This window comes from Streptomyces sp. NPDC036813 (genome assembly GCF_055609245.1).
The window spans coordinates 531883-938074 of the sequence record NZ_JBVJPV010000001.1 but is presented as its reverse complement, the minus strand read 5'-3'; the positions used below and the strand labels follow the sequence as shown (position 1 = coordinate 938074).

Below are 406192 nucleotides of genomic sequence, written 5' to 3'. Positions count from 1 at the left end.
TTCACCAAGCAGTCCGAGTACCCGACCGGCGTCTACGTGCTGCCCAAGCACCTCGACGAGAAGGTCGCCCGCCTCCACCTCGACGCCCTCGGCGTCAAGCTCACCACGCTGCGCCCGGAACAGGCCGCGTACATCGGCGTCGACGTCGACGGCCCCTACAAGGCGGACCACTACCGCTACTGAACGAGCGCCCCGCCGGGTGGCGGGGCCCGTACGGCGGCCGCAACGGCGCCGTACGGGCCGCGCTGCCTACTCGGGATCCCCGAACCAGCACCCCAGCGCCCCGGTCAGGGTGTCCGCGTCCCCGGCGTCGCCGCGGGCCGACCAGGCGATGTATCCGTCGGGCCGCACCAGCAGGGCGTCCGTGCCCATCTGCTCGGTCGCGGTCGCCGTCACCACGTTCACCCGGAAGCGCCACGGCTCGACGGCTTTGAGCAGGTCTTCCGAGTCGGCCAGCAGCAGCAACAACGGCCGTGCGCTGTGCAGGAGTTCGGAAAGGCCGGTGACCGAGTCGCCGGTCTTCAGCAGCACGTCGGGGGCGAAGCGGCCGGCCAGCGGGTCGCCCGCGCGACCGGTGTCGTAGTGGACGTCGACTCCGCTGATCATGCCGCCGAGGTACTGGTTGACGTCGTCGAAGTGCATCATCCGGGCGAACAGGGTGCGCAGCGAGTCCATGCGGGGGTCGGGGTCCATCAGAGCCACCTGGGCGCGCACGTTCTCCAGGACCGCCTCGGCGATGGGCGCCCGCTCGGTCTCGTACGTGTCGAGCAGTCCGGCCGGCGCCCAGCCGTGCACCTCGGCGGCGAGTTTCCAGCCCAGGTTGACGGCGTCCTGAAGGCCGAGGTTGACGCCCTGGCCGCCGGCCGGGAAGTGGACGTGCGCGGCGTCGCCGGCCAGCAGGACCCGGCCGACGCGGTAGTGCTCGGCCTGCAGGGCGGCGTCGCTGAACCGGGTGAGCCAGCTCGGTGAGTCCATCGGTACCGGGTGGCCCGCGATCCGCTCCACCTCCGCCCGGAACTCGTCCAGGGTCACGGGCGCCTGCCGGTCCGGGTGCGGGCCGCGGAAGTCGTAGGTGCAGACCCGGCTGCGTCCGAACAGGTTGAGCCACACGAGGGTCCAGCCCCGCGGGTTGCGCTGCCAGCCCTGCGGTACCTGCGCCGGGTCCAGCAGGCGGACCTCGCCGATCAGGGCGCCGACGCGGGCGGGCGTGCCGGTGAACGGGATGCCGGTCAGTCTGCGCACGGCGCTGCGGGCGCCGTCGGCGCCGACCACCCAGGAGGCACGCAGTGTGTCCGTGACGCCTCGGGAATCGCGTACGGTCAGGCGCATCGCGTCCGCTTCCTCGTCGAGGCCGACGAGTTCGCGGTCGCGCCGGATGCGCGCGCCGAGCCGTTCGGCTTCGGCCGCGAACACCTCCTGGGCCCATGCCTGCGGGCTGCCCACCATGACGGGGCCCTCGGTGACGACCCGGCTCAGGTCGAGGTCGAACATGCCCGAGAAGTGGAACGGCACGGGGCCCCGGCCCACCGGCGGGGCAGGCGGGCCGGGCTGCACGGCCTCGAGGAGTCCGCGCCGGTGCAGGGTCTGCGCGGTGCGGGCATGCAGTGTCCCCGCCTTCGACTCACCGGTCGGCGCGGGCAGCTTCTCCAGGACGGTGACGCGCACGCCCAGCAGGGCCAGTTCCCGGGCGAGCAGCATGCCGACGGGCCCGCCGCCGACGACGGCGACCTGAGTGTCCACGGCTGGGCTGTTCGGCATGGGGGCTCCTGCGGTGGTTGACGGCACTCTGGGCGTTCGTTCGGATGCTGTACGTCAGGAGGAACACCGGCCCGCGCCGACGGGTTGCACGACGGTGCCGGCTCAGCTGCCCGGCAGCCGCACGGACTGCCGGTGCCGGAAGACGTTGCCGGGGTCGTACGCCTGCTTGATGCGCTGGAGGCGCCGGTAGTTGCCCTTGTAGTACAGGTCGTGCCAGGGCGTGCCCGAACGGTTGAACTCCGGCGAGCCGAGGTCGGCGTCGGGGTAGTTGACGTAGCAGCCGTCGGTGACCGCGCCGGGGACCGGGACGCCGCCGGTGTCGGCGTACATGTCGGCGTAGAACTCGCGCAGCCAGCGTACGCAGTCCTTCTCGTCGGCCGGGTCGTCCCACCAGATCATCCAGGCCAGCTTGTACGCGGCGTCCCGGTGGGCGCTCGCCGTGGCGTCCTGGGCGACGGCCGAGACCTGGCCGGCGAAGGAGCTGAGCATGACCGAGCCGGTCGGGTTGCCGATGTCCGTGCGGGTCAGGTGACGGTAAAGCGCGGCCAGTTGGCGCTGCGGGAAACCGGCCTTCATGTACGCCGACTTGAAGTCGCTCTTCTGGGTCGGGTCGTTGGTGGTGGGGTTGGCCGTGCCGAGGTAGCGGGCCGCCTGCAGCCAGGGAAGGCGGCGCGGGGCGGCCAGGTCCGGCAGCGCGGCCAGCTCACCCATCCGCGTGGTGACCGGACCGTGCGCGACGGTGACGCCGTCGGTGACCGCCGCGAGGAACTCGTCGTGCAGCCGGGCCGCGCCGGGCACGCTCGCGTCGACGTGCGTGATCAGGCCGACGGCTCCGTTGGAGACGTGGTTGAGGGAGAGCAGGCTGCACACGGCGGTCGCCGGGTCGCCCGGGGCGGCGTGCCGCACGTGCCAGTCGGCGTAGTTGCGGACCAGCCGCGTGAAGGACCGCTCGTCCAGGTCGGCCCATTTCCAGGAGACGGCGCTGACCAGGACCTCCGGCGGAGGGGCCGGCAGCAGCCGGGCCGGGTCCGTGCCGCTCGCGCCGGGGGTGCGGAACCAGTAGCGGGTCACGACGCCGAAGTTGCCACCGCCCCCGCCGGTGTGCGCCCACCACAGGTCCCGGTTCGGGTCGTCGTCCTCGCGGGTGGCGACCACGGTGCGCACCGTGCCGTCAGCGTTCACCACGACGACCTCGACCGCGTACAGGTGGTCCACCACCAGGCCGAGCCGGCGGCACAGCAGTCCCCAGCCGCCGCCGCTGACGTGGCCGCCCGCCCCGACCTGGAAGCACATGCCGGCCGGCACGATGACTCCCCAGGTGCGGTACAGGCGCTCGTAGACGTCGAGGAGCTGGGCGCCCGGCTGCACCATGAAGGCGTTCATGGACGGGTCGAAGTCCACGTCCCGCATCGCCGACATGTCGATGACCACTTGGACGTCGGGACTGAAGACGAAGTCCTCCCAGCAGTGTCCGCCGCTGCGCACCGTGAGCCGCTTGCCGGCCCGGACCGCCTGCCGCACGGCGGTGGCGACCTGGGCGGTCGAGCGCGGAACGTGGACCGCCTCGGGCCGGCCGATGTAGCGCTGGTTCCAGCCCCGGACGAGGTCCGGGTAGCGCGCGTCGCCCGGGGTGACGGTCACCAGCTCCTGCGGCTGGGCCACCGCCTGCCCGGCGGGCAGCAGCACGCCGCCGCCGATCCCGGCGCTCGCCGCGAGCACCCCCCGTCTGCTCACCTGTCGCCTGCCGTGCGTCATGGGGCCTCCCCTCCCGCTGTCGCGTGCGGATCACACGCGGATGCCGCCGACGCTAGGCATCCTGCGGCGGTCGCCGCACTCCGCATCTTGCGGCGTGCTCGGCGCGGGACACCTGGCTCGATTCTTCAGAGGCCACTGCGACAGTTCAGCCCGGGACCCGCAGCGGAATCCCACCCGAACCCTGTGACCAGGAACGAGGAGGGGTGTCATGTCGAGCATGCCGCTCACCGGTAAGTCGGTGCGCCTGGCACGATTGTCCCGGCCGGGAGACGGCCGGTTCCTGTTTGTGCCGCTGGACCACTCCGTGTCCGACGGGCCCGTGGCCACCGCCGCCGCATTCGGCGACCTGGTCCGCTCCATCGCGGACGGCGGCGCCGACGGTGTCGTCGTCCACAAGGGCAGGGCCCGCATGATCGCGCCGGCGCTGCTCACGCGATGCTCCCTGGTGGTGCATCTGAGCGCGAGCACCGCGCACGGACCCGACGTCAACGCCAAGGTGCTGGTCGGTGACGTGGAAGAGGCGGTCCGGCTGGGCGCGGACGCGGTCAGCGTGCACGTGAACATCGGCTCCGACACCGAGGCGGAACAACTCGCCGACCTCGGCGCCGTGGCCGCGGCCTGCGACCGCTTCGGCATGCCGCTCATGGCCATGATCTATCCGCGGGGTCCCCGTGTGACCGATCCGACCGACCCGACGCTCGTCGCCCATGTGGTCAACATCGCCGCGGATCTGGGCGTCGACATCGTCAAGACGGTGCTCGTCGCCCCGCCGGAGCGCATGGAAGAGGTGATCGCCTCCTCGCCGCTGCCGGTGGTGGTGGCGGGCGGCGGCTCCACCGAACGCAACCTGTACGAGTTCGCGGTCACCGCCATGGACCTGGGTTGTGCCGGACTCGCTGTCGGACGCCGGGTGTTCACCAGCCCGTCGCCCGAGAAGGCGGTCCGGGAACTGGCCTCAATCATTCACCGCCGCGAGCTCACGTCCGAGCCCGCGCCGCAGACCGAGATGGCAGGTGTGTTGTGAAGTTTGCCTGGATCGACCTCCGGACCGTGCCCGCCGAACACCGCGAGGCGGTCGTCGACGCCGCGATCCACGCCCGGGTCGACGGCATCGTCGACAGCGACCCGGAGCGCCTCGCCCTGCTGCCGAACACCGTCAAGCGCGTCCTCGCGCCGGGCGCGCGCCTCGGCGAGGAGGCCCCGGAGGACCTGATCGTGCTGCGCGAGGTCGTCGACGTCGACAGCCTCGGCGCGCTGGAGAGCCTGCACCGCGCCGGTGAGAAGGACACCGCCGCCTGGGTCAACGTCGTCGACGACCCCACCCTGAAGCTCGCCTGTGAGGCCGCACGGGAACTCCCCTTCACAGTGGTGGAGTTCAAGGACCCGACGAAGATCCCGCTGGAGATCGTGATCGCCGCCGCGGACGCCTCGCCGGGACAGCTGATCTGCCAGGCTTCCGACATCGAGGAGGCGCAGATCATCGTCGACGTCCTGGAGAAGGGCTCCGAGGGCGTCCTGGTGGCCCCGCGCTCCGCCAACGACGTCTTCGCGCTGGTGGAGATGTTGCGGGTGAAGACCCCGGACCTGCAGCTTCAGACGCTCACCGTGGAGTCGATCGAGCACCTCGGCCTCGGTGACCGGGTCTGCATCGACACGTGCACGCACTTCGAGAAGGACGAGGGCATGCTGGTCGGCTCCTACGCGCACGGCTTCGTGCTGTGCGTGAGCGAGACGCACCCGCTGCCGTACATGCCGACCCGGCCGTTCCGCATCAACGCGGGCGCGCTGCACAGCTACGTGTTCGGGGCGGACAACCGCACCAACTACCTGAGCGAGCTCAAGGCCGGCAGTCCGGTGCTCGCCGTCGGCGCCGACGGCCGCACCCGCCGCATCGTGGTGGGCCGCATCAAGCTGGAGTCCCGCCCGCTGCTCGGCATCAAGGCCGTGTCGCCGGAGGGCGTGGAGGTCAGCCTGATCGTGCAGGACGACTGGCACGTGCGGGTGCTCGGCCCCGGCGCGGCGGTGCTGAACGTGACGGAGCTGAAGAAGGGCGACCAGTTGCTGGGTCATGTGGCCACCGACAAGCGCCACGTGGGCTGGCCGGTCGGCGAGTTCTGCGTCGAGAAGTAGGCGACAGGCGTTCGGGGCCGCTCTCGTCGCGGCCCCGGCGCCGCGGCGAGGAGTCCGGTGGAGGCGATGACGCAACGGTCCTGGTGGGGTGCCGAACTACTCGGCCGCCACGCCGACGACATGGTGTGGGCACGTGCCGCGGAGCGCGAGGTCACGTTCGGCAGGATGCGCCGCGAGACGGCGTGGCTGGCCGATGTGCTGGAGCAGCACGGCATCCGCGCGCACAGCACGGTCGCCCTGTACGCCAACGCGAGTTTCACTTACCCGTGGACGCTGTTCGCGCTGTGGTCGCTCGGCGCCCAGGTGGTGCTGAGGGAGACACCGCCCGGCCGGTGGGCACGGGATGTCCCGCCCGGGGCGCAGCCGACGCAGTTCTCGGTGTCGCTCGGCGAGGGCCGCGGCCGGCCCGACGCCTTCGTCGACGAGTGCGAGGTGCTGGTGCGCCGCCACTCCGGCGGCCGTCCGGGGGCCGGCGGGCACTGCCTCGTGCAGTTCTCTTCCGGAACCACCGGGCGTCCCAAGGCGGTCGGCAGGAGTCCGCGGTCGCTCCTGGCGGAACTGGACCGGGTCGCCGCCGTGGACGGCGTGCCGCGCCACGGTGAGCGGGTGGCCGTGCTGGAGCCGCTCACGCACTCGTTCGGGCTGATCGGTGGGGTGCTCCACTCCCTCGCGGTGGGCGCCACCGTGGTGCTGCCGGTGGCCCGCACGGCGGCGGCGACCGTGCGGGCGGCTGCCGACGCGCACGTGGTGCTGGGCAATCCGCACCACTTCCGCCCGCTGGCCCGGGCCGAGCCCGGAGAGCTGCCGCACCTCCGGCTGGCCGTGTCGAGCGGCGACGCCCTGCCGCCCGAGATCCCCGCGATGTTCCACGGCCGCCACGGGGTGCGCGTCGGCCAGGCCTACGGCACGACCGAGACGGGCCTCGTCGCCGCCGACCTCACCGGCCGCTTCGGCCCGGCCGTCGTCGGCGTTCCGGTGCCCGGCGCCCGTACCCGGGTGGTCGGCGGGGTGCTGGAGGTGCACGTCCCCGAGTCCCCGTATCTGTACGACGACACGCCCTGGACGGGCGGCTGGATGTCCACCCGTGACCTGGTCACGTGTGATCCCCGGACCGGTGCTCTGCGTCTGCGCGGGCGGGTCCAGGGTGTCGGCGACGCCTCGGTCGACCTGCTGCGCATCGAGTCGGTTCTGCGGGCCCACCGGCACATCACGGACGCGGTGGTCCTCGGGGTCGGCCCGATCGAGGCGCATGTGGCGAGCAGTGCGGAACTGGACGGCGAGGACCTGCGTTCCTGGTGCCGCCGGTTCCTCGGCGGGGCGCCGGCGCCGGACCGCTACCACCTGCTGCGGGAGCTGCCCCGCACCGCCAACGGCAAGGCCGTGCGGGACCGTGGCGTCCTGCGCCGGCACCGGACGCACCCGCCAGGGGCGTGCCGCTGCATCAGCTGGTGAGCCGCCCGCGGCCGAGAACTGCGGCCGGGACGGCGAAGGCCCGCTCGGACGGCTCAGTGCCCGGGCTGGCGACGCGGTGGCGGGCACCCTTCGTCCTGAGCGCGCGAACACGGCGGGACCCGCGCGGGCGGCACCCCCGCGACGGCGGGGTTCCGTGCGTCGGCGGAGTCGGGGCCCGGGAGGGGCTGCCGGGCCGGCGACTCCCTGTCCGGCGACCCCATGTCCGTGGGCCGGCTGCGGCCGGATCCGCTCACGGTGGTCCGATCGCGGCGGTCCGGTGGCGGCGGTCCGGTGGCGATCCGTCGCGACGGCGCATCGTGACCACCCGCCGGGCGCCGGCCTCCGCCCCTACCCGCACCGCCCCGCCCCGCACCGCACCGCCCCCCGGACGCATCCCCTCCGCCTGCGGAGCCATCCGCCGCGAGAGCCATGAGAAACGACCTCCCAGAGGAAATGGAAGGCACGGAGCATGACCGTGACGACGACCGCCGCAACGCTGTACACCTGTGACGAGGCACGCTGGCAGGCCGTGCGGGACCGGGACGCCCGCGCGGACGGCCACTTCTGCTACGTGGTCACCACGACCGGCGTGTACAGCCGCCCGTCGTGCACGGTGAAGCTGGCCCTGCGGGAGAACGTCCGCTTCTTCCCGACCCCTGAGGCCGCCCGGGCCGAGGGCTACCGCCCGTGCCGTCGCTGCTGCCCCGACGACTCCGACCGGCACGCCGCGGCGGCCGAGGCGGTGGCCCTCGCCTGCCGGATCATCGACGAGGCGCCGCTGCCGCCGAGTCTGGACGAGCTGGCCCGCAAGGTCGGCTACAGCCGCTTCCACTTCCACCGCCTGTTCAAGTCGTTCACCGGCATCACGCCGCACGCCTATCTGGCGGCGGCGCGTGCCCGCCGGGTGCGCGAGGCCCTGCCGCTGTCCGGGACGATCGCCGACGCCATGTACAGCTCTGGGTTCAACTCCGGCGGTCACTTCTACGCGGCGGCGCCGGAGATCCTGGGCATGACCCCGAAGGCGTACCGGGCGGGCGGCGACGGCACGGACATCCGGTACTCGGTGGCGGGCTCGTCGCTGGGGCCGGTGCTGGTCGCGGCGACGGACAAGGGCGTGTGCGGGGTGCTGACGGGAGACGAGGTGCCGGGTCTGCTCAGCCGGCTCCACACCATGTTCCGGCAGGCCCGCCTCCTGCCTGCGGACGACGACTTCGCCGCCGCCGTCGCCGCGGCCGTGCGCGAGGCGGAGCCGCCGCAGCTCGGCCGTGAACTGCCCCTGCGCATACGGCGTTCCGCGCTCGCCGTGCGGGTTCGGCGGGCCGTGCCGACGGCGGCGGTGCGGGTACGGCGCACGGTGCCCGCGTCGGCCGTCCCGAGCAGGTGACCCGGGCCGAGGCGCGACCGCCGGACATCGGTGCACACCGGACCGGAGTACCCGTGCCCGGCGCCGCAAGGCTGACGGAACCCGCTGGGAAGGCGGCCGTCGGCCCGGGCCGGCCCGGGCTCACGCGCGGCCGCGTCCAGGGACAGCGCCCGGCACGACGGTCGCCGTGCCGGCGGTCGCGGTGCCGGCGGCCGCGCACCTCCACGAGCCACCCGGCCGCACTGCACGGGACCCCCGCGGGCGGCCCGGCCCCTCTCCGCCACCGGCCGGGCCGGCACTCCGGTCTGCCCGTGCTGACCGAACCCGCCCCCGGCACCGCCGGCCGCGGCTGAGCTCAGCCCGGGGAGCGGGACTCCGCCCCGGCGGCGGCCGCCTGCTGCCCGGCCACCGCCGGGCGCAACCGTCCCGATGCCCAGGTCGCGGGCAGCGCCGCCGCGCACACCAGCAGCCCGGTGAGCACCGCGTCCGTCGCACCGCCGTGCGAGACGGCCGCGCCACCGGCCACCGCCCCTACCGCGATACCCGCGTTGACCGCGGACGCCGGCAGCGTCGCGGCGAGGTCGCGTCCGGGGCCGGCCAGCAGCCCGACCCGGTACTGCAGCGAGGGGACCAGGCCGAACCCGACCACCCCCCACAGCACGAGGGCGAGAGCCACCAGGACCCGGGAGGCGCCGGCGACGTGCAGGACCGCCAACGCCACGACCAGGGCGAGGTTCGCCGCGACGAGCGTGCGCGCCGCGTCCCGGTCCGCTGCCCACCCGCCCACGAAGGTGCCGGCAGCCGTCGCGGCCCCGTAGGCGAAGAGGAAGACGGTCAGCCAGGTGCCGGACACCCCCGTGACGTCCTCCAGGAACGGCGTGATGTAGGTGAACGCCGCGAACTGGCCTCCCAGCAGCAGGAATCCGACCCCGAGCACGGCCAGCACCCGGGGCGCCAGCGCATGCCGGGACTGCGCCCACAGGCCGCCCGTGCCCGAGCCGTCGACCGGCGGGACGCACACCGCCGCCGCCAGCAGCGCCACCGTCCCGAGGACCACGATGGCCGTGAACGCCGCGCGCCAGCCCAGGTGCTGGGCCGCCAGGGTGCCGAGCGGGACCCCGAGCGCCGTGGAGACGGCGATACCGCCGAACACCACGGAGATCGCGCGCCCGGTCCGCTCCGGCGGCACCAGGGCGGCCGCCACCGTGAACGCCGTACCGAGGAAAAGGCCCTGCAGTGCCCCGGTGACGGCCCGGGCCGCGAGCAGCGTACCGAAGGCCGGGGCCAGGGCGGCCAGCAGATTGCCGGCCACGTAGCCGGCCAGGGACGTCCACACCAGGGTGCGGCGCCGGACCCGGATGGTGAGCGCCGTCAGCAGCGGACCGCCGGCACAGATGCCCAGCGCGTACGCGGTGACCAGGGTGCCCGCCGTGTCCACGGACACGGCGAGGTCCCCCGCGACGAGCTTCAGCAGGCCGACGACGACGAGCTCGGCGCTGCCCATGACGAAGGTGGCCAGGAAGAGGGCGGCGAGGGCCGGACCCGGCCGCCGCCGCACCGAGAGGGGAACGGAGGTCATGTCAGTGCCAGAAGTTCTTCCTGGCGCTGCGCAGCCCCTGGAACGAGTCGAGGTCGGGAACCGTCCACCCGTCGAGGTCGTACTCCTGGAGGCACTGTTCGGCGAAGCCCTTGTACGCGTCGAGCTGGCCGGTCTCCATCTGGGTCATGAAGATGTCGCTGCGCACCGACTCGTGGTTGCCGGAGTAGTTGCGTTCGTACAGCTCGTGCCGGCCGCCGAACTCGGTGCCGACCGCGTCCCACAGCAGCTTCATCAGCTTGACGCGGCTGACGGCGTCGTAGCCGTTGGAGCCGCGCACGTACTTGTCGAGGTAGGGACGCACCTCGGGGTTCTTGAAGTCCTCGGCGCTGGAGTTGACGTAGATCAGGCCGCTGGCGACGTCCTGCTCGATGATCTCCTTGATGCGCGGGTAGCCGATGGTCATGAACCAGCGGTAGGCCATGCCGTACTCCAGGCGCGGCAGCAGGGACCCGTCCTTCCACTCCTCGGGGTTGCGGGCGGCGGCGTCGGTCAGGGCCCAGAACATGTTGCGCCAGGCGAGCACCTCGCCGATTCGGGCCTGGATGCCGCGGAAGTCCTTGGTGCCGGTCATCTCGACGGCCTTGGCGAGCAGCCCGGCGATGAAGTCGATCTTCACGGCGAGGCGGATGCAGCCGTGGAAGGTCAGGCGCGGGATGAAGCCGGACTTCGGGGCGAACCCGTTGACCTGGTCGACGTCGCCGTAGAGGAAGACGTTCTCCCAGGGGATGAGGACCTTGTCGAGGACGAAGATGGTGTCGTTCTCGTCCAGGCGCGAGGAGAGCGGGTAGTCGAAGGGGCTGCCCATGACGGCGGCGGTCGCGGCGTAGGAGGGACGGCAGATCAGCTTCAGGCCCGGCGCGCCCATCGGGATGGTCGCGACGAGCGCGAACTCTTTCTCCTTCAGCGGCAGTCCGTAGTGCGAGATGAAGTTGTAGTGCGTGATGGCCGAGCCGGTGGCCACGACCTTGGCGCCGCTGACGACGAGCCCGGCGTCGGTCTCCTTCTCCACGTGCACGAAGACGTCCTTGACCTCTTCGGACGGGCGGTGGCGGTCGACGGGCGGGTGGATGATCGCGTGGTTCCAGAACAGCACCTTCTCCTGGGACTCGCGGTACCAGCGCCGTGCGTTGTCCTGGAAGGGCGCGTAGTAGTCGGAGTTGGCGCCGAGGGTGCCGAGGAAGGCCGCCTTGTAGTCCGGGCTGCGGCCCATCCAGCCGTAGGTGAGGCGGGCCCACTCGGCGATCGCCTCACGGTCCTCCACGACGTCCTGGACGCTGCGCGGGGTGCGGAAGAACTTGTGGGTGTACCCGTCGCTCCCGGTGTCGGTGCGGGTGGTCAGCACGTCGCGGCGGGCCGGGTCGTGCAGCGCGTCGTACAGGCGGGCCGTCATCCGGGCGGGGTTGGCGAACGCCGGGTGCTTGGTGACGTCCTCGACGCGTTCGCCGTAGATGTAGACCTCGCGGTCGTCGCGCAGGCTCTCCAGGTACTCGTCGCCGGTCAGGGGGCGGGTGGTGCGGGGAGCCGGTGCGGAGGCGGAGGCCTCGCCCTGCTGCAGCGTCATGGTGTGTCCTTGTCCGGTCGTGGCGGTCAGTGACCCAGGGGGATGTGGAGCGCCGCGGTTCCCGACGACCAGGCGCCGTCCGCCGGTCCGTCGAGGGTGCCCGCCCACGCGTGGTGGCCGGGCGCGGTGTCCAGGAGGCGGAAGGCACCGCCATGGAAGACCAGCGGCTCGGCGTCCCACGTCGTGAAGGTGCGCACCTGCCCGATGTGCAGCACGTGGTCGCCCCCGTCGTACGCGGCCCAGGGCACACAGTCGAGGTGGGCGGCGCAGCCGGCCAGGCGCGGCCCCGCCGCGTCGGGGTCCCAGGCCACGGGAGTGTCCGCGGGCAGTGGCCGGCCCGCGAAGTGCAGGGCCAGGTCCTGCTGGTGTGCGGCGAGGATGTTCACGCCGAACGACGACGCGCCCGTGAGCAGGTCGCACATCCGGCTGCGCCGGTCCAGGGACACCATCACCAGCGGGGGGTCGAGGGAGACGGAGGTGAACGAGCCCACCGTGGCACCGTGCACGCCGCCGCCGTGTTCGACGGTGACCACGGTGACGCCCGTGGCGAACCGGCCGAGGCAGTCACGAAAGCGGCGTTGACTGTCGCCCATCGACACTCCTCGAAAAGAAAATGAGCCCTCGAATTCGGCGCTCTCTGAGGGGCATTGTGCCGGTGGCCGCTGAAGGATCGATCGAGGGCGACGGAGGGCATTTCTGCGCAATATCCAGGAGAGCGGAAATGATTGACACCGGTGCGTGCGGGCGCCTGTAATTCCTTCTCGGATTCGAGTAACCGACACGAGGTGGCCAATCATGAGACTCCAGGTCGAGTTGACCGACGCACTCCAGGACTACGTCGCCGATGTCTCGCTGCGCGAGCCCGACCTGTTGCGACAGCTGCGCGAGGAGACCTCGCAGCTTCCCCTGCACCTGATGCAGATCTCGCCGGAGCAGGGTCAGTTCATGCGGACTCTGCTCAAGGCGACCGGGGCCCGGCGGACTCTCGAGGTCGGCGTGTTCACCGGTTACAGCCTGCTGTCGACGGCACTCGCGCTGCCCGCCGACGGCCGCGTGGTGGGGCTGGACATCAACGAGGAGTGGGGCGCCATGGCGCTCGACTACTGCAAGCGGGCCGGCGTCGCGGACAAGGTCGACCTGCGCATAGGCGACGCCCGGGCCTCCCTCGAGCGGCTGCTGAAGGAGGAGAACGCCGCCGGCACGTTCGACTTCGTCTTCATCGACGCGGACAAGGAGAACTACACGGCGTACTACGAGTTCGCACTCGAGCTGCTGCGCCCCGGCGGTCTCGTCGTCGTCGACAACGTGCTGTGGCACGGTGCCCTGCTCGACGAGTCCGTCCAGGACTCCGAGACGCAGGCGCTGCGCGCCTTCAACCCGCGGCTGCTGCACGACGAGCGGGTGGAGCTGAGCCTGATCCCCTACGCGGACGGCCTGACGTTCGCCGTCAAGCGCTGAGTTCCGCACCACGCGCGCGTGAAGGCCGCCCCGGTCCTCCCGGGGCGGCCTTCACGCGTGAGTCAGGGCAGGCGGACGGACTGGGCGTGGCGGAAGAAGTTCGTCGGGTCGTACTTCTTCTTCACCTGCTGCAGGCGCGGGTAGTTGCCCTTGTAGTAGAGGGCGTGCCAGGGCGTCGACGACGTGTTGTACTTCGGGTCGTTCAGGTCGTTGTCCGGGTAGTTGACGTAGCAGCCGTCGGTGACGTCGTTGGGCACGGGAACACCGCCGGTGTCGGCGTAGACCTCCGCGTAGCACTGCCGGTTCCAGGCGATGTAGGCGGCGTCCTCGGCGGGGTCGTTCCACAGGGACATCCACATCATCTTGAAGAACGACTCGCGGTGCGGATAGCCGGTGGCCGACGGGGCGAGCCGGTTGACCTCACCGCCGTAGGAGCTGAGGGTGATGGAGGCGCCGGGCAGGGTGACGTCCGTGCGCGTCAGGTGCTTGTACAGCGCCGCGAGCTGGCGGTCGGGGAAGGCCGCGCGCATGTACGCGGACTTGTACTCCTGCCGGTAGGTCGGGTCGGTGAGGTTGGTGTTGGTGGTGCCGAGGTAACGGGTGGCCTCCAGCCACGGCAGCTTGCGGGGTTCGGCGTAGCTCGCCATCGGGCCGAACTCGGCGAACTGGCGGGTGACGGCCACGGTCGGCACGTCGACGCCGTCGCCGATCGCGGCCAGGTAACCGTCGAGGAGCCGGCGGGCGTCGGGAGCGGTCGCGTCGACCTGGGTGACCATGGCGATCTGGCCGGCGGACTTGTGGGTCAGCACGAGGAAGCTGGCCAGGGCCAGTTCGGGGACGCCCGGGGCGCTGTGCGCGGTGAACCAGCGCGCGTAGTTCTGGGCCAGCCGGGAGAACTTCGCCTCCGTCATGGTCTCCCACGGCCAGGCCTGCGCCACCAGGTACACCTCGCGGGGCGGCTTGGGCAGCAGCTTCTTCGGGTCGGTGCCGGTGGCACCGGGTGTGCGGAACCAATAGCGCGTGACGACACCGAAGTTGCCACCGCCGCCGCCCGCGTGGGCCCACCACAGTTCGCGGTTGGGATCGCCCGGATCGTTGGTCGCCACGACGGTGCGCACCTTGCCGTCGGCACCGACCACGACCACCTCGACGGCGCACAGGTAGTCGATGATCAGGCCGAGCTGGCGGCACAGCAGGCCCCAGCCGCCGCCGCTGACGTGGCCGCCGGCCGCCACGGAGTAGCAGATGCCGCCGGGCACGGTGACGCCGTACACCTGGTAGAGCAGGGTGTAGACGTCCAGGAGCTGGGCGCCCGTCTCCACGGCGAACGCGCGCCGTCCGGCGTCGTAGTACACCTTGTTGAGCTGTGACAGATCGAGCACCACCTGGACCTCGGGGTTGAAGACGAAGTCCTCCAGGCAGTGGCCGCCGGAGCGCACGGTCAGACGTTTGCCGGCGGTGACGGCGGCCTGCACCACGCCCGCCACCTGGGAGACGTCGTCCACGATCTGGACGGCCTCGGGGTTGCCGACGTACCGGTTGTTCATGCCGTGCACGAGCTCGCCGTACTGGGCGTCCGCCGGCGTCACCGTCACCGGGGCGAACGTGACGGTCGCGGCCTCCTGCTCCGCTGCCGCCGCCTGCCCGGCGAAGGCTCCGCCCACGGCGGCCGTGCCGCCCAGGGCCGCCGCGGTCGTGAAGAACCGCCTGCGGCCTATCCCACTGTTGTCGCGCACTCTACGTCTCCCGTTCTCGCCATTTTCGGCGCACCGCTTCACGCGTTCACCTGCGCCGCGACAGTACGAATCAGCCATCGCGGAAAACACCCCGGATCTTGCGGTCGAATCCCTGAACGGCGGATTCCGGGATACGACCGCAAGATGGGGAGTGTCGGACGGCCCACCGGTCGCCACCATCGGAGTCCAGGCTGAATTCGCCATGGTGGAAGGAGGCGGGGCCGGTGACGGTCAGCGTCGGTGAGGTGTACGAGAACCCGCGGTGCAGGGAGCGGGTCGTGATCAGGACGCCGTCCTCGCACACGGGCGGGGAGCGCACCGTGATGGACGTGTACTCCGAGCCCGGCGGCGCCGTGTCGGGAGAGCATCTGCACCCGGTGAGCGAGGAACGCTTCACGCTGGTGCGGGGCAAGGTCGCCTTCCTGATCGGCGGGCGTCAGGTGACCCTCGACAAGCCCGGGCAGAGCGTGCTCATCCAGCCCGGCATCAGGCACCGCTGGTGGAACTGCAGTGGTGAACAGGCCTTCCACATCTGCGAGGTGCGCAAGAACAGCGACCGCTTCGAGCAGTTGGTGCTGCGCCAGCTCTTCGGGCTCGCGCAGGACGGCAAGACCACGCCCGAGGGCATGCCCCGGCTGCTGCAGCAGGCGGTGACCACGCTGGAGTTCGGTGACGTGGTGCGGTTCACCTCGCCCCCCTGGGCGCTGCAGCGCGCCCTGTTCACCGTGCTGGCCCCGATCGCCCGGCTGCTGGGGCACCAGGGGTGCGACCCGCGGTACATGGACCGCAAGCCGTCCGAGATCGCGGAGCTGGAGGAGCTTCCGGAGGAGGTCATGCGCTGGCACCGCTGATCCCGCCGGTCCGGTGAACATCGCCTGCAACACCTTCGGGCACTGCGGTGTTTCCCATGACGAGAGCACATCGCACCGCGCTCCTCCCCCACCTCAGGGCGGGGCCGACCATCGAGAAGGAACCTTATGGATCTGCAGCTTTCCGGCCGGGTCGCCGTCGTCACCGGCGCCTCCAAGGGCATCGGCCTGGCCATCGTCCGCACGCTCCTCGAAGAGGGCGCCAAGGTCGTGGCCACGTCCCGCAAGAGCACCCCGGAGCTGGATGCGCTGGCCGGCCCGAACCTCGTGCACGTCTCGGCCGACTTCATGGACGAGGACGCGCCGGCGCAGGTCGTCGCCCGCGCCGTGGAGCAGTTCGGCGGGCTCGACATCCTGGTGAACAACGCGGGCGGCCCGCCCCCCGGCGTGACCCTGCCGCGCGGCTCGTTCCTGCACGCCTCCGACGAGGAGTGGCGTGCCATGTTCGAGTTCAACCTGTTCTCGGCCGTGCGTGCCATCCGTGCCGCCATCCCGCACCTGCTGGAGCGCGGCGGCGGCGCGATCGTGAACATCTCCTCCGGCAACGCCCGGCAGCCCTCGCCGATCAACGTCGACTACGGTGCCGCGAAGGCCGCCCTGAGCAACGTCACCAAGGTGCTCTCGGGCGAGTTCGGGCCCCAGGGCATCCGCGTGAACACGGTGTCCCCCGGTGTGGTGCGCACGCCGTGGTGGACGGACGAGGGCGGCGTCGCCGACATGATCGCCTCCCAGGCCGGCACCGACAAGGACAACGTCATCAACAGCGTCGTCCCCGAGATGCTGAACCTGGCCACGGGCCGCTTCGTCGAGCCGCAGGAGGTGGCCGACGCCGTCGTGCTGCTGGCGTCGCCGCGCTCCGGCAGCACCACGGGTGCCGAGTTCGTCGTGGACGGCGGGCTCCTCAAGGAGCTCTGAGCACCACCGTGCGGGAGGGCCGGCGAACCCGGCCCCTCCGCCCGTGCCCGGCCGCCGCACTGCGGCCGGGCGTACGACGCACCACGGCCGCCGGCGGCGTGCGGTGACCTGATCCGCGCGGGCCGCCGGCGCCGTCGGCAGTGCTGTGCGCGGCCGTCGCCTCCTGGAGCGACCTGCCGCTGACCCTCAGGCGCCCCCGGGGACCGCCGCAGTTCCGTCCGCTCCCGGATCCGTCTCCGCGACGGCTCCGCCGAAGGACGGCCGGGCCGTCCGCGGCGGCCCGGCCGTCCTTCGGCGGAGCTCCGCGGCGCCCGGCCTGCTCCCGCGCGCCTTCGCCGCCTCCCGCTCGTTCCCGGGTGCCGCCGCGGGCGCCCTGCCGCGGGCCCCGCCCGGTCATCCCCCTTTCCTGTCCTGCCCGCCGTGACGTCTCGCGGCCCCAGGGCCGCCACTCGTTCGGATCGCCGGGCTCGCCCGCCCGCCGCCTGCCGCGTCACCGCCGGCCGCCACCACTCCGCGTGGCCCTTTCGCCGTGCCCGCCCGCACCAGGACCCGCCGCCTGATCCGCGCCGATCCGAACGGCAGGCCGCGGGCCGCTTCTTCCCGTCCACCCCGCTTCGGGGCCGGCGCGGCGGCATCGATGTCAACTCCCTGGAGTCGTCATGGCCTTGGCCGCCCCTGCTCGCACACGCGACCGCGCAGCGCCCCCGCTGGACCGCCGGCTGCTCGCCCTGGCCGTCCTCGCTCCGCTGCTCGCCAACGCCGACTCCGGCATCGTGACACTCGCCCTCAGCGACATCCGGCGCGACCTGTCGATGTCGCTCGACGCCGTGCAATGGGTGACCAACATCTACGTGCTGCTGGTGGGCGGACTCCAGCTGCTGGGCGGCCGGCTGGCGGACCTGGCCGGGGCCCGGCGTCTGTTCCTGCACGGCATGGGCGCCTTCGCCGTGGCCTCGGCCCTGTGCGGCGCCGCCCCCAGCGGCCCGCTCCTCGTCACCGCCCGCGCCGGGCAGGCGCTGGCGGCGGCCGTGCTCGTGCCCGCCGCGATGTCGCTCCTGGTGACGGCGGCCGCACCGCAGCAGCGCGCCCGGGCCCTGGCGCTGTGGGCGGGCGCGGGCGGCGTCGGCTCGGTGGCCGGTGTGTTGTGCGGGGGCCTCGTGGTCAGCGGCCTCGACTGGCGCTGGGCCTTCTGGCTCAACGTCCCCGTGATCGTCGTCGCCCTCCTGGTGTCGCGCCGCACCCCGCTGCCAGATCCGCCCCGCGCCCGCGGCGCCCGCCTCGACCTGGCCGGGGCCGCCGCGCTGACCGGCGCTCTGCTCGCGGCCGTGTACGTCCTGGTCCGCCTGGCCGCTCATGGCGCGGACCGGTACACGGCGTACGCCGCGCTCGCCGCGTCGGCGCCGGCAGCCCTCTTCGCGCACCGGCAACGCAGATGTCCCCACCCGCTGCTGCCCCCGTCCCTGCTCCGCGACCGGAACCTGGTGTGCGGTGCGGTCGGCGTCCTGCTCGTGTCGACGGCCGCCGCGCCCGTCGCCTTCCTCGGCGGCATGCGGCTGCGCGACACCTACGGGTTCGGTGCGCTGGCCGCCGGAGTCGCCCTGCTCCCGATGGTCGGGGGCATCTTCGTCGTGGGCCGGGCCTGCAGCGCGCTGCTCACCCGGTACGGTGCCCGCCTGCCGTGCGCGCTCGGCTGTCTGCTCCTGGGGGCGGGCCTGTGGACGCTGGCCGCCCGCTCGCACGCCCCGGGGTACGTCTCGGGCATGCTGCCGGGGCTGGTCCTGGCCGGCGCGGGACTGCCGTTGATCTGGATGTCGTGCGAGGTCGTGGCGCTGGCCCGGTTCCGGGGCAGCGGCGCGGGGCTGGCGGCGGGCCTGGTGCAGTGCGCGGGACAGTTCGGGACCGCGCTGGGCACGGTGCTCGCGGTGGCGGTGTGCGGCCGTGGCACCGGGGTGGCCGCCGGGGCGGGGCAGGCGTTCGGGGCGGCAGCCCTGCTGATGGGGCCGGCACTGGTGGGCGCCCTGATCTGCCTGCCCGGCCGCCGCGCCCCCGGCCCGGGCCGCCGCGCGCAGAGCCGGGACCGCGGCGCGCACCGCCCGGACCGCGGCGCGCGCCGCCCGGACCGACGCCCGCACGGCCCCGGTCGCCGCGCACAGGCCCCGGCCGGCCTCGCCCCGTCCACGTGGACGACGCGACCGGCGCGCGAACCCGTCCGGCCCCGGCCGTGGCGTGTGCGAACCGGTGGCTGAACGGTTCCGCGACAGCCGTCGGCCGACCGCCTCGACCAGTGCGAAGACGCTGCCCTCGGGTCCGTGGAAGTGACAGAGCCGTAGACGTCCTCGCACTGCACTCCGGCTCGCGGACCGCATGGGGATCACACCCGCCGAACTGCCGTGCGCACAACGGCCGCGCCGAGGCGATGTGCCTCATGTCAGCGCGGCCGTTGTGGTGCTTCGGTGCCGGCTGGGCGACCTGCTGAGCCGCCAGTCCGGGAACACCGCGTGCGCCGGGTGTGCCACGGGGTGCCACCGGCGGGCCGGACAGCGCCCCCCGCGCCGCCGGCTCCCCCGCGGGGCCGTCAGACCCGGACCAGCCCGTCGTCGCCCACCGGGTCACGGGGGGCGGAAACAGTACGCTCGGCCAGCAGGTTGAGCGACTGCCTGGAGCGCGAGCTCGAGGGCGGCTCCAGCCGTTGGTCCCCGGAGAGCATGCGCGTGTGCAGGCGTTGCAGCCGCGCCGACGGCTTGGTGCCGAGTTCCTCCCGCAGCCGGGCCCGCAGCCGGTGGTAGGCCATCAACGCGTCGGCCTGCCGGCCCGACCGGTACAGGGCGAGCATGAGGTGCGCTACAAGGTCCTCGTGCGTGCCGTACTGATGCACCAGCGCGGTCAGTTCGCCGAGGATCTCATGGTGCCTGCCGAGGCGCAGTTCGGCGCCGAGCCGCTGCGGAACGGCATCGAGCCGATCACGCTCGACGACCTCGATGGCGGCCCTGAGCAGCGGACCGGTGGGCACGTCGACGAGCATCGGCCCCGTCCACATCATCTCGGCGGCGCGTAACTGCTCGGCGGCCTCGGCGTACTCGCCGGCGTCAAGGGTGGCGCGCGCGGCCCGCACCTGCTGCTCGTAGCGGTCCAGATCCAGTTCACCGGCGTTCAGCTTGAGCAGGTACCCCTGGTCGCGGGTCTGCAGCCGGCCGGGGGTGCGTCCCGGGCCGCGCCGGGCCCCGTCCAGGAAGCGGCGCAACTGCATGACGTACGTGTGCACCGCCGCGACCGCGCTCGACGGCGGACGGTACTCCCATATCTCCTCGACTATCTGCGCCACCGACACGACGTGGTTCGCGTTGAGCGCCAGGAGCGACAGCAGTTGCCGTTGTTTCGGCGCGGTCGGGGTTCTGTGGCGGCCGTCGTCGTCGCACACATTCAAAGGGCCGAGAACGCGAAACTCCATGTGACTCCCCCATCGTCGCCCGGGCGGGCCCGCGGAAGGTCGTCCCGCTGGAATACCCGGTCAAACGTCGCGATCCGCGCGGATTCTACCGTCGTTCAAGGTCTGCCGGTCCCGTCACGGGGACCTGTTGTGCGTTCGGTCACCGCCGCCCGCGGGCCGTGGCCGGTGAGGGTCTCGCCGCCGTCTCGGGCGGCCACCCGGTGACCTGTGCCAGGAGCGCCCCGGGGTCACCGGGCTCCCGGTCGGCCCGCCAGGCGACGTGCTGGTCGGGGCGGATCAGCACCAGATCACGTTCGTACACTTCCCGCGCGAGCGGATCGTCGAGCGTCAGGGTCCGCAGCGGAACGCCCCGGTCACCGGCCGCGGCCTCGATCCGTTCCGTCCGCGGCGGACGCGGGCCGAGCCGTAGCAGCGTGAACCCGGGGCCGAACCGGTCGAACAGCGAACTGCCGTCCGTGCGGCGGTCGTCGAGCCACAGGTGGGGCGCACGGCCGCCCGGCACGGCGGAGGGCGTGTACGCGGCGAAGGAGTCGGGCACCGGCCCCAGGCCGTCCCCGGCGACGATCGGGGAGCCGTCGTAGCGGGCGCCCAGCTGCACCCCGAGGGTGTCCAGGGTGCGCATCCCGTACTCGGCCAGTTCCGCGCCGGTCTTGGCCCGGGCGGCCTCGCCGGCCGCCGAGTCCGCTTCCAGCCAGGCGGGCCGGTCGACGGCGCCGAGTCCCTGGCCGAGGGTCCGGGCCGCCGAGGTGTTGCGCAGGGCGATGGGCCGGCGCTCGACGCCGTAGGTGTCCAGGAGGTCCGGGCCCGCCCAGCCCTGCACGGCCGCCGCGAGTTTCCAGGCGAGGTTGGCGGCGTCGTCCACACCGGTGTTCATGCCGAAGCCACCGTTGGGTGTGAACAGGTGCGCGGCGTCACCGGCGAGGCGGATGCGGCCCGTGCCGAACGACTCGGCGACCAGCGCCGCGCCCGCGGTCCAGGGCCGGTGGCTGAGCACCTCGACCGGCAGGGGCTCGCCCGCCGCCCGCTGCACCAGCCGCACCAGCTCGGCGTCGGTCGCCGTGTCCGGATCGACGGAGCTGGTGAGCAGGAAGAACTCGTCCACGCCGTTGAGCGCGATCAGGTTCAGCGCGAGGTCCGCGTTGACGACCCAGTTGCTCCATGCGCCGCGATCCCGCAGGAAGTCCCGGTACAGCGTGGGCACCCGCAGGTGGGCGGCGGTGGAGCGGCGTCCGAGGATGTCCTGGTCGAGGGTGCCCTCTCCCTCGTAGCGGATGCCGAGGTGGCGTCGGACCAGGCTGTGGCCGCCGTCGCAGCCCGCGACGAATGCCGCCCGGAACTGGCGCCGGGCGCCCTCGCGTTCGGCCACGACGTCGACGTGCTCCGCGCTCTCGCGCAGGGCGGTGACCGTCCAGCCGTAGCACAGGGTGATGCGCGGCCGGGTGCGGGCGTGGTCGAGCAGCAGCCGCTCGACGTACATCTGGTTGGCCCGGTGCATGGGTTCCGGCGACGGGTCCGTGCGGTCGGCCGCGATCCGTCGGCGCTGCACCTCGCCGCTGCCCGGCCAGGGCAGCAGGGCCAGTTCGTGCGCGTTGTAGCGGGTGAAGAAGGAGATGCCGGCCGAGTGACCGGCGGGAAGACCGAGCCCGCGGATCCGCTCGGCCAGTCCCAGTGTGCGGTAGTGCTCCATCGTCCGCGCGTTGTGGGTGCTGCCACGCGGCTGATCGGGCACGCCCGCCTGGGCGTTGAGGACCACGCAGGGAACTCCCTGCCGGTCCAGCAACAGCGCGAGCATCAATCCGACCGGACCGCCGCCGACCACGGCGACCGGAGTTGTCAGCGGGTCGTCCATCCGACGCGGCCTCCAGCCTTCTCTCGATCGAACTGGTGCGATCGTCGCAACCCGCTCTGAAGAACGAAGCAAGATCGGCGGCCGGGACGGCTTTCCATCGGCCCTTTAGCAGCCGGTTGGAGACTCCGCCACGAACCTTTACCGAACCGCTGGGGTATCACGGGCCGCGATGTCTCACCGGTGACCGAAGAATTCGGCGCATCACTGCGGAGTGTGAGGTATTCCTATGTTCCTGTCCGGCACCCACAGGTCCGTCGCGCAACGCCTGCGCCTGCATACCGACCGGGATTTGGGGGCGGGGAATTTCTTCTGGCACGCGTGGCGCGTCGCCCGTGACCGGGACCGTCCGCTGCTGTTCCACCCCGACGTGTCCTCCCCCCAGTGGGCGACGGGCGCGCCGGAGGCGATGTCCCTGGACGACGTGCGCGTCGCAGCGATCCGTTACGCCCACTGGTACCGGGGGCGCGGGGTGCGACCCGGGGCCCACGTGGGCCTGCACACCCGCGACGGGCTGCTCGGCCTGATCCACCACATCGCCATCACGTCGCTCGGTGCCGCCGCCGTGCACTGCAACCCCAGGATGGCCCCGGCGACGGCCGCCGAGTACTTCCTGCGCACCCGGACCACGGTGCTGGTGGGTGACGGCGACCTGCTCAAGGGCCTCGCGGACGCCTGGGAGGCGGACGCGCCGGGGAAGACCACGCCCGAGGTCGCGGACATCGCCTCGCTCGCCGTCACCGCTCCGCTGCCGCCCCGGCCGATGCCCGGTTTCCCGCACCGGCACACCGCCGAAGACCTGGTCATGATCTCGCACTCGTCGGGCACCACCGGCCGGCCCAAGGCCCCGGTGTTCCACCACGGTTCGTTCTTCGCGGGCAAGCGGGAACGGCTGTGGTCCTTCCCCTCTCTGCGCTCCGACCGGCTGCTGACGGCCCTGCCGCACAGCCACTCGGCGGGCATCAGCTACCTCAGCCTGGCGATCCTGCTCGGCATCCCGACACTGATCCTGGACGACGCGAGCGGCGAGGCCGTTGCGCGGGCGGTGAACCTGTTCCACCCCACCACCGTGCTGGCCTTCCCGCTCACCCTGGCCGAGATACCCACCGAGAAGATCAGCCCCGAGGCCGCCCGGCACCTCCACACCTGGCACGGCATGGGCGACGCCTCCCACGAGCGGCACATCCGACCGCTGATCGCGCTGGGCCGGCGCACCGAGAACGGCAAAGTGCTGAACGGCTCGCGCTACCTCGACGGACTCGGCTCGTCGGAGATGGGCATGGTGCTGTTCAAGCAGGCCTACACGCCCGAGACGACCCGGTACGCCCGCCACATCGGCCTGCCCGCCAAGGTGGTGCGCAAGGCGGCCGTATTCGACGAACAGGGCCGCGAACTGCCCGACGGGCAGGCCGGCCGGCTCGGGGTGCGGACACCCAGCATCACCGCCGGCTACCTGGACGAGCCCGACCTCACCGAGGAGTCGACGGTCGACGGGTACTTCCTCACCGGTGACATCATGCGCCGCGACAGCGACGGCACCTGGTACCACCTCGACCGCACCCCCGACGTGATCCACACCGCCGGCGGACCCGTGTACAGCCTCCCCGCGGAGGAGGTCGTCCTGCTCGCGACGCAGGCGCTGGACACGGCGGTCGTGGCGGTCGACGATCCCGACTCCCCGGGGCATTCCCGCCCCCTGGCCGTCGTCCTGTTCGCCGACGGCGAGGAGCGCGACGCGGCTCGGCTGCTCGCGTCGTGCAACGCGGCCCTGGCCCGCGAGGGTCTGGCACCGCTCGGCGGCCTGCTGGTGGCCGCCGACCGCTCCGAACTCCCCGTGGGGGTGACGGGCAAGGTCCTCAAGCGCCTGCTGCGCGAACGCCTGCGCACCGTCCTGTCCCGCACCGGCGACCCCGCGCTCGCGGTGTCCTCCCCCGTACGGAAGGTCTGATCATGCCCGGTACCGAGACGACGGCGGCACGTCAGGTGGTCGATCTGATCACCGGCACCTGGCGGGCCCAGGCCCTGCACGCGGCGGCCGCGCTGTCCCTGCCCGACCACATCGCCGCCGGACACCGCACCGTCCCGGCGCTGGCCGAGCGCACGGGCGCCAGCGAGGACGGCCTCGCGCGGCTGCTGCGGCTGCTCGCGGCGCTCGGCGTGTTCAGCGGCGACGAGGAGGGTGGCTACGGTCTCACCGACGTGGGCGCGCTCCTCGTCGCCGACGGCGAACAGTCCATGCGCGACATGGTGCTGCTGTACGGGGAGGAGTTCCACCGCGCCTGGGGTGCGGTGGTACCCGCGATCCGCACCGGGACCTCCGGCTTCGAGCACGCCTTCGGCACCTCGCTGCATGCCCATCTGCGTGACGAGCCCGACGCGGGGCCGCGGTTCCTGCGCGCCATGAACGCCGGCAACGTGTTCTTCCCCGAGGCCGCGGCGGCCTTCGACTTCACGAGGGCGCACACCGTGGTCGACGTGGCGGGCGGCAGCGGCCTGCTGCTGTCGGCCGTGCTCCAGGCCCACCCGCACCTGACGGGGACCGTCTTCGACCTGCCGCACATGCTGCCGGTGGCCGAGCGGCACCTGAGCGCCACCGTCGACGCCCACCGCTACGAGACGGTCGCGGGCGACGTCTTCGACAAGGTTCCCGCCGGCCACGACGTGTACCTGTTGTCCCGGGTGCTCCAGGACTGGGACGACGAACGGTGCGTGACGCTGCTCGCCAACATCCGCGAGGCCATGGCGGACACGGGGCGGCTGCTGGTGCTGGAGAGGATCGTCGCCACCGACGGCACGGCGCCCGTGCTGCCGCTCCTGTGGGACCTGCACCTGCTGATGGCCGCGGGCGGCCGCGAGCGCACCCTCGACGGATACCGCTCCGTCCTGGGCGCCGCGGGCCTGCGCCTGGAGAGCGTGCACTCCCTCGCCCTCGAGACGAGTCTGCTGATCGCCGCACCGGCATGAGGCAGTCCCCGCGTCCCGGCCCTCCCCTGACACCCATGGAGTATCCCTATGCCCAGCGGTGACCTCGACCTGTGCCTCGTCGGTGCGGGACCGCGCGGTCTGTCGGTCCTGGAGCGGCTGTGCGCCAACGAACGCTCCGCGCCCGCTCACCGGGCGGTCACCGTGCACGTCGTCGACCCCTACCGTCCCGGAGCCGGACGGGTGTGGCGCACCGGACAGGCGCGTGTGCTGCTGATGAACACCGTCGCCTCACAGGTGACCGTGTTCACCGACGCCAGCGTGGAGATGGACGGCCCCGTAGAGCCGGGCCCCAGCCTGTACGAGTGGGCGCGCACACTCGGCGACGGGCCGGCGGCGCCGCTGTACGACGAGGCCGTGCTCGCCGAGGCGCACCGGCTCGGCCCCGACGACTACCCGTCCCGTGCCTTCTACGGCCGTTACCTGGAGGACGTCTTCGCCCGGGTGGTGTCCCACGCCCCGCCGCACGTACGGGTGCGGGTGCACCAGGCCCGGGCCGTCGCCCTGCGGGAACGGCCCGAGGACGGCGCGCAGCAGGTCGTGCTGTCCGACGGGAAGGTCCTCGACGGCCTCGACGCGGTCGTCCTCTCCCAGGGACACGTGCCGACCTCCGTCTCCTCCGCCCAGCGCCTGCTCTCGCAGCGCGCGCGGGCCCACGGGCTGCTGCACGTCCTGCCGGCCAACCCGGCGGACCTGGACCTGTCGAACGTGCGGTCCGGTGAGACCGTGCTGCTGCGCGGCCTCGGACTGAACTTCTTCGACCACATGGCCCTGCTCACCGTGGGGCGCGGCGGCCGCTTCGACCGCGTCGGCGAACGTCTCGTCTACCGCCCCTCCGGCCGCGAGCCTCGCATCGTCGCGGGCTCCCGGCGCGGCATCCCCTACCACGCGCGCGGCGCCAACGAGAAGGGCGCACACGGCCGTCACGAGCCGCGCGTGCTGACGGAGGAGGTGGTCGCGGCGCTGCGGGAGCGGGCGGTGGACGGTGAGCGGGTGTACTTCGGCACCGACCTGTGGCCCCTGATCGCCCGGGAGGTGGAGAGCGTCTTCTACGGGACGCTGCTGAGCGCCCGGGGCCGGGAGGCCGAACGCGAGGAGTTCGTGGAGCGGTTCGTCTCGCTGCCCGAGGGTTCCGCCCACACCGAGGAGTTGCTCGACGCGTACCGCATCCCGCGCGACGAGCGGTGGGACTGGGACCGGATCTTCCGGCCGCACGGTGACGGGGAGTTCGCCGACCGGGCGGAGTTCCGCCGCTGGATGCTGGAGCATCTGCGCCAGGACGTGCGCGAGGCCCGGGCGGGCAACGTGAGCGGGCCTCTCAAGGCTGCACTGGACGTGCTGCGCGACCTGCGCAACGAGGTACGGCTCGCCCTCGACCACGGCGGCCTGGACGGCACCTCCTACCGGGACGAGGTGGAGGGCTGGTACACCCCGCTCAACGCCTTCCTGTCGATCGGGCCGCCCTCCTCACGCGTCGAGGAGCTGATCGCGCTGCTCGAGGCGGGTGTCCTGGACCTGATCGGCCCGGGCATGCGGGTGCGCATCGACGGCACGGCGGGAGCGTTCGTCGCCGAGTCGGACGGCGTGGGGGGCGCCCCGGTGCGCGCCCGGGTGCTGGTGGAGGCGCGCCTGCCGGAGCCTGACGTGCGCCGGACCGCCGATCCGCTGCTGCGCGGGCTGCTGTCCACCGGGCAGTGCCGTCCGTTCCGTATCCCCGGGGCGTGCGGCACGAGTTACGAGACGGGCGGGCTCGAGGTCACCGAGCGCCCGTACCACCTGGTCGACGCCTACGGCCGCAGCCATCCACGGCGCTTCGCGTACGGGGTGCCGACGGAGGCGGTGCACTGGGTGACCGCGGCCGGCATCAGGCCCGGGGTGAACTCGGTGACCCTGGGCGACTCCGACGCCATCGCGCGGGCGGTACTGGCCCTCGCCCCCGCCGCAGCGGACGCCTCTCCGGGGCGTTCGGGCAGGACGCTGACGGAGGCACCCGCGTGACGGCGCACCCGGCGGGACTGGACTCCGGGCTGCTCTCCCCGGTGCGGGCGGGCACCCCGGTGGAGCGGGCGGTCGGTGACGAGGCCTGGCTCCAGGCGATGCTGGACGCGGAGGCGGCGCTGGCGCGCGCCCAGGCCGGGCTCGGCACACTGCCGGCGTGGGCCGCCACGGCGATCACCCGGGCCGCCCGCGCCGAGCGGATCGACCTGCGCCGGCTCGCCGTCGCCGCCCGGGAGAGCGCCAACCCGGTGGTGGGCCTGGTCCGCGCCTTCACCGCGGTCGTCGCCGAGGAGAACCCGGAGGCGGCCGACTACGTGCACCGCGGTTCGACCAGTCAGGACATCTTCGACACGGGCGCCATGCTGGTCTGCGACCGGGCGCTGCGCCTGGTGCACGCCGACCTGCTGCGCACCGCGGCGGCACTGGACCGGCTGGCGGCGCGGCACCGGGACACCCTGATGGCCGGACGGACGCTGACCCTGCACGCCGTTCCGATCACCTTCGGGCTGAAGGCGGCGGGCTGGGGGCTGCTGGTGCGCGAGGCGGCCGACCGCGTCGGCCGGCTGCTCGACGGCCGGCTGCCGGTCTCGCTCGGCGGTGCGGCGGGCACCCTGGCCGGCTATCTGGAGTACTCGGCGGTGGACGGCGCGCCGGCTGCGGACGCGGCGGCGCTGTCGAAGGCGTTCGCGGCCGAGACGGGGCTGGCCGAGGCCCCGCTGCCCTGGCACGCGTTGCGCTCCCCCGTCGCCGACGCGGCCGCGGCCGCGGCCTTCGTGACCGGGGCGCTGGGAAAGATCGCCGTGGACGTGCAGTCGATGGGCCGTACCGAGGTCGGTGAGGTCGCCGAGCCGCCCGTGGCCGGGCGCGGAGCCTCCTCGGCCATGCCGCACAAACGCAATCCGGTGCTGACCACCCTGATCCGCTCGGCCGCGCTCCAGGTTCCCGCGCTTGCGGGCGCGCTGACGCAGTGCCTGGTGACCGAGGACGAGCGCTCGGGCGGTGTCTGGCACGCCGAATGGCTGCTGCTGCGTGAGTGTCTGCGGCTGGCGGGCGGCGCCTCGCACACCGCCGTCGAGCTGTGCGAGGGGCTCGTCGTCCACGCGGAGCGGATGCGGGCCAACGCGGCGGCGACCGGCGCCCTGATGTCGTCCGAGCGGATCGTCGCGGTCCTGGCGCCCGAGTTCGGCAAGGCCACGGCGAAGCGGCTGCTGTCCGAGTCGGCCGAGACGGCCGCTCGCACCGGGCGGCCCCTGGCCGACGTCCTGTCCGAACACCCGCTCGTCGGGCCCTCATTGGGCCCCGTGGAACTGGCGGATCTGCTCGATCCCGCCACGTACACGGGCGCGGCCGCCTCCCTGGTGGACCACGCCCTGGAACGTCACCGCAACCCCTGATCCACGCCCCGTCGTCCCGACACCCAGGAGTTCTCATGTCTGCCCGGCTCTTCACCTCGGAATCGGTCACCGAAGGCCATCCCGACAAGATCGCCGACCGTATCAGCGACACGATCCTCGACGCCCTCCTCGCCCAGGACCCCACGGCCCGCGTCGCGGTGGAGACCCTGATCACCACCGGTCAGGTCCATGTCGCGGGCGAGGTCACCACCAGCGCGTACGCCGACATCCCCGCCCTCGTGCGCGAAGCCGTCCTGGAGATCGGGTACGACTCCTCCGCCAAGGGCTTCGACGGCGCCTCCTGCGGCGTCTCCGTTTCCATCGGGGCCCAGTCCCCCGACATCGCCCAGGGCGTCGACACCGCCTACGAGCAGCGGGTGGACGGCTCCTCGCGGGCGGAGGAGGACCGGCTGGCGCTTCAGGGCGCCGGCGACCAGGGTCTGATGTTCGGTTACGCCTGCGACGAGACGCCCAGCCTCATGCCGCTGCCCATCCACCTGGCTCACCGCCTGTCGCGGCGCCTGTCGGAGGTGCGGCGCGACGGGACCGTGCCCTACCTGCGGCCGGACGGCAAGACCCAGGTCACCGTCGAGTACCTGGGCAGCAAGCCCAAACGCCTGGACACCGTCGTCGTCTCCTCGCAGCACGCCAGTGACATCGACCTGGACGCCCTGCTCACCCCCGATGTGCGCGAGCATGTCGTCGAGCACGTCCTGGACGAACTGGCCCAGGAAGGCCTCAAGCTGGAGACCGAGGACTACCGGCTGCTGGTCAACCCCACCGGTCGCTTCGAGATCGGCGGCCCGATGGGCGACGCCGGCCTGACCGGCCGCAAGATCATCATCGACACCTACGGCGGCATGGCCCGCCACGGCGGCGGCGCCTTCTCCGGCAAGGACCCCTCCAAGGTCGACCGTTCCGCCGCCTACGCGATGCGCTGGGTCGCCAAGAACGTCGTCGCCGCGGGGCTGGCCTCCCGCTGCGAGGTGCAGGTCGCCTACGCCATCGGCAAGGCCGAACCCGTCGGTCTCTTCGTCGAGACCTTCGGTACCGCCACCGTCCCGCAGGCCGCCATCGAGAAGGCCGTGACGGCGGTCTTCGACCTGCGCCCGGCCGCGATCATCCGCGACCTGGACCTGCTGCGCCCCATCTACGCCCGGACCGCCGCCTACGGGCACTTCGGCCGCGAACTGCCCGACTTCACATGGGAGCGGACCGACCGCGTCGATGCGCTGCGCCGGGCCGCCCGGCGGTAACCGTCCGCGCGAACGCGGCCCCGGACCCTCGTGGTCCGGGGCCGCGTCGTCGCCTCCTGACGGGCCTGGCTCCCTAGGAGTTGATCACCATGCGTATAGCCGTGACCGGTGCCATCGCGACCGACCAGGTGCTCACCGTCGCGGGCCGGCTCACCGACGGCACGGCGATCGGCCGCGGCGCCGCCGCGGTGCGGGCCGAGAGCCTGCGGGTGCGCCACGGCGGAGCAGGCGCCAACATCGCCGTGGGACTGGGCCGTCTCGCCCTGCGCCCGCTCCTGGCCGGGGCGGTCGGCAAGGACTTCGCCGACTACGGCCGCTCCCTGCTGTCGTACGGCGTCGATCTCGAACTCGTGCGCGTCAGCGAGGTCCTGGACACGGCGCGGGCGGTGGAGGTCAGGGACGCGGGGGGCGGCCGGCTCAGGCTGTCGTACGACGGCGCGCAGACGGAGTCCCGGCACATCACCCTGCTGCCGGCCGCACGCCGCATCGGCGGGCTGGGTCTGGTGGTGGTGGCGGCGGGGGACGTCGAGGCCATGGTGCGGCACACCGAGGAGTGCAGACGGCTCGGCATTCCCTTCGCCGCGGATCCCGGCGACCGGCTGTCCCGCCTCACCGGCCGGCAGGCACGCCAACTCGTCGACGGGGCCCGCTACGCGTTCACGGACGAGTTCGACGTGCCGCGCCTGCGTGAACTCACCGGGTGGGGCGAGGCGGAGCTGCTCGGCCGGGTCGGCACCTGGGTCGTCACACGCGGGCTGCGCGGGGTGGCCATCGCGAGGCGCGGGCGCCCCGCGGCCGCTGTCGAGGCGGTGCGCGCGGCGCGGGAGGGCGATCCGTCGGGGACCGCCGAGGCGTTCCGCGCCGGTTTTCTGGCGGGTGCCGTCTGGGGCTGGTGCGCCGAGCGCGCGGCGCAGCTCGGGTGCGCCCTGGCGGCGGCCGCCCTCGAGTCGCCCGACGCCCAGGGCTACCCGCTTCTCCGGGACCGGCTGGCGGCCCGCCTCCGGTGCGCCTACGGCCCGGAGGCCGCGGATCAGATAGCCGCCAGATTACCGTCCTGAATGCCGGCCGGAAAAAGAACCGGCCGACTGACCGAATTAATTATCAGTCGTCATTCCGTTTGACGTCGAAAACGTTACACGCCTATCCTCGAATCGAAAAAACAGGATGCCTGTTCGAAGTGTTACGACACCACGGGGATAGGAATTCTTTATGAAGTCGGGCGTTCTCGGCCCCCTCTTACTGTCCGATTCCGGCGTGAATCTGGTGCCGAGCGCACCGAAGCCGCGCCAGCTCCTCGCCTTCCTGATGCTGAACGCACCGCGGATGGTGCGGGCCGGCGACTGCATCACCGAGCTGTGGGGGTCGACTCCCCCGAAGAGCGCGATGTCCACGCTCCAGACCTACGTGCTCCACATACGGCAGGCTCTGCGCGGCCCCCGCGGCGACCACAGCCGTCTGCTGCTGACCAGGAACCAGGGCTACCAGCTGGCCTTGGAGACGACCGACTTCGACCGGTTCCGGTTCGCGGAGCTGACGCGGCGCGGGCGCCTGTCCGCCGCCGCCGGGGAGCACCGCACCGCGTCGGAGATGTTCACCCTGGCCCTCGCCCAGTGGCGCGGGACCGCCCTGTCGGACGTCCGCACCGGCCCGCTCAGCTCACCGCACCTGGCGGAGCTGGCGGAGACCCGGCAAGGGGTCCTGGAACAGCGCATCGAGGCCGACCTCGCCCTCGGCAAGCACCGTGAGCTGGTCGACGAGCTGAGTGACCTGACCGCGCGCCACCCCACCCACGAGAACGTGCACGCCCAGCTGATGGTGGCGCTGTACCGCTCCGGCGACCGCAAACGCGCCGGGGACGTCTTCCACGGCCTGCGCCGGGCGCTCGGCGACACCCTCGGCATCGAGCCCGTCCCCCGGATGCGGCGCCTGTACCAGGCGGTCCTGGCCGGCAGCTCGGCGCTGGACGCTCCGGTCGTCCACCGATGACGCGTTCCCGACGTCCCCGGACGACCGTTTCCCGGCGTCCCCGGACGACCGCTTCCCGACGTCGACGGACGACCTCTTCGCGACGTCTGCAACCCCCTGGCCCTGGACGGTGTTTCTCTCAGTGATGGACGACAAGGCCGAGCAGCTGACCGATCTCCTGGCGGCGCACCTCGAATCCGGCTTCACCGAGCTGGTCCGGGTGCACGCCGGGGCGGTGCACGCGTTCCTGTACCGGGTCTCCGGCTCGTTCGCCGAGGCGGACGACCTGGGCCAGGACACGTTTCTGCGCGCCTACACGGCTCTGCAGGAGTACAGCCCCGCACGGCGCCGTGAGCTGCGTCCCCGCGCGTGGCTGATGACCATCGCAGCGAACGTGTGGCGCAATCACGTCCGTACCCGGACACGGCGCCCGGCCACGGCCGGACTGCCCGTGGAGGAGACCATGGACGTCTGGCCTGACCACAGCCCGGGCCCGGAGGAACGCGCGGCGACCGCGGAGGACCGCTCCCGCCTGGTCACGGCGCTGTCCGCCTTACCCGAGCACCATCGCATACCGGTCGTGCTTCACCATGTGATCGGGATGAGCTACTCAGAGGTGGCCGAGGTACAGGGCTGCGCGGTGGGCACCGCGAAGGCGCAGGTCTCCCGCGGGCTGGCCGGCCTGCGGCGACTGCTCGAACCGGAGCCGACGGCCCTGAAGGAGGTGACGATGTGAACGAAAGCAACGGCGACGCGGTCACGCGGCGTCTGCCGGATCTCGCAACCGGGGCACCGGAGGACTTCGCGCTGCGCGTGCTGCGCCGTGCGGGCATCTCCGAGGACCGCTACGACACGTACGTGCGCCTCGACACCGCCGCGGGCGGTCTGTTCGTGGCCGCCGGTCCACGGGCCGTGACCGGTGCCTGCCTGGACTCGGCGGGCCTGACCCCGACCGGCTTCGAGGAACTCCACCGCGCGCGCACCGGCCGCTCGGCGATCCCGGGGGGCCGACCGCTCCCCGGGCTCATTCCCGCGCTGCGCACCGGCCGGGCCCGCCGGCTGGCGATCGACCTGTCCGGGCTGCCCGCGCAGCAGCGCGCGGTCCTGGAGGCGGTGCGGAACATCCCCGCGGGGCAGCTTCGGCCGCTGAGCTGGATCGCCCGCGAGGCCGGCGCCGAGGCCCCGCCCTCGGCCTCCGAGATCCTGCGGGCGCTGGCGGCCAATCCCGTCGCCGTGCTCATACCGTGCCACCGGGTCACGCACGACAACGGATCGCCCTGCGACGCCGCGTACCTGCCGAAGGCGGGTGAGGCCCTGCGCCGGGCCGAACACATCGACATGCGCCGAGTGGCGGAGCTGTCCCGAGCCGGCGCGGTGTTCCTCGGCAGCGACACCACCTTCATCTACTGCCACCCCACCTGCGCCCACGCACGCCGCATCACCCCCGGGCACCGGGTGCACTTCCGCACCGCGCAGGACGCCCGCGAGGCGGGTTACCGGGCCTGCAAGAGCTGCCGGCCCCTCACCGTCTGACCCGGCGCACCCCGCAGCACCACAGAGAGGTCCCCATGCCCACCCCACTCACCGCCGCACTCGCCTCGCACCGCACCCCGCTGGGTCCGCTGACCCTCGCGGCCACCGACGACGCGCTGGTGCTGTGCGCCTTCGACGACCGTGAGCAGGCGGTGAACCGGATCACCCGCGGTGGCCTCACCGCCGTGGACGCCGACGCCGCCACCCCGGCCCAGCTCCGCATTCTGGAGGAGGCGGGCCGCGAGCTCGACGCGTATCTCGAAGGCCGCAGCCGCGCGTTCACCGTCCGGATGGACCTGCGCCTGGCCACACCGTTCAGCCGCACCACCGTGGAGCGGCTGGACGCCATCCTCCCGTACGGGATGACGGGCACCTACGCCGAGCTGGCCGCCGCGCTCGGACGGCCGCGGGCCGCGCGGGCCGTGGGCACCGCGCTCGGCGCGAACCCGCTGTGCGTGGTGCTGCCCTGTCACCGGGTGGTCGGCTCGGGCGGCCGGCTGACCGGCTACGCGGGCGGTGTCGCGGCCAAGCGGTTCCTGCTCGACCTGGAGTCCGGCCGCACGGCCGCGCCCTCCCTCTGAACGGGCGGGCGCCGGAGCACATCCCCCGCCTCCGGCGCCCGTCTTCATCCACGACCGCGGAGCACACCCTGACCAGCTACGACACCCCTCACCTGCCGGGCATGGAACACGGCCGCATCCCCACCGCGCCCCACGCCGGCGACACCGACGACACCCTCGACCTGCCCGCCGTGGACGCGCTGGACTGGACGGCGCTGAGCGCGGAGCTGGACGCCGAGGGCGTCGCCGTCACCCCGCCCCTGCTGTCGCCGGAGACCTGCGGCGAGATCCGCGCGCTCTTCGACCGGGACGACGTGTTCCGCAGCACCGTCGACATGGGCCGCCACCGCTTCGGAAGCGGCCGCTACCGCTACTTCGCCGCGCCGTTGCCCGAGGTGGTGACCGCGCTGCGCACGCGGCTCTACCCGCCGCTGGCGCGGATCGCCAACCAGTGGGCGGAACGCCTGGACCGGCCCCGCTTCCCGCAGACCCACGCCGAACTGACGGCGGCGTGCGCCGCGGCCGGACAGCTCCGGCCCACCCCCCTGCTGCTGCGCTACGGCCCGGGCGACTACAACTGCCTCCACCAGGACGTCTACGGCGAGCTGACATTCCCGCTGCAGGTGGCGGTGATGCTGGACCGTCCCGATGTCGACTTCACCGGTGGTGAGAGCGTCTTCGTCGAGCAGCGTCCGCGCGCCCAGTCCCGTCCCGTGGTGAAACGGCCGGGCCAGGGGCAGGGGCTGATCTTCGCGGTGCACGACCGGCCGGTGCGGTCGGCGCGGGGCTGGAGCCGCTACATGCTGCGCCACGGGGTGAGCGCGGTGCACGACGGCCGGCGGCACGTCCTCGGTGTGATCTTCCACGACGCACCGTGACGTCGGCGCCGTGGCCGGTGCCGGGGGCACCGGCCACGGTGTCATGCCGGCTGGCGCGCGTACCAGTCCCGGCACGCGGCGAACTGCTCTTCGAACACGGGCCCGGGCCGCTGCCCGGACCGCTCCCACAGCCTGCGCGCGTCGTACCAGTGGTCCTGGGTGACCAGGGCGTACTGATGGTCGGAGAGCGCGGGCATCGCCTGCCCGATGCGGGCGCGGTGTTCGGCCGGGGAGATGTCGCCGGGCGGCAGCGGCAGCCCGAGGACACGGTGCAGGGCGAGCAGGAGCCTGCCGAAGGGCAGCGGACGCGGATCGGCCGCGTGGTAGATCGCGGGGCCACGCGCCGCCTCGTGGTCACGGACGAGCGCCGCGACGCAGCGCCCCAGGTCCCGCAGCGAGATCAGCGAGATGAGCGGCCGGGTGTGCGCCGGCCAGTCCGGAACCGCCGTCAGCATCCGGGCCAGACTCGGCACCACCCAGCGGTCGCCCTCCCCGTAGATCAGATGCGGCCGCAGCACGATGCCGCCGGCGTCCAGGACTGCGGACTCCCCGCGCAGCCGGGACACGCTGGCCGGGGACAGGGGGCGGGGCGTGATCTCCTCCTCGCCGGCTCCGCGGTGCGGGCCGGTCCCGTACACGGAGGCGGTGCTCAGGTGGATGACGCGCGCGACTCCGGCGCGCCGGGCCTCGTCGAGCAGGGCGCGCACACCGAGGTGGTTGACCGCCTCGCAACGGTCGGGATCGCGCCCCACGTAGGAGGCGGCGTGCACCAGCGTCGTCACGCCCTCGCACACCCCGCGCAGCGTTTCCGGACGCGTGAGATCGGCGCCGATGTGCCGCACCCCGTCGGCGTGGGACACGAGCGCTGCGCCGCGGGACGACAGGACCCTCAGGTCCGGGGCGCCGGAATCGGCGCCCGACAGCAGCGCACGCACCACGGCGCCCCCGATGAAACCGGTGCCTCCGGCCACCAGGACGGTGCCCGTACCGTGCGCGGCGTGTGTCGTGGGTCCGGTCACGTGCCGCTCACTCCCCGGCCGCGGTGAGGATCGCGACCCGGCAGGTGCCGGCCTCGAAGCCGTCCTGGAGGAAGCGGACGGTGAGGGTGTGGCGTCTCCTGCCGTCGTGCTCCGGCTCGTCCACGGACACCAGACACGGCAGGTCGAACTCGACGTAGCGCCGGAACTGCGCCTCGCACGCGACCAGGAGACCACGGGGTGCGCCCAGGGCCAGCAGGCCCGCCTGCCGGGCCGCCTCCATGAGAACCATGCCGGGCACGTGGTCCACCGGGTGGTCGAAGAGCACCGGATGCTCGGCGACGATCCGCAGCGGGTGGGCGCCGGAGTCGGCGCAGGCGCCGAGCACGACGTCGGACTCACATTCGCGGCCCACGAGCCGCGGGTCGACCGGGGCCGTCGTGGTGTGCGGCGGCCGGGCATCGATCCGGTCGCCGCGCAGGCGCCGGTAGACGGCCTGCGAGGTGCACTTGCCGGTCAGCCGGCCGCTGCCGAGCCGCTCACCGTCGCGGTGGGCGACGACGTCGTAGCCGTAGCGGCTGACCACCCCGGCGCGCCGCTGTATGTGGCTGAGGCGCATGTCGAGCACGACATGGGCGGGGCGGGCCGGACGGGAGAGGCGTACCTGTTCCTCGTCGACCTCGAAGGCGGTGGACTCGGTGAGGAAGCCGGAGCCCATGGGCACGTCGAGCGCTTCGTGGGCTAACAACAGGCAGGCCTGTCGGATCGTTTCCGCAAACAGCATCGGGTCATGCCAGCGGCCGTCGACCGCTCCGTAGTAGCTGTGGGTGCGGGACCACTGCGCACCGAGGCGGTGATCGTCGTGAACGGTCTCCCACCCGGTCAGCAGCACCTCGGACACGGCGGCACGGTGGACGAGGCTCCGCGGAACGGTCTGCTCGAACAGACCGGGGCCACACCTCTCCCCGAAATACGGACGATCGGCTTGCAAAAGGGAATTCATTGCGCCCCCCGAGCTCTGGAAACTGATGTGAAACACCGTCTGACCAGTACCGATACAGCCTCGAAGGCTCCGCGAGCATCCGGGGCTCCGCGCCGAGAATACTAGCCGAATGGTATTCTTCAGCTAAAGGGAAAAGGAAGTCTGGGCGCGCGAGGGATCGCGGTGACCACGGGAGAGGCGGAATGCCGCCATCCGCACCGCGAGGGGAGGAGAACCGACTGTGGCGACGGGAACGAGAACACGGCAGGAGCGCGCGGAGGCGACACGGCAGGCGATCCTGGACGGCGCGGCTGCCGCGTTCGACGCGGCCGGGTTCGGCAGCACCAGCCTCAGCGACATCGCCAGGCATTCCGGTGTCACCAAGGGGGCGATGTACTTCCACTTCCAGTCGAAAGAGGCCCTGGCAAGGGAACTGGTGGCGGAACAGTTCGAACTGCTCCCCGCGGGCGCCGATCCCGACCTCCGCGCCCTGCAGCGAGCCATCGACCTGACGCACAGCATGGCCCACGGACTGCGCTCCAGCACCCGGTTGCGGGCGGGTATCCGGCTCGTCATAGAGCTCGGCTCGTTCGCGGCACCCGACCCGACGCCCTACAACCAGTGGATCGACTCCGTCCGCGACCTGCTGGCGAACGCCCAGGGCGCCGGCGACGTCAAGCCCGAGGTGAACATCGGCGACCTGTCGACCTACATCGTGGGGGCGTTCGCCGGAGTGCAGATCACGTCACAGGTGCGCACCGCCCGGCAGGACCTGCACGACCGGGTCACGGACATGTGGACGTGGCTGCTGCCCGGGGTCGTCCCTGCCCGCCGCCTCGCCCGGTTCGCACCGGCGGGGTCCGGCGAACTGTGGGCCGCGATCGGCGACGGCGCGAGGGTGGACTGAGGCTCCGGCCGGACCGCCCGGCACCGGGCGGCGCGGTGACGGCACCGCGGGTCACGCCGCGGGAGCCGTCACAGCCGGGAACCACCCGAGGCGTCGATGCACTGCCCAGTGATCCACCGCGACGACTCGGACGCCAGGAAGGCGACGATGTCGGCCACGTCGGCCGGCTGCCCCAGCCGCTCGAACACGGACCACGCGGCCAGCTCCGCCGCCGCCCGACTCGTACGGCGCTTCTGCGCGTTCATGTCCGTCTCGATGAATCCGGGCCGGACGGAGTTCACCGTGATGTGGCGCGGCCCCACCTCCTTGGCCAGCGCCAGGGTGAAGGTGTCGACCGCCCCCTTGCTCATGGAGTAGACCAGGGACTCCGGGTAGGCGATGCGGGCGGCCGCCGAGGAGATGTTGACGATGCGGCCCCCGTCCGGCATCCGCTCGAGCGCCTGCTGGGCCGTGAACACCAGGGACTTGGCGTTCACCGCGAAGATGCGGTCGAACAGCTCGGGCGTCACCTCGTGGATGCGGGCGGACCCGCTGACCCCGGCGTTGTTGACGAGGACGTCCAGTCCGGGACCCGTGCCGTGGCGTGCGGCTCCGGCGTCGAACTGGGCGTAGAGGCTCTCCACTCCCCCGGGCGCACCCAGGTCCGCTCGAATCGCGAACGCCTGTCCGCCACCGTCCCGGATGGCCCCGACGGTCGTGGCGGCCGCGCTCTCGTCCGCGCGGAAGTGGACCGCCACCAAGGCGCCGTCCTGTGCCAGCCGCTGCGCGATGCCCCGCCCTATCCCCCTGCTCGCACCCGTCACCAGTGCCGTCTTGCCCGCCAACGCGCGCATTTTCCTCCCCCTTGAGACCTGCGCCGGATCGCAGCCGTGGCAAGTTGTAGCACCGTCAGTGACTTGCGGCGCGCCTGCGAGCCGAAGACGCGCCCGGGGGCGCCGTGGTCCGCACCCGCGGAAGGGCGTCCGGAGAGGCGACGACGGGAAGCACCAGTTCCCACAGGCATCCGAGCCACTGGTGACTCTCGTCCTCGGACACGCCCATCCATGCCAGCGTCTCGACTCCGCAGACCACCGCGGTGACGAGGGTGCGCGCGGACAGGTCGGGAACGTCGGCGGCCAACTCGCCGTCCTTGCGCGCCATTTCGAGCAACTGCCCCAGCCGGCCCAGCCACAGCGGGTAGAAGTCCACAGGAGCCGGGCTCCCGGCCGTCCGCTCCCGCGCGATCCGCACGCCGGCCTTGATGAAGGGGTCCGAGCGCAGCATTCCGCTCAACGCGTGCATGGCGTCCACGAGGATCTGCAGACAGGACTTCTGCGCGCAGGTCAAGTCCGTGAGCATCGTCTCCAGGATGTCCTGGCCCCGTTTCTGCACGGCGTCCGCGAGGTCGTCCTTGGTCGGGAAGTGGAAGAACAGCGCCCCCTTGGTGACACCTGCGGCCCGGCTCACTTCGCCGAGCGTCGCCTTGACGAAGCCGTGGAGCGCGAACTGCTCGGCGGCCGCGACGATCAGCTTCTCCAGCGTGCGTTCCGATCGCTCTTGCTTCGCCATCGGTTGGTCCCCCCATGCTTCGAAGCGGCAGGACATATCCCCATAGGTCCACCGCCTGCACCGCCGGCCCGTCCCCGCCCTCGCGGTACTCGGCAGACGGGCGCGGCTCTCCCGTCTGCGGCACCAGCTTAGAAACCGGTCGAACGACTTGTCAATGAAAAGCCGGTCGACTGACTTGTGAAACGGGGGGCGGCCGCAACGGTCGCCGAATGCACCTGAGCGCCAGTGGACGCCCGTCCACGCGATTCGATCTTGGGGGCCCGTTGTCAACATCACCCAACCGGACTTTTCCCGGCGGCCGTTCGCGGTGGCTCAGCACCGGTTGCGTGCATCGTCGGCGCATGACGCCTCGTCAACAACGCCGCCGACGACCACGACTCCTCCATCGAGGAGACCGACCTCAAGGTCTACCAGCGGGCCATGGACCGCAATCTGCAACCCTGCTGGGTGATGACCAAGGCGACGTCGCCGTACCTCATGCAGCAGGCACAGCCCGTGCATCCGTCGAGGTCGATCGTGAGCGTCAGCGCCATGGTGGCTCTCCTTGCGTTCTGGCCCGTGCGTTCTGGCGGGTCTGCCCACAAGGCTGGAGCCGTTCGTCGCCGCCCCCGGGCCGAGCCCCGAAGAATGCCCAACCGGGGGTCTCTCGCCGCTCGAGCCGCCGACGGCGCGGTCGTCGGCGTGCCGGATGCGACCTGGGGAGGCCGTGAGCGCCGGGGTCGAGCGGGGACAGGATGACGATGGCGAGGGGTCGCCGAGGGTCTGGCCGGCGGCTGGGCCACGCTGCCGGGGTAGCCGCCCGCCGGGGAAGCCGCGCTCGCGAGCGCGGCTTCCGTCCGTCCCGACGAGCTCGCGAACCCGTCGGCGCACGGCAGAGCACATGCCGCCTGCGGGACGTCACTCGTACAGGGCACAGGCCCCGGCACCGTGCGCGCCGGGTGTCAGGCGCGGGACCACCTCTGGTCGGCCTGGCCGTTGCACGTCCACAGGACCAGCGGGGTCCCGTCGGCTGTGGCCGCCCCGTCGGTGTCGAGGCACAGACCGGCGTGGACGTTGCGGATCGAGCCGTCGGCGCCGAAGGTCCACTTCTGGTTGTCCTGGCCGTTGCAGGGCCAGGTGATGACGCGGGTGCCGTTGGTGGTGCCCTGGTCGTAGGCGTCCAGGCACTTGTCGCCGAAGACGCGGACCTCGCCGCCGGCCCACGTGGTCCACAGCTGGTTGGCGGCCGTGTGGCAGTCCCAGATCAGTACCGTGGCGCCGGGGGCGGTGGAGGCGTTGTCGACGTCCACGCAGCGGCCGGATGCGTTGCCCCGCAGACGCGAGGTGGTCGCGGTCAGCGGGCTTCCGCCGGTCACCCGGAAGGCGGCCACACCGTGGGAGGGGACGCTCGCCGAGATCTGCCCGGACGTGCTCGACACGGCGCCGGACCACAGGTCCGTGGTGGTGAACGGGCCGCCCGTCAGGCCCACTTGCGCGGCCGTCGTGGTGACCGTCGCGGTGGCGCCCGACCGGTTGAACAGGCCCACCGCGACCGAACCGTCCGACAGGGGCTTGGCGAACACCTCGGTGCTTCCGTCGTCGCGGACCCTGCGCCCGCCCGCGCCCAGCGGGTCCTGGTCCACCGCCAGCAGACGCGGGTTGCGCAGGATCGCACTCACGTCGGGGGACATGGTGCGGATGTCGTTGCCGGCCATGAGCGGCGCACCCAGCAGCGCCCAGAGGGCGAAGTGTGAGCGGGACTCGGTCAGTGTCAGGCCGGGACGTCCGACGACCAGCATGTCGGGGTCGTTCCAGTGCCCCGGACCCGACTGTGCCGCCAGCGGCGCGGTGACGTCGAGGACGTTGCCGACGCCCATCGGATAGCTGTTGGTGTTGCCGTTCTGCCAGATGTCGAGCAGGTCCTCGGTCGTCCGCCACTGGTCGGCGATCTCGCCCCAGTTGTAGGTGGCGCCGGTGATGGCGTGCAGGCTGTTGGGATTGATGCTGTAGACGATCGGGCGTCCCGTGGCGCGCAGCGCGTCGCGCATGCGGGTGAACCGGGCGACCTGCTCGTCGCGCGTGCCGTTCGGCGAGCACCAGTCGTACTTGAGGTAGTCGACGCCCCAGGAGGCGAACGTCGCGGCGTCCTGTGCCTCGTGCCCCCCGCTGCCCGTGGATCCCGGATAGGAGCCCGTGGCCTGCGCGCAGGTGCGCTCGCCCGGTGCCTGGTAGATGCCGAACTTCAGTCCCTTGCTGTGGATGTAGTCCCCGAGGGCTTTCATCCCGTTGGGGAACTTGGCCGGGTTGGCCCGCAGGCCGCCCTGCGCGTCACGCTGCGGATCGAACCAGCAGTCGTCGACGACGACGTACCGGTAGCCGGCGTCCCGCATGCCCGAGGAGACCATCGCGTCGGCGGCCTGGCGCACCTGGCCCTCGGTGATCCCGCATCCGAAGCTGTTCCAGCTGTTCCACCCCAGGGGCGGAGTGAGTGCCGGGCTGCCCGGTGCGGCCGATGCGGCGGAAGAGACGGAAGCCGTCACCGACGCGGTCACCGTCAGCGCGGAGGCCGCGAGGAGGCGGAGCAGTCGTCCACTTGATCGTTTGAACACCAGGGCTCCTTCGCAGGGAGTACACCACGGGGTCCGAAATTTCGGACGTCATTCGTAAAATCAAGGTGTCTCGGATGCTAGGTGCACGGGCGCCAGTGTCAACACCACTAGAGCAACGGGCTTCACATGACCGCTTGTTCGCCAGAACGAGTGGGTCCGAATGTTTCATGGATGGGAGCGAATGTGTGAGAAGGGTTGACGGACTTCACTGCCGCCCTATGATCCTGCTTGTCCAGTCGTCCGATCCACGTTCGTGATATCGGACAGACGCCACCCAACCCAAGCGCAGCCAGGCACCTCCCAGACGCGATCGTCGAGGGCCGGGGCCGGGTCACGGCCGTCAGGCGCTGGCGCGGGTGACCAATCGTGTGGGGAGGATCAGCGGGGTGGGATCCTGCCCGTTGACCAGTGCGACGAGCATGCGCGCCATCTCCCGCCCGAGAGCCTCTATGGGCTGATGGACCGTGGTGAGCGGCGGATCGGTGATCCGCGCGACGGTCAGGTCGTCGAAGCCGACCACGGCGACGTCGGCGGGGACCCGTCGGCCGGCCTCACGCAGCGTCCGCAGCGCTCCCACCGCCATGTTGTCGTTGGCGGCGAACACCGCGTCCACGTGGGGGTGTTCCGCCAGCAGACCGGCCATGGCGGCGGCTCCGCTGCGCTCGGTGAAGTCCCCCTCCTGCGGCGGCATCGGATCGAGACCGGCACCCAGCACGGCGTCCCGGTAGCCGCGGTACCGGGCACGCCCGGCCTCGGTGTCCAGCCTCCCGCAGATCGCGGCCACGCGCCTGCGGCCGAGCGCGAGCAGGTACTCGGTCGCCTCGCGCGCCCCGCCGACGTTGTCGACGTCCACGTACCACCGGGGCGCCGGACCCACCGGGCGGCCACCGAACACGACGGGCACCTGCGCTTCGTCGGCCATCCGGGCCAGCGGATCGTCCTCGCGCAGCGCCATCAGCATGGCGCCGTCCACGCCCTTGGACCGAAGGAGCTCCTCCACCCGCTTGCGCGCCCGCTCGGTGGCCGCCAGACAGAGCATCAGATGCAGGTCGGCCTCCTCCAGAGCGGCCGACGCTCCCACGATCACCCGGGCGAAGAAGGGGTCGGCGAAGATCGACGGATCCTCTCCGGAGACGACCAGGGCGGCCGCTCCCGTCTGACGGGTGGCCAGGGCGCGGGCGGTCGGATTGGGTACGTAACCGAGGTGCCGGACCGCCCGTTCGACCGCCTCCCGCTTGGCGCGGCTGACATGCGGAGCGTTGTTGAGGGCGCGGGAGGCCACGGACCGGGAGACACCGGCGTGTTCGGCGACCTCGTCGAGCGTCGGCTGCCGACGCGGCGCATCTTCTGTCATGAATCATGAGCCTCCCACAGATGGGGTGCCTCTCGGTCACCGCACGACTGGGAACGCTTCCAGATCTTTGGACGGCCACCCCGGGAATCCTCGGGGCAGGTCAACTGACGCGCCGACTATTGACAGTTGAAGCAGGCCGCCACACGATTGGGACCGCTTCCAGTGGGAGCGCTCCCACCACCCCGTACCCCTGCCAGGAATCCGAGGTACTGTCATGCGCCCGAGACTCCGCACGCTGGTGGCAGCGCTCTGCGCTCTGCCGCTGGCGCTCACCGTCGCCCCGTCCGCCCACGCCGCCGACCCGACGACCATGACCAGCGGGTTCTACGTGGATCCCGACTCCAGCGCCAAGAGATGGGTCGCCGCCAACCCCGCCGACGGCCGGGCCGCCGCGATCAACGCCTCCATCGCCGACATCCCGATGGCCCGCTGGTTCGGCTCCTGGAGCGGCACCATCGGCACCGCCACGGGTGCCTACGTCGGGGCGGCGGACTACCGGGACAAGCTCCCCGTCCTCGTCGCCTACAACATCTATCACCGCGACTACTGCGGCGGGCAGTCCGCGGGCGGAGCGTCCTCGCCGGCCGCGTACGCCAGTTGGATCGCCCAGTTCGCCGGCGGGATCGCGAGCCGTCCGGCCGTCGTCGTCCTGGAACCGGACTCCCTCGCGGACTACGGCTGCATGACCCAGGCGCAGATCGACGAACGCGAGGGCATGATCAGCGGCGCTCTCGCCGAGTTCAACCGCCAGGCCCCCAACACCTGGGTCTACCTGGACGCCGGCAACCCGCACTGGGTCGACGCGGCGACCATGGCCCGGCGCCTCCACGAAGCCGGCCTCCGGCAGGCTCACGGCTTCTCGCTCAACGTCTCCAACTACTTCAGCACCGCGGAGAACACCGCCTACGGCAACGCCGTCAACAGCGAACTCAGCGCCCGCTACGGCTACACCAAGCCGTTCGTCATCGACACCAGCCGCAACGGAAACGGCTCCGACGGACAGTGGTGCAACCCCTCGGGCCGCCGCATCGGCACCCCCACGCGGACGGGCTCAGGCGCCGAGATGCTGCTGTGGATCAAGACTCCTGGCGAGTCGGACGGCAACTGCGGGGTGGGAGCCGGCTCCACGGCCGGACAGTTCCTCCCCGAGGTCGCCTACAAGATGATCTACGGCTACTGATCCAGGACTTACGCCGCCCGCCCGGGCGACCGGCAGTCCGCCGGGGCGGGGGCGCTCCCCTTTCAACCATCCCAACGACCAGGAAGCAGCCATGAATCCACGCAGCCTACGGCGCCGCGCGGCCGCCGTCGTCGCGGGTCTCACCGCCTGCGCCGCACTCACCGCGACGCAGGCGCAGGCCACCCCCACGCGGGACGTGATCACTCCGGCCACGACGTTCTACGTCGACCCGCACAGCAAGGCGGCACAGCAGGCGCTCGTGGACTTCGGGAACGGCGACATCGAGAACGCCGCGAACATGGCCAGGCTCGCGAGCTGGCCGCAGGCCGAGTGGTTCACCAAGGGCACGCCCGACGAGGTGCGCTCCCAGGTGAGCGGGCTCGTCCACCGGGCCCGGGCCGTCGACCGGACGCCCGTCCTGGTCGCCTACGACGTTCCGGGCCGGGACTGCACGCAGTACTCCAGCGGCGGAGCCGCATCCTCCGCCGCTTACCGGCAGTGGATCGACGCGTTCGCCGCCGGCCTGGGCTCCAGCAAGGCGGTGGTCGTCGTCGAACCGGACGGCACCGCCCTGCTCCCCGAGGACTGCGGGCCCACCGCGGATCCGACCGGCGAACTCACGGCCGCCCGGATCGCCGACCTCGCCTACGCCGTCAGAACCCTGAAGGGCCGGCCGCGCACCGCGGTCTATCTCGACGCGGGCAACGTCCAGTGGCGTCCCGTCGGCGAGATCACGCAGCGGCTGCTGGACGCGGGGGTCCGCTACAGCGACGGTTTCGCACTGAACGTGTCCAACACCCATCCCACCGACCACAACGCGAAGTACGGCACCTGGATCGCCAAGTGCATGTGGTTCGCCACCTCGGGACCCGAGGAGGCGCGCGGCCACGCCGAGCGGTGCGCCGACCAGTACTACTCGTCCGCCGCGCCCAACGACGGCGCCCCCGGCAACGCGGTCTCCTCCGCCGACCCCACGACCTGGCGGTGGACCGACGCCTGGTACGACCGGAACGTGGGCACCCCGCCGGCCGAGGCCCTGCGGCACTTCGTGATCGACACCAGCCGTAACGGGCTGGGCGCCTGGACCCCCGAACCAGGCAAGTACAGCGGGGATCCGGAGATCTGGTGCAACGCGCCCGGCCGTGGTCTCGGGCCGCGCCCCACCGCCGACACCGGCGTCCCCCTCGTCGACGCGTACCTGTGGATCAAGATCCCCGGTGAGTCCGACGGCAGTTGCACGCGCAACACCGGTGGGACGGTCGACCCCGAGTACGGCGTCGTCGACCCGCCCGCCGGCACCTGGTGGCCCGACCAGGCCCACGCGCTGGCACGCAACGCGGCCCCGCGTCTGAGGTTCAACCACTGATCCGGGCACCGCGCCCTCGGTCGGCGACGACACCGGCCACTGCAGGCGCCTTTCACAGGCGAGACCGCCGGCCATGCCGCGGCCCGCAACGCGCACAGGGCGTGCGTGCGTTGCGGGCCGGTGCACCGGGCTCGCGTGCGGCCGGCGGGCGGGGCGCCGGTCAGGCGGCCGGGCCGCGGGGCTGGTCGGCTCAGCCGCCGCTCTTGCGCCTGAACGACCGCTGACTCGCGGCCGGTCCGTGCGCCGCACGGACCTTCGAGGCATCGGGGTTGGCGGCGGTGTCAGCGGCGTCCGCCTGCGCACCGCGCTTGCGCGCCAGGGCTTCGCGGAACTTGCGCTTGAGGTCGTAGTTGCCGTCGCTGTCCGGCGCCAGGGGGGACGTCTCGGGGGCGGCCGGCTCCGAACCTTCCGGGGATACGGGTTCTGCGGTCATGGTGACCTCCTGGGTTCGGGGGTTTGGGCAGGCACAGCTTGTCACGCCGGGGGCAGTGCGGGGCGCCGGCAACGTCATCCTGCCTCCGTTTCGGCGGGTGTCCCCCTCGATTCTCAGCCGTTACGACGCACGAGGGCGGCCTTGCGGGCCTCGGCGAGCTTGCGGGCCTCGCCGGCCTTGCGGGACTTTCCGCCGGCACCGCGGGAGGGGTCCTTGCTGGTACCGAGGCCGCGGAAGGGAGCGTTGGTGTTCTTGGGGCGCGGGACGGCGGGGCCGCCGTCGAGGGGGATGCCGGAGGGAGCCTTGGCGCCAGTGATCCGGCTCAACTGGGCCTCGCCGGAGCGCACCTTGGTGACGGTCGGCTCGATGCCGGCCGCGGCCAGCATCTGGCTCGTCTCGCGGCGCTGGCCCGACAGCACGAGCGTGACCACGCTGCCGGACTCACCGGCGCGGGCGGTGCGGCCGGCCCGGTGCACATAGTCCTTGGGGTCGGTGGGCGGATCGACGTTGACGACGAGATCGAGGTCGTCGACGTGCAGGCCGCGGGCCGCGACATTGGTCGCCACCAGAACGGTGATCTGGCCGTTCTTGAACTGCGCCAGGGTCCGTGTGCGCTGCGGCTGGGACTTGCCGCTGTGCAGGGCCCCGGCGTGCACCCCGCTGGCCCGCAGATGCCGGGTGAGCTGGTCGACGGCGTGCTTGGTGTCGAGGAACAGCAGGACGCGGCCGTCGCGGGCGGCGATCTCCGTGGTGACGGCGTACCGGTCGGGGCCGTGGACGACCAGAACGTGGTGCTCCATCGTCGTGACCGTGCCCGCGGACGGGTCGACCGAGTGGACGACGGGGTCGTGGAGGTAGCGGCTGACCAGCTGATCGACGTCGCGGTCCAGGGTGGCCGAGAACAGCATCCGCTGACCGTCGGGGTGCACCTGGTCGAGCACGTCGACCACCTGCGGCAGGAATCCCAGGTCGCACATCTGGTCGGCCTCGTCCAGCACGGTGATCCTCACCCGTCCCAGGCGGCAGGCGTTGCGCTCGATCAGGTCGTGCAGGCGTCCGGGGGTGGCGACGACCACCTCGGCTCCCTCGCGCAGCGCGGCGACCTGCCGGCCGATGGACATGCCGCCGACGACGGCTGCCATCCGCAGCCGCAGTGCCTCGGCGTACGGCGCGAGCGCCTGGGTGACCTGCTGGGCCAGCTCCCGCGTGGGCACGAGGATCAGAGCGAGGGGCTGCTTCGGTTCGGCGCGCCGCCCAGCCGTACGGGTCAGCAGCGGCAGGCCGAAGGCGAGCGTCTTGCCCGACCCGGTGCGGCCGCGCCCCAGGACGTCGCGCCCCTTCAGGGCATCGGGCAGCGTGGCGGCCTGGATCGGGAAGGGTTCGCGCACCCCGAGTCCGGTCAGCGTGCGCAGCACCTCCACCGGCAGACCCAGGTCGGTGAAGGAGACGGCCGCGGGCGGCGCCGGGGTCGTGGCCTCGGGCTGGGCGGGAGCGCCGTCAGTGATGCCGGAGTCGTCGGGGTGCTTCATGAACAGCCTTCCGCAGGGGAACGTACCGAGGAAGGCCCGGCAGGATGGAACAGCCCCCGCATGAGCGGAACCGAACAGTCAGAATCGCCCACCGCGACGACCACGCAAAAGCATGACCCTAACACAGGGCAGATCGTCGCACCGTGATGCCGATCACCTCCTGACCCTGCACCTGCCGCTGCCGTCCCGGGGCTACGTCGCCCGGAACCGTCCCTGCTCCACCTCCACGACCCGGGCCTCACCCAGGAGCCGGTCCAGGTGCCGCTCTGCCGTCCTGCGTTCCACCGGGCCCACGTGCGGGCCCTCGACGTGCGGCCGGTACACCAGCCGGTGTGCGGCGATCTCCTCGACGCTGCGGGGTTCGCCGAGGAACGCCAGCAGCGCCGCGTCCCGCTTCTCCACCACGGCCGCGTAGACGTCCAGCCGGCGCCGGAACTCCGCGGCGCCCTCGATCACCCCCTTCTGGTGGGACGTGCCGTACCAGCGGGCGTCGATGTCCCGGCAGCGACGCATCGACGCCTCGAAGCCGGCGAGGCTGCTGCCGGGGTCGCCGTAGTAGGGGCCGAAGGACGTCAGGTCGATGTCCGCGACGAACAGGAACCCATCCGGCTCGATCAGGAAGCCGCAGTGGCCCGCGGTGTGACCGGGCAGATGCACCACGGTCACGGTGCGCCCGCCCAGGTCGAACACGGCGCCGTCCTCGAAGCCGAGCGCGTCCGGACGCCCCCGTACCTGGAAGTGGTCGCGCAACCTCGCCTCCACCTCCCGCGCCGCGTCGGACGGAAGGCCGAGCCCGGCGATCATCGCCTCCCGGGAGCGCAGCGCGGCGAGGTCGGCGCCGTGGACGTGGACCGGCGCGACGTCGTAACTCCCCAGCCCGGCGATGTGGTCCTCGTGGGCGTGGCTCACCAGGACCAGGTCCGCCGGGGGTGCGTCCTTGACGAGCGACAGCGACGGGTCGACGACGAGGGTCTCCGCCGCGCCCCGCACGAGCAGCGAGTTGCCGTACGGGTAGGCGCCCCGCTCGGGGCCGACCAGTACGTCGACTCCGCCGTATGCGACTGCCGTGTATCCCGTGGTCTGTGTGTCCACGACTCTCGTGCCTTCCGAACCATGACGACCGTGGTGGGCACGGTACCGGGACCCAGTCGTCGACGCTCACACCACCCGCTCGAATACCCCCGGGGGTACCTGTTACGGTTGAGTGGATACCCCGGGGGGTAATCGAGCGAACGGAGCATCTCTGTGTTCTTCATCGACACCATCGAGCTGGAGGGGCTCGGGAACCGCAGCTACCTGGCCGGAGGCCGGCACACGGCCGTCGCTGTGGACCCGCCACGCGACATCGACCAGGTGCTCACCGCGGCGGCGCGGCGGGGGGTGCGGATAGGCCAGGTGGTGGAGACCCACCTCCACAACGACTACGTCACCGGCGGTCCGGACCTGGCCAGGGTGACGGGCGCCGCCTACCTGGTGCCGGCCGACGCCAACGTGGCGTTCGCCCGGGTGCCGGTGTCCGACGGAGACACCGTCACCGTCGACTCCGGCCTGGAACTGCGCGCGGTCGCCACGCCCGGCCACACCCCGCACCACACCTCCTACGTCCTGCGGGAGGACGGGAGGCCGGTCGCGGCGTTCACCGGCGGGTCGCTGCTGATCGGCACCGTGGGCCGGCCGGACCTGGTCGAGCCCCGGCTGACGGAGAAGCTGGCCCGCGCCCAGCACGCCTCCGCGCACCGCCTGGCAGCTGAACTCCCCGACGACACCTCCGTGCTGCCGACCCACGGCTTCGGCAGCTTCTGCTCCTCCGCCCAGGGCGAGGGCAACGCCACGACCATCGGCAGGGAGAAGTCCCGCAACGCGGCACTGACCGAGGACGTGGACTCCTTCGTCGCCCGGCTCCTCGCCGGCCTCGACGACATTCCGGCCTACTACGCGCACATGGGCCCGGCCAACGCCGCCGGACCTGCGCCGGTGGACCTCACCCCCGCGGCCGTCGCGGACGCCGACGAGATCGCCGCCCGGCTCGCGGCCGGCGAGTGGGTTGTGGACCTGCGCAACCGGGTGGCCTTCTCCGAGGGCCACGTCGCCGGATCCTTCAACTTCGAAGCCGACGGCAAGATCGCCACCTACCTGGCCTGGATGATCCCGTGGGGCAAGCCGGTCACCCTGCTCGCCGAGTCCCCCGAGCAGCTCGCCGCCGCCCAGCGCGAACTCGTCCGGGTCGGCATCGACCGCCCGGCGGCCGCCGCGACCGGCACCCCGCACCGGTGGACGGCCGACGGCGACCGCCTCGCGTCGTTCCCGCGCTCCACCTTCGCGGGCCTGGCCGAGCACGGCACGGACGGCATCGTCGTCCTCGACGTGCGCCGCGACTCCGAGCGCGCCGCCGGCCACATCGAAGGCTCCGTGCACATCCCGGTCCATCAGCTGCACCAGCGGCTGGGCGAGGTACCGGCGGGCACCGTGTGGGTGCACTGCGCCGGCGGCATGCGGGCCGCCATCGCGGCCTCCCTGCTGGACGCCGCCGGGCGGAGCGTGGTGGCCGTGGACGACGGCTTCGACTCCGCCGCCGAGGCCGGACTGACCGTCGTCACCGGCTGACCAGGCCCGGCCCACTCCCCACCGACGTACCGAGAGATTGCATGATGTTCCTCTTCCGACGCGGCAAGGACCGCCTCACCGTCCGTGAAGCCGTCCGCCGCACACAGAGCACCGATGCCCCGGCCGCCGTACTGCTGGACGTGCGCGAGCAGGGCGAGTGGGACGCCGGGCACGCCCCCGGCGCCGTACACGCTCCGTTGTCCGGTCTGACGGCGGGTGCGGCGCTGCCGAGCGAGGCCCGGGGGCGGCCGCTGGTCGTGATCTGCCGCAGCGGGCGCCGCTCACGGCAGGCTGCCGAGCTGCTGACCGGGCGCGGGGCCGACGCCGTCGACGTCAAGGGCGGCATGCGGGCATGGGCCGCCGCCGGACACCCGGTCGTCGACGCGCGCGGGAACCACGGCTCCACAGCATGACCGCCCTGATCCTCGCGCTCGTCGCCGGAGCCGTCGTCGGCCTGGCCCTGGGCGGTCTCGGCGGGGGCGGCAGCGTCCTTGCCGTGCCGGCCCTCGTCTACCTTCTGCACTTCACCCCGACCGAGGCGACCACGGCGAGCCTGGTCATCGTCACGCTGACCTCGGTGACGGCGCTGACCGGGCATGCCCGGGAGGACGGCGTCGCCTGGCGCACCGGACTGCTGTTCGCCGCGGCGGGCATCGTGCCCGCGATGATCGCCGGGGCCGCCGCCGGGCACCTGCCGCAGTGGCTGCTGACCGTCGCCTTCGCCGTCATCGCCGCGCTCGCCGCCCTGCGCATGCTGCGTCCCGCGCGCGGCGAGTCCACCGGCCGGGTCCGCCCGGGCAGAGCCGGCGCGGCGGGCGCCGGACTCGGCGCCGTGACCGGATTCCTGGGTGTGGGCGGCGGCTTCCTCGCCGTACCGGCGCTGGTCGGCGTGCTGAGTCTCCCCATGCGCCGGGCGGTCGGCACCAGCCTGCTGGTCATCACGATCAACTCGCTGGCCGCGCTCGCCGCCCGGGCCGGCACCGGCATGCACCTGGACTGGGCGATCGTCGCACCGTTCACCGCGGCGGCGATCCTGGGCGCCCGGGACGGCAAGCGCCTGTCGAAGCGGCTCAAGGGCACGGCGCTGCAGCGTCTCTTCGCCTATGTGCTGCTCGCGGTCGCCGTCTTCATGCCCGTCGCCGCGCTCGCCTGAGTCACCGCGCTCACCTGAATCGCCACGCTCGCCTGAATCGCCAAGCTCGCCTGAATCCCCGCGCTCGCACAAGTCGCCGCGCTCGCCCCTGAGTCGCCGCGCTCGCACAAGTCGCCGCGCTCGTGCGACCGGGACCGGCCGGACTCCCCCGACCGCACCTCACCGCCACCCCACGCCCTTCCCGGCCTCATCGACACAAGGAAGAGATCTGCCATGACCACGCTCACGACCTACGACCCCGGCCAGGTCCGCACCCGGCTGCACGAGCTCACCGTCATCGACGTCCGCACGCCCGGCGAATACGCCGGCGGTCATCTCCCCGGCGCCCTGAACATCCCCCTGGACCAGCTCGGCCCGGCCCTGCCCGACCTCCGCACCGCCGCCGAGCGCGGCGACGTCCTCGTGGTCTGCGCTTCGGGCACCCGCTCCGAGAACGCCTGCCGGATGCTCGCCGAGAACGGCATTCACACCGCCACCCTCGCCGGCGGCACCGCTGCCTGGGCCGCGCAGGGCCACGACCTGGACCGCCCCCCGGGAAGCTCCCGGGCAGCCTGGACGATGGAACGCCAGGTGCGTCTCACCGCCGGCTCTCTCGTACTGCTCGGCCTGGCCCTCGGCAAGACTGTCCGCCCCGCCTTCCGTCTGCTGTCCGCGGGCGTCGCCGGCGGCCTGGTCTTCTCCGCCGTGTCCGACACCTGCGGCATGGCCGCCCTGCTCGCCAAACTGCCCCACAACCGGCACAGCCGGGCCGACCTGGAAGCGACACTGGCGCGTCTGCGCGGCAACTGACCTGCCAGAGGGCTTCCTCCCCGCGCGCGGACGGTGTTCGCCACAGCCCCGAAACGGGACGTACAGTACCCCTAGGGGTATTTCCGAGGAGTGATCGTGGAGCTTGAACTCGAGGGTGCGTCCCTGAAGGCCGTACTGAATCGCCTACGGCGTGCGCAGGGCCAGATCTCCGGCGTGATCCGGATGATCGAGGAGGGGCGGGACTGCGAGGAGGTCGTCACCCAGCTCGCGGCCGCCTCGCGCGCGCTCGACCGGGCCGGCTTCGCCATCATCGCCACCGGCCTGCAGCAGTGCGTGGCCGACATCGAGTCCGGACGCAAGGCCGGCGCGGACGGCGAGAGCCCGGAGGAGATGCGCGCGCGGCTCGAGAGACTGTTCCTGTCCCTGGCGTGACGGCCGCCGCCCTCTGAACCGCGGAACCGACCACCGCCGACACGTCGTCGTCACCCCCGCCTGCCCGTCGGACACCGCCGTCGTCCGGCGCGACGTGCTGCCGCAGGCCCCGGTGGACCTGGCCCGGTCGCGCTGATCGCACGGGGTCACGCCAGAGTGACCCGCATGCCGCCTGCGGCCAGGGTGCCGAGGACATCGCCGAACAGGTCGTGGGGTCGGCCGTCCGGTGTCAGGGTCCGGGACAGACGGTCGCGGGCGGTCGCGGCGTCCCGCCAGAGCAGCGGTGCGGGCGCGGTGTACCCGAAGCCGCCGCGGAGGCAGTCGTCCAGGGCGGCCAGGCAGGTGCCGAAGTATCCGCCGGGCCCGTTCACCGCCTCGCCGAGGGCGAGGTAGAGGGCCGGCTCGTCGGTGATGTGCCGGCCGTCGAGGACGTAGGGGTGACCGGCGGGCCGGTCAGGTCGGGCGCGCCGATGGGGCCGTTCCCGGACGAGGTCGAGCCAGCCCTGACGCTGCCGGGTGTCGAGGCCGGCCCAGGCCCCCAACACGTCCGGAGGGCCGGCGAGCCATCGCTCCCAGACCGACCGCATGTGTTCCTGCACCGGCGTGAAGCGCTCTGCGTCGAGCTCCAGGTCGATCAGTTCCGTTCCGCGGGACGACGGGCGCCATGCGGTGACCCGAGCGTGCAAGAGGCGTTCGGTGAGCGGCTCGCCCCGGTCGTCGCGTATCTCCAGAGCGGCCTCGTCCAGGTCCAGCGCCCGTCGGGTGCCCTTCGCGAGCGCCGCCCTCAGCTCGTCGCCCGGCGCGAGCCCCCGCAGGACGAGCGGCGAGGCGAGCTGCTCGCGCGGCAGGACCCGGGCGAATTCCCGGCACGAGCCCAGCACCCGGTACTCGTCGTGCAGGAGCACGCGGCCCCGGTGCCCTTCGGGCGGGCCCTCGTAGTCGTCCGCGCCGGTGAGGACGAGGCCGCCTGCCTCGCGGGAGCGCCCCAGGCTTTCCGCGTCCCCCAGCAGCCACGGGCCGAGGGCACCGCCCTCCGGCACCAGCCACACCCTGCTGCCGGCCCAGCCCCGCACGTCACCGTCTTCCGGGACCCATCCGAACAGCTCGTAGATTCCCTGCCGCACTTCACCGAACAGCCCTTGCACGTCGGCACAGACACCCCAGGCATGACCGTGCTCGGTGTCGAGCAGGGTGAACCGCGCCGGCCGGTGATGGTGGTCTTCCTCGTGCACGGTGGGATCATGCCAGGGCTGGGCGCTGCGCGGTGCGGCTGTGGTGATGGCGAGTGAACGGGTGCGTGCACCGTTGCGCGGGTGACTGACGCCCGAACAAGGCGCGGCCCGCGGGGCGTTCCGTCAGGCCCGGAAGCGAACCCCTGTCTGACTGAGTACGGTCTGGTTCGATGGGGCCGGGGGGCGGTACTTTCGGCGGCGCGGCGATCAAACGGGCCGTTCGGCCCGGTTCGGTACGGCTTCCGGCTGCCCGGCGCGAACCCGCACGCGTCCGGCCGAGCACCGCCACCGCGTACGCGCGGACGCGGCGTTCTCGGCCCGCTCCACGAGAGGAAGGTTCAGCGCGATGAGTTCCAGGATCCAGCCGACCGCCCAGGTCGACGCGGCCGCGACGATAGGCGACGGGACGACCGTCTGGGATCTCGCCCAGATACGTGAGGACGCGACGCTGGGCCGTGGGTGCATCGTGGGCCGGGGGGCCTACGTCGGGCCGGGCGTGCGGATCGGCGACCACGTCAAGTTGCAGAACTACGCCCTGGTCTACGAGCCCGCGGTGCTCGGCGACGGAGTGTTCGTCGGTCCGGCGGCCGTGCTCACCAACGACTACTTCCCGCGCTCGGTGGATCCGGAGGGCAAGCTCAAGCGCGGTGGCGACTGGGACGCCGTGGCCGTGACCGTGGGCGAGGGGGCGTCGCTCGGGGCGCGTTCGGTGTGTGTGGCGCCGGTGCGCGTCGGGCGCTGGGCTCTGGTCGCCGCGGGGGCGGTGGTCACCCGTGACGTGCCGGACTTCGCGCTGGTCGCGGGTGTTCCGGCGCGCCGGATCGGCTGGGTGGGACGGGCCGGCGTACGACTGGTGGAGCGCGACGGTGAGCCGGGTGCGTGGGAGTGCCCCGAGACGGGCGCGTTCTACGACGAGAAGAACGGCGAACTTTTCGAACGCGTATGACTTTCTGATTTTCGCAAAACGCCATTCCTCGAACATCCGCAGGCATAACATGTGTGCGTACTGTGGAGGCGGGGCACAGTGAGCACACAAACCAGCGCCCAGGGGGGGTACCGGGTGGGTACATCTGTGTCTGACGCGAGGAGCGAGCGCCGCTCCGACGCCTGACGTCCGACGATCGGCATCCGCGGGTCCACATCCGCGCATCGACGTCCGACGACCGGCGTCCGACGTCTGTTTCCGCCGCGCGGCCATCCGTCCCGGCGATCACAAGTCTGTGCACAACAGGGGGGTTGGTGTGTCCACACGATGACCACTTCACGTCTCGCGGCGCTCGGTCACGAGGAGCCGCCGCTGCTCCCGCTCGCCGGGCGGCTCCTCGCGCTCGCCGAATCGGGGCTGCCGAGGATGCTGCTGCCCGGGGGTGAGGCCTTCGCCTTCACCATGGCGGGGCAGCAGCGCCCCGACGGCTCCTGGGCCCTCGAACGGCGCGGGATCAGCACCCGCTACGCGGCCATCACCGCGCTCGGCGTCCGGTTCCTCCACGAGGACCGCCAGCGTGCCGTGCTCGGTGGACGCAGCGCCGAGGAGTTCGTCGGTCTGCTGGTCGAGTCGCTGCCCGCGGTGACCAACCTCGGTGACGCGGCGCTCATCGCGTGGGCCGCCGCCGACACCGGGCACCCCAAGCTCTCCGACGCACTCGCCCGGGTCGAGGCCCTGGACATGGCGCGACGGCCGCAGTACACCGTCGAGGCGGCGTGGGTGCTGTCCGCGCTCGCCGCGGCCCGGGACACCGTCGACGTGGAGACGCATTTCGCCGCCGCCCGCGACCGTCTGCTGCGCGCCCGCATCGGCGACAGCCCGCTGTTCCCGCACGCCACCGGGCCCGGCCTGGTGCCCTGGTACCGGGAGCACGTGAGCTGCTTCGCCGACCAGACGTACCCCCTGCAGGCCCTGGCCCGGGCGCACGCGAGCAGCGTCGGGGGCGACCCGGAGGCGCTCGCCGCGTCCGAGGCGTGCGCCGCGCGCATCTGCGCGCTGCAGGGCGACGGCGGCCAGTGGTGGTGGCACTACGACGCGCGCACCGGCTCTGTCGTGGAGGGCTACCCGGTCTACAGCGTCCACCAGCACGCGATGGCCCCGACCGCCCTGTTCGACCTCGCCGACGCCGGCGGCACCCACTTCGGCGCGGCGATCCGCAAGGGCCTGCGCTGGATGACGGACGTGCCCGAACTGGCCGGTGCCGCGCACCGGGAGCCGATGATCCTTGACGACCTCGGCGTCACCTGGCGCAAGGTCTTCCGGGGCGACCCGAAGAAGGCCGTACGCGCCGCCCGGGGGCTCGCCACCCGCGTCGCCCCGAACCTGCGGCTGACAGCCCTGGACCGGGTGTACCGCCCGCTGTCCGTGGACCGTGAGTGCCGGCCGTACGAGTTCGGCTGGATGCTGCACGCCTGGCTGGGGGGCGAGATATGAGCGCGCGTCAGTCCCTGTTCGGGATCGAGCTGGATGCGCTGACCATGGACGAGACCGTGGAGCGCTGCCTCGAAGCGGTGCGCGAGGGCCGTCAGCTGGAGATCGGCGTGGTCAACGCCGCCAAGCTGGTGAACATGCGGCGCGACCCGCGGCTCGCCGAGGCCGTGACCGGCTGCGATCTCGTCCTCGCCGACGGGCAGGCCGTGGTGTGGGCCGGTCGCATCCTGCGCGCCCCGCTGCCGGAACGGGTGGCCGGGATCGACCTGTTCCTGCGGCTGCTGGCCGAGGCCGAATCGCAGGGCGTCTCCGTGTACTTCCTCGGCGCGAAGGAGGACGCGCTCGCCGAGATGCTGCGCCGGGTGGCGGTCCGCTTCCCCGGTCTGAAGGTCGCCGGCAGCCGCAACGGCTACTTCGACGACTGCGAACAGGAGGAGATCGCGGACGGCATCGCCCGCAGCGGTGCCCAGATGCTCTTCCTCGGCATGACCTCGCCGAAGAAGGAGATCTTCACCGCCGCGCACGGCGCTCGCACCGGCGCCCGCGTGGTGCACGGAGTCGGCGGTTCCTTCGACATCCTGGCCGGGGTCACCAAGCGGGCCCCGAGGACCTGGCAGCGGTGGGGGCTCGAGTGGCTCTACCGCGCGCTGCAGGAGCCGCGCCGCCTGGGCAGGCGGTATGTCACCACCAACGCCTCCTTCCTTCTCATGACGGCGCGCGAGTTCGTCCGGCTCACCCCGTCGCCCGCTTCCGCCGACAGGAGTCACTGATGCGCGTCGTCGTGGTTGGACAGGGTTACGTCGGACTGCCGCTGGCCGTCCGCGCCGCCGAGGTCGGACACGAGGTGATCGGCTACGACGTCGACGCCAGGCGGATCAAGAGCCTCGCCGCCGGTGAGTCCTTCGTCGAGGACGTCTCCTCGGAGCGGATCCGTGCCGCGCTGGACGAGGGCAGCTACAGACCGAGCGATCTGGCGCGCGACTGCGGTGGTTTCGACGTCGCCGTGGTCACCGTGCCGACCCCGCTGCACGAGGGCACCCCCGACCTGCGTTACATCAGGGAGTCGGCGGCCACCCTCGCCCGCTATCTCCGCCCCGGCGCCACGGTCGTCCTGGAGTCGACGACGTATCCCGGCACCACCGAGGAGTTGTTCGCGCCGATCCTGGAGGACGGCTCGGGCCTGAAGGCGGGCACCGACTTCCACCTCGGCTACTCCCCCGAGCGGATCGACCCGGGCAACGCGGTCTGGGGTTTCCAGCAGACGCCGAAGGTGGTCTCCGGCGTCGACGCGGCGTCCCTGAAGGCCGTGCAGGACTTCTACGGGCAGCTCGTCGACACCACCGTGCCGGTACGCTCGCCCAAGGAGGCCGAACTCGCCAAGCTGCTGGAGAACACCTTCCGGCATGTGAACATCGCGCTGGTCAACGAGATCGCGATGTTCGCCCACCACCTGGACATCGACGTGTGGCAGGCCATCGACGCGGCCTCCACCAAGCCGTTCGGCTTCATGAAGTTCACGCCCGGGCCGGGCGTCGGCGGCCACTGCCTGCCGATCGACCCCTCCTACCTGTCCTGGCGGGTGCAGCGCGAACTCGGCCAGTCCTTCCGGTTCGTGGAGCTGGCCAACGACATCAACAGCCATATGCCCGAGTACGTGGCGCGCCGGATCAGCGACCTGTTCAACCAGCGACGCCGGTCCGTGAACGGCTCGCGCATCCTGCTGCTGGGGCTGGCCTACAAGAAGAACACCGGTGACGCCCGGGAGTCGCCGGCGCTGCGGATCTCCCAGCTGCTGCTCGACATGGGCGCGCAGGTGCGGGCGGCGGACCCGCACGTCGTGGAGGACCTGCCGGTGGACGCGCGGCTGGTGCGGGTGGAGCCGGTGCCCGAGGAGCTGGCGGCCGCCGACGTGGTGGTCCTGCTCACCGACCACGACAACTTCGACTACGAACTGATCGCCGAGTACGCCCCCTTCGTGCTCGACTGCCGTCGGCGCCTCGCGGCCGGCCCAACGATCGAGGTGCTCTGAGACATGCGAGTCGTCTGCGTCGCCGGGGCGCGGCCCAACTACATGAAGATCAAGCCGGTGATGGACGCCCTGGAGCGCCGGGGCGCCGAGGTCGTCCTCGTCCACACCGGTCAGCACTACGACCCGGCCATGAACGACGTGTTCTTCGCCGACCTCGGCATCCGCCCGCCCGACCGCTTCCTCGGGGTCGGCTCCGGCACCCACGCCGAGCAGACCGGACGCGTGATGACCGCGTTCGAGCCGCTGCTGGACGAGGTGTCCCCGGACGTCGTCGTCGTGGTCGGCGACATCAACTCCACCCTGGCCTGCGCCCTGGTGACGGCGAAGGCCGGGCCGCTGCTCGCGCACGTCGAGGCGGGTCTGCGCAGCCGTGACTGGAGCATGCCGGAGGAGGTGAACCGGGTCGCCACCGACCGGGTCAGCGACTATCTCCTGGCCCCCTCGCCGGACGCCGTGGAGAACCTGCGCGCCGAGGGGTACCGGGACGATCAGGTCCACCTCGTCGGCAACGTCATGATCGACACCCTGCTGACCAATCTGGAGCGGGCGAGGAACTCCGGCGCCCTCGGCCGGTACGGCCTGTCCCGGGGCGCGTACGGCCTGGTCACGCTGCACCGGCCGGCCAACGTGGACGACCCCGAGGTGCTCGCCGGTCTGCTGAAGGCGCTGGGGGAGATCGCCGGCCGCTGCCCGCTCGTACTGCCCGTGCACCCGCGCGCGGCCGGGCGGCTGGCCGAGATCGGCGTTCCCGGGGGTGTCCGGCTGGTGCCGGCCGCCGGGTACCTGGATTTCATCGCCCTGCAGGAGGGTGCCCGGCTCGTGCTGACCGACTCCGGCGGTGTGCAGGAGGAGACCACCGCGCTCGGCGTGCCGTGCGTGACCCTGCGGGACAACACCGAGCGGCCCATCACGGTCGAGCAGGGCACCAACGTGCTGGCCGGCCGGGATCCGGAGCGGATCGTGTCCACCGTGCACCGGGTGCTGGACGCTCCGCCCGCGCCGCGCCGGCCACCGTTGTGGGACGGCCGCGCGAGCGACCGTATCGCCGAGGTGCTGCTGGAGGGAGGCACCGCGCGCACCCGGCCGCGGCCGACCGACCGGACACTCCCCGAATGATCCGCTCGCACCATATGCTCGGGGCACATCGGGTCGCGAGGGGGGACCACCATGGATCTCGCTGAGATCTTCCGTGTCATGCGCAGGCGCTGGAAGGTGCTGTTGCCCGGACTGCTGCTGACCGCGGCGCTGACCGCGGCCGTGGCGCTGACGGTGCCGGTCACCTACCAGTCGCAGAGCACCGTCGTCCTGCTGAACTCGCAGAAGGCCACCGTCGCCTACGACGGCAACCCGTTCCTGAGCACGCAGACCTCGCTCACCGGCATGGCCGACAGCCTGGCCCGCAATCTCAACTCCGACGGATCGCTCCGGGAACTCAGGTCCCGGGGCGCGAGCGGCACCTTCGAGGCGAAGCTCGCCGACAACGCCCAGGGGCCGCTGATGTGGCTCACCGTCACCGGTGACGACAAGGCCGGTGTGCTGGCAGCGGACCGCATCCTGACGACGTACGCCAAGGAGCGGCTGGAGCAGTTCCAGCGGCAGCAGCGGGTCGACCCGAAGGCCATGATCCGCATGACGACCATCGTGCCCCCGCAGGACCCGGTGGCGCAGACCAAGACGCGGCTCGAATACATGGTCATGGCCGGTGGTCTCGGTCTGGTGCTGAGCCTGGTGGCCGTCTTCTTCGTGGAGGCCCGCCGGCGGCCGCGGGTCGCGAAGCCCGCGCAGCCGGCGCAGTCCACGCCCGGGGAAGCGGTCGTGGAGCAGACGATGGCGCTGCGGACCGCACCCAGCTGGTCCCGGGCAACCGACAACCGGCCCGCGGACAACCGGCCCACGGAAGTCCGGCCCGCAGACGGCAGGTCCACCGACAGCAGGTCGGCCGAGACCAGGTCCCCCGACACCCGGTCCGCCACGGAGTCGAGGCCCGGGCGGTCCGTCATGACCGTGGAGTCCGCCGCCGAGCCGCTCGACGAGGAGTCTGCGCATGGACAGCATGGACAGCGTCCGCACACCGGACAGCGACACCGCTGACCCGGGCGGCACTCCCGCTCCCGCCTCGCTCGGCCACCAGGTCCGTTCCGCGGCCCGCTGGAGCCTGATCAACACCGTCGTCATGCGCCTGGGCAACTTCGCCACCGGCATCCTCCTGGCGCGCTTCGCACTGGGACCGGCCGAGTGGGGCGTCTACGGCATCGCCCAGACGGTGCTGCTGGTCCTGCTGTCGGCGAACGAACTGGGCGTCAGCCTGGCCCTGGTGCGCTGGGAGGGCGACCCGCGCCGCTTCGCGCCGACCGTGCTGACCCTGGCAACCGCCTCCAGCGGCCTGCTGTACGCCGCTCTGTTCCTCGCGGCGCCGACGGTCGCCGTGCTGCTGGACTCGCCCGACGCCACGGGCGTGCTGCGCGTGATGTGTCTGTGCCTGGTGATCGACGGCGTGGCGCAGGTGCCGGCCGCCATCCTCACCCGGGAGTTCGCCCAGGGCCGGCGGATGGTCATCGACGCGCTCAACTTCGTCCTCAGCACCTCGGTGACCCTGGCGCTGGCGTTCACCGGCGAGGGCGCGATGAGCTTCGCCTGGGGCGCGGTCGCAGGCAACATCGCCGCCCTCGCCGGCTGCGCGCTGGCCGCCCCCGGCACCCTGCGCTTCGGCTGGGACCCCGTGCAGGCGCGCGCGCTGCTGAAGTTCGGGCTGCCGCTGGCCGGTGCCAGCCTGCTCGCGCTCGCCGTCGTGAACGTGGACACCCTCGTCGTCGGCTCCACCCTCGGCGGGGTCTCGCTCGGTTTCTACGTGCTGGCGTTCAACATGTCCGGCTGGCCGGTCCGCATCATCTCCGAGGCCGCCCGGCGGGTGTCCTTCGCGGGCTTCTCCCGTCTCGCCGACTCCCCGCAGGCCCTCGCCCATGGCTTCAGCCGCGCCCTGGGTGTCCTGGTCACCGGTACCGTCCCGCTGTGCGTGCTGCTCGGCGGTCTCGCGGCCCCGGTCGTCGACCTGGTGTACGGCAGCACCTGGGTGCCCGCCGCGGCCGCGCTGCCCTGGCTGATGGCGCTGGGCCTGGTCCGCATCGGCTGCGAACTCGCCTACGACTGCCTCGTCGCCGCCGGCCGGCGCCGTTCCCTGATCCTCACACAGGGCCTGTGGGCCGTCGCCCTGATCCCCGTCCTGGTCGCCGGTGCCCGGCTCAACGGCATCGTCGGCGTCTCCCAGGGCCATGTGCTGGTCGCCGCCGGCCTCGTCGTGCCCGCATTCCTGCACGCGCTGGGGCGGGCCGGGATAGGCCTCGCACCCCTGGCCCGGGCCTGCGCCTGGCCGTTCCTCGGGGGCGCGGTGATGACCCTGGTCGTGCTCGCCGCCAAGCGGCTCCTCGGCGACGGCCTCCTCGCCCTGTGTGTCACCGCCACGGCCGCGCTGGCCTGCTATGTAGTGTGCGTCCTGCCGAGCCGCGGGTTCCTGCTCGGCTCGCGTACCCCGGAGACCGTATGACGAGGCTGCGCCTCCTGCTCGCCGGCCTGGCCCTCGTGCTGTGCGCCGCCTGTTCGGCGGGCGGCGACCCCGCCCCGGCCCGCTCCGCGGAGCGAACGGCGGACGCCAAGCCGCCGCTCCCCGGGGAGGCCGGCTTCCCGGACGCCCGCAGCACCGGCCCGCGCGTCGCGCTCACCCCGCACTCCTCGGGGAACGTCAGCATCCGGACCGACGGCACGGTCATCAAGGGCTGGGACCTCACCGGCTCCCTCGACGTCTACGCGAACGACGTGACCGTCGTCGACTCGAGGATCACCTCCGCCAACTGGTGGGGGATCAACCTGCGCCCCGGATACAGCGGCCTGAAGGTGCTGCACAGCACCATCACCGCCGTCCCCGGCAAGGGCCCGGACAACGGCGGGGTGGACTACGCCGTCTCCAACATGGGGACCAGTTCGATCGAGGTCGGCTGGTGCGACATCTCCGTGTTCGGCAACGCCCTGTCCATGGGCCAGGGACAGCTGCACGACAACTACGTCCACGACCTCGTGCCGTTCCGCAACACCGGCGGTGAGTGGCAGCACACCGACGCGGTGATCAGCGGTGGCGGCAACACGGGCGAGCTGGTGATCCGGCACAACACGCTCCTCAACCCGGTGCCCGTCGACCGGGGGGCGTCCGCCGCCGTCGGCCTGTTCGCCGACAGCGGCCATGTCTCCCGGGTCACCGTGGAGCGCAACCTGCTGGCGGGCGGCGCGTACGCGCTGTACGGGGGCGGGCCGGGCGCCACAAGGGTCAGGGTCACGGACAACGTCTTCTCCCGCCGCTACCACCGCAACTCCGGTGTCTACGGGGCGGTCACCGCCTGGAACGAGGGCGGGACCGGGAACGTCTGGCGCGGCAACCGGTTCTCCGACGGCACCCCGATCGTCCCCAAGCCGGCCGGCTGAGGAAGAGGATCATGCGACGTATCGTCCGCGCCCCCTGGGAGCTGCTCAAGCGCGCCTTCGGCTGGCTCGTCCTGTTCGAGCTGCGCAACAAGGTCCTGCTCGCTCCCTCGGCGCTGCGCCTGCGCCGCTTCGAGACGGCGGAGGTCCGCCGGCTCGCGGCCGCCGCTCCCCCGCCCGCCGCGCTCGTCACCACGGTCATCGCCACCCACCGCCGGCCCGACGCGCTGCGGGCGGCCGTGCGTTCGGCGCTCGCCCAGAGCGTGCGCGACCAGGTCGTGATCGTGGTCGACGACGGCGCCGGGCTGCCCGAACTGCCGGACGATTCCCGGTTGTTCGCCGTGTCGCTGGCCCGCAACACCGGTGTGGCCGGCGTCGTGCGCAACGTGGGCATCCGCCTCACCCGCTCGCGGTACGTGGCGTTCCTGGACGACGACAACCTGTGGGAGCCGGACCACCTGGAGCGGGCGCTGGCGGTGCTGGAGTGCCCGGGCGGTCCCGACGGCGTGTACACGGCGCTGCGCCGCGTCCTGCCGGACGGCACCGAACGGGACGTGCTGTCGGTGCCGTTCGACCGGCGGCGGGCCGCCCGGGAGTCGTTCCTGGACACCAACGCGTTCGTCGCGCGGCGTACCCGGGCCCTGCACTTCAGCCGGCTGCGCCGCACCCCCGAGGTGATGCCGCGCGAGGACTGGGAGCTCATCCACCGCTACAGCCGCGGCCACCGGGTGCGCCATGTGCCGCACGCCACCGTGCGGTACCTGGTGAACCCGGGGAGCTTCTACACGACCTGGTCCGCCTGAGGCCCGGGCGTGGCCCGCAGGGCGCCCGGGGTGAGCAGTGCGCCGGCCGCGGCCCGGCTGGCGGCGCGGCCCAGGAGGGCGCGTGAGGTCTCCCGCAGCAGGACGGCCGCACGGAAGCAGGCGGTGGCGAGCGGCCCGTGGCGTCGGCGGTACAGCCGTACCCGGTTGACCGTGAGCAGACTCCACAGCCAGGGCGACACCTGCGAGTCCCCGCCGAGATGGACGGCCTCGGCCGCCGGCTCCAGCTGTGTGGCGTGTCCGAGGTCGCGCGCCCGCAGGCAGTACTCCGTCTCCTCCGAGTAGAGGAAGAAGGACTCGTCCCACGGGCCGCACGCGGCGAGGCAGTCGGACGAGATCGCCATGAGGGCACCCGTCGCCCAGTCCGCGCGGGTGGGCCGCCGGTAGGCGCCCGGGTCGGTGACGAGTTCGCTCAGCGCCGGGAAACGCCCGGCCCGGCGGTTGCCGATGACGGCCTCGCCGAGGGCCCGCAGCACGCTCGACTCCCGGCGCAGCGAATGGTGCGGGGTGTCCCCGCCCTCCTCGTAGAGCAGGGGTACGGCGATGCCGACGCCGTCACCGAGGCTGTCGACCAGGCGTCTGGCGCAACCCCGCCGCATGCGGATGTCGGGGTTGCAGATCAGGACGGCGTCGTAGCCGTCGGCGGCGGTCAGGGCCGCGTTGACCCCGGCGGCGTACCCGGCGTTGCGTCCCGTCGGGACGACGGTGGCGTCCGGGGCCAGGGCTTTTAGGACGTCGACGGTGTCGTCGGCGGAGTCGTTGTCGGCGACGACCAGCTGCCAGTCCAGGCCGGTCATGCCGTCCGGGAGCGCGGCGAGGAACCCGGGGAGCACCGCGGCGCTGTTGTAGGTGACGACGATGACGGCGACGCGGCTCATCGGGACTCCACGAGGTCGGGAAGCCGGGCTTCGGTGGGCGTGCTGCGGCTGACGACGGCGGCGGCTGCGGCCTCGCGCCGGATGAACCCGAGGTAGCTGCCTCCGGCGCCCAGCAGCAGGAAGAACATGCCGGCGAACATCGGGAAGCTCAGCGAGTCGAAGGTGGCGCTGATGACGAGGGCGACCAGGCTGGAGGCGAAGAACGCCTGCCCCAGTTCCCGGTCGGCCTCGGTGCGGGCGAGGCGGCGGATGGCGCCGCCCTGGTGGATGCCGGTGACGAACAGGGTGAGCAGGGCGAGGAGACCTACGACGCCCATCTCGGCGAGGCCCAGCATGTACTGGTTGTCGGTGAAGAAGTACAGGTCCGGGGTGAAGGTGCCGAAGCCCCGCCCGAACAGCGGGTGTTCCTTCAGATACGGCACGATCGCGCTGTACTTGACCGTGCGGGCCTGGGTGCTGCTGTCGGAGTTGGACAGGAACGACGCGAACAGGCCCGTGATCGTGCCGATCAGCCCGGGCACGAGGACCTTGAAGACGGCCACGGACGCCGTCATCACGCCGATCGCGGCCCACCGCCGGGCCGGCTTCCAGCGCACCACCATCACCCCCGCCACCAGCAGCAGGCCGATGATCGAGGTCCGCGACACCGACAGCGGCAGCGCGCCGGCCAGCAGCACGACCGGCGCCCAGCGGCGCCAGGCCCGCAGATGACGGCGTACCGGATCGAAGGCCTGCTGGATCGCGAAGGGCAGCAGGATGGCCAGCACGCCGGCGAACTCCAGGGGCTGGGCCGTGGTGGAGCGGGGCCGGGTGAAGGCGCCGCGATCCATGACGGACACCTGGGCCACGCTGGTCTGCAGGCCGGGGATGTGCAGGGAGTCGGCGATGTTGGTGGCGGCGAAGAAGTCGTAGAAGCCGATCGCGGCGACGACGGACGCGAGGACCACCACCCGGCGCAGCAGCACGTCCAGCCGGCCCCGCTCCTGTATGGCCGCCGACGTCAGGACGACCAGGGACACCCACACCAGATAGCCGATCAGCCCGCGGTCGGCGCCGAGGACCTCCTGGTGCGAACTCTCCCGCATCGCATCGGCGATGTACGCCAGGAGAACGGCGACACCGAGCACGCACATGGCGACCCGGGCGAGCCGGGTGCCCGGAGCGGGCAGGATACGGCCGCCGAGCCAGGTCGCGAGGTACCACAACAGGCCGAGCAGGGCGAAGACGTTGGCCGGGGTGCCGACGCCGCCGAGCGCGGGCAGGGCGAGGTTGGACGGGATGAAGAAGGCCAGGGCCAGATAGACGGTGAGGATCGCCGTGGCGTCGACGCGCCGGGCCGGCAGGCCGGCCCGTTTCCCGGTGCGGGTCTCGTTCGGCCGCGGCTCGGTACTCCGCCGGCGGCGGACCACCGCGACGCCCTCCATCAGGATCGACAGCAGGAACGCGCTGACGACCCCCAGGATGACGACGGCCGCGACGTCCTGGTAGCGGCTCTTCGACTTCGCCACGGGTGTCTGGGGCAGGACGACGGGCGCCGTCTGCACGAGGTAGGCGGGCGGGACCTTGGCGGTCTCCTGCAGGGCGTCGAGCTGTTCACCGGCGAACGCGGTCAGGGTGTTGGTCTCCTGAAGCACCTTCGCCCGGTCGGTGCCGGTGACGCTGAGCGAGAGCAGCGGGCTCTCGCTCTGCGGCGCGAAGCCCGCCGTGTACGGGTCGGTGACGCCCCGGCCGCGCAGTTCCCTCGCCGCGTCGCTGGATTCCAGGGTGCGGATCAGCACGTCGGCCGTGACGATCAGCGAGCCGCCCGCGTTCGAGATGGGGTTGCCGAACGTCGGAGCCAGCCGTGCGACCGCCGAGGAGTCCAGCAACGCCACCGAACTCTGCGACTGGTAGGAGACGGGCACCGTCATGTACAGATAGCCGCCGCCGAGCAGACTGAGCAGGGTGAAGGGCACCATGAAGTACCAGCGTCTGCGCAGGATGGCCCATATCTCACCAAGGCTCACGTACCGTCCCCCCAATCGGTGGCATCACGCCGCGCGTCCTGCCAGTATCGGGGGTGACGGAAGGATCTCCTATGTCGCCCGGGAACGTCGCCGACGCGCTGCTGCGGCGCTGGTACGTCGTGGTGGCCGCGCTGCTGCTGACGGCCGCCGGGGCCTGGCAGGTGGTGCGCCCCGCGCCCCAGTACGTCGGCTCCGCGGTGGTCGTCCTCAAGCCGCCGGTGACGCGGAACCAGCCCAACCAGCTGACGAATCTGCAGCCGCCGCTCGCCCTGGTCTCCTACTCGGTGATCCAGCAGCTCCAGTCCCCCTCGGGTGACCGGGAGTTGCGGGCGGCCGGCGTCGAGGGGACCTATCACCTGGTGCCGCGCAACAGCGGCACCAGCGCGACGCCCCGCTATCTGATCCCCTCGCTCCAGGTGCAGGCGCAGGCGTCGGACTCCGACGCCGCCGTGAGCGCCGTACGCCGGGTCGTCGACGTCTACACCCGGCACGTCGAAGCGTTGCAGACGTCCCAGGGGGTCCCCGACGGGTCGCGGATCACCGCCTCGGTGCTGGTGTCCCCCAGCGCCGCCGAGGTGCAGGGCACGCCGAGCCGTGGCCTGGCCGGGGCCGCCCTGCTGGGCCTGGCCGGTGGTGTGGTGGGCGCGTTGTGGCTCGACCGGTACCTGATGAGCCGCCGCAAGGTCACGCCGGGCCGGCACGCCGGGCCGCTTGCCGTGGCCCCCTGAGAACGGTCGCATCAGATGCCGCGGCGCTTCCAGGACTCCCACCACAGCCACTCCCGGCCGCGGTCGGCCACGGCCGACCACACCAGCGGCTGGAGGTACGGCATCGCGGCCGGTCCGATCCGCCGCCGCAGCCGCAGCGCCCGGTACTCGGGCAGCGCCCGGTAGCCCGGCAGGCACTCCTCGGCGAACGCCACGCACGCCTCGACCGGGACGACATCGGTACGGCCCCGGTCGTAGGCCCGGTAGGCGCGGCGCAGGGCGTAGCGCGCGAGCCGGGTGTGGACCTGCTCGGCGAGACGGTCGCGGTGGGGCAGCCGGTCGGCGCACTTGTCGAGCACCGAGTCGAAGGCGACGAGGCGCTGGCGCAGGTCGTCGAGCTGGCCGCCGAAGTCGGTGGTGGACATGTTGTCGCCGTGGACGCGGTAGAAGGCCTGGTCGGCGCCGCGTATGTAGCCGACGTCGGCGTGGGCGGCGAGCCGCATCCACATCTCGATGTCACCGGCATGCGGGAGGGCGGGGTCGTAGCCGCCGACCGTGCGCTGGAGGCTGGTGCGGACGACGACCTCGGGTGAGGTGATGCAGCCGGTGCCCTCCCTGAAGCGGCGCTCCAGCCACCACTGGCCGGGGTAGACGACCGAGCCGGTGGAGCGGGTGCGGGCCTGCGGCAGCGGGCCACCGTGCTGGAAGCGCAGGGGGCGGCCGTAGGCGAACCCGGCCTCGGGGTGGGCGTCGAGGAGGGCGGCGGCGCGGACCAGGGCGCCCGGGACGAGCCGGTCGTCGGCGGACAGCAGGGCGACGTAGTCGCCGTCGGCCCACTCCAGCAGCCCTTCGTTGTAGGTGGCGATGTGGCCCTTGTTGGTCTCGTGGACGTGGACCTCGATGCGCGGGTCGGAGGCGGCCAGTTTCTGCGCGACCTCGGCCGAGTCGTCGGGCGAGGCGTCGTCGATGATGAGGACCCGGACGTCCACGCCGTCCTGTTCGTCCAGGACGCTGCTGACGCAGTCGGCGAGGAAGTGGCCGTATTTGTAGCAGGGGATGACAACACTGACGGTGCTCATCGATGCGGCAGCCAATCCCCGGTGGTGGTCCGCTCGGCGCGGACCACCACCGGTGCGCTCGGTCGGTCAGTTCTTCTTCTTGCGGACGGCCTTGCTGGTCAGGGTCCAGCTGCGGGCCTGCACCGCGTGACGGTGCTTGTCCCGGGCGCTGATCGTGACCGTGAACCGCGTGCCGTCCGGCAGCGGGGCCGACAGGTGGACGGACACCTTGTGGGTGGCCCGGTCGTAGGAGGTGACGGCCGTGACGTGGAGCTTCCTGGCGGCGGCTGCCGTGGGGCCGGGCAGGACGGTCACGGTCGCGGTGACGGAGGACAGGGCGGTGCCGGCGGGCAGGGTCGCGACGAGGGGGCCGGCCGCGTCGGCGGTGTGCGTCACCGAGGACGTGGTCACCTCCGAGGCGGTGGCCGGCGCCAGCATGGCGGTGGGGTTGTCGGCGGTGAAGACGGGGCCGACCCAGTAGTTCGCGGAACCGTAGGAGCTGTTCGGGAAGGCCGGGCCGGCACCGTAGCGGTAGAGCCCGTTGTGGTGCGTGGTGGTGTCGGCGGTGGCGGTCAGCGGATACGACTGGTGGGCCGCCGTGAAGTAGCCGCCGTCGACGGCGTAGTTGCCCTGCGGGGCGTGGTAGGAGACGACGTACGGGGTGCCGGCCGTGATGGCCACGGGAGTGGTGAAGGTCAGCGTCTGCCAGCCGGAGGGCGACTCGTTGGTGAAGGTGCCGCTGCCGAGCAGGGTTCCGTCGTCGGACCACACGCTGCCGGTGTGGGTGCCGGTGTTGCCGGTGCCCTTGTAGAAGGTGACGCCGGTGACCCAGCCGGCGGTCGACGAGGTGAAGCGGGTGCCCAGTTCCACGGAGTTGGCGTCACCGGTCACGTCGGTGGTGGCCGGGACGGTGGCCGCGTTCCACAGGGTGCAGGGGCAGGTGACCGCGGGCGGGGTGGAGCTGGTGGTGAAGCTCCAGGTCACCGGGTTCGCCATGGTGTTGCCCCACACGTCGGAGGCCTGCACGGACGCCGTGTAGGTGGTGTGCAGCGCCAGTTCGGTCGACGGGGTGAAGGTCGCCTTGTTCGCGGCGGGGAGTGTGACGGTGCCCGGTACGGCCGTGCCGTCGGGGTCCTTCACCGTGAAGGTGAGGCTGTCCGCGTCGATCGAGGCGTTGAAGGTGGCCGACACCGGTGCCGTGATCGAGGTGTTGGTGGCGCCGGAGGTCGGGGACGTCGCGGTGACGGTGGGCGGGGCGGTGCTGGCCGTCGAGGTGTCGAGCACCACGTCGACCCAGTAGTTGCTGCCCGAGGACTGCGAGGACGGGAAGGCGCTGGTGGAGCTGTACCGGTAGACGCCGTTGCCGCCGTCCGTGCCGGACTTCAGTGCCGTGAGCGGGGCGAGGCCCGCGTCGCTGTCGGTGAAGTAGCCGCCGTCGTAGGAGTAGCCGCCGTTGGGGGCGAAGTACGAGGCGACGTAGGTGGTGTTCGCCTTGACCGCGACCGGGGCGGCGAAGTTCAGCTGCTGCCAGCCGGAGGCCGACTCGCCCGTGAAGGTGCCGGTGGCCAGGCGGGTGCCGGAGGCGGTCCACAGGCTGCCGGTGTGGGTGCCGGTGTTGGCGGGTGACTTGTAGAAGCGGACACCGGTGATCGAACCGGCGACCGTGGTGCGGAACTTGACGCCCAGCTCGACCGAGCTTCCGTCGCCCGCGTTGACCGTGCCGGGCACGGCCGAGGCCGGCCAGACGGTGCAGGGGCACGTCTGGGGGCCGACGGTCACCGGGAGGGTCGTGACGGCGCCGATGTTGACGCTGTCGTCGACCGCGCGGACCTTGATCGACGCGGGACCCGGGGAGGTCGGGGTCCAGGTGTACTTCCAGGACGTGAGGCCGGTGGCGGCGTTCCATGTCGTGCCGCCGTCCGTGGACACCTCCACGCGGGCGACGACTCCGCCGCCGGTGTCGCCGGCGGTGCCGGTGAGGGTGACCGGCTTCAGGGCCGGGAGGGTGGCGCCGGAGGCGGGGCTCGTCACGGTGACCGCCGGCCCGGTGGTGTCGGCGGAGGCGGTGGCGGCGACGAGGTTGCCCTGCAGGGTCCTCGGCTGGACCCCCATGTCGGCGAGGATGTTCACGGTCGCCTGCTGCATGCGGGCGTCCTCGGTGACCACCGTGTCGGCCGGGTTGTAGGTGGGGACGTTGGTCAGGCCCCACGACCACTGCACGGTGCCGGAGCCGAACACCAGCGCGCCGGAGTCCTGGTCACGGAAGGCGACGAGGCTGTGCGTCGCGGTGCCGTTGCCGTAGACGTTGCCCCAGTCCATGCGCAGCTTGCCGTCGTTGATGTCCACCGTGGTGGACGACAGGTCGATGGCTCCGGTCGGCCGGGTGCTGTTGGTGATGTCGCTGTCCCACTCGTAACCGAGCGTGCCGGCCGGGAAGGTCGCGGTCTGGCTCGGCGTGAGGTTCGCGACGGAGGTGTTGCGCCACAGCCGGTTCTTGCCGTAGGAGCCGGGGACGGTGATGGCGTCACTGCGGTAGCCGTTCACCGTGAACATGGAGCCGGTGAGGATGTTCGGCGGCTGGTAGGTCTGCCCGTACTGGGTGCTCGTCGGGTCCATCCAGGTGCCGGTCCAGATGCCGCTGGGGTCGGCGATGCCGTTGTTCTGCGCCATCTTGGTCATCTTGTAGCAGACCATGGTGCGGTTCGCCGTGTTGGCGCCGTCGATGCTCGGGGCGAGGCGGGTCTTCCAGAAGACCTCGTTGCCGCTGAAGAACGCCTCCCGCAGCCCGGCCTTGCGGGCTGCCAGCACATTGGAGTACTGGCTCTGCGTCCAGTACTCGTCGTGGCCGGAGGACACGTACACCTTGTGGTTCTTCAGCAGGGTGGCGCCGTTGGTCGACACGTCCACGCCGGACAGATAGCTCACGTCGTAGCCGTTGCGCTCGAGCCACGACAGCATCATGAACTCGGAGCCGTAGATGCCGTTGTCGCCGCCGATGTCCAGCGGCCGGTTGTAACTGACCTCGTAGGCGCGGCCGTCGGGCGCGGGACCGGCCCCGCCGTACAGGTCCTGGCCGCCGTAGTCGTTGTACGCCTGCCAGGTCTGGTCGCTGGTCTGCACGACGACGTCGGAGGTGCTGGAGTCCTTGCGGACGACGAACGGGTACGGCATGAGGCCGTCACCGTCGGTCTGCGTGAGGTTCGCGATGTACAGGCCGGACACGGCGTCGCCGGGCACCGTCCAGCTCGCGGTCACGGGCCAGTTGCCGCAGTCGACCAGGCCGGTGGTGCTCTTGGTGGTGCAGCTCTTGGGGCTGGTGGTGTAGTTCGCCGGGTACGTCACCGCGGCCTGCGCCGCCGTCGACATCTCCCGGGCGCCGTCTCCGCCGTACCAGCCCAGCCGGTAGATCTCGATGCGGTACGGGGTCTTCGACTGGACCTTGAACTGGACCGTGTCGCCGGCCTGGACGCTCTCCTTGGTGGTGAACCCCTTGATGTCGCCGTAGGCGTTGGCCGAGAACCAGTCGGACTTGGGGCTGCCCGGCTTGGAGTTCTCGCAGACGACCGGGTTGGACCCGGCACCGCACGGATCGGTCACCGCCTGGGCGGGGACGGCCTGCGGGAGCACCGCCCAGATCAATGCTGCGACGACAGCGAGGCGCCCGCCCCGCAGCCGTCTGCTCCAACTGTTCATGAGTACCTCTCAGCGGTGCTGTGCCGGCCGACCCGTGCGGTCGGGGTGGAGCGGGGATCGTTCAGCCTGCGAGCGCTGCGGTGAGCGCGTCCACGACCTGCTGCTGCTGGTCGGGGGTGATCTGCGGATAGAGCGGGAGCGACAGGATCCGCTCGGCCGCCTTCTCGGCGTTCGGGAAGTCGCCCGGCCCGTGGCCGAGATGACGGTAGGCCGGGGTCAGGTGGACAGGTTGCGGATAGTGCACGCCCGCGCCGATGCCCTCGGCGTTCAGCTTGCCGACGACGTCGTCACGGTCCGCGCCGGTGACCTGGACGACGTACAGGTGCCAGACGTGGACGTTGCCGGGCTCTGTCACCGGCAGCACGAGCCGGCCTGCGGCCGCCTGGTCGGCGAGCAGCGCGTCGTAGCGGGCGGCGGCGGCGCGGCGGGCCGCGTTGCCGTCCGCGAGACGCGCCAGCTTCGCGCGCAGCACGACGGCCTGCAGTCCGTCCAGGCGGCTGTTGAAGCCGGGGACGTCGTGGCGGTACTTGGCGACTCCGCCGTGGTTGGCGATCGCGCGGACCAGGCCGGCGCGTTCCTCGTCGTCGGTGAGGACCGCGCCCGCGTCGCCGTAGGCGCCCAGGTTCTTGCCCGGGTAGAAGCTGGTGGCGGCGATGGTGCCGCTGCCCGGCGCGCGGCCGTCGCGGCGGGCGCCCTGGCACTGGGCGGCGTCCTCGACGACGCGGACGTGTCCGGGCAGTTGCCCGGCGAGAGCGGTGACGTCGGCCATCTGACCGTACAGGTGCACCGGCACGACCGCTCGGGTCGCCGGGCCGACCGCGTCCAGCGCGGCCTGCGGGTCGAGCAGGTGGCTGCCGGGCAGGCAGTCCGCGAGGACGGGGCGCGCGCCGATCCGGGCGACGGCGCCCGCGGTGGCGATGAAGGTGTTGGCGGGCACCACGACCTCGTCGCCGGGCCCGACGCCGCTCGCGCGCAGGGCGAGTTCGACGGCGTCGGTGCCGTTGGCGACGCCCACGCAGTGCGCGACACCGCCGAAGTCGGCGTACTCGTGCTCGAAGAGGCGGACCTCCTCGCCCCCGACGAACGCCGTGTTCGCCAGGACGCGGTCGAAGCCGGCCCGTACCTCGTCGGCGACCTCGGCGTGGGCCGCCTTGAGGTCCACCAGTGGTATGTGATTCATGCGATCCGTCCCCCCATTGCGTGCAGCGCCAGTTCGTCCAGCGCCGGGGCGGCCGCCTCGCGCAGCCGCCGGGCCGGGCTCCCCACCCAGACCTCGCCCGGCGGTACGTCGCCGAGCACCGTGCTCCCCATCCCGATCTGCGACCACTCGCCGACCGTCGTGCCCTCGCGGACCAGGGCCCCGGAGCCCACATAGCTGCCGGTGCCCAGGCGCACTCCCCCGCCGAGGCGTACGCCGGAGGCGACGGTGACGTAGTCCTCGACGACGTCGTCGTGGGTGAGGACGGTGTGCGGCATCACCGCGACGTGCGCGCCCACGTGGACGGCGGCCGTCAGCGCGCAGTGCGCGAGCACCACCGAGCCGGGGCCGATGCGCGAGCTCGCCGACACCGCCGCGGTCGGGTGGACCACGGTGGCGTAGCGGTCCTCGGGCAGGCCGAGGCGGCGCACCAGGCGGGCGCGGGCGCCGTAGTCGCGGGGGTTGCCCACGCAGATCACCGCGCGGGCGTCGGGCAGGTCGTGGACCAGGTCCGTGCCGCCGAGGACGGGCACGCCGTCGACATCGGTGCCGTGCAGGGCACGGTTGTCGTCGAGGTGCCCGAGCAGTGTGGCGTCGCCCGCGTCCCGTACGGCCTGCGCGGTCTCCCGGGCGAAGCCGCCGGCGCCGACGATCAGCAGCGCGTTCATGGTGTGGCCTGTTCGCGCAAGGCGGCGACCACGCGGTCCTGCTGGGCCTCGGTCATGGTGTGGAACAGGGGCAGGATCAGCGAGTCGCGGCTGATCCGCTCGGTGACCGGCAGCGGCGCGCCGGCGTGCCCGGCGTAGGCGGGTTCGAGGTGGGCGGCCATGATGCCGCGGCGGGCGGACACGCCGGCCGCGGCGAGCGCGGCGAGCAGGTCGTCCCGGCCGACGGGGAAGTCCGGCTCCAGCAGCACCCAGTACGACTGGAAGTTGCTCTCGCCGTGCTCGGGGTCGCGCACCGGGGTGAGGCCGGGGATGTCCCGCAGCGACGCTTCGTAGCGGGCGGCCAGTTCGCGGCGGCGGCTGATCATCGCGTCGAGTTTGCCGAGCTGGACCAGGCCGACCGCGGCCTGGATGTCCGTCATCCGGTAGTTGTAGCCGACCTCGAGGTAGCTCTCCAGGACGGGCTTGTCGCTGGCGTGACGTTCGGCGGCCGAGGCGTTCATGCCGTGTTCGCGCAGCCGGCGCAGGCGTGCCGCCCACGTGGCGTCGTCGGTGGTGATCATGCCGCCCTCGCCGGTGGTGACGATCTTGCGGGGGTGGAAGGACCAGGCCGCGATCAGCGCGCCCTGCCCGACGGGCTTGCCGCCGGCCGTGGAGCCGATGGCGCAGGCCGCGTCCTCGACCAGCGGGAGCTGCCAGTCGGCGCAGGCGGCCCGCAGGGCGTGCACGTCGGCGGGGACGCCGCCCTGATGGACGACGAGGACGGCCCGGGTGCGCGGGGTGCGCACGGCGTCCACGGTGGCCGGGGTCAGGTTGCCGGTGGCCGGGTCCACGTCCGCGAACACCGGCTCGGCACCGACGTAGCGCACCGCGTTGGCGGTGGCGATGAAGGACAGCGAGGGCACCACGACCTCGTCGCCGGGTCCGAGTCCGAGTGCGACGAGGGACAGGTGCAGGGCGGTGGTGCAGGAGCTGACGGCGACGGCGTGCTCGGCGCCGACGCGTTCGGCGAAGGCCCGCTCGAAGGCGGCGACCCTGGGGCCCTGGGCGACCCAGCCGGACAGCACGGCCTCGGAGGCGGCCCGGGCCTCCTCCTCGCCGAGCCAGGGGATCATCACGGGGATGCGGTCGGTGCTCACTTGGCCGCCTCCCGCTCCGCGCGCCACCACTCGACCAGGTCCTTGAGGCCGGTGCGCAGGTCGATGTGCGCGGTGAAGCCGAGCCGTTCGGTGGCCCGGGAGGTGTCGGCGAGGCGCCGGACCACCCCGTTCACCGCGCGGGCGGGGCCGTACTCGGGCTCCAGGCCGGTGGCGCCCATCGCCTCGAGCAGGCCCTCGGCCAGCTCCTTCAGCGAGGTCTCCGTGCCGCTGGCGACGTTGAACACCTCGTCGGTGACCTCGGACTCGGCGGCCAGCACATTGGCGCGGGCGATGTCGCGGACGTCGACGAAGTCCATCGTCTGGCTGCCGTCGCCGAGGATCAGGGGCGGCTCGCCCGCCTCGATGCGCTCCATCCAGCGGATGAGCACCTCGGTGTACAGGCCGTGGATGTCCATCCGGGGGCCGTACACGTTGAAGTAGCGCAGGGCCACGTAGTCGAGCCCGTACATGGCGTGGAAGCTGCGCAGCATGCCCTCGTTGAAGGCCTTGGCGGCGCCGTAGAAGGTGTCGTTGTGGTACGGGTGGTGGCGCTCGGTCGTCGGGAAGGTGTCGGCCATGCCGTAGACGGACGCCGAGGAGGACGCGACGACCTTGGAGACGCCGGCGTCGACGGCTGCCTCCAGGACGTTGAAGGTGCCGTCGACCATCACCTCGTTGGCGAGGCGGGGTTCCTCAGCGCACTGCGTGATGCGGATCGCGGCCAGGTGGAACACCAGGTCGGCGCCCTCGGTGACCTTGCGGACCAGGGCGGCGTCACGGATGTCGCCCTCGACGACCTGCACGGTGCCGCTGCCCAGCGCCCGGGCGAGGTTGGCCATGCGCCCGCGCACGAAGTTGTCGAGCACGACGATCTCGCGGGCACCGCCCTCGGCCAGGAGGTCGACGAGGTTCGAGCCGATGGTGCCCGCCCCTCCGGTGACCAGGATCTTCTTGCCTCGTACGCTGCTCAACTGCTTAGCCCTCTCGCTGATGTGGAACGTCGGTGCCGGGCGCTGACGCTGACCGTCGGTGCCCGGCACCGGTGGGGTACGTCAGTGCCCGGCGCGCAGGCCGACGACGGCACCCTTGAACTGCAGGCTCCGGGAGGCCGCTTCGAGAATGTCCAGCACGCGCAGGCCCGCCTGGCCGTCGGTCAGCGGCGCCCGGTTGTGGCGTATCGCGTCGGCGAACTCCTCGGCCATGCCCCGCAGCGCTTCCCGCTCGGCGATGGCGGGCGCGACCATGTCCCCGGAGCGGTACGAGACGAGCATGTCCCGGCGCTCGTCCGCGCCGATCTCCTGCGGCGCGGCCAGGTCGACGCCCCGGTCGTAGATCGCCACCCGCTGCAGCGGGTTGAGGTCGTCCCACACCAGGGTGCGTTTGGCGCCGCCCACCATGGTGGTGCGCACCTTCGTCGGGGAGAGCCAGTTGACGTGCACATGGGCGATGGCGCCGGTGTTGAGCTGCAGCGTCAGATAGGCCACGCAGGCCTGGCCCGCGCCGATCGGGTCGGCGCCGTGGGCGGCGACGGCGACCGGCTCGACGTGGTCGGGGAGGATGAAGTCCAGGATGGACAGGTCGTGCGGGGCGAGGTCCCACAGCACGTCGATGTCCTTCTGGACGAGCCCGAGGTTGATGCGGACCGAGTCGACGAAGTGGATCTCGCCCAGTTCCCCGGAGTGGACCGCCTCCCGGATACGGCCCACGGCGGGCGTGTAGCAGTAGGTGTGGTCGCACATCAGGGTCAGGCCGCGCTCCTGCGCCTCGTTCACCAGGCGCAGTCCGTCGGCGTAGGTGGCCGCGAGGGGCTTCTCGACGAGGACGTGCTTGCCGGCGCGCAGGGCGGCCAGGGCGATGTCGAGGTGGGTGCCGGCCGGTGTGGCCACGGCGACGGCGTCGACCGCCGGGTCGGCGAGGACGGCCGCGTAGTCGGCGGTGGCCTGCACGGTGGAGTAGGCGCCGAGGACCCGCTGGGCGCGGTCCACGTCGAGGTCGCACAGCCAGCGCAGCCGGAACCGGTCGCTGGCCTGGAAGTTGCGGACGAGGTTGGGGCCCCAGTATCCGGCCCCGACGACGGCGACCCCCAACGGCTCCTGCGTCACAGTGTTCCTCTTCTCCTGGCTCATCAGTAGGCCCCCGTCCCGCGCACCACGGCCGAGCCGGTGCGCAGCAGGATCGACAGGTCCAGGCCCATCGACCAGTTGTCCACGTATCCGAGATCGAGCCGGACCGCCTCGTCCCAGGGCAGGTCGGAGCGCCCGCTGACCTGCCACAGCCCGGTGAGACCGGGTTTCACCAGCAGCCGGCGTTTGATGTCCGCCGTGTACTCCTCCACCTCCTCGGGCAGTGGAGGGCGGGGGCCCACGAGCGACATGTGGCCCTTGACCACGTTGATCAGCTGCGGCAGTTCGTCGAGCGAACTGCGGCGCAGGAAGGAGCCGACGCGGGTGACGCGCGGGTCCTGCTTCACCTTGAACAGCAGTCCGTCGCTGTTGCTGTTGAGGTGCTCCAGTTCGGCCCGCAGGGCGTCCGCGTCCTGCCGCATCGTGCGGAACTTCAGCATCGTGAAGTGGTCGCCGTAGCGGCCGACCCGCTGCTGCCGGTACAGGGCCGGTCCGGCGCTGTCCAGCCGGACGACCAGGGCGACCAGCAGCATGGGCAGCCCGAGGAGCAGCAGGAACAGCGCCGCGAGGGTACGGTCCAGTGCTTCCTTGGGCAGCCGGGAGAGCCGGGAGAGGTTCGGCGCCTGCACCCGCAGCAGCGGTACGCCGTTGGTGGGGCGCACGGCCAGGCGTGAGGCGGACACGTCGGTGAGGACGGGCGCCAGCAGGAAGTCGGCGTCGTGGACGGCGGCCGTCCACGACATGCGGCGCAGGACGGCGGCGTCGAACTCCGGGGCCGGGAGCACCACCACGGTGCCGATGCCCATGGCCCGGATGACGTCGTCCAGGTCGCCGGCGCCGCCCAGGACGGGCACCCCCAGCCGGCGGATCTGCGCCGTGTGCTCGGTGTCGCTCACGCACACGCCGGCGACGTGCAGGGCGCGTGCGCCACCGGCCCGCCGCAGGACTGCGGCCAGCTCCAGGACCCCGTGCGAGGGTCCGACCAGGAGCGTCGCACTGCGGTCGCGCCCCCGCGCCCAGCGCCGGTGCAGCCGGCGGCGCAGCGCGTAGCGGAGCGGCAGTGCGAAGGCGACGACCGGCAGGGCGGCCGTCGTCATGTCGTGAAGGAACCCGGCGTCATGGGTGAACACCCAGTACGTGCCCGCCAGCGCGGGCAGCAGGGCGGCGCCGCGCAGCACGCGCAGATACTCCTCGGCCCCCAGCGGAAGGACGCCGCGTCCGTAGGCGCGGTGGGCGAACATCGCCGCGATCCACAGCGGGGGCAGCAGCAGCGCCACCGCCCAGCGGCCGTACACCCCGTGGATCACCAGGGCGGCGGCCAGGGCCGCGGACGCGTCCGCGACCAGCAGAGCTCTTCGGTACGTGCGTTCCCAACGTCTTCGACGAGCATCTGGACGTCTATGTTCCACAACCAGGTGCTCATGCGTGATCTCAATGGTCATGGACCCCCCACCACCACATGCGCAGCTAACCCTGAGCCAACGAAAACCGGGCATGCGGTCGCGAGGCCCGCAGCCGGGACTGGATCGGCGCCGCTGTGTCTCCTCAGCACAACGGCACTGAAAAACAAGGAAGTTCCAGCGGTTCCCCAACCGCTTCATGCCCCCCGCGTGTTGACCGGCTGCCTCTCGGCACCCGGCGCACAACGCCGTTCCCTGACGTGCAGCCAGGGGCTGGTTCCCCTCCCAAACCGGTCCGGCGGACCTCAATCTAGACCACGGGACGCAGTCGCGGGAACAGTTGGACGAAACACGCAGCACAAGGGCGTCACCCGGGGCATACTGCCCGCGTGACGAGCATCGTGATCCCGGCGCACAACGAGGCGCGTGTCCTCGGCCGGCTCCTCGATTCGCTGCTGGCCGGCGACGTCGAGGACGACACCGACATCGTGGTCGTGTGCAACGGGTGCACGGACGACACCGCGCGCGTCGCGGCCGCTCGCGGACCTCGCGTGCGGGTGGTCGAGCTCCCCGCCCCCTCCAAGCACGCCGCGCTGCGGGCCGGCGACGACCACGCGCGTGGCTTCCCACGCCTCTACGTGGACGCCGACGTGGTGCTCACGGCCGCCGACGTACGGGCGCTGGCCGAGCCCCTGGACGACGGCACCGGACGCATCCTCGCCACCGCGCCGCGACGGCACATCCCGCTGGCCGCCTGTGCCTGGCCGGTGCGCGCCTACTACCGGGTGTGGCAGCGGCTGCCCGCGGTGCGCGAGGGGTTGTTCGGCCGGGGTGTCATCGCGGTCTCCAAGGCCGGGCACGCCCGGATCGCCGCCCTTCCGCCGCTGATGGCGGACGACCTGGCCGCGTCGCTGGCGTTCGCCGCGGACGAGCGGCGCGTGGTCGGCTCGGCGCAGGTCGTGGTCCATCCGCCGCGCACCTGGCGGGACTTGATCAAACGGCGGATCCGGGCCGCGGTCTCCACCGCGCAGGTCGAGCGGCAGGACCCGCAGGGCGCCTCTGCGCGCACCGGCCGGTCGGACCTTACGGCGCTGCTGCGCGCGGAGCCGGCCCTGCTGCCGGGGGTCGTGGTCTTCGTCGCCGCGGCGCTCGTCGCCCGCCGGGGGGCGCGCAAGGCCATCCGCGCCGGGGACTTCGGCACCTGGCTGCGCGACGAGAGCAGCCGGCGGAACTGAGCGCACCGGGAGTCCTGGCACATGTACCTCACCGACCGTTCCGCACCGGCGCAGGCGGGCGCCGACACGGGCCGCACACGCGGCCGGCGGCCCGGGGTCGCCCCGGTCGTGCTGGTGCTCGGCACGGTCAGCCTGATCACCGACATCTCCTCGGAGATGGTCACCGCCGTCCTGCCGCTCTACCTCGTCAGCACACTCGGCTTCAGTCCGCTGGGCTTCGGCACCCTCGACGGCATCTACAACGGCGTCAGCGCGCTGGTGCAGCTCACCGGCGGCCATGTCGCGGACCGGGTGCGCGGCCACAAGCTGATGGCCGGGCTCGGCTACGGCCTCTCGGCGCTGTGCAAGCCGCTGTTGCTGCTCGCCGGCAGCCTCGGCACGCTCGGCACGGTCCTGGCGCTGGACCGCACCGGCAAGGGTCTGCGCACCGCCCCGCGCGACGCGATGATCTCCCTGTCCACACCGGCCGCGCACCAGGGCCGGGCGTTCGGCGTGCACCGGGCGATGGACACCACCGGTGCGATGCTCGGCCCGCTGGCGGCCTTCCTCATCCTGCGCGCGGCGGCCGACGGCTACGACGCGGTGTTCGGCGTGAGCACGTGCGTGGCCGTGCTGGGCGTCCTCGTCCTGGTGCTGTTCGTGCCGGGCAGGGGGCAGGGCGCGCGCGGGGCCGGGACGGGCAGCAGCGACCTCCGCCGGGCCGACGCGGGGGGCGCCGGCGGTGCGTCCGACGGGGGCGGAGACGGCGCGCGCCGGCCCGACGCGGGGGGCGCCCGCGGGGGTGCGTCCGACCGGGGCGGAGACGGCGTGCGCCGGCCCGACGCCGGCAGCGGTGAGCTGAGCGGAGCTCCCGTGGACGGCGCCGCTGCCAGGCCTCCTGTCCGGGTGCGTGAGGCCCTCGCCCTGCTGCGCCTGCCGCGGCTGCGGGCGCTCGCCGGCTGTGCCGCGCTGCTCGGCCTGACCACCGTCAGCGACGCCTTCGTCTATCTGCTGCTGCAACGGCGGGCCGGGGTCGGCGACGCGTGGTTCACGCTGCTGCCGCTCGGCACCGCCGTCGTGTTCCTGCTGCTGGCGGTGCCGATGGGCGCGCTGGCCGACCGGGTCGGGCGGCGCACCGTGTTCCTCGCCGGGCATCTGGCCCTGCTCACCGCCTACGCCCTGCTTCTGTGGGCGCCGGCCACGCCGGTCCTCGCGCCGGCGGTCCTCGCCCTGCACGGCGCGTTCTACGCGGCCACCGACGGCGTCCTGCCGGCCGCCCTCGCCGGTGTCGTGCCCGAGCACCTGCGCGCCAGCGGCCTCGCGATCGTCGGCACCAGTCAGGCGCTGGCCCGCTTCTGCTGCTCGCTGGCCTTCGGTGCCGCGTGGACGCTGTGGGGCGACGGACCGGCGCTGGCCGGTTCGGCGATCGGCCTGGTGTGCTGTGCCGGTGTCGCGGGCCTGGTCCTGCGGCCGGCGGGCGGCACACGATGACCACGCCACGCACCGGCATCGATACCGACGCCGACGCCGACGAGGCAACACGCACCCGCACCACCGCAACGACGAACGCAAGGACCCGAATGACACCGCTGCGCCGCCGCCTGCTCATACTCCTCGCGGCGGTGCTGCTGCTCGCCGGCCTCGGTACCGGCGTCGTCCTGCACGCCGCCGCCCGCGCCGACCGGGCCGGCCAGGCGCAGTCGGGCGGCCCCGCCGTCACCGCGGGCACGCCGGCGCTCGACCAGAAGGGCCGCCTGCTGTTCGTGAACGCGGCCGCCGGCCCGCACCGGGGCGCTCTCGCCTCGGTACCGTCGGCCGATCCGGGGGGCGGGCGGATCGCGGCGGACCTGAAGTGCGTCCGCTTCTACGCCGCGGCCGGAACCGGCGTCTGCCTCCAGTCCAACCCGGGCGTCCTCAAACAGAGCAACCGCGCCCTGATCCTGGACTCCCGGTTGCGCACCCTGCGCACCTTCCCGCTCGCGGGCACCCCGAGCCGGGCCCGGATCTCGCCCAGCGGCCGCTTCGCCGCCTGGACCGTCTTCGTCTCCGGCGAGTCCTACTCGTCGGCCTTCTTCTCCACCCGCACCTCCGTACTGGACACCCGCACGATGCGGCTGACGCCGAGCCTGGAGACGTTCTCCGTCGTCAAGGACGGCAAGCCGTACCACGCCTCGGACGTCAACTTCTGGGGCGTCACGTTCGCCGCCGACGACGACACCTTCTACGCCACCCTCAACACCGCCGGCCACACCCATCTGGTCCGCGGGTCCCTCTCCCGGCGTACGGTGACCACCCTGGCCGAGAACGTGGAGTGCCCGTCGCTCTCCCCCGACGGGACCCGGGTCGCCTACAAGAAGCGGGTCCTGTCCGGTGCCTCGCTCTGGCACGAGTACGTCCTCGACCTCAGGACGCTGCGCCAGACGCCGCTCGCCGAACGCCACAGCGTCGACGACCAGGCCACCTGGCTCGACGGCCGCACCCTCGCCTACGCCCTGCCCGCCGACGGCAAGGTCGGCGGCAGCGACCTGTGGAGCGTACCGGCGGACGGCACGGGAACCCCCCGGCTGCTGATCGCGGGAGCGTCGTCCCCGGCTCCGCTGTAGCCTGCGCCGCCTCGAGGGGCCCCGCTGGAGGGGCGCGGACCGGGGAGCTTCGGTACGTTTCCGGTATGGGCATCGATGTCGACGCGTTCCTCCGTCGTCTGGCTCAAGAGCTCAGACCGCGAGCGGTGGAGTCGGCCGACCTGCTGCTGCAACGCCTGAGCGTCGACATGCCCGAGCTGTGGGAGCACGAGGAGATCGCCGCGCTCGCGCTGGAGGAGACGGCCGGGCACATCCTCAGGTTCCTCGACGTGCTCGAAGGGCGTATCGACGTCACCGAGGTCGAGGCGCCACCCGAGGCACTGGAGATCGCCCGCCAGGCCGCCCGGCGCGGCGTGCCGATCAGTTGGCTGCTGCGCTCCTACCGTCTCGGCCACATGATTCTGGTCCAGCTGTTCCAGGGCGAGGCGGTCCGGCTCACCGACGACTGGGAGCTGATGAACGCCGCGGCCATGCGGCTGATCGGGGCGGCCTTCGCCTACGTCGACCGCGGCTCGGAGCAGGTCGTCACGGCCTACCAGGAGGAGCGCGACCGGCGGCTGCAGCGACGGCTGCTGCTGGTCAACGAGGCGAGCCGGCGGATCGGGACGTCGCTCGACACCGCCCGGACCGCCGAGGAGCTGGCGGAGTTCGGCACCGACGACTTCGCCGACCTGGTCACCGTCGACCTCCTCGACTCCCTCCTGCACGACGGCGACGCCCATCCGCCGGCCGCCCCGGCACGCACGCCGGTGCTGCGCCGTATCGCCCAGCGTTCGGCGCTGGACCACGACGCGGATCTGCCGGTCGCGACCGGCCGGACGCACACCTACCCGGCGGAGTCGGAACCGGCGCGGGCACTGGCCTCGGGACAGCCGCGCCTGTACGGCGCCACGGAGCCCGCGTCCGGTCATCACTCGGCCCTGCTGCTTCCCCTGCGGGCCCGCGGCAGCACCCTCGGCCTCGCCCAGTTCCTCCGTCGCCGCACCGCGGCCCCCTTCGACGACGACGACCTCCTGCTGGCCCAGGAGATCGCGGCGCTGGCGGCGGTGTCCATCGACAACGCCCGCCGGTACAGCCAGGAGCGCGCCACCGCCCTCACCCTCCAGCGCAGCCTGCTGCCGCAGCGCGCGGTGGAGCAGTCCGCCGTCGACACGGCGTCCCGCTATCTGCCGAGCGGTGCGCGGGCCGGCGTCGGCGGTGACTGGTACGACGTGATCCCGCTGTCCGGGGCGCGGGTCGCCCTCGTCGTCGGCGATGTCGTGGGCCGCGGTCTGCACGCCGCCGCCACCATGGGCCGTCTGCGCACGGCCGTCCGGTCCTTCGCGGACATCGATCTGATGCCCGACGAACTCCTCACGCATCTGGACGACGTGGTCATCCGCCTGCAGCGCGAGGAGGCGCGGGACGACGGCGAGTTGAGCGCCACGTGTTTGTACGCCGTCTACGATCCGGTGTCCCGTCTGTGCACGCTGGCCAGCGCCGGCCACGTGGCGCCCGCGGTGGCGACTCCCCCCGTGGCCCGGGAGCCGGGCTCGACATGGTCGGTCGACTTTCCCGAGATGGAGATCGGTCCGCCCCTGGGGCTGGGCGGACTCCCCTTCGAGACGGCTCAGTTGGAGCTGGCGGAGGGCAGTCTGCTGACCCTGTACACCGACGGTCTCATCCAGAGCCGTGGCCGTGACGTCGACGCCGCGCGCGCCGCGCTGTGCGACGCCCTCACCGACGGGCCGGACAAGCCGGAGGAGATCTGCGACCGGCTGCTCGCCGCCGTACTGCCCAGCAACCGCTCCGACGACGTCGCCCTGCTGGTGGCGCGGACCCGGGCCCTGGACCCGGGCCATGTCACCACGCTCGATCTGCCCCCGGATCCGGCGGCCGTGGCCGGCGCCCGCGCCCACACGTCCCGCGCGCTGACCGCCTGGGGACTCGAGGACGCGTCCTTCGCCACGGAGTTGATCGTCAGCGAGCTGGTCACCAACGCGATCCGCTACGGCAAGGGCCCGATCCAGCTGCGGCTGATCCTTCAGTCCACGCTGACGTGCGAGGTCTTCGACGCGAACAGCACCTCGCCGCACCTGCGCCACGCCCGCACCTTCGACGAGGGCGGGCGCGGCCTGCTGCTGGTGGCCCAGCTCGCCGAGCGCTGGGGCACCCGGCACACCCGCGAGGGCAAGGTCATCTGGGCGGAACAGACGCTGCCCGCCGAGGCGGACGGCTCGCCCTGACGACAGCGGACTTCGCGGCGGCGCCCCGCCGGCCGGCGCTGCCGGGATCTTCACCCCGGCGCTGCGCGGCTGACCCGTCCGCCGACGTGTGCCGCCGTACACTGCTGCCCGCCGAGATCGCGTTCGAGGGAGTCCGCTGGTGCATTCCTGGCTCTCCGAACGCCGGCGCGCGGCGGTGAGCACGAGTACGGCGGTGGCCGTGCTCGTGGCAGCCCTGGTACTCAACAGCCGGTCGCCGTGGATCTCCGGGGCGGACGTCGGCGTACTGGTGATGTTCGTCTATCTCGCCTGCTATCTCACCGTCACGATCGTGGCCTTCACGTCCGCCGGTCCGGAACAGATCCGCGCCTGGGCCGACCGCTCCGCGCGGGGCACGGTGTTGCAGCGTTACGTCCTCGGCACGGCACCCGGCCCGGGGGTCTCGCTCCTCATCGGGGCCTGCGCGCTGGTGGTGGCGGTGGTGTGGCGGCCGGGCCACCTCGGCTCGGCGCTGCCCGCGGCCGTGCGGGTGGTGGCGACGCTGGCCCTGGTGGTGTGCGCCTGGGTCTGCGTGATGCTGTCGTTCGCGGTCGCCTTCCACGCCGACAACCTCGTGGAGGACGGGCGGGCGCTGGAGTTCCCCGGCGAGGACTCCCCCGCCTGGGCGGACTACGTCTACTTCGCCCTGTCGGTCATGACGACGTTCGGCACGACCGACGTCAACGTGACCTCCCGGGAGATGCGCCGGACGGTGGCGGCGAACGCGGTCATCGCCTTCGTCTTCAACACGGTCACGGTGGCGAACCTGGTGGCCGCCCTCACCTAGGGCCTGTCCCCTCAGCGGCGGACCTCGTGTCCGCGCCGGCTCACGCCCGCTCCGGCGGCTCCCGCCGGGTCCGAGCGGCGGCGATCAGGGCCTCCATCACCCGTAGGTCGGTTCCGGCTTCCGGATGCCACTGCACGCCGATGGCGAATCGGCCGGGGTCCGGCAGCTCGACGGCCTCGACGGTGCCGTCCTCGGCATGGCAGCTCGCCGTCAGGCCGTCGGCCAGCCGGTCCAGGGCCTGGTGGTGGTAGCTCGCCACGGCGACGGCCTCCGGCAGTGCCGCGGCCAGCAGGGTGCCCGGCACCGGCTTGACCACGTGCCGTGCGAACTCCCCGGGCGGGCCGCAGTGCCCGCCGTGTCCGACCACGTCGGGCAGATGCTGCACGAGCGTGCCGCCGAGGGCCACGTTGAGCAGCTCCATGCCCCGGCAGATACCGAGCAGTGGCGTGCCCCGGTCGAGCGCGGCCTCGATCAGGGCGAGTTCCCAGGCGTCCCGCCGCTCGTGGGCGGGGCCGGTGCGCGGGTGGCGATCGGCGCCGTAGCGGACGGGGTCGACGTCGGGGCCGCCGGCGATGACCAGGCCGTCCAGGCGGGCGACGGTCTCATCGGCGGCCCCCGGGTCGTCCGGCGGCAGCAGGACCGCCAGCCCGCCGCAGCGCTGCACCAGCTCGTGGTAGCCGGCCGGGAGCACGGCGGCGGGCAGGTCCCACACGCCCCAGCGCACGGAGGACTCGAGGTAGGTGCTGATGCCGATGCAGGGCGTGGACACGGGGAGCTTTCCTTCCGGGCGTCGGGCGGGGAGCTTTCGTTCCGGGCGTCGGGCGGGGTCAGTCGCGTTCGAGTTCGGCCTCAGCCTGCGCCAGCGCGGCGAACTCCTCCTCGGGAGCGGAGGCCACGAGACGGTGCCGACTGTAGAGGGCGAAGTAGGCGAGGGCGACCGCGTACACGGCCAGCGCGATCAAAGCGGCGGTCTTGTCCACCAGGAAGGTCGCGGCGAGCGCGGCGCACGCCAGGACGAGGGCCACACAGGAGGTCAGCACGCCGCCCGGGGTGCGGTACGGCCGCGGCAGACCGGGTTCGCGACGGCGCAGCACGATGTGGGAGAGCGCCATCAGGGCGTAGGAGATGGTCGCGCCGAACACGGCGACGTTGAGCATGCGGGCGCCGTCGCCGGTCGCGGCGGCGAGCGCGAAGCCGAGCGCGCCGGGCACCGCCAGGCCGAGGTAGGGCGCCTTGCGCCGGCTGGTCAGGGACAGGAAGCGGGGCAGGTAGCCGGCCCGGGAGAGGGCGAACAGCTGCCGGGAGCCCGCGTAGATGAGGGAGAAGAAGGAGGCGACGAGCCCGGCGAGGCCCGCGTAGTTGACGAACCGGCTCAGCGCCGTGGGCCCGTCGTCCCCTTCCAGCGCCGCGACCAGCGGATTGCCGGCGTCCTTGATCGCCGCGGAGCCGTGCGCCCCGGTGGCGGCGAGGAAGGTGACCAGCGCCAGGACGAGCAGGATGCCGATGGACAGGGCCATGGCCTTCGGCAGGGAGCGCGCCGGGTCCTTCGTCTCCTCGGCGGCCAGCGGCACCCCTTCGACGCCGAGGAAGAACCACATCCCGAAGGGGAAGGCGGCCCAGATGCCGAGGAGTCCGTAGGGCAACCAGGAGTTCGCGGCGAAGGCTGTGTGGTCGACGGGGATGTCGTCGAGCCGGCCGGCGTCGAAATGGGTGAGGGCGCCGACGGCGAAGACGATCAGCGCGGCGACCGCGATGCCGGTGACGACGAAGCTGAAGCGCAGGGCCTCGCCGACGCCCCACAGATGGATGCCGATGAACAGGGCGAAGCACGCGAGGTACACGGGCCGGCCGGAGGCCAGCCCGAACAGGTGCAGGGACTCGACGTAGTCGCCGATGAAGATGGCGATGGCGGCCGGGGCGAGGACGTACTCGATGAGGATCGCGGTGCCCGTGAGGAACCCGCCCCAGGGGCCGAGCGCCCGCCGGGCGAAGCCGTAGCCGCCGCCGGCCGTGGGCAGTACCGCGGCCATCTCGGCCTGCGAGAAGACCAGACAGGTGTACATCACGCCCATCAGCAGGGCGGCGGCTGCCAGCCCGCCGAATCCGGCCTCCGCGAGACCGAAGTTCCAGCCGGCGTAGTCGCCGGAGACAACGTAGGCCACACCGAGGCCGGTCAGCAGCAGCCAGCCGGCACTGCCCCGGCGCAGCGTGCGCCGCTCGAGATAGGCGTCGTCCGGCGACGGCGGTGCCGTGGGGGAAGACGGTGTCACGCGTGCGTCGGTGCCCTCGCTCATGGGCCGAGCTCCCTACCTCGAAGAAAGGTACGGATACACACCTTTGCGGCCCTGGGGGCGGAGCGCAAGACCTTTGAGCTCTTCCTTTTCAAAGGTCTGTGTGCGTACCTTAGGGCCTCCGTCCGCACCGACAGGAGGCCGTTCCCGTGGCTGACCGTACGCCCCCGCTCAGCGTCGACGACCTGGTGACACTCGTCGACACCGGGGAGATCCACACTGTCGTCCTCGCCTTCACCGACATGCAGGGAAGGCTCCAGGGCAAGCGGTTCGCCGCGCGCTTCTTCCTCGACGAGGTCCTCCGAAACGGCACCGAGGGCTGCAACTACCTGCTCGCGGTGGACACCGACATGAACACCGTCGGCGGCTACGCCATGTCCTCCTGGGAGCGCGGCTACGGCGACTTCGCGATGCACGCCGACCCGGCGACCCTGCGCCGCACGCCGTGGGACGCGGGCACCGCGCTGCTGCTCGCCGATCTGGCCTGGCACGACGGCTCCCCGGTGGTGGCCTCCCCGCGGCAGATCCTGCGCCGCCAGCTGGACCGGCTCGCCGAGCACGGCTGGACCGCGTACGCGGGCACCGAGCTGGAGTTCATGGTCTTCAAGGACACCTATGAGGCGGCCTGGTCGCGCGGCTACCGCGAGATGACCCCGGCCAACCAGTACAACGTCGACTACTCGCTGCTCGGCACCGCCCGCGTCGAGCCGCTGCTGGCGCGCATCCGGAACGAGATGGGTGCGGCGGGCCTGACCGTGGAGTCCGCCAAGGGCGAGTGCAACCTCGGACAGCACGAGATCGCCTTCCGCTACGACGAGGCCCTGACCACCTGCGACCAGCACGGCATCTACAAGACCGGCGCCAAGACCATCGCCGCGCAGGAGGGCGTGTCCCTCACCTTCATGGCCAAGTGGGACGAACGCGAGGGCAACTCCTGCCACATCCACCTCTCGCTGCGCGACGAGGCCGGCCGTCCCGTCCTCGCGGGCGACGGGCCGTACGGGATGTCCCGGCTGATGGAGCACTTCCTGGCCGGGCAGCTGGCGGCGATGCGGGACTTCACCCTGCTGTACGCGCCGAACATCAACTCCTACAAGCGGTTCCGCCCCGGCTCCTTCGCGCCGACGGCCGTCGCCTGGGGCCCCGACAACCGCACCTGCGCCCTGCGGGTGATCGGCCACGGCCCCGGGCACCGCATGGAGAACCGGCTGCCCGGCGGTGACGTGAACCCGTATCTGGCGGTCGCCGGCATGGTCGCGGCCGGGCTCTACGGCGTCGAGCACGAGCTGGCGCTGCCCGAGGCGTGCACCGGCAACGCGTACACGGGCGATGCCCGGCACGTGCCCGGCACCCTGCGGGAGGCCGCCGAGCTGTGGCAGTCCTCCCCGATCGCGCGGGCCGCCTTCGGCGACGAGGTGGTCGAGCACTACCTGAACATGGCCCGCGTCGAGCTGGACGCCTTCGGCTCCGCCGTCACCGACTGGGAGCGTTTCCGTTCCTTCGAGCGCATGTGAGGAACCCCTTGTCCCACCACTCCCACCGCTCGGAGCACTCCGAGCACTCCGAACACTTCGAGCCCCCCGAGCCCTTCGAGCACGAGGTCGTCAATCCGGCGACCGAGGAGGTCGTCGCCACCGTCCCGGCCACGAGCGCGGCGCAGGTCGGCGAGGCCGTCGCCCGCGCGGCGCGCGCCCAGAGCGCCTGGGCCGCCCTCGCGCCCGGCGACCGGGCCCGGCTGCTGCGCCGCTTCGCCGCCGTCATCGACGACCACCGGGAGCAACTGGCGAGGCTGGAGGTCCTCGAGGCGGGCCACCCGATCGGCAACGCCCGCTGGGAGGCCGGCAACGCCCGCGACCTGTTCGACTACGCGGCCGGTGGCGTCGAGCGCCTGACGGGCAGACAGATCCCGGTGGCGGGCGGCATGAACGTCACCTTCCACGAGCCGCTCGGGGTCGTGGCGGTGATCGCGCCGTGGAACTTCCCCCTGCCGATCGCCAGCTGGGGCGCCGCCCCGGCGCTGGCCGCGGGCAACGCCGTGCTGCTCAAGCCCGCCGAGAGCACCCCGCTGACGGCGATGCGGCTGGCCCGGCTCGCGCTGGAGGCCGGCCTGCCCGAGGGGCTGTTCCAGGTGCTCCCGGGCGCCGGCCCGGTCACCGGCGCCGCGCTCGTCGAGCACCCGGGCGTCGCCAAGGTGGTGTTCACCGGCTCCACCGCCGTCGGCAAACAGGTGCTGGCGAAGGGCTCGGCGCAGCTCAAGCGGGTGACCCTGGAACTCGGCGGCAAGAGCCCGAACATCGTCTTCGCCGACGCCGACCTGGAACAGGCCGCCGCCGCCGCGCCCGGTTCCTTCCTCGACAACACCGGCCAGGACTGCTGCGCCCGCAGCCGCATCCTCGTCCAGCGCGAGGTGTACGACCGCTTCCTGGAACTGCTCGAACCGGCTGTCAAGGACTGGCGGGTGGGCGATCCCGCGGACCCCGGCACCCGGATGGGCCCGCTGATCTCCGCCGCCCAGCGCGAGCGGGTGCGCTCCTACGTCCCCGACGGCGCCCCGGTCGTCATCCGCGGCGAGGCCCCCGACGGCAAGGGCTTCTGGTACCCGGCGACGGTCCTCGAGGGACGTCCGGACGACCGGGCGGCCGTCGAGGAGATCTTCGGCCCCGTCGCCGTCGTCCTGCCCTTCGACGACGAGGCGGAGGCCGTACGCCTGGCCAACGCGACCGACTACGGCCTGTCGGGCTCCCTGTGGACCCGGGACGTGGGCCGCGCGATCCGCGTCTCGCGGGCGGTCGCCGCCGGGAACCTGTCCGTCAACTCGCACTCCAGCGTCCGCTACTGGACCCCGTTCGGCGGGTTCAAGCAGTCCGGCATCGGCCGGGAACTGGGCCCCGACGCCCTCACCGCCTTCACCGAGACCAAGAACGTCTTCATCAGCACCGAGGAGAACCGACCGTGACCGAGTCCGCCATCTGCCGCCGCCTGGTCGGCCGTACCGCCGTCGTCACCGGAGCCGGCAGCGGCATCGGCCTGGCCACTGCGCGCCGTCTCGCCTCCGAGGGCGCGCACGTCGTGTGCGCCGACATCGACGCGGCCGCCGGCAAGGCCGCCGCCGACGAGGTAGGCGGGCTGTTCGTGCAGGTCGACGTCACCGACCCCGAGCAGGTCGAGGCGCTGTTCCGGGCCGCCTACGACACCTACGGCAGCGTCGATGTCGCCTTCAACAACGCGGGCATCTCGCCACCCGACGACGACTCCATCCTGGAGACCGGTCTGGAGGCCTGGAAGCGTGTCCAGGAGGTCAACCTCACCTCCGTCTACCTGTGCTGCAAGGCCGCCCTGCCGTACATGCGCCGCCAGGGCAAGGGCTCCATCATCAACACCGCGTCCTTCGTGGCCCGGATGGGTGCGGCGACCTCGCAGATCAGCTACACGGCCTCCAAGGGCGGCGTGCTCGCGATGTCCCGCGAACTCGGTGTCCAGTTCGCCCGGGAGGGCATCCGCGTCAACGCACTGTGCCCCGGTCCGGTCAACACCCCGCTGCTCAAGGAACTGTTCGCCAAGGACCCCGAGCGGGCCGCGCGCCGTCTCGTGCACGTGCCGGTGGGGCGGTTCGCCGAGCCGGAGGAGATGGCGGCCGCCGTCGCCTTCCTCGCCAGCGACGACTCCTCCTTCGTCAACGCCACCGACTTCCTCGTCGACGGCGGTATCGCGGGCGCGTACGTCACCCCGCTGTAGGCCCCGGCCTTCCCGCACGGCCGCCGGCCCGCTCGCAAGGCCGGCGGCCGTCCGACGTTGCGCAGCCCCAGCGTTCCGCACCCCGAGGAGGCGTATCCCGTGTCCCGCAAGAGACGTCGGCCGCTGGTGGCCGGCACCGCGCTGGCCCTGACCCTGATCGGCGGGTCCCTGGCAGCCGGCCGCCCCACCGAGGCGGAGCCCGCACCCCGCGCGTGCCCCGTCCTCGCCCCCTCGCCCGGCTGGTACGGCGACAACCGGGCCCGGCTCCAGCATCTGATCGACCGTCACGGCCGCTGCGGCGACCGGTCCCACGGCAGCGAGGACAAGCCCGTCGCCGTGTTCGACTGGGACAACACGGTCGTCAAGAACGACGTCGGTGACGCGACGATGTTCTGGCTGCTGCGCCACGACAGGGTCCGCCGGCCCGCCCACCGGGACTGGCACACCACCAGCCGCCACCTCAGCGACGCCGCCGCCCGCGCCCTCGCGGCCGCCTGCGGCACCTCCGGTCCGGCCGGCGCGCCGCTGCCCACCGCAACCGACACCGGCTGCGCCGACGAGATCCGATCGGTGTACTCCGACGGCGTCACGACCGGCGGTGAGCGCGCCTTCGCGGGCTTCGACCACCGCCGCACCGAGCCGCGGTACGCGTGGCTCGCGCAGCTGCTGCAGGGCTGGACGCCCCGCGAGGTCCGGGAGTTCGCCGCCGCGGCCCGGGCGGAGAACCTCGCGGCGCCGGTCGGCACCGAGCAGCGGGTCGGCAGCGGACGGGAGACCGGCTGGGTGCGCTACTACGCCGAGCAGCGCGACCTGATCCGCACGCTCCAGCGGTCCGGCTTCGACGTGTGGATCACCTCCGCCTCGCCCGAACCGGTCGTCGAGGTGTGGGCGCGCGGCGTCGGCGTCGACGCCGCGCACACCATCGGCATCCGCAGTGTCACCGCCGCCGGCCGGCTCACCGCGCATCTGAGGGGCTGCGGCACGGTCCGCGACGGCGAGGACACACTGATCCCGTACATCGACGGCAAGCGGTGCTGGATCAACATGGTGGTGTACGGCGTCCAGGGCGCGGCGGCCGAGCGGCCCCTGCCCGCGGACCGCCGGCAGGTCTTCGCGGCCGGCGACTCCGACACCGACGTCACCTTCCTGCGGGACGCCACTGCCCTGCGCCTGGTGCTCAACCGCAACAAGACCGAGCTGATGTGCCGGGCCTACGACGACGGCGACGGCCGCTGGATCGTCAACCCGATGTTCCTCCAGCCGAAGCCGCGCAGGGCCGACCCGTACCCGTGCGCCACGACCGGATACGAGAACCCGGACGGCACGCGTGGGCCGGTGCTCCGTCAGGACGGTTCTGCTGTGCCGGACCAGTGGGACACGGTGTACCCGCAGGGCCTGTGAAAGACTGACGTGTTTCCCGTGCCTGTTCGGGCAGGGGAGAGACGACGCACAGCGAGTGGAGAAGCAGTCATGACCAACGTCCGCCTTTCGACGACGATGGGCGACATCGTCCTCAGCCTCGACGACGCCAAGGCCCCGAAGACGGTCGAGAACTTCCTGGAGTACCTGAACAGCGGCCACTACGCAGGAACGATCTTCCACCGGGTCATCAACGGGTTCATGATCCAGGGCGGTGGCCACGGCACCGACATGCGCATCAAGCCCGCCCCGCGCACGGTGGAGAACGAGGCCAAGAACGGCCTGAAGAACGTCAAGTACAGCGTCGCCATGGCGCGGACGTCCGCTCCGCACTCGGCCAGCGCGCAGTTCTTCATCAACGTCAGCGACAACGACTTCCTGAACTACCCGGGCCAGGACGGCTGGGGTTACGCGGTCTTCGGCAAGGTCGTCGAGGGCCAGGACGTCGTCGACGCGATCGCGCAGGTCCCGACGGGTGCGCAGGACGTGCCCAAGGAGCAGGTCGTGATCAACTCCGCCGAGGTCGTGCAGGCCTGAGCCACGGCGGCTCTCAGTACGGCCGGCCGGGCGCCGGGTCCTCCTCCAGCAGGGGGCGCAAGGCGCCCAGCACGGCACCCACGCACACGTCCCGCAGTTCGGCGCGGGTGCACGTCGGCTCGGACAGCCAGTCCACGCACAGCACCTGGACGAAGACCAGCCAGCTCTTCAGCACACCGGAGACGGCCTGCCGGGTGCCGGCGTCGGTGACCGGCAGGACACCGAGCAGTCGCTCGCGCAGGGCGTCCAGTTCACCGGTGATGATCGTCTGGATCAGCCGGTCGCCGGCCAGGACCCGGTTGGCCGCCAGGACGGTGTTGCGGTTCTCCGCGAAGTACGCGATGTGCACGTCCAGGCCCTGGGCCAGCTGGTCCGCCAGGTCGTCCGCGGGGTCGAGCCGGGTCAGGTCGAGCAGCCGGTCGGCGACCTGCCGGTAGAGCGCGGCGAACAGGTCCCGCTTGCTCGGGAAGTACCGGTACAGCAGCGCGCGGGAGACGCCCGCACGCTCGGCCACGTCCTCCATCAGCACCTCGTCGTAGGGGCGCTCGGCGAACTGCCGTGCGGCGACGGCGAGGAGTTCGGCCCGGCGTTCGTCGGGGGTGAGGCGGCGGCGAGGCGACATGGGCGGCATGTTACTTGACATGCGTCTACTAGCAGCACCTACCCTGAGCGTGTTACTGGACGCGTGTCTACTAAGTGACGGGGGCATCGGCATGACGAGGGTCGGAGTGCTGCGGGGACTGGCTTGGGCGATGGGGTACGCGTGCGTGGCCATCGGTCTCTTCCATGTGCTGCTCGGGAACGCCGCGATCCCGGGCGCCGGTTCGGCCGGGCCGACCATCGACAGCTTCGGGCGGTTCATGGGCGCGATCTTCGCCGGGTACGGGCTGGCCTGGCTGTGGGCGGTACGGCAGTCCCCCGTTCCGGCAGCCGCGGTGCGGGTGCTCACCGCCGTGTTCCTGCTCGGCGGGGCCGCGCGGCTGCTGTCCCTCGCGGTCGAGGGCCGGCCGCACTGGTTCCAGCTGCTGCTGGCGATCGTGGAACTGGGGCTGTCCCCGCTGCTGTGGTGGCTGGCCGACAGCGAAGAGAAGGCCGCGGTCACGGCCTGAGGGCCGAGTGCCGGGAAGCCGGCGCTCACGCTCCGGCGGCCGAGTGCCGAGAAGCGCCGGTCACGGTCCGACGGCCGAGTACCGCAGCGGGAGCGGGGCAGCGCGGACCGTTGCCCCGGCCCGGGGCGGCCCGGCCGCGGCCCCGGGACGCTCTGCGAGAATGGAAGGCCGGTTTACCGAGCGCCGCAGACCGGCGGCGCTCGTCTCGTCCTTGGAGAGCACGCACGGTGTCCCGACAGCACGGAACCCCCTCCCCCGCCGGGGGCCGCAAGCGCCCCGCCCCGTCCGCCCGCCGGGGCGGATCCGACGTGGCGGGCGGCGGGCGCGGCGGACGCCGGGGGCCGCAGGCCCCGTCGTCCCAGGAGGCGGCGCGCGCCAAGGACGGGGCGCCCGCCGGCGGTGACCGGCCGCTGCCCGCGCCGCGCCGGGCGGACCTGCAGGCCGACTGCGCGTCGTGTTTCGGTCTGTGCTGCGTCGCGCTGCCCTTCGCCCGCTCCGCCGACTTCGCGGCCGACAAGCCGGCCGGGAAGGCGTGCGGGAACCTCCGGGCGGACTTCCGCTGCGGGATCCACGCCGACCTGCGCGAGCGGGGCTACCCCGGCTGCACCGTCTTCGACTGCTTCGGCGCGGGCCAGAAGGTCTCCCAGGTCACGTTCGGCGGCACGGACTGGCGCAGCGCGCCGGGTACGTCCGGGGCGATGTTCGCCGTCTTCCCTGTGATGCGGCAGCTGCACGAGCTGCTGTGGTACGTCACCGAAGCGCTCGGCCTCGCGGCGGCCCGGTCCGTCCACCGGGACCTGCGGCGTGCGTCGGGCCGGATCGAGGAACTCACCCGGGGCAGCGCCGAGGAGATCCGCGCGGTGGACGTGAACGCGCTGCGCGGCGAGGTGAACGAGCTGCTGCTGCGGGCGAGCGAGCTGACCCGGGGCGGGCTGCCCGGCCGGCGCCGCAACCACCGCGGGGCGGATCTGATGGGCGCCCGGCTGGCCGGTGCCGATCTGCGGGGTGCCAGTCTGCGCGGCGCGCTGCTGGTCGCGGCCGACCTCCAGCGCGCCGACCTGCGCTCGGCCGACCTGATCGGCGCGGACCTGCGCGACGCGGATGTCTCGGGCGCCGATCTCTCGGGCGCGCTCTTCGTCACCCAGGCCCAGCTGAACGCGGCCAGGGGCGACGCGTCGACGGTCCTGCCGACGGGACTGGAGCGGCCCGGGCACTGGTGACGCCGGGCGCGTGCGCCGGCCTGCCAGGCGTACGGCTCGGCGTCCGGCGGGATGACGCCCGGTGGCCGGTGAGTTCGGCCGTTCGGTGCACTTGAGATGCGGCGGTCGGGCGGGCGCTGTTGACTGAAGTCACCGGCACCGCAGCGCAATCCACGACTCCGGCCGGGCCGCGTCCGGAACCCCGAGACGGATCGCGGCCCGGCCGGTGCTCCGGCCCCGACTTCTCCGGCCCCGACCGGGTCCGGCCCCCCGCCCGGACGCCGCCGTCACGCCACGGTCTCCCCCGTCAGCCGCCCGGCGGCCCCGGCCGCGTCCTGCGCCCGGGCGAACTGCGTCCGGTGCAGTTCGGCGTACCGTCCGTCCGCCGCCAGCAGTTCCTCGTGCGTGCCGCGCTCCACGATGCGGCCCCCCTCCACCACCAGGATCACGTCGGCCGTCCGCACGGTCGACAGCCGGTGGGCGATGACGACGGCCGTGCGGTCCGCGAGGGCCTCCGTCAGCGCCTCCTGCACGGCCGCCTCCGAGGTGTTGTCGAGGTGGGCGGTGGCCTCGTCGAGGATGACCACGCGCTGGCGGGCGAGCAGCAGCCGGGCGATCGTCATGCGCTGGCGTTCGCCGCCGGAGAGCCGGTAACCGCGCTCGCCGACGACCGTGTCCAGGCCGTCGGGCAGGGAACGGACGAGGTCGTCCAGGCGGGCCCGGCGCAGCGCGTCCCACAGGTCGTCGTCGCTCGCCTCGGGACGGGCGAGCAGCAGGTTGGCGCGGACGCTGTCGTGGAAGAGGTGGCCGTCCTGGGTGACCATGCCGACGGCTCCGTGCAGCGAGCGGAAGGTGAGGTCGCGCACGTCGACGCCGCCGACTCTGACCGCGCCCGCGTCGGTGTCGTACAGCCGCGGCAGCAGTTGGGCGATGGTCGACTTGCCGGCGCCGGAGGACCCGACGAGGGCGACCGTCTGGCCGGGTTCGGCGCGGAAGGAGATGCCGTGCAGGACCTCGGCGCCGCCGCGGGTGTCGAGGGCGGCGACCTCCTCCAGGGAGGCGAGGGAGACCTGGTCGGCGGCCGGGTAGGCGAAGCGGACGTCGTCGAACTCGACGCCGACCGGCCCGTCGGGCACCTCGCGGGCGTCCGGCTTCTCCTCGATCAGCGGCTTCAGGTCGAGCACCTCGAAGACCCGCTCGAAGCTGACCAGCGCGCTCATCACTTCCACCCGGGCCCCGGCGAGCGCGGTGAGCGGCGCGTACAGCCGGGTCAGCAGCAGCGCGAGGGAGACGACGGCGCCCGCCTCCAGGGTGCCGCGCAGCGCGTAGAAGCCGCCGAGGCCGTAGACCAGGGCGAGGGCGAGCGCGGAGACCAGGGTCAGGGCGGTGATGAACGCGGACTGGGCGGTGGCGGTGCGGATGCCGATGTCGGCGACCCGCCGGGCGCGCAGCGCGAACTGCACGGACTCCTCGTCGGGCCGCCCGAACAGCTTGATCAGGGTGGCGCCCGGGGCCGAGAAGCGTTCGGTCATCCGCGTGCCCATCGCCGCGTTGAGCGTGGCGGCCTCCCGCTGCATGCGGGCCATGCGGCTGCCCATCCGCCGGGCCGGGATCACGAACACCGGCAGCAGCACCAGCGCGAGGAGGGTGATCTGCCAGGACAGCGTCAGCATGACCGCGAGTGTGAGCAGCAGCGTGACCAGGTTGCTGACCACGCCGGACAGGGTGTTGCTGAAGGCACGCTGGGCGCCGATGACGTCGTTGTTGAGCCGGGAGACCAGCGCTCCCGTACGGGTCCGTGTGAAGAACGCGACCGGCATGCGCTGCACATGATCGAACACAGCCGTCCGCAGATCGAGGATGAGTCCCTCGCCCAGCGTGGCCGACAGCCGCCGCGAGAGGATGCCCAGCGCGGCCTCGGCCACCGCGATGAGCGCGATGAGCAGGGCGAGGCGTACGACGTGGCCGGCCTCGCCGCCCGACACGATCGAGTCGACGACGCGTCCGGCGAGGATCGGGGTGGCCACGGCGAGCAGCGCGGTCCCCACCCCGAGCACCACGAACAGGGCGATACGCCGGCGGTGCGGGCGGGCGAAGGCGCCGATGCGGCGCAGCGTCGCAGGGTCGAAGGGGCGCCGCTCCTGCTGAGCGGTCATGACGCTGTGCAGCTGCGTCCAGGCGGTGGTTTCCATGCTCATGGACAGAAACGTAGAACCTCAATCATCGTTGAGGTCAATGTCCGCCGTCCGTCCCCCCGTTCGAAGGATCCGATGACCGTACGCAATGTGCCGTCCCCGCTTCCGCAACCCGCCGTTGGCACGGTGCCGAGAACCTCTCCCGATGTGACCGCAGTCCCCCTCCCCCCGCTGCCGCAGGGACGACTCCCCCGTCGCGTCCCCGTCCGGCAGGTGCTGTGTCTGCTCCCGCTCCTGCTCGTCGCCGTCGTCGCCGTGCGGCACCGCGCCACGCTCGCCGAAGGGCTCGGCCAGCTGCGCACGGCCGAGTGGCCGTGGCTGCTCGCCGCGGCCGGCGCGACCTGTCTGACCTGGGTGGCGGCCTCGTTCACCCGGCAGGGCGCACTCGTCGAGCGGCTGCCCCGGCGGCGGCTGCTGGCCACCCAGTTCGCGGCCGGCGCCGCCAACCATCTGCTGCCCACGGGTCTCGGCGCGAGCGCGGTCAATCTGCGCTTCATGACCGTGTGCGGGGTACCGCTGGCCCGCTCCTCGTCGGCCCTCGCGCTCTACATGCTCGCCGAGTGCGTGGGTCGGCTCGTGCTGCTGTCGGCGCTGCTGCTCGCCTTCCCGGGCGCCCTGCACCTCGGCACCCTGCTGCCCGACGGCGCGGTGCTGCCGCTGCTGGCGGCCGCCGCCGCGCTCGTCCTGGCGGCAGGCGCCGTGCTGGTCTGCGTGCGGCGACTGCGCACGGCCGTGCTCGGCTTCCTGCGCACCGCGCTCCACGAGGCCCGCGACGTGCACACGCGCCCCGCCCGCGCCCTGGCGCTGTGGGGCGGCTCGCTGGCCTTCCCGGCGCTGCAGGCGTCGGGTCTGGTCCTGGTCGGGCAGGCGCTGGACCTTCCCGTGTCGCCCGCGCACATCGCGGTGGCCTACCTCGCGGCGACCGTGGCGGTGGCGCTGGTGCCCACTCCGGGCGGGGTCGGCTCGGTGGAGGCCGCGCTGGTGGTGGCCCTGGTCGCGGCGGGCGGCCCGGCGGCCGTGGCGACGGCGGTGGTGCTGGCCTACCGGATCCTGACCGTGTGGCTGCCCCTGCTGCCGGGCGCGCTCACCCTCGGGGCGCTGGTCCGCCTGAAGGTGATCTGACACCGGCGGCCGTTCGAAGACGATCTGCGACCTGCGACTCGCGAGTAACCTGCGGGCGTCGCCGTACAGCGTCGCCCAGAAGGGGTTTCCGTCATGCCGGTCCGCGTCGAACGACGAGATCATGTCACCACGGTCGTCCTGTCCCGCCCCGAGGCGCGCAACGCCGTGGACGGGCCGACGGCCGCCGAACTGGCCGCGGCGTTCCGGGCCTTCGATGCGGACGACGAGGCGCGGGTGGCGGTGCTGTGGGGCGAGGGCGGCACGTTCTGCGCGGGCGCGGATTTGAAGGCGATGGGCGGGGAGCGGGGCAACCGGGTCGCCGAGGAAGGGGACGGGCCGATGGGGCCGACGCGGATGCGGCTGTCGAAGCCGGTGATCGCCGCCGTCGCCGGGCACGCGGTGGCCGGCGGTCTCGAGCTGGCGCTGTGGTGCGATCTGCGGATCGCCGAGGAGGACGCGGTGTTCGGCGTGTTCTGCCGCCGCTGGGGCGTGCCGCTGATCGACGGCGGCACGGTACGCCTGCCCCGGCTGATCGGCACCGGCCGCGCGCTGGACATGATCCTCACCGGCCGCCCGGTCCCGGCCCGCGAGGCGTACGAGATGGGGCTGGCCACGCGCGTGGTCCCCACCGGCACGGCACGCGCCGTCGCCGAGGAACTGGCCGCCGCCCTGGCCCGTTTCCCGCAGGACTGTCTGCGCTCCGACCGCGCGGCGGTCCTGGACCAGGAGGGGCTGGACGAGCGCGAGGCGCTGCGTGCCGAACTCGCCCACGGAACAGGGGTGCTGGAGCAGGCGATGAAGGGCGCCGGCCGGTTCGCGTCGGGTGCGGGACGGCACGGGGCGTTCGACGAGGACTGACCCCGCCGCCACGTGATGCCCGGGAACGCCCCTCGAAGCGCGATCGCCGCCGGGCCGCTCAGGAGGCCGTGCGGTAGCCGCCGTCCACGCGGATCGCGGTGATGCCGCTGATGTACCGGCCGCCGCAGCGGTCCTGGGGCAGCACCAGTTGCGGTCCGGCCCGGTCGAGCGGCACGCCGTCCGCCGCGACCGCCAGCAGCACGGGGACCCGCCCGAAGTCCGGGTCGATCTCGGCCCAGGACAGCAGGACACGGTGGCCGTCGGTGCCGGTCAGGGCGATCAGGAAACGCAGCCGGTCCTTGCGGCGGGCCGGGTCGAACCCGGGACCGGCGTCGGACAGCACGTCGTAGAGCAGCGGACCCTCGAACGTGTGGTCCTGCACCCCGCTGGTGGCGCATTCGAAGCTGACCCGTGCCGCGTGCAGGGGCCAGGCGAGCAGATCGGACACGGTGATCCGGGCCGGACGCGCGAGATCCCCGCTCAACGCGATCTCGGCGACCGGCCCGGCCGCCGCGACGTCCGGTTCCGTCATGGATGGGCTCACGGAGTACCACCTCCCGGTGGACCGTACCCGGACGGAGGCGCGAGAGAAACGCAAATGCCATCCAAAGACGGCGGCAACGCGCGCTTGTGCGATGCCACAAGGGGATCACGTCCCGCATCTGCGACGCGAACCGAGATGTGTGCCGCGCGCGGAGACCCGCTTGCGATCGCCTTGCTCACCTGGCCGAAGATGTCCGCATGGACCGAGAGACGGATGAGGTACGCGAAGCGATCGCCGGCGAGCTGCGCCTCATGGATCCCAGCGTGCGCAGTTCACGCTCGCTTGCCCAAGAGCTCCTGGACCCGGACTTCGTCGAGGTCGGCGCGTCAGGGCGGCGGTGGACGTACGAGGAGATGCTTGCCGCGCTGCCCGAGATGGACGGTGCGGCAGACGGCGGTCCACGTTACGAGCCCTCACACTTCAGCGGCGTCCTGCTGGCCCCCGGGCTCGTGCACCTCACCTACGAGACCACGCTGGACGGAAACCGGGCACGGCGCAGTTCGCTCTGGCGCAAGCAGGGCGCGGACGGCACCTGGCAGATGTACTACCACCAGGCCACGCCCGTCCCGCTCGACGGCGGGTGACCGCGCATCCCGGACGGTGATGGCCGCTCGCACCAGCCGCCCGGTTTCGAACTGCTGTCTGCCATACGGCAGGATGAGCGCTCGCGCCGTGCTCTGACGCCCCGTCGGGCGCGCACGGCGCGGATCCCCGATACGAGCAGTTCGAGCAGGTGACAACGTGACGAGACTTCACATCCCGCCGTCGGCCGCGGGCGCCGATGACCGTCCTCGCGGAGGCGGCCGGTGAACCGCGCGCTGACCCTGGACGATCTGGTGCTGGCCGGCATCGCCCTGGCAGCGGGCCTGCTGGCGGCCTTCTTCTCGCGCACCCTGCTGCGCTGGCTGGCCAAGCACGCCAAGCGGACCAAATGGAGCGGCGACGACGTCGTGGTGGACGCCCTGCGCACGGTGGTGCCGTGGGCGGCCATCGCGGGCGGTGCCGCGTCGGCGGCCGCCGTGCTGCCGCTGACGCAGGCCGTGCAACGGACGGTCAACCAGTCCCTGACGGTGTGGCTGATCCTCGTCGTCACCCTGTCGGCGGCCCGGGTGATCGGCGGGCTGGTGAGCGCGGTCACCCAGTCGCGCTCCGGCGTCGCCGGATCCGCGACGATCTTCGTGAACATCACCCGGGTGCTGGTCCTGGCGATCGGCTTCCTGGTGGTGCTGCAGACCCTCGGCATCTCCATCGCGCCCCTGCTCACGGCCCTCGGCGTGGGCGGTCTGGCCGTCGCGCTGGCCTTGCAGGACACGCTCGCGAACCTGTTCGCCGGCATCCACATCCTCGCCTCCAAGACCGTGCAGGTCGGCGACTACATCCGGCTCAGCAGCGGGGAGGAGGGCTACGTCGAGGACATCAACTGGCGGCAGACGACCGTGCGGGCGCTGTCCAACAACCTCGTCGTCATCCCGAACGGTCAGCTGGCCAAGACCAACATGACCAACTTCTCCCGGCCCGAGCAGGAGCTGACGATCCTGGTACAGGTCGGGGTGGCGTACGACAGCGACCTCGATCATGTGGAGCGGGTGACCAACGAGGTGATCTCCGAGGTCATGACCGAGATCACCGGCGCGCTGCCGGACCACGAGCCGACGATCCGCTTCCACACCTTCGGCGACTCCCGGATCGGCTTCACGGTGATCCTGGGCGTCGGCGAGTTCAGCGACCAGTACCGGATCAAGCACGAGTTCATCAAGCGCCTGCACAAGCGCTACCGCGCGGAGGGCATCCACATCCCCGCCCCGGCCCGTACGGTCACGCTCCAGCAGGGCACGGCGACGATCCCGCACCAGCGCACGGTCATGAACACGCCGTCCGAGCTCTTCCCGACGGAGTAGAAGCACCGCCGGGGGCGCGGGGAACCGCGCGATCAGCCACATCCCCTCCGCAGACGCCGGCGAACCGCCACCTACCACCCCGGCAGGCGCATGCCCCCCGGCGGAGCGCCTACGCTCGAAGGGCCATGCCCCCGACGCCCGACCCCCGCACGATCGGCCAACGGCTGGACGCCCTCGCGCGCCAGCCGTTCCGGTCGAAGTTCCACCTGCGCGGCCGCGACCGCGCCACCGCCGAACTGAAGGGCCCGGCGACGATCCGCCGGCACGCCCACGACCTGATCGTGAAGCGCCTCGCGCCGGCCGAGCCGTACAAGGACGGCAAGCAGACGCCGTACCGCGGTCACCCCGTGTTCGTGGCCCAGCACGCGACGGCGACCTGCTGCCGCAGCTGCCTCCAGCGCTGGCACGGGATCCCGAAGGGCCGTGAGCTGAGCCACGCCGAGCGGGAGTACGTGGTGGAGGTGATCTGCCGGTGGATCGCGCGCGAGATGACCGGCGGTACCGGCCCGGACACGGTCCGCCGCCACTGAGCCGAGCGGACTCGGCCGGGCCGCGCGCGAGGCGCCCACGGCGCGGATTCCGGCCAGGACCCTTGTCGAGCCGGACCGGATCACGAGATATCTTGATGTCGAGCAATGTTGCAGACGTGGAGCGGAGCACCCGGTGACTGACTCGACCATCATCTATACGCACACTGACGAGGCCCCGGCCCTGGCGACGTATTCCTTCCTGCCGGTGGTCCAGGCGTACGCCTCGCAGGCCGGTGTCGATGTGAAGACCCGCGACATCTCGCTGGCCGGGCGCATCATCGCCGTGTTCCCGGAGTACCTCACCGAGGACCAGCGCATCCCGGACGCGCTGACCGAGCTGGGCGAGCTGGCCAAGACGCCGGCCGCGAACATCATCAAGCTGCCGAACATCTCGGCGTCCATCCCGCAGCTCAAGGCCGCGATCGCCGAGCTGCAGGGGCAGGGCTACGCGCTGCCGAACTACCCGGACGAGCCGAAGACCGACGAGGAGCGCGAGATCCGCGCCCGCTACGACAAGATCAAGGGTTCCGCTGTGAACCCGGTCCTGCGTGAGGGCAACTCCGACCGCCGCGCCCCCGCCTCCGTCAAGAACTACGCCAAGACCCACCCGCACCGCATGGGCGCCTGGTCCGCCGAGTCCAAGACCGACGTGGCGACGATGGGCGAGAACGACTTCCGCTCCACCGAGAAGTCCGTGATCGTCGACCAGGACGGCACGCTGAAGATCGAGCACGTCGCCGCCGACGGCACCAGCACCGTGCTGCGCGAGTCCGTACCCGTCCTGGCCGGCGAGGTCGTCGACGCGTCCGTGCTGCGCGTCGCCAAGCTGCGTGAGTTCCTCGCCGCGCAGGTCGCCCGCGCCAAGGCCGAGGGTGTGCTGTTCTCCGTGCACCTGAAGGCCACGATGATGAAGGTCTCCGACCCGATCATCTTCGGCCACGTGGTGCGCACCTTCTTCCCCAAGACGTTCGAGAAGTACGGCGAGAAGCTCGCCGCCGCGGGTCTGACCCCGAACGACGGTCTGGGCGGCATCCTCAAGGGCCTCGACGCCCTCCCCGAGGGCGACGAGATCAAGGCCTCCTTCGACGCCGAGCTGGCCGAGGGCCCGGAGCTGGCCATGGTCGACTCCGACAAGGGCATCACCAACCTGCACGTCCCGTCCGACGTGATCATCGACGCCTCGATGCCGGCGATGATCCGCACCTCCGGCCACATGTGGGGCGCCGACGGCCAGGAGCACGACGCGCTCGCCGTCATCCCGGACTCCTCCTACGCCGGCGTGTACCAGGCCGTCATCGAGGACTGCAAGGCCAACGGCGCGTTCGACCCGTCCACCATGGGCTCGGTGCCGAACGTCGGCCTGATGGCGCAGAAGGCCGAGGAGTACGGATCCCACGACAAGACCTTCGAGATCGCGGCCGCCGGCACGGTCCGCGTCGTGGACGCCTCCGGTGCCGTTCTGATCGAGCAGAGCGTCGAGGCCGGTGACATCTTCCGCGCCTGCCAGACCAAGGACGCGCCGATCAAGGACTGGGTGAAGCTGGCCGTCACCCGCGCCCGCGCCACCGGCGACCCGGCCGTGTTCTGGCTGGACGAGAACCGCGCCCACGACGCCAACCTGATCGCCAAGGTCGAGCAGTACCTGCCGGAGCACGACACCGAGGGCCTGGACATCCGCATCCTGTCCCCCGTCGAGGCCACCAAGCTGTCGGTGGAGCGCATCCGCCGCGGCGAGAACACCATCTCGGTGACCGGCAACGTGCTGCGTGACTACCTGACCGACCTGTTCCCGATCCTGGAGCTGGGCACCAGCGCCAAGATGCTGTCGGTCGTCCCGCTGATGGCGGGCGGCGGCCTGTTCGAGACCGGCGCCGGCGGCTCCGCGCCCAAGCACGTGCAGCAGCTGGTCAAGGAGAACTACCTGCGCTGGGACTCCCTCGGCGAGTTCTTCGCCCTGGTCCCGTCCTTCGAGCAGTACGCCGAGGCCACCGGCAACCCCCGCGCCAAGGTCCTCGCCGACACCCTCGACCGCGCCACGGCGACCTTCCTCAACGAGGACAAGTCCCCGACCCGTCGCGTCGGCGGCATCGACAACCGCGGCAGCCACTTCTACCTGTCCCTGTACTGGGCGCAGGAGCTGGCGCGGCAGACCGAGGACGCCGAGCTCGCCAAGGCCTTCCAGCCGCTGGCGGAGACGCTCGCCGCGAACGAGCAGAAGATCGTCGACGAGCTGAACGCCGTCCAGGGCAAGCCGGTCGACATCGGCGGCTACTACCAGCCCGACCCGGCCAAGGCCGCCGCGGTGATGCGCCCGTCGGCCACCTGGAACGAGGCCCTGGCGTCCCTGAGCTGAACGCCCACCCCGCTCCGGACCCGACGCCGGTGACCTGACCGACCCGGGAAAAACACCTCCGCCCCGACCGCGCACCGCCCGGCCGGGGCGGAGGTGTCCTCGGACGCGAACGCCCGGCCGCGTCTTCGGGGCCGGGGAGCGGCTTCGGCTGTGGCACCTTGATCACGCACGCCGTCCCCGACAACGTCCCCGGAGCCGCCCCATGACCCCAGTCGAGCCCTCGTTCGCGCTGCTCCCCGGCGCCGCCGACTCGCCCGTGATCCTGCATGTGCCGCACTGCGCGCGGGAGATACCGGACGACGTGCGCGCCGGGATCGTGCTCGGTGATCCCGCACTGCGGCAGGAGCTGGACCACATCACCGACGCGCACACCGCCGAGATCGCCGAGGAGGCGGCCCGGCTGGCCGGGGTGACGCCGTGGCGTTTCGTCAACCGGCTGTCGCGGCTGGTCGTCGATCCGGAGAGGTTCCCGGACGAGCGGGAGGAGATGGCGGCCGTCGGTATGGGGGCCGTGTACACGCGGACCACCCACCGGGAGGTACTGCGGCCCGACAGCCATGACCCTGAGCCGCTGCTGGAGCGGTACTTCCGGCCCTACGCGCAGGCCATGACCGAGGCCGTCGCGCGCCGGCTCGACTCCGCCGGGCGGGTCGTGATAGTCGACGTGCACTCGTATCCGACCGCGCCGCTGCCGTACGAGCTGCACGGCACGGGCCCGCGCCCGCCGGTGTGCCTGGGCACGGACGCCTTCCACACCCCGCCCGCGCTGCTGAAGGCGGCGCGGGAGGCGTTCGCCGGGTGCGGGGAGACCGGGCTGGACAGCCCGTTCAGCGGGACGTACGTGCCGCTGGACTTCTACGGCCGCGAGCCGCGCGTCTGCGCGCTGATGGTGGAGATCCGCCGGGACACCTACATGAGCGAGCCCGGCGGACCGGCCGGGCCGGGGCTCGGCAGACTCGCCGGTGCCCTGGCCCGGCTCGTGGACGCCGTTTCGGCCTGATCCGCGGCGCGCCCCGGGTCAGGCCCGCAGCCACTCCGTGACGACGACGTCCCCGCCGGTCCGCAACCGCAGGGCGAACGGCCCGGCGGGCGGCGCGGCGGCGCTGAAGCGGCCCATCGTGTCGGCTGTCAGCGCCGCCCCGGCGTGCGGCCCGGTCAGCACCTCCACGCTCGCCGGCTGCGGCGGCAGCACCTGCCCGTACAGCCCCTCGGCGCCCACCTCGACGTCGACCGTCACCTCCCCCGCCTGGAAGGTCAGCATCCGCGGCACGTCCGTCGCCCCGCGCACCGGCAGCGCGTCGGTCAGCGAGTCGAAGGTCAGCTCCGCGATGCGGGCGTCCAGGTCGTGCAGGGCGTACGCCTCGACGGCGATCGCGCTCAGCGCGGCCGGCAGCGGGTCCAGTACGTCCGCGGCCGCCCGCAGCTCCCCCTCCAGCCGGTCCAGTTCCTCTTCCTCGGCCGGCCCGAGGCCGTCCTCGCCCACCGGCCCGAAGTCCTCGTCCACCGGCCCGAGGCCGTCGTCGTCGTTCACCGCACCCCCCGTGCGTCCAGTCGGGCCCGCAGCCGGCGCAGACAGCGCTGGCGCAGCGGGCCGATGCTGCCCACGGCGATGCCGAGCGCCGCGGACACCTCCTGATAGCTGGGCGGCGGGGAGGCCATGAGCACCCGCAGCAGCCCCTGGCACCGCTCTCCCAGCGCCTCCAGCTCGCGCCGCAGCCGGCGGATGCGCTCGCTCTCGGCGGCCGCCTCCTCCGCGTGCAGCAGCGACTGTTCCGGGGTGTGCTCCTCGCTGGCCCGGTCCAGCAGGTACGGATCGTCGGTCAGGGTCAGCCTTTGCAGACTCCTGATCACCTTCAGTGACTCGTGCCGCGCGGTGCTGGCCAGCCACGACCCCGCCTTGTCGGGTTCACGCAGCCGGCCCAGATGCTGGGCGAAGCGGAACCACACGGTCTGGTAGACCTCGTGCGCGTCGGCGTCCGAGAGCCGGTGCGCGCGCACCACGGACCAGACCAGCGGGCTGAGCCCTTCCACCAGCGCCTTCCAGGCCGCGCCGTCACCGTCGACGGCGGACCGGACCAGCGTGCCGACCTCTGCACGGTCCACGGCTGCCCCACCCCTCGTGTACGGCACGTCATGGTACGCCGTACGGAGGGCGGCCCCGCTCGTCATGACGCCGGGGCGGCCGCCGGACGCCAGGTGGGCGGCCGCAGCGCCGGCACGTGCGCGCCGCGGACCTCGGCGAACTCACGGTTGCCGGCGAGCAGTCGGGAGCGGGCGGCGCGCGGGTCGGTCTCCTGGTGGGCGCTCATGTACGCGGCCACGAGCCCGGCGGCCACCGGGGTGGCGAAGGAGGTGCCGCTCCAGTGCGCGAGGCCCTCGAACATCACCTGGTCCGGCTTGGCGCTCGTGTCCCCGTCGTCGCTGAGCAGTCCGCTGTGGCCCGGCGTGGTGCAGGTGCAGGCGTAGGTGAAACCGTAGCGGCAGGCGTCGTAGGTGGAGTGGTGGTAGACGTACGGCACGGGCGTGGTGAAGCCGGTGAACGTGCTGGTGAGGCGCTCGCCCGGCGCATAGGCCCGCACCCAGGGGCCGTGGTTGGTGAAGCAGGCGCCGAACTCGCCGTCGTCGCGCAGCGCGCCGACGCTCAGCACCGCGTCCTCGAAGCCGGGCACGGTGGCGTAGGCGGCGGGCCAGAACGGACTGGCGCTGGAGTTGTTGCCGGCCGCGGCCACCAACAGGGTGCGCTGCTCGCGCAGTTCGCGCATGAAGGCGTCGACGCCGAGCAGGCCGTCGGTGCGGCCGTTGGAGGTGCCGGCCGACAGGCTCAGGATGTCGGGCCAGCCGTGCCGGTCGACGGCGTCGAAGAGCCTGTCGCCGAACTCGGACTCCAGGATGGCGCCGGCGTCGTTGAGGGTGCCGAGGACGGTGATGTCGGTATTGGGCGCGACGGCGGCGAGCAGCCCGGCGATGAAGGTGCCGTGGCCCATGTACTGGCGCAGGACGCCCGACTCGTCGGTCTCCTGGGGGTGCAGGTCGCCCCGGGTGTGGGCGAGCAGCGGGTGGGCGCGGTAGTCGTGGCTGAGGCCGTTGTCGATCACCAGCACGCCCACGGCCCGCTCCGGGTCGTGACCGCCGTCGCCGGGCGCGGGGTTGAGGGGCGCGGCGTGCTCGGCGGGCACGGGCTCGTCGCCGGGGCAGGAGTTCACCGCGATGGACACCACGTGGTTGCGGCTGACCAGCCGGCGTCCGGTGCGGTCCTCGGCCTGCCGCACGGCGCGCAGCGCGTGGCCGACGACGGGGTCGCCGGGGTGGCTGCCCCGGCCGGGGTCGGCGACCTGGACGCGGGTGATGCCGGAGCGGTTGGTCCGAGGGCCCGCACGCCGTACGGGGGCGGGGTCCAGGCCGTCGGTGGCGGTGAAGTGGGCGCGGACCGCGTCCTCGACGAACGCGGCGTCGTCGCCGTCGCGCACGAGGACGACGCCCTTTTCGAAGACGAACTCCGCCGCGTCGTCCGGGCCGAGTGCCAGCGGGACGCCGGGCATGGAGCGCTGGATCTGGTCGAACTGCTCGCGGAACCTCTGTGGTGGCATGTCGTGTTCCTCCCCCTCGAGGCGACCGTCGTAGGTGAGAGCCGCCGGGTCGCCGATTGATACAGAGGCACACCGGTGGGGATGCGGTTCCCGGTCGCCTACCATCCCAAGGGTGACCTCGGGAAGCGACTCGGTGTTCGACCTGCTGCCGATGGTGTTCGCGGCCCCCAACGAGGCGCTGGCGCGGGCACGGGCGGTGCTGGAGGCGGACCCCGGCCCGGTACGCGCCTCCGTGGCGCACCAGGTGATCGGCATCTGGCAGCGGGACTGGGGCGATCTGCGTCTCGCGCTGCGTCATCTGCGGCGTGCCCGGGACCTCGCGGCCCGCGCGGAGCTTGCCGACCGGGAGGCGGACGTGCTGGCCACGCTCGGGGTGGCCCTGGTGCACGCGGGCCGTACCCGGCAGGGCCTGGCCGCGCTGGAGCGGGGCGTCGAGCGCGGCAGCGGGCACACCAGGGCGCAGGTGCTGTTCCGGCGCGCCTACGCCCGCTGGGTGCTCGGCCGGCACCGGGAGGCGCTGGAGGACGTGCGGCGCGCGATCCCCGTGCTGCGGCAGGAGAACGACGTCATCTGGACGGCGCGGGCGCTGACCCTGCGGGCCACCGTGCATCTCGCGCTGGGCTCGGTGGAGCGGGCGGACGCCGACTTCACGGCCGCCGAGGCGCTGTGGGACACCACGGGGCAGGAGCACGACAAGGCCGACGCGGTGGAGAGCCGGGGCCTGGCGGCGTTCCGCGCCGGGGACGTGCCGGTGGCGCTGCGACTGCTGGACGAGGCGGAGAAGCGGTACGCGGAGCTCGGCACGCCCACATTCATGCTGAACATCAGGCGCTGTGAGGTGCTGATGGCCGCGGGGCTCGCCCCGGAGGCGCTGGCCGAGGCGGACGCGGCGATCCGGGCGCTGGACGGGATCGGGGGGCAGCCGACCCGCAAGGCGGAGCTGCTGCTGGCCGCCGCGCGGGCCGCCCGCCCGGCCGGTGATCCGCACACCGCGGTCGCCCGGGCGGCGGTGGCGGTACGGCTGTTCGCGGCGCAGCGGCGCCCGTGGTGGGAGGCGCACGCACGGCTGGTGCTGATCGAGGCGCGGTTCGCCGCCGGGCGGCCCTCCGGGCGGCTGGTGGCGGACGCGGCGCGGGTCGCCGAGCGGCTGGCGTCGTTCGGGGCGCCGGCCGCGCCGGAGGCGTCCCTGCTGGCCGGGCGGATCGCGCTGGCGCTGGGCCGGCCGCAGGACGCCGAGCGGCATCTGGCGCTGGCGGCGCGCAGCCGGCACGGCGGGCCGCCCCTGGCCCGGATCACCGGCTGGGCGGCGCAGGCGCTGCGCGCGCGGGCCGCCGGGTCGAGCCGGGGCGTGCTGCAGGCGTGCCGCAGCGGTCTGGCCGTGCTGGACGCCCACCGGATGACGCTCGGCGCCTCGGAGTTGCGGGCCCGCGCCACCGAGCAGGGCGCGGAGCTGGCGGCGATGGCGCAGCGGGCGAGCCTGGACTGCGGTGGGCCGCGCCGGCTGCTGGAGTGGAGCGAGCGCTGGCGGGCGACCGCGCTGAGCGCGCCGCCCACCCGTCCGCCCGCCGATCCGGCGCTGCTGAGCAACCTGACCGCGTTCCGGGAGATCGCGGCCCGTGCGGAGGAGGCCCGCGCGGAGGGCCGGGCCGTGCCGGCGCTGGAGCGTGAACAGCGGCGGCTGGAGCGGGAGATCCGCTCCCGCACCCTGCATCTGCGCGGGGACGCGCCCGGCGGCGCCGACCGGTTCGACACGGGGCGGCTGCTGGAACGGCTCGGCGAGGGTCGGCTCGCCGAACTCGCCGTGGTGGACGGGCGAGTGCATGTCCTGCTGGTCGGGCGGGGCCGGGTGCGGCGGTTCACGGCCGGCCTGCTCGCCGAGGCGGAGGCGGAGGCGGAGCATGTGCAGGCGGGGCTGCGCCGGCTCGCGCATCCCGGCGGGGAGGCCCGGCTGCCGGTGCTGCTGGCCGCGGGGCGGCGGCTGGAGGAGCTCCTGCTGGGCGAGGCGGCCCGGCATCTGGGCTCCGGTCCGCTGGTCGTCGTACCGCCGGGGCGGTTGCATCGCGTGCCGTGGGCGGTGCTGCCGTCGCTGAAGGAGCGGGTGGTGAGCGTGTCGCCGTCGGCGAGCAGCTGGCTGCGCGCCCGTGACACCGAGCCGCCGACAAACGGCCGGCAGGTCCTGGTCCGCGGGCCGGGGCTGGCCACCGGTGGGGCGGAAGTGCCGGAACTGGCCGGGCGGTACGGCGCGCCGACGCTGCTGGAGGACGACCGGGCGCGCACGGCGCGGGTGCTGGCGGAACTGGACGGCGCGGCGCTCGCGCACATCGCCGCGCACGGCGTCTTCCGCGCCGACAGCCCGCTGTTCTCGTCGCTGCGGATGGCCGACGGGCCGCTCATCGTGCACGACTTCGAACGCCTCGCGCGCAGTCCGTACCGGATCATCCTGTCCTGCTGCGACACCGCCCGCTTCGCCTCCGTCGGAGCCGACGAACTGCTCGGCCTGGTCACGGCGTTGCTGCCGCTGGGCACCGCCGGTGTGGTGGCGGCGAGCGCGCCGGTCAACGACGCGGCGGTGGTCCCGCTGATGCTGGCGCTGCACAAGGGACTCGGCGGCGGCCTGTCGCTCGCGGAGGCGCTGCGCGACGCCCGCGCCGCCGTCCCGGACGACGCGCTGCACCAGGCGACGGGCTGGTCGTTCACCGCGTTCGGCGCGGCGTGACGACCTTCTGGCTGCGACCGGGAGGCGCCGTACCTCAACGTGTTCCGAACGACGAGCCCTAGGCGGACTGCTGGTCCCGGGTTGGTTCCACCAGCCACGGCAGGGCCTCGCGGTCGCCGGTGCCGAGGCGGGTGTAGGCGCCGTAGAGGTGGTTGCCGACGGTCCGCACGGACAGGGTGAGCCGCTCGGCGATCTGGCGGTTGCTCAGACCGGCTGCGGCGAGGGTGACGATCTGCCGCTGGCGGGCGGTGAGTTCGCCCAGCACCAGACCGGTCAGCGCGGGGGTGCGCGCGCCCGGGCAGCGACGGGCGAGGGCGGCGGCCCGGGTGCGCGCGGTGCGTGCGGCGGTCGGGTCGCGGTGCGCGGGCACCGCCTGGGCGTGCGCCTCGGCCGCGAAGAGCAGGAAGCCGCGTTCGGCCAGTTCCTCGGCCACCCGGTCCAGGGCGGGGCCGTCCGCGCGGGCGAGGGCTTCGGCGTGCCGCGCGAAGACGCTGCCGGGCGGGAGCAGCCCGATGGCCCGCTCCGGGGCGCCGAGCCGGACGGCGTCGTAGGCGTCGCCGGGGCCGATCAGATCGAGCGCCGCGGCCGGCTCCCCGCGTGCGGCGGCGCACCACGCGGAGGTCACCCCGTCCGGCACCGGGTCCCCCGACTGGGCGGTGGCGAGCGCCAGTTCGGTACGGCAGTCCGGGTCGTCGGGGCTGAGGCGGGCCCAGGCCGCCGCCTCGCGGAGTGCGCCGCGCAGGCGGGCGAAGCGGGAACGCAGGGCGGCGTGCGCGGCCGGGACTCCGGTGCCCTCCGTCGCGAGCCAGTCCCCCACAGGGGTGGGCAGCGCGGTGACGTCGTCGGCGTCGAGACGGCGTTCCAGCGCGGCCGTCTCGGCCTTCAGGGCGAGGGCGAGGTCGTCCGCGGCGGGGGCCAGGCGGCGGGCGCGCAGGCGGCCGGCGGTGGCACGCAGCACCGGGCCGTGCAGGGGGTGGGCGAGGCGTACGGCGTCGTGCTCGTCCACGTCGATCAGGCCGACGGCCTCCAGGCGTTCGAGGGCCGGCAGGTCAAGGGCGCCGGCGTCCAGCGGCAGGGGCTCGGCGAAGGCGAGGCGGTCGAGCGTCTCGCGCTCGGCGGGGCAGGCCCGCTCGAGCGGCGTCGCGGCGTGCTCCCTGACCGCCGGGGTGACCGGCAGCGGGCCCCGCCACGCCCAGGTGCCGGTCCCGGGCACGGGCGTGAGCCGCCCGTGGGCGCGCAGCGTGTCCAGCAGGTCGCGCAGCAGTCTCAGGTCGCCGTGGGCGAGCCGGTGCAGACGGGCCGCGGTCAGCGGTTCCGGGGCGCGGCCGGCGCCGGTCGCGAGCAGGGTCGCGGTGTCCTCGGCGGGCAGGGGCGCGAGGGCGAGGCGGGGCAGCAGATCGCCCGTCCACAGCCGGGCGATGGGGGCCGGCACCGGGTGGCCGTCGGTGAGGAGGACCAGCAGCCGGGTACGGCCGTGCACGGCCAGCTGGTGGACCAGCGCGGCCGAGGCGTCGTCCAGCCACTGGGCGTCGTCGACGAGCAGCTGCCGTACGCCGCCGAGCCGGCGCAGCGCCTCGTGCGGGGCACCCGTGCCGGGCATCAGCGGGGCGAAGGCGGCGTAGGGCAGCTGCTGGGCGCCGGGGGTGCCGGCGATCCTCGCGCAGTCGGTGCCGCGTACGGCCTCGGCGGCCAGCCGGGTCTTGCCGCTGCCGGCGCCGCCCGTCACCACCAGCCCGGGCCGGCCGCCCGCCAGTGAGCGGCGGACGAGTTCCCTTTCGTCCTCGCGCCCGGTGAACGGCCAGGGCAGCCGCAGGGTGCGCGCGTCGCGTTCGTAGGTCGTCACGACAACAGGAGCGCCGCTACTCGGTTCTGATACAGGGCGACTTGAGTAGCCCCCGACTCAGGCGGCCGGACGGCGGCCCCGGGCAGGCTGGTGGCGGTTCATCCAGCGTGTACGGCATCACCTGAACCACAGTCCGGCGCCGGGGGAACGCGGCCGGCACGCCATCCTCGGGGGAGGTGACGTGCCGGCCGCGGCCGGCGCGCTCAGGGCGGCAGGATGCGGGTGAACACGATCCTGGCCGCACCGGGCCCGTCGTAGTCGTCCTCCACACGCGCCTCGAAGCCGAGGCTGCGGTGGAAGGCGAGCGAGCCGCTGTTGCCGACCGAGGTGATCGCCTTCAGACGGACCGCGCCCTGGCCGCGGGCCGCCTCGGTGAACGTCTCGTACAGCCGGCGGCCCAGGCCCGTGCCGCGGCAGTCGTCGCGGGTGGCGATCAGATGGACGTAGCCGGTGCCGTCCGGGGTGACGAAACCCACGAGGTAGCCGCGGATGCCGTCGTCGGCACGGGCCACCAGGCAGGTGCCGCCGAACTCCCGGACGAACACCGGCTGGTGCAGGGCGCGCAGGTCGCGCTCGCCCCAGTAGCGGGGGTGGTCCGTCACCACCTGGTGCAGGTCCCGCACCGTGGCCCGGGTGATGTCGAGTGTCATGGGCCGATCATGGCACCCGGGGCCCCGGTGGGCGCCGTGCGGGTCAGGAAGCCGCCCGCTCGCCGCGCACCGCGTCGTCCGGGTGGGCGAGGCCCAGGTGGTCGCGCAGGGTGGTGCCCTCGTAGTCGGTGCGGAAGACGCCCTGTTCCTGCAGGATCGGGACGACGGTGTCGGCGAACTCGTCCAGGCCGCCGGGGGTGATGTGCGGGACGAGGATGAAACCGTCGGAGGCGTCGGACTGCACGAACTCGTTGATGGCCGCCGCCACGGTGGCCGGGGAGCCGACGAAGCTCTGCCGGTTGCCGGTGTGGATGACGAGGTCGCGGATCGACCAGTTGTTCGCCTCGGCCAGCTCCCGCCACTCGCGGGCGGTGGCCAGCGGGTCGCGGTACATGCGCACCTGGGCGCGGCCGCGGGCGATGTGGTCCTCGCTGACGTCGGGGTCGATGTCGGGCAGCGGGCCCTCCGGGTCGTATCCGGACAGGTCCCGGTTCCAGACGAACTCCAGGTGGCGGATCGCGGTGGCGCCGCTGACCTGCTGCCGGCGCACTTCGCGGGCCGCTTCCTCGGCCTCGGCGTCGCTGTCGCCGAGCACGAAGGTCGCGGCGGGCAGGATCAGCAGCTGTTCGGGGCGGCGGCCGTAGCGGGCGAGGCGGCGCTTGACGTCCTGGTAGAAGGCCCGGCCGGCGTCCAGGGTGCCGTAGCGGCTGAAGATGGCGTCGGCCTCGGCGGCGGCGAACTCGCGGCCCTCGTCGGAGTCGCCCGCCTGGAAGATCACCGGGCGGCCCTGCGGGGAGCGCGGGACGTTGAAGCGACCGTGGATGTCGAAGTGCTTGCCCTGGTGTACGAACGCGCCGGCCTTGGCGTCGGACAGGAAGGTGCCAGTGGCCTGGTCGGCGACGATCTCGTCGCCCCGCCAGGAGTCGAACAGCTCGTGCGCGGTGGCGAGGAATTCCCGGGCGCGGCTGTAGCGCTCCTCCTGCGGCAGGAAGCCGCCGCGGCGGAAGTTCTCGCCGGTGAAGGCGTCCCAGGAGGTGACGACGTTCCACGCGGAGCGGCCGCCGGAGAGGTGGTCGAGGCTGGCGAACTGCCGGGCCACCTCGTAGGGCTCGTTGAACGTGGAGTTGATGGTGCCGGTCAGTCCGAGGTGCTCGGTGACGGCGGCGAGCGCGGCCAGCACGGTGAAGGTGTCGGGGCGGCCGACGACGTCCAGGTCGTAGATCTTCCCGGCGTGTTCGCGCAGGCGCAGGCCCTCGGCGAGGAACAGGAAGTCGAACTTGGCGCGTTCGGCGGTCTTCGCGAAGTGCACGAAGGAGTCGAACTCGATGTGGCTGCCGGCCTTCGGGTCGCTCCACACGGTGGTGTTGTTGACGCCGGGGAAGTGCGCGGCCAGGTGGATCTGCTTCAGCGGCTTGGTCATGGCGGTGGGTACTCCTCCGGCTCAGGCGGTCGCGGCGTAGCGGTTGGCGGGGCGGGCGAGGCCCAGCAGGCCGCGCAGGGTGCCGGCCTCGTAGGCGCGGCGGAAGGCGCCACGGCGCTGGAGTTCGGGGACCAGCCCGCGGGTGATGGCGGGCAGGTCGTGCCCCGCGACGGCGGGGCGGAGCCGGAACCCGGTCAGACCCGCCGCCTGGAACTCCTGGAGCAGATCGGCGAGTTCGGCCGGGGTACCGGTGAAGATCCGCGCGTCGCTCGTGTACGGCTCACCGGCCGCGGCGTCCAGCCGCTCCCGGCGGGCGGCGGCCGCGCCCGGGTCGTCGTCCAGGAAGACGACCAGGTCGGCGAAGACGTGCAGCGGCTGACCGGCCCGCCCGGCGGCCTCCTGCTCGGCGCGGATCTCGGCGGTGATCGCGCGGGCCTGCCCGGTGTCGTGCGGGGTGACGTAGCCGACGTCGGCCTGGCGGGCGACGAGCCGGTAGGGGACGCTCCAGTGGGCGAGCGCGGTGACGAGGGGCTGGCCCTGCGGCGGGCGGGGCGTGATGGAGGGGCCCTTGACGCTGAAGTGCCGGCCTTCGAAGTCGATGTAGTGCAGCTTGTCCCGGTCGATGAAGCGCCCGGTGGCCACGTCCCGGATCTCCGCGTCGTCCTCCCAGCTGTCCCACAGCCGGCGCACGACCTCCACGTGGTCGGCGGCCTCGTCGAACAGCTCGGTCACCACGTCCCGCGCGGCGGGGCTGTCGTAGGCGTCGATCCGGGCAACGGTCCGGCGGCCGAAGTGGGCGGCCTCGGTGGGGCGGGCGGAGATCTGCACGCGCAGGCCGGCCCGGCCGGTGCTGACGTAGTCCAGGGTGGCGATGGCCTTGGAGATGTGGAACGGCTCGGTGTGGGTGGCGACGACGGTCGGCACCAGGCCGATGTGCGAGGTCAGCGGTGCGACACGGGAGGCGATCAGGACGGCGTCGAGCCGGCCGCGTACCTGGTCGGTGCGCTCGTCGGGATCGAGGAAGTGCGAGGACTGCGGACCGAGGCCGTCCTCGATCGTCACGAAGTCGAGCAGTCCGCGTTCGGCCTCGGTGACGAGGTCGGCCCAGTATCCGGCGGTGAACAGGTCGCGGGGCCGGGCCACCGGCTCGCGCCAGGAGGCGGGATGCCAGCCGGTGCCGTCCAGGGCGACGGCGAGGTGCACGGGAGCAGCGGGAGTCGAGGACACGAGGGGTGCCTTCCTGGAGGTCTGCGGGGACGCGCCGGCCCCGGGGAGCGACGGGGCGCGGGCGCGGCGGAGGCCGCGAGGGCGGCCGGGTGACGGAGGATCCGGCGGGACGCGTCAGGCGCGACAGAGCGCGCCGGCCACGCGCAGCAGATCGATGTGCGCCCGGGTGTGGAGGCGGACGGCGTGCGGACTGCGGAGCACGGGCGTCACCTCCGGGGTGCGGGCGGGCGCGGCGGCTGCGGCCGCGCGAGGGTCGTCGTGGGTTCAACGCCCGGACCGGACATGGGTGTTCCCGGCGTCAGGAGTTGTCCAGCGGCAGGCCGGGCGGGTTGATCTGTGACGTGGCGACGGCCTCGTTCGAGAGGTTCCACGCCTTGAGCCACTGCGCGTACTGACCGCTCTTGATGAGGTGGTTGATGGCGTCGGCGACCGGCTTGGCCAGTCCGCTGCCCTTCTTGGTGGTGGCGGCGATCAGCCCCTGCAAGGTGGCCCCGGCCCCGGAGAAGGTGCCCGCGGTGCGGGTGGCCTGCGGGGTCTTCGCTGTCTGGGTGACGTGGTAGGCGATGCCCGGGTTGGGGCCGAAGTAGGCGTCGATCTTGCCGCTGTTCAGGGCCAGGTAGGTGCTGTTGTGGTCCTGGTAGTACTTGACGGTGAGCTTCTTGCCCTCGCTCTGAAGCTTCTTCTTCCACTCCAGCAGGATCCGCTCCTGGTTGGTGCCGCTGCCGACGGCGACGGTCTTGCCGGCGAGGGCACGGTAGTCGCCGTCGAACGTCCAGGTGTCGGCCTTGGGGACCTCGAAGGCGAGGTTGTCCTGCCGGTAGGAGGCGAACTCGTACTTGCGCTTGCGCTCCTCGGTGTCGGTGACGTTGGAGAAGAGGACGTCGGACTTGCCGCTGTCGAGGCCGACGAACATGTTCTCCCAGGTGGCGTTGCGCAGTTCGGGCTTGAGGCCGAGGACCGCGGCGACCAGCCGGCCGAGGTCGGGTTCGGCGCCGGTGAGGGTCTTCTGGTCGCCGCCGACGTAGGCCAGCGGCGGGAAGCCGGACGGCAGGGCGCCGACGCCGACACGGAGAGTGCCGCGCTTTCTGATCTCGGCAGGCACCTCGGCGCTGAGGGACTTCACCTCGCTCACCTTCACAGCGGCCTCCTGGGCGGCGCCGTTGGACAGCCGTCCCACGGTCACCGTCCCGGCGGTGTCGGCCGTGGTCGCGGCCTCGCTGTCCCCGCCGCAGGCGGCGAGGGAACCGGCGAGGAGCGCGGCGGCCGTGGCGGCGGTGAGGCCGCGCAGCAGGTGACGTCGGGTGCTGTGGGTGGTCATGGCTGTCCTTGTCGCTGGGTGAACGGGGTGAACGGGTGAGCGGAGGGAGACGACGGCAGGCCTGTCATAGGGCGGCCTCGCGGCGGGCGCGGGCCCGCAGGCCGGTGAGACCTGCGCGCAGGCGCTGCAGCGGGGTCGGCGGCAGGGAGCGGGCGGCGCCACGGGCGTAGTGGCGTTCGACGTAGAACTGCACGACGGAGATCGCGCTGGTGAGCAGCAGGTACCAGACGGTGACGACCAGCAGCAGCGGCACGATGTCGCCGGGGTAGGTGGAACCCATGGTCTGCGCGGCGCCGAACAGGTCGAGCAGGGAGACGTAGAAGACCAGCGAGGTGCTCTTGACGAGGCCGATCAGCTGGTTGACGTAGTTCGGGATGATGGAGCGCAGCGCCTGCGGCAGCGTGATCCGGGTGAACTGGCGGCTCCTGGGCAGGCCGAGGGCCGCCGCCGCGTCGTGCTGGCCCTGGTCGACGGAGAGGATGCCGCCGCGCACCACCTCGGCGGCGTAGGCGGCCTCGTTGAGGCTGAGGCCGACGACAGCGACGACCATGTCGGTGGCCAGCCGCGACTCGTCGAACGTGAGGAAGGCCGGCCCGAAGGGGACGCCGAGACTGAGGGTCTTGTACAGGGCGGAGAAGTTGTACAGGAACAGCAGGACGACGATGAGCGGGATGGACCGCAGCGCCCAGACGTACGTCCAGCTGACCAGGCGCAGCACCGGGCTGCGGGACAGCCGGGCGAGCGCCAGCAAGATCCCGCCGAGGAGGCCGAGGACCGCGCTGTAGGCGGTGACCTCCAGGGTGATGAGGAGGCCGTCGAGGATGGTGGGACGGGAGAACCAGTAGCCGAAGCGGTCCCACTGGTAGAAGCTGTTGGTGGCCAGTCCGTGCACGAACTGCGCGAGCAGGACGAGCACGACGGCCGTGGCGACCCAGCGCCCGGGATGCCGCAACGGCACGACACGGGGCGGGTGTTGCTTCTCCGGCACTGTGTCGGTGGCCGGTGGTTCGGCGAGGGAGACGGCGACGCCTTGGGGTTGGCTCATGGAGGGCTCCGGCGGGGAGTCGGCGCCCCTCGGCCGCGGCGGGCCGCGCGCGCCCGCGTCCGGGCAGCGCGGGGCGGCTGCCGGGCGGACGGGGCGGGGCGCGGGAAAACGCACGGGACCGGGGGCTCGGGCGGGCGACGGCACGCCGCGGGTGCGGGGTGCGGCGAAGGAGCGCGGGGCGGACGGCTGAGAGGTCAGCCCCGGCAGCGGGCTCGGCCCGGTGCGGTACACAGTGCGCTGTTGACGCGCAGGAGATCGACGGCACGGTCGGCGACCAGCGGGTTCGCATACGGCCGCACGCAGCCCACGGCGCGGCGGGCCGCCGTGCTGGGAGCTGCGTGCATCACGTCACCGTCACTGTTCCGGCCCCACGGGCCTCGCGCTTACCGAACGTCATCCGGTCCGGTCGTCACCTGGGGCACCCCACCGCGGAGCGAGGGTTGCCGGTCAGCGAGCCAGGGCTTGTCGCTGACGCTCATGACCGTTCTGGGCCGTAATTAAGACAGCTGCCCGAACAGCTGTCAACGGCCGTCCGCCTGCTGGGACCTGGCGTGAGAGGCCCAGTCGAGGATCTGTACGGCGGAACCGGCGGCCTCCAGTCCGCGGCAACGGGCGTGGTGGCGGCGGGCGATGCCGTCGAGGTCGAGGTGGGCGCCGAAGGCCGGGTGGGCGGCCAGGCGGCGGGCGTGGGACCACAGGGCGGCGTGAGCGGCGACGCGCTGCACGGCGGCGGCGTCCAGGTGATGCCGGTGCACGGTGTCGAGTTGCACCAGCGTGACCCACAACTCGATGTCGGCCGCGGTGAGTCGGTCGCCGAGGAGATACCTCTGGCCGCTCAGCAGCCGCTCGGCGTCGTCCAGCGCGGTCAGCAGGGTGCGCAGGGCGGCCGCCCGCTCGGCGGGGTCGGCGGCGGCCGATCCGGCGCGCTGGGCCGCCTCTTCGATGCCGTCGGCGCACAGCCGCTCCACGGCCTCGATCCCGGCGGCGTCGGCGCGAGGGTAGAGCGAGGGGTGGCCGGAGGCGAAGTGCCGGTCGAGGTCGCGCATGATGTCGCGGGCGTGCGTGCTGACGATCCGCCCGGACCAGTCGTCGCTGAGCACGGGGGCGAGGGCGGGGCCCGGGTAGCGGTGGGCGCTGGCCTCGTACAGCGGGCGCAGCGTGACGTGACCGCCGTCGGGGCAGTCCGGGACGGCGGGCAGGAAGGTGACCGGACAGCTCTCGTCGAGCCCGAGCAGGCTGTGCGTGACGGCGATGCGCAGCCCGTCGGGACTGGCGGTCGACACGTGCAGCCGGTAGCGGCGGGGCACGGCGTAGTGCCCACTGCGCGCGTCCCGCCCGATCCGCCCCCGGAAGGCGGACGCGGACGACACGGAGGAATGGGCGGCGAGCGGTGCGATGGACATGGGTCTCCCGGGGATCGGGCGCGCGGAAGCGCGCGGGGGTGCGAGGGCGGACGGCCCCCGTGGGGCGACGGTGACCTTTGCGGCCACTCGGGTGGCTCCGTGAACGGCGACGCGGAGGGCAGAGGTGCTGCCGACGGCCCGGCGGGAGGGCACCGTACGAACGGCCGCGAGCCGGGCGTGTGTCGGCCTCCGGCGGGCGGACCGCACGAACAGCCGCGTGCCCGGGGCGTGCCGGCCGCCGCCGGTGCGCGGCACGCGAAGGCGCGGGGCCGAGCCCGGGCTCAGGCCCTGACCTCAGGCCCTGACCTCAGGCCCTGGGCTCAGGCGGCGGGACCGATGGCGCTGCAGACGCGCAGCAGGTCGATGTGACGGCGGGAGGTGAGCAGGGGCGACCGGCTCGCTCGGGCGTGGGCCGGGAGCGGTGCGCGAGTCCTCATGCCATTCCCTACCTGTTCACTAGGATTCCCTGTTCTGGAGTGTCGATCGGTCACGGTTCACCGTCAAGGGGGCGTCCACTGGTTGGTCGGACCCGGACGCGCCGGACGCGCTCTCCGTCCCTGTCACCCGTCACATGATCCGCGCCCCGTGACGGCATTGTCCGGAGTCCGTGACACAGCACGTTCCGGGGGTGCGGCGTGAGCTGAGGCGCTGTTACGTTCCCGGCCTGTGTGCGGCCGACGCGGCCGCCCGTGACCAGGGGGGACATCCCGACATGACCGTTCATCGCCTCAGACCCGCCGTCATCGCGCTCGCCGCCGCCGGGCTGGCCGCAGCGCTGACCGCCTGTCAGGGGGGCCACTCCCCCGCCGGAGCCGAGGGTCAGCCGAGCGCCGCCGCCACGGCGAGCCAGGCGTCCGGCACGTCCGGCGGCGGCAACGGCGGGGCGGCCTCGGGCGCCGGGGGGACCGGAGCCGCTGGTTCCACGGCGGGGGCCGCAGGGTCGGGGGGTGCCGGTTCCACCGCGACCGCGTCGCCGGGTGCGGCCGGTGCCGGAGCGTCCAAGGCCAAGCCCGCCTCCAAGGCCTCCGGCCCGGCGAAGAGCACGGCACCGGCCGCCGACTGCGCCGACAAGGCGCCGGACCCGGACCATGTCGACCCCGACGAGATCGCCGTGTACCGCGTCGAGGAACTCCCCGCGAGCACCGGGAAGGTGAACCTCGTCATTCAGCACGGGGCGTGGGGTTGCCCCGGCAAGGACTCCGACGGGACGCCGTTCGTCGTGACCGGCGAGGACAGCCGCTGGGCCCTCGACCAGGCCGCGTACGTCACCGCCACCAACCCCGTCGTCGCCGGCAGCGGGAACCAGCGCATCGGTGTGCAGGAGCTCGTCGACTGGATCAAGGCGCACCCCGACTCCGGCCTGGTGTTCAAGTACGCGACCGGTGACGACGGCGCCATCCACAGCCTGGAGCAGGTCTACATGCCGTGAAACAGTCGAGGGCCGGTTGCGGACTCCTCCGCAACCGGCCCGACCCGCGACCATGGAGCTGTGCTCCCGTCGGGACGACAGGATTTGAACCTGCGACCCCTTGACCCCCAGTCAAGTGCGCTACCAAGCTGCGCCACGTCCCGGTGCGTCGCACGCGGTGGACCGCGTGATCACGCAGGTAAACCCTACCCCACCCGCGCGGGTGCTCCCGCCGGGCAGGGGCGGGCGCAGCCGTCAGCCGGCGCCCGTGTACGCCGCCGTCGTACGGTCGGCGGCCTCGCGGGCCCGGCGCTCGTCCTCGCCGCTCGCCACGTTCGCGGCGTACCAGGCCTCGCTGCTCTCGGTGGAGAAGCGGCGGCCCTCCTCGGACGTCATCCACGCCATGCCCTCGGCCGGGTCGACGCTCTCGCCGGTCCGCAGGTGCACGGTGAGGCCGACGAGCATCCCGTCCCAGCCGACGCCGACCGCGCCGGGCCCGAACTCGGCCCACTTGGTGTCGTCGACGTGGGCGATGTGGTCCAGCTCGAAGCGGGTCCGCCCCTCCCCCTCCGGCGTCAGCCGCAGCTCGATCCAGCTGACCTCGCCGCCGTACTCCCAGGTCGCGGTGAAGCCCTTGGGTGCCTCGCAGCGCTCGATCGTGCCGCCGGCCTGGCCCTGCAGCTGGAAGCGGCCGCCCTCGCGCAGGTCGCCCTCCACCGGCAGGAACCAGCGGGGGATGCGCTCGGGGTTGGTGCACGCGTCCCAGAGGTCGTCGAGCGGGACGTCGTAGGTGCGGCTCACGGTCACCACGCGGGCCTCGCCCGCCTTGAAGTCGCGGCGGCCGACCGTGCGGCGCACGCTGCTGATCTGGTGGGTCACGTCGATCACGGGGTGCTCCTCGGGTTTTCGTCGGTGCCGCTCAGCCGGCGCTCGCGGCGGCCGCGGGCGAGTTCGGTGGCCAGGGCGTCCAGGTGCGGGGTCCAGAAGCGCCGGAAGCGGTCCAGCCAGGCGTCGATGTCCCGCAGGGGCTCCGAGTCGACGGCGTACAGCCGCCGGGCACCCTCGGCGCGGACCGTCGCGAAGCCGCTCTCCCGCAACACCTTCAGGTGCTGGGAGACGCCGGGCTGCGATATCCCGAACTCCGCCCGGACGACGTCGGCGACCGCCCCGGCGGTCATCTCACCCTCGGCCAGCAGCTCCAGTATCCGGCGGCGCACGGGGTCGGCGAGGACGTCGAAGGCGTGCATGCGGCAATGCTATCAGCTTCTACTTATATAATTGCAGAATGATAGGAGGCCCCAGGGCCTCGCGCTCTGGGGCACCACGGCGCACCGTCACTTGATGACCGCGTTCGCCACGACCACCACGAATCCCAGCAGTGCGTCCACCGCGCCGATGGTGATCGACTTGGGCCAACCGCGGTGCGATTGGCGGGCGGTGACCAGGCCGAGGGTGAACAGGAGGGCGATGTTCAGGGCGAACGCCGGGTACTCGACGTTGTCCGGGGGCCACCAGCCCCAGCCCCCGCCGGCGAGGACCAGGACCGTCGGCAGGACGGCGGCGACCAGGGGCCACTCGTCGGCGAGGGCGCGCAGGGCGTCCCAGCGGCGGTGCGGGCCGCGCTCGGCGATGTAGTGGGCGTAGCCGTGGGCCAGCGCGGACGCCAGCGCGGTGACCACCAGCCACAGGGCGTCGTAGCGGCGGCTGTGCGCGGAGGAGTGTCCGTACTGGGTGAGGGCCGCGACCATGGAGCTGGCCAGGACGGCGCCGTAGACGCCGCCGAAGAGGACCATCTCCCGGGCGTCGTGGTGGCCCGGCGCGGAGGCCGTGGGCGGGGAGTCGGAGTCGGCCATGCCCTCACGATCACCCGGGCCGGGGGCGCCTGCCACTTGCGACGATGTGTCGGTCCGGCCGGGGTGAACCCGCACACTGTGTCCAGCGCCGCCGCGCGAGCGGTCCGGCTAGGGTCGCCGCATGATCCACAGCTTCGCACTGCACGTCCCGGACGCCGAGCTCGCGCCGGAGCCGCTCGACGCCGCGCAGATCGTCTGCGGCTCGCCCGAGGTGACCGGGAAGGTGGTGTGGGAGTCCGAGGACGGCCGGCAGGTCCGCGGCGTCTGGCAGATCACGCCCGGCGTCGTCACCGACACCGAGGCCGACGAGATGTTCGTCGTGCTCAGCGGGTCGGCCACCGTCGAGGTCGACGGCGGGCCGACGCTGCACGTCGGTCCCGGTGACATGGCGGTGCTGCGCGAGGGCGACCGTACGACGTGGACGGTGCACGAGACGCTGCGCAAGGTGTACGCGATCAATCTCTGAGGACAGCCGCGGGCCGTTACGCTCCTCCCGCTTCGGGTCCGCCATCGGGTCCCGGGGTTCGTCCGCCGTCGGCCCCGGGGGTCGTCCGGGTCATCCCGGCGCCGCGGGGTCCGGCGCCGCGCCGGAGTCCGGCCGTCCCGTCGTCCCGCGTAGCTCCAGGGCCGGCCTGGTCAGGTGGACCCGGCCGGCTTCCCCCTGGCCCTCGAACCGTTGCAGCAGGCAGCGCGCCGCGCGCCGGCCCACCTCGTGGCCGGCGTTGTCGACCGTGGTCAGCCACACGTGCCGGAGCCGGGAGATGCTCGTGTTGTCGTAGCCGGCCACGGACACGTCACGCGGCACGTTCAGTCCCAGCTCCGCGGCCGCCGTCAGCACCCCGACCGCCGTCATGTCGTTGACCGCGAAGACCGCGGTGGGCCGGTCGGGGCGGCTGAGCAGGCGCACCGCGGCCCGGTAGCCGCCCTCCTCCGTCAGATCCCCGGGCTCGACCTGCTGCCGGAGCCCGTGCGCGGCCAGCGCGGACGCATAGCCCTCCCGGCGCAGCTCGCCCACCGCGCCGTGCCCGCCGACGTGGGCGATGCGGCGGTGACCCAGCCCGATGAGGTGCTCCACGACGAGCCTGGCGCCCCGCTCGTCGTCGCCCGCCACCACGTCCACGCCCGGCAGCACCGGCTCCCGCGCTCCCGCGACCACGACCGGGAGCCGCGCGGCGACCCGCGCGAGCCCGGCCGGGTCGGGCAGCGTACCGACCACGACCACGCCGTCGACCCCGAGGTCGAGGAAGGGTTCGGCGAGATCGTGGCCCGCGCGGCGGCCGAGGCGGGCGTCGGAGAGCAGCATGTGCAGGCCGGCCGCGTGCAGCGGGGAATCCAGACCGTCGAGCAGCTCCACGAACCAGGGGTTGCGCAGGTCGTGCAGGAGCACCCCGACGGTGCGGGAGCGTCGTTCGCTCAGGGTGCGGGCCGCCGCGTTGGGCCGGTAGCCGAGTTCCCGCACGGCCCGGAGCACCGCGTCGCGCTTCTCGGGGCGCACCTGGCCGGAGCCGCGCAGCACGAGGGAGACCAGCGACTTGGACACCCCGGCGCGCTCGGCCACGTCGCGGATCGTCGGCTGCCTCATGGTGTGGACCGTTCCATGAAGTGGTGTCGATGTCAAAGTGCTTGACAGCGGCGGAGGCTCCGCACAGGGTGGCGGGAGAGAGCGATTGGAACGGTCCAAGTCGACGAGAGGGCTGTCATGGCACGCACGCTCGGAGTGGCCGTCGTCGGGTTCGGCTGGATGGGGCGGGTGCACACCCAGGCGTACGCGCGCGTGCTCCACCACTTCCCCCTCCTCGGCCTGCGGCCGCACCTGGTCACCGTGGCCGAAGAGGTGCCGGGACGGGCGCAGGAGGCCGCAGCGCAGTTCGGCTTCGCCTCGACGACCCGTGACTGGCGTGAGGTCGCCGCCGATCCGCGGGTGGAGGCGGTCAGCGTGACCGCGCCGAACTTCCTGCACCGCGAGATCGGCGTCGCCATGGCCGAGGCGGGCAAGCATCTGTGGATCGAGAAACCGGTCGGCCTGGGCGCCGACGACGCCCGCGCGGTCGCCGACGCGGCCGCCGAGGCGGGAGTGCAGGGCACGGTCGGCTTCAACTACCGAGGCGCCCCGGCCGTCGAGGCCGCCCGTGAACTGATCGTCTCCGGGGAGCTGGGCGCGGTCACGCATGTCCGCATCCGGTTGTTCAGCGACTACGCCGCCCATCCCGAGGGTGCCCTGACCTGGCGCTACGAGCGCGAGCGCGGCGGCAGCGGGGTGCTCGGCGACCTCGCCTCGCACGGCGCCGACCTCGCCCGGTACCTGCTCGGCGACATCACCTCCCTGATCGCCGACACCACGATCTTCCTGCCCGAGCGGGCGCGGCCCACCGGCGCCACCGCCGGCCACGCGCGCGCCGCGGGCGGCGCACTCGGCCCGGTGGAGAACGAGGACTACGTCAGCTGTCTGCTGCGCTTCGCCTCCGGTGCGCGTGGCGTGCTGGAGGCCTGCCGCGTCTCCGTCGGCGAGCAGAACGCCTACGGCTTCGAGGTGCACGCCACCAAGGGCGCCGTCTACTGGGACTTCCGGCGGATGAACGAGCTGGGCGTCAGCCGCGGTACGGCGTACCAGGACCAGCCGGTGAGCACGGTGTACGTGGGCCCGGGCGCCGGCGAGTACGGCGCGTTCCAGCCCGGCGCGGCCAACGCCATGGGCTACGACGACCTGAAGGTCATCGAGTGCCACCGCTTCCTGCGCTCGATCGCGGAGGGCACCCCGCACGGGGCGACCCTCGCGGACGCCGTGCACAGCGCGACGGTGCTGGACGCGATGGCACGCTCCGCCGAGTCCGGGGCGTGGGTGACACTCCAGCGGTGACCGCCTCGCTCGGGCCATGAACGCCACGCTCAGCAAACGTCACGCTTCGGCGGTGCACGCGACGCTCCGGCGGACCGTCACGCTTCCCGGGTGAGCGCCCGCAGCCGTCGTACGCCGTCGGCGAGGGCGTCGGCGACATCGCGCGGCGGCATGTCCGCACCGCCCGGGGCGGCGGTGCGGGCGAGCAGCGGCAGCTCCACCTGCACCCCGGGGCCGCCGGCCATGTTCACCGGGTTGCGGGGGTGGATTCCCCGCAGGGCAGCGGGGATCAGCGCCAGGTCGGTGACCGGCTCGAACCGCGGCCGCAGCGCCTGCAGCCCGCCCGCCATGAGGTGCGCCGCGCTCCGGTCGGCGCCGCCGAGGAAGATCGCGCGGGGAGCGGCGGGCCGCAGATGCCCGTGCAGGGATACGACGACATCGGCGCGGGCGAGGAAGTCGCGCAGCAGGCCGCACGGGGCGGCCGCCATCCGCGCCGAGGTGATGTGCACCGGTTCCCCGTCGTTCTGCCGGAACACCAGCCGCGCGGCCCCGCACCGCTCCGCCAGTTCGTCCGCGAGTTCGCCGGTGCCGCCCTCGACGCTGGCGTGCAGTGCGAGCAGGCCGATGCCGTCACCCGGGGTGAGCGTGACCGTGAAGTCGACGCCCTCGATCGTCACGCGCTCGGTCCGCGTGCGCCGCGCGCCGGTCATCGGGCGGCCTGCGGGGGCATGTTGAACGGGGTGACGACCTGGATCGCCGACGGCAGGGTGGGCCCGGCCGGCGGGAGCGCGCCGTGCGCACGCATCACCAGGCGGCAGGCCTCGCGCAGGTCCTGGCGCAGGTCGTGGTGGAGGACGGCGGACAGCCGGTGTTCGCGCAGCAGGCGCGTGTTGTCGTGGTCGAGGTCGTGGGCCACGAACACGGCACACGCGCGGCCCAGGTCGGCGAAGGCCTGGAGCGTGGCGATGTTGCCGCCGCCGATCGAGTACACGGCGCGGATGTCCGGGTCGCGTTCCAGGGCGGCCCGCACGAGGTCGTACTGGGTGGCGTCCAGCCCCTGGCCCTCGGCGATCTCGACGAGGACGCGACCCGGGTGCCGGGCGCGCATGGCACTGCGGAAACCCATCTCGCGCTCCTCCTCGTTGCGGAAGAAGCCGCTGCTGAGGCTGGTGAGCACGTTGCCGGGCCGCTCGCCGAGCCACTGGCCCATCAGATAGGCGGCGGTGGCGCCCGCGGCGCGGTTGTCGATGCCGACGTAGCCGAGCCGGGTGCTGGCGGGCAGGTCCGTGGCGAGGGTGATCACGGGGATGCCCGCGGCGGTGAGGCGGCCGACGGCGGCGGTGATCTCGGGGACGTCCGGGGCCTTCAGCAGCACCCCTTGGGAGCCCCTGCGCGCGATCCGGTCCAGGACGCGGACCTGCTCCTCGACCGGCCCGGTCTCGCGGAAGTGGAAGCGGGAGCGCAGCACGGCCGGGTGCAGTGACGGCAACTCCGCCTCGAGGGCGGCGCGCACCGCGGTGGAGAACCGCTCCGGAGCCTGCATCACGATGTCGATCATGAAGGTGCGGCCGATCAGCCGGACCTGGGTGCGCTGCCGGTCCAGGTCGGCGATGGCCCGGTGCACCTCCTGCGCGGTGGACGCGCGGACCCCGCCGCGGCCGTTGAGCACCCGGTCGACCGTGGCCTCGCTCAGCCCGGCCTGACGTGCGATCTCCTTGATCGGGAAAGGGTGGCCCACGGTCGGCTCCTTGAGGGGTTTTTGATGGCTGCCTGCCGGTTGTTCGCCGTGTTTGTCCTGACAAGAATGACAGAGCCGCGTCGCTCCGTGACCCGCACGGCGCCATGGACCACCGTGACCCGTACGGCGTCCAGCACCGCCGTGCCCGCACGGCGTCCCGCACCGCCGTGACCCGCACCGGGCGCCATGGACGGCGCGTCACGCCATGAACCGAAGGGACCGCGATGTCCGCCACCGCCCCGCAGCGTGCCTGGCTGTCCGAACCGGACTGCGACCTGACCGCCTTCCGCACCCTGACCGAGCGGACCACCGACCCGGCCGCATACCCGCATGCCGCCGCCGTCGAGCACAACGTGCCGCTCTACGACGCCGGACAGCTCGGCTCCGGCCGCGAGATCCAGACCGAGATCGTCCGCGTCCTCGCCGACGGCCCCGGGGTCGCCGTCTTCCGGGGCGCCTTCCCCGATCCGGCCGTGGTCGACCGGCTCACCGCCGTCTTCGAGGCGCTGATCGCCGAGCAGCGCGCCGCGGGCCGGACCGCCGGTGACCACTTCGCACGCCCGGGCGCCAACGACCGGGTGTGGAACGCCCTGGAGAAGGCCGCGCTGTACGACCCGGAGGCGTTCGCCGACTACTACGCGAACGACGTCGTCGGTTTGGTCTCCGAGGCCTGGCTCGGCCCCGGCTACCAGGTGACCTCCCAGGTCAACGTCGTCAACCCGGGTGGCGAGGCGCAGCAGCCGCACCGCGACTACCATCTGGGCTTCCTCGGCAACGCGACCGCCGCGGCCTACCCGGCGCATGTGCACCGCCTCTCCCCCGTGCTCACCCTGCAGGGCGCCGTCGCCCACTGCGACATGCCGGTGGAGTCGGGGCCGACGCTGTACCTGCCCTGGTCCCAGCTGTACGAGCCCGGGTACCTGGCCTGGCGGCTGCCCGAGTTCCGGGCGTACTTCGCGGAGCACCACGTGCAGTTGCCGCTCGCCAAGGGGGACGCGGTCTTCTTCAACCCGGCCCTCTTCCACGCGGCCGGCACCAACCGCTCGGCGGACATCCGGCGCACGGCCAACCTGCTCCAGGTGTCCTCCGCGTTCGGCCGGGCCATGGAGAGCGTGGACCGCGAGGCGGTCGTGAACGCCGTCTACCCCGTGCTGCTGGGGCGCAGGGCCGAGGGCGTGGGCGAGGCATGGCTGGAGCGTGTGATCGCAGCGAGCGCCGAGGGCTATCCCTTCCCGACCGACCTGGACCGCGATCCGCCGGTGGACGGGCTCGCCCCGCCGTCGCAGGCCGATCTGCTGAGGCGGGCACTCGCCGGGGAGTGGGGCACCGAGACACTGCGCGCGGAGCTGCGCGCGGCCGCCGAACGGCGTAGGAGCTGACCCGCCGGACGAGAGGAGCAAGGAGCGAGATGGGACTGCTGGACGACAAGGTCGTACTGGTCAACGGCGGCAGCCAGGGCGTCGGCGCGGCCGTCGCCCGGGCGGCGGTCCGTGAGGGCGCGGTCGTGGCCGTCACCGGACGCCGCCCCGAGCCCGGCGAGGCGCTGGTCGCGGACCTCACGGCCGACGGCGCCAAGGCGCTGTACGTGCGGGCCGATCTGGCCGACGCCGAGCAGGCCAGGGCGGCCGTGGCCACGGTGGTGGACGCCTGGGGCCGCATCGACTGCCTGGTGAACTCCGCCGGGCTGACCGCGCGCGGCACGCTGCTCGACACCACGCCGGAGCTGTTCGACCAGCACATCGCCGTCAATCTGCGGGGGCCGTTCTTCGCGATGCAGGCGGCGGTCGCCGACATGCTGTCGCGCGGGGCGTCCGGCACTATCGTCAACGTCATCACCTCGTCGGCGCACGGCGGGCAGCCCTTCCTCGCGCCGTACGTGGCGGCGAAGGCGGGGCTCGCGGGACTGACCCGCAACGCCGCGCACGCCCACCGCTACGACCGTATCCGGATCAACGGCCTGAACATCGGCTGGACCGCGACCGAGGGCGAGGACGCCACCCAGCGCGCCTTCCACGGGGCGGGCGACGACTGGCAGGAGCAGGCGGCGGCGCGGCTGCCGATGGGGCGGCTCGGCCGGCCCGACGAGATCGCCGACTTCGTGGTCTTCCTGCTGTCCGACCGGTCCGGAGTGGTCACCGGTTCGGTGATCGACTGGGACCAGAACGTCCTCGGCGGACTGGACTGACCGGCACATCCGCCCTTCCCCTCACCGACCGGCACACCCGCCCTTCCTCTCAAGGAGCACCATGCGTATCGGAATCCTCGGCCTCGGCCGCATCGGGGCCTTCCACGCCGGGACCCTGTCCGGGCTCGACACGGTCGACTCCCTCGTCGTCACCGACCCCGTGGCGGACGCCGCCAAGGCCGCCGCCGAGCGGTTCGGCGCCGAGGTCGCCGACTCGCCCGAGGCCCTGCTGGCCTCCGGCGTGGACGGCATCGTCGTCGCCGCGGCCACCGACGCCCACCCGGCGCTGATCCGGGCCGGTGTGGCGGCCGGCGTGCCCGTCTTCTGCGAGAAGCCGGTCGCCCGCACGATCGCCGAGAGCGTGGAGGTGCTGCGCGCCGTCGAGGGCAGCGGCGTGCCGATCCAGATCGGCTTCAACCGGCGCTTCGACGCCGGGTTCACCGCCGCCCGCGCCGCGGTGCGCGCCGGCGAGCTGGGCACGCTGCACACGGTGCGGTCCACCACGCTGGATCCGGCGCCGCCGCCGGCCGCGTACGTCGCCGCGTCCGGGGGCATCTTCCGGGACTGCTCGGTGCACGACTTCGACATCATCCGCTGGGTGACCGGCCGCGAGGTGACCGAGGTGTACGCCGTCGGCGGCAACCGGGGCGCCGACTACATCCGGCAGTCCGGTGACGCCGACACCACCGGAGCGCTGCTCACCCTCGACGACGGCACCATCGCGGTGGTGTCCAACTCCCGCCACAACGGCCGCGGTCACGACGTCCGTATGGAGCTGCACGGCTTTCAGGACTCCCTCGCCGTCGGCCTCGACGACAAGCTGCCGCTGCGTTCGGCCGAGCCGGGTGTCACCTTCCCCTCGGGCGTCCCGCACGACTTCTTCATGGACCGCTTCGCCGCGGCCTACCGCGCCGAACTCGCCGCGTTCACCGAGCTGATCGCCGGCACCCGGCCCTCCCCGTGCACGATCGAGGACGCCCTGGAGGCCGGCTGGATCGCGGAGGCCTGCACGCTGTCGCTGCACGAGCACCGGCCGGTGACGCTGGCGGAGGTACGCGACGCGTGATCGCTGGCCGGGGCCTGGCCCCGGACCGCGCCGCAGGCCGGGCCCCGACCCACACCGCAGGCCCGGCCCCGGCCGGCGTTCCGGTCGGGGCTCGGGCGCGGGCCCGCGGCGAACTCAGCGTGCCGCCGGTTCCGCCGGCAGGTTGAACACGTGGTCCGGGGAGATGATCCGCGTCACGGCCTGGCCGAAGAGGGTGCTGGGCTCCTCGTTCTTGTAGTTGATGTCCGTGTTCAGCATCACGACGACCGTCGCCTGCGCCTCCGGCAGGTAGATGGTGAGGGACTCGTAGCCGGGCAGGGAGCCGTTGTGCCCGATCCAGCCCTGCACATTGAAGATGCCGAGTCCGTAGCCGGCGCCCGGGATGGGGGTCGCGGGCGTCATCAGCCGCTGCTTCTGCGTCGCGGGGCTGATCATGTCACCGCCGTTCGGCAGCTTGCCGGTGGCCACCGTGCGGGCCCACACCCGCAGGTCGTCCAGCTGGGAGATCATCGCACCGGCCGCCCACCCCCAGGAGGGGTTCCAGTCGGCGGAGTCCTCGACCTTGCCGGTCGCCGTCTGGTTGGTGTAGCCCTGCGCGTGCGGCGTGGGGAACTCGTTGCCGGTCGGGAAGAGCGTGTGCTTGAGGCCGACCGGGTCGAGGATCTTGTGCTGGATGTAGTCGTTGAGCTTCTGCCCGCTCTCCTTCTCCACGACCAGGCCGAGCAGGATCAGGTTGGTGTTGCAGTAGTAGAACTGCTGGCCCGGCGGGAAGAGCACAGGGTGTTTGAAGGAGTAGTCCAGCAGCTGCTGCGGGGTGAAGGGGCGCTTGGGGTCGGAGGTGAGCGCCTTGTAGAAGTCCTCGTCCGCCGAGTAGTTGAACAGCCCGCTGCGCATCCCGGCCAGCTGCCGGATGGTGATCTTGTTGCCGTTGGGCACGCCGCTGACGTACTTGTCGATGGTGTCGTCGAGGCCGATCTTGCCCTGGTCGACGAGTTGCAGCACGGCGGTGACGGTGAAGGTCTTCGTCTCGCTGCCGATGCGCATGTAGAGGTCGGGCGACATCTTGCTGCCGGTGCTCTTGTCGGCGACACCGAAGGACCTGACGTACTGCCCCTGGCCGGGCGTCCACACGCCGACGGTCACACCGGGGATCCTCGCCTGGTGCATCACCCGCTGCACCGCGGCGTCAAGAGCCCGCTGCACGGCGGGGGTGAGCGCGCGGACCTGGTTGCCGCTCGGGGACGGCGGAGTGGGCGACGTCTCGGACGGCGACGGCGAGGTGGAGGACGGGGAGGCGGTGTCCGTGGCGGACGGCGAGGCGGAGGACGGGGAAGCGGTGTCCGTGGCGGACGGCGAGGTGGAGGACGGGGAAGCGGTGTCCGTGGCGGACGGCGAGATGGGGGACGGCGGCGTGGGGGCCGCGCTCGGCAGGGCGACGGCCGTGCCGCCCGCGGCCGGCACCACGAGGATGCCCAGTGCGGCGGCGGTGACGGCTGACCTGCGCAGTCGGGTGGACGCGTACGACATGGGCTTGCTCCCGGGAGGCGGCAGGAGGGATCGCCCCGCGAACGTCGTGGAAGGCGGCGGGACAGCGGCCGCCGCCCAGCGGCCGACGGCCCTGACGCACCAGTGGTCCCATGGGCCACACTGGGCTAGGACCAGCATAGGAGCGCCGGCCCGCCGCGTCCTGTCGGGAAGGGGCCTCTCGGGGGGCCCGGCGCCAGGGACACACACCGGTCGGCCGCGCCGGACCGCTCAGGCCCCGCAGGAGCGCAGGAAGCGGCGGGTGCGGACCGCGATCGGCAGGGGCTTGTCCGGCTCGCAGGGGTACATGTCCTGCTCGACGATGGCGAACAGGTCCACGCCCAGCTCCTGCGCCGCCACCAGCACCGGCTCCAACTCCGGCACGCCGGATGGCGGTTCGCACATCACTCCGCGCTGCACCGCCGGCCCGAAGGGCACCCCCTGCGCCACGACGTCGGCGAGGATGCCGGGGTCGACCTGCTTGAGGTGCAGATAGCCGATGCGCTCGCCGTAGGTCTCGATGAGCTTGACGCTGTCGCCGCCGCAGTAGGCGTAGTGCCCGGTGTCCAGGCAGAGGTTGACGAGGTCGGAGTCGGTGGAGTCGAGGAAGCGCTCGACGTGGGCCTCGGTGTCGATGTGGGTGTCGGCATGCGGATGCACGACGATGTCCAGGCCGTACGTCTCCTTCACCTCGTGTCCGAGCCGCTCCATGCCCTTGGTGAGGTGGGCCCACTGCTCGGCGGTCAGCTCCGGCGGTTCCAGGATCTCGGCGGTCTTGTCGTCGCGCCAGAAGGACGGGATGACGACGAGGTGCCGGGCGCCCATGGCCTGGGTCAGGGCCGCGACCCTGGCCACGTGCTCCCAGGTGTCGTCCCACACCGACAGGCCGCGGTGCAGGCCGGTGAAGACGGTGCCCGCGGACACCTTCAGGCCGCGGGCGTGCACCTCGTCGGTGAGCCGGGCCGGGTCGGTGGGGAGGTAGCCGTAGGGGCCGAGTTCGATCCACTCGTAGCCGGCCTCGGCGACCTCGTCGAGGAAGCGCTGCCAGGGCACCTGCACGGGGTCGTCCGGGAACCACACACCCCAGGAGTCGGGGGCGGAGCCGACCCGGATACGGCTCAGAGCAGCGGGCATGTCAGTCAGTTCCTTCCGACGTGGGGGCCGCCACGGGTGCGGAGAGGTCCTGCGCCTCGGGGAGTCCCTCCACGTCGACGCCCCGGACCTGGGAGAGTTCGTGCTTGAGGGCGGCGAGTTCGGTGCCGCCGGCCATGTGGTTGGTCAGCTCCTCGAGGCTGACCTCGCTGCGGGCGGCGGACAGCTCCAGGGTGCCCAGGCGCAGCACGTTGAAGTGGTCGCCGACCATGTAGGCGTGGTGGGGGTTGTGGGTGATGAAGATGACGCCGAGGCCGCGGTCGCGGGCGGCGGCGATGTACTTCAGGACCACGCCGGACTGCTTGACGCCGAGGGCGGCGGTCGGCTCGTCCAGGATCAGCACCCGCGCGCCGAAGTAGACGGCGCGGGCGATGGCCACGCACTGGCGCTGGCCGCCCGAGAGGGTGCCGATGGGCTGTTCCAGGTCGTCCAGGACGATGCCCATGTTGCGCAGCTCCTGGTCGGCCGTCTTCTTCATGCGGTCGATGTCGAGACGGCGGACGGGCCAGGGGCCCTTGGTCATCTCCGAGCCGAGGAAGAAGTTGCGCCACACCGGCATCAGCGGGACGGTCGCGAGGTCCTGGTAGACCGTGGCGATACCGCGGTCGAGGGCCTCGCGGGGGGTGCTGAAACGCACCGGTCGGCCGTCGACGAGGAACTCGCCCTCGGTGTGCTGGTGCAGCCCCGAGATGATCTTGATGAGGGTGGACTTGCCGGCGCCGTTGTCACCGAGGACGCAGGTCACGCGGCCGGGGAAGACGTTCAGGTCCACGCCGTGCAGGGCGCGGATGTTGCCGTAGGACTTGCCGGCCGCGCGCAGTTCGACGAGGGGTGTGTCCTTCTCGGGCGCGGCGTCGGCGAGGATCGCGCCGTGGGTTCCGCTGGTGGTCATGTCACCTCACCTCCTCGTCGCGGTGCGCTGCACGTACAGGTTGATCAGGACCGCGCCGAGGAGCATCACCCCGAGGAACGCCTTGAACCAGTCCGGGTTCCAGCCCGCGTACACGATGCCCTGGTTGACCATGCCGAACATGAATGCGCCGAAGACAGGGCCGATCGCGGAGCCGTAGCCGCCGGTGAGCAGGCAGCCGCCGATGACGGCCGCGGCGATGTAGATCAGCTCCTGGCCGACGCCCTCGCCGGACTGCACGGTGTTGAAGGAGAACAGGTTGTGCATGCCGACGAACCAGGCGCCGAAGCCGACCGTCATGAACAGCGTGATCTTCGTGAAGTTCACGGGGACACCGACGGCCCGGGCGCTCTCCTTGTTGCCGCCCACGGCGAAGATCCAGTTGCCGTACCTGGTGCGCAGCAGCACCCAGGTGGCCAGCGCGGCGAAGACCAGCCACCACACCACCGTGATCTTCACCTGGACGCCGCCCACGTCGAAGGAGGAGGCGAAGACCTTTCTGGCCTGGGTGAAGCCGTCCATGTCGCTGATGTCGTCGGTGGCGACGTTGCCGGTGACGAGTTTGGTCACCGCGAGGTTGACGCCCTGGAGGATCAGGAAGGTGCCGAGGGTGACCAGGAAGCTGGGAAGTCCCGTTCTCACCACCATCCAGCCGTTGAAGGCGCCGATGCCGAGGGAGACGATCAGGGCGAGGGCCACGCCGGTCCACACGTTCATGCTCAGCTGGAAGCTCAGCATGCTCGCGGTGAGGGCGGAGGTGATCACCGCGACGCCGGACGACAGGTCGAACTCGCCGCCGATCATGAGCAGTGCGACCGGCAGCGCCATGATGCCGATGGTCGAGGACTGGTAGAGCACCGTGGCCATCGAGCTGCCCTGGCGCACGCTCGGTGCCGCGATCAGGAAGAAGACCAGGACGGCCACCGCGCCGAGGAAGACGCCGACCTCGGGCCGCGCGAGCAGCCGGAACACCAGGGAGCGCTGCCGGGTGCGGCCGTCGGACTGCCCGTGGCCGGGGGCCGGCGGTGTCCCCACCGCCGGCGCAGCCTGCTGGGTCATACCGATCACCGGGTGCCCTTCTCGGCGAAGTTGGCGACCTGGTCGACGTTGGCCTTGTCGACGAAGGCCGGTCCGGTGAGCACCGGCTGCTCGCCGCCACCGCTGTAGTTGCCGTTGTTCTTGTAGAGCCACAGGGAGTCGATCGCCAGGTAGCCCTGGAGGTAGGGCTGCTGGTCGACGGCGAACTGGATGGTGCCGTTCTTGATGGCCTTGGTGAGGTCCTTGTTGAGGTCGAAGGTGGCGACCTTGGCCTTGCTGCCGGCGTCACCGACCGACTGCACCGCGGTCAGCGCGAACGGGGCGCCCAGCGTGACGACGTAGTCGATGCCGGTGTCCTGCTTGAGCTTGGCGGTGATGGTCGACTTCACGGACGGCATGTCGGTGCCGTTGACGTAGAGGTTCTGCACGGAGCCGGAGAAGGTCTTCTTGACGCCGTCGCAACGCTGGGTCAGGCCGATGTTGCCCTGCTCCTGGACGACGCACACGGCCTTCTTGGCGCCGACCTCGTTCAGTTTCTTGCCGAAGGCCTCGCCGGCGACGGTCTCGTCCTGGCCGAAGAACTCCAGCAGGCCGAGCTTCTTCCAGTCGCTGACGCCGGAGTTGAGACCGACCACGGGTATGCCGGCGCCCTTGGCCTTGGCGACGACACTCTTCATGGCGTCCGGTTTGGCCAGCGTGATGGCGATGCCGTCGACCTTCTGGTCGATGGCGTTCTGCACCAGGTTGGCCTGGCCGCCCGCGTTCGGGTCGGCGGAGTAGACGAGCTTGATGTTGTCCTTGGCGGCCGCGGCCTCGGCACCCTTGCGGACGATGTCCCAGAAGGTGTCACCGGGCGACTGGTGGGTGACCAGCGCGACCGTCATGCGGGGGGTGTTGGCCTTGCCGGCGGACGCCGCGCCCCCTCCTTCCTCGGCCTTCTTGCCGCCGGAACTGCTGGAGCAGCCCGCGAGGGTCAGGGCCGCCGCCGCGGCCAGGGCCACGACCGGGGCGAGTCTGCGGGAGTGAGAAGAGCGGTCCATCTTTCCTGCACCTCACTGTGCGACGTGTGCGACGGGGGAACCACCGGAAGGAGGGAGTGGATCGAGAGCCATGTCGGACGGCTGTTGCGCTGGGACGGGATACAAGTCGCTGCGGCGCCCGCTGTCAATACTTTGTTAAGACATCATTTCACAACAAGGTCCGAATGTAAGTACAAACTATTGACACCGTCTGCTCCCGGCACCTACACCTGGGAGGCGGCAGGCCCGCTCGTACGCGGTCGATCCCTACCCCAGGGGCGCGGGCGTAGCCCTGACGCGGAAACGGAGCGACGTCTTGACTCTCAGCATCCCCGACCTCGCCACGGTCCGCGCGCGGCACCCGGAGGCCGTCGCCGAGGCCGCCGCCCGCCGCGCGCGGCGGCCGCTGCTGAACGGCTCCGGCAGGCTGCTGATCGTCGCCGCCGACCACCCGGCGCGCGGCGCGCTCGCCGTCGGCGACCGACCGCTGGCCATGGCCGACCGGGCCGACCTGCTGGAGCGCCTGTGCACGGCGCTGTCGCGGCCCGGGGTCGACGGGGTGCTCGCCACCGCGGACGTCCTGGAGGACCTGCTGCTGCTGGGCGCGCTGGACGGCAAGGTCGTGATGGGCTCGATGAACCGCGGCGGGCTCGCCGGCGCCGCCTTCGAGATGGACGACCGGTTCACCGGGCACCGCGCCGCCGACCTCGCCCGGCTGCGCTTCGACGCCGGCAAGCTGCTGCTGCGCATCGACTACGACGACCCCGGCTCGCTCATCACGCTGGAGGGCACCGCCCGCGCCATCGACGCGATGGCGGCGCAGCGGCTGCCGGTGTTCGTCGAGCCGTTCCTCTCGCGCCGCGTGGCCGGCCGGGTCCGCAACGACCTGTCCGCAGCGGCCGTCACCCGCTCCATCGCCATCGCCTCTGGCCTCGGCGGCACCTCCGCGTACACCTGGCTCAAGCTGCCCGTCACCGACGACCCCGACGACATGGGCGAGGTGCTGCAGACCTCGACACTGCCCGTCGTGCTGCTCGGCGGTGACGTGGGCGACGACCAGGACGCCGCCTACGAACGCTGGCGCAAGGCGCTCGGACTGCCCACCGTCCACGGCCTGGTCGTGGGCCGCTCGCTGCTCTACCCGGCCGCGGGCAGTGTGGAGGAGGCGGTCGACACGGCCGTCGGACTGCTGTGAACCGCCGACCGGAACGCCCTGTGACGCCCGGCCCGGGCAGGGTCCGGCCGGGAAGCGCCGGCCACGACCGCCCGGGCGGCCCGCTGGGACACCCTCGCCCGGGGAAGGTCTGCTCTACGACGCGTGCTGCGAAACGGAGGAGTTCATGACGTACCACCTGCCCGCGGGCAAGGCGGCCGCCGGGTCCTACGACGTCGACCTCGGCCCCGAGAAGGCCGGCTGGGGGTACTCCGCTCTGCGCGTGCTTCAGCTGCCCGCCGGGGGCTCGCACACCTTCGACACCGGCGACAGCGAGTGGATCGTGCTGCCGCTCAGCGGCTCCTGCACCGTCGCCGTGGCCGACGACTTCGGTCACCACACCTTCGAGCTGGTGGGCCGGGCGGACGTCTTCAGCGCGGTCAGCGACTTCGCCTACGCCCCGCGCGACGCCCGCACCACCGTGACCTCGGCGCGCGGCGGCCGCTTCGCGCTGACCGGCGCCCGCTGCGCCCGTCGGCTGCCCGCCCGCTACGCCCCCGCCTCCTCGGTCCCGGTCGAGCTGCGCGGCACCGGGAACTGCTCACGCCAGGTCAACAACTTCGCGGCGGCAGGCGTCTTCGACTGCGACAAGCTGATCGCGGTCGAGGTGCTCACCCCCGGCGGCAACTGGTCCTCCTTCCCGCCGCACAAGCACGACGAGCACCGCCCGGGCGAGGAGTCGGTGCTGGAGGAGATCTACTACTTCGAGTTCGCCGCGCACGGCGCCACGCCCGGCCTCGGCTACCAGCGGGTCTCGCCGTCCGGTCGGGCCCGGGGCACGGATGTGCTGGCCGAGGTCCGCGACGGCGACGTCGTCCTCATCCCCGACGGCTGGCACGGACCGTCCATGGCGGTGCCGGGCCACCACATGTACTACCTCAACGTCATGGCGGGCCCCGCGTCCGAGCGGGCCTGGCTGATCTGCGACCACCCCGACCACGCCTGGATCCGCGACACCTGGCCCGGGCAGCCCGTCGACCCCCGACTGCCCCTCTACACCGCCCCGGAGACATCCCGATGAGCGCCCGCACCCTCCGTCTGACCACCGCCCAGGCCCTTGTGCGGTTCCTCGCCGCCCAGTACACCGAACGCGACGGCGTGCGCCGCAGGCTGATCGCCGGCACCTGGGGGATCTTCGGCCACGGCAACGTCGCCGGGATCGGCCAGGCGCTCGTCGAGTACGCGGACGTCATGCCGTACCACCAGGGCCGTAACGAGCAGGCCATGGTGCACGCCGCCGTCGCCCGCGCCCGGCATCTGAACCGGCTGTCCGCCATGGCGGTGACCACGTCGATCGGGCCCGGCGCCACCAACCTGGTCACCGGCGCCGCCCTCGCCACCATCAACCGCCTGCCGGTCCTGCTGCTGCCCGGCGACTACTTCGCCGCGCACCCGGCCGATCCGCTGCTCCAGCAGCTGGAGCACCCGTTGGAGGCGGACGTGTCGGTGAACGACGCCCTGCGGCCGGTCTCCCGCTACTTCGACCGGATCACCCGCCCCGAAGCCCTGATCGTGAGCGCGCTGCAGGCCGTGCGGGTGCTGACCGACCCGGCCGAGACCGGCGCGGTGACGCTGGCCCTGCCGCAGGACGTGCAGGCGGAGGCGTACGACTGGCCGGTGGAGTTCTTCGCCGAGCGCGTGTGGTTCGTACGGCGGCCGGCGCCGGACCCCGTCGAACTCGCCGAGGCCGTCCGGGCGATCCGCGCCGCGTCCCGTCCGCTGATCGTCGCGGGCGGCGGCGTCCACCACAGCGAGGCCGAGGAGGCGCTGCGCGCGCTGGTCAACGCCACCGGCATCCCGGTCGCCTCCACCCAGGCGGGCAAGGGCTCGCTGCGCCACGACCACGCCGCCGACGTCGGCGGCATTGGCCACACCGGCACGGCCGTGTGCGACGACCTCGCCCGCACCGCCGACCTGGTGATCGGCGTCGGTACGCGCTACTCGGACTTCACGACCGCCTCCGGAACCCTGTTCCAGAACCCCGGCGTGCGGTTCGTGAACCTCAACATCACCGCCTTCGACGCGCACAAGCTCACGGCGCGCACGCTCGTCTGCGACGCGCGCAGCGGTCTGGAGAGGCTGACGGCGGCGCTCGACGGACACCGCGTGGACGCGGCGTATGAGGCGGAGTACCGGCAGGGCAAGGCGCGTTGGGAGCGGGTGGTGGACGCCGCGTTCCGCGCGGCGGACGACAGCGCGGTGCCGACGCAGACGCAGGTCCTCGGCGCGCTGGACGCCGTCGTCGGCGACACGGACGTGGTGATCAACGCGGCCGGTTCGCTCCCCGGCGACCTGCACAAACTGTGGCGGGCGCGCAGCCCGCGCCAGTACCACCTGGAGTACGGCTACTCCTGCATGGGATACGAGATCCCGGCCTCGATCGGTGTGCAGCAGGCCGCGCCGGACACGGTGGTGTGGGCGCTGGTCGGCGACGGAACGTATCTGATGATGCCGACGGAGATCGTCACCGCCGTCCAGGAGGGGCTGCCGGTCAAGATGGTGCTGATCCAGAACCACGGCTACGCCTCCATCGGCGGGCTGTCGGAGGAGACCGGCGGCGAGCGCTTCGGCACCGCCTACCGCCACCGCGCCGCCGACGGCACGTTCACCGGGCCGCCGCTGCCGGTCGACCTCGCGGCGAACGCGGCCAGCCTCGGCATGGAGGTGCTGCGCGCCAAGACGGTCGCCGAGCTGCGGGAGGCGCTGGCCGCCGCGCGCTCCGCGGACCGGCCGACCTGCGTGTACGTCGAGACGGACCCGGCGCCGACCGCTCCCGGGGCCGAGGCCTGGTGGGACGTGCCGGTCGCGGAGGTGGCGGGCCGCGAGGCCGCGGTCGCCGCCCGCGCGCGCTACGAGCAGCGGCTGGCGGACCGCCGCCGCCATCTGTGAGGGGGGCGTTCATGAAGCAGCCGCGCACCGCCGGCACCGGGACGGACGCGGTGGACTTCGCCCTGGACCGGGCCAGTCCCGTCCCGCTCTACCACCAGCTGGCCCAGCAGCTGGAGGCGGCCATCGGGCGCGGCGTCCTGGTCCCGGGCAGTCTGCTCGGCAACGAGGTCGACCTGTCGGCCCGGCTCGGCCTGTCCCGCCCGACGGTCCGCCAGGCCATCCAGTCCCTCGTCGACAAGGGCCTGCTGGTGCGGCGCCGCGGGGTCGGCACCCAGGTGGTGCACCGCCAGGTCCGGCGCCCGCTCGAACTCAGCAGCCTATACGACGACCTGGAGGCGGCCGGGCAGGGGCCCTCGACGCAGGTCGTGCGCCACGAGCGGGAGCCGGCGGCCCCGGAGGTGGCCGCCGCGCTGGGGATCGCCGAGGGCGAGGAGGTGATCGCGCTGGAGCGGCTGCGGCTCACGCACGGCAAGCCGGTGGCGCTGCTGTGCAACCACCTGCCCGCGACGCTGCTCGACCTGGACACCGCGCGCCTGGAGACGACGGGCCTGTACCGCCTGATGCGCGCGGCCGGCATCACCCTGCACAGTGCCCGTCAGCGCGTCGGCGCGCGCGGCGCGACGGCCGCGGAGGCGTCCCGACTGGACGAGCAGCAGGGCGCCGCGCTCCTCACCATGCAGCGCACGGCGTACGACGACACGGGCCGCGCGGTGGAACACGGCACTCACATCTACCGCGCGTCGCGCTACTCGTTCGACTTCCAGTTGCTGATCCGGTCCTGAGGGCCGGCCCCGGAAGTCCCGTCGTCCGCCCGTCGTCTTGACGAGCCGCCGCGGGCGGAGCACAGTCGGGATATACGTCGTAAACGTACACCTTGTCGTGCGCGAAGGAGCCCGGTCCATGAGCGCACCGTCAACGATCCTGGTCACCGGCGGGGCCGGTTTCCTGGGCAGTCACACCTGCGTGGACCTGCTCGACCACGGCTACGAGGTGATCGTGGTGGACCACCGGTCCCCCGCCTCGAGGGAGGTCCTCGCACGCGTCGAGCGGCTCGCGGGCCGGTTCGTCGGCGCCGTGTACGAGCTGGACATCCGTGACCGCCGCGCACTGTCGGCGGTGTTCGCCCGGCACGCCGTGGACGCGGTCGTGCACTTCGCCGCCCTGACCTCGGCCCAGGAGTCCCTGACCGTGCCCGTCGAGTACTACGACGTCAACGTCGGCGGCACCATCACGCTCCTGCACTCCATGCACGAACACGGCGTACGCCAGCTGGTGTTCTCCTCCACCTGCACGCTCTACGAGCCCGCCGAGCAAGGCGCGCACGCCGAGAGCGACCCGGTCGGCCCGCAGGACCCCTTCGCGGCCTCCAAGTGGGCCTGCGAACAACTCCTCGCCGACATCTGCCTGCGCCGGCCCGAGTACACGGTGGTGTGCCTGCGCCACTTCACCCCGGCCGGCGCGCATCCGAGCGGACTGCTGGGCGAGGGCGGCCCCGGCACGTGGGACTCCCTGGTGCCGTCGATAGCGCAGGTGGCGGCCGGCCGGCGCCCGCACGTGCAGATCTACGGCGGGGACTATCCCACGTCCGACGGCACCGCGGTCCGCGACTACCTGCACGTCCTGGACACCGTCGAGGCGCACCGGCTGGCGCTGAACCATCTCGCCGACGCGCCTGGGCTGCACGTGTACAACCTGGGCAGCGGGCGTGGCTCCTCGGTGCTGGAGGTCGTCGCCGCGTTCTCCCGGGTGTGCGGCCGTCAGCTGCCGTACGAGATCGTGCCGCGCCGCCCCGGGGACGCGGCACGGCGGGTCGCCGACGCCGGGGCCGTCGGCCGGGCCTGGGGCTGGAGTCCGAGCCGCAGCCTGGAGGACGTGTGCGGCGACGCCTGGCGCTACCAGCGGCTCGATCCGCTGGGTTACGGCGACTCCGTGCACCGTCCCCCCTCCATGGAGGGTTGAGCGCCGCGCTCGAAGATGCGCGCCGGCGTGCGGCGTGCCTAGGATCAATAGGCCAGTTGTTCTTCCCAGGTTGTCCTCTCCAGGTTGTCCTTCGTTCGCAGCCCGGTGTCCTCCGAGTTGGGAGGCGCGTGTCAGTGCTGCCGCCCCGCCGGCTGCCGACCGCCTATCTCGCGACGGTCCTGGTCGTCACCTGTGTCTACCTGCTCGTCCCGGTGCTGCGGACCCCACTGTGGGCGCTGATCGGACTGGGCGGTGCGCTGGCCGTCGTCACCGGAGTGCGGCGGCACCGGCCCGCCGTGCGCTGGCCGTGGCTGACGCTCGCGGCCGGGCTGCTGGCGTTCGCGGCCGGTGACACCTACTACAACGCCTCTGAGCAGTACTTCCATGCGTCCAACCCCTTCCCCTCCCCCGCCGACGCCTGTTACCTCGCCGTCTATCCGCTGATGGCGGCGGGGCTTTTCGGGCTGGTCCGGCACCGCTGGGTGGGCCGCGACCTGCCCAGCCTGCTCGACTCGCTGATCATCACCGCGGGCGTGGCCCTGCCGGTCTGGGTGTACCTGGTGCAGCCGCTCGCCGGGCAGGACGATCTGACCTGGGAACAACGGGCGATCAGCGTCGCCTACCCGCTCGGGGACCTGCTGGTCCTGGCGCTGCTGGCCCGGCTGCTCGCGCCGAGCGGCACCTCCGGCCCCAACCGGTCGGTGCAGTTGCTGGTGCTGGGCACCTTCACCCTGCTGTGCTTCGACATCGCCTACGGCTTGCTGCAGCTCAACGGCGCCTGGCAGACCGGCACGCTGCTGGACTCCGGCTGGGTCGTGTTCTACACGGCCTGGGGCCTGGCCGGGCTGCACCCCGCCATGGCGGATCTCACCGCCGCCGATCCCCCGCCGCAGTCCCTGCTCCTGCGGTGGCACCGGCTCGTCCTGCTGACCGCCGCCACCCTGATCGCCCCGGCGCTGCTGCTGGTGGAGGAGCGGATGGGCCGGGTGCGCGACGCGACGACGCTGGCCCTCTTCTCGACGCTCATGTTCCTGCTGGTGATCTTCCGGCTCACGGTGATGGTCGTCGCGCACCGCAAGGCCGTGGCCCGCGAGCAGGCCCTGCGCTCGGCGACCGTCGCGCTGGTGGCCGCGGTGACACCGCAGGAGGTGACGGCGGCGTGCGCGCGGGCGGTCGGCAGCCTCTTCGGCCCGGACGTGCCGCACCGTTCCCTGCTGCTCACCGCGCCGCAAGCGCGCGAGCTGTACACCTTCCTCCGCCGCCCTTCCGTGCGCGTCGGCGGGCCGGAGGCGTCCCAGCGCTCGTTCGCCGTGCCCGTGGACATGCTCGGCCCGCGGTTCACCACCCGGCTCAGCGGACTGCCCAGCGTCCTGGTGTGTGCGACCACGCCGCCCGGCACCACGGCGGACACCGAGTCGGCCGGCGCCCTGGTGGCGGCCGGGCCCGAGCGACGGATGAGCGAGGTGCGCGGCTCCCTGGAGATCCTCGCCTCGCATGCCGGGCTCGTACTGGAGCGCGTGGCACTGCGGCAGGAGGTCGTACGCAAGGAGAGCGAGGCCTACTTCCGGACGCTGGTGCGCAACGCCTCGGACGTCATCCTGATCGTCGACGACGACACCACCGTGCGCTACGCCAGTCCCTCGGCCCGGGCGGTGTTCGGCCGCAGCGAGCTGGCCGGGACGGCCTTGCGGGACTTGGTGGCGCAAAGTGACCGGGACCGGGTGAACCGCACCCTGGGGGGGCTGGGCCGGCACGGCCGCCACGAGACGCACGACCACTGGTGGGTGCTGCGCGGCGACGGCCGCGTCGAGGTGGAGGTGCGCTGCAGCGACCTCAGACAGGACACGACCGTGGGCGGGCTGGTGGTCACCCTGCGGGACGTGACCGAGCAGCGGCAGCTGGAGCAGGAGCTGACCCAGCGAGCCTTCCACGACCCGCTGACGGGGCTGCCCAACCGGACCCTGCTGCTGGAGCGGACCGCCCGCGCCCTGCTGCGCGGCCGCCGCGAGTCCACGCTGACCTGCCTGCTCTTCCTCGACCTCGACGACTTCAAGACCGTCAACGACACCCTCGGCCACTCCACCGGCGACCGGCTGCTGAAGGCCGTGGGCGAGCGGCTGGCGCACACCCTGCGCCGTACCGACACCGCGGCCCGTCTGGGTGGGGACGAGTTCGCGGTGCTCATGGAGGACGCCCGGCAGCCGGTGGACGCCGAGCTGCTCGCCGCCCAGCTGATCCAGGCGTTCAGCCGCCCCTTCCATCTGGGCGACGAGGCGGTCACCGTCTCGGCCAGCGTGGGCGTGGCCACCGCGCTCGACAGCGGTGACGCCGAGGAGTTGCTGGCGCTGGCCGATCTGGCGCTCTACGCGGCCAAGGCGGCCGGCAAACGCCAGTGGCGCCGCTTTCTCCCCCAGTTGCGGGTGCGGGTGGCGCAGCGGCACGATCTGCTGGCGCACCTCGACGACGCGATCGCACAGGAACGCTTCTCGCTGTGCTACCAGCCGGTCGTCGACCTCGGTGAGCCGCTGGCGCAGGTGGTCGGCTTCGAGGCGCTGGCCCGCTGGCCGCACGCGCCGAGCGGCCTGGTGCCGCCCGACCAGTTCATCCCGCTCGCCGAGGAGACCGGCCAGATCACCCCGCTGGGCGCCTGGGTGCTGCGCAGCGCCGTCTCGGACATCGCCCAGCTGCAGCGCCGTGTCCAGCCGGCCGAGCCGCCGTACGTCAGCGTCAACGTGTCCGGGCGGCAGTGGCGGGACCCCGGGTTCCTGGGGGCGGTGTGCCGGGCGCTGGAGGCGGCGGCGCTCGAGCCGCGTTCGCTGCAGCTGGAGCTCACCGAGTCGGTGCTGATGCAGCGGGACGAGCAGATCGACTCCGTGATCGGCCGGGTCAGAGGTCTCGGGGTGCGCATCGCGGTGGACGACTTCGGCACCGGGTTCTCCTCGCTGCGCTATCTGCGGGAGTTCCCCCTCGACGTGCTGAAGATAGGCAAGACGTTCATCGACGACCTGCCGCGCGACCCGCGGCAGGTGGCGCTCGTCGAGGGGATCGTCCGGATGGCCGACACGCTCGGCCTGACCGTGATCGCGGAGGGCATCGAGCAGCAGGCGCAGCGGGAGCTGCTGGCCGGCATGGGCTGCCGGTTCGGGCAGGGCTACCTGTTCGCGCCGCCGATGTCGCTGGACGAGGGGGAGGCCGTGCTGCGCGGAGCGGCCCCGGTCATCGCGGCACCGCGCACGGGCGCGACCGACTGCGCCCCGGCGGAACGGACGCGGACGAGGCCGGCCGCCGGGACGACTCGGGCCGGTACGGCCCCGTCCGTCGGGACGGCTCGCCTGGGCGCCACTGCCGCCACCGGGCCGGCACGGAGCGCCGGCGCCGCGGCTGCGGGGACGTCACGTGGGATCGGGGGGCCGGGCGCCGAGGACGCCTCGGAGGTCCCGAGGGCTCCCGGCAGTACGCGCGCTGCAACCGCCTCCCCGGCCGACGGGGCCACCCTCGAGAGGGGACGGACCACCATGGACAGAACGCACACCCCGTTGGCGCCTGTCCGGCGGGACCCCCGCTGGACGGACCTCGACCGGCTGCGCCGGACGAGTCCGATGAGCGACGCGGTACTGGACGAAGTGCGCGGCCGGCACATCCGCTGCGGCGAGCAGTGGCTGGTCGACTTCGCGTCCTGCAACTACCTCGGTTTCGACCACGATCCGGAGATCATGGCGGCGATCGGCCCGACCGTGCGGGACTGGGGCACCCACCCGAGTTGGTCGCGGCTGCTGGGCAGCCCCCGGCTGTACCCGGAGATCGAGGAGCGGCTCACCGCGCTGCTCGGCGCGGAGGACACCCTGCTGCTGCCGACGGCCACTCTCATCCACCACGCCGTGATCCCGGTGCTGGCGGAGCAGGGGGACGTGTTCGTGGAGGCCACCGCTCACCGCACGGTGTACGAGGGATGCGTGTCGGCCCGGGGCCAGGGCGCGACCCTGCACCGGTTCCACGCCGACCGGCCGGAGCAACTGGACGCGATGCTGCGGGACGCGCCCTCCGGCACGCCCCCGCTGGTGTGCCTGGACGGCGTGAACAGCATGAGCGGCAACGTGCACGACCTGCCGGCGCTCGCCGACATCTGCCGACGGCGCGGCGCCACGCTGTACATCGACGACACGCACGGCTTCGGAGTGATCGGCGAGCGCTCGCCCGACGAACCCTGCCCGTACGGCACGCGCGGCAACGGCGTGGTGCGGCACACGGGTATGTCCTACGACGGGGTCGTGCTGGTGGGCGGGTTCTCGAAGGCGTACTCGTCGCTGCTGGCGTTCCTGGCGCTGCCGAGCGCGCTGAAGGACCACTTGAAGATCGCGGCCGGCCCGTATCTGTACTCCGGCCCCTCCCCCACCGCCTCGCTGGCGACCGCGCTGGCCGGTCTGGAGGTCAACGAGCGCCGTGGCGACGCGATCCGCGCCGACCTGCACCGCAAGTCGGTACGTGTGCTCGACCTGGTGCACTCGTTGCGCCTGGACACGCCGTCCGCGGGCGAGCTGCCCATCGTGGAGATCCCGCTGGCGGACCCGGACGAGCTGGAGTCCGTCGCCGGCTTCCTGTGGGACCGCGGCGTCTACGTCACCCTCGCCGCCTATCCGCTGGTGCCGCGCCGGCAGGTCGGCTTCCGTGCCCAGATCACGGCGCTGAACTCGGACGAGGACATCGACCGCCTCATCGAGGCGCTGACCGGGCTGGACGCGCGGGGTGCGCTGCGGCACCGCGACTGAGGCGGCGCCGATGTCGATCCGCAACGACGACGTGGACTGGGACGGCTGGCCCGTCGAGGACTACCTCGCCGAGAACTACCGCGAACTGCACCCGTGCGACGCCGCGGTCATCGCCCACCACTCGGCGTACTACCGCACTCTGCCCGCCGGGGGCCTGACCCGCACGGTGGAGTTCGGCGCGGGTCCCAACCTCTATCCCTTGCTGCTGGTCTCCCCGGTCAGCGCCGGGATCGACGCGGTCGAGGCGAGCGCCGCCAACGTCGCCTATCTGCGGCGGCAGCTGGCGGCCGGTCCGGACGACAGCTGGCGCCCCTTCCACGCGCTGTGCCGACGGCTCGACCCGCGGGTCGAGGCGACGCTGCCGGGCGCGCTGGCCCGGGTGCGGGTGGTGCACGGCGACGTGCGGGCGCTGCCGTCCGGGGCGTACGAACTGGCGTCGATGCACTTCGTGGCGGAGGGGGCGAGCGAGGACTTCGACGAGTTCGCGGCCTTCTGCGGGCAGTTCGCGCGCTGTGTGGTGCCCGGCGGCCATCTGGTGGCGGCGTTCATGGAGAACCTGCCCACCTACCGCATCGGGGCCACCTCGCGCTGGCCGGGCTGCCCGGTGGACTGCGAGCTCGTCAGCCGGGTGTTCGCGCCGCTGACCGATGAGTTGGACGTCACGAGGATCGACGCCGACCCGACGCTGCCGGAGTACGGGGATACCGGGATGGTGCTGCTGACAGGGCGAACGCGGTCTCGGCCAGAGCGAGGTGGCTGACGGACTTCGGGACGTTGCCGAGCTGGCGCCCGGCGGCCGGGTCCCACTGCTCGGCGAGGAGCCCCACGTCGTTGCGCACGGCGAGGACGTGCTCGAACGTCTCGCGGCCCTTGCGGACATGGCCGGTCGCCGCGAGGGTATCCGCATACCACAAGGAGCAGGAGACGAACGCTCCTTCACGACCGGCCATGCCGTCCACGGGATGCACCCCTTCGTCGCCGGGTGCGTAGCGGTGCAGGAAGCCGTCTTCCTCGAGGGCCCGCAGGGCGTGGACCGTACCCCGTACCCGCGGGTCCTGTGCGGGCAGGAAGCCGAGCCGGGGCATGAGCAGGGCGCTGGCGTCCAGGGCGGTGGAACCGTAGGACTGCACGAAGGAGCCCTGCCTCGGATCCCAGCCGTCCCGGCAGACCTGCCGGTGGACCTCCTGGCGCATGGCCCACCACTGGGCGGAGGAGCCGTTGCGGCCCAGCAGTTTTCCCATGCGCAGGGCGCGGTCGGCGGCCACCCACGCCATGACCTTGGAGTGCACGAAGTGGCGGCGCGGCCCGCGCACCTGCCACACGCCCTGGTCGGGCTCGTTCCAGTGGCGCAGCAGGAAACCCATCAGCGCCTCGACCAGCTCCCACACATGGGCCGGCATCGGGATGCCCGCCCGCAGGGACTGGTAGAGAGTGTCCAGCACCTCGCCGTAGACGTCGAGCTGGAACTGGCCCGCGGCCGAGTTGCCGAACCGGACGGGGCGTGAGCCCTCGTAGCCGTCCAGCCAGTCCGCCTCGGTCTCGTGCAGCAGCCGCTGGCCGCACACGCCGTAGCCGTTCTGCAGATCGGCGGGGTCGCTGGCGACGGTGCGCACCAGCCAGCCCAGCCAGTCCACCGCCTCCTCGCGGTAGCCGCTGCGCAGCAGACAGGACAGGGTCAGCGTGGAGTCGCGCAACCAGCAGTAGCGCTGGTCCCAGTTGCGCTCGCCGCCGACGCAGCCGGGCAGCGAGGTGGTGGGGGCGGCCACGACGCCGCCGGTGGGGGCGTAGGTGAGGGCCTTGAGCGTGATCAGGGAGCGCACTACGGCGTCCCGCCAGGGACCCTGGTAGCGGCAGCGGCCGGCCCAGCCGCGCCAGTGGTCGGCGGTCTCCTTCAGCAGGGTCTCCGCCGGCACGGCGAGCGAGCGCGGCGGCTCGGTGTGGTGCGAGGGTGCCCAGGCCAGGAAGAGGGCGACCCGCCGGCCCGCGGGGACGGTGAGGTCGGCGACGGTGGCGTGCGCGTCGCCGGACAACTGCCCCTCACCGTCGATGCGCAGCCACACCGCGTCCGGCCCGGCGACGGCGACGGTGCACCCGTCGATCCCGCGCACCCAGGGCACGACTCTGCCCTGGTGGAAGCGCAGCCGAAGTTCGCTGCGCAGCGACACCTCGCCCACCACGCCCTCCACGATCCGCACGAGGCAGGGCAGGGGCGAGCCGGGCGGCATGAAGTCCGTGACCCGCGCGACACCGGTCGGGGTGCGCCACCAGGTGTCCAGCACGAGTGTGTCGGGCCGGTAGGCCCGTCCCGCGCAGGTGCCGGCGCCGGTGGTCGGGGCGAGGCGCCAGAAGCCGTTGTCGGGCGTCCCCACCAGAGCGGCGAGGCAGGCGGGTGAGTCGAAGCGGGGCAGGCACAGCCAGTCGATGGAGCCGTCGCGGCCGACCATGGCCGCGGTGCCCATGTCGCCGAGCAGGGCGTAGTCCTCGATGGGGGTCATGGTGTCCTGCCTCCCGCCGGGCCCTCCTGGGCGACGTGAGGCGTCTCCCTGCAGCCGGCCCACCACCGGGCCACCACATGCTCGACCCGGTCGCCGTCGGCGGAGTGGTCCGGTGTCCCGATGCGGTCGGCGGGGGCCGGGAGCTGTGCCCAGACCCACCAGTGGACGCCCTCCCACCAGGGCAGACCGGTGAAGGCTCGCAGCAGCGTCTCGTAACCGGCGGCCTGTTGCGCGGTCCCGGCCGTGTCGGCACCCACCGGCCCGCAGCGCACGCCGGTGAACCCGGCCTGCGAGAAGAGGACGGAACGGCCGGTGCGGACGGCGAACTCGCCGAGGGCGTCGCGGATGGGCCGCCATGCCAGGGTGAGCGCCTGCACGTCCCCGTGCGGTCCCGCGGGTGGCGGCTGGTGCACGTCCACGCCGATCATGTCCACCGCGTCCCAGAAGGCGACGTGCTCGTACTCCTCCAGGTGCGCCGCGTAGAGCAGCGAGCCGCCGTAGACGACACGCGTGCGTTCGATCAGCGCGAGCCAGCGGTCGCGGTCGTCCACCGTGCCCGCGAGTTCGGTTCCCACGGCGAACGCGTCGGCGCCGTAGCGGGCCGCGAGTCGCGCGTAGTGCCCGATGAACTCCGCGTAGGCGGCGAACCAGCGAGCGCGCCGGGCGGGGCGGATCGTTCCGCGGTCCCCGGCGTCGTCGAGGTCGAGATGGGGCTTGAGCAGGGCGTTCAACCCGTGCGCGTGGGCCAGGTGGATCATCCGCGCGACCCCCTCGTCGGTGGGTGTGCTGCGGGTCGGGCGGATGAGGTCCGCCATGGCGGTCGGCTGGTACCAGGTGGGGGTGAGCTGTACCCAGTTGGCGCCCGACCGCGCGATCCGGAGCAGGTGCTCGGCGGCGCGCGGATCGTCGTAGCCGTCACGGGCGTAGCTCGGCAGTGCGAAGCCGCGCTGGCGGGGCAGGGCGCAGGGCGCGGGAACGAGGGCATCGTCGCCAGGTTCCAGCAGGTAGGGATGATGCATGGCGGTCACCTCGCCGCCCATCGCCGCGATCGCGGGGCTCACCGTATCCGTATCTTGTACGTTTACGTCGTATACAGACAGAATGGCGCTCCGCACGCGTAAGGTCAAGTCACGAGGAGGGCTGTGCATGGCGAAGAACCCCGACACCACCCCGGCGCGGCGCGCCAGCGACCGGGGGCGTTACGGACGGCTGAGCCGGGAGCGGGTGCTGGCCAGCGCACTGGAACTGGTCGACCGCGAGGGCCTGGGCGCCCTGAGCATGCGGCGGCTGGGCGCGGAACTCGGTGTCGAGGCGATGGCCCTGTACCGGTACGCGGAGGGCAAGGAAGCCCTGCTGGACGGCCTGGTCGAGGCGATTCACCTGGAGCTGCACGAGCGCCTGACCGCCGAGGAGCCGGCCCCGGACGCGCCGTCCGACTGGCGCGCGGAGCTGCACCGCTTCGCGCGGACGCTGTACGACGTGTGTCTGGCCCACACCCACGCCGTGCCGCTGCTGACCACCCGGCTGCTGGCCGTGCCGATGGCTCGCAGGCCGCTGCCGGTGCTCCGCACCCATGAGCGGGTGCTCGCCCTGCTGGAGGAGGCTGGACTGGACGAGGCCGGGACGGCCGACGCCTTCCAGGCCTGCCTCGCCTGGCTGCTCGGCTACGTCTCGGTCGAGTTGCGTCCCATGGTGGACAACCCCGACGAGCCCGACCCGGCCTTCCGTCTGGGCCTGCACCGCCTGCCGCCGCAGGAACTGCCCACCCTGCGCCGCATCGCGCCGACGCTCGCCGAACGGGGCGGCCCCGAAGGGCTGGCGGCCGGCCTCGACGCGCTCCTCGACCGCTTCACGGACAGCGCGTCCGCCGCGCGCGGAACGCGGTAGCGGGGACACGCCCACCGATCCCGCGCGCGGGCACCCCTGGACGGGCGGCGGCCCGGCCGTCCGGGTCGGGTGTGCCTCGGCCGGCCCTCACCAGAGCTTGTCGATCCTCCCCGAGTGCAGCGCGATACGGCTGTCGCGGAACGACGGCTCCGCCGCGCGGCTGCCGGCGGTGAAGAAGCAGGCCATGGTCACCTTGTCGAAGGCCGACCAGTCGCTCGGGAACGGCGACTCGGCCGTCCCGCCGACCAGGACGGTGCCGGGCAGCAGCCGCCAGCCGGCGCTCTCGTAGAACGCCTGCAGCGGGCGGTCGCAGGTGAACAGGCCGACCTCCAGGCCCTGCCCCGCCATCGCCTCCCGCGCGGTGCTCACCAGGTGTCTGCCGTGGCCCCGGCCGCGCGCCTCGGGCCGCGTGACCACCGTGCTCAGCCCGCCGGCCGCCCAGCGCCGCCCGGCGTGCGTGATCTCCTTGGTCAGCACGTCCAGCGCCGCCAGCACCGTGTCACCCGATACGAGCAGCATGGACACCGGCCGCAGCGCGGGGTCGTGGACGGGGGCGAGGGACGCGGCCGACGCCTCGTCCGAGGACGGCCAGGCGGCTTCCTGCAGCGCCCGCACCTGCCGCCGCAGCCCGGCCGGGACGGCCTCCTCGGGGTAGGTCAGAACCGTCGCTTCCGCGGGGACGGGGATCACCGCGCTCCTTCCGTCGGGGCCGTCGTACAGGGTAACGGCACCGCGATCATGCCGTGAGGGACCATCCCCGGGTGCGGGCCCGCACGGCGAGCCGTGTGCCGAACGGCCACCGGACGTCGTCACGTCCCGGAAAGCCGAGCGCCGACCGGTGACGGGACGTCACGTCCCGGACTGGGCGCCCTCCCGTGCGGTCAGCACCGTGTGGATCAGCCGGGCCCCGGCGCGCGCCGTGCGGTGGTCCGCGTCGAGCCCCGGGTTCAGCTCGGCGATGTCGCACAGCGCCAGCTTGCCGCCGGCGGCGACCCGGGCGCAGACCCGCTCCACGACCTCCATCGCGACCCCGTACGCGGCCGGCGCGCTGACGCCCGGCGCCGTGCCGGCGGGCAGGACGTCGAGGTCGACGCTGAGGTGGACCACATCGCACGAGGCGAGGAACTCGTCCACGAACCGGTCGGTCCGGGGCCGGTCGAGCGGCCCGCAGTCGGTGTCCGGCAGATACCGCACCCCGAGCCCCGCCGCCGTGCGGAACAGCCGCTGTGTGTTGCTGGGCCGGCTGATGCCCAGCACCCAGTAGTTCAGCGCCCGTCCACGCCCGGCCTCGTCCCGCGCCATCTGCAGGAACGGGGTGCCGGAGCTGGGCACGGGATCGTCGCGCAGATCGAAATGGGCGTCGAGGTTCAGCACCCCGATCCGCGCGCCGCCCCGGACCGCGCGGCTCGCGACCAGGCCCTGGTAGCTGCCGTGGGCGACCTCGTGACCGCCGCCGAGCACGACGACGGGGACACCCCGGTCGACCAGCGGGGTGACCACCCGGCCGAGCCGGCGCTGGCCCTCCTCCAGGTCGCCGTCGGTGACGGCGACATCGCCCGCGTCCAGGGCACGCAGCGGGTGCGGGAGAGCCATGGAGGCCAGGGCGCGGCGCAGTGCGGAGGGACCATCCGCCGCGCCCCGGCGGCCTTGGTTGCGACGGACCCCCTCGTCGCAGGAGAAACCGACGAACGCGGCGTCGTACGCGGCGCCTTCGTCGTGGGTCGCGCCCGAGTCCGGTACGACCGCGTGGTGCCAGCGCAGGGTGTCGGCGCCCGGACCGTCGTCGCGGCCCGTCCAGGGCGCGGGCGGCACGTCGACGACGGGGGTCCGCGAGGTGCTCAGGGTGCCGCTCACTTCTCGTCCGTCTCCGCCATCGGGATGCGCACCCCGCGGTCCTTGGCGACCGTGGCGGCGTGCTCGTAGCCGGCGTCGACGTGCCGGATGACTCCCATGCCGGGGTCGTTCGTCAGCACCCGCGACAGCTTCTGGGCAGCCAGCTCGGTGCCGTCGGCGATGCAGACCTGGCCGGCGTGGATCGAGCGGCCCATGCCGACGCCGCCGCCGTGGTGGACGGACACCCAGGAGGCACCGGAGGAGGTGTTGACGAGCGCGTTGAGCAGCGGCCAGTCGGCGATGGCGTCGGAGCCGTCGAGCATCGACTCGGTCTCGCGGTACGGCGAGGCCACCGAACCGGAGTCGAGGTGGTCGCGGCCGATCGCGACCGGGGCGGACAGTTCACCGGAGGCGACCATCTCGTTGAACTTCAGGCCCGCGCGGTGCCGTTCGCCGTAGCCGAGCCAGCAGATCCGGGCGGGCAGGCCCTCGAACGCGACGCGCTCGCCCGCCAGCCTGATCCAGCGGTGCAGGTGGTCGTTGTCCGGGAACAGCTCCAGGATGGCCTTGTCCGTGGCCTCGATGTCCTTCGGGTCGCCGGACAGGGCGGCCCAGCGGAACGGGCCGAGGCCCTCCTCGAACAGCGGGCGGATGTGGGCCGGGACGAAGCCGGGGAAGGCGAAGGCGCGCTCGTAGCCGGCCTTGCGGGCCTCGTCGCGGATGGAGTTGCCGTAGTCGAAGACCTCGGCGCCCTTGTCCAGGAAGCCGACCATGGCCTCGACGTGCCGGGCCATCGACCAGCGGCTGCGCTCGGTGAACGCGGCCGGGTCCCGCTGCGCCAGCTCGTGCCGGTCGGCAAGGCTCACCCCGATGGGCAGGTACGACAGCGGGTCGTGGGCGGAGGTCTGGTCGGTGACGATGTCGATCGGCGCGTCCATCCGCAGCAGCTGCGGGAACACCTCGGCGGCGTTGCCCTCCAGGCCGATCGACAGCGCGCGGCCCGCCTCCTTGGCCTCGATGGCGAGGCTCAGGGCGTGGTCGAGGTCCTTCGCGGCGATGTCGAGGTAGCGGTGCGCGATCCGGCGCTCGATCCGGGTCGGGTCGACGTCGACGCAGATCGCGACGCCCTCGTTCATGGTGACGGCGAGCGGCTGGGCGCCGCCCATGCCGCCGAGACCCGCGGTGAGCGTGATCGTCCCGGCGAGGCTGCCGCCGAACTTCTTGCGGGCGACGGCGCCGAACGTCTCATAGGTGCCCTGGAGGATGCCCTGGCTGCCGATGTAGATCCAGGAACCGGCCGTCATCTGGCCGTACATGGTCAGGCCCTCGGCCTCCAGGCGGCGGAACTCCTCCCAGTTCGCCCAGTCGCCGACCAGGTTGGAGTTGGCGAGCAGCACGCGCGGCGCCCACTCGTTCGTGCGCATCACGCCGACCGGCTTGCCGGACTGCACCAGCAGCGTCTCGTCGTTCTTCAGCGTCTTCAGGGTGCGCACGATGGCGTCGTACGCGGGCCAGTCGCGCGCGGCTTTGCCGGTGCCGCCGTAGACGACGAGGTTCTCCGGGTGTTCGGCGACCTCCGGGTCGAGGTTGTTCATGAGCATCCGGAGCGCGCCCTCCTGCTGCCAGCCGAGGCAGTTCAGGTCGGTGCCGCGGGGGGCGCGGATGGTGCGGGAGTCAGGGGAAACGCCGGTCATGGTGCCTCCAGGGGAAGTCGCGTCCGGGCAGGCCGAAGGGCGAGCCGAACAGGCGGAAGGGGGATGTTGCCGACAAGCTGAGGCCGGGGCGACACCTTCCATGACAGGCGAGGCGGCGGTTCGGAACCAGCTCCCCGGTCCCGCTTTCTCGCATCCGAGACGGCTACGGCGTGAGGGCGGCCGGGAACGCCGCTCGCAAGAGGGCAGGCGCACCGGGGCGCGGACGGGGCCGCGGCCTAGAATTCCGGCCGGACCCGAACACGCGACGAGGACGGTGAGCGGCTTGACCGCAAGGGATGCGGAGCTGGCCCGGCTGTACCACGAGCGGACCGCCGGCTCGCTGCCGGCGTACCAGCGCGTGAAGGACCTCGTCACCGAGCAGATCACCAGCGGGCGGTGGCGCGAGGGGGACGCGCTGCCCTCGGAGAACCGGTTCGTGGAGTCGCTCGGGCTGTCCCGCATGACGATCAACCGGGCGCTCAGGGAGCTGAGCACGCAGGGGGTGCTGCGCCGCGTCATGGGCGTGGGCACCTTCGTGGCCCGGGGCAAGGGCACGTCCGCGCTGGTCGAGGTGCACGACATCGCCGAGGAGGTCCGCCGCCGCGGCCACCGCCACCGGGCACGGGTGCTCCAGCTGAGCGAGGAGGAGGCGGGCCCGGACCTGGTCGCCCAGTTCGGGCTGGGCGCGCGGCGCACCGTCTTCCACTCGCGGGTGGTGCACGTCGAGGACGACGTGGCGATCCAGCTGGAGGACCGGTACGTGCACCCGCGGTTCGCGCCCGGCTACCTCGACCAGGACTTCACGCGGCGCACCCCGAACGCGTTCCTGTCCGAGGTCGCGCCGCTGGACCGGGGCGAGCACATCGTGGAGGCCGTGCTGCCGTCGCCGGAGGAGGCCGCCCTGCTGGGCAGCGGGCGGTCCGAGCCGTGCCTGCTGATCCAGCGCCGCACCTGGTCGCACGACGCGCTGGTGAGCGTCGCGCGGCTGCTGCATCCCGGGTCGCGCTACCGCTTGCAGGGCACGTTCGAGGCGCGCTGAGGGCGCCGGACTCCCCTGCGACCGCTCAGGGCGCCCGGCCCGACACGGCGGTCGTCAGCCGCGCCGCCCCCTGGCGGAGCACGTCGCGGACGTACTCCTCGTCGTGCCGTGAGTAGTGCCGCCGCCAGGTGCTGCTGAGCGCGGCTACCGGCAGGGCGTTGTGGTCGAAGGCCGCGACCCCCACCGAGCGGAACCCCTCCGACACCAGCTCGACCTCCTCCGACCAGCCCCGCTCCCGGTCCTGCGCGAGCAGCGCGAGCAGTTCGGTGAGCGAGCGGGGGCCCTTGCCGGTGCGGGTGACGAGATCCCCGGGGCGCGGGAAGAGCGCCCGGACCTGGGCCGGTGGCGAGTACGCGAGGACGGCCCGTCCGCTGGCCGTCAGATGGGCGGGCAGGCGTACGCCGATGTCGGTGACGAGGGCTCCGTCCACGTCCGCCGACCACCCGCTCGGCGGCCGCTCCTTGAGCAGGTAGACGGTCTCGGCGCCGTACAGGACTCCGAGATGGACGGTCTGCCCGAGGCGCGCGGCGAGCGTGCGCAGGACGGGCCGCGCCAGCCGCTCGAGCGGCTCGTGGCGCAGATAGGCCGAGCCGATCTCGAAGGACGCGACCCCGAGTCCGTACGCCTGCTCCTTCGGCACGTACGACACGAAGCCGCGGTCCACGAGGACGTTCAGTATGTGGTAGGCCGACGAGCGGGGTATGCCCAGGTCACGGGCGAGCGCGGCGACCCGTACGGGCCGGGAGCGGCCGGCGAGATGCAGCAGGATGTCGAGCGCGCGCCCGACGGCGGGCGAAGTGCTGCTCCATGTGGTCGCGTGTCCGGTCATTGGTCCACCTCTTGACCCTCCTGTCTATACAGGAATATACAGGGGCCGCGATCGGGCCGCCGAGGGCCGCAGGCAGGCACCTCCCGCCCGCTCCTCCCCGGCGGCGTGGCTCGCGCTGCTGGGCTCGGTGTACGCGCTGTGGCTGCGTCCGCGGCTGCGCGCCGGAGCCGCAGCGACGGTCGGCGAAACGTCTGGGATACCGGACACCAACTCCGCCGAGACCGTCGCGGCGCGGCGCTGACATGGGAGTTCATGGAGTCATGAACGTGGAAGTGAATGTCGGTCCCCTGTCCCCCGAAGACGTCGTCGCGGTGGCCCGCCACGACGCACCCGTCGTACTCGCCCAGGACGCGCTGAAGGAGATCGCGCGCAGCCGTGAGGTCATCGAGGGCCTCGCGGACGACGCGGTGCCCCACTACGGGGTCTCCACCGGGTTCGGGGCCCTGGCCACCCGGCACATCCCGACCGCGCTGCGCGCACAGCTCCAGCGCAGCCTGGTCCGCTCGCACGCCGCGGGCTCCGGGCCCGAGGTCGAGCGCGAGGTCGTCCGCGCGCTGATGCTGCTGCGTCTGTCGACGCTCGCGACGGGCCGTACCGGGGTGCGGGTCGAGGTCGCCGAGACCTACGCGGCGCTGCTGAACGCCAGGATCACGCCGGTGGTGCACGAGTACGGCTCGCTCGGCTGCTCCGGCGACCTCGCACCGCTCGCGCACTGCGCGCTCGCCGTGATGGGCGAGGGCCGGGTGCGGGACGCGAACGGCGCACTGCGCGACGCCGCCGACGCGCTCGCCGAGGCCGGGATCAGCCCGGTGGTGCTCAGCGAGAAGGAGGGGCTCGCCCTCATCAACGGCACCGACGGCATGCTCGGCATGCTCGTCCTCGCCTGTCACGACCTGCGGGGCCTGGTGCGGGTCGCCGACATCACCGCCGCGATGAGCGTCGAGGGGCAGCTCGGCACGGACGCGGTGTTCGCCGCCGACCTCCAGGCGCTGCGGCCGCACCCCGGGCAGGCCGACAGCGCCGCCAACCTGCGGTCGCTGCTCGCCGGTTCGGGCATCATGGCGAGCCACCGGGGTCCCGAGTGCACCCGCGTGCAGGACGCCTACTCGCTGCGCTGCTCGCCGCAGGTGCACGGCACCGTGCGGGACACGCTGGCGCACGCCGAGCTCGTCGCCTCCCGTGAGCTGGCGAGCGCGGTCGACAACCCCGTCGTCACGCTCGACGGGCGGGTGGAGTCCAACGGCAACTTCCACGGGGCGCCGGTCGCCGCCGTACTGGACTTCCTCGCCATCTCGGTGGCGGACCTGGCGTCGATCTCCGAGCGGCGCACGGACCGGTTCCTGGACACGGCCCGCAACCACGGGCTGAACGCGTTCCTCGCCGACGACCCCGGCGTCGACTCCGGACACATGATCGCCCAGTACACGCAGGCCGCCATCGTCTCGGAGCTGAAGCGGCTCGCCGCGCCGGCGTCCGTCGACTCGATCCCCTCCAGCGCCATGCAGGAGGACCACGTCTCGATGGGCTGGTCCGCCGGGCGCAAGCTGCGCCGCGCCGTGGACGGTCTCACCCGGGTCCTCGCCGTCGAGCTGTACACGGCCGCCCGCGCCCTCGACCTGCGCTCCCCGCTCGACGCCGCGCCCGGCACGGCCGCGGTGCGCGACGGCCTGCGCGAGGTCGTGGCGGGACCCGGCCCCGACCGCTGGCTGGCGCCCGAGATCGAGGCCACGTTCGCCTACGTCTCCTCCGGCGCCGCCGTGTCCCGGGCGGAGGCCGCGGTGGGCACCCTGGCGTGACCCACGCGGGACCACCGTGCCCGCGCCCCGGCCCGCCGTCCTGGCGGACCGGGGCCGCGCGCGTTCAGTCGGCAGGGCGGCGGGCCGTGATCACGTAGTAGTCGAGGAGCCCGTCGCGGTACGCGCCGAGGAAGTTGCGCGGCCAGCCGGCGGGCAGGTCGACGCCGGCGAGGAAGTGGTCGAAGCCGGGCCAGACGTGCTCGCCGATCGACTCGGCGCACACGTCGGCGAAGCCCGCGGCGCGCAGGGCGCCGAGCAGCGTGGGGAGCGGGTGCGGCTGGTCCAGGCCGGTCGCGAAACTGTCCAGGCGCTCGGCGAGGGCCGCGGCCTTCGCGGGGTCGGCGTCGGGCACGAAGAAGCTGGTGACCGCCAGCCGTCCGGCCGGGCCCAGCACGCGGGCGGACTCGCACGCGAAGGCGGTCAGATCACGGAAGTGCTGCGCGGCCTCGACCGAGTACAGACGGTCGAACTCACCGTCCCCACACGGCATCCGCTCGGCCGCGCCGCGGACGAACCGCAGCCGCCGCGGGTCGCGGGCGAGCAGGTCGGCATGGGCTGCGCGGGCACGCGCCAGCTGCTCCGGGTGGACGTCCACGCCGGTCACCGCCGCGCACCCGAACTCGCTGAGCGCCAGCACCCCGCCGAGCCCGAGCCCGCAGCCGATCTCGACGGCGCGGCTGCGCCCGGCCTCGGGTGCGAGGGCCCGCAACACACGCCGGTACAGGTTCCGTTCGCTGCGCACCCGGTCCTCGGTGCTCAGGGGATGCTCGAGGGACATCCCCTGCCAGTCACCGAAGTTGATGAATCCGCCCGCGAACGCGGGCACCGAACTCAGGTCCACGGGTCCGTAGACCTCCCGCACCACCGGTGCGTTCTCCTCGTCGGCTGTTCCCGGTTCGTAGGCGGTCATGCACGCATCGTAGCGACGCCGGCACGTGCGCGAAGGCGGACCGGGACGGGTTCGCCTCCGGGAAGGGATTTCCGCCAGCTGCCCCGCCGACCCGCCCACCCGCCGCGGTGCCCGCCCCGCGTCGTGCGTCCTTCAGCGCCGTCCGCGAGGCCGCGTCCCCTCGGCGAGGGCGCACCAGGCGTCGGGCGCAGGTGAGGGACGCTGGTGTGGACGCCCGCTCCGGGCGGCGGGCCCGCCACGGCCCGCCTGCGGCACCGTCACCGGGGGTCGATCCCTGCCATGGACTCCATGGCCTCCATCGAACCGCAGGTCACAGACGTGCGGCTACGGCCCCTCCGGGCAATCCGTCTCGCATCCAAGACGGCGCGGAGCGTGTCCGTCCGCACGGCCCGGACGGACGTAGTCTCGCGCCATGTCCGTCGTACCAGCCGCCGCCCAGGTCCTCGCCATCCTCCGCTACCTCGCCGGGCAGGCCGGGCCCGTGCCGGCCGCGGCGATCAGCCGGGACGTCGGCGTGCCGCGGTCGACCACGTACCACCTGCTCGACACGCTCGCCCGTGAGGGGTTCGTGGTGCATCTGCCGGAGGAGAGGCGGTACGGCCTCGGGGTCAGCGCGTTCGAACTGGGCTCCGGGTACAGCCGCCAGGCGCCGTTCGAGCGCCTGGCCAGGGTGCCGCTCGCCCGGCTCGTGGACCGCACCGGGCACAACGCGCACCTGGCGGTGCTGCACGGCCGCGAGGTCATCTATGTGATCGAGGAACGCGCTCCCGGCCGTCCACCGCTGGTGACCGAGGTGGGCGTACGGCTGCCCGCCCACCTCACGGCCAGCGGCCGGGCCGTCCTGGCGCGTCTGCCGGCGGCGCAGGTGCGGGCCCTGTTCCCGGACGCCTCGACGTTCGTGCGCCGCAACGACCTCGGACCGACGTCGCTGTCGGCGCTGCGCCACCTGCTGACGGAGGTACGCGCGCGTGGTTACGCGACGGAGGAGGACGAGATCACCACGGGCTTCTCCTCGGTGGCCGCCGCCGTGCTGGACCACAGCGCCCACCCGATCGCGGGTGTGGCGGTCACCTTCCCCGGCGGCGAGGTCGACGAGGCACAGCGGCTGCGGATCGCCGAGGAGGTGGGCCGCGTCGCCCGCGAACTGACCCGCCGGGTGGGTGGCGTGGCGGGCTGACGCCCGCGCTCCGGGCCTTGCGGTGGGTGGCGTGACACGGATCCCCCAGCATGGATGAAGGGCCGCTCCGGATCTCTCCGAAACGGCCCTTCACCTGCGACTTCGCAAAGTCGGGACGACAGGATTTGAACCTGCGACCCCTTGACCCCCAGTCAAGTGCGCTACCAAGCTGCGCCACGTCCCGGCCGCGCCGATCCGCGGGTGTCCGCGTGATCGCGCGAACAGCACTTTACCCCACACCGGGGGCTGGGCCGAAGGGGGCGCCGACGGCACGGGACAATCGAGGCATGACAGGCACGAGCGGCACGGCATCCGAGGACGGCGCCTTCGCGCCGCGGGCGGGCGGCGGGGCCCGGGACCGGGACGGCGAGGGGCGGGCGCGCAACGCGCGGCCCCGGGACGGGCTGGGCCGGCCCCTGCCCTACGGCACCCCGGGCGTGGCCCGGCAGCCGGAGGGGGTGGTGCGCGCCCCGGAGGAGTCCGTGGCCGAGGCACAGGCGCTGCTGGACGAGGGCAAGCCGTTCCACGCGCACGAGGTGTTCGAGGACGCCTGGAAGTCGGGTCCGGAGCGGGAACGGACCCTGTGGCGGGGGCTCGCCCAGCTCGCGGTGGGCCTCACGCACGCGGCGCGCGGGAACGCCACCGGCGGGGCGCGGCTACTGCGGCGCGGCGCGGGCGCCGTCGAGGAGTGGGCGGCGGACACGGGTGAGGGACGGCCGTACGGCATGGAGCTGGGCTCTCTCGCGGCCTGGGCACGGGAGCTGGCCGCCGTGGTGGAGGCCGGCGGCGGGCCCGTGGACGCCCGGGAGCGGGCACCCCGGCTGCGCTGACCGGCGGGCGGTGCGGTCACTGTCGGTGGCGTACGGCAGACTCGGAGCGTGCGAAAGATTCATGTCATCGGGATCGGTGCCGGCGATCCCGACCAGCTGACCCTGCAGGCGGTCAAGGCGCTGCGCGCCACGGACGTGTTCTTCGTCCTCGACAAGGGCGAGGTGAAGAACGACCTGGTCCAGCTGCGCCGGGACATGCTCGAGGCGCACATACCCGAGGGCGGCTACCGGGTGGCCGAAGCGCGCGACCCGGAGCGGGACCGCCGCGCGGGCGGCGCCGCGTACTCGCCGGCCGTCGGGGACTGGCGCAGCGCCCGCGCGGGCATCTACGAGCGGCTGATCGCCGAGGAGCTGGGCGAGGAGGAGACCGGCGCGTTCCTGGTGTGGGGCGACCCGGCGCTCTACGACAGCACGATCGCGATCCTGGACGAGGTGCTCGAGCGGGGCGCGGTCGCCTTCGACTACGACGTCGTGCCCGGCATCAGCAGCGTCTCCTCGCTCGTGGCCCGGCACCGCACGGGGCTGAACCGGGTGGCGCGGCCGGTGCAGATCACGACCGGGCGGCGGCTGGCGGAGGGCTTCCCGGACGGGGTGGACGACGTGGTCGTGATGCTGGACGCTCATCAGGCCTTCCGGAAGTACCTCGACCAGGACATCGACATCTACTGGGGCGCCTACATCGGCACCCCGGACGAGATCCTCGTCTCCGGTCCGGTCGCCGAGGCCGCGCCGCGCATCGAGCGGCTGCGGGCCGAGGCGCGCGAGCGCAAGGGGTGGATCATGGACACGTATCTGCTGCGCCGCAATCCGAAGGACGTCTGAGGCACCCGCCCGGTCCGCGGTGTGCCGAACGGCTCCTGGTGGCGGACCTGAGCAACGGGCTGCCCCAGCGAGCGGCGGAAACGGCACGAGCGGCGGCCGCCTGACAATTCGGGTGCGGGCGGGCGGCACGCCGGTGATGCTCGCGGCATGTCCCCCGCCCCGGTCCGCTTCCGCGATCACGGCACCGCGTACGGCGCCTACAGCTCGTCGGTGCTGGTCCGGTGCCCCCGTTGCCGGCATCTCGCGCACTTCACGAGGGGCGCCCGGGCAGCGGACGGCGGCCTCCCGCCGGGGCCCCGCATCGTGTGCCGCTGCTGTGGACTGTGCCGGACCGGGCCCCGTTCCTCCACGGCCCGCTGTGGCAGCCGCCGCTTCGGGCCCCGCCTGTGGCTGACGGCCCGCACCCGGCACGGGACGCTGTGGGCCTACAACCTGGAGCACCTGGACCAGATCCGCCGGTTCGTCGCCGCCGGTCTGCGGGAGCACGCGCCCTGGTACGAACACGGACGGAAGATGACCATCGTCGCCCGCCTGCCCTCGTGGGTGACGTCCGCGAAGAACCGCGCCGAGATCCTGCGAGCCCTCGACCGCATGCGGGCCTCGGTCACCCGCGGCTGAGCCCCAGCCGTTCCAGCACTCCCGCCACGTCCGGCACCGCCGTCACGCTCTCCGGCAGCGGCGGACGGCGCACGACCACGACCGGCAGGCCCAGCTCGCGGGCGGCCGTGAGCTTGGCGGCCGTCGCCTCTCCCCCGCTGTCCTTGGTCACCAGGACGTCGATGCGATGTTCCCGGAGAAGCGCCGTCTCGTCGGCCACGGTGAACGGGCCCCGCGCCAGGATCACCTCGAGCAGCGGCGGCAGCGGAGGCTCGGGCGGCTCCACGGACCGTACGACGAAGCGGGTGTCCGCCAGGTGGGCGAAGGCGGCGAGGCCGAGGCGGCCCGTGGTCAGGAACACCCGGCGGCCGAGACGGGGCAGCTCCCGCGCGGCCGCCTCCAGCGATCCGACGGTGTGCCAGCGGTCGCCGGGGGCCGGACACCAGCCCGGCCGGCGCAGCACCACCAGCGGTACGCCCGTCAGCGCGGCGGCGTCGGCGGCGTTGGCGGTGATGCCGGCGGCGAAGGGATGCGTCGCGTCGACGACCGCGCTCACCGCCTGCTCCCGCAGCCACCCGGCGAGCCCCTCCGCGCCGCCGAACCCCCCGACGCGTACCTCGCCGTCGACCGCTTGTGGCCGGGTCACCCGCCCGGCCAGCGAGGTGGTCACCCGCACTCCCGCCCGCTGTGTGAGGACGGCGGCGAGTCGGCGGCCCTCGGTGGTGCCGCCGAGGATGAGGACGTGCGGGGTCGGCATGGCGTCGAGGGTACGAGGTGCCGGGTCCGGGCAGGTCATCGACTCTGCCGCCGTATCCCTTCCGCGGCGCCGTCGCCGGTGGCGGAGCAGTCGCGGGCGCACCGGCGTGGGGCGGAGCAGTCGCGGGCGCACCGGCGTGGGGCGGAGCAGTCGCGGGCGCACCGGCGTGGGCCTGAGCCGTGGCTCCGACGCCGGTGCGACCGTGGCCCTTCAGGGCCGCTCGGGGACGTCGTCCCCGCCGGGCGACCTCAGAAGTCGTCCGCGCCGTTGCGCAGTTCCGGGGTCCAGTAGCCGGTGAGGGCCTTGGCCGGGTCGACCGCGATGCCCTCGCTGCCCGGCGCGGTGACGGCGATGACCGTGGAATCGCCCTCCAGCATGACGGAGAACGCCGACACGGGTTCGTTGTCCTCGTCGACCCCGCCGTCCGACAGCTTCACCAGGGCGTAGGCCGGGGCGCCGGCCGTGAGCACGACCGGCGCGGCCGGCTTGCTCTTGGTGACGGAGGGGACGTCCTGCTTGTGGCTCTCCAGGAACTGGATGTGCGGGAAGCCCGTCAGCCGGCAGGAGTGCCCAGTGGTGTTCTTGGCGGTGAGGACGATGTGGGTGTAGGGCGGGCCGTCCTGCCGGGCGGCGGTGACGCGCACGTCCCCCGCGGTGCACAGGGGCGTGGAGGCCTTCGCCTGCTCGCCGGTCGCGCCGGTCGAACCCGTGGAGGTTTTGGCGGACCCCTTCGAACCGGCCGAACTCTTCGAACCCGCCGAGTCGGTCGATCCCGTCACGTCGGACGCGCCGGTGCCCTTGTCGGCCGTCGACGCGGCGGCGGCCGGTGAAGACGCCACCGTGGCCGACGTGGTGGGCGCGGACGACGACTTGCTGTCCGCATCGCTCTGGCAGGCGGTGAGCGACAGGGCCAGGGCCGTGCCCGCGACGGCGAGCAGCGTGGTGCGGTGACGCGGAGTGTTCATGGAAAGTCCCCCGTAGGTGGTGCGGGGCCGCGGCGTGCTGCCGTCGGCCGATGTGGTCTGCCGGTTTTCGAGGTGGTCGGTCGCCCTTGCCGGGCCGGTGGCCGGTCGGCAGGCGGGCGCGAACTCGCGCGGATCGCCATCCGTGGCCTCCCGCAGGTGAGGGAGGGGCGTTCCGCGTCGGCCTTCAGTCGACCATTTCCGGTCGGTGTCGCCCAGGCGGTTCTCCCGGCAGAAGTACCGTCGGCGATACTTCTGCCGGGGGCTCGTGACCGGACGAGCCGGACGAACGGGGACATCCACGGTGCGCGACGGCACACCTTTGGCTGGGGACTTCGCGCAGCAGTTGCGGAACCTGCGAGTGCGCTCCGGGCTGAGCCAGGAGGCACTGTCCCATGCGGCCGGGGTGAGTGTCAGGGCCCTGGCCGACATGGAACGCGGGCGTACCCGGGGGCCGCAGCGCCGTACGGTGCAGGCACTGGCCGACGCGCTGGGGCTGGACGACGACGAGGCGGCGCGCCTGGAGAGGTCCGCCGCCCGCGGCCGGCCGCGCCCCCGGACGTCCGCAGGGCCGGCCGGTCCCGGAGCCTTGGCGCTGCCGCGCGACATCCAGGACTTCACCGCCCGCGGGCCTGCCCTCGCCCGGTTGCTGGATCTGGCGCTGGACACCGATCCGGCCCGGCCGGCGGTCACCGTGATCGCCGGACAGCCCGGCCTCGGCAAGACCGCGTTCGCGGTGCACGCCGCGCACCGCCTCGCCCCGCACTTCCCGGACGGGCAGTTCGCGCTGGACCTGCACGGCATGGATCCCGAGCCGACCAGCCCCCGGGACGCGCTGGCCCGGCTGCTCGGCGCGGTGGGGGTCGCCGACGCGGCGATCCCGGCCGGCACCGACGACCGCGCCGGTCTGTGGCGGTCCCTGGCCGGTGAGCGGCGCATGCTCCTGCTGCTGGACAACGCCGTCGACGAGGCCCAGGTCGGTCCCCTGCTGCCCGGCACCGGGCCGTCCCTGACCCTGGTCACCAGCCGCCACACCCTGGCCGGTCTGGAGTCCGTGCACCGCACCGATCTGGCCCTGCTGCGGCGCGAGGAGGCGGTGGAACTGCTGACCCGCATCGTCGGCCCGGACCGGGTGGGGGCTGAGGCGCAGGCCGCGCGCGACCTCGCGGACCTGTGCGGGCACCTGCCGCTGGCCGTCCGGATCGCCGGCCAGCGGCTCCTGAGCCGGCCGCACGAACGGCTCGGGAAGCTGGTCGCCCGCCTCGCCGCCGAAGGCCGGCGGCTGGACGGTCTGCAGGCCGGAAGTCTGCGGGTGCGTGCCGCCTTCGCGCTCTCCTACCGGCAACTGCCGCCGCAGTCACGGACGTTGCTGCGGCGCGCTGCGCTGGCCGCCGGAGCGGACTTCAGCCCGGAGACCGCCGCGCTCCTGGCCGGCCTGTCCTACGACGAGGCGGTCGCCTGCGCCGAGGAACTGACCGACGCCGGGCTGCTGCAGAGCGACGCCGCAGCCGAGCGGTACCGCTTCCACGACCTGCTCAGGCTCTACGCGGCCGAGCAGGTCGACGCCGAGGACGGCCCAGAGGCCCGCGACGCCGCCCTCGACCGGACCGCGTCCTGGATGCTGCGCCGGGCCACCGCCGCCGCGCTGCATTTCGACGTCGAGCACGAACGGACCGTGCCGCAGGACGACCCGGACCCGGACACGGCGCCCACCGGCCGCAACGAGGCACGGGCCTGGCTGGAGGCCGAGCGGGCTCAGTGGCTCGCCGCACTGCGCCGGGCGCACGGCACCGGCCGGCACCGGCAGGTGCTGGACACGGCGGAGGCGATGCACTGGTTCTCCGATCTCAACCAGCACTGGGAGCAGTGGGTGGAGGTGTTCCAGCGGTCGGCCGACTCCGCCCGGCTGCTGGGCAGCAGGCGGGAGGAGGCGGTGCACCTCAACTACCTGGCCTGGGCCTACAACCTGTGCGTGCACGACCCGCAGGCCGCCCTGTCGAGAGCCGACGCCGCGCTGGAGGCGGCCCGCGAGTGCGGGGACGGGCTTCAGGAGGGCTGGGCGCTCGGCTACGGCGCGGGCGCACTCCATCGGCTGGGCCGTATGGAGGAGGCCGAGGCGCGCCTGCGCGAGGGGGCCCAGCGCTTCGCGTCCCAGGAGTCACCGCAGGGCCGGCTGGGCGAGCTGACGATTCTGAACACGCTCGGCGCCCTGCTGCGCCAGACCGGCCGGGCGGCCGAGGCGCTGGACATCCACCGCCGCTGCGAGCGGATCTGCCGGGCGGGGGTCCCGGGGCGGACGACGGAGCTGATCACGGTGTACCACGCGGTCGCCCGGCAGCAGATCGGCAACGACCTGGCGGCCCTGAAACGCTGGCACGAGGCCGAGGAGCCGCTGCGACAGGCTCTCGCGGCCTTCGAGGCCGCGCACATGCCGTCCTGGACCGAAGGGGCCCGTCTCGACCTGGGCCACGTGCTCGCGGCGGTGGGGCACCTCGAGGCGCGGGAGACGCTGCTCACCGCCCGCGACGCCCTCGCCGCGCTGCGCAGCCCGCGCCGGGCCGAGGCCGCCACCGCACTCGCCGCCCTCGACGAAACCGGAGCCGGCACCGCCCGGCGCACGGGGAGCGCCTAACGCAGAAGGAGTTGCAGTCCGCCCACCACCGTGGCGGCGATGACCAGTTGCTCGAAGAGTCTCTGGTTGATCCTGTGCACAGCCCACTTGCCGAACAGCGCACCGGGCACCACGAACACCGCGAGCGCCGCGTCCAGCACCAGCGAGCGGCCGTCGATCAGGCCCAGGCCGGCGCTGAAGGGCACCTTCGAGACGTTGACGATGAGGAAGAAGAACGCAGAGGTGCCCAGGAACCCCAGCTTCCGGAAGCCGGCCGAGAGCAGGTACATCGACATCACCGGGCCGCCCGCGTTCGCGACCATCGTGGTGAAGCCGCCGAGGACGCCGTAGGAGCGGGCTTTCAGGCGGCCCGCGCGGGTGGTGACCGCGTCCGGCTGCGCCGCCTGCTCGGCCGTGCGCCGCCGCCACACCGTCACCGCCGCCATGACCAGCAGGATCGCCCCGATCGAGATCCGCACGATGCCGTCGCCTGCCCACATCAGGAACAGGGTGCCGGCCACCACGCCCGCCGCCACCGCCGGGAACAGCCGCCACAGCGTGGGCCAGTGGGCGTGCCGCCGGTAGGTGAGCACCGCGAGCACGTCCCCGGCGATCAGCACCGGGAGCAGTACCCCGGTGGAGGCGCGGGCGGGCAGGACCGCTGCGAAGATCGCGAGGCTGACCGTGTTCGCCCCGCTCACGGCGGTTTTCGAGAAGCCGACGAGCAGCGCCGCGAAGGCGAGCGCGGCGAACCCCCAGCCGGATATGTGCCACAACGTCATCGTGTCCATGCGGCCACCGATGCTATGTCCTGACATCCGGTGCGCAGAAGCCGGGTCTCGCCAGGTGGCCACCGATCGCGTCTCGCCATGGGTCACCGGTCGCCCTCACCTACGGGCACCAGCTCGCCCGTCACCCTCACCTACGGGCGCCCGGGCACCGGGCGCCCTCACCCCGCGGGCCTCAGCCCCCGGCGTACTGCGTGCGCAGCTCCCGCTTGAGCACCTTCATGCTCGGCCCCAGCGGCAGCGCGTCGGCGAACTCCACCCGCCGCGGGTACTTGTGCCGGCCCAGGTGCTCCTTGGACCACGCGGTGAGCGAGGCGACGTCCGGGGAGGCGCCCGGCGCCGGCACGACGACCGCGCACACCTCCTCGCCGTGCAGCTCGTCCGGCAGGCCGATCACGGCGACCTGCGCGATGTCGGGGTGACGCATCAGGACCTCCTCGACCTCGCGCGGGTAGACGTTGTAGCCGCCGCGGATGATGACGTCCTTCTTGCGGTCGACGATCCGCAGGAAACCGTCCTCGTCCTTGGTGCCGAGGTCGCCGGTGCGGAACCAGCCGTCGACCACGGCCTCCGCGGTCGCCTCGGGGCGCCCGAGGTAGCCGGAGAAGACGTTGTGGCCGCGGATGACGACCTCGCCCAGCTCACCGGGCGGCAGCAGGTCGATGCGGCCCTCGACCTCGGCGCGGGCGATCTCCACGTCGACGCCCCACAGGGGATGTCCGATGGTGCCCGCCCTGGTGCCGAAGCAGGGCTGGTTGACGGTGGCCGTCGGCGAGGTCTCCGACAGCCCGTACCCCTCGTGGATCCGCGCCCGGAACACCGCCTCGAACCGCTCCAGCACCGCGACGGGCAGCGAGGCACCGCCGGAGATGCACACCCGCAGCTCGGGCAGGGCCGGCGCGTCGGCGGCCGCGGCGGCGAGCGAGACGAACATGGTGGGCACACCGTGGAAGGTGTTCACGTGCTCCGTCACCATCAGCTCGATCGCGCGCGCCGCGTCGAAGCGGGGCAGCAGGACGAGGGTGGCGCCCGCCCGCCAGGTGGAGTTCATCGACACCGTCTGCCCGAAGGCGTGGAAGAGCGGCAGCGCGCCCAGCGCGATGTCGTCGGGGCGGATGTCGTTGGCGTCGAAGGCGTTGACGGTCGCGTTCATCACCAGGTTGAAGTGGCTGAGCACGGCGCCTTTGGGGACGCCGGTGGTGCCGCTGGTGTAGAAGACGACGGCCGGGTCGTCGGCGGCGCGGGTGACGTACGACGGGAGCGGCTCGGCGTTCGCCGCCAGCTTGTCGAACTCCTCGCCGAGGGTGACCACCCGCACGCCGGTGGCCTCGGCGGCGGCCCGCCCGGTCTCCGCCTGCGCGGGGTGGACCAGCAGCAGGGTGGCGCCGCTGTCGCGCAGTACATGCTCGACCTCCGGCGCGGACAGCAGCAGGTGCACGGGGACGACGACCCCGCCGGCCGCGGCCACGGCGTAGTAGGCGAGCGGGAACTCGGCGGTGTTGGGTGCCATGAGGGCGACGCGGTCCCCCGGCGCCACGCCCAGCCCGGCCAGCGCGCCGGCCTGCGCCAGCGCCTGCCGCCACACCTCGGCGAAGGTCAGCCGGCGCTCGCCCTCGATCAGGGCGGTCTTCTCCGGACGGCGCCGGGCGTTCTCGGCGAGGATGACGGCCAGGGAGAGGGTTGCCATGGAGTGTCGCTCCGATTCCTTGCGGCTCTTGTTACCGGATCCCCTGACAGACAGGGGAGCCCCCGTTCGGCTCCTTGCTGCGGAGCCGCGTGCGCTGCGCTCAGGGCCCCGAGGGGACCGCTGTGCCCCGTCGAACGGGACCGCTGGGCCCGTCCGTCGGGGCCGCCGTGCTCAGTGCCTCTCGACCAGCACCGCGCTGCCCTGACCCACGCCCACGCACATCGTGGCGAGGCCGCGCTCGGCGCCCGTGCGGCGCATGCGGTGCAGCAGGGCGGTCAGGATGCGGGCGCCGGAGCAGCCGAGCGGGTGGCCCAGCGCGATGGCGCCGCCGCTCGCGTTGACCACGTCGGGGTCGATGCCCAGCTGGTCGACGCAGGCGAGGGCCTGGGCGGCGAACGCCTCGTTGAACTCGGCCTCCTGCACCTCGCCGATGCTCCAGCCGGCCCGGGCGAGCACCTTGCGGGTGGCCGGGACCGGGCCGATGCCCATGACGTCGGGGTGGACGCCTGCGGAGCCGCCGGCGACGTACTGGCCCATGGACTCGAGCCCCAGTTCGTTCAGGGCCTCCTCGCTGGCCAGGATCAGGCCGGCCGCGCCGTCGTTCATCGGGGAGGCGTTGCCCGCGGTGACCGTGCCGCCGGGCCGGAAGACGGGCTTGAGGCGGGCGAGCTTGTCGTAGGAGGTGTCCTCGCGGACGCACTCGTCGGCGTCGACGACCGTGCCGTCCGGACGCTCGACGGGCAGGAGTTCGTCGTCGAAGTGGCCCAGCTTGCGGGCCTCGGCGGCGCGTTGGTGGCTGCGCAGCGCGAACTCGTCCTGCCGTTCGCGGCTGATGCCGTACCGTGCGGCGACCTCCTCGGCGGTCTCGCCCATGGAGAGCAGGCCGTGCAGGTCCTTCATCGCCGGGTTCACCAGCCGCCAGCCGAGCCGGGTGTCGTGGGTCTCGATGCGGTGCGGCAGGGCCTCGTCGGGGCGGGGCAGGACGAAGGGGGCGCGGCTCATCGACTCCGAGCCGCCCGCGATCACGAGATCGGCCTCGCCCGCGGCGATCGTGCGGGCGGCGGCGGTGACGGCTTCGAGGCCGGAGGCGCACAGCCGGTTGACCGTGGCGCCGGGGACGGTCTCGGGCAGGCCCGCGAGCAGGGCGGCCATGCGGGCGACGTTGCGGTTGTCCTCGCCGGCCTGGTTGGCGGCGCCCCAGTAGACGTCGTCGATCCGGGCGGGATCGAGGGCGGGGACGTCGGCGACCAGACCGCGGATCACCGCGGCGGCGAGGTCGTCGGGGCGGACGGAGGACAGCGCGCCGCGCAGCTTGCCGATGGGGGTGCGACGGGCGGCCGCGAAGTGGACGGGACGCAACTGAGGACTCCTGACCGACGGCGCTGTGGACCAGCGAGCTCTTAATTAGCACTGCTAGTTTTGGACTATAGACCGCGGGACCGCTCCCTGGGAAGATCCCCCCTTGCCAGCTGCACCCACCCGGCGGAGGAGACATGGCCGACTCCCGCGAGCACGTCCTGACCGGAACCCGCGGCACCATCGTCGCCCGCGAGTGGCCGAACCCGCGCGCCCGCTACCTCGCCCTCGTCGTGCACGGCTACGGCGAGCACATCGGGCGTTACGAGGGCCTCGCGAACGCACTCCTGGAGCATGGCGCGGCCGTGTACGGGCCGGATCACACCGGGCACGGCCGGTCGGCGGGCGAGCGGGTGGTGATCGAGGACTTCGAGGACGTCGTCACCGACGTGCACGCGGTGGCCCTCCTGGCGCGGGCCGCACACCCCGGGCTGCCGGTGGCGCTGATCGGCCACTCCATGGGCGGCCTGATCGCCTCCCGCTACGCCCAGCGGTACGGCGACGACCTGGCCGCACTGGTGCTGTCCGGGCCGGTGATCGGCACGTGGGAGACGCCGGAGCGGCTGCTCGCGCACGCCGAGCGGCACGGCGAGATTCCGGACATCCCGATCAGCCCGGCCGCACTCTCCCGCGATCCGGCGGTGGGAGCGGCGTACGCGGCGGACCCGCTGGTGTGGCACGGGCCGATGAAGCGGCCGACGCTCGAGGCGTTCGTGCGCACGCTGGAGACCGTGGCGAAGGGCGGTGACGTGGGGCGGCTGCCGGTGCTGTGGCTGCACGGCGACGACGACCGGCTCGTCCCGCTGCCGGGCAGCCGGGTCGGCGTCGAGCGGCTGGCCGGGGACGGCGGGCCGACCGAGCGGGTGTACGACGGCGCGCGGCACGAGGTCTTCCACGAGACCCACAGGGACGAGGTGTTCGCCGAGGTCACCGGGTTCCTGGACCGGGTGCTCACGTCCTGAGACGGCTCGGGCCGCATCCCGGACGCCTCCCCCGGTGCCGCGGTTTGCCTGCCCTGAGGCACGGGCACCCGCGCGCCCATGGGGTGGCTGCGGCACGCTGCCGCCGGGGCCGGACCCTGCGGGAAATGCGTGCCGGGCTGCTCCGCGCTCCGGAGAACGACGTGAGGAGGAGAAGCGAGCCATGACCGTGGTGAGGAGCACGCTGCCCGAGGACGCCCGCCGAGTCACCGGCGAGGCTCTGCAGGAGACCCTGGTGGACCTGCTCGGCCTGTCACTGGTGGCCAAGCAGGCCCACTGGAACGTCGTGGGGCCGCGGTTCCGCTCGATCCACCTCCAGCTGGACGAGGTGGTCTCGGCCGCGCGCGGCTTCGCCGACACCGTGGCCGAGCGTGCCGCGGCACTCGGTGTGACACCGGACGGCCGCCCCGAGACCGTCGCCGCCGCCTACGGGCTGCCCGGCGCGAAGGAGGGCCGGCTGCGCGACACGGAGGTCGTGGGGCTGATGGTGCGGTCCCTCGACGAGGCCGTCACCCGGCTGCGGACCCGCATCGAGGCCACCGACAAGCCCGACCCGGTCACCCAGGACCTGCTCATCGGCATCACCGCCGAGCTGGAGAAACAGCGGTGGATGTTCGATGCGGAGAACTTCCCGCGGGACTGACCGGGCACGCGAACCCCGTACGCCATGCAACGCAACGAAAGGGGCAGCTGATGACCGACGCCCTCGAACTCGACGCACTGTGGGAGGACTTCCACCGCGCGGTGAACATGACCTCCGCCGAGCTGGCCGCCTGGCTGAAAGTGCGGGACGCCGCCGAGGACACCGAGCCCCTGCCGGAGGAGGCGGGGAGCCCGACCGGGCAGCACGTGCTGGCCATCCTGCAGAAGCGGCGCACCGACCTCACACGGGACGACCTGCGGGTGATGCGGAAGGTCGTCGAGACGGTGGACGAGGAGGCCGACGTCGAGAACGAGCCGGAGGCCGCGGACACCCGCCGCCGGCACCGGCTGATGACGATCGGACACGACCCGCTGAAGCCATGAGCGACGACCGGCGCGCGCTGCCGGAGCTGGTACGGGAGCTGGTGCGCGCCCACGGGCGCACGTACGCCGAGGAGGCCGGCATCCGGCTGCGGGACACCCCGCAGCCGCTGTACCGGCTCCTGGTACTGGCCATGCTGCTCAGCGCCCGCATCCGGGCCTCGGCGGCGGTCGCCGCCGCGCGCGAGCTGGAAGCCGCCGGGTTGCGCGACCCGCGCCGGATGGCCGAGGCGGACTGGCAGGCGCGGGTCGACGCGCTGGGGCGAGGCGGCTACCGGCGCTACGACGAGCGCACGGCGACCATGCTGGGCGACGGGGCCGAGCTGGTCGTGTCGCGCTGGCGGGGGGACCTGCGGCGACTGCGCCAGGAGGCGGGCGGGGACACGGACGCGCTGCGGCGGCTGTTGCAGGAGGTCCCGGGGGTGGGGCCGGCCGGCGCGGACATCTTCCTGCGGGAGGTGCAGCGGGTGTGGGCGGAGGTCGGGCCGCTGCTGGACGCCAAGGCGTTGCAGGGCGCCGCGCGGCTCGGGCTGCCGGAGGACCCCGGTGAGCTGGTGCGGCTCGCGGGGGATGTGGACACGGCGGTGCTGGCCGCGGCGTTGGTGCGGGCCGCGTTGGACAAAGCGGTCGTGGAGGACGTGCGGCGACGGGTTCAGGGAGGTTGAGCCCGTGCAGCGCGCGGCGGCCCGTGCGGACAGTGGTCCCGGGCCGCCGCCCGCGCGTTCCGCTCAGGTCGCCAGTCGGGTGAGGGCCGCCGCGACCAGGGTCTGGACGCCCGGCACCAGGACCGCCGGGTCGGGCGCGAACAGGGGGCTGTGGTTGCCGGGGACGTTGCCGAACTTCTCGGCGAGTTCCTCGCCGGGGGCCGCCTCCCACACCGGGGCCGGTGTCGAGGTGACGTACCAGTAGTCGTACGGCACGCCCTTCGGTGCCAGCAGGGAGAAGTCCTCGCTGCCCATGGCCGGGCCGAAGTCGAAGACGGTGTGCTCGCCGAAGAGGGCGCGGTGGACCGAGGCGATCTCGGTGTCCAGGGCGGCGTCGTTGACGGTGTTCGGGTAGCCCTGGTGCACGGTCACCTCGGGCGGGACCGGGCAGCCGGCCGCCGCGCACTCGCCGTCCACGATCCGCCGGACAGCGGTGAGCACGCGTTCGCGTACCGCCGTGTTCTGGGTGCGCAGGTTCAGTGCGAGCCGGGCCTCGTCCGGGATGATGTTGTGCTTGGTGCCGGCGTGGAACTGACCCACCGTCAGCACGGCCGACTCCTTCGCGGCCACCTCGCGGGCGACCACGCTCTGCAGCCGGGTGACGATGTACGCCGCCGTCACGACGGGATCGACGGTGGACTCGGGGCGTGAGCCGTGGCCGCCGACGCCGTGCACGACGACGTCGATGTCGTCCGCGGCGGACATGGTGAGGCCGGGGGTGTGCGGATAGAACCCGGCCGGGCCGGGGGCGACGTGCTGGCCGAACAGGACGTCGGGGCGCGGGAAGCGTTCGTGCAGGCCGTCCGCGACCATCGCGCCCGCTCCCCCGCCGCTCTCCTCGGCGGGCTGGCCGACCACGACGAGCGTGCCGGACCAGGCGGCGCGGGCCGCCGCGAGCGCCTCGGCCGCCCCGGCCAGCCAGGTGACGTGCAGATCGTGACCGCAGGCGTGCATCACCCCGTCCACGGTCGAGGAGTACGGCAGCCCGGTCGCCTCCCTCACCGGCAGCGCGTCCATGTCGCCGCGCAGCCACACCACCGGCCCGTCGCCGTTGGCCAGCACCCCCACCACGCCGGTGCGGGCGACACCCTCCGTCACCGCGTATCCGGCCGCGCGCAGCCGCGCGGCGAGCCTGTCCGCGGTGCGGTGCTCCTGGAAGGCGAGCTCGGGATGGCGGTGCAGGTCGCGGTAGAAGCCCTCGAGCTCCGCGGCCTTCACCGCGTCGGTCACCTCGCGCGCCAGTCGGGCCACGGCGGCCGGATCCATCATGCTGCTGCCTCCTCGTGATCGGCTGCCGCGATTCTCGACCGCCGGACCGGCCCGGCTCCAGACCCCCGCGCTCGCGCGGCCGGTACCGCAAGTGACGGCGAGGTGAAAATATGAGAATGGCCGATTCGTTTCCGTGCGGCGTCCGCTCCGCGTCATAGGTTGTGGCAGAGATCACCTGTGCGAACCCGAAAGGACGGCGGTCACCGATGTCCGGAGTCCAGGACGAAGCTCTTGGCTCAGCAACAGCATCCTCCGGCTACACCCAGCGGCTCGCCCGGCTGGAGAAGGCCGGTATCCGACGGCTGCTGCCGACCCAGGCCCCGTACCGGTGGAATCTGCGGCGTCTGCGCCTCGGCCGGGTTCTCGACGTGGGCTGCGGGCTCGGCCGGAACCTGCTGAACTGCGGACCCGACAGCGTCGGCGTCGACCACAACGCGCACTCCGTGGCCATGTGCCGTGAGCGGGGGCTGACCGCGTACACGCCCCAGGAGCTGGCCGCGGCACCCGGGTGCGGTCCGGGCTCGTTCGACAGCCTGCTGTGCGCGCACGTCCTGGAGCACATGGACGAGGACCTCGCCCAGAGCGTGCTGGAGCAGTACCTGCCGCTGGTCAAGCCGGGCGGGTCGGTCGTTCTGATCACGCCGCAGGAGGCCGGTTACAAGACCGACGCCACGCATGTGCGCTTCGTCGGCTTCGAGGAACTGGACCGGCACGCGCGGCGTGCGGGCATCGCCGTCGCACGGACGTACTCCTTCCCCTTCCCCCGGGCCGTCGGCGGTCTCTTCCCCTACAACGAGTTCGTGCTGGTCGGCCGGATCGCCGGCTGAACGGCTACGGCAGCTGCAGGACGCGGGCGATGGTGCGCAGGACGCCGTTGTCGTTGTTCGACGGGGCCACGTGACGGGCGCGGCGGACGACCTCCGGGTGGGCGCCGGCCATCGCGAAGGACCACTCGGCGGCGTCCAGCATCTCCAGATCGTTGAGGTAGTCGCCGAACACCATGGTCTGGGCCGGTGTGATACCCAGCTCGCGCTGCAGGCGGCGGACGGCGGCGCCCTTGTCGGCGGTGCGGTTCATCACGTCCACCCAGTGCTCGCCGGAGACGACGACCTGGTGGGTGTCGGTGAACTCCGCGAGCCCGGGGGCGGTGCCGTGCTCGGCGGAGCCGAAGTCGTACAGGGCGACCTTGATGAAGTCGTCGTCGACGGCGGTGACGTCCGGCACGACGCGGTGCTCGGCGTAGTACTTGCGCACCTCGGCCAGGAACGGCTCGTCGGTGCGCTCGACGTACGCGGCCCGCTTGCCGCACAGCACGACGCCGACGTCGACGCCGCCGGCCGCGAGACGGCGCGCCGCGCCGACGACGCCGACGGCGGCCTCCCGCCGCAGCGGGTCGGAGCTCAGCTCGACGCCGTCGCGCACGACGTAGGTGCCGTTCTCGGCGATGAACACCATGCCGTCGGCGACGTCCGCGAACTGCCTGGCGAGGGTGGCGTACTGGCGTCCGCTCGCCGGGCTGAACAGCACGCCCCGCTCGCGCAGCAGCTCCAGCGTGCGCCACAGGCCGGGCGGGACCCGCTTGTCGTCGTCCAGGAGCGTGCCGTCCATGTCGGTGACGATCAGCCGGATGTCGGCGGGGGCGTCACCGGAGCGGGGCTCGGGGGTGCTGACCAGGGGGGCGCTGCTGTAGGGCATGTCCTGCTTCCGGTCGGGGGGCGTCCTTTCCACCCTACGGGAGGCGTCCGCGCGCCCTTGTCCCGATTCCCGGGACAGCGTGATCACCGGACGGCACAATGAGGCGGCGACGCCCGGTGCGACGAGGAGGATGCGATGACCACCCTTGCCGATCCCGTCCCCGGCGGACGCCCCGGCGACGTCGAACGGGCCACCGCGCTGGCCGGTGAGCTGTCCGGCCGGGGCGTGCACGGGATCGTCCTGGCGTATGTCGACACCGCCGGTGTCACCCGGATCAAGACCGTCCCGCCCGCCAAGCTCGCCTCGGCGGCGGCGTGGGGTGTCGGGATGTCCCCGGTGTTCGACACGTTCCTGGCGGGTGACGGCATCGCCACCACCGACGTGCTCGGCTCCCCGGACGGCGATCTGCGGCTCTTCCCCGACCTGGACCACCTGACGGTGCTGGCAGGCCGGCCGGGCTGGGCGTGGGCGCCCGTCGACCGGATCACGCAGGACGGGGAGCCGCATCCCGGGTGCAGCCGGACCTTCCTGCGCCGGATCACCGCGGACGCCGCCCGCACGCACGGGCTGTCCTTCCGCGCCGCGATCGAGATCGAGTGGTCGGTGGGGTCGGCGTCGGCGCCGGACGGGACGTTCGTGCCCGCCGCCACCGGTCCTGCCTACGGCGCCGACCGGCAGGTGGAGCTGGGCGACTACCTCGCCGATCTGCTGGCCGCCTGCCACGCCCAGGGGGTGGACGTCGACCAGCTGCACCCCGAGTACGCCCCCGGGCAGTTCGAGATCTCGGTCGGCGCCCTCGACCCGGTGGCGGCGGCCGACCGCAGCGTGCTGGTGCGGCACACGATCCGCACGGTGGCCCGGCGGCACGGGCTGCGGGTGTCGTTCGCGCCGGCCGTGCTCGCCGAGGGCGTCGGCAACGGCGGACACGTCCACCTCTCCGCGTGGCGGGCCGGGACCAACCTGCACACGGGCGGCGAGGGCCGGTACGGCATGACGGCCGACGGCGAGTCCTTCGCGGCGGGCCTCCTCGGCCATCTGCCCGGCCTGACGGCGGTGACCGCGCCGAGCCCCGCGAGCTATCTGCGGCTGAAGCCCTCGCAGTGGGCGGGGGTGTACACCGCCTGGGGCCTGGAGACCCGCGAGTGCGCCCTGCGGATGATCGCCGGCATGGCGGGCCGCCGCGCGTCGGACGCGAACGTCGAGGTCAAGCCCGTCGACCTGGCCGCGAACCCCTATCTCGCCCTGGGCTCACTGCTCGCCGCCGGGCTGGACGGACTGGCCTCGGGCGCCGTGCTGCCCGAAGAGGTCACCGGCGACCCCGCGTTGCTGCCCGCCGACGAGGCGGCGAAGCGGGACGTGCACCGGCTGCCGGTGTCCCTGACGGAGGCGGTGGACCGGTTCCGGGCGGACACGGTGCTGCGCGAGGCGTTCGGCCCGGTCCTCGCGGACGCGGTGATCGCCGTACGCGAAGGAGAGGTCGCCGCCGTGGCCGGACTGGACGACGCGCAGGTCGCCGCCGCCTACCGGTGGCGGTACTGACCATGGGCGCCGTCGCCGACGCGCTCGCCGCGCTGCCGCTGGTGGACCACCACTGCCACGGCGTCGTCGCGACCGACCTGGACCGGGCCGGCTTCGAGGCGCTGCTCACCGAGGGCGAGCGCTGGCCCGGGATGTCGTCCTTCGACACACCGGTCGGGCTCGCCGTACGCCGGTACTGCGCTCCCCTGCTGGATCTGGAACGGCACGCCCCGGCCGAGGAGTATCTGGCGCGTCGTGTCGAATTGGGCGCGCGGGAGGTGAACCGGCGCTTCCTCGCCGCCGCGCACACGGAGGCGTACTGCGTCGACACCGGTTTCGCGCCCCCCGGATCCGTCGGCCCCGCCGAGGCGGCCGGAGCGTCGGTGGCGTACGAGGTGGTGCGGCTGGAGTCGGTCGCCGAAGCGGTGGCCGCGCGCGGTGTGGAGGCGGGGGCGTACGCCGGCGCGTTCCGCGCGGCCGCCCTCGAGGCCGTGCGGCGGCCGGGCGTGGTGGCGGTGAAGTCGGTCGCGGCCTACCGCACCGGTTTCGCGCTGGACCCGGCCCGCCCCACGGACGCGGAGGTCACCGCCGCGGCCGCGGCCTGGCTGACGCACGGCGGCCGGCTCGCCGACCCGGTGCTGGTACGGCACCTGCTGTGGACGGCCGTCGACCTGGGGCTGCCGCTCCAGTTGCACGTCGGCTTCGGCGACAACGATCTGCGGTTGCACCGCTCGGACCCGGCGCTGCTGACCGACTGGCTGCATCTGACCGCCGGCACGATCCCGGTCCTGCTCCTGCACTGCTGGCCCTACCAGCGGCAGGCCGCGTATCTGGCCGCGGTGTTCGAGCAGGTCCACCTGGACGTCGGCCTCACCCTGCACCACGTCGGCCCGGCCCGCGCGCGTGCGGTGCTGGCCGAGGCCCTGGAGATCACACCGTTCCGCAAGCTGCTGTACAGCTCCGACGCCTGCGGTGTGGCCGAGTTCTACGCCCTCGGGGCGCTGGCCTTCCGGCGGGGGCTGGCCGAGCTGCTGGACGCGCGGGTGGCCGCCGACGAGATGAGCCTGCCGGACGCGCTGCGTATCGCCGAGTGGGCGGGAGCACACAACGCCCGCCAGGTCTACCGCCTTTCCGGTCCCTCCTGAAAGTATGATCAAGCAATGTCTGACATGACCGAAACCACGCCCGGTTGGCTGTCCTCCGACGAGCTGGAGCAGGCGCGGGCGCGCATGCCGATCCTGTACGTGGAGGCCGTCCCCGTCCGGGTCGACGACAGCGGCGAAGTCACCAGCATCGGCCTGCTGCTGCGCATCGGGCCGGACGGAACGGTCAGCCGGACACTGGTCTCCGGCCGGGTCCTGCACCACGAGCGGGTCCGCGACGCCCTGCTGCGGCACCTGGAGAAGGACCTCGGGCCGGTGGCGCTGCCCCGCATCCCGGCCTCGCTGCAGCCCTTCACGGTGGCCGAGTACTTCCCCACGCAGGGCATCACGCCGTACCACGACCCCCGGCAGCACGCGGTGTCACTCGCCTACGTGGTGCCGGTGACCGGGGACTGCCGGCCGCGCCAGGACGCCCTGGACCTGGTCTGGTTCGACCCGCACGAGGCGGCCTCGCCGGGCGTGCAGAGCGAGATGCCGGGCGGCCACGGCTTTCTGCTCCGCCAGGCCCTGGCGCACCTGGGCCTGCCGCACTGACATCCGGCGTTCGTCAGGGCTTTCCGGAGAGGGCCGCGAGGACCTCTCCGCAGATCGCCAGGGCCGTCTCGGCCGGGGTGCGCGCGCCGAGGTCGAGGCCGATCGGGCCGTGGATGTCGCTCAGCCGCTCCTTGGCCAGGCCCGCGTCCAGCAGGGCCGCGGTGCGCCGCTCCTGGGTGTGCCGGGAACCGAGCGCGCCGACGTACGGGACGCCGGAGGCCAGCGCGGTGTGCAGCACCGGCACGTCGACGTCGGGCTCGTGGCTGAGGACGATCAGGCAGGCGGCGGCCGGGCGGGCGGCCAGCAGTGCGCGGGCGCGCTCCAGGTCCTCCGTCGCGGTGGCGTGCCAGTCCAGCAGCCGGGCCTGCGCCTGGAGCAGCTCGGCCAGTTCGCCCGCGCCGACGATCACCAGGTGCGGAACGGCCGGGCAGACCTCGATGAGGACGACGCCCTCGCCGCCCGGCAGGACCTCGCGCCCGGCCCGGTGCCGGTGCAGCAGGGCGCGGGCCCGCGCGACGGCGTCGGAGTCGGCGGCGTCGGCGTCGGCGTCCGCCACGCGGCTGACGGCCTCGTTGCGGGACGCGTCGAGGCGGGTGAGCAGGGCGGCGTCGGCGCCGTCGGCGAGCAGGTCCCACCAGCGGGCGGGCAGGGCGGACAACGGCTGGAGCAGGATCTCGGCCTGGCCGCCGCAGGTCAGCCGCGCCTGGTGGACCTCGTCGGCGTGGACGGCCACCGCGCACACCCGGGCGGTGCGGCCGGCGGCGGTGAGCGCGGCGGCCTCGTCGGCGACGAGCCGGTCGAAGGCGCCCCGGTACAGGGAGCCGTGGCAGCGGCCGGCCGCGTCGATCAGCAGCGCGTCCGCCGGCCGCTTGGGCCCGAACCCCCGCTCGCTCAGTGGCCGGGCGAGCACTCCGGCCCGTCCCTCCGCGACCCACTGCCGCGCCGTGTCCGCAAGTTCACGCATGACCGCGCCCTCCCTGTCGGCTCGCGGGCCAGGCTACTCGGCCCGGGAGCGCGGAGGAACGTATGTCAGTGACGGTCCAGCTCTCCCCACACGATGAGGCGGTGCGTGTAGGCGCGGGTCAGCGGGTCGCGGTCCGCGCACGTGGTGAGGGTGATGCGGGCCCGGTCGGGCGTGACCCCGGGCCGGTTCGGGACCGGCAGGACGACACCGACGTCCGTCGGCTCCACCGTCCTGGTGCCGGTGACGCGGTAGGTGTACGTCCGCCCGCGCCAGGCGACGACGAGTGCGTCGCCGCGCACCAGCGTGTTCAGCCTCCGGAACGGCTCGCCCCAGCCCGTCCGGTGACCGGCGACCGCGAAGTTGCCGACCTCGCCGGGCATGGCGGAGCCCGGATAGTGCCCCGGTCCCTCGGCGAGATCGTTCGGAGTGACGCCCTCGACGATCACCGGGTGGTACGCGGCGCCGAATCTCGGGATGCGCAGGACCGCGAGCGCGGTTCCGTCCCCGGGGTCCGGCTCCGTCCGCGTCCGTGGTGTCCCGGTGGCGACGGCCGGCTCGTCGTGCCCGGCCGAGGGCTGCGCGAGCTGTGCGCGCAGGTCGCGCTGGGCCCGGCCGTAGACCTCCTCGTGCTGCCGGTTCTGGTACAGGGCGAGACCTGCGACCAGCAGACCGGCAAGGATCAGGCCGAAACCCAACAGACGGATCAGTGTCCGCATGGTGCCTCGTCCTCGGCGTCTTGGCGGGGCCGCGGGCAGGCGGCCCCGCCTCGGGGTGGGCCGGCGATGCGCTAGGTGTCGTCGTCGTGCGCCCGGCGCGGAACCAGCCGCAGAACGGCGAATCCCGCCGAGACGAGGACGAACATCACGACCCAGAACCAGATGCTGTCCACCCCGCCGGTGACGGGCAGGACGCCTGCGCCGACGCCGGCGGAGGCCGCGGTTCCTGCGCCTGTGTAATCCGCCATGAGGTGCTCCTTTCGCACGCGCAGCGGCCCATACCGCAGACGGACGGCTGCACCGAGTACAAGGACGATCGGGGAAAGCAAAAGCACGCCGAGAGGAAATCCCGGTGCGTGGAATACGCGCGCTTTCGTAAGGGATGTGCCGACGGCGCCCGGTCCCGCCGCAACGGCGCTTGTTTACGCCGTATCGGCGCCTGTTTACGCCGTATACATACAACCCTCTCTCCGTGTGCCGCCCACGTCAACCGCAGCGGCGTCTAAACCTGACTCTGCGACCCGGCCGGCCCGACGAGGCGGTCGAGCAGCGCGTCGAGACCGACGGCGAGCCCGGCCGGACCGCCCGGCTCGGCGGCCGTGGCCCGGAGTTCGGGCAGTTCCTCCGGTGGCTCCATGAGGCACAGATCCACCGCCGGATAGCCGTGGATCCAGGTGAGGCAGGCGCGGAAGACGACGGGGATGCGGCGCTCGTCGAGCCCGGCTTCCCGCAGCCGGGCGAGGACCGCCATGTGCTCCTTGAGGACGGCGGGCGGCCGGCGGGCGAGCGGCACCTCCAGCACCCGGGTGGTCAGCAGGGGTGCGGCCCGGGGGTGGTCCCGGCAGATCTCGTACGTCGTCCGTGCGATGCGGTGCAGACCGGCGCGCCAGGGCTCCGTCCCGTCCGGCGCGTCCGGCTCGCCCTCGGCGGCCCGGCGCTCCTCCCGTTCACGGTGCAGCTCCTCGATCAGCCCGTCGAGGAGCTCGTCCTTGCTCGCCGCGTGCCGGTAGAGGGCCATCGCCTCCACGCCGAGTTCGGCACCCAGACGGCGCATGCTCAGCGCGGCGAGCCCCTCCCGGTCCACCAGCTCCAGGGCGCCGAGCAGCATGCGGTGCCGGCTCAGCCGGCCGTACCCGCCACCCCGTCCCGTGGGCGCCATCCCGCACCTCCACGACCCTCGGCGCATCGCGCTCGCGTTGACCGCGCACCCCCCTCGTTCCATAGTGTACGTATACGTCGTAAACATACATATCTGAACCCATCCGGTTCTGCTCGACGGAGGGCGGACGTCATGTCTCGCACCGAGGGTCACCGCCTTGTCACCGGCGCCGCACATCAGGTGGTGGTGGTCGTGCCCGCCTACAAGGAAGTCGACTCGCTGCCGCGCGTGCTCGACGCGCTCAGCCGGCAGACGCGTCCCGCGGACCGGGTGATCGTCACCCTCGATCCCTACCGGGACCCGCGGACGACGGCCGAGCTGGAGCGCATCGCCGGCCGCGCGGGCGCAGAGGTGCGGCACTCGGCCGGCAACCGGCACAAGAAGGCCGGAAATCTCAACGGCGCGCTGGGCGAACTGCTGCCCGACCTCGCCGACGACGACGCGGTGCTGATCCAGGACGCAGACACCTACCTCGATCCTCACTTCATCGAGGTGACGCACGCCAGACTGTGCCAGGGCTACGGCGCCGTGGGCGGCAACTTCCGCGGCCGGGCGGGCGGTGGACTGTGCGGCGCGTTCCAGCGCAACGAATACGCCCGGTACGCCCGGGACACCGCACGCAAGCGCGGAAGGGTTCTCTGCCTGACGGGCACCGCCTGCCTGTTCCGGGTGGCGGCGTTGAGAGACATCCTGGCCGCCCGCCGCGACGGGCAGCTCCCGGCTGCGAACGGCGTCTACGACACCAAGGTGCTGACCGAGGACAACGAGCTCACCCTCGCCCTCAAACACCGCGGCTGGCGCGTGGTCGTCCCCTCCCGCGCCACCATGACGACGGAGGTCATGCCGACCTGGGGGGACCTCGCCCGGCAGAGACTGCGCTGGAAGCGCGGAGCGCTGGAGAACCTGTTCGACTACGGGCTCACGCGCCACACCTGCGAAGGGTGGGGCAGACAGCTGGTCGCCCTGCTGGGCACGGCCGTGTCCGCCATCTACATCGGGGCCGTCCTGTGGTACCTGGCCACCGGAGCCGGCGTGCACATCGCGCCGTTCTGGCTGGCCCTCACCGGGTTCTACGCCATCGAGCGCGCGATCACCGTGAAAGCCCGGGGATGGCGGGTGGCGGCCACCTCGATGCTGGTCCTGCCCGAATGGTTCTACGACCTGTTCCTGCAGGGAGTGCACATCCGGGCGCTGGCGGAGTCGGCGCTGCGCCGGAACCGCACCTGGTAGGCGGGGGTCGTCGCCGGGTGGGCGGCGGCCGATCGCTTGCCGGGCGAAAAACGGGGCGGTTGCCGAGCGATGGACGGGCCGGTTGCCGGGAACACACAGGAGGCCGCTTCGGCGTCTCGCCGAAACAGCCTCCGACTCGCGACTTCGCGAAGTCGGGACGACAGGATTTGAACCTGCGACCCCTTGACCCCCAGTCAAGTGCGCTACCAAGCTGCGCCACGTCCCGTTGCCCGCCTGACCTGGGGTTTCCCCTGGCCGTACGGACAGGGAAACAATACCGCACTCGCGTCGGTGGTCGCGCGCCCCTTTCCGGCGGGCCGCCGCATGAGAGCCACCGAAGGGCGGCCTTGACCTCAAGCCTGCTTGAGGTTGCACGCTCGTCGGCATGACGATCACGGAGGAAGTTCACGGGTACGGCTACGCCGACCTGCCCGCACTCATGGGGCTGATGACCGGCGACGAGAAGCACGGGCCGGCCGCCACGTCCACGCTGGACGCTCTGTGGGTCCTGTACGACCGGGTGCTGCGGGTCGCACCGGACCGGCTCGAGGACCCGGCGCGGGACCGGTTCCTGCTGTCCAAGGGGCACGGGCCGATGGCGTACTACGCGGTGCTGGCCGCGAAGGGATTCGTGCCGGTGGAGTGGCTGACCGGCTTCGGGTCGTACGACTCGCGGCTCGGGCACCACCCGGACCGGATGCTCGTGCCGGGCGCCGAGATCGGCAGCGGCTCGCTCGGGCACGGGCTGCCGATCGCCGTCGGCGCCGCGCTGGGGCTGCGCGCGCGGCGGCTGCCCGATCCGGCGGTGTGGGTGCTGATCGGGGACGCCGAGCTGGACGAGGGCAGCAACCACGAGGCGATCGCGTTCGCCGGGCCGGCCGGTCTCGACCGGCTGCACACGGTCGTGATCGACAACGCCTCCGCCAGCCACGCCCGGCCCGGCGGGATCGCGGCCCGCTTCGAGGCGGCCGGCTGGTCGGCGGTGACCGTGGACGGCCGCGACCACGACGCGCTGTACGCCGCGTTCACCGCACCCCATCCGGGGCGCCCGCACGTCGTGGTCGCCCGTGTCGAGCCCAAGTTCGCCTGATCCCGACCCCCTCCGACCCGGAAGGAAGAGCTTTTCTCATGGAGACCATGCGCGAGCGGTTCGCCCCTGTACTCACCCGGCTGCTGGACGAGGATCCGCGGGTCGCCGTCGTGCTCGCCGAGATCGGCAAGGACGGTTTCGCCGAGGCGACGCGCCGCCACCCGGACCGGGTGGTCAACGTCGGCATCCGCGAACAGCTTCTGGTCGGTGCGGGCGCCGGACTGGCGCTGACCGGGCTGCGGCCGGTGCTGCACACTTTCGCCAGCTTTCTGGTGGAACGGCCCTTCGAGCAGGTGAAACTGGACCTCGGGCACCAGGGGCTCGGCGCCGTGCTGGTGAGCGCGGCCGCCTCCTTCGACTGGCCGGCGGGCGGGTTCACCCACATGGCACCGGGGGACGTCGCGCTGCTGGACACGCTGGACGGCTGGACCGTGCACGTTCCCGGCCACCCCGACGAGGCCGAGACCCTGCTGCGGCACGCCGTCGCGGCCGGCGACGACAAGGTGTACGTGCGGCTGTCGGTGCAGGCGAACGCCCAGGGCCGGCCCGTCGACGGGAAACGGTTCCTGACCCTGCGGGAGGGCCGGGCGGGCGTCGTCGTCGCCGTGGGGCCGATGCTCGACGCCGTGCTGGAGGCGACCGAGGGCCTCGATGTGACCGTGCTGTACGCGACGACCGTGCGGCCCTTCGACACGGCGGCCCTGCGCCGGGCGGCCGACGCGGCCCGGCCGGACGTCGTCCTGGTCGAGCCGTATCTTGCGGGCACCTCGACGGCCGCGGCGAACGACGCCCTGGCCGACCTGCCGCACCGGGTGCTGGGGCTCGGCGTGGGGCGGCGCGAGCTGCGGCGCTATGGGACCGTCGAGGAGCACGTGGCTGCGCACGGCCTTGACGCCGCTTCGCTGCGGGAGCGGATCGCCGGGTTCCTGCGGCCGGCCGGATGAGCCCGCCGTGTGCGTTCACTCCGGCCCGGGTGAGTCAGCGTGTTCCGTCCGCACCGGCCGCGCGCTGAGCCAGCCGCGTTCCGTCCGCGTCGGCCCCGCACTGAGTCAGCCGCGTTCCCTCCGCGTCGGCCCCGCACTGAGTCAGCCGCGTTCCGTCCGCGTCGGCCGCGGTATCGCCGTTCCGCGCCGCGGGGTCGCGTCGGCGCGGACCAGGTCGCGTATCGCGGGCACGGACAGCAGCGCGAGGGCGACGACGACGCTGGTCGCCGCGGAGACCAGGAGCACATGGTCGGCGCCCACCGCCGAGGCGGCGGGGCCGGCCAGGGCCTGGCCGACGGGCATCATCGCGAGGGAGCCGGCGACGTCGTAGGCGTGGATGCGGTTGAGGACGTCGGCCGGGACCTGGGTCTGCACGCTGGTCGCCCACATCACGCCCCAGAACGACATCGCGGCCCCGGCGACCGCGGCCCCGGCCGCCATGGCGGGCACGCCGAGGCCCGCGCCGACGCTCGCCGGGAAGGCGACGAAGCCGAACAGCGCGATCGCCCCGGCGCGCAGCATGCGGCGCGGGCGCAGCCGCAGCGCGAGCAGGCCGCCGACGACGGTGCCGGCGCCGAGGGCGGAGTTGACCAGGCCGTAGGCGCGCGGCCCGTGGTGCTGCACCACCTCGGCGGCGACCAGCGGCACGCTGGGTCCCCACACGGCGATCATGTACAGACACCAGACGGCGATCACCCCCCACAGCCAGGTGCGCGCCCGGAACTCGTGCCAGCCCTCGACGAGGTCGGCGCGGAAGGCGCGGGCGCCCCGCCGGACCGGGCGCTCGCCGTGCGCGAGCGGGGGCATCCGGATCAGCAGCAGGCACAGGGCGCTGATGGCGTAGGTGGCGGCATGCGCCGCGAACACACCGCCCGGGGAGGCGAAACCGACGAGCAGACCGGCGAGCGCGGGGCCGGCGAGTTGCGCGGCGGACTCGGCGATGCGGATGGCGCCGTTGGCGCCCTGGATGTCGGCGGCGAGCCGGGGCACGGTACTGGCCACGCCTGGCTGGAAGACGGCGCCCGCGACACCGCCCGCGAACCCGATGGCGCAGATCTCCCACAGCACCACGTGGTCGGCGAAGAACAGGGCGGCGGCCAGCGACTGAGTGCCGAGCCGGACCAGGTCGGCGCCGATCATCAGCTTGCGAGTGGAGAAGCGGTCCGCGATGACCCCGCCGAAGACGACGAGCCCGGCGAACGCGGCGGCGGTCGCGGCCATCGCGAGACCGACCGCGCCCGCTCCGTATCCGCGCTCCAGCAGCCCCGCGGCGAGGGCGACCGGCAGCATGGTGTCACCGAGCCGGGCCACGGCCCGCGCCACGAAGAACAGCGCGAAGTCCCGCGACCACACCCCTCCCCCGCCGCTCACCACCGCGGCTCCGGAGTCACCGACCCCTCCCGCGCCTCCCCCGGCGCTCCCGGTGTCACCCACCCGAGGCCCTCCCCTCCCGGTGTCCCGTGGCAGCCGGAGCCCCCTCCACTCCGGCTGCCGTCACTGCCGTCGGATCATGCCATCAGGCGCTGACAACGCCACGGGAATTTCCACCCCCCGGTCATTCCGGGGCCGGCTGCCCCAACTCCGGGTAGGACTCCAGGAGTCGGGTCGGTGCCGCCTGGCGCCAGGAGTCGGCGAGGATGTCGCGCAGCTCACGCTCGTCCTCCAGCGCCCGGAGCCTGACCCGGATCCAGGCGAACTGTGCCTCGTGTCCGGCGATCCAGAACTTCTCGGGTTCGGCCAGCACGAGTTCGTCGCGCTCCTCCTTCGGGCAGCGCACCGCCATGGAGCTCTCGTCCTCCGGCAGCGTGGCGAACATCTTCCCCGCGACCCGGAACGTGGGCATGCTCCAGGCGGTCTTCTCCGTCGTGTCCGGCAGGGACAGCGCGACACGGCGTACGTCTTCGGCATCCGGCATGGCAGGAACCGTAGCCGCCGCCACTGACACTCACCCTTCGGCGCCGACCGCTCCGACCTGCTTGTAGTACAGGGTCGTCGGCCGCAGAACGCCGTCGGGGCCGGCCGCGTAGTCGGGGATCGTCCCGGCGCGCGTCCACCCGGCCGAGCGGTACAGGGACTCGGCGGGACTGTTGGTCTCGGTGTCCAGGTGCAGCAGGGTGATCCCGGCCGCGACGGCCGCCGCCTCGGCGGTGGCCAGCAAGGCGCGGCCGAGTCCGCGGCCGCGCGCGGCGCGGTGGACCATCAGCTTGACGATCTCCGCACGGTGGCGGCTGTTGGGCTTGTCGGGCAGGGCGAGGCTCACGGTGGCGACCGGCCGGCCCGCGTCGTACGCCACCCACACCGTGAGCCGTCCGGCGGCCACCGCCTGCGCGCGCTGCCGCCACCACGCGGCGGCCTCGGCCGGTGCCAGGGTCCCGAGGAAGCCGACGGAGGCACCGCCGGCCACGGTGTCGACCAGCAGTTCCGCCAACTCCGCGGAGGCGGCGAGGACTTCCGGGGCTTCGAGACGTCTCACGGCCGCACCACCGCCAGCAGATAGCGCACGCCGGTGTCGTCCGCGCACCGGAACCGCGTCGCCCCCCACACCCGCATCCGCAGGCAGTCACCGGTCGCGAGCCGGTGCGTGACGTCCTGGACGGTGACCTCCAGCGCGCCCTCCAGCACCCAGATGTGCTGTTCCAGACCGGTGACGGGCGGTCGGTCGTAGGCGAGGTCGGCGCCGGCGGCGAGGCGGCCCTCGACGAGTTCGCCGCGCAGCCCGGTGTGCGGCGGGGACACGGAACGCCGGACGAAGCCGGAGTCCCGGTCCTCCCACACCGGTTGGTCGGCGGCCCGCAGCAGCGGGGCGGGCTCCGCCTCGACCTCACTGAGCAACTGGGACATGGTCCGGCCGTAGACGTTGCACAGCCGGTTCAGCAGGGCGGCGGTGGGGCTGGTCTCGGCGCGCTCCGCCCGCGACAGCGTCGACCGGCTGACCCCGCTGCGCTCCGCCAGCTCCCCCAGCGACCAGCCCTGCTCGGCCCGCAGCTCGGCCAGGCGCCCGGCGAGGCGCAGGTCTATCGACTCCGGAGGACTCTCCTCGGTTCTCATATCCGGGACGCTATCCCGAATATGAGACGGCAGTGTTACGGATGCCTCACGCGTCGGACGGGCGCGTACTTCAGGTCCGGCGGCTGCCTGTCTCAGGTTCGCCGGGCGCGTGCCTCAGGTCCGACGGGTGCCTGAGTCAGTCCGGCCTCGGTCCGGCCTCAGGTGTCGGCCGCCTCGCCCAGCGCGTCCAGTACCGGGCGGATCAGCGGGTGCTCCTCCGCGCCCCGGCGTACGGCGGCGAAGACGCGCCGGGTCGGTGGTGCGCCGTCGACCGGGCGGACGACGACGCCGGTGAGGTCCATGCCGCGCAGCGCGGAGCGCGGCACGAGGGCCACCCCCGCGTCGGCCGCGGCGAGGGCGACGACCGCGCGGAAGTCGTCGGAGGAGTGCTCCAGGCGGGGCTGGAAGCCGGCGTGCTCGCAGGCCAGGACGACCACGTCGTGGCAGGGGTTGCCGGGGTAGGGGCCGATCCAGGGGTCCTTGGCCAGGTCGGCGAGGGGGACCTCGACGGCGTCGGCGAGGCGGTGGCTGACCGGGACGACCGCGTCGAACGGCTCCGCGTAGAGCGGCATGTGGGTGAGGCGGGGGTCGTCGGCGGGCGGCGCCCCGCGGTACTCGACGGCGACCGCCACGTCGACCTGTCGGTCCAGCACCATCGGCAGGCTGGCGTCGCCCTCGGCGTCCTGGACGCGGATGCGGATGCCGGGGGCCGTCCCGGCGAGCCGGGCCACCGCGGGCGCGACGACCAGCGCGATGCCGGTGGCGAAGGCGGCGACGGTGACCGTGCCGGCCTGCCCGGAGCCGTAGGCGGCGAGTTCCGCCTCGGCCCGCTCCAGCTGGGCGAGGACGGCGTTGGTGTGGCTGAGCAGGATCTCCCCGGCCGGGGTGAGCCGTACGCCCTTGGCGCCGCGCTCGACCAGGCGGTGACCGGTCTCCTGCTCCAGCGCGGTGAGCTGCTGGGAGACCGCCGACGGGGTGAGGTACAGGGCGGCGGCAGCCGCTGTCACCGTGCGGTGGTCGGCCACCGCACGGAGGATGTGGAGCCGCCGCGCTTCGATCACGGAATCGATTGTCTCAGGTCGGCCGGGCAGGCCGGGGCCACACCGGTCAGGCCGCAACGCGACCGGCCGGGACCGCACCGGACCGACCGAATCTGGCCCTGACCGGCCTGGTCGGGACCGACGACCGGCGGGGCCGGAGCCACACACCGACCAGTCCGCCCGAACCCGCCGGGCCCCGACCGGACCCGCCGCGTCGGGACCGGACCGACCAGGTCCGGGACCGACGAGCCGGCGGGGCCGCAACCCCACCGACCAGGTCCACCCGAACCAGCCCGGCCCGGACCGGTCAGGTCAAGGCCGGACCGGTCAGGTCAGGTCAGGTCAGGCGCCCAGTTCCGCCCGCGCCGCCACGAACGCGTCCACCGCCCGGTTCACGTCCTCGGTCGAGTGCGCGGCGGACAGCTGCACGCGGATGCGCGCCGCGCCCTGCGGGACGACCGGGTAGGAGAAGCCGATCACGTACACGCCGCGCTCCAGCAGCAGCTCGGCCATCCGGCCGGCGACGGCCGCGTCACCGATCATCACGGGGGCGATGGCGTGGTCGCCGGGGAGGATGTCGAAGCCCTCCTCGGTCATCCGGCGGCGGAACAGGGCCGTGTTCTCGTTCAGCCGCACCCGCAGGTCGTCCGCCGACTCCAGCAGGTCGAGGACCTTCAGCGAGGCCGCCGCGATCACCGGGGCGAGCGTGTTGGAGAACAGGTACGGCCGCGAGCGCTGGCGCAGCAGGGCGACGATCTCGGCACGGGCGGCGACGTAACCGCCGGAGGCGCCGCCGAGGGCCTTGCCCAGGGTGCCGGTGATGATGTCGACGCGGTCCATCACACCGTGCAGTTCGGGCGTGCCGCGGCCGGTGGGGCCGACGAAGCCGACGGCGTGCGAGTCGTCGACCATGACCATGGCGTCGTAGCGGTCCGCGAGGTCGCAGATCTCGGCCAGCGGCGCCACATAGCCGTCCATGGAGAAGACGCCGTCGGTGACGATCAGGCGGCGACGCGCGCCGGACGCCTCCTTCAGCTGGCGCTCCAGGTCCTCCAGGTCACGGTTGGCGTAACGGAAGCGGCGGGCCTTGGACAGGCGGATGCCGTCGATGATGGAGGCGTGGTTGAGGGCGTCGGAGATGACGGCGTCCTCCTCGCCGAGCAGCGTCTCGAAGACACCGCCGTTGGCGTCGAAGCAGGAGGAGTACAGGATCGTGTCCTCCTGGCCGAGGAACGCCGCGAGGCGCGCCTCCAGCTCCTTGTGGACCTCCTGGGTGCCGCAGATGAAGCGCACCGAGGCCATGCCGTAGCCCCAGCGGTCCAGGGCCGCGTGGGCGGCGGCGACGACCTCGGGGTGGTCGGCGAGGCCGAGGTAGTTGTTGGCGCAGAAATTGAGGACCTCGCCGGGGCGGCCGCCGGCGGTGACGTTGACGGTCGCGGACTGCGGGGTGTCGATGACCCGCTCGGGCTTGTGCAGACCGGCGGCGCGGATCTCGTCGAGGGTGGTACGCAGGTCGTCGCGCACGGATTCGAACATCGTCAATGCTCCTAGGAGTACTCGCGGGGAAGAGGCCGGGGCGGGGTCAGGCGGTCCAGTCGAGGATGACCTTGCCGCCCTTGCCGCTCGCGGCGTCCGCGAACGCCGCCTCGAAGTCGCGGTAGCCGTAGCGGCCGGTGATCACGGGGGCGAGGTCGAGGCCGCCCTCCAGCAGCACCGACATCGCGTACCAGGTCTCGAACATCTCCCGGCCGTAGATCCCCTTGATGGTGATCATCGAGGTGACGATCCGGGCCCAGTCGACCGGGAACTCCTCGGCGGGCAGGCCGAGCATGGCGATACGGCCGCCGTGCGTCATGTTGGCGATCATGTCGCGCAGCGCCTCGGGCCGGCCGGACATCTCCAGGCCGATGTCGAACCCCTCGCGCAGGCCCAGCTCGCGCTGCCCGTCGGCGATCTGCTCCCGCGCCACGTTCAGGGCGAGGCTCACCCCGATCTTCCGCGCCAGCTCCAGGCGCTCGTCGCTGACGTCGGTGATGACGACGTGGCGGGCCCCGGCGTGCTTGGCGACGGCGGCGGCCATCAGGCCGATCGGGCCGGCGCCGGTGATGAGCACGTCCTCGTTGACGAGCGGGAAGGACAGCGCGGTGTGCACGGCGTTGCCGAAGGGGTCGAAGATCGCGGCGACGTCGAGGTCGACGGGGACGCGGTGCACCCACACGTTGGACGCGGGCAGCGCGACGTACTCCGCGAACGCGCCGTCGCGCCCGACACCGAGGCCGACGGTGGCCCGGCACAGGTGCCGGCGGCCGGCCAGGCAGTTGCGGCACTTGCCGCACACCAGGTGGCCCTCGCCGCTGACCCGGTCGCCTACGGCGATGTCGGCGACGGCGCGGCCGGTCTCCACCACCTCGCCGACGAACTCGTGCCCGAGGACCAGCGGGGTGTCGATCGCCTGCTGCGCCCAGCCGTCCCAGGCGCGGATGTGCAGGTCGGTGCCGCAGATGCCGGTGCGCAGCACCTTGATCAGGACGTCCCCGGGGCCGATGGCCGGCTCCGGCACGTCCGTGAGCCACAGTCCGGGCTCCGCCTTCTCCTTGACCAGCGCCTTCACGCTACGGCTCCTGTGGTGCTCGGGCCCGGGCGCGGGCAGGCCGAAGAAGCCCGCGTGCGGGAAGAGGGATGGGAATGCGTTCAGCAATCTGCCGTATAGCGCACGCCGGGGTCCATCGAGCTTTTCTTAAGCGGCGGCTCAGCTTTCCTTCACGCCTTCGGTCCAGTCGTCACACCGGGCCGCGTCCCTGTGGTGGCAGGGCCGTCCCACCGGCCGCGCACACGCGTCGTGGAGCCGTCACACCAGACCGTGTTCCAGTCGTCCCGCGAGGTCGGCGGCCGCGGACTTGATCGTCTCCAGGCCGGCCTTGCCCCAGGCGCGGGGCGCGCGGTCGGCGACGCACACGGTGCCGAGGACGGTTCCGGTGGAGTCGATGAGCGGGGCGCCGAGGTAGGAGCGGATGCCGTACTCGTCGACGACCGGGTTGCCGGCGAAACGCGGGTAGTCGGCGACGTCCTCCAGCGCCAGGGCGCGGCGGCGCACGGCGACGTGCGGGCAGTAGCCGTGGTCGCGGGGCAGGACCCGGCCCAGGGCGGGGCGCGGCGGCTCGCCCGGCACGCACGGCGGCGGGGGCGGCGCGTGCAGTCCGGCGAAGAACTGGGCGTCCGCGCCGAGGAAGTTGACCATCCCGAACGGCGCCCCGGTGAGGTCGGCGAGGTGGCCGGCGTAGGAGTCGAGGGCGGGCTCGGGCCGGTCCCCGAGGCCGAGCAGGTGCAGCCGACGGGCGCGGACGGGCGCGTCGCGGTCCTCGGGGGTGAGCAGCAGCCGGCCGACGGGGCTCGGCGGCTCGTACCTCATGGCCGTTCTCCAGCGGTCCGGGGGTGGTTCAGGGGATGGTCTTCGGGCGTCACGGTCTCTCCTGTCAGGCGCCGCGGGTGGAGGCGGGGGCGACGGGGGCGTAGGCGATGAGGTGGCGCACGAGGGTGAGCAGGGTCTGCACGCCGGAGGCGGAGATCCGGGCGTCGCAGCGCACGACGGGGATCTCCGGGGCCAGGTCGATGGCGGCGCGGACCTCCTCGGGGTCGTAGCGGTGGCCGCCGTCGAACTCGTTGACGGCGACGATGAAGCCGAGGCCGCGCTCCTCGAAGAAGTCGACGGCGGCGAAGCAGTCCTGCAGCCGCCGGGTGTCGGCGAGGACGACCGCGCCGAGGGCGCCCTCGCACAGTTCGTCCCACATGAACCAGAACCGCTCCTGCCCGGGAGTGCCGAACAGGTACAGCACGTGCTCGGAGTCGAGGGTGATGCGGCCGAAGTCCATGGCGACCGTGGTCTCCATCTTGTTCTCGATGCCCTCGAGACTGTCCGTCGCCGCGCTGACGGTCGTGAGCAGCTCCTCGGTGCTGAGCGGGGCGATCTCGCTGACCGCGCCGACGAAGGTGGTCTTGCCGACCCCGAATCCGCCCGCGACGAGGATCTTCAGCGCGGTCGGGAACGGGTCGCCGCCGCCGTCGTCGTCGTGCCCCGGATACGTGGGCGTGCTGCCGCGGTACTCGGGGTGGCCGCCGTGACCGGAGCGGCCGTAGGACATCTCAGAGCTGTCGTCGTAGTCCATCGAGCACTGCCTCCAGTAGGGCCCGGTCGGTGGGTTGGTGGTGGTACGCCGGGGGTTTGGTGGTGACCGCCCCGGTGTCCACGAGGTCGGACAGCAGAACCTTGGTGACCACCGCCGGCAGCTTCAGGTGGGCGGAGATCTCGGCCACCGAGACGGGTGCCCGGCACAGGTCGAGTGCCTGTGCGTGTTCGGGGCCGAGATAGCCGAGGGGGGTCGCCCCGGTGGCCATCACCTGTGACATCAGGTCGAGTGCGACGCTGGGTCGGGTGCGGCCGTTGCTCACCGTGAAGGGGCGCACCAGCCGGCCTGCCGCGTCGTCGAGCCAGGGTCCCTCCCCGGCCGCCGCCACGCTCAAGGCCGCATCACCGGGGGTTCGGCGGACTGCTGGCGGGGCGCGGTCACCAGGTAGGGGCGGACGCTCTTGACGAGCATGGACATCTCGTAGCCGAGCACGGCGGCGTCCGCGTCGCGGCCGGCGAGCACGGCGAGGCAGGTGCCGGAGCCGGCGGTGGTGACGAACAGCAGTGTCGCGTCGAGTTCGACGACGACCTGCCGGACGTCACCGCCGTCACCGAAGCGCACTCCTGCGCTGCGGCCGAGGGAGTACAGGCCGGAGGCGAGGGCGGCCATGTGGTCGGCGCTGTCCACGTCGAGCCCGTGGACGGACTTGACGAGCCCGTCGCAGGACAGCAGGACGGCGCTGCGGGTGTGGGGTACGCGCTGGACGAGGCCGCTCAACAGCCAGTCGAGGTCGGTTGCCTGGGCGGTCGGCGCATCGCTCGCCATGGTGGATCGACTCCTTGGGGTACGTGGTGGGGCGGGAGCGGTGGGGGTGGTCATCCGGCCGGTGCGCTCCCGTCGTGCCGGGTGGTGAGACGGTCGGGCGCGGGGGCGCCGGGGTGGTCCGGCGCGGAGGCCGGCCTGCCGCCGCGGGCGCCGGGTGTGTCGAGCGGCGCGGGCAGGTGTACGGCGCGCAGCCCGGTGTAGGGGGCGTGCGGGGCGTGCTCGGCCGGGAGGTGCAGGGTGGTGGGCCCGGTGGCCGGTTGCGGGCGGGGGTCGGCGACCGGGTCGAGGCTCTGCTGGGCCTCGGCCAGAGTGATGCCGCGCCGGAAGGCGGCCATCAGACCCGGGTCGGGTCCGGCGGCGTCGTCCTCGGGGCGGGGCAGGGGGCCGCCGCGCAGTTGCGGGACGATGTGTTCCTGGGCGCGGCGCCGGGGCAGCCGGGGTTTGCCCATGGTGCCGCGGACGGCGCCGGCCCGCGGGAGCGGCGGGGCGCCCGCGATCTCCTCCACGGCCGCCCGGTCCTCGGGCCGGATGCCGGGCACGGCCGCGGCCGGGGTGGGCCGCTCCTGCTGCCGCCCCCGTACGGGCAACGGCGGAACGCGCCCGCCGTGGGCGGCACTCCCGGGTCCGGTGGCCGGGGGTGCGGCGCGGCCGGCCGGCGGGGAAGCGGGCTGCTCGGGCAGCGTGAAGGCGGACCGTTCGGGATCAGCCTCGCCCGGCCTCCCGGCGCCGGTGTGCCGGTCGCCCTCCTTCGGCCGTACGGCTGGCACGGCGCCCTCGTCGCCGTCCGGGACCGTGGCGTGGGACGCGCTCGCCGGCACGGGATGCGGCTGGTGCGCTGGCACGGCGTACAGCCCGGTGGGATGCGCCTGCTGCGGCGGTACGACGACCGGGTGCGCGCCGGTGCCGGAGTCGTGCGGTCGGATTCCGGCCACCGGGACGGGGCCGGTGCCGGAGTCGTGCGGTCGGATTCCGGCCGCCGGGACCTGGCCGGTGCCGGAGTCGTGCAGCCCGGTCGCGGCCGCCGGGAGCGCACCGGAACCGCTGTCGGCGTCGGCGCCGAGCAGGGCCTGCGGGACGACGAGGACGGCCTGGACGCCGCCGTAGATGTTGGTCTGCAACCGGACGCGGATGCCGTGCCGCCGCGCGAGCTGGGAGACCACGTACAGCCCGATACGGCCGTCGGCGAGCAGTCGGGCGACGTTGACCTGGTCGGGGTCGGCGAGCAGCTGGTTCATCCGCTGCTGTTCCTCGACGGGCATGCCGAGGCCGCGGTCCTCCACCTCGACGGCGAGGCCGGAGGTGACGAGGTTGGCGCGCAGCAGCACCTGGGTGTGCGGGGCGGAGAACACGCCGGCGTTCTCGACGAGTTCGGCGAGCAGATGGATGACGTCGGCGACGGCGTGGCCGCGCAGGGTGCCCTCGATCGGCGGGACCAGCTTGACCCTGGAGTACTGCTCGACCTCGGCGATCGCCGAGCGCAGTACCTCGGTCATGGAGACAGGGTGGCTCCACTGCCGGCGGGAGACGGCGCCGCCGAGCACGGCGAGGTTCTCGGCGTGGCGGCGGATGCGCGTGGCGAGGTGGTCGACGTGGAAGAGGCTCTTGAGCAGGTCGGGGTCCTCGATCTCGTTCTCGAGCTCGTCGAGGATGGAGATCTCCCGGTGCACCAGGGACTGCAGCCGCCGGGCGAGGTTCTCGAAGACCTCCAGTTTCTGCTCGCTGCCGGTCTGGCTGGACAGCTGGGCGGCCTGGACGACGGCGGTGACGGCGGCGTCGTGCGCGCGGGTCAGGTCGGCGGCGAGCAGGTCGAGGTCGTCGGCGTCGGCGCCCGGTGGGCGGCGTTGCGGGGGTGCGGGCGGGGCCTCGCCGCGGCGCAGCGCCTCGACCAGGGCGCGCAGGTCCGCCTCGCCGCGCGCGCTGCGGCGGCGCAGGGCGCCGACCCGGTCTCCGACGGAGCGGGCGGTGCGGTCGGCGGCGACGGCGGCGATGACGATGCCGGCGAGGGCGACGGCGGCCGCGCCGGCCAGTACCGCCCACAGGCCGGCGCCGGGGCGTGGCGCGGAGGTGCGGACGGTGAACAGCACGGCCGCGCAGGCGCTCAGCGCGACGGCGGTCGGCGGGAGCACGGCGAGGCGCAGCAGCTGCGGCCGTATGTGGGCCTCGGGGACGGAGGGGTGGGTGCGGACTGCCGGCCGCCCGTGCCGCCCGCCGCCCTCACGGCGGTCTGCGCGTGCGGCCGGTGCGCGGAGGTGAGACATCGGTGTCCTCGTACTGGGGGCCTGGTCCGTCGGACTGGTGTCGTCCGACGGACACTCACAGTAGTCGGCAACGCATCATGTGCGGTGGGCAGTTGACAAAGTCCCACGCACAGCATCCCGCTCTGGTATGAGCCTTCGTACGACAGACCGATAACCTCGCGCGGGGCGCGGACAGTGGCGATCATTTCTCGATCAGAGCTGTTCAGGAGCGGTCACGAGAAGAGGGCGAGGGTCGGGAGGCGCCTCGGCTCCCGACCCTCGCCCTCTTCCGTTCTTCGTTCGGTCGGCACCCGCCAGGGATCGCCCGGGACCGGTCCGCGCCCCGTACACCCCTCCCCTGTGCATCACTCAGCGTCAACAGCGCTGCTGCCGAGGCCGTCCGAGCATGGGCATCCTTCCGGCCCCGTCAACGCCGCCTGAACGCTCGTGGTTCGGTGTGTTCCGCTCCTGGACTCCCTTGAAGGCAGGACCGTTTCACCCACCGCCCGCCGTCGTCGCGTGCGTGCGGAGGCGGTAGTGGCGACCTCTCTCCGAGGTGCGCGCCGAGGACAACGAGCGGATACTCGAAGTAGGCGCGTTCACGGGTGCCGTCCAGCTTGTCGGACGTGACCGTCGGGTCACGGCGCCACCGCCCTTCCCCGGATCAGCGCGCTTCGGCGCTCCGCGACCACAGGGATCATGCCGGTCGGGACGGGCACGTTTGCTCCGCGATGCGAGGAACAATCCACGTACGAACACCAGAGGAGCGCGGCGTCACCGCCGCTTCCTCTTGCACGCGAGGTGTCCCATGACCAGGATCCACCGCCTCAATTGCATCATCCCCCCGCACCTCCTCGAAAAGCTCATGCGAAGTGACGACAGCGAGGTGCATCAGGCCGCGATGGCCACCATGCTGACCACGGCCTCTCTGCGCGGCGAGCGCACGGTCCGGGCGTCCCTCGCCGGGGCCGCCGCCCTCGGCGGCGGCCGCAGGACCGTCTTCGACTGCCGGCACGGCAGGTCTCTCCCCCTCGCGGTGCACGCCCGCTCGGAGGACGGGCCGGCCTCCGGGGACGAGTCCGTCAACAGGGCGTTCGACGGACTCGGCGCGACGCGCGACTTCTACCAGGCGTTGTTCCACCGCAATTCGATCGACGGCCGGGGGATGCGCCTGGACGGGTACGTCCACTTCAGCTCGCATTTCAACAACGCGTTCTGGGACGGCCGCCAGATGGTGTTCGGCGACGGTGACGGAAGGATATTCACCGACTTCACCGGGTCCCTGGACGTCATCGCCCACGAACTGACGCACGGAGTCACCGAGAACACCGCGGGACTCGAGTACCACAATCAGTCCGGAGCCCTGAACGAATCCGTCTCGGACGTCTTCGGAACGCTGGTCAAGCAGTGGTCGTTGAAGCAGACGGTCGAGGAGGCGGACTGGCTGATCGGGACCGAGATCTTCACTCCGGGCATCGAAGCCGACGCCCTGCGCTCGATGAAGGCGCCAGGCCAGGCCTACGACAACGCCCTGTTCGGCAAGGACCCCCAGCCCGACCACATGAGCCGATACGTCAACCTGCCGGACACCGAGGCCGGTGACTCCGGCGCCGTGCACATCAACTCGGGCATTCCGAACAAGGCGTTCTACGAGACGGCCATCGGCATCGGCGGATTCGCCTGGGAGGCTCCCGGTCTCATCTGGTACGAGTCGCTCAAGGCCTCGAGCCCGGACACGCAGTTCCAGGACTTCGCGGACACCACGTACCAGAAGGCCGGGGAACTGTTCGGGGCCGGCGGCACCGAACAACTGGCCGTGCTGGCCGCCTGGCAGGAGGTGGGCATCCAGATCAGCGGCGTCCCGGCGGGAGTCGCCCGGACGCAGGGCCTCGCGTCCGGCCGCAACGGCGGTGCCGGCCGTGAGGACGGCGTGGCCTCCCTGACCAAACAGGTCGGGGCGCTGGCTGCGCAGGTGGGAGGCCTGGCCAAGGACTTGGCCGCGCTGAAGGGCAAGTGACCTCCGGCGAAGGACCGAGGGCGGCCCGATCCCGGTCCGCCCGGAACGGCGAGGGAGGGCCGTCCGGTCGGCGGGAGGGCGAGGGCAGGGCCGCCCGGTCCGCCGGGAAGGTTGTGGACCATGAAGGTGACCCTGGCGGCCCATGGCGGTCAGGCGGCCGCCATCCGGCTCGGGCTCCCACCCAGGGTGCTGGACACCGACACCCTCCCCGCGAACACCGCGGCGGAGCTGGCCGAGATGGTGGCGGCGGCTTCCTCGGCGACCGAGACCGAACGACCGCCGGGCCGGGCGCGGGACGCCATGAGCTACACGATCACGCTGGAGAACGGCGGCCGTACGACCGCCCTCACCCAGTCGGACACCACCATGACCCCGGAGTTCGCGGCCTTGCTCGGCTGGCTCGAGCACCACTTCGCGCAGCGGTGAGGAACGCGGCGGGGTGGGGCTCCTCGCAGGCGTGGCCGGAGATGCCCGTCGGTGGCTCGCGCGGCCCGTTCCCGGGTCCTGGGCGCCGGGGCGGCTCAGCGGCGCGTGATCAGTGCCGAATCCGCGGCCGGCGTCACCGGTCGCCCGCCAGGTCGAGATCGCCGTTCAGGGAGTTGTCCGGAACCGCGTCGGTCGTCTCGGGACGACGCCACGGATACACGCCGGGGTGCGCCACCGACCGCCACCACGGTGCGACCGGCAACTCACCCGTGGGCTCGAACGGCTCGCCCGGACGGGGGAGCGCCACCGACTGGCCGGCCTCGGCGGCCGCGTAGCTCGTCCACTCCCCCGGTTCGGCCCACGGGTGCGGGGCGAGGTTGAAGGTGCCCCAGTGGATCGGCAGCAGCGCCCCGTGCGGCGCGCCGCCCTGGAGATCGAGGTGGGCGCGTACGCCCTCTTCGGGGGTCATGTGGATGTCCGGCCAGAACTCGCTGTACGCGCCGATCTGGATCATCGTCGCGTCGAACGGGCCATGGGCGGCACCGATCTCCTGGAAGCCGTCGAAGTAGCCGGTGTCGCCGCTGTGGTAGATACGGTGCTCCTCGCCCGCGACGACCCAGGACGCCCACAGTGTGTGCTGGGTGTTGCGCAGGCCGCGGCCGCAGAAGTGGCGGGCCGGGGTCGCGGTCAGGGTGAGGGGGCCGACCTTGGTGTCCTCGTGCCAGTCCAGCTCGCGCAGCCGGCTCTCCGCGACACCCCAGTGCTCCAGATGGGCGCCGACGCCGAGCGGCACGGCGAACAGTGTGTCGGTGCCGGCCAGCGCCTTGATCGTGGGCATGTCGAGGTGGTCGTAGTGGTCGTGCGAGATGACGACGACGTCGACCGGGCCGAGCACGGCGAGCGGCAGCGGCGCCGGGTGCAGCCGTCTGGGGCCGGCGAAGGGGAACGGGGAGCAGCGCTCGCCCCATACGGGGTCGAAGAGCAACCGCTGCCCGTCGATCTCGGCGAGCACGCTGGAGTGCCCCAACCAGGTCAGCCGCAGCCCCGTCGCCGGCGGCCGGGCGAGGTCGGCGAGCGTGGTGGCGTGCACCGGGACCGTGCCCGTCGGGGAGCGCCGGGGCCGGGTCTCCTTGTCGAAGAAGACCTTGGCGAAGTCCACCGCGGAGCCGGACGGACGGGTGCGGGCGACGCCGCCCGGGTTCACGAACACCCCGTCCTTGAAGTGGGGCGAACGCCGGATGCGCGCCAGGCGCTCACCGGCCGGGTCGGCGCCGAAGGCCGCCGGCCTCAGCGCACGCAGCCCGGAGCTCGTGGAACGCAAGCCGGTCACGGCACCTCCAGAAGAGTCGGGGCGTTCCATTATGGTCCGCCCCACCCGAAACGCCGGGCCGGGGCGGCAGCAGGCACGCCACGGGCCAGCGGCAGCGGGGCGGGGGCCGGAGGCCGGAGGGCGCGGCGTGGTTGGGGTGGCCGGAGGCCGGGGGTGGCCGGAGGCCGGGGGGCGCGGCGTGGCCGGGGTGGCCAAAGCCCGGGGGTGGCCGGAGGCCGGGGGTTGCCGGAGGCCGGGGGTTGCCGGAGGCCGGGGGGCGCGGCGTGGCCGGGGTGGCCGAAGCCCGGGGGTGGCCGGAGCTCGGGGTGGCGGCCGGAGGCCGGGGTGGCCGGGAGCCGGGGCCAGGGCTAGGGCCGGGAGCCGACGGCCGGGGGCCACGGGCCACGGGCCCGGGGCTGGAGCCGAAGGAGGAGCCAGCGGCAGCGGCCAGACACCGAGGCAGGGGCCGGAGAACCAGACGCCGAGGCGGGGGCCGGAGGCCAGACGGCAGGGGCCACGGGGTGAGGGCCGGGGCCAGGCGCCGCGCCCAGGCCGGAGCCCAAGACCCGAGGCCGTCCGCAGCGGCCAGGGCCAACGGCGAAGGCCGGTGAGGCAGAGGCCAAGACCGGCGGCCAGTGGCAGGGGCCGGGACCAAGGCCAGGAGCAGGGGGCGAGGTCTGGGGGCAGGCACGCTGTCGGGCCAGGCGGACCGGAGGCCAGGGGCCAGACGCCGAGGTGGGGGCCGGAGGCCAGACGGCAGGGCCGGGGCCGGAGGCCAGACGGCAGGGGCCACGGGGTGAGGGCCGGGGGCCAGGCGCCGCGCCCAGGCCGATGCCCAGGCCGGAGGCCAAGACCCGAGGCCATCGGCAGCGGCCAGGGCCAACAGCGGAGCCCAGATGGCAGAGGCCAAGACCGGCGGCCAGCGGCAGGGACCGGGACCAAGGCCAGGACCAGGGACCGGGACCAAGGCCAGGACCAGGGGCCGAGGTCTGGGGCAGGCACCGCTGTCGGGCCAGGCGGACCGGAGGCCAGGGGACCGTAGGACAGCGGCCGGGGGCCGACTTCGAGAGACCGGGGCCCGGGCCAGGGGCCAGAGGTAAGGCCAGAGACCGAGGTCGGAAGTGGGCCGGGCCGGGGGCCCAAGACCGGGGACCGGGTCGGGAGAGCAGGCGCCCGAGGCCGAGGCCGGGACTGGTGTCGGGAGGCCAGGGGTCAGGGACCGGGGACCGGGTCGGGAGGCCAGGGGTCAGGGGCCGGGATCAGGGGCCGAAGGCGCTCGGGTATCCATGGACCGGAGATCTGGGGCCGGGGGCCGGCGCCGAGGGCGCTGCGCCCCAAGGGGTTGGCGCCGGCCGCGCCAGCGGCCAGGTGGCGGTGGCGTACGACCGTCCCGCGCCGGGGTGCGGTGGCCTTCGCGAGGGCGTGCCCCGGGCTCTGTCGGCGCACCGCGGCGCGGCGGATGGGCCGGGGCCGGGCGCACCCGGTCGTGCCGCCCGCGGTCGGCCGCGTTCCGCGGTTGGGTACCTGACCGGACCGATACCCGGCGGTGCCCGGGAGGCGGCTCCCCTTCCTCAGGCGCCCGACCGGCGTGACCCGGATGGCGTCAGCTCTGGCTGGCCGGCTTGCTCGGGAGGTCGTTCCGGCTGCCCCGGCAGGAGTAGACGATCTCCACGGAACCGCCGGGCAGGCCCCGCTCGTGCTGGAGGACCAGCCCGGCATCGGGGCTGAGCGCGGGCGTCAGCCGCATTCCGTCGCCGAACAGCAGCGGCAGTACGACCAGTTCGAGCGTGTCGAGTGCGCCCAGGGCATGGAAGGTCCCGATCGTGCGCGGGCCCCCGACGAGGTGCACGTCGCCACCCCGGTTGGCCGCGCGGAGCTTTTCCAGCAATCGCACCGGGTCACTGTCGGTGGTGACGTGGTCGGGGGTGCCGTCCGGACGGTGTGAGCCGAGCACGAACACGTCGAGGTGCGGCCACGGCCAGCGGTTGTTGGTCAGTGCGGGCTCGAACGTGGTGCGTCCCATCAGCGCCGCCTCGCAGCCTGCGAGGAATTCCCGGATGCCATGGCTCTCGCCGGAGACGAACGCGGGGTCGGCGGTCTGGGCGGGCCAGCCGTTCGGTGTGGTCACATAGCCATCGGCACTCATGCTCATACGGGCGCGGATCTGCATGACTTCTCCCTGGGGCGTCCGGTCGCCGGCTGTACGTCCGGCAACCGGAACCACCGGTCGACGAGGGGGCAGCTTGTTGATAACAGAGCCGCGACCCGCGGGGTTTCCGCCTCGCCGGTCACGCCTCCACTCAAGCGTCGAACCGGAGACCCGCAGATCGACACGCCGTTCGAGAAAATCCTTCGTCCCACGGCGACGCCACGCCGACGACCCGTCACCAAGAAGGGCGGCGAGGCCGGTTCATCGTTCGGCCCCGCCGCCCTTCCGAAGGGGAGACGCACGCTGCGGCCCCGACTTCGCCTTCGGAACCGCAACTACCATGCGTCATCCGGGTGCCACGTTCCGTGCAGTCCAAACCACGCGAGGTCAGGAACGGAAGGGTCACACCCCGAACGCCTCAGCCGGCGGCCGCCCGGGGCATCAGCACGCACACGGCCTTACCGCTCGGGACCGGCACCACCGTCACCCTCTTGGCCAGGCGGCGGACCATGGACCAGCCGAACCCTCCGGCCTGCCCGCTCAGGTCGGGGACGCGGGAGCACGGAGGCGTGGGGTCGGAGTCCAGTACCGTCACCTCGACCGCATCCGGCCGGGCATCCAGGCTCAGCACGCACGTCGCGCTGTGCGCGTGCCGCACCACGTTGGTGACCAGCTCCGACACCACCAGTTCCACGTCATCGGCCGCGCGGCCCTCGACCGGGGGTACCAGCTGGCGCAGGTACCGCCGGCACAGGCGCCGAGCCCTGACGGGCGTTTCCGGGTCACTGTCGAGGACCGTCTGTCGCGGCGGGCCGACTCCCGTTCCCGGACGATGACGGATCACGCGCTGCCTCCCTGACTGGCCGGTAGGTACCTGTTCACCACGTTCCCGTGCGCCTGCCCGGCCCCGGCGTCGCCATTCCCCACCCGGTGAGCGCACCGGGCGCGGTTCAGCGAGTGGTGAGCATGCCCTCCCGCAGGCGCTTCAAGGTCCGCGACAGCAGCCGTGAGACATGCATCTGAGAGCATCCGAGGCGCTCGCCGATCTGGGCCTGGGTGAGTTCCTCGACGAACCTCATGTGCAGGATCTGCCGGTCGCGCTCGCCGAGCTCGGCGATCAGGGGCGCCAGGGCGTGGAAATCCTCCACCAGTCCCATGGCGGGATCCTCCGCGCCGATGAAGTCGGACAGCACCATCTCACCGTCCGGCTCGCCGCCGATGGTGGCGTCCAGGGAGGAGGAGTTGTAGCCGTTGGAGGCCATGCGGGCCTCGATGACCTCCTCCTCCGACAGGCTCATCAGCTCGGCCAGCTCCCGCACGGTGGGGGTGCGGCCGAGCCGGGAACGCAGTTCCTCGGTGGCCCGCGCGAGCTCGACCCGGGCCTCCTGCAGACGGCGGGGCACATGGACGGCCCAGGAGGTGTCCCGGAAGAAGCGCTTGATCTCCCCGACGATGTAGGGGATGGCGAAGGAGGTGAACTCCACCTCACGGGACAGCTCGAAGCGGTCGATCGCCTTGATCAGGCCGATCGTGCCGACCTGGACGATGTCCTCCATCTCCTCCGCGCCGCGGCTGCGGAACCGGCCCGCCGCATACCGCACGAGAGAGGTGTTCATCTCGATCAGGGTGTTGCGCGCGTACTGGTACTGGGGAGTGCCCTCCTCCAGCACCGCCAGCCGCTCGAGGAACGCCTTCGTCAGCTGCCTGGCGTCCTTCGGCGGGACCGTCCGGGGGTCGGTCACCTCCGGCAGGCCGGCCGTCTTGCCGTCCGCCTCCGTGCGTGACGCCGTCGCTGCCATCATCCCTCTCCCCTTCTCGTGACCTCCCCGACCGAATCAGCCAGTGAAGCGCGCTTACCCCGGTCCGCGACAAGCATGCGCGCGCCCTCGGGCTCGGCCGCGTCGCCAGGCGGGAATGCGTCAAGCGGTGCGGCTGTCAGGGCCTTCGGCGCCCTCGTGTATCCGTGTGGCGGCCGCCTCGCAGAAGGCCTCCAGCCCTGCCAGCAGTGCGGCTCGTTTCGCCGTCGGCATCAGCGCCAGGACGGCCCGCAGCTCCTTCTCCCGGCGAGCGCGCAGGTCCACGAGGAACGCGCGGCCACGGCTGCTCAGCCGCAGACGCACCTCGCGCCGGTCGGTCGGGCTGACGACCCGGTCGACAAATCCCGCGGCCCGCAGGCGGTCGCAGAGCCGGCTGGTCGACGGCGACGTGGAGGCGAGGGAGTCGGCGAGGGTGCGCAGGTTGATGCCTTCGTGGTGTTCGAGGATGAGGAGCACACGCAGCTGGGACGCGGAGGCGGGCGCGGTGGAGGCCCGGCCCCAGACCACTTCCAGCAGCTCCGCGGCCATGGAGGTCACACGCGCGATCTCCTCGGGCTGTGGCGGGTGTCGGAAGTCGGTCACGGTCACACTCTCGCAGGCACTGGGAGGGCTGCCAGCCTACTGGGGTCCGGAGCCGGCCACAGGTGACTCGGTCACCGATGCTCCTTCGGCGGGACGCCCGCACGCCGTCCCCTGGCGGCGAGCAGCCAACTGCCCGGGCCGACAGCATGGGTTGAGGTCCCCCGGCGCGGGCAACCGCAGTAGCGCGGGGTGGTTGGGGGAACGGCTTGCGCTACTGAAGGTGACGACTCGAAGGAGGCCGACAATGACGTGGTGGGGTTGGACGCTTCTCCTCGTCGCGCTGGTGCTGCTGCTCACCGTGGGAGCCGTCGCCCTGCAGGCGCACCGCCGCTCCGGCACGGTCCTGGTGGTGCGGCGCGAACGGCGGCCCAGCCAGGGAGGTGCCCGATGAGCACCCTCATGCTGGCCTCCGAGCTGACCGGGCGGGTCGTGGTGACGTTGGGCGGTGAAGCCTTGGCGAAGGTCAAGGACACCGTCTTCGACGCTCCGGCGGGCCGCATCATCGGGTTCACGCTGAGCGGGCGCGGGCTGCTGGCGGGACCGTTGCGCAAGAGTCTGCCGCTCGCGGGCGTGCACGCCGTCGGGCCGTCCGTCGTGATGGTCCGCGACGAGTCGGCGTTGACGGAACGGCGGGCGGTCATCGGGTCCGGCGAGGCCGCGCGCGGCGATGTGCTGGGCGCGCCGGTTCTCACCGACCAGGGCACGGAGGTCGGGACCGTGCTGGACCTCGTCGTCGCGAGTGGCGCCGGCGGCCGGGTGGTGGGGTTCGAGATCGCCGCCCACGCACATCTGGAGCGGCGGCAGCGCAAGGTGTTCATCCCGCGCGGTCAGACGCTGGCCGTGTCCGGACAGGCGCTGGTCGTCCCCACGTCCGCGCGTCACTTCCTCGCCGATGACCTGCCGAACTTCGCCGCCCAGGTCGAGGCCTTCCACGTGCGGAGCCGGCAGGGTTCCGCGGACACCGTCACCCCTGGCGAGGACGGAGGAGGACGCGGATGATGCTCTTTTCGCAGACGCGCGGGCTGCCGGTGCTGACCGCCGTAGAGGCCGCCTGTCTCGGCAAGGTGGAGGCTCTGTCGGTCGACGCGAGAACGGGCACCGTCTCGTACCTGCGTCTGTCGGGAGCTCCCGGCCGCACCGACGCCGTCTCCTGGAGCGCGGTCGAGGCAGTGGGTCCCGATGCCGTCATCGTGCGCTCCCGAGTGGCCGCGGACCGCACCTCGCCCGATGTGCCCGCGCATCACGAGGTCGTCGGACGCCGGGTGTTGACGGACCAGGGGACCGAACACGGCACGGTCAAGGACGTGGCGTTCGACCCGGCCTCGGGACGCGTGCTCACCCTTTTCACCGCACTGGGCGACACCCCCGGTGAGCGGCTGCTCGGCGCGGGCTCGTACGCCGTGGTGGTCCGCGCGGACGGCAGGTGATCACCGGGCCGCCCCCGGACACAGAGCAAGCTCCACGGCAGTGGGGTCGGTCCGACCGGCCGGAGCCGGGCCAGGACCCCCGCGCTGCCGGATCGTCGTCCGATCCGCCGGACGGGCGAAGAGGCAGACGGTAGTACCGCTTGCCTCTCGCCACTTCGGGTACAGCGTTGGGATGGGGACGTGTACCCAGTCCTGGAGCTTACTGAAAGTGATGTGTTGGTGACCCGTCTCGGCAGCCCCGGAGGCGACGAAGCGAGGGGATCGCGCGACGGCGTCGAGGCTGTCGCGGCGGAGATCGCCGATGCCGTGGACAGTCTCACCAACCTCTGGACGGTGGCCGCCCAGGAGGCCGCCCTGCGTTTGTCCTTGCACCAGCTGAGGGCGTTGCGCGCCTTGGAGGCGGCTCCGGATGTGAACCTCACGGCCCTGGCCGAGCAACTGGGGATAGGGCTGCCCACGGCGAGTCGGCTGTGCGACCGGCTGGAGGCCGCCGGTCTCCTCGAACGCATGTCCCATCCGCACAAGCGGCGGGAGGTGCAGCTGAGGCTCACCGGGCAGGGGAACCGGGTGCTGGACGACGTGGCGTCCCGCCGGGTGCAGGCCCTGGGCGCCGCCCTGGCATCGATGGCGCCCGAGGAACGCGCGGCCCTCAGCCGTGGCATGCGCGCGTTTCTGGCCGAGCGGGAAGCCGGTGCCCGCGAGACCGGTGCGCAGGACGCCGGTGCGCGAGAGACCGATGCGCAGGACGCCGGTGCGCGAGAGACCGATGCGCAGGACGCCGGTGTGCGAGAGACCCGTGCGCGCGAGACCGGTGCGCAGGACGCAGCCGCGCGGGAACCCGGTGCGCCGGCGCCCCCCAAGCGATGACGCGCCCGCTCACCCGGCCGGGCGCGCGTCCCGTCCCGGGTCGGTGGCGGTACGGCCGGTCCAGTCGAGGCAGACGACCGCGGCATCGGCCATCAGGTCCCGGCCCCCGAAGTGCTCCCACAGCGCGGAGACGACGGCACGCGCGGTCTCGTGCGGGGACGTCTGCCGCGTCGCGCTGAGAACCTGACGCAGCGCGTGCTCGCCGAAGAGGTCGCCGAGCGCGGAGCGGGTGTTGTGGACGCCGGTGCTGACGGCGACGAGCCGGTCGCCGGGTTCCACGCGGAAGGTCTGCTCCTCGTACGGGGTCTCCTCGAACATGCCGAGGGGCAGCTGCGCCTCCAGCTCGACCTGCCGGATGGTGCCGTCGCGCAGGAGGTACAGGATGGGCGATCCCGCGTCCACGGCATGCACGACGCCGGTGGTCAGGTCGAAGTGCAGCAGCAGCGTGGAGGCGTACACCTTGCCGCCGTAGTGGGCGAAGAGAGCCTGGTCGGCGAGGCAGGCCTGGTCGGCCAGAGCGATACCGGCCCGGCGTGCGTTGCGCAGGGCGCCCACGGCGAGGCTGGTCAGAAGCGACGCGTCGATGCCCTGCCCCATGCCGTCGGTGACGGTCAGGGTCAGGTGATCGGCTCCGGTGGACCAGTCGAAATTGTCGCCGCCGATGGCGTAGGCGGGCTCGAGGTGTGCGCCGATGACGTACTCGTCGCGGGCGCAACCACGGCCCGGCAGGAGCTGCCACTGCATTTCGGCGGCGAGCGTGAGGCGGCGGGTGCGCCGGGCCAGAAGGTACAGGTCGGTGTCCCGGCCGGCCGTGGCCACCTCGTGGCCGAGCGCCGTGGCGAAGTCGCCCAGCCGGAGCACGGTGACCGGATCCGCGGCCGCCGCGGGCAGCCGGACGGTGAGGACTCCCAGTCGGTCGCCGCGCACGGTGATGGGCAGGTGCACCACGTGGACGGTCGGATCGGGGATCACCTCCACCACCGGGCTCTGGGTGATGAAGGCACTGCCGGCGGGACCGTCATGGGCGGGGACGGGCTCTCCTGTGTGCGGCAGATGGGTGACCGGTTGCAGGACTCGCAGACCGTAGTCGGCCAGGAAGAGGGTGGTCTCCAGCGCGCCGACCTCCTCGGCGAGGAGTCGCTGGGCCGTGGCGACGAGTGCGTGAGGTGGCACCGCACGTAGCTGGCTCTCCACGGAGGGAACGGGCTCAGAGGCATACATGACGTCCACCTTCTCCCCTTGCGTTCTCCACGCTATCGCGGCGGCGGACCCGCCATGCAGCGCTTGGCCGGGCACGCGTCACATCGCCTCGTCGGTGGTGTGGCAGAGCAGCAGACAGACGTCGTCGTCACGGTCGGAGTCGTGCAGCAGCGGTTTGAGCACGGACTCGGCCGCCGCGTCGAGATCGTGCCCCAGTTCCGCCGCACCGAGCCCGCCGAGCACCTGGGCCAGTCGCTCGATTCCCGGGTCGATCCCGTGCGCTCGGCGTTCGACCAGCCCGTCGGTGTACAGGGCGAGGGTGGAATCCGGTGGCAGGTCGACAGCGTGTTCCCGGTACGCGTAGGGCATCGGGACCCCGAGCATGATCCCGGGTCTGGTGTCGAGCAGACGCACGGTGCCGTCGGCGTACCGCACGATCGGGGGCGGGTGTCCGGCAGCCGCCCAGGTGACGGTGGTCTCGCCGGGACGGAAGCGGGCCACGGCCGCCGTCGCGTACAGCTCGTGCTGCTGGTGGCGCAGCATGGCGTGCAGCCGGGTGAGGATCTCCGCCGGGCCTTCGCCCTCGACGGCATAGGCACGCAACGCCGTGCGCAGCTGGCCCATGAGGACGGCGGCGCGCAGTCCGTGACCGGTGACGTCGCCTATGACGGCGAGCAGACTGCCGTCGGGCTGCGTGAAGGCGTCGTACCAGTCCCCGCCGATGTTCAGCCCGTGGGTGGCGGGCAGGTATCGCGCCGCCAGCCGAAGGCCCCGGGCCGTGGGCAGGTCGGTGAGCTGCGCCCGTTGCAGGGCCTCGGCGACGTCGCGGTGCTGTTCGTAGCGCCGGGCGTGGTCGAGGGCGATACCGACGCGGCGGGCCAGCTCGATCAGCATGACGCAGGCGTCCGGGTCGAAGCGGGGCCCCGGCGCGGTCAGGGTGAGGACACCGACGAGTCCGCGGGCGGTGAGGGGGATGGACAGCAGCGCCCTGTCCGGGGCCAGCGCGGACGGCGGGAGGTCGGCGATGCCGGGCGCGCCGCTCGGGTGGCCGGCGGCATGCTGCGGTCGGCCGGTGCGAGCGGCGATCACCGCGCAGGCGGGACGCACCTGGGTCGCGTCGGTGAAGTCGTCCCGCTGCTCGTCGCCGAAGAGCCAGACGTCGAGGTGCTCGGCGAAGTCCGGAACCAGCAGTCCGGACAGGCGACGCACGATGTCCTCGGGGTGGAGGGAGGCGGTCACCGCCGCGCTGGCGTCGGCGAGGAAGGTGAGCAGACCGCGCGCGTTCTCCGCCTCGGCGCGTGCCTGCCGCTCCGCGTCGAGCAGTTCCCGCTGGGCGAGTGCGGCGGCGTCCAGCTCGGCGTGCAGGGCCAGGACACCCTGGTTGGTGTGGTGCATCTCCTCGCGGTGGAAACGGACCAGATCCAGGTGCTCGTCGAGCCGGCGCAGAACCTCCGCGGTGTCCTCGTCCGCGGCGAGCAGGGCCTCGGCGAGGTCGGTGGTGTCAGCGTGCGGCCGACGGCCGGGGCTCGGACCTCCGGGTCCGCGGAAGCTGATCGTCTGCTGCCACCCGGAATCGTGTCCGTCACGTCCCGGGCACACCAGGACCGCGCGTACCTGCCCGGGCTCGTGGGGCGTCGCCGGCTGGAGACCGATCCGCAGCTCGGCGTGCTCGCCCTGCGCGAGGCACCGGCGCAGCCGCGTCGACAGACCGGTGACGAAGCGCAGGCGGTCGAGCGCGGGTACGTCGGCGTCCGCCAGGAGCCGGGCCAGGGCGGTCCGGGCTGCTGCCGCGTCGTGGGAGGAGCGGATCGTCCAGACATCGGGAGCGGTCATGGGGGTCCGTTCAGCGGTCGGGGACGAGTACGGCCACGCTGGTGTCGTCGCGCAGGAGCCGGTCGGCGCTGCGGGCGTCCCGCACGACGGACGCGGCGATCACAGCCGGGTCATGGGCGAACAGCCGCGGATCGGTGGGGGGTGTCCAGCGGCTGGGCAGGCCGTCGCTGTGCAGGAGGAACACGCTGTCGGCCTGCCAGGGCATCCGGCGCACGGGGGGTCGCGCGGGGAAATGGGCGCCGACGATGCCCGGGTGGGACAGGAGCGACTGCCATGAGTCGCCGACGCGCAGGCGTGCACCGACATTGCCGACTCCGCAGAAGGTGAACAGGCCCGTGGCCTCGTCGAGTTGCCCTACGGCCACGGCCGCCCCGCGGGTGGGCCGCAACGCCCCGTGCAGGCCGCGCAGGATTTCGTCGGGCGGCAGGCCGGCGGTACGGCGCAGCTGTGCCACCGCCGTGGTCGAGGCGTACGCGGCCTTGGGCCCGTGGCCGAGTCCGTCGGCCAGCATCATGGTGAGGCGGGTGCCGCAACGCACCCAGGTGAAGGCGTCGCCCGAGTGCTCGGCCAGACCCAGCGGGACGTTGATCCCGCCGACGCGCTCACCGGTGCGGCGGCCCGGCGGGACGGCCTGCCGAGCGGCGGGCGGTGAGCCGACGCCCTCTACGGGCAGGGAGCCGACGCCCTCTGCGGGCAAGGGGCCGACGCCCTCTGCGGGCAGGGGGCCGACGCGCGCGACGGCGACCGTGCCCCGGTCGTGCTCGCCGTACAGGTCGAAGGCGTTCGCATGCCGCAGGCACGCCTCCAGTCCGGCTCCGCGCGAGGCCGGGTGCGTGGTGAAGCCGTCCCTGAGGGCCGCCTTCACGTCGGCGATGCCGGGCCCGTGATCGAGGGAGGCGATCTGCACCCACGCCTCGTCGGTGCGGGCGTCGGCGTCGGGCGGGGCGACGAGATGGATCACGGTGTGCCCTCCTCCCGCGTGCTTGAGGGCGTTGGTCGCGAGCTCCGTGGCCACTTGGACCGCAGTCGCCGTACGCCGTGCGTCGAGCCGTGCCCGGGCGCAGGCCGCCTCGGTGGCGACCCGTACGTCGCGCACCCGCGTGGTGTCGGGGACCGGGACGTCCCACACGCGGCTCATCGGGCACCCGGGCGGGGGGAAGGCCGACCGGAGAGCCAGACCGCGATGGTGACGGTGGTGCCCTGTCCGGGCCGGCTCTCGATGCTGAAGTCCTGCACGAGCCGCTGGGCACCGCTCAGCCCGAGACCGAGGCCACCGCCCGTGGTGTAGCCGTCGGTCATCGCTTTCTCGATGTCGCGGATACCCGGCCCCTCGTCGGTGAAGGACAGCCGCAGGCCCTGGGACTGCCCGTCGTCCAGCGGGGTCAGCTCCATGTGGCCGCCCCCGCCGTGGATGAGGGTGTTGCGGGCGAGTTCGCTGGCGGCGGTGATGAGCTTGGTCTGCTGGACCAGACTCAGACCTAGGTCGGCCGCGGCCTGCCGGACCAGTTGCCGCGCCCAGGCCAGGTCGGCGTCCGAACCGATCGGGATCGTCGTCGTGGCGGCGAGTCGGGCACGCATCAGGCGCCCCTCTCCGGGGCGGCGGGCGGTCCGGCCGACGGTGCCCGGCCCAGCAGGGCCAGCGCTCGGCCGACGTTCAGAACGGTGTGCACGCCGGGCAGGGTGAGGCCCAGCTCGGCCAGCGTGATCGCCACGGCGGGCCGCATCCCCGCCAGCACCGTGGACACCGCGAGCAGTCGGCCGCAGGCGGCGATCTCGGCGAGGACCCGTCCCAGGAACGAGTCGACGATCTCCACCCCGGAGATGTCGATGACCACGGCGCGCACCGGTCGGCGGGCGGCGCGCTGCGCGATGTCCTGCCGCAGTCGTTCTGCCGCTCGGTCCTCGAGTTCCCCTTGCAGGGTGACCAGCAGGACGTCCCCCAGTGCCAGGACCGGCACCGCGGTCGCGTGGCCGGCGGGGGACGAGGTCACGGGCGGCCGAACAGGGCGGGTGCCCGGGAGGACACTTCGACGCCCTGCTTGCTCAGTGCGTACGCCAGGGCGTCGGCCAGGCTGCTGCGCGTGATGATCGTTCCCAGGTCGATGCCGAGGTGGACCATGGTCTGCGCGATCGCGGGGCGGATGCCGGAGACGATGCACTCGGCTCCCATGAGCCGGGCGGCGGCCACCGTCTTCATCAGGTGCTGGGCGACGAGGGAGTCGACCGTGGGCACGCCGGTGATGTCCAGGATCGCGAAGTCGGCCTCCTGGTCGACGATCGCCTCCAGCAGGTTCTCCATGACGACCTGGCTGCGGGCGCTGTCGAGGGTGCCGATCAGCGGGACGGCCACGACACCCTCCCAGAGCTTGATGACGGGGGTGGCCACCTCGAGAAGCTGCTGGCGCTGCCGCTCGATGAGTTCCTCGCCGGCGCTGAGCGTGGTCTCCATGACCACCAGCCGCAGGGTGCCCATCACCAGCGCCAGCGCGAGGGCACACTCCTGCGCGTCGGCTTCGGAGTCGTCGGGGAACTCGCCGCGCAGGAGCTCGGCGGCCGAGGCCCGCAGAGCGGCGACCTCGTCGGCGATCTGCGCCGCTGTCGATCCGCTGCGGGTACGGGAGGCCGCCATCCGCCCCAGCTGGTCGCGGGCCGCCTGGAACCCGGGCGCCGTGATGTCCTCCAGCCGGCCGGTGGCCGCGACGGCGGCCAGGGCGGCCACCACGGCCTTGCAGGCCTCCACCGCCTCGTCGCGCGAGACGGTGAACACGGTACGGAACAGGGCCGCGTCCGCCCAGCGCTGGGCGAGCTGCTCCCGTCGTCGTTCCAGGAAGGCAGCCAGTCTCCGCGCCGCCGATTCCCGGGTCGCGTCCTGCTCCGACACCTGCATCTTCTCCTTCGGTACAGGGTCCACGCCCCCTGATCGGCTCATCCACCGCCGATTATTGCCGCATGACAAACATTAGCGCCGGGCGGGTGACACGAACAACACACGACCGCAATTCGCGAACGGCACGTCGCGAACGGCACGTCGCGAACGGCGCCGGCGGTCACCGCCCCCGCCAGTCGAGGCAGACCACCAGCGCGTCGTCGTCCGGGACGGACCGGCCGCGGTGGCCGGTCAGCTCCCGCAGGATGGCCCGGGGCACCTCGGCGGCGGGCAGCAGACGGGTGGCCTGGATCGCCCGGGCCAGCGCGGTGTCGCCGTAGGGCTCCCCCTTGGGGGAGGCGACGGCGTACACCCCGTCACTGACGAAGATCAGACGGTCACCGGGCTCGGCCTGGAACTCCTGGACGACGTAGTCGGTCTCCTCGAACATGCCGAGCGGCAGCTGTGCCTCGAAGGGGACCCGTTCCACCACGCCGCCCCGCAGCCGCAGCATCTGCGGCGAGCCCGCGTCCACCACCCGCGCGCGGCCGGTGGCGAGTTCGAAGTCGAGCATCAGCACCGACAGATAGCAGCGACCCCGGTAGTGCGCGTAGACCGCCTGATCGGCGAGTGCCGCCTGGTCGGCGATGGAGATACCGGCCCGCCGTGCGTTGCGCAGCGCGTTGATCGCCAGGTTGGTCAGCAGGGAGGCCTCGATCCCCTCCCCCATGCCGTTGGTGACGTAGAGCATGAGGCGGTCGCCGGTCAGGGACCAGTCGAAGTTGTCCCCGAAGATCGCGTATGCGGGCTCCAGCTGAGCGCCCAGTTCGTACTCCGGGCGTGCGCAGGAGCGCCCCGGCAGCAACTGCCACTGCATCTCCGCGGCCAGGGTGAGCCGGTCCTTGCGGCGTGCCTGCAGGTACAGGTCGGTGTCCCGCTCGGCCACGATCACCTCGTGTCCGAGGACCTCGGCGATCTCCGCGAGTTCCGCGAGGCACTCCTTGACGTGCCCGCCGTCCGGCAGGGTGACCGACAGCACACCGAGCCGGTCGCCCCGCACGGTGACCGGCAGGTGGACCCGCGCCAGGCCCTCGCCGAGCGTCTCCACGAAAGGCTGCTGGGCTCCGAACGCCCGGCCGGGCGGGCTGTTGTGCACCGACACCGGCTCCAGGGTGTGTGGCAGCACCGAGACCGGTTGCAGCACGGTGAGGCTGTAGTCGGCCATCAACAGCTCGACGGACTCCGCCGCGTACTGCTCCAGCAGTACACGACGGACGGCGTCGAGCAGCTCGTGCGGAGCCGCCGTACGTACAGCGCGTTCAGCGACCACAAATCTCTTCACGATGGAAAAAACACCAATCCTTTGCCGGTGGATTACCGGACATCACTCGGGGACTTCGGTCGTGCGATCCGTCTACCCGGTTGCCGGGTCATCAGTAGCCGACCCGCTCGCCTAGTACGCTGGCTGCCGTCCCAGCGCCTACGAGAGTGTGACCGTGACGTCCTTCCGCGCCCGCCCCCAGCCCGACGAGGTCGCGCGCGTGACCTCCACGGCCGCGGAGCTGCTGGAAGTGGTCTGGGGCCGGGCCTCCACCGCGCCCGCTTCCGCGTCCCAGCTGCGTGTGCTGCTCATCCTCGAGCACCACGAGGGCATCAATCTGCGCACCCTGGCCGACTCCCTGGCCTCCACGCCTCCCTCGACCAGCCGGCTCTGCGACCGGCTGCAGGCCGCCGGCTTCGTCGACCGTGAAACCAGCCCCGCCGACCGGCGCGAGGTACGCCTGCACCTGAGCAGTCGCGGCCGCGCCTTCCTCGCCGACCTGCGCGAGCGGAGGCAACGGGAGCTGCAGGCAGTGCTGGACATGATGCCCGCGGCGAAGCGCGCAGCCCTTCTGGAGGGCCTGGATGCCTTCTGTGACGCCGTTTCGACGCAGATACGCCATGACGCCGACGAAACCGAAGCCGACAGCCGGTCCGCCTGAGACGTAGAGCGCGACCCCGGGTCCGCCGGCACCCACCGGCGCGGGCCGCCGGCGCACGGAACAGTGCCCGCCCACCGGAACATCCCAGATCCTTCCCGCGCACGTACGACACGGCTACTTTGTTGCCTCACGACTATTATTGTCAAACAGCAACAGTCATGGGTGCCCGCCCCGGAGTCCCGGGTGCGGGCCTGCCCCGAGGGCAGGGACGGGCATTCGCGATGTCCCGGCCTCATGCGCTGCACTAGGGTGAACAGCCGTGGCGAGAGTGCGGTTGAGCGTGGCGGAGCGGCGGGAGGAGATCCTGCGGGCCGCCGTGGAGCAGATCGAGGAGCGGGGCGTGGCGGCGGTGCGGATCGCCGACGTCGCCCAGGCGCTCGGCGTGAGCAACGCGCTGGTGCTGTACCACTTCTCCACCAAGGAGAAGCTGGTCGCGGCGGCCTTCGCGTACGCCGCCGAGGCCGACCTCGCCCGCCTGCGGGAGCTGCTCGGCCGCCGTACCACCGCGCTGCGCCGGCTGCGCGCGGCAGTGCGCTGGTACGCGCCGACGGGGCAGGCCAAGGGGTGGCGGCTGTGGATCGAGGGCTGGTCGGCGGCGCTGCGCGAGCCGCCGTTGCGCCAGGTGGGCCGCGACCTGGACCGGCAGTGGAAGGCGGCGCTCGCCGAGGTCGTCGCGGAAGGGGTGGCCGCGGGTGAGTTCACCTGCCCCGACCCGGCCGCCGCCGCGCTGCGGCTGACGGCTCTGCTGGACGGGCTGGCGGTGCAGCTGACCGCGTACGGCGGCACGGTCTCGCGTATCCGGGCGCAGGAGTGGGTCGATGAGGCGCTGGCCCGCGAACTCGGGCTGACCCGGGAGGCGTTGATCGCGCAGGGTCGGTGAGCGAGACCACCGCGGGGGTGCCGCCAGGCGATCCGGAGCAGCCTCGTAGAGTCCCGGGGTGAACCAACTGCACGCATCCGACCCCGATTTGCCGATGCTGACGGGGCCACAGGCCGCGCGGCTGCGCTCCCTCGCCGTCGACCAGCTGCGCGCCCGGCACGGCGATGTCGTCGTCACCGGCGCGGACGTCCTGCACGACGGGCGCCGCAGCCCGCTCACGACCCTGGCCCAACGCTGCCGCGACGTACCCGAGGATCACTGGCCGGAGCTGGTCCGGCAGCACTTCACGCGCCTGGAGAACGCCTCGCGGGGCGACGAGGACGCCGAGGAGCTGCTGCGCGGTACACGGCTGCGGCTGCTGCCCGACGACGCGTTCCCCGAGGAGGCGGCGGGCGGCTTCCGTTACGTACTCCCGGTCGCCGACGGGCTCCTCGCGGCCCTCGCCCTGGACACCGACGACTCGGTGCGCGTCCTGCACGACGGCGACGTGGCCCGGGTGGGCGCCGAACGGCTGTGGGCGGCGGGCCGGGCGAACCTGCTCGCCGAGCCCGTGCGGCACGAGGAGGTGCGCACCGCGTCGGGGGCGGTGCTGCACTCGGTGTACGGCGACTCGCACTTCGTCGCGAGCAGGGCGCTGGCGCTGCCGGAACTGGTGCGGGAGGTGACCGGCCGGGACCTGCCGGAAGCCGGCGCGCTGGTGGCCGTACCGACGCGGCATCTGCTCGCGTTCCATCCGATCGTGGACGGTACGGTCGTGGACGCGGTCAACGACCTGGGCGCCTACGCGCTGGGCGCCTGCCAGGACGGGCCGGGCTCGCTCACCCCGCGGCTGTACTGGTGGCACCGGGGACGGCTGGTGTGTCTCACGCACATCGACGAGGGGACGCGCTCGCTGTCCGTGCGGGCCCCGCAGGAGCTGCTGGGCCTGATGAAGGGGCTGCGCGGCGGCCTGCAACCCTCCCCCTTCGCCGCGGCGCTCGCGCACGCCCACGCGCAGGCCGCCGACGACCCCACCGCGGTGAAGCCGGAGAGCTGGGAGGCGTGGGTGCGCGCCATGCAGGAAGGCACCGCGCTGTTCACCACGCCGCAGGCCCCGCAGGGCGACGGGCGTGCCTGGCTGGAGGCGTTCTGGCTGGCGCTGGTGTGCCGGGAGGGCGAGCGGCTGACGCGGCTGAGCCAGGTACCGGTGGAGCAGCTGCGCCGGGCCGGTGACGCGGACGACTACCTCTTCCACTGGATCGGCACGCTGCAGGCCTTCGTCCTGCGGCGTCCCATGGACGAGGTCGCCGACCGGCTGGTCACCACGATCAAGACGTCCGACCCGCAGGTGGCGACCCGCACCCCGGCCGAGTTCCTGAACCTGGTCGACTACCAGCCGATCGCGCTGTTCCACCGGTTCATCGCGCGCGACCAGGAGAAGTTCGCGGCCGCCCTAGCCGAGGCGCTCGCACACCACGCCCGCTACTGGCAGGGGTCCGCCGAGCCGCGCTCGCTGGTCGCCCTGGGTCCGCTGGCGCTCGCCTGCGTGGCCCACGACTCGGGCTTCCCGGTGGACACGTCGTCGCCGTACTTGCCCAAGCACCTCGTACTGGGGTCGTGGTACGGGGAGTTCCCGACCTGACGGCGCGGACGAGGGACGGTGGCGGTACGGCACCGCCCCTCGCCGCCCGGCTCAGGCGACGGCCGCGATCCGCATCTTGATGTCGTCGGGGGACAACGTGCCCTTGGCGGTCACATGGTCGCCGGAGGACTCGCCGCGCAGCCGCCGCCCGATCCACGGCACCAGGTACTCGCGCGCCCAGTGGACGTCGTCGCGCCGGACGTCGAGCGTGCCGCGCGGCGGCAGCGGCGGCCAGGCCTGCTCGGGGTCGGCCGGGATCCTCAGGCTGAGTGCCTGGCCGGCCCGCAGCGCCACGCGCGTGTGCCCCTCGGGCGACAGGTGCAGCCGGTCGTCGTCCCAGGCGCGCCGGTCCTGCACGGACTTCAGCGACCACAGGTCGAGCACCGGGCAGCCGTAGCGGTCGGCGATGGCCCGGACGTGCCCGTTGTAGGTGGCGATCTTGCCGCGCAGATGCTTGAGCAGCGGGACCCCCCGGGTGTCGAAGCCGGTCGTCACCATGACGGTGCCGGCCACGGCGGCGAGCTGCGCGACCGCCTTCTCGAACCGCTCGGCGACCTCGTCGGGGTCGGTGCCGGGGCGGATGATGTCGTTGCCGCCGGCACAGAACGACACCAGGTCGGGGGCGAGTTCGACGGCCCTCGGAACCTGGTCGGCCACGATCTGGTCGAGCAGTTTGCCGCGCACCGCGAGGTTCGTGTAGGTGAAGTCTCCCTCGGGCCGCCGGTCGGCGAGGAGTACGGCGAAACGGTCGGCCCAGCCCACGAACTGCCCGTCGGGGCCGGGGTCACCGACGCCCTCGGTGAAGCTGTCCCCCACCGCCACGTACGACCCGATCACTGCTCTGCTGTCACTCTTCGAATCGTCTGCCACAGCAGACCATGATTCACCCTTGAATGTGACCTACGCGACCGTAGGCAAGGGTTGACGGGCGGTGAGATAAGCCACTCCACGTGTCCGGCCGTGTCGGGAATAAGCGCCCCGGTAGTAACGGCCGTGAGGCGCCGGCCGGCCCGGGCACACCGAAGGCCGGACACCCGTGGATCGGGGTCCGGCCTTGGTGGCGTGTCAGACGAGTGGCCGCCGGGGCGGCGCGGGGTCAGCCGACGGTGACGCCGTGGGCGCGCAGGTAGGCGACCGGGTCCACGTCGGAGCCGTAGTTCGGCGTGGTGCGGATCTCGAAGTGCAGGTGCGGGCCGGTCACGTTGCCGGTCGCACCGGACAGGCCGAGCTGCTGACCCGCGGTGACGCTCTGGCCGGCCGAGACGGAGATCTGCGACAGGTGGGCGTACTGGGCGTAGTAGCCGTCGTTCAGCTTGATGACGACCTGGTTGCCGTAAGCGCCGCCCCAGCCGGCGGAGACGACGGTGCCGGCGCCGACGGCCTTGACGGTGGTGCCGGTCGGGACGACGAAGTCGACGCCGGTGTGGTAGCCGCTGGCCCACATGCTGCCGGGGGTGTGGTAGGCGGTGCCGATGGTGGCGCCGCTGACCGGCAGGGTGAAGCCGGTGGCGGTGCTCGTCGACTGGGCCGGCTTGGCGGCCTTCGCGGGCTTGGCGGCGGGCTTGTGCGCGGGCGCCTCGCTCTTGTGCGACGGCGCGGCCTTGTGCGCCACGGCGGCCTTCTTGCCGAGGGTCAGCTTCAGACCGGGGTGGATGAGCGACGGGTCGCTGCCGACGGCCTCGCGGTTGTCCTCGTACAGCTTCTTCCAGCCGCCGGCGACGTGCTGCTCGTTCGCGATCTTCGACAGGTAGTCGCCGGACTTGACGGTGTAGACGCGCACGCCGGACTGCGGCGCCTTCTTCTCGGCGGACGGCAGGCTCTGGACGGCCTTGCCGGACACCGACTGGGCGGCGGTCTGCGGCGTGGCCGCGTGCGCGCCGGCGGCCCCCATGAGCGGCAGCGCGAGGGCGGCGCCACCGGTGCCGGCGACGGCGAGAGTACGGGCGAAACGCTGGGACTTCGGACGACGGTGCTTACCCTTTGCGGGCATGGCGCTTTTCCTCTCCGGCGCCTGCGAGGTGAGCTGTCGGGTTCGGGCTGGAGATGCCCGGCCGCGCTGGGCGCGGCTTCACCCCATAGCCGTTCCGGGAACCGGAACAGGCGGTCGTACCTGTGGGTCCCCCGCTCCTGCCGTGCGTCGGGTGGGTGGGTGCGGTGCGCCGGACGGCGGCAGGATTCGGCGTCCGTCCGGATTCGGTGGGGAACGTAAGCGAGCAGGACGCACGGGGACAAGCGAAAGGTTGCGTGAACGGGCGTTTGTCGTGATCCAATACCGGAATGCACCGTCACACTGTGTGCATTCGATCTGCTTTCAGTTCGTCAATTCACCAGGAAATGCGCCGCCATTACGTGGACATGACGTACGACGGACGGTCACGGTTATGACCCTCCTCACGCGGGCGAATTCCAGGGACCCTCAAATCATTGCCAGTTGGAAGGAAGGCGCCAATTCGGGCAGAAGGCTCAGATGCGACGTGAGTGGATATCCGTCCCATTCGACCGCCGTCGCCGTGGAGGCGGGGACAACCGGTTGCCCCGGGAATCCATGTCGTATCGTCGAAGGGCAGCCCGTCGGCCATTCGAGCCGCGTCGGCGGGTACGAGCGGGAGGAGCCCTTCGTGACGCAGCAGGTGCCGTCGACCGAACCCGAGCTGACCGGAGTGCGCAACTTCCGAGACGTGGGCGGGCTGCCCACGGTCGACGGACGGCGGGTGCGGCACGGCGTGCTGTTCCGCAGCGGCCACCTCGCCCACGCCACGCCCGAGGACGCGGCGTACCTCTCCTCACTGGGGCTGCACACGATCTTCGACTTCCGCAACGCGGCCGACCAGAAGCTGGAGGGTCCGGACGTCGAGCTGCCGGGCGTGCGCAACGTCAACCTGCCGCTGTCGGACCCGGCGGACGGCGCCGAGTTCTGGAAGATGGTCCGCGACGGCGATCTCGACCAGCTGCGCGGCATCCTCGCCGACGGCAAGGGCGCGAACCGGATGATCGCCTCCTACCGCACGATCATCAAGGAGCGCACCGACGAGCACTCCCGGGTGCTGCACGCGCTCGCCGAGGACAACGTCCCGGCCCTGATGCACTGCGCCGCCGGCAAGGACCGTGCCGGCCTGTCGATAGCGGTCACCCTGCTCGCCCTGGGGGTGGAGAAGGACGCCATCGTCGAGGACTATCTGAAGTCCAACGAGAAGCACCGCCGGTACAAGGTGCGCCGCAGCGGCTCGGCTCAGTCGGCCTACACCCCCGAGGTGATGGAGCTGCTCAGCCCGCTCTTCGACGCGCGCGCCGAGTACCTCACGGCGGCCATGGAGACCATCGAGGAGACCTGGGGCGGCGTCGACGCCTACCTGGAGCAGGGGCTGCGGCTCACCCCGGAGAACCGGGAGCGGCTGCGGGCGCGCCTGCTCGACTGACCGCCCCGGCGCCCGATCGGCGCCGGGGCGCTCACGGCGGTACGTCTACTGCTGGGCACCCAGCTCGAACAGCAGCCAGATGAACCCGGCCAGGACATGCCCGACGGCGATGTAGATGATGAGCCGGATCCACAGGGTCCGGGGGAACTTCTCCTCGAAGTTGCTCATCGTGCCTCTCCAGGGTGGGCGGGCCCCAGGCACAGCGTGGCCGTGGGGCTCTGCAGCAGGGTGTGGACGAACAGGAGCTCCAGGCCCCCGGGGTCGTCGGCGGCGATCCGGTGCGGGGTCAGCGAGTCGAAGTGCGCGCTGTCCCCCGGGCCGAGCCGGTGGGTGGTGTCCCCGAGACGCAGCCTGAGCCGTCCGGCCAGGACGTACAGCCACTCCTCGCCGGGATGCACGCGCACGATGTCGCCCTGCGCGCCGTACGGCACCCGGACCCGCAGGGCCTGCATGCCGCGGCCGGGCGCGCCGGCCTGCCAGTACGTCCAGCCGCCGGCCGCCGTCGGTTCCATGTCCGCGGCGCGCACCACGGCGTCCCGCTCGGCGACGTTCTCGCCGAGCAGCTCCGAGACGGTCGTACCGTAGATACGGGCCAGCGCGAGCAGCATCGGCAGCGAGGGCTGGCGCTGTCCGGTCTCCAGACGGGACAGATGGGCCGGTGACAGTCCGGCGGCGCGGGCGGCGGCCTCCAGGGTGAGGCCGGCGCGGCGGCGCAGGGACCGCAGCTGCGGGGCCACCGCGGGCAGGTCGCCGGCCGGTTCCGCGGGGGGCTCGGAGGAGCTCATGTCTCCATTCAGCCGCAGGCTTGCCTCTGCGGCAAATTTCTTGCCTCAGAGGCAAAGCGCCCGCACAGCCCCCCGGGCCGCCCAGACCACCGGGCCCGCCGCGTCCGCCGCTACCGGTTCGTCACGGCCTGCTTGATCAGCGTCTTGCCGAAGTCCCACATCAGACCGTTGCCGCTGTGGGCGTCGTCCATCACGGCGGTGAAGGCGTCGACGAACCGGTCCACGTCCGCCTCGTCGATGATCAGCGGCGGGATCAGCTTGATCACCTCCAGGTGGTCGCCGGAGACCTGGGTGAGGATCCGGTGCCGCTGGAGCAGCGGTACGACGACCATCTGCGCGAAGAGGCCCTTGCGGGCGGCCTGGAGCATGGTCCAGCGGCTGCGCAGCTTCAGCGAGGCGGGCCGGCCGAACTCGACGCCGATCATCAGCCCACGACCGCGGACGTCGGCGAGCAGTTCGTACTTCTCGGTCAGCGCGGCGAGCCGGGACTTCAGCAGCTCTCCGGTCCTGCGCACCCCGGCGACGATCTGCTCCTGCTCCATGACCGACAGCACGGCGAGGCCGCACGCCATGGCCTGGGCGTTGGACCCGAAGCTCGCCGAGTGGACCAGGACGCGGTCCATGGACGAGTAGACCTTCTTGAAGATCCACTCCTTGCCCACGGTGGCGCCGACCGGCACATAGCCGCCGGAGAGGGCCTTGGCGACGCAGACCAGGTCGGGTTCGACGCCGTCCTCGTGCTGGTAGGCGTAGAAGTCGCCGGTGCGGCCGAGGCCGGTCTGCACCTCGTCGGCGATGAGCAGCGCCTTGTGCCGGCGCAGCAGCTCCTGCGCGGCGCGCAGATAGCCGGGCGGGGCCTCGTGCACGCCCTTGCCCTGGATCGGCTCGACGATCAGGGCGGCGACGTCGCCCTTGCGCAGCTCCCTCGCGAGCGCGTCGAGGTCGCCGAGCGGGACCGCCGTGTCGGGCAGCAGCGGGGCGAAGCCGTCCCGGAAGCCGGACTCGCCGTTGACCGACAGCGAGCCGGTGGTCAGCCCGTGGAAGGCGTGGTCGCAGTACAGGACACGCGGCTTGCCGGTGGCGTACCGGGCGAACTTCAGGGCGGTCTCGACGGCCTCGGTGCCGCTGTTGCCGAAGAACACGCGGTCCAGGTGGGGGCTGTGCGCGAGCAGCCGTTCGGCGAGCAGGCCGGGCAGCGGCTGGCAGTCGAAGCGGGTCAGGTCGGCGAGGTCGAGGTCGAGGACGTCGTGCAGCGCCTTGCGGACGACGGGGTGGTGGCGGCCGAGGCCCATCACTCCGAATCCGGCGAGCATGTCCAGGTAGTCGTTGCCCTCGGCGTCGAAGAAGTGGGCGCCCTCGGCGCGCTCGTAGACCTTGTCGAAGCCGATGGTGCGCAGCATGCGCGGGAGCTGCGGGTTGAGGTGCCGCGCGTGCAGCTCGTAGCGTTCGGCTCCACGCTCGGCGAGCAGGGCGCCGAGGTCGAACTCGGTGGTCATTCACTCTCCTTGACTGTGCCGTCGAGGTCCATGACGGCCAGGCTGGCGCTGATCCGGCCGGCCACCTCGACGGGCGTGAGGCCGATGTCGGCCAGCACCTCGCCGCGCTTGGCGTGCGCGAGGAACTGCTCCGGGATGCCGAAGCGCCGTACCGGCACGTCCACGTCGGCGTCGCCGAGGGCGAGGGCCACCGCGCTGCCGACGCCCGCGGCGCGGCTGTTGTCCTCGACGACGGCGACCAGCCGGTGCTCGGCCGCGAGGCCCGGCAGCGCCGGGTCGACGGGCTTGACCCAGCGTGGGTCGACGACCGTGCAGCCGATGCCCCGCGCGGCCAGCAGCTCCGCGGCCTTCAGGCACACCGGCGCCATCACACCGACCGCGACGAGGAGGACCTGGGGGCTCTCGGCGGAGCGGTGCAGCACGTCGAGGCCGCCCACGCGGTCGATCGCCGGGATCGACGCCCCGACGGACTCCTTCGGGAAACGGACCAGGGTCGGCGCGTCGTCCACGGCGACGGCCTCGCGCAGCTGGGCGCGCAGCTGGTCGGCGTCGCGCGGCGCGGCGATCCTGAGGCCGGGCACGACCTGGAGGACGGACATGTCCCACATGCCGTTGTGGGAGGGCCCGTCGACCCCGGTGACGCCGGCCCGGTCGAGGACGAAGGTCACTCCGCAGCGGTGCAGGGCGACGTCCATCAGCAGTTGGTCGAAGGCGCGGTTGAGGAACGTGGCGTAGACGGCGACGACCGGGTGCAGTCCGCCGGTGGCCAGGCCGGCCGCGGAGACGGCCGCGTGCTGCTCGGCGATGCCGACGTCCCACACCCGGTCCGGGAAACGGGCGGCGAACTTGCCGAGGCCGACCGGGTGCAGCATGGCCGCCGTGATCGCTACGACGTCGTCCCGTTCCTCGCCGATCCTGACGATCTCGTCGCCGAACACCGAGGTCCACGAGGGCCCGTCGGAGGGGACGAGCGGCGCGCAGGTGAGCGGGTCGATGACGCCGACGGTGTGGAAGTGGTCCTCCTCGTTGCGCAGGGCGGGTTCGTAGCCGCGCCCCTTGACCGTGAGGCAGTGCACCAGCACCGGGCCGTGGAACCGCTTGGCGCGCCTGAGGGCCGACTCGACGGCCCGGATGTCGTGCCCGTCGATGGGGCCGACGTACTTCAGACCGAGGTCCTCGAACATGCCCTGCGGTGCGAAGGCGTCCTTGAAGCCCTTCTTCGCGCCGTGCAGGGACTCGTAGATCGTGTTGCCCACGACGGGGGTGCGCAGCAGCACGTCCTTGCCCCAGGCGAGGACCTTCTCGTAGGAGTCGGTGGTGCGCAGGGTCGCGAGGTGGTTGGCGAGACCGCCGATGGTCGGGGCATAGGAGCGCTCGTTGTCGTTGACGACGATGATCAGCGGCCGGTCCTTGGCCGCGGCGATGTTGTTCAGCGCCTCCCAGGCCATGCCGCCGGTCAGCGCGCCGTCGCCGATCACCGCGACGACGTGGCCCTTCTCCCCCTGCACCTGACGGGCCTTGGCGAGTCCGTCGGCCCAGCCGAGCGCGGTGGAGGCGTGGCTGTTCTCGATGACGTCGTGCTCGGACTCCTCGCGCGAGGGGTAGCCGGACAGGCCGCCCTTGCCGCGCAGCTTGGAGAAGTCCTGACGCCCAGTCAGCAGTTTGTGGACGTAGGACTGGTGGCCGGTGTCCCACAGGATGCGGTCGGCCGGCGACTCGAAGACCCGGTGCAGGGCGATGGTCAGCTCCACCACGCCCAGATTGGGCCCGAGGTGTCCGCCGGTCCGGGTGACCGCCTGCACCAGGAACTCGCGTATCTCCTCGCTCAGTGCGCCCAGTTCCGCCTCGGACAGCGCCTTCAGGTCGCGTGGTTGCCGGATGGTCTCCAGGATCGTCACGCTCGGGCCCCCTCTCGGTCCGTGCCGTATGTCAACTCACCGTCACTGCCGGTGTCCCGGTGGCGGGTGCGGAGCCCTCCCGCTCCATCTGCTCGGCGATCTTCATCGCCTCTTCGATCAGCGTCTCGACGATCTTCGACTCGGGGACGGTCCTGACGACCTCGCCCTTGACGAAGATCTGGCCCTTGCCGTTGCCGGAGGCGACGCCCAGGTCCGCCTCCCGCGCCTCGCCGGGGCCGTTGACCACGCACCCCATCACGGCCACCCGCAGGGGCACTTCCATGCCCTCCAGGCCGGCCGTGACCTCGTCGGCGAGCTTGTAGACGTCGACCTGGGCGCGGCCGCAGGACGGACACGAGACGATCTCCAGCCGGCGCTCCTTCAGCCCCAGGGACCGCAGGATCTGGATGCCGACCTTGACCTCCTCGGCGGGCGGCGCGGACAGCGACACCCGGATGGTGTCGCCGATGCCCTGCGAGAGCAGGGCGCCGAAGGCCACGGCCGACTTGATCGTGCCCTGGAAGGCGGGGCCGGCCTCGGTGACGCCGAGGTGGAGGGGGTAGTCGCACTGCTCGGCGAGCCGGCGGTAGGCCTCGATCATGACGACCGGGTCGTTGTGCTTGACCGAGATCTTGATGTCGCGGAAGTCGTGCTCCTCGAAGAGGGACGCCTCCCACAGGGCCGATTCCACAAGGGCCTCGGGGGTCGCCTTGCCGTACTTCTGGAGCAGGCGCCGGTCCAGCGAGCCGGCGTTGACGCCGATGCGGATCGGGGTGCCGTGGTCCTTGGCGGCCTTGGCGATCTCCCTGACCTTGTCGTCGAACTGCTTGATGTTGCCGGGGTTGACGCGGACGGCGGCGCAGCCGGCCTCGATCGCGGCGAAGACGTACTTCGGCTGGAAGTGGATGTCGGCGATCACCGGGATCTGCGACTTGCGCGCGATCGTCGCGAGCGCGTCGGCGTCGTCCTGCGTGGGGCAGGCCACGCGCACGATCTGGCAGCCGGAGGCGGTGAGCTCGGCGATCTGCTGGAGCGTGGCGCCGATGTCGGACGTACGGGTCGTCGTCATCGACTGCACCGACACCGGGGCCCCGCCCCCGACCGGCACCGGCCCGACGTGGATCTGCCGCGACACGCGCCGCGCGGCGACCGGCCGGGCCGGTACCTCGGGGACCCCCAGGGAGACGGCGGTCATCGCCTCACTCCCGGTTCCCGGAGACGGTCTCGCGCATGGCGCGCAGGGACTCCTTGAGCGATCCCATGGTGGCCAGCACGGCGGTGGGCTCGTAGCCGCAGTGCGCCATGCAGTTGGCGCAGCGCGGGTCCTTGCCGCGGCCGTACTTGTCCCAGTCGGTGTCCTCGATCAGCTCGCGGTACGTCGGGACGTACCCGTCGCTCATCAGGTAGCAGGGGCGCTGCCAGCCGAAGAGGGAGTAGTTGGGGATCGCCCAGGCGGTGCACGGGAAGTCGACCTTGCCCTCGAGGAAGTCGAGGAACAGTGGGGAGTGGTTGAGCCGCCAGCGCCTGCGGTTGCCGCCCGCGAAGGCCTTCTTGAACAGCTCGCGGGTCTGCTCGACGCCGAGGAAGTGCTCCTGGTCCGGGGCCTTCTCGTAGGCGTAGGCGGGCGAGATCATCATCTCGTCGACCTTCAGGTCGTCGTTGAGGAAGTTGAGCACCTCGATGATGGTCTGCGGGGTGTCGGTGTTGAAGAAGGTGGAGTTGGTGGTCACCCGGAAGCCGCGTCGCTTGGCCTCCTTGATGGCTTCCACGGCCTCGTCGAACACGCCCTCCTTCGCCACGGACTCGTCGTGCCGCTCGCGCAGCCCGTCGATGTGCACGGCGAAGGCGAAGTACGGGGAGGGCGTGAACTTGTCCATCTTCTTGCGCAGCAGCATGGCGTTGGTGCACAGGAAGACGTATTTGCGCTTGGCCACCAACTGGCGCACGATCTCGTCGATCTGAGGGTGCATCAGGGGCTCGCCGCCCGCGATGGACACCATCGGCGCACCCGACTCGAGTACGGCGCCCACGGCCTGCGCCACCGGCATGCGCTGCTTCAGCACGCCCGCCGGGTGCTGGATCTTGCCGCAGCCCTCGCACTTGAGGTTGCAGGCGAAAAGCGGTTCCAGCTCCACGATCAGCGGGAACTTGTCCCGCTTGCGCAGCTTCTGTTCGGCCAGGTATGTAGCGACCTTGATGGACTGGCGCAGCGGCATGGCCATCTGGCTCACCTCCGGGGGAGCAGCACATTGCGGTGCCATTCGAAGAAAGTAGGCAATACGGATCGAAGAACGCGGAAAGCCGATATTCCCCCGCGCACCGTGCCGATCCGGACGAGCTCATGTTCTGGAGCGTCCACGACCACCCGGACGGCCGCAACCGGGCGCTCACCGGCCCGGACGGCGCTGAAGAGCGTGGCCGCCGATTCCATGTCGACGGCGATCGCCCCGCCGGCGGCGAGCGCGGACCGTTCGGCGCCGCGTACGACGTGGTCGGAGCCGGTGAGCGGGCCGGTGTGGACGGTACGCCCGGGCAGAGTGCGGGAGAGTTCCTTCACCAGGAGTTCGGTGCCGACGCAGGGAACGGTCGAGCGCGGGTCCCGGGCCTCCTCGGCGACGACCAGGTCACCGGGGTGCATCCCGGGGGCGAGCCCGGCGCAGAAGCCGGTGGCGAGGACGGCGGCGTCGGTCAGCGCCGGGTCGGTCAGGGCCCGCTCGACCGCCCGCTCGGCCGCCTTGGGCCCCATGCCGGTGCGCAGCACGGTGACCGGCCCGCCCGCCCCGCTCTTGTCGCCGGCGCGCAGGGCGAGGTGCTCGATGCCGAGCGCGCAGGCGATCAGCAGCGGGGCGGGGGCGGGCTGGGTGCTCATCAGGTCCCCTTGGCCCCGGCGCGGGCCCGGTGTGCGGGGAGCCGGTCGGCGAATGGGTCGCCGTGGACGTACCGGCCGAGCGCGGTGAGCGGGAACACCTGCCGGTACAGGTGGTAGTTGATGGAGAAGTCCCAGGGGAAGCCGGTGCCGGTGAAGTAGGGCTCGTCCCAGGAGCCGTCCTCCCGCTGGGTCGAGGCGAGCCATGCGACGCCGCGTTCGACCGCCTTGGAGTCCTGCTCCCCCGCCGCGAGCAGCGCCATCAGTGCCCACGCCGTCTGGGAGGCGGTGGAGGCGCCCTTGCCGCTCCACTCCTTGCTGTCCTGGTAGGAGCGCAGGTCCTCGCCCCAGCCGCCGTCGTCGTTCTGCACGGACTCCAGCCAGGTCACGGCCCGCCGGATCGCGGGGTGCGAGCCGGGCAGCCCGGCGGCGGTGAGTGCGGGGACGACGGAGCCGGTGCCGTAGACGTAGTTGACGCCCCAGCGGCCGAACCACGAGCCGTCCGGCTCCTGTTCGGCCAGCAGCCACTCGATGCCGCGGCGGGTGCGCGGGTCGTGCGCGAGCCCCTCGACGGCGAGCATCTCCACCACGTGCGCGGTGACGTCGGCCGAGGGCGGGTCGATGACCTCGCCGAAGTCGCAGAACGGCAGCCGGTTCGGGAAGGGGCTGGTGTTGTCGGCGTCGAAGGCGCCCCAGGCGCCGTTCTTCGACTGCATGCCGAGGTTCCAGCGCACGCCGCGGGAGATGGCCTTCTCGACGCGCTCGGGGTCGTGGTGCGCGACCCGGCGCAGCGCGAGGACGACCTCGGCGGTGTCGTCGATGTCGGGGTAGTTGTCGTTGTGGAACTCGAACGCCCAGCCGCCGGGCGGGAGTCCGGGCCGCTTCACCGACCAGTCGCCGGGGCGCACGATCTGCTCGCCCAGCATCCAGTCGGCGGCCTTGACCAGTTGCGGGTGGTCGGCGGGCACTCCGGCGTCGGCGAGCGCGATGGTGGCCAGGCACGTGTCCCACACGGGCGACTGACACGCCTCGATCATCCGGGCGCCGTCCTCGCGCCACACGGCGAAACGGTCCAGCGACTCCAGGCCCGCGCGCATGACCGGGTGCTGGAGGTCGTAGCCGAGCAGGTACAGCGCGATGACCGAGTACACGGCCGGGGGCTGGATGCCGCCCCAGCAGCCGTCGTTCTCCTGGCGCTCGATGATCCAGCGGGCGGCGGTGTCCATCGCGGCCTTGCGCAGCCGCTTGGGGACGACTCTGCGCAGGGCGTGCAGGCCCTTGTCCAGGCGCTGGAAGGCGCCGTCCCAACTGGCCACGGGCGCGAGCGGCCTGGGCGGGTTGGGCTGGGCCGGGTCGGTGTGCAGCTCGTCCAGCGCGAAGGGCGCGGGGCGTACCGGGCGCTTGGCGGAGACGACGGTGAGCGGCACGATCGTCTGGCGGGCCCAGCAGCCGAAGTCGTAGATGTTGAGCGGGAGCCAGTGCGGGAACCAGATCAGTTCCGGCGGGAGTTCGGGCAGGTCCTCCCACTTCCACCAGCCGAACAGGGCCAGCCAGATCCGGGTGAAGACGCGGGCCGCGGCGATGCCGCCCTGCTCGCGGATCCAGGCGGATGCCCGGGCCATGTGCGGGGCGTCGACCGCGTCGCCGGCCAGCCGCAGGGCGACGTACGCCTCGACGGTGGCGGACAGGTCTCCGGGGCCGCCGTAGAAGGTGGCCCAGGTGCCGTCCTCGCGCTGCTCGCCGCGGATGAACAGGGCGGCGGCGCGGGTGGTCGCCTCGTCGCGGATGCCCAGGAACTGGCGCAGCAGCAGGTCCTCGGCGTCCATCGTGACGTTCGTCTCGAGGTCGCCCTTCCACCAGCCCTCGGCGTCCTGCTTCGAGAGCAGGAAGTCGGTGGCGCGCCGTACGGCGCGGGTGGCGGCTTCGTGCACCCCGGCCGCCCCGGGGGTGTGGGTGTCGGTTTCGCTGGCCGCGGCAGCGCGGGACGGCAAGGTCGCCCCGGTGCTTCCGTCGGTCGTCGCTGTCATGGCTTCCCCTTCGTGCAGTCGTGCGAGTCGTGCTGCTGTGGGTCCGCCGTCGGCCGGTGCTCTTGTGGCGGAGCTGCCGGCCGGCGACTACGCGAGGGTGGTTGTTCGCCCGATAGTGATCATCTCTTTCGTACGACGACGAAGTCGGCGAGCGCCGTGAACTGTGCCCGCACCCGGTCGGGCATGTCGACGGCGTCGAGGGCTTCGATGGCGATGGTGTGCTGGCGGCGCGCCTCCTCGGCGGTCCACTCCCGGCCGCCGGCCTCCTCGATGAGGCGGGCGCGCTCCGCGAACTCCTCCTCGGAGAAGTTCTCGAAGTCGCTCGCCTTGGCGTCGGCGGCGAGCAGGTCGCCGAGCCGGTCGGACGCAGCGCCGCCCGCCGCGAGCGCGGCCACGACCGGCAGCGACTTCTTGCGCTGGCGCAGGTCGCTCCAGGTCTGCTTGCCGGTGGCGTCGGGGTCGCCCCAGATGCCGAGGAGGTCGTCGACGGCCTGGAAGGCAAGGCCAAGGTGGTAGCCGTACTTCTCCAGCGTGTCCGCGGTGCGGTCGTCGGCGCCGCCGAGGACGGCGCCGACGGAGCTGGCGCAGGCGAGCAGGGCGCCGGTCTTGTTGCCCTCCATCTCCAGGCACTCCTCGACGCTGACGCGGTCGCGGTGCTCGTAGGAGATGTCCTGCGCCTGACCGTCGATCAGGGCCCGGGTGGCGGTGGTCAGGCGCCGGGTCGCGCGGCCCGCGTCGGTGGTGCCGAGCTCCAGCAGGACCTCGTTGGCCAGCGCGAACAGGGCGTCGCCGACGAGGATGGCCTGGGCGGGGCCGTGCACCTTCCACACGGTGTCGCGGTGGCGGCGCTGCTCGTCACCGTCCATCAGGTCGTCGTGCAGCAGGGAGAAGTTGTGCACGAGTTCGACCGCGACCGCGCCGGGGACGCCGGTCTCGGGCGCCGCCCCCGTGACCTCGGCGGACAGCACGGCCAGGGCGGGACGGACCGCCTTGCCGCCGTCACCGGAGGACGGGTTGCCCGCCGCGTCGATCCAGCCGAAGTGGTAGGCGGCGACGGTGTCCATGGGAGGCGCCAGGCGGTCGACGGCCGCCCTCAGTACCGGCGTGGCCAGTGTCCGGCCGCGCTCCAACAGCGCGGCCACGTCCACCTCGGTGGCACGAGCGGCCGTCGAGGCCGGGGGGACAGGGGGCACAGTTACTCCTCTTGTTGCGGTACCGGGGGTGCGGGGGTCTGCCTCGCCGCGCTCACCGAGCATCACGCCGCCTCCTCCACGGGGAAGAGACGGCGGGGGCGGGGCCGGCCCAGGGCGCCGAGGGCGGCCTCCGCCGCGCTCACACCGCTGCGGACCGCACTCTCCATGGTCGCGGGCCACCCGGTGGCGGTCCACGCTCCGGCCAGGTACAGGCCGGGGGTTCTGGTGCGGGCGCCGGGCCGCAGCCGCCCGACGCCGGGGGTGGGAGCGAACGTGGCGGTGCGCTCCCGGGTCACGAAGAAGTCCCGCACCACGGCGCCGCGGGTGCCCGGCAGCAGCCGCTCGAGCTCGGGCAGATAGCGTGCGCGCAACTCGGCGACGGGCAGGTCGATCTCGTCGTGCACGGCCGACTGGGACAGCGCGAGGTACTGCCCCGAACGCAGCCCGGACGACTCCGTGCGGTCGAAGACCCACTGCACCGGGGTGCCCAGCGCGGTGAGGAAGGGCGCGTCGAGCACCTTGCGGTCGTAGACGACATGGACGTTGAGGATCGGCGCCATGCCGATCCGCAGCAGGTCCTCGGGCGCGTCGAGCGCGCCGGGCGGCAGCAGGTCGTGGGTCTCGCGCTGCGGTACGGCGAGGACGACGGCGTCCGCGGTGAGCGTCTCGCCGGGAACCTGAACGCGCAGGCGTCCGTTTCCGTCTTCAAGGACGGAGGTGACGCGTGTACGGACTTCGGTGCGCACGCCCGCGGAGTCGAGAGCCTTGCGGGCCAGCCGGTCGTGCAGATCGCCCAGGGGGACGCGCGCCCAGCCGATGTCGGCCGCGCCCGGGTCGGACAGCAGGCCGGTCTTGAACACCATCGCGGCGAGCGCGAGGGAGGCGTCGCCGGCCACCGCGTTGAGGGTGGCGACCCCGACCAGGTCCCACAGGGCCTCCACGGCACGCGGCGACTGGCCGTGCTCGGCCAGCCAGCTGCCGAAGTCCTGCGTGTCCAGGGCCGGGTCGGCCAGGTCGAGTCCCTTGAGCGCCAGCGCGGCACGTCCGACCTGCGCCCGCTCGGCGAGCGAGAGGTGCGGGTAGGTGGCGAGGCTGCGTCCCAGGTGGAGCGGTACGGGCAGGGCGTCGCGGCGCAGCCGGCCGAGCCGCCGTCCCGCGGGCTTGTCGAGGTCGACCACGGGCACGTCGAGGCGGTCCTGCAGCGGAGCCAGCGCGGCGCCGTCGATGCGGTCGAGGAACCAGCGGTAGGCGGTGCAGCAGCGCAGGTAGACGTGCTGGCCGTTGTCGACGGTGAGGTCGCCGCGCTGGAAGGAGAAGGCCAGGCCGCCGAGTCTGGGCCGGCCCTCCAGCAGGGTGACGCTCAGGCCCGCGTCGGCGAGGGCGAGCGCCGCGGTGATGCCGGCGAGGCCGCCGCCGACCACGACGGCGTGCCGCCCGGAGCCGGCCGGCTCCGGCGTGTCCGCCTGCGGTCTCCCGGACCGCGTCGTGTCGCTCATCGCGCCCCCTCCCCCGCGGCCGTGCCGTGTCGTCGGGGGACCGCACGGGAGGCCGTCGCCGTCAGGGACGCCGCTGCGCGGCGAAGGGTTGCCTGCCGCATGCCGCCGTCCAGGGTGAGGTCCATCAGGCGCGCCTCCTGACGGTCTGCCGGGAGATGTGCCGGGCGTCCAGTCCGGACAGGCCGCGCACGGCGACGTAGGCCTTCTCGTGTCCGGGCAGCGAGACGCGGCCGCGCAGGACGGCCTCGGGCTCGCGCTCGATGCGGTCCAGCAGCCGGCGGTAGATGCCGGCCATCGCGGCCACGCAGGCGCCGCTGCGCCGGTCGAGCATGGGCAGCAGGCGGTAGCCCTCGGCGAAAAGGGCGCGGGCCCGTCGCACTTCGAAGTGCACGAGGCCCGCGAAGTCGGAGCCCTCCGGTGGCGTCGGCCCCTGGAACCCGGCGGAGCAGCCGAATTTGGCGAGGTCGTCGGCGGGCAGGTAGGTACGGCCGCCCTCGGCGTCCTCGCGGACGTCTCTGAGGATGTTGGTGAGCTGCAGCGCGAGCCCGAGCGTGTCGGCGTACTCCGGCGCGCGCTCGGCGCCGTGCGCCCCCGGTTCCGTACCGAACACGCCGAGCGAGAGGCGGCCGATGGCGCCCGCAACGCAGCGGCAGTACACCTTCAGGTCGTCCCAGGTCTCGTAACTCTCGCCGCGTACGTCCATCAGGACGCCGTCGATCAGCTCGTCCAGGCCGCCCAGCGGGATCGGGAACTGCGCGGCGGCGTGGGCGAGGGCGACCGCGACCGGGTCGGTGTCGTCCTCGCCGACCTCCCCGGCGCGGACACGGCCGAGCACCGCCCGCGTCTCCTGAAGCCGCGCCGCCTTCACGTCGTCGCCGAGCGCGCCGTCGCCGATGTCGTCGACGCGGCGTGAGAACGCGTACAGCGCCGACATGGCGCGCCGCTTGGGCGTGGGCAGCAGCCGGATGCCGTAGGCGAAGTTACGGGCCTGCTGTCCGGTCACTGCCTCGCAGTAGCGGTAGGCGGCGAGTACCGGTGCGGACACGTGTGACGGAGGCTCCACGGTCCGGATCACCCCTCTCCTCGCAAGGTCACGCCCATCTCGCGCAGCAACTGGACCTTGCCGTGCTTGGGAGGGCCGGGAAGTACGTCGTATTCGGCGGCGGCGATCGCGTCGATCGCCGCCCTTCCCCCCGCCACGAACCCCGCGAGCAGCAGTTTCAGCCTGCCGTGGACGCTACCCACCAGGGGGGCGCCTTCATTCAGCAGCCGGCGGGCGCGTTGCGCTTCGAACGCGACGAGCGCGCGCACCGATGCGCCCGCGCTCGCCGCGGCGAGATCCGCCTCGCCGACATGAAAGCGTTTCATGTCGGCGGCGGGCAGATAGATGCGGTCACGGCCGAGGTCCTCGGCCACGTCCTGGAGGTGCTCGACGATCTGCAGGCCCGTGCAGATCTGGTCGGACCGGCGGATCCGCTCGGGCGTCGCGGTGCCGGTGACGGCGAGCACCAGACGGCCCACGGGGTTGGCGGACAGTTCGCAGTAGGCGAGGAGGTCGTCGTAGGTTTCGTAGCGGGTGACGAGCTGGTCCTGGCGGTTGGCCGCGATCAGGCCGAGGAAGGGCTCGGGGGTGAGCGCGCGGCGGCGGACCGTGCGCTGGAGCCGGCGCAGCAGCGGGTGGCCGGGCACGCCGTCGAAGACGCGCCGCAGGTCGGCCTCGAAGGCGTCCAGCAGCACCAAGGGGTCCTCGGCGTCGCGCTCGGGCACGCCGAGCAGTTCCGCGTCGGCGCCGCCGGGGGCGAGGTCGCCGTCTCCGATGTCGTCGACCAGCCGGGCGAAGCCGTAGACGGCCATGAGGTCGTCCCGCCAGGCCCTGGGCAGGAAGAAGGGGGCCACGGGGAAGTTCTCGTCCGCGGCCTTGGCGAGGGTGCCGCGCTCCGGATCCGTACGGGGTCGCGTCGTCGCCGTGTCCGTCACCGCCGGCTGCCCGGGGCGGGGACGGCACATGCTGCGCCCAGCTGGGGAGTTTCCGTAGCCATTGCCGTCACATCTCCCGTTCTACACCGCGGACCCGATACACACTATTTCGGACACGCCGCCCGACCCCCAGCGCGGCGTCCCCGGCGCAGGGTGTCGCGCATTATCTCCCCACTTGCCGCCTTTGGGGACTGTTCCAGCTTACGTTGTACAACGCGGCCTGGACCCCCGGGGTGTCCTGCGCATCACAACAACACACCGATTTCCGTCAAGATTCCTCATGGTGGCCGGAGTTGACGTTTCCTTTGCACGGCGAGGGCCCCGCCGGACCGGTTCCGGCGGGGCCCTGCGGCAGGCGGATCACTTGCCCGTGAACTTCTCGTACTCCTTGAGGACCTCTTCGGTGGCGCCGTCCATGCGCAGCTCACCGCGTTCCAGCCACAGCACCCGGTCGCAGGTGTCGCGGATGGACTTGTTGCTGTGACTGACCAGAAACACCGTTCCGGCCTCCTTGCGCAACTCCCGGATGCGTTCCTCGGAGCGCTTCTGGAACTTGGCGTCACCGGTGGCCAGCGCCTCGTCGATCATCAGCACGTCGTGGTCCTTGGCGGCCGCGATGGAGAACCGCAGACGGGCGGCCATGCCGGAGGAGTACGTGCGCATCGGCAGGGTGATGAAGTCACCCTTCTCGTTGATGCCGGAGAAGTCGACGATGTCCTGGTAGCGGGTCTTGATCTCCTCGCGGGACATACCCATGGCCAGACCGCCGAGGATGACGTTGCGCTCGCCGGTCAGGTCGTTCATCAGAGCCGCGTTGACGCCGAGCAGGGAGGGCTGGCCGTCGGTGTAGACCCGGCCCTTCTCGCAGGGCAGCAGCCCGGCGATGGCGCGCAGCAGGGTCGACTTGCCGGAGCCGTTGGAGCCGATCAGGCCGATGGCCTCGCCCTTGTAGGCGACGAACGACACGCCGCGCACGGCGTGCACCTTGCGCACGCCCCGCTCCTCTTCGCCGGAGCGCCGCTTGAGTATCCGGCTGAGGGCGGCGGTCGCGCTGCCCTTGCCGCCCTTGGCTCCGTTGACGCGGTAGACGATGTGCACACCGTCCGCGATCACCGTCGGGACGCGTTCGGTTCCCTGCTGCTCAGCCACGGCCGTACCTCTCCTCCGCCTTCCAGAAGTACACGAAGCCGCCCACGGCGAACAGCACGGCCCAGCCGCCGGCCGCCGCCCAGACGTGGTCGGGCAGGTTGCCCGCGCCGTAACCGTCGATGAGCGCGAAGCGCATCAGGTCCATGTAGATCGCGGTCGGGTTCCACTGGAGCACCGTGGCGATCCAGGCCGGCTTGTCGGCCAGCATGACCGGGATGGAGAACATCACGCCCGACGCGTACATCCAGGTGCGCATGATGAACGGCATGAGCTGCGCGAGGTCCGGGGTCTTGGCGCCGGCCCGCGCCATGATCAGCGACAGCCCGGTGTTGAAGCAGAACTGCAGCAGGAGTATCGGAATGATCAGCAGCCAGGACATGTCCGGGTAGCTGCCGAACCCGATCGCGAAGATGAACAGCACGATCATCGAGAAGAGCAGCTGCTGGAGCTGCTGGAGCGAGAACGAGATCGGCAGCGAGGCGCGCGGGAAGTGCAGCGCGCGTACCAGGCCGAGGTTCCCGGAGATCGCGCGGACCCCGGCCATCACCGAGTTCTGGGTGAAGGTGAAGACGAAGATGCCCGTGACCAGGAACGGCACGTAGACCTCGCGGTCGATGCCCCTGTTGGCCTTCAGGATGAGCCCGAAGATCAGGTAGTACACGGCCGCGTTCAGCAGCGGGGTGGCCACCTGCCACAGCTGGCCGAGCTTGGCCTGGCTGTACTGGGCGGTCAGTTTGGCCGAGGAGAAGGCCATGATGAAGTGGCGCCGGCCCCACAGCTGGCGGACGTACTCCGTCAGCGGCGGCCGGGCACCGCTCACGGACAGCCCGTACCGGGCGGCGAGCTGTGCCGCCGTGAGGCCCTCGTCGGGCGACGGTGCCGCGCTCACCGCGACTGTGCCGTCATGCGTTGTCTCACTCACAGTGGAAACTTTCGTCTTCGTTTCGATGCGCAGCCTGTGCGGGCTGGGCACGAGCCGGGGGCCAGGGGTCGGGCCGCCGGCGTGCCGTCGGGAACGAGCTTCTCAGATGATGGGGGGCCGGCCCAGCCGGGTCAGCCGCCACACGGTACGCCACCGCATGGGGCGGCGGGGACCGCACGCCGTGGTCCAGCCCTCGCGGAAACCGCCGAACCAGGCCTTCAGCGCCGACCGGGACGGGCGGCGGGCCAGCGTGAGCAGCAGCCACACCCCGAGGTAGACGGGGACGAGGGGGGCGGGCAGGTTGCGGCGGGCCAGCCAGACGCGGTTGCGGGCGACCATGCGGTGGTAGACCGCGTGCCGCGAGGGGGCGGTCGTCGGGTGGTACAGCACCATGTCGGACCGGTAGTCGATCATCCAGCCCGCGTCCAGGGCCCGCCACGCCAGGTCGGTCTCCTCATGGGCGTAGAAGAACGCGTCCGGCAGCGCCCCCACCTCGGCGAAGACCCGCGTACGGACGGCGTTGGCGCCGCCGAGGAAGGTGGTGACCCGCGAGGAGCGCATCGGGTCCGAGGCGCGCAGCCGCGGCACGTGCCGGCGCTGGGTGACGCCGGTGTCCGGGTCGGCGATGCGGAAGCTGATGATGCCGAGCCTGTCGTCGGCGGCGAACGCCCGGCGGCACAGCTCGGCGGTGTCGGTGCGGGCGAGCAGACCGTCGTCGTCGAGGAAGAGCAGGATGTCGACGTCCCGGCCGCCGGGCCCGAACGCCTCGATGCCGACGTTGCGCCCGCCGGGGATGCCGAGGTTCTCCGGCAGCTCGATCGTGCGCACGCCCGCGGGGACGTCCGGCACCGGTGAGCCGTTGCCGACGACGACCACCTCGACCCGGTCGCCGTCCTGCTTCGCGACCGAGTCGAGGAGGGCCCGCAGTTCGTCGGGGCGGTTGCCCATGGTGATGACGACCGCGCCGACCTTCAGCGGGGCGCTCATTTCAGCCTGCTCGAGGCGAGGACGGACACCAGGTGCAGCAGCGTCTGCAGCAGCGCGATCGCCGCGAGCACGGCGGTGCCGAGGCGGGTGAAGAACAGGTCGCCCCGGGCCTGGTCCACGATCGCGAGGACCAGGATCAGCAGCGACGCCTCGATGCCGAGGATCAGCCGGTGGAACTTCAGCGCCGCGGCGGCCTTGCGGGCCAGCGCCATGCCGGAGGAGCGCGGCTCGGACGCCGCCTCCTTGACCGGCGGCAGCCCTGCCTGGTGGCGGGCCACGCCGACCAGGTCGGTCTCGGCCTTGATCAGGATCGCGCCGAGCGCGGCGAGGGTGCCGAGGAACGCCCACAGCCAGTCGATACGGCCGCTGCCGAACAGGTCGGCGGCGCGCAGGCCGAGGCCGACCAGTACGGCGGCGTCGGTGAGGTAGGCGCCGACCCGGTCCAGGTAGACCCCGCCCAGCGAGTACTGCTGCTTCCAGCGGGCGATCTCGCCGTCGACGCAGTCCAGCAGCAGGTACAGCTGGACCGCCACCACGCCGAGGACCGCGCCGGGGATCCCGGGCACCAGCAGCGCCGGGGCCGCGAGCACGCCGCAGACGGTCATCAGGTAGGTGAGCTGGTTGGGGGTGACCCTGGTGTTCACCAGGTAGCGGTCGATCCGCAGGGACACCTCACGCATGTAGAGGCGGCCCGCCCAGTGCTCACCGCTGCGCCGGTCCTTGACCCCCGCGGGGTGCACGACCGGGCGGAGTTCAGCTACCGATGGCCTTGACATAGTCGGCGTAGACGTCCTTGATCTGTTCGGTCGTGAGGTCGAGGTGTTCCAGGATCGTGTAGCGGCCGGGCCGGGTCTCCGGCGCGAACTCCACGACCTTGACGAACTCCTCGGTCGTGAAGCCGATCTCGCCTGGCAGCACGGGCAGCCCGTGCCGGCGCAGCACCTCGGCCATGTGGGCCGACGCCTCGTGCGCGCCGCGCAGGTACATCGCGAAGGCGGCGCCGAGGCCGCACTGCTCGCCGTGGCTGGCGGCCCGCTTGGGGTAGAGCAGGTCGAAGGCGTGGTTGATCTCGTGGCAGGCGCCGGAGGACGGCCGCGAGTCGCCCGAGACGGACATGGCGATGCCGCTGAGGACCAGCGCCTCGGCGAGGACCTGCAGGAAGTCGTTGTCGCCGATGCCGCCGGGGTGGCGCAGCACCGCCTCGCCCGCCTGCCGGGCCATGGCCGCGGCCAGGCCGTCGATCTTCTCGCCGTTGACCCGGTTGGCCAGCTCCCAGTCCGCGATGGCGGAGATGTTGGAGATGGCGTCGCCGATGCCGGAGCGCACGAAGCGGGCCGGGGCGTCGCGGATGACGTCCAGGTCGATGACGACGGCGATCGGGTTCGGCACACCGTAGGAGCCGCGGCCGGCGTCGTTGTCGAGGGTGGCGACCGGGGAGCACAGGCCGTCGTGCGCGAGGTTGGTCGGCACGGCGACCAGGGGCAGCCCGACGCGCGCCGCGGCGAACTTGGCGCAGTCGATGATCTTGCCGCCGCCGAGGCCGACGACCGCGTCGTAGCGGCCGGCCTTCATGTCGCCGGCCAGCCGGATCGCGTCGTCCAGGGTGCCGCCGCCGACCTCGTACCAGGTGGCGCCGGGCAGCGAGGGCGCGATGCGCTCGCGCAGCCGGGCGCCGGAGCCGTTGCTGACGGCGACGGCGAGCCGCCCGGAGTGCGAGATCCGCTCGTCGGCGAGGACGCCCGCCAGGTCGTCGAGGGCACCCGGGCGGATGTCCACGACGACCGGCGTGGGGATCAGCCGGGTCAGTACTGGCACGCGATCACACGCCCCTTGGCGAGGTCGTCGTGGTTGTCGATCTCGACCCACTTGACGTCGCCGATCGGCGCCACGTCGATCTGGAAGCCGCGGTTGACGAGCTCCTGGTAGCCGTCCTCGTAGTACAGCTGCGGGTCGCGCTCGAAGGTGGTCTTCAGCGCGTCGGCCAGCTCGGCGGCCGCGTCGCCCTCGATGAGGGTGACACCGATGTACTCGCCGGTCGCCTCGGCCGGGTCCATCAGCTTGGTGATCTTCTGAACGCCCTTGGCGGGGTCGACGACGACCTTCATCTCCTCGTCGGCGAGGGACTTCACGGTGTCCAGGGCGAGGATGATCTTCTTGCCTTCGCCGCGGGCCGCGAGCAGGGTCTTCTCGACGGAGACCGGGTGCACGGTGTCGCCGTTGGCGAGGATCACGCCGTCCTTGAGGGCGTCACGGCCGCACCACAGGGAGTAGGCGTTGTTCCACTCCTCGGCCTTGTCGTTGTCGATCAGGGTGATCTTCAGGCCGTACTTGGCCTCCAGGGCCTCCCGGCGCTCGTACACGGCCTCCTTGCGGTAGCCGACGATGACCGCGACCTCGGTGAGACCCACCTCGGCGAAGTTGCCCAGGGTGAGGTCCAGGACGGTGAGGCTGTCCTCGGCGCCCTCGGGCCCGACCGGCACCAGTGCCTTGGGCAGGGTGTCGGTGTAGGGGCGCAGACGCCGTCCGGCGCCGGCCGCCAGCACGAGGCCGATCATGCGGGTTCTCCTTCGTCGTGTACGGCGGGTGCGCCGCCCTGATGGGCGGACACCCAGAAGCGGATGCTCTCGACGAGCACCAGCAGGGCGATGATCACGGCCTCAGCCGTGAGCGCGACCTTGAACTGCGGGGCGGTGAGCAACGCGGCCAGTACGGCGACGAGCAGCGTCCGCCCCTCCTGTCCCCCGGTGGCGCGCACCAGCCAGGCCGGCGGCGCGCCGGCGTCGCCGCGGATGCGGTACACCGTGTCGTAGTGATGGTAGGCGACGGCCGCCACCAGCCCGAAAGCCGCCGGAAGCGCCCCGTTCACGTCCGCTTTCGCGGCCAGCGCGAGCACGGTGACGTATTCGGCGGCGCGGAAGAGCGGGGGGACGAGCCAGTCGAGGGGGCCGGTGAGCGGGCGGGCGACGGCGAGCGCGGAGGTCAGGACGTAGACGGCGGCCGCGAGGGCGGGCCACACACTGCCGTGGTCGGTCAGAACCGAGACGGCCACGACCGCGGCGCCGCCCAGCGCGGCCACGGCGGGGACGGCGGCGCCGGGCAGCCGCCACCCCGGCAGCACGCGGGCGATGCCGTGGGCGAGCGGCCCGGAGTCGGCCAGGTCCGCGAGCGCGCGCGCCGCGCGGTCGGTGCCCCGGTGGGCCCTGCGGGCCAGGGAACGCAGCACCCGGCCGGCCGTGGTGTAGACGGAGGCGAAGGCGCAGCCGACGAGCAGGGCGTAGAAGGTGATGCGCGGGGTGGTCGCGGCGGTGAGGACCGCGATCATGGCCCACCGCTCACCGATGGGCAGGATGATCATGCGGCGCACCCACAGCGTCCACCCGACGCCGTCGAGCCGGTCGGTGGGGGCGGTGGGCCCCGCTCCGGCCGCGGCGGGGGCCGCGTCGTCGGTGGCCTCGTGGAAGGCGAAGTCGACCATGTGCCGACCGGTCTGCAGGATCATCGCACCGAGGGCCAGCGCCCATACGTCGTCGCCGCCGCGGGCCGCCCCGAGGGCGAGACCCGCGTAGTAGGCGTACTCCTTGGCCCGGTCGAAGGTGGCGTCCAGCCAGGCGCCGAGCGTGGAGTACTGCAGGGAGTAACGGGCGAGCTGGCCGTCGGTGCAGTCGAGCACGAAGGACGCGATGAGCAGGACGCCGGCCGCGACGAAGCCCCCGCGGGTGCCGGTGGCCGCGCAGCCCGCGGCGATCAGGGCGGTGAGCAGGGAGGCGGTGGTGACCTGGTTCGGGGTGAGTCCGCGCCGGGCGCACCAGCGGGCGATGTGGCGCGAGTACGGGCTGATGAAGAAGGTCGTGAAGAAGCCGTCGCCGGCCTTCACGGCCGACTTCAGGCGTACGGCCTCGTCGTCGACCGCGGCGACGGCCTGCCGCGCCTCGTTGCGGGCCTGCGGGTCGGCGGGTACGGCGGCGACGAGACTGCCGAGCGCGGGGCGGTGGACGTCGGTGCCCTCGGCGTCGAGGGCGGCGGTGACCCGGTCGGCGAGACCGGCGACGGCGGTGTGGGTGGCGCCCACGGAGCCCGGGGCGCCCGTGGTGTCGCCGGACGCGGACGTCTCGCGGGCCATCGCACGGGTGAGGGCCTGGCGGCCCGCGGGCTGGGCGGTGACGGCACCGGGGATCGCGGCGAGCGGGAAGCGGGGGTCGGTCAGGCCGAGACGCAGGGCGTGCAGGTGGCCGACGAAGCGGGCGTCGACGACGGCGACGCGCTGGTCACCGGGGACGGCGGCGAGCAGGGACTCGGCGTCGGCGGCGTCCGAGGCGAGCCGCACCTCGAAGCCCAGCGCCCGCAGGTCGTCCTCGATCGACGCTCCGGGGACCGGCTGGCCGGTGAGGATGGCGGTCGGCAACCGAACTCACTCCCTGGACACCGGCGCGTCGGGCGCCGGTCGTGTGCATGGTGGGGGGCACCGCTGGCTGCACCAGGCGGGCGGCATGTCGGCAGAGGCTATCGGATGCCGCGAAGCGCGTGTTCACCGCCCGTTCAACACCTGATCGACACGGACTGCACCGCCCTTTGCCGCGATCATCATCGGTGATCGAACCCCCACCCCACAAACCGCCCCCGACAGACGCCGCATCGGGGGACATACCGGCGGGGGGCTGCGGGGGGCCTTGCGGCAGACCGGCGGGGGGCTGCGGGGGGCCCTGCGGCATACCGGCGGAGGCTGTGGGGGGCCTTGCAGCAGGGCGGGGAACGACCGGAGGGGGCCGCAGGCCGGGCGCCGGGTCACCCCGAGAGGCGGGTGGCGGGGCCCTCCGATGAGGCGGTCTGTCACGTCAGGCTGGGGCGCGATACCGGGGTGGGGCGCCGGCGTCTGACGTGGCGCGTCGGCGGCGAGGTACGCCGGGGTGGCGGGCTCCTTCGGTGGCGGCCCTCGTCGGTTCGGTGGCGGGTGGCGGTCCCCCGTCGGTTCGGTGGTGGCACCCCGGTCGTCGGCGCGGGGCGGCGCCGCAGGCCGGGCGGTGGGGGCGGGTCGGAGGTCCGTCGAGGCTCGCCCGGAGGACGGCCGGTGGAGCCGGGCGGCACGAGCGGCAAAGCCGGGCGGCGGCGGAAGCCCAACGCGGGCCCCGGCATATGCCCAAGTCGGGCCCGGCGGATGCCCAAGTCGGGGTGGGCCCATGCGGCCGGAGGCAGTCGGAGGCGGCGCCGGAACGGACGGGCGGACGCCGGGGCGGCGATCCGCGGGCACGCCGTCGGTGTGCGGAGCTCCGCCGGGCCCCGCGGCAAAGCCGTACTCCGCGCCGGACCGCGGGGGCGGATGCTCGCCCGGCTCGGTGTGCAGGCGCTGGGCCGCGCGCGGCCCGGGCACCAGGACACGTAAGGGCACGCCCTCTGTGCCGGGGCCGCCGCTCCCCCGGCGGAGCCGCCCGCCCCCCCGGCGGAGCCGCCCGCTCCCTCGGCGGAGCCGCCCGCAACCCCCTGACCTGGGATTCGTTTGTGCAGGTCAGGGCACATGACAACGGTGTTCAGTGCCGCGTTGCCGGATACCCCCCACCCGTAGTTGACTGGGGGCTCGGGCGTTCACAGGAGGAGTTTTCATGGGGGCTGGGCACGATCACGCGCACGGTCACGGCGGGCATGCGCACACCGTCGGGACGGCGACCGCGGCGTACCGCGGGCGGCTGCGGGCCGCGCTGGGGATCACGCTCACCGTGATGGTGGTCGAGATCATCGGCGGCCTGCTCGCCGACTCCCTCGCGCTGGTCGCCGACGCCGCGCACATGGCGACCGACGCCCTCGGCCTCGGCATGGCCCTGCTGGCGATCCATTTCGCGAACCGCCCGCCCAGCGAGCGCCGCACCTTCGGCCTGGCCCGAGCCGAGATCCTCGCCGCGCTGGCCAACTGTCTGCTCCTGCTCGGCGTGGGCGGCTACGTCCTCGTCGAGGCGATCCAGCGCTTCGTCACCCCCGCCGCCACGGAGGGCGGGCTCACGATCTTCTTCGGCGTCTTCGGCCTCGTCGCCAACAGCGTCTCGCTCGCCCTGCTGATGCGCGGCCAGGCGGAGAGCCTCAACGTGCGCGGCGCCTTCCTCGAGGTCGCCGCCGACGCACTCGGCTCGGTCGCCGTGATCATCGCCGCCGCGGTGATCCTGCTCACCGGCTGGCAAGCAGCCGACCCGATCGCCTCCCTGGTCATCGGCCTGATGATCGTCCCGCGGACCGTCAAGCTGCTGCGCGAGACCCTGGACGTGCTGCTGGAGTCGGCGCCGAAGGGCGTGGACATGGCGGAGGTGCGCACGCACATCCTTGCCCTGGACGGCGTGGAGGACGTCCACGACCTGCACGCCTGGACGATCACCTCGGGCCTGCCGGTGCTGTCCGCGCACGTCGTGGTCAGCACCGAGGTTCTCAACGCGATCGGCCACGAGAAGATGCTGCACGAACTGCAGGAGTGCCTCGGCGGCCACTTCGACGTCGAGCACTGCACCTTCCAGCTCGAGCCCGGCGGTCACGCGGAACACGAGGCGCATCTGTGCCACTGAGCGCACCCGCCACCGCGCCCGGCTCACCCGGAAAGGACGGTTCCGCAGCCGTCGCCCCGGGCAACATCAACCACCGGGCCCCCTTCCGGTGACGGGGCGGGCACGGCCGCGGACCGCCTCGGCGCGGGACATGCGGCGTGCCGTCAAGGGCCGGGAGTGCCGGAAATGTACGGCAGACTGGGGGCCGTAGGACGATGCGAAGGATGGGTATGCCGATCACACCTGCCACCGCGACGCAGACCTCGTCGTCGAACGGCACCGCGGACGCGATTTTGCTGGAACTGGTCGACGAGAACGGCGTGACGATCGGCACCGAGGAGAAGCTCGCCGCCCATCAGCCTCCGGGGCAGCTGCACCGGGCGTTCTCGGTGTTCCTCTTCGACGAGACCGGCCGGCTGCTGCTCCAGCAGCGGGCGCTGGGCAAGTACCACTCCCCCGGCGTCTGGTCGAACACCTGCTGCGGCCACCCCTACCCCGGTGAGGCGCCCTTCGCCGCCGCCGCCCGGCGCACCCACGAGGAGCTGGGCGTGTCCCCGTCGCTCCTCGCCGAGGCCGGCACGGTGCGCTACAACCACCCGGACCCGGCGTCGGGCCTGGTGGAGCAGGAGTACAACCACCTGTTCGTCGGGCTCGTGCAGTCCCCGCTGCGTCCGGACCCGGAGGAGGTCGGCGCGACGGCCTTCGTGACCCCGGCCGAGCTGGCCGAACGCCACGCGAAGGACGTGTTCTCGGCCTGGTTCATGACCGTGCTGGACGCGGCGCGCCCGGCGGTCAGGGAACTGACGGGCCCGAGCGCGGGCTGGTGAGGACCGGTCCGGGCCGGTAAGTCCTGACCCGGTCCGGTGAGCGCCGCCCCGGTCCGGTGGACGCGCGCCGCCGGGCCGGTCGAGGAACGTTACGGCACGCGCGCGGACGTGAGCGGCAGGGCCGCCCAGATCACCTTGCCGCCGCTCGCCGTGTGCTCCACGTCGCACACCCCGCCCGCCTCGCGGGTGATCTCGCGGACCAGCAGCAGCCCGCGTCCGCCGAGCTGCCCGTGGTCGGCCTCCAGGGCGGTGGGACGGTAGGGGTGGTTGTCCTCCACGGACACCCGCACCCATTCGGCGCCGACCGCCACCTCCACGGCGAGCATCGGCGACAGCAGCGCCGCGTGCCGGACGGCGTTGGTCACCAGCTCCGAGACGATCAGCAGCAGTCCCTGCAACAGGTCGGAAGTGACCGGGACGCCCTGACGGTACAGCAGGTCCCGCACGGCGTGCCGGGCCTGCGGTACGGAGGCGTCGACGGCGGGGGCGGTGAACCGCCACACGCCCTCGTACGGCAGCGGGCCCGGTCTCGGCGGGTCGGCGGGGACGTCCGTCCCGCCCGCCGGGCGGGGGGCGGACCCGCGCCCGTGATCGTCCATCGTCCGGTCGCCACCTCTGCGCTCGATTGTCACCACACGTCGAGTGTTGAGAACGCGTCGCTCGCCTCCGCGCAGCTGACCAGAAGTAGGCGCATATCGAGCATTCGTGACCGTTGGCGTATGACACGGTCAGATGTGGGACTGCTCGTGTCCCCGTCGTGCCGCCTTCCGGAACTCTTCGGGTTGTACGGGTTCTGCGCGGCCCGCCCGCCCAGGGCGTCCGCGGGGTCTTCGCCCAGCGTGGGACGTTTCACCTCATCCCCGTGCGCAGTCTCACTCCGGCTCCGGCCGGGGGCGCCGATAGCATCCGGCCCATGGAGCCCGAGCTGCAGCACAGCGTCACCGACGCGGTCGCCACCGTCGTGATCCGCCATCCGGCCAAGCGCAACGCCATGACGGCGGCGATGTGGCGGGCACTGCCCCCGCTGCTGGACGCTCTGGCCGCCGATCCGGACGTGCGCGTGCTGGTACTGACCGGCGAGGGCGGCACCTTCTGCGCGGGCGCCGACATCTCCACTCTCAAGGGCTCCCCCGAGGAGGCCCAGCGCCTGGCGGTACTCGCCGAGGAGGCGCTGGCCGCGTTTCCCAAGCCGACGCTGGCCGCGGTGCGGGGCCACTGCGTGGGCGGCGGCGCCCAGCTGGCGGCGGCCTGCGATCTGCGGTTCGCGGAGCAGGGCGCGCTGTTCGGGGTGACTCCCGCGAAGCTCGGAATCGTCTACCCGGCCTCCGCGACCCGCCGGCTGGCCGCCCTCGTCGGACCGGCGACCACCAAGTACCTGCTCTTCTCCGGTGAGTTGATCGACGCCGAGCGGGCCCTGCGCACCGGGCTCGTCGACGAACTGCTGCCGGAGGGCGAACTGGACAAGCGGGTCGCCGAGTTCACCCGCGTCCTGGCCGCCCGCTCACAGCTCACGCAGGCCGCGGCCAAGGAGTTCGCGAACGGCCGTACGGACCGCGAGGAGCACTGGACCGAGCAGGCGCGCGGCAGCGGCGACACCGTGGAGGGAGTCGCCGCGTTCCTGGAGCGCCGGGCGCCGCGCTTCACGTGGACGACGTCAGGCTGATCCTCCCGTCAGGCTCATCCTCACGTCAGGGCGAAACGGCTCGCCGTGCGGAACTCCTCGACGAGATGCGCGGGCGCCTTCTCGGGCGACCCGGCGTCGTAGGGAGGCTGCGGGTCGTACTCGGTGAGCAGCTGCACGGCTTGTGCGTGCTCGTCGCCGGCGATCCGGCCGACCAGGGCGAGCGCCATGTCGATGCCGGAGGAGACTCCGGCGGCGGTGACGTACTTGCCGTCGAAGACCACGCGCTGCCCGGTGGGCTCGGCCCCGTACTGCCGCAGGAGGTCCAGCGCGGCCCAGTGGCTCGTGGCGCGCCGGCCGCGCAGCAGACCGGCGGCGCCCAGCAGCAGCGACCCGGAGCACACCGAGGTCGTCCAGGTGCTGGCCGCGTCGGCCGCGCGCAGCCACTCCGCCAGGGCCTCGTTCTCCGCCTGCTCGAACGTGCCGGGGCCGCCCGCCACCACGACGACGTCGGGGCTGGGCACCTCCCGCATGGCCCGGTCGGCCGTGACGGCGAGGAAGCCGGTGTCGGTACGGACGGCGCCCGGCTCCTCGGCGACGAAGTCGACGTGCGCGTCCGGCAGGCGGCTGAGGATCTCGTAGGGCCCGACGGCGTCGAGGGCGGTGAAACGGTCGTAGACGACCACGGCGATCTGCATGAGGGTCCCTTTCAACGGGTGGGTGCGGGGCGGAAACGGCGGCGGTACTCCGCCGGGGAGGCACCGAGGGCTTTGACGAAGGCGCGCCGCATGGCCTCCGGGGTGCCGTAGCCGCTGGCGCGGGCGACCTCCTCCACGCCGTCCCCGGTGTCCTCCAGCAGACGGCGGGCGTGCTCCAGACGGACCCGGTCGACGTACCGGCCGGGTGTCGTGCCGGTCTCGGCCTGGAACGCGCGCGTGAAGTGGCGCGGCGACAGCCGGGCGCGGGCCGCGAGCGCCTCCACGCCGAGATCGCCGTCCGGGTGCTCGGTGATCCACTGCTGCACCTCGCGCAGCGGCTCGCGGGAGGCGGTCTGCGCGGAGAGCTGCGCGCTGAACTGCGCCTGGTTGCCGGGCCGGCGCAGGAAGACCACCAGGTGGCGGGCGATGGTGAGCGCGGCGTCCCGGCCGAGGTCCTCCTCCACCAGGGCGAGGGCGAGGTCGATGCCGGAGGTGACACCAGCGGAGGTGCTCACGTGGCCGTCACGGACGTAGATGGGGTCGGGCTCGACCTGGACGGCCGGGTGGTCACGGGCGAGTGTGTCGCAGTACGCCCAGTGCGTGGTGGCGCGCCGGCCGTCCAGCAGGCCGGCCCGGGCGAGCAGGATCGCGCCGGTGCACACCGAGACCAGCCGCCGCGCCCGCGGTCCGTGCCGGCGCAGCCAGTCGACCAGGTGCGGGTCGGGGCTGCGGGTGCCCTGCCCGCCGGGGACGAGCAGGGTGTGCGGGTCGGGCGTGTCCTCCAGCGCCTCGTCCGGTACGAGGAGCAGACCGCTGGAGGTGCGCACCGGGGCGCCCCCCAGGGACGCCGTACGCAGCCGGTAGCTGCCCGGCGTGTGGTTCCCGGCGCCCGCGAAGACCTCCAGGGGGCCGGTGACATCGAGGCTCTGCACGCCGTCGAAGAGCACGAGGAGAACGGTTCGCTGCGCCATGCCGACGATTCTTCGGCAGCGGCGTGATGGCGGCAACGACGAATTTCCCACCTTTTCTGCCATGCGCCCGGTGCGGGAACGGCCCGGGGGTGGAATCGGATACCGACTGGTCGGTAACGTGCCGCCATGACTACTGCCGTCCTTGCACCGCGCGCCGGCCGCCGCTGCCACAACGCGCTCAACACACTGCACGCCGCGCACTACTTCGCCCCCGAACTGGGCAAGGAACTCGGCGCGCTGGGGATCATGCACCCCCGGGCAGTCAACTTCGCCGTCCGTTCGGCGGCGCTCGGGCCGGTGGGCGCCGGCACGGTCGCCGCGGCCTTCTACAACTACCGGTACGACCTGGTCGCCGAGCATGTGCCCGCGGTGTGGACGACGGCCGCGCCCGCCGAGGTGCTCGCGGCACGCGCGCGTGCCGTCGACGGCTCGCTGCGTCGGCTGCTGGGCGAGGAGACGATCGCCTCGGACGAGATGGCCGAGGCGGCCCGGCTGGCGCTGCGTGCCGCCGAGGCCTGCTCCCGCCCCGGGCGGCCGCTGTACGCCGCCCACGCGGACCTGCCGGTGCCCGAGGAGCCGCACCTGGCGTTCTGGCACGCGGCGACGTTGTTGCGCGAGCACCGGGGCGACGGGCACCTCGCCGTGCTGCTGGCGGCCGAGCTGGACGGTCTGGAGGCCGTGGTGACCCACACAGCGACGGGCAAGGGCATGACGCCGTCCTGGGTGTTCACCACACGCGGCTGGACGCGCGCGCACTGGGACGCGGCCCAGGGGCGGCTGCGTGCGCGCGGCCTGCTCGACGCGTCCGGGGAGCTGACCGAGAGGGGTGTGGCGCTGCGCGCGGACATCGAGGAGCAGACGGACCGGCTGGACCGGGCGCCCTACGAGCACCTGGGCGCGGAGGGTGTCGCGCGGCTGACGGACCTCGCGGGCGCCTTCTCCCGCGCCGCCGCCCTCGCAGGCGCCTTCCCTGCGGACCTGGTCGGCAAGGGCTGAGGCGCGGGCACGGCGAGCGCCGGCTCGCAGGGGCCGGGAAGGGCTCAGGCGCAGGGACGGCGAGCGCCGGCTCGCAGGCCCAAGGACTCAGGCGCAGGCCCCGCAAGGACCGAGGCGCAGGCCCGGGCATGGGCGCAGCGCGGCGCGGTACCCGGTTCGGGACAGCAATCCGGACCAACAAAGGGGATCTACGTGTTCCGTGCGATCGCAGATGTTCTGCGCCAGATCGGCTCGGCGGTGGCCACCGTCGTGACGCTGCCGTTCCGCGCCGTGGCCCGCCTGTTCGGCGGCGCCTCGAGCACGGCCCGGGGACATGGGGCCTGAGCCCAGGGGGCGGGGCGGGCCGGTGAAACGGTGACCACCGCCCTCCCGCCCCGGCCCTCCCGGTCCCGCCCGCCTGAACGATCCCGCCCCGCCGGAGCCACGCCCTGATCCCCGTTGTCGGTGCCGCCTGCCACAATTGCCGCGCAACCCGATGTGGAGAAGGCGGTACGGGATCGTGACGACACCCGGATCCATCGAAGTAGGGTCCATCGAAGGCAGGATCGCCGAGGAGCTCGGCGTACGGGAGCGGCAGGTGAAGGCCGCCGTCGAGTTGCTCGACGGCGGTTCGACGGTGCCCTTCATCGCCCGCTACCGCAAGGAAGCGACCGAGATGCTCGACGATGCGCAGCTGCGCACGATCGAGGAGCGGCTGCGCTATCTGCGGGAGCTGGAGGAGCGTCGCGCGGCGATCCTGGAGTCGGTGCGCGAGCAGGGCAAGCTCACCGACGAGTTGGCGGCGCAGATCCGCGGCGCCGAGACCAAGGCGCGGCTGGAGGACATCTACCTGCCGTACAAGCCCAAGCGGCGCACCAAGGCGCAGATCGCCCGCGAGGCCGGTCTCGAGCCGCTGGCCGAGGGGCTGCTCGGCGACCCGTCCGTCGACCCGCTCGCGGCCGCCGCGGCCTTCGTCGACGCCGACAAGGGCGTCGCCGATCCGCAGGCCGCTCTGGACGGCGCCCGCGCGATCCTCACCGAGCGGTTCTCGGAGGACGCGGACCTGATCGGCGAACTGCGCGAGCGCATGTGGGTGCGGGGCCGGCTGGCCGCGAAGGTCCGCGAGGGCAAGGAGGAGACGGGCGCCAAGTTCGCCGACTACTTCGACTTCGCCGAGCCGTTCACCGAGCTGCCCTCGCACCGGATCCTGGCGATGCTGCGCGGCGAGAAGGAGGAGGTCCTCGACCTCGTCCTGGAGCCGGAGGAGCCCACGGACGGCCCGTCGTCGTACGAGGGGATCGTCGCCGCGAGGTTCGGGATCGCCGACCGCGGGCGGCCCGGCGACAAGTGGCTGAAGGACACCGTCCGCTGGGCCTGGCGCACCCGCATCCTCGTCCACCTCGGCATCGACCTGCGCCTGAGGCTGCGCACGGCCGCCGAGGACGACGCCGTGGGTGTCTTCGCCGCCAACCTGCGGGACCTGCTGCTCGCCGCCCCGGCGGGCACGCGCGCGACGCTCGGCCTCGACCCCGGTTTCCGCACCGGCGTCAAGGTCGCCGTCGTCGACGCCACGGGCAAGGTCGTCGCCACGGACGTCATCCACCCGCACGTCCCGGCGAACCGGTGGGACGAGGCCATCGCCAAGCTGGCCCGGCTCGCCAAGGAGCACGCGGTCGAGCTGATCGCCATCGGCAACGGCACCGCGTCCCGCGAGACCGACAAGCTCGCCGGCGAGTTGATCGACAAGCACCCGGAGCTGAACCTCACCAAGGTGATGGTGTCGGAGGCGGGCGCCTCGGTGTACTCGGCGTCGGCGTTCGCCTCGCAGGAACTGCCCGACATGGACGTGTCGCTGCGCGGCGCGGTGTCCATCGCGCGCCGGCTGCAGGACCCGCTGGCCGAGCTGGTGAAGATCGATCCGAAGTCGATCGGTGTCGGCCAGTACCAGCACGACCTGTCCGAGGTGAAGCTGTCCCGCTCGCTGGACGCGGTGGTGGAGGACTGTGTGAACGGCGTCGGTGTCGACGTGAACACCGCGTCCGCGCCCCTGCTGGCCCGCGTCTCCGGCATCACCTCCGGGCTCGCCGAGAACATCGTCGCGCACCGCGACGCCCATGGCCCCTTCACCTCCCGCGCGGAGCTGAAGAAGGTGCCTCGGCTCGGCCCGAAGGCGTACGAGCAGTGCGCGGGCTTCCTGCGCATCCGCGGCGGCAGCGACCCGCTGGACGCCTCCAGCGTGCACCCGGAGGCCTACCCGGTGGTGCGCCGCATGGTGAAGACCACCGGGCAGGAGGTCGCCTCCCTGATCGGCAACACGTCGGTGCTGCGCTCGCTCAGGCCGCAGGAGTTCGTCGACGACACCTTCGGTCTGCCGACCGTCACCGACATCCTCAAGGAGCTGGAGAAGCCCGGGCGCGACCCGCGGCCCGCCTTCAGGACGGCCACCTTCAAGGAGGGCGTGGAGAAGATCTCCGACCTGAGCTCGGGGATGATCCTGGAGGGTGTCGTCACCAACGTGGCGGCCTTCGGTGCCTTCGTCGACGTCGGTGTCCACCAGGACGGCCTGGTGCACGTATCCGCGATGTCGAGGACGTTCGTCAAGGACCCGCGTGACGTCGTCAAGCCCGGCGACATCGTGAAGGTGAAGGTCCTCGACGTCGACATCCCGCGCAAGCGGATCTCGCTCACGCTGCGCCTGGACGACGAGGCGGCCCCGCAGGAGAAGTCCGCCTCTCCGGGCGGCGGCCGGCAGCGCGGCGGGCGTCCGCCGCAGCAGCGCCAGGGCCGCGGCGGCGGCGGTGCCGGTGGGGGTGCCGGTGGAGGTGGCCGTCAGGCTCCGGCCCCGGCGAACAGCGCCATGGCCGACGCGCTGCGTCGCGTGGGGCTGCTGGGCGGCGACAAGAAGGGCCGCCGCTAGGCCGTACCGCGGGCGCGCCCGGTTCCGCTTCCGCGGAGGTGGAGCCGGGCGCGCTCGTACAGTGGCCGTATGACCACTTCGCGTGTGCTCACCTGGAACGTGCCGGCGAGCGGTGGGTACGAGACCGCGTGGGTCGACTGCGGCCAGGGCGCCCTGCACGCCCGGGGCCGAGCGGTCGGCACGACGCCGGAGCCGTACTGGATCTCCTACGAGCTGCAGACCGCGGAGGACTTCGTCACGCGGCGGCTGCGGGTGACCGCGGAGACCGCCGCCCGCACCCGCACGCTGGAGCTGCGCCACGACGGCCGGGGCGGCTGGAGCGCCGACGGGGAGCCGCTGCACGCGCTGACCGGCGCCCTCGACTGCGACCTCGGCCTCAGCCCGCTCACCAACACCATGCCGGTGCTGCGGCACGCCCTGCACCGGGCGGCCGGCGAGCAGGAGTTCCTGATGGCCTGGGTCTCGGTACCGGGCCTGGTGGTACGCCCGTCCCGCCAGACCTACACCCACCTCGCCCGTCTCCCCGACGGCGCCGGCCGCGTCCGCTACACCTCCGGCTCGTTCCGCAGCGACCTGGAGATCGACGCGGAGGGGTTCGTCGTCCACTATCCCCAGCTGGCGACGCGGATCGCGGCGGAATAGCCGCTGACCAGCGCCGACACCCTGTCCGCGACGCGGGCTTCGGCGGCCCTTCGAGGGACGGGCGCCGGGGAGCCGACGCATTGGATCACGGGCGGCGCCGCACCGGAAGCGGATCCGGGGACCCGGCCCGAGAAGCCTCGCAAGGAGGTCGTCGCCCGGCTACGGCCGGTTGTCGACGGCGCGCCGGGCGCCGATGGCATCGCGCGCCCCGGGCACCGGCCGGCGGGTGGCCGAGGAAACCGGCCGCCTGCGGGGCCGGTGTGCCGGCGCGCCGCTCGGTGTACGCCCAGGCCGGCCGCGGCGTACCGCTAGCGCTCGGTCACCTTGCCGTCGGCGACCTCCAGGCGGCGGGTGACGTGGACCGCTTCCAGCATGCGGCGGTCGTGGGTGACCAGGAGCAGGGTGCCCTCGTAGGCGTCGAGGGCGGACTCCAGTTGCTCGATGGCCGGCAGGTCGAGGTGGTTGGTCGGCTCGTCGAGGACCAGGAGGTTGACGCCCCGGCCCTGCAGGAGTGCCAGGGCCGCACGGGTGCGCTCGCCCGGGGAGAGGGTCGCGGCCGGGCGCACCACGTGGTCGGCCTTGAGGCCGAACTTGGCGAGCAGCGTGCGCACCTCGACCGGCTCGGTGTCGGGGACTGCCGCGCAGAACGCGTCCAGCAGGGCCTCGGAGCCGTGGAACAGCTTGCGGGCCTGGTCGACCTCGCCGACCAGCACCCCGGAGCCGAGCGCGGCGTGGCCGGCGTCCAGCGGGACCCGGCCGAGCAGGGCGCCGAGCAGTGTGGACTTGCCCGCGCCGTTCGCACCGGTGACCGCCACCCGGTCCGCCCAGTCGATCTGGAGGGAGACCGGGCCGAAGGTGAAGTCCCCGCGCCGGACCTCGGCGTCCCGCAGGGTCGCCACGACCGCGCCGGAGCGCGGGGCCGAGGCGATCTCCATGCGCAGTTCCCACTCCTTGCGCGGCTCCTCGACGACGTCGAGGCGCTCGATCAGCCGCTGCGTCTGACGGGCCTTCGCGGCCTGCTTCTCGCTTGCCTCGCTGCGGAACTTGCGGCCGATCTTGTCGTTGTCGCCCGCCTTGCGCCGGGCGTTCTTCACCCCCTTGTCCATCCAGGAGCGCTGGGTGCGCGCCCGGTCCTCCAGCGCGGCCTTCTTGTCGGCGTACTCGTCGTAGTCGTCGCGGGCGTGCCGGCGGGCCACCTCGCGCTCCTCCAGGTAGGCGTCGTAGCCGCCGCCGTAGAGGTTGATCTGCTGCTGCGCGAGGTCGAGTTCGAGGACCTTGGTGACCGTGCGGGTGAGGAACTCGCGGTCGTGGCTGACGACGACCGTGGCCGCGCGCAGTCCGGCCACGAAGCGTTCGAGGCGCTCCAGGCCGTCGAGGTCGAGGTCGTTGGTCGGCTCGTCGAGGAGGAAGACGTCGTAGCGCGACAGCAGCAGCGAGGCGAGGGAGGCGCGCGCCGCCTGGCCACCGGACAGGGACGTCATTGGCTGGTCCAGGCCCACGGCGAGGCCCAGGGAGTCGGCGACCTCCTCCGCGCGCTCGTCGAGGTCCGCGCCGCCGAGGGCGAGCCAGCGCTCCAGGCTCACCGCGTACGCGTCGTCCGCGCCCGGGGCCCCGTCGACCAGCCCCTGCGTGGCCTCGTCCATGGCGCGCTGAGCGGCCGCGACGCCGGTGCGGCGGGCCAGGAACTCCCGGACGCTCTCCCCCGGCCGGCGCTCAGGTTCCTGCGGGAGATGGCCCACGGTGGCCGTCGGCGGGGACAGGCGCAGCTCGCCCTCCTCGGGCGGCAGCAGCCCGGCGAGCATGGTCAGCAGCGTGGACTTGCCCGCGCCATTGGCACCGACCAGCCCGATCACGTCACCGGGCGCGACGACGAGGTCGAGCCCGGAGAAGAGCGAGCGGTCGCCGTGCCCGGCGGCGAGGTTCTTGGCGACGAGAGTGGCAGTCATCAGGGCGCCGATCCTAACGGCCGCCGGTGACAGCGGCGCGGCCCGTGGGGTGGGGCGGCGGTCAGTGCAGGGCCGCCACCAGGACGTTGCCCGAGGTCCGGGCGACGACCCAGGACCCGCCCTTGATCGTCCTGGCGTCCAGCGGGATGCGGTGGCTGCCGGTTTCGAGGACGCCGTCGAATACCTCGTGGGTGTGGGTGCGCGAGAGCAGGTCCACGCGGTACGCCGTCAGCCGCACCCGGCACGGCGAGGTGACCTCGACGCCCGCCTCGCCCCGGGCGGCGGTCAGCCGGGTCAGACGGCGCTGCTCGGCGGGGCTGCGGTCCAGGGCGTGTTCGATCTGCGCCACGAGCAGCGGCACGATCGGTGCCGCCGCGTCCACGTGCGCGACCCGCACACCGGCGGACTCGAAAGCGCGGCGCACGGCGGCGCGTTCGGCCTCCCCCACACCCCGGCCGAAGGCGACGGCGCCGTAGCCGCGCAGTTCCTCGGCGGGCACGCCGTCCGCGTCGTGGGCGATGTCGGCGCCGATGCCGATGGCGCGCAGCGCGGCGGCGAGCTTGGCGAGCAGGGCGACGCGGGCGCCGATGAGCAGCACCCGGCGGCGGCCGGCGTCCGGCAGCGCGGCCAGCGCCGCCCGGTACTGCTCGCCGCGGAACCGGAACGGCCCTATGCCGTGGTAGCCGTCGCGTTCCAGGTCGACGTCCTCGCGGGTCTGCCACGCGAAGTCCCGCCAGACGTAGTCGTCGCCGTCGTGCTCGATGACCGCGGTGACCGCCCCGCAGGCCAGGTCGGCGCACTCGGGGCAGCCGTAGATGACATACCGCCCGCCGGGAAGCGGCGCGTCGGCCTCGCGCAGCAGAGCGCGCACCTGCTCGGTGAAGATGGCGGGCGGCACGTCGGAGGCGAGCGGGGAGACGGCGTCGAGGTCGGAGAGCTGGAACAGCAGCGGGCGGCCGTCCACGACGAAGTCGAGGAAGTCCCGGTGCACCTGGTAGCCCCCGTCGGCGAGGACGGAGCCAGCACGGGTCGCCGGGGCCAGGCCGAAGGTCGCGTACGCGGCAGACATGCTGTGAGTATTCCCGCGTCGTCACCGATGTGAGCGCGGCATGACACATTCCGCTACCGTCCCGGTGTGGAGAGTGAGCAGAGCAACGACGTGATCGTGGTCGGCGGCGGCGTCGTGGGGCTGACCACCGCGGTGGTCCTCGCCGAACGCGGCCGACGGGTGCGGGTGTGGACGCGGGACCCGGTGGAGCGGACGACCTCGGCGGTCGCCGGCGCGCTGTGGTGGCCGTACCACATCGAGCCGGTGGCATCGGCGCGGACGTGGGCGCTGCGCTCCCTGGACGTGTACGAGGAGTTGGCGAGGAGCCCGGAGGCGACCGGCGTACGCGTGGTCGAAGGGGTACTGGGCGAGACGGAGCTGGACGAGGTCACCGGGTGGGCGGCCGCGCGGCTGCCGGGGTTGCGGGCCTCGGAGAAGGAGGAGTACGCCGGGTCGGGGGTGTGGGCGCGGCTGCCGTTGATCGACATGGCGGTGCATCTGCCGTGGCTGCGGCGGCGGTTCACGGCGGCGGGCGGGATCGTCGAGGAGCGCACGGTGTCCGATCTGGACCGGGTGCCGGCCTCGGTGGTGGTGAACTGCTCCGGTCTGGGCGCCCGGCGGCTCGTCCCCGACCCGGCGGTGCGGCCGGTGCGGGGGCAGTTGGTGGTGGTGGAGAACCCCGGCGTGCGCACCTGGCTCGTCTCGACCACCGCCGGCGGCGAGTTGGCGTATCTGCTGCCGCATCCGGACCGTCTGCTGCTGGGCGGCACCGCGCAGGACGGCGACTGGTCCACCGAGCCCGACCCGGCCGTGGCCGAGGCGATCGTACGGCGATGTGCGGCGCTGCGGCCGGAGGTGGCCGGTGCGCGCGTGCTGGAGCACCGGGTGGGGCTGCGGCCGGCGCGGGACGCGGTCCGGCTGGAGCGCGAAGTCCGGCCGGACGGGCGGGTGGTGGTGCACAACTACGGGCACGGCGGCGCGGGCGTCACCGTGGCGTGGGGCTGTGCGGAGGAGGCGGCCGGCTTGGCCACCCCCTCCTGCGGCCCCTACGGAGCCCCCTCCTGAGGGTCAGGGCACGCGCGGGGTGCTGCGCGGCCCGTGCACGCCCTTCAGCGTGGTCGGCTGCGGGGCCGGGCCGGCCGCTGCGGCCGTGGCGCGGGCGAAGGCACCGGCGCCGCCCACCAGCGGGAGCCGGGCGGAGGTCCGGGCCAGGTCGAGGGTGAGGGTCGGGGTGGTGGACGGCGGATCGATGAGGTCCTTGTCGGTGCCGGCCACGATCAGCGCCAGCCGGTGGCCCTTGGGCACGACGTGGTCGGTCGCCGCCAGATCGACGGTGATCGTGTACGACCGGCCCGGGACGAGCGGCGCGCCCTTGCCGGGGTCGGCCCAGGTGCCGAGATCGGCCCAGCCGCGGCTGACGACGGTGTAGCCGACGTCGGTGGTCCTGGCCCGCGTCTCCTTGAAGCAGGCGCTGTCGCCCGCGGTGCTCGCCCCCCAGCAGGTGCGGTCGGTGAGGGTGGTGATGCCCTCGGCGGCGTCGGCGTAGTCCCGGATGGTGGCCGGGCCGACGTCGACGAGGACCGCCGACAGGTGGGCCGTGGCGGTGGTCGGCGTCGCGGTGACGGTGACCTTCGAGGAGCCGGACAGGCGCAGGTCGCGGGTGAGGGGCGCGGTGGTGAAGCCGGCCTTGTCGGGGGTCGGCCGGTCGAGCTGCGCGGCCCAGTCGGTCTCGCTGTGCCGCGGGTCGTCGGTGAACGTCGCGGTGCCGGTGGCGGGGCGCAGGCGGAGGGTGCCGACGCCGGGCCCGGTGCCCGGGGCGGGCCGCAGGGTCGTGAGCCGGGTGCCCTTCGGCGGCCACACGGGCGAGGTGACCCAGTGGTCGGGCCGGCGTTCGATGTCGGCCATGGGTTCGCGGTCGATGCCGTTGTCGTAGCCGAGCAGTTCGTGGTCGAACCAGCGGTGCAGGGTGTCGGCCCAGGCGCCGCGCCGGAAGTCGAAGGGGTCGACGTGTCCGGTCTGGGAGAGCCAGATCTTGCGCTTCACGCCGTTCTTCGCGAGGGCGTCCCACCACTGGCCGAGGTGCTTGGTGCGCACGTTGAGGTCCTGCATGCCGTGCACGAGGAAGACGCTCGCGCGGACCTTCTTCGCGTCCTTCACGTAGTCGCGTTCGGTCCACAGCGGGGTCAGGTCACCGCTGCGGGGCGCGCCGTCGACGAGCTTTTGCTGTACGGCGGCGCAGCGGGCGCGGGCGTCGGGGCTGTCGACGTAGTCGGACAGCCATTCGGGGCCGGAGTCGTACAGCGGGGCGCCCTGCTGGAAGTAGTAGTCGTACCAGGAGGAGATCGCGCTGATCGGGACGATGGTCTTCAGGCCCTTGACGCCGGTCGCGGCGACGCCGTTGGCGATGGTCCCGTCCCAGCTCTTGCCGATCATGCCGGTGCGGCCGTCGGTCCAGCCGGCCCGGACGGTGGTGTGCCCGGTGCGGGAGGTGTACGCCGTCGCCCGGCCGTTCAGCCAGTCGATCACGGCCTTGGCGGACAGGACGTCGGAGCGGCCGCCTACGTCGGCGCAGCCGTCGGAGCGGTTGGTGCCGGCGAGGTCGACGCCGACGACGGCGTAGCCGCGCGGGACGAAGTAGTTGTCGTAGAACAGCGGCATCTGCACGACGTGGCCGTCGGCGTCGTAGGTCTTCTTCTGGCTCTCGTTGCCGCGGCCGCAGCAGGAGTAGTAGGGGCTGGCGTCCATGATGACGGGCACCTTGCGGCCCTGCGCGGCGGGCTCGCGGGGCCGGACGATGTCGGCGGCGACGCGGTCGGTGCGGCCGTCGCCGTCGCCGTCGAGTCCGGTGTCCACCCAGACGGCTTCGCGGATGGCGTGCGCGTACGAGTAGACGGGCCGGCTCTCGCGCGGGGTGGCGTGCGCGGCGGCCGGGGTGAGGAGGGCGGCCACCAGAGCGGCGACCGCGGCTGTCACGAGCGTTCTTGTGGTCGTGAAGCGCGTGCGTTTCGGCATGCGCGGACGGTACATCGGTCAACTCCCGTACAGAAGAGCGCACACGGGGACCGGTGAGCCATGCCGGGCGAGCAGGAGGTGAGGAGTGTCGATCGGCTTCGGTCATGACGGCTGAATGGCGATCGTGTGACAGGAGGGGCCATGGACATGACCGGGGGCGGAGGGACTCAATAGGCTCGAACGAACTTCGGTCCCCTACGACTTGGAGCTTTCGTGCACCGCAGAATCATCGCGCCGGGCGCACTGGCCGCCGCCTCCGTCCTGCTGGCGATCCCGGCATCGGCGGCGAGCTTCTCCCCCGGCGCCCCGGGCATGGGCGACCCCTACTACCCGGCCTACGGCAACGGCGGATACGACGTCTCCCACTACGACCTGAGGCTGAAGTACCAGCCGGTCACCGACGAGTTGGAGGGCACGGCGACGATCCTGGCGCGGACCACGCAGGATCTGTCGCGGTTCGACCTGGACTTCCTGCTGGACGTGAGCGAAGTCCGGGTCAACGGGGCCAAGGCCGCCTTCACGAGGTCGGGCGAGCACGAGCTGGTGATCACGCCGCGGACGCCGTTGCCGAAGGGGACGGCGGTCACCGTCGTCGTGCGTTACAGCGGGGTGCCGTCGTCGAAGAAGGCGTACGGCTTCACGAGCTGGCACCGCACCCCGGACGGCGGCATCGGGGCGAACGAGCCGGAAGCGGCCTGGTGGTGGTTCCCCAGCAACGACCACCCGCTGGACAAGGCCACCTACGACGTGTCCGTGCTGGTGCCCGACGGGACACAGGCCCTGTCCAACGGCACGCTGCAGTCGACGAGTTCCAAGCTCGGCTGGACGCGCTGGAACTGGCGTGAGAACAAGCCGCAGGCGACGTATCTGGCCACCTTGGCGCTCGGGAAGTTCGACATCACGACGTCCACCTCCGAGGGAGGCGTCCCCGTCGTCAACGCCTACAGCAAGGACCTCGGCGACAACGACGGCGCGGCGCGGGCCAGCGTGGAGCGCACCGGGGAACTCGTCGACTGGCTGAGCGGCTACTTCGGGCCGTACCCGTTCTCTTCGGCGGGCGGCTATGTGCCCAACACGACGACGGGGTACGCGCTGGAGACCCAGACCCGCGTCTACTACAGTCCGCGGCAGTTCGCGAACGGCGCCAACACCTCCGTCGTCGTGCACGAGCTGGCCCACCAGTGGTGGGGCGACAGTGTGTCGCTCAAGAGCTGGAAGGACATCTGGATCAACGAGGGCTTCGCGCGGTACGCGCAGTGGCTGTGGTCGGAGCACGAGGGTGAGGGCACCGCACAGGAGCTGGCGGACTACGTGTACGCCTCGCACCCGGCCGACGACCCCTTCTGGACGGTGAAGCCGGGCGACCCGGGTCCCGACAACCAGTTCGACATCGCGGTCTACGACCGGGGCGCGCTGGCCATCCAGGCGCTGCGCAACGAGATCGGTGACGACGCTTTCTTCAGGATCCTGAAGGGCTGGCCGCAGCGGTACGCGTACGGCAACGCGTCGGTGGCCGACTTCCAGCGCTACGCCGAGGAGGTCTCCGGCAAGCCGCTGGCGTCCCTGTTCGACACCTGGCTGTACGAGCCGACGAAGCCGGCCGCCCCGGCGGCCCACGCGCAATCCTTCACCCGGACCTCCGCGACCCCGGCCCAGCCGAAGTCCTGGAAGAAGATCGCAGCAACGAACGAGGTACACGGCCGCTGAGGCAGAACACCGCAGCCCCGCGCCCCGAAAGGGGCGCGGGGAACCGCGCGCTCAGCCACATACGGCCCGCAGCCGGGCGACCCGCGCAAGGGCCTCCGACGGCACCACGGACACCGCGCCCCCCGACACGCCTCCGGCGGCACCGCGGCTACACGGTGCCGCCGGAGGCGAGCGGTGGCTGTGGGTGGTGCTACCGCGTGAGTTCGTCGTGCGTGTTCTCCGCGACGCGGCGGCGGACGGCGAACCAGCCTGCGATCAGGAGGACCGCGATCAGCGGGATCAGGAGCAGCGTCTTGCGGCCGACGTCGGGGTCGTTCCACATCATGCCGAGGCAGGCCAGCAGGAACGCCACCGTGGCGATCTCCGTGACCGGGCTGCCCGGGAGGCGGAAGTTCGGCCGGGTGACGAGGCCGGCCTTGGCCCGGCGCACGAAGACCAGGTGGCAGATCATGATGATCACCCACGTGCTGATGATGCCGAGGGAGGCCACGTTCAGCACGATCTCGAAGGCCTGGCTCGGCATCAGGTAGTTAAGGCCCACGCCGAGCACGCAGATGCCGCAGGTCAGCAGGATGCCGCCGTAGGGCACCTGGCTGCGGCTCATCACACGGGTGAACTTCGGCGCCGAGCCGGCCATCGCCATGGAGCGCAGGATGCGGCCCGTGGAGTACAGACCGGAGTTCAGCGAGGACATGGCCGCGGTCAGGACGACGAGGTTCATCACGTCGCCGGCCGCCGGCACGCCGATCTTCGACAGGACGGTCACGAAGGGGCTCTGGTCACCGGAGTACACCGATCCCGGCAGCAGCAGCGCCAGCAGGACGACCGAACCGACGTAGAACAGACCGACGCGCCACATGATCGAGTTCACCGCGCGCGGGACGACCTTCTCCGGCTCGGAGGTCTCGCCGGCCGCGACGCCGACCAGCTCCAGCGCCGCGTACGCGAAGATCACGCCCTGCATGACCAGGACGACCGGCATCACGCCGTGCGGGAAGACGCCACCGTGGTCGGTGATCACGCTGAGGCCTGGCGTGTGACCGCCGACCTCGTGCTGCGTGGCCAGCAGGAAGATGCCGATCAGCATGAAGGCGACCAGCGTGACCACCTTGACGATCGAGAACCAGAACTCCATCTCACCGAAGATCTTCACCGAGATGAGGTTCACGGCGAGCACCACGGCGAGCGCGATCAGCGCCAGCACCCACTGTGGGATGGGCGTGAACAGGCTCCAGTAGTGCGTGTACAGCGCGATCGCGGTGATGTCGGCGATACCGGTGGTCGACCAGTTCAGGAAGTACATCCAGCCGGCGACATACGCGCCCTTCTCACCGAGGAACTCGCGCGCGTACGACACGAAGGATCCGGAGGAGGGGCGGTAGAGGACCAGCTCGCCGAGCGCCCGCACCACGAAGAAGGCGAAGATGCCGCAGACGAGGTAGGCCAGCGCGAGGGCGGGGCCCGCGTTGTGCAGTCGGCCACCGGCGCCCAGGAAGAGGCCGGTGCCGATCGCGCCGCCGATCGCGATCATGTTGACGTGGCGGTGCTTGAGGTCCTTGCTGTAACCGGCGTCGCCCGCGTCCGCGGGCGTAGCGGTCGCCGCGGGGTGGGCGGCGGCCTGTGCCGTGTGCACGGCTTCCTTGCTCACGGGTGGTTCCACTCTCTGGTGCGGCCCGAGCGGGTTGCCCTCGGGACTCGTACGTGGCTTGGCCCGCACCACCCCCTCACGGCACAGACCAAGGCAGCAGCTTCCCAGGGAGATCACTTCTCATGCGATGGTCCATGTCACAGAGCGGTTCTTCTCACATGGGGTTCACGAGTCGTTCACCAGGAAAGAGGTGCGGTCCGCTCCTTGCACGACGGGTGTCACAGCGCTGGTGAGACAGTGATACTGCTGCACATGACGACAACCGAGGAGCCGACCCTCACGATCGACGAGCTGGCCGCCCGCGCGGGCGTCACCGTGCGCACGGTCCGTTTCTACAGCACCAAGGGTCTCCTCCCGCCGCCCGTGCTGGGCCCGCGCCGGGTGGGTCGCTACGGCGCCGCTCATCTCGCGCGCCTGGCACTGATCGAGGAGCTGCAGCGCCAGGGCATGACGCTGGCGGCGATCGAGCGGTATCTGCGGCAGCTCCCCGCCGGCCTCAGCGCCCGCGACCTCGCCCTGCACCGCGCGGTGGTGGCGTCCTGGGCGCCGGACACCGTGGAATCGGTGAGCCGGGAGGAGCTGGAGCGGCGCGCGGGCCGCGCGCTCGGCGACGCGGAGATCCAGCGGCTGACGGCGATGAACGTCGTCCTACCGGAGGCCGGCGGGGACGGCCCGGACGCAGGGCACGGCCCGGACGGCGAGGCCGGTGGGGACGGCGAGGCCGGTGGCGGTTACCGCGTCGACGCCGGGCTGCTGCGGCTCGGCGTCGAGCTGCTGGACGTACCGCTGTCGCAGGAGACGGTGCTCGCCGCGCGCAGCGTGCTGATCGGGCACTCCCGCGCGGCCGCACGGGAGCTGTCGGGGCTGCTGCGGGCCGCGGTGGCCGACCGCGGCCCGCAGGACGTGAAGTCGCTGTCCGCCCATATGCACCCCCTGGTGGTGCAGGCCCTGCTCACGACCTTCCAGCGGTCGCTGCGCGAGGAACTGCGGGAGTGGCTGGACGGCGCCGAGGAGTGAGGCGCTGCCTCGGCGCACGTCGTGCCGGCGGCTCAGCGGCCGTCCGTGAAGGTCTCCCCCCGCTCCGCCTTCTCCACCAGCAGCGCCGGCGGCATGAAGCGCTCGCCGTAGCGCTCGGCCAGCTCACGCGCGCGTGCCACGAAGCCGGGCAGGCCGCCGTCGTAGCCGTTGATGTACTGGAGCACGCCGCCCGTCCAGCCGGGGAAGCCGATGCCGAGGATCGAGCCGATGTTGGCGTCGGCGACCGAGGTGAGCACGCCCTCCTCCAGCAGCCGGACGGTGTCCAGCGCCTCGGCGAACAGCATGCGCTCCTGCATGTCGCGGAAGGGGATCTCGCGCCCCTCCTGCTTGAAGTGCTCGCGCAGCCCCGGCCACAGCCGCAGCCGCTTGCCGTTCTCGTCGTACTCGTAGAAGCCGGCGCCGCCGCTGCGGCCGGTGCGGCCGAACTCGTCGACCATGCGGTCGATGACGGCCTCGGCCGGGTGCGCCGTCCAGGTGCCGCCGGACTCCTCCACGGCCCGCTTCGACTCGCCCCGGATCTTGCGGGGCAGGGTCAGCGTCAGGTCGTCCATCAGGGACAGCACCTTGGCCGGGTAGCCGGCCTGGGCCGCCGCCTGCTCGACGGACGCGGGCTCGATGCCCTCGCCGACCATGGCCACGCCCTCGTTGATGAAGTGGCCGATGACCCGCGAGGTGAAGAAGCCGCGCGAGTCGTTGACGACGATCGGCGTCTTGTTGATCTGCCGCACCAGGTCGAAGGCGCGGGCGAGGGCCTCGTCGCCGGTGCGCTCACCCTTGATGATCTCCACCAGCGGCATCTTGTCGACCGGCGAGAAGAAGTGCAGTCCGATGAAGTCGCTCTGCCGCTCGACGCCCTCGGCGAGCGTGGTAATGGGCAGCGTGGAGGTGTTGGAGCACAGCAGCGCGTCCGGCGCGACGACGGACTCGATCTCCTGGAAGACCTTGTGCTTGAGCGCGGTGTCCTCGAACACGGCCTCGATGACCGCGTCGCAGCCCGCGAGGTCGGCGACATCGGCGGTGGGCGTGATGCGGGCGAGCAGCGCGTCGGCCTTCTCCTGCGTCGTACGGCCCTTGGCGACGGCCTTGGCGCACAGCTTCTCGGAGTAGCCCTTGCCCTTGACGGCGGCTTCCAGGGCGACGTCCTTGAGGACGACGTCGATGCCGGCGCGGGCGCAGGAGTAGGCGATGCCGGCGCCCATCATGCCGGCGCCGAGCACGGCGACCTTGCGGACCTTGCGGGGCTCGATGCCCTTCGGGCGGTTGGCGCCGGAGTTGACGGCCTGAAGGTCGAAGAAGAACGCCTGGATCATGTTCTTCGAGGTCTGCCCCGCGGCCAGCTCCACGAAGTAGCGCGCCTCGATGATCTGCGCGGTCTCGAAGTCGACCTGGGCGCCCTCGACGGCGGCGGCGAGGATGTTGCGCGGCGCCGGGTAGGGGGCGCCGTTCGTCTGCTTGCGCAGGCTGGCCGGGAAGGCGGGCAGGTTGGCGGCGAACTTCGGGTTCGCCGGGGTGCCGCCGGGGATGCGGTAGCCGGGGCGGTCCCAGGGCTGCTGGGACTCGGGGTGGGCGTCGATGAAGGCGCGGGCCCGCGCGATGAGCTCCTCGCGGCTGTCGACGACCTCGTCCACCAGGCCGTTGTCGAGGGCGCGGCGCGGGTTGTACTGGGTGCCCTGGAGGAGGACCTTCAGCAGGGCGTCGGTGATGCCGAGCAGCCGGACGGTGCGCACGACGCCGCCGCCTCCGGGCAGCAGGCCGAGGGTGACCTCCGGACAGCCGATCTTGGAGCCGGGGGCGTCCAGGGCGACGCGGTGGTGGCAGGCCAGCGCGATCTCGTAGCCTCCGCCGAGGGCGGCGCCGTTGAGTGCGGCGACGACCGGCTTGCCGAGGGTCTCGATGCGGCGCAGGTTGCGCTTGATGGCCAGGCCGCCGTCGAAGAGGTCCTGCGCCGTCTCGGGGGTGACGCGGATGAGGTCGCGCAGGTCGCCGCCGGCGAAGAAGGTCTTCTTGGCGGAGGTGACGATGACGCCGCGGATGGCGTCCTTCTCCGCCTCCAGACGGTCGGCGACCGCGGCGAGCGAGTCGCGGAACGCCTGGTTCATGGTGTTGGCGGACTGGTTCGGGTCGTCCAGGACGAGGGTGACGACACCGGTGTCGTCCTGTTCCCAGCGGATGGTGGTGGGCTCAGTGCTCATGGAAGCTGCTCCGTGATGGTCCGTGATGGCCGTGGTGATCCGTTGGGAAGGTCAGATGCGCTCGACGACGGTGGCGATGCCCATGCCGCCGCCGACGCACAGGGTGGCGAGGCCGTAGCGCTTGTCCTGGCGCTCCAGTTCGTCGACGAGGGTGCCGAGGATCATCGCGCCGGTCGCGCCGAGCGGGTGGCCCAGCGCGATGGCGCCGCCGTTGACGTTGACCTTGTCCAGGGACAGGCCCATGTCCTTCACGAAGCGCAGCACGACCGCCGCGAACGCCTCGTTGATCTCGACGAGGTCGATGTCGTCGATGGTCAGCCCGGCCCTGGCGAGCGCCTTGCGGGTGGCCGGGGCGGGGCCGGTGAGCATGATGGTGGGCTCGGAGCCGGAGACCGCGGCGGAGACGATCCGGGCGCGCGGGGTGAGGCCGTAGCGCTCGCCGACCTCCTTCGAGCCGATGGCGACGAGCGAGGCGCCGTCGACGATGCCGGAGGAGTTGCCGGCGTGGTGGACGTGGTCGATCTGCTCGACCCAGTGGTACTTCTGCAGCGCGACGGCGTCGAAGCCGCCCAGTTCGCCGATGTCCGCGAAGGACGGCTTGAGCTTCGCGAGGGAGTCGGCGGTGGTGCCGGGCCGCAGGTGCTCGTCGTGGTCGAGGACGACGAGGCCGCTGCGGTCCTTCACGGGGACGACGGACCGCTCGAAGCGGCCCTCCTTCCAGGCGGTGGCCGCGCGTTCCTGGGACAGGGCCGCGTACTCGTCGACGTCCCGGCGGGAGAAGCCCTCGATGGTGGCGATGAGGTCGGCGCCGATGCCCTGCGGCACGAAGTTGGTGGCCAGGTTGGTCATCGGGTCGTTGAACCAGGCGCCGCCGTCGGAGGCCATCGGCACCCGGGACATCGACTCCACACCGCCCGCGAGGACCAGGTCCTCCCAGCCGGAACGGACCTTGGCGGCGGCCATGTTGACGGCCTCGAGGCCGGAGGCACAGAAGCGGTTCTCCTGCACGCCGGCGACCGTGTCGGGCAGGCCGGCGGCGATCGCGGCGATCCGCGCGATGTCGGAGCCCTGGTCGCCGACCGGGCCGACCACGCCGAGCACGATGTCGTCGACCGCCGCCGGGTCCAGGCCCGGGAAGCGGGCGCGGATCTCGTGGATGAGGCCGACGACCAGGTCGACGGGCTTGGTGCCGTGCAGGGAGCCGTTGGCCTTGCCGCGTCCGCGCGGGGTGCGGATCGCGTCGTACACGTACGCTTCGGTGCTCACGAGGAGGCCTTTCGCTGAGGGTCGGAGGAAGGCTGAGGGCGGGAGGAAGACGGGGGCAGCAGTCCGGGTACGTCCCAGTCGCGTGCCACGTCCGCGGTGTCGGCGCCGGGCTGTGCGGGGCCGCTGCGGATCGTGGCCGGTGTCGCCGAGAAGCGGGGCGCCGGGGCGGGCTGGGTGATACCGCCGTGGTCGGTGAAGGTGCCGCGGGCGGCGAGGTGGGGGTGGTGCGGGGCCTCGCGCAGCGACAGGACGGGTGCCACGCAGGCGTCGGAGCCCTCGAATACGGCCGTCCACTCGTCCTGGGTACCGGCCTTGAAGCGGGCGGCGACCGCCTCGCGCAGTTCGCCCCAGCGGGTGACGTCGTGCCGGGCCGGGGCCTCCCCGGGAAGGCCGAGCAGGTCCGCGAACGTGTCGTAGAACTGCGGCTCGAGCGCGCCCACCGCCATGTACCGGCCGTCGGCGGTCTCGTAGGTGCCGTAGAAGGGGCAGCCGCCGTCGAGGAGGTTGGCGCCGCGCCGGTCCTGCCAGCCGCCGGCGGCGAGCATGCCGTGGATCATCGCCGACAGATGGGCGGTGCCGTCGACGATCGCGGCGTCGACGACCTGCCCGGTGCCGTGCACGCGCGCGTGGTGCAGCGCGGCGAGGAGGCCGACGACGAGGTAGAGGGAGCCGCCCGCGTAGTCGCCGAGGAGGTTGGCCGGGGGCGGGGGCGGCTGGTCGGGGCCGCCGATCATGCCGAGGGCGCCGGTGACGGCGATGTAGCCGATGTCGTGACCGGCGCGGTCGGCCAGCGGGCCCTGCTGGCCCCAGCCGGTCATGCGGCCGTAGACCAGCCTGGGGTTGCGGGCATGGCAGGCGTCGGGGCCGACGCCGAGGCGCTCGGCGACACCGGGGCGGTAGCCCTCGATGAGCAGGTCGGAGCGTGCGGCCAGGGCGAGGACGTGCTCCGGGCCGTCCGGGTCCTTCAGGTCGACGACCACCGAGCGCTTGTTGCGGTTGGTGACGTCGTACGCCGGGTCGATGCCGAGGCCGGGGCCGCCGGGCCGGTCGACGCGGACCACGTCGGCGCCGAGGTCGGCCAGGAGCATGGCGGCGAACGGGCCGGGGCCGATACCGGCCAGCTCCACCACGCGCACGCCGCTCAGCGGCCCGGGTCCGGGCGTCGTCGGGACCGGACCGTCGGCGGGCGTCGTCGGTGCCGTGGTCATCCAGCCCCCTCGCTGTGACACAACCGATGTAACACCAGTGATGCTAAGAACGTGTTTCACCGGGCACAAGACCCGGGCGAGCAAGCGCTTAGCCAATTATGGGCGGGATGCGGCGGGAGTGCGCTTCACGCGGCGTCCAGCTCGGCGACGAGCCGCTTGGGCGCGAGGGCGCGGTAGCTCTCCTCCACCCAGTCGCACAGCAGCTCGGCGGCCGGAGCGCCCGCTTCCTCCAGCGGAATGCGCACCCAGCCCGCCCTGCCGAGGCCGTAACCGGCGGGTTCCGCGCCCGGCGAGCTCAGGGCGTGGGCGTGGGCCGCCTCGTCCGTGAGCTTCACCGTCACCGCCAGGGGGTGACTCCCGTCGTCGACGCCGAGGAAGACGAACACCTTCCTGTTCACCTTGGCGACCGTCTCGCCCCAGGGGAACTCCTCGGCCGCACCCGGCAGGGAAAGGGCGAAGCCGCGCACTTTCTCCCACTTCCGGTGGGCACTTTCAGCCACGGCCATCCGCCACCTCCGGCCTCGTCGTCCGCTCGCGCACTCCTCACGCTAGCCTCGGCCACCGACAGCGGCGCGGCCGAGCGGAACGACGGCGGCTGCCGAACGAGGCGAGGGGTGTCATGAGCAGGCTGAACAGGACCGACCGTCCGTACGACATCGTGCTCTTCGGGGCCACCGGCTTCGTCGGGACGCTCACCGCGGAGTACCTCGCCGCGCACGCGCCCGATGACCTGCGCTGGGCGGTGGCCGGCCGCGACACGTCGAAGCTGGAGCGGCTGCGGGAGCGGCTGCCCGGCGGCGAGCGGATCGGGATGCTGCGGGCCGACGTCGACGACGCCGCGTCGCTGCGGGAACTCGCCGAGCACGCGCGCGTGGTGGCGACCACGGTCGGGCCGTACGTCCGTTACGGCGAGCAGCTCGTCGCCGCCTGCGCGGACACCGGCGCCGACTATCTCGACCTCACCGGCGAGCCGGAGTTCGTGGACCTGATGTACGTCCGGCACGACGCACGCGCGCGGGAGACGGGTGCGCGTCTGGTGCACGCGTGCGGCTTCGACTCCGTACCGCACGACCTGGGCGTGCTGTTCACGGTGGGGCAGCTGCCGCCGGACGTGCCGCTGACCGTGGAGGGCTTCGTGTCCGTCGACGCGGCCTTCTCGGGCGGGACGCTGGCCTCGGCGCTGAACCAGTTCGCGCGCGGTCGGCAGATGGTGGCGGCGGCCCGGGACCGCGCGCGGCACGAGCCGCGGCTGGTGGGCCGCCGGGCGACCGCCCCGATCGGCGCGCCGCACTACGCGCGCGAGATCGGCGCGTGGGCGCTGCCGCTGCCGACCATCGACCCGCAGGTCGTCCAGCGGTCGGCGCGGTCCCTGGACCGCTACGGGCCCGACTTCCGCTACCGCCACTACGCCGCCGTGCGCCGGCTGCCGGTCGCGGCGGGCGGGGTCGCGGCCGTGGGCGCGGTCGCGGTGGCCGCCCAAGTGCCGCCCGCTCGGCGCTGGTTGTCGGACCGGGTGCGTCCGGGCGAGGGTCCGGACGCCGAGAAGCGGGCCCGCAGCTGGTTCCGGGTGCGCTTCGTCGGCGAGGGCGGCGGCCGGCGGGTCTTCACCGAGGTGTCGGGCGGCGACCCCGGCTACGGCGAGACCGCGAAGATCTTCGCCGAGGCGGCTCTGTCCCTGTCCTTCGACGACCTGCCGCCGACATCCGGTCAGGTCACCACGGCGGTGGCGATGGGCGAGGCGCTGACCGAACGGCTGCGGGCGGCGGGCATCGTCTTCCGGGTCGCCGCACGCCGCTGAGGCGCGCGGCCGGCGCCGGTGGTGTCTACAGCGGCCAGCTCACCACCGTGTAGATCATCCCGCAGATCCACGCCAGTCCTGCGAGCACGGCGAGGACGAGGGCGGCGTTCACGGCGCGCTCGACGGGCCGGGCGGGGTCGTCGAGGGACTTGGCGGCGCGATGTGTCGTCATACGGGCCAGCCTTCCGGCCGCGGGCCCGCGACACATCCGTACACGTACTCAGAGCGCGTACTCAGTACACGTCACAGGGCGCGTGCACAGGGCGCGTACTCAGTACGCATGCACAGAGCGCGTCCTCCGTGCGCGTCCTCCGTGCGCGTAGCGAGCGCACCCGCTCAGAGCGCGCACTCGGACTCGGATGCACCCCGCCTTGAGACTTTCACCGGCGGCACGGCCGTGCTCCGCGCGCGCCGTCGGCGAAAGTCTCACAGGGGACGTCAGTGAAACGATGGAAGGCATGAAGTTCCTTCTCGACATCACCCTGGACGAGGCGGCGAGCAGCGAGGACAAGGCGCGGGAGCTGAGCCGGATCCTGCGGTACTGGGCCGGCAACGTCCGACACTACCCGCTGCAGACCGGCGACGGGTCGGCCGTGTACGACGCGGACTACAAGGAGGTGGGTGCCTGGCGGGTCGTCGCCTCCTGAAGTGCCCGGCGGCACAGCGCGTCGGCCCGGCGGGTCGTCTCCGGCAGCCGGTAGGCCGGCGTCAGCGCCAGTGTGTGGGCGCAGGCGCCGGCGAGGCTCACGCGGTGCCCCACGGACACGAACACCGGCTTGACGCCGTCGCGGGTGCGCAGCGCCCGGCCGACCTCCTCCGCGCCGGCCAGGAGCGGCGAGGACGAGCCGCGCGGCGCGTCCGGTTCGTCGTAGGTGAAGGTGAACGGGTTCTTGGCGACGCCGATGGTCGGCAGCCCGGTGAGCACGCCGAGATGGCTGGCGAGCCCGAAGCGGCGGGGGTGGGCGAGGCCGTAGCCGTCGCAGACGACCAGGCCCGGCGGGCAGGGCAGCGCGTCGAGGGCGGCCAGCACCGTCGGCATCTCGCGGAAGGCGAGCAGCCCCGGCACGTACGGGAACGAGATGTGGCCGACGGCGGTGGTCTCGGCGACGACGTCGAGGGTCGCGGCGTCCAGGACGACGGCCGCCGCGGCGACGACGTCGCGTTCGTCGTCGTAGGCCACGTCGACGCCGGTGACGTGCCCGCTACCGGGCCGCGGCCCCGGCTCGTCGAGCACCACCCGGGCCCGCAGCTCGTCCTGGACGGCCCGGGCCTCTTCCTCGGTCGCGGGCCAGCCCGCGGGAACGCTTACGGTCCTCATGATGACCATGAGCCTACGGTGCCGCGGCAGCCGGGCGTAGGCTCCCGATCATGTTCGTGATGGAGCTGATCTACACCGCCCCGCTCGAGGCCGTCGACGCCGTCCTGAAGGACCATGTCGTCTGGCTGGACGAGTTGTACGCCCAGGGCCACGTCCTGGCCTCCGGACGCAAGGAACCCCGCGACGGCGGGGTGATCATCGCCGTCGCGGGGGACCGCGCGCAGATAGAGGCGATCGCCGCGGGCGACCCCTTCGTCGCCGCGGGCGTCTGCGAGTACCGCATCACCGAGTTCATCGCCACGAAGACGGCGCCGGAGCTGGAGCGCCACCGCGAGACCCTCGGCTGAGCGGTCCCGCTCACTTGCCGAGGGCGCGCTGCAGCTCGCTCTTGTTCATGTTCGAACGGCCGTGGATGTCCCGGCGCTTGGCCTCCTCGTACAGCTGGTCGTAGGTCTGGCCCTGGGAGCCCTGGCCCTGGGAACCCTTGCCGGACCGCTGGCCGCCCCGCTTCGAGGGCGACGGTCCCTTGGTGGAGCTGCGGCTGGCGGTCTTGGACTCGCCGGAGCGGGCGCGTTCCTTGTTGACGGTCCGTGCGGCCATCTCCTTGGCGCGCCCGGTGCTCGCACCGCGCTCCTCGGCGCTCTCCTTGATGTGTTCGTACTGGCGTTCCCGCTTGGGGCTGGAACCGCGTGGCATGTGCGTTCACTTCCTTCCGGATGCGGTCCCCGAGTACCCCCATTGGACCCGAATCCGCCCCCCGGGGCCTGTTTCAGGGCTCCATGCGGGCCACACGCCCCTGCTCGCCCGCGGCCCAACACGCCCGGTCCGCCGTGCAGTCCACGGTGTCGTACGACCCGGAGTCGACGGTGCGCCAGGTGCGGCCGCCGTCCGTCGTCAGGTCGGTGCCGGTGGGGCCGACGGCGAGGGCGGCGCCGCGGCTGTGCGGGAGCCAGGCGGCGCCGGAGCGGTAGGCGGGCGGCGGGCGGTCGGCCGGCCGCCAGGTGCGGCCGCCGTCGTCGGTCACCGCCGCCGCGAGCGGTGAGGGCTGCTCGGGGCGGTAGTCGCCGCCGACGGCGAGTCCGTGGGCGCGGTCGCGGAAGGCGAGCGCGAACACACCGCGGGCCGGGTCGCCGGCCGGGACGGGCGCCTCGGCGGCGGTCCAGGTCAGGCCACGATCGGCGGAGTGCAGCACGCGCGCGTGGGCCGCTCCGCCGGTGGCCAGCCAGACGTCCTTCGGCCCGGACGTGACCAGGCACTGGCCGCTCGCCGCGAAGCCGGCCTCGCCGTTGAGGGCCGCGGGCATGCCGCGCGCGGGCAGCACCGTCCAGGAGCGGCCGCCGTCGCGGGTGGACAGGATGCGGAACCGCCCGTCGACCGGGTCGCTCATCGCCAGGCCGTGCCGGTGGTCGAAGAAGGCCAGGCAGTCGTAGAACGCCTTCGGGTCGGTGTTGCGGAAGGACTCCGTCCAGGTCGCGCCGCCGTCCTCGGTGCGGTAGACGCGGGACGCCTCCCCCTCGCCGATCGCCAGGACGACGGCGCGGCGCGCGTCGAACGCCTCGACGTCCCGGAACTGCAGCTCGCCGGCGCCGGGCGGGGAGACGTTCCGCCAGTGCGCCCCGCCGTCGGTGGTGCGCAGCACGGTCCCCCGGGTGCCGGCCACCCACGCGGTGTCCCGGTCGACGGCGGCCAGCCCGCGGAAGCGGACGGAGGGCGCGCCGGTGTCCTCGAGTACCCAGCGGGGCGTGCCGTGCGGGCCGTCGTGCGCCTGTGCCGGGGCGGCGGCCAGGGTGGCGAGCACCGCCGCGCACAGCGCTCCCGAGGCGGTCCTGCGGCCCTTGCGGCCCTTGGGCCCCTCGCTCCTCTTGCCCCTCGCGATCCTCATGGCGGGCGAAGCTAGCCGACCGCCCGGATGCCGTCCAGAGCGCATCCCGCCCCAAGTGACCTTCCCGGCACACCGGAAGCAGTCGGACACTGCCGTGCATGAAGGCGGTGACAGAGGTCACTCGCTCTGTGTGTGCACGGATCGGCCGGTTCCGTCGTCTCTTGAAGTGACCGGCCTCATCCGCCCCCTCCGCCCGTCCATCCGTCCAGCCGTCACAAGGGAGCAAGGCGTTGTCCACCGTCATCGAGCAGCCCGTTCAGGCACGTCTCGTCGCCGCCGCGCCCCGGATGCCGAACATCCCCGCCACGCTGCACTACGACCGCCGGGACCCGTTCGCGGTCCGGATGACCTTCCCCGCGCCGGCCACCCTGGAGGGCGTCGAGGTCTGCTGGACCTTCTCGCGCGAGCTGCTCACGGCCGGCCTGGAGACACCGGAGGGCCACGGCGACGTCCGCGTGCGGCCGTACGGCTTCGACCGCACGGTCCTGGAGTTCCACGCCCCCGAGGGCACGGCCGTCGTCCACGTCCGCACCGGTGAGATCCGGCGCTTCCTGCGGGCCACGAGCGAGCTGGTGCCGGTGGGCCTGGAGCACCTGCAGCTGGACCTGGACCACGGCCTGGCGGAGCTGATGCGGGACGCCTGCTAGGCGCTGCACGCACGCGTGGGGGCGCCGTGCCTCCGCCTGGGGTGCGCCCGCCCGTCAGCCCTGCGTGGCGGTGCGCCCACCGGTTAATTCGTTGACAGCCACACACCCCGCTCGTACGCTGTACAGCGGTCCTGTTGCCGTCGATTGGAGAAGGACGTTGCTCGTCTGAGGTCCTGAGACACCGCGCCGCACCCGTCAGGTGTGTGCGTAGCGTGCGACCTCGGCATACGAGCCGTCCCCCCGGCGCAGGGCCTCGCTGTTTCCCCACGCCTTCCCGGACCCTCTGCGGTCGCCGTCTCGCGGTGTCTCGATACGCGTTTGCCCTTCCTTCCGTGTGCGAGCAACCGCGAGGTCTCATGTCCGCATCCCTCACCTGCACTTCCCTGACCTTCGCCTGGCCGGACGGCACGGTCGTCCTCGACGGCCTGGACGCCTCCTTCGGCCCCGGCCGCACCGGGCTGGTCGGCGTCAACGGGTCCGGAAAGTCGACCCTGTTGAAGCTGATCGCCCGGGAGCTGACCCCCACCGACGGAGCCGTACGCGTCGCCGGGGAGATCGGCTACCTGCCGCAGAACGTCACCCTCGACACCGCACTGCGCGTCGACCAGGCGCTCGGCATCGCCGCGCAGCGCGCCGCGCTGCACGCCATCGAGGCCGGTGACGCCGCCGAGGAGCACTTCGAGACCATCGGTGACGACTGGGACGTCGAGGAGCGCGCCCTCGCCACCCTCGGCGAACTCGGCCTCGACCACGTCACGTTGGACCGCACCGTCGGTGAGGTGTCGGGCGGCGAGTCCGTACTGCTGCGGCTGGCCGCGCTGCTGCTGCGCCGACCGGAGGTACTGCTGCTGGACGAACCGACCAACAACCTCGACCTGTACGCCCGCCGACGGGTCTACGCGGCCGTGGAGTCCTGGCCGGGTGTGATGGTCGTGGTGAGCCACGACCGCGAACTGCTGGAGCGGGTCGACCGGATCGCCGACCTGCGCGGCGGCGAGATCGCCTGGTACGGCGGCAGCTTCTCGGCCTACGAGGAGGCGCTCGCCGTGGAGCAGGAGGCCGCCGAGCGCATGGTGCGCGTGGCGGAGTCCGACCTGCGCAAGCAGAAGCGCGAACTGGTCGACGCCCAGGTCAAACTGGCCCGCCGCAAGCGGTACGGCCAGAAGATGTGGGACCAGAAGCGCGAGCCGAAGATCGTCATGGGGGCGCGCAAGCGCGCGGCGCAGGAGTCCGCGGGCAAGCACCGCATCATGCACGAGGAGAAGCTCACCGAGGCCAGGGAGCGGCTCGACGAGGCCGTGGAGGCCGTACGGGACGACGACGAGATCCGGGTCGACCTGCCGTACACCGCCCTCCCCGCCGGCCGCGGCGTGCTGACCCTGCGGGACCTGGAGCTCGCCTACGGCGCGCGCGTCCAGGGCGGCTTCGATCTGTACGGTCCGGAGCGGATCGCGCTGATCGGGCGCAACGGCGCGGGCAAGACCACGCTGCTGCGCACGATCACGGGCGAACTCGCGCCGGTGTCGGGCGAGGCGACGGCGCACGTCCCGTCGCGCTTCCTGCCGCAGCGCCTCGACGTCCTGGACGATGGACTGACCGTCGCGCAGAACGTGGCCCGGTTCGCGCCGGGCGCCTCCAACAACCGGATCCGGGCGCAGCTCGCCCGCTTCCTGTTCCGGGGCGCCCGCGCCGACCAGAAGGCGGCCACGCTGTCCGGCGGTGAGCGCTTCAGGGCGACCCTGGCCGCGCTGATGCTCGCCGAGCCGGCTCCGCAGCTGCTGATGCTGGACGAGCCGACGAACAACCTCGACATGGCGAGCGTCCGTCAGCTCACCAGCGCGCTGGAGTCCTACGAGGGCGCGCTGGTCGTGGCCAGCCACGACCTGCCGTTCCTTCAGTCCATCGGCATCACACGCTGGCTGATGCTCGACGGAGAACTGAAGGAAATCACGCCAGAAGCTGTCGGGTATCCCGCCTAGCGTCGAGGGCATGCGCGACTACATCACCCTCACCGGAGCCAGGGAGAACAACCTCAAGGACGTCACCCTCCGTATCCCGAAGGGCCGGCTGACCGTGTTCACCGGCCTTTCGGGATCGGGCAAGTCGTCGGTCGTCTTCGACACGATCGCCGTGGAGTCACAACGCCAGCTGAACGAGACGTACACCTGGTTCGTGCGCAACCGGCTGCCCAGGTTCGAACGCCCGCGCGCGGACGCCATGGAGGACCTGTCCCCCGCCATCGTGGTCGACCAGCGGCCGGTCGGCGGTCACTCGCGCTCCACCGTCGGCACGATGACCGACGTCTACGCGGTGATCCGGGTGCTGTTCTCCCGGTGCGGCACCCCGAGCGCCGGCGAGGCGACGGCCTACTCCTTCAACGACCCGTCCGGGATGTGCCGTGAGTGCCACGGGCTCGGTCGCACGGTGCGGCCCGACTGGGACCGCATCCTCGACCCCGCCCGCTCCCTCGCGGGCGGTGCGATCCTCTTCCCGCCGTTCGCCGCGGGCACCTGGCAGGGACAGACGTACACCAACACCGCGGATCTGGACGTGCACAAACCGGTCGGCGAGTTCACCGACGCCGAGCGGGAGTTCCTGCTGCGCGGGCGCGGCACGCGCGTGAACGTCGACAACACCGGCGGGTCGCGCGACATCGACTACGAGGGCCTGGCCGACCGCTTCGAGCGGCTGTACCTGAACCGGGACCTGTCCGCGCTCAGCACGCGCACCCGCGAGACGGTGGAGCGCTTCCTCACCGAGGACACCTGCCCGCGCTGCGCGGGCGCCCGGCTGAACGAGGCCGCGCTGGCCACCCGGATCCGGGGCCGGTCCATCGCCGACTGCACGCGCATGCAGGTCACCGACCTCATCGCCGTACTGAGGGAGCTCGACGACGATCCGCTCGCCGCGCCGATCGCGCGGGCCGCCGTCACGGCGCTGGAGCGGATCGAGGCGATCGGCCTCGGCTACCTGAGCCTCGACCGGGAGACGTCGACGCTGTCGGGCGGCGAGGGCCAGCGGCTGAAGACCGTACGGCACCTGGGCTCCAGCCTGACCGGGATGACGTACATCTTCGACGAGCCCAGCGTCGGGCTGCACCCGCGGGACGTGCGCCGCCTCGGTGACCTGCTGCTGCGGCTGCGGGACAAGGGCAACACCGTGCTGGTCGTCGAGCACGACCGGGACGTCATCGCGCTGGCCGACCATGTCGTCGACATGGGTCCCGGGGCCGGCACCGACGGCGGGCGCGTGGTGTTCGAGGGCACGCCGCGTGAGCTGGCCGGCTCCGGAACGCCCACCGGGCGCTGTCTGCGGCGCCGCACGACGCTCAAGGGGCGGGTGCGGCGGGCGGACGGCGGGCTGTGGGTGAAGGGCGCGAGCCGGCACAACCTGCGGGAGGTGACGGTGGAGTTCCCGACCGGTGTGCTGACCGCGGTGACGGGGGTCGCGGGGTCCGGCAAGTCGACCCTGGTCGCGGAGTTCACCTCCGCCCATCCGGACGCCGTGGTGGTCGACCAGTCGTCGATCGGGATCTCCGCGCGCTCCACGCCGGCGACGTACCTGGGGATCATGGACACGGTACGGCGGATCTTCGCCCGCGCGACGGACAGCGAGCCGGGGCTGTTCAGCTTCAACTCCACGGGGGCGTGCCCGGCGTGCGAGGGGCGCGGGGTGCTGTACACGGACCTCGCGTTCATGGACCCGGTGACGACCACCTGCCCGGACTGCGGCGGCCGGCGCTTCCGGGAGGAGGTGCTGCGGCTGACGGTGGACGGCCGCTCGATCGCCGACGTACTGGCGATGACCGCCGAGCAGGCGCTGGGCTTCTTCGACGACGGCGCGGTGCGTCGGCGGCTGAGCGCCCTGCGCGACGTCGGCCTCACCTACCTGGCGCTCGGACAGCCGCTGTCCACGCTGTCCGGCGGCGAACGGCAGCGGCTGAAGCTCGCGACCCGGCTGCACCGCACCGGCGCGGTGTACGTGCTGGACGAGCCCACGACCGGCCTGCACATGGCCGACGTGGACGGGCTGCTCGAGCTCCTGGACCGGCTGGTGGACGGCGACAACACGGTCGTGGTCGTCGAGCACAACCTGGACGTGGTGGCCCACGCCGACTGGGTGGTCGACCTGGGCCCGGACGGCGGCCGGGACGGCGGCCGGGTCGTCTTCGAGGGCACCCCCCACCGACTCCTCACCGACCGCGCCTCGGTCACGGCGGAGTACCTCCGGCGGGCTACGGCCTGCTGAGCCCCGGGTGCGGCAGCTCAGGCGCACGACGGGCACCCTGCCCGGACGCGTCAGAGCGGCCGGTCGCGGGGTTACGCCCTGGTAACCCCTCCCCACCCGGGGTTTCGCCGAGTACGCCTCGCCCTGCATCATGGCGGACCGGTGCCGCATGATGGCCCCAGGAACCACCCGCCGATACGGAGACCACGCTCGTGCCCAGCAAGAAGGCCCTCGTCCGCCGCCCCAGCCCCCGCCTCGCCGAAGGTCTGGTGACGCACATCGCGCGGGAGAAGGTCGACGCCGAGCTGGCGGTCGAGCAGTGGGAGGCGTACGTCGCCGCACTGCGCGCGCACGGCTGGGAGGCGATCGAGGTCGACCCGGCAGACGACTGCCCCGACTCCGTGTTCGTCGAGGACACGGTGGTCATGTACAAGAACGTCGCCCTCATCACCCGCCCCGGCGCCGACTCCCGCCGCCCGGAGACCGTCGGCGTCGAGGAGGCCGTGGCGCGGCTCGGCTGCTCGGTGAACTGGATCTGGGAGCCCGGCACGCTGGACGGCGGCGACGTGCTCAAGATCGACGACACGATCTACGTGGGCCGGGGCGGGCGCACCAACGCGGCCGGGGTGCAGCAGGTGCGGGCCGCCTTCGAGCCGCTGGGCGCGCGCGTGGTCGCCGTGCCCGTGAGCAAGGTGCTGCACCTCAAGTCGGCGGTGACCGCGCTGCCGGACGGCACGGTGATCGGGCACATCCCGAAGGTGGACCGGCCGGCGCTGTTCCCGCGGTTCCTGTCGGTGCCGGAGGAGTCCGGGGCGCACGTGGTGCTGCTCGGCGGTGCGAAGCTGCTGATGGCGTCGAGCGCGCCGCGGACCGCGGATCTGCTCACCGACCTCGGTTTCGAAGTGGTCGCGGTGGACATCAGCGAGTTCGAGAAGCTCGAGGGCTGTGTGACATGCCTCTCGGTCCGACTGCGGGAGCTGTACGCCTGACGGGTGACGGCCTCACCCGTACGGCCCCGGGATCTGCGGATTCCGGGGCCGTGATGTCTTTCCGGCGGACAGGGCCCGACGGTGCTGATCAGCAGTGTTTACGACGTCCTTAACCTACGGTTACGTAACCTACGGACTCGTAGCCTACGATTCCGTAAGTTCCGGCGCCGCACCGCCGGAGGCTTCCGCTCCGTTACGTCCCCCTGGAGTATCTGTGACGATCACCTCGACGCACCTCGGCAGTTCTGCCGGCTGGACCGACGCCCGGCTGCTGTACGCACTGGAGGAAGTGGTCGAGAAGGAACTGAACCGGCATCTGCAGGTCGCCAAGGACTGGATGCCGCACGAGTACGTGCCCTGGAGTGACGGCCGCAACTTCCCCGGCCTCTTCGAGGACGGCGAGGCCTGGGACAAGGAGCAGTCCAAGGTCACCGAGATCGGCCGGATCGCGCTCGTGGTGAACCTCCTGACGGAGGACAACCTGCCGAGCTACCACCACGAGATCGCCACGCTCTTCGGCCGGGACGGCGCCTGGGGCACCTGGGTGCACCGCTGGACCGCCGAGGAGGGCCGGCACGGCATCGTGATGCGGGACTACCTGCTCACCTCGCGCGCGGTCGACCCGGACAAGCTCGAGCAGTTCCGCATGGCGCACATGAGTGAGGGCTTCGAGTCCGACAACCGGCACTCGATGCTGCACTCGGTCGCCTACGTCGCCTTCCAGGAGCTGGCCACCCGCATCTCGCACCGCAACACCGGCCACCAGTCCGGTGACCCGGTGTGCGACCGCATGCTGGCGCGCATCGCGACCGACGAGAACCTCCACATGGTCTTCTACCGCAACCTGCTCAAGGCGGCCTTCGAGCTAGCGCCCGATCTCACCATGCAGGCGGTGCGCGACGTGGTGGTCAACTTCCGTATGCCCGGCCACGGCATCCCCGGCTTCGAGCGGGCCGCGGCGCAGATGGCCATCGGCGGCGTGTACAACGTGCGCATCCACCACGACGACGTCCTGCAGCCCGTCCTGCGCCACCTGAAGGTCCTGGAGATCGACGGCCTCGGCCCCGAGGGTCTGCAGGCCCAGGAGGAGCTCGGTCTTTACATGGGCGGCCTGGACGACGAAGCGACGAAGTTCGACGAGAAGCTGGCGGCGCGCCGGGCACGGATGGCGGCGCGCGCGAGCGCCTGACCCTCTTCGTCGGCCAGGGCCGCGGGCGGCGGCACGGGCCTCCGTGCGGCCGCCCGAACGGGATGCCGCGGCAGACGGCCCGGCGCAGGCCGGAGTCGGTGGTGAGGTACCGGCCCTCTGTGATGTCGAGGCCGGAGCCGCCGCAGCGCAGCGTCGCGCGGCCGGCGAGTCGGCGGGAGCCGGCCGGCGGTCCCCCGATGCCTGCTGCGGGACGGCGGGGCCGGCACCGGCGGTCGCCGGGGCCCGGTGCCCCGCCAGGGCCGTGCCGTCCGGGTCCGCATCGCGAGGCGGCGGCTGGCCCGCCCCGGCGGTCGTCGCCGGCCACCGGCCGCTGTGCAACGGTGGCCCACGCCGCGGCGTCGGCCGGTGCGCACGCACCATGCGGGCCACCGGGATTGCCCGTGCGCGGCCGGACCCGGCCTGCGGCATTGCTCAGGACACGGCGCCGGGTGTGGTCGGCAGCGCAGTCCGGGCACAGCCGGTGGTAGAGGGAGTCGACCTGTCGATAAGGGGACTTGCATACATAGCAGTGGCGCGGTGTGCGGAAGACGCCGCCGGTGCCGGGCGCGGCCAGGGGCGCGTCCTCACGGCGGTCCAGCGCTCCGGTCGCCGTGGCGGCCATGACGGCGGCGTCGGCGACCGACTTCTCCTCGCCGCGAGCCTTGCGGCGCCGCAGCCGGCCGTCGCGGGCGAAGGAGGCGGCGACCTGCTCGGCCCGCAGCCGGACGGGATCGTCCACGGGCAGGGCCCGCAGTTTGCCCACCACCTGGTGCAAGGCCGCCGGCTCCGCCCGGCTGACCGTCTCGGCCGCCTGGGCCGCCTGGGCCGCCTCGGCCGCTTGGTCCATGTGTCTCGCCCCGTGTCCGTGCCCGGCAGTGGTCCCGACCGGATTCGAACCGGCGTATCCGCGCTGACAAGGCGGCGGGTCTGCCTCTGCTCTACGGGACCGCGCACGCGTCCGGACAACCGGATCGAAACCGGCGTGCAGGCCGGAGCACGGCGTGCGACTGCCTCTGCGCTACGTCCGGTCGCGCCCGAGGATCTCAGCGGTACGGCCCCCCGCGAGTCGTACCGGTTTTCGATTCCCCTGGCGGGGACGGGCAGGGCGGGACCGGGCCGGTCACGGGGCGGTACGGCGCAGGGCCTGGCGTTCCTTCTCGGACAGGCCGCCCCAGACGCCGAAGCGTTCGTCGTGCTCCAGGGCGTAGTCCAGGCAGGCGGAGCGGATCGGGCACAGGGCGCAGATCTGCTTGGCCTCGCGGACGGAGCTGCCGGGCTCGGGGAAGAAGAAGTCGCCTCCGGTCTGCGCGCACAGCGCCTCCTGCTGCCAGGCGAGGTCGGGCATGTCGATCGTCTCGGTGTACATGGCCGAGAGCGTGCCGTGCGGCGCAAAACGTTCGATCAACGCCGGATCAACGCCTTCCCCGGGCCTCCGGCCACCCGATGATGCCCCCGCCACCCGGCGGCGCGCACGGCGGCGCGCGGGACGGTTCTGCGGCGGCGATTGTCAGTGGGCGGTGCCAGACTCGGCAGAGCAGACAACGGGACCTTCGAAGGAGGGCGACGATGCTCACCACCCGTTTCGTCAACGGCGCTCCCAACTGGATCGATGTCGGCACGGCCGACATCGAGGGCGCCACGCGCTTCTACGGCGCCCTCTTCGGCTGGCGGTTCCAGTCGGCGGGGCCCGACGCCGGCGGCTACGGCTTCTTCCAGCTGGACGGGAAGACCGTGGCCGCCGGCGTGCAGATCACACCGGAGCAGGGCCAGCCGGCCTGGACCGTGTATTTCCGGAGCGGTGACGCCGAGGCCACCGCGAAGGCGGCCGAGCAGGCGCACGGCACCGTGCCGCTGCGGCCCATGGACGTGATGGGTGAGGGCACCGTGGCGGTTCTCGCCGACCCGGCCGGGGTCCGGTTCGGCATCTGGCAGCCGGGGCGCACGAAGGGCCTCGACGTGGCCGGTGACAGCCGTTCACTGACATGGGTCGAGCTGTACACGGCGGACATCGCCGCGGCGGCCGCTTTCTACCACTCGGTGCTGGGCCTGGAGACCTCGGCGGTGCCCTTCCCCGGCGGCACGTACACCTGCGTCAATCCGGCCGAGGGGGGCGAGGACGCCATGTTCGGCGGGATCGTCGCCCTGGCGGACGACCCGGCGGAGACGGAGGCGTACTGGCTGCCCTACTTCGAGGTGCCCGACGTGGACACGGTCGTCGCCACGGCGCAGGAGCTGGGTGGCACGGTCCGGGTGCCGGCCCTGGACGTGGAGGGCGTCGGCCGGATGGCCCGGCTCGCCGATCCGTACGGGGCCCGGTTCGCGGTGATCAGAAGCGCCCCGCGGCAGGAGTGACGGCCGTGCGCGGCGCCCCGCGGCCGGGCCCCGCCCGGCGGCAGGAGTGACGGCCGGGCGCCGGGCCCCGCGGCCGCCGGACCCGACCTGCGCCTACGCCGACGCGCGGCGCACGAGTGTCGTGGGCAGCACCACGCCGGGCGGCCCGTGCACCACGCCGGACGACCCGTCCACCGCGCCGTCCTGCGCCGCCGCGCCGTCGCGGTCCAGGCCGCCGAGCAGCAGGCGCGCCATCAGCCTGCCCATGTCCTCGATGTCCTGACGGACCGTCGTCAGCGGCGGGTCGGTCTGCTCGGCGACGGTGACCATGTCGTCGAAGCCGATGACGGCGACGTCGTCGGGGACGCGCCGCCCGTGCTCACGCAGGACGCGCAGCGCGCCGGCGGCGCTGAGGTCGTTGCCGGCGAAGACGGCGTCCAGATCGGGGCGGCGATGCAGCAGCGCGCGCATGGCGCGCTCGCCGCCGGCCGCGGTGAAGTCTCCCTCGGCGACCAGGGACGGGTCGCTCTCGCCCAGGGCGTCGCGGTAGCCGTCGAGCCGGTCCGCCGCCGAAGTCTGGTCGAGGGGCCCGGTGATGTGGGCGACGCGGCCGCGGCCGAGGGCGAGGAGGTGGCGGACGGCCTCGCGGGCGCCGCCCCGGTTGTCGCTGTCGACGTAGCAGGCGCTGCGGTCGCCGTCGCGCCAGCCCGGGCGGCCGCCGAACACCGTCGGGACGCCGGCGTCGTGGATCAGGCCGGGCAGCGGGTCGTCGAGGTGCAGCGAGAAGACGAGTGCCCCGTCGACATGGCCGCCGGCGAGGTACCGGGCGACGCGCGCGTGGTCGTCCCGTCCCTCGGTGAGCAGCAGCACGAGCTGGTTGTCGTGCGCGGTCAGTTCCCGGCTGATGCCGCGCAGTTGCAGCGCGAAGAAGGGGTCGGCGAAGACGCGGGTCTCGGGTTCGGCGATGACGACGGCGACGGCGTCGTGCCGCCGGGTCACCAGGCTGCGGGCGGCCTGGTTCGGGACGTAGCCGAGCTCGTCGACGGCGCGCCGGACCCGCTCCACGAGGTGCGGCCTGACCCCGTCCCCGCCGTTGACCACCCGGGACACCGTCGCCCGGGACACGCCGGCACGGGCGGCGACGGCCTCCAGCGTGGGGCGCGGGGCTGTCTGGGTCACATCGGGCTCCTCGGCGGCGGGGTGCGGCCCAGGATAGCCCCGGTGCGCGGGAGCGGGCTCCGCCGCTCGCGGCGGTCGGACGCGCCCCGGATGATCCGCACACCCGTCGCGCCGCGGTCGGGCCCCTCCCCCTCCGGTGCGGCCGCCTACGACGGTTTGTCTGCCTCGTCCGCCGGCTGGGTGCGGCGGGCGCGGCTCGGCTGGACCCGCTTGGGCTCGCCCGGCATCTTCGGGTACTCGGGCGGGTAGGGCAGGTCGCCGAGGCCGTGGTCGTGTTCGTCCTTCGTCGCCAGGTCGAGCAGCGCCTGAAGCGAGTAGCGGTGGTCGTCCATGTCGGCGTGTACGTCGCCGAGTTCGGCGAAGCGTGCCGGCATCGTCACGAGGTCGAAGTCGCGCGGGTGGGCGACACCGACCTCCTCCCAGCGCAGGGGCGCGGACACGGGGGCGTGCGGGCGGGGCCGTACGGAGTAGGCGGAGGCGATGGTGCGGTCGCGGGCTGTCTGGTTGTAGTCGATGAAGATGCGCTCGCCGCGCTCCTCCTTCCACCACTTGATGGTGACCTGTTCGGGCATCCGGCGCTCCATCTCCCGGCCCACGGCGATCGCGGCGCGGCGCACCTGAGTGAAGGTCCAGCGCGGTTCGATGGGCACGAAGACGTGCAGGCCGCGGCCGCCGGAGGTCTTCGGGAAGCCGCGCAGTCCGCCGAACTCTTCGAGGACGGCGCGCAGTTCGTGCGCGGCGCGGGCGGCGTCGTCGTAGTCGGTGCCGGGCTGCGGGTCGAGGTCGATGCGCAGTTCGTCGGGGCGGTCGACGTCGTCGCGGCGCACCGGCCAGGGGTGGAAGGTGAGGGTGCCGTACTGCGCGGCCCACAGGACGGCCGCCTCCTCGGTGGGGCACATCTCGTCGGCGCTGCGGCCGCTGGGGAAGGTGATGTGGGCGGTGGGGATCCAGTCGGGCATGTTCTTCGGGGCGCGTTTCTGGTAGAACCACTCGCCGGTCACACCGTCCGGGTAGCGCTCGAGCGTGGTGGGGCGGTTGCGCAGGGCGCGCAGGATGCCGGGGCCGACGGCCTGGTAGTAGCGGGCGAGGTCCAGCTTGGTGAAGCCGCGCTCCGGGAAGAAGACCTTGCCGGGATTGGACAGGCGTACGGTCCTGCCGCCCGCTTCGAGTTCCACCGCGTCACCCATGCGGCCACGGTAGGCGCAGCCCGCATACTTCGCATACCGGATGAATCACCCAGGGCCTCACTCGGTCACCGTGTCGCGCGACGGTGGGCGGCCCCCCTCGCCGTCCTCGCGCCGGTACACCTGGGTGGCCCGCAGGGGGTACATGCGCGGCTGCCCGTCGGCGGAGACGGAGGTGTCCTCGAGGGCCGCCGTGCAGAACCGTGCCGCCCGCGACGCCGCAGGCCAGGAAGTCGTCGCGGTCGGTCATGCCGGCCGGCATGCACCGGGCGGACATTCGCGACGAACCGTACAGTCGGTGCATGGACCTGCCCGTCATGCCACCCGTGAAGCCGATGCTCGCCAAGTCCGTCGCCAAGATCCCGCCCGGGATGCACTACGAGGCGAAGTGGGACGGGTTCCGCGCGATCGTGTTCCGCGACGGGGACGAGGTCGAGCTGGGCAGCCGTACCGGCAAGCCGTTGACCAGGTACTTTCCTGAGCTGGTGGCGGCGCTGAAGGAGCGGGTGCCCGAGCGGTGCGTGCTGGACGGGGAGATCGTGATCGCTTTGGAGGGCCGGCTGGACTTCGACGCGCTCACCGAGCGCATCCACCCCGCCGACTCGCGCGTGCGGATGCTGGCCGAGAGGACTCCGTCCTCCTTCGTGGCGTTCGACGTGCTGGCGCTGGGCGACGAGTCGGTGACCGACGTGCCGCTGACCGACCGGCGGACGCTGCTGGCCGAGGCGCTGGCCGGTGCGACGCCGCCGGTGCACCTGGCGCCGGCGACCACGGACATCGAGGTGGCCGAGCGGTGGTTCGAGGAGTTCGAGGGGGCCGGCCTGGACGGGGTGATCGCCAAGCCGCTCGGTCTGCGCTACCTCCAGGACGAGCGCGCCATGTTCAAGATCAAGCACGAGCGGACGGCGGACGTCGTTGTCGCCGGTTACCGCTTCCACAAGTCGGGGCCGATCGTGGGCTCCCTGCTGCTCGGCCTCTACGACGACAAGGGCGCGCTGCAGCATGTGGGCGTGTCGGCGGCGTTCTCCATGAAGAAGCGCGCCGAGCTGGTGGAGGAGCTGGAGCCGCTGCGCATGGACGACGTCGCGGGGCATCCCTGGGCGGCCTGGTCGCAGGAGGCCGCCCACGAGACGGCGCGGCTGCCGGGGGCGCCGAGCCGCTGGTCGGGCAAGAAGGACCTGTCCTGGGTCCCGCTGCGGCCGGAGCGGGTGGTGGAGGTGGCGTACGACCACATGGAGCACGGGGCGCGCTTTCGGCACACGGCCCGTTTCCGCCGCTGGCGCCCGGACCGGACGCCGGAGAGCTGCACGTACACGCAGTTGCAGGAGCCGGTGCGGTACGACCTCGCGGAGGTCCTCGGCGACTGACGGCCCGCCCGCGAGGTCACGCGCCGCCCCGCCCACGAGCCGCCCGCCCACACGCGAGGTCACGCGCCGCCCCGCCCACGAGCCGCCCGCCCGCGAGGTCACCCGCTCACGGCTTCATCAGGACCTTCACGGCGCCGTCCTGCTTCTTCTGGAACATCTCGTAGGCGTGCGGTGCCTCGTCCAGCGGCAGCCGGTGGGTCGCGAAGTCGTCGACGCCGAGGGGGTCCTCGTCGGTGAGATACGGAAGGATCTCGTCGGTCCAGCGGCGCACGTTGGCCTGGCCCATGCGGATCTGGATCTGCTTGTCGAACATGGTCAGCATCGGCATCGGGTCGGCCATGCCGCCGTAGACCCCGACCAGGGACAGCGTGCCGCCGCGGCGGACCAGTTCGATGGCGGTGTGCAGGGCCGCGAGCCGGTCGATGCTGAATCGCTCCATGAGCGGGCTGACCAGCTTGCGCGGCATCCAGGAGGTGGCCTGCTGGGCCAGCTTGGCGACCGCGCTGCCGTGCGCCTCGGTGCCCACCGCGTCGATCACGGCGTCGGGCCCGCGCCCGTCGGTCTGGTCACGGATGGCGGTGACCAGCTCCTTCTCGTTGTCGAAGCTGTTCAGGTCGAACGTCTCCACTCCCCGTCCCTTCGCCCGGCGCAGCCGGTCCGGGACAAGGTCCACGCCGAACACCCGTCCGGCGCCGCGCACCTGGGCCACCCGGCAGGCCATGTCCCCGATCGGCCCCAGCCCGAGCACGGCGACGCTGCCGCCCTGCGGGATGTCCGCGTAGGCGACGGCCTGCCACGCGGTGGGCAGCACGTCGGAGAGATAGACGAAGCGGTCGTCGGGCGGTCCCTCGGGGATCTTGATGGGGCCGAACTGGGCCTGCGGCACGCGCAGATACTCGGCCTGCGCGCCCGGCACCGAGCCGTACAGGCGCGTGTAGCCGAAGAGGGCGGCGCCCATGCCCTCGCCGGAGACCTGGGTGGTCTCGCACTGGGTGGGCAGCCCGTTCAGGCACATCCAGCAGTCGCCGCAGGCGATCTGAAAGGGCACCACGACCCGGTCGCCGGCCGCCAGGTCCATCACCCCGGCGCCGACCTCCTCGACGATGCCGATGGGCTCGTGCCCGAGGATGTCACCGGGCGTCATGAACGCGGTCAGCACCTCGTAGAGATGCAGGTCGGAGCCGCACAGCCCGGAGGAGGTGACGCGGATGACGGCGTCCGTGGGTTCCTGGATCGTCGGATCGGGGACCGTCTCCACCCGCACGTCCCGCTTGCCCTGCCACGTCACTGCCTTCATCGCGCCGGCTCCCTCCACCGTGGGTGCGCATCCGGACCTGCGTCCGGGTACCCGGACGGCCCCCGGCGAACCGTCGGGGGGCGGTTGCGCTGAGCCGATCGGCGGAGCCGGCACGACCGAGGGAGAACAACCGGGTATGTCCACTGATGATCCGACAAGCGGACTATCGATGACCGAGCTGGGCGGGTGGCGACGGTGGGCACAAGACGTGGGGCGCGCGCACGACGCGCGGTGACGACGACGGCGTTCCTGGCCGTCACGCTGACGATCGCGTCGGCCGCGGGCTGCACCACGGGGCACGGCGCGGTCGACGACGGACGCGACCAGAGGCACGGCACGGCGACGGCACCGTCGCCCACCGGGCAGGGGACGAGACCCGCACCGAGCGGCCAGGACACGGGACCCGCGCCCAGCGGCCGGCCCTCGGGACCCCCGCCGAGCGGTCAGGGGACCGCCCCGGGTCCCGTGATCGCGGTGAAGATCGACAACTCGCGCGCGGCCCGGCCGCAGACCGGCCTGGGCGCGGCGGACATCGTCTACGTCGAGCAGGTCGAGGGCGGGCTGAGCCGGCTCATGGCGGTGTACGCGACCTCCGTGCCGTCCGTGGTCGGCCCGGTGCGCAGCGCCCGTGAGTCGGATCTGGAGCTGCTGCGCCAGTTCGACCGACCCACGCTCGCCTTCTCCGGCGCCCAGAGCAAACTGCTGCCGCTGATCGAGCGGGCCCCGCTGCGGGCGGAGACGCCGGGCCGGACCAGGGGCGCCTTCGAACGCGGCGCCGACCGCCCCGCCCCGCACAACCTCTTCCTGCGCCCGCGCGCGCTGCTGGACCGTGAGCCCGGCGCGGCCGCGCTGACCACGGGTTTCCTCTTCGGCGCTGCGCCCGGGGGCGGCCACCCGCTGGCGTCGCGAACGGTGCGCTTCCCGGCCGCCGGCTTCACCTTCACCTGGTCCGCGAGCCGGCACCGCTACCTGGTCGCGATGGACGGCGCGCCCGCCGTGACGACCGACGCGGGACCGATGGCACCGGCGACGGTCGTCGTGCAGTACGTCAAGGTGCGTCCGTCCGAGTTCCACGACTTCCTCGGCCACGCCACGCCGTACACGGAGACGGTGGGGGCGGGAGCGGCGACGGTGATGCGCGACGGGCGGGCCTACCGGGCGACCTGGAAGCGCCCGACGGCCACGCAGGGCACGCGCTTCGAGACGAACGACGGGAAGCCGATGACCTTCGCGCCGGGCCAGGTCTGGGTGGTCCTCGCCAAGGCCGCCTGATCCACGACGCAGCCCGGCGGGTCCTGCGTGCCGTTCAGCCGTGCGAGGCGGCGACCGGCTCTCCGGGGTTGCGCAGCCCCTCCGCGGCGTCGGCGACGCGGCGGATCAGGTCGAGGAACAGGGTCTGCTCCTCGGCGGACAGGGGCGCGAGGAAGACCTGGTTCATCCGCGCCGTGCGGACGGTCAGCTTGCGGTGCGTACGCATCCCGTCGTCGGTCGGGCGCAGCAGGGAGCGTCGGCCGTCCTGCGGGTCGCGCACCTTGTCGATCAGGCCACGCCGGCCGAGCCTGCTGATCACCTCGGCGATCGTGGAGCGGTCGAGCCCCACCCGCTCCCCCACCGTGCGCTGGTCGAGCCCCGGCTCGGCGACGAGTGCGTTGAGCACCGCGAACTGCGGTGAGGTGATCTCCTCCGAGACCATGGTGTTCCAGAGCAGGTAGTGGGCCTGCTGGAGCCGCCGGGCGAGGTGCCCGGGGTGCGTCGAGAGGTCCACCGCGGCCATGTGCGCTCCCGTGGTCGTTTTCGTTCGTGCACTGAACAATACCTGCGGCAGCTCCCCCTGTCTCCCGCGCGGGTCCGCCGACTACGAGCCCTTGACGGCTCATACGTCCGGTGGCAGCGTGAGAGGCAGCTCGCTGAAATACTCAGTGCACGGACTAACTGGAGGGCTTCCCGGATGGACAAGGTGGTCGCCTCGGCCCAGGAGGCGGTGGGCGACGTGCCCGACGGCGCGTCGCTCGCGGTCGGCGGGTTCGGGCTGAGCGGTGTGCCGAACGTGCTGATCCAGGCGCTGTACGAGCGCGGGGTCCGCGACCTGAGCGTGGTGTCGAACAACTGCGGCGCCATGGAGACGGGACTCGCGGTGCTGCTGGCCGCGCGGCGGATCGCCCGGGTGACCGGCTCCTACATCGGCGGGAACAAGGAGTTCGCCCGGCAGTACCTGGCGGGCGAGCTGGAGGTGGAACTGATCCCGCAGGGCACGCTCGCCGAGCGGCTGCGCGCGGGCGGGGCCGGCATCCCCGCCTTCTACACGCCGGCCGGGGTGGGCACCCAGGTCGCCGAGGGCGGCCTGCCGTGGCGCTACGACGGCTCCGGCGCGGTCGCGCTGGCCTCGCCGCCGAAGGAGGTCCGCGCGTTCGACGGCACCGAGTACGTGCTGGAGCGCGGCATCCGCACCGACTACGCGCTGGTGCGGGCGGCGAAGGGCGACCGGCACGGGAACCTGGTGTTCAACAAGTCCGCCCGGAACTTCAACCCGCTGGCCGCCATGGCGGGACGGATCACCATCGCCGAGGTCGAGGAACTGGTCGAGCCCGGCGCCCTCGACCCCGACGCGGTGCACGTACCCGGCATCTTCGTGCAGCGGGTCGTGGCGCTGACCGCACAGCAGGTGGCGGACAAGAAGATCGAGCAGCGGACGGTGAGCAGCTGATGGCCTGGACGCGTCAGGAGATGGCCGCCCGCGCGGCGAAGGAGCTGAAGGACGGCAGTTACGTCAACCTCGGCATCGGCCTCCCCACACTGATCCCGAACCATCTCCCGCCGGGCGTGGAGGTCGTCCTCGAATCCGAGAACGGCATCCTCGGCACCGGCCCCTACCCCGCCGAGGACCAGGTCGACCCGGACCTGATCAACGCGGGCAAGGAGACCGTGACCGTCCTGCCGGGCGCCTCCTTCTTCGACTCCGCGCTGTCGTTCGCGATGATCCGCGGCGGGCACATCGACGTCGCCGTGCTCGGCGCGATGCAGGTCTCCGCCGGCGGCGATCTGGCCAACTGGGCCGTCCCGGGCAAGCTGGTGACCGGTATCGGCGGTGCGATGGACCTGGTGCACGGGGCCCGTACGGTGATCGTGGTGATGACCCACACCGCCAAGGACGGCAGCCCGAAGATCCTCAAGGCATGCACGCTTCCGCTCACGGGCAAGGCGTGCGTTGACCGCGTCATCACCGACCTCGGCGTCCTGGACGTCGCCGACGACGGCCTCGTCCTCGTCGAGACCGCGCCCGGCGTGACCGTCGACGAGATCACCGCCAGGACCGACGCCCCGCTCACCGTTGCGGAGAGTGCGCTGTGAACCCCGTGTACATCGTCGACGCCGTACGCACCCCGTTCGGCAAGTACAACGGCGCCCTGGCCGGTGTCCGCCCGGACGACCTGGCCGCGCACGCCCTGCGTGAACTTCTGGCCCGCACCCCGCAGCTGGACCCGGCCCGCGTCGACGACGTCTACCTCGGCAACGCCAACGGCGCCGGCGAGGAGAACCGCGACGTCGCCCGCATGGCGGCTCTGCTCGCCGGGCTGCCCACCAGCGTCCCCGGCGTCACCGTCAACCGCCTGTGCGCCTCCGGCCTCGAAGCCGTCGTCCAGGCCGCCCGCGCCATCGCCGTCGGGGACGCGCAGATCGCCGTGGCCGGCGGCGTGGAGTCCATGACCCGCGCCCCCTACGTGCTGCCCAAGAGCGACAAGCCCTTCCCGGCCGCGCACACCGAGCTGTACTCGACCACGCTCGGCTGGCGGATGGTCAACCCGAGGATGGACCCGCAGTGGACCGTCCCGCTCGGTGAGAGCGCGGAGTTGATCGCCGACAAGCACAAGATCACCCGCGAGCAGCAGGACGAGTACGCCCTGCACAGCCACCGCAAGGCCGCCGAGGCACAAGCGCAGGGCCTCTTCGACGCCGAGATCACCCCCGTACCCGTCCCGCAGCGCAAGGGCGACCCGGTTGCCTTCGCCGCCGACGAGTGCGTACGCCCCACCGCCTCCCTGGAGGCGATGGCCGGGCTGAAGCCGTCGTTCCGTGAGAACGGGGGCACGGTGACGGCCGGCAACGCCTCCCCGCTCAACGACGGTGCCGCCGCCCTCCTGCTCACCGGCGAGGAGGGCCTGAAGGCCACGGGCCGCGAGCCGCTGGCCCGGATCTCCGCCACCGGCGTCTGCGGCATCGACCCGCACTACTTCGGCCTCGCCCCCGTCGAGGCCGTCAACCGCGCTCTGGCAAAGGCGGGCAGGCGCCACGGCGACCTGGACGTCCTCGAACTCAACGAGGCCTTCGCCGCGCAGGTCCTCGGATGCCTCGCCGAATGGCCGGAGTTCGACCCGGCCGTGCTCAACCCGCAGGGCGGCGCCATCGCCCTGGGCCACCCGCTCGGCGCCTCCGGCGCCCGCCTCGCCGGCACCCTCGCTCACCAGCTCGCCCGCCGGGGCTCCGGCACCGGCGTCGCCACCCTCTGCATCGGCGTCGGTCAGGGCCTCGCCCTCGTCCTCGAACGTTAGGAACTCCGGGGAACCCCATGACTCTCACCCAGCACGACATCGACCAGGAGATCGCGGCCGAGCACGCCGCGTACGAGAAGCGGCTCGCCGACGGCGCACCCGTGGAGCACCACCCGCGGCGCGACTACGCCCCGTACCGCTCCTCCGTCCTGCGTCACCCGAAGCAGCCGCCGGTCGCCATCGACGTCACCCAGGACCCGGAGCTGGTGGAGCTGCACTCCCCCGCCTTCGGCGAACGGGACGTCACGGAGATCGACAACGACCTCACCCGGCAGCACACCGGGGAGCCGGTCGGCGAGCGCATCACCGTCTCCGGGCGGCTGCTCGACCGCGGCGGACGCCCGCTGCGCGGCCAGCTCGTGGAGATCTGGCAGGCCAACTCGGCCGGCCGGTACGCCCACCGGCGCGAGCAGCACGACGCTCCGCTCGATCCGAACTTCACCGGCGTGGGCCGCACCCTCACCGACGACGAGGGCCGCTACCACTTCACGACGATCCAGCCCGGCCCCTACCCCTGGCGCAACCACGTGGGCGCCTGGCGGCCGGCGCACATCCACTTCTCGCTCTTCGGCACGGCGTTCACACAGCGGCTCGTGACGCAGATGTACTTCCCGAACGACCCGCTCTTCCCGTACGACCCGATCCTGCAGTCCGTGACGGACGACGCCGCCCGGCAGCGGCTGGTGGCGACCTACGACCACGGTCTGTCGGTGCCGGAGTTCTCCCTCGGCTACCGCTGGGACATCGTGCTGGACGGCCCGGCCGCCACCTGGATCGAAGAAGGACGCTGAGGCGAGATGACGAAGATCGACACGAGCCGGCCGGAGACCGTGCTGCCCACGCCGTCGCACACGGTCGGCCCCTTCTACGGGTACGCGCTGCCCTTCCGCGGCGGCGAGGACATCGCCCCGCTCGGCCACCCGGACACCGTCACCGTCCACGGCTACGTCCTGGACGGCGAGGGCGAACCCCTGCCGGACGCCTTCGTGGAGTTGTGGGGCGCGGACCCGGACGGGAACATCCCGCGGGTGGACGGCTCCCTGCGGCGCGACCCGGCGACCGGTGGCCATCTCGGCCGCAACGGCGTGGAGTTCACCGGCTGGGGCCGGATGCAGACGGACGCGAACGGCCACTGGTACGCGCGCACCCTGCGACCCGGCGCGCGCGGGCTGAGTGCGCCCTACCTCAGTGTGTGCGTGTTCGCCCGGGGTCTGCTGGTGCACCTGTTCACACGGATCTACCTGCCCCCCGACGACGCCGCGCTCGCCGCCGATCCGCTGCTCGCCCAGGTGGGCGACCGGCGCGGCACGCTGATCGCCGGGGACGAGGGGAACGGGACGTACCGTTTCGACATCCGCCTTCAGGGCGAAGGCGAGACGGTCTTCCTGGAGTTCCAGTGACATCCGAGGCAACGGACACCGGCCTGCTCGCCCCGGGCTGGGCCGGCTCCCCGGCGGCCGCGGCGACCAGCGACGCCGCGTTCCTGCGCGCGCTGCTCGACGCCGAGGCCGCCCTCACCCGCGCCCAGGCCGCCCTCGGGCTCGCCCCGCGCGAGGCCGCGCGGGCGGTCACCGAGGCAGCCGCCGACCAGGGCGCCTTCGACCTCGCCTCGCTGGCCGCGCGGGCCCGCAGCGGTGGCAACCCGGTGATCCCGCTGGTCGCGGACCTGACGAAGGCGGTCGGCGAGGAGTACGGCTCCTGCGTGCACCGGGGCGCGACCAGCCAGGACATCATGGACACCGCGGCGATGCTGGTCGCCGCGCGCACCCTCGACCTGGTCCTCGCCGACCTGGCCCGCACCGAGCGGGCGCTGGCCCGCCTCGCGGCGGAGCACCGCGACACGCCGATGCCGGGGCGGACGCTCACCCAGCACGCCGTACCGACGACGTTCGGGCTGAAGGCGGCCGGGTGGCGGTCGCTGGTCCTGGACGCACGGGACCGGCTCGTGGCCGTACGGGGCAGCCTGCCCGTGCAACTCGGCGGAGCGGCGGGGACGTTGGCGGCCTTCACCGCGTACGGCGCCGAGGACGCGACCGCGCTGCCCGCTGCCTATGCGCGCGAACTCGGCCTCAGTGAACCCCTGTTGCCGTGGCACACGCTGCGCACGCCGGTCGCCGACCTCGCCGGGTGTCTGGCCTTCACGGCCGGGGCGCTGGGCAAGGCGGCCGCGGACGTGCTCACCCTGTCCCGGACCGAGATCGCCGAGGTGACGGAGGGCAGCGGCGGCGGTTCGTCGGCCATGCCGCACAAGGCGAACCCGGTGCGCGCCACGCTGATCGCGGCCGCCGCCCGGCGCGCCCCGCAGCTGGCGGCCACGCTGTACGCCGCGATGGCCGCCGAGGACGAGCGGCCGGCCGGGGCCTGGCACGCGGAGTGGGAGCCGCTGCGGGACCTGCTGCGCCTGGTGGGCGGCGCGGCCCGGGACGCCGCCGAACTGGCCGAGAACCTGCGCGTGGCCCCGGACGTCATGCGCGCGCACCTGGACCTCGCCCACGGGCTGATCGTCTCCGAGCGGCTGTCCGCGGAACTGGCCCCGCTGCTCGGCCGCGCCCGCGCCAAGGAGCTGCTCACCACACTCGCCCGACGGGCCGCGCAGGAGAGTCGCCCGCTCGTCGAACTCCTAGCGCGGGAACCCGAGTTGGAGGGCTTCGACCTGGGCGACCTGACCGACCCCACCCGTTACACCGGCTCCGCCGGAGCCCTCACCGACCGTGCGCTGGAGCGACGTTGACCGAGACACTCCTCAACCACCTCACCGAAGGGCCGGAGTCCGCTCCCCCGCTGCTGCTCGGGCCCTCGCTCGGCACGTCGTACGCCTTGTGGGACGACATCGCGCCCGAGCTGTCGGTCGGGCACCGCGTGGTGCGCTGGGACCTGCCGGGACACGGCGGGTCGGCCGCCGATCTGATCGGTCCGGGCGCCACCGTCGGCGATCTGGCCGACCTGGTGCTGGCGCTCGCCGACTCCCTCGGGATCGACCGCTTCGCCTACGCCGGGGTGTCGCTGGGCGGTGCGGTGGGGCTGCATCTCGCCCTGCACCACCCCGAACGGCTCTCCTCCCTCGCCGTGATGTGCTCCTCCGCGCACTTCAACGGGGCGGGCCCCTGGCAGGAGCGGGCCGAGCGGGTACGGCGCGAGGGGCTCGGCCGACTGGTGGAGAGCGCGGACGCCCGCTGGTTCACCCCGGGGTTCACCGTGCCGCGCCTGGTCCGCGACCACCGGGAGACCGACCCGCAGGCGTACGCCGCCTGCTGTGACGCGCTCGCCGCGTTCGATCTCACCGACCGGCTCGCGGAGATCTCCGTACCGACGCTGCTGGTCGCCGGACGGGAGGACGCGGCGACGCCACCCGCGCATCTGCGTCAGATCGCCGACGCGGTGCCGGGGTCCACGCTGGTGGAGCTGCCCGGGGCCGCGCATCTGGCGCCCGCGCAGTGCCCGCGGGCGGTGCTCACGGCGCTGCGCGCGCACCTCGGCGGCGGGGCGCCGCTCGGCATGGCGGTGCGCCGCGAGGTGCTCGGCGACACGCACGTGGACCGGGCGCAGGAGCGGCAGACGCCGTTCACCTCGCGGTTCCAGGACTTCATCTCCCGCTACGCGTGGGGCGAGATATGGACCGACCCGACGCTGACCCGCCGCGAGCGCAGCATGATCACCATGACCGCGCTGGTGGCGCACGGCCACTACGACGAGCTGGCCATGCACGTACGGGCGGCGCGGCGCAACGGGCTCACGCCGGAGGAGATCGGCGCGGTGCTGTTGCAGACAGCCGTGTACTGCGGGGTGCCGGCGGCGAACTCGGCGTTCGCGACGGCCCAGCGGGTACTGGCGGAGGAGGAGGGCTGAGGGCGCCTGCTGCGGGCCGGCCGAGGGTGTCCCTGCCGGTCGTAGGCTCGGCCACATCTCCCACGGGGGTGTGCGGTCGGCCTACGGTGGGGGCATGTCCACTGTTCTGGTCACCGGGGCGACCTCGGGTCTCGGGCGGTACGTAGCCTTCGAGCTGGTGCGCGCCGGGCACCGCGTCCTCGCGCACGGGCGCGATGCGGGCCGCACCGAGCGGCTGGTCGACGAGCTGCGCACGGAGGGTGACGCCGAGGGCTTCGTCGCCGACCTGGCCTCGCTCGCGCAGGTCCGCCAGCTGGGCACGCGGGTCGCCGCCGCCCGTCCGGATCTCGATGTGCTGATCAACAACGCGGGTGTGGGCGCCGGGTCGCCCGGCAGCGGCCGGGAGGTGAGCGCCGACGGCCACGAACTGCGCCTCTCGGTCAACTATCTGGCGCCGGTCGCCCTGACCCGCGCCCTCCTTCCGGTGCTGCGTGGCAACGCCCCCGCCCGGATCGTCAACGTCGGCTCGGCCGGGCAGGAACCCCTCGACCCCGACGACCCCGAGCTGATCCGCCGCTACAGCGGGACGTCGGCGTACTGCCGCAGCAAGTTCGCGCTGGCCGCGCACACCTTCACCCTCGCCGAGGAGCTGGCCGGCGCGGGCGTCGCGGTGAACGTGCTGCACCCGGCCACCTACATGGACACCGGGATGGTCCGCGAGGCGGGCATCTCGCCGTGGAACTCCGTCGCGGACGGCGCGCCCGGTGTGCTCGCACTGGCGACCGGGGAGACGGGCACGGGCGGCTACTTCGACGGGACGCGTCCGGCGCGGGCGCACGAGGCGGCGTACGACCCGCGGGTGAGGGAGCGAATCGCCGCGGTGACGGAGCAACTGCTCACCATGTGACGGAGGAGGAGCGGCCCACCGGGTGAGGGGCAGCGCCCCACCGGGTGAGGGGCAGCGACCCACCGCGTGAGGAGCAGCGCCCCACCGCGTGAGGAGCAGCGCCCCACCGCGTGAGGAGCAGCGCCCCACCGCGTGAGGAGCAGCGCCCCACCGCGTGAGGGGCAGCGCCCCACCGCGTGAGGAGCAGCGCCCCACCGCGTGAGGAGCAGCGCCCCACCGCATGACGGGCAGCGGCTCATGCGGGTGTCACGCGGCAGGCGCACCGCTCATGAGCTGACGCGGCTCAGCCCCCGGACCGTCTCCAGCTCCTGTGCCGCCCGCTCGGCCAGCCCGTCGGCGCCGCAGGAGCGGGCCAGTGCCAGGCCGCGTTCCAGCTCGGCCTCGGAGCGGGCCAGGATGCCGTGCTCGATCCGTGCGGCGGCGTGCTCGTACTGCGCGGGCGAGGCCGCCAGGTAGGTCACCGCCTGCGCGGCCAGGTCGACCGCGCGGCGGCCGGTCTCCAGGGCGGCCGCGCAGCGCAGGGCTTCCCCGATGGCGGTGTCGGTGCCGAAGCGCTCGGCGCGCAGGCGGACGTCGGCGGCGAGCCGGGCGGCGCGGGCGGGGTCCTCGGCCGCCAGCGCCCGGGCCAGGTCTCCGGCCCAGGGCACCATCACCGGGTTGTGGTGGCCGCGCGCGGCGGCCGCCTTCTCCGCGGCCTCCAGTTCGTTGATCCCGTCCTTGGTGCGGCCGACGGCGAGCAGAAGCCGGCCGCGCAGCGAGCGGGGGTCGGGCAGCACGATCGTGGACGGATACGGCGGGGCGAAGTCGTACTGCTCGGCGATCGACCAGGCCTCCTCGACATGGCCGCGGGCGAGGAGCGTGTCGACCAGGTTGCAGGTCGCCGACCAGTACAGGGGCAGCCCGCGGCCGACGCGTTCGGCGAGCCGCAGAGCCTCGCGCAGGGACTCCTCGGCCTCGCGCAGCCGGCCGCGCCTGCGGTGCGCGAGGCCGACGTAGGCGTGGGCGAGGGCGAGGTGGCCGCCGCTCCAGCCGGCGGACTCGTAGGCGCGCAGGGCATCGGTGAAGAGGGCCTCGGCGCGGTCGAGACGGTCGGTGTAGGCGTAGGCGCTCGCCAGCATCATGGGCAGTTCGAGGCCCCACTGGGTGTCGGTCCAGCCGAGTCCGGGGGCGAGACGGCCGTTGACGAGGGCGCGGTCGCACACCTCGACGACCTCCTCGGCGTTCTCGCCGCGGCTCATGGCGTCGAAGCCGCGCAGGATGAGCAGGGCGCGCTCGGAGTTGTCGCGTCCGGTGCAGGTGCGGGCGAGCCCGGCGAGCCGCTCGGAGCGGCCCGGAGTCGGCGCCTCACCGGCATGGATGCCCTCCCACATGAACTGCACGGCCTGAAGGCGCAGCCGCGCCGGACCGTCCGGCAGCCGGGCCGCCTCGGCCTCGACGGTGCGGACGGCCTCCTCCAGCTGGTCGTTGTGGAGGAGGGCCTGCGAGAGGCGCACGACGGCGTCCACGCGGACGTCGTCGCCGAGGCCCGGCAGGGCGAGGGCCTGGCGCAGGTGGCCGATCGTCTTCGCGGGGGCGGTGAGCAGGGTGGCGCAGCCGAGTTCGAACAGCACGCGTGCCCGCACCTCGGGCAGCGGCGGCTCCTCCAGGGCGCGTTCCAGGCAGCGGCGGGCGGCGTCCGGGGCGCCGACGGCGAGGTGTTCGCGGGCGGCCTCGCGCAGTTGGCCGACGAGTTCCTCGTCGTCGTCCGGGTGGACCTGGAGCAGGTGGCGGGAGGCGGCCGCGGGGCCGAGGCCGAGGTCGGTGACGAGCTGGGCGGCGATGCCGTGCATGGCGCGGCGCAGGGCGTCGGGGATGGAGTTGTAGACGGCGGTCGCGATCAGCGGGTGGACGAACTCCAGGGCGCCGTCCCGGGCGGGGCCGGCGGCCGGGTCGGGTGCGGTGAGGATGCGCGCGTTCTTGAGGAGTCCGGCGCAGCGGACGGCGTCCTCGTGCCGCATGGTGGCGAGCCGCGCGACCAGGTCGAGGGTGATGGCGTCGCCGAGGATGGCGGCGGCCCAGGCGAACCGGGTGGCGTCTATGCCGAGTTGTTCGAGGCGGGCGACCAGGCCGCCGCCGCGGGCGGAGCGGTTGAGGTCGCGCAGTTCGGCGGCGGAGGACTCGGCCGGCAGGAGTTCGCTGTCGCGGACCTTGGCGAGGAGCTCGACGGTCTCGTACGGGTTGCCGCCGGTGACGGCCCACACCTCGCGGCAGAACGGGGCGTCGGCGTCTCCGCCGAGCTCGGCGCGCGTGAGGCCGGCGACGGCGTCCGGGGTGAGGGCACTGAGAACGGCCGCGGGGCGTCCGGCGGCGGCGACGGCCTCCAGCAGACGGGCGCTCTCCCCGGCGATCTCACCCGGCCGGCGGGCGACGACCACGAGGACGGGCAGGTCGTCGAGGCGTTCGGTGAACGCGGCGAGCCAGCGCAGCGTCTCCTGGTCGGCCCAGTGGGCGTCGTCGATGAGCAGCACCAGCGGCCAGTCCCTGGTGGCGAGGCGGCGTACGGCGGCGACGAGTCCGTCGCACACGCCCTGCGGGTCGGCGTGGCCCTCACCTGGTTCCGCTATGCCGAGGGCGGGGCCTGCTATGTCGTACCAGTCGCCGAGGTACTCGCGTGCCTCCTCGGGCAGCATCGGGACGAGCGCGGGCTGGAGCAGCTGCCGTACGACGTTGAAGGGGACGGAGCGCAGGGTCTCGCCGCCGCGGGCCGACCAGACGGTGCAGCCACGTGCCTCGGCGATCCGGCGGGTCTCGGCCAGCAGCGCGGTCTTGCCCAGGCCGGCCTCACCACGGAACACCAGGAGAGTGCCGGAGGTCGTCCGGTCCGCGCACAGCTCGTCCACCGCCTGTGCGACGACGGCGAGTTCCTGATCGCGCTCCCACAGGGAAGCCGAGGCGGCCGTCGTGGGCCGTACCTCCGTCATCCCGCTACCTCCCCAAGTCGCCCGAACGACGTACCGACGTCGAGCCTAGCCCCCTCGGCCGCCGAACGGTGCGCCGTGACCGCAGGTGTTGCCGTGGAGGGTGAAAGGGAGTATGGAGAACGACGGCCGGGCCTGCGGGGTGCGAGAACACCGTCAACGGAAGGCCGTCGGCGGTGAATTGACGAGGAGTCGGCCGGCGTTTGACAGGTTGCCGCCCGAGGGGATGGCGGGGACAGTCCGCGAGCGCTCCCGACGGGTGGGCCGGCCGCCGGGCTGCGGGCGGCCGGCTGGGGGCAACTCCCCGGGTGCGACGGGCCGCGCAGGACCCGGCCCGCGCCCCGGAGGGAGAGTCCGGGGGAGAGTCCGTGGTGGGGGTTCTCATCCGGCTTTCAGGGTGGGCTCATACGGTGGGGGCATGACGCAGGTGACTCCTCCCGGGTGGTATCCCGACCCCGGGCAAAGCAGTGACGGTCCCGCCACCGAGCGCTGGTGGGACGGCGGGGCGTGGACGGACCGGACGCGCCCGGCGGGGACGGCCGCCGCCTGGGGTCCCCCGGCCGGCGGACCGGCGACACCGACCCACCCCGGGTATCCGGGGTACCCGGCGTACCCCGCCTACCCGGGGCAGCCGCCCGCCCGGCGTGGGCGGCACGGGGTGCGGATCGGTATCGCCGTCGCCGCGGCGGTCGCCGTGCTGGCGAGCATCGGCGTCGGGGTCTACGCCCTGACCGACGGCCACGGCAGCAGCCGGCGCACCGGCGCGCAGCAGGGGCAGGGCCCGGGGCCCGACCGGGGCGGCCGCCCTGGCGAGGGCGGTGGCGGCGGGCCGTCGCCGTCCCCGGGGCAGAGCGAGGCGCCGAAGATCGACAGCGGTTCGGCGACCGACGCGGCGAGCGGCATCAGCCTGCCCATCCCGGACGGCTGGTACGGCCAGGAGTACGGGGCGGGCGCCGCCGTCACCTCCGACTCCTCCTACCCGTGCCCGGGCGCGACCTCGCAGACCTGCACCAAGGGCGGCGCGTACGCGGCCCCCGCGGCACTGCTGGGCATCCGGGGCACCACCCCGGAGGAGGTCGCCAAGGCGGACATCGCGGAGAACGCGAAGGAGTCCTACGGCGGCGCCAGCTACGGCGCGATCACCTCGCACCAGGTGCTCGCCTCGAAGGCGGTCACCGTGGCCGGGCAGAAGGGTTATCTGGTCCGCTGGAAGGCGGTCACCAGCAAGGGCGCCGACGGTTACGTCGAGTCCCTGGCGTTCCCCTCCCCGGCCAGTCCCCGGATGATCGTCCTGGTCCGCTTCGGCGTGGACGCCGACCAGCAGGTGTCGGTCATCGACCGGATCACCCAGGGGATCAAGCAGGCGAGCGGCGGGGGCACCGGGCAGAGCGTGTGACCGCCGTACGGTGACGGAACGACGGCCGGGTGGGACCCCCTCCGCTCAAGGAGGGTCCCACCCGGCCGGGGGGTGCGCGCCGCCCCCGTCCCCACGGTGCGGCGCGGCCGGGTCACCGTCCAGTCATCCCATGGACGGCGGCCCGGGTCTTCAGGTGAGGCCCAGTGCCGGGAGCACCACTGCCTCCACGAACCGGACCAGATAGTCGGAGTCCGCGTACTGCCCGTCGATGACGGGCCGTACCCGCAGGACGCCGTAGAGCTGCACCGGGACGAACTCCAGCGCCGGGTGGTCCGCGGCGATCTCTCCGCGTTCGACGCCGCGGCGCAGGATGGCGCGCAGCGCCTCCATCTCGGGCTCGACGAGCGCCTCGCGCAGCGCCGCCCGCAGCTCCTCGTCCTGCATCACCGCGTGCCCCAGTGCCTGGAGCAGGCTGGTGTCCGGGCCGGACCACGCCCCGGCCTGCCGGGCCGCCTCGCGCAGGTCAGCGGCGACCGAACCGGTGTCGATGCCGGCGAACCGGCAGGCCCGGTTGGAGCGGAGCGCGGCCGCCACGAACTGGGGCTTGGTCTTCCACTGCCGGTACAGCGTGGACTTGCTGCACCGCGTGCTGGCGGCGACGCCCTCCATGGTGACGGCGTCGTACCCGCAGACGCGGATCTGGTCGAGGACGGCGTCGAAGAACTCCTGCTCGCGCTCGGGCGTGAGCTTGGAGCGGCGCGATGCGGCGGCCGTCTCCGGCCCGTCCGCGGCCTGCGACGTCATCGGGGCTTCACCTCGCTGAGATCCGTGGGGCGTCGACTTCCAGTGTGTCGCACCTCAATCGATACGCCAGTGTACCGGTACTCCAACGTATCGGTACACTGGCGTATCGGTACGCAGTCGTATCGATGAGAACCACCGCACCACCGTCAGTGAAGGGGCCGGGGGATGAACGCCCGCACCGAGCCTGAAGAAGCAGAGCCGGAAGAAGCCGAGCCCGGGCAAGCAGAGCCGGGTGACATAGCCGCGCGCACGGCGCGGCCGCCGCTCCTGCGCGAGCTGCTGCTCGTCGCCGGGCTCTTCCTCGTCTACAAGTTCGGCCGACAGCTGGCCACCGGCCACACCGGTGAGGCCTTCCGCGACGCCCATCACGTGTGGAACCTGGAGCGGGCCCTCCATCTGCCGGGCGAGGGCGCGGTGCAGTCGCTGCTGCTGCACGGCGACACGCTGATCCACCTCGCGAACACCTACTACGCGACGGTGCACTTCCCCGTCACGGCGGCCTTCCTGATCTGGCTCTACCTGCGCCGCCCGGTCCACTACGTCTGGGCCCGCCGGGTGCTGGCCGTGCTCACCGCCGCCGCCCTGGTGCTGCATCTCACGTTCCCGCTGGCCCCGCCGCGGATGCTCGCCGCGACCGGACTGATCGACACCGCACGCGTCTACGGCCCGTCGGTGTACGGGCCGCCGCAGACCGACCACCTGTCGAACCAGTTCGCGGCGATGCCGTCGCTGCACTTCGGCTGGGCCCTGATGGTCGCGATCGGCCTGATCGCCGCGACACGCTCACGGTGGCGCTGGCTGTGGCTGCTGCACCCCGCGCTGACCCTGCTCGTCATCGTCGGCACCGCCAACCACTACTGGCTGGACGCGATCGTCGCGACGGCCCTGCTCGGCGCCACCCTCGCGGTGATCCACCTGCCGCACCGGACGGCGACGACCGCCGGCCGGGGGCGCGAGCAGTTGCTGCCCGCCGAGGAGCGCGAGCTCGCGGGGGTGGCCCGATGAACGCCGCCCTGCTCGCCGTGGTGCTGTCGCTGTTCTCCGCCGTCGCCTACGCCGCCGCGGCCGTCGCCCAGGAGCGGCTGGCGTCCCGGTCGTCCGGCGCCGGGCTGCTGCACATGCTGGGCAGCGCCGCCTGGTGGTGGTCGGTCGGATTGAACGCCGGCGCGGCGCTGCTGCATGTCGTCGCCCTGAAGTACGGGCCGCTCACCGTCGTACAGCCGCTCGGGGCGCTGACCCTGGTGGCGGCGGTGCCGCTGGGGGCGCGGTTGGCGGGGCGCCGGGTCAGCGCGATCGAGTGGCGGGGCACCGGGTTCACGCTGCTCGGGCTCGGCGCGATCCTCGTCACCGCGTCGGGACCCGCGCCGGAGAACGTGCTGAGCGTGCCCGAGGCGCTGGCGGTCGCGGGCGCCACGGCCGCGCTGATCGGCACGCTGTCCCGGCCGGGCGCCCGGCCCGGCCTCCGGCACGCGACCGCGTCCGGACTGGCCTCGGGCGTGGCCTCCGCGCTCACCCAGACGGTCACCGTGGCCGCCACGGACCACACGGGTCCGCTGCTGAGCGTGCAGGTGATCGGGGTGGCTGTGCTGGTCGCGGCGTTCGCGACGGGTGGGCTGCTGCTGTCGCAGACCGCCTACCGGGGCGGCCTCGGCGCTCCGCTGGCGGTGGTGACGCTGGCGAACCCGGTGGCCGCCGCGGTGATCGGCGTGTCCCTGCTCGGCGAGCGGCTCCAGGGCGGGGTGCTCGGCATCCTGCTCGCGCTCGTGGGCGCGGGGTGCGCGGCCTGGGGTGTGCTGCTGCTGTCCCGGGCGACCCCGCAGCCGGCCGAGACGCCGGCACAGCGGCCGGCGACGACACCGGCACCCGCAACCGCACCCGCTCCCGCGGTCGACGAGCACCCGGTGGCGGCCGTCCTCGCCCTGGACCCCGACGCGGCGGTGCCCCGGCCGACGAGCGAACCGGGGCACCTGAGCGTGCTCTAGGGTCTGTTGCGAGACGGTGCCGGCCGGCCTCAGCCGAGGCCGCGGGCGTCCTGCTTCAGCGCGGTGTCGACGGTCAGGGCCGTCGCGACGACGAGGCTGAGCAGCGGGTCCGGCAGCTGGTAGTGGATCTGCAGGACGTAGTTGTCCGCGGTCGTGAACATCGTCTTGGCGAGGCCTTCCCAGGTCTTCGTGATCCGGGCCACCTCGTTGTCCGCGTGGTCGACGATCGCGAAGTTCCACGCGCGCCAGTTCTCCGCCTTGATGGCGCCGACCTTCTGGCCGTTCACCATCATCGCGAAGTTGATCTTCCCGAACACGTTCTGCTGGACGATCTCACCGACCGGCGTGCCGTCCGGGCGCTCGACGATCACCCGGGACTTGAAGATCTTGCCCGGGCGGGTCAGCAGCATCACCGGCTGGCCATAGGCGTCGCGGATCTCCAGCTTGACCTTCATGAACTGGTCGATGCTGTAGAGGAACCGCACGATCTTGCGCAGGACGCTCTGCCCGACCTGGACGACCGCGCCGATCTCCCGGCCGTGCTGGTCCATGACCTTGTACTCGTTGGTCAGCTCGATCAGCTTGGCCTTCTGGTTCACCACCAGGACCGGCTCGGAGAACAGCGTCCCGCCGCCGGCGCCGCCCCCGGCGACACCGGCCTGCTGCTGGACCTGGCGCTGGACGCGCGGGTCGGGACCGGCCTGCTGGGCCGGCACCTGCGGGGCGGCCGGGGCCTGTACCTGGACCTGGGGGTGGCCCTGGGCCTGGGGCTGACCCTGCTGGTCGGCGTGAGTGTGCTCGGTCCACTGGGAACCGTCCCAGTACCGCAGGGTCTGCTGCGCCCCGTGCGGGTCGGGGTACCAACCTGCAGGTGTGTTCGAATGCGTGGTCACCGGGGCACACTATCGCGCACCGGCCGGAAAGCAACCGTCGTTCCGGCGGGCGCCCGTGACCCGGGCGCCCGCCGTCCGAAGCCTGAACGCCGGTCAGACCGTGGCGATCGCCGGGTCGCTGACGCCGGGTTGCCCATTTTCGACATGTCCGGCGAACCGCCGCAGATAGGCCGCGTCACCGTCGGCCGTCACGGTCAGGTCGTACCAGCGCCGGCCCGCGGTGAGGTCGACGAGCTGCTTCACGGTGGCGCCCGGCCGCACGCTCACGGACCGCTTGGCACCGCCGTAGCCGTCGGTCACGGTCAGACGGGCGGTACCGGACCCGGAGTTGGTGAAGGTCAGCTCAAGGTTGTCCCCGCTGGGCCGGGCGGTGACCTCGGGACCGGTGACCTTGTTGCGCCCCTTGAAGGCGCGCAGGAAGCCGTTCGGGCCGTGCACGGTGAGGTCGTACGACCCGCTGGAGTACACCGAGTTCCAGGTGTCCGCAAGGGACTTCCCGGCCTCGGTGGTGTACGTCCAGGGGCCGTCGGTGCGGTTGCCGGAGGTGACGAGGAAGGCCGCGCCCGCGGCGGCGCCGGAGGCGAAGGTGAGGGTGAACTTCCCGGCCGCCGCGTCGACCGAGCCGTCCACGGCCGGGTCGTACTTCAGGGGGCGGGCCGGCCGCAGGCCGCGCTCCTGCTTGGGCAGCACGCCGGTGGCCGGCGGGACGGGCTTGTAGTCGGGGTGGCGCAGGCGGTCCGGCGGCTCGTAGGCGGCCGTGTCGGGCAGCGCGACCGGCCGGGTGTCCGTGCGGGAGAAGTCGAAGGCGGAGGTCAGGTCGCCGCAGACGGCCCGCCGCCAGGGCGAGATGTTCGGCTCGCGCACGCCGAAGCGGTTCTCGATGAACCGGATGATGGAGGTGTGGTCCAGCGTCTCGGAGCACACGTATCCACCCTTGCTCCAGGGGGAGACCACCAGCATGGGAACGCGCTGACCGAGCCCGTAGGGGCCGGCGACGTGGCTCGCGTCGCCCTTGAAGACGTCCAGGGAGGCGTCGACGGTCGACTTGCCCTGGGCGGCGGAGCCGGGCGGGAACGGCGGTATCAGGTGGTCGAAGAAGCCGTCGTTCTCGTCGTAGGTGATGAACAGCGCGGTCTTCGCCCACACCTCCGGGTTGGAGGTGAGCGCGTCCAGCACCTGGGCGACATACCAGGCGCCGTAGTTGGCGGGCCAGTTCGGGTGCTCGGTGAACGCCTCGGGGGCGGCGATCCAGGACACCTGGGGCAGCTTCCCGGCCGCCACGTCGGCCTTGAGCTGGTCGAAGTACCCTTCGCCCTTGCGGTAGTCGGTGCCGGTGCGGGCCTTGTCGTACAGCGGGTCACCGGGCGCCGCGTTGCGGTACTGGTTGAAGTAGAGCAGCGAGTTGTCGCCGTAGTTGCCGCGGTAGGCGTCCGAGATCCAGCCCCAGCTGCCGTTCGCGTCGAGACCGTCGCCGACGTCCTGGTAGATCTTCCAGGACACCCCGGCCTTCTCCAGGCGTTCGGGATACGTCGTCCAGCCGTATCCCTTCTCGTCGTTGCCGAGGACCGGGCCGCCGCCGGTGCCGTCGTTGCCGACGTACCCGCTCCACATGTAGTAGCGGTTGGGGTCGGTGGAGCCGATGAAGGAGCAGTGGTACGCGTCGCAGATGGTGAAGGCGTCGGCGAGCGCGTAGTGGAACGGGATGTCGCCGCGGTTCAGGTACGCCATCGTTGTGGAGCCCTTGGAGGGCACCCATTTGTCGTACTTGCCCCCGTTGAAGGCGGCGTGTCCGTCGTTCCAGCCGTGCGGGAGGTCCTGGAGGAACGCCATGCCCAGGTCGTCGGCGTCGGGGTGGAAGGGGAGGACGTCCTTGGTGCCGTCGGACTGGTACCAGACGGACTTGGCGCCGGGCCGGGTGGTGACCGGGCGGGGATCGCCGAAGCCGCGTACGCCTCTGAGGGTGCCGAAGTAGTGGTCGAAGGACCGGTTCTCCTGCATGAGGACGACGATGTGCTCGACGTCCTCGACGGAGGCCGTGCGGTGGTTCGCCGGGAGGGCGGCGGCGCGCTGGATGCTCGCGGACAGCGCGGTGAACGCCGTGGTGGCGCCCGCGAGTTGGAGGAAGCGACGCCGGTTCACTTCGGGCATGGGGGACAGACCTCTCGTCGTGGCGGCGGCAACTCGCCGATGAATGACGGAATGTGCGCGGAGCGAGTGTTCCAAGAGCATCAAACGTCAGGGAAGGGTCTGGTGGCACTCATGTGAACTCATCGCTACGGCAGGTGTGCGGAACCGGCCACACGGGGAGGTCGCGATCATGACAGGGATGCAGACGACGGTACCGACCAGGACAAAACGTCCCGTACGGCAGCTTCTTGCAGCATCTGTGGGCAATGCCGTCGAGTGGTACGACTGGTACGCCTACACGTTCCTGGCGACCTATCTCGCCCAGGCGGTCTTCCCCAAGGGCACGGGGAACTCCCTGGTGCCGCTGCTGTCGACGTTCGCCGTGTTCGCCGTCGGCTTCTTCATGCGGCCCGTGGGCGGGCTGGTCATGGGCGCGATCGCCGACCGGCGCGGACGCCGGGCCGCGCTGACGGTCACCATCCTGCTGATGGGCGGCAGCAGCCTGCTGGTCGGCCTCACCCCGACCTATGCCTCGGCCGGACTGGCCGCGCCGGTGGTGCTGGTCACCGCCCGGCTGCTGCAAGGGCTGTCGGTGGGCGGTGAGTTCGCCGCGTCGACCACCTTCCTGGTGGAGTCGGCCGGGCCGGGGCGGCGCGGACTGTTCTCCAGCTTCCAGTACGTCTCCACGACCGCCGGGCAGCTCGTCGCCTCGGGGATCGCGACACTGCTCGTGGACACGCTCGCCGAGTCCTCGATGGACGGCTGGGGCTGGCGCGTGCCGTTCTGGCTCGGCGGCCTGTTCAGCCTGGTCGGGTTCTGGATCCGGCGGGGCGCCGAGGAGACCCGCAGCACCGAGCAGCAACGGGCGCCGAGGCCCGGCCTGTTCGAGGCGCTGCGCCGCCATCCACGGGAGTCACTGCTGATCGCCGGCATCACCGCGGGCGGCACCCTCGCCTACTACACCTGGACGTCGTACCTGCCCACCTACGCCGAACTCGAGGCGGGGGTCGCGAAGTCCGACGCACTGCTCGCGGGGACGATCTCGCTGGCGTTCTTCGCCGTGCTGCAGCCGCTCGGCGGGCTGCTCTCCGACCGGTTCGGCCGCCGCCCCCTGCTGCTGTTCTTCGGACTGGGTTTCGCGCTGCTGTGCGTGCCGCTGCTGCACGCGCTGCGCGACTCCTTCGCGGTGTGCTGCTGGTGCAGCTGGCCGGCATGGTGCTGCTGACCGGTTTCACCTCCATCAGCGCCGCCGTCAACGCCGAGGTGTTCCCGCCCCGGGTGCGCGCGGCCGGTATCGGCTTCCCCTACTCGCTCACGGTGGCTCTCTTCGGCGGCACCGCGCCGTACGTCGGCACGCTGTTCAAGCAGTGGGGGCGGGCGGGCCTCTTCCCCTGGTACGTCGCCGTGCTGTGCCTGGTGTCCTCGCTGGTGTACCTGCGGCTGCCGGAGACCGCCCACCGGGAACTCGAGCGCTGACGCGGGTCGTCACACCCGGCTGCCGGTCGCCGTGTCCGCGGACAGCCGCTGGGCGAGGTAGATCGGGACGACGGACAGCAGGACCAGGACGGCCGCCACCACGTTCACCACCGGGGCCTGCTGCGGACGGGTCATGTTCTCGAAGATCCACAGAGGCAGGGTCTGCACGCCGGGTCCGGCGGTGAACGTGGTGACCACGATCTCGTCGAAGGACAGCGCGAACGCCAGCAGCCCGCCCGCAAGCAGCGCGGTGCGCACCAGCGGGAAGGTGACGTCGGCGAAGGCCCGGAAGGTGTGCGCACCGAGGTCCGCCGCGGCCTCCTCGTACGACCGGGAGGTGCGCCTCAGGCGCGCCACCACGTTGTTGAACACCACGACGATGCAGAAGGTGGCGTGCCCGACGACCACGGTGAACAGGCCGAGGCCCACGCCGAGCGGTTCGAGCACCGTGCCGAAGGCGGAGTTGAGCGCGATGCCGGTGACGATGCCGGGCAGCGCGATCGGCAGGACGACGACGAAGGACAGCGCCTCGCGGCCGAAGAAGCGGTACCGGGCGACGGCGAAGGCGATCAGCGTGCCCAGCACCAGGGCGATCGCACTCGCCCCGAGGCCGGCCTTGACCGACACCCACAGGGCCGCGCGGGCCCCGGAGTTCTCCCAGGCCACCTGCCACCAGTGCAGGGTGAGCCCGGGCGGCGGCCAGCTCGCGCTGCGGTCCGGGTTCAGGGAGTTGACCAGGACCAGCAGCAGCGGCACGTAGATCACCGCGAAGCCGAGCCCGGCGGCGACGCGCAACGCGATGCGCGCGGGACGGGACAGTTGCACGAGTCGGACACCTCCTCTACAGGCTGCTGAGCGCACCCGTGCGGCGCATGGCCAGCAGGTACAGCACGATGACGACGACCGGGACCGTGCCGAGGGCCGCGGCCATGGGCAGGTTGAGTTCGATGTTGGAGTACACGAGGTTGCCGATCAGCTGGGTCTTCCCGCCGACGATCTGCACGGTGATGTAGTCGCCGAGGCTGAGCGAGAAGGTGAAGACGGAGCCGGCGGCCACGCCCGGCAGCACCATCGGCAGTACCACGGACCGGAAGGTCCGCCAGGGCCGGCCCCCGAGGTCGGCGGAGGCGTCCAGCAGGGCGCCGGGCAGCTGTTCCAGCGCGGTGTGGACCGGCAGGATCATGTACGGCAGCCACAGATACGTCAGGGTCAGCACCGTCGCCGGCAGCCCGAACCCGGGCCCGGCCACGCCGAAGGGCTTCAGCATCCAGTCGGCGAGGCCGCCCTCGGACAGGATGAGCCGCCAGGCGTACACCTTGACCAGGTAGCTCGCCCACAGCGGGGTGAGGATCGCGACGACCAGCAGCGGCCGCCACTTCGGCCGGGCGACGCGGGCGGTGTAGAAGGCGAGCGGGAAGGCGATCACCGCGCAGCAGACCGTGACGGCGAGGGCGACGCCGATGCTGCGCACGATCACCTGACGGAAGACCGGGGTGGTGAACAGCTCGCGGAAGTTGTCGGTCGAGAAGACCTTGACGACCTGGGAGGTGAAGGAGTCCGTCGTCCAGAACGCGGAGACGAACAGCACGGTGAGCGAGCCGAGGTAGAGCACGGCCAGCCACAGAAGCGGGGCGCTCAGCAGCAGGGACAGACGCAGGCGGGGGCGCCGGTGCAGCGCCCCCGCGAGCCGCCGGACCCTGTCGCGTCCGGCGGTCTCGGGGGTGACGGCGGTCATGGCTCAGCCCTTGATCTCGGTCCAGGCCTGGACCCACTTGGCGTACGGCACGCAATGGACGTCGGTGCGGCCGTCCAGGCACTGCTCGATGGGCGTGTTCCAGAAGGCGATCTTCTTCCAGTAGCCCTCGTCGGCGGCGTGGTAGACGGTGCAGAAGTTCTTGTCGCTGGTGACGGCGCAGGCCTTGGAGTTGGCCGGGGCCTCACCGAAGTACTCGGCGACCTGGGCGTTGACCTTGGGCGAGACGATCCAGTCGAGCCACTTGTAGGCGCAGGTGGGGTGCTTGGCCTTGGCCGAGACCATCCAGGTGTCGGACCAGCCGGTGGAGCCCTCCTCGGGCACGAACGCCTTGACCTTGGCGCCCTCGTCGGCGGTGAGGTTGGCGATCACCTGCCAGGTGGTGCCGACGACGGAGTCACCGCTCTTGAAGGCGGAGACCTCCTTCAGGTAGTCGCTCCAGTACTCGCCGACATCGGCGTTCTGCTTCTTCAGCAGGGCCACGGCCGCGTCGAACTGCTTCTGGTCCAGCGCGTACGGGTTCTCGATCTTCAGCTCGGGGCGGGTGGCCTTGAGGTACAGGGCCGCGTCGGCGATGTAGATCGGCGAGTCGTACGCGGTGACGTGGCCCTTGTACTTCGGGGCGTCGTCGAAGACGGCGGACCAGGAGGTCGGGGCGGGGCTGACCTTCTGGGTGTTGTACATCAGCAGGTTGGCGCCGCGGCCGTGCGGGATGCCGTACATCTTCCCGTTCACGGAGTTCCAGGCGCCGTTCTTCAGGCCGCTGAAGACGTCCTTGTAGTTCGGGACGAGGGCGGTGTTGACGGGGGCCGCGTCGCCGGAGGCGATCAGGCGCAGCGAGGCGTCGCCGGATGCGGAGACGGCGTCGTACTGGCCGGTCTTCATCAGCTTGACCATCTCGTCGGAGCTGGCCGCGACCTTGGAGTGGACCTGGCAGCCGGTCTGCTTCTCGAAGTCGGTGACCCAGTTCACCTTGGGGTCGTTGGAGCCGTCCTCGACATAGCCGGCCCAGGCGACCAGGTTGACCTGGCCCTCGGGCGTGCCGAGCCGGGTGGGGGCCTTGAGGTCGGGCGGGTTGAGGCCGCCCGGGCCCGCCTTGGTGCCGGAGGAGCCGCAGGCGGTGGCGGCGAGCAGCAGCGCGGCGGCGGCCGCGGCCTTCCATGCGGGGGTGAAGCGCACGACGTACTCCAGTCAGGTCAGTTGGGGACGTGGACGGCGTGGCGGCGGCGCCACTGGAGGCGGACCCGGGAGCCGCGGTAGGCGGCGACGTCCTCGGAGGAGGTCTCGAGGTTCTGCTGGAGGGCGGTGAGGCGGCCGCCGGCGTCGAGGTCGACGAGGAAGCGGGTGGCGTCGCCGAGGTAGACGACCTCGGCGACGGTGCCGGTGGCCGAGGAGTGCTCCGGCTCGTCGGCGCCGTCGGCCTCTTCGAGGACGCGGATCTTCTCCGGGCGGATGCTGTAGGTGCCGGGGGCGCCGACGATGCGGTGGGCGGATTCGCCGTCCAGCAGGTTGGAGGTGCCGACGAAGGAGGCGACGAACGGGGTCGCGGGGCGTTCGTAGATCTCGGCGGGGGTGCCGACCTGTTCGATGCGGCCCTGGTGGAAGACGGCGATGCGGTCGCTCATCGTCAGGGCCTCCTCCTGGTCGTGGGTGACGAAGACGAACGTGATGCCGACCTCGCGCTGGATGGCCTTCAGCTCGACCTGCATCTGCTCGCGCAGGCGCAGGTCGAGGGCGCCGAGCGGCTCGTCGAGCAGCAGCACCCTGGGGCGGCCGACGAGGGCGCGGGCGAGGGCGACGCGCTGGCGCTGGCCGCCGGAGAGCTGGGCGGGCCGGCGCTTGCCGTAGCCGTCCAGGCGGACCTCGGTGAGGGCCTTGCGGGCGCGGACCAGGCGTTCGGGCTTGGGGACCTTGCGGATCCGCAGGGGGTAGGCGACGTTCTGTTCGACCGTCATGTGCGGGAAGAGGGCGTAGTCCTGGAAGACGGTGTGCACATCGCGCTCGAACGGCGCGCGGCGTGTCACCTCCTGTCCGGCGAGTTCGATCCGGCCCGCGGTGGGGGTCTCGAAGCCGGCGATCATGCGTAGGACCGTGGTCTTGCCCGAGCCGGACGGGCCGAGCATCGAGAAGAACTCCCCGTCGCGGATCTCCAGGTCGACCCCGGCCACGGCCGTCGTGTCGCCGAACGACTTCCGCAGCTGCTGCAGACGGACGGCCGTCCCTGCGGCGGGCTCCCGCGGAGTCCCGCCGGCCTTCCCTTCAGCAATCCCCTGCATGGGCGGGAACCTTTCTGACGCCTTCGAGCGTTGACCGATGAAGCGAAAACATATGAAGTCATAGTTCAAAGCTCAAGGCCCCCTTAGGGTAAAGCTTGAGTCAACGCACAAGGTGGTGGCCGTGAAACAGCAGCAGACAGCCGGTGGCGCCCGCGCGGCCGTCTTCGCGCCGCTCGACAGCCGGGCCCGGGTCGAGACGGTGGTGCGCAGGCTCGGCGACGCCATCGAGCTCGGCCTGCTCGCCGACGGGGAGCAACTGCCCGGCGAGAGCGAGCTGGCCGGGCAGCTCGGCGTGTCCACGGTGACCCTGCGGGAGGCGCTGATGGCGCTGCGCCAGCAGGGTCTGGTCACCACCCGGCGCGGCCGGGGCGGCGGCAGCTTCGTCTCCCTGCCGGACGTCCCCGCCGAGGAACGCCTCCGGGCCCGGCTGCGCGGCTGGAGCACCGAGGAGCTGCGCGACCTCGGCGACCACTGGGCGGCGCTGTCGGGGGCGGCGGCCCGGCTCGCGGCGCAGCGCACCGAGCCGGAGGACCTGACGCAGCTGCGGCGCACGGTGGAGGAGTTCACGGCCGCGGACGACGCGGCCGCCCGCGCCCGGATGTACGGCCGCTTCCACGTGGAGCTGGCCGCCGCGGCGCAGTCCGCGCGGCTCACCCGCGAACAGGTCGCGCTGCAGACGGAGATCGGGGCGCTGCTGTGCCTGGTCCTCGGTGACGACGCGGGCGCATGTCGTGAAGAAGTCGCGGACCGTCACCGCGCCGTGATCTCGGCGGTGCAAGATGGGGCCCACGACTCGGCCGGCGCGCTGGCCGAGCGGTGCGTACGGGAGTCGACGGCACGGCTGATCGCCGTACGGCTCGCCCTGTAGGCCTGTCACGGCCCCGGCTGCTGGAGGGCGCCATGAGCTCGAGCCCCGGCCTTGTCGCCCCCGCTCCGCCCGCGCCGGACCTCGGCGCCGCCCGGCGGGTGGCGCACCGGGTGGGCGGCGCCCTGGAGGCGGTGTTCGCGGCGGTCGCCGCGACCGCCGACGAGACGGGTGCGCTGCTGAGCACGGTGGCCGCGTCCGGCCGCAGGCCCACCAGCGCGGACCTCGCCGCGCTGCGGCCCGCTCTCCATCTACGGCTGCGGCGGCAGGAGTTGATCTCCGGGGTCGGCTTCGTGGCGGCACCGGGGCTGCTGGCGGACGTACCCGGGTGGCTGGAGTGGTGGCAGTGCGGACCCGAGGGGGACGTACGGCCCCTGCTGCCGGACCTGGACCCGCAGCAGTCGGCCTACTCGGACTACACGCACTGGGATTGGTTCGCGCTGCCCCGTGACACCGGCCGCCGCGCGGTGGCCGGTCCGTACGTCGACTATCTCTGCTCGGACGAGTACAGCCTCACGCTGTCCGCGCCGGTCACGGTCGCGGGCCGCTTCGTCGGCGTGGCCGCGGCCGACGTCTACCTGCGGCACTTCGAGGCGGCGGTCCTGCCCCTGCTGCGCGCCCTGCGGCTGCCGGCCCGCCTCGTCAACGCCCGCGGCCGGGTCGCGGCCTCCGCCGACCCCACCCATCTGGCCGGCTCCCTGACCAAGGGCCCGGACTTCGCCACCGCCCTGGAACACGGCCGCGAAACCGCCCTGCCGGGCCTGCACCTGCTCCCCTGCGGCGAGGTCCCCCTCCTGCTGACCCTGAGGGACGCCTGAGCCACGCCGCCACGCCCTCGGCCGTCCACGGCCCGGCCGTCACGGCGCTGGCCGGGTACCGCTCGGTGCAGCACCCGCGGCGCGGCGTCGGCCGGGCACGGCTCGGCGCGGTACGGCCCGCCCCGGTGAGACATCGGGCGGGCGAGGCAGCGCGAGCGAGGCGGTGCGACGGCCAGGGCTGGCACGGCGGTGCCTACGGCCAGGGCCAGCACGGCGGAGCCGACGTCAAGGGTGAGCGCGGCGCAGCCGCGAGTGCGCGGCGCGGCGTCCGGCTGCTTTACGGCCGCCGGACGGCACCCCCTGCGCGGGGCGGCACAGACCGCTCCGACGGAGCGAGCAGCGGGACCGGGACGCAGGGCCGCTGCACGGCCGCCGACCTCGGGCACGCCGTGCCCAGCCGGGACGATCTCCGCCCCTGAGGCGCGAGCCCGAGCGAAGGCCGCCCACCCGACCACGGACGGCCACCGCAGCCCTCCTCCCCTGGCGCCCAGGGACGGTGTCAGCCCGACAGGGCGGCGCGGACGGCGCACCGGGCGGCTCGGCCGGACCCCGCCGCTCGGCCGGATCCTGAGAGCGGCGTCAGTCCGACGGGCGGTGTGGACCGCAAGGCGGGGTCGGGGCCCTGGCGGCGGTGTCGTCTGACGGGGCGACGCGGGCCGCAGGGCCGGGCCGGGTCCCGGTGCCGTGTCGGCCCGACAGCGCGGCGTGAGTCGGGCCGCAGGCCGGGGGCGGCGTCGGGCAGCGCGGCCAACGCCGCGGAGCGGGCCGCAGGACCGGTCCACCGGGACCAGCGGGACGACCACCGGGCCCGGTGGTGCGGGTCCGGGTGCTGTCGGGGGACGGGAGCGGCCGTCCCCTCCCCCGGTGGGGCGGGTGCCGTCGGCGACCTGAACGCCGGCGGTGTCCCGTCAGGTGCCGGGGGTGGGGACCACCGTGAGGTGGGCCGCCGAGCGGGCTCGGCGGCGGCCGCGTGGGGGCGGGGCCGTGCGGCGGGGCTCGCGCAGGACCAGGGTGAGCCGGGTCCAGCCCATCTCCCGCAGCACCGGCGTCGTCTCGTCGATCAGCCGGCACTCCGTGGCGCCCCGGCGCGGATCGGGATGCAGCAGGGGCCGCACCGAGCCGTCGTGCCGGAGGGCCTCCTCCCCCACCGCGCGCATCCAGTGCGGCAGCCCCTGCCGGAACGCGGCCTCCATGATCGGGTCCTGAGCGATGTCCCGGCGCACCGCCTGCAGCACCGGATCGTGCGCATGCCGCTCCAGCGCGCTGCGGAACTGCGCCAGCATCGGCAGGCACCAGCTCGTCTCGTGGTCGCCCAGAACGGCGCTCGCGTCCGGATGGAAGAGCACGAACCGCAGGAAGTTGTCGCCGGGCATCGCCGTCGGATGCGGGGCGACCGCCCGGAAAAGTGACTGATAAGCGGTGTTGGCCAGCACCACGTCCCAGCGGTGGTCCACCACCAGGGACGGCAGCGAGAGCGCGGCCATCAGCGTGGCGCAGTCCTGGAGATAGGCCTGGGCCTCGGGAGAGTCGGGGACGGGCCGCGGCGCCGGCCGCTGCCCACCTGCCTGATATGCCATCGGGAGGTCACCCCTTATGACTCTGCGGCCTTCACGCGGCGCCCCGATCCTCGTGCCCGGACACTTGCCGTGTCAACTATCGTGGCATTCCGCGCTCGTTGACGGCTGAAATTGGCCACAGTTGTGGCGAGACCTGGATGGAAGTTCGAACCAGCGGATAATCTCCGGGCAGTTCACGACTGCCGGTGCGGCACGACACGCCTGTGAGAGGGCTGTGAGAGACGTGGGAGACCTGTCGGTGACGGATGGCTTCGAGGTTCCGGACGCCACTCCGTCCGTTGTGCTGTCCGCCGTCGTCACCCGGGTCACCGCACTCGCGGACCGGCTCGGCGTGCCGCACTCCGAGGTGTTCGACACCGCCCGCCTGTCCGTGGCCTGCGGTGTCCCCGAGCCCGTGGTCAAGGCCCTGCTCGGCGGCCGCCCGGCCGGTGAGCCGGATGTCCAGGCCCGGTTCCTGCAACGCCTGGACCTGCTGCGCCGCACCCGGCTCAAGCCCAACGGGCGCCGCTACACCCAGCAGGAGATCGCCGACGGCGCCGGCATGTCGCGGCAGCAGGCGGGCGCGCTGATCAACGGCGACCGGCGCCCCACCATGGAGCACTGCGATGCCCTGCAACGCTTCTTCCGGGTGCACGCGGGCTTTCTGACCGCGGAGGACCCGGAGGCGCTCGCCGGCGCGCTGCAGCGCACCGAGCAGGATCTGCTGCAACGCCTCGCCGACCGGGAGAGGGCGGCGGCCGCGGCCGCCGACGACCCCTTGGAGCGGCTCCTGCAGGACCACGGGGTGCGCGGCATCGCCTGGCGGGCCGCGCAACTGCCCACCGACCAGCACCGCGACAAGGTCGCCGAATGGCTGGACATGCTTCTGGAGAGCGTCAAGCGGCCCGAGTCGTGAGCCGGGGGAGGACCGTGGGCATCGCCAGGGACATGCGCCGACTGTGCGGCGCGCTGGTCACCGAACTCGACCTGCCGGCGCCGGCACCGCCGGTCGAGCTGTACACCGCGCTGTGCGCCGCGATGGGCCGGCGCCGGGGCCGTCCCGTGCGGCTGCGCACCGCCCCGTTCCCGCCCGGTACGGCGAGCGGGCTCTGGCTCGACATGGCCGACCAGGATCTCGTCGTCCTGGAGGAACGCACCGCGCCCGACCACCAGTTGGTGATCCTCGGGCACGAGCTGTGGCACATGCAGGCCGGGCACGGCGGTCATCCGGTCGACGGCGCGTCGGTCGGTGCACGGCTGCTGGGCGACGGCGTCGACCTGCAGGCGACGGTGCGTTCGATCGCCGCGCGCACCCGTTTCGACGAGGCCGAGGAGCAGGAGGCGGAGGCCTTCGGCATGCTGCTGGCCAGCCGGTGCCGCACCTGGCTCGCGGGGTCGGCGCTGCGCGCCCCGGTGCAACGGGACCGTCTGGCGGGCCGCATCGAGGCGTCACTCGGCTATCTGGGCCCGCAGGGGTAGGGCCTCTCCCGCGCAACAGGCCGGCCGCGAGGAACGGCCCCCGCGTAGCGCGACGCCGACATGATTCCGCCGGACAAGGCGCTACGGGACACCGGAGCGGTTGAGCCCGATTGTCAGTGGGGGGCGGCAAGCTGGTCCCATCACGCCGACACGGGGAGGGCCGATGCCGACCACCGTACTGACCGACCGCGAGCGCACCGCCGTTCAGGCCTATCTACGGCTGCTGCACACCGTCCGGGCCGTCTACGACGACGGGGCGGCCCCGCCCGGGGTGCCCGGCCCTCCCCCGGTCCCGCCCGCGGTCCTGGCCGAGGCGGAACAGGCGCTCGCCGAGGCGGGCCTGACCGGCAACGAGGAGGCGTTCTTCCACCTGCTGCGCGGCTGGTATCCCTGACCGGGCCGGCGGCGGGCGGTCCAGCGATCAGCGCCGCGCCGTAACAGCGGGGCGCGGCACCGCCGAGCGCCGGGCCGGCGCCCCGGCCCGACGCCGGGTCGCGGCCACCGGGTCGCGGCCCCCGCCGGAGTGAGCGCACCGGGCCCCGCTCCCCAGCGCCCCGCCCCCACCGCGCCTGCGCGCACCCCGCCCACGGCTGCGCCTCCGCCGCGCAGGCTCACGCGTGGGGCACGGTCACGGCCGTGGCGAGCAGGCCGTGGTCGGCCGCCCAGTGGCCCTCGAAGTGCTGGACGACGCGACCGCCCACCGACGGTCCGGGTACGAGGAGTTCGGCGCGCAGGGTGCCGCGCGGACGGCCGCCGGGATCGGGCCGGAGGTCGATGTCCGCCTCCGCGAAGTCCAGCCATCGGCCGGTCAGCGGGTACCACGCCTTGTAGACGGACTCCTTGGCGCTGAACAGCAGCCGGTCCGCGTGCAGCCCGGGCAGCGCGCCCGCCAGCTCGGCCAGGCGCAGCCGCTCCGCGGGCAGCGACACCGTGTTCAGCACCCCGTCGGGCAGCGGCCGGTGCGGTTCGGCGTCGATACCGAGCGAGGCCAGGTCGGCCGCGGCGACGAGCGCGGCGGCGGCATAGCCCTCGCAGTGGGTCATGCTCCCGGTCACCCCACGGGGCCACCGCGGCGCGCCGCGTTCCCCGGGCAGCAGCGGCTGCGGCTCCACACCGAGCTTGTCCATCGCGAGCCGGGCGCACGCCCGTACGGCGGCGAACTCGCGGCGCCGCTTGGGCACCGCCTGCGCCACGACGGCCGCCTCCTCGGGGTGCAGCAGTGCCTCGTCGTCGCCGTCGAGGTCGTACGTCTCGACGGCGACGACGCAGGACGGCAGGAGTTCCTCGATCACGGCCGGCCCACCTCCGCGGGGAGGATACGGCGCAGTCGCCCCGGCGGCTCGGGCCGCTTGCGCCACTCGCGCGGGTATCCCACCGAGACCTCCTCGAAGCGGACCCCGTCCTGGTGGGTGGTGCGCGGGATGTGCAGGTGGCCGTAGACCATGGCGGCGACGTCGAAACGGCGGTGCCAGTCGGCGGTGAGCGTGGTGCCGCACCACATGGCGAACTCCGGGTACCAGAGCACCTCGGTCGGGTGACGGTGCAACGGGTAGTGGTTGACGAGCACCACGGGCAGGCCCTCGGGCAGCTCGGCCAGCCGCCGCTCGGTCTCCGCTACCCGGGCCCGGCACCAGTCCTCCCGGGTCGGGTAGGGGTCGGGGTGCAGCAGGTGCTCGTCCTTGCAGACGATCCCGGTGCCGCGCGCGTAGGCCAGGCCCTCCTCCTTGGTGGCGCAGCCCGCGGGCAGGAAGGAGTAGTCGTACAGCAGGAAGAGCGGGGCGACGGCCACCGGTCCGCCGGGGCCCTCCCACACGGCGTAGGGGTCCTCCGGGGTCAGCACGCCGAGATCACGGCAGACGCCGAGGAGGTGCTCGTAGCGGGCGACGCCGCGCAGATCGACCGGGTCTCTCCGATGGCTCCACAACTCGTGGTTGCCCGGCGCCCACACCACCTGGCGGAAGCGGCCCGCGAGGGTCTTCAGGACCCAGCGGACGTCGGCCACGGTCTCCGAGACGTCACCGGCCACCAGGAGCCAGTCGTCGTCGGTCTCCGGGCGCATCTCCTCCACCAGCGCCCGGTTCTCCGGGTAGCCGATGTGCAGGTCGCTGATGGCGAGCAGCCGGCCTTCGCCCCGGGCCCTCGATGTCACGTGCCTTCCCCCTCCGTCGCACGAACCCGACCACCGGAACACACCGTACGCGGTGGACCGGAGCGGTCCGGGACGGGTGCCCGCCGACCGTGGCGGCGCGGGCCGGACATGCCCCGGAAGCCGTAACACACGCGTTGCACGCGGGGCCCCGGGAAAGCCGTATGATCCCCCCGACACCACCGCCCGGGCTCCCTGAACGCAGGGTGGTTCGGTGTCCCTCCCTCACTCCTGCCCGGGCACGGGCCGCCGAGTCCTGCCCTCTTGACCTGGAAGGCGGCCTGCATGGTCTCTCGCGTACGCGTCTGGCTCAACCGCACGTACGCGGAGAACGTGTTCTTCATGGATCAGCTGCGGCGAAATCCCGACGACCGGGCCGTGGAGATCCACGCCACCCACGGCGATCCCGACTCCCCGGTGCTGGCCGCGGCGGACACCGCCGAGCCGGAGCCGGAGAGCCTGTCGTCGGCGGCGTACGTCGAGTACGCCCTCGACCAGTGCCGGCGGCGCGGCATCGACGTGTTCGTGCCCCGGCTGCACCAGGCGGCGATCGTGGCGCAGCGCGCGGAGTTCGCGGCGGCGGGCACGGCGCTGCTCGCGCCGACACCGGAGGCCGTCGCCGTCTTCCAGGACAAGGTGGTCGCCTACGAGGCCGTGCAGGCGATCGGGGTGCCGGTGCCGCCGTGGTGGCGCGTCCGGACCCCGGAGGAATTCGTCGCCGCCGTCGAGGAGTTGGAGGCAGCCGGCCACCAGGCGTGCTTCAAGCCGGCGTCCGGGGCGGGTGGCGTGGGCTTCCGGGTGGTGAGCCGCGCCCCCTTCTCGCTCGTCCAGCTCAGCGGCTTCCCGAGCCCGTATGTGAACCTCGACCTGGTCGTGGACGCGCTGCGGCGGGCCGAGGAGCCGGTGGACTGGCTGGTGATGCCACGGCTGGAGCAGCCGGAGGTGTCGGTGGACTGCCTCACCGGTCCCGACAACCGGATCCGGCTCGCCGTCGGCCGCACCAAGAACGGCCGCCGCCGGGGCTTCACGCTGCACGAGCGGTGGCTGGAGCCCGCCCGGCGCATCGCGGAGGGCTTCGGGCTGCACCACCTGTCCAATGTGCAGTTCCGCATGTTCGGCGACCGGCCGGTGCTGATGGATGTCAACACACGCCCGGCGGGCGGACTGCACCAACTGTCGCTGTGCGGGGTGAACGTGCCGTGGGCGGCGGTGAAGCTGGCCCTGGGCGAGGACCCCGGGGTGATCGAACCTCCGTTCCTGGGTCCGGACTACACGGTGGTGGCGGGACCGCGGGCGCTGCGGTCGGTGACGCTGCCGGCGCAACGGGTCGACTCCGTCGGCGTGCGGGCGGGCGAGGCAGTGCCCCTTTAGACCGCCCGCGGCCCCCCGGTGGGCGGCACGCCCGGCGCCGTGCCCGCCCCCCAGGCAGTCGCCCCCGGCACCCCCGCCCCGGCCTCCGCCGGGCCTGCCGAATCCCCCGAACCCGCCGAACCGCCGGACCCGGAACACCCACCCCCACCGGTATGGACCAATTCTGTCCAGAGCCTTGACGGGCCCGATTGGTCCATACCAAATTGGTGCGCGCACCACCCCGCACATCCGTGCACTCCCGAACGCCCCCATTCCTTCAGGGAGATCGCGTGCGCTCCACACCCCCCAGACGCCCCGTGCGTCGCCTCCTCGCCCTGCTCGGCTCCGGCGCTCTCGCGCTGACCGGCGCCATCGCGCTGCCCGGTACCGCGCAGGCGGCCAACATCCTCGGCAACCCCGGCTTCGAGTCCGGCTCCCTCTCGCCCTGGTCCTGCACCGGCAACCTCGGCTCCGTCGTGTCCTCCCCCGTGCATGGCGGCGGCAAGGCCCTCGCCGGCGCGGTGACCTCGAGCGACATCGCCAAGTGCAGCCAGACCGTCTCCGTGCAGCCCAACACCACGTACACGCTGCAGAGTTGGGTGCGCGGCTCCTACGTCTACCTGGGCGTCGACGGCGGTGCCTCGACATGGACGTCGTCGCCGTCGGCGTACAGCCAGCTGTCGGTGTCGTTCACCACCGGTGCCTCCCAGACCAGTGCCACCATCTATGTCCACGGGTGGTACGCGCAGGGCACCTACTACGCCGACGACGTCAGCCTCGACGGGCCGGGCGGCGGCGGAGGCGGCTCGGACACCCAGGCGCCGACCGCGCCCTCCGGACTCACGTCCACCGGCAAGACGTCCTCGAGCGTGTCGCTGAAGTGGAACGCCTCGAGCGACAACGTCGGCGTCACGGGCTACGACGTCTACAGCGGCGCGAGCAAGGTGGCGAGCGCCTCCGGGACCAGCGCCACGGTCAGCGGCCTGTCGGCGAGCACGAGTTACACCTTCACCGTGAAGGCGCGCGACGCGGCCGGGAACGTCTCCGGCGCCTCCAACGCCGTCACGGTCACCACGGACGCCGGCACCGGCGGCGGAGGCGGCGGCTTCAAGCAGGCCGCGCCGTACCTGTACGAGGGCTGGGGCGACCCGCCGAGCCCGACGACGGTGATGAGCGCGACGGGCGTGAAGTGGTTCACGATGGCGTTCGTGCTGGACTCGGGCGGCTGCACCCCCGCCTGGGACGGCCAGCGGGCGCTGACCGGCGGCGTCGACCAGTCCGCCATCAACTCGATCCGCTCCGCCGGCGGTGACATCGTCCCGTCGTTCGGCGGCTGGCAGGGCAGCAAGCTCGGCGCCAACTGTTCCTCCGCGAGCGCGCTCGCCGGGGCGATCCAGAAGGTGATCGACGCCTACGGCCTGAAGGCGATCGACATGGACATCGAGAACACCGACGAGTTCGAGAACGAGGCCGTCCAGGCGAAGATCCTCACCGCGCTGAAGACGGTCAAGGCGAACAACCCCGGTCTGAAGACCATCGTGACCTTCGGGACGTCGACCACCGGTCCGACGTACTACGGCAACCGGCTCATCGAGCAGGCCAAGTCGCTGGGCGCCGACATCGACGTCTTCACCATCATGCCGTTCGACTTCGGCGGCGGCTCGGACATGTACGGCAACACCGTGAACGCGGCCGAAGGGCTGAAGGCCAAGCTGAAGTCCACCTTCGGGTGGGACGACGCCACCGCCTACGCCCACATCGGCATCTCCGGCATGAACGGTCTGTCCGACCAGCAGGAGAACACCACGCCGCAGATCTGGACCCAGATCCGCGACTGGGCGAACTCCCACCACATCGCCCGGCTCGCGTTCTGGTCGGTCAACCGTGACCGGCCCTGCCCGGGCGGCGGCGTGGCGGAGAACTGCTCCGGGACCAGCCAGACCAACTGGCAGTTCACGTCCATCACGGCCGGGTTCACCGGCTGAGCCCACCCCCTCTCCCCGCGTTCCCCCCGGCCTCCGGCGCCGGGGGGAACTTTTTCTCCGCGAGGGTGTATCAGACGGCGGCCTCGGCGCTCTCGATACCGGGAACGGGGGAGCACCACAGGATCCCGGACGGGGGAAGCACCGGGATCGCGGGGGAAGCACGGGGGATCGGGCCGGCCGGCCGCTGCGCACGGGGGAGCGGCCGGCCGGCCCGCAGGACGTCAGGACCCGGCCGGGCCCGCAGGCTAGGTGAGATACGCCAGCCCGGGATGCACGGCCCGGTAGCCGTCGGTCAGGCGCCGCGCCACGGTCACCGAATCGACCAGCGGATGCAGCGCGAACGCCTTTACCGCAGTCGTGAGGGAGCCGGACGTGGCCGCCGCGAGCACCTCGCGCTCGACGGCCTTCACCGCGCAGACCAGCCCTGTCACATGGCCGGGCAGCGGGTCGACCGCCACCGGGTGGGCGCCGTTCGCGTCGACCAGGCAGGGCACTTCGATCACCGCGTCGGTATCCAGCGCCGCCAGGGTGGAGCGGTTGCGTACGTTGAGGATCAGCGTGGTGCGCTCGTCACGGGCGATGGCCCGCATCAGCGCCAGCGCCACCTTCTCGTAGCCGCCGGACAGGTCGTCGGCGTCGCGCTCGCCCGCGCCGGCCGCCTCCCGGTTCTCCGCCATGTAGGTCGCCTCGCGCTCGGCGCGGGTGCGGTTCCAGGCGGCCAGGGCGGGCGTCGCCGGGTCGCGCACTTGGTCGTAGAAGCGGGCCTGCTGGTCGCGCAGGAAGGCACCGCGGGTGCGCTCGGCTTGCTGGTAGGCGGCGACGGTCTCGCGATTGAAGTAGTAGTAGTGCAGGTATTCGTTGGGGATCGCGCCCAGCGAGCGCAGCCATTCCGCGCCGAAGAGCTTGCCCTCCTCGAAGGAGGTGAGCAGCGCGTCGTCGGCGAGCAGTCGCGGCAGCTCGTCGCGCCCGGCCACGCGCAGGCCGCGCACCCAGCCGAGGTGGTTGAGGCCGACGTAGTCGATCCACGCCTGCGCCGGGTCCGCGCCGAGCACCCGGGCGATACGGCGGCCGAGGCCGACCGGTGAGTCGCAGATGCCGATGACCCGGTCCCCGAGATGGCGGGACATGGCCTCGGTGACCAGTCCGGCCGGGTTGGTGAAGTTGATGACCCAGGCGTCCGGCGCGAGAGCGGCCACGCGGCGGGCGATGTCGACGGCGACCGGCACCGTGCGCAGCCCGTAGGCGATGCCGCCCGCGCCGACCGTCTCCTGACCGAGAACCCCCTCGGCCAGCGCGACCCGCTCGTCCTCGGCACGGCCCGCGAGGCCGCCGACGCGGATCGCGGAGAAGACGAAGTCGGCACCGCGCAGCGCCTCGTCGAGGTCGGTGGTCGTCGTCACGGTCGGGGCGCCGGGGACGTCCGCCGCCTGCTCGGCCAGCACCCGGGCGATCGCGCGGAGCCGCCCGGCGTCCACGTCGTGCAGGACCACCTCGGTGACCCGGCCCTCGGCGCGGTCCGTCAGCAGCGCCCCGTACACCAGCGGCACCCGGAATCCGCCGCCGCCCAGAATCGTCAGCCTCATACCGCTCCCACCTCGTCCGCCACGCGGGAACCCTACCCGGCACCCCGTCCGGCCCGGCCGCGCGCACCACGGTGGCGTGATGACATGGTGCGGGTCGTCGCGACGCTCCCCGCGCCGGCACGGTGCAGGCCGGCACGGTGCGGGTCGGCACGGTGCGGGTCGGCACGGTGCGGGTCGGCACGGTGAAAGCCGGCACGGTGAAAGCGGTGGCGTCAATAATTGCAGTACGCAATAGTTGTTGCACTCCCCTGGATCCGGCATCCTGGGACACCCGACGACCGAGACCCAGGGAGAGCGCCATCAGCCCCCGGCAGACGAAGCAACCCGCCCCGATCGACGCGGACGAGCCGTGGATGCGCGCGCTGCACGCGGACGCCGGTTATCTGCTCTACCGGCTCGGTCTGCGCTCGGGGCAGTTGTTCAACGCGTTCCTCCAGGAGTCCGGGCTGCGTCTGCGCCACTACGCGGTGCTGCGCTTCCTCGCCACCTCCGAGGGTGCCCTTCAGCGCGAGCTGGCGGCCCGGCTCGGGTACGACCCGAGCGCGATCGTCGGGCTCGTCGACGACCTGGAGAAGCAGGGCCTGGCCGAGCGCCGCCCGGCGCCCGACGACCGCCGCAGCCGGATCGTCGTGCTGACCGAGGCCGGCCGCGCCTTCCTGCGCGGTACCGACGAGGCGGGCCGGCGCGTGACGGCGGAACTGCTCGCCCCGCTCGACGAGGCGGACCGCGACACGCTGCACACGCTGCTCCGGCGTGTGGCGGAGGCCGGACTCGACTGAGCGGGGCCTCGACGGCCCGAGCCCGGACCTCCGCCCCTGGGAGGCACGGCACGCCATCGAGGCCGGACAGTCCCGCGGGCCCCGCCCTCCGCTCCGGCAGCCGGCCGTCCGTCGCGCGGGTTCCGTCGTCACCCTTCGCGCTCGCCACGCTGCTCACGCCGCCGCGACACGTCCCACGCCCCGGCGTGAAACCGCCCGGTGAGGATCGGGGACCTGCCGTGAACCGCCCGGCGAGATCCGCGCCCCGCCGTGCCCCCTAGCGAGGACCAGCGCCCTGACATGAACTGCCCAGCGGGGTTCCGCGCCATGGCGTGAACCGCCCGACGGGGTTCCGCACCCTGCCGTGAACCGCCCGGCGAGGATCCGGGCCCTGACATGAACTCCTGGCGAGGATCCGCGTCCTCCCGTGAACCGCCCGGCGCGGACCCGCACCCCGACGCGAACGGCCCGCCCGGCGCGGAACCGGGGCGGGACACCCGACCTCCACCAAAGGCACCCCAAGGCACCCGACCGGCCCCGGCAGCCGTGGGCCCCCGCCACCCAGCCCCCCCCCCGGCCCCCCGGGGACCCGGCCTCACGGGGACCCCGACCTCACGGGAACCCCGGGCCCACGGGAACCCCGGGCCCACGGGGAGGGCCGCCGCGACCGCCGAGTCCGCCGAAGCCCCCGAGCCCGCCGAAGCCCCCCGGGACCGCCGAAGCCCCCCGGGACCCCCGAGCCCCCCGGCCCCGCCGACGACACCGCACCCGGGAACCTTCACCCCCTTCGCGGTATTCGCGACCCGAACTCCCGCGCCCCGCAGGGACTTTGTTGTCTTCAACCTCTTGACGGCCGCAGTGGCGGAGAGCACATTGGCCGCACTTGAGAGCGCTCTCAAACGGCATCCGCTTGCGACTCCGAGAGGCACCCCCATGACCGCATCCCCCGGCACACCCAGACGCCGCCCGCTGCTGCGGGCCCTCGTCGCCGCCCTCGGCACTCTGGGCCTGGCCGCCGCCGCGGCGGGCATCGCCGTCCCGTCCGCCGACGCCGCCGCGCCGACACCCCCGTCCGGCTGGACGCGCGTCTTCGTCGACGACTTCGACGGCCCCGCGGGCTCCGGCGTCAACACCGCCAACTGGCAGTACGACACCGGCATCTCCTACCCCGGCGGCCCCGCCAACTGGGGCACCGGCGAGGTCGAGACGATGACCAGCAGCACGAACAACGTCTCGCTCGACGGCAGCGGCAATCTGCGCATCACCCCGCAGCGCGACTCCGCCGGCCGCTGGACGTCCGGCCGCATCGAAACCGTGCGCACCGACTTCCAGCCACCGGCCGGCGGCAAGCTGCGCGTCGAGGGCCGGATCCAGATGCCGAACGTCACCGGCACCGCCGCCGAGGGCTACTGGCCTGCGTTCTGGGCCCTGGGCGCGCCCTACCGGGGCAACTACCAGAACTGGCCCGGCGTCGGCGAGCTGGACATCATGGAGAACGTGCAGGGCCTGAACAAGGTGTGGGCCACCATGCACTGCGGCACCAGCCCGGGCGGCCCCTGCAACGAGACCACCGGCATCGGCAACTCCACCGCTTGTCCGAACACCACCTGCCAGTCCGGCTTCCACACCTACGCGATGGAGTGGGACCGTTCGGTGAGCCCGGAGGCGATCCGCTTCTCGGTCGACGGCGTCGTCTACCACACGGTGACGGCGAATCAGATGGACGCCGCCACCTGGGCCAACGCCACCAACCACGGCTTCTTCGTCATCCTCAACGTGGCCATGGGCGGCGGCTTCCCGGACGCCTTCGGCGGCGGGCTCGACGGCGACACCCAGCCGGGCCACCCGATGGTCGTGGACTACGTGCAGGTGCTGACGGCCGGTGGGAGCGGTACCACTCCCCCGCCCTCCGGCAACCGCGACGCCTACAGCCCCGTACAGGCCGAGTCCTACGACAGCCAGTCCGGCACGATCACCGAGGCGACCTCCGACAGCGGCGGCGGGCAGAACATCGGTGCCGTGGCGAACGGTGACTGGGCCCTGTACAAGGGGGTGAACTTCGGCTCCACGGCGGCCCGGCAGTTCTACGCCCGGGTGGCGAGCGGTGCCGCGTCCGGCGTGAGCGGTCTGGTCGAGGTGCGTCTCGACAGCCGCAGCAACGCCCCGATCGGCAGTTTCGCGCTGGCCAACACCGGCGGCTGGCAGTCCTGGCGGACGGTCCCGGCGAACATCAGCGCCGTCACGGGCGTCCACGACGTCTATCTGACGTTCACCAGCGGCCAGCCGGCCGACTTCGTCAACGTGAACTGGTTCGACTTCGGGCACTGAGCGCGTCCCACGCCCGCAGCAGGCCGCCGACGGCGTCGAGGAGTGTCACGCCGTCGGCCGGCCCACCCGCGCCACGGACAGCAGGAACAGGCCGCAGCCGGTGACCACGAGCCACCCGGGGCGGACGGCGTCCGCCAGCCGGGCGGGACCGGCTCCCGCGGCGAGACCGCCGGCTACGGCGATGCCGAGTGCCGAGCCGAGCTGGCGTGCGGTGGAGGTGACGGCCCCGGCCACCCCGGCGCGGCTGCGGGGCAGACCGCTGACGGCGGTGTTGGTGAGGGGAGCGTTGGCGAAGCCGAACCCGATGCCGATGAGGAGGTAGGCCGACAGCAGCAGGGACACCGGGGTGTGCCGGTCCAGCCCGAGCAGGGACAGGCCGCCCGCGGTGAGGAACACGCCGGCCGCGGTGAGGGGCGGACGCGGGCCGTGACGGCCGGTGAGCGCGCCGGACCAGGGGGCGCAGACGACCGCGCCGAGGGCCATGGGCAGGGTCGCCGCTCCGGCGTGCAGGGGCGTCCAGCCACGCGCGTGCTGCAGGTACAGCGTGTTGAGCAGGAGGGTCACGTTCAGGGCGAGGAAGACGGCCACCGCTCCCAGGACCGCGCCGGCGAAGGCCGGGCGGCGGAACAGGCCGAGGTCCATCAGGGGTTCGTCCCGACGGGACTCGACGTACGCGAAGGCGAGTGCGGCCCCCGCGGCGACGGCGTACCCGGCCAGGGCCGTCGCGGAGAGCCAGCCGAGGTGCGGACCCTCGATGAGCAGCCCGACCACGACGGCGACGAGCAGGGCCAGCAGCACCTGGCCGGGCGGGTCGAGCCGGCGCGGCCGGCCCGCGGCGCGGGACTCCGGCACGAACAGCGCCGTGAGCAGCAGGGTGGCCACGATGACCGGGGCGTTGATCCAGAACACCGACCGCCAGCCGAACGCGGCGAGGAGCGCGCCGCCGGTGACCGGTCCGACGGCCATGCTGAGGCCGAAGACCGAGGCCCACACGCCGATCGCCCGGGCGCGCTCGCGCGGCTCCGGCATGGCGTTCACCACGATGGCGAGCGCCACCGGGCTGAGCATGGAGGCCCCGACACCCTGGACGGCCCGGGCCGTGACGAGCATCCCCACCGAGGGGGCCGCCGCACAGGCCAGCGAGGCGGCGCCGAAGAGCACCAGCCCGGACCGGAAGACGCGGCGCCGGCCCAGGCGGTCGGCGAGCGCTCCGGAGGAGATCAGGAGAGCGGCGAACACGATGGTGTAGGCGTCCACGGTCCACTCCAGGCCGCGGGTGCCGGTGTCCAGGCCGTCCCCGACGGCGGGCAGCGCCACATTGACGACGGTGGTGTCGAGACCGACCAGGAACATGCTCAGACAGCAGACACTTAGAACTGCCCAGCGTCTGCGCGTGTTCAGCGGGGGCGGCGCGGACGGGGCCGGCGCGGTCACGGTCATGGGGTGGGCCTCTCGGGTACACGGCAGGTGTCCGGCCATGCTGGCGCCGTGCCTCGGTGCCCTCCGAGGGTTTTTGCGGGGACGGCAAAGAGCCGCTGCCGCCGCGGGTGTTGCCTCGTTGCCCCCGTGCACTGCGGGCACGGCGGGTGACGACCCGTCAGCCACCGGTCTCGACCGCGGCCCGGCACGGCCGGTCGCGGCCTGTCGCAGTTCCGCAGGCCCGGCCCGGCCGGTCGCGCCCTACCGCAGATCCGCCCGGAACGCGGCCGGTGTCCGGTCGGTGTGCTGGTGGAAGAACTTGGAGAAGTTGGCGGCGTCGGGGAAGCCGACCGCCGCGCCGACGCGGCCGATGGGGAGATCGGTGTGCGCCAGCAGCCGCTTGGCCTCCAGGACGACCCGTTTGTCGATGAAGCCCTTGGGTGTCTCCCCGGTGGCGGCGCGCACCGCGCGGACGAGGGTGCGGCGGGAGTAACCGAGGGCGTCGGCGTAGGCGCTGACGCTGTGGTTGGTGGCGAAGCCCTCTTCCACCGCGTCCCGGAAGCGGGTGAAGGTGGTGTCGCCCGGGTGCCGTGCCGCCTCCGTGGAGCTGGCGGCGAGATGCGCGAGGCGCAGCAGGAACGCGGTCAGGGTGTGCCGCAGCACCGCCGTGTGCAGGCCGGGCGGCAGGGTGTCGGTGTCCTCGTACTCGCGCCGGAGCTGCTCCAAGGCGGTGCGCAGACCGGTGAGCTGGGCCGGGGCGGGGTGGAGGAGGGGCGGCAGGTCGTAGCGGTACAGGCCGGTGGCCTCGACGGTCGTGCGGGGCAGGAAGCCGGGCTGCATGGTCAGGACTGTTCCGCGGTACCCGGTCTCCTTCGAGAAGCGGTGGACCTGACCCGGGCGGATCCACAGGACGTCACCGGCGTTCGCCTCGTACTCGGCGAAGTCGACCATGTGGCGGACGGGGCCGTGCGTGAAGAGCATGACGACGTGGAAGTCGATGCGGTGGACGCGGTCGAGAGGAGCCTCGGAGTGCCAGGTGCGACCGCTGCCCATCGGGCCGACCTGCATGCCCACACCGCCGACGCTCATTCCGACCGGGAAGGGGAAGGTTCTGATCCCGTCCACGTCCTCGCCGGCGTCCCCGTTGTGCCTGGTTGTGTCCGCCATGTCCTTCTCGTGCCGTCCCGGTCGCGCGCTCGGTGTCCCACTTTCACCACAGGCTGACACACGCAGACCTTCCGGCGAAAAAGTCAGACTTTTAAGTTTGAACGCGTCAGAGCATAAGCAGCGCTTCTTGCGAGGACTTCTTGAAGATGAGCACGCAGACACCCGACACCCTCGAGTGGACCGACCTCGACCGGCGTGCCGTCGACACCGCCCGGCTCCTGGCCGCGGATGCCGTGCAGAAGGTCGGCAACGGCCACCCCGGCACCGCGATGGCCCTGGCCCCGGCGGCGTACACGATCTTTCAGAAGGTGATGCGGCACGACCCCGCCGACCCGGAGTGGACCGGCCGTGACCGTTTCGTCCTCTCCCCCGGCCACACGTCGCTGACCCTCTACACCCAGCTGTACCTCGCCGGGTACGAGCTGGAGCTGGACGACCTGAAGGCCTTCCGCACCCACGGCTCGAAGACGCCCGGCCACCCCGAGTACGGGCACACCGCCGGAGTGGAGACCACCACCGGCCCGCTCGGCCAGGGCGTCGCGAACGCCGTCGGCATGGCGATGGCCTCCCGTTACGAGCGCGGCCTGTTCGACCCGGAGGCCCCGGCCGGCGAGTCCCCCTTCGACCACACGATCTGGGCGATCGTCTCCGACGGCGACCTCCAGGAAGGCGTCTCCGCCGAGGCCTCCTCCCTCGCCGGCCACCAGAAGCTCGGCCACCTGGTCTTCCTCTACGACGACAACCACATCTCCATCGAGGGCGACACCGCGACGGCGTTCTCCGAGGACGTGCTGAAGCGGTACGAGGCCTACGGCTGGCACACCCAGCGCATCGAGCCCGCCAAGGACGGCGACATCGACGTACACGCCCTGTACGCCGCCCTGAGGGCCGCGCAGGCCGAGACCGGGCGGCCGTCGATCATCGCGATGCGCACGATCATCGCCTGGCCCGCCCCGAACGCGCGCAACACCGAGGCCTCCCACGGCTCCGCGCTCGGCGAGGCGGAGGTCGCCGCCACCAAGCGCCTCCTCGGCTTCGACCCGGAGCAGACCTTCCAGGTGGACGCCGACGTCCTCACCCACACCCGCGCCGCCCTTGACCGCGGCGCCGACGCGCACGCCGCCTGGGACAAGCAGATCGCCGTCTGGCGCGAGGAGCAGCCGCAGCGGGCCGAGCTGTTCGACCGGATCGTCGCCGGCCGTCTCCCCGAGGGCTGGGAGGAGGCGCTGCCGGTATTCGAGGAGGGCAAGGCCGTCGCGACCCGCGCCGCCTCCGGCAAGGTCCTGCAGTCGCTCGGCGGGGTCATCCCGGAGCTGTGGGGCGGCTCCGCCGACCTGGCCGGCTCCAACAACACCACCATCGACAAGTCGTCGTCGTTCCTGCCCGAGGGCAACCCGCTGCCGGAGGCGAACCCGTACGGCCGTACCGTCCACTTCGGGATCCGTGAGTTCTCGATGGCGGCGGAGATGAACGGCATCGCCCTGCACGGCAACACCCGCGTCTACGGCGGCACCTTCCTGGTGTTCTCCGACTACATGCGCAACGCGGTCCGGATGTCGGCACTCATGCAGCTGCCGGTGACCTACGTGTGGACGCACGACTCGATCGGTCTCGGCGAGGACGGCCCGACCCACCAGCCGGTGGAGCACCTCGCCTCGCTGCGCGCCATTCCGGGCCTGAACGTCGTCCGCCCGGCCGATGCCAACGAGACCGCGGCCGCCTGGGCCGAGATCCTGAAGAGGCACGCCACCCGTCCCGCCCCGCACGGGCTCGCGCTCACCCGCCAGGGCGTGCCGACGTACGCGCCGAACCCGGACGCGGCGAAGGGCGGCTACGTACTGCGCGAGTCGTCCACCGACACCCCGGAGGTGATCGTCATCGCCACCGGTTCCGAGGTGCAGCTGGCCGTCGCCGCGCGGGAGCGACTGGAGGCCGAGGGGATCGGCACGCGTGTGGTGTCGATGCCGTCCGTGGAGTGGTTCGAGGAGCAGCCCCGCGCCTACCGCGAGTCCGTCCTGCCGCCGGCCGTGAAGGCCCGGGTCGCGGTCGAGGCCGGGATCGGTCTGACCTGGTACCGCTACGTCGGCGACGCCGGCCGCATCGTGTCCCTGGAGCACTTCGGCGCCTCCGCCGACGCCACGACCCTGTTCGCCGAGTACGGCTTCACCCCCGAGAACGTCGCCGCAGCAGCCAGGGAATCGCTGGCCGCCGTGCGCGGTTGATCCGATCGCCAGAAGGAAGATGATCACTGTGACCGAAGCAACCGCCTCCGCGGTAGCCCTCAAGCGCCTGTCCGACGAGGGCGTGTCGATCTGGCTGGACGACCTCTCGCGCACCCGCATCGACAGCGGCAACCTCGCCGAGCTCGTCGCCACCAAGCACGTCGTCGGCGTCACCACCAACCCGTCGATCTTCCAGGCCGCCATCGGCTCCGGCGAGGGCTACGAGGCCCAGCTCGCCGAGCTGGCCGTGCGCGAAGTGACGGTCGACGAGGCCGTCCGGATGATGACCACCGCCGACGTGCGCGCCGCCGCCGACGTGCTGCGCCCGGTGTACGAGGCGACCGGCGGCCGCGACGGCCGGGTCTCCATCGAGGTCGACCCCCGCCTCGCCCACCACACGGCGGCGACGATCGCCGAGGCCAAGCAGCTCGCATGGCTGGTGGACCGCCCCAACGTCATGATCAAGATCCCGGCGACCAAGGCCGGTCTGCCCGCCATCACCGAGGTGATCGCCGAGGGCATCAGCGTCAACGTCACGCTGATCTTCTCGCTGGAGCGCTACCGCGCGGTGATGGACGCCTATCTCGCGGGCCTGGAGAAGGCCGCCGCGAAGGGCCTGGACCTGTCCGCGATCCACTCCGTGGCGTCCTTCTTCGTCTCCCGCGTGGACGCCGAGATCGACAAGCGCCTGACCGTCCTCGGCACCGACGAGGCCCTCGGGCTCAAGGGCCGCGCCGCGCTCGCCAACGCCCGCCTCGCCTACGCGGCCTACGAGGAGGTCTTCGCCGGTCAGCGCTGGCTCGCCCTGGCCGGGTCCAGGGCGAACAAGCAGCGCCCGCTGTGGGCGTCGACCGGCGTGAAGGACCCGGCGTACAAGGACACCCTGTACGTGGACGAGCTGGTCGCCCCGGGCACCGTCAACACGATGCCCGAGGGCACCCTGAACGCCGTCGCCGACCACGGCGAGATCACCGGCGACACGGTGTCCGGCGGCTACGCGCAGGCCCGCGCCGACCTCGCGGCGGTGGAGAAGCTCGGCATCTCCTACGACGCGGTGGTGCAGAAGCTGGAGGACGAGGGCGTCGCCAAGTTCGAGACGGCCTGGCAGGACCTGCTCGACGCCGTGGCGAAGGCCATGGACAGCAAGGGGGTGGCAGCGTAAATGACCGCGACACCGCTGATGGAACTGACGGCCGAGGCCGCCGACTGGGCCAACCCGCTGCGCGATCCGCGCGACCGCCGGCTGCCGCGGATCGCGGGCCCCTCGGGGCTCGTCATCTTCGGCGTGACCGGCGACCTGTCCCGCAAGAAGCTGATGCCGGCCGTGTACGACCTCGCCAACCGGGGTCTGCTGCCGCCGGGCTTCTCGCTGGTCGGCTTCGCCCGCCGGGACTGGGAGGACCAGGACTTCGCGCAGGTCGTGCACGACGCCGTCAAGGAGCACGCCCGCACCCCCTTCCGTGAGGAGGTCTGGCAGCAGCTGTCGGAGGGCATGCGCTTCATCCCCGGCGACTTCGACGACGACAGCGCCTTCGACCAGCTGCGCCAGACCGTCGACGAGCTGGACGCCGCCCGCGGCACCAGCGGCAACTACGCCTTCTACCTGTCGGTGCCGCCGAAGTTCTTCCCGAAGGTCGTGCAGCAGCTGAAGAAGCACGGCCTGGCGGACGGCCCCGAGGGCTCCTGGCGGCGGGCGGTCATCGAGAAGCCGTTCGGGCACGATCTCGCGAGCGCCCGTGAGCTGAACGCGATCGTGCACGAGGTGTTCGAACCGGACCAGGTGTTCCGCATCGACCACTACCTCGGCAAGGAGACCGTCCAGAACATCCTGGCGCTGCGCTTCGCGAACCAGATGTTCGAACCGATCTGGAACCGGTCCTACGTCGACCACATCCAGATCACCATGGCCGAGGACATCGGCATCGGCGGCCGCGCCGGCTACTACGACGGCATCGGCTCGGCCCGTGACGTCATCCAGAACCACCTGCTCCAGCTGATGGCGCTCACCGCGATGGAGGAACCGGCCGCCTTCGACGCCGAGTCGCTCCTCACCGAGAAGCTGAAGGTCCTCAAGGCGGTACGGCTGCCCGAGGACCTCGGCAAGCACACGGTGCGCGGCCAGTACGCGCCCGCCTGGCAGGGTGGTGCGAAGGTGCGCGGCTACCTGGAGGAGGACGGCATCGACCCGAACTCCACCACCGACACCTACGCCGCGATCAAGCTCGGCATCGACAACCGCCGCTGGGCGGGAGTCCCCTTCTATCTGCGCACCGGCAAGCGGCTCGGCCGCCGGGTCACCGAGATCGCGGTCGTCTTCCAGCGCGCCCCGCACTCCCCCTTCGACTCCACGGCCACGGAGGAGCTGGGCCAGAACGCGATCGTCATCCGCGTCCAGCCCGACGAGGGCGTGACGGTCCGCTTCGGTTCCAAGGTGCCGGGCACCTCCATGGAGATCCGGGACGTCACGATGGACTTCGCGTACGGCGAGTCCTTCACCGAGTCCAGCCCGGAGGCGTACGAGCGCCTCATCCTGGACGTGCTGCTCGGCGACGCCAACCTGTTCCCGCGCCACCAGGAAGTGGAAGAGTCCTGGAAGATCCTCGACCCGATCGAGGGCTACTGGGCCACGCACGGCAGGCCGGCGCAGTACCCGTCGGGCAGCTGGGGACCCAAGGAAGCGGACGAGATGCTCGCACGAGACGGACGGAGCTGGCGCAGGCCATGAGGATCGACCTGACCGACACCACGGCAAGCAAGGTCAACAAGGCCCTCGTCCAGGGGCGCCGCGCCATCGGCACCCCGGCGGTGGGCATGGTCCTGACGATGGTCATCGTCACGGACGAGGAGAACGCCTACGACGCGATCAAGGCGGCCGAGGAGGCCTCGCACGAGCACCCCTCGCGCACCCTGGTCGTCATCAAGCGGCACGCCCGCACCCCGCGCGACCGCCAGGCGTCCCGGCTGGACGCCGAGGTCCGGGTGGGCTCGGAGGCCGGCACCGGCGAGACGGTCGTGCTGCGCACCTACGGCGATGTGTCCGACCACGCCGACTCCGTCGTCCTGCCGCTGCTGCTGCCCGACGCCCCGGTCGTCGTGTGGTGGCCGGTGGACGCGCCGGACAACCCTTCCAAGGACCCCCTCGGCGCGCTGGCCCAGCGCCGCATCACCGACCTGTACGCGGTCGAGAACCCGCTGGAGATGCTGCAGACCCGGGAGCGCACCTACGCCCCCGGCGACACCGACCTCGCCTGGACCCGGCTCACCCCGTGGCGTTCGATGCTGGCCGCCGCCCTGGACCAGGCCCGCGCGACCGTGATCTCGGCCGCCGTCGAGGCCGAGGCCGACAACCCGGCCGCCGAGCTGCTGGCCCGCTGGCTGGAGGCCCGCCTCGCCGTCACCGTGGACCGGGTCGTCACCGCCGGTCCGGTCGTCACGGCCGTCCGCCTGGGCACCGCCGAGGGCGAGATCGTCATCGACCGGCCCGAGGGCCCGCTGGCCACGCTGACCCTGCCCGGCCAGCCCTCGCGCACCCTGGCGCTGAAGGTCCGCGCAACCTCCGAACTCATCGCCGAGGAGCTGCGCCGCCTCGACGCCGACGAGATGTACGCCATCGCCCTGCGCGGCGAGGGAAGCAAGGAGACCGTCGCACATGTCTGAGAGCCCGTTGCTGACCCGGCGGCCCGAGTGGACCGCTCTGGAGGACCACCGCGCCGAGTGGCAGGCCCACCTGCGGGAGCTGTTCGCGAGCGACCCGGGGCGCGCCGAGCGGTACGTCGTGCGCGTCGGTGACCTGCGCATCGACTACTCCAAGAACCTGATCACGGACGAGACCCTCGCCCGTCTGCAGGAACTGGCCACCGCCACCGACGTGTTCGGTCTGCGCGACGCCATGTTCCGCGGCGAGAAGATCAACGTCACCGAGAAGCGGGCCGTGCTGCACACCGCGCTGCGCGCCCCGCGGGACGCGGTGATCGAGGTGGACGGCGAGAACGTGGTGCCCAGGGTGCACGCCGTGCTCGACAAGATGAGCGCGTTCGCCGAGCGGGTCCGCTCCGGTGAGTGGACCGGCCACACCGGCAAGCGGATCCGCAACGTCGTCAACATCGGCATCGGCGGCTCCGACCTGGGCCCGGCGATGGCGTACGAGGCACTGCGCGCCTTCACGGCCCGCGACCTGACGTTCCATTTCGTCTCCAACGTCGACGGGGCCGACCTGCACGAGGCGGTGCACGGCCTGGACCCGGCCGAGACGCTGTTCATCGTCGCCTCCAAGACCTTCACGACGATCGAGACGATCACCAACGCCACCTCGGCCCGCGCCTGGCTGCTCGACGGCCTCGGCGGCGAGGACAAGGCGGTGGCCAAGCACTTCATCGCGCTGTCGACGAACGCGGAGAAGGTGACCGCCTTCGGCATCGACGTCGACAACATGTTCGAGTTCTGGGACTGGGTCGGCGGACGCTACTCCTACGACTCCGCGATCGGCCTGTCCCTGATGATCGCCATCGGCCCGGACCGCTTCCGGGAGATGCTCGACGGCTTCCACACCGTCGACGAGCACTTCCGCACCGCGCCCGCCGAGGCCAACGCCCCGCTGCTGCTGGGCCTGCTGGGCATCTGGTACGGCAACTTCTTCGACGCGCAGTCGCACGCCGTCCTGCCCTACAGCCACTACCTGTCGAAGTTCACCGCGTACCTGCAGCAGCTGGACATGGAGTCCAACGGCAAGTCGGTGCAGCGCGACGGGCGCCCGGTGGAATGGCAGACCGGCCCGGTGGTGTGGGGCACGCCGGGCACCAACGGCCAGCACGCGTACTACCAGTTGATCCACCAGGGCACCAAGCTGATCCCGGCCGACTTCATCGGTTTCGCCCGCCCGGTCGCCGAGTTGAGCGACCGCCTCAAGGCCCAGCACGACCTGCTGATGGCGAACTTCTTCGCCCAGACCCAGGCCCTCGCCTTCGGCAAGACCGGTGACGAGGTGCGCGCCGAGGGCGTGCCCGAGGAGCAGGTCACCGCCCGTACCTTCCAGGGCAACCACCCCACCACCACGATCCTGGCCCCCGAGCTGACCCCGTCCGTGCTGGGCCAGCTGGTCGCCCTCTACGAGCACAAGGTGTTCGTGCAGGGCGCGATCTGGAACATCGACTCCTTCGACCAGTGGGGCGTGGAGCTGGGCAAGGTCCTCGCCAAGCGGGTCGAACCCGCCCTCACCGAAGGGGCGGACGTACCCGGTCTCGACCCGTCCACCGCAGCGCTCGTCGCGGCCTACCGCGACCTCAAGGAAGTGAAGTAACCATGCAGATCGGTCTTGTTGGTCTCGGCAAGATGGGCGGCAACATGCGCGAGCGTCTGCGCAACGCCGGCCACGAGGTCGTCGGGTACGACACCAACCCCGACCTCTCCGATGTCGACAACCTCGTCGAGCTCGCCGACCGGCTCGCCGCGCCGCGCGCGGTGTGGGTCATGGTCCCGGCCGGCGCCGTCACCCAGAACGTCATCGACCAGCTCTCTGGCATCCTCAAGCCCGGCGACACCGTCATCGACGGCGGCAACTCCCGCTGGACCGACGACGAGAAGCACGCCGAGGAGCTCGCCAAGCGCGGCATCGGCTTCGTCGACGCGGGTGTCTCCGGCGGTGTGTGGGGCCTGCAGAACGGCTACGCGCTGATGGTCGGCGGCGAGAAGGAGCACGTCGACCGCCTGAAGCCGATCTTCGACGCGCTCAAGCCGGAAGGCCCCTACGGCTACGTCCACGCGGGCAGGGTCGGCGCCGGGCACTTCGCGAAGATGGTCCACAACGGCATCGAGTACGCGATGATGCAGGCCTACGCCGAGGGCTGGGAGCTGCTGGAGAAGGTCGACTCCGTGGACAACGTCCGCGAGGTCTTCCGCTCCTGGCAGGAGGGCACCGTCATCCGCTCGTGGCTGCTGGACCTCGCCGTCAACGCCCTCGACCAGGACGAGCACCTGAACAAGCTGCGCGGCTACGCCGAGGACTCCGGCGAGGGCCGCTGGACGGTCGAGGCGGCCATCGACAACGCGGTACCGCTGCCCGCGATCACGGCCTCCCTCTTCGCCCGGTTCGCCTCCCGCCAGGACGACTCGCCGCAGATGAAGATGATCGCCGCGCTGCGCAACCAGTTCGGCGGTCACGCCGTCGAGTCCGCGAAGAAGTGACGAGGCGGTGGGAGATCTTCTTCTCGTCCGCCACGGCGAGACCGAGTGGAGCCTGACGGGACAGCACACCGGCTTCACCGACCTGCCCCTCACCACCCACGGTGAGGAGCAGGCCAAGTCGCTGGCTCCGCTGTTGTCCGGACGGCCCTTCGCGCTGGCTCTCACGAGCCCGCTGCGGCGGGCCGTCCGCACGGCCGAACTCGCGGGCGTCCTCGGCGCGGTACCCGATCCGGACCTGCACGAGTGGGACTACGGGGCGTACGAGGGTGTCACCACGGCCGACATCCACCGCACCCGCCCGGACTGGGACCTGTGGATCGACGGCGTCCCGCCCGGGGACAGCCCTGGCGAATCGCCGGACGAGGTGGGGACACGGGCGGACCGGGTACTGGCCCGGGTGGTTCCTGCGTTGGACGCCGGCGACGTGGTCCTGGTGGCCCACGCCCACTTCCTGCGCGTCCTGACGGCCCGCCGCCTGGGCCTGCCGGCGTCACAGGGGCGGCTGTTCCAGCTGGCGACGGGAACGGTGAGCCGGTTGTCGCTGGAGCACGGGCGGCCGGTGGTCGCGGAGTGGAACGTGCGGGCGTAGAGGCGTGGTTGACAGTGTGCGATCAGCCCGCCAGAGTCGCGGCCGATGGAGATCAACGATCTGACACCGGCGGAGCAGCGGGTCTGGCGGGCGTTCCCGCGGGGGGACCTGGTGGACTTTCGCGACACCCCGGACGACGATCCCGCCCACGGCGGGACCTGGGGCCCGGAGCGCACCGTGCGCGCCGAGGTACTCAGGACCCTGCTCCTCGACGGCCCCCGGGAGGGCGGCGAGATAGCCTCGCTGTCGCTCAGGGGCGCCCGCATCACCGGACGGCTCTATCTGGACTACGCCACGGTGGACCTCCCGGTGCGCCTGCGGAACTCCCACTTCGACGAGGCGCCGACGTGTTACGCGGCGCGGCTGCGCGAACTCAACCTGAGCGAGTCCGTACTGCCCGGGCTCGTCGCACACGCGGTGCACGTGGACGGTGTGCTGCGCCTGACCCGCTCCCGTTTCCACGGCACCGTGCGGCTCAGCGGCGCGGAGATCTCCGGCAGCCTCTACATGGAGAGCGCCCAGGTGGTCGCCCCCGACGCCGAGGGGCCCGTCCTGCAACTCAACCAGACCGCGATCGGCACCGATCTGCGGGCGGCGGGCCTGCGTACGCACGGGCAGATACGGCTCAGCGGAGCATCGGTCGCCGGGTCGTTCCACCTCAACGACGCCCGCCTGTTTCACCCCGAGGGGGCCGCGCTGGACGCCGAGACCCTCGACGTCGGGGGCGACATGCTGGTCCGGAGCGCCGAGGTGCACGGCGGCATCGGCGTGCGGGGCGCGCGGATCGCGGGGCGGCTCGACCTGTCGTCCACCCTCCTGTCCTGTCCCGGCGGCACGGCGCTGCGGGCCAGCAGTTGCACACTGGGCGAACTGTGGTTGCGCGGCGGCCCGCCCGTGGAGGGCACCGTCAACCTGCGCCGCAGCCAGGTGGAGGTCCTGTTCCTGGCCCCGGACGTCGTACCGGGCGCCGTGCTCTTCAGCAACCTCACCTACACCGCCCTGACCCCCCATGAGCCCGCCGAGCACCGCCTGCCTCTGCTGGAGCGCGACGGCGACGGCTATGTCCCCTACGCCTACGAGCAGTTGACCGCCGCCTACCGGCGCGTCGGTGACGACCACGCGGCCCGGCTGGTGCAACTGGCCAAGCAGCGCCGGCTGCACACGACGCTCTCCTGGTACTCCCGGCTGTGGGGCCATCTCCAGGACGTCACCGTCGGCTACGGCTTCCGGCCGCTGCGCGCCGCCGGCTGGCTGCTGTCGCTGCTGGCGATCGGCTCGGTCGTGTTCGCGCTGCACCACCCGCAGCCGCTCAAGGCGGGCGAGGCACCGCCGTTCAACCCGGTGTTCTACACGCTGGATCTGCTGCTGCCGGTGATCTCCTTCGGCCAGGAGAGCGCCTACTCCCCCACCGGCTGGTACCAGGCGCTGTCCTACGCCCTGATCCTGACCGGCTGGTTGCTGGCCACCACCGTGGTCACCGGCGTCACCCGCGCCGTCAGCCGCCCGTGAAGCCGTTCGCCGTGTGCTGGGCCGCCAGCCGCACGGGTGCGTTCGCCGCGCCGTAGCCTCCGTAGCCGCCGTCGCGCTGGACGAGTTCGAAGAAGACGTGGCCGACCGTGCGGGTGTAGCAGTGGCGGAACGCGCCACCGTGCGGGTCGCGGTCGTAGAGGATGCCGAGGTCGCGGTAGGCGGCCAGCTCTTCCTCGGGCAGGTCGAAGCGGGCGGCCAGGTCGTCGTGGTAGTTGGCGGGCAACGGCAGCAGCTGCCCACCCGCCGCCCGGAAGCGGCGCGCCGCGGCAACCACGTCGTCGCAGGCCAGCGCGATGTGGCGGGCGTGCACGGTCGCGTCGCCGGGGGCCGCGCCCACGGTGAGCGCGAGGCGGACGGCGCCGTCGGCGGTGGCGACGGCGCGGCTGCGCATCAGGCCGTAGGGGTCGGCCAGGTCCACGCTCTCCTGGGCGTCCAGGCCGAGGACGGACCGGTGGAAGAGGGCGGCCTCGTCGAAGTGGTGCCAGGGCTGGGTGAGCGCGAGGTGGTCGATGCCGCGGATGGCGGGGTCCTGCGGGGCCGGAGCGGTCTCCGTGAAGTCGGCGCGCCAGTAGGGGAGTTCAGGGGCGGCACCGGTCGCGCAGAAGAAGAGTTCCGTGCCGTCGGGTGCGGCCACCGCCTCCAGCGGCGCGTCGCCGGGGGCGCGGCGGCGGGGCAGGACGGGGGCGAGCAGGGCCTCGGCGCGGCGGGCAGCGCCGGCCGGGTCGGGTGTCGTGAGGCCGAGCGCGGCGAGCCGGGTGCCGTCGCGGCGGGCGGCTGGGCCGGTGTTGAGCAGGATCCGGGCGTCGCCCTGCTCCCACAGGTCGACCGGCTTGCCGCGGTGCCGGGCGGTGCGGGTGAAGCCCAGGGCGCCGAGCACCGCGGCGGCGGGAGCGGGGTCGGGGGTGAGGAGTTCGGCGAAGGCGACACCCGTGGGAACGACCGGCGCGGGCAGCGCGTCCGCGCCCGTCTCCTCCTGGACGACCAGCAGGGAACGGCGGCCGTCGACGGCGGTGGGGCCCGGGTCGGCCTGCCGGAAGACGTCGTTGAAGACCTCCAGGGACAGCGGGCCGGTGTAACCCGTGCGCAGGACGTGCCGGACCAGGCCGGCGACGTCGAAGCCGCCCTGGCCGGGGAAGCAGCGGTGGTGGCGGCTCCACTGCAGGACGTCCATCGCGAGGCGGGGGGCGTCGGCGAGCTGGAGGAAGAAGATCTTGTCGCCGGGGATGTCCTCGATGCCCTTGGGGTCCGAGCCACGGGAGAGGATGTGGAAGCTGTCCAGGCAGGTGCCGAGCCCCGGGTGGTCCGCCGTCTCGACGATCCGCCAGGCGTGGTCGTAGGTCGACACGTGCCGTCCCCAGGCCAGCGCCTCGTAGGCGACGCGGATGCCGAAGTCCTGGGCGAGGTCGGCGAGCCGGGCGAGCTGTGCGGCGGCGAGGGCGTCGTCGGCGGCGGCGAGCGGGTGGACGCTGGAGCACACGAGGGCCGTGTCGGTGCCGAGCCGCCGCATCAGCTCGAACTTGTGCCGGGCGCGGCGAAGGCCCCGCGCGAACTCCTCCTCGGGCAGCGCCTCGATGTCCCGCATCGGCTGGTAGAGGTCGATGGTGAGGCCGAGGTCGGCGCAGCGGGCGCGGATCTCCTCGGGGGTCAGCGGGCTGGCGAGCAGGTCGTTCTCGAAGATCTCCACTCCGTCGAAGCCGGCCCGGGCGGCGGCCGTGAGCTTCTCGGTGAGGGAGCCGCTCAGGCAGACGGTGGCGATACAGGTGCGCATCGGGGGCCTCACGGGGTGGTGGTCGCGGCGGCGCCGGTCAGTGCGGCGAGGTCGGCGAGCATCGCCGTGCTGTCGGGTTCCCGCCCGGTGAACAGCCGGAACGCGTCGGCGGCCTGGAACGCGGCCATGCCGCCGCCGTCGAGGGTGGCGCACCCGATCGCCCGCGCGGCGCGCAGCAGTCCGGTCTCCAGGGGGCGGTAGACCACCTCGGCCACCCACAGGGCCGGGTGCAGCAGCTCGGCGGGCAGCGGCAGGCCGGGGTGGGCGGCCATGCCGGTCGGGGTGGCGTGGATGACACCGTCCGCGCCGGTGAGCAGCGCGGGCAGCTCCTCCGGCGTGGCGCCGTCCGCGCGGCCCGCGCCGAAGTGCGCGGACAGGGAGGCGGCGAGGGCGGCGGCCCGCTCCGGCCGGGCGTCGACGAGGGTGATCCGCTCGGCGCCGAGGGTGAGCGCGGCGTGCGCGACGGCCGCGCCGGCGCCGCCCGCGCCGAGCTGCACGACCCGCTCCAGCGGGGCGTCGGGCAGGCCCCGGGCGAAGGAGGCGGCGAAGCCGGTGACGTCGGTGTTGTGACCGACGGCCCGGTCGCCGTCGAAGACGACGGTGTTGACCGCGCCGAGCGCCTCGGCCTGGGGGTCCAGGGCGTCGAGACAGGGAATCACGAGCTGCTTGCAGGGATGCGTGATGTTGAGCCCGTCGTAGCCGAGGTCGCGGGCGCGGCGCACCAGGTCGCCGACCGCCTCGGGGGTCAGCCGGAGCGTGTCGAGGTCGAGGAGCCGGTACAGATAGCGCAGGCCCTGGCGGTCGGCCTCGCGCTGGTGCAGCGCCGGGCTGAGCGAGGGGCCGATGCCGGAACCGATCAGTCCGACGAGAAACGAGTCACCGGGCACTGCTGACCTCCGGAGCTAATGTACGAACCAGTACGTTAGCTATATCAGCCGAGCGGGCCCACGAAAAGCCCCGGCCCACCGCGGACCCGCCGCCTTCTACAATCTGCGGCACTGGCCCAACGCACCGGGGGAAGCCCATGACCAGCGTCGACGAACCGGCACGCAGCGGCACACGCACCCGCGACGCCGCCCGCACCAAGGCCGAGATCCTCGACGTGGCCACCCAGGAGTTCGCCCGGGCCGGCTACGACGGGGCCCGCGTCGACGAGATCGCCGCCCGCACCCGCACCACCAAGCGGATGATCTACTACTACTTCGGCGGCAAGGAGCAGCTGTTCACGGCCGTGCTGGAGCGGGCGTACGCGGTGATCCGCGAGGCCGAGCAGATGCTGGACGTCGAGCATCTGGACCCGGTCGCGGCCATCCGCCGGCTGGCGGAGCTGACGTTCGACCACCACGAGCAGCACCCGGACTTCATCCGGCTGGTCAGCATCGAGAACATCCACGAGGCCGAGCACATCGCGGCCTCGCAGAAGCTCGGCCGGATCGGCTCACCCGCGCTGGACGTCATCCGCCGCATCCTGGCGTCGGGGCAGGAGTCGGGCCTGTTCACGGCGGACGTCGACGCCGTCGACCTGCACGCGATGATCAGCGCGTTCTGCTTCTTCCGGGTCTCCAACCGGCACACCTTCGGGGCGCTGTTCGACCGCGACCTGCTCGCTCCGGCGGAGCGGGCGCGCTACCGGACCATGCTGGGCGACATGGTGATCGCGTACCTGACGGCGGAGCGCGCCGGCGACTGACCCCGCGGGTCTCCGCGGAGGCGCCACCTCTTGACAGCGCGGAAACACGGGCGCAACATCGCTTGCCATCGCGACTAACTATCCAGTGGGTTAATTACCCGGGGATCCGGCTCTCCCCGCGTTGTCCCGCGGTTTTCCGCTCACCCCGTTCCGCCTACGGTGGAGTCCCCCGAAGGAGCACGCCGTGTCCGTCCCCGCCGCACCGCACGACGCCACCGCCCCGCCCGGCCAGGCCAGGAAGGCGGCGGCCGCCGCCTGGATCGGCAGTGCCCTCGAGTACTTCGACTTCTTCATCTACGGCAGCGCGGCCGCGCTGATCTTCCCGAAGGTCTTCTTCGACTCCTCCGATCCGGCGACCGCGACCCTGCTCTCGCTCGCCACCTTCGGTGTCGCCTACGCCGCCCGCCCGGTCGGCGCGCTCTTCCTCGGGCACATCGGCGACCGGCTGGGCCGTAAGAAGATCATGGTGTTCACGCTGATCCTGATGGGCGTCTCGACGTTCCTGATCGGCTGTCTGCCCACCCGCGCCCAGGTCGGCGGCCTCGCCCCGGTGCTGCTGGTGGCCTGCCGCGTGCTCCAGGGCATCTCGGCGGCCGGGGAGCAGGCCAGCGCCAGTTCCATGACACTGGAGCACGCGCCGCCGCAACGGCGCGGGTTCTTCACCAGCTTCACCCTCAGCGGTACCCAGGGCGGTCAGCTCATCGCCACGCTCGTCTTCCTGCCGATCGCCGCGCTGCCCGAGGACCAGTTGCTCTCGTGGGGCTGGCGGGTGCCGTTCTGGCTGAGCATCGCGGTCGCGGTGGTCGGCTACCTGGTGCGCCGTCGGCTGGCCGAGACCCCGGCGTTCACCCAGCAGGCGGCGACCGAGGGCGTGGTGAAGATGCCGCTAACGGTGCTGGTGCGCGAGCACTGGGCGGACGTGCTCCGGGTGATCGCGGGCGCCCTGATCGCCTCCGTCAGCACGATCTTCACGGTGTGGGCGCTGGCCTACGCCACCAGCGACGCGGTGGGAATGGACCGGTCCGGGATGCTGTGGGTGGGGGCGCTCGCCAACCTGGTGGCACTCGGCGCGATCCCGCTGTGGGCCCGGCTGTCGGACCGGATCGGCCGCCGGCCGGTGTACCTGGTCGGCGCGGTGGGCAGCGCGGTGACGATGGCGCTGTACCTGTGGGCGATCTCCACCGGCTCCTACCCGCTGACGCTGGTCTGCGGCGTCCTCGCGTTCGGGATCGTCTACAGCGCCGCGAACGGCGTGTGGCCCGCGTTCTACGGCGAGATGTTCTCCACCCGGGTCCGGCTGTCCGGCATGGCCGTCGGCACCCAGACCGGGTTCGCGATCGCCGGTTTCGCAGTGACGTTCGCGGCGCAGATCGCCGGACCGGGCGGGGACGACTGGGCGGCGGTGGCGCTGTTCACGGCCGCGCTGTGCGTGCCGCCGGTGATCGCCGCGCTCTCGGCACGGGAGACGCACCGGGCGCCCACGGAGCTGCTCGGGGAGCGGCCCGCGTCCCGGGCGGCACAGCAGGAGACGGTGACGGCCTGACCGTCCGCACCCCTGGGCCCCCGGAAGCCGAACCCCACGGCGACCGGGGCCCCTTACTGCACCGGGTGCTGCGCTACGGCCGCGGGTGCCGTGGCTCGTACAGTCCGATCTCGCCGCCGCCCGGCAGCCGGAACCCGGTCAGGCGGCCCCAGGGCGCCTGCACGACGGGGCTGAAGTCGACGCCCTTGTCGGCGAGTTCGGCGATCGTGGCGGTCAGGTCGTCGCACATCAGCATCAGCTCGTGCGACGGCTCACCGTCCGCCGGGTGACAGGCCACCTCCGCGGGCGGCATCTTGAAGATCAGCCAGCCGTTGCCGGCGTCGACGTGCGGCCAGCCCAGCACGTCCCTGAGAAAGGCCCGGTCGGCCTCCGCGTCCCTGCTGTACAGCACCACGTGCGCCCCATTGATCACCCCGGGCAGGCTAGGAGTCGAACGCCTCCACGGCAAGCACCGCCCCTGCGCGTCGCTTCGGACGCCTCGGCGCAGCGTCGGGGCCGCGGGCGCGTGAGGCGTCCGTCGCGGGCCGAGACCCCGGCCGCGTCAGCCCTCCCCGTTCCACTTCAGGTCGGCGAGGCTCACCACGTCGCCGAAGCGGGGGAGGTCGAGCGACACGGCCGCCGTGTGCTCCGCGGCGCTGAGCGCGGTCATGCCCTCCTCCACGAACACCAGCTCGTAACCGTGGTCGGCGGCCGACCGCGCCGTGGATTCGACGCCGAGATTCGTCGCGATGCCCGAGAACACGAGGGTGTCCACGCCGCGCCGCTGCAACAGCTCGTGCAGTCCGGTGCCGTGGAAGCCTCCGATGGTGCGCTTGACGATCACGTGGTCCGCGACGTCCGCGACGGACGCCACCAGGCCGCTCCCCTGCGGCTGTTCGGCGACCTGCGGCCGCTCCACCCGGATCGCGACGACCGGTCCGCCCGCCGCCCGGCACTCCCGGGCCAGGGCGAGGGCGGCGTCGACGACCTCGCTCCCCGAGCGGGGTTCCAGCGGCAGACCGACGATGCGTTCCATCAGGTCGACCAGGATCAGGGCGGTACGCGCGCTGTCGATTCGCATGGCGACACGCTAGTCGGCCCGACGGGCACGCGAAACGCATCCCGGGCCCGCCTCGGGCAGCCCGCCCCCCGTCCCCCGTCCCTCCACAGCCCGACCCCGCCCCGCCCCGTTGACAGATGACGTTTCCTGCAAGAACATCGGCCGAACCGAGCAGAAAAGAACAGCGCCTCGACTCAACCACCCCATGTCTCACCCGTTGTGACGCAGAAGGACATCAGTGGTGCGCATTCCTTCCCGCACGTTCGGCCCCCTGCTGGCCGCCGCTGTGGCGGTCACCCTCCTCCCCACCACCGCCCACGGCTCCCCCGGGCCCGCGTTCCGCGAGTCCGGCGGCTTCTCCGGGCCCGTGGCCCGCGAGTCCGGCGGCCAGGTCGTCCTCGACGCCGGCGGCTACACGGTCGCGGTGCCCACGGACGGCCCGCTCGCCCTGAGAACCGTCCGCTCCGGCCGTACCGTCCTGGCCACCGGCGCCGACGCCCTGCGCTTCCGCTCCGGCGGCACCTGGCAGCACGCCACCCACCTCACCGGCTGGCACTGGCGGAACGGCGTACTGACCCTCACCGCCGCCACCACCGCGCCCGGCGCCCGCGTCGAGGCACGTCTCACCCCCGCCGCCGACCGCTACCGGCTGGACTGGGACGTCGAGGGCACCGCCGCCGACCGTCTCGGTCTCACCTACGACCTCGCCTCCGCCGGGCACTGGTACGGCCACGGCGAGACCAGCACCCCCTCGGGCGGCCCCTACACCGACCAGCCCTGGCCGCTGGACGCCGGCGAGGTCGTCCATCCGGGGTTCAGTCCGGCGTCGTACCAGATGATCGACCCGTTCTGGTACACGCAGAGCGCGGCCGGGCTGTACGTCGACACCGGCGATCCGATGGACGTGTCCCTCAACGCCGGACGGGACGGACTCGGGCGGTTCACCGTGAACTCCGGGGACACCTACCGGGCGACCGTCTTCGTCGAGAAGAGCCCGCGGGACGTCTACCGGGACTACGTCGGCATCGTCGGCAAGCCGCTCAAGAGCGACGCGAGCGACGCGCAGTACGCGAAGCCGCTGTGGAACTCCTGGGCGCAGTTCTACACGAACGTCGACCAGAAGAAAGTCCTCGACTACGCGACCGGCCTGCATGACAACGGACTTGACGGCCACACCGTCCAGCTGGACGACAAGTGGGAGTCGAACTACGGCAACATGACCTTCGACCCGAAGGCCTACCCGGATCCGAGGGCGATGTCGGACGCGATCCACGGTCTGGGTTACGACTTCGGGCTGTGGGTCACCCTCTGGATCAATCTGGACTCCGCCAACTACCGGTACGCCGTCGACCACGACTACCTGCTGCACGACGCCGCGGACCCCGCCAAGCCCTGCACGGTCACCTGGTGGAACGGCACGGCGGGCATCGTGGACCTCGCCAACCCCGAGGCGAAGGCCTGGTACCAGGGCAATCTGAAGAAGCTGATGGACACCTACCGGGTCGACGGGCTGAAGTTCGACACCCGCTTCTTCGACGACCGCTGCGCCCCGCGCCCCGGCCACACCCGCACGGACTACCAGCGCCTCGGCTCCGAACTCGCCGACGGCTACGACCTCCAGGGCGCCGGCATCCGGGTCCACTGGGGCCGGGCAGCGCACGAGGCCGGGTTCGTCACCCGGCAGATCGACAAGGGAACCGGCTGGAACTCGCTGCGCGCGGCCGTGTCGCAGAACCTCGCCCTGTCCACGATCGGCTACCCGTTCGTGGAGACCGACATGATCGGCGGCTCCAGCAGCGAACCCCCGCCGAGCAAGGAGGTCCTGGTCCGCTGGGCGCAGGCGGCGGCGTACATGCCGCTGATGTACTCCTCCACCTCGCCGGTCGACACCATCGACGCGACCACGGGTCAGAAGGTCGACTACGACCAGCAGACAGTCGACCTGTACCGCGCGGCGATCGCCCGGCACGAACGGCTCGCGCCCTATCTCCGCGACCAGGTACGGCAGACCCTGCGCACCGGAGACCCGATCATGCGGCCGCTGTTCTTCGACTTCCCCGAGGACCGGGCCTCCTACACGGTGACCGACGAGTGGCTGCTCGGCCCCGCCGTCCTCGCGGCACCGAACCTGTCCGCGTCCGCCGGCCGCGACATCCGTCTGCCGGCGGGAACCTGGTACGACGTGCAGCGCGGGCGTACCGTCAAGGGCCCGGTGACGCTGCGGGCATACCCGACGCCGCTCGACGTGACCCCGGTCTTCGTGAACCTGCGTGCACCCGGGGCGGCGAAGGCGCTGGCGGCGCTGCGCTGAACGATCCGGCACCGGTGTCCACTTGAACCTGACACCGGTGTCAGGGTCGACCCTGCGGGCATGACCACCGACACCACGTCACCCGCCGTGCGGGTGCAAAGTCCCCGGCTTCCCCTGGCCGCCCTGCTCGCGCTGGCCACCGCCGTCTTCGTCACCAGCCTCACCGAGACCCTGCCCGCCGGACTGCTGCCCGCGATGAGCGCCGGGCTCGGCGTCGGCGAGTCCGCGGCGGGACAGGCGGTGACCGTCTACGCCGTCGGGACGGCCCTCACCGCCATCCCGCTGGCGGCGGCCACCTCCGCCTGGCGCCGCAAGCGGCTGCTGCTGACCGCGATGGCCGGCTTCGCCGTCGCCAACACGGTGACCGCCGTCTCCGCGAACTACCCGCTCACCATGGTTGCCCGGTTCGTCGCCGGCGTGGCGGCCGGCGTCGCCTGGGCGCTGCTCGCCGGATATGCCCGCAGCCTGGCCCCCGCCGAACTGCGCGGCCGGGCGGTCGCGGTGGTGATGACCGGCATCCCTGTGGCCCTGTCACTCGGTGTGCCCGCGGGCACCTACCTGGGCGGACTGCTCGGCTGGCGCTGGGCGTTCGCGCTGATGACCGCCGTCACCGTCGGACTGCTCGGGTGGATCGCGCTGCTGGTGCCGGACCGGCCCGGGCAGCAGCGAGCGGCACGCGAACCGGTGCTGCGCGCGCTGACCGTCCCCGGGGTCGCGCCGGTCCTGCTCGTCACTCTGCTCTTCGTGCTCGCGCACACCGTGCTGTACGCCTACATCGCCACGTTCCTGGACCGGTACGGCATGGGCGGCTCGGCCGACGCGGTGCTGCTGGTGTTCGGCGGGGCGTCCCTGGTGAGCATCTGGTACGTCGGCGCCCGCATCGACCGCCGGCTGCGCGCGCTCAGTGTGGCGGCCGTCCTGCTGGTCGCCGGGGCGGCGGCCGTGCTGGGCCTCTTGGCGGACGTACCGGTGCTGGTGTACGTCGCGGCGGGGCTGTGGGGCCTCGGCTGGGGCGGTGTGCCGACGCTGCTGCAGACCGCCGCGGCGGAGGCGGGCGGCGCGCGTGCCGACGCGGCCCAGGCGATGCTGGTCACGCTGTGGAACGCGGCGATGGCGGCCGGCGGGGTGCTCGGGGGCCTGCTGCTCGACCGGTTCGGCGCGGGCGCCTTCCCGTGGACGGTGCTGGGGCTCATGGCACCGGTGCTGGCGGTGGTGGCGGGGGCCCGCCGGCACGGCTTCCCGGCCCGCTGACACCGGACACCGCCCGCGAGGCGCCCTGTGACCGTCTGGCGCAGACGGCGCCGCTGCCCCCGCGCCTCTTGGCCGGCCCGGTGTCCGCGGACGCTCCCCGGCCGGGGCGGCCCGGTCTCAGCCCGGCGCCACCACCGGACGGGCTCTGCCGAAGCGGCCCATGCTCGGCCCGGCGCCACCAGACGCTCCCCCGCCAAGACAGCCCATACGTCCCGGCGCCACCAGGCGCCGCCGCCCCGGCGCCCCTTACCGGGGCGCCGCCGTCGCGTCGAGCAGGGGACCCAGTTCCTCGACGACCGTGTGGAGCGCGCGGGTGTCGCGTTCGCTGCGGGCGAGGAGGATGGCTCCCTCGAGGGCGCTGATCATCAAGGTGGCGAGGGAGCGTGCGCGGTCCGCCGGCACGTTCATGCCGGTGAGCGCCTCGGCCACCGCACCGGTCCACGTGGCGAACGCCCCGGCCGTCGCCTCGCGGGTGCTCTGCCCGGAGGCGGAGCAGTCGACGGTGGCGGCGGCGACCGGGCAGCCCGTGGTGAAGCCCCCGCTCTCGTACTCGTCGATCCACTGGCGGGCCATCGCCGCGAACAGGCCGCGCGGCGTGGGGTCGTCGAGCTGCGCGAGGAAGCGGGGCACGCGCCGGGCGGCGTACCGGCCGGCCCAGCCGACGGCCTCGTTGACGAGCTGTTCCTTGCCGCCGGGGAAGTAGTGCTGGAGCGAGCCGCGGGGCGCCTCGGCGTGTGCGGCGACGTCGCGCATCCCGGTCGCGGTCACGCCGTCGCGCCGGATGAGCTGCGCGGCGCTGAAGACCATCCGCTCCCGTGGTCCCGGTCCGGACCCCGCCATCGTCAGACCTCCTGAAACCGTTCGCCGAGCCTGCGCCCAGGGTAGAGCGGGACGGTCGGCTATGACGACGGTCATGGAGCCGCGCTACTATGACCACTGTCATAGCGACTGCGGAGGAGGGCGGACGCATGCACGTCGGCTTCATCGGTCTCGGCGTCATGGGGCAGCCCATGGCCCTGCGTCTGGCCGCCGCCGGGACCCCGCTGACCGTGTGGAACCGCACGCCGGGCCGTACCGAGCCGCTGCGCGCGGCCGGCGCCACGGTGGCCGCGGACGCCGCCGGGGTGTTCGCCGGGGCCGGCACCGTGCTCCTGATGCTGGCCGACGAGGCGGCCGTCGACGCCGTACTCGCCCGGCACTCCGCCGAGTTCGGTGCGCGGGTGGCCGGGCGGACCGTGGTCCACATGGGCACCACGTCCGCGGAGTTCTCCCGCGCTTTGGAGGCGGACGTGCGCGCGGCGGGCGGCCGGTATGTCGAGGCCCCCGTCTCCGGATCACGGGTGCCGGCCGAGCAGGGCCGCCTGGTGGCGCTGCTGGCGGGCGCGCAGGAGGCGGTGTCCGCCGTACGGCCGCTGCTGGCCCCGATGTGTCACCAGGCGTTCTTCTGCGGTGCCGCCCCGAACGCGCTGCTGATGAAGCTGTCGGTGAACCTCTTCCTGATCACCCAGGTGACCGGGCTGACCGAGGCGTTCCACTTCGCCGGGCGGCACGGGCTTGACCCCGCTCTGTTCCTGGACGTGCTGGACGCCGGGCCCATGGCCAGCGCGGTGTCGCGGATGAAGGCGCCCAAGCTGCTGGCCGGGGACTTCGCGGTGCAGGCGGCCGCGCTGGACGTCCTGAAGAACAACCGGCTGATCGCCGAGGCCGCCCGCACCCGAGAGATCGCCTCTCCCCTCCTCGACGCCTGCCACGCGCTGTTCGAGGAGACGGTGGCACTCGGGCACGGGGGCGCGGACATGGTCGCCGTGCTGCGGGCGATCGAGGCGCGCACGATCGAGGGGCGGACCGGGGCGCCGGCCGGGACACGGACGGAGGCGCGGACGGAGGCCCGGACGGAAGCGGGTGGCGAGCCGCGGTCCGGGGCGCCGGCCACGGGTTGATCCGTCGGGGCCGTCAGCCGCCGAGGGCGCCCTTCGGGATGCCGTACGCCCGTTCCACGGGCAGCCGGAGCACCAGGCGGCGGTCGCGGACCATCGCGGCGCGGTAGTCGTCCCAGTCGGGGTGCTCGCCCGCGACGGCGCGGTAGAGGCGGACCAGCTCCTCCACGGTCTCGTCGTGCGGGTCCCGCGCCACCGGCGTCAGATCGGCAGTCGCCTCGACGACCGTGTAGGCCCAGCGGTCGGCGCTGGTGACGTGGTACGAGGCCCGGGGGTCCCGGCGCAGGTTGCGCGTCTTGGCGCGGTCGTCGGTGAGCGAGATCCGGATGACCCGCTCGTCGGGGTCGTAGTGGTGGCTGACGTTCGACAGCTGCGGACGTCCGTCGCGCTTGAGAGTGACCAGCACCCCACCGCGCTGCTCGGAGAGGAGGGCGAGCAGCGCGTCCTGTGTCGTGTCGTGAGTCATGTCGGGACAACTCGCGGGAGGGGCCGCCCATTCCCGTCGAGTAGACACTGTCTACGAAGTGTTGGTAGACAGTGTCCATGACTGCTGCCGAACCGGCGGATCTGCGGACCCGTCTCGTCGACGCCGGCGTGGACCTGGTGGCCCACGAGGGCGCCCAGGCACTGACCCTGCGGGAGATCGCCCGGCGCGCCGGCGTCTCGCACGGGGCGCCGCGCCGCTACTTCCCCACCCATCTGGAACTGCTGTCGGCCATCGCGCGCCGCGGCTTCGACGAGCTGGCGATGCGGGTCGCGGCACTGGGAACCGCCGCGGACTCCCCGCGCGACCGCGTCGAGGAACTCGCCTTCCTGTACCTGGAGTTCGCCCGGAGCAACCCCGGCATGTACGAGCTGATGTTCCGTCACGACCTGCTGGAGAGCGGCCACCTGGGGCTGCGCGAGACCAGTCTCCCCCTGTTCGGCGTGCTCGTGGACCTGGTGGGCCGGACCCGGCCGGACGCCGACGCCCGCACGGTCGCGGCTGCACTGTGGGCGAACCTGCACGGCATCGCCCAGCTGTGGCGCTGGGGCAGCCTGCCCCTCGCCATCGGTGGCGACGACGTCACCCCCCTGCTGCGCACCGCGCTCGACGCCCACCTCGGCCCCGGGGCGGCCCGGTGAAGCGGCGGGCGGCACTGGCGTGCAGTATCGCGGGCGCGGTCATCGTGGCCCTGGACGGCACGGTTCTCACCGTCGCCCAGCCCGCCCTCGGCGCGGACCTGCACGCGTCGGTCGGCCAGGTGCAGTGGACCACCACCGGGTACCTCATCGCGGTGGCCGGCCTGCTGGTGCTCGCGGGGCGGCTCGCCGACCTGTACGGGCACCGACGCGTCTTCGCCGTCGGCATGCTCGGCTTCGGCGCGGCCTCGGCTGGGATCGCCGGGGCCCCGGACGTGGGCTGGGTCGTCGCGCTGCGGATCGTCCAGGGTGTCTTCGGGGCCCTGCTCCAGCCGGCCACGCTCGGCATGCTGCGCGCCGCCTACCCACCGGACCGGCTGCGCCGGCCGCTCGCCGTGCGCACGGCGGCCATCGGGCTGGCGGCAGCGACGGGACCGCTGATCGGCGGGGCGCTGACGACGGCGGTGGGCTGGCGGGCGGTCTTCCTCGTCAACGTCGTACCGGCGGCGGTGTTCGGGCTGCTCGCCCTCGCCCACGGGCAGCCGGGAGCACCCCGCCGCGGGCACCCGGTGCCCCGTCCGGACCTGGTCGGCGCCGTGCTGCTCGCGCTCTGCCTGGCCGGTTCGGTGCACGCCCTCGTCGCGCTCCCGGCGTCCGGGTGGACACCGGTACGCGGGCTCGAACTCGCGGCAGCCGTGGGCGCGGCACTGGCCTTCGTACGCCATGAGCGTCGTACCGCCGATGCGCTGGTGCCCGCCGACGCGGTCGGCGCGCCCGGCGTCGGCGCCGCGCTGGGGATCCTGGTGGTCGCGTCGGCGGCGCTCCAGGGCGCCCTGTTCACCTGCGTCCACCTCCTCCAGCGCGACCTCGGCCTGGATCCGCTGCACTGTGCGCTGACCGCCCTGCCGCTGGCCGCGCTGATGATCCTGGCCGCGCCCGGCTGCGCCGTCGCGCTGCGCCGGGCCGGTGCCCGCCGTACCGCCGCGACCGCGCTGGCGGCGCTCGCGCTGGGGCTGCTGGTCCTCGCCCGCGCCACCGGCCCGCTCGCCTTCGGTGCCGGGTTCGCGCTGCTCGGCGCCGGCTTCGGCACGGTGATGGTGGCGGCCACCCACGTCGTCGTACGCCAGGCGGCCGCGCGGTCGGCCGGGGTCGCGGGCGGCCTGCAGCAGACGGCGCTGAACATCGGCCCGGTCCTCGGCGTGGCCGTCGCGACCACGCTGTGGGGCCTGGCCGGGCCGCGGGTGCCGCTTGTCGCCCTGGCCGCGGTGGCGGTCCTGGCCGCGCCGGCGGCACGGTCTCTGCCGGGACGGGACGCCGGCCCGCAAGCCGTGCCGGCAACGGAGCCGGCGACGGCCGGGGAAGCGGCCGGAACGTCTTCCGCCGCTTCCGCGCCGCGGTGACGTCTGACGGCCCGCCGGTGGGGTATGCCGGTGGAGGGACCCGCGGCGACGAAGGACACGCGATGGCACTGCTGCGACAAGAGGTCGAGCCGGGTGAGGCCGGACTGGACGCGAAGGCGCTGGACCGGCTGGACCGGCATGTCGTCCGCCTCGTCGACGAGGGCCGGCTGCCAGGCTTTCTGATCTGCGTCGCACGCGGCGGGCGCGTCGCCCACCTCACCTGCCACGGCCTGCGCGACCTCGCCACCGAGACGCCGGTCGAGGCGGACACGCTGTGGCGGATCTACTCCATGACGAAGCCGGTCACCGCGGTCGCCGCGCTGCTGCTGGTCGAGGAGGGCCGGCTGAAGCTCGACGACCCGCTCGAGCGGTATCTGCCGGCGTTCGCCGCGCCCCGCGTGTACGTCGGCGGCGAGGGAGCGGACGTGCGCACCCGGCCGGCCGCCGGACCCCTCCTGATCCGGCACCTGATGACCCACACCGCCGGTCTGACCTTCGGCTTCTACCACACCCACCCCGTGGACGCCCTGTACCGGGCGGCGGGCCTGGAGTCGTCGGTGCGGCCGGGATCCGACCTCGCGGAGACGACCGAGCTGTACGCGAGCCTGCCGCTGCAGTTCGACCCCGGCACGCAGTGGAACTACTCGGTGGCCTCCAACGTGCTCGGCCGGGTGATCGAGGTGGTCTCCGGGCAGCCGCTCGACGCGTTCTTCGCCGAACGGATCTTCGGCCCGCTCGGTATGACCGACACCGGCTTCCACGTCACCGACGAACAGGCGAAGCGGCTCGCCGAGTTGTACGGCGACGCGGACGACGGCGGTATCACGCCGATCCCCGGGCTGCCGGTGCGCGGGCGGCCCCGGTTCCTGTCCGGCAGCGGCGGCCTGGTGACGTCCGCGCCCGACTGGCACCGCTTCATGGAGATGCTGCGCCGCGGCGGGGAACTGGACGGCGTACGCCTGCTCGCGCCGCGGACGGTGGCGGAGATGACCCGCAACCAGCTGCCCGGCGGCGCCGATCTGAGGTCCTTCGGCAGCCGCCCGGCCCACGACGAAGCCGGCAACGACGGCATCGGTTTCGGCCTCGGCGTCTCCGTCGTCGTCGACCCCGCCCGCACCCTGGCACCGGCCGGGCCCGGCACCTTCGGCTGGAGCGGGGTGGCGACCACGACGTTCTGGGTGGATCCGGGCCGGGAGCTGACCGTGCAGTTCCTGACCCAGCTGCGCCCGGGGCGCTCCTTGCGCCTGTTCCCGGAGCTCAGACGGCTCGTGCACGAGGCGGTCACCGGCTGAGCGAGGGGCCGGGTCAGGACCAGTGGGCCACCGCGTCCAGGTGCGGCAGATGGTGGTCCATCCGCTCCCGCTTGGTGCGCAGATAGGTGATGTTGTTCTCGCACGGCGGGATCAGCAGCGGCACCTGCTCGGTGATGCCGATGCCGTGCCGTACCAGCGCCTCGCGTTTGAGCGGGTTGTTGGACATCAGCCGCACGGAGTCCACGCCCAGATCGGTCAGCATCGCGGCGGCCGCGCCGTAGTCCCGGGCGTCCACGGGCAGCCCGAGGGCCAGGTTCGCCTCGACGGTGTCCAGACCCTCCGCCTGCAACGCCATCGCCCGCAGTTTGGCCAGCAGCCCGATGCCCCGGCCCTCGTGGCCCCGCAGATACAGCACGACACCGCTGCCCTCGGCGACGACCGCGCGCAGGGCCGCGGCCAGTTGGTCGCCGCACTCGCAGTGCCGGGAGCCGAACGCGTCACCGGTGAGGCACTCCGAGTGCAGCCGGGTCAGGACGTTCTCGCTGCCGAGGTCGCCGTGCACGAGCGCGACCTGCTCCTCGCCGCGGTCGTGGTCCAGGAAACCGATCGCCTGGAACATCCCGTACACCGTCGGCAGCGGGGCGCTCACCACGCGTTCCACACCCGTGCGCCGGTCCTGCTTCTCGCCGAGGACGCCGAGGGGCGCCGTGCTGTTCTCTGTCATGATCTGATTCCTCAGCTCTGTACGAAAGGCCGTGAAAACATGAGTGGTTCGGGCTCGGTGACAGCGGGAGACGGTCCGGTGCCGGCGGGTCACGGTCTGCTGCCCGCGGACACCACGGAAGACGTACGGACGCGGGCGGCGGACGGTTCAGCACGGGTCGCCGTCCTTCCCGTCGGCAGCCACGAGCAGCACGGCCCGTACCTTCCGCTGGCGACGGACACCCTCGTCGCCTGTGCGATCGCCCGGGAGATCGCCGCCGCGTACCCGGTCCAGCTCCTCCCGCCGGTGACGATCTCCTGTTCGCACGAGCACGCCGGCTGGCCGGGCACCGTCAGCATCTCCGCGGTGACCCTGCACGCCGTGGTCCGGGACATCGCCGCCTCGCTGCGCCGCTCCGGCGTCGAGGCCCTCGTCGTGGTCAACGGCCACGGCGGCAACTACGTGCTCGGCAACGTCGTCCAGGAAGCCTCGGCGCGCGGCGAGCGCATGGCGCTCTTCCCCGCCGCCGAGGACTGGGAGGCGGCCCGCGTGCGGGCGGGGGTGGCCACGTCGCTGCTCACCGACATGCACGCGGGCGAGATCGAGACGTCCGTTCTGCTGCACGCTCACCCCGAAATGGTCCGGCCCGGCTACGAGTCCGCCGACGTCGTCGCCGACGACCGCCGTCATCTGCTCACCGTGGGCATGTCCGCTTATACGGCTTCCGGTGTCATCGGCCGTCCTTCCCTGGGCTCGGCGGCCAAGGGCAGGGAGTTGCTGGCGAGCCTCGCGGACTCCTTCGGGGCGTACTTCGCGCTGCTCACCGGAGCCGACGAGAAGTAACCGCGGGCGGGCAGCGCCAACGCGCCGGGCAGGGCGGCGGCGAAGCACAGCACGCCGTAGACGACCGCGACGGCCAGCCCGGTGTCCGCGCCGAGTCCGGCGGCACCGAACGCCCACGCCATCACGCCCTCGCGCGGCCCGAACCCGCCGATGTTCAGCGGCAGTCCCATCGCGAGCAGGGCGAGGACGGCGAGCGGCAGCAGCGCGACGAGCCCGGTGCCGGGCGCGGCGGCCCTGGCCGCGAGGACGAACGTCGCCAGGTGCCCGGCGAGCACGACGACCGAGGAGAGCAGCACGCCGGGCCCGTTGCGCCGGGACAGCAGCCCCTCGCGGGCCTCCGCCAGCGCCGCCCGCAACGCACGCGCGCGCCGGACGGGCGCCCCCGGTGCGCGGTTCATACGGACGGCGAGCGCGACGGCCAGCGCGCCGACGGCGGCGAGCGCGGCGAGCGGGACGGCGTGGCGTACGTCGGTGCGGACCGGGGAGGGCGCGACGAGCAGCACGAGCAGCGCGGCGACCGCCAGGACGACCTGCCCGGCGGTGCGTTCCAGGACCACCGCTCGCACGCCGCGTCCCACGTCACCGGCGCTGCGCCCGTGCCGCACCGCGCGGTGCACGTCGCCGAGGACACCGCCGGGCAGGGCGGCGTTGAGGAACAGCGCGCGGTAGTAGCCGGCGAGGGCGGTGCCGAAGGGCAGCCGGATGCCGAGCCCGCGGGCCACGAGCGACCAGCGCCAGGCGCTGCACGCCGTGGTCACCCCGCCGATCCCGAGCGCCACGGCCAGCGTCGGCAGGTCGATCCTGCGCAGCCCGTCGAGGAAGGCCCCGGTCCCGAGCCGCCAGACCAGCAGCCCGAGGATGAGCACCCCGGCGAGCGTGCCGAGGTGACGGCGCAGGGGGGCCGGCCGGCGCGAGGCCGGGGAAGGTGCCGCTCCGTCGGAGGGCAGCCCGGCCGGCTCGTCGTGCCCGTTCCCGGTCCGCGAACCGGCCGGGTCGTCGTAGCCCCTTCCCGGCCGGGCCGCTCTCGGGACCGGGACGGTGGTGCCGGGACGGGGCGCCGCGGCGTCGGCGGTGACCCCGGGGCCTGTCCCCGCCGAGGCGATCCGACCGGCGTCGGGCTCCGAGGCGTCCGTCCCGGGCAGCAGGACGCCGACCGCCGTGGACGCCGTGGACCCGCCGCGATCGGCGGCCGGACTGCTCCTGCCCGCCCTCATGGCGTGCCGCCGTTCGGGTGGGGCAGGGCCAGCAGGTCGCTGTGGTGGACGGTCGCGCGCAGCTCACCGACGGCCAGGGAGGCGAGCCGGGCCGCCAGGTAGTTCCCGGCGCGTTCGGCCAGCTCCGGACGGTGTTCCACGGCGGCGCCGACCCAGCCGCGCAGCCACTGCGCCGTCAGATCCGGGTCGGCGGGACCGAGGTGCCAGGGGCTCGGGCGGACCCGCACGCCGGCGCCGTACGCGGCGAACGCCTCGCAGGCGGCGGTGACCGCGTCGGGGCCGAGCAGGCCGGTGCGCCGCTGGTGGTCGTTGAAGGCGGCCGTGATCTCCGCGTCCAGCGGATCCTCCGGCGTCAGCTCCACGCGTCCGGCGACGGAGAGCGTGAGCAGCGCCGGACAGCCGGCGCCCGCGCACGCGGCGGCGAGGGCGTCGACCTCCTCGCGGGTCAGCACGTCCAGCAGCGCCGACGCGGTGACCAGCGTCGCTCCGGCCAGCGCGTCCGGGGTGAGCCGGGCGACGTCGCCGCGCCGGGTCTCCACGGTGATCCGGCTGCCGTCGGCGGCGGCGCGCGGGGCGCCGGCCGCGGCGAAGTGCAGCAGGTAGGGATCGCGGTCGTGCAGCACCCAGTGCTGGGCACCGTCCAGCAGGGGCGCCAGCCAGCGGCCCATCGAGCCGGTGCCGCATCCCAGGTCGTGCACGACCTGGCCGCCGGAGCGGCCGGGCCGGTTCGCGAGCCGGATGCGCAGCGGGTCCAGCAGGTCGGCGGCGCGTGCCGCCGCATCGGCCGGCTCGCGCAGCCGCAGCCACTCGGGCGCGTACCGGGCCGGCTCTTCGGGCGCACCCGGCCGCAGCCGTACGGTCTCCCGCTCCCCCGGCCGGGTCACGGGCCCGGCGCCGGGAATCACCGCGGACGTGCCCCCGGTCGTCCGGGCTGCCGCGGCCGCGGCGAGTTGTCGCGCCGCCGCAGCGGGCGCACCGGGAGCCCTCTCGCTCTCGTGCGGAACGCGGCCGTCCGCGGCGGCCGTCGGCCGTGTCATGCCGGCCTCCCCGACGGAGCCGGGAGCCTGCCCAGGACGGCGGCCAGCCGCTGGGCCGTCGTTCCCCAGCCGCTCAGGGAGGCCCGGCGGGCGCGCGCGGCCGTCCTGAGGCGGCGGCGCAGGTCCGGGTCGACGAACCAGGCGCGCAGGGCCGTGGCGAGGGCGGCGGGATCGTCCGGGGGGACGAGAAGGCCGGGCCGGGTGCCGTCGGGGGCGCGGCCGAGCGCCTCGGGCAGGCCGCCGACGTCGGTGGCCAGCACCGGGACACCGCGCGCCAGGGCCTCGGTGACGGCCATGCCGTAGGTCTCGCCGGAGGAGGCCAGGACCATCAGGTCGGCCGCGGCGTAGGAGGCGTCGAGGGCTCCGGCGGTGCGCGGTCCCGTGAGGTCGACGCGGTCGTCCAGGCCGTACGACCGGATGGCGGAGCGGACGCGGGAGACGTAGGCCGGGTCCTGGGTGGTCCCGCCGACGAGTTCGCAGTGGAACGGCCGGCCGGTGACGGAGGCCAGGGCCTCCACCAGCCGGTGCTGGCCCTTGCGGGGGGTGACGGCGGCGACGCACAGCAGGCGGGAGACTCCGTCGGTGCCGGGCGCGAGGGGCGCGATGTCGGCGCCGGGGGCAGCGACGTGCACCGCGTCCGGGGCGAGGCCGTGGTGGGCGACGAGCCGGCGTCCGGCCCAGGCGCTGGTGGCGATCACGGCCGGTACGGCCCGCAGCACCGCCCGCTCCCGCGCGTCCAGGTCGGCGGCGACGGCCGGGGCGAGGCCGGTCTCGTCGGCGAGCGGGAGGTGCACGAGGACCGCGAGGGACAGCCTGCGGGCCGCCGGGACGACGACCTCGGGTACGCCGCAGGCGACCAGTCCGTCCAGCAGGACCACCGCACCGTCGGGAATCTCCCGCAGGGTGCTCTCCAGTGCGGCGCGGGCGGTGGCGTCCGGGCGGGGCCAGGCGCCGGCCACCAGGTGGGCGTGCGGCTGCCAGCCGAAGCCGGGCAGGTCCAGGCCCACGCGCCGGTCGTAGGCGTTGCCGCCGCTCGGCGCGGCCGGGTCGTCGACACCGGCCGGCATCACGAAGTGCGCGGTGCGCAGGGACATGGGGATGATCCCGCCGTCGGTCGGGGGTGCGGGCTGCGCGGGTATGTGGGCGAGCCGCTTCTTCCGCGTCGTCGTGCCGGTCACAGCGCACGCTCGTAACTCGCCCATGCCACGTGCGATTCGTGGAGGGTGACGGAGAGGCCGGCGATGCCCCGGGCGCCCTCGCCCAGCGCGCCCTTGTGGATGCGCTCGGCGAGGCGGTCTGCGATGACCTTGGCCAGGAACTCCGTGGAGGTGTTGATCCCGGCGAAGTCGGGTTCGTTGTCGAGGTTGCGGTAGTTCAACTCGCCGACGACGGCGCCCAGTTCCCGGGTTGCCAGACCGATGTCGACGACGATGTTGTCGTCGTCCAGCTCTTCGCGCCGGAAGGTGGCGTCCACCAGGAACGTCGCCCCGTGCAGACGCTGCGCGGGGCCGAAGACCTCGCCGCGGAAGCTGTGGGCGATCATGATGTGATCGCGGACGGTGACACTGAACAACGGACGACCCTCCAGGTGCGGCGCGTCGGTTCCCCGGCCGATGTCCGCCGGGGATGCCTTCCAGTACGGCTCCTTCCTCCCCCGCGTTCAGCCTCTCCTCACCTTTTCGCTCAGGTCAGGCGCTCGGCCGGGGTACCGGTCTTCGCCCGGGTCAGGCGCTCGGGCCGGGGTAGCGGATCCGGTGGCACAGCGCCGGGAGCTCCCCCGACGCGAGCCGGGGCAGTACCTCGGGCAGCTCGTCGAAGGCGGACTCGCCGGTGACGAGGGCGTCGAGGGCGGGGTCGGCGAGCAGGTCGAGGGCGAGCGCGAGCCGGTCGCCGTAGGAGCGGGAGGCGCGGGCCGGGGAGACGGTGCCGACCTGGCTGCTGCGGATCGTCAGGCGCCGGGAGTGGAAGGCCTCGCCGAGCGGGAGGCGCACCGCACGGTCGCCGTACCAGCTCAGTTCGACGACCGTGCCCTCGGGGGCGAGGAGTTCGAGCGCCCGGGCGAGGCCCTGCTCGGTGGCGCTGGCGTGCACGACCAGGTCGCACCCGCCGAGCGCGTCCTCGGGTGTGGCGAAGCCGGCGCCGAGCGCCTCGGCCGTGCGGGCGCGGCCCGGGTCGGTGTCCACCAGCTGGACGCGGACGCCGGGGAAGCGGGCGAGCAGGGCGGCCACCGAGCAGCCGACCATGCCTCCGCCGACCACCGCGATCCGGTCCCCGACCAGCGGCGCGGCGTCCCAGAGCGCGTTCACGGCGGTCTCCACGGTGCCCGCGAGCACGGCCCGGTGTGCCGGCACCTGCTCGGGTACGACGGTGAGGGCGGCCGCGGGGACGACGTACCGCGTCTGGTGCGGGTACAGGCAGAAGACGCTGCGGCCGGTCAGCTCCGGTGGCCCTTCCTCCACCACGCCGACGTTGAGGTAGCCGTACTTCACCGGGCCGGGGAAGTCGCCCTCCTGGAACGGCGCGCGCATCTGCGCGTACTGGCTCACGGGGACCCCGCCGTGGAAGACGAGGGTCTCGGTGCCGCGGCTGACTCCGCTGAACAGGGTGCGCACCACCGCCTCCCCCGGCGCGGGTTCCGGCAGAGTGACGTCGCGGATCTCGCCGTGCCCGGGCGAGCGAAGCCAGAACGCGCGTGCTGAACGGCTCATCGGCATCCTCCTGAACGATCGGAAGGCGGTGCACGTACCGGGATGTGCACAGGCCGCGCACAGTACGCGGCGTTGATCGACTCTGTCACTCGGCCGGAGGGTGTTCGGTGGCCCTGAACGACATGTATGCAGCAAGGCCCGTCCAGCAGGAGCCCGCGGTGGGTGCGGGAGTACAGCTGGTGTTGCTGGCGCTGCTCGGCGCGGCGATAGGCCTGGGCCCGGTGGGGTGGCTGACCGGGCTCGTGTTCGCCGTGGTCAGCTGGGCGGTGTTGTCGCGGGCCCTGCACCGTTCGGGTCTTGACTCGTTCGGCCCGGCGAACCGTGTCACCCTCGGCCGCGCGACCCTGGTCGGCGGGGTGACCGCGCTGGTCGCGGACTCCTTCGAGGGCGCGCCGCCGGTGACGCTGTTCGTCGCGCTGACGGCGGTCGCGCTGCTGCTGGACGGCGTGGACGGCAAGGTGGCCCGCCGTACCGGCACCACGACGGCGCTGGGTGCCCGCTTCGACATGGAGGTCGACGCGTTCCTGATCCTGGTGCTCAGCGTGTACGTGGCGCTGGACTTCGGGCCGTGGGTGCTGCTGATCGGTGCGATGCGCTATGTGTTCGTCGCCGCGGCCCGGGTGTGGCCCTGGCTGACCGCCCCGCTCCCGCCGAGCACCGCCCGCAAGACGGTGGCCGCGCTCCAGGGGATCCTCCTGCTGCTCGCGTCCTCCGGGCTGCTGCCGGTCCCGGCGTCCGCCGGGGTGGTGCTGCTGGCGCTGGGACTGCTGACGTGGTCCTTCGGCCGGGACGTGGTGTGGCTGTGGCGGCGCGCGCACAGCGTTTTGGACACGGTCCCGGTACAGGCGGAGGAACTGGACCTGGCCGCTCGCTGACGCTCACGCCCGGGCTCTCGGCCGGCGGGACGCACCCGGGCGTTCACCGTTCGGGCCCGCGCAGCCGGCGCAGCGGGGCGGCCCGGCGATCGCGCCCACTCGTTCAGGCCCCCGCGGCTCCCGCCCCAGTTGTTCACCGTTCAGGCCGGCCGCTCACGCCCGGCGGCGTGCCCAGTCGCTCACGCCCCGCGGCTCCCGCCCAGCCGTTCACCGTTCAGGCCCGGCCGCCCACGCCCGGCCGTTCACGCCCATCGGCACGCCCGGCCGTTCAGACCCGGTCGCTCGGCCCGGCTGCTCCCACCGGCCGTTCACGCCCCGCCGTCGAGCCCCGGCGCGGCAGCAGGGCGATCGCCGTCAGGGGTACGGCGGCCAGCGCGAGCCAGGGCGCGGCGGGCGGCAGGCCCGAGTCGAGCAGGACGCCGGTCGCGGCGGAGCCGCCCAGCACGATCAGGCCGGACACCGAGGACAGCGCACCGGTGTACAGCCCGAGCCGGCCTTCGTCGGCGAGGTCGGGCACCCAGGCACGGGCGGCTGGGGCGACCAGCATCTGACCGAGCGTCAGCAGGACGACGAACCCCGCGGCCGGCAGCAGCCCACGCACGCCGGTCCAGCCGGCGGGACGGAGGACCGCGACGACGGCGAACCCGGCCGCGATCAGCGCGAGGCCCGCCGCCATCGCCGGGCGCGGCGTGAGCCGCTCACCCACCAGCCGCGTGACGGGCAGCTGGGCCGCGACGACCAGCAGCGACGACAGGGCGAACAGCCAGGCCAGAGGTGCCTGGGAACCGGCCGCGCGCTCCACCTCGGCGGGCAGGGCGAGGTAGAGCTGGTTGTAGGCGAGCAGGTAGGCCCCGTACGCGCCGCACAGCGCGAGGAAGCGGACGTTGCGCAGCAGCGGTCCGGCACCGCCGCGGACCCGCACCGCCACCGGCCGCCCCGTCACGTGCCGCGGCAGCAGCCACACGTGACCGGCGAGGACGAGCACGAAGATCCCGGCGCCCCCGAGGCACACCGTGCGGAAGTCGACGTCCAGCAGCAGCGCGCCGAGCAGCGGCCCGAGGAACGCCCCGGCCTGCCCGGCGACCGTGAACAGCGCCAGCACCCGGGTGCGCGGGCCGCCGCCTGCCTCCTCCCGGGCGACGGCCTGCCGGGCCACCTCGGACTCGACGGCCGGGGAGAACAGCGCGGCGGCGAAGCCGATGAGCAGTACCGCCCCGATCACGGCCCAGGTGGCCCGCGCGTACCCGAGCCAGGCGAACCCCGCGATCCTGAGCGCGCAGCCGGTCAGGACGACGGGCCGGATGCCGTGGCGGTCGGTGAGCGCGCCGCCGACCACGAACAGCCCCTGCTGGCTGAACGTGCGCAGTCCCAGCACCAGCCCGACGAGCCAGCCCGCCAGGCCGACGCCGCGCCCGAGGTGGTCGGCGAGGAAGGGCAGGACGGCGAAGAAGCCGAGGTTGAAGGCGAGCTGGGTGAGGATCAGCAGCCGCAGCAGCGGGGTCATGCCACCGGCTCGGCTGCGAGCAGGGGACGTTCGGCCTTTCGAGCCCGGTTGTTCCGTGGCATCCGTACGCCGCCCGCCGCACTGACGGCGAGCGCGCCCAGCAGGGCGAGGACGGCAGCGGGCGCGAGGACGGCCCAGGGGGCGCGTTCGGCGTACGGCTGGTTCTCGGCGGCCAGCAGGCCCCACTCGGGGGACGGCGGCTGCGCCCCGAGGCCGAGGAAGCTCAGCGAGGCCAGGGCGAGGGCGGTGCCGGGCAGCCGCAGCAGGGCGTGCCGGGTGACGGGGGGCAGCACGGCGGGCAGCAGGGCGCGGCGCAGCATGTGGAGGCGGCCGGCGCCGAGCGCGCGGGTGGCCGTCAGGTGCACGGTGGCCCGCTCCTGACGCAGCAGCGCGGAGGTGTGCGCGGCGAGCGGAGCCCAGGCGACGGCGAGCACGGCGAGCGCGGGCGTGGTGGCACCGCCGCCCCGGACAGCGGTGACGAGCAGCGCCGCGAGGACGGGCGGGATCGCGTTGACGGTGTCGACGAGCGGCCCGGACAGCCGGGGCAGCAGCCCGAGCAGGACGCCGGCGAGGAGCGCGGCGGCACTGATGCCGAGGGCGAGCAGCAGGGTGTCCAGGGCGCCGTGCGCGATGCGGGCGAGCATGTCCCGGCCGAGCGCGTCGGTGCCGAGGGGATGCGGGGCGGAGGGTGGCCGCAGGCGTGCGGTGGTGTCGAGTGCGAGCGGGTCGCGCGGCAGACCGAGGGCGACGGTGGCGGCCAGCGCGCCGCCGTACACGAACGGCAGGGCGGTGCGGGCGGGCGGGGCGGGCCGGTGCAGGGTGGGCAGGGCGCCGTCGCGCAGGGCGGGGCCGGTCAGCAGACGGGTCGCGAGGTGGCCGAGCCCGGTGGCGGCGGCTGCGAGGAGCAGCAGCGCGAGGGTGCCCGCCTGGAGCACGGGCAGGTCCTGGGCGAGGGCGGCCTGCAGGGTCGTACGCCCGAGTCCGGGGATGTCGAAGACCTGCTCTACGGCGACGGCACCGCCGGTGATCCCGACGACGAACAGGCTCGTGTTGGGCAGCAGTGCGGGCACGCAGCGGCGGACGGCCTGGCGGGCGACACGGCGGCGGGGCATGCCTCGGGCGGCGGCGGCCCGGGCCCAGGGCTCGGCGAGGACGGCGGGCAGCAGGTCGTCGAGGAGCCGGCCGAGCACGGCTCCGGCGGGCAGGCCGAGGGCGAGCGCCGGCAGTACCGTCCAGCGCGGCCCGTACCAGCCGAGCGCGGGCAGCCAGCCGAGTTGGACACCGACGACGGTGGCGAGCACGGAGGCGGTGAGGAATTCGGGCAGCGCGGCGAGGACGGCGGTGCCGCTGCCGCCGGGGCGGCGCACGCCGGGTCCGCGCAGGGTGCGGATGGTGACGAGCGCGGCGGTGACGACGGCGACCGCGAGGGCCGCCGTCATCAGTACCAGGGACGCGCCGAGGGCGTCGAGGACGGTGGGGGTGACGTCGGCGCCGTTCAGCCACGACTGCCCGCCGGCCCCGCGCAGCCATCGCAAAAGGAGACGCAACGGCCCCTCGTCGAGATGGAGTTGGACGCGGATGTCGGCGAGGACCTGGGGGTCGGGGTCGCGGTCGGCCGAGCGCGCCTTGAGGACCGTGCGGGCCGGGTCGGTGTGCGTCAGCCAGGGCAGCAGCCCGATCGCGCACACGAGCCCGGCCGCCAGTGCGGTGCGCCACAGCAGGGCGCGAAGTGTCGCGCGCATGGTCAGCGGCGGGTTCCGGGGCCGATGAGGGTGCGCTCGTACGGGTCGAGCAGCACGCCGTGCACCCGGGCGCCGACACCGGTGACGATCCGCTGGTGGACCAGCGGGACGACGGCGTCGGTGCCGAGGATCGCGGCCTCGGCGGCCATGGCCGCGTCCTGCCGGGCACCGGTGTCCTCGATGGCCTCGGCCTCGGCGACGGCCCGGTCCACCTTCTCGTCGCACAGCTGGGCGATGTTGTAGTTGCCGTGGCAGGTGTGGTCGCCGGCGAGGACGGCGACGGGGTCGCCGGTGTCGACGAGGGTGTTGCGGGCGAGGACGAAGGCGTCGAACTTCCCGGCGAGCGCGTCGCTCTCCAGTCGTGAGTACTCCCGCACCTGGAGCGTGACCCGGAACCCGGCCTTCTCCAGCTGCTGCTTCAACACCTGTGCGACTTCCGGGAGTTCGGGGCGGTTGTCGTAGGTGGCGAGGGTGACCGGGGTGCCGTCGACGGCGCCGGGAGCCGCGTGCACGGGCTTGGTCCGCTTGCCGGCGGCCCAGGTGACGGCGGGCCCGTGGATACCGGCACCGGCGTCGGCGTGTCCCTCGTAGACGCCCTTGGCGAGGGCGGCGGTGTCGACGGCGGCCCGGGCGGCGGCCCGTGTCCCCGGGTTCTCGAACGGCCCGTGTGCGGTGTTGAGCAGCAGACTGGTGGTGCGGGTCGTGGCGGTCTCGTGCCGGGTCACCGCGTCCAGGGTGGCGGCCTGGGCGACGGGGACCGCCTCGGCGATGTCGACCTCACCGGTGCGCAGGGCGTTGGCGCGGGCGGTGCCGTCGGCGACGAAGCGGGCGTCGATGCCGGCGGCGTGGGCGAGGCCGCCCCAGTAGCCGTCGTGACGGTCGAGGGTGGCGGAGGTGGCGCCGGTGACCTTGGTCAGCCGGAAGGGACCGGTGGCGGTACCGACCGGGTCGACGCGCCCCTGGCTGCCGTACGCCTTCGGGGAGAAGACGGCCAGACTCGGGCTCGCCAGCCGCAGGGGCAGGATCGGATCCGGCGCGGCGGTGGTGACGCGGACGTCGTCGCCCGCGGCCCTGGCGGTGAGGGTGACGCCGGACAGGGCGGCGGGGGCGGGCCTGGCCTGCGTGGCGCGGGTGAGGGCGGCGGCGACGGCGGCCGGGGTGACCTCGGCGCCGTCCTGGAAGGCGGCGTCGCGCAGGGTGAAGCGCCAGCTGCGGGCGTCCTCGCGGCGCCAGGACGTGGCGAGCGCGGGGGTGGCGGTGCCGTTGGCGTCCAGGGCGGTCAGTCCCTCGGCGACCCCGAGGCGGCTGAGGATGGTGGCGTCGGCGCCGTACGGGGAGAGGTTCTCGGCGGGCGGGAAGGCGAGGGCGACGCGCAGCCGGGAGCCGCCGGCGGCCCGGGTGCCGTCGCCGCCGTCCTTCTCGGCGAAGCAACTCGCGAGGAGGGGAACGAGGAGGAGGGCTGCGAGCAGCCTGAGGCGGCGTATGCGGGTCACCGGGTCACCGCCCCGGCGGAAGGGGGCATCGCAATCTCCACGTGCAGCACGCCGTTGCTCCCGCGGGCGTCCTCGCGCTCGTCGTGCACGACGGTGCCGAGCGACCGCCAGAACGCCTCGGCGCCCGGCACGGACGGGTCGGTGTGCAGATAGACGGCCCGGTAGCCGCCGTCGGCGGCGGCGAAGGCGAGCAGTTCGCGCACGAGGTGCCGGGCGAGACCGCGCCTGCGGTGTTCGGGGCGCACGTAGACGCGGCGCAGCTGGGCGGTGGTACCGCAGGGGTAACGCTCGGCGAGATGGCGGGGGTTGGGCGGGTGGGCGGGGCCGCGGGAGTCGAGCGCGGCGGTGGCGACGACGCTGTCGCCGGCATCGAGCGCCACCAGGAGGGTGTGCCGGGGTGAGGCCAGATAGGCACCGGCGAGATCGATGATGTCGCCGTGCCAGCGCGGCACGTATCCGGTGCCGAAGTCCCGGTACACGGTGTCGAGCATGACGGCCCGTGCGCCGTCGAGGTCGTCGGGGGCGGCGGGCCTGATGCGGTGACCCCTGAGGGGGTGGGGGTTACTGATGCCTTGCTGTCGCACTTGCACATCATATGCATTAAGAGGCAAGGGGAGATCGGCGAGATCCCTGCGAGGCACCGGCCGGAGGGCGGTGGCGAGCATGCGCACCACTCTGCCACATGACATTCATTTTCAAAAAGCCCGGCGTTCAGCCGGCGCGGGCACGCCCGCCGGCCACCCGTCCGGCCAGGGCGTGTGGTCGTAGGGGTTCCAGCGACGCCGCATCGTCTTGCGGGCGATGCCCTGGAGGTGGGCCCAGCGGCTGTAGGCGTGCAGGACCACTCCGGGCGGATGGCAGATGCCCTTGTGGTCGATGCGGACCTGGGTGCGGATGATGCCCTCGGCGGTGAAGCAGGCCAGTTGGGTGCTGACGCCGGCGGGCAGCGATCCGCCGGCGGGCAGCCCGCCCCGCGCCGCCCCCAGGGTCTCTCCGATCGCCAGGCCGAGCATCAGCCCGCGGACGCGGGACTGCCGGGCGAAGAGTTCCCGCTGGGGGCCCTTGGCGTGGGGCAAGGCGGCGCGCCTCTCTTTCTTGCGAGGGGAGGGACCGGCCGCGGTGTCAGAGGCCGGCCCGCTCCAGCAGGATCGGCAGGGCCTCCGGCTTCACCTTCTGCACCGACCGCACCTGCCCGAGCCCGAGCTGCTCGCGGCCCACGGGGTCGCGGGACAGCGCCTTCGTCGCCTCGGTGAGCAGCGTCGCGGCGACGAGGTAGGAGACCTCGGTGTCGTCGGGGTCCTGCCAGGGTTCCTCGTCGACCTCACCCACCGCGCAGACCGCCGCGTCGGGGTGGGTGAAGAAGAACCAGAGCCGGTCCCCCGGCTTCATACGGTTTCGGCGGCTGAGCCAGAGCTCAAGTTCGGGCTCCTCCTCGGCAAGTTGCCGGATCGTCTCCCGGTCGGTCGGTTCACCGTCCAGCATGTCCAGTTGAGGATTGAGGATGTAGATCCAGTCCGCCACGGCTCTCCCCTCGGTCAGGACGCTCGGCCCACGGCCACGCCCACAGCAGCGCCCCATGGTGCCAGGCGGACGGCGCCGGTGCGAACTCGGTTTCGGTGAACGGACAGCGGTGCGGTCGCCGGCAGCCGTCGCCGGACTCTCACGCCGCCTCCCGCACCCCGCCCCCGTGCTCCCGGATGATCTCCGCGTACCGGTGTCCCGACCCCTTGATCGTGCGTTTCTGGGTGGTGTAGTCGACGTGGACCAGGCCGAAGCGCTTGTCGTAGCCGTACGCCCACTCGAAGTTGTCCAGCAGGGACCAGGCGAAGTAGCCGGCCAGCGGGGCGCCCTTGCGCAGGGCGGAGGCGCAGGCCGCCAGGTGCTGTTCCAGGTACGCGCGGCGTTCCGGGTCGTCCACCGTGCCGTCGGGGCGTACGGCGTCGGGGTAGGCGGAGCCGTTCTCGGTGACGTACAGCCTGCGGGCGCCGTAGTCCTCGGTCAGGCGCAGCAGCAGGGTCTCGATGCCGCTCGCGTCGATCTCCCAGTCCATGCCGGTGCGCGGGACGCCGGGGCGGTCCACGGTGCGGACGTGGGGGGCGGGTCCTGCCGGGTCGTCGGTGACCGTCTGGGGGAAGTAGTAGTTCAGGCCCAGCCAGTCCAGCGGGGCCGCGATCGTCTTCAGATCGCCCGGTTCCTCCGGCAGGTCCACGCCGTACACCTCCCGCATGTCGGCGGGGAAGCCGCGGCCGTGCACCGGGTCGAGCCACCAGCGGTTGGTGTGACCGTCGAGGCGCTGGGCCGCCGCCAGGTCCTCGGGGCGGTCGGTGGCCGCGTGGACGGTGGAGAGGTTGTTGACGAGGCCGACCTCGGCCTGCGGGGCCGCCGCGCGGACCGCCTCGACCGCAAGACCGTGGCCGAGCAGCAGGTGGTAGGAGGCGCGTACGGCGGCCGTGAGGTCCGTCCAGCCGGGCGCCATGCGGCCCTCCAGGTGGCCGATCCACGCCGAGCAGAGGGGCTCGTTGAGGGTGGTCCACAGACGGACGCGGTCACCCAGGCGGGCGGCGACGGTCTCGGCGTACTCGGCGAACGCGAAGGCGGTGTCCCGTTCGGGCCAGCCACCGCGGTCCTGGAGCACCTGCGGCAGGTCCCAGTGGTAGAGGGTGACGGACGGGGTGATGTCCGCCTCCAGCAGAGCGTCCGTCAACTCGTCGTAGAAGGCGAGGCCCTTGGGGTTCACCGGGCCGTCGCCGCCGGGCAGGACGCGCGGCCAGGCGACCGACAGCCGGTAGCCGTTCACCCCGAGCCGGCGCATCAGGGCGATGTCCTCGCGCCAGCGGTGGTAGTGGTCGCAGGCGACGTCGCCGTGGTCGCCGCCGGCCGTCATGCCGGGGGTGTGCGAGAAGGTGTCCCAGATCGACGGCGAGCGGCCGTCCTCGGCGACGGCTCCCTCGATCTGGTACGCCGACGTGGCGGTGCCCCACAGGAAGTCGGCCGGGAACGCGGCGAGGTCGATGGTCACGGAAGTCCCTTCGGGAAAGGCGGGGGAGGACGAGAAGGTCACTTGACGGCTCCCGCCGTCAGGCCGGCCACCAGATAGCGCTGGAGCAGCAGGAAGCCGGCGACCACCGGCACGCTGACGACGAGGGAGGCGGCCATGATCTGGTTCCAGTACACGTCGTTGAGGGTCGAGTAGCCCTGCAGGCCGACCGCGAGCGTGCGGGTGGTGTCGTTGGTCATCACGGACGCGAAGAGCACCTCTCCCCATGCCGTCATGAAGGCGTAGACGGCGACCGCGACGATGCCGGGCACCGCCGCGGGGACGACGATCCGCAGCAGCGCGCCGAGCGGGCCACAGCCGTCGACCAGGGCGGCCTCGTCGAGATCGCGCGGCACCGAGTCGAAGTACCCGATCAGCATCCAGATCGAGAACGGCAGCGAGAAGGTGAGATACGTCAGGATCAGGCCGCCGCGCGAGCCGAACAGGGCGATGCCGGTGGTGTTGCCGATGTTGACGTACAGCAGGAAGAGCGGGAGCAGGAAGAGGATGCCGGGGAACATCTGCGTCGAGAGCACGGTCACCGTGAAGACGCGCTTGCCGCGGAAGTCGTGGCGGCTGACCGCGTAGGCGGCGAACACCGCGATCACGACCGAGCAGACCGTCGCCGCGCCCGCCACGACCAGGGAGTTCACGAAGTAGCGGGCCAGCGGGATCGTCGTCCAGATGTCGATGTACGGGCGGATCGTGAGGCCGCTGGGCAGCCAGCGGAACTTCCCCGACACGTCCGCGAGCGGCTTCAGCGAGCTGGAGATCATCACGTACAGCGGCAGCAGGACGAAGCCGGTGAGCAGCGTGAGGAAGATCCGGCGCGACCAGAGGAAGGAACCCGGGGGCGCCATGGGTGAGTTGCGCATCGGTGCCGGGGACGAGTGGCGTGTCGGCGCGAGGCGCCGGTCACGCCTCGGAGCGAGGGACGGGTTACGCATCGGCGGTCCTCCGTCCGCGTGTGGTGAGGGCCAGGTACACGCCCGTCACCGCGAGCAGGAAGAGCAGCAGCAGGACGCTCATCGCCGCGCCCGTGCCGAAGTTCCAGGTGACGAAGGACGCCTGGTAGATGTGCACCGAGATCAGATCGGCGGCCTGCGGTGCGGCCCTGCCGAACAGGACGTAGGGGGTGTTGAAGTCGTTGAAGGTCCACAGGAACAGGACCAGGATCAGCACCTGGTTGACGGGACGCAGCGACGGCAGGGTGATGCGGCGGATCTGCTGCCAGGTCCCGGCGCCGTCCAGGGCCGCCGCCTCGTACAGCTCGCGCGGGATGTTCTGCAGCCCGGCGGTGACGATGAGGAAGGCGAACGGCCAGCCCTTCCACACCGAGACGGTGAGCAGGGCGTAGAAGCTGTTGTCGCCGATGAGCCAGAAAGGCCGCTGGTCGGTGAGGTGCAGCTGGTCGTGCAGGACGTGGTTCACCAGGCCGTTGTCGTGCTGGAACATGAACACCCAGGTGATGACGGCGGCGTAGACGGGCAGCGCGTACGGCACGAGGAACAGCGCGCGCAGCAGGCCCCGGCCGGCGAACGTGTCCTGCATGAAGACCGCGGCGGCGGTGCCGATCAGCCAGCACAGGGCGACCGACAGCAGGGTGAAGGCGACGGTGACGAGGAAGGAGTGCAGCAGGGCCTCGCCGACCGGGGCGTCGAAGTCGACCGACACCGTGTAGTTGTCGAGGCCGGCCCAGGGCGCGCTGCCCCAGTCGCGGATGAAGAACTGGGTGAGTTCCTTGAAGCTCATCACGACGCCGATGACCATCGGCACGAGGTGGACGAGGAGTTCGAGGAGCAGGGCGGGCAGCAGGAGCAGATAGGGCAGGGTGGCGCGGCGGATCCGTCCGGGGCGGCGGGGAGCACCCGCACGGGCGGATGCTCCCTTGTGCACCGCTCGCTCGACGGCGGTGGTCGTCGTCATCTCGTCACTTCGCCGGCATCTGCTGCTGGGCCTTGGCCAGCTTGGCCTTCACGGACGCGGCGGTGACGGGGCGGCCGGCGGCCGCGTCGGCGAACAGCTCCTTGACGGCCGTTCCGACCGCCGTCTCGAACTGGGACTCGTCGGCGACCTGGGGCAGGGCGGCGGCGCTGGTGGCGAGCGTGTTCTTCAGCACGGCGTTCGCGGGGGTGCCGAAGGCGGCGTCGCTCTGGGCGGTCTTCACCGGCGGGATGGTGCTGTAGGCCTTGTTGAGGATCTTCTGCTCCTCGTCGCTCGTCAGGAACTTCACGAACCGCGTGGCCCCGTCGAGGTTGTGGGTGTTCCTGAAGACGGCGAGGTTGATACCGGCGACCATGGAGTTGACCTGGGTGCCGGTGCCGGGGGTACCGGACTGCACGGGCACCGGGGCGATGCCGTAGGCGTCCTCGCTCATGCCCTGGGACTTCAGGTTGGCGGAGGCCGACTGCCACAGCAGCATCGCGGTGCGGCCCTTGGCGAAGTCGCTGACGGACTGGTTCTGCGCATACTCGGCGTTGCCGGCCGGGATCACCTTGTCCTTGGCCATGAGGTCGACATACTGCTGGACTGCGCTGACGACGCCGTCGCCGGTGAAGTCGGGCTTGCCGTCGGCGGTGAAGAAGTCGGCGCCGTGCTGGCGGGCGAAGACAAAGACGTGGTGGATGTTCTCGGAGACGTTGGATCCCTCGGCGCCGAGCGCCTGTTTGCCCTTCGCCCCGATCTTCTGCCCGTCGGCGACCAACTCCAGCCAGGTGGCGGGGGGTTGGGCGATGCCGGCGTCGGCGAAGATCTGCCTGTTGTAGTAGAGGGCATACGCCATCGAGTACAGCGGCACCGCCGCCGGGTCCTTGCCCGCGGCGCCGGTGGAGCCGAGGGCCGAGTCGACGAACCGGTCCTTGCCGCCTATCTTGCCGAAGTTCGCGGCGTCCCAGGGCAGCAGGGCGCCGGTCGCCTGGAGGGACGCCGACCATGTGTTGCCGATGTTCAGCACGTCCGGGCCCTGGCCGGAGGTGGTGGCGGTGAGGATCCGGTTGAGCAGGTCGGACCAGGGGACGACCTCCAGCTTCACCTTGATGCCGGTCTGCTTCTCGAACTTGGCGAGTTCGGGCTGGAGGACCTTCTTGTCCTCCTCGATGCTCGCGCCCTGGTTGGAGGCCCAGTAGGTGAGCGTCCTGGGCGAGTCGTTCGACCCGCCGCCGGTGGCCGAACCTCCCCCGCACGCCGTGGCCGCGAGGGCGAGGGAGAGGCTGACGGCGCCGACGGCCGCGACTCGGATGCTGCGCATGCTCCAGGTGGTCCCTTCCGGGAAGCTCATCACGTCTTAATTTAGGGCGTGAGTTAAACGGCGAAAGACGATCCGCGTCAAGGCCTTTGACGCGGATCGTCGAACTCGGCCGCGATCCGGAACGGAACGGTCAGCGGCTACGCCGCCTGCAAGGCCGGCGACGCCGTCACCACCTCGGCGGCAACGGGCAGTACGAGCACGTCGTCGACGACACGGACGCGCCGACGTCGGGCACGTCGACGACGCCATCGGCCGTGGTGCCGTACCCCTGACGCGGCGGCCTTCGCGTCGCATCCCGGACGGGGGGCCGCCGGTGGCCCTCACCCGGTGCGGGAAGAGCCGCCGGCGGTCGCGTCACGGGGCACGGGGAGAGCCGCCGGCGCGGTGCACGTCACGCAGGCGCGTAACCCGTCGGGCGGGCCGTGAAGGTGCCGCGGCCCTGAGTGCGGCTGCGCAGGCGGGTGGCGTAGCCGAACAGTTCGGCCAGCGGCACCGTCGCCGTCACCACCGCCGCGCCGCCGCGTGTGCCGGACCCGGTGACCCGGGCCCGGCGCGCCGCCAGGTCGCCGAGGACGGCGCCGACCGCGTCCTCGGGCACGGTCACCGTGACCTCGGCGACCGGCTCGAGCAGCAGCAGCGTGCAGCCGCGCAGCGCCTCACGCAGGCCGAGCCGGCCGGCGGTGCGGAAGGCCATCTCCGAGGAGTCCTTCACATGCGTGGACCCGTCGGTGAGCGTGACCTTCAGCCCCGTCACCGGATGCCCGGCGAGCGGGCCGCCCTCGGCCAGCGCGTCCCGGCAGCCGGCCTCGACCGCGCGGACGTACTCCTGCGGCACCCGGCCGCCCACCACGCTCGACGCGAAGACGAAGCCGGTGGTGCCCGGCCCGTCCGGCAGCGGCTCGACGTCGAGGACGACGTGCGCGAACTGGCCCGCGCCGCCGTCCTGTTTGACGTGCCGGAAGACGGCGCCGGTCACACCGCGGGCGACCGTCTCGCGGTGGCTGACCCGCGGGCGGCCCGTGGTGAGTTCCAGGCCGTGCACCCGGCGCAGCTTCTCCGCCGCGACTTCCAGGTGCAGTTCGCCCATGCCGGACAGCACGGTCTGGCCCGTCTCGGGATCGGTGCGGACCACCAGGGACGGGTCTTCCTCGACCAGCCGGGCCAGCGCCGCCGACAGCCGTTCGGTGTCGGTGCCGCGGCGGGCCTCGACGGCCACCGAGACGACGGGTTCGGCCGCGCCCGGCGGTTCGAGCACGATCGGGGCGCCCGGCGCGCACAGGGTGGCACCTGCGCGGGCCGACTTCAGGCCGACGACGGCCACGATGTCACCGGCGACCGCCCGATCGACCGCCGCGTGCCGGTCGGCCTGCACGCGCAGGATGCGGCCGACCCGCTCGGTGCGGCGCGCGGTGGCGTCCCACACGGTGTCTCCCTTCTCCAGTGTTCCGGCGTACACGCGCAGGTAGGTCAGGCGTCCGGTCGCGGTGGCGGTGACCTTGAACGCCAGTGCGGTGAACGGGGCGCCGGGGTCGGCCGGGCGCTCCTGGCCCTCCCGCGTGTCCCGCACGGGCGGCCGGTCGGCCGGCGAGGGCAGGTAGGCGACCACGGCGTCCAGCAGCGGCTCGATGCCCCGGTTGCGGTAGGCGGAGCCGCACAGCACGACCACGCCGTCCCCGCTGACGGTCAGGTCCCGCAGTGCGGCGCGGAGCGTGTCCGCCGAGAGGGTCTCCCGGTCGCAGAACTCCTCCAGTGCCGCCGGATGCCGTTCCGCCACGGCCTCCTCCAGTGTCCGGCGCCGACGCCGGGCCTCGTCGAGGACCGTGCCGGGAACCGGGCCCTCGGTGACCGACTCGCCGCCGTCGGGCCAGGTCAGGGCGCGCATCCGGACCAGGTCGACGACGCCGGCGAAGGCGTCCTCCGCGCCGATCGGCAGCTGCACCACCAGCGGTGCGGGGTGCAGCCGCGCGCGGATCGACGCGACGGCCGCGTCCAGGTCGGCGCCCGCGCGGTCCATCTTGTTGACGAACGCGACCCTGGGCACGCCGTGCCGGTCGGCCTGCCGCCACACGGACTCGCTCTGCGGCTCCACGCCCGCCACCGCGTCGAACACGGCGACCGCGCCGTCCAGCACCCGCAGCGAGCGCTCCACCTCGTCGGCGAAGTCGACGTGGCCGGGGGTGTCGATCAGGTTCACGCGGTGGCCGTCCCAGGCGCAGCTGACGGCCGCGGCGAAGATGGTGATGCCGCGGTCGCGTTCCTGCGGGTCGAAGTCGGTGACGGTGGTGCCGTCGTGCACCTCGCCGCGTTTGTGCGTGGTGCCGGTGGCGTACAGGATCCGCTCGGTGACGGTGGTCTTGCCGGCGTCGACGTGGGCGAGGATGCCCAGGTTGCGGACGGCGGTGAGCGGGTGGGTGAGGTGACGGTCGAGTGCGGTGCGCACGGCCCTCATGCCTTTCGGACGAGATGTGTTCAGGGCAGCGCGATCCCCCGGACGCGTCGACGGGCGCCCGTGCGAGTGACGGGCCGTCAGATGTGCGTCGCGGGCTTCCGGTGCCGGCCGCGCAGCGGGCACCGGACGGCACGGGACACCAGGATCACCTCGTAACGGGCGCGGGAAGCGGCGGCAGCGGTGCGGTCACGCATGGCCTGCTCCCCTCACTGGTGATCGGTGTCGGTGGTCATCGCGCGCCGTCGACAGGGGCAGCGCGCGATGCGTGGCGAGTCTAGGGAGACGCCCGGCGGCCGGGCATCCTATTTTCCGTCAGGCGCCCGTCGCGGGCGCGGCCGTGTAGAAGTGGGCGCGCACCCGGCGCAGCCAGGCATCGGCCGCCGACTCGTCGGGCCGTGCGGGCAGGGCGCTGGGCGTGTTCGCGAAGGCGTCCTCGTAGTGCCGCAGCAGCGGCTCCGCGGCCGACGGGTCGGCGGCGACCCGCTCGCCGAAGGCGTGGTAGGCGTCGGGGTCGTCGACCCGTACGGTCAGGGCGCCGGTCGCGTACAGCTCGAAGCCCTGCACACACAGCCGCCGCAGGTGCCGGGCGTGCTTGGCGACCCGCGCGGGCGGGGCGGTGCCCTCGGCCCGGTGGGTGAGCTTGCGGAACTGCTGGGTGGCGTAACCGAGGTAGGCGTCGCGCACCCGGTGGGCGCTGAGCAGGCTGGAGCGCAGGGCGATGAGTTCGTCGCCGAGCGGGGTGCGCACCTCGTACAGCTCGTCCGGCAGCCACACCAGCTCCATGACGGTCGGGTTGCCGCCGAGGGCCAGCCGGCACCACTTGGCCGCCTCGTGCAGGGTGTGGTCCGGCACGGTGGAGACGTGGGACTCCTTGGGCTGCCGCAGACCGTGCAGCTCCTCGGTGGGGACGGCGAACAGGCCGAGCCGGTCGATGTCGGAGCCCTCGCGGGCCAGGCCGTACGCGGTCGAGCCGACGATGCCGGACAGCAGGACGTATCTCTCGCTCACAGTTCCCCCCGGTGGTGGTGCGGTCCGCCATCATGCCTCGCACAAACGTTCAGCGGCCTCGCATTTTCCGCGCCCGGGGGGCTCGCGGGCCCGGTGCGCGCGCCTGCCGGGAGCCGTGCGGTGCCCCCGGTTCACCGGGAAGGGTGAGCCGGGCGGCCGGATGCGCCCGCCGGCGGGGTGCGTGCGGGTTCGGCGGCGGGCCTGGCCGGGCATCGTGAAGACGAGGTACGACACCGGGGTGCGGCGACGGCGCCGCGGCCCGCGCGGGCAGGCGGGCCGCGGGTTCGTCAACTGTTGTGGACACGGCCGGTGTCGGGCTGTCGGCGCGGTGGGCGGGACCCTACGATGCACCTGCCCCGCGGCGGCGGGCCCGACGCCGGACCGAGGCGTCCCCGCCCGTCCCGGACGCCGTACGGGGGCCGGCAGGGGAAGGGGGGACCAGGCGATGGCGACTGCGGAGCGCGCACTGCGGCGGTTGTCCGGGGCGGTGCCGCCTCTGGTGCTGGGCGGGGCGGCGGCACTGGTCACCGGGGTGCTGATCGGTCTGCCGGTGGACACCACGGGGCTGATGAACTCCGGCGGTTACGTCTTCACGGCGGGCCTGCTGCTGGCGGTCGGCCTGTACGGCAGCACGTACGCGATCGATGTCAGGGCGCTGCGGGCGGACCTGACCGGGGTGCTGGTGGCGGTCACGCTCGGTGTGGTGCTGAAGGCGGCGCTGATCGCGGGGACGATGCTGCTGTTCTTCCGGCGGCCGGAGTCGCTGGTGCTGGGCATGGCGGTGGCGCAGATCGACCCGTTGTCGGTGGCCGCGCTGGACCGCGAGGGGCGGATGTCGCCGCGGGCCCGGTCGCTGCTGAAGGCGTGGGCGTCCTTCGACGATCCGATGACGGTCCTGCTGACGCTGTATCTCGCCGGGTACGCCTATGCGGCGGCCGGGCACTTGGGCAGCCCCCGGGTGGCGTCCGGGGGCACCGGCGGCTATCTGACCGGCCTCGGTCTGAACGCCGCGCTGCTCGCCGCCGTGGTCGCGGTGTGGTGCGCGGGGCGGTGGGCGGCTGGGCGGGTGCCCGGCACGGTGGTCGTGCGGCGGGCCAGGGGCGCGGGCGCGGTGCTGCTGGTGGTGGCTCTGCTGGTGCTCGCGGCGGCGCAGCAGTTGATGCTCGCGGTGGCGCTGGCCGGTCTCGTGGTGCGCTCCCGGACGGTGGGCCGGGCGGTCGACCGGGCGGTGGGCGGCGCGTTCCTCGCCGCGTTCCTGGCGCTCGGCCTGCTGCTCGCGCGGGGCGTGTCCTGGGTGCAGGGAGTCGTGCTGGGTACGGCCGCGTTCGCCGCGCAGGCGCTGGTGGCGCTGCTGGTGCTGCCGTTGTTCGTACGCGGCCTGCCGCGCCGGGACCGGATCGCGCTGGGGCTCGCCCAGCAGAACGGCATCACGGCGGTGCTGATCGCGCTCACCCTCGAGCGTGATTTCCCGGGTACCGCGGGCACGGTCGGCCCGGCCGTCCTGACCGTCAACGCCCTGTACGGGGCGGGGCGCGTGCTCCAGGACCGCGGGTCGCGACTGCCGGGACTTGTGAGCCTGCGGGAACTCGCCGCGGCCACCGTTCGTCACTCTCCGTACCATCGCGAGGCGGCGGAGGCGAAGGCGGCGGACGAGCGCACGGCGGCGTAGGGGGCGGCGGCCCATGGGACGGGGCGGCATCGTTCGCGGCGCGGGCAGAGGTACGACGAGCAGGGTTCACCGGGGTGAGCGGACGGGGAGAGGCGTGATGAGGCAGCGGAGGGGACACGGCCGGCCGGGGGCACCGTGCGGGGGCCGTCCGCCCGGCGCCCGGCCGCCGGCGCGGGCCACCGCTCCCCCGCGCCGCCCCACGGGCGGCCGGGTCCACCGGTCGTACGCGGCGGCCTGCGGGGCGGCGCTGGTGCTGCTGGCCACGGGCCCCGCGTGGGCAGGGCCGCGTGCATCCTCGGAGCGGGATGTGCAGCTGGTGTACTGCCTGGACGGCGCGCACCGGGCCGGACTCGTCTCCGCGGCCGTACGCCTGAAGCTGCTGGCGCCGGGCAGCACGGCGACGCCGGACGCCGTACTGCCGGCCGCCGGCGCGGGCAAGGACGCGGGCACGGGTAAGGACGCGGGCACGGGCACGGGCACGGGTAAGGACGCGGGCACCGGCAGGAACACGGGCGCCGGCGCGGGCAGGGGCGGCGGAGCGATGACGCTCCAGCAGTGGGCCGAGCGGCGGCAGGAGGAGTTCGGGCGGGCCTGTTCCGCGCTCATGGCCGCCGCCTCCGAGTCGCCGGGCGCGGCCGCCGGGGACGACGGCGGGGGCGGCTGGTTCACGGACTTCCTCAAGCAGTTACCGCTGCTGGCCGCCGGTGCGCTGCTCACTCTAGGCGGCCAGGCATCCGAACGGCTGTCGGCGGAACGCCGGCAGTTCCAGCAGCAGTTGGCCGGTGAGGAGAGCGCCTACCGGACGGCCGTGCACGACTACCTCACCGCGTACGAGACCGACGAGCGGGCCGATCACGGCGCGGTGCGCACGGCCCGCACGGCTTTGGCGCGCACCCTGAACCGGGTACCCGGCCCGCGGGCGCGCCGGGACGCGGGGCGTGCGGCCGCCGACGCGCTGCCGCTGGACCGGCCGCTGCGCGGGGACCGGGACGGCTACCTGCTGGACACCGAGGGCCGCGGCCGGTACGCGGAGGAGCAACGGAGCGCCATGGAGGACCGGCTGCGACTGATATCCGACCTCAACCGGAGCAAGGTGTACTGGAGTTGGCGTAGCGTGCGGGACCGTGTCGCGCGACGGGAGAGAGCGGGGACGGCCGTATGAACGGGGGCGAGCACCGCACGAACCCGTACGGGGTGTACGTGCCGGGCAGCAGAAGCCAGGTGCCCGGGATACCGGCCGTCCCCCGGGACGACCACCCGCTGGTGCCGTGGGCGGAGGAGGAGCACGCCGGGCAGTGGGTCGACGTCGACCATGTCCGGGAGCAGGTGGAGGAGTTCCGGCGCTGTCTGGCCCGGCTGCCGGAGATGATCATGCCGCATGTGGACCGCGGGCATCTGGTCGTGGTGACCGGTCCGGTCGGCATGGGCAAGACCACGCTGATCCACCAGTGCATCCACCTCGCCCACCAGTACCTCGCTCAGCTCGACGCGGACGCCGGCGGCACTCCCGAGTACGAGCGGGGACTGCGGCCACCGCGCCCGGTCGTGGCGATGACCGGCGGATACGTCAACTACGGCAACGACGTCAGCTGGGACGAGCGCGGCGACTTCGCCGAGACGCCGGGCATCAACGCGGCCATACGGGACAAGGTCGTCGAGGCGCTGCGCGGGTACTTCCCCGACGTGGCCCTGGACCCGGTGATCGACGGCGGTGACGTCCACAAGGCGTTCAGCGCCATCAGCGCGCTGCTCGCACAGCAGAACTGCCTGCTGTTCGCGATCGTGCCGCACATCGACTGGCGGGACGCCGGGGGCGAGGTGCGCGGCAAGTTCCTCAGGACGTGTCTGAGACACGCGCAGAGCCGGATCGTACTGTTCGTCGAGATCAGCCACCAGAACCCGCGCACCGCGCGGGAAGTGCTCGGGGACCTGCTGTCCTATCCCGAGGTCACCCATCTCTCGCTCGGCTCCCTCACATCGGAGGACCCCGTGAAGTTCACCGAAGCCGTCCGGGGCGGCCACCCGTCCGTGGACGGCCCACCGCCCGAGGCCGGTGACGCGTGGAACCTGCTGGACGTGCGGCAGCTGCGCAAGGAGTGCTTCGAGATCGCCGAACGCCAAAGACGCCAGGGTGGCCGCGTGCGGGTCACCGCCGCCGACCTGCGGGCGCCCACTCTGAACCCGGCCGACCTGGGACGCACCCCGCCGCCGGGTCCGCCCCGGCCGCCGGGCCAGCGGGCCGCGCCGCCCGCCTCGCGGCGGCCCGCGCCGCCGCCGGACCGGTGGTCCGCGCTGCCGCCCGGCCGCTGAACGGACGGGCCGCCGGGGCCGTCTCCCCCGGCCGGACCCCCGAGCCGCCGCCCTGACGCACACCGGCCCGTATCCCCGCTCCCGCCGCCGCTCGCACCGCGGACACCACCGTCAGAACCCGAGGAGTGCCATCATGGCCCCAGACCGTGGAGACCTCTGGCACGACAACCCCTTCCCGCTGAGCCCGGTCGTGCGGCTCGGCCCGGTGTCCGACCTCGGGGAGTCGGCGGCGGTGGCGGCCGACTCGGGCAACGCCCACCTCGACACCCCGCTCGTCACCGACCTGCAGGCCCTGGTCGCCGACTACTTCGCGCCACCCTCCGCGGGCGGCCGGCGCGGGCGGGTCGTCGCCCTGGTGGGCGGGTTCGGCCTGGGAAAGAGCCACGCGCTGCGCCGCACCTACCAGACGGTGCGCGAGCGGCACGGCGACGCGGCGATGTGGATCGTGGACGAGCCGGCGCAGGACATGGGGCGGCTCTACCGCGACCGGCTGCGCGGCCCCGCCGACACCCCGCAGGGCCGGCAGGCCTTCGAGGAACTGGTGCGCGACTACTACGCCTACGTCACCGCAGAGTGGGTCGGCGGCGAGCAGGACGATCCACGCCGCGGCACGCTGCGGGAGATCGCGGCGGGGCTGCGCGACCGCACGCTCGACCCCGACAAGGTCGTCTCGGCGCTGCGCTACGACCCCGAGGTGATCCACGCCGACCTGCGCGGCACGCTCGGCGAGGTGACCGAGCACCGCCGGTTCGCCACCGCGCTCGCGCTGTTGCTGCAACCGCCGTTCCGCCGCATGGTGTGGAACTGGCTGAGCGGCGAGGAGCCCGCCGAGCCGCTGCGCGAACGCGGCATCACCGAGGCCATCGGCCCGCAGCAGGGGCGGGCGGACACCGTGGCCGGCATCGACCGGGTCTTCGACGCGCTCGCCGTACAGGGCTTCCTGCACGGCCGCGTCGGCAACCCGTACGTGCTGCTGCTGGACTCCCTGGAGAAGGTGCTGGAATGGCCGCAGGAGGCCCGGCGCACCTTCTTCGACGCCTTCGAGCGCCTGGTCAACATCTGTGCGAGCCACGGCGGTCTGCTGGTCTTCTGCACCTCCCCGGCCGGGTTGCAGGCGCTGCGCGGCAGCGTGCACGAGCGGGTGGTGCAGCTGTGGGCGAACGGCCTGGACGGCCGCGACACCCGCGAGCTGGTCTCCCGTTACCTGGCCGCCGCGGGGACGACGGGCACCGGGCCGTTCGACGAGGAGGCGCTGCGGCTGCTGCCGGAGCTGACCGAGGGCGTGCCCCGGGAGGTCCTCAAGACGTGCCGGCAGGCCTGGCAGCTCGCCGAGGACGAGCAGGGCGCGGTGCGGCGGGTGCCGGGGACGGCGGTCCTGGCGGCGGTGCGGCAGCTGCACGAGCGGGTGGCGTACCGGCAGGTGCTCGCCGACCTGCACGAGGCGCTGGACGTCGGGCAGTGGCGGATCGCCTCCCGCGACCCGGTGCCGGCCCGCCTGGCCCGCTCCCCGGGCGGCCGGGAGGAGGTCGTGTACTGGCTCTCCCCCGCCCCCGACGCCTACATCGCGGTGATCTACGGCCGGTCGGTGCTGCTCGCCGACGACGCCGAGCGGGTCGCCGCCCATGTGCTCGGGCTGCGCAGCGCGGTACGGCCGTACCGGCTGGAGGTGCTGCTGGTGGTCAACGGCCTGGTTTCGCAGGCGATGCAGGACCGGCTGGGACGGGCCATCGGGTCCCGGCCACTGGTGTACCGGCAGGGCGGTTTCGGCCTGAGCGCGCACGACGCCCTGCTGCAACTGGAACGGCGCCTGGTGGAGGAGCGGCGCGAGGAGGATCTGCTGGAGCTGGGCGAACGGATGCGCCGCGACCTGGAGTTGCAGACCGCCCGGCTGGACGAGATGCAGCGCACACTGGCCGGCCTGGCCCTGGACACCCGGCCCGCGACCACGCCGCAGGCCACCCTCCAGCGCGGCGAAAGCGAGCCGGACACCGCGGCGTTGCCGGGACCGGTGCGACGCCGGTTCCGGGACGCGCTGGCCATGCTGGAGTCGGTCACCGGGCGGGTCGCGGGCCGCACAGCGGGGCGTGCGGCGGCGACCCCGGCCGATCTGAGCGTGCTGGGCTGCGCCACGCTGGTGCGGGAGCTGACGGAGCGCTTCCGCGGGGCGGTCGCCGCCTGGGCCGCCGCGACCGTGCCCGGCGCCGCGCCGACCGAGGCCGAGCTCGGAGAACTGCGCCGGATCTGCCGGGAGTACGAGAGCGCGGTGGAGGTGCTGCCGGTCCATCTCCTCGGCGGCGCCGACCAGCGTCACCGTCTCACCCCGGCCCGCACGGTGGAGTCGCTGGCGGAGGAGGTGTGGGGGACGCTCAGCGCGGCGTGGTGAACCGTCCGGCGGCGGGCGCATCCCGCAGGGCGCGGGCCAGGCCCGCCAGGCGCTGTTCGGCGTTGCCGACCTGCCGCTGGTCGAGGGTGACGCCCAGCAGGAAGGCGTGCGGCGAGGTCCAGTGCACGTACACGGCGCCCTCCTGCACATCCAGGACGAGCCGGTCCAGGGGCGCGCGGCCGGGGGCGGGCGGGGTGATCAGGCCGAGCGCGTCGGTCAGGCGTACGACGTGGCCGCGCAGGCTGCGCGAGAGGTCGCGGTAGGCGGTGCGCCGGGTGCGCACGCTGACGTCGATGAAGCGGGGGCCGAGCTCCCCGGCGTCGAAGACGTCGCCGACGCAGACCAGCGTCCAGTCGCGGTAGTAGCCGGCGTAGTGCAGGTCGGCGGGGTTGACGTGGCTGCGCCACAGGTCGCGCAGGCGTTCCTCGTAGACGGTGTCGGCGGCCGCGGCCGTGCCGAAGTCGATCCGCGGGCCTTCGGGGGCCGGGAGGGCGGTGAGGTGCGGCTTGGCCACGGGGTCGCCGCCGAGCCGTTCGTCGGGCAGCGAGTGGATCTCCGTGCGGATGCGGGTGACCAGCCGGTTCATGGCGGCGTCGGCGTCGGGCACGCCGTCGCCCAGGTCAGTCACGGCTGCGAGGAACTCGCCGGGCCGGGCGCGGCCGCCCCACAGGCCGCCGCGGGGGCCCGCGACCACGGTGCGCATCAACTCGCCGGTGCCCAGCGGGCGCAGCACCAGGCCGAGGTCCTGGGCGCACAGCAGCAGCCGGCTGCCCGGCAGGGACTCGCCGGACTCCTCGTCGCCGGGCTCGGTGAGCAGGCTGCTGAGCGGGGCGAGGGGGGCGCGCAGGACCGCGAAGTCGAGGATGCCGTTGCTGTAGTGGCACAGGCTGCGTATCGACGGTGTGGCGGCGACGGTCTCCTCGCACATGCCGGTGATCACGCCGTGCCGCTTGACGGTCCAGTGCGACTGCTTCAGCGTGCTGGTGCGCTGGGGTGCGGGAGCTGCCACGGGTACGCGCCTTTCGGTGGGGTGGGGCGGGGTGCGGGTGTTGCGGTGCGGGCCGTGGGGCCGGGTGAGGGTGCTGGGGTGCGGGGCCGTGAGGCCAGGTGCGGGTGCTTGGGTGCGGGCCGTTAGGCCAAGTGCGGGTGCTTGGGTGCGGCCGTGGGGTCCGGCCGGGTGGGGTCTAAAGGCCGGGCAGCTCCAGGTCGATGTCGTATCCGGAGGGCGGCGCCGGGCGGGCGCTGCCGGTGCCGGTGAGGTGGTCGAGGTGCAGGGCGACCCGCCGTCCGTCGGGCCGGTCCGCGACGCCGAGGTCGCCGAGCCGGGTCAGGGCGGAGCGGGCCAGCTCGACGGCCTCGTCCGTGCGGCCGGCCGCGGCGAGCGTGGCGGCCAGGGAGTTCTCGGCGGCGGCCACCCACGGGTGGGCGCTGCCCAGCTTGTGGCCGAGCAGGTTGAGACCGGCGCGGCCCGCCTCCTCGGCCGCCCGCGCCTCGCCCATGTTCCGCAGGTGGACGCCCTGCCGTACGTGGCACAGGCCGGTGTAGGGGTGGCCGGCGCCGAAGGTGCGGGCGAAGATGCCGGCGCACTGGCGGGCCTGTGCCTCGGCCTCCTCGTGTTTGCCGAGGGCGCCGAGGTCGGCGGCGTAACTGAACTGGCAGCGCAGGGTGTCGAAGCGGGAGGCGCCGAAGCGGGCGAGGTACTCGGTCAGGGCGCGCCGGTCGCGTTCGTGGGCGCGTTCGTAGCCGTAGCGGGGGTCCTTGACGGCGGGGAAGCCGTCGGCGAGGCGGCGTTCGCCGACGGCGAGGCCGACCTCGGTCCACAGCCGGTCGCGGCCCCAGGAGTCGCCGAGCCGGCGCAGCCGCCGGCGCAGCAGGTCGCGGGCCTCGCCGTCGCGGCCGGTGGCCCGCAGCAGGTAGGCGAGCAGGTCGGCGGAGTCCCAGGCGACCGGGTCGTCCTCGCCGCCGACGGCCTGCCGGTGGCGGAAGCGGTCCTGGATGCGGGTCAGGGCGTCGCTCGTGCGGCCGGTGAGCGCCTCGGTGAGCGCGAGGTTGTGCTCGACCTGCACGGTCGCCGGATGCTGCCGGCCGAGCAGCAGCGTCAACCCGTCGAGGGCGGGCCGCAGTTCGAGCAGGGCGTCCTCGAAGCGGCCGAGGGCGCGCAGCGTGGCGGCGTAGGAGTCGGCGGACAGCAGGGTGCGCGGGTGGGTGATGCCGAGCAGCCGGCGGTGGCCGAGCAGGGCGTCCTGGGCGAGGCGGCGGGAGGCGTCGTAGTCGCCGCGCAACCGGTGGGCGCGGGCGGTGAGGTTGAGCAGCCGCAGATACTCGGGCGACTGCTCGTCGTCGTCGCGGTGCCAGGCGTCGCGCGCCTGGGCGGCGATGTCGAGGAGGCGTTCCAGGTCGGCGGCCTCGGCGCGCTGGCTGAGCGCGTTGAGGTGGCGCAGCAGGGAGCGGCGCACCCGGGGGCGCGTGTCCTCCCACAGGCGCAGTGAGTACACCTCGCGGGCCCAGTCGGCGGGCAGGTCCTGGCTCTCCTGCGGCGCGTACTCGGCGAGGATGCCGCGCAGCACCGACTCGATGTGCTCGCGTTCGGTGTCGCTCATGCCGGCGCGGATCAGGTCGCGCAGCCCGTGGTGCTGGGCGAGCGGCTGGGCGGCGCGGTCGAAGTCGACGTCGAGGAGTCCCACTTGGGCGAGCGCCCACAGGGCGACGCTGACCATGTGCTCGTCGGGCAGCTGCACGTCGTCGGGGTGGCGGGGGTCGTCGGTGCGGGGATCCACGACGTCGTCGTCACGGGCGAGTTCGGACAGGATCCGGCGCGAGCGCAACAGCTCCAGGCCCATGCCCCGGCCGGTGAGCAGGGAGGCGGCGTCCAGCAGCCAGCCGAGCGCGTCACGGTGCGGGGACTCCGAACGCCAGGCGGCGGCACCCGGCGTGGTGCGGGCGACCCGCCGCGCCACCTGCACCATCACGGCGACCGGGGTGGCCGCCTCGCCGCGCCGCTGCAGCTCCGTCTTGCCGGCCCGGTATTCGGCGAGGACGTCACGCACGGCGTCGCGCACGGCGGCGTCGGTCGTGAGGTGGTCGTGGCGGCGGTGCCCGGCGGCCCGCTCGGCCAGGCAGTGCGCGGCCAGATGCAGGGCGTGCGGCACGAAGTCGACGACACTGCCGACCTGCCCGGCCTGTCCCTCGCCGATCTCCGGCACCCGCTCGGCGAGCAGCGCGCGGCTCTCCTCCGCCGTCATGGGCGGCATGGGGTACGACGTGAGACGCGGACGCCGGCCGAGGGGAGGACGGGGGGCGGCGTGGCCGGCGCCGTCAGGGGCGACGGTCTGCTCTGCGGCGCCTTCCCGCGACTCCTCGCCGTCCACGACGGCTTCTCTTCCGTCCGTCCCGGTCCCTGCCCCGTCCTCCTGCCCCGCCGCCCGCGTCCGTTCCGCCGTCGCCGGGGCGGTGCGGCTGGTGATCAGGACGTGGCCGTGGGCGTGCGGGGAGGGCAGAAGGCCGGTGAGGGTGGACAGGTCGGCGACGCCGTCGTAGATCAGGAGCCAGCTGGTCGGCTCGTCGGCGCGGGAGAGGCGGCCGAGCAGGCGGGGGATCGCGTCGCCGGAGGTGTCGGCCGGTCCGAGGCCGTCGTGCGGGCTGTCGAGGCAGCCCGCGAGGCGGCGCAGACCGCGTTCGACGCGCCGGCGTTCCCAGGCCCGCACCCACCACACGATGTCGTAGCCGGAGCCGTAGCGGTGGCACAGCTCGTGCGCGGCCTCGCTCTTGCCCCAGCCGCCGGCCCCGTGCAGCACCAGGCACGCACCGTCCAGCCCGGCGGCGCGCAGCCGGTCCTCCACCGTGGCGAGCAGCTCGTCGCGGCCGATGAAACCCCGGTTGCGGGGGCCGATGTTGTTCGTCTCGGGAAGGCGGGGGAAGCGCGCGGCGCCCGGCGCCTCGCCGGACGGACGGGGGTCGAGCCCGAGGCCGGTGTACAGCAGCCGGAGCGCCTCCTCCTCCCCCGCCTCGCGCAGGTCGATCCGTTCGTGGTGGGCGGCTTCGGCGTACGGGAACGGCTCGTCGACGAGGACGATCCGCACGTCGGTGTGGGACAGCGCGCCGATCTGGGCGAGCAGCGTCTCGTCGGTGCCGTCGGGTGCGAGGAAGAGCAACGCGCCTCCGCGCTCGGGGCGTTCGCCGGTGTAGGTGTCGGCGCGGCGCGTCTGCGTGCGCACGCCCTTGGCGGCGAGCCGGTCGCGCACCCAGGCCGCCCAGGGGGCGTGCCGGGCGGAGTGGACGACGGTGACCTCGTTCAGCCGTGGGGCGCGGCGGGCGCGCAGCCAGTCGGCGAGCCGCTCGTAATAGGGGCGCAGCCCGATGACCGTGCCCGCGCCCTCGGACCGGACCGCGAGGCTGCGCACGTCCTGGTACAGCGGGTTGTAGGGGATCTCCAGGAAAGGGATGTCGGTCTCCCCGAGCGTCGCGGCGAGCGGTCCGAACCGCCGCCGTACGCGTTCACGGGCGTCGCGCAGCCGGTCGTGGACGCGCACGTCGCTCTTGAGGCCGAGGGTGAGCACCCGCACGGGCCGGCGGGCGCGGGCGGTGAGGTCCTCGGCGAGGGCGGCGGCGCCGTCGATGGACCACGCGGTCATCGCGAAGCAGACGACGAGCGCGTCGGCCGGCGCCGCGGTCCGGGCAGGTTCGTCGGCGTCGGGGGTGTCCGGTACGGGAGCTTCGATCAGGACATGGTCGTAGGCGGCGGCGACGGGATCGTCGGCGAGGGGCCGGTCGGGGTGCGGGCGCCCGGTGGTGACCCGGCCGGGCACGGGCTGCGGCAGCCGAGCGGGGTCCGGAGCGCCGGTGCGGCCGTCGACGAGCAGCACGCTGCGGCCGGCCTCGGCGAGGATGTCCGCGACGTTGCGCAGGGTCGTGCTCAGGCCGACGTTCTCGGAGGCGGCGACGAAGACGGCGAACGGACCTGTGCGGTCGGTGGAGTTGACGTCGGGCATGACCTCTCCGCTCGGCGCGGCGCGACGGGACGGTGCGATGGGGAAGGCGGCGGTACGGCGGCGGGGCGGGGGCGGTGCCGGACCGCGCCGGGACCGCCCTCCGCAAGGACAAAACGGACGCTCGGGGGGTGACAGTACAGGGCGTGGCCGGTGGCGTCACGGCCGCGGCTCCGTGTCCCGGCGTTCACTGGCTCTCTTTGTGTCCGGTGACGAACGGGTCGCCCTCGGCGCAGCTGTCGTGGACCCGGCGCAGCAGCTCTCCCAGCACGGAACCGGGCAGGGCGGCGACGTCGTCGGGCGTGAGCGCGGCGATGTCCAGGACGACGGACTCCACGTCGCCCGCCACGCCGTCGCCGCACGCGGCGCGCATCTCGGCGGGGGCGGTGCCCTCGGCTGCTTCCACGGGGTCACTCCCTGGGTCTCGTGGCCGGGCCTCCCGGACCACCGAGCGGCCGCGGGGACGCGGGGCCGCGCCGGTGGCCGTCGTTTCAGCGTAACGCCGGGGCCCCCGGCGGCGGCAGCGTCCGGACGGCATCGGTACGGCCAACTGCCGCGCCTCCCACCTGCGTTGTCTCATTAGCGATGTTGACGGTGTGTCGGGAACCCCCGAATACTGGTCGGCATACGGGCCGGACGGGCTGTGCCTGACGCCCGTAGCAGGCGGGGCCCGTGGCGAGGCCGTCGGGGGGAAGCGGATGAGTCGACCGCCACTGCGCCACGCCGAGCCGCCGTGGCCCACCGCCGCCGACGTGGCGGCGCGACGGGCGGCCGGCTGGCAGCCGTATCCGCTGGACTCGTTCGTCCTCAAGGTCCACAGCCGTTGCGACCTCGCGTGCGACTACTGCTACATGTACCGGGCGCAGGACACCGGTTGGCGCCGACAGCCGCGCACCATGGCCCCGGCCACGGTGGAACGCACGGCGCGCCGCATCGCCGAACATCTCGCCGCGCACGGCGTGCGCGAGGCGGGCGTGGTGCTGCACGGCGGCGAGCCGCTGCTGGCCGGCGACCGCGCGCTCGCCGACACGGTGGGCACGCTGCGCGCGGCCGTCGGCGACGCCGTGCGGCTGCACCTGTCGGTGCAGACCAACGGGGTGCGGCTGACCCGGCAACGGCTCGACCTCTTCGGCGAGTTGGGGCTGCGGATCGGAGTCAGCACGGACGGCGGGCGCGCGGCCCACGACCGGCACCGGCGCGGCGCGGACGGCGGCGGCAGCCACGCCCGGGTGGCCGCGGCGCTGCGGCTGCTCGCGAGCGAGCCCTACCGCCCCCTGTTCGCGGGGCTGCTGTGCACGGTCGACCTGGCGAACGACCCGGTGCGCACGTACGAGGAGTTGCTGGCGTACGCCCCGCCCGTCGTCGACTTCCTGCTGCCGCTGGGGACCTGGCACAGCCCGCCGCCCGGGGTGGACACCGCCGGCCGGCGCACCCCGTACGCCGACTGGCTGTGGGCCGTCTTCGTGCGCTGGTACGGCGCGCCGGTGAAGGAGACCGGGGTGCGGCTGCTGGACGACCTGACGGCGCTGCTGCTCGGCGCCCCCGCGCGCACCGAGTCGCTGGGCCTGTCCCCGGTGCGCTACGCGGTGGTGGAGACGGACGGCTCCCTCGCACAGGACGACGCGCTGCGCACGGCGTACGACGGGGCCGCGCGGACCGGTCTGGACGTGTGGCGGCACTCCTTCGACACGCTGCTCGGCCACCCGGGGATCGCGGCGCGCCAGTGGGGTGCCGACGGGCTGTGCGCGCCCTGCCGCGCCTGCGCCCTGCACCGGGTGTGCGGCGGCGGCCACTACGCCACCCGCTACCGCCGCTCCACCGGCTTCGCCAACCCGAGCGTGTACTGCGCCGACCTGGCCGAACTGATCCGACGCGTACGGCGACGGCTCGCAGCGGACCTGCCGGGCGCGGCCCGGCGCGCCGAGCCGCTCACCGTCGAAGGCGTCGACGGCACCGACCACCCGGTGCGCCCGGCCCCCGTCCTCGACCGCGGTGACACCCCGAAGCCGATGACCGCGGAGGTGGGATGACGCCGTCGCCGTACCGGATGCCGGGCGCGCTGTTCGACGCGGTCGCCGCGGGCGGCGGCGGGGCCGAGGCGCTGCGGCTGCTGGCCCGCGCCGAGCACAGCCGGCGCCTGGCCTGCGCGTGGGCCGTGGCGGACGCGGCGGGCCGCACCGGCGGCCGGGTCGCGCAGGAGGCCGCGCACGCCTGGGAACTGCTCACCGCGGCCGCGCACACCGCGCCGGACGCGGCGGCGGCCGTCCTGACGCATCCGACCGCCGGGCCCGCGCTGTTCGAGGTGCTGTCCCGGCTGACGCGGCCGCGACCGGGCGAGGAGCCGCCGATGGGCCGGTTCACGGCGCTGGCCGCCGCCGCGGCGGTGCGCGCGGGACTGCCGGGGTGTACGGCGTTGCCGGTGGACGGGCCGTGGGTGGCGCTGCCCGCGCTGGGCCGGGCCCGTTTCCCGGGGGCACGCGCCGGCGACCGGGCGGAGGTGCGCACCGGAGCCGAGGGCCACGCGCGGATCGTGCTGCGTGCGGCGGACGGCACGGAGGACGCGGTGGCGGTGCCCCCGGCGCCGTACCGGGGCAGCGGCCGCTGGCACGGGCCGCATCTGCTGGCCACGCTGGAGGGCGGGGCGCCGCTGCTGCTGGACGTGGTGGACCGGCCGTCGTTCCCGCACGCCGCCGACCGCCCCGACGGCATCGGCCCGCACGAGGCACGGGCGTGGGCGGCCGTGGCACGGGAGGCGTGCGCGCTGCTGCGCGCCGGCCATCCGGAGGTGTACGAGGAGCTGGCGGCGGGCGAGCGCCTGCTGGTGCCGCTGGCCCGGCCGGGGCCCGGCATCGCCAGCGGCAGCAGCGCGGAGACCTTCGGCTGTGTGGCGCTGTCGCTGCCGCGGACGGCGGCGGGGTTCGCGGTGACCGTGGCGCACGAGATGCAGCACAACAAGTTCGCGGCGCTGCTGCACCTCTTCGACCTGTTCCACCCGGGCGGACCGGAGCGCTTCTACGCCCCGTGGCGTCCCGACCCGCGCCCGCTGCTGGGGCTGTTCCACGGGGCGTACGCGCATCTGGGCGTGGCCAGGTTCTGGGCCCGCCGCCGTGAGCGGGAGCCCGAGCCGCGCGCCCGCTTCGAGGCGCACGTGCAGTTCGCCCGCTGGCGACTGGCCGCCCACGAGGCCACGCTCGTCCTGCTCGCGTCGGACCGCCTGACGCCCCTGGGCCGCCGCTTCGCCGACCGCATGCTCGCCACCCTGGACACCCTGTGCCGCCTGCCGGTCCCGGCGGCGGCGGTCCACCGAGCGGAATCCGCGGCCCGCGCCCACCGCGCCGCCTGGCACGACCGGCACGGGGGGCACGGGGGGCCGGAGGGGGAGCGGATGCTGTCGGCGTGACCGAGAGAGCGGGCGCTGAAGAAAAAAGACCCCTGCGATGCAGGGGTCTCACTGGTGTCCGAGGGGGGACTTGAACCCCCACGCCCGATAAAGGGCACTAGCACCTCAAGCTAGCGCGTCTGCCATTCCGCCACCCGGACAAGGTGTCTGCCGCTCGGCGGGGGGCTTCCCCGCGGCGACGAGGACAACCATACCAAGGTTTCGCAGCGCCTTTCACCTGCGTATCCGTGCGGTGGGCGCGGTGCGGACGGGGCCGAAGAGGGCCGTCACCGTGGGCGTCCGGGCGGTCACTCCTCGCCCGTCACGAGCGTCCGCAGCGCCCGGACCAGCGTCGCCGCCGTGTCGTCGTCCAGGGGGGCGAGGAAGCGGCGCTCGGCGGCACGGCGGGCCTCTTCCGCGCCGCGCAGGCAGTCCCGGCCGGTCTCGGTCAGTTCGACGATGTTCTTGCGGCGGTCCAGGGGGCTGCGCCGGCGCCGTACCAGGCCGTGCTCCTCCAGCCCGTCGATCAGCGCGACCATCGTCGTGCGGTCGATGCCGAGCCGGGCCGCCGCCTCCACCTGCGACAGCGGTTCGTCGCCGGCGAGGACGACCAGGACGGCAAGCTCGTGGCCGTCCACCCCGTGGGGCGCCAGGGCCTCGGCGGAGACACGGGTGAAGCGGGCCTGTGCATGCTTGAGGAGATAGCCGAGCCGGGACTCGAGCGGCGCGGGCTGCTGATCGCTGACCATCCCCCGACTGTATTCGGTAAACTGATTGTCAGTTCTGCTGATGATTTACTAGGCTGATCGTCATGACCACTGTGCGGTTCGGCCTGAAGACCACCCCCATGCACGTGTCCTACGAGGACATCCGCCGCGTCTGGCTCGAGGCCGACGCCGTGCCGGAGATCGAGGACGCATGGCTGTGGGACCACCTGCTGCCGGTCGCGGGCCCAGCGGACGGCGAGGTCCACGAGGGCTGGACGCTGCTCAGCGCGCTCGCCGCGCAGACGGAGCGACTGCGGCTCGGGCTGCTGGTCACGAGCAACCGGATCCGGCCGCCGGCCCTCCTGGGCAAGATGGCCTCCACCCTCGACGTGATCTCCGGCGGCCGGCTCGTCCTCGGGCTCGGGGTCGGGGGCACGCACCAGCCGCCCGGCGCGGGCGGGATGGCCGGGGCCAACCCGGCGATCGCGGAGTACGCGGCGTACGGGCTCGACCTGGTGCCGCCCGCCGAAGGCATCGCCCGGCTCGCGGAGACCGCCGAGATCCTGAGGCGGATGTGGACGCAGGACGTCTTCGACTTCGAGGGCCGCCATTACCGGCTCACGGGCACCCGCAACGAGCCCAAGCCCGTGCAGCGGCCGGGGCCCCCGCTGCTCATCGGCGGCTGGGGCACCCGGCTGCTGCGGCTGGTGGCCGAGCACGCGGACGCCTGGAACGTCCCCGGGCCACCGCACAACAGCGTGGAGTTCGTCGCCGAGCGCTCCCGCGTCCTCGACGCGCACTGCGCCGACCTGGGGCGCGACCCGCGGGAGATCGAGCGTTCGGTTCAGGTGCTCGTGTCCTACGACGACCCGGCGGCGACCCGCGAGACGGTCGCCGCGCTGGTCGCCGTCGGGATGAACCACATCGTGCTCAGCCTGCCCCGGCCCTATCCGGACGAGGTCGCCCGGTGGCTGGTCGACGAGATCATCGCCGGTTCCCTCTGAGCGCCTCCGCCAGTGTCACGGCATCAGCTGGTACTCCGGGAAGTTCCCCGGCAGCCGCTCCCCCGGCGGGCCTTGGGTCACCGCGCGGACCAGCAGGTCGCCGCCGACGAACGCGCCCCGCCAGGACGCGCCGAAGCCGCCGAACAGCTCGTCGCGGTCGCCGCGGGAGCGGGGCACGCCGTGGCCGGCCTTGAACGCGCGGATCTGCGGGGCCAGCCGGTCGAAGGTGGCCCGGTCGTCGGTGGACAGGGTGGCCACCAGCGCGCCGTTGGAGGCGTTCATCGCGGCCAGCAGTTCGGCCTCGGTGTCGACCAGGACGATCGTGTCGACCGGGCCGAAGGGTTCGGCGTGGTGGAGAGGGGAGGACGGGGGCGGGTTCAGGAGGGTGACCGGGGGGACGTACGCCGAGGTGTCCTGGCCGGGCAGGAGGCGGGCGCCCTCCATGCTGCCGCGGTACAGCGGCACCGCGCCCCGGTCGACGGCGTGGGCGACCTGGTCGGTCAGCTCCTTGGCCTTGGCGGCGTTGATCAGCGGCCCGAAGTCGAGCGCGGGGAAGGGGTCGCCGGGGTGCTCGACGGCCAGCGGGTGACCGAAGCGCAGTGCGCGCACGGCCGGCAGGTACACCGCCAGGAACGCGTCGAACAGCGTGCGCTGGACGACGAAGCGCGGGTAGGCCGTGCAGCGCTGCTTGCCGTAGTCGAAGAGCTTCGGCAGGGCGGCCGCCAGCGCGGCGAAGTCCGAGTACTCCCAGACCCCCCAGGTGTTGAGTCCCTCCTGTTCCAGTACGTGCCGCTTGCCCAGGTCGGCGACGGCGGTGGCTACCGCGGCGCCGGTGCCGCGGCCGCCGACGAAGGAGACGCAGCCGATCTCCGGGGCCCGCAGGAGCGCCTCGGACAGCTCGCCTCCGCTGCCGCTGACCAGGGTGACGGGAACGCCCTCGCGGGCGGCGAGCGCGCAGGCCAGGGTCAGGCAGGCGACACCGCCGTCCGTCGGGGTCTTGGCGACGACCGCGTTGCCCGCCAGGGCCTGCACGAGGAGGGCGTGCACGAGCACGCTCATCGGGTAGTTCCAGCTGGCGATGTTGGACACCGGGCCGTCGAGCGGGGCCCGGCCGGCCAGCATCCCTTCGATGCCGTCGGTGTACCAGCGCACGCCGTCGATCGCCCGGTCCACGTCCGCCCGCGCCGCCGCCCAGGGTTTGCCGATCTCCCGGACCAGGAGCAGGGCGAGCAGGTCGCGGTGGGCGGCGAGGGCGTCCAGGGTGGCCGCGACGCGGGCGCGCCGCTCGGCGAGCGGGACGTGCCGCCAGGCGCGGTGCTGGTCGAGAGCGGCGCGGACCGCGCGGCGAGCGGTGCCGCCGTCGAGCCGGGGCGGGCCGGCGACGGGCGTGCCGTCGACGGGGCTGGTGGCGGGCAGCACCCGGCCGTCGGCGTGCCAGCGGGCGTCCCAGAGGTTGAGCACGCGGTCGTCACGGAAGGCCTCCGGTGCGGCGGCGAGACAGCGCTGCCAGGCGTCGGCCCAGGAGGTGCCGGCCTTCAGGATCAGGGGCGGCGCGGGTTCCTGCGAGGTCAGGGTCATGGCGGTCTCCCTCACCGGGTCGCGTCGAGCGTGGAGTCGAGCGCGGACAGCACCAGTCGTGCCGTGTGGGTCGGGGTGTCGCCGACCCGCACCCCGGCCGCCTCCAGTGCCTGCTTCTTCGCCGCGGCCGTACCCGAGGAGCCGGAGACGATCGCGCCCGCGTGGCCCATGGTCTTTCCCTCGGGGGCGGTGAAGCCGGCGACGTAGCCGACGACCGGTTTGGTGACGTGGTCGCGGATGTAGGCGGCCGCCCGTTCCTCCGCGTCGCCGCCGATCTCCCCGATGAGGACGATCAGGTCGGTGTCGGGGTCGTCCTCGAAGGCGGCGAGGCAGTCGATGTGCGTGGTGCCGGCGACCGGGTCGCCGCCGATGCCGACGCATGTGGAGAAGCCGATGTCGCGCAGTTCGTACATGAGCTGGTAGGTGAGGGTGCCGGACTTGGAGACCAGGCCGACGCGGCCCGGTTTGGTGATGTCGGCGGGGATGATGCCCGCGTTGGACCGACCGGGGCTGATGAGTCCGGGGCAGTTGGGGCCGATGATCCGCGTGCCCCGGTTCTTCGCGTACGCCGTGAAGGTGACCGTGTCGTGGACCGGGATGCCCTCGGTGATGACGACGGCGAGGCCGATCCCGGCGTCCGCGGCTTCCAGGACGGCCGCCTTGGCGAAGGCGGGGGGGACGAAGACGACGGTGACGTCGGCGCCGGTTTCGGCGATGCCCTCGGCGACGGAGCCGAAGACGGGGACGGCACGGTCGCCGAAGTCGACGGTGTGGCCCGCCTTGCGCGGGTTGACGCCGCCGACGACGTCCGTGCCGGCCGCGAGCATGCGGCGGGTGTGCTTCATGCCTTCCCCGCCGGTCATGCCCTGGACGAGGACCTTGCTGTCCTGCGTGAGGTAAATGGCCATGTCGTCCCGTCTCCTCAGGCCGTGGTGGCGAGTTCGGCGGCGCGGCGGGCGGCACCGTCCATGGTGGGGATCTGCTGCACCAGCGGATGGGCGCGCTCGTCCAGGAGGGCGCGGCCGCGGACGGCGTTGTTGCCGTCGAGGCGCACCACGAGCGGCTTGGTCAGCCTGATGCGGTCGACCGCTCGGAGGATGCCGTCGGCGACCGCGTCGCAGGCGGTGATGCCGCCGAAGACGTTGACGAGCACCGACTTCACGGCCGGGTCGGACAGCACGACCGCCAGTCCGTCCGCCATGACCCGCGCGGACGCCCCGCCGCCGATGTCGAGGAAGTTGGCGGGGCGGGCGCCGCAGCCGGCGACGACGTCGAGGGTCGACATGACGAGCCCGGCACCGTTGCCGATGACGCCGACCTCGCCGTCGAGCTTGACGTAGTTCAGGCCCTTCGCGGCGGCCGCCGCCTCCAGCGGGTCGTCGTGTCCCAGGTCGCCGGAACCCCATCGCGCCTGCCGGAAGCGGGCGTTGTCGTCCAGGGTGACCTTGCCGTCGAGGGCGAGGATCTGTCCCTGGCGGGTGCGCACGAGCGGGTTGACCTCGACGAGCAGCGCGTCCTCGCGGACGAGGACCTGCCACAGCCGTACGAGGGGATCGACGGCCTGGGCCGGCAGCCCGGCCGCCGCGGCGATCTCGGCCGCCTTCACCGAGGTGACACCCTCGGCCGGGTCGACGGGGACGCGCGCCACGGCCTCGGGGCGGCTCGCGGCGACCTCCTCGATCTCCGTGCCGCCCTCGGCGGAGGCGATCGCGAGGAAGCCGCCGGCCGCACGGTCGAGGACGTAGGAGACGTAGAACTCGTCCTCGATGTCGACCGGTTGGGCGAGCATGACCGTGCGGACGGTGTGGCCCTTGATGACCATGCCGAGGATCTGACGTGCCGTGCGTTCGGCTGCGGCGGGGTCGGCGGCGAGCCTCACCCCGCCCGCCTTGCCACGCCCGCCCGTCTTGACCTGGGCCTTCACCACCACACGCCCGCCGAGCCGGCGGGCGATCTCGCGCGCTCGGTCCGCCGAGTCCGTGACCTCCGCTCTCGGCACCAAGATGCCGTGTTCCGCGAAGAGTTCCCTTGCCTGGTGTTCGTACAGGTCCATTCCGGCTCCTGTCGTGAAAGTGCCGCACGCCCCCTGGACACCACCCACCGGATGCGGGATAACAAGGTTCATACAGTATTCGTCGACTGTATGCAATGTACGAAGAGCCCCTACTGAAGGGACGGGACGTCGCATGCCCGACGACAACCAGGACCTGATCTCCGGTGGTCACCTCGTCGCCAAGGCGCTCAAAGCGGAGGGTGTCGACCGCATCTACACCCTGTGCGGCGGCCACATCATCGACATCTATGACGGCTGCGTCGACGAGGGCATAGAAGTCGTCGACGTCCGGCACGAACAGGTCGCCGCCCACGCCGCCGACGGCTACGCCCGCATCACCGGCAGGCCGGGCTGCGCCGTCGTCACCGCCGGCCCCGGCACCACCGACGCGGTCACGGGGGTCGCCAACGCCTTCCGGGCCGAGTCACCCATGCTGCTGATCGGCGGCCAAGGAGCGCTCACCCAGCACAAGATGGGGTCCCTGCAGGACCTGCCGCACGTCGACATGATGACGCCGGTCACCAAGTTCGCGGCGACCGTGCCGGACACGGCCCGCGCGGCCGATATGGTGTCGATGGCGTTCCGCGAGTGCTTCCACGGTGCTCCGGGGCCGTCCTTCCTGGAGATCCCGCGTGACGTGCTCGACGCCAAGGTGCCGGCGTCGACGGCGCGGGTGCCCGAGTCCGGTGCCTACCGGGCCTCGACGCGCTCGGCCGGCGACCCCGAGGCGGTCGAGATCCTCGCCGACCTGCTGGTGCACGCCGAGAAGCCGGCCGTCCTGCTGGGCAGCCAGGTGTGGACGACCCGCGGCACCGAGGCCGCGATCGAGCTGGTGCGCACCCTCGACATCCCCGCCTACATGAACGGCGCCGGCCGCGGCACCCTCCCACCCGGCGACCCGCACCACTTCCAGCTCTCCCGCCGGTACGCCTTCTCCAACGCCGACGTCATCGTGATCGTCGGCACCCCCTTCGACTTCCGCATGGGCTACGGCAAGCGCCTCTCCCCCGAGGCCACGGTCGTGCAGATCGACCTGGACTACCGCACGGTCGGCAAGAACCGCGACATCGGCCTCGGGATCGTGGGGGACGCCGGACTGGTGCTGAAGTCGGTCACGGAGGCGGCCTCCGGGCGCATCAACGGGAGCGCCGCCAAGCGCAAGGAGTGGCTGGACGAGCTGCGCGCCGCCGAGCAGACCGCGCTCGAGAAGCGGCTGCCGCAGCTCAAGTCCGACGCCTCGCCGATCCACCCCTACCGGCTCGTCAGCGAGATCAACGACTTCCTCACCGAGGACTCGGTCTACATCGGCGACGGCGGCGACATCGTCACCTTCTCCGGCCAGGTCGTGCAGCCGAAGTCACCCGGCCACTGGATGGACCCGGGCCCGCTCGGCACCCTCGGCGTCGGCATCCCGTTCGTGCTGGCCGCCAAGCAGGCCCGCCCGGACAAGGAGGTCGTCGCCCTCTTCGGCGACGGCGCCTTCTCGCTGACCGGCTGGGACTTCGAGACGCTGGTGCGCTACGACCTGCCCTTCGTCGGGATCGTCGGCAACAACTCCTCGATGAACCAGATCCGTTACGGCCAGTCCGCCACGTACGGCAAGGAACGCGAGCGGGTCGGCAACACCCTCGGCGACGTGCCCTACGACAAGTTCGCACAGATCCTCGGTGGCTACGGCGAGGAGGTCCGCCACCCCGCCGACATCGGCCCGGCGCTGCGCCGCGCCCGTGAGTCCGGCAAGCCCTCGCTGATCAACGTGTGGGTCGACCCGGACGCGTACGCCCCCGGAACCATGAACCAGACGATGTACAAGTGAGGTGAACGGCCATGACCGCCAAGGCACTTGACGGCATCCGCGTCCTCGACATGACGCACGTCCAGTCCGGGCCGTCCGCGACCCAGCTGCTCGCCTGGCTCGGCGCCGACGTGATCAAACTGGAGGCGCCGACCGGGGACATCACGCGGGGGCAACTGCGCGACCTGCCGGACGTGGACTCCCTGTACTTCACGATGCTCAACTGCAACAAGCGCAGCATCACCCTGAACACCAAGACCGAGCGCGGCAAGGAGATCCTCACCGACCTGATCCGCCGCGCGGACGTGATGGTGGAGAACTTCGGGCCGGGCGCGGTCGACCGGATGGGCTTCACCTGGGAGCGCATCCAGGAGATCAACCCGCGGATCGTCTACGCCTCCATCAAGGGCTTCGGCGAGGGCCCCTACACCAACTTCAAGGCGTACGAGGTCGTCGCGCAGGCCATGGGCGGGTCGATGGCCACCACCGGCTTCGAGGACGGTCCGCCGCTGGCGACCGGCGCCCAGATCGGCGACTCGGGTACCGGTGTGCACACCGTCGCGGGCATTCTCGCGGCGCTGTTCCAGCGGGAGCGCACCGGACGCGGGCAGCGGGTCAACGTGGCCATGCAGCACGCGGTGCTCAACCTGTGCCGGGTGAAGCTGCGCGACCAGCAGCGCCTCGCCCACGGGCCGCTCGCCGAGTACCCGAACGACGACTTCGGCGACGAGGTGCCCCGCTCCGGCAACGCCTCCGGCGGCGGCCAGCCCGGCTGGGCGGTCAAGTGCGCGCCGGGCGGCCCCAACGACTACGTGTACGTCATCGTGCAGCCCGTCGGCTGGCGGCCGATCAGTGAGCTGATCGGCCGGCCCGAACTCGCCGACGATCCCGAGTGGGCGACGCCCGAGGCGCGGCTGCCGAAGCTGAACAAGATGTTCCAGCTGATCGAGGAGTGGTCCTCGACGCTGCCCAAGTGGGAGGTGCTGGAGCGGCTCAACGCGCACAACATCCCGTGCGGGCCGATCCTGTCCACCAAGGAGATCATCGAGGACGCCTCGCTGGTCGCCAACGAGATGATCGTGCGCGTCCCTCACCCCGAGCGGGGTGAGTTCGTCACGGTCGGCAGCCCGCTGAAGCTGTCCGACTCGCCCGTCGAGGTCACCGGCTCCCCGCTGCTCGGCGAGCACAACGCCGAGGTGTACGTGGGCGAACTTGGGCTGGATGACGAGGAGTTGCGCCTGCTGAAGTCGGACGGGGTGATCTGAGGTGATGGCGGAGGACCGCGAACTGCGGGTGCGGGCGCTGCTGGAGAGCGTGCGCGCAGAGGGGCGCTCCGCGCTGACCGCGCCTGAGGGCAAGGTGATCGCCGACGCGTACGGCATCGCCGTACCCGGTGAGGCGCTGGCGCGGGACGTGGACGAGGCGGTGGCGGCCGCGGCGCGCTTCGGCGGGCCCGTGGTGATGAAGATCGTGTCACCGGACATCCTGCACAAGACCGACGCCGGCGGGGTAGTCGTCGGCATCGAGGGAGCGGCGGACGTACGGGCCGCCTTCCACCGGATCGTGCAGAACGCGCGGGCGTACGACGTCGAGGCCCGCATCGAGGGTGTGCAGGTGCAGGAGCTGCTGCCGCCCGGGCAGGAGGTCATCGTCGGCGCGGTGACCGACCCGACGTTCGGGAAGGTGGTGGCCTTCGGGCTCGGCGGGGTGCTCGTCGAGGTGCTCAAGGACGTGACGTTCCGGCTTGCGCCGGTCAGCGGCGACGAGGCGCTGTCCATGCTCGACTCCATCAAGGCGGCCGACGTGCTGCGCGGGGTGCGCGGGCAGGCGGGAGTCGACCGGTGGGCGCTCGCCGAGCAGATCCGCCGGGTGTCCCATCTGGTGGCGGACTTCCCGGAGATCGCCGAGGTGGACCTCAATCCGGTGATCGCCACGCCGGACGGTGCGGTCGCCGCGGACATCCGGATCATCCTCGCCGAGCAGCAGCCGGTCCCACGCCGTACCTACACGCGCGAGGAGATCCTCACCTCGATGCGCCGGCTGATGCAGCCCTCGTCGGTCGCCGTGATCGGCGCCTCCAACGAGCAGGGCAAGATCGGCAATTCGGTGATGCGCAACCTCGTCGACGGCGGATTCGCGGGGGACATCCATCCGGTGAACCCCAAGGCCGATGACATTCTGGGCCGCAAGGCGTACAAGAGTGTCACGGACGTTCCCGGTGAGGTGGATGTGGCCGTCTTCGCCATCCCCGCCCGGTTCGTGGCGGGCGCCCTGGAGGAGGCCGGGCGCAAGGGCATCCCCAACGCCGTCCTCATCCCCTCCGGCTTCGCGGAGACCGGCGAGCATGCACTGCAGGCGGAGATCGTGGCGATCGCCGAGCGGCACGGCGTCCGGCTGCTGGGCCCGAACATCTACGGCTACTACTCCACCTGGCAGGACCTGTGCGCCACGTTCTGCACGCCGTACGACGTGAAGGGCGGCGTGGCTCTCACCTCCCAGTCCGGCGGGATCGGCATGGCGATCCTCGGTTTCGCCCGCACCACGAAGACGGGTGTGTCGGCGATCGTCGGGCTCGGCAACAAGTGCGATCTGGACGAGGACGATCTGCTCACCTGGTTCGGTGAGGACCCGCGCACCGAGTGCATCGCGATGCACCTGGAGGACCTCAAGGACGGGCGTGCCTTCGTGGCGGCGGCGCGGGCGACCGTGCCGAAGAAGCCGGTCGTGGTGCTCAAGGCGGGCCGTACGGCGGCCGGGGCGAAGGCGGCCGGCTCGCACACCGGGGCGCTGGCGGGCGACGATGCCGTGTACGACGACATCCTGCGGCAGGCCGGGGTGATCCGGGCGCCGGGCCTGAACGACATGCTGGAGTACGCCCGCGCGCTGCCCGTGCTGCCCGCCCCGCAGGGCGACAACGTCGTGATCATCACCGGGGCCGGGGGCAGCGGGGTGCTGCTGTCGGACGCGGTGACGGACAACGGGCTGTCGCTGATGGAGATTCCGCCCGACCTGGACGAGGCGTTCCGCCGCTTCATCCCGCCGTTCGGCGCGGCCGGCAACCCCGTCGACATCACCGGCGGCGAGCCGCCGTCGACGTACGAGGCGACGATCCGGCTGGGCCTCGAGGACCCGCGCGTCCACGCGCTGGTGCTGGGCTACTGGCACACCATCGTCACGCCGCCGATGGTCTTCGCCGAGCTGACCGCGCGGGTGGTCGCCGAGTTCCGCGAGCGCGGCATCGAGAAGCCGGTGGTGGCCTCGCTCGCCGGGGACGTGGAGGTCGAGGCGGCCTGCCAGTACCTCTTCGAGCGGGGGGTCGTGGCGTACCCGTACACGACCGAGAAGCCGGTGGCGGTGCTCGGTGCGAAGTACAGGTGGGCTCGGGCGGCGGGGCTGCTCGGGGGTGGTTCATGAGGTGAGGCATCGAGGGGCCGGCCGGCGGTGCGCGTCGGCCGGCCCCCGGGACCCGCGCGCGCACGAAAGGCAATGGACAGGGGGCGCTGGCCAGAACTTTCGACGCAAGGGGTGTAGTCGTGAGAACCACCGATCCCCCCGCCTCCCCGGTGTGCCGGGAGGTGAGGGACCGCAGGGGCCGTGTGTACCGGGTCGGCGAGAGCGACGCCGACCTGCTGGGGTGCGGCCGGATCCGGATGGTCGTCCTGTCCTGGGTGGGCATGGCGGGCGTCGGTTGTGCCGCGTACGCGTGCGCCGTGGCCGGCCCCGGTGACGTACGTCTGTGGGTGCTCGCCCAGGCCGCGGTCGCCTTCCCGGCCGGGCGGCTGCGGGGCGGCGGCCGGCTGCCGGCGCGGGTGGCCGTCACCGGCGGGGCGTTCGGCGTCCTGGGCGCCTGCCTCGCGCTCGCCGTCGCGCCCGGCGCGGGGGCCGCCCGCCTGGTGGCCGGTGCGGTCGGCGGCGCCGGGGCCGGGCTGGTGTGCGCGACCTGTCTGACCCTGCCCGGCCGCTGGTATCCGGAACGCCGGGGCGGCCCGACCGGGTTCGTGGTGAGCGGGTGCGCAGTCGGCGCCGTACCGCTGCTGCCGGGCCTCGGCGGCGCCGGGCTCACCGCGACGGGCGCCGGGGCGTGCCTGGCGGTGGCGGCGGCCGGACGGCTGCTGCGGGAGCCGCCGGGCGACTGGTGGCCGCCGCATCCCCACCCGCTGCGGGTCCCGGCCGATCCCGTCGCCCGGCGCGTCCTGGCGAAGAACCCGCCCGCGGTACGCCAGCACACCCCGGGCGAGGCCGCGCGCACCCCGGTGCTGTGGCTGTCGGCGCTGTGTCTGCTGGGTGTGGCCGGTGTCGTCGTCCTCGACATGCGCCTGCTGGCCCCGCTCGGTCAGGCTGTGCCTCTCGTCGCGGGCGCCGCCGCGGGCGGGGCGGCCGGGCCGCTCTGCGACCTGATCGAACGGCGCACCGCCCTGGCCGCGGCCTGTCTGGTGCTCGGCGCCGCGCAGTTCGCGCTGCCGGTCGCCGGCCGGGCGGGCGGTGGCGCGCCGCTGGTGGCGGGTGCCGTGACCGTGGGGTTCGCCGGCGCGGCGGTCCTCGCGCTGGTCACCGCGATGACGGCGGACCACTTCGGCGAGAACGACAGCGCGAGCGTCCACGGACTGCTCGCCGGGGCCTGGCTGCTCCCCGTCCTGTCGAACTCCCCCCACCCCAGCGCCTTCGTCCTGGCGGGCGGCTCGGGGCTCGCCTGCGCCGCACTGGCTCTGTTCCTCAAGGCTCCGGGCCGGCTCAGCGCCCGGCGCGTCCTCCCCAATCCCCACCCCCTCGGCGAGGAGATGGCCTCATGACGGCTGATCCGATGGCAACCAGGAACACGCCGGCCGACCCCGGCTCGGCGGAGCGCTCGTACCGCGAAGTCACCGACACCCGGGGCCGGGTGTACCGCGTCGGCGAGACGGACCGGGACATCCTCGGCCACTCACGGAAGTTCATGGTGTACCTGCCGTGGATATCCATGATGGCCATCAGCGTCAGCGAGTACGCCTACGGCTCCGCGGAGGACACCCTGTCCGAGGCGCACGGCTGGACGCAGAGCAACACCTTCTGGATCCTGAGCGTCTGGGTGTTCTTCCAGGCAGGCATCGCCTTCCCGGCCGGCTGGCTGCGCGAGCGCGGCATCCTCACCGCGCGGCGCGCCATGTACACCGGCGCGGGCATGTGCCTGCTCGGCTTCCTGGCGCTGTCCCACCTCGACAACGTGCTGCTCGCGATCCTCGGCTTCGGTGTGGTCGGCGGGGTGGGCTCCGGACTGATCTACGCCACGTGCATCAACATGGTCGGCAAGTGGTTCCCGGAGCGGCGCGGCGCGAAGACCGGCTTCGTCAACGGCGGCTTCGCGTACGGCTCGCTGCCGTTCATCTTCATCTTCAACTACGCCTTCGACACCGGGAACTACGACGAGGTGCTCGACCTGATCGGCGTGTACGTGCTGATCGCGGTGGCGGTGTGCGCGTTCTTCTTCAAGGACCCGCCGAAGAACTGGTGGCCGGCCGACATCGACCCGCTGTCGTACTCCGGCAACTCCAAGAGCGGCGCGAGTCTGACGAAGAACCCTCCCGCCGTACGGCAGTTCACTCCGAAGGAGGCCATCAGGACCGGCATGCTGCCGCTGATGTGGAT

At 72.9% G+C, this 406192-nt stretch carries 354 protein-coding genes, 5 tRNA genes, 3 pseudogenes and 2 riboswitches (1 of these 364 cut by a window edge); of the genes and pseudogenes, 172 read left to right on the top strand and 190 right to left on the bottom strand.

Translation table 11 applies throughout. The features are described 5' to 3' along the window. Positions 1–183 (top strand): adenosylhomocysteinase (locus tag ACZ67Q_RS04055; RefSeq protein WP_471175935.1); only part of this gene is annotated, 183 nt, incomplete at its 5' end. Between the two features lie 66 nt (positions 184–249). On the opposite strand, the gene ACZ67Q_RS04050 is transcribed toward ACZ67Q_RS04055, so the two are convergent. Beyond that, positions 250–1758: an FAD-dependent monooxygenase gene (locus tag ACZ67Q_RS04050; RefSeq protein WP_471175932.1), complete on the bottom strand. Its 1509-nt coding sequence runs from the start codon at positions 1756–1758 to the stop codon at positions 250–252. A gap of 102 nt (positions 1759–1860) precedes the next feature. After that, positions 1861–3513 carry an FAD-binding oxidoreductase gene (locus ACZ67Q_RS04045; protein ID WP_471175930.1) on the bottom strand — a complete coding sequence of 551 codons (1653 nt, stop codon included), beginning with the start codon at positions 3511–3513 and terminating at the stop codon, positions 1861–1863. 217 nt (positions 3514–3730) lie between these two features. On the opposite strand from ACZ67Q_RS04045, the gene ACZ67Q_RS04040 reads away from it, so the two are divergent. The 4 genes from ACZ67Q_RS04040 to ACZ67Q_RS04025 all read left to right on the top strand — a co-directional run bounded on the left by ACZ67Q_RS04040 (position 3731) and on the right by ACZ67Q_RS04025 (position 8479). Then, a complete protein-coding gene (locus ACZ67Q_RS04040) occupies positions 3731–4537 on the top strand; it encodes a 2-amino-3,7-dideoxy-D-threo-hept-6-ulosonate synthase (protein ID WP_471176049.1) in 807 nt (268 codons plus the stop codon). Then, complete coding sequence (locus ACZ67Q_RS04035; RefSeq protein WP_471175927.1) at positions 4534–5643, top strand: 3-dehydroquinate synthase II family protein; 1110 nt, start codon at positions 4534–4536, stop codon at positions 5641–5643. Before ACZ67Q_RS04040 ends, ACZ67Q_RS04035 begins: the two co-directional genes overlap by 4 nt. 66 nt (positions 5644–5709) lie before the next feature. Further along, complete coding sequence (locus tag ACZ67Q_RS04030; protein ID WP_471175924.1) at positions 5710–7095, top strand: class I adenylate-forming enzyme family protein; 1386 nt, start codon at positions 5710–5712, stop codon at positions 7093–7095. Between the two features lie 469 nt (positions 7096–7564). Further along, positions 7565–8479 (top strand): bifunctional transcriptional activator/DNA repair enzyme AdaA, encoded by a 915-nt coding sequence (locus tag ACZ67Q_RS04025; RefSeq protein ID WP_471175921.1) that lies wholly within the window; start codon positions 7565–7567, stop codon positions 8477–8479. Positions 8480–8813: 334 nt separating this feature from the next. Here the strand turns inward: ACZ67Q_RS04025 and ACZ67Q_RS04020 are convergent, their stop codons facing one another. The 3 genes from ACZ67Q_RS04020 to ACZ67Q_RS04010 are packed head-to-tail and all read right to left on the bottom strand — an operon-like array spanning position 8814 to position 12212. Continuing rightward, the gene (locus tag ACZ67Q_RS04020) at positions 8814–10037 is read right to left on the bottom strand and encodes an MFS transporter (RefSeq protein ID WP_471175918.1); all 1224 of its coding nucleotides are present in this window, start codon (positions 10035–10037) and stop codon (positions 8814–8816) included. A 1-nt stretch (position 10038) separates the two neighbouring features. Then, a complete protein-coding gene (locus ACZ67Q_RS04015; RefSeq protein WP_471175916.1) occupies positions 10039–11619 on the bottom strand; it encodes a 4-hydroxyphenylacetate 3-hydroxylase family protein in 1581 nt (526 codons plus the stop codon). Between the two features lie 26 nt (positions 11620–11645). Beyond that, on the bottom strand, positions 11646–12212 hold the full coding sequence (locus ACZ67Q_RS04010) for a flavin reductase family protein (protein WP_471175913.1): 567 nt from the start codon (positions 12210–12212) through the stop codon (positions 11646–11648). Positions 12213–12414: 202 nt separating this feature from the next. Here ACZ67Q_RS04010 and ACZ67Q_RS04005 point away from each other — a divergent pair, with 202 nt between their 5' ends. Then, positions 12415–13077 carry a class I SAM-dependent methyltransferase gene (locus ACZ67Q_RS04005; protein ID WP_471175910.1) on the top strand — a complete coding sequence of 221 codons (663 nt, stop codon included), beginning with the start codon at positions 12415–12417 and terminating at the stop codon, positions 13075–13077. A 62-nt stretch (positions 13078–13139) separates the two neighbouring features. Here ACZ67Q_RS04005 and ACZ67Q_RS04000 read toward each other — a convergent pair whose 3' ends face one another. Continuing rightward, a complete protein-coding gene (locus tag ACZ67Q_RS04000) occupies positions 13140–14813 on the bottom strand; it encodes an FAD-binding oxidoreductase (protein WP_471175907.1) in 1674 nt (557 codons plus the stop codon). 224 nt (positions 14814–15037) lie between these two features. On the opposite strand from ACZ67Q_RS04000, the gene ACZ67Q_RS03995 reads away from it, so the two are divergent. The 3 genes from ACZ67Q_RS03995 (at position 15038) to ACZ67Q_RS03985 (ending at position 18843) form a co-directional block, all read left to right on the top strand. Beyond that, on the top strand, positions 15038–15664 hold the full coding sequence (locus ACZ67Q_RS03995) for a cupin domain-containing protein (RefSeq protein WP_363266128.1): 627 nt from the start codon (positions 15038–15040) through the stop codon (positions 15662–15664). A 126-nt stretch (positions 15665–15790) separates the two neighbouring features. Next, positions 15791–16597, top strand: coding sequence for an SDR family NAD(P)-dependent oxidoreductase (locus ACZ67Q_RS03990; protein WP_471175905.1), 807 nt, complete (start codon positions 15791–15793; stop codon positions 16595–16597). Positions 16598–17256: 659 nt separating this feature from the next. Next, complete coding sequence (locus ACZ67Q_RS03985) at positions 17257–18843, top strand: MFS transporter (RefSeq protein WP_471175902.1); 1587 nt, start codon at positions 17257–17259, stop codon at positions 18841–18843. Between the two features lie 329 nt (positions 18844–19172). Here ACZ67Q_RS03985 and ACZ67Q_RS03980 read toward each other — a convergent pair whose 3' ends face one another. Together ACZ67Q_RS03980 and ACZ67Q_RS03975 are read right to left on the bottom strand one after the other, a co-directional pair. Further along, a complete protein-coding gene (locus ACZ67Q_RS03980) occupies positions 19173–20045 on the bottom strand; it encodes an AfsR/SARP family transcriptional regulator (RefSeq protein WP_471175899.1) in 873 nt (290 codons plus the stop codon). Positions 20046–20184: 139 nt separating this feature from the next. Beyond that, entirely contained in the window at positions 20185–21894 is a 1710-nt protein-coding gene (locus tag ACZ67Q_RS03975; RefSeq protein ID WP_471175897.1) for an FAD-dependent monooxygenase, read from the bottom strand. 289 nt (positions 21895–22183) lie between these two features. Between ACZ67Q_RS03975 and ACZ67Q_RS03970 the strand changes: the two genes are divergently transcribed. From ACZ67Q_RS03970 to ACZ67Q_RS03920, 11 genes are all read left to right on the top strand, one after another. Continuing rightward, positions 22184–23839: a class I adenylate-forming enzyme family protein gene (locus tag ACZ67Q_RS03970; protein ID WP_471175895.1), complete on the top strand. Its 1656-nt coding sequence runs from the start codon at positions 22184–22186 to the stop codon at positions 23837–23839. A 2-nt stretch (positions 23840–23841) separates the two neighbouring features. Then, positions 23842–24855, top strand: a complete 1014-nt coding sequence (locus ACZ67Q_RS03965) for a methyltransferase (RefSeq protein ID WP_471175892.1) — start codon at positions 23842–23844, stop codon at positions 24853–24855. Between the two features lie 48 nt (positions 24856–24903). Continuing rightward, positions 24904–26871: an FAD/NAD(P)-binding protein gene (locus ACZ67Q_RS03960; protein WP_471175889.1), complete on the top strand. Its 1968-nt coding sequence runs from the start codon at positions 24904–24906 to the stop codon at positions 26869–26871. Next, positions 26868–28265, top strand: coding sequence for a nitrosuccinate lyase (locus tag ACZ67Q_RS03955; protein ID WP_471175887.1), 1398 nt, complete (start codon positions 26868–26870; stop codon positions 28263–28265). The genes ACZ67Q_RS03960 and ACZ67Q_RS03955 overlap by 4 nt, the downstream gene beginning before the upstream one ends. Positions 28266–28300: 35 nt before the next feature. Continuing rightward, positions 28301–29521, top strand: coding sequence for a methionine adenosyltransferase (gene metK / locus ACZ67Q_RS03950; protein ID WP_471175884.1), 1221 nt, complete (start codon positions 28301–28303; stop codon positions 29519–29521). Positions 29522–29610: 89 nt separating this feature from the next. Beyond that, positions 29611–30579: a PfkB family carbohydrate kinase gene (locus ACZ67Q_RS03945; RefSeq protein ID WP_471175881.1), complete on the top strand. Its 969-nt coding sequence runs from the start codon at positions 29611–29613 to the stop codon at positions 30577–30579. 196 nt (positions 30580–30775) lie between these two features. Beyond that, positions 30776–31507, top strand: a complete 732-nt coding sequence (locus tag ACZ67Q_RS03940) for an AfsR/SARP family transcriptional regulator (protein ID WP_471175878.1) — start codon at positions 30776–30778, stop codon at positions 31505–31507. 124 nt (positions 31508–31631) lie between these two features. Further along, the gene (locus ACZ67Q_RS03935; RefSeq protein ID WP_471175875.1) at positions 31632–32222 is read left to right on the top strand and encodes an RNA polymerase sigma factor; all 591 of its coding nucleotides are present in this window, start codon (positions 31632–31634) and stop codon (positions 32220–32222) included. Beyond that, complete coding sequence (locus tag ACZ67Q_RS03930) at positions 32219–33019, top strand: MGMT family protein (protein WP_471175872.1); 801 nt, start codon at positions 32219–32221, stop codon at positions 33017–33019. The genes ACZ67Q_RS03935 and ACZ67Q_RS03930 overlap by 4 nt, the downstream gene beginning before the upstream one ends. A gap of 35 nt (positions 33020–33054) precedes the next feature. Continuing rightward, complete coding sequence (locus ACZ67Q_RS03925) at positions 33055–33600, top strand: methylated-DNA--[protein]-cysteine S-methyltransferase (RefSeq protein WP_471175870.1); 546 nt, start codon at positions 33055–33057, stop codon at positions 33598–33600. 101 nt (positions 33601–33701) lie between these two features. Continuing rightward, positions 33702–34457, top strand: a complete 756-nt coding sequence (locus ACZ67Q_RS03920) for a 2OG-Fe(II) oxygenase (protein ID WP_471175868.1) — start codon at positions 33702–33704, stop codon at positions 34455–34457. Positions 34458–34498: 41 nt separating this feature from the next. Here ACZ67Q_RS03920 and ACZ67Q_RS03915 read toward each other — a convergent pair whose 3' ends face one another. Further along, a complete protein-coding gene (locus ACZ67Q_RS03915) occupies positions 34499–35476 on the bottom strand; it encodes an NAD-dependent epimerase/dehydratase family protein (RefSeq protein ID WP_471175865.1) in 978 nt (325 codons plus the stop codon). A gap of 7 nt (positions 35477–35483) precedes the next feature. Beyond that, positions 35484–36437 carry a ScbA/BarX family gamma-butyrolactone biosynthesis protein gene (locus ACZ67Q_RS03910; protein WP_471175863.1) on the bottom strand — a complete coding sequence of 318 codons (954 nt, stop codon included), beginning with the start codon at positions 36435–36437 and terminating at the stop codon, positions 35484–35486. A 220-nt stretch (positions 36438–36657) separates the two neighbouring features. Here ACZ67Q_RS03910 and ACZ67Q_RS03905 point away from each other — a divergent pair, with 220 nt between their 5' ends. Then, positions 36658–37323, top strand: a complete 666-nt coding sequence (locus ACZ67Q_RS03905; protein ID WP_471175861.1) for a ScbR family autoregulator-binding transcription factor — start codon at positions 36658–36660, stop codon at positions 37321–37323. Positions 37324–37391: 68 nt separating this feature from the next. Here ACZ67Q_RS03905 and ACZ67Q_RS03900 read toward each other — a convergent pair whose 3' ends face one another. From ACZ67Q_RS03900 to ACZ67Q_RS03885, 4 genes are all read right to left on the bottom strand, one after another. Continuing rightward, the gene (locus tag ACZ67Q_RS03900; protein WP_471175858.1) at positions 37392–38156 is read right to left on the bottom strand and encodes an SDR family oxidoreductase; all 765 of its coding nucleotides are present in this window, start codon (positions 38154–38156) and stop codon (positions 37392–37394) included. 55 nt (positions 38157–38211) lie between these two features. Next, complete coding sequence (locus ACZ67Q_RS03895; RefSeq protein ID WP_471175856.1) at positions 38212–38871, bottom strand: ScbR family autoregulator-binding transcription factor; 660 nt, start codon at positions 38869–38871, stop codon at positions 38212–38214. A 941-nt stretch (positions 38872–39812) separates the two neighbouring features. Further along, positions 39813–41459 (bottom strand): glycoside hydrolase family 27 protein, encoded by a 1647-nt coding sequence (locus tag ACZ67Q_RS03890; protein ID WP_471175853.1) that lies wholly within the window; start codon positions 41457–41459, stop codon positions 39813–39815. Positions 41460–41799: 340 nt separating this feature from the next. Next, entirely contained in the window at positions 41800–42813 is a 1014-nt protein-coding gene (locus tag ACZ67Q_RS03885) for a LacI family DNA-binding transcriptional regulator (protein ID WP_471175850.1), read from the bottom strand. Positions 42814–43027: 214 nt separating this feature from the next. Between ACZ67Q_RS03885 and ACZ67Q_RS03880 the strand changes: the two genes are divergently transcribed. Next, positions 43028–43993 (top strand): glycoside hydrolase family 6 protein, encoded by a 966-nt coding sequence (locus ACZ67Q_RS03880; protein WP_471175847.1) that lies wholly within the window; start codon positions 43028–43030, stop codon positions 43991–43993. Between the two features lie 91 nt (positions 43994–44084). Next, on the top strand, positions 44085–45359 hold the full coding sequence (locus ACZ67Q_RS03875; protein ID WP_471175844.1) for a glycoside hydrolase family 6 protein: 1275 nt from the start codon (positions 44085–44087) through the stop codon (positions 45357–45359). A 190-nt stretch (positions 45360–45549) separates the two neighbouring features. Here ACZ67Q_RS03875 and ACZ67Q_RS03870 read toward each other — a convergent pair whose 3' ends face one another. From ACZ67Q_RS03870 to ACZ67Q_RS03860, 3 genes are all read right to left on the bottom strand, one after another. Next, positions 45550–45792 (bottom strand): DUF5302 domain-containing protein, encoded by a 243-nt coding sequence (locus tag ACZ67Q_RS03870; RefSeq protein WP_471175842.1) that lies wholly within the window; start codon positions 45790–45792, stop codon positions 45550–45552. A 113-nt stretch (positions 45793–45905) separates the two neighbouring features. Then, a complete protein-coding gene (locus ACZ67Q_RS03865) occupies positions 45906–47321 on the bottom strand; it encodes a DEAD/DEAH box helicase (protein WP_471175839.1) in 1416 nt (471 codons plus the stop codon). 192 nt (positions 47322–47513) lie between these two features. After that, entirely contained in the window at positions 47514–48413 is a 900-nt protein-coding gene (locus ACZ67Q_RS03860) for an MBL fold metallo-hydrolase (protein ID WP_471175836.1), read from the bottom strand. A 153-nt stretch (positions 48414–48566) separates the two neighbouring features. Here ACZ67Q_RS03860 and ACZ67Q_RS03855 point away from each other — a divergent pair, with 153 nt between their 5' ends. The 5 genes from ACZ67Q_RS03855 (at position 48567) to ACZ67Q_RS03835 (ending at position 52260) form a co-directional block, all read left to right on the top strand. Further along, positions 48567–49925, top strand: a complete 1359-nt coding sequence (locus tag ACZ67Q_RS03855) for a rhodanese-like domain-containing protein (RefSeq protein WP_471175833.1) — start codon at positions 48567–48569, stop codon at positions 49923–49925. 44 nt (positions 49926–49969) lie between these two features. Further along, positions 49970–50338, top strand: a complete 369-nt coding sequence (locus ACZ67Q_RS03850) for a rhodanese-like domain-containing protein (RefSeq protein ID WP_471176046.1) — start codon at positions 49970–49972, stop codon at positions 50336–50338. Beyond that, positions 50335–51078 carry a sulfite exporter TauE/SafE family protein gene (locus ACZ67Q_RS03845; protein ID WP_471175831.1) on the top strand — a complete coding sequence of 248 codons (744 nt, stop codon included), beginning with the start codon at positions 50335–50337 and terminating at the stop codon, positions 51076–51078. Before ACZ67Q_RS03850 ends, ACZ67Q_RS03845 begins: the two co-directional genes overlap by 4 nt. A gap of 213 nt (positions 51079–51291) precedes the next feature. Further along, positions 51292–51867 (top strand): rhodanese-like domain-containing protein, encoded by a 576-nt coding sequence (locus ACZ67Q_RS03840; protein ID WP_471175829.1) that lies wholly within the window; start codon positions 51292–51294, stop codon positions 51865–51867. A gap of 96 nt (positions 51868–51963) precedes the next feature. Continuing rightward, the gene (locus ACZ67Q_RS03835; RefSeq protein ID WP_471175828.1) at positions 51964–52260 is read left to right on the top strand and encodes a metal-sensitive transcriptional regulator; all 297 of its coding nucleotides are present in this window, start codon (positions 51964–51966) and stop codon (positions 52258–52260) included. A gap of 146 nt (positions 52261–52406) precedes the next feature. Here the strand turns inward: ACZ67Q_RS03835 and ACZ67Q_RS03830 are convergent, their stop codons facing one another. Next, complete coding sequence (locus ACZ67Q_RS03830; RefSeq protein ID WP_471175826.1) at positions 52407–53492, bottom strand: barstar family protein; 1086 nt, start codon at positions 53490–53492, stop codon at positions 52407–52409. A gap of 346 nt (positions 53493–53838) precedes the next feature. Here ACZ67Q_RS03830 and ACZ67Q_RS03825 point away from each other — a divergent pair, with 346 nt between their 5' ends. The 9 genes from ACZ67Q_RS03825 (at position 53839) to ACZ67Q_RS03785 (ending at position 63207) form a co-directional block, all read left to right on the top strand. After that, positions 53839–54438, top strand: coding sequence for an acyltransferase (locus ACZ67Q_RS03825; protein WP_471175824.1), 600 nt, complete (start codon positions 53839–53841; stop codon positions 54436–54438). Positions 54439–54744: 306 nt separating this feature from the next. Continuing rightward, entirely contained in the window at positions 54745–55911 is a 1167-nt protein-coding gene (locus tag ACZ67Q_RS03820; protein WP_471175822.1) for a hypothetical protein, read from the top strand. Then, entirely contained in the window at positions 55908–56678 is a 771-nt protein-coding gene (locus ACZ67Q_RS03815) for a WecB/TagA/CpsF family glycosyltransferase (protein ID WP_471175820.1), read from the top strand. The genes ACZ67Q_RS03820 and ACZ67Q_RS03815 overlap by 4 nt, the downstream gene beginning before the upstream one ends. After that, complete coding sequence (locus ACZ67Q_RS03810; protein WP_471175818.1) at positions 56678–57937, top strand: nucleotide sugar dehydrogenase; 1260 nt, start codon at positions 56678–56680, stop codon at positions 57935–57937. Before ACZ67Q_RS03815 ends, ACZ67Q_RS03810 begins: the two co-directional genes overlap by 1 nt. A 3-nt stretch (positions 57938–57940) precedes the next feature. Further along, the gene (wecB, locus tag ACZ67Q_RS03805; RefSeq protein WP_471175816.1) at positions 57941–59053 is read left to right on the top strand and encodes a non-hydrolyzing UDP-N-acetylglucosamine 2-epimerase; all 1113 of its coding nucleotides are present in this window, start codon (positions 57941–57943) and stop codon (positions 59051–59053) included. A 51-nt stretch (positions 59054–59104) separates the two neighbouring features. Then, the gene (locus tag ACZ67Q_RS03800; RefSeq protein WP_471175814.1) at positions 59105–60028 is read left to right on the top strand and encodes a Wzz/FepE/Etk N-terminal domain-containing protein; all 924 of its coding nucleotides are present in this window, start codon (positions 59105–59107) and stop codon (positions 60026–60028) included. After that, positions 59982–61478 carry an oligosaccharide flippase family protein gene (locus ACZ67Q_RS03795; RefSeq protein WP_471175813.1) on the top strand — a complete coding sequence of 499 codons (1497 nt, stop codon included), beginning with the start codon at positions 59982–59984 and terminating at the stop codon, positions 61476–61478. Before ACZ67Q_RS03800 ends, ACZ67Q_RS03795 begins: the two co-directional genes overlap by 47 nt. After that, a complete protein-coding gene (locus ACZ67Q_RS03790; protein ID WP_471175811.1) occupies positions 61475–62407 on the top strand; it encodes a hypothetical protein in 933 nt (310 codons plus the stop codon). Before ACZ67Q_RS03795 ends, ACZ67Q_RS03790 begins: the two co-directional genes overlap by 4 nt. 11 nt (positions 62408–62418) lie before the next feature. Further along, positions 62419–63207 (top strand): glycosyltransferase family 2 protein, encoded by a 789-nt coding sequence (locus tag ACZ67Q_RS03785; protein WP_471175810.1) that lies wholly within the window; start codon positions 62419–62421, stop codon positions 63205–63207. On the opposite strand, the gene ACZ67Q_RS03780 is transcribed toward ACZ67Q_RS03785, so the two are convergent. Continuing rightward, entirely contained in the window at positions 63186–64103 is a 918-nt protein-coding gene (locus ACZ67Q_RS03780) for a glycosyltransferase family 2 protein (RefSeq protein WP_471175808.1), read from the bottom strand. The two genes, ACZ67Q_RS03785 and ACZ67Q_RS03780, sit on opposite strands and share 22 nt — an antisense overlap. Beyond that, the gene (locus ACZ67Q_RS03775) at positions 64100–66109 is read right to left on the bottom strand and encodes an O-antigen ligase family protein (protein WP_471175806.1); all 2010 of its coding nucleotides are present in this window, start codon (positions 66107–66109) and stop codon (positions 64100–64102) included. The genes ACZ67Q_RS03780 and ACZ67Q_RS03775 overlap by 4 nt, the downstream gene beginning before the upstream one ends. Positions 66110–66180: 71 nt before the next feature. On the opposite strand from ACZ67Q_RS03775, the gene ACZ67Q_RS03770 reads away from it, so the two are divergent. Then, on the top strand, positions 66181–66837 hold the full coding sequence (locus tag ACZ67Q_RS03770) for a hypothetical protein (RefSeq protein WP_471175804.1): 657 nt from the start codon (positions 66181–66183) through the stop codon (positions 66835–66837). An 11-nt stretch (positions 66838–66848) separates the two neighbouring features. Here the strand turns inward: ACZ67Q_RS03770 and ACZ67Q_RS03765 are convergent, their stop codons facing one another. The 8 genes from ACZ67Q_RS03765 to ACZ67Q_RS03730 form a co-directional block, all read right to left on the bottom strand. Next, entirely contained in the window at positions 66849–67895 is a 1047-nt protein-coding gene (locus ACZ67Q_RS03765; RefSeq protein WP_471175802.1) for a glycosyltransferase family 2 protein, read from the bottom strand. Positions 67896–67961: 66 nt separating this feature from the next. Then, complete coding sequence (locus tag ACZ67Q_RS03760) at positions 67962–71567, bottom strand: DUF4082 domain-containing protein (RefSeq protein WP_471175800.1); 3606 nt, start codon at positions 71565–71567, stop codon at positions 67962–67964. Positions 71568–71628: 61 nt separating this feature from the next. After that, positions 71629–72747: a DegT/DnrJ/EryC1/StrS family aminotransferase gene (locus ACZ67Q_RS03755; RefSeq protein WP_471175798.1), complete on the bottom strand. Its 1119-nt coding sequence runs from the start codon at positions 72745–72747 to the stop codon at positions 71629–71631. Further along, positions 72744–73433 (bottom strand): acetyltransferase, encoded by a 690-nt coding sequence (locus tag ACZ67Q_RS03750; protein ID WP_471175796.1) that lies wholly within the window; start codon positions 73431–73433, stop codon positions 72744–72746. Before ACZ67Q_RS03750 ends, ACZ67Q_RS03755 begins: the two co-directional genes overlap by 4 nt. Beyond that, complete coding sequence (locus ACZ67Q_RS03745; RefSeq protein WP_471175794.1) at positions 73430–74569, bottom strand: DegT/DnrJ/EryC1/StrS family aminotransferase; 1140 nt, start codon at positions 74567–74569, stop codon at positions 73430–73432. The genes ACZ67Q_RS03750 and ACZ67Q_RS03745 overlap by 4 nt, the downstream gene beginning before the upstream one ends. Then, on the bottom strand, positions 74566–75540 hold the full coding sequence (locus ACZ67Q_RS03740) for an NAD-dependent epimerase/dehydratase family protein (protein WP_471175792.1): 975 nt from the start codon (positions 75538–75540) through the stop codon (positions 74566–74568). The genes ACZ67Q_RS03745 and ACZ67Q_RS03740 overlap by 4 nt, the downstream gene beginning before the upstream one ends. Before the next feature lie 81 nt (positions 75541–75621). Then, positions 75622–76695, bottom strand: coding sequence for a Gfo/Idh/MocA family protein (locus tag ACZ67Q_RS03735; RefSeq protein ID WP_471175790.1), 1074 nt, complete (start codon positions 76693–76695; stop codon positions 75622–75624). Further along, entirely contained in the window at positions 76695–78134 is a 1440-nt protein-coding gene (locus tag ACZ67Q_RS03730) for a sugar transferase (RefSeq protein ID WP_471175788.1), read from the bottom strand. The genes ACZ67Q_RS03735 and ACZ67Q_RS03730 overlap by 1 nt, the downstream gene beginning before the upstream one ends. A 347-nt stretch (positions 78135–78481) precedes the next feature. Here ACZ67Q_RS03730 and ACZ67Q_RS03725 point away from each other — a divergent pair, with 347 nt between their 5' ends. The 5 genes from ACZ67Q_RS03725 to ACZ67Q_RS03705 all read left to right on the top strand — a co-directional run bounded on the left by ACZ67Q_RS03725 (position 78482) and on the right by ACZ67Q_RS03705 (position 84918). After that, on the top strand, positions 78482–79327 hold the full coding sequence (locus tag ACZ67Q_RS03725; protein WP_471175786.1) for a glycosyltransferase family 2 protein: 846 nt from the start codon (positions 78482–78484) through the stop codon (positions 79325–79327). A 21-nt stretch (positions 79328–79348) separates the two neighbouring features. Then, positions 79349–80797 carry an MFS transporter gene (locus ACZ67Q_RS03720; protein WP_471175784.1) on the top strand — a complete coding sequence of 483 codons (1449 nt, stop codon included), beginning with the start codon at positions 79349–79351 and terminating at the stop codon, positions 80795–80797. Between the two features lie 89 nt (positions 80798–80886). After that, positions 80887–81909 carry a TolB family protein gene (locus tag ACZ67Q_RS03715; RefSeq protein WP_471175782.1) on the top strand — a complete coding sequence of 341 codons (1023 nt, stop codon included), beginning with the start codon at positions 80887–80889 and terminating at the stop codon, positions 81907–81909. 65 nt (positions 81910–81974) lie between these two features. Next, positions 81975–84113, top strand: coding sequence for an ATP-binding SpoIIE family protein phosphatase (locus tag ACZ67Q_RS03710; protein WP_471175780.1), 2139 nt, complete (start codon positions 81975–81977; stop codon positions 84111–84113). 139 nt (positions 84114–84252) lie between these two features. After that, positions 84253–84918, top strand: coding sequence for a DUF1345 domain-containing protein (locus ACZ67Q_RS03705; RefSeq protein ID WP_471175778.1), 666 nt, complete (start codon positions 84253–84255; stop codon positions 84916–84918). A gap of 40 nt (positions 84919–84958) precedes the next feature. On the opposite strand, the gene ACZ67Q_RS03700 is transcribed toward ACZ67Q_RS03705, so the two are convergent. Together ACZ67Q_RS03700 and eat are read right to left on the bottom strand one after the other, a co-directional pair. Beyond that, positions 84959–85687, bottom strand: coding sequence for a gamma-glutamyl-gamma-aminobutyrate hydrolase family protein (locus ACZ67Q_RS03700; RefSeq protein ID WP_471175776.1), 729 nt, complete (start codon positions 85685–85687; stop codon positions 84959–84961). 58 nt (positions 85688–85745) lie between these two features. Next, the gene (eat, locus tag ACZ67Q_RS03695) at positions 85746–87212 is read right to left on the bottom strand and encodes an ethanolamine permease (protein ID WP_471175774.1); all 1467 of its coding nucleotides are present in this window, start codon (positions 87210–87212) and stop codon (positions 85746–85748) included. Between the two features lie 146 nt (positions 87213–87358). On the opposite strand from eat, the gene ACZ67Q_RS03690 reads away from it, so the two are divergent. The 5 genes from ACZ67Q_RS03690 to ACZ67Q_RS03670 all read left to right on the top strand — a co-directional run bounded on the left by ACZ67Q_RS03690 (position 87359) and on the right by ACZ67Q_RS03670 (position 92900). After that, the gene (locus tag ACZ67Q_RS03690; RefSeq protein WP_471175772.1) at positions 87359–88723 is read left to right on the top strand and encodes a glutamine synthetase family protein; all 1365 of its coding nucleotides are present in this window, start codon (positions 87359–87361) and stop codon (positions 88721–88723) included. Positions 88724–88731: 8 nt separating this feature from the next. Further along, positions 88732–90165: an aldehyde dehydrogenase family protein gene (locus ACZ67Q_RS03685; protein WP_471175770.1), complete on the top strand. Its 1434-nt coding sequence runs from the start codon at positions 88732–88734 to the stop codon at positions 90163–90165. Beyond that, positions 90162–90944, top strand: a complete 783-nt coding sequence (locus ACZ67Q_RS03680; protein WP_471175768.1) for a 3-oxoacyl-ACP reductase — start codon at positions 90162–90164, stop codon at positions 90942–90944. Before ACZ67Q_RS03685 ends, ACZ67Q_RS03680 begins: the two co-directional genes overlap by 4 nt. A gap of 99 nt (positions 90945–91043) precedes the next feature. Next, positions 91044–92345, top strand: a complete 1302-nt coding sequence (locus ACZ67Q_RS03675; protein WP_471175766.1) for a haloacid dehalogenase-like hydrolase — start codon at positions 91044–91046, stop codon at positions 92343–92345. A gap of 69 nt (positions 92346–92414) precedes the next feature. Then, positions 92415–92900 carry a peptidylprolyl isomerase gene (locus ACZ67Q_RS03670; RefSeq protein WP_361628824.1) on the top strand — a complete coding sequence of 162 codons (486 nt, stop codon included), beginning with the start codon at positions 92415–92417 and terminating at the stop codon, positions 92898–92900. Positions 92901–92913: 13 nt separating this feature from the next. Here the strand turns inward: ACZ67Q_RS03670 and ACZ67Q_RS03665 are convergent, their stop codons facing one another. Continuing rightward, positions 92914–93522 (bottom strand): TetR/AcrR family transcriptional regulator, encoded by a 609-nt coding sequence (locus tag ACZ67Q_RS03665; protein WP_471175764.1) that lies wholly within the window; start codon positions 93520–93522, stop codon positions 92914–92916. Positions 93523–93613: 91 nt separating this feature from the next. Between ACZ67Q_RS03665 and ACZ67Q_RS03660 the strand changes: the two genes are divergently transcribed. After that, positions 93614–94009: a DUF4345 domain-containing protein gene (locus tag ACZ67Q_RS03660; protein ID WP_471175762.1), complete on the top strand. Its 396-nt coding sequence runs from the start codon at positions 93614–93616 to the stop codon at positions 94007–94009. 227 nt (positions 94010–94236) lie between these two features. Next, complete coding sequence (locus tag ACZ67Q_RS03655; protein ID WP_471175761.1) at positions 94237–95229, top strand: pentapeptide repeat-containing protein; 993 nt, start codon at positions 94237–94239, stop codon at positions 95227–95229. Between the two features lie 266 nt (positions 95230–95495). Here ACZ67Q_RS03655 and ACZ67Q_RS03650 read toward each other — a convergent pair whose 3' ends face one another. Next, a complete protein-coding gene (locus ACZ67Q_RS03650) occupies positions 95496–97400 on the bottom strand; it encodes an ABC transporter ATP-binding protein (protein ID WP_471176042.1) in 1905 nt (634 codons plus the stop codon). Between the two features lie 150 nt (positions 97401–97550). Between ACZ67Q_RS03650 and ACZ67Q_RS03645 the strand changes: the two genes are divergently transcribed. Together ACZ67Q_RS03645 and ACZ67Q_RS03640 are read left to right on the top strand one after the other, a co-directional pair. After that, the gene (locus ACZ67Q_RS03645) at positions 97551–98525 is read left to right on the top strand and encodes a lysylphosphatidylglycerol synthase transmembrane domain-containing protein (protein ID WP_471175759.1); all 975 of its coding nucleotides are present in this window, start codon (positions 97551–97553) and stop codon (positions 98523–98525) included. Between the two features lie 93 nt (positions 98526–98618). Then, positions 98619–99383: a crotonase/enoyl-CoA hydratase family protein gene (locus tag ACZ67Q_RS03640; protein WP_471175757.1), complete on the top strand. Its 765-nt coding sequence runs from the start codon at positions 98619–98621 to the stop codon at positions 99381–99383. Between the two features lie 58 nt (positions 99384–99441). On the opposite strand, the gene ACZ67Q_RS03635 is transcribed toward ACZ67Q_RS03640, so the two are convergent. Next, positions 99442–99915: a molybdopterin-binding protein gene (locus ACZ67Q_RS03635; protein WP_471176039.1), complete on the bottom strand. Its 474-nt coding sequence runs from the start codon at positions 99913–99915 to the stop codon at positions 99442–99444. Positions 99916–100124: 209 nt separating this feature from the next. Here ACZ67Q_RS03635 and ACZ67Q_RS03630 point away from each other — a divergent pair, with 209 nt between their 5' ends. The 5 genes from ACZ67Q_RS03630 to ACZ67Q_RS03610 all read left to right on the top strand — a co-directional run bounded on the left by ACZ67Q_RS03630 (position 100125) and on the right by ACZ67Q_RS03610 (position 105708). Then, a complete protein-coding gene (locus tag ACZ67Q_RS03630) occupies positions 100125–100511 on the top strand; it encodes a nuclear transport factor 2 family protein (RefSeq protein WP_471175755.1) in 387 nt (128 codons plus the stop codon). Positions 100512–100733: 222 nt separating this feature from the next. After that, on the top strand, positions 100734–101825 hold the full coding sequence (locus tag ACZ67Q_RS03625; protein ID WP_471175753.1) for a mechanosensitive ion channel family protein: 1092 nt from the start codon (positions 100734–100736) through the stop codon (positions 101823–101825). A 125-nt stretch (positions 101826–101950) separates the two neighbouring features. Continuing rightward, positions 101951–102355 (top strand): DUF4186 domain-containing protein, encoded by a 405-nt coding sequence (locus tag ACZ67Q_RS03620; protein WP_471175751.1) that lies wholly within the window; start codon positions 101951–101953, stop codon positions 102353–102355. A 133-nt stretch (positions 102356–102488) separates the two neighbouring features. Next, positions 102489–104708 (top strand): NADP-dependent isocitrate dehydrogenase, encoded by a 2220-nt coding sequence (locus tag ACZ67Q_RS03615; RefSeq protein ID WP_471175750.1) that lies wholly within the window; start codon positions 102489–102491, stop codon positions 104706–104708. Positions 104709–104910: 202 nt separating this feature from the next. Next, positions 104911–105708, top strand: a complete 798-nt coding sequence (locus ACZ67Q_RS03610; protein ID WP_471175748.1) for an N-formylglutamate amidohydrolase — start codon at positions 104911–104913, stop codon at positions 105706–105708. Positions 105709–105726: 18 nt separating this feature from the next. On the opposite strand, the gene ACZ67Q_RS03605 is transcribed toward ACZ67Q_RS03610, so the two are convergent. The 3 genes from ACZ67Q_RS03605 to ACZ67Q_RS03595 all read right to left on the bottom strand — a co-directional run bounded on the left by ACZ67Q_RS03605 (position 105727) and on the right by ACZ67Q_RS03595 (position 108295). Then, positions 105727–106239, bottom strand: coding sequence for a hypothetical protein (locus ACZ67Q_RS03605; RefSeq protein ID WP_471175746.1), 513 nt, complete (start codon positions 106237–106239; stop codon positions 105727–105729). Further along, positions 106236–106811, bottom strand: a complete 576-nt coding sequence (locus ACZ67Q_RS03600; protein ID WP_471175744.1) for an RNA polymerase sigma factor — start codon at positions 106809–106811, stop codon at positions 106236–106238. The genes ACZ67Q_RS03605 and ACZ67Q_RS03600 overlap by 4 nt, the downstream gene beginning before the upstream one ends. 62 nt (positions 106812–106873) lie before the next feature. Beyond that, entirely contained in the window at positions 106874–108295 is a 1422-nt protein-coding gene (locus tag ACZ67Q_RS03595) for a S8/S53 family peptidase (RefSeq protein WP_471175742.1), read from the bottom strand. A gap of 151 nt (positions 108296–108446) precedes the next feature. Here ACZ67Q_RS03595 and ACZ67Q_RS03590 point away from each other — a divergent pair, with 151 nt between their 5' ends. Continuing rightward, positions 108447–111011 (top strand): CHAT domain-containing protein, encoded by a 2565-nt coding sequence (locus ACZ67Q_RS03590; RefSeq protein WP_471176036.1) that lies wholly within the window; start codon positions 108447–108449, stop codon positions 111009–111011. 58 nt (positions 111012–111069) lie between these two features. Here ACZ67Q_RS03590 and ACZ67Q_RS03585 read toward each other — a convergent pair whose 3' ends face one another. From ACZ67Q_RS03585 to ACZ67Q_RS03545, 9 genes are all read right to left on the bottom strand, one after another. Then, entirely contained in the window at positions 111070–112854 is a 1785-nt protein-coding gene (locus tag ACZ67Q_RS03585) for a LuxR family transcriptional regulator AbsR2 (RefSeq protein WP_471175740.1), read from the bottom strand. Positions 112855–113057: 203 nt separating this feature from the next. Then, positions 113058–113504, bottom strand: coding sequence for a GNAT family N-acetyltransferase (locus tag ACZ67Q_RS03580; protein WP_471175738.1), 447 nt, complete (start codon positions 113502–113504; stop codon positions 113058–113060). A 43-nt stretch (positions 113505–113547) separates the two neighbouring features. Beyond that, positions 113548–114924 carry an NtaA/DmoA family FMN-dependent monooxygenase gene (locus ACZ67Q_RS03575; RefSeq protein WP_471175736.1) on the bottom strand — a complete coding sequence of 459 codons (1377 nt, stop codon included), beginning with the start codon at positions 114922–114924 and terminating at the stop codon, positions 113548–113550. 21 nt (positions 114925–114945) lie between these two features. Further along, complete coding sequence (locus ACZ67Q_RS03570; protein WP_471175734.1) at positions 114946–116151, bottom strand: LLM class flavin-dependent oxidoreductase; 1206 nt, start codon at positions 116149–116151, stop codon at positions 114946–114948. Positions 116152–116265: 114 nt separating this feature from the next. Further along, a complete protein-coding gene (locus tag ACZ67Q_RS03565; protein ID WP_471176033.1) occupies positions 116266–116352 on the bottom strand; it encodes a putative leader peptide in 87 nt (28 codons plus the stop codon). A 97-nt stretch (positions 116353–116449) separates the two neighbouring features. Beyond that, entirely contained in the window at positions 116450–117469 is a 1020-nt protein-coding gene (locus tag ACZ67Q_RS03560; RefSeq protein ID WP_471175732.1) for an ABC transporter substrate-binding protein, read from the bottom strand. Positions 117470–117533: 64 nt separating this feature from the next. Further along, positions 117534–118514 carry an amino acid ABC transporter permease gene (locus tag ACZ67Q_RS03555; RefSeq protein WP_471175730.1) on the bottom strand — a complete coding sequence of 327 codons (981 nt, stop codon included), beginning with the start codon at positions 118512–118514 and terminating at the stop codon, positions 117534–117536. 374 nt (positions 118515–118888) lie between these two features. Further along, positions 118889–118997, bottom strand: a riboswitch (SAM riboswitch). A gap of 38 nt (positions 118998–119035) precedes the next feature. Further along, positions 119036–119917 (bottom strand): glutathione S-transferase C-terminal domain-containing protein, encoded by an 882-nt coding sequence (locus ACZ67Q_RS03550; RefSeq protein ID WP_471175728.1) that lies wholly within the window; start codon positions 119915–119917, stop codon positions 119036–119038. A 320-nt stretch (positions 119918–120237) separates the two neighbouring features. Beyond that, positions 120238–120354: a putative leader peptide gene (locus ACZ67Q_RS03545; protein ID WP_361628884.1), complete on the bottom strand. Its 117-nt coding sequence runs from the start codon at positions 120352–120354 to the stop codon at positions 120238–120240. Between the two features lie 275 nt (positions 120355–120629). Here ACZ67Q_RS03545 and ACZ67Q_RS03540 point away from each other — a divergent pair, with 275 nt between their 5' ends. Beyond that, positions 120630–121346 (top strand): hypothetical protein, encoded by a 717-nt coding sequence (locus ACZ67Q_RS03540; RefSeq protein WP_471175726.1) that lies wholly within the window; start codon positions 120630–120632, stop codon positions 121344–121346. 69 nt (positions 121347–121415) lie between these two features. Here ACZ67Q_RS03540 and ACZ67Q_RS03535 read toward each other — a convergent pair. The 4 genes from ACZ67Q_RS03535 to ACZ67Q_RS03520 all read right to left on the bottom strand — a co-directional run bounded on the left by ACZ67Q_RS03535 (position 121416) and on the right by ACZ67Q_RS03520 (position 123178). Then, positions 121416–121489 (bottom strand) — tRNA-Pro (locus ACZ67Q_RS03535). Between the two features lie 91 nt (positions 121490–121580). After that, complete coding sequence (locus ACZ67Q_RS03530) at positions 121581–122213, bottom strand: SRPBCC family protein (protein ID WP_471175724.1); 633 nt, start codon at positions 122211–122213, stop codon at positions 121581–121583. Continuing rightward, positions 122210–122572, bottom strand: coding sequence for an ArsR/SmtB family transcription factor (locus tag ACZ67Q_RS03525; protein ID WP_471175722.1), 363 nt, complete (start codon positions 122570–122572; stop codon positions 122210–122212). Before ACZ67Q_RS03525 ends, ACZ67Q_RS03530 begins: the two co-directional genes overlap by 4 nt. A gap of 87 nt (positions 122573–122659) precedes the next feature. After that, the gene (locus ACZ67Q_RS03520) at positions 122660–123178 is read right to left on the bottom strand and encodes a hypothetical protein (protein ID WP_471175720.1); all 519 of its coding nucleotides are present in this window, start codon (positions 123176–123178) and stop codon (positions 122660–122662) included. Between the two features lie 121 nt (positions 123179–123299). Here ACZ67Q_RS03520 and ACZ67Q_RS03515 point away from each other — a divergent pair, with 121 nt between their 5' ends. Beyond that, positions 123300–123644 (top strand): cupin domain-containing protein, encoded by a 345-nt coding sequence (locus ACZ67Q_RS03515; RefSeq protein WP_471175718.1) that lies wholly within the window; start codon positions 123300–123302, stop codon positions 123642–123644. 90 nt (positions 123645–123734) lie between these two features. Here ACZ67Q_RS03515 and ACZ67Q_RS03510 read toward each other — a convergent pair whose 3' ends face one another. Next, positions 123735–124760 (bottom strand): LacI family DNA-binding transcriptional regulator, encoded by a 1026-nt coding sequence (locus tag ACZ67Q_RS03510; protein WP_471175716.1) that lies wholly within the window; start codon positions 124758–124760, stop codon positions 123735–123737. A 117-nt stretch (positions 124761–124877) separates the two neighbouring features. On the opposite strand from ACZ67Q_RS03510, the gene ACZ67Q_RS03505 reads away from it, so the two are divergent. Next, positions 124878–126035, top strand: a complete 1158-nt coding sequence (locus ACZ67Q_RS03505) for a Gfo/Idh/MocA family protein (protein ID WP_471175714.1) — start codon at positions 124878–124880, stop codon at positions 126033–126035. Positions 126036–126112: 77 nt separating this feature from the next. Here the strand turns inward: ACZ67Q_RS03505 and ACZ67Q_RS03500 are convergent, their stop codons facing one another. Together ACZ67Q_RS03500 and ACZ67Q_RS03495 are read right to left on the bottom strand one after the other, a co-directional pair. Further along, positions 126113–126691 carry a poly-gamma-glutamate hydrolase family protein gene (locus ACZ67Q_RS03500; RefSeq protein ID WP_471175712.1) on the bottom strand — a complete coding sequence of 193 codons (579 nt, stop codon included), beginning with the start codon at positions 126689–126691 and terminating at the stop codon, positions 126113–126115. Positions 126692–126720: 29 nt separating this feature from the next. Then, positions 126721–127752, bottom strand: a complete 1032-nt coding sequence (locus ACZ67Q_RS03495) for a LacI family DNA-binding transcriptional regulator (RefSeq protein WP_471175710.1) — start codon at positions 127750–127752, stop codon at positions 126721–126723. Between the two features lie 224 nt (positions 127753–127976). On the opposite strand from ACZ67Q_RS03495, the gene ACZ67Q_RS03490 reads away from it, so the two are divergent. The 3 genes from ACZ67Q_RS03490 to ACZ67Q_RS03480 all read left to right on the top strand — a co-directional run bounded on the left by ACZ67Q_RS03490 (position 127977) and on the right by ACZ67Q_RS03480 (position 131003). After that, positions 127977–129131, top strand: coding sequence for a phytanoyl-CoA dioxygenase family protein (locus ACZ67Q_RS03490; protein WP_471175708.1), 1155 nt, complete (start codon positions 127977–127979; stop codon positions 129129–129131). Positions 129132–129160: 29 nt separating this feature from the next. After that, on the top strand, positions 129161–129937 hold the full coding sequence (locus ACZ67Q_RS03485; protein WP_471175706.1) for an SDR family oxidoreductase: 777 nt from the start codon (positions 129161–129163) through the stop codon (positions 129935–129937). Positions 129938–129998: 61 nt separating this feature from the next. Then, entirely contained in the window at positions 129999–131003 is a 1005-nt protein-coding gene (locus tag ACZ67Q_RS03480; protein WP_471175704.1) for a Gfo/Idh/MocA family protein, read from the top strand. A gap of 114 nt (positions 131004–131117) precedes the next feature. On the opposite strand, the gene ACZ67Q_RS03475 is transcribed toward ACZ67Q_RS03480, so the two are convergent. From ACZ67Q_RS03475 to ACZ67Q_RS03455, 5 genes are all read right to left on the bottom strand, one after another. Then, the gene (locus tag ACZ67Q_RS03475; RefSeq protein ID WP_471175703.1) at positions 131118–132509 is read right to left on the bottom strand and encodes a serine hydrolase domain-containing protein; all 1392 of its coding nucleotides are present in this window, start codon (positions 132507–132509) and stop codon (positions 131118–131120) included. Positions 132510–132737: 228 nt separating this feature from the next. Then, positions 132738–133640, bottom strand: a complete 903-nt coding sequence (locus ACZ67Q_RS03470; RefSeq protein WP_471175702.1) for a sugar phosphate isomerase/epimerase family protein — start codon at positions 133638–133640, stop codon at positions 132738–132740. Between the two features lies 1 nt (position 133641). Continuing rightward, entirely contained in the window at positions 133642–134550 is a 909-nt protein-coding gene (locus tag ACZ67Q_RS03465; RefSeq protein WP_471175701.1) for an ATP-binding cassette domain-containing protein, read from the bottom strand. A gap of 6 nt (positions 134551–134556) precedes the next feature. Further along, complete coding sequence (locus ACZ67Q_RS03460) at positions 134557–135633, bottom strand: ABC transporter permease (RefSeq protein ID WP_471176030.1); 1077 nt, start codon at positions 135631–135633, stop codon at positions 134557–134559. After that, positions 135633–136646, bottom strand: coding sequence for a sugar ABC transporter substrate-binding protein (locus ACZ67Q_RS03455; protein ID WP_471175700.1), 1014 nt, complete (start codon positions 136644–136646; stop codon positions 135633–135635). Before ACZ67Q_RS03455 ends, ACZ67Q_RS03460 begins: the two co-directional genes overlap by 1 nt. 295 nt (positions 136647–136941) lie before the next feature. Here ACZ67Q_RS03455 and ACZ67Q_RS03450 point away from each other — a divergent pair, with 295 nt between their 5' ends. The 7 genes from ACZ67Q_RS03450 to ACZ67Q_RS03420 all read left to right on the top strand — a co-directional run bounded on the left by ACZ67Q_RS03450 (position 136942) and on the right by ACZ67Q_RS03420 (position 148212). Beyond that, entirely contained in the window at positions 136942–137820 is an 879-nt protein-coding gene (locus ACZ67Q_RS03450) for a Cgl0159 family (beta/alpha)8-fold protein (protein ID WP_471175699.1), read from the top strand. Between the two features lie 145 nt (positions 137821–137965). Next, on the top strand, positions 137966–138859 hold the full coding sequence (gene iolB / locus ACZ67Q_RS03445; RefSeq protein ID WP_471175698.1) for a 5-deoxy-glucuronate isomerase: 894 nt from the start codon (positions 137966–137968) through the stop codon (positions 138857–138859). Beyond that, the gene (gene iolD, locus ACZ67Q_RS03440) at positions 138856–140727 is read left to right on the top strand and encodes a 3D-(3,5/4)-trihydroxycyclohexane-1,2-dione acylhydrolase (decyclizing) (protein WP_471175697.1); all 1872 of its coding nucleotides are present in this window, start codon (positions 138856–138858) and stop codon (positions 140725–140727) included. The genes iolB and iolD overlap by 4 nt, the downstream gene beginning before the upstream one ends. Positions 140728–140738: 11 nt before the next feature. After that, positions 140739–141509, top strand: a complete 771-nt coding sequence (locus ACZ67Q_RS03435; protein ID WP_471175695.1) for a GntR family transcriptional regulator — start codon at positions 140739–140741, stop codon at positions 141507–141509. A 118-nt stretch (positions 141510–141627) separates the two neighbouring features. Next, on the top strand, positions 141628–142686 hold the full coding sequence (gene galE, locus ACZ67Q_RS03430; RefSeq protein WP_471175693.1) for a UDP-glucose 4-epimerase GalE: 1059 nt from the start codon (positions 141628–141630) through the stop codon (positions 142684–142686). 134 nt (positions 142687–142820) lie between these two features. Beyond that, complete coding sequence (locus ACZ67Q_RS03425) at positions 142821–147452, top strand: aminotransferase class I/II-fold pyridoxal phosphate-dependent enzyme (RefSeq protein ID WP_471176027.1); 4632 nt, start codon at positions 142821–142823, stop codon at positions 147450–147452. A gap of 10 nt (positions 147453–147462) precedes the next feature. Next, a complete protein-coding gene (locus ACZ67Q_RS03420; RefSeq protein ID WP_471175691.1) occupies positions 147463–148212 on the top strand; it encodes a class I SAM-dependent methyltransferase in 750 nt (249 codons plus the stop codon). Here the strand turns inward: ACZ67Q_RS03420 and ACZ67Q_RS03415 are convergent. After that, positions 148112–149947: a glycoside hydrolase family 15 protein gene (locus ACZ67Q_RS03415; protein WP_471175689.1), complete on the bottom strand. Its 1836-nt coding sequence runs from the start codon at positions 149945–149947 to the stop codon at positions 148112–148114. The genes ACZ67Q_RS03420 and ACZ67Q_RS03415 overlap by 101 nt on opposite strands. After that, positions 149944–151008, bottom strand: coding sequence for a glycoside hydrolase family 113 (locus tag ACZ67Q_RS03410; RefSeq protein WP_471175687.1), 1065 nt, complete (start codon positions 151006–151008; stop codon positions 149944–149946). Before ACZ67Q_RS03410 ends, ACZ67Q_RS03415 begins: the two co-directional genes overlap by 4 nt. Before the next feature lie 85 nt (positions 151009–151093). Between ACZ67Q_RS03410 and ACZ67Q_RS03405 the strand changes: the two genes are divergently transcribed. Further along, complete coding sequence (locus ACZ67Q_RS03405) at positions 151094–151834, top strand: TetR/AcrR family transcriptional regulator (RefSeq protein ID WP_471175685.1); 741 nt, start codon at positions 151094–151096, stop codon at positions 151832–151834. Between the two features lie 87 nt (positions 151835–151921). Here the strand turns inward: ACZ67Q_RS03405 and ACZ67Q_RS03400 are convergent, their stop codons facing one another. From ACZ67Q_RS03400 to hutU, 3 genes are all read right to left on the bottom strand, one after another. Continuing rightward, positions 151922–152524: a GNAT family N-acetyltransferase gene (locus ACZ67Q_RS03400; RefSeq protein ID WP_471175683.1), complete on the bottom strand. Its 603-nt coding sequence runs from the start codon at positions 152522–152524 to the stop codon at positions 151922–151924. A 159-nt stretch (positions 152525–152683) separates the two neighbouring features. Beyond that, entirely contained in the window at positions 152684–153688 is a 1005-nt protein-coding gene (gene hutG, locus ACZ67Q_RS03395; RefSeq protein ID WP_471175681.1) for a formimidoylglutamase, read from the bottom strand. After that, entirely contained in the window at positions 153685–155361 is a 1677-nt protein-coding gene (gene hutU / locus ACZ67Q_RS03390) for a urocanate hydratase (RefSeq protein WP_471175679.1), read from the bottom strand. The genes hutG and hutU overlap by 4 nt, the downstream gene beginning before the upstream one ends. Before the next feature lie 283 nt (positions 155362–155644). Here hutU and hutC point away from each other — a divergent pair, with 283 nt between their 5' ends. Beyond that, complete coding sequence (gene hutC / locus ACZ67Q_RS03385; protein WP_471175677.1) at positions 155645–156400, top strand: histidine utilization repressor; 756 nt, start codon at positions 155645–155647, stop codon at positions 156398–156400. A gap of 25 nt (positions 156401–156425) precedes the next feature. Here the strand turns inward: hutC and ACZ67Q_RS03380 are convergent, their stop codons facing one another. Beyond that, entirely contained in the window at positions 156426–157229 is an 804-nt protein-coding gene (locus tag ACZ67Q_RS03380) for an IclR family transcriptional regulator (RefSeq protein ID WP_471175675.1), read from the bottom strand. Between the two features lie 242 nt (positions 157230–157471). Here ACZ67Q_RS03380 and hutH point away from each other — a divergent pair, with 242 nt between their 5' ends. Continuing rightward, positions 157472–159025 carry a histidine ammonia-lyase gene (gene hutH, locus ACZ67Q_RS03375; protein ID WP_471175673.1) on the top strand — a complete coding sequence of 518 codons (1554 nt, stop codon included), beginning with the start codon at positions 157472–157474 and terminating at the stop codon, positions 159023–159025. A gap of 64 nt (positions 159026–159089) precedes the next feature. Here the strand turns inward: hutH and ACZ67Q_RS03370 are convergent, their stop codons facing one another. Then, entirely contained in the window at positions 159090–159935 is an 846-nt protein-coding gene (locus ACZ67Q_RS03370) for a class I SAM-dependent methyltransferase (RefSeq protein WP_471175671.1), read from the bottom strand. Positions 159936–160347: 412 nt separating this feature from the next. Here ACZ67Q_RS03370 and ACZ67Q_RS03365 point away from each other — a divergent pair, with 412 nt between their 5' ends. Beyond that, the gene (locus ACZ67Q_RS03365) at positions 160348–161112 is read left to right on the top strand and encodes an IclR family transcriptional regulator (protein WP_471175669.1); all 765 of its coding nucleotides are present in this window, start codon (positions 160348–160350) and stop codon (positions 161110–161112) included. Positions 161113–161222: 110 nt separating this feature from the next. Here ACZ67Q_RS03365 and ACZ67Q_RS03360 read toward each other — a convergent pair. Continuing rightward, positions 161223–161296 (bottom strand) — tRNA-Pro (locus ACZ67Q_RS03360). Between the two features lie 103 nt (positions 161297–161399). Between ACZ67Q_RS03360 and ACZ67Q_RS03355 the strand changes: the two genes are divergently transcribed. From ACZ67Q_RS03355 to ACZ67Q_RS03345, 3 genes are all read left to right on the top strand, one after another. After that, the gene (locus ACZ67Q_RS03355) at positions 161400–161942 is read left to right on the top strand and encodes a DUF309 domain-containing protein (protein ID WP_471175667.1); all 543 of its coding nucleotides are present in this window, start codon (positions 161400–161402) and stop codon (positions 161940–161942) included. A 48-nt stretch (positions 161943–161990) separates the two neighbouring features. After that, on the top strand, positions 161991–162764 hold the full coding sequence (gene cobF, locus ACZ67Q_RS03350; protein WP_471175665.1) for a precorrin-6A synthase (deacetylating): 774 nt from the start codon (positions 161991–161993) through the stop codon (positions 162762–162764). Between the two features lie 147 nt (positions 162765–162911). Further along, a complete protein-coding gene (locus tag ACZ67Q_RS03345) occupies positions 162912–163382 on the top strand; it encodes a hypothetical protein (protein WP_471175663.1) in 471 nt (156 codons plus the stop codon). On the opposite strand, the gene ACZ67Q_RS03340 is transcribed toward ACZ67Q_RS03345, so the two are convergent. After that, positions 163369–164118 carry a cobalt-precorrin-6A reductase gene (locus ACZ67Q_RS03340; protein ID WP_471175661.1) on the bottom strand — a complete coding sequence of 250 codons (750 nt, stop codon included), beginning with the start codon at positions 164116–164118 and terminating at the stop codon, positions 163369–163371. The genes ACZ67Q_RS03345 and ACZ67Q_RS03340 overlap by 14 nt on opposite strands. A gap of 248 nt (positions 164119–164366) precedes the next feature. Further along, positions 164367–165083 (bottom strand): DUF4232 domain-containing protein, encoded by a 717-nt coding sequence (locus ACZ67Q_RS03335; protein WP_471175659.1) that lies wholly within the window; start codon positions 165081–165083, stop codon positions 164367–164369. A gap of 301 nt (positions 165084–165384) precedes the next feature. On the opposite strand from ACZ67Q_RS03335, the gene ACZ67Q_RS03330 reads away from it, so the two are divergent. Further along, entirely contained in the window at positions 165385–167712 is a 2328-nt protein-coding gene (locus ACZ67Q_RS03330) for an ATP-binding protein (protein ID WP_471175657.1), read from the top strand. Here the strand turns inward: ACZ67Q_RS03330 and ACZ67Q_RS03325 are convergent. The 3 genes from ACZ67Q_RS03325 to ACZ67Q_RS03315 form a co-directional block, all read right to left on the bottom strand. Next, positions 167709–168482: a sulfite exporter TauE/SafE family protein gene (locus ACZ67Q_RS03325; RefSeq protein ID WP_471175655.1), complete on the bottom strand. Its 774-nt coding sequence runs from the start codon at positions 168480–168482 to the stop codon at positions 167709–167711. The genes ACZ67Q_RS03330 and ACZ67Q_RS03325 overlap by 4 nt on opposite strands. Before the next feature lie 172 nt (positions 168483–168654). Next, positions 168655–170166 carry a long-chain-fatty-acid--CoA ligase gene (locus ACZ67Q_RS03320; RefSeq protein WP_471175653.1) on the bottom strand — a complete coding sequence of 504 codons (1512 nt, stop codon included), beginning with the start codon at positions 170164–170166 and terminating at the stop codon, positions 168655–168657. A gap of 171 nt (positions 170167–170337) precedes the next feature. Further along, the gene (locus tag ACZ67Q_RS03315) at positions 170338–171525 is read right to left on the bottom strand and encodes a thiolase family protein (RefSeq protein WP_471175651.1); all 1188 of its coding nucleotides are present in this window, start codon (positions 171523–171525) and stop codon (positions 170338–170340) included. A gap of 134 nt (positions 171526–171659) precedes the next feature. Between ACZ67Q_RS03315 and ACZ67Q_RS03310 the strand changes: the two genes are divergently transcribed. From ACZ67Q_RS03310 to ACZ67Q_RS03295, 4 genes are all read left to right on the top strand, one after another. Continuing rightward, complete coding sequence (locus ACZ67Q_RS03310; protein WP_471175649.1) at positions 171660–172484, top strand: alpha/beta hydrolase; 825 nt, start codon at positions 171660–171662, stop codon at positions 172482–172484. 181 nt (positions 172485–172665) lie between these two features. Continuing rightward, the gene (locus ACZ67Q_RS03305) at positions 172666–173145 is read left to right on the top strand and encodes a Dps family protein (protein WP_471175647.1); all 480 of its coding nucleotides are present in this window, start codon (positions 172666–172668) and stop codon (positions 173143–173145) included. A gap of 50 nt (positions 173146–173195) precedes the next feature. Next, positions 173196–173528 (top strand): DUF3140 domain-containing protein, encoded by a 333-nt coding sequence (locus tag ACZ67Q_RS03300; RefSeq protein WP_471175645.1) that lies wholly within the window; start codon positions 173196–173198, stop codon positions 173526–173528. Continuing rightward, positions 173525–174190, top strand: a complete 666-nt coding sequence (locus tag ACZ67Q_RS03295) for an endonuclease (protein ID WP_471175644.1) — start codon at positions 173525–173527, stop codon at positions 174188–174190. Before ACZ67Q_RS03300 ends, ACZ67Q_RS03295 begins: the two co-directional genes overlap by 4 nt. A 63-nt stretch (positions 174191–174253) precedes the next feature. Here ACZ67Q_RS03295 and ACZ67Q_RS03290 read toward each other — a convergent pair whose 3' ends face one another. Then, positions 174254–175498: an amidohydrolase gene (locus ACZ67Q_RS03290; RefSeq protein ID WP_471175642.1), complete on the bottom strand. Its 1245-nt coding sequence runs from the start codon at positions 175496–175498 to the stop codon at positions 174254–174256. Positions 175499–175704: 206 nt separating this feature from the next. Between ACZ67Q_RS03290 and ACZ67Q_RS03285 the strand changes: the two genes are divergently transcribed. After that, positions 175705–176325: a class I SAM-dependent methyltransferase gene (locus ACZ67Q_RS03285; protein ID WP_471175640.1), complete on the top strand. Its 621-nt coding sequence runs from the start codon at positions 175705–175707 to the stop codon at positions 176323–176325. A 4-nt stretch (positions 176326–176329) separates the two neighbouring features. Here ACZ67Q_RS03285 and ACZ67Q_RS03280 read toward each other — a convergent pair whose 3' ends face one another. Further along, positions 176330–177193: a Cof-type HAD-IIB family hydrolase gene (locus tag ACZ67Q_RS03280; protein WP_471175638.1), complete on the bottom strand. Its 864-nt coding sequence runs from the start codon at positions 177191–177193 to the stop codon at positions 176330–176332. 135 nt (positions 177194–177328) lie between these two features. Here ACZ67Q_RS03280 and ACZ67Q_RS03275 point away from each other — a divergent pair, with 135 nt between their 5' ends. From ACZ67Q_RS03275 to ACZ67Q_RS03265, 3 genes are read left to right on the top strand one after another with little or no spacing between them, the layout of a single operon-like run. Further along, a complete protein-coding gene (locus ACZ67Q_RS03275; protein ID WP_471175636.1) occupies positions 177329–178732 on the top strand; it encodes a glutamine synthetase family protein in 1404 nt (467 codons plus the stop codon). A gap of 2 nt (positions 178733–178734) precedes the next feature. Then, a complete protein-coding gene (locus ACZ67Q_RS03270) occupies positions 178735–179856 on the top strand; it encodes an amidohydrolase family protein (protein WP_471176023.1) in 1122 nt (373 codons plus the stop codon). A gap of 24 nt (positions 179857–179880) precedes the next feature. Then, positions 179881–180408: an NUDIX hydrolase family protein gene (locus ACZ67Q_RS03265; RefSeq protein WP_361629075.1), complete on the top strand. Its 528-nt coding sequence runs from the start codon at positions 179881–179883 to the stop codon at positions 180406–180408. Positions 180409–180421: 13 nt separating this feature from the next. On the opposite strand, the gene ACZ67Q_RS03260 is transcribed toward ACZ67Q_RS03265, so the two are convergent. The 4 genes from ACZ67Q_RS03260 to ACZ67Q_RS03245 form a co-directional block, all read right to left on the bottom strand. Beyond that, on the bottom strand, positions 180422–181372 hold the full coding sequence (locus tag ACZ67Q_RS03260) for an XdhC family protein (RefSeq protein WP_471175634.1): 951 nt from the start codon (positions 181370–181372) through the stop codon (positions 180422–180424). Between the two features lie 65 nt (positions 181373–181437). Continuing rightward, positions 181438–182088: a class E sortase gene (locus tag ACZ67Q_RS03255; protein ID WP_471175632.1), complete on the bottom strand. Its 651-nt coding sequence runs from the start codon at positions 182086–182088 to the stop codon at positions 181438–181440. A 71-nt stretch (positions 182089–182159) separates the two neighbouring features. Continuing rightward, positions 182160–182336 (bottom strand): hypothetical protein, encoded by a 177-nt coding sequence (locus tag ACZ67Q_RS03250; RefSeq protein WP_469807993.1) that lies wholly within the window; start codon positions 182334–182336, stop codon positions 182160–182162. Between the two features lie 254 nt (positions 182337–182590). Continuing rightward, complete coding sequence (locus ACZ67Q_RS03245; protein ID WP_471175630.1) at positions 182591–183247, bottom strand: TetR/AcrR family transcriptional regulator; 657 nt, start codon at positions 183245–183247, stop codon at positions 182591–182593. Positions 183248–183379: 132 nt separating this feature from the next. Between ACZ67Q_RS03245 and ACZ67Q_RS03240 the strand changes: the two genes are divergently transcribed. Beyond that, a complete protein-coding gene (locus ACZ67Q_RS03240; RefSeq protein WP_471175628.1) occupies positions 183380–184477 on the top strand; it encodes a glycosyltransferase family 2 protein in 1098 nt (365 codons plus the stop codon). Positions 184478–184629: 152 nt separating this feature from the next. On the opposite strand, the gene ACZ67Q_RS03235 is transcribed toward ACZ67Q_RS03240, so the two are convergent. Beyond that, a tRNA-Pro gene (locus tag ACZ67Q_RS03235) sits at positions 184630–184703 on the bottom strand. A gap of 159 nt (positions 184704–184862) precedes the next feature. Here ACZ67Q_RS03235 and ACZ67Q_RS03230 point away from each other — a divergent pair. Both ACZ67Q_RS03230 and ACZ67Q_RS03225 read left to right on the top strand, forming a co-directional pair. Next, positions 184863–185567, top strand: a complete 705-nt coding sequence (locus ACZ67Q_RS03230) for a transketolase (RefSeq protein WP_471175626.1) — start codon at positions 184863–184865, stop codon at positions 185565–185567. Positions 185568–185605: 38 nt separating this feature from the next. Next, positions 185606–186511, top strand: a complete 906-nt coding sequence (locus tag ACZ67Q_RS03225) for a transketolase family protein (protein WP_471175624.1) — start codon at positions 185606–185608, stop codon at positions 186509–186511. A 141-nt stretch (positions 186512–186652) separates the two neighbouring features. On the opposite strand, the gene ACZ67Q_RS03220 is transcribed toward ACZ67Q_RS03225, so the two are convergent. The 12 genes from ACZ67Q_RS03220 to ACZ67Q_RS03165 form a co-directional block, all read right to left on the bottom strand. Continuing rightward, positions 186653–187924 (bottom strand): MFS transporter, encoded by a 1272-nt coding sequence (locus tag ACZ67Q_RS03220; protein ID WP_471176018.1) that lies wholly within the window; start codon positions 187922–187924, stop codon positions 186653–186655. Between the two features lie 181 nt (positions 187925–188105). Beyond that, complete coding sequence (locus ACZ67Q_RS03215; protein ID WP_471175622.1) at positions 188106–188465, bottom strand: MmcQ/YjbR family DNA-binding protein; 360 nt, start codon at positions 188463–188465, stop codon at positions 188106–188108. A gap of 30 nt (positions 188466–188495) precedes the next feature. Further along, a complete protein-coding gene (locus tag ACZ67Q_RS03210; protein WP_471175620.1) occupies positions 188496–189023 on the bottom strand; it encodes a GNAT family N-acetyltransferase in 528 nt (175 codons plus the stop codon). Continuing rightward, complete coding sequence (locus ACZ67Q_RS03205) at positions 189020–189598, bottom strand: helix-turn-helix domain-containing protein (protein ID WP_471175618.1); 579 nt, start codon at positions 189596–189598, stop codon at positions 189020–189022. The genes ACZ67Q_RS03210 and ACZ67Q_RS03205 overlap by 4 nt, the downstream gene beginning before the upstream one ends. Positions 189599–189756: 158 nt before the next feature. After that, the gene (locus ACZ67Q_RS03200) at positions 189757–190659 is read right to left on the bottom strand and encodes a LysR family transcriptional regulator (RefSeq protein ID WP_471175616.1); all 903 of its coding nucleotides are present in this window, start codon (positions 190657–190659) and stop codon (positions 189757–189759) included. Positions 190660–190980: 321 nt separating this feature from the next. Then, the gene (locus tag ACZ67Q_RS03195; RefSeq protein WP_471175613.1) at positions 190981–192174 is read right to left on the bottom strand and encodes a glycine C-acetyltransferase; all 1194 of its coding nucleotides are present in this window, start codon (positions 192172–192174) and stop codon (positions 190981–190983) included. 46 nt (positions 192175–192220) lie between these two features. Continuing rightward, positions 192221–193249, bottom strand: coding sequence for an L-threonine 3-dehydrogenase (gene tdh, locus ACZ67Q_RS03190; RefSeq protein ID WP_471175611.1), 1029 nt, complete (start codon positions 193247–193249; stop codon positions 192221–192223). 237 nt (positions 193250–193486) lie between these two features. After that, positions 193487–194047, bottom strand: coding sequence for a GAF domain-containing protein (locus ACZ67Q_RS03185; RefSeq protein ID WP_471175609.1), 561 nt, complete (start codon positions 194045–194047; stop codon positions 193487–193489). A gap of 64 nt (positions 194048–194111) precedes the next feature. Then, a complete protein-coding gene (locus tag ACZ67Q_RS03180) occupies positions 194112–194801 on the bottom strand; it encodes a GTP-binding protein (RefSeq protein ID WP_471175607.1) in 690 nt (229 codons plus the stop codon). Beyond that, the gene (locus ACZ67Q_RS03175) at positions 194779–195150 is read right to left on the bottom strand and encodes a DUF742 domain-containing protein (RefSeq protein WP_361629323.1); all 372 of its coding nucleotides are present in this window, start codon (positions 195148–195150) and stop codon (positions 194779–194781) included. Before ACZ67Q_RS03175 ends, ACZ67Q_RS03180 begins: the two co-directional genes overlap by 23 nt. A 2-nt stretch (positions 195151–195152) precedes the next feature. Continuing rightward, a complete protein-coding gene (locus tag ACZ67Q_RS03170; protein WP_471175605.1) occupies positions 195153–195587 on the bottom strand; it encodes a roadblock/LC7 domain-containing protein in 435 nt (144 codons plus the stop codon). A 50-nt stretch (positions 195588–195637) separates the two neighbouring features. Beyond that, entirely contained in the window at positions 195638–197845 is a 2208-nt protein-coding gene (locus ACZ67Q_RS03165; protein ID WP_471175603.1) for a sensor histidine kinase, read from the bottom strand. A 787-nt stretch (positions 197846–198632) separates the two neighbouring features. Here ACZ67Q_RS03165 and ACZ67Q_RS03160 point away from each other — a divergent pair. Then, positions 198633–199841 (top strand): M4 family metallopeptidase, encoded by a 1209-nt coding sequence (locus ACZ67Q_RS03160; RefSeq protein ID WP_471175601.1) that lies wholly within the window; start codon positions 198633–198635, stop codon positions 199839–199841. A gap of 120 nt (positions 199842–199961) precedes the next feature. Continuing rightward, positions 199962–200267: a protealysin inhibitor emfourin gene (locus tag ACZ67Q_RS03155; RefSeq protein ID WP_471175599.1), complete on the top strand. Its 306-nt coding sequence runs from the start codon at positions 199962–199964 to the stop codon at positions 200265–200267. 133 nt (positions 200268–200400) lie between these two features. On the opposite strand, the gene ACZ67Q_RS03150 is transcribed toward ACZ67Q_RS03155, so the two are convergent. The 5 genes from ACZ67Q_RS03150 to ACZ67Q_RS03130 form a co-directional block, all read right to left on the bottom strand. Next, positions 200401–201597: an MBL fold metallo-hydrolase gene (locus ACZ67Q_RS03150; RefSeq protein WP_471175597.1), complete on the bottom strand. Its 1197-nt coding sequence runs from the start codon at positions 201595–201597 to the stop codon at positions 200401–200403. A 1582-nt stretch (positions 201598–203179) separates the two neighbouring features. Then, complete coding sequence (locus tag ACZ67Q_RS03145) at positions 203180–203746, bottom strand: dihydrofolate reductase family protein (protein ID WP_471175595.1); 567 nt, start codon at positions 203744–203746, stop codon at positions 203180–203182. 397 nt (positions 203747–204143) lie between these two features. Continuing rightward, on the bottom strand, positions 204144–204569 hold the full coding sequence (locus ACZ67Q_RS03140) for an ATP-binding protein (protein ID WP_471175593.1): 426 nt from the start codon (positions 204567–204569) through the stop codon (positions 204144–204146). 106 nt (positions 204570–204675) lie between these two features. Further along, on the bottom strand, positions 204676–205527 hold the full coding sequence (locus ACZ67Q_RS03135; protein WP_471175591.1) for an RNA polymerase sigma factor SigF: 852 nt from the start codon (positions 205525–205527) through the stop codon (positions 204676–204678). A gap of 117 nt (positions 205528–205644) precedes the next feature. Then, on the bottom strand, positions 205645–206079 hold the full coding sequence (locus tag ACZ67Q_RS03130; protein WP_471176015.1) for a MarR family transcriptional regulator: 435 nt from the start codon (positions 206077–206079) through the stop codon (positions 205645–205647). Between the two features lie 289 nt (positions 206080–206368). Here ACZ67Q_RS03130 and ACZ67Q_RS03125 point away from each other — a divergent pair, with 289 nt between their 5' ends. The 4 genes and pseudogenes from ACZ67Q_RS03125 to ACZ67Q_RS03110 all read left to right on the top strand — a co-directional run. Beyond that, positions 206369–206515 carry a hypothetical protein gene (locus ACZ67Q_RS03125; RefSeq protein ID WP_471175589.1) on the top strand — a complete coding sequence of 49 codons (147 nt, stop codon included), beginning with the start codon at positions 206369–206371 and terminating at the stop codon, positions 206513–206515. Continuing rightward, positions 206512–207123 (top strand): PRC-barrel domain-containing protein, encoded by a 612-nt coding sequence (locus ACZ67Q_RS03120; protein WP_471175587.1) that lies wholly within the window; start codon positions 206512–206514, stop codon positions 207121–207123. The genes ACZ67Q_RS03125 and ACZ67Q_RS03120 overlap by 4 nt, the downstream gene beginning before the upstream one ends. Further along, the gene (locus tag ACZ67Q_RS03115) at positions 207120–207551 is read left to right on the top strand and encodes a PRC-barrel domain-containing protein (RefSeq protein WP_471175585.1); all 432 of its coding nucleotides are present in this window, start codon (positions 207120–207122) and stop codon (positions 207549–207551) included. The genes ACZ67Q_RS03120 and ACZ67Q_RS03115 overlap by 4 nt, the downstream gene beginning before the upstream one ends. A 219-nt stretch (positions 207552–207770) precedes the next feature. Then, a pseudogene (locus ACZ67Q_RS03110) lies at positions 207771–208253 on the top strand (MarR family winged helix-turn-helix transcriptional regulator); the annotation flags it as partial. A gap of 174 nt (positions 208254–208427) precedes the next feature. On the opposite strand, the gene ACZ67Q_RS03105 reads toward ACZ67Q_RS03110, so the two are convergent. From ACZ67Q_RS03105 to ACZ67Q_RS03075, 7 genes are all read right to left on the bottom strand, one after another. Further along, positions 208428–209639 (bottom strand): PP2C family protein-serine/threonine phosphatase, encoded by a 1212-nt coding sequence (locus tag ACZ67Q_RS03105; protein WP_471175583.1) that lies wholly within the window; start codon positions 209637–209639, stop codon positions 208428–208430. Between the two features lie 78 nt (positions 209640–209717). Further along, positions 209718–211451 carry a PP2C family protein-serine/threonine phosphatase gene (locus ACZ67Q_RS03100; protein WP_471175581.1) on the bottom strand — a complete coding sequence of 578 codons (1734 nt, stop codon included), beginning with the start codon at positions 211449–211451 and terminating at the stop codon, positions 209718–209720. A gap of 10 nt (positions 211452–211461) precedes the next feature. Then, on the bottom strand, positions 211462–212589 hold the full coding sequence (locus ACZ67Q_RS03095) for a SpoIIE family protein phosphatase (protein ID WP_471175579.1): 1128 nt from the start codon (positions 212587–212589) through the stop codon (positions 211462–211464). After that, positions 212586–213029, bottom strand: coding sequence for an ATP-binding protein (locus tag ACZ67Q_RS03090; protein ID WP_471175577.1), 444 nt, complete (start codon positions 213027–213029; stop codon positions 212586–212588). Before ACZ67Q_RS03090 ends, ACZ67Q_RS03095 begins: the two co-directional genes overlap by 4 nt. Next, positions 213029–213442: an STAS domain-containing protein gene (locus ACZ67Q_RS03085; RefSeq protein ID WP_471175575.1), complete on the bottom strand. Its 414-nt coding sequence runs from the start codon at positions 213440–213442 to the stop codon at positions 213029–213031. Before ACZ67Q_RS03085 ends, ACZ67Q_RS03090 begins: the two co-directional genes overlap by 1 nt. Further along, positions 213439–214338, bottom strand: coding sequence for an STAS domain-containing protein (locus tag ACZ67Q_RS03080; protein ID WP_471176013.1), 900 nt, complete (start codon positions 214336–214338; stop codon positions 213439–213441). The genes ACZ67Q_RS03085 and ACZ67Q_RS03080 overlap by 4 nt, the downstream gene beginning before the upstream one ends. 160 nt (positions 214339–214498) lie before the next feature. Further along, on the bottom strand, positions 214499–215647 hold the full coding sequence (locus ACZ67Q_RS03075; protein WP_471175573.1) for a PP2C family protein-serine/threonine phosphatase: 1149 nt from the start codon (positions 215645–215647) through the stop codon (positions 214499–214501). A 160-nt stretch (positions 215648–215807) separates the two neighbouring features. Here ACZ67Q_RS03075 and ACZ67Q_RS03070 point away from each other — a divergent pair, with 160 nt between their 5' ends. The 3 genes from ACZ67Q_RS03070 (at position 215808) to ACZ67Q_RS03060 (ending at position 218800) form a co-directional block, all read left to right on the top strand. Continuing rightward, positions 215808–216299, top strand: coding sequence for a MarR family transcriptional regulator (locus ACZ67Q_RS03070; protein ID WP_471175571.1), 492 nt, complete (start codon positions 215808–215810; stop codon positions 216297–216299). 259 nt (positions 216300–216558) lie between these two features. Then, the gene (locus ACZ67Q_RS03065) at positions 216559–217179 is read left to right on the top strand and encodes a TetR/AcrR family transcriptional regulator (RefSeq protein WP_471175569.1); all 621 of its coding nucleotides are present in this window, start codon (positions 216559–216561) and stop codon (positions 217177–217179) included. Positions 217180–217237: 58 nt separating this feature from the next. Beyond that, entirely contained in the window at positions 217238–218800 is a 1563-nt protein-coding gene (locus ACZ67Q_RS03060) for an immunity 49 family protein (RefSeq protein ID WP_471175567.1), read from the top strand. Positions 218801–218851: 51 nt separating this feature from the next. Here the strand turns inward: ACZ67Q_RS03060 and ACZ67Q_RS03055 are convergent, their stop codons facing one another. Further along, complete coding sequence (locus ACZ67Q_RS03055; protein WP_471176011.1) at positions 218852–219637, bottom strand: SGNH/GDSL hydrolase family protein; 786 nt, start codon at positions 219635–219637, stop codon at positions 218852–218854. A gap of 259 nt (positions 219638–219896) precedes the next feature. Further along, complete coding sequence (locus ACZ67Q_RS03050; protein WP_471175565.1) at positions 219897–220790, bottom strand: M23 family metallopeptidase; 894 nt, start codon at positions 220788–220790, stop codon at positions 219897–219899. 5 nt (positions 220791–220795) lie between these two features. Further along, positions 220796–220951, bottom strand: a riboswitch (cyclic di-AMP (ydaO/yuaA leader). A 467-nt stretch (positions 220952–221418) separates the two neighbouring features. On the opposite strand from ACZ67Q_RS03050, the gene ACZ67Q_RS03045 reads away from it, so the two are divergent. Continuing rightward, positions 221419–222216, top strand: coding sequence for a tyrosine-protein phosphatase (locus ACZ67Q_RS03045; protein ID WP_471175563.1), 798 nt, complete (start codon positions 221419–221421; stop codon positions 222214–222216). Between the two features lie 45 nt (positions 222217–222261). Here the strand turns inward: ACZ67Q_RS03045 and ACZ67Q_RS03040 are convergent, their stop codons facing one another. The 20 genes from ACZ67Q_RS03040 to ACZ67Q_RS02945 form a co-directional block, all read right to left on the bottom strand. Continuing rightward, positions 222262–222384 carry a DUF6126 family protein gene (locus ACZ67Q_RS03040; RefSeq protein ID WP_361629179.1) on the bottom strand — a complete coding sequence of 41 codons (123 nt, stop codon included), beginning with the start codon at positions 222382–222384 and terminating at the stop codon, positions 222262–222264. Then, complete coding sequence (locus ACZ67Q_RS03035; RefSeq protein ID WP_471175561.1) at positions 222381–223001, bottom strand: helix-turn-helix domain-containing protein; 621 nt, start codon at positions 222999–223001, stop codon at positions 222381–222383. The genes ACZ67Q_RS03040 and ACZ67Q_RS03035 overlap by 4 nt, the downstream gene beginning before the upstream one ends. A 110-nt stretch (positions 223002–223111) precedes the next feature. Next, positions 223112–224497, bottom strand: a complete 1386-nt coding sequence (locus tag ACZ67Q_RS03030) for an aspartate aminotransferase family protein (RefSeq protein ID WP_471175559.1) — start codon at positions 224495–224497, stop codon at positions 223112–223114. Further along, positions 224494–226395 (bottom strand): 1-deoxy-D-xylulose-5-phosphate synthase, encoded by a 1902-nt coding sequence (gene dxs / locus ACZ67Q_RS03025; protein ID WP_471175557.1) that lies wholly within the window; start codon positions 226393–226395, stop codon positions 224494–224496. Before dxs ends, ACZ67Q_RS03030 begins: the two co-directional genes overlap by 4 nt. Positions 226396–226426: 31 nt before the next feature. Next, entirely contained in the window at positions 226427–227590 is a 1164-nt protein-coding gene (gene ispG / locus ACZ67Q_RS03020) for a flavodoxin-dependent (E)-4-hydroxy-3-methylbut-2-enyl-diphosphate synthase (protein WP_471175555.1), read from the bottom strand. 4 nt (positions 227591–227594) lie between these two features. Continuing rightward, positions 227595–228617 (bottom strand): adenosyl-hopene transferase HpnH, encoded by a 1023-nt coding sequence (gene hpnH, locus ACZ67Q_RS03015; protein WP_471175553.1) that lies wholly within the window; start codon positions 228615–228617, stop codon positions 227595–227597. A 5-nt stretch (positions 228618–228622) separates the two neighbouring features. Then, a complete protein-coding gene (locus ACZ67Q_RS03010; RefSeq protein WP_471175551.1) occupies positions 228623–229264 on the bottom strand; it encodes a phosphorylase family protein in 642 nt (213 codons plus the stop codon). Beyond that, positions 229264–231288 carry a squalene--hopene cyclase gene (gene shc, locus ACZ67Q_RS03005; protein ID WP_471175549.1) on the bottom strand — a complete coding sequence of 675 codons (2025 nt, stop codon included), beginning with the start codon at positions 231286–231288 and terminating at the stop codon, positions 229264–229266. The genes ACZ67Q_RS03010 and shc overlap by 1 nt, the downstream gene beginning before the upstream one ends. 119 nt (positions 231289–231407) lie before the next feature. Next, the gene (locus ACZ67Q_RS03000) at positions 231408–232544 is read right to left on the bottom strand and encodes a polyprenyl synthetase family protein (RefSeq protein WP_471176008.1); all 1137 of its coding nucleotides are present in this window, start codon (positions 232542–232544) and stop codon (positions 231408–231410) included. Beyond that, on the bottom strand, positions 232544–233977 hold the full coding sequence (gene hpnE, locus ACZ67Q_RS02995) for a hydroxysqualene dehydroxylase HpnE (protein ID WP_471175547.1): 1434 nt from the start codon (positions 233975–233977) through the stop codon (positions 232544–232546). Before hpnE ends, ACZ67Q_RS03000 begins: the two co-directional genes overlap by 1 nt. Continuing rightward, a complete protein-coding gene (locus ACZ67Q_RS02990) occupies positions 233974–234078 on the bottom strand; it encodes a DUF6380 family protein (RefSeq protein ID WP_471176006.1) in 105 nt (34 codons plus the stop codon). The genes hpnE and ACZ67Q_RS02990 overlap by 4 nt, the downstream gene beginning before the upstream one ends. Before the next feature lie 23 nt (positions 234079–234101). Next, entirely contained in the window at positions 234102–235052 is a 951-nt protein-coding gene (hpnD, locus tag ACZ67Q_RS02985) for a presqualene diphosphate synthase HpnD (protein WP_471175545.1), read from the bottom strand. After that, positions 235049–235954: a squalene synthase HpnC gene (gene hpnC, locus ACZ67Q_RS02980; RefSeq protein ID WP_471175543.1), complete on the bottom strand. Its 906-nt coding sequence runs from the start codon at positions 235952–235954 to the stop codon at positions 235049–235051. The genes hpnD and hpnC overlap by 4 nt, the downstream gene beginning before the upstream one ends. 360 nt (positions 235955–236314) lie before the next feature. Beyond that, the gene (locus ACZ67Q_RS02975; protein WP_471175541.1) at positions 236315–237103 is read right to left on the bottom strand and encodes an ABC transporter ATP-binding protein; all 789 of its coding nucleotides are present in this window, start codon (positions 237101–237103) and stop codon (positions 236315–236317) included. Beyond that, positions 237096–238025 (bottom strand): ABC transporter permease, encoded by a 930-nt coding sequence (locus ACZ67Q_RS02970; RefSeq protein WP_471175539.1) that lies wholly within the window; start codon positions 238023–238025, stop codon positions 237096–237098. Before ACZ67Q_RS02970 ends, ACZ67Q_RS02975 begins: the two co-directional genes overlap by 8 nt. 102 nt (positions 238026–238127) lie before the next feature. Then, complete coding sequence (locus ACZ67Q_RS02965; RefSeq protein ID WP_471175537.1) at positions 238128–239012, bottom strand: glycosyltransferase family 2 protein; 885 nt, start codon at positions 239010–239012, stop codon at positions 238128–238130. Beyond that, positions 239009–239752 (bottom strand): CDP-alcohol phosphatidyltransferase family protein, encoded by a 744-nt coding sequence (locus tag ACZ67Q_RS02960; RefSeq protein WP_471175535.1) that lies wholly within the window; start codon positions 239750–239752, stop codon positions 239009–239011. The genes ACZ67Q_RS02965 and ACZ67Q_RS02960 overlap by 4 nt, the downstream gene beginning before the upstream one ends. 13 nt (positions 239753–239765) lie before the next feature. After that, the gene (locus ACZ67Q_RS02955) at positions 239766–240827 is read right to left on the bottom strand and encodes an iron-containing alcohol dehydrogenase family protein (protein WP_471175533.1); all 1062 of its coding nucleotides are present in this window, start codon (positions 240825–240827) and stop codon (positions 239766–239768) included. Further along, complete coding sequence (locus tag ACZ67Q_RS02950) at positions 240815–241567, bottom strand: phosphocholine cytidylyltransferase family protein (protein WP_471175531.1); 753 nt, start codon at positions 241565–241567, stop codon at positions 240815–240817. Before ACZ67Q_RS02950 ends, ACZ67Q_RS02955 begins: the two co-directional genes overlap by 13 nt. Further along, a complete protein-coding gene (locus ACZ67Q_RS02945) occupies positions 241564–243414 on the bottom strand; it encodes a DUF5941 domain-containing protein (protein ID WP_471175529.1) in 1851 nt (616 codons plus the stop codon). The genes ACZ67Q_RS02950 and ACZ67Q_RS02945 overlap by 4 nt, the downstream gene beginning before the upstream one ends. 1192 nt (positions 243415–244606) lie before the next feature. On the opposite strand from ACZ67Q_RS02945, the gene ACZ67Q_RS02940 reads away from it, so the two are divergent. Next, positions 244607–245551 carry a cation diffusion facilitator family transporter gene (locus ACZ67Q_RS02940; RefSeq protein ID WP_471175527.1) on the top strand — a complete coding sequence of 315 codons (945 nt, stop codon included), beginning with the start codon at positions 244607–244609 and terminating at the stop codon, positions 245549–245551. 209 nt (positions 245552–245760) lie between these two features. Continuing rightward, positions 245761–246357: an isopentenyl-diphosphate Delta-isomerase gene (idi, locus tag ACZ67Q_RS02935; protein WP_471175525.1), complete on the top strand. Its 597-nt coding sequence runs from the start codon at positions 245761–245763 to the stop codon at positions 246355–246357. A gap of 89 nt (positions 246358–246446) precedes the next feature. On the opposite strand, the gene ACZ67Q_RS02930 is transcribed toward idi, so the two are convergent. Beyond that, positions 246447–246956 carry an ATP-binding protein gene (locus ACZ67Q_RS02930; RefSeq protein WP_471175523.1) on the bottom strand — a complete coding sequence of 170 codons (510 nt, stop codon included), beginning with the start codon at positions 246954–246956 and terminating at the stop codon, positions 246447–246449. Between the two features lie 314 nt (positions 246957–247270). Between ACZ67Q_RS02930 and ACZ67Q_RS02925 the strand changes: the two genes are divergently transcribed. Further along, entirely contained in the window at positions 247271–248020 is a 750-nt protein-coding gene (locus ACZ67Q_RS02925) for an enoyl-CoA hydratase/isomerase family protein (protein WP_471175521.1), read from the top strand. A 20-nt stretch (positions 248021–248040) separates the two neighbouring features. Here the strand turns inward: ACZ67Q_RS02925 and ACZ67Q_RS02920 are convergent, their stop codons facing one another. Next, complete coding sequence (locus tag ACZ67Q_RS02920) at positions 248041–248676, bottom strand: DJ-1/PfpI family protein (protein ID WP_471175519.1); 636 nt, start codon at positions 248674–248676, stop codon at positions 248041–248043. A gap of 11 nt (positions 248677–248687) precedes the next feature. Continuing rightward, positions 248688–249647 carry a GlxA family transcriptional regulator gene (locus ACZ67Q_RS02915; RefSeq protein ID WP_471175517.1) on the bottom strand — a complete coding sequence of 320 codons (960 nt, stop codon included), beginning with the start codon at positions 249645–249647 and terminating at the stop codon, positions 248688–248690. Positions 249648–249773: 126 nt separating this feature from the next. Between ACZ67Q_RS02915 and ACZ67Q_RS02910 the strand changes: the two genes are divergently transcribed. From ACZ67Q_RS02910 to ACZ67Q_RS02895, 4 genes are all read left to right on the top strand, one after another. Then, positions 249774–250643, top strand: a complete 870-nt coding sequence (locus ACZ67Q_RS02910) for an SCO6745 family protein (RefSeq protein WP_471175515.1) — start codon at positions 249774–249776, stop codon at positions 250641–250643. A 192-nt stretch (positions 250644–250835) separates the two neighbouring features. After that, positions 250836–250967 carry an LPFR motif small protein gene (locus ACZ67Q_RS02905; protein WP_361629254.1) on the top strand — a complete coding sequence of 44 codons (132 nt, stop codon included), beginning with the start codon at positions 250836–250838 and terminating at the stop codon, positions 250965–250967. Positions 250968–251142: 175 nt separating this feature from the next. After that, positions 251143–253539 carry a Tex family protein gene (locus ACZ67Q_RS02900; protein ID WP_471175513.1) on the top strand — a complete coding sequence of 799 codons (2397 nt, stop codon included), beginning with the start codon at positions 251143–251145 and terminating at the stop codon, positions 253537–253539. A gap of 69 nt (positions 253540–253608) precedes the next feature. Beyond that, positions 253609–254181: a putative glycolipid-binding domain-containing protein gene (locus tag ACZ67Q_RS02895; protein WP_471175511.1), complete on the top strand. Its 573-nt coding sequence runs from the start codon at positions 253609–253611 to the stop codon at positions 254179–254181. 308 nt (positions 254182–254489) lie between these two features. On the opposite strand, the gene ACZ67Q_RS02890 is transcribed toward ACZ67Q_RS02895, so the two are convergent. After that, on the bottom strand, positions 254490–256127 hold the full coding sequence (locus ACZ67Q_RS02890) for an ABC-F family ATP-binding cassette domain-containing protein (RefSeq protein WP_471175509.1): 1638 nt from the start codon (positions 256125–256127) through the stop codon (positions 254490–254492). A 61-nt stretch (positions 256128–256188) separates the two neighbouring features. After that, positions 256189–257196, bottom strand: coding sequence for an oxidoreductase (locus tag ACZ67Q_RS02885; protein ID WP_471175507.1), 1008 nt, complete (start codon positions 257194–257196; stop codon positions 256189–256191). 66 nt (positions 257197–257262) lie between these two features. Between ACZ67Q_RS02885 and ACZ67Q_RS02880 the strand changes: the two genes are divergently transcribed. After that, positions 257263–258240, top strand: coding sequence for an FAD-dependent oxidoreductase (locus tag ACZ67Q_RS02880; RefSeq protein ID WP_471175505.1), 978 nt, complete (start codon positions 257263–257265; stop codon positions 258238–258240). Between the two features lie 3 nt (positions 258241–258243). Here ACZ67Q_RS02880 and ACZ67Q_RS02875 read toward each other — a convergent pair whose 3' ends face one another. Beyond that, entirely contained in the window at positions 258244–260187 is a 1944-nt protein-coding gene (locus ACZ67Q_RS02875) for a Xaa-Pro dipeptidyl-peptidase (protein ID WP_471175503.1), read from the bottom strand. A 213-nt stretch (positions 260188–260400) separates the two neighbouring features. On the opposite strand from ACZ67Q_RS02875, the gene ACZ67Q_RS02870 reads away from it, so the two are divergent. After that, positions 260401–261894, top strand: coding sequence for a M1 family metallopeptidase (locus ACZ67Q_RS02870; protein ID WP_471175501.1), 1494 nt, complete (start codon positions 260401–260403; stop codon positions 261892–261894). Positions 261895–262084: 190 nt separating this feature from the next. Here ACZ67Q_RS02870 and ACZ67Q_RS02865 read toward each other — a convergent pair whose 3' ends face one another. Then, entirely contained in the window at positions 262085–263542 is a 1458-nt protein-coding gene (locus ACZ67Q_RS02865; RefSeq protein WP_471175499.1) for an amino acid permease, read from the bottom strand. A gap of 252 nt (positions 263543–263794) precedes the next feature. Between ACZ67Q_RS02865 and ACZ67Q_RS02860 the strand changes: the two genes are divergently transcribed. Continuing rightward, positions 263795–264559, top strand: coding sequence for a MerR family transcriptional regulator (locus tag ACZ67Q_RS02860; RefSeq protein WP_471175497.1), 765 nt, complete (start codon positions 263795–263797; stop codon positions 264557–264559). A gap of 32 nt (positions 264560–264591) precedes the next feature. Here ACZ67Q_RS02860 and ACZ67Q_RS02855 read toward each other — a convergent pair whose 3' ends face one another. The 4 genes from ACZ67Q_RS02855 to ACZ67Q_RS02840 all read right to left on the bottom strand — a co-directional run bounded on the left by ACZ67Q_RS02855 (position 264592) and on the right by ACZ67Q_RS02840 (position 269752). Further along, the gene (locus ACZ67Q_RS02855) at positions 264592–266772 is read right to left on the bottom strand and encodes a 3-hydroxyacyl-CoA dehydrogenase NAD-binding domain-containing protein (RefSeq protein ID WP_471175495.1); all 2181 of its coding nucleotides are present in this window, start codon (positions 266770–266772) and stop codon (positions 264592–264594) included. Positions 266773–266823: 51 nt separating this feature from the next. Beyond that, the gene (locus ACZ67Q_RS02850) at positions 266824–268038 is read right to left on the bottom strand and encodes an acetyl-CoA C-acetyltransferase (protein ID WP_471175493.1); all 1215 of its coding nucleotides are present in this window, start codon (positions 268036–268038) and stop codon (positions 266824–266826) included. Continuing rightward, entirely contained in the window at positions 268035–269246 is a 1212-nt protein-coding gene (locus ACZ67Q_RS02845; RefSeq protein WP_471175491.1) for a CaiB/BaiF CoA transferase family protein, read from the bottom strand. The genes ACZ67Q_RS02850 and ACZ67Q_RS02845 overlap by 4 nt, the downstream gene beginning before the upstream one ends. A gap of 125 nt (positions 269247–269371) precedes the next feature. Beyond that, entirely contained in the window at positions 269372–269752 is a 381-nt protein-coding gene (locus ACZ67Q_RS02840) for an MmcQ/YjbR family DNA-binding protein (protein WP_471175489.1), read from the bottom strand. A 113-nt stretch (positions 269753–269865) separates the two neighbouring features. Between ACZ67Q_RS02840 and ACZ67Q_RS02835 the strand changes: the two genes are divergently transcribed. After that, positions 269866–271044, top strand: coding sequence for a saccharopine dehydrogenase family protein (locus ACZ67Q_RS02835; RefSeq protein ID WP_471175487.1), 1179 nt, complete (start codon positions 269866–269868; stop codon positions 271042–271044). A 25-nt stretch (positions 271045–271069) separates the two neighbouring features. Here the strand turns inward: ACZ67Q_RS02835 and mmpA are convergent, their stop codons facing one another. Continuing rightward, entirely contained in the window at positions 271070–271216 is a 147-nt protein-coding gene (mmpA, locus tag ACZ67Q_RS02830) for a morphogenic membrane protein MmpA (protein WP_471175485.1), read from the bottom strand. Positions 271217–271502: 286 nt separating this feature from the next. Here mmpA and ACZ67Q_RS02825 point away from each other — a divergent pair, with 286 nt between their 5' ends. Then, positions 271503–271691: a hypothetical protein gene (locus tag ACZ67Q_RS02825; RefSeq protein WP_471175483.1), complete on the top strand. Its 189-nt coding sequence runs from the start codon at positions 271503–271505 to the stop codon at positions 271689–271691. On the opposite strand, the gene ACZ67Q_RS02820 is transcribed toward ACZ67Q_RS02825, so the two are convergent. Beyond that, positions 271652–272362 carry an endonuclease V gene (locus ACZ67Q_RS02820; protein ID WP_471175481.1) on the bottom strand — a complete coding sequence of 237 codons (711 nt, stop codon included), beginning with the start codon at positions 272360–272362 and terminating at the stop codon, positions 271652–271654. The two genes, ACZ67Q_RS02825 and ACZ67Q_RS02820, sit on opposite strands and share 40 nt — an antisense overlap. Positions 272363–272412: 50 nt before the next feature. Here ACZ67Q_RS02820 and ACZ67Q_RS02815 point away from each other — a divergent pair, with 50 nt between their 5' ends. Then, positions 272413–272709: a YciI family protein gene (locus ACZ67Q_RS02815; RefSeq protein WP_471175479.1), complete on the top strand. Its 297-nt coding sequence runs from the start codon at positions 272413–272415 to the stop codon at positions 272707–272709. Positions 272710–272719: 10 nt separating this feature from the next. Here the strand turns inward: ACZ67Q_RS02815 and ACZ67Q_RS02810 are convergent, their stop codons facing one another. Next, positions 272720–273058, bottom strand: coding sequence for a plasmid stabilization protein (locus tag ACZ67Q_RS02810; RefSeq protein ID WP_471175477.1), 339 nt, complete (start codon positions 273056–273058; stop codon positions 272720–272722). A 73-nt stretch (positions 273059–273131) separates the two neighbouring features. Continuing rightward, the gene (locus ACZ67Q_RS02805) at positions 273132–274244 is read right to left on the bottom strand and encodes a WD40/YVTN/BNR-like repeat-containing protein (protein ID WP_471175475.1); all 1113 of its coding nucleotides are present in this window, start codon (positions 274242–274244) and stop codon (positions 273132–273134) included. 230 nt (positions 274245–274474) lie between these two features. Here ACZ67Q_RS02805 and ssgD point away from each other — a divergent pair, with 230 nt between their 5' ends. The 5 genes from ssgD (at position 274475) to ACZ67Q_RS02780 (ending at position 281296) form a co-directional block, all read left to right on the top strand. Beyond that, positions 274475–274891, top strand: a complete 417-nt coding sequence (gene ssgD, locus ACZ67Q_RS02800; RefSeq protein ID WP_471175473.1) for a spore wall synthesis regulator SsgD — start codon at positions 274475–274477, stop codon at positions 274889–274891. Positions 274892–275247: 356 nt separating this feature from the next. Further along, positions 275248–276870, top strand: coding sequence for an ABC-F family ATP-binding cassette domain-containing protein (locus ACZ67Q_RS02795; protein ID WP_471175471.1), 1623 nt, complete (start codon positions 275248–275250; stop codon positions 276868–276870). A 10-nt stretch (positions 276871–276880) separates the two neighbouring features. Continuing rightward, entirely contained in the window at positions 276881–279139 is a 2259-nt protein-coding gene (locus ACZ67Q_RS02790; protein ID WP_471175469.1) for an ATP-binding cassette domain-containing protein, read from the top strand. Between the two features lie 191 nt (positions 279140–279330). Then, positions 279331–280107: a dimethylargininase gene (gene ddaH, locus ACZ67Q_RS02785; protein ID WP_471175467.1), complete on the top strand. Its 777-nt coding sequence runs from the start codon at positions 279331–279333 to the stop codon at positions 280105–280107. 214 nt (positions 280108–280321) lie between these two features. Then, positions 280322–281296 (top strand): acyl-ACP desaturase, encoded by a 975-nt coding sequence (locus ACZ67Q_RS02780; RefSeq protein WP_471175465.1) that lies wholly within the window; start codon positions 280322–280324, stop codon positions 281294–281296. Positions 281297–282172: 876 nt separating this feature from the next. Here ACZ67Q_RS02780 and ACZ67Q_RS02775 read toward each other — a convergent pair. Both ACZ67Q_RS02775 and ACZ67Q_RS02770 read right to left on the bottom strand, forming a co-directional pair. After that, positions 282173–282244 (bottom strand) — tRNA-Asp (locus ACZ67Q_RS02775). 172 nt (positions 282245–282416) lie between these two features. Continuing rightward, positions 282417–282662: a WhiB family transcriptional regulator gene (locus ACZ67Q_RS02770; protein WP_471175463.1), complete on the bottom strand. Its 246-nt coding sequence runs from the start codon at positions 282660–282662 to the stop codon at positions 282417–282419. A gap of 200 nt (positions 282663–282862) precedes the next feature. On the opposite strand from ACZ67Q_RS02770, the gene ACZ67Q_RS02765 reads away from it, so the two are divergent. Beyond that, on the top strand, positions 282863–283648 hold the full coding sequence (locus ACZ67Q_RS02765; protein WP_471175461.1) for a VOC family protein: 786 nt from the start codon (positions 282863–282865) through the stop codon (positions 283646–283648). Between the two features lie 93 nt (positions 283649–283741). Here the strand turns inward: ACZ67Q_RS02765 and ACZ67Q_RS02760 are convergent, their stop codons facing one another. Together ACZ67Q_RS02760 and ligD are read right to left on the bottom strand one after the other, a co-directional pair. Beyond that, complete coding sequence (locus tag ACZ67Q_RS02760) at positions 283742–284806, bottom strand: LacI family DNA-binding transcriptional regulator (protein WP_471175459.1); 1065 nt, start codon at positions 284804–284806, stop codon at positions 283742–283744. 146 nt (positions 284807–284952) lie between these two features. Then, on the bottom strand, positions 284953–285993 hold the full coding sequence (gene ligD / locus ACZ67Q_RS02755) for a non-homologous end-joining DNA ligase (protein WP_471175457.1): 1041 nt from the start codon (positions 285991–285993) through the stop codon (positions 284953–284955). Positions 285994–286292: 299 nt separating this feature from the next. On the opposite strand from ligD, the gene ACZ67Q_RS02750 reads away from it, so the two are divergent. Then, positions 286293–287357 (top strand): ATP-dependent DNA ligase, encoded by a 1065-nt coding sequence (locus tag ACZ67Q_RS02750; protein ID WP_471175455.1) that lies wholly within the window; start codon positions 286293–286295, stop codon positions 287355–287357. Positions 287358–287463: 106 nt separating this feature from the next. Here the strand turns inward: ACZ67Q_RS02750 and ACZ67Q_RS02745 are convergent, their stop codons facing one another. After that, positions 287464–288654 carry a zinc-dependent alcohol dehydrogenase gene (locus tag ACZ67Q_RS02745; protein ID WP_471175453.1) on the bottom strand — a complete coding sequence of 397 codons (1191 nt, stop codon included), beginning with the start codon at positions 288652–288654 and terminating at the stop codon, positions 287464–287466. A gap of 186 nt (positions 288655–288840) precedes the next feature. Here ACZ67Q_RS02745 and ACZ67Q_RS02740 point away from each other — a divergent pair, with 186 nt between their 5' ends. After that, positions 288841–289926, top strand: a complete 1086-nt coding sequence (locus tag ACZ67Q_RS02740) for a DUF3048 domain-containing protein (protein WP_471175451.1) — start codon at positions 288841–288843, stop codon at positions 289924–289926. A gap of 34 nt (positions 289927–289960) precedes the next feature. Here the strand turns inward: ACZ67Q_RS02740 and ACZ67Q_RS02735 are convergent, their stop codons facing one another. Beyond that, positions 289961–290428, bottom strand: coding sequence for a MarR family winged helix-turn-helix transcriptional regulator (locus ACZ67Q_RS02735; protein ID WP_471175449.1), 468 nt, complete (start codon positions 290426–290428; stop codon positions 289961–289963). A 174-nt stretch (positions 290429–290602) separates the two neighbouring features. Between ACZ67Q_RS02735 and ACZ67Q_RS02730 the strand changes: the two genes are divergently transcribed. From ACZ67Q_RS02730 to ACZ67Q_RS02695, 8 genes are all read left to right on the top strand, one after another. After that, positions 290603–291358, top strand: coding sequence for a CoA transferase subunit A (locus tag ACZ67Q_RS02730; protein WP_471175447.1), 756 nt, complete (start codon positions 290603–290605; stop codon positions 291356–291358). Beyond that, positions 291358–292002 (top strand): CoA transferase subunit B, encoded by a 645-nt coding sequence (locus tag ACZ67Q_RS02725; protein WP_471175445.1) that lies wholly within the window; start codon positions 291358–291360, stop codon positions 292000–292002. The genes ACZ67Q_RS02730 and ACZ67Q_RS02725 overlap by 1 nt, the downstream gene beginning before the upstream one ends. After that, on the top strand, positions 291999–293201 hold the full coding sequence (locus ACZ67Q_RS02720) for a thiolase family protein (protein ID WP_471175443.1): 1203 nt from the start codon (positions 291999–292001) through the stop codon (positions 293199–293201). Before ACZ67Q_RS02725 ends, ACZ67Q_RS02720 begins: the two co-directional genes overlap by 4 nt. A 17-nt stretch (positions 293202–293218) precedes the next feature. Next, positions 293219–293992 carry a protocatechuate 3,4-dioxygenase subunit beta gene (gene pcaH, locus ACZ67Q_RS02715; RefSeq protein ID WP_471175441.1) on the top strand — a complete coding sequence of 258 codons (774 nt, stop codon included), beginning with the start codon at positions 293219–293221 and terminating at the stop codon, positions 293990–293992. A 6-nt stretch (positions 293993–293998) separates the two neighbouring features. Further along, entirely contained in the window at positions 293999–294601 is a 603-nt protein-coding gene (gene pcaG, locus ACZ67Q_RS02710) for a protocatechuate 3,4-dioxygenase subunit alpha (protein WP_471175439.1), read from the top strand. Then, entirely contained in the window at positions 294598–295932 is a 1335-nt protein-coding gene (pcaB, locus tag ACZ67Q_RS02705; protein ID WP_471175437.1) for a 3-carboxy-cis,cis-muconate cycloisomerase, read from the top strand. Before pcaG ends, pcaB begins: the two co-directional genes overlap by 4 nt. Further along, positions 295929–297047, top strand: a complete 1119-nt coding sequence (gene pcaDC / locus ACZ67Q_RS02700) for a bifunctional 3-oxoadipate enol-lactonase/4-carboxymuconolactone decarboxylase PcaDC (protein WP_471175435.1) — start codon at positions 295929–295931, stop codon at positions 297045–297047. Before pcaB ends, pcaDC begins: the two co-directional genes overlap by 4 nt. Positions 297048–297141: 94 nt before the next feature. Next, positions 297142–297933 carry an SDR family NAD(P)-dependent oxidoreductase gene (locus tag ACZ67Q_RS02695; RefSeq protein WP_471175433.1) on the top strand — a complete coding sequence of 264 codons (792 nt, stop codon included), beginning with the start codon at positions 297142–297144 and terminating at the stop codon, positions 297931–297933. 266 nt (positions 297934–298199) lie between these two features. Here the strand turns inward: ACZ67Q_RS02695 and ACZ67Q_RS02690 are convergent, their stop codons facing one another. Next, positions 298200–300893, bottom strand: coding sequence for an ATP-binding protein (locus tag ACZ67Q_RS02690; RefSeq protein WP_471175431.1), 2694 nt, complete (start codon positions 300891–300893; stop codon positions 298200–298202). A gap of 415 nt (positions 300894–301308) precedes the next feature. Between ACZ67Q_RS02690 and ACZ67Q_RS02685 the strand changes: the two genes are divergently transcribed. Beyond that, on the top strand, positions 301309–302286 hold the full coding sequence (locus ACZ67Q_RS02685; RefSeq protein WP_471175429.1) for a DUF2510 domain-containing protein: 978 nt from the start codon (positions 301309–301311) through the stop codon (positions 302284–302286). 150 nt (positions 302287–302436) lie between these two features. Here ACZ67Q_RS02685 and ACZ67Q_RS02680 read toward each other — a convergent pair whose 3' ends face one another. After that, positions 302437–303051 carry a TetR/AcrR family transcriptional regulator gene (locus ACZ67Q_RS02680; RefSeq protein ID WP_361626780.1) on the bottom strand — a complete coding sequence of 205 codons (615 nt, stop codon included), beginning with the start codon at positions 303049–303051 and terminating at the stop codon, positions 302437–302439. Positions 303052–303216: 165 nt separating this feature from the next. Between ACZ67Q_RS02680 and ACZ67Q_RS02675 the strand changes: the two genes are divergently transcribed. Both ACZ67Q_RS02675 and ACZ67Q_RS02670 read left to right on the top strand, forming a co-directional pair. Beyond that, entirely contained in the window at positions 303217–304056 is an 840-nt protein-coding gene (locus tag ACZ67Q_RS02675; RefSeq protein WP_471175427.1) for a phosphatase PAP2 family protein, read from the top strand. Beyond that, entirely contained in the window at positions 304053–305033 is a 981-nt protein-coding gene (locus ACZ67Q_RS02670; protein WP_471175425.1) for a DMT family protein, read from the top strand. Before ACZ67Q_RS02675 ends, ACZ67Q_RS02670 begins: the two co-directional genes overlap by 4 nt. A 29-nt stretch (positions 305034–305062) precedes the next feature. Here ACZ67Q_RS02670 and ACZ67Q_RS02665 read toward each other — a convergent pair whose 3' ends face one another. Together ACZ67Q_RS02665 and ACZ67Q_RS02660 are read right to left on the bottom strand one after the other, a co-directional pair. After that, entirely contained in the window at positions 305063–305926 is an 864-nt protein-coding gene (locus ACZ67Q_RS02665; protein WP_471175423.1) for an LURP-one-related family protein, read from the bottom strand. Between the two features lie 93 nt (positions 305927–306019). Next, on the bottom strand, positions 306020–308074 hold the full coding sequence (locus tag ACZ67Q_RS02660; protein ID WP_471175421.1) for a phosphocholine-specific phospholipase C: 2055 nt from the start codon (positions 308072–308074) through the stop codon (positions 306020–306022). A gap of 169 nt (positions 308075–308243) precedes the next feature. On the opposite strand from ACZ67Q_RS02660, the pseudogene ACZ67Q_RS02655 reads away from it, so the two are divergent. Next, positions 308244–309529, top strand: a pseudogene (locus tag ACZ67Q_RS02655) (MFS transporter). A 9-nt stretch (positions 309530–309538) separates the two neighbouring features. On the opposite strand, the gene ACZ67Q_RS02650 reads toward ACZ67Q_RS02655, so the two are convergent. From ACZ67Q_RS02650 to ACZ67Q_RS02635, 4 genes are read right to left on the bottom strand one after another with little or no spacing between them, the layout of a single operon-like run. Next, positions 309539–310354 (bottom strand): ABC transporter permease, encoded by an 816-nt coding sequence (locus tag ACZ67Q_RS02650; protein WP_471175419.1) that lies wholly within the window; start codon positions 310352–310354, stop codon positions 309539–309541. Positions 310355–310370: 16 nt separating this feature from the next. Beyond that, a complete protein-coding gene (locus ACZ67Q_RS02645) occupies positions 310371–311264 on the bottom strand; it encodes an ABC transporter permease (RefSeq protein ID WP_471175417.1) in 894 nt (297 codons plus the stop codon). Positions 311265–311267: 3 nt separating this feature from the next. Beyond that, positions 311268–312461, bottom strand: a complete 1194-nt coding sequence (locus tag ACZ67Q_RS02640) for an ABC transporter substrate-binding protein (RefSeq protein ID WP_471175415.1) — start codon at positions 312459–312461, stop codon at positions 311268–311270. Positions 312462–312478: 17 nt separating this feature from the next. Then, positions 312479–313558, bottom strand: coding sequence for an ABC transporter ATP-binding protein (locus ACZ67Q_RS02635; protein ID WP_471175413.1), 1080 nt, complete (start codon positions 313556–313558; stop codon positions 312479–312481). Positions 313559–313679: 121 nt separating this feature from the next. Here ACZ67Q_RS02635 and ACZ67Q_RS02630 point away from each other — a divergent pair, with 121 nt between their 5' ends. Both ACZ67Q_RS02630 and ACZ67Q_RS02625 read left to right on the top strand, forming a co-directional pair. After that, positions 313680–314426, top strand: coding sequence for a FadR/GntR family transcriptional regulator (locus ACZ67Q_RS02630; RefSeq protein WP_471175411.1), 747 nt, complete (start codon positions 313680–313682; stop codon positions 314424–314426). Positions 314427–314458: 32 nt separating this feature from the next. After that, positions 314459–315241, top strand: a complete 783-nt coding sequence (locus tag ACZ67Q_RS02625) for a cache domain-containing protein (RefSeq protein WP_471175409.1) — start codon at positions 314459–314461, stop codon at positions 315239–315241. Positions 315242–316149: 908 nt separating this feature from the next. Here the strand turns inward: ACZ67Q_RS02625 and ACZ67Q_RS02620 are convergent. Continuing rightward, positions 316150–316818: an MmyB family transcriptional regulator gene (locus ACZ67Q_RS02620; protein WP_471175407.1), complete on the bottom strand. Its 669-nt coding sequence runs from the start codon at positions 316816–316818 to the stop codon at positions 316150–316152. 238 nt (positions 316819–317056) lie between these two features. Here ACZ67Q_RS02620 and ACZ67Q_RS02615 point away from each other — a divergent pair, with 238 nt between their 5' ends. The 3 genes from ACZ67Q_RS02615 to ACZ67Q_RS02605 all read left to right on the top strand — a co-directional run bounded on the left by ACZ67Q_RS02615 (position 317057) and on the right by ACZ67Q_RS02605 (position 318670). Next, complete coding sequence (locus tag ACZ67Q_RS02615; protein WP_361626815.1) at positions 317057–317713, top strand: helix-turn-helix domain-containing protein; 657 nt, start codon at positions 317057–317059, stop codon at positions 317711–317713. Between the two features lie 32 nt (positions 317714–317745). After that, positions 317746–318276, top strand: a complete 531-nt coding sequence (locus tag ACZ67Q_RS02610) for a toxin-antitoxin system, toxin component (RefSeq protein WP_361627405.1) — start codon at positions 317746–317748, stop codon at positions 318274–318276. 163 nt (positions 318277–318439) lie between these two features. Beyond that, positions 318440–318670 carry a hypothetical protein gene (locus tag ACZ67Q_RS02605; RefSeq protein WP_471175405.1) on the top strand — a complete coding sequence of 77 codons (231 nt, stop codon included), beginning with the start codon at positions 318440–318442 and terminating at the stop codon, positions 318668–318670. Between the two features lie 217 nt (positions 318671–318887). Here ACZ67Q_RS02605 and ACZ67Q_RS02600 read toward each other — a convergent pair whose 3' ends face one another. Further along, positions 318888–319568: a 4'-phosphopantetheinyl transferase family protein gene (locus ACZ67Q_RS02600; protein WP_471175403.1), complete on the bottom strand. Its 681-nt coding sequence runs from the start codon at positions 319566–319568 to the stop codon at positions 318888–318890. Beyond that, positions 319565–320425 (bottom strand): metallophosphoesterase family protein, encoded by an 861-nt coding sequence (locus ACZ67Q_RS02595; RefSeq protein ID WP_471175401.1) that lies wholly within the window; start codon positions 320423–320425, stop codon positions 319565–319567. The genes ACZ67Q_RS02600 and ACZ67Q_RS02595 overlap by 4 nt, the downstream gene beginning before the upstream one ends. A 282-nt stretch (positions 320426–320707) precedes the next feature. Here ACZ67Q_RS02595 and ACZ67Q_RS02590 point away from each other — a divergent pair, with 282 nt between their 5' ends. After that, the gene (locus tag ACZ67Q_RS02590; protein ID WP_471175400.1) at positions 320708–321793 is read left to right on the top strand and encodes an ATP-grasp domain-containing protein; all 1086 of its coding nucleotides are present in this window, start codon (positions 320708–320710) and stop codon (positions 321791–321793) included. 269 nt (positions 321794–322062) lie between these two features. Next, positions 322063–323757: a carbohydrate binding domain-containing protein gene (locus tag ACZ67Q_RS02585; protein ID WP_471175398.1), complete on the top strand. Its 1695-nt coding sequence runs from the start codon at positions 322063–322065 to the stop codon at positions 323755–323757. A 245-nt stretch (positions 323758–324002) separates the two neighbouring features. Here ACZ67Q_RS02585 and ACZ67Q_RS02580 read toward each other — a convergent pair whose 3' ends face one another. Then, entirely contained in the window at positions 324003–325340 is a 1338-nt protein-coding gene (locus tag ACZ67Q_RS02580) for a 6-phospho-beta-glucosidase (RefSeq protein ID WP_471175396.1), read from the bottom strand. Between the two features lie 353 nt (positions 325341–325693). On the opposite strand from ACZ67Q_RS02580, the gene ACZ67Q_RS02575 reads away from it, so the two are divergent. Then, positions 325694–326119: a MarR family winged helix-turn-helix transcriptional regulator gene (locus tag ACZ67Q_RS02575; RefSeq protein ID WP_471175394.1), complete on the top strand. Its 426-nt coding sequence runs from the start codon at positions 325694–325696 to the stop codon at positions 326117–326119. Positions 326120–327031: 912 nt separating this feature from the next. Beyond that, on the top strand, positions 327032–328426 hold the full coding sequence (locus tag ACZ67Q_RS02570; RefSeq protein WP_471175392.1) for a glycoside hydrolase family 16 protein: 1395 nt from the start codon (positions 327032–327034) through the stop codon (positions 328424–328426). A 45-nt stretch (positions 328427–328471) separates the two neighbouring features. On the opposite strand, the gene ACZ67Q_RS02565 is transcribed toward ACZ67Q_RS02570, so the two are convergent. Beyond that, complete coding sequence (locus tag ACZ67Q_RS02565; RefSeq protein WP_471175390.1) at positions 328472–329866, bottom strand: MFS transporter; 1395 nt, start codon at positions 329864–329866, stop codon at positions 328472–328474. Positions 329867–330106: 240 nt separating this feature from the next. After that, entirely contained in the window at positions 330107–331012 is a 906-nt protein-coding gene (locus ACZ67Q_RS02560) for a helix-turn-helix domain-containing protein (RefSeq protein ID WP_471175388.1), read from the bottom strand. Between the two features lie 146 nt (positions 331013–331158). On the opposite strand from ACZ67Q_RS02560, the gene tkt reads away from it, so the two are divergent. Genes tkt through ACZ67Q_RS02520 form a run of 8 tightly spaced genes read left to right on the top strand, consistent with a single transcriptional unit; the run spans position 331159 to position 341512 of the window. Next, positions 331159–333234: a transketolase gene (tkt, locus tag ACZ67Q_RS02555; protein ID WP_471175386.1), complete on the top strand. Its 2076-nt coding sequence runs from the start codon at positions 331159–331161 to the stop codon at positions 333232–333234. A 19-nt stretch (positions 333235–333253) separates the two neighbouring features. Further along, positions 333254–334396 carry a transaldolase gene (gene tal, locus ACZ67Q_RS02550; protein ID WP_471175384.1) on the top strand — a complete coding sequence of 381 codons (1143 nt, stop codon included), beginning with the start codon at positions 333254–333256 and terminating at the stop codon, positions 334394–334396. Beyond that, entirely contained in the window at positions 334397–335959 is a 1563-nt protein-coding gene (zwf, locus tag ACZ67Q_RS02545; RefSeq protein WP_471175383.1) for a glucose-6-phosphate dehydrogenase, read from the top strand. Then, entirely contained in the window at positions 335956–336891 is a 936-nt protein-coding gene (gene opcA / locus ACZ67Q_RS02540) for a glucose-6-phosphate dehydrogenase assembly protein OpcA (protein ID WP_471175381.1), read from the top strand. Before zwf ends, opcA begins: the two co-directional genes overlap by 4 nt. Beyond that, positions 336884–338530, top strand: a complete 1647-nt coding sequence (pgi, locus tag ACZ67Q_RS02535; protein WP_471175379.1) for a glucose-6-phosphate isomerase — start codon at positions 336884–336886, stop codon at positions 338528–338530. Before opcA ends, pgi begins: the two co-directional genes overlap by 8 nt. Positions 338531–338532: 2 nt before the next feature. Beyond that, positions 338533–339414 (top strand): phosphogluconate dehydrogenase (NAD(+)-dependent, decarboxylating), encoded by an 882-nt coding sequence (gene gnd, locus ACZ67Q_RS02530; RefSeq protein WP_471175377.1) that lies wholly within the window; start codon positions 338533–338535, stop codon positions 339412–339414. 7 nt (positions 339415–339421) lie between these two features. Then, positions 339422–340003 (top strand): histidine phosphatase family protein, encoded by a 582-nt coding sequence (locus tag ACZ67Q_RS02525; protein WP_471175375.1) that lies wholly within the window; start codon positions 339422–339424, stop codon positions 340001–340003. A 45-nt stretch (positions 340004–340048) separates the two neighbouring features. Further along, positions 340049–341512 carry a membrane-associated oxidoreductase gene (locus ACZ67Q_RS02520; RefSeq protein ID WP_471175373.1) on the top strand — a complete coding sequence of 488 codons (1464 nt, stop codon included), beginning with the start codon at positions 340049–340051 and terminating at the stop codon, positions 341510–341512. Here ACZ67Q_RS02520 and ACZ67Q_RS02515 read toward each other — a convergent pair. Both ACZ67Q_RS02515 and ACZ67Q_RS02510 read right to left on the bottom strand, forming a co-directional pair. Then, on the bottom strand, positions 341499–343301 hold the full coding sequence (locus ACZ67Q_RS02515) for a TIM barrel protein (RefSeq protein WP_471175371.1): 1803 nt from the start codon (positions 343299–343301) through the stop codon (positions 341499–341501). The two genes, ACZ67Q_RS02520 and ACZ67Q_RS02515, sit on opposite strands and share 14 nt — an antisense overlap. A gap of 8 nt (positions 343302–343309) precedes the next feature. After that, positions 343310–344188, bottom strand: coding sequence for a shikimate dehydrogenase (locus ACZ67Q_RS02510; RefSeq protein WP_471175369.1), 879 nt, complete (start codon positions 344186–344188; stop codon positions 343310–343312). Between the two features lie 137 nt (positions 344189–344325). Between ACZ67Q_RS02510 and ACZ67Q_RS02505 the strand changes: the two genes are divergently transcribed. Both ACZ67Q_RS02505 and ACZ67Q_RS02500 read left to right on the top strand, forming a co-directional pair. Then, positions 344326–344991 (top strand): TetR/AcrR family transcriptional regulator, encoded by a 666-nt coding sequence (locus tag ACZ67Q_RS02505; RefSeq protein ID WP_471175367.1) that lies wholly within the window; start codon positions 344326–344328, stop codon positions 344989–344991. A gap of 184 nt (positions 344992–345175) precedes the next feature. Beyond that, positions 345176–346534 (top strand): MFS transporter, encoded by a 1359-nt coding sequence (locus ACZ67Q_RS02500; protein ID WP_471175365.1) that lies wholly within the window; start codon positions 345176–345178, stop codon positions 346532–346534. A gap of 73 nt (positions 346535–346607) precedes the next feature. Here ACZ67Q_RS02500 and ACZ67Q_RS02495 read toward each other — a convergent pair whose 3' ends face one another. Then, positions 346608–346946, bottom strand: a complete 339-nt coding sequence (locus ACZ67Q_RS02495) for a VOC family protein (RefSeq protein ID WP_469807826.1) — start codon at positions 346944–346946, stop codon at positions 346608–346610. Between the two features lie 129 nt (positions 346947–347075). Next, a complete protein-coding gene (locus ACZ67Q_RS02490) occupies positions 347076–347594 on the bottom strand; it encodes an isochorismatase family protein (protein ID WP_471175362.1) in 519 nt (172 codons plus the stop codon). A 220-nt stretch (positions 347595–347814) separates the two neighbouring features. Between ACZ67Q_RS02490 and ACZ67Q_RS02485 the strand changes: the two genes are divergently transcribed. Together ACZ67Q_RS02485 and ACZ67Q_RS02480 are read left to right on the top strand one after the other, a co-directional pair. After that, positions 347815–349884 carry a glycoside hydrolase family 31 protein gene (locus ACZ67Q_RS02485; RefSeq protein ID WP_471175360.1) on the top strand — a complete coding sequence of 690 codons (2070 nt, stop codon included), beginning with the start codon at positions 347815–347817 and terminating at the stop codon, positions 349882–349884. 60 nt (positions 349885–349944) lie between these two features. Beyond that, entirely contained in the window at positions 349945–351135 is a 1191-nt protein-coding gene (locus ACZ67Q_RS02480) for an MFS transporter (protein ID WP_471175358.1), read from the top strand. Positions 351136–351381: 246 nt separating this feature from the next. Here ACZ67Q_RS02480 and ACZ67Q_RS02475 read toward each other — a convergent pair whose 3' ends face one another. Continuing rightward, complete coding sequence (locus tag ACZ67Q_RS02475) at positions 351382–351975, bottom strand: TetR/AcrR family transcriptional regulator (protein ID WP_471175356.1); 594 nt, start codon at positions 351973–351975, stop codon at positions 351382–351384. A 128-nt stretch (positions 351976–352103) separates the two neighbouring features. On the opposite strand from ACZ67Q_RS02475, the gene ACZ67Q_RS02470 reads away from it, so the two are divergent. Next, positions 352104–353075: an NAD(P)-dependent oxidoreductase gene (locus ACZ67Q_RS02470; protein ID WP_471176002.1), complete on the top strand. Its 972-nt coding sequence runs from the start codon at positions 352104–352106 to the stop codon at positions 353073–353075. A 13-nt stretch (positions 353076–353088) separates the two neighbouring features. On the opposite strand, the gene ACZ67Q_RS02465 is transcribed toward ACZ67Q_RS02470, so the two are convergent. After that, a complete protein-coding gene (locus ACZ67Q_RS02465; protein WP_471175354.1) occupies positions 353089–353538 on the bottom strand; it encodes a PPOX class F420-dependent oxidoreductase in 450 nt (149 codons plus the stop codon). Between the two features lie 77 nt (positions 353539–353615). Between ACZ67Q_RS02465 and ACZ67Q_RS02460 the strand changes: the two genes are divergently transcribed. The 3 genes from ACZ67Q_RS02460 to ACZ67Q_RS02450 all read left to right on the top strand — a co-directional run bounded on the left by ACZ67Q_RS02460 (position 353616) and on the right by ACZ67Q_RS02450 (position 356886). Beyond that, complete coding sequence (locus ACZ67Q_RS02460) at positions 353616–354197, top strand: TetR/AcrR family transcriptional regulator (RefSeq protein WP_471175352.1); 582 nt, start codon at positions 353616–353618, stop codon at positions 354195–354197. After that, positions 354194–355594 (top strand): MFS transporter, encoded by a 1401-nt coding sequence (locus ACZ67Q_RS02455; RefSeq protein WP_471175350.1) that lies wholly within the window; start codon positions 354194–354196, stop codon positions 355592–355594. The genes ACZ67Q_RS02460 and ACZ67Q_RS02455 overlap by 4 nt, the downstream gene beginning before the upstream one ends. A gap of 62 nt (positions 355595–355656) precedes the next feature. Next, the gene (locus ACZ67Q_RS02450; RefSeq protein ID WP_471175348.1) at positions 355657–356886 is read left to right on the top strand and encodes a serine hydrolase domain-containing protein; all 1230 of its coding nucleotides are present in this window, start codon (positions 355657–355659) and stop codon (positions 356884–356886) included. A gap of 13 nt (positions 356887–356899) precedes the next feature. On the opposite strand, the gene ribA is transcribed toward ACZ67Q_RS02450, so the two are convergent. After that, positions 356900–357571: a GTP cyclohydrolase II gene (gene ribA / locus ACZ67Q_RS02445; protein WP_471175346.1), complete on the bottom strand. Its 672-nt coding sequence runs from the start codon at positions 357569–357571 to the stop codon at positions 356900–356902. Positions 357572–357610: 39 nt separating this feature from the next. Here ribA and ACZ67Q_RS02440 point away from each other — a divergent pair, with 39 nt between their 5' ends. Next, positions 357611–358393 carry a creatininase family protein gene (locus tag ACZ67Q_RS02440; RefSeq protein ID WP_471175344.1) on the top strand — a complete coding sequence of 261 codons (783 nt, stop codon included), beginning with the start codon at positions 357611–357613 and terminating at the stop codon, positions 358391–358393. Between the two features lie 101 nt (positions 358394–358494). Here the strand turns inward: ACZ67Q_RS02440 and ACZ67Q_RS02435 are convergent. From ACZ67Q_RS02435 to ACZ67Q_RS02415, 5 genes and pseudogenes are all read right to left on the bottom strand, one after another. Continuing rightward, positions 358495–359607: pseudogene (locus tag ACZ67Q_RS02435) on the bottom strand (lysylphosphatidylglycerol synthase transmembrane domain-containing protein); the annotation flags it as partial. Then, the gene (locus ACZ67Q_RS02430; protein ID WP_471175342.1) at positions 359604–360644 is read right to left on the bottom strand and encodes a methyltransferase domain-containing protein; all 1041 of its coding nucleotides are present in this window, start codon (positions 360642–360644) and stop codon (positions 359604–359606) included. The pseudogene ACZ67Q_RS02435 and the gene ACZ67Q_RS02430, both read right to left, overlap by 4 nt. Continuing rightward, on the bottom strand, positions 360641–361846 hold the full coding sequence (locus tag ACZ67Q_RS02425) for a glycosyltransferase family 4 protein (RefSeq protein WP_471175340.1): 1206 nt from the start codon (positions 361844–361846) through the stop codon (positions 360641–360643). The genes ACZ67Q_RS02430 and ACZ67Q_RS02425 overlap by 4 nt, the downstream gene beginning before the upstream one ends. Continuing rightward, on the bottom strand, positions 361819–362217 hold the full coding sequence (locus ACZ67Q_RS02420) for a 6-pyruvoyl trahydropterin synthase family protein (protein WP_471175338.1): 399 nt from the start codon (positions 362215–362217) through the stop codon (positions 361819–361821). Before ACZ67Q_RS02420 ends, ACZ67Q_RS02425 begins: the two co-directional genes overlap by 28 nt. A 151-nt stretch (positions 362218–362368) precedes the next feature. After that, positions 362369–363352 (bottom strand): zinc-dependent alcohol dehydrogenase, encoded by a 984-nt coding sequence (locus tag ACZ67Q_RS02415; RefSeq protein ID WP_471175336.1) that lies wholly within the window; start codon positions 363350–363352, stop codon positions 362369–362371. Positions 363353–363459: 107 nt separating this feature from the next. Here ACZ67Q_RS02415 and ACZ67Q_RS02410 point away from each other — a divergent pair, with 107 nt between their 5' ends. After that, the gene (locus ACZ67Q_RS02410) at positions 363460–364227 is read left to right on the top strand and encodes a CDP-alcohol phosphatidyltransferase family protein (protein ID WP_471175334.1); all 768 of its coding nucleotides are present in this window, start codon (positions 363460–363462) and stop codon (positions 364225–364227) included. 268 nt (positions 364228–364495) lie between these two features. Here the strand turns inward: ACZ67Q_RS02410 and ACZ67Q_RS02405 are convergent, their stop codons facing one another. The 12 genes from ACZ67Q_RS02405 to ACZ67Q_RS02350 form a co-directional block, all read right to left on the bottom strand. Continuing rightward, the gene (locus ACZ67Q_RS02405) at positions 364496–365731 is read right to left on the bottom strand and encodes an MFS transporter (RefSeq protein ID WP_471175332.1); all 1236 of its coding nucleotides are present in this window, start codon (positions 365729–365731) and stop codon (positions 364496–364498) included. Continuing rightward, the gene (locus ACZ67Q_RS02400) at positions 365728–367473 is read right to left on the bottom strand and encodes an ABC transporter permease subunit (RefSeq protein WP_471175330.1); all 1746 of its coding nucleotides are present in this window, start codon (positions 367471–367473) and stop codon (positions 365728–365730) included. Before ACZ67Q_RS02400 ends, ACZ67Q_RS02405 begins: the two co-directional genes overlap by 4 nt. Positions 367474–367475: 2 nt before the next feature. Beyond that, on the bottom strand, positions 367476–368957 hold the full coding sequence (locus tag ACZ67Q_RS02395; RefSeq protein WP_471176000.1) for an ABC transporter substrate-binding protein: 1482 nt from the start codon (positions 368955–368957) through the stop codon (positions 367476–367478). 5 nt (positions 368958–368962) lie between these two features. Beyond that, the gene (locus ACZ67Q_RS02390) at positions 368963–369457 is read right to left on the bottom strand and encodes a GNAT family N-acetyltransferase (protein WP_471175997.1); all 495 of its coding nucleotides are present in this window, start codon (positions 369455–369457) and stop codon (positions 368963–368965) included. 204 nt (positions 369458–369661) lie between these two features. Continuing rightward, positions 369662–370042 (bottom strand): hypothetical protein, encoded by a 381-nt coding sequence (locus ACZ67Q_RS02385; protein WP_471175328.1) that lies wholly within the window; start codon positions 370040–370042, stop codon positions 369662–369664. A gap of 46 nt (positions 370043–370088) precedes the next feature. After that, positions 370089–370487 (bottom strand): hypothetical protein, encoded by a 399-nt coding sequence (locus tag ACZ67Q_RS02380; RefSeq protein WP_471175326.1) that lies wholly within the window; start codon positions 370485–370487, stop codon positions 370089–370091. 139 nt (positions 370488–370626) lie between these two features. Then, on the bottom strand, positions 370627–371985 hold the full coding sequence (locus ACZ67Q_RS02375) for a GH1 family beta-glucosidase (RefSeq protein ID WP_471175324.1): 1359 nt from the start codon (positions 371983–371985) through the stop codon (positions 370627–370629). A gap of 38 nt (positions 371986–372023) precedes the next feature. Further along, positions 372024–372863: a carbohydrate ABC transporter permease gene (locus ACZ67Q_RS02370; RefSeq protein WP_471175994.1), complete on the bottom strand. Its 840-nt coding sequence runs from the start codon at positions 372861–372863 to the stop codon at positions 372024–372026. Positions 372864–372942: 79 nt separating this feature from the next. Further along, positions 372943–373929: a carbohydrate ABC transporter permease gene (locus ACZ67Q_RS02365; RefSeq protein WP_471175322.1), complete on the bottom strand. Its 987-nt coding sequence runs from the start codon at positions 373927–373929 to the stop codon at positions 372943–372945. 4 nt (positions 373930–373933) lie between these two features. Beyond that, positions 373934–375250, bottom strand: coding sequence for an ABC transporter substrate-binding protein (locus ACZ67Q_RS02360; RefSeq protein ID WP_471175320.1), 1317 nt, complete (start codon positions 375248–375250; stop codon positions 373934–373936). A gap of 391 nt (positions 375251–375641) precedes the next feature. Further along, on the bottom strand, positions 375642–377690 hold the full coding sequence (fusA, locus tag ACZ67Q_RS02355) for an elongation factor G (RefSeq protein ID WP_471175318.1): 2049 nt from the start codon (positions 377688–377690) through the stop codon (positions 375642–375644). Positions 377691–378011: 321 nt separating this feature from the next. Next, the gene (locus ACZ67Q_RS02350; RefSeq protein WP_471175316.1) at positions 378012–378707 is read right to left on the bottom strand and encodes a nucleotidyltransferase domain-containing protein; all 696 of its coding nucleotides are present in this window, start codon (positions 378705–378707) and stop codon (positions 378012–378014) included. A 445-nt stretch (positions 378708–379152) separates the two neighbouring features. Between ACZ67Q_RS02350 and ACZ67Q_RS02345 the strand changes: the two genes are divergently transcribed. The 4 genes from ACZ67Q_RS02345 (at position 379153) to ACZ67Q_RS02330 (ending at position 385069) form a co-directional block, all read left to right on the top strand. Continuing rightward, the gene (locus tag ACZ67Q_RS02345) at positions 379153–380376 is read left to right on the top strand and encodes a cation:proton antiporter family protein (RefSeq protein WP_471175314.1); all 1224 of its coding nucleotides are present in this window, start codon (positions 379153–379155) and stop codon (positions 380374–380376) included. Positions 380377–380473: 97 nt separating this feature from the next. Next, positions 380474–381538 (top strand): hypothetical protein, encoded by a 1065-nt coding sequence (locus ACZ67Q_RS02340; protein WP_471175312.1) that lies wholly within the window; start codon positions 380474–380476, stop codon positions 381536–381538. Next, on the top strand, positions 381535–382686 hold the full coding sequence (locus tag ACZ67Q_RS02335; protein ID WP_471175310.1) for a P-loop NTPase family protein: 1152 nt from the start codon (positions 381535–381537) through the stop codon (positions 382684–382686). The genes ACZ67Q_RS02340 and ACZ67Q_RS02335 overlap by 4 nt, the downstream gene beginning before the upstream one ends. 133 nt (positions 382687–382819) lie before the next feature. After that, entirely contained in the window at positions 382820–385069 is a 2250-nt protein-coding gene (locus tag ACZ67Q_RS02330) for a hypothetical protein (protein WP_471175308.1), read from the top strand. On the opposite strand, the gene ACZ67Q_RS02325 is transcribed toward ACZ67Q_RS02330, so the two are convergent. From ACZ67Q_RS02325 to fxsA, 3 genes are all read right to left on the bottom strand, one after another. Then, complete coding sequence (locus ACZ67Q_RS02325) at positions 385053–386078, bottom strand: hypothetical protein (protein WP_471175306.1); 1026 nt, start codon at positions 386076–386078, stop codon at positions 385053–385055. The genes ACZ67Q_RS02330 and ACZ67Q_RS02325 overlap by 17 nt on opposite strands. Before the next feature lie 175 nt (positions 386079–386253). Then, positions 386254–390057 (bottom strand): FxSxx-COOH system tetratricopeptide repeat protein, encoded by a 3804-nt coding sequence (gene fxsT / locus ACZ67Q_RS02320; RefSeq protein ID WP_471175304.1) that lies wholly within the window; start codon positions 390055–390057, stop codon positions 386254–386256. Positions 390058–390241: 184 nt separating this feature from the next. Further along, on the bottom strand, positions 390242–390460 hold the full coding sequence (gene fxsA, locus ACZ67Q_RS02315; RefSeq protein WP_471175302.1) for an FxSxx-COOH cyclophane-containing RiPP peptide: 219 nt from the start codon (positions 390458–390460) through the stop codon (positions 390242–390244). A 292-nt stretch (positions 390461–390752) separates the two neighbouring features. Between fxsA and ACZ67Q_RS02310 the strand changes: the two genes are divergently transcribed. Both ACZ67Q_RS02310 and ACZ67Q_RS02305 read left to right on the top strand, forming a co-directional pair. Further along, a complete protein-coding gene (locus ACZ67Q_RS02310) occupies positions 390753–392084 on the top strand; it encodes an FxsB family cyclophane-forming radical SAM/SPASM peptide maturase (RefSeq protein ID WP_471175300.1) in 1332 nt (443 codons plus the stop codon). Further along, a complete protein-coding gene (locus ACZ67Q_RS02305; RefSeq protein ID WP_471175298.1) occupies positions 392081–393454 on the top strand; it encodes an aKG-HExxH-type peptide beta-hydroxylase in 1374 nt (457 codons plus the stop codon). The genes ACZ67Q_RS02310 and ACZ67Q_RS02305 overlap by 4 nt, the downstream gene beginning before the upstream one ends. A gap of 52 nt (positions 393455–393506) precedes the next feature. Here the strand turns inward: ACZ67Q_RS02305 and ACZ67Q_RS02300 are convergent. Together ACZ67Q_RS02300 and ACZ67Q_RS02295 are read right to left on the bottom strand one after the other, a co-directional pair. Continuing rightward, positions 393507–393594 (bottom strand) — tRNA-Leu (locus ACZ67Q_RS02300). A 147-nt stretch (positions 393595–393741) separates the two neighbouring features. Continuing rightward, positions 393742–394182: a MarR family winged helix-turn-helix transcriptional regulator gene (locus ACZ67Q_RS02295; RefSeq protein WP_471175296.1), complete on the bottom strand. Its 441-nt coding sequence runs from the start codon at positions 394180–394182 to the stop codon at positions 393742–393744. A gap of 62 nt (positions 394183–394244) precedes the next feature. On the opposite strand from ACZ67Q_RS02295, the gene ACZ67Q_RS02290 reads away from it, so the two are divergent. Then, on the top strand, positions 394245–395144 hold the full coding sequence (locus ACZ67Q_RS02290) for an LLM class flavin-dependent oxidoreductase (protein WP_471175294.1): 900 nt from the start codon (positions 394245–394247) through the stop codon (positions 395142–395144). Positions 395145–395159: 15 nt separating this feature from the next. On the opposite strand, the gene ACZ67Q_RS02285 is transcribed toward ACZ67Q_RS02290, so the two are convergent. From ACZ67Q_RS02285 to sucC, 3 genes are read right to left on the bottom strand one after another with little or no spacing between them, the layout of a single operon-like run. Beyond that, complete coding sequence (locus tag ACZ67Q_RS02285; RefSeq protein ID WP_471175292.1) at positions 395160–396722, bottom strand: aldehyde dehydrogenase family protein; 1563 nt, start codon at positions 396720–396722, stop codon at positions 395160–395162. An 11-nt stretch (positions 396723–396733) separates the two neighbouring features. Further along, positions 396734–397630 (bottom strand): succinate--CoA ligase subunit alpha, encoded by an 897-nt coding sequence (gene sucD, locus ACZ67Q_RS02280; protein WP_471175290.1) that lies wholly within the window; start codon positions 397628–397630, stop codon positions 396734–396736. 14 nt (positions 397631–397644) lie between these two features. Next, positions 397645–398775, bottom strand: a complete 1131-nt coding sequence (gene sucC / locus ACZ67Q_RS02275) for an ADP-forming succinate--CoA ligase subunit beta (RefSeq protein ID WP_471175288.1) — start codon at positions 398773–398775, stop codon at positions 397645–397647. Between the two features lie 133 nt (positions 398776–398908). Here sucC and ACZ67Q_RS02270 point away from each other — a divergent pair, with 133 nt between their 5' ends. From ACZ67Q_RS02270 to ACZ67Q_RS02250, 5 genes are all read left to right on the top strand, one after another. Beyond that, positions 398909–400591, top strand: coding sequence for a thiamine pyrophosphate-binding protein (locus tag ACZ67Q_RS02270; protein WP_471175286.1), 1683 nt, complete (start codon positions 398909–398911; stop codon positions 400589–400591). Positions 400592–400602: 11 nt separating this feature from the next. Further along, entirely contained in the window at positions 400603–401835 is a 1233-nt protein-coding gene (gene frc, locus ACZ67Q_RS02265; protein WP_471175284.1) for a formyl-CoA transferase, read from the top strand. A 4-nt stretch (positions 401836–401839) separates the two neighbouring features. Continuing rightward, the gene (locus ACZ67Q_RS02260; protein ID WP_471175282.1) at positions 401840–403984 is read left to right on the top strand and encodes an acetate--CoA ligase family protein; all 2145 of its coding nucleotides are present in this window, start codon (positions 401840–401842) and stop codon (positions 403982–403984) included. 119 nt (positions 403985–404103) lie between these two features. Then, positions 404104–405360, top strand: a complete 1257-nt coding sequence (locus ACZ67Q_RS02255; RefSeq protein WP_471175280.1) for an MFS transporter — start codon at positions 404104–404106, stop codon at positions 405358–405360. Next, positions 405357–406192: the 5' portion of an OFA family MFS transporter gene (locus ACZ67Q_RS02250; RefSeq protein WP_471175278.1), read on the top strand. Its footprint extends 541 nt past the window's final position; the window shows 836 of its 1377 coding nt (coding positions 1–836); it begins with the start codon at positions 405357–405359; its stop codon lies beyond the right edge, outside the window. The genes ACZ67Q_RS02255 and ACZ67Q_RS02250 overlap by 4 nt, the downstream gene beginning before the upstream one ends.

Excerpts from the sequence above, each read along its gene's own strand:
- ACZ67Q_RS04050 (WP_471175932.1), bottom strand. The coding sequence starts at position 1,758 with ATGCCGAACAGCCCAGCCGTGGACACTCAGGTCGCCGTCGTCGGCGGC.
- ACZ67Q_RS04045 (WP_471175930.1), bottom strand. The coding sequence starts at position 3,513 with ATGACGCACGGCAGGCGACAGGTGAGCAGACGGGGGGTGCTCGCGGCG.
- ACZ67Q_RS04040 (WP_471176049.1), top strand. The coding sequence starts at position 3,731 with ATGCCGCTCACCGGTAAGTCGGTGCGCCTGGCACGATTGTCCCGGCCG.
- ACZ67Q_RS04030 (WP_471175924.1), top strand. The coding sequence starts at position 5,710 with ATGACGCAACGGTCCTGGTGGGGTGCCGAACTACTCGGCCGCCACGCC.
- ACZ67Q_RS04025 (WP_471175921.1), top strand. The coding sequence starts at position 7,565 with ATGACCGTGACGACGACCGCCGCAACGCTGTACACCTGTGACGAGGCA.
- ACZ67Q_RS04020 (WP_471175918.1), bottom strand. The coding sequence starts at position 10,037 with ATGACCTCCGTTCCCCTCTCGGTGCGGCGGCGGCCGGGTCCGGCCCTC.
- ACZ67Q_RS04015 (WP_471175916.1), bottom strand. The coding sequence starts at position 11,619 with ATGACGCTGCAGCAGGGCGAGGCCTCCGCCTCCGCACCGGCTCCCCGC.
- ACZ67Q_RS04010 (WP_471175913.1), bottom strand. The coding sequence starts at position 12,212 with ATGGGCGACAGTCAACGCCGCTTTCGTGACTGCCTCGGCCGGTTCGCC.
- ACZ67Q_RS04005 (WP_471175910.1), top strand. The coding sequence starts at position 12,415 with ATGAGACTCCAGGTCGAGTTGACCGACGCACTCCAGGACTACGTCGCC.
- ACZ67Q_RS03990 (WP_471175905.1), top strand. The coding sequence starts at position 15,791 with ATGGATCTGCAGCTTTCCGGCCGGGTCGCCGTCGTCACCGGCGCCTCC.
- ACZ67Q_RS03985 (WP_471175902.1), top strand. The coding sequence starts at position 17,257 with ATGGCCTTGGCCGCCCCTGCTCGCACACGCGACCGCGCAGCGCCCCCG.
- ACZ67Q_RS03980 (WP_471175899.1), bottom strand. The coding sequence starts at position 20,045 with ATGGAGTTTCGCGTTCTCGGCCCTTTGAATGTGTGCGACGACGACGGC.
- ACZ67Q_RS03975 (WP_471175897.1), bottom strand. The coding sequence starts at position 21,894 with ATGGACGACCCGCTGACAACTCCGGTCGCCGTGGTCGGCGGCGGTCCG.
- ACZ67Q_RS03965 (WP_471175892.1), top strand. The coding sequence starts at position 23,842 with ATGCCCGGTACCGAGACGACGGCGGCACGTCAGGTGGTCGATCTGATC.
- ACZ67Q_RS03960 (WP_471175889.1), top strand. The coding sequence starts at position 24,904 with ATGCCCAGCGGTGACCTCGACCTGTGCCTCGTCGGTGCGGGACCGCGC.
- metK (WP_471175884.1), top strand. The coding sequence starts at position 28,301 with ATGTCTGCCCGGCTCTTCACCTCGGAATCGGTCACCGAAGGCCATCCC.
- ACZ67Q_RS03945 (WP_471175881.1), top strand. The coding sequence starts at position 29,611 with ATGCGTATAGCCGTGACCGGTGCCATCGCGACCGACCAGGTGCTCACC.
- ACZ67Q_RS03935 (WP_471175875.1), top strand. The coding sequence starts at position 31,632 with ATGGACGACAAGGCCGAGCAGCTGACCGATCTCCTGGCGGCGCACCTC.
- ACZ67Q_RS03925 (WP_471175870.1), top strand. The coding sequence starts at position 33,055 with ATGCCCACCCCACTCACCGCCGCACTCGCCTCGCACCGCACCCCGCTG.
- ACZ67Q_RS03920 (WP_471175868.1), top strand. The coding sequence starts at position 33,702 with ATGGAACACGGCCGCATCCCCACCGCGCCCCACGCCGGCGACACCGAC.
- ACZ67Q_RS03910 (WP_471175863.1), bottom strand. The coding sequence starts at position 36,437 with ATGAATTCCCTTTTGCAAGCCGATCGTCCGTATTTCGGGGAGAGGTGT.
- ACZ67Q_RS03900 (WP_471175858.1), bottom strand. The coding sequence starts at position 38,156 with ATGCGCGCGTTGGCGGGCAAGACGGCACTGGTGACGGGTGCGAGCAGG.
- ACZ67Q_RS03895 (WP_471175856.1), bottom strand. The coding sequence starts at position 38,871 with ATGGCGAAGCAAGAGCGATCGGAACGCACGCTGGAGAAGCTGATCGTC.
- ACZ67Q_RS03885 (WP_471175850.1), bottom strand. The coding sequence starts at position 42,813 with ATGACAGAAGATGCGCCGCGTCGGCAGCCGACGCTCGACGAGGTCGCC.
- ACZ67Q_RS03880 (WP_471175847.1), top strand. The coding sequence starts at position 43,028 with ATGCGCCCGAGACTCCGCACGCTGGTGGCAGCGCTCTGCGCTCTGCCG.
- ACZ67Q_RS03875 (WP_471175844.1), top strand. The coding sequence starts at position 44,085 with ATGAATCCACGCAGCCTACGGCGCCGCGCGGCCGCCGTCGTCGCGGGT.
- ACZ67Q_RS03870 (WP_471175842.1), bottom strand. The coding sequence starts at position 45,792 with ATGACCGCAGAACCCGTATCCCCGGAAGGTTCGGAGCCGGCCGCCCCC.
- ACZ67Q_RS03865 (WP_471175839.1), bottom strand. The coding sequence starts at position 47,321 with ATGAAGCACCCCGACGACTCCGGCATCACTGACGGCGCTCCCGCCCAG.
- ACZ67Q_RS03850 (WP_471176046.1), top strand. The coding sequence starts at position 49,970 with ATGTTCCTCTTCCGACGCGGCAAGGACCGCCTCACCGTCCGTGAAGCC.
- ACZ67Q_RS03845 (WP_471175831.1), top strand. The coding sequence starts at position 50,335 with ATGACCGCCCTGATCCTCGCGCTCGTCGCCGGAGCCGTCGTCGGCCTG.
- ACZ67Q_RS03840 (WP_471175829.1), top strand. The coding sequence starts at position 51,292 with ATGACCACGCTCACGACCTACGACCCCGGCCAGGTCCGCACCCGGCTG.
- ACZ67Q_RS03825 (WP_471175824.1), top strand. The coding sequence starts at position 53,839 with ATGAGTTCCAGGATCCAGCCGACCGCCCAGGTCGACGCGGCCGCGACG.
- ACZ67Q_RS03820 (WP_471175822.1), top strand. The coding sequence starts at position 54,745 with ATGACCACTTCACGTCTCGCGGCGCTCGGTCACGAGGAGCCGCCGCTG.
- ACZ67Q_RS03815 (WP_471175820.1), top strand. The coding sequence starts at position 55,908 with ATGAGCGCGCGTCAGTCCCTGTTCGGGATCGAGCTGGATGCGCTGACC.
- ACZ67Q_RS03810 (WP_471175818.1), top strand. The coding sequence starts at position 56,678 with ATGCGCGTCGTCGTGGTTGGACAGGGTTACGTCGGACTGCCGCTGGCC.
- wecB (WP_471175816.1), top strand. The coding sequence starts at position 57,941 with ATGCGAGTCGTCTGCGTCGCCGGGGCGCGGCCCAACTACATGAAGATC.
- ACZ67Q_RS03800 (WP_471175814.1), top strand. The coding sequence starts at position 59,105 with ATGGATCTCGCTGAGATCTTCCGTGTCATGCGCAGGCGCTGGAAGGTG.
- ACZ67Q_RS03795 (WP_471175813.1), top strand. The coding sequence starts at position 59,982 with ATGGACAGCATGGACAGCGTCCGCACACCGGACAGCGACACCGCTGAC.
- ACZ67Q_RS03790 (WP_471175811.1), top strand. The coding sequence starts at position 61,475 with ATGACGAGGCTGCGCCTCCTGCTCGCCGGCCTGGCCCTCGTGCTGTGC.
- ACZ67Q_RS03785 (WP_471175810.1), top strand. The coding sequence starts at position 62,419 with ATGCGACGTATCGTCCGCGCCCCCTGGGAGCTGCTCAAGCGCGCCTTC.
- ACZ67Q_RS03780 (WP_471175808.1), bottom strand. The coding sequence starts at position 64,103 with ATGAGCCGCGTCGCCGTCATCGTCGTCACCTACAACAGCGCCGCGGTG.
- ACZ67Q_RS03770 (WP_471175804.1), top strand. The coding sequence starts at position 66,181 with ATGTCGCCCGGGAACGTCGCCGACGCGCTGCTGCGGCGCTGGTACGTC.
- ACZ67Q_RS03765 (WP_471175802.1), bottom strand. The coding sequence starts at position 67,895 with ATGAGCACCGTCAGTGTTGTCATCCCCTGCTACAAATACGGCCACTTC.
- ACZ67Q_RS03760 (WP_471175800.1), bottom strand. The coding sequence starts at position 71,567 with ATGAACAGTTGGAGCAGACGGCTGCGGGGCGGGCGCCTCGCTGTCGTC.
- ACZ67Q_RS03755 (WP_471175798.1), bottom strand. The coding sequence starts at position 72,747 with ATGAATCACATACCACTGGTGGACCTCAAGGCGGCCCACGCCGAGGTC.
- ACZ67Q_RS03750 (WP_471175796.1), bottom strand. The coding sequence starts at position 73,433 with ATGAACGCGCTGCTGATCGTCGGCGCCGGCGGCTTCGCCCGGGAGACC.
- ACZ67Q_RS03735 (WP_471175790.1), bottom strand. The coding sequence starts at position 76,695 with ATGAGCCAGGAGAAGAGGAACACTGTGACGCAGGAGCCGTTGGGGGTC.
- ACZ67Q_RS03730 (WP_471175788.1), bottom strand. The coding sequence starts at position 78,134 with ATGACCATTGAGATCACGCATGAGCACCTGGTTGTGGAACATAGACGT.
- ACZ67Q_RS03720 (WP_471175784.1), top strand. The coding sequence starts at position 79,349 with ATGTACCTCACCGACCGTTCCGCACCGGCGCAGGCGGGCGCCGACACG.
- ACZ67Q_RS03715 (WP_471175782.1), top strand. The coding sequence starts at position 80,887 with ATGACACCGCTGCGCCGCCGCCTGCTCATACTCCTCGCGGCGGTGCTG.
- ACZ67Q_RS03710 (WP_471175780.1), top strand. The coding sequence starts at position 81,975 with ATGGGCATCGATGTCGACGCGTTCCTCCGTCGTCTGGCTCAAGAGCTC.
- eat (WP_471175774.1), bottom strand. The coding sequence starts at position 87,212 with ATGAGCGAGGGCACCGACGCACGCGTGACACCGTCTTCCCCCACGGCA.
- ACZ67Q_RS03670 (WP_361628824.1), top strand. The coding sequence starts at position 92,415 with ATGACCAACGTCCGCCTTTCGACGACGATGGGCGACATCGTCCTCAGC.
- ACZ67Q_RS03665 (WP_471175764.1), bottom strand. The coding sequence starts at position 93,522 with ATGTCGCCTCGCCGCCGCCTCACCCCCGACGAACGCCGGGCCGAACTC.
- ACZ67Q_RS03660 (WP_471175762.1), top strand. The coding sequence starts at position 93,614 with ATGACGAGGGTCGGAGTGCTGCGGGGACTGGCTTGGGCGATGGGGTAC.
- ACZ67Q_RS03650 (WP_471176042.1), bottom strand. The coding sequence starts at position 97,400 with ATGGAAACCACCGCCTGGACGCAGCTGCACAGCGTCATGACCGCTCAG.
- ACZ67Q_RS03640 (WP_471175757.1), top strand. The coding sequence starts at position 98,619 with ATGCCGGTCCGCGTCGAACGACGAGATCATGTCACCACGGTCGTCCTG.
- ACZ67Q_RS03635 (WP_471176039.1), bottom strand. The coding sequence starts at position 99,915 with ATGACGGAACCGGACGTCGCGGCGGCCGGGCCGGTCGCCGAGATCGCG.
- ACZ67Q_RS03630 (WP_471175755.1), top strand. The coding sequence starts at position 100,125 with ATGGACCGAGAGACGGATGAGGTACGCGAAGCGATCGCCGGCGAGCTG.
- ACZ67Q_RS03620 (WP_471175751.1), top strand. The coding sequence starts at position 101,951 with ATGCCCCCGACGCCCGACCCCCGCACGATCGGCCAACGGCTGGACGCC.
- ACZ67Q_RS03610 (WP_471175748.1), top strand. The coding sequence starts at position 104,911 with ATGACCCCAGTCGAGCCCTCGTTCGCGCTGCTCCCCGGCGCCGCCGAC.
- ACZ67Q_RS03595 (WP_471175742.1), bottom strand. The coding sequence starts at position 108,295 with ATGCCACCACAGAGGTTCCGCGAGCAGTTCGACCAGATCCAGCGCTCC.
- ACZ67Q_RS03590 (WP_471176036.1), top strand. The coding sequence starts at position 108,447 with ATGGTGTTCGCGGCCCCCAACGAGGCGCTGGCGCGGGCACGGGCGGTG.
- ACZ67Q_RS03580 (WP_471175738.1), bottom strand. The coding sequence starts at position 113,504 with ATGACACTCGACATCACCCGGGCCACGGTGCGGGACCTGCACCAGGTG.
- ACZ67Q_RS03575 (WP_471175736.1), bottom strand. The coding sequence starts at position 114,924 with ATGACCAAGCCGCTGAAGCAGATCCACCTGGCCGCGCACTTCCCCGGC.
- ACZ67Q_RS03560 (WP_471175732.1), bottom strand. The coding sequence starts at position 117,469 with ATGACCACCCACAGCACCCGACGTCACCTGCTGCGCGGCCTCACCGCC.
- ACZ67Q_RS03555 (WP_471175730.1), bottom strand. The coding sequence starts at position 118,514 with ATGAGCCAACCCCAAGGCGTCGCCGTCTCCCTCGCCGAACCACCGGCC.
- ACZ67Q_RS03550 (WP_471175728.1), bottom strand. The coding sequence starts at position 119,917 with ATGTCCATCGCACCGCTCGCCGCCCATTCCTCCGTGTCGTCCGCGTCC.
- ACZ67Q_RS03545 (WP_361628884.1), bottom strand. The coding sequence starts at position 120,354 with ATGAGGACTCGCGCACCGCTCCCGGCCCACGCCCGAGCGAGCCGGTCG.
- ACZ67Q_RS03540 (WP_471175726.1), top strand. The coding sequence starts at position 120,630 with ATGACCGTTCATCGCCTCAGACCCGCCGTCATCGCGCTCGCCGCCGCC.
- ACZ67Q_RS03525 (WP_471175722.1), bottom strand. The coding sequence starts at position 122,572 with ATGCACGCCTTCGACGTCCTCGCCGACCCCGTGCGCCGCCGGATACTG.
- ACZ67Q_RS03520 (WP_471175720.1), bottom strand. The coding sequence starts at position 123,178 with ATGGCCGACTCCGACTCCCCGCCCACGGCCTCCGCGCCGGGCCACCAC.
- ACZ67Q_RS03515 (WP_471175718.1), top strand. The coding sequence starts at position 123,300 with ATGATCCACAGCTTCGCACTGCACGTCCCGGACGCCGAGCTCGCGCCG.
- ACZ67Q_RS03510 (WP_471175716.1), bottom strand. The coding sequence starts at position 124,760 with ATGAGGCAGCCGACGATCCGCGACGTGGCCGAGCGCGCCGGGGTGTCC.
- ACZ67Q_RS03505 (WP_471175714.1), top strand. The coding sequence starts at position 124,878 with ATGGCACGCACGCTCGGAGTGGCCGTCGTCGGGTTCGGCTGGATGGGG.
- ACZ67Q_RS03490 (WP_471175708.1), top strand. The coding sequence starts at position 127,977 with ATGTCCGCCACCGCCCCGCAGCGTGCCTGGCTGTCCGAACCGGACTGC.
- ACZ67Q_RS03485 (WP_471175706.1), top strand. The coding sequence starts at position 129,161 with ATGGGACTGCTGGACGACAAGGTCGTACTGGTCAACGGCGGCAGCCAG.
- ACZ67Q_RS03480 (WP_471175704.1), top strand. The coding sequence starts at position 129,999 with ATGCGTATCGGAATCCTCGGCCTCGGCCGCATCGGGGCCTTCCACGCC.
- ACZ67Q_RS03475 (WP_471175703.1), bottom strand. The coding sequence starts at position 132,509 with ATGTCGTACGCGTCCACCCGACTGCGCAGGTCAGCCGTCACCGCCGCC.
- ACZ67Q_RS03470 (WP_471175702.1), bottom strand. The coding sequence starts at position 133,640 with ATGCCCGCTGCTCTGAGCCGTATCCGGGTCGGCTCCGCCCCCGACTCC.
- ACZ67Q_RS03465 (WP_471175701.1), bottom strand. The coding sequence starts at position 134,550 with ATGACCACCAGCGGAACCCACGGCGCGATCCTCGCCGACGCCGCGCCC.
- ACZ67Q_RS03455 (WP_471175700.1), bottom strand. The coding sequence starts at position 136,646 with ATGGACCGCTCTTCTCACTCCCGCAGACTCGCCCCGGTCGTGGCCCTG.
- iolB (WP_471175698.1), top strand. The coding sequence starts at position 137,966 with ATGACGTACCACCTGCCCGCGGGCAAGGCGGCCGCCGGGTCCTACGAC.
- iolD (WP_471175697.1), top strand. The coding sequence starts at position 138,856 with ATGAGCGCCCGCACCCTCCGTCTGACCACCGCCCAGGCCCTTGTGCGG.
- ACZ67Q_RS03435 (WP_471175695.1), top strand. The coding sequence starts at position 140,739 with ATGAAGCAGCCGCGCACCGCCGGCACCGGGACGGACGCGGTGGACTTC.
- galE (WP_471175693.1), top strand. The coding sequence starts at position 141,628 with ATGAGCGCACCGTCAACGATCCTGGTCACCGGCGGGGCCGGTTTCCTG.
- ACZ67Q_RS03420 (WP_471175691.1), top strand. The coding sequence starts at position 147,463 with ATGTCGATCCGCAACGACGACGTGGACTGGGACGGCTGGCCCGTCGAG.
- ACZ67Q_RS03415 (WP_471175689.1), bottom strand. The coding sequence starts at position 149,947 with ATGACCCCCATCGAGGACTACGCCCTGCTCGGCGACATGGGCACCGCG.
- ACZ67Q_RS03405 (WP_471175685.1), top strand. The coding sequence starts at position 151,094 with ATGGCGAAGAACCCCGACACCACCCCGGCGCGGCGCGCCAGCGACCGG.
- hutU (WP_471175679.1), bottom strand. The coding sequence starts at position 155,361 with ATGACCGGCGTTTCCCCTGACTCCCGCACCATCCGCGCCCCCCGCGGC.
- ACZ67Q_RS03380 (WP_471175675.1), bottom strand. The coding sequence starts at position 157,229 with ATGACCGGACACGCGACCACATGGAGCAGCACTTCGCCCGCCGTCGGG.
- hutH (WP_471175673.1), top strand. The coding sequence starts at position 157,472 with ATGGGAGTTCATGGAGTCATGAACGTGGAAGTGAATGTCGGTCCCCTG.
- ACZ67Q_RS03370 (WP_471175671.1), bottom strand. The coding sequence starts at position 159,935 with ATGACCGCCTACGAACCGGGAACAGCCGACGAGGAGAACGCACCGGTG.
- ACZ67Q_RS03365 (WP_471175669.1), top strand. The coding sequence starts at position 160,348 with ATGTCCGTCGTACCAGCCGCCGCCCAGGTCCTCGCCATCCTCCGCTAC.
- ACZ67Q_RS03355 (WP_471175667.1), top strand. The coding sequence starts at position 161,400 with ATGACAGGCACGAGCGGCACGGCATCCGAGGACGGCGCCTTCGCGCCG.
- ACZ67Q_RS03345 (WP_471175663.1), top strand. The coding sequence starts at position 162,912 with ATGTCCCCCGCCCCGGTCCGCTTCCGCGATCACGGCACCGCGTACGGC.
- ACZ67Q_RS03340 (WP_471175661.1), bottom strand. The coding sequence starts at position 164,118 with ATGCCGACCCCGCACGTCCTCATCCTCGGCGGCACCACCGAGGGCCGC.
- ACZ67Q_RS03335 (WP_471175659.1), bottom strand. The coding sequence starts at position 165,083 with ATGAACACTCCGCGTCACCGCACCACGCTGCTCGCCGTCGCGGGCACG.
- ACZ67Q_RS03325 (WP_471175655.1), bottom strand. The coding sequence starts at position 168,482 with ATGGACACGATGACGTTGTGGCACATATCCGGCTGGGGGTTCGCCGCG.
- ACZ67Q_RS03320 (WP_471175653.1), bottom strand. The coding sequence starts at position 170,166 with ATGGCAACCCTCTCCCTGGCCGTCATCCTCGCCGAGAACGCCCGGCGC.
- ACZ67Q_RS03310 (WP_471175649.1), top strand. The coding sequence starts at position 171,660 with ATGGCCGACTCCCGCGAGCACGTCCTGACCGGAACCCGCGGCACCATC.
- ACZ67Q_RS03305 (WP_471175647.1), top strand. The coding sequence starts at position 172,666 with ATGACCGTGGTGAGGAGCACGCTGCCCGAGGACGCCCGCCGAGTCACC.
- ACZ67Q_RS03300 (WP_471175645.1), top strand. The coding sequence starts at position 173,196 with ATGACCGACGCCCTCGAACTCGACGCACTGTGGGAGGACTTCCACCGC.
- ACZ67Q_RS03295 (WP_471175644.1), top strand. The coding sequence starts at position 173,525 with ATGAGCGACGACCGGCGCGCGCTGCCGGAGCTGGTACGGGAGCTGGTG.
- ACZ67Q_RS03290 (WP_471175642.1), bottom strand. The coding sequence starts at position 175,498 with ATGATGGATCCGGCCGCCGTGGCCCGACTGGCGCGCGAGGTGACCGAC.
- ACZ67Q_RS03285 (WP_471175640.1), top strand. The coding sequence starts at position 175,705 with ATGTCCGGAGTCCAGGACGAAGCTCTTGGCTCAGCAACAGCATCCTCC.
- ACZ67Q_RS03280 (WP_471175638.1), bottom strand. The coding sequence starts at position 177,193 with ATGCCCTACAGCAGCGCCCCCCTGGTCAGCACCCCCGAGCCCCGCTCC.
- ACZ67Q_RS03275 (WP_471175636.1), top strand. The coding sequence starts at position 177,329 with ATGACCACCCTTGCCGATCCCGTCCCCGGCGGACGCCCCGGCGACGTC.
- ACZ67Q_RS03270 (WP_471176023.1), top strand. The coding sequence starts at position 178,735 with ATGGGCGCCGTCGCCGACGCGCTCGCCGCGCTGCCGCTGGTGGACCAC.
- ACZ67Q_RS03265 (WP_361629075.1), top strand. The coding sequence starts at position 179,881 with ATGACCGAAACCACGCCCGGTTGGCTGTCCTCCGACGAGCTGGAGCAG.
- ACZ67Q_RS03260 (WP_471175634.1), bottom strand. The coding sequence starts at position 181,372 with ATGCGTGAACTTGCGGACACGGCGCGGCAGTGGGTCGCGGAGGGACGG.
- ACZ67Q_RS03255 (WP_471175632.1), bottom strand. The coding sequence starts at position 182,088 with ATGCGGACACTGATCCGTCTGTTGGGTTTCGGCCTGATCCTTGCCGGT.
- ACZ67Q_RS03250 (WP_469807993.1), bottom strand. The coding sequence starts at position 182,336 with ATGGCGGATTACACAGGCGCAGGAACCGCGGCCTCCGCCGGCGTCGGC.
- ACZ67Q_RS03245 (WP_471175630.1), bottom strand. The coding sequence starts at position 183,247 with ATGGCGCCCACGGGACGGGGTGGCGGGTACGGCCGGCTGAGCCGGCAC.
- ACZ67Q_RS03240 (WP_471175628.1), top strand. The coding sequence starts at position 183,380 with ATGTCTCGCACCGAGGGTCACCGCCTTGTCACCGGCGCCGCACATCAG.
- ACZ67Q_RS03230 (WP_471175626.1), top strand. The coding sequence starts at position 184,863 with ATGACGATCACGGAGGAAGTTCACGGGTACGGCTACGCCGACCTGCCC.
- ACZ67Q_RS03225 (WP_471175624.1), top strand. The coding sequence starts at position 185,606 with ATGGAGACCATGCGCGAGCGGTTCGCCCCTGTACTCACCCGGCTGCTG.
- ACZ67Q_RS03215 (WP_471175622.1), bottom strand. The coding sequence starts at position 188,465 with ATGCCGGATGCCGAAGACGTACGCCGTGTCGCGCTGTCCCTGCCGGAC.
- ACZ67Q_RS03205 (WP_471175618.1), bottom strand. The coding sequence starts at position 189,598 with ATGAGAACCGAGGAGAGTCCTCCGGAGTCGATAGACCTGCGCCTCGCC.
- ACZ67Q_RS03195 (WP_471175613.1), bottom strand. The coding sequence starts at position 192,174 with ATGTTCGAATCCGTGCGCGACGACCTGCGTACCACCCTCGACGAGATC.
- ACZ67Q_RS03185 (WP_471175609.1), bottom strand. The coding sequence starts at position 194,047 with ATGAGGTACGAGCCGCCGAGCCCCGTCGGCCGGCTGCTGCTCACCCCC.
- ACZ67Q_RS03180 (WP_471175607.1), bottom strand. The coding sequence starts at position 194,801 with ATGGACTACGACGACAGCTCTGAGATGTCCTACGGCCGCTCCGGTCAC.
- ACZ67Q_RS03170 (WP_471175605.1), bottom strand. The coding sequence starts at position 195,587 with ATGGCGAGCGATGCGCCGACCGCCCAGGCAACCGACCTCGACTGGCTG.
- ACZ67Q_RS03165 (WP_471175603.1), bottom strand. The coding sequence starts at position 197,845 with ATGTCTCACCTCCGCGCACCGGCCGCACGCGCAGACCGCCGTGAGGGC.
- ACZ67Q_RS03160 (WP_471175601.1), top strand. The coding sequence starts at position 198,633 with ATGACCAGGATCCACCGCCTCAATTGCATCATCCCCCCGCACCTCCTC.
- ACZ67Q_RS03155 (WP_471175599.1), top strand. The coding sequence starts at position 199,962 with ATGAAGGTGACCCTGGCGGCCCATGGCGGTCAGGCGGCCGCCATCCGG.
- ACZ67Q_RS03145 (WP_471175595.1), bottom strand. The coding sequence starts at position 203,746 with ATGCAGATCCGCGCCCGTATGAGCATGAGTGCCGATGGCTATGTGACC.
- ACZ67Q_RS03135 (WP_471175591.1), bottom strand. The coding sequence starts at position 205,527 with ATGATGGCAGCGACGGCGTCACGCACGGAGGCGGACGGCAAGACGGCC.
- ACZ67Q_RS03125 (WP_471175589.1), top strand. The coding sequence starts at position 206,369 with ATGACGTGGTGGGGTTGGACGCTTCTCCTCGTCGCGCTGGTGCTGCTG.
- ACZ67Q_RS03120 (WP_471175587.1), top strand. The coding sequence starts at position 206,512 with ATGAGCACCCTCATGCTGGCCTCCGAGCTGACCGGGCGGGTCGTGGTG.
- ACZ67Q_RS03115 (WP_471175585.1), top strand. The coding sequence starts at position 207,120 with ATGATGCTCTTTTCGCAGACGCGCGGGCTGCCGGTGCTGACCGCCGTA.
- ACZ67Q_RS03105 (WP_471175583.1), bottom strand. The coding sequence starts at position 209,639 with ATGTATGCCTCTGAGCCCGTTCCCTCCGTGGAGAGCCAGCTACGTGCG.
- ACZ67Q_RS03100 (WP_471175581.1), bottom strand. The coding sequence starts at position 211,451 with ATGACCGCTCCCGATGTCTGGACGATCCGCTCCTCCCACGACGCGGCA.
- ACZ67Q_RS03095 (WP_471175579.1), bottom strand. The coding sequence starts at position 212,589 with ATGAGCCGCGTGTGGGACGTCCCGGTCCCCGACACCACGCGGGTGCGC.
- ACZ67Q_RS03090 (WP_471175577.1), bottom strand. The coding sequence starts at position 213,029 with ATGCGTGCCCGACTCGCCGCCACGACGACGATCCCGATCGGTTCGGAC.
- ACZ67Q_RS03080 (WP_471176013.1), bottom strand. The coding sequence starts at position 214,338 with ATGCAGGTGTCGGAGCAGGACGCGACCCGGGAATCGGCGGCGCGGAGA.
- ACZ67Q_RS03050 (WP_471175565.1), bottom strand. The coding sequence starts at position 220,790 with ATGCCCGCAAAGGGTAAGCACCGTCGTCCGAAGTCCCAGCGTTTCGCC.
- ACZ67Q_RS03040 (WP_361629179.1), bottom strand. The coding sequence starts at position 222,384 with ATGAGCAACTTCGAGGAGAAGTTCCCCCGGACCCTGTGGATCCGGCTC.
- ACZ67Q_RS03035 (WP_471175561.1), bottom strand. The coding sequence starts at position 223,001 with ATGAGCTCCTCCGAGCCCCCCGCGGAACCGGCCGGCGACCTGCCCGCG.
- ACZ67Q_RS03030 (WP_471175559.1), bottom strand. The coding sequence starts at position 224,497 with ATGACCACCGAGTTCGACCTCGGCGCCCTGCTCGCCGAGCGTGGAGCC.
- ispG (WP_471175555.1), bottom strand. The coding sequence starts at position 227,590 with ATGACCGCCGTCTCCCTGGGGGTCCCCGAGGTACCGGCCCGGCCGGTC.
- hpnH (WP_471175553.1), bottom strand. The coding sequence starts at position 228,617 with ATGGCCATGCCGCTGCGCCAGTCCATCAAGGTCGCTACATACCTGGCC.
- ACZ67Q_RS03010 (WP_471175551.1), bottom strand. The coding sequence starts at position 229,264 with ATGAGCACCCAGCCCGCCCCCGCCCCGCTGCTGATCGCCTGCGCGCTC.
- shc (WP_471175549.1), bottom strand. The coding sequence starts at position 231,288 with ATGACAGCGACGACCGACGGAAGCACCGGGGCGACCTTGCCGTCCCGC.
- ACZ67Q_RS03000 (WP_471176008.1), bottom strand. The coding sequence starts at position 232,544 with ATGCTCGGTGAGCGCGGCGAGGCAGACCCCCGCACCCCCGGTACCGCA.
- hpnE (WP_471175547.1), bottom strand. The coding sequence starts at position 233,977 with ATGAGCGACACGACGCGGTCCGGGAGACCGCAGGCGGACACGCCGGAG.
- ACZ67Q_RS02990 (WP_471176006.1), bottom strand. The coding sequence starts at position 234,078 with ATGCGGCAGGCAACCCTTCGCCGCGCAGCGGCGTCCCTGACGGCGACG.
- ACZ67Q_RS02965 (WP_471175537.1), bottom strand. The coding sequence starts at position 239,012 with ATGAGCGCCCCGCTGAAGGTCGGCGCGGTCGTCATCACCATGGGCAAC.
- ACZ67Q_RS02950 (WP_471175531.1), bottom strand. The coding sequence starts at position 241,567 with ATGATCGGCCTCGTGCTGGCGGCCGGCGCCGGACGGCGTCTGCGCCCC.
- ACZ67Q_RS02940 (WP_471175527.1), top strand. The coding sequence starts at position 244,607 with ATGGGGGCTGGGCACGATCACGCGCACGGTCACGGCGGGCATGCGCAC.
- idi (WP_471175525.1), top strand. The coding sequence starts at position 245,761 with ATGCCGATCACACCTGCCACCGCGACGCAGACCTCGTCGTCGAACGGC.
- ACZ67Q_RS02930 (WP_471175523.1), bottom strand. The coding sequence starts at position 246,956 with ATGGACGATCACGGGCGCGGGTCCGCCCCCCGCCCGGCGGGCGGGACG.
- ACZ67Q_RS02925 (WP_471175521.1), top strand. The coding sequence starts at position 247,271 with ATGGAGCCCGAGCTGCAGCACAGCGTCACCGACGCGGTCGCCACCGTC.
- ACZ67Q_RS02920 (WP_471175519.1), bottom strand. The coding sequence starts at position 248,676 with ATGCAGATCGCCGTGGTCGTCTACGACCGTTTCACCGCCCTCGACGCC.
- ACZ67Q_RS02915 (WP_471175517.1), bottom strand. The coding sequence starts at position 249,647 with ATGGCGCAGCGAACCGTTCTCCTCGTGCTCTTCGACGGCGTGCAGAGC.
- ACZ67Q_RS02910 (WP_471175515.1), top strand. The coding sequence starts at position 249,774 with ATGACTACTGCCGTCCTTGCACCGCGCGCCGGCCGCCGCTGCCACAAC.
- ACZ67Q_RS02895 (WP_471175511.1), top strand. The coding sequence starts at position 253,609 with ATGACCACTTCGCGTGTGCTCACCTGGAACGTGCCGGCGAGCGGTGGG.
- ACZ67Q_RS02890 (WP_471175509.1), bottom strand. The coding sequence starts at position 256,127 with ATGACTGCCACTCTCGTCGCCAAGAACCTCGCCGCCGGGCACGGCGAC.
- ACZ67Q_RS02885 (WP_471175507.1), bottom strand. The coding sequence starts at position 257,196 with ATGTCTGCCGCGTACGCGACCTTCGGCCTGGCCCCGGCGACCCGTGCT.
- ACZ67Q_RS02875 (WP_471175503.1), bottom strand. The coding sequence starts at position 260,187 with ATGCCGAAACGCACGCGCTTCACGACCACAAGAACGCTCGTGACAGCC.
- ACZ67Q_RS02860 (WP_471175497.1), top strand. The coding sequence starts at position 263,795 with ATGACGACAACCGAGGAGCCGACCCTCACGATCGACGAGCTGGCCGCC.
- ACZ67Q_RS02855 (WP_471175495.1), bottom strand. The coding sequence starts at position 266,772 with ATGAGCACTGAGCCCACCACCATCCGCTGGGAACAGGACGACACCGGT.
- ACZ67Q_RS02845 (WP_471175491.1), bottom strand. The coding sequence starts at position 269,246 with ATGACCACGGCACCGACGACGCCCGCCGACGGTCCGGTCCCGACGACG.
- ACZ67Q_RS02840 (WP_471175489.1), bottom strand. The coding sequence starts at position 269,752 with ATGGCCGTGGCTGAAAGTGCCCACCGGAAGTGGGAGAAAGTGCGCGGC.
- ACZ67Q_RS02835 (WP_471175487.1), top strand. The coding sequence starts at position 269,866 with ATGAGCAGGCTGAACAGGACCGACCGTCCGTACGACATCGTGCTCTTC.
- mmpA (WP_471175485.1), bottom strand. The coding sequence starts at position 271,216 with ATGACGACACATCGCGCCGCCAAGTCCCTCGACGACCCCGCCCGGCCC.
- ACZ67Q_RS02825 (WP_471175483.1), top strand. The coding sequence starts at position 271,503 with ATGAAGTTCCTTCTCGACATCACCCTGGACGAGGCGGCGAGCAGCGAG.
- ACZ67Q_RS02820 (WP_471175481.1), bottom strand. The coding sequence starts at position 272,362 with ATGAGGACCGTAAGCGTTCCCGCGGGCTGGCCCGCGACCGAGGAAGAG.
- ACZ67Q_RS02815 (WP_471175479.1), top strand. The coding sequence starts at position 272,413 with ATGTTCGTGATGGAGCTGATCTACACCGCCCCGCTCGAGGCCGTCGAC.
- ACZ67Q_RS02810 (WP_471175477.1), bottom strand. The coding sequence starts at position 273,058 with ATGCCACGCGGTTCCAGCCCCAAGCGGGAACGCCAGTACGAACACATC.
- ACZ67Q_RS02805 (WP_471175475.1), bottom strand. The coding sequence starts at position 274,244 with ATGAGGATCGCGAGGGGCAAGAGGAGCGAGGGGCCCAAGGGCCGCAAG.
- ACZ67Q_RS02795 (WP_471175471.1), top strand. The coding sequence starts at position 275,248 with ATGTCCGCATCCCTCACCTGCACTTCCCTGACCTTCGCCTGGCCGGAC.
- ACZ67Q_RS02790 (WP_471175469.1), top strand. The coding sequence starts at position 276,881 with ATGCGCGACTACATCACCCTCACCGGAGCCAGGGAGAACAACCTCAAG.
- ACZ67Q_RS02770 (WP_471175463.1), bottom strand. The coding sequence starts at position 282,662 with ATGTACACCGAGACGATCGACATGCCCGACCTCGCCTGGCAGCAGGAG.
- ACZ67Q_RS02765 (WP_471175461.1), top strand. The coding sequence starts at position 282,863 with ATGCTCACCACCCGTTTCGTCAACGGCGCTCCCAACTGGATCGATGTC.
- ligD (WP_471175457.1), bottom strand. The coding sequence starts at position 285,993 with ATGGGTGACGCGGTGGAACTCGAAGCGGGCGGCAGGACCGTACGCCTG.
- ACZ67Q_RS02750 (WP_471175455.1), top strand. The coding sequence starts at position 286,293 with ATGGACCTGCCCGTCATGCCACCCGTGAAGCCGATGCTCGCCAAGTCC.
- ACZ67Q_RS02745 (WP_471175453.1), bottom strand. The coding sequence starts at position 288,654 with ATGAAGGCAGTGACGTGGCAGGGCAAGCGGGACGTGCGGGTGGAGACG.
- ACZ67Q_RS02735 (WP_471175449.1), bottom strand. The coding sequence starts at position 290,428 with ATGGCCGCGGTGGACCTCTCGACGCACCCCGGGCACCTCGCCCGGCGG.
- ACZ67Q_RS02730 (WP_471175447.1), top strand. The coding sequence starts at position 290,603 with ATGGACAAGGTGGTCGCCTCGGCCCAGGAGGCGGTGGGCGACGTGCCC.
- ACZ67Q_RS02725 (WP_471175445.1), top strand. The coding sequence starts at position 291,358 with ATGGCCTGGACGCGTCAGGAGATGGCCGCCCGCGCGGCGAAGGAGCTG.
- pcaH (WP_471175441.1), top strand. The coding sequence starts at position 293,219 with ATGACTCTCACCCAGCACGACATCGACCAGGAGATCGCGGCCGAGCAC.
- pcaG (WP_471175439.1), top strand. The coding sequence starts at position 293,999 with ATGACGAAGATCGACACGAGCCGGCCGGAGACCGTGCTGCCCACGCCG.
- ACZ67Q_RS02695 (WP_471175433.1), top strand. The coding sequence starts at position 297,142 with ATGTCCACTGTTCTGGTCACCGGGGCGACCTCGGGTCTCGGGCGGTAC.
- ACZ67Q_RS02690 (WP_471175431.1), bottom strand. The coding sequence starts at position 300,893 with ATGACGGAGGTACGGCCCACGACGGCCGCCTCGGCTTCCCTGTGGGAG.
- ACZ67Q_RS02685 (WP_471175429.1), top strand. The coding sequence starts at position 301,309 with ATGACGCAGGTGACTCCTCCCGGGTGGTATCCCGACCCCGGGCAAAGC.
- ACZ67Q_RS02680 (WP_361626780.1), bottom strand. The coding sequence starts at position 303,051 with ATGACGTCGCAGGCCGCGGACGGGCCGGAGACGGCCGCCGCATCGCGC.
- ACZ67Q_RS02675 (WP_471175427.1), top strand. The coding sequence starts at position 303,217 with ATGAACGCCCGCACCGAGCCTGAAGAAGCAGAGCCGGAAGAAGCCGAG.
- ACZ67Q_RS02670 (WP_471175425.1), top strand. The coding sequence starts at position 304,053 with ATGAACGCCGCCCTGCTCGCCGTGGTGCTGTCGCTGTTCTCCGCCGTC.
- ACZ67Q_RS02660 (WP_471175421.1), bottom strand. The coding sequence starts at position 308,074 with ATGCCCGAAGTGAACCGGCGTCGCTTCCTCCAACTCGCGGGCGCCACC.
- ACZ67Q_RS02645 (WP_471175417.1), bottom strand. The coding sequence starts at position 311,264 with ATGACCGCCGTCACCCCCGAGACCGCCGGACGCGACAGGGTCCGGCGG.
- ACZ67Q_RS02635 (WP_471175413.1), bottom strand. The coding sequence starts at position 313,558 with ATGCAGGGGATTGCTGAAGGGAAGGCCGGCGGGACTCCGCGGGAGCCC.
- ACZ67Q_RS02625 (WP_471175409.1), top strand. The coding sequence starts at position 314,459 with ATGAGCTCGAGCCCCGGCCTTGTCGCCCCCGCTCCGCCCGCGCCGGAC.
- ACZ67Q_RS02620 (WP_471175407.1), bottom strand. The coding sequence starts at position 316,818 with ATGGCATATCAGGCAGGTGGGCAGCGGCCGGCGCCGCGGCCCGTCCCC.
- ACZ67Q_RS02610 (WP_361627405.1), top strand. The coding sequence starts at position 317,746 with ATGCGCCGACTGTGCGGCGCGCTGGTCACCGAACTCGACCTGCCGGCG.
- ACZ67Q_RS02605 (WP_471175405.1), top strand. The coding sequence starts at position 318,440 with ATGCCGACCACCGTACTGACCGACCGCGAGCGCACCGCCGTTCAGGCC.
- ACZ67Q_RS02590 (WP_471175400.1), top strand. The coding sequence starts at position 320,708 with ATGGTCTCTCGCGTACGCGTCTGGCTCAACCGCACGTACGCGGAGAAC.
- ACZ67Q_RS02580 (WP_471175396.1), bottom strand. The coding sequence starts at position 325,340 with ATGAGGCTGACGATTCTGGGCGGCGGCGGATTCCGGGTGCCGCTGGTG.
- ACZ67Q_RS02575 (WP_471175394.1), top strand. The coding sequence starts at position 325,694 with ATGCGCGCGCTGCACGCGGACGCCGGTTATCTGCTCTACCGGCTCGGT.
- ACZ67Q_RS02570 (WP_471175392.1), top strand. The coding sequence starts at position 327,032 with ATGACCGCATCCCCCGGCACACCCAGACGCCGCCCGCTGCTGCGGGCC.
- ACZ67Q_RS02565 (WP_471175390.1), bottom strand. The coding sequence starts at position 329,866 with ATGACCGTGACCGCGCCGGCCCCGTCCGCGCCGCCCCCGCTGAACACG.
- ACZ67Q_RS02560 (WP_471175388.1), bottom strand. The coding sequence starts at position 331,012 with ATGGCGGACACAACCAGGCACAACGGGGACGCCGGCGAGGACGTGGAC.
- tkt (WP_471175386.1), top strand. The coding sequence starts at position 331,159 with ATGAGCACGCAGACACCCGACACCCTCGAGTGGACCGACCTCGACCGG.
- tal (WP_471175384.1), top strand. The coding sequence starts at position 333,254 with ATGATCACTGTGACCGAAGCAACCGCCTCCGCGGTAGCCCTCAAGCGC.
- zwf (WP_471175383.1), top strand. The coding sequence starts at position 334,397 with ATGACCGCGACACCGCTGATGGAACTGACGGCCGAGGCCGCCGACTGG.
- opcA (WP_471175381.1), top strand. The coding sequence starts at position 335,956 with ATGAGGATCGACCTGACCGACACCACGGCAAGCAAGGTCAACAAGGCC.
- pgi (WP_471175379.1), top strand. The coding sequence starts at position 336,884 with ATGTCTGAGAGCCCGTTGCTGACCCGGCGGCCCGAGTGGACCGCTCTG.
- gnd (WP_471175377.1), top strand. The coding sequence starts at position 338,533 with ATGCAGATCGGTCTTGTTGGTCTCGGCAAGATGGGCGGCAACATGCGC.
- ACZ67Q_RS02520 (WP_471175373.1), top strand. The coding sequence starts at position 340,049 with ATGGAGATCAACGATCTGACACCGGCGGAGCAGCGGGTCTGGCGGGCG.
- ACZ67Q_RS02515 (WP_471175371.1), bottom strand. The coding sequence starts at position 343,301 with ATGCGCACCTGTATCGCCACCGTCTGCCTGAGCGGCTCCCTCACCGAG.
- ACZ67Q_RS02505 (WP_471175367.1), top strand. The coding sequence starts at position 344,326 with ATGACCAGCGTCGACGAACCGGCACGCAGCGGCACACGCACCCGCGAC.
- ACZ67Q_RS02490 (WP_471175362.1), bottom strand. The coding sequence starts at position 347,594 with ATGCGAATCGACAGCGCGCGTACCGCCCTGATCCTGGTCGACCTGATG.
- ACZ67Q_RS02480 (WP_471175358.1), top strand. The coding sequence starts at position 349,945 with ATGACCACCGACACCACGTCACCCGCCGTGCGGGTGCAAAGTCCCCGG.
- ACZ67Q_RS02475 (WP_471175356.1), bottom strand. The coding sequence starts at position 351,975 with ATGGCGGGGTCCGGACCGGGACCACGGGAGCGGATGGTCTTCAGCGCC.
- ACZ67Q_RS02470 (WP_471176002.1), top strand. The coding sequence starts at position 352,104 with ATGCACGTCGGCTTCATCGGTCTCGGCGTCATGGGGCAGCCCATGGCC.
- ACZ67Q_RS02465 (WP_471175354.1), bottom strand. The coding sequence starts at position 353,538 with ATGACTCACGACACGACACAGGACGCGCTGCTCGCCCTCCTCTCCGAG.
- ACZ67Q_RS02460 (WP_471175352.1), top strand. The coding sequence starts at position 353,616 with ATGACTGCTGCCGAACCGGCGGATCTGCGGACCCGTCTCGTCGACGCC.
- ACZ67Q_RS02450 (WP_471175348.1), top strand. The coding sequence starts at position 355,657 with ATGGCACTGCTGCGACAAGAGGTCGAGCCGGGTGAGGCCGGACTGGAC.
- ribA (WP_471175346.1), bottom strand. The coding sequence starts at position 357,571 with ATGACAGAGAACAGCACGGCGCCCCTCGGCGTCCTCGGCGAGAAGCAG.
- ACZ67Q_RS02440 (WP_471175344.1), top strand. The coding sequence starts at position 357,611 with ATGAGTGGTTCGGGCTCGGTGACAGCGGGAGACGGTCCGGTGCCGGCG.
- ACZ67Q_RS02430 (WP_471175342.1), bottom strand. The coding sequence starts at position 360,644 with ATGACACGGCCGACGGCCGCCGCGGACGGCCGCGTTCCGCACGAGAGC.
- ACZ67Q_RS02425 (WP_471175340.1), bottom strand. The coding sequence starts at position 361,846 with ATGGGCGAGTTACGAGCGTGCGCTGTGACCGGCACGACGACGCGGAAG.
- ACZ67Q_RS02415 (WP_471175336.1), bottom strand. The coding sequence starts at position 363,352 with ATGAGCCGTTCAGCACGCGCGTTCTGGCTTCGCTCGCCCGGGCACGGC.
- ACZ67Q_RS02405 (WP_471175332.1), bottom strand. The coding sequence starts at position 365,731 with ATGACCCCGCTGCTGCGGCTGCTGATCCTCACCCAGCTCGCCTTCAAC.
- ACZ67Q_RS02400 (WP_471175330.1), bottom strand. The coding sequence starts at position 367,473 with ATGCGCGCGACACTTCGCGCCCTGCTGTGGCGCACCGCACTGGCGGCC.
- ACZ67Q_RS02390 (WP_471175997.1), bottom strand. The coding sequence starts at position 369,457 with ATGCTCGACACCGTGTACCGGGACTTCGGCACCGGATACGTGCCGCGC.
- ACZ67Q_RS02370 (WP_471175994.1), bottom strand. The coding sequence starts at position 372,863 with ATGGCGCCCCCGGGTTCCTTCCTCTGGTCGCGCCGGATCTTCCTCACG.
- ACZ67Q_RS02365 (WP_471175322.1), bottom strand. The coding sequence starts at position 373,929 with ATGACGACGACCACCGCCGTCGAGCGAGCGGTGCACAAGGGAGCATCC.
- ACZ67Q_RS02360 (WP_471175320.1), bottom strand. The coding sequence starts at position 375,250 with ATGCGCAGCATCCGAGTCGCGGCCGTCGGCGCCGTCAGCCTCTCCCTC.
- ACZ67Q_RS02345 (WP_471175314.1), top strand. The coding sequence starts at position 379,153 with ATGGCGACTGCGGAGCGCGCACTGCGGCGGTTGTCCGGGGCGGTGCCG.
- ACZ67Q_RS02340 (WP_471175312.1), top strand. The coding sequence starts at position 380,474 with ATGAGGCAGCGGAGGGGACACGGCCGGCCGGGGGCACCGTGCGGGGGC.
- ACZ67Q_RS02335 (WP_471175310.1), top strand. The coding sequence starts at position 381,535 with ATGAACGGGGGCGAGCACCGCACGAACCCGTACGGGGTGTACGTGCCG.
- ACZ67Q_RS02330 (WP_471175308.1), top strand. The coding sequence starts at position 382,820 with ATGGCCCCAGACCGTGGAGACCTCTGGCACGACAACCCCTTCCCGCTG.
- fxsT (WP_471175304.1), bottom strand. The coding sequence starts at position 390,057 with ATGCCCGACGTCAACTCCACCGACCGCACAGGTCCGTTCGCCGTCTTC.
- ACZ67Q_RS02310 (WP_471175300.1), top strand. The coding sequence starts at position 390,753 with ATGAGTCGACCGCCACTGCGCCACGCCGAGCCGCCGTGGCCCACCGCC.
- ACZ67Q_RS02305 (WP_471175298.1), top strand. The coding sequence starts at position 392,081 with ATGACGCCGTCGCCGTACCGGATGCCGGGCGCGCTGTTCGACGCGGTC.
- ACZ67Q_RS02295 (WP_471175296.1), bottom strand. The coding sequence starts at position 394,182 with ATGGTCAGCGATCAGCAGCCCGCGCCGCTCGAGTCCCGGCTCGGCTAT.
- ACZ67Q_RS02290 (WP_471175294.1), top strand. The coding sequence starts at position 394,245 with ATGACCACTGTGCGGTTCGGCCTGAAGACCACCCCCATGCACGTGTCC.
- ACZ67Q_RS02285 (WP_471175292.1), bottom strand. The coding sequence starts at position 396,722 with ATGACCCTGACCTCGCAGGAACCCGCGCCGCCCCTGATCCTGAAGGCC.
- sucD (WP_471175290.1), bottom strand. The coding sequence starts at position 397,630 with ATGGCCATTTACCTCACGCAGGACAGCAAGGTCCTCGTCCAGGGCATG.
- sucC (WP_471175288.1), bottom strand. The coding sequence starts at position 398,775 with ATGGACCTGTACGAACACCAGGCAAGGGAACTCTTCGCGGAACACGGC.
- ACZ67Q_RS02270 (WP_471175286.1), top strand. The coding sequence starts at position 398,909 with ATGCCCGACGACAACCAGGACCTGATCTCCGGTGGTCACCTCGTCGCC.
- frc (WP_471175284.1), top strand. The coding sequence starts at position 400,603 with ATGACCGCCAAGGCACTTGACGGCATCCGCGTCCTCGACATGACGCAC.
- ACZ67Q_RS02260 (WP_471175282.1), top strand. The coding sequence starts at position 401,840 with ATGGCGGAGGACCGCGAACTGCGGGTGCGGGCGCTGCTGGAGAGCGTG.